Annotated in this window: 409 protein-coding genes, 5 tRNA genes, 12 pseudogenes and 1 riboswitch (2 of these 427 cut by a window edge); of the genes and pseudogenes, 249 read left to right on the forward strand and 177 right to left on the reverse strand. The window is 70.1% G+C overall.

Annotated features, from left to right (window positions below):
- Positions 1-547, forward strand: partial view of a 23S rRNA (guanosine(2251)-2'-O)-methyltransferase RlmB gene (rlmB, locus tag OG306_RS21085; RefSeq protein WP_266747628.1) — the 3' portion only. 410 nt of this gene lie to the left of the window's left edge; the window shows 547 of its 957 coding nt (coding positions 411-957); its start codon lies off the left edge, out of view; its stop codon occupies positions 545-547.
- A gap of 166 nt (positions 548-713) precedes the next feature.
- Positions 714-2,372 carry a DoxX family protein gene (locus OG306_RS21090; RefSeq protein ID WP_266747629.1) on the forward strand — a complete coding sequence of 553 codons (1,659 nt, stop codon included), beginning with the start codon at positions 714-716 and terminating at the stop codon, positions 2,370-2,372.
- Between the two features lie 131 nt (positions 2,373-2,503).
- On the opposite strand, the gene OG306_RS21095 is transcribed toward OG306_RS21090, so the two are convergent.
- The 5 genes from OG306_RS21095 to OG306_RS21115 all read right to left on the reverse strand — a co-directional run bounded on the left by OG306_RS21095 (position 2,504) and on the right by OG306_RS21115 (position 6,236).
- Positions 2,504-3,214, reverse strand: coding sequence for a nucleotidyltransferase family protein (locus OG306_RS21095; protein WP_266747630.1), 711 nt, complete (start codon positions 3,212-3,214; stop codon positions 2,504-2,506).
- Positions 3,215-3,248: 34 nt separating this feature from the next.
- A complete protein-coding gene (locus OG306_RS21100; RefSeq protein ID WP_266747631.1) occupies positions 3,249-3,662 on the reverse strand; it encodes a hypothetical protein in 414 nt (137 codons plus the stop codon).
- A 233-nt stretch (positions 3,663-3,895) separates the two neighbouring features.
- Positions 3,896-5,032, reverse strand: a complete 1,137-nt coding sequence (locus tag OG306_RS21105; RefSeq protein ID WP_266747632.1) for an ABC transporter ATP-binding protein — start codon at positions 5,030-5,032, stop codon at positions 3,896-3,898.
- Between the two features lie 344 nt (positions 5,033-5,376).
- A complete protein-coding gene (locus tag OG306_RS21110) occupies positions 5,377-5,637 on the reverse strand; it encodes a zinc ribbon domain-containing protein (RefSeq protein ID WP_371665557.1) in 261 nt (86 codons plus the stop codon).
- Positions 5,634-6,236, reverse strand: coding sequence for an RNA-guided endonuclease InsQ/TnpB family protein (locus OG306_RS21115; protein ID WP_266747634.1), 603 nt, complete (start codon positions 6,234-6,236; stop codon positions 5,634-5,636). Before OG306_RS21115 ends, OG306_RS21110 begins: the two co-directional genes overlap by 4 nt.
- A gap of 403 nt (positions 6,237-6,639) precedes the next feature.
- Here OG306_RS21115 and OG306_RS21120 point away from each other — a divergent pair.
- The 3 genes from OG306_RS21120 to OG306_RS21130 all read left to right on the forward strand — a co-directional run bounded on the left by OG306_RS21120 (position 6,640) and on the right by OG306_RS21130 (position 11,792).
- A tRNA-Thr gene (locus tag OG306_RS21120) sits at positions 6,640-6,712 on the forward strand.
- A gap of 525 nt (positions 6,713-7,237) precedes the next feature.
- A complete protein-coding gene (locus OG306_RS21125; protein WP_266747635.1) occupies positions 7,238-10,552 on the forward strand; it encodes a right-handed parallel beta-helix repeat-containing protein in 3,315 nt (1,104 codons plus the stop codon).
- A 46-nt stretch (positions 10,553-10,598) separates the two neighbouring features.
- Positions 10,599-11,792, forward strand: coding sequence for a S8 family serine peptidase (locus tag OG306_RS21130; RefSeq protein WP_266747636.1), 1,194 nt, complete (start codon positions 10,599-10,601; stop codon positions 11,790-11,792).
- A 138-nt stretch (positions 11,793-11,930) separates the two neighbouring features.
- On the opposite strand, the gene eccCa is transcribed toward OG306_RS21130, so the two are convergent.
- On the reverse strand, positions 11,931-15,968 hold the full coding sequence (gene eccCa / locus OG306_RS21135) for a type VII secretion protein EccCa (protein ID WP_266747637.1): 4,038 nt from the start codon (positions 15,966-15,968) through the stop codon (positions 11,931-11,933).
- Between the two features lie 216 nt (positions 15,969-16,184).
- On the opposite strand from eccCa, the gene eccD reads away from it, so the two are divergent.
- From eccD to OG306_RS21185, 10 genes are all read left to right on the forward strand, one after another.
- Positions 16,185-17,573: a type VII secretion integral membrane protein EccD gene (eccD, locus tag OG306_RS21140; RefSeq protein WP_266747638.1), complete on the forward strand. Its 1,389-nt coding sequence runs from the start codon at positions 16,185-16,187 to the stop codon at positions 17,571-17,573.
- Positions 17,574-17,737: 164 nt separating this feature from the next.
- On the forward strand, positions 17,738-19,243 hold the full coding sequence (gene eccB, locus OG306_RS21145) for a type VII secretion protein EccB (RefSeq protein WP_266747639.1): 1,506 nt from the start codon (positions 17,738-17,740) through the stop codon (positions 19,241-19,243).
- A 109-nt stretch (positions 19,244-19,352) separates the two neighbouring features.
- Complete coding sequence (locus tag OG306_RS21150) at positions 19,353-19,700, forward strand: hypothetical protein (protein ID WP_266747640.1); 348 nt, start codon at positions 19,353-19,355, stop codon at positions 19,698-19,700.
- A gap of 68 nt (positions 19,701-19,768) precedes the next feature.
- The gene (locus tag OG306_RS21155; protein ID WP_266747641.1) at positions 19,769-20,053 is read left to right on the forward strand and encodes a WXG100 family type VII secretion target; all 285 of its coding nucleotides are present in this window, start codon (positions 19,769-19,771) and stop codon (positions 20,051-20,053) included.
- Between the two features lie 2 nt (positions 20,054-20,055).
- Entirely contained in the window at positions 20,056-20,478 is a 423-nt protein-coding gene (locus tag OG306_RS21160; protein ID WP_266747642.1) for a hypothetical protein, read from the forward strand.
- Between the two features lie 123 nt (positions 20,479-20,601).
- Positions 20,602-22,719 (forward strand): hypothetical protein, encoded by a 2,118-nt coding sequence (locus OG306_RS21165; protein ID WP_371665558.1) that lies wholly within the window; start codon positions 20,602-20,604, stop codon positions 22,717-22,719.
- Positions 22,719-23,180: a YbaB/EbfC family nucleoid-associated protein gene (locus OG306_RS21170; RefSeq protein WP_266905918.1), complete on the forward strand. Its 462-nt coding sequence runs from the start codon at positions 22,719-22,721 to the stop codon at positions 23,178-23,180. Before OG306_RS21165 ends, OG306_RS21170 begins: the two co-directional genes overlap by 1 nt.
- Positions 23,173-23,499 carry a hypothetical protein gene (locus OG306_RS21175; RefSeq protein WP_250299835.1) on the forward strand — a complete coding sequence of 109 codons (327 nt, stop codon included), beginning with the start codon at positions 23,173-23,175 and terminating at the stop codon, positions 23,497-23,499. The genes OG306_RS21170 and OG306_RS21175 overlap by 8 nt, the downstream gene beginning before the upstream one ends.
- Positions 23,500-23,512: 13 nt before the next feature.
- Complete coding sequence (locus OG306_RS21180; protein ID WP_371665559.1) at positions 23,513-47,656, forward strand: EndoU domain-containing protein; 24,144 nt, start codon at positions 23,513-23,515, stop codon at positions 47,654-47,656.
- Positions 47,657-47,775: 119 nt separating this feature from the next.
- The gene (locus OG306_RS21185) at positions 47,776-49,485 is read left to right on the forward strand and encodes a hypothetical protein (RefSeq protein WP_371665560.1); all 1,710 of its coding nucleotides are present in this window, start codon (positions 47,776-47,778) and stop codon (positions 49,483-49,485) included.
- Positions 49,486-49,614: 129 nt separating this feature from the next.
- Here the strand turns inward: OG306_RS21185 and OG306_RS21190 are convergent, their stop codons facing one another.
- Positions 49,615-51,015: an NAD(P)/FAD-dependent oxidoreductase gene (locus tag OG306_RS21190; RefSeq protein WP_266747647.1), complete on the reverse strand. Its 1,401-nt coding sequence runs from the start codon at positions 51,013-51,015 to the stop codon at positions 49,615-49,617.
- Between the two features lie 61 nt (positions 51,016-51,076).
- On the reverse strand, positions 51,077-51,757 hold the full coding sequence (locus OG306_RS21195) for a rhomboid-like protein (RefSeq protein ID WP_266752340.1): 681 nt from the start codon (positions 51,755-51,757) through the stop codon (positions 51,077-51,079).
- A 24-nt stretch (positions 51,758-51,781) separates the two neighbouring features.
- Here OG306_RS21195 and OG306_RS21200 point away from each other — a divergent pair, with 24 nt between their 5' ends.
- The 3 genes from OG306_RS21200 to OG306_RS21210 are packed head-to-tail and all read left to right on the forward strand — an operon-like array spanning position 51,782 to position 53,931.
- Entirely contained in the window at positions 51,782-52,699 is a 918-nt protein-coding gene (locus OG306_RS21200; protein ID WP_371665561.1) for an aminoglycoside phosphotransferase family protein, read from the forward strand.
- Positions 52,700-52,730: 31 nt separating this feature from the next.
- Positions 52,731-53,207: a GNAT family N-acetyltransferase gene (locus OG306_RS21205; protein WP_371665562.1), complete on the forward strand. Its 477-nt coding sequence runs from the start codon at positions 52,731-52,733 to the stop codon at positions 53,205-53,207.
- A gap of 46 nt (positions 53,208-53,253) precedes the next feature.
- Positions 53,254-53,931 carry a pentapeptide repeat-containing protein gene (locus OG306_RS21210; RefSeq protein WP_266747650.1) on the forward strand — a complete coding sequence of 226 codons (678 nt, stop codon included), beginning with the start codon at positions 53,254-53,256 and terminating at the stop codon, positions 53,929-53,931.
- Between the two features lie 22 nt (positions 53,932-53,953).
- Here OG306_RS21210 and OG306_RS21215 read toward each other — a convergent pair whose 3' ends face one another.
- The gene (locus OG306_RS21215) at positions 53,954-54,451 is read right to left on the reverse strand and encodes a hypothetical protein (RefSeq protein WP_266747651.1); all 498 of its coding nucleotides are present in this window, start codon (positions 54,449-54,451) and stop codon (positions 53,954-53,956) included.
- Positions 54,452-54,535: 84 nt separating this feature from the next.
- A pseudogene (locus tag OG306_RS21220) lies at positions 54,536-54,811 on the reverse strand (response regulator transcription factor); the annotation flags it as partial.
- A 63-nt stretch (positions 54,812-54,874) separates the two neighbouring features.
- Here OG306_RS21220 and OG306_RS21225 point away from each other — a divergent pair.
- Positions 54,875-56,284 carry a M1 family metallopeptidase gene (locus OG306_RS21225; protein WP_371665563.1) on the forward strand — a complete coding sequence of 470 codons (1,410 nt, stop codon included), beginning with the start codon at positions 54,875-54,877 and terminating at the stop codon, positions 56,282-56,284.
- 53 nt (positions 56,285-56,337) lie between these two features.
- Here the strand turns inward: OG306_RS21225 and OG306_RS21230 are convergent.
- Positions 56,338-56,598, reverse strand: a pseudogene (locus OG306_RS21230) (M4 family metallopeptidase); the annotation flags it as partial.
- 125 nt (positions 56,599-56,723) lie between these two features.
- Positions 56,724-57,299 (reverse strand): TerD family protein, encoded by a 576-nt coding sequence (locus OG306_RS21235; RefSeq protein WP_266747653.1) that lies wholly within the window; start codon positions 57,297-57,299, stop codon positions 56,724-56,726.
- 211 nt (positions 57,300-57,510) lie between these two features.
- Between OG306_RS21235 and arfB the strand changes: the two genes are divergently transcribed.
- Positions 57,511-57,936, forward strand: coding sequence for an alternative ribosome rescue aminoacyl-tRNA hydrolase ArfB (gene arfB, locus OG306_RS21240; protein WP_266747654.1), 426 nt, complete (start codon positions 57,511-57,513; stop codon positions 57,934-57,936).
- A gap of 113 nt (positions 57,937-58,049) precedes the next feature.
- Here the strand turns inward: arfB and OG306_RS21245 are convergent, their stop codons facing one another.
- A complete protein-coding gene (locus OG306_RS21245; RefSeq protein WP_323183902.1) occupies positions 58,050-58,556 on the reverse strand; it encodes a flavin reductase family protein in 507 nt (168 codons plus the stop codon).
- A 369-nt stretch (positions 58,557-58,925) separates the two neighbouring features.
- Here OG306_RS21245 and cdgB point away from each other — a divergent pair, with 369 nt between their 5' ends.
- The gene (cdgB, locus tag OG306_RS21250) at positions 58,926-60,569 is read left to right on the forward strand and encodes a diguanylate cyclase CdgB (protein WP_266747656.1); all 1,644 of its coding nucleotides are present in this window, start codon (positions 58,926-58,928) and stop codon (positions 60,567-60,569) included.
- Between the two features lie 152 nt (positions 60,570-60,721).
- Positions 60,722-61,669: a carbohydrate-binding protein gene (locus OG306_RS21255; protein WP_266747657.1), complete on the forward strand. Its 948-nt coding sequence runs from the start codon at positions 60,722-60,724 to the stop codon at positions 61,667-61,669.
- 69 nt (positions 61,670-61,738) lie between these two features.
- On the opposite strand, the gene OG306_RS21260 is transcribed toward OG306_RS21255, so the two are convergent.
- From OG306_RS21260 to OG306_RS21275, 4 genes are all read right to left on the reverse strand, one after another.
- Positions 61,739-62,590: a class II fructose-bisphosphate aldolase gene (locus OG306_RS21260; RefSeq protein ID WP_266747658.1), complete on the reverse strand. Its 852-nt coding sequence runs from the start codon at positions 62,588-62,590 to the stop codon at positions 61,739-61,741.
- 59 nt (positions 62,591-62,649) lie between these two features.
- Positions 62,650-63,675, reverse strand: a complete 1,026-nt coding sequence (locus OG306_RS21265) for a 1-phosphofructokinase family hexose kinase (protein WP_371665564.1) — start codon at positions 63,673-63,675, stop codon at positions 62,650-62,652.
- A gap of 170 nt (positions 63,676-63,845) precedes the next feature.
- The gene (gene nagA, locus OG306_RS21270) at positions 63,846-65,000 is read right to left on the reverse strand and encodes an N-acetylglucosamine-6-phosphate deacetylase (protein ID WP_266747660.1); all 1,155 of its coding nucleotides are present in this window, start codon (positions 64,998-65,000) and stop codon (positions 63,846-63,848) included.
- Positions 65,000-65,932 carry an ROK family protein gene (locus tag OG306_RS21275; RefSeq protein WP_266747661.1) on the reverse strand — a complete coding sequence of 311 codons (933 nt, stop codon included), beginning with the start codon at positions 65,930-65,932 and terminating at the stop codon, positions 65,000-65,002. Before OG306_RS21275 ends, nagA begins: the two co-directional genes overlap by 1 nt.
- Before the next feature lie 394 nt (positions 65,933-66,326).
- Between OG306_RS21275 and OG306_RS21280 the strand changes: the two genes are divergently transcribed.
- Both OG306_RS21280 and otsB read left to right on the forward strand, forming a co-directional pair.
- The gene (locus tag OG306_RS21280) at positions 66,327-66,593 is read left to right on the forward strand and encodes a DUF3263 domain-containing protein (protein WP_266747662.1); all 267 of its coding nucleotides are present in this window, start codon (positions 66,327-66,329) and stop codon (positions 66,591-66,593) included.
- Between the two features lie 233 nt (positions 66,594-66,826).
- Positions 66,827-67,705, forward strand: a complete 879-nt coding sequence (gene otsB, locus OG306_RS21285) for a trehalose-phosphatase (RefSeq protein WP_266905910.1) — start codon at positions 66,827-66,829, stop codon at positions 67,703-67,705.
- 5 nt (positions 67,706-67,710) lie between these two features.
- On the opposite strand, the gene OG306_RS21290 is transcribed toward otsB, so the two are convergent.
- Both OG306_RS21290 and OG306_RS21295 read right to left on the reverse strand, forming a co-directional pair.
- On the reverse strand, positions 67,711-69,126 hold the full coding sequence (locus OG306_RS21290) for an alpha,alpha-trehalose-phosphate synthase (UDP-forming) (RefSeq protein WP_327258942.1): 1,416 nt from the start codon (positions 69,124-69,126) through the stop codon (positions 67,711-67,713).
- A gap of 62 nt (positions 69,127-69,188) precedes the next feature.
- A complete protein-coding gene (locus tag OG306_RS21295; RefSeq protein ID WP_371665565.1) occupies positions 69,189-70,133 on the reverse strand; it encodes a glucosyl-3-phosphoglycerate synthase in 945 nt (314 codons plus the stop codon).
- A 153-nt stretch (positions 70,134-70,286) separates the two neighbouring features.
- A riboswitch (SAM riboswitch) is annotated at positions 70,287-70,413 on the forward strand.
- A 17-nt stretch (positions 70,414-70,430) separates the two neighbouring features.
- On the opposite strand from OG306_RS21295, the gene thrC reads away from it, so the two are divergent.
- From thrC to groL, 4 genes are all read left to right on the forward strand, one after another.
- Entirely contained in the window at positions 70,431-71,732 is a 1,302-nt protein-coding gene (gene thrC, locus OG306_RS21300) for a threonine synthase (RefSeq protein ID WP_266747666.1), read from the forward strand.
- 30 nt (positions 71,733-71,762) lie between these two features.
- Entirely contained in the window at positions 71,763-72,041 is a 279-nt protein-coding gene (locus OG306_RS21305) for a MoaD/ThiS family protein (protein WP_266747667.1), read from the forward strand.
- A gap of 435 nt (positions 72,042-72,476) precedes the next feature.
- Complete coding sequence (locus OG306_RS21310) at positions 72,477-72,683, forward strand: cold-shock protein (RefSeq protein ID WP_003967346.1); 207 nt, start codon at positions 72,477-72,479, stop codon at positions 72,681-72,683.
- 353 nt (positions 72,684-73,036) lie between these two features.
- Entirely contained in the window at positions 73,037-74,659 is a 1,623-nt protein-coding gene (gene groL / locus OG306_RS21315; protein ID WP_266747668.1) for a chaperonin GroEL, read from the forward strand.
- A gap of 135 nt (positions 74,660-74,794) precedes the next feature.
- Here the strand turns inward: groL and OG306_RS21320 are convergent, their stop codons facing one another.
- Complete coding sequence (locus tag OG306_RS21320) at positions 74,795-76,036, reverse strand: esterase/lipase family protein (protein WP_327349497.1); 1,242 nt, start codon at positions 76,034-76,036, stop codon at positions 74,795-74,797.
- 595 nt (positions 76,037-76,631) lie between these two features.
- On the opposite strand from OG306_RS21320, the gene OG306_RS21325 reads away from it, so the two are divergent.
- A complete protein-coding gene (locus OG306_RS21325) occupies positions 76,632-77,102 on the forward strand; it encodes a hypothetical protein (protein ID WP_266747670.1) in 471 nt (156 codons plus the stop codon).
- A 79-nt stretch (positions 77,103-77,181) separates the two neighbouring features.
- Here the strand turns inward: OG306_RS21325 and OG306_RS21330 are convergent, their stop codons facing one another.
- From OG306_RS21330 to OG306_RS21340, 3 genes are all read right to left on the reverse strand, one after another.
- The gene (locus tag OG306_RS21330; RefSeq protein ID WP_266747671.1) at positions 77,182-77,400 is read right to left on the reverse strand and encodes a ferredoxin; all 219 of its coding nucleotides are present in this window, start codon (positions 77,398-77,400) and stop codon (positions 77,182-77,184) included.
- Between the two features lie 5 nt (positions 77,401-77,405).
- Positions 77,406-78,596, reverse strand: coding sequence for a cytochrome P450 (locus OG306_RS21335; RefSeq protein ID WP_266747672.1), 1,191 nt, complete (start codon positions 78,594-78,596; stop codon positions 77,406-77,408).
- Positions 78,597-78,727: 131 nt separating this feature from the next.
- Complete coding sequence (locus tag OG306_RS21340; protein WP_371666263.1) at positions 78,728-80,347, reverse strand: adenosine deaminase family protein; 1,620 nt, start codon at positions 80,345-80,347, stop codon at positions 78,728-78,730.
- A 254-nt stretch (positions 80,348-80,601) separates the two neighbouring features.
- Here OG306_RS21340 and OG306_RS21345 point away from each other — a divergent pair, with 254 nt between their 5' ends.
- The gene (locus OG306_RS21345) at positions 80,602-81,516 is read left to right on the forward strand and encodes a GNAT family N-acetyltransferase (protein WP_266747674.1); all 915 of its coding nucleotides are present in this window, start codon (positions 80,602-80,604) and stop codon (positions 81,514-81,516) included.
- Between the two features lie 194 nt (positions 81,517-81,710).
- On the opposite strand, the gene OG306_RS21350 is transcribed toward OG306_RS21345, so the two are convergent.
- From OG306_RS21350 to OG306_RS21360, 3 genes are all read right to left on the reverse strand, one after another.
- A complete protein-coding gene (locus OG306_RS21350; protein ID WP_266747675.1) occupies positions 81,711-82,727 on the reverse strand; it encodes a sodium:calcium antiporter in 1,017 nt (338 codons plus the stop codon).
- 461 nt (positions 82,728-83,188) lie between these two features.
- Positions 83,189-83,455, reverse strand: coding sequence for a DUF397 domain-containing protein (locus OG306_RS21355; RefSeq protein ID WP_266747676.1), 267 nt, complete (start codon positions 83,453-83,455; stop codon positions 83,189-83,191).
- Positions 83,436-84,278: a helix-turn-helix domain-containing protein gene (locus OG306_RS21360; RefSeq protein WP_266905899.1), complete on the reverse strand. Its 843-nt coding sequence runs from the start codon at positions 84,276-84,278 to the stop codon at positions 83,436-83,438. The genes OG306_RS21355 and OG306_RS21360 overlap by 20 nt, the downstream gene beginning before the upstream one ends.
- 114 nt (positions 84,279-84,392) lie before the next feature.
- Here OG306_RS21360 and OG306_RS21365 point away from each other — a divergent pair, with 114 nt between their 5' ends.
- The 3 genes from OG306_RS21365 (at position 84,393) to OG306_RS21375 (ending at position 85,927) form a co-directional block, all read left to right on the forward strand.
- Positions 84,393-84,641, forward strand: coding sequence for a hypothetical protein (locus OG306_RS21365; protein WP_266747678.1), 249 nt, complete (start codon positions 84,393-84,395; stop codon positions 84,639-84,641).
- Complete coding sequence (locus OG306_RS21370; protein ID WP_266747679.1) at positions 84,631-84,864, forward strand: hypothetical protein; 234 nt, start codon at positions 84,631-84,633, stop codon at positions 84,862-84,864. The genes OG306_RS21365 and OG306_RS21370 overlap by 11 nt, the downstream gene beginning before the upstream one ends.
- Positions 84,865-85,096: 232 nt before the next feature.
- Positions 85,097-85,927 (forward strand): COG4705 family protein, encoded by an 831-nt coding sequence (locus OG306_RS21375; protein WP_266747680.1) that lies wholly within the window; start codon positions 85,097-85,099, stop codon positions 85,925-85,927.
- Here the strand turns inward: OG306_RS21375 and OG306_RS21380 are convergent.
- Positions 85,908-87,332, reverse strand: a complete 1,425-nt coding sequence (locus tag OG306_RS21380; RefSeq protein WP_266905897.1) for an ATP-binding protein — start codon at positions 87,330-87,332, stop codon at positions 85,908-85,910. The genes OG306_RS21375 and OG306_RS21380 overlap by 20 nt on opposite strands.
- Positions 87,332-88,006, reverse strand: coding sequence for a response regulator transcription factor (locus tag OG306_RS21385; RefSeq protein WP_266747682.1), 675 nt, complete (start codon positions 88,004-88,006; stop codon positions 87,332-87,334). The genes OG306_RS21380 and OG306_RS21385 overlap by 1 nt, the downstream gene beginning before the upstream one ends.
- 133 nt (positions 88,007-88,139) lie before the next feature.
- Here OG306_RS21385 and OG306_RS21390 point away from each other — a divergent pair, with 133 nt between their 5' ends.
- Together OG306_RS21390 and OG306_RS21395 are read left to right on the forward strand one after the other, a co-directional pair.
- The gene (locus tag OG306_RS21390; RefSeq protein ID WP_266747683.1) at positions 88,140-88,826 is read left to right on the forward strand and encodes a response regulator transcription factor; all 687 of its coding nucleotides are present in this window, start codon (positions 88,140-88,142) and stop codon (positions 88,824-88,826) included.
- A gap of 138 nt (positions 88,827-88,964) precedes the next feature.
- Positions 88,965-90,413 carry a HAMP domain-containing sensor histidine kinase gene (locus OG306_RS21395; protein ID WP_266905895.1) on the forward strand — a complete coding sequence of 483 codons (1,449 nt, stop codon included), beginning with the start codon at positions 88,965-88,967 and terminating at the stop codon, positions 90,411-90,413.
- Here OG306_RS21395 and OG306_RS21400 read toward each other — a convergent pair.
- The 4 genes from OG306_RS21400 to OG306_RS21415 are packed head-to-tail and all read right to left on the reverse strand — an operon-like array spanning position 90,399 to position 95,030.
- The gene (locus OG306_RS21400) at positions 90,399-93,035 is read right to left on the reverse strand and encodes an FtsX-like permease family protein (RefSeq protein WP_266905893.1); all 2,637 of its coding nucleotides are present in this window, start codon (positions 93,033-93,035) and stop codon (positions 90,399-90,401) included. The two genes, OG306_RS21395 and OG306_RS21400, sit on opposite strands and share 15 nt — an antisense overlap.
- The gene (locus OG306_RS21405) at positions 93,032-93,757 is read right to left on the reverse strand and encodes an ABC transporter ATP-binding protein (protein ID WP_266747686.1); all 726 of its coding nucleotides are present in this window, start codon (positions 93,755-93,757) and stop codon (positions 93,032-93,034) included. Before OG306_RS21405 ends, OG306_RS21400 begins: the two co-directional genes overlap by 4 nt.
- The gene (locus OG306_RS21410; protein WP_266747687.1) at positions 93,754-94,419 is read right to left on the reverse strand and encodes an ABC transporter ATP-binding protein; all 666 of its coding nucleotides are present in this window, start codon (positions 94,417-94,419) and stop codon (positions 93,754-93,756) included. The genes OG306_RS21405 and OG306_RS21410 overlap by 4 nt, the downstream gene beginning before the upstream one ends.
- Positions 94,419-95,030 carry a hypothetical protein gene (locus tag OG306_RS21415; protein ID WP_266747688.1) on the reverse strand — a complete coding sequence of 204 codons (612 nt, stop codon included), beginning with the start codon at positions 95,028-95,030 and terminating at the stop codon, positions 94,419-94,421. Before OG306_RS21415 ends, OG306_RS21410 begins: the two co-directional genes overlap by 1 nt.
- Positions 95,031-95,267: 237 nt before the next feature.
- Here OG306_RS21415 and OG306_RS21420 point away from each other — a divergent pair, with 237 nt between their 5' ends.
- Complete coding sequence (locus tag OG306_RS21420) at positions 95,268-95,873, forward strand: Uma2 family endonuclease (RefSeq protein WP_266747689.1); 606 nt, start codon at positions 95,268-95,270, stop codon at positions 95,871-95,873.
- A gap of 212 nt (positions 95,874-96,085) precedes the next feature.
- Here the strand turns inward: OG306_RS21420 and murQ are convergent, their stop codons facing one another.
- Both murQ and OG306_RS21430 read right to left on the reverse strand, forming a co-directional pair.
- Positions 96,086-97,051 carry an N-acetylmuramic acid 6-phosphate etherase gene (gene murQ, locus OG306_RS21425; RefSeq protein ID WP_266747690.1) on the reverse strand — a complete coding sequence of 322 codons (966 nt, stop codon included), beginning with the start codon at positions 97,049-97,051 and terminating at the stop codon, positions 96,086-96,088.
- 83 nt (positions 97,052-97,134) lie between these two features.
- Entirely contained in the window at positions 97,135-98,052 is a 918-nt protein-coding gene (locus OG306_RS21430) for a MurR/RpiR family transcriptional regulator (protein ID WP_266747691.1), read from the reverse strand.
- Between the two features lie 142 nt (positions 98,053-98,194).
- Here OG306_RS21430 and OG306_RS21435 point away from each other — a divergent pair, with 142 nt between their 5' ends.
- Both OG306_RS21435 and OG306_RS21440 read left to right on the forward strand, forming a co-directional pair.
- Positions 98,195-98,563: a hypothetical protein gene (locus tag OG306_RS21435; RefSeq protein ID WP_266905889.1), complete on the forward strand. Its 369-nt coding sequence runs from the start codon at positions 98,195-98,197 to the stop codon at positions 98,561-98,563.
- Positions 98,560-98,835: a DUF4031 domain-containing protein gene (locus tag OG306_RS21440; protein ID WP_266747693.1), complete on the forward strand. Its 276-nt coding sequence runs from the start codon at positions 98,560-98,562 to the stop codon at positions 98,833-98,835. Before OG306_RS21435 ends, OG306_RS21440 begins: the two co-directional genes overlap by 4 nt.
- Before the next feature lie 113 nt (positions 98,836-98,948).
- On the opposite strand, the gene OG306_RS21445 is transcribed toward OG306_RS21440, so the two are convergent.
- From OG306_RS21445 to OG306_RS21455, 3 genes are all read right to left on the reverse strand, one after another.
- On the reverse strand, positions 98,949-100,256 hold the full coding sequence (locus tag OG306_RS21445; protein ID WP_371665566.1) for a Cmx/CmrA family chloramphenicol efflux MFS transporter: 1,308 nt from the start codon (positions 100,254-100,256) through the stop codon (positions 98,949-98,951).
- 79 nt (positions 100,257-100,335) lie between these two features.
- On the reverse strand, positions 100,336-101,007 hold the full coding sequence (locus OG306_RS21450; RefSeq protein ID WP_266747695.1) for an HD domain-containing protein: 672 nt from the start codon (positions 101,005-101,007) through the stop codon (positions 100,336-100,338).
- A gap of 280 nt (positions 101,008-101,287) precedes the next feature.
- Positions 101,288-103,561 carry a heavy metal translocating P-type ATPase gene (locus tag OG306_RS21455; RefSeq protein ID WP_371665567.1) on the reverse strand — a complete coding sequence of 758 codons (2,274 nt, stop codon included), beginning with the start codon at positions 103,559-103,561 and terminating at the stop codon, positions 101,288-101,290.
- Positions 103,562-103,820: 259 nt separating this feature from the next.
- Here OG306_RS21455 and OG306_RS21460 point away from each other — a divergent pair, with 259 nt between their 5' ends.
- The gene (locus tag OG306_RS21460) at positions 103,821-104,510 is read left to right on the forward strand and encodes a copper homeostasis protein CutC (protein WP_266747697.1); all 690 of its coding nucleotides are present in this window, start codon (positions 103,821-103,823) and stop codon (positions 104,508-104,510) included.
- Between the two features lie 97 nt (positions 104,511-104,607).
- On the opposite strand, the gene OG306_RS21465 is transcribed toward OG306_RS21460, so the two are convergent.
- Entirely contained in the window at positions 104,608-106,764 is a 2,157-nt protein-coding gene (locus OG306_RS21465; protein WP_327258937.1) for a HelD family protein, read from the reverse strand.
- Positions 106,765-107,148: 384 nt separating this feature from the next.
- Between OG306_RS21465 and OG306_RS21470 the strand changes: the two genes are divergently transcribed.
- Both OG306_RS21470 and OG306_RS21475 read left to right on the forward strand, forming a co-directional pair.
- Positions 107,149-107,340 (forward strand): hypothetical protein, encoded by a 192-nt coding sequence (locus tag OG306_RS21470; RefSeq protein WP_327258936.1) that lies wholly within the window; start codon positions 107,149-107,151, stop codon positions 107,338-107,340.
- Between the two features lie 72 nt (positions 107,341-107,412).
- On the forward strand, positions 107,413-107,805 hold the full coding sequence (locus OG306_RS21475; RefSeq protein WP_266747700.1) for a hypothetical protein: 393 nt from the start codon (positions 107,413-107,415) through the stop codon (positions 107,803-107,805).
- Positions 107,806-107,852: 47 nt separating this feature from the next.
- Here the strand turns inward: OG306_RS21475 and OG306_RS21480 are convergent, their stop codons facing one another.
- Both OG306_RS21480 and OG306_RS21485 read right to left on the reverse strand, forming a co-directional pair.
- Positions 107,853-109,496 carry a DNA repair helicase XPB gene (locus OG306_RS21480; protein WP_266747701.1) on the reverse strand — a complete coding sequence of 548 codons (1,644 nt, stop codon included), beginning with the start codon at positions 109,494-109,496 and terminating at the stop codon, positions 107,853-107,855.
- 194 nt (positions 109,497-109,690) lie between these two features.
- Positions 109,691-112,150 (reverse strand): helicase C-terminal domain-containing protein, encoded by a 2,460-nt coding sequence (locus tag OG306_RS21485; protein WP_266905887.1) that lies wholly within the window; start codon positions 112,148-112,150, stop codon positions 109,691-109,693.
- A gap of 75 nt (positions 112,151-112,225) precedes the next feature.
- Here OG306_RS21485 and OG306_RS21490 point away from each other — a divergent pair, with 75 nt between their 5' ends.
- Positions 112,226-113,302: a hypothetical protein gene (locus OG306_RS21490; RefSeq protein ID WP_371665568.1), complete on the forward strand. Its 1,077-nt coding sequence runs from the start codon at positions 112,226-112,228 to the stop codon at positions 113,300-113,302.
- 33 nt (positions 113,303-113,335) lie between these two features.
- Here the strand turns inward: OG306_RS21490 and OG306_RS21495 are convergent, their stop codons facing one another.
- From OG306_RS21495 to OG306_RS21505, 3 genes are read right to left on the reverse strand one after another with little or no spacing between them, the layout of a single operon-like run.
- Positions 113,336-114,205, reverse strand: a complete 870-nt coding sequence (locus OG306_RS21495) for an ABC transporter ATP-binding protein (protein WP_266905886.1) — start codon at positions 114,203-114,205, stop codon at positions 113,336-113,338.
- A complete protein-coding gene (locus OG306_RS21500) occupies positions 114,202-115,284 on the reverse strand; it encodes a FecCD family ABC transporter permease (RefSeq protein WP_371665569.1) in 1,083 nt (360 codons plus the stop codon). Before OG306_RS21500 ends, OG306_RS21495 begins: the two co-directional genes overlap by 4 nt.
- A complete protein-coding gene (locus OG306_RS21505) occupies positions 115,281-116,291 on the reverse strand; it encodes a FecCD family ABC transporter permease (RefSeq protein WP_266747706.1) in 1,011 nt (336 codons plus the stop codon). Before OG306_RS21505 ends, OG306_RS21500 begins: the two co-directional genes overlap by 4 nt.
- A 120-nt stretch (positions 116,292-116,411) precedes the next feature.
- Here OG306_RS21505 and OG306_RS21510 point away from each other — a divergent pair, with 120 nt between their 5' ends.
- Positions 116,412-117,035, forward strand: coding sequence for an HAD family hydrolase (locus OG306_RS21510; protein ID WP_266747707.1), 624 nt, complete (start codon positions 116,412-116,414; stop codon positions 117,033-117,035).
- A gap of 20 nt (positions 117,036-117,055) precedes the next feature.
- On the opposite strand, the gene OG306_RS21515 is transcribed toward OG306_RS21510, so the two are convergent.
- A complete protein-coding gene (locus tag OG306_RS21515; RefSeq protein ID WP_266747708.1) occupies positions 117,056-117,517 on the reverse strand; it encodes an ATP-binding protein in 462 nt (153 codons plus the stop codon).
- A 212-nt stretch (positions 117,518-117,729) separates the two neighbouring features.
- On the opposite strand from OG306_RS21515, the gene OG306_RS21520 reads away from it, so the two are divergent.
- Both OG306_RS21520 and OG306_RS21525 read left to right on the forward strand, forming a co-directional pair.
- Positions 117,730-118,581: a helix-turn-helix domain-containing protein gene (locus tag OG306_RS21520; RefSeq protein WP_266747709.1), complete on the forward strand. Its 852-nt coding sequence runs from the start codon at positions 117,730-117,732 to the stop codon at positions 118,579-118,581.
- A gap of 11 nt (positions 118,582-118,592) precedes the next feature.
- Positions 118,593-118,781 (forward strand): DUF397 domain-containing protein, encoded by a 189-nt coding sequence (locus OG306_RS21525; RefSeq protein WP_266747710.1) that lies wholly within the window; start codon positions 118,593-118,595, stop codon positions 118,779-118,781.
- 292 nt (positions 118,782-119,073) lie between these two features.
- Here OG306_RS21525 and OG306_RS21530 read toward each other — a convergent pair whose 3' ends face one another.
- Together OG306_RS21530 and OG306_RS21535 are read right to left on the reverse strand one after the other, a co-directional pair.
- Positions 119,074-120,489, reverse strand: a complete 1,416-nt coding sequence (locus tag OG306_RS21530; protein ID WP_266747711.1) for an MFS transporter — start codon at positions 120,487-120,489, stop codon at positions 119,074-119,076.
- Positions 120,490-120,858: 369 nt separating this feature from the next.
- A complete protein-coding gene (locus tag OG306_RS21535; RefSeq protein ID WP_371665570.1) occupies positions 120,859-121,692 on the reverse strand; it encodes an oxidoreductase in 834 nt (277 codons plus the stop codon).
- 103 nt (positions 121,693-121,795) lie between these two features.
- On the opposite strand from OG306_RS21535, the gene OG306_RS21540 reads away from it, so the two are divergent.
- Both OG306_RS21540 and OG306_RS21545 read left to right on the forward strand, forming a co-directional pair.
- Positions 121,796-122,701 (forward strand): LysR substrate-binding domain-containing protein, encoded by a 906-nt coding sequence (locus tag OG306_RS21540; protein ID WP_371665571.1) that lies wholly within the window; start codon positions 121,796-121,798, stop codon positions 122,699-122,701.
- A 337-nt stretch (positions 122,702-123,038) separates the two neighbouring features.
- Positions 123,039-123,176, forward strand: a pseudogene (locus tag OG306_RS21545) (transposase); the annotation flags it as partial.
- Here the strand turns inward: OG306_RS21545 and OG306_RS21550 are convergent.
- Entirely contained in the window at positions 123,158-123,313 is a 156-nt protein-coding gene (locus OG306_RS21550; RefSeq protein WP_266747715.1) for a hypothetical protein, read from the reverse strand. The pseudogene OG306_RS21545 and the gene OG306_RS21550 overlap by 19 nt on opposite strands.
- Before the next feature lie 47 nt (positions 123,314-123,360).
- Positions 123,361-123,585: a hypothetical protein gene (locus OG306_RS21555; RefSeq protein WP_266747716.1), complete on the reverse strand. Its 225-nt coding sequence runs from the start codon at positions 123,583-123,585 to the stop codon at positions 123,361-123,363.
- Between the two features lie 210 nt (positions 123,586-123,795).
- On the opposite strand from OG306_RS21555, the gene OG306_RS21560 reads away from it, so the two are divergent.
- Positions 123,796-124,179 (forward strand): cold-shock protein, encoded by a 384-nt coding sequence (locus OG306_RS21560; protein ID WP_323183905.1) that lies wholly within the window; start codon positions 123,796-123,798, stop codon positions 124,177-124,179.
- Positions 124,180-124,248: 69 nt separating this feature from the next.
- Here OG306_RS21560 and OG306_RS21565 read toward each other — a convergent pair whose 3' ends face one another.
- Genes OG306_RS21565 through OG306_RS21580 form a run of 4 tightly spaced genes read right to left on the reverse strand, consistent with a single transcriptional unit; the run spans position 124,249 to position 127,747 of the window.
- A complete protein-coding gene (locus OG306_RS21565; RefSeq protein WP_266905882.1) occupies positions 124,249-125,106 on the reverse strand; it encodes a 1,4-dihydroxy-6-naphthoate synthase in 858 nt (285 codons plus the stop codon).
- A complete protein-coding gene (locus OG306_RS21570; RefSeq protein ID WP_266747718.1) occupies positions 125,087-125,797 on the reverse strand; it encodes a futalosine hydrolase in 711 nt (236 codons plus the stop codon). Before OG306_RS21570 ends, OG306_RS21565 begins: the two co-directional genes overlap by 20 nt.
- A 30-nt stretch (positions 125,798-125,827) precedes the next feature.
- Positions 125,828-126,307, reverse strand: a complete 480-nt coding sequence (locus OG306_RS21575; RefSeq protein ID WP_266747719.1) for a DUF2771 domain-containing protein — start codon at positions 126,305-126,307, stop codon at positions 125,828-125,830.
- 27 nt (positions 126,308-126,334) lie between these two features.
- A complete protein-coding gene (locus tag OG306_RS21580; RefSeq protein ID WP_266747720.1) occupies positions 126,335-127,747 on the reverse strand; it encodes an MFS transporter in 1,413 nt (470 codons plus the stop codon).
- 514 nt (positions 127,748-128,261) lie between these two features.
- Between OG306_RS21580 and OG306_RS21585 the strand changes: the two genes are divergently transcribed.
- The 3 genes from OG306_RS21585 to OG306_RS21595 all read left to right on the forward strand — a co-directional run bounded on the left by OG306_RS21585 (position 128,262) and on the right by OG306_RS21595 (position 133,760).
- Entirely contained in the window at positions 128,262-129,197 is a 936-nt protein-coding gene (locus tag OG306_RS21585; protein ID WP_266747721.1) for a DUF3027 domain-containing protein, read from the forward strand.
- A 300-nt stretch (positions 129,198-129,497) separates the two neighbouring features.
- Positions 129,498-132,704, forward strand: a complete 3,207-nt coding sequence (locus OG306_RS21590; RefSeq protein ID WP_266752341.1) for a sacsin N-terminal ATP-binding-like domain-containing protein — start codon at positions 129,498-129,500, stop codon at positions 132,702-132,704.
- Between the two features lie 180 nt (positions 132,705-132,884).
- The gene (locus tag OG306_RS21595; protein WP_327258931.1) at positions 132,885-133,760 is read left to right on the forward strand and encodes a calcium-binding protein; all 876 of its coding nucleotides are present in this window, start codon (positions 132,885-132,887) and stop codon (positions 133,758-133,760) included.
- A gap of 49 nt (positions 133,761-133,809) precedes the next feature.
- Here OG306_RS21595 and OG306_RS21600 read toward each other — a convergent pair whose 3' ends face one another.
- Together OG306_RS21600 and OG306_RS21605 are read right to left on the reverse strand one after the other, a co-directional pair.
- The gene (locus tag OG306_RS21600; RefSeq protein WP_266747723.1) at positions 133,810-136,290 is read right to left on the reverse strand and encodes an HAD-IC family P-type ATPase; all 2,481 of its coding nucleotides are present in this window, start codon (positions 136,288-136,290) and stop codon (positions 133,810-133,812) included.
- Positions 136,291-136,424: 134 nt separating this feature from the next.
- Positions 136,425-136,745 carry a DUF2530 domain-containing protein gene (locus OG306_RS21605; RefSeq protein WP_266747724.1) on the reverse strand — a complete coding sequence of 107 codons (321 nt, stop codon included), beginning with the start codon at positions 136,743-136,745 and terminating at the stop codon, positions 136,425-136,427.
- Positions 136,746-136,964: 219 nt separating this feature from the next.
- On the opposite strand from OG306_RS21605, the gene OG306_RS21610 reads away from it, so the two are divergent.
- Positions 136,965-138,422 (forward strand): NCS2 family permease, encoded by a 1,458-nt coding sequence (locus OG306_RS21610; protein ID WP_266905876.1) that lies wholly within the window; start codon positions 136,965-136,967, stop codon positions 138,420-138,422.
- A 33-nt stretch (positions 138,423-138,455) separates the two neighbouring features.
- Here OG306_RS21610 and OG306_RS21615 read toward each other — a convergent pair whose 3' ends face one another.
- The gene (locus OG306_RS21615) at positions 138,456-138,671 is read right to left on the reverse strand and encodes a ribbon-helix-helix protein, CopG family (protein ID WP_266747726.1); all 216 of its coding nucleotides are present in this window, start codon (positions 138,669-138,671) and stop codon (positions 138,456-138,458) included.
- A gap of 145 nt (positions 138,672-138,816) precedes the next feature.
- Here OG306_RS21615 and OG306_RS21620 point away from each other — a divergent pair, with 145 nt between their 5' ends.
- On the forward strand, positions 138,817-139,257 hold the full coding sequence (locus OG306_RS21620) for a MarR family winged helix-turn-helix transcriptional regulator (protein WP_266747727.1): 441 nt from the start codon (positions 138,817-138,819) through the stop codon (positions 139,255-139,257).
- 84 nt (positions 139,258-139,341) lie between these two features.
- Positions 139,342-140,676 (forward strand): MFS transporter, encoded by a 1,335-nt coding sequence (locus OG306_RS21625; protein ID WP_266747728.1) that lies wholly within the window; start codon positions 139,342-139,344, stop codon positions 140,674-140,676.
- Positions 140,677-140,759: 83 nt separating this feature from the next.
- On the opposite strand, the gene OG306_RS21630 is transcribed toward OG306_RS21625, so the two are convergent.
- Positions 140,760-141,344: a Uma2 family endonuclease gene (locus tag OG306_RS21630; protein ID WP_266747729.1), complete on the reverse strand. Its 585-nt coding sequence runs from the start codon at positions 141,342-141,344 to the stop codon at positions 140,760-140,762.
- A gap of 100 nt (positions 141,345-141,444) precedes the next feature.
- On the opposite strand from OG306_RS21630, the gene thpR reads away from it, so the two are divergent.
- Positions 141,445-142,017, forward strand: a complete 573-nt coding sequence (gene thpR, locus OG306_RS21635) for an RNA 2',3'-cyclic phosphodiesterase (protein WP_266747730.1) — start codon at positions 141,445-141,447, stop codon at positions 142,015-142,017.
- A gap of 464 nt (positions 142,018-142,481) precedes the next feature.
- Here thpR and OG306_RS21640 read toward each other — a convergent pair whose 3' ends face one another.
- From OG306_RS21640 to pip, 3 genes are all read right to left on the reverse strand, one after another.
- Positions 142,482-143,477: an aldo/keto reductase gene (locus tag OG306_RS21640; protein WP_266747731.1), complete on the reverse strand. Its 996-nt coding sequence runs from the start codon at positions 143,475-143,477 to the stop codon at positions 142,482-142,484.
- Positions 143,478-143,595: 118 nt separating this feature from the next.
- Positions 143,596-145,884: an N-acetylmuramoyl-L-alanine amidase gene (locus tag OG306_RS21645; RefSeq protein WP_266905872.1), complete on the reverse strand. Its 2,289-nt coding sequence runs from the start codon at positions 145,882-145,884 to the stop codon at positions 143,596-143,598.
- Between the two features lie 196 nt (positions 145,885-146,080).
- Complete coding sequence (gene pip / locus OG306_RS21650; protein ID WP_266905870.1) at positions 146,081-147,076, reverse strand: prolyl aminopeptidase; 996 nt, start codon at positions 147,074-147,076, stop codon at positions 146,081-146,083.
- Positions 147,077-147,155: 79 nt separating this feature from the next.
- On the opposite strand from pip, the gene OG306_RS21655 reads away from it, so the two are divergent.
- From OG306_RS21655 to OG306_RS21670, 4 genes are all read left to right on the forward strand, one after another.
- The gene (locus tag OG306_RS21655; protein WP_266747734.1) at positions 147,156-147,641 is read left to right on the forward strand and encodes a hypothetical protein; all 486 of its coding nucleotides are present in this window, start codon (positions 147,156-147,158) and stop codon (positions 147,639-147,641) included.
- Positions 147,642-147,760: 119 nt separating this feature from the next.
- The gene (locus OG306_RS21660) at positions 147,761-148,234 is read left to right on the forward strand and encodes a MarR family winged helix-turn-helix transcriptional regulator (RefSeq protein WP_266747735.1); all 474 of its coding nucleotides are present in this window, start codon (positions 147,761-147,763) and stop codon (positions 148,232-148,234) included.
- Positions 148,231-149,097, forward strand: coding sequence for an ABC transporter ATP-binding protein (locus OG306_RS21665; RefSeq protein ID WP_266747736.1), 867 nt, complete (start codon positions 148,231-148,233; stop codon positions 149,095-149,097). The genes OG306_RS21660 and OG306_RS21665 overlap by 4 nt, the downstream gene beginning before the upstream one ends.
- Positions 149,057-149,923 (forward strand): ABC transporter permease, encoded by an 867-nt coding sequence (locus tag OG306_RS21670; protein ID WP_266747737.1) that lies wholly within the window; start codon positions 149,057-149,059, stop codon positions 149,921-149,923. Before OG306_RS21665 ends, OG306_RS21670 begins: the two co-directional genes overlap by 41 nt.
- A 100-nt stretch (positions 149,924-150,023) precedes the next feature.
- Here the strand turns inward: OG306_RS21670 and OG306_RS21675 are convergent, their stop codons facing one another.
- Positions 150,024-150,218, reverse strand: coding sequence for a hypothetical protein (locus tag OG306_RS21675; protein ID WP_266905868.1), 195 nt, complete (start codon positions 150,216-150,218; stop codon positions 150,024-150,026).
- Between the two features lie 60 nt (positions 150,219-150,278).
- Between OG306_RS21675 and OG306_RS21680 the strand changes: the two are divergent.
- Together OG306_RS21680 and OG306_RS21685 are read left to right on the forward strand one after the other, a co-directional pair.
- Positions 150,279-150,864: pseudogene (locus tag OG306_RS21680) on the forward strand (cysteine hydrolase family protein).
- A 148-nt stretch (positions 150,865-151,012) separates the two neighbouring features.
- Positions 151,013-151,675: an LppU/SCO3897 family protein gene (locus tag OG306_RS21685; protein ID WP_266747740.1), complete on the forward strand. Its 663-nt coding sequence runs from the start codon at positions 151,013-151,015 to the stop codon at positions 151,673-151,675.
- A 94-nt stretch (positions 151,676-151,769) separates the two neighbouring features.
- Here the strand turns inward: OG306_RS21685 and OG306_RS21690 are convergent, their stop codons facing one another.
- Positions 151,770-152,534, reverse strand: coding sequence for a class I SAM-dependent methyltransferase (locus OG306_RS21690; RefSeq protein WP_266747741.1), 765 nt, complete (start codon positions 152,532-152,534; stop codon positions 151,770-151,772).
- A 438-nt stretch (positions 152,535-152,972) separates the two neighbouring features.
- Here OG306_RS21690 and OG306_RS21695 point away from each other — a divergent pair, with 438 nt between their 5' ends.
- Entirely contained in the window at positions 152,973-153,611 is a 639-nt protein-coding gene (locus OG306_RS21695; RefSeq protein WP_266905866.1) for a TetR/AcrR family transcriptional regulator, read from the forward strand.
- Positions 153,612-153,659: 48 nt separating this feature from the next.
- Complete coding sequence (locus OG306_RS21700) at positions 153,660-154,286, forward strand: helix-turn-helix domain-containing protein (RefSeq protein ID WP_266747743.1); 627 nt, start codon at positions 153,660-153,662, stop codon at positions 154,284-154,286.
- A gap of 165 nt (positions 154,287-154,451) precedes the next feature.
- Here the strand turns inward: OG306_RS21700 and OG306_RS21705 are convergent, their stop codons facing one another.
- Complete coding sequence (locus OG306_RS21705) at positions 154,452-155,198, reverse strand: GDSL-type esterase/lipase family protein (protein WP_266747744.1); 747 nt, start codon at positions 155,196-155,198, stop codon at positions 154,452-154,454.
- Here OG306_RS21705 and OG306_RS21710 point away from each other — a divergent pair.
- From OG306_RS21710 to OG306_RS21720, 3 genes are all read left to right on the forward strand, one after another.
- Complete coding sequence (locus OG306_RS21710; RefSeq protein WP_371665572.1) at positions 155,197-156,201, forward strand: WD40 repeat domain-containing protein; 1,005 nt, start codon at positions 155,197-155,199, stop codon at positions 156,199-156,201. The genes OG306_RS21705 and OG306_RS21710 overlap by 2 nt on opposite strands.
- Before the next feature lie 51 nt (positions 156,202-156,252).
- A complete protein-coding gene (locus OG306_RS21715; protein ID WP_327349486.1) occupies positions 156,253-156,753 on the forward strand; it encodes a GNAT family N-acetyltransferase in 501 nt (166 codons plus the stop codon).
- Positions 156,754-156,840: 87 nt separating this feature from the next.
- Positions 156,841-157,248: a DUF4259 domain-containing protein gene (locus OG306_RS21720; RefSeq protein ID WP_327349485.1), complete on the forward strand. Its 408-nt coding sequence runs from the start codon at positions 156,841-156,843 to the stop codon at positions 157,246-157,248.
- Here OG306_RS21720 and OG306_RS21725 read toward each other — a convergent pair whose 3' ends face one another.
- The 8 genes from OG306_RS21725 to OG306_RS21760 form a co-directional block, all read right to left on the reverse strand.
- Complete coding sequence (locus OG306_RS21725) at positions 157,249-157,821, reverse strand: Uma2 family endonuclease (protein ID WP_327349484.1); 573 nt, start codon at positions 157,819-157,821, stop codon at positions 157,249-157,251. It lies immediately after the preceding gene.
- 156 nt (positions 157,822-157,977) lie between these two features.
- Complete coding sequence (serC, locus tag OG306_RS21730; RefSeq protein ID WP_327258924.1) at positions 157,978-159,096, reverse strand: phosphoserine transaminase; 1,119 nt, start codon at positions 159,094-159,096, stop codon at positions 157,978-157,980.
- Positions 159,097-159,204: 108 nt separating this feature from the next.
- Positions 159,205-160,413, reverse strand: a complete 1,209-nt coding sequence (locus tag OG306_RS21735) for a cytochrome P450 family protein (protein WP_266905858.1) — start codon at positions 160,411-160,413, stop codon at positions 159,205-159,207.
- Complete coding sequence (locus OG306_RS21740; RefSeq protein ID WP_266747751.1) at positions 160,410-161,702, reverse strand: cytochrome P450; 1,293 nt, start codon at positions 161,700-161,702, stop codon at positions 160,410-160,412. The genes OG306_RS21735 and OG306_RS21740 overlap by 4 nt, the downstream gene beginning before the upstream one ends.
- Positions 161,699-162,394 carry a GTP-binding protein gene (locus OG306_RS21745; RefSeq protein WP_266905856.1) on the reverse strand — a complete coding sequence of 232 codons (696 nt, stop codon included), beginning with the start codon at positions 162,392-162,394 and terminating at the stop codon, positions 161,699-161,701. The genes OG306_RS21740 and OG306_RS21745 overlap by 4 nt, the downstream gene beginning before the upstream one ends.
- Positions 162,375-162,737: a DUF742 domain-containing protein gene (locus OG306_RS21750; RefSeq protein WP_266747753.1), complete on the reverse strand. Its 363-nt coding sequence runs from the start codon at positions 162,735-162,737 to the stop codon at positions 162,375-162,377. Before OG306_RS21750 ends, OG306_RS21745 begins: the two co-directional genes overlap by 20 nt.
- Positions 162,734-163,177 (reverse strand): roadblock/LC7 domain-containing protein, encoded by a 444-nt coding sequence (locus tag OG306_RS21755; RefSeq protein WP_266747754.1) that lies wholly within the window; start codon positions 163,175-163,177, stop codon positions 162,734-162,736. Before OG306_RS21755 ends, OG306_RS21750 begins: the two co-directional genes overlap by 4 nt.
- Positions 163,174-164,634: a sensor histidine kinase gene (locus tag OG306_RS21760; protein WP_266905854.1), complete on the reverse strand. Its 1,461-nt coding sequence runs from the start codon at positions 164,632-164,634 to the stop codon at positions 163,174-163,176. Before OG306_RS21760 ends, OG306_RS21755 begins: the two co-directional genes overlap by 4 nt.
- A gap of 353 nt (positions 164,635-164,987) precedes the next feature.
- Here OG306_RS21760 and OG306_RS21765 point away from each other — a divergent pair, with 353 nt between their 5' ends.
- A complete protein-coding gene (locus OG306_RS21765) occupies positions 164,988-167,831 on the forward strand; it encodes an FAD-binding and (Fe-S)-binding domain-containing protein (RefSeq protein ID WP_371665573.1) in 2,844 nt (947 codons plus the stop codon).
- A 14-nt stretch (positions 167,832-167,845) separates the two neighbouring features.
- Here OG306_RS21765 and OG306_RS21770 read toward each other — a convergent pair whose 3' ends face one another.
- Complete coding sequence (locus tag OG306_RS21770; protein ID WP_266747757.1) at positions 167,846-168,757, reverse strand: LysR family transcriptional regulator; 912 nt, start codon at positions 168,755-168,757, stop codon at positions 167,846-167,848.
- Positions 168,758-168,907: 150 nt separating this feature from the next.
- Here OG306_RS21770 and OG306_RS21775 point away from each other — a divergent pair, with 150 nt between their 5' ends.
- On the forward strand, positions 168,908-169,903 hold the full coding sequence (locus tag OG306_RS21775) for an EamA family transporter (protein ID WP_266747758.1): 996 nt from the start codon (positions 168,908-168,910) through the stop codon (positions 169,901-169,903).
- A gap of 387 nt (positions 169,904-170,290) precedes the next feature.
- Here OG306_RS21775 and OG306_RS21780 read toward each other — a convergent pair whose 3' ends face one another.
- Together OG306_RS21780 and OG306_RS21785 are read right to left on the reverse strand one after the other, a co-directional pair.
- Complete coding sequence (locus tag OG306_RS21780) at positions 170,291-170,533, reverse strand: hypothetical protein (RefSeq protein WP_266747759.1); 243 nt, start codon at positions 170,531-170,533, stop codon at positions 170,291-170,293.
- A 467-nt stretch (positions 170,534-171,000) separates the two neighbouring features.
- Positions 171,001-171,810, reverse strand: a complete 810-nt coding sequence (locus tag OG306_RS21785) for a transcriptional regulator (protein ID WP_266747760.1) — start codon at positions 171,808-171,810, stop codon at positions 171,001-171,003.
- A 212-nt stretch (positions 171,811-172,022) separates the two neighbouring features.
- Here OG306_RS21785 and OG306_RS21790 point away from each other — a divergent pair.
- Positions 172,023-172,269 (forward strand): annotated as a pseudogene (locus OG306_RS21790) (polymorphic toxin-type HINT domain-containing protein); the annotation flags it as partial.
- Positions 172,270-173,220: 951 nt separating this feature from the next.
- A pseudogene (locus OG306_RS21795) lies at positions 173,221-173,388 on the forward strand (DNA mismatch repair protein MutT); the annotation flags it as partial.
- Positions 173,389-173,513: 125 nt separating this feature from the next.
- Here the strand turns inward: OG306_RS21795 and OG306_RS21800 are convergent.
- Positions 173,514-174,617 carry a MarR family transcriptional regulator gene (locus OG306_RS21800; RefSeq protein WP_266905846.1) on the reverse strand — a complete coding sequence of 368 codons (1,104 nt, stop codon included), beginning with the start codon at positions 174,615-174,617 and terminating at the stop codon, positions 173,514-173,516.
- Between the two features lie 631 nt (positions 174,618-175,248).
- Between OG306_RS21800 and OG306_RS21805 the strand changes: the two genes are divergently transcribed.
- The 10 genes from OG306_RS21805 (at position 175,249) to OG306_RS21850 (ending at position 186,423) form a co-directional block, all read left to right on the forward strand.
- Positions 175,249-176,208 (forward strand): ABC transporter ATP-binding protein, encoded by a 960-nt coding sequence (locus OG306_RS21805; protein ID WP_371665574.1) that lies wholly within the window; start codon positions 175,249-175,251, stop codon positions 176,206-176,208.
- Complete coding sequence (locus OG306_RS21810; RefSeq protein WP_266747764.1) at positions 176,205-177,176, forward strand: ABC transporter permease; 972 nt, start codon at positions 176,205-176,207, stop codon at positions 177,174-177,176. The genes OG306_RS21805 and OG306_RS21810 overlap by 4 nt, the downstream gene beginning before the upstream one ends.
- Positions 177,177-177,221: 45 nt before the next feature.
- Entirely contained in the window at positions 177,222-177,626 is a 405-nt protein-coding gene (locus OG306_RS21815; RefSeq protein ID WP_266747765.1) for a GntR family transcriptional regulator, read from the forward strand.
- Between the two features lie 186 nt (positions 177,627-177,812).
- Positions 177,813-178,601, forward strand: coding sequence for a TIGR03084 family metal-binding protein (locus tag OG306_RS21820; protein WP_266747766.1), 789 nt, complete (start codon positions 177,813-177,815; stop codon positions 178,599-178,601).
- 3 nt (positions 178,602-178,604) lie between these two features.
- Positions 178,605-180,323, forward strand: a complete 1,719-nt coding sequence (locus tag OG306_RS21825; RefSeq protein ID WP_327258916.1) for an acyclic terpene utilization AtuA family protein — start codon at positions 178,605-178,607, stop codon at positions 180,321-180,323.
- The gene (locus OG306_RS21830; RefSeq protein ID WP_371665575.1) at positions 180,320-181,927 is read left to right on the forward strand and encodes an acyl-CoA carboxylase subunit beta; all 1,608 of its coding nucleotides are present in this window, start codon (positions 180,320-180,322) and stop codon (positions 181,925-181,927) included. The genes OG306_RS21825 and OG306_RS21830 overlap by 4 nt, the downstream gene beginning before the upstream one ends.
- A 17-nt stretch (positions 181,928-181,944) precedes the next feature.
- The gene (locus tag OG306_RS21835; RefSeq protein WP_266747769.1) at positions 181,945-183,894 is read left to right on the forward strand and encodes an acetyl/propionyl/methylcrotonyl-CoA carboxylase subunit alpha; all 1,950 of its coding nucleotides are present in this window, start codon (positions 181,945-181,947) and stop codon (positions 183,892-183,894) included.
- Positions 183,891-185,054 (forward strand): acyl-CoA dehydrogenase family protein, encoded by a 1,164-nt coding sequence (locus tag OG306_RS21840; RefSeq protein ID WP_266747770.1) that lies wholly within the window; start codon positions 183,891-183,893, stop codon positions 185,052-185,054. Before OG306_RS21835 ends, OG306_RS21840 begins: the two co-directional genes overlap by 4 nt.
- Before the next feature lie 47 nt (positions 185,055-185,101).
- Positions 185,102-185,842, forward strand: coding sequence for an enoyl-CoA hydratase family protein (locus tag OG306_RS21845; RefSeq protein ID WP_266905838.1), 741 nt, complete (start codon positions 185,102-185,104; stop codon positions 185,840-185,842).
- Positions 185,830-186,423 (forward strand): TetR/AcrR family transcriptional regulator, encoded by a 594-nt coding sequence (locus tag OG306_RS21850; protein WP_371665576.1) that lies wholly within the window; start codon positions 185,830-185,832, stop codon positions 186,421-186,423. The genes OG306_RS21845 and OG306_RS21850 overlap by 13 nt, the downstream gene beginning before the upstream one ends.
- A 116-nt stretch (positions 186,424-186,539) precedes the next feature.
- Here the strand turns inward: OG306_RS21850 and OG306_RS21855 are convergent, their stop codons facing one another.
- Complete coding sequence (locus tag OG306_RS21855; RefSeq protein WP_266905834.1) at positions 186,540-187,649, reverse strand: citrate synthase 2; 1,110 nt, start codon at positions 187,647-187,649, stop codon at positions 186,540-186,542.
- 220 nt (positions 187,650-187,869) lie between these two features.
- Between OG306_RS21855 and pdxH the strand changes: the two genes are divergently transcribed.
- Positions 187,870-188,496, forward strand: coding sequence for a pyridoxamine 5'-phosphate oxidase (pdxH, locus tag OG306_RS21860; protein WP_266752342.1), 627 nt, complete (start codon positions 187,870-187,872; stop codon positions 188,494-188,496).
- Between the two features lie 259 nt (positions 188,497-188,755).
- Here pdxH and OG306_RS21865 read toward each other — a convergent pair whose 3' ends face one another.
- Entirely contained in the window at positions 188,756-189,511 is a 756-nt protein-coding gene (locus tag OG306_RS21865) for an SIS domain-containing protein (RefSeq protein ID WP_266747774.1), read from the reverse strand.
- 211 nt (positions 189,512-189,722) lie between these two features.
- Here OG306_RS21865 and OG306_RS21870 point away from each other — a divergent pair, with 211 nt between their 5' ends.
- Complete coding sequence (locus tag OG306_RS21870; RefSeq protein ID WP_266747775.1) at positions 189,723-190,415, forward strand: metal-dependent transcriptional regulator; 693 nt, start codon at positions 189,723-189,725, stop codon at positions 190,413-190,415.
- Positions 190,416-190,986: 571 nt separating this feature from the next.
- Complete coding sequence (locus OG306_RS21875) at positions 190,987-191,880, forward strand: alpha/beta fold hydrolase (protein WP_266752343.1); 894 nt, start codon at positions 190,987-190,989, stop codon at positions 191,878-191,880.
- A gap of 118 nt (positions 191,881-191,998) precedes the next feature.
- On the opposite strand, the gene OG306_RS21880 is transcribed toward OG306_RS21875, so the two are convergent.
- Genes OG306_RS21880 through OG306_RS21890 form a run of 3 tightly spaced genes read right to left on the reverse strand, consistent with a single transcriptional unit; the run spans position 191,999 to position 195,213 of the window.
- Entirely contained in the window at positions 191,999-193,654 is a 1,656-nt protein-coding gene (locus tag OG306_RS21880) for a transporter (protein WP_266905832.1), read from the reverse strand.
- A complete protein-coding gene (locus tag OG306_RS21885) occupies positions 193,651-194,490 on the reverse strand; it encodes an ABC transporter ATP-binding protein (protein WP_266905830.1) in 840 nt (279 codons plus the stop codon). The genes OG306_RS21880 and OG306_RS21885 overlap by 4 nt, the downstream gene beginning before the upstream one ends.
- Positions 194,491-194,547: 57 nt before the next feature.
- The gene (locus OG306_RS21890; protein ID WP_266907645.1) at positions 194,548-195,213 is read right to left on the reverse strand and encodes a bifunctional DNA primase/polymerase; all 666 of its coding nucleotides are present in this window, start codon (positions 195,211-195,213) and stop codon (positions 194,548-194,550) included.
- Between the two features lie 356 nt (positions 195,214-195,569).
- Between OG306_RS21890 and OG306_RS21895 the strand changes: the two genes are divergently transcribed.
- Both OG306_RS21895 and OG306_RS21900 read left to right on the forward strand, forming a co-directional pair.
- A complete protein-coding gene (locus OG306_RS21895; RefSeq protein ID WP_266747778.1) occupies positions 195,570-196,952 on the forward strand; it encodes a transcriptional regulator in 1,383 nt (460 codons plus the stop codon).
- Positions 196,953-197,127: 175 nt separating this feature from the next.
- A complete protein-coding gene (locus OG306_RS21900; protein WP_327258911.1) occupies positions 197,128-198,600 on the forward strand; it encodes a hypothetical protein in 1,473 nt (490 codons plus the stop codon).
- 49 nt (positions 198,601-198,649) lie between these two features.
- Here OG306_RS21900 and OG306_RS21905 read toward each other — a convergent pair whose 3' ends face one another.
- Complete coding sequence (locus OG306_RS21905; RefSeq protein ID WP_266905824.1) at positions 198,650-199,939, reverse strand: ABC transporter substrate-binding protein; 1,290 nt, start codon at positions 199,937-199,939, stop codon at positions 198,650-198,652.
- Positions 199,940-200,113: 174 nt separating this feature from the next.
- Between OG306_RS21905 and OG306_RS21910 the strand changes: the two genes are divergently transcribed.
- Positions 200,114-200,560, forward strand: coding sequence for an SCO4402 family protein (locus tag OG306_RS21910; RefSeq protein ID WP_266752345.1), 447 nt, complete (start codon positions 200,114-200,116; stop codon positions 200,558-200,560).
- Between the two features lie 28 nt (positions 200,561-200,588).
- Positions 200,589-201,467 (forward strand): formyltetrahydrofolate deformylase, encoded by an 879-nt coding sequence (purU, locus tag OG306_RS21915; RefSeq protein WP_266747781.1) that lies wholly within the window; start codon positions 200,589-200,591, stop codon positions 201,465-201,467.
- A 59-nt stretch (positions 201,468-201,526) separates the two neighbouring features.
- Here purU and OG306_RS21920 read toward each other — a convergent pair whose 3' ends face one another.
- Both OG306_RS21920 and OG306_RS21925 read right to left on the reverse strand, forming a co-directional pair.
- Positions 201,527-202,936 (reverse strand): zf-HC2 domain-containing protein, encoded by a 1,410-nt coding sequence (locus tag OG306_RS21920; RefSeq protein ID WP_266747782.1) that lies wholly within the window; start codon positions 202,934-202,936, stop codon positions 201,527-201,529.
- Positions 202,933-203,544, reverse strand: coding sequence for an RNA polymerase sigma factor (locus tag OG306_RS21925; RefSeq protein ID WP_266747783.1), 612 nt, complete (start codon positions 203,542-203,544; stop codon positions 202,933-202,935). Before OG306_RS21925 ends, OG306_RS21920 begins: the two co-directional genes overlap by 4 nt.
- 278 nt (positions 203,545-203,822) lie before the next feature.
- Between OG306_RS21925 and OG306_RS21930 the strand changes: the two genes are divergently transcribed.
- Both OG306_RS21930 and OG306_RS21935 read left to right on the forward strand, forming a co-directional pair.
- Positions 203,823-204,197, forward strand: a complete 375-nt coding sequence (locus OG306_RS21930) for an STAS domain-containing protein (RefSeq protein ID WP_266747784.1) — start codon at positions 203,823-203,825, stop codon at positions 204,195-204,197.
- A 48-nt stretch (positions 204,198-204,245) separates the two neighbouring features.
- Entirely contained in the window at positions 204,246-204,767 is a 522-nt protein-coding gene (locus tag OG306_RS21935) for an EF-hand domain-containing protein (protein ID WP_266747785.1), read from the forward strand.
- A gap of 90 nt (positions 204,768-204,857) precedes the next feature.
- Here OG306_RS21935 and OG306_RS21940 read toward each other — a convergent pair whose 3' ends face one another.
- Positions 204,858-206,402, reverse strand: coding sequence for a class I adenylate-forming enzyme family protein (locus OG306_RS21940; protein ID WP_266747786.1), 1,545 nt, complete (start codon positions 206,400-206,402; stop codon positions 204,858-204,860).
- Positions 206,403-206,551: 149 nt separating this feature from the next.
- Here OG306_RS21940 and OG306_RS21945 point away from each other — a divergent pair, with 149 nt between their 5' ends.
- From OG306_RS21945 to OG306_RS21960, 4 genes are all read left to right on the forward strand, one after another.
- Positions 206,552-207,751, forward strand: a complete 1,200-nt coding sequence (locus tag OG306_RS21945) for an amidohydrolase family protein (protein ID WP_266747787.1) — start codon at positions 206,552-206,554, stop codon at positions 207,749-207,751.
- A 34-nt stretch (positions 207,752-207,785) separates the two neighbouring features.
- Entirely contained in the window at positions 207,786-208,940 is a 1,155-nt protein-coding gene (locus tag OG306_RS21950) for an acyl-CoA dehydrogenase (RefSeq protein WP_266747788.1), read from the forward strand.
- A gap of 7 nt (positions 208,941-208,947) precedes the next feature.
- Positions 208,948-209,955, forward strand: coding sequence for an acyl-CoA dehydrogenase family protein (locus tag OG306_RS21955; RefSeq protein WP_266747789.1), 1,008 nt, complete (start codon positions 208,948-208,950; stop codon positions 209,953-209,955).
- 517 nt (positions 209,956-210,472) lie between these two features.
- On the forward strand, positions 210,473-210,973 hold the full coding sequence (locus tag OG306_RS21960; protein ID WP_266747790.1) for an ATP-binding protein: 501 nt from the start codon (positions 210,473-210,475) through the stop codon (positions 210,971-210,973).
- A gap of 78 nt (positions 210,974-211,051) precedes the next feature.
- Here the strand turns inward: OG306_RS21960 and OG306_RS21965 are convergent, their stop codons facing one another.
- Entirely contained in the window at positions 211,052-211,978 is a 927-nt protein-coding gene (locus OG306_RS21965; RefSeq protein ID WP_266747791.1) for a cyclase family protein, read from the reverse strand.
- An 83-nt stretch (positions 211,979-212,061) separates the two neighbouring features.
- Between OG306_RS21965 and OG306_RS21970 the strand changes: the two genes are divergently transcribed.
- From OG306_RS21970 to OG306_RS21980, 3 genes and pseudogenes are all read left to right on the forward strand, one after another.
- Positions 212,062-212,994, forward strand: coding sequence for an SDR family oxidoreductase (locus OG306_RS21970; protein ID WP_266747792.1), 933 nt, complete (start codon positions 212,062-212,064; stop codon positions 212,992-212,994).
- Between the two features lie 27 nt (positions 212,995-213,021).
- Positions 213,022-213,129 (forward strand): annotated as a pseudogene (locus OG306_RS21975) (hypothetical protein); the annotation flags it as partial.
- On the forward strand, positions 213,126-214,175 hold the full coding sequence (locus OG306_RS21980; protein WP_266747793.1) for a Zn-dependent alcohol dehydrogenase: 1,050 nt from the start codon (positions 213,126-213,128) through the stop codon (positions 214,173-214,175). The pseudogene OG306_RS21975 and the gene OG306_RS21980, both read left to right, overlap by 4 nt.
- 189 nt (positions 214,176-214,364) lie before the next feature.
- Here the strand turns inward: OG306_RS21980 and OG306_RS21985 are convergent, their stop codons facing one another.
- Together OG306_RS21985 and OG306_RS21990 are read right to left on the reverse strand one after the other, a co-directional pair.
- Positions 214,365-214,619 carry a hypothetical protein gene (locus OG306_RS21985; RefSeq protein WP_266747794.1) on the reverse strand — a complete coding sequence of 85 codons (255 nt, stop codon included), beginning with the start codon at positions 214,617-214,619 and terminating at the stop codon, positions 214,365-214,367.
- A gap of 63 nt (positions 214,620-214,682) precedes the next feature.
- Positions 214,683-215,906 carry a glycoside hydrolase family protein gene (locus OG306_RS21990; RefSeq protein ID WP_266747795.1) on the reverse strand — a complete coding sequence of 408 codons (1,224 nt, stop codon included), beginning with the start codon at positions 215,904-215,906 and terminating at the stop codon, positions 214,683-214,685.
- A 1,064-nt stretch (positions 215,907-216,970) separates the two neighbouring features.
- Between OG306_RS21990 and OG306_RS21995 the strand changes: the two genes are divergently transcribed.
- On the forward strand, positions 216,971-217,165 hold the full coding sequence (locus OG306_RS21995) for a hypothetical protein (RefSeq protein ID WP_266747797.1): 195 nt from the start codon (positions 216,971-216,973) through the stop codon (positions 217,163-217,165).
- Here the strand turns inward: OG306_RS21995 and OG306_RS22000 are convergent.
- The 10 genes from OG306_RS22000 to OG306_RS22045 form a co-directional block, all read right to left on the reverse strand.
- Positions 217,115-217,963: a fumarylacetoacetate hydrolase family protein gene (locus OG306_RS22000; protein WP_266747798.1), complete on the reverse strand. Its 849-nt coding sequence runs from the start codon at positions 217,961-217,963 to the stop codon at positions 217,115-217,117. The two genes, OG306_RS21995 and OG306_RS22000, sit on opposite strands and share 51 nt — an antisense overlap.
- Before the next feature lie 41 nt (positions 217,964-218,004).
- On the reverse strand, positions 218,005-218,352 hold the full coding sequence (locus OG306_RS22005) for an L-rhamnose mutarotase (protein ID WP_266747799.1): 348 nt from the start codon (positions 218,350-218,352) through the stop codon (positions 218,005-218,007).
- On the reverse strand, positions 218,349-219,215 hold the full coding sequence (locus tag OG306_RS22010; protein ID WP_266747800.1) for an amidohydrolase family protein: 867 nt from the start codon (positions 219,213-219,215) through the stop codon (positions 218,349-218,351). Before OG306_RS22010 ends, OG306_RS22005 begins: the two co-directional genes overlap by 4 nt.
- 136 nt (positions 219,216-219,351) lie before the next feature.
- Positions 219,352-220,359, reverse strand: a complete 1,008-nt coding sequence (locus OG306_RS22015) for an aldo/keto reductase (RefSeq protein WP_266747801.1) — start codon at positions 220,357-220,359, stop codon at positions 219,352-219,354.
- Positions 220,356-221,102: an SDR family NAD(P)-dependent oxidoreductase gene (locus OG306_RS22020; protein WP_371666264.1), complete on the reverse strand. Its 747-nt coding sequence runs from the start codon at positions 221,100-221,102 to the stop codon at positions 220,356-220,358. The genes OG306_RS22015 and OG306_RS22020 overlap by 4 nt, the downstream gene beginning before the upstream one ends.
- Positions 221,103-221,261: 159 nt before the next feature.
- Entirely contained in the window at positions 221,262-222,827 is a 1,566-nt protein-coding gene (locus OG306_RS22025) for a sugar ABC transporter ATP-binding protein (RefSeq protein WP_266747802.1), read from the reverse strand.
- Positions 222,824-223,801 (reverse strand): ABC transporter permease, encoded by a 978-nt coding sequence (locus tag OG306_RS22030; protein WP_266747803.1) that lies wholly within the window; start codon positions 223,799-223,801, stop codon positions 222,824-222,826. Before OG306_RS22030 ends, OG306_RS22025 begins: the two co-directional genes overlap by 4 nt.
- A complete protein-coding gene (locus OG306_RS22035; RefSeq protein ID WP_266747804.1) occupies positions 223,798-224,886 on the reverse strand; it encodes an ABC transporter permease in 1,089 nt (362 codons plus the stop codon). Before OG306_RS22035 ends, OG306_RS22030 begins: the two co-directional genes overlap by 4 nt.
- Entirely contained in the window at positions 224,883-225,971 is a 1,089-nt protein-coding gene (locus OG306_RS22040) for a mandelate racemase/muconate lactonizing enzyme family protein (protein ID WP_266747805.1), read from the reverse strand. Before OG306_RS22040 ends, OG306_RS22035 begins: the two co-directional genes overlap by 4 nt.
- An 18-nt stretch (positions 225,972-225,989) precedes the next feature.
- Positions 225,990-227,054, reverse strand: coding sequence for a sugar ABC transporter substrate-binding protein (locus tag OG306_RS22045; RefSeq protein WP_266747806.1), 1,065 nt, complete (start codon positions 227,052-227,054; stop codon positions 225,990-225,992).
- Between the two features lie 287 nt (positions 227,055-227,341).
- On the opposite strand from OG306_RS22045, the gene OG306_RS22050 reads away from it, so the two are divergent.
- On the forward strand, positions 227,342-228,007 hold the full coding sequence (locus tag OG306_RS22050; protein ID WP_266747807.1) for a GntR family transcriptional regulator: 666 nt from the start codon (positions 227,342-227,344) through the stop codon (positions 228,005-228,007).
- 106 nt (positions 228,008-228,113) lie between these two features.
- Here the strand turns inward: OG306_RS22050 and OG306_RS22055 are convergent, their stop codons facing one another.
- On the reverse strand, positions 228,114-229,097 hold the full coding sequence (locus tag OG306_RS22055) for a GlxA family transcriptional regulator (protein WP_371665577.1): 984 nt from the start codon (positions 229,095-229,097) through the stop codon (positions 228,114-228,116).
- 133 nt (positions 229,098-229,230) lie between these two features.
- Between OG306_RS22055 and OG306_RS22060 the strand changes: the two genes are divergently transcribed.
- Together OG306_RS22060 and OG306_RS22065 are read left to right on the forward strand one after the other, a co-directional pair.
- Complete coding sequence (locus OG306_RS22060) at positions 229,231-230,529, forward strand: MFS transporter (protein ID WP_266747809.1); 1,299 nt, start codon at positions 229,231-229,233, stop codon at positions 230,527-230,529.
- Positions 230,526-230,972, forward strand: a complete 447-nt coding sequence (locus OG306_RS22065) for a DUF2809 domain-containing protein (RefSeq protein ID WP_266747810.1) — start codon at positions 230,526-230,528, stop codon at positions 230,970-230,972. The genes OG306_RS22060 and OG306_RS22065 overlap by 4 nt, the downstream gene beginning before the upstream one ends.
- On the opposite strand, the gene OG306_RS22070 is transcribed toward OG306_RS22065, so the two are convergent.
- Positions 230,929-231,258 (reverse strand): hypothetical protein, encoded by a 330-nt coding sequence (locus OG306_RS22070; RefSeq protein WP_266747811.1) that lies wholly within the window; start codon positions 231,256-231,258, stop codon positions 230,929-230,931. The two genes, OG306_RS22065 and OG306_RS22070, sit on opposite strands and share 44 nt — an antisense overlap.
- Before the next feature lie 174 nt (positions 231,259-231,432).
- On the opposite strand from OG306_RS22070, the gene OG306_RS22075 reads away from it, so the two are divergent.
- Positions 231,433-232,776: an MFS transporter gene (locus OG306_RS22075; RefSeq protein ID WP_266747812.1), complete on the forward strand. Its 1,344-nt coding sequence runs from the start codon at positions 231,433-231,435 to the stop codon at positions 232,774-232,776.
- A 59-nt stretch (positions 232,777-232,835) separates the two neighbouring features.
- Here the strand turns inward: OG306_RS22075 and OG306_RS22080 are convergent, their stop codons facing one another.
- The gene (locus OG306_RS22080) at positions 232,836-233,450 is read right to left on the reverse strand and encodes a flavin reductase family protein (RefSeq protein ID WP_266752347.1); all 615 of its coding nucleotides are present in this window, start codon (positions 233,448-233,450) and stop codon (positions 232,836-232,838) included.
- A 144-nt stretch (positions 233,451-233,594) separates the two neighbouring features.
- On the opposite strand from OG306_RS22080, the gene OG306_RS22085 reads away from it, so the two are divergent.
- Entirely contained in the window at positions 233,595-233,732 is a 138-nt protein-coding gene (locus OG306_RS22085; protein WP_266747813.1) for a hypothetical protein, read from the forward strand.
- A 53-nt stretch (positions 233,733-233,785) separates the two neighbouring features.
- Here the strand turns inward: OG306_RS22085 and OG306_RS22090 are convergent, their stop codons facing one another.
- Both OG306_RS22090 and OG306_RS22095 read right to left on the reverse strand, forming a co-directional pair.
- Positions 233,786-233,995, reverse strand: coding sequence for a DUF397 domain-containing protein (locus OG306_RS22090; protein ID WP_266747814.1), 210 nt, complete (start codon positions 233,993-233,995; stop codon positions 233,786-233,788).
- Positions 233,992-234,870 (reverse strand): helix-turn-helix domain-containing protein, encoded by an 879-nt coding sequence (locus OG306_RS22095; RefSeq protein ID WP_266747815.1) that lies wholly within the window; start codon positions 234,868-234,870, stop codon positions 233,992-233,994. The genes OG306_RS22090 and OG306_RS22095 overlap by 4 nt, the downstream gene beginning before the upstream one ends.
- 155 nt (positions 234,871-235,025) lie before the next feature.
- Between OG306_RS22095 and OG306_RS22100 the strand changes: the two genes are divergently transcribed.
- From OG306_RS22100 to OG306_RS22110, 3 genes and pseudogenes are all read left to right on the forward strand, one after another.
- A complete protein-coding gene (locus OG306_RS22100) occupies positions 235,026-235,466 on the forward strand; it encodes an ATP-binding protein (RefSeq protein WP_266747816.1) in 441 nt (146 codons plus the stop codon).
- A 255-nt stretch (positions 235,467-235,721) separates the two neighbouring features.
- Positions 235,722-236,643, forward strand: a pseudogene (locus OG306_RS22105) (helix-turn-helix domain-containing protein).
- A 9-nt stretch (positions 236,644-236,652) separates the two neighbouring features.
- The gene (locus OG306_RS22110; RefSeq protein WP_371665578.1) at positions 236,653-237,537 is read left to right on the forward strand and encodes a hypothetical protein; all 885 of its coding nucleotides are present in this window, start codon (positions 236,653-236,655) and stop codon (positions 237,535-237,537) included.
- 112 nt (positions 237,538-237,649) lie between these two features.
- On the opposite strand, the gene OG306_RS22115 is transcribed toward OG306_RS22110, so the two are convergent.
- The 3 genes from OG306_RS22115 to OG306_RS22125 form a co-directional block, all read right to left on the reverse strand.
- Complete coding sequence (locus tag OG306_RS22115) at positions 237,650-238,480, reverse strand: enoyl-CoA hydratase/isomerase family protein (RefSeq protein WP_266747818.1); 831 nt, start codon at positions 238,478-238,480, stop codon at positions 237,650-237,652.
- Positions 238,481-238,523: 43 nt separating this feature from the next.
- A complete protein-coding gene (locus OG306_RS22120) occupies positions 238,524-240,752 on the reverse strand; it encodes an acetate--CoA ligase family protein (RefSeq protein WP_327258902.1) in 2,229 nt (742 codons plus the stop codon).
- Between the two features lie 566 nt (positions 240,753-241,318).
- Complete coding sequence (locus tag OG306_RS22125; RefSeq protein WP_266747820.1) at positions 241,319-242,506, reverse strand: flavin-containing monooxygenase; 1,188 nt, start codon at positions 242,504-242,506, stop codon at positions 241,319-241,321.
- Positions 242,507-242,696: 190 nt separating this feature from the next.
- Here OG306_RS22125 and OG306_RS22130 point away from each other — a divergent pair, with 190 nt between their 5' ends.
- Positions 242,697-243,149, forward strand: a complete 453-nt coding sequence (locus OG306_RS22130) for a DoxX family membrane protein (protein WP_266747821.1) — start codon at positions 242,697-242,699, stop codon at positions 243,147-243,149.
- Positions 243,146-243,562 carry a Zn-ribbon domain-containing OB-fold protein gene (locus tag OG306_RS22135; RefSeq protein ID WP_266747822.1) on the forward strand — a complete coding sequence of 139 codons (417 nt, stop codon included), beginning with the start codon at positions 243,146-243,148 and terminating at the stop codon, positions 243,560-243,562. Before OG306_RS22130 ends, OG306_RS22135 begins: the two co-directional genes overlap by 4 nt.
- 4 nt (positions 243,563-243,566) lie before the next feature.
- Here OG306_RS22135 and pspAB read toward each other — a convergent pair whose 3' ends face one another.
- The 4 genes from pspAB to OG306_RS22155 form a co-directional block, all read right to left on the reverse strand.
- Entirely contained in the window at positions 243,567-244,151 is a 585-nt protein-coding gene (pspAB, locus tag OG306_RS22140) for a PspA-associated protein PspAB (RefSeq protein ID WP_266747823.1), read from the reverse strand.
- Between the two features lie 9 nt (positions 244,152-244,160).
- A complete protein-coding gene (gene htpX, locus OG306_RS22145; protein ID WP_266747824.1) occupies positions 244,161-245,072 on the reverse strand; it encodes a zinc metalloprotease HtpX in 912 nt (303 codons plus the stop codon).
- 139 nt (positions 245,073-245,211) lie between these two features.
- Positions 245,212-246,012 carry a pyridoxine/pyridoxamine 5'-phosphate oxidase gene (locus OG306_RS22150; protein WP_266747825.1) on the reverse strand — a complete coding sequence of 267 codons (801 nt, stop codon included), beginning with the start codon at positions 246,010-246,012 and terminating at the stop codon, positions 245,212-245,214.
- A gap of 36 nt (positions 246,013-246,048) precedes the next feature.
- Complete coding sequence (locus tag OG306_RS22155) at positions 246,049-247,218, reverse strand: thiolase C-terminal domain-containing protein (protein WP_266747826.1); 1,170 nt, start codon at positions 247,216-247,218, stop codon at positions 246,049-246,051.
- A gap of 239 nt (positions 247,219-247,457) precedes the next feature.
- Here OG306_RS22155 and OG306_RS22160 point away from each other — a divergent pair, with 239 nt between their 5' ends.
- Both OG306_RS22160 and OG306_RS22165 read left to right on the forward strand, forming a co-directional pair.
- The gene (locus OG306_RS22160; protein ID WP_266905812.1) at positions 247,458-248,690 is read left to right on the forward strand and encodes an acyl-CoA dehydrogenase family protein; all 1,233 of its coding nucleotides are present in this window, start codon (positions 247,458-247,460) and stop codon (positions 248,688-248,690) included.
- Positions 248,690-249,208 carry a nitroreductase family deazaflavin-dependent oxidoreductase gene (locus tag OG306_RS22165; RefSeq protein ID WP_266905810.1) on the forward strand — a complete coding sequence of 173 codons (519 nt, stop codon included), beginning with the start codon at positions 248,690-248,692 and terminating at the stop codon, positions 249,206-249,208. The genes OG306_RS22160 and OG306_RS22165 overlap by 1 nt, the downstream gene beginning before the upstream one ends.
- A 554-nt stretch (positions 249,209-249,762) precedes the next feature.
- On the opposite strand, the gene OG306_RS22170 is transcribed toward OG306_RS22165, so the two are convergent.
- Positions 249,763-250,410: a TetR family transcriptional regulator gene (locus OG306_RS22170; protein WP_114245998.1), complete on the reverse strand. Its 648-nt coding sequence runs from the start codon at positions 250,408-250,410 to the stop codon at positions 249,763-249,765.
- Between the two features lie 304 nt (positions 250,411-250,714).
- On the opposite strand from OG306_RS22170, the gene OG306_RS22175 reads away from it, so the two are divergent.
- A complete protein-coding gene (locus tag OG306_RS22175) occupies positions 250,715-251,530 on the forward strand; it encodes a VOC family protein (RefSeq protein WP_266747830.1) in 816 nt (271 codons plus the stop codon).
- Positions 251,531-251,693: 163 nt separating this feature from the next.
- Positions 251,694-254,141 carry a PQQ-binding-like beta-propeller repeat protein gene (locus OG306_RS22180; RefSeq protein WP_371666265.1) on the forward strand — a complete coding sequence of 816 codons (2,448 nt, stop codon included), beginning with the start codon at positions 251,694-251,696 and terminating at the stop codon, positions 254,139-254,141.
- A 78-nt stretch (positions 254,142-254,219) separates the two neighbouring features.
- Here the strand turns inward: OG306_RS22180 and OG306_RS22185 are convergent, their stop codons facing one another.
- Positions 254,220-254,897, reverse strand: a complete 678-nt coding sequence (locus tag OG306_RS22185) for a hypothetical protein (protein ID WP_266752349.1) — start codon at positions 254,895-254,897, stop codon at positions 254,220-254,222.
- Between the two features lie 160 nt (positions 254,898-255,057).
- Here OG306_RS22185 and OG306_RS22190 point away from each other — a divergent pair, with 160 nt between their 5' ends.
- The gene (locus OG306_RS22190; RefSeq protein ID WP_266905806.1) at positions 255,058-255,603 is read left to right on the forward strand and encodes a hypothetical protein; all 546 of its coding nucleotides are present in this window, start codon (positions 255,058-255,060) and stop codon (positions 255,601-255,603) included.
- 2 nt (positions 255,604-255,605) lie between these two features.
- Here OG306_RS22190 and OG306_RS22195 read toward each other — a convergent pair whose 3' ends face one another.
- From OG306_RS22195 to OG306_RS22205, 3 genes are read right to left on the reverse strand one after another with little or no spacing between them, the layout of a single operon-like run.
- Positions 255,606-256,379 (reverse strand): enoyl-CoA hydratase/isomerase family protein, encoded by a 774-nt coding sequence (locus OG306_RS22195; RefSeq protein ID WP_266905804.1) that lies wholly within the window; start codon positions 256,377-256,379, stop codon positions 255,606-255,608.
- Between the two features lie 6 nt (positions 256,380-256,385).
- On the reverse strand, positions 256,386-256,826 hold the full coding sequence (locus OG306_RS22200; RefSeq protein ID WP_266905802.1) for a Zn-ribbon domain-containing OB-fold protein: 441 nt from the start codon (positions 256,824-256,826) through the stop codon (positions 256,386-256,388).
- A 9-nt stretch (positions 256,827-256,835) separates the two neighbouring features.
- Positions 256,836-257,984, reverse strand: a complete 1,149-nt coding sequence (locus OG306_RS22205) for a lipid-transfer protein (protein WP_266752350.1) — start codon at positions 257,982-257,984, stop codon at positions 256,836-256,838.
- Positions 257,985-258,088: 104 nt separating this feature from the next.
- On the opposite strand from OG306_RS22205, the gene OG306_RS22210 reads away from it, so the two are divergent.
- Complete coding sequence (locus OG306_RS22210) at positions 258,089-259,651, forward strand: FadD3 family acyl-CoA ligase (RefSeq protein ID WP_266747834.1); 1,563 nt, start codon at positions 258,089-258,091, stop codon at positions 259,649-259,651.
- An 83-nt stretch (positions 259,652-259,734) separates the two neighbouring features.
- Here the strand turns inward: OG306_RS22210 and OG306_RS22215 are convergent, their stop codons facing one another.
- Together OG306_RS22215 and OG306_RS22220 are read right to left on the reverse strand one after the other, a co-directional pair.
- Positions 259,735-260,022, reverse strand: coding sequence for a hypothetical protein (locus OG306_RS22215; RefSeq protein WP_323184052.1), 288 nt, complete (start codon positions 260,020-260,022; stop codon positions 259,735-259,737).
- A complete protein-coding gene (locus OG306_RS22220; RefSeq protein WP_323183908.1) occupies positions 259,907-260,431 on the reverse strand; it encodes a DUF397 domain-containing protein in 525 nt (174 codons plus the stop codon). Before OG306_RS22220 ends, OG306_RS22215 begins: the two co-directional genes overlap by 116 nt.
- A 36-nt stretch (positions 260,432-260,467) precedes the next feature.
- Between OG306_RS22220 and OG306_RS22225 the strand changes: the two genes are divergently transcribed.
- Both OG306_RS22225 and OG306_RS22230 read left to right on the forward strand, forming a co-directional pair.
- Positions 260,468-260,743, forward strand: a complete 276-nt coding sequence (locus OG306_RS22225; protein WP_266747836.1) for a hypothetical protein — start codon at positions 260,468-260,470, stop codon at positions 260,741-260,743.
- Entirely contained in the window at positions 260,743-261,138 is a 396-nt protein-coding gene (locus OG306_RS22230) for a PIN domain-containing protein (RefSeq protein ID WP_266905800.1), read from the forward strand. Before OG306_RS22225 ends, OG306_RS22230 begins: the two co-directional genes overlap by 1 nt.
- Before the next feature lie 62 nt (positions 261,139-261,200).
- Here OG306_RS22230 and OG306_RS22235 read toward each other — a convergent pair whose 3' ends face one another.
- The 3 genes from OG306_RS22235 to OG306_RS22245 form a co-directional block, all read right to left on the reverse strand.
- Positions 261,201-261,371: a hypothetical protein gene (locus OG306_RS22235; RefSeq protein WP_266747838.1), complete on the reverse strand. Its 171-nt coding sequence runs from the start codon at positions 261,369-261,371 to the stop codon at positions 261,201-261,203.
- A gap of 202 nt (positions 261,372-261,573) precedes the next feature.
- Positions 261,574-261,762 carry a hypothetical protein gene (locus OG306_RS22240; RefSeq protein WP_266747839.1) on the reverse strand — a complete coding sequence of 63 codons (189 nt, stop codon included), beginning with the start codon at positions 261,760-261,762 and terminating at the stop codon, positions 261,574-261,576.
- Positions 261,763-261,971: 209 nt separating this feature from the next.
- On the reverse strand, positions 261,972-264,941 hold the full coding sequence (locus OG306_RS22245; protein ID WP_371665579.1) for an AfsR/SARP family transcriptional regulator: 2,970 nt from the start codon (positions 264,939-264,941) through the stop codon (positions 261,972-261,974).
- A gap of 262 nt (positions 264,942-265,203) precedes the next feature.
- Here OG306_RS22245 and OG306_RS22250 point away from each other — a divergent pair, with 262 nt between their 5' ends.
- The 3 genes from OG306_RS22250 (at position 265,204) to OG306_RS22260 (ending at position 268,409) form a co-directional block, all read left to right on the forward strand.
- Positions 265,204-266,436 (forward strand): amidohydrolase family protein, encoded by a 1,233-nt coding sequence (locus tag OG306_RS22250; protein WP_266747841.1) that lies wholly within the window; start codon positions 265,204-265,206, stop codon positions 266,434-266,436.
- Positions 266,437-266,757: 321 nt separating this feature from the next.
- A complete protein-coding gene (locus OG306_RS22255; RefSeq protein WP_327258901.1) occupies positions 266,758-267,387 on the forward strand; it encodes an RNA polymerase sigma factor in 630 nt (209 codons plus the stop codon).
- Positions 267,384-268,409, forward strand: coding sequence for a CU044_5270 family protein (locus tag OG306_RS22260; RefSeq protein ID WP_266747843.1), 1,026 nt, complete (start codon positions 267,384-267,386; stop codon positions 268,407-268,409). The genes OG306_RS22255 and OG306_RS22260 overlap by 4 nt, the downstream gene beginning before the upstream one ends.
- A gap of 125 nt (positions 268,410-268,534) precedes the next feature.
- Here the strand turns inward: OG306_RS22260 and OG306_RS22265 are convergent, their stop codons facing one another.
- Complete coding sequence (locus tag OG306_RS22265; protein ID WP_003967102.1) at positions 268,535-268,738, reverse strand: cold-shock protein; 204 nt, start codon at positions 268,736-268,738, stop codon at positions 268,535-268,537.
- A gap of 397 nt (positions 268,739-269,135) precedes the next feature.
- On the opposite strand from OG306_RS22265, the gene OG306_RS22270 reads away from it, so the two are divergent.
- Together OG306_RS22270 and OG306_RS22275 are read left to right on the forward strand one after the other, a co-directional pair.
- Positions 269,136-270,014 carry a menaquinone biosynthetic enzyme MqnA/MqnD family protein gene (locus OG306_RS22270; RefSeq protein ID WP_266747844.1) on the forward strand — a complete coding sequence of 293 codons (879 nt, stop codon included), beginning with the start codon at positions 269,136-269,138 and terminating at the stop codon, positions 270,012-270,014.
- Positions 270,015-270,504: 490 nt separating this feature from the next.
- Positions 270,505-271,059, forward strand: a complete 555-nt coding sequence (locus OG306_RS22275) for a hypothetical protein (RefSeq protein ID WP_266905796.1) — start codon at positions 270,505-270,507, stop codon at positions 271,057-271,059.
- Between the two features lie 56 nt (positions 271,060-271,115).
- Here OG306_RS22275 and OG306_RS22280 read toward each other — a convergent pair whose 3' ends face one another.
- Together OG306_RS22280 and tnpA are read right to left on the reverse strand one after the other, a co-directional pair.
- Positions 271,116-272,771, reverse strand: a complete 1,656-nt coding sequence (locus tag OG306_RS22280; RefSeq protein WP_371665580.1) for an IS1182 family transposase — start codon at positions 272,769-272,771, stop codon at positions 271,116-271,118.
- Between the two features lie 162 nt (positions 272,772-272,933).
- A complete protein-coding gene (gene tnpA, locus OG306_RS22285) occupies positions 272,934-273,362 on the reverse strand; it encodes an IS200/IS605 family transposase (protein WP_266905790.1) in 429 nt (142 codons plus the stop codon).
- Between the two features lie 23 nt (positions 273,363-273,385).
- Here tnpA and OG306_RS22290 point away from each other — a divergent pair, with 23 nt between their 5' ends.
- From OG306_RS22290 to OG306_RS22305, 4 genes and pseudogenes are all read left to right on the forward strand, one after another.
- Positions 273,386-274,798 carry an RNA-guided endonuclease InsQ/TnpB family protein gene (locus OG306_RS22290; RefSeq protein ID WP_266905788.1) on the forward strand — a complete coding sequence of 471 codons (1,413 nt, stop codon included), beginning with the start codon at positions 273,386-273,388 and terminating at the stop codon, positions 274,796-274,798.
- 358 nt (positions 274,799-275,156) lie between these two features.
- A pseudogene (locus OG306_RS22295) lies at positions 275,157-275,603 on the forward strand (bacterial transcriptional activator domain-containing protein); the annotation flags it as partial.
- Positions 275,604-275,742: 139 nt separating this feature from the next.
- On the forward strand, positions 275,743-276,942 hold the full coding sequence (gene mqnC, locus OG306_RS22300; protein WP_266747863.1) for a cyclic dehypoxanthinyl futalosine synthase: 1,200 nt from the start codon (positions 275,743-275,745) through the stop codon (positions 276,940-276,942).
- Positions 276,943-276,949: 7 nt separating this feature from the next.
- Positions 276,950-277,576, forward strand: coding sequence for a hypothetical protein (locus OG306_RS22305; RefSeq protein WP_266747864.1), 627 nt, complete (start codon positions 276,950-276,952; stop codon positions 277,574-277,576).
- A gap of 6 nt (positions 277,577-277,582) precedes the next feature.
- On the opposite strand, the gene OG306_RS22310 is transcribed toward OG306_RS22305, so the two are convergent.
- The 5 genes from OG306_RS22310 to OG306_RS22330 all read right to left on the reverse strand — a co-directional run bounded on the left by OG306_RS22310 (position 277,583) and on the right by OG306_RS22330 (position 280,602).
- Positions 277,583-278,308 carry a DUF3152 domain-containing protein gene (locus tag OG306_RS22310; protein WP_266747865.1) on the reverse strand — a complete coding sequence of 242 codons (726 nt, stop codon included), beginning with the start codon at positions 278,306-278,308 and terminating at the stop codon, positions 277,583-277,585.
- 121 nt (positions 278,309-278,429) lie between these two features.
- Complete coding sequence (locus OG306_RS22315) at positions 278,430-278,594, reverse strand: hypothetical protein (protein ID WP_266752748.1); 165 nt, start codon at positions 278,592-278,594, stop codon at positions 278,430-278,432.
- Entirely contained in the window at positions 278,591-278,968 is a 378-nt protein-coding gene (locus tag OG306_RS22320) for a helix-turn-helix domain-containing protein (protein ID WP_353963829.1), read from the reverse strand. Before OG306_RS22320 ends, OG306_RS22315 begins: the two co-directional genes overlap by 4 nt.
- A 124-nt stretch (positions 278,969-279,092) precedes the next feature.
- Positions 279,093-280,064, reverse strand: a complete 972-nt coding sequence (locus OG306_RS22325; protein ID WP_266747866.1) for a hypothetical protein — start codon at positions 280,062-280,064, stop codon at positions 279,093-279,095.
- Positions 280,065-280,176: 112 nt separating this feature from the next.
- On the reverse strand, positions 280,177-280,602 hold the full coding sequence (locus OG306_RS22330) for a peptidase inhibitor family I36 protein (protein WP_266747867.1): 426 nt from the start codon (positions 280,600-280,602) through the stop codon (positions 280,177-280,179).
- Between the two features lie 270 nt (positions 280,603-280,872).
- Between OG306_RS22330 and OG306_RS22335 the strand changes: the two genes are divergently transcribed.
- The 6 genes from OG306_RS22335 to OG306_RS22360 all read left to right on the forward strand — a co-directional run bounded on the left by OG306_RS22335 (position 280,873) and on the right by OG306_RS22360 (position 287,026).
- Positions 280,873-281,358, forward strand: coding sequence for a hypothetical protein (locus tag OG306_RS22335; protein ID WP_266747868.1), 486 nt, complete (start codon positions 280,873-280,875; stop codon positions 281,356-281,358).
- A 25-nt stretch (positions 281,359-281,383) separates the two neighbouring features.
- On the forward strand, positions 281,384-282,850 hold the full coding sequence (locus OG306_RS22340) for a peptidoglycan-binding protein (RefSeq protein ID WP_327258897.1): 1,467 nt from the start codon (positions 281,384-281,386) through the stop codon (positions 282,848-282,850).
- Positions 282,847-283,536, forward strand: a complete 690-nt coding sequence (locus tag OG306_RS22345; RefSeq protein WP_266747870.1) for an ABC transporter ATP-binding protein — start codon at positions 282,847-282,849, stop codon at positions 283,534-283,536. Before OG306_RS22340 ends, OG306_RS22345 begins: the two co-directional genes overlap by 4 nt.
- Positions 283,533-284,783, forward strand: coding sequence for an ABC transporter permease (locus OG306_RS22350; protein ID WP_371665581.1), 1,251 nt, complete (start codon positions 283,533-283,535; stop codon positions 284,781-284,783). Before OG306_RS22345 ends, OG306_RS22350 begins: the two co-directional genes overlap by 4 nt.
- A gap of 70 nt (positions 284,784-284,853) precedes the next feature.
- A complete protein-coding gene (locus tag OG306_RS22355) occupies positions 284,854-285,546 on the forward strand; it encodes a demethylmenaquinone methyltransferase (protein WP_266747871.1) in 693 nt (230 codons plus the stop codon).
- Positions 285,547-285,742: 196 nt separating this feature from the next.
- The gene (locus OG306_RS22360; protein WP_266747872.1) at positions 285,743-287,026 is read left to right on the forward strand and encodes a geranylgeranyl reductase family protein; all 1,284 of its coding nucleotides are present in this window, start codon (positions 285,743-285,745) and stop codon (positions 287,024-287,026) included.
- Positions 287,027-287,217: 191 nt separating this feature from the next.
- On the opposite strand, the gene OG306_RS22365 is transcribed toward OG306_RS22360, so the two are convergent.
- Together OG306_RS22365 and OG306_RS22370 are read right to left on the reverse strand one after the other, a co-directional pair.
- On the reverse strand, positions 287,218-288,450 hold the full coding sequence (locus tag OG306_RS22365; protein ID WP_371666266.1) for an MraY family glycosyltransferase: 1,233 nt from the start codon (positions 288,448-288,450) through the stop codon (positions 287,218-287,220).
- Between the two features lie 312 nt (positions 288,451-288,762).
- On the reverse strand, positions 288,763-289,599 hold the full coding sequence (locus OG306_RS22370; RefSeq protein ID WP_266905783.1) for a C40 family peptidase: 837 nt from the start codon (positions 289,597-289,599) through the stop codon (positions 288,763-288,765).
- 796 nt (positions 289,600-290,395) lie between these two features.
- Here OG306_RS22370 and OG306_RS22375 point away from each other — a divergent pair.
- The 15 genes from OG306_RS22375 (at position 290,396) to recQ (ending at position 308,682) form a co-directional block, all read left to right on the forward strand.
- Positions 290,396-290,755: an NADH-quinone oxidoreductase subunit A gene (locus OG306_RS22375; RefSeq protein ID WP_003992243.1), complete on the forward strand. Its 360-nt coding sequence runs from the start codon at positions 290,396-290,398 to the stop codon at positions 290,753-290,755.
- Between the two features lie 18 nt (positions 290,756-290,773).
- On the forward strand, positions 290,774-291,328 hold the full coding sequence (locus OG306_RS22380) for a NuoB/complex I 20 kDa subunit family protein (protein WP_030975705.1): 555 nt from the start codon (positions 290,774-290,776) through the stop codon (positions 291,326-291,328).
- Complete coding sequence (locus OG306_RS22385; protein ID WP_266747875.1) at positions 291,325-292,041, forward strand: NADH-quinone oxidoreductase subunit C; 717 nt, start codon at positions 291,325-291,327, stop codon at positions 292,039-292,041. Before OG306_RS22380 ends, OG306_RS22385 begins: the two co-directional genes overlap by 4 nt.
- Positions 292,041-293,363, forward strand: coding sequence for an NADH-quinone oxidoreductase subunit D (locus tag OG306_RS22390; protein WP_266747876.1), 1,323 nt, complete (start codon positions 292,041-292,043; stop codon positions 293,361-293,363). Before OG306_RS22385 ends, OG306_RS22390 begins: the two co-directional genes overlap by 1 nt.
- A 29-nt stretch (positions 293,364-293,392) precedes the next feature.
- A complete protein-coding gene (nuoE, locus tag OG306_RS22395; RefSeq protein WP_266752352.1) occupies positions 293,393-294,166 on the forward strand; it encodes an NADH-quinone oxidoreductase subunit NuoE in 774 nt (257 codons plus the stop codon).
- A complete protein-coding gene (gene nuoF / locus OG306_RS22400; protein WP_266747877.1) occupies positions 294,166-295,542 on the forward strand; it encodes an NADH-quinone oxidoreductase subunit NuoF in 1,377 nt (458 codons plus the stop codon). Before nuoE ends, nuoF begins: the two co-directional genes overlap by 1 nt.
- Positions 295,539-298,046: an NADH-quinone oxidoreductase subunit G gene (locus OG306_RS22405; RefSeq protein WP_266905781.1), complete on the forward strand. Its 2,508-nt coding sequence runs from the start codon at positions 295,539-295,541 to the stop codon at positions 298,044-298,046. The genes nuoF and OG306_RS22405 overlap by 4 nt, the downstream gene beginning before the upstream one ends.
- Positions 298,043-299,443, forward strand: a complete 1,401-nt coding sequence (nuoH, locus tag OG306_RS22410; protein WP_266747879.1) for an NADH-quinone oxidoreductase subunit NuoH — start codon at positions 298,043-298,045, stop codon at positions 299,441-299,443. The genes OG306_RS22405 and nuoH overlap by 4 nt, the downstream gene beginning before the upstream one ends.
- Positions 299,436-300,065, forward strand: coding sequence for an NADH-quinone oxidoreductase subunit NuoI (gene nuoI / locus OG306_RS22415; RefSeq protein WP_266747880.1), 630 nt, complete (start codon positions 299,436-299,438; stop codon positions 300,063-300,065). The genes nuoH and nuoI overlap by 8 nt, the downstream gene beginning before the upstream one ends.
- Positions 300,062-300,889, forward strand: coding sequence for an NADH-quinone oxidoreductase subunit J (locus OG306_RS22420; protein ID WP_266747881.1), 828 nt, complete (start codon positions 300,062-300,064; stop codon positions 300,887-300,889). The genes nuoI and OG306_RS22420 overlap by 4 nt, the downstream gene beginning before the upstream one ends.
- A complete protein-coding gene (gene nuoK, locus OG306_RS22425) occupies positions 300,886-301,185 on the forward strand; it encodes an NADH-quinone oxidoreductase subunit NuoK (RefSeq protein ID WP_093543641.1) in 300 nt (99 codons plus the stop codon). Before OG306_RS22420 ends, nuoK (OG306_RS22425) begins: the two co-directional genes overlap by 4 nt.
- A gap of 14 nt (positions 301,186-301,199) precedes the next feature.
- Positions 301,200-303,095, forward strand: a complete 1,896-nt coding sequence (nuoL, locus tag OG306_RS22430) for an NADH-quinone oxidoreductase subunit L (protein WP_266905779.1) — start codon at positions 301,200-301,202, stop codon at positions 303,093-303,095.
- Between the two features lie 4 nt (positions 303,096-303,099).
- Positions 303,100-304,671: an NADH-quinone oxidoreductase subunit M gene (locus OG306_RS22435; protein WP_266747883.1), complete on the forward strand. Its 1,572-nt coding sequence runs from the start codon at positions 303,100-303,102 to the stop codon at positions 304,669-304,671.
- Positions 304,668-306,332 carry an NADH-quinone oxidoreductase subunit NuoN gene (gene nuoN, locus OG306_RS22440; RefSeq protein WP_266747884.1) on the forward strand — a complete coding sequence of 555 codons (1,665 nt, stop codon included), beginning with the start codon at positions 304,668-304,670 and terminating at the stop codon, positions 306,330-306,332. The genes OG306_RS22435 and nuoN overlap by 4 nt, the downstream gene beginning before the upstream one ends.
- A gap of 163 nt (positions 306,333-306,495) precedes the next feature.
- Positions 306,496-308,682 carry a DNA helicase RecQ gene (recQ, locus tag OG306_RS22445; protein WP_266747885.1) on the forward strand — a complete coding sequence of 729 codons (2,187 nt, stop codon included), beginning with the start codon at positions 306,496-306,498 and terminating at the stop codon, positions 308,680-308,682.
- 31 nt (positions 308,683-308,713) lie between these two features.
- Here recQ and OG306_RS22450 read toward each other — a convergent pair whose 3' ends face one another.
- The 5 genes from OG306_RS22450 to OG306_RS22470 form a co-directional block, all read right to left on the reverse strand.
- A complete protein-coding gene (locus OG306_RS22450) occupies positions 308,714-309,322 on the reverse strand; it encodes a Uma2 family endonuclease (protein ID WP_266747886.1) in 609 nt (202 codons plus the stop codon).
- Positions 309,323-309,456: 134 nt separating this feature from the next.
- A complete protein-coding gene (locus OG306_RS22455; protein WP_266905775.1) occupies positions 309,457-310,140 on the reverse strand; it encodes a GOLPH3/VPS74 family protein in 684 nt (227 codons plus the stop codon).
- Positions 310,137-311,366 (reverse strand): fumarylacetoacetase, encoded by a 1,230-nt coding sequence (gene fahA / locus OG306_RS22460; RefSeq protein WP_266905773.1) that lies wholly within the window; start codon positions 311,364-311,366, stop codon positions 310,137-310,139. Before fahA ends, OG306_RS22455 begins: the two co-directional genes overlap by 4 nt.
- Positions 311,367-311,560: 194 nt before the next feature.
- The gene (locus tag OG306_RS22465) at positions 311,561-313,555 is read right to left on the reverse strand and encodes a CocE/NonD family hydrolase (RefSeq protein WP_266905771.1); all 1,995 of its coding nucleotides are present in this window, start codon (positions 313,553-313,555) and stop codon (positions 311,561-311,563) included.
- Between the two features lie 9 nt (positions 313,556-313,564).
- Entirely contained in the window at positions 313,565-315,064 is a 1,500-nt protein-coding gene (locus tag OG306_RS22470) for a peptide MFS transporter (protein ID WP_266747890.1), read from the reverse strand.
- A gap of 156 nt (positions 315,065-315,220) precedes the next feature.
- On the opposite strand from OG306_RS22470, the gene OG306_RS22475 reads away from it, so the two are divergent.
- Positions 315,221-316,231 (forward strand): polyprenyl synthetase family protein, encoded by a 1,011-nt coding sequence (locus tag OG306_RS22475; protein WP_266747891.1) that lies wholly within the window; start codon positions 315,221-315,223, stop codon positions 316,229-316,231.
- A 442-nt stretch (positions 316,232-316,673) separates the two neighbouring features.
- Here OG306_RS22475 and OG306_RS22480 read toward each other — a convergent pair whose 3' ends face one another.
- The 5 genes from OG306_RS22480 to OG306_RS22500 form a co-directional block, all read right to left on the reverse strand.
- Entirely contained in the window at positions 316,674-317,921 is a 1,248-nt protein-coding gene (locus OG306_RS22480; RefSeq protein ID WP_266747892.1) for an NAD(P)/FAD-dependent oxidoreductase, read from the reverse strand.
- A complete protein-coding gene (locus tag OG306_RS22485; protein WP_266747893.1) occupies positions 317,921-319,363 on the reverse strand; it encodes an NAD(P)/FAD-dependent oxidoreductase in 1,443 nt (480 codons plus the stop codon). The genes OG306_RS22480 and OG306_RS22485 overlap by 1 nt, the downstream gene beginning before the upstream one ends.
- The gene (locus OG306_RS22490) at positions 319,360-320,793 is read right to left on the reverse strand and encodes an FGGY family carbohydrate kinase (RefSeq protein WP_266747894.1); all 1,434 of its coding nucleotides are present in this window, start codon (positions 320,791-320,793) and stop codon (positions 319,360-319,362) included. The genes OG306_RS22485 and OG306_RS22490 overlap by 4 nt, the downstream gene beginning before the upstream one ends.
- A complete protein-coding gene (locus OG306_RS22495; RefSeq protein ID WP_371665582.1) occupies positions 320,790-322,340 on the reverse strand; it encodes an APC family permease in 1,551 nt (516 codons plus the stop codon). The genes OG306_RS22490 and OG306_RS22495 overlap by 4 nt, the downstream gene beginning before the upstream one ends.
- A gap of 116 nt (positions 322,341-322,456) precedes the next feature.
- Positions 322,457-323,230, reverse strand: a complete 774-nt coding sequence (locus tag OG306_RS22500) for a DeoR/GlpR family DNA-binding transcription regulator (RefSeq protein ID WP_266747896.1) — start codon at positions 323,228-323,230, stop codon at positions 322,457-322,459.
- A gap of 393 nt (positions 323,231-323,623) precedes the next feature.
- On the opposite strand from OG306_RS22500, the gene OG306_RS22505 reads away from it, so the two are divergent.
- The 4 genes from OG306_RS22505 (at position 323,624) to OG306_RS22520 (ending at position 327,770) form a co-directional block, all read left to right on the forward strand.
- The gene (locus OG306_RS22505) at positions 323,624-324,904 is read left to right on the forward strand and encodes a LolA family protein (protein ID WP_266905765.1); all 1,281 of its coding nucleotides are present in this window, start codon (positions 323,624-323,626) and stop codon (positions 324,902-324,904) included.
- Between the two features lie 102 nt (positions 324,905-325,006).
- Complete coding sequence (locus tag OG306_RS22510; RefSeq protein WP_266905763.1) at positions 325,007-325,978, forward strand: ABC transporter ATP-binding protein; 972 nt, start codon at positions 325,007-325,009, stop codon at positions 325,976-325,978.
- Positions 325,965-326,960 carry an ABC transporter permease gene (locus OG306_RS22515; protein ID WP_266905761.1) on the forward strand — a complete coding sequence of 332 codons (996 nt, stop codon included), beginning with the start codon at positions 325,965-325,967 and terminating at the stop codon, positions 326,958-326,960. The genes OG306_RS22510 and OG306_RS22515 overlap by 14 nt, the downstream gene beginning before the upstream one ends.
- Positions 326,961-327,155: 195 nt before the next feature.
- Complete coding sequence (locus OG306_RS22520) at positions 327,156-327,770, forward strand: TetR/AcrR family transcriptional regulator (RefSeq protein ID WP_266747900.1); 615 nt, start codon at positions 327,156-327,158, stop codon at positions 327,768-327,770.
- A gap of 47 nt (positions 327,771-327,817) precedes the next feature.
- Here OG306_RS22520 and OG306_RS22525 read toward each other — a convergent pair whose 3' ends face one another.
- The gene (locus OG306_RS22525; protein ID WP_266905759.1) at positions 327,818-328,624 is read right to left on the reverse strand and encodes an HAD family hydrolase; all 807 of its coding nucleotides are present in this window, start codon (positions 328,622-328,624) and stop codon (positions 327,818-327,820) included.
- A 370-nt stretch (positions 328,625-328,994) separates the two neighbouring features.
- Here OG306_RS22525 and OG306_RS22530 point away from each other — a divergent pair, with 370 nt between their 5' ends.
- The 7 genes and pseudogenes from OG306_RS22530 (at position 328,995) to OG306_RS22555 (ending at position 333,727) form a co-directional block, all read left to right on the forward strand.
- Positions 328,995-329,915, forward strand: a complete 921-nt coding sequence (locus OG306_RS22530) for a nitroreductase/quinone reductase family protein (RefSeq protein ID WP_327349463.1) — start codon at positions 328,995-328,997, stop codon at positions 329,913-329,915.
- A gap of 50 nt (positions 329,916-329,965) precedes the next feature.
- On the forward strand, positions 329,966-330,361 hold the full coding sequence (locus OG306_RS22535; protein ID WP_327349462.1) for a VOC family protein: 396 nt from the start codon (positions 329,966-329,968) through the stop codon (positions 330,359-330,361).
- A 109-nt stretch (positions 330,362-330,470) separates the two neighbouring features.
- Positions 330,471-330,614 (forward strand): annotated as a pseudogene (locus tag OG306_RS40940) (zf-CGNR multi-domain protein); the annotation flags it as partial.
- Positions 330,615-330,976: 362 nt separating this feature from the next.
- Positions 330,977-331,471: pseudogene (locus tag OG306_RS22540) on the forward strand (CGNR zinc finger domain-containing protein); the annotation flags it as partial.
- A 203-nt stretch (positions 331,472-331,674) separates the two neighbouring features.
- The gene (locus OG306_RS22545; RefSeq protein WP_266905755.1) at positions 331,675-331,932 is read left to right on the forward strand and encodes a hypothetical protein; all 258 of its coding nucleotides are present in this window, start codon (positions 331,675-331,677) and stop codon (positions 331,930-331,932) included.
- A gap of 87 nt (positions 331,933-332,019) precedes the next feature.
- Positions 332,020-332,562, forward strand: coding sequence for a GNAT family N-acetyltransferase (locus OG306_RS22550; protein WP_266747905.1), 543 nt, complete (start codon positions 332,020-332,022; stop codon positions 332,560-332,562).
- A 304-nt stretch (positions 332,563-332,866) separates the two neighbouring features.
- Positions 332,867-333,727, forward strand: a complete 861-nt coding sequence (locus tag OG306_RS22555) for a phosphotransferase (protein ID WP_266905751.1) — start codon at positions 332,867-332,869, stop codon at positions 333,725-333,727.
- A 478-nt stretch (positions 333,728-334,205) separates the two neighbouring features.
- Here the strand turns inward: OG306_RS22555 and OG306_RS22560 are convergent, their stop codons facing one another.
- From OG306_RS22560 to OG306_RS22575, 4 genes are all read right to left on the reverse strand, one after another.
- On the reverse strand, positions 334,206-334,640 hold the full coding sequence (locus tag OG306_RS22560; protein ID WP_323183909.1) for a TnsA-like heteromeric transposase endonuclease subunit: 435 nt from the start codon (positions 334,638-334,640) through the stop codon (positions 334,206-334,208).
- A gap of 152 nt (positions 334,641-334,792) precedes the next feature.
- On the reverse strand, positions 334,793-335,038 hold the full coding sequence (locus OG306_RS22565; RefSeq protein ID WP_266747906.1) for a DUF397 domain-containing protein: 246 nt from the start codon (positions 335,036-335,038) through the stop codon (positions 334,793-334,795).
- Positions 335,031-335,222, reverse strand: coding sequence for a DUF397 domain-containing protein (locus OG306_RS22570; RefSeq protein ID WP_266747907.1), 192 nt, complete (start codon positions 335,220-335,222; stop codon positions 335,031-335,033). The genes OG306_RS22565 and OG306_RS22570 overlap by 8 nt, the downstream gene beginning before the upstream one ends.
- Positions 335,223-335,234: 12 nt before the next feature.
- Positions 335,235-336,086, reverse strand: a complete 852-nt coding sequence (locus OG306_RS22575; protein WP_266747908.1) for a helix-turn-helix domain-containing protein — start codon at positions 336,084-336,086, stop codon at positions 335,235-335,237.
- 211 nt (positions 336,087-336,297) lie between these two features.
- Here OG306_RS22575 and OG306_RS22580 point away from each other — a divergent pair, with 211 nt between their 5' ends.
- Entirely contained in the window at positions 336,298-336,738 is a 441-nt protein-coding gene (locus OG306_RS22580; protein WP_266747909.1) for an ATP-binding protein, read from the forward strand.
- A gap of 68 nt (positions 336,739-336,806) precedes the next feature.
- On the opposite strand, the gene OG306_RS22585 is transcribed toward OG306_RS22580, so the two are convergent.
- The 4 genes from OG306_RS22585 to OG306_RS22600 form a co-directional block, all read right to left on the reverse strand.
- On the reverse strand, positions 336,807-336,998 hold the full coding sequence (locus OG306_RS22585; RefSeq protein WP_266747910.1) for a hypothetical protein: 192 nt from the start codon (positions 336,996-336,998) through the stop codon (positions 336,807-336,809).
- Positions 336,999-337,091: 93 nt separating this feature from the next.
- The gene (locus tag OG306_RS22590) at positions 337,092-338,645 is read right to left on the reverse strand and encodes an FAD-dependent monooxygenase (RefSeq protein WP_371666267.1); all 1,554 of its coding nucleotides are present in this window, start codon (positions 338,643-338,645) and stop codon (positions 337,092-337,094) included.
- A gap of 94 nt (positions 338,646-338,739) precedes the next feature.
- Positions 338,740-339,726: an EamA family transporter RarD gene (rarD, locus tag OG306_RS22595; RefSeq protein ID WP_266747912.1), complete on the reverse strand. Its 987-nt coding sequence runs from the start codon at positions 339,724-339,726 to the stop codon at positions 338,740-338,742.
- A 151-nt stretch (positions 339,727-339,877) separates the two neighbouring features.
- Positions 339,878-340,750: an SDR family oxidoreductase gene (locus OG306_RS22600; RefSeq protein WP_266905749.1), complete on the reverse strand. Its 873-nt coding sequence runs from the start codon at positions 340,748-340,750 to the stop codon at positions 339,878-339,880.
- A 106-nt stretch (positions 340,751-340,856) separates the two neighbouring features.
- Here OG306_RS22600 and OG306_RS22605 point away from each other — a divergent pair, with 106 nt between their 5' ends.
- Positions 340,857-341,276, forward strand: a complete 420-nt coding sequence (locus OG306_RS22605) for a winged helix-turn-helix transcriptional regulator (RefSeq protein ID WP_371665583.1) — start codon at positions 340,857-340,859, stop codon at positions 341,274-341,276.
- Between the two features lie 30 nt (positions 341,277-341,306).
- Here OG306_RS22605 and OG306_RS22610 read toward each other — a convergent pair whose 3' ends face one another.
- From OG306_RS22610 to OG306_RS22635, 6 genes are all read right to left on the reverse strand, one after another.
- A complete protein-coding gene (locus tag OG306_RS22610) occupies positions 341,307-343,262 on the reverse strand; it encodes an APC family permease (RefSeq protein WP_266747915.1) in 1,956 nt (651 codons plus the stop codon).
- A 102-nt stretch (positions 343,263-343,364) separates the two neighbouring features.
- A complete protein-coding gene (locus OG306_RS22615) occupies positions 343,365-344,423 on the reverse strand; it encodes a 2-oxoacid:ferredoxin oxidoreductase subunit beta (RefSeq protein WP_266747916.1) in 1,059 nt (352 codons plus the stop codon).
- Complete coding sequence (locus tag OG306_RS22620) at positions 344,416-346,371, reverse strand: 2-oxoacid:acceptor oxidoreductase subunit alpha (RefSeq protein ID WP_266905747.1); 1,956 nt, start codon at positions 346,369-346,371, stop codon at positions 344,416-344,418. The genes OG306_RS22615 and OG306_RS22620 overlap by 8 nt, the downstream gene beginning before the upstream one ends.
- 302 nt (positions 346,372-346,673) lie before the next feature.
- Positions 346,674-347,348, reverse strand: coding sequence for a response regulator transcription factor (locus OG306_RS22625; protein WP_323183911.1), 675 nt, complete (start codon positions 347,346-347,348; stop codon positions 346,674-346,676).
- A gap of 183 nt (positions 347,349-347,531) precedes the next feature.
- The gene (locus OG306_RS22630) at positions 347,532-348,890 is read right to left on the reverse strand and encodes a sensor histidine kinase (RefSeq protein ID WP_266905745.1); all 1,359 of its coding nucleotides are present in this window, start codon (positions 348,888-348,890) and stop codon (positions 347,532-347,534) included.
- Between the two features lie 183 nt (positions 348,891-349,073).
- On the reverse strand, positions 349,074-350,300 hold the full coding sequence (locus tag OG306_RS22635) for a sensor histidine kinase (RefSeq protein ID WP_371665584.1): 1,227 nt from the start codon (positions 350,298-350,300) through the stop codon (positions 349,074-349,076).
- 183 nt (positions 350,301-350,483) lie between these two features.
- Here OG306_RS22635 and OG306_RS22640 point away from each other — a divergent pair, with 183 nt between their 5' ends.
- From OG306_RS22640 to htpX (OG306_RS22695), 12 genes are all read left to right on the forward strand, one after another.
- Positions 350,484-350,885, forward strand: coding sequence for an NADH-quinone oxidoreductase subunit A (locus tag OG306_RS22640; protein ID WP_266747920.1), 402 nt, complete (start codon positions 350,484-350,486; stop codon positions 350,883-350,885).
- Positions 350,876-351,562 carry an NADH-quinone oxidoreductase subunit B gene (locus tag OG306_RS22645; RefSeq protein ID WP_266747921.1) on the forward strand — a complete coding sequence of 229 codons (687 nt, stop codon included), beginning with the start codon at positions 350,876-350,878 and terminating at the stop codon, positions 351,560-351,562. The genes OG306_RS22640 and OG306_RS22645 overlap by 10 nt, the downstream gene beginning before the upstream one ends.
- Positions 351,546-352,736, forward strand: a complete 1,191-nt coding sequence (locus tag OG306_RS22650; protein WP_266905741.1) for an NADH-quinone oxidoreductase subunit C — start codon at positions 351,546-351,548, stop codon at positions 352,734-352,736. The genes OG306_RS22645 and OG306_RS22650 overlap by 17 nt, the downstream gene beginning before the upstream one ends.
- Positions 352,733-353,701, forward strand: a complete 969-nt coding sequence (locus OG306_RS22655) for a complex I subunit 1/NuoH family protein (protein WP_266747923.1) — start codon at positions 352,733-352,735, stop codon at positions 353,699-353,701. Before OG306_RS22650 ends, OG306_RS22655 begins: the two co-directional genes overlap by 4 nt.
- Entirely contained in the window at positions 353,701-354,357 is a 657-nt protein-coding gene (locus tag OG306_RS22660; protein ID WP_266747924.1) for a NuoI/complex I 23 kDa subunit family protein, read from the forward strand. Before OG306_RS22655 ends, OG306_RS22660 begins: the two co-directional genes overlap by 1 nt.
- The gene (locus OG306_RS22665; RefSeq protein WP_266747925.1) at positions 354,354-354,935 is read left to right on the forward strand and encodes an NADH-quinone oxidoreductase subunit J family protein; all 582 of its coding nucleotides are present in this window, start codon (positions 354,354-354,356) and stop codon (positions 354,933-354,935) included. The genes OG306_RS22660 and OG306_RS22665 overlap by 4 nt, the downstream gene beginning before the upstream one ends.
- Complete coding sequence (gene nuoK, locus OG306_RS22670; RefSeq protein ID WP_266747926.1) at positions 354,935-355,339, forward strand: NADH-quinone oxidoreductase subunit NuoK; 405 nt, start codon at positions 354,935-354,937, stop codon at positions 355,337-355,339. The genes OG306_RS22665 and nuoK (OG306_RS22670) overlap by 1 nt, the downstream gene beginning before the upstream one ends.
- Complete coding sequence (locus tag OG306_RS22675) at positions 355,336-357,336, forward strand: NADH-quinone oxidoreductase subunit 5 family protein (RefSeq protein WP_327258885.1); 2,001 nt, start codon at positions 355,336-355,338, stop codon at positions 357,334-357,336. The genes nuoK (OG306_RS22670) and OG306_RS22675 overlap by 4 nt, the downstream gene beginning before the upstream one ends.
- A 27-nt stretch (positions 357,337-357,363) precedes the next feature.
- Entirely contained in the window at positions 357,364-358,914 is a 1,551-nt protein-coding gene (locus OG306_RS22680; protein WP_266752355.1) for a complex I subunit 4 family protein, read from the forward strand.
- Positions 358,911-360,509 (forward strand): NADH-quinone oxidoreductase subunit N, encoded by a 1,599-nt coding sequence (locus OG306_RS22685; RefSeq protein ID WP_266747928.1) that lies wholly within the window; start codon positions 358,911-358,913, stop codon positions 360,507-360,509. Before OG306_RS22680 ends, OG306_RS22685 begins: the two co-directional genes overlap by 4 nt.
- Before the next feature lie 97 nt (positions 360,510-360,606).
- Complete coding sequence (mscL, locus tag OG306_RS22690; protein ID WP_266747929.1) at positions 360,607-361,065, forward strand: large conductance mechanosensitive channel protein MscL; 459 nt, start codon at positions 360,607-360,609, stop codon at positions 361,063-361,065.
- A gap of 264 nt (positions 361,066-361,329) precedes the next feature.
- Positions 361,330-362,193 carry a zinc metalloprotease HtpX gene (htpX, locus tag OG306_RS22695; RefSeq protein WP_266747930.1) on the forward strand — a complete coding sequence of 288 codons (864 nt, stop codon included), beginning with the start codon at positions 361,330-361,332 and terminating at the stop codon, positions 362,191-362,193.
- 328 nt (positions 362,194-362,521) lie between these two features.
- Here htpX (OG306_RS22695) and OG306_RS22700 read toward each other — a convergent pair whose 3' ends face one another.
- Positions 362,522-362,923, reverse strand: a complete 402-nt coding sequence (locus OG306_RS22700; protein ID WP_266747931.1) for a YccF domain-containing protein — start codon at positions 362,921-362,923, stop codon at positions 362,522-362,524.
- A 159-nt stretch (positions 362,924-363,082) separates the two neighbouring features.
- On the opposite strand from OG306_RS22700, the gene OG306_RS22705 reads away from it, so the two are divergent.
- Together OG306_RS22705 and OG306_RS22710 are read left to right on the forward strand one after the other, a co-directional pair.
- Positions 363,083-363,640: an SMI1/KNR4 family protein gene (locus tag OG306_RS22705; protein ID WP_266747932.1), complete on the forward strand. Its 558-nt coding sequence runs from the start codon at positions 363,083-363,085 to the stop codon at positions 363,638-363,640.
- A gap of 123 nt (positions 363,641-363,763) precedes the next feature.
- Positions 363,764-364,036, forward strand: coding sequence for a GlsB/YeaQ/YmgE family stress response membrane protein (locus OG306_RS22710; protein ID WP_266747933.1), 273 nt, complete (start codon positions 363,764-363,766; stop codon positions 364,034-364,036).
- A 6-nt stretch (positions 364,037-364,042) separates the two neighbouring features.
- Here OG306_RS22710 and OG306_RS22715 read toward each other — a convergent pair whose 3' ends face one another.
- The 3 genes from OG306_RS22715 to OG306_RS22725 form a co-directional block, all read right to left on the reverse strand.
- Positions 364,043-364,717 carry an alpha-ketoglutarate-dependent dioxygenase AlkB family protein gene (locus OG306_RS22715; protein ID WP_266747934.1) on the reverse strand — a complete coding sequence of 225 codons (675 nt, stop codon included), beginning with the start codon at positions 364,715-364,717 and terminating at the stop codon, positions 364,043-364,045.
- Between the two features lies 1 nt (position 364,718).
- A complete protein-coding gene (locus OG306_RS22720) occupies positions 364,719-365,228 on the reverse strand; it encodes a methylated-DNA--[protein]-cysteine S-methyltransferase (protein ID WP_266747935.1) in 510 nt (169 codons plus the stop codon).
- 175 nt (positions 365,229-365,403) lie between these two features.
- Positions 365,404-365,892, reverse strand: a complete 489-nt coding sequence (locus tag OG306_RS22725) for a YajQ family cyclic di-GMP-binding protein (RefSeq protein ID WP_030926258.1) — start codon at positions 365,890-365,892, stop codon at positions 365,404-365,406.
- Between the two features lie 214 nt (positions 365,893-366,106).
- On the opposite strand from OG306_RS22725, the gene OG306_RS22730 reads away from it, so the two are divergent.
- Together OG306_RS22730 and OG306_RS22735 are read left to right on the forward strand one after the other, a co-directional pair.
- A tRNA-Tyr gene (locus OG306_RS22730) sits at positions 366,107-366,188 on the forward strand.
- Between the two features lie 86 nt (positions 366,189-366,274).
- Positions 366,275-366,724: a DUF523 domain-containing protein gene (locus OG306_RS22735; RefSeq protein ID WP_266747936.1), complete on the forward strand. Its 450-nt coding sequence runs from the start codon at positions 366,275-366,277 to the stop codon at positions 366,722-366,724.
- Positions 366,725-366,776: 52 nt separating this feature from the next.
- Here the strand turns inward: OG306_RS22735 and OG306_RS22740 are convergent, their stop codons facing one another.
- The gene (locus tag OG306_RS22740) at positions 366,777-367,433 is read right to left on the reverse strand and encodes an SDR family oxidoreductase (protein ID WP_266747937.1); all 657 of its coding nucleotides are present in this window, start codon (positions 367,431-367,433) and stop codon (positions 366,777-366,779) included.
- A gap of 34 nt (positions 367,434-367,467) precedes the next feature.
- Entirely contained in the window at positions 367,468-368,775 is a 1,308-nt protein-coding gene (locus OG306_RS22745) for an amidohydrolase family protein (protein ID WP_266905737.1), read from the reverse strand.
- Positions 368,776-369,120: 345 nt separating this feature from the next.
- Between OG306_RS22745 and OG306_RS22750 the strand changes: the two genes are divergently transcribed.
- The 8 genes from OG306_RS22750 (at position 369,121) to OG306_RS22785 (ending at position 373,874) form a co-directional block, all read left to right on the forward strand.
- A tRNA-Thr gene (locus OG306_RS22750) sits at positions 369,121-369,193 on the forward strand.
- A gap of 45 nt (positions 369,194-369,238) precedes the next feature.
- Positions 369,239-369,311, forward strand: a tRNA-Met gene (locus OG306_RS22755).
- Between the two features lie 89 nt (positions 369,312-369,400).
- Positions 369,401-369,565 (forward strand): 50S ribosomal protein L33, encoded by a 165-nt coding sequence (rpmG, locus tag OG306_RS22760; RefSeq protein WP_003956487.1) that lies wholly within the window; start codon positions 369,401-369,403, stop codon positions 369,563-369,565.
- A 102-nt stretch (positions 369,566-369,667) separates the two neighbouring features.
- Complete coding sequence (locus OG306_RS22765; protein WP_266747939.1) at positions 369,668-370,120, forward strand: MaoC family dehydratase N-terminal domain-containing protein; 453 nt, start codon at positions 369,668-369,670, stop codon at positions 370,118-370,120.
- Positions 370,120-370,548 carry a MaoC family dehydratase gene (locus tag OG306_RS22770; RefSeq protein WP_266747940.1) on the forward strand — a complete coding sequence of 143 codons (429 nt, stop codon included), beginning with the start codon at positions 370,120-370,122 and terminating at the stop codon, positions 370,546-370,548. The genes OG306_RS22765 and OG306_RS22770 overlap by 1 nt, the downstream gene beginning before the upstream one ends.
- 133 nt (positions 370,549-370,681) lie before the next feature.
- Positions 370,682-371,230, forward strand: a complete 549-nt coding sequence (locus OG306_RS22775) for a TetR/AcrR family transcriptional regulator (RefSeq protein WP_266752356.1) — start codon at positions 370,682-370,684, stop codon at positions 371,228-371,230.
- Between the two features lie 75 nt (positions 371,231-371,305).
- Positions 371,306-372,748, forward strand: coding sequence for an MFS transporter (locus tag OG306_RS22780; RefSeq protein WP_266747941.1), 1,443 nt, complete (start codon positions 371,306-371,308; stop codon positions 372,746-372,748).
- Positions 372,749-372,818: 70 nt separating this feature from the next.
- A complete protein-coding gene (locus OG306_RS22785; RefSeq protein ID WP_266747942.1) occupies positions 372,819-373,874 on the forward strand; it encodes a UDP-N-acetylmuramate dehydrogenase in 1,056 nt (351 codons plus the stop codon).
- A 12-nt stretch (positions 373,875-373,886) separates the two neighbouring features.
- Here OG306_RS22785 and OG306_RS22790 read toward each other — a convergent pair whose 3' ends face one another.
- On the reverse strand, positions 373,887-374,522 hold the full coding sequence (locus OG306_RS22790; RefSeq protein WP_266747943.1) for an NAD(P)-dependent oxidoreductase: 636 nt from the start codon (positions 374,520-374,522) through the stop codon (positions 373,887-373,889).
- Between the two features lie 88 nt (positions 374,523-374,610).
- Between OG306_RS22790 and OG306_RS22795 the strand changes: the two genes are divergently transcribed.
- On the forward strand, positions 374,611-375,216 hold the full coding sequence (locus tag OG306_RS22795) for a TetR/AcrR family transcriptional regulator (RefSeq protein WP_266752357.1): 606 nt from the start codon (positions 374,611-374,613) through the stop codon (positions 375,214-375,216).
- Between the two features lie 23 nt (positions 375,217-375,239).
- Here the strand turns inward: OG306_RS22795 and OG306_RS22800 are convergent, their stop codons facing one another.
- Entirely contained in the window at positions 375,240-376,262 is a 1,023-nt protein-coding gene (locus tag OG306_RS22800; protein WP_266747944.1) for an adenosine deaminase, read from the reverse strand.
- 246 nt (positions 376,263-376,508) lie between these two features.
- A complete protein-coding gene (locus OG306_RS22805; RefSeq protein WP_327258884.1) occupies positions 376,509-377,735 on the reverse strand; it encodes a pyridoxal phosphate-dependent aminotransferase in 1,227 nt (408 codons plus the stop codon).
- Between the two features lie 225 nt (positions 377,736-377,960).
- Here OG306_RS22805 and OG306_RS22810 point away from each other — a divergent pair.
- The 14 genes from OG306_RS22810 (at position 377,961) to tuf (ending at position 396,228) form a co-directional block, all read left to right on the forward strand.
- Positions 377,961-378,033 (forward strand) — tRNA-Trp (locus OG306_RS22810).
- Between the two features lie 106 nt (positions 378,034-378,139).
- Positions 378,140-378,427: a preprotein translocase subunit SecE gene (gene secE / locus OG306_RS22815; protein WP_266747946.1), complete on the forward strand. Its 288-nt coding sequence runs from the start codon at positions 378,140-378,142 to the stop codon at positions 378,425-378,427.
- A gap of 73 nt (positions 378,428-378,500) precedes the next feature.
- Complete coding sequence (gene nusG / locus OG306_RS22820) at positions 378,501-379,397, forward strand: transcription termination/antitermination protein NusG (protein WP_327258883.1); 897 nt, start codon at positions 378,501-378,503, stop codon at positions 379,395-379,397.
- Between the two features lie 176 nt (positions 379,398-379,573).
- Complete coding sequence (rplK, locus tag OG306_RS22825; protein WP_003967000.1) at positions 379,574-380,008, forward strand: 50S ribosomal protein L11; 435 nt, start codon at positions 379,574-379,576, stop codon at positions 380,006-380,008.
- 81 nt (positions 380,009-380,089) lie between these two features.
- Positions 380,090-380,812: a 50S ribosomal protein L1 gene (gene rplA, locus OG306_RS22830; protein WP_327258882.1), complete on the forward strand. Its 723-nt coding sequence runs from the start codon at positions 380,090-380,092 to the stop codon at positions 380,810-380,812.
- Positions 380,813-380,974: 162 nt separating this feature from the next.
- A complete protein-coding gene (locus OG306_RS22835) occupies positions 380,975-381,877 on the forward strand; it encodes a hypothetical protein (RefSeq protein WP_327258881.1) in 903 nt (300 codons plus the stop codon).
- 325 nt (positions 381,878-382,202) lie between these two features.
- On the forward strand, positions 382,203-382,733 hold the full coding sequence (rplJ, locus tag OG306_RS22840; RefSeq protein ID WP_266358738.1) for a 50S ribosomal protein L10: 531 nt from the start codon (positions 382,203-382,205) through the stop codon (positions 382,731-382,733).
- 111 nt (positions 382,734-382,844) lie between these two features.
- On the forward strand, positions 382,845-383,228 hold the full coding sequence (gene rplL / locus OG306_RS22845; RefSeq protein WP_093897231.1) for a 50S ribosomal protein L7/L12: 384 nt from the start codon (positions 382,845-382,847) through the stop codon (positions 383,226-383,228).
- A 619-nt stretch (positions 383,229-383,847) separates the two neighbouring features.
- Positions 383,848-387,333: a DNA-directed RNA polymerase subunit beta gene (gene rpoB / locus OG306_RS22850; protein ID WP_266747950.1), complete on the forward strand. Its 3,486-nt coding sequence runs from the start codon at positions 383,848-383,850 to the stop codon at positions 387,331-387,333.
- A gap of 129 nt (positions 387,334-387,462) precedes the next feature.
- Positions 387,463-391,362, forward strand: coding sequence for a DNA-directed RNA polymerase subunit beta' (locus OG306_RS22855; RefSeq protein WP_266747951.1), 3,900 nt, complete (start codon positions 387,463-387,465; stop codon positions 391,360-391,362).
- A gap of 499 nt (positions 391,363-391,861) precedes the next feature.
- Positions 391,862-392,233 (forward strand): 30S ribosomal protein S12, encoded by a 372-nt coding sequence (gene rpsL / locus OG306_RS22860; RefSeq protein ID WP_003948652.1) that lies wholly within the window; start codon positions 391,862-391,864, stop codon positions 392,231-392,233.
- A gap of 2 nt (positions 392,234-392,235) precedes the next feature.
- Positions 392,236-392,706: a 30S ribosomal protein S7 gene (gene rpsG, locus OG306_RS22865; RefSeq protein WP_093897234.1), complete on the forward strand. Its 471-nt coding sequence runs from the start codon at positions 392,236-392,238 to the stop codon at positions 392,704-392,706.
- A 38-nt stretch (positions 392,707-392,744) separates the two neighbouring features.
- A complete protein-coding gene (gene fusA / locus OG306_RS22870) occupies positions 392,745-394,874 on the forward strand; it encodes an elongation factor G (protein WP_266747952.1) in 2,130 nt (709 codons plus the stop codon).
- Between the two features lie 160 nt (positions 394,875-395,034).
- Positions 395,035-396,228 carry an elongation factor Tu gene (gene tuf / locus OG306_RS22875; protein ID WP_266747953.1) on the forward strand — a complete coding sequence of 398 codons (1,194 nt, stop codon included), beginning with the start codon at positions 395,035-395,037 and terminating at the stop codon, positions 396,226-396,228.
- Between the two features lie 116 nt (positions 396,229-396,344).
- Here tuf and OG306_RS22880 read toward each other — a convergent pair whose 3' ends face one another.
- Positions 396,345-397,664, reverse strand: coding sequence for a sensor histidine kinase (locus tag OG306_RS22880; protein WP_266905732.1), 1,320 nt, complete (start codon positions 397,662-397,664; stop codon positions 396,345-396,347).
- Between the two features lie 294 nt (positions 397,665-397,958).
- On the opposite strand from OG306_RS22880, the gene OG306_RS22885 reads away from it, so the two are divergent.
- The 3 genes from OG306_RS22885 (at position 397,959) to OG306_RS22895 (ending at position 406,365) form a co-directional block, all read left to right on the forward strand.
- Complete coding sequence (locus OG306_RS22885) at positions 397,959-404,234, forward strand: DNRLRE domain-containing protein (RefSeq protein WP_266747955.1); 6,276 nt, start codon at positions 397,959-397,961, stop codon at positions 404,232-404,234.
- Between the two features lie 1,184 nt (positions 404,235-405,418).
- Complete coding sequence (locus OG306_RS22890) at positions 405,419-405,895, forward strand: hypothetical protein (protein ID WP_371665585.1); 477 nt, start codon at positions 405,419-405,421, stop codon at positions 405,893-405,895.
- 299 nt (positions 405,896-406,194) lie between these two features.
- A complete protein-coding gene (locus OG306_RS22895) occupies positions 406,195-406,365 on the forward strand; it encodes a hypothetical protein (RefSeq protein ID WP_266747957.1) in 171 nt (56 codons plus the stop codon).
- A gap of 44 nt (positions 406,366-406,409) precedes the next feature.
- Here OG306_RS22895 and OG306_RS22900 read toward each other — a convergent pair whose 3' ends face one another.
- From OG306_RS22900 to OG306_RS22915, 4 genes and pseudogenes are all read right to left on the reverse strand, one after another.
- Positions 406,410-407,015: a response regulator transcription factor gene (locus OG306_RS22900; RefSeq protein ID WP_266747958.1), complete on the reverse strand. Its 606-nt coding sequence runs from the start codon at positions 407,013-407,015 to the stop codon at positions 406,410-406,412.
- Positions 407,016-407,064: 49 nt separating this feature from the next.
- Positions 407,065-409,104: a PIG-L family deacetylase gene (locus OG306_RS22905; protein ID WP_327259654.1), complete on the reverse strand. Its 2,040-nt coding sequence runs from the start codon at positions 409,102-409,104 to the stop codon at positions 407,065-407,067.
- Between the two features lie 421 nt (positions 409,105-409,525).
- Positions 409,526-410,956 (reverse strand): annotated as a pseudogene (locus tag OG306_RS22910) (RNA repair domain-containing protein); the annotation flags it as partial.
- The gene (locus OG306_RS22915; protein WP_371665586.1) at positions 410,957-412,672 is read right to left on the reverse strand and encodes an RNA ligase family protein; all 1,716 of its coding nucleotides are present in this window, start codon (positions 412,670-412,672) and stop codon (positions 410,957-410,959) included.
- A 512-nt stretch (positions 412,673-413,184) separates the two neighbouring features.
- On the opposite strand from OG306_RS22915, the gene rpsJ reads away from it, so the two are divergent.
- From rpsJ to truA, 32 genes are all read left to right on the forward strand, one after another.
- Positions 413,185-413,493 (forward strand): 30S ribosomal protein S10, encoded by a 309-nt coding sequence (gene rpsJ, locus OG306_RS22920; RefSeq protein ID WP_003948644.1) that lies wholly within the window; start codon positions 413,185-413,187, stop codon positions 413,491-413,493.
- A gap of 13 nt (positions 413,494-413,506) precedes the next feature.
- Positions 413,507-414,151 (forward strand): 50S ribosomal protein L3, encoded by a 645-nt coding sequence (rplC, locus tag OG306_RS22925; protein ID WP_266747960.1) that lies wholly within the window; start codon positions 413,507-413,509, stop codon positions 414,149-414,151.
- 4 nt (positions 414,152-414,155) lie between these two features.
- Positions 414,156-414,806, forward strand: coding sequence for a 50S ribosomal protein L4 (gene rplD, locus OG306_RS22930; protein ID WP_093540763.1), 651 nt, complete (start codon positions 414,156-414,158; stop codon positions 414,804-414,806).
- On the forward strand, positions 414,806-415,129 hold the full coding sequence (gene rplW / locus OG306_RS22935) for a 50S ribosomal protein L23 (RefSeq protein WP_014154589.1): 324 nt from the start codon (positions 414,806-414,808) through the stop codon (positions 415,127-415,129). Before rplD ends, rplW begins: the two co-directional genes overlap by 1 nt.
- A gap of 39 nt (positions 415,130-415,168) precedes the next feature.
- Positions 415,169-416,005: a 50S ribosomal protein L2 gene (rplB, locus tag OG306_RS22940; protein WP_266747961.1), complete on the forward strand. Its 837-nt coding sequence runs from the start codon at positions 415,169-415,171 to the stop codon at positions 416,003-416,005.
- Positions 416,006-416,017: 12 nt separating this feature from the next.
- Positions 416,018-416,299, forward strand: a complete 282-nt coding sequence (gene rpsS, locus OG306_RS22945) for a 30S ribosomal protein S19 (RefSeq protein WP_023539342.1) — start codon at positions 416,018-416,020, stop codon at positions 416,297-416,299.
- A 42-nt stretch (positions 416,300-416,341) separates the two neighbouring features.
- Positions 416,342-416,689 carry a 50S ribosomal protein L22 gene (gene rplV / locus OG306_RS22950; protein WP_056552397.1) on the forward strand — a complete coding sequence of 116 codons (348 nt, stop codon included), beginning with the start codon at positions 416,342-416,344 and terminating at the stop codon, positions 416,687-416,689.
- The gene (rpsC, locus tag OG306_RS22955; protein WP_030914139.1) at positions 416,689-417,525 is read left to right on the forward strand and encodes a 30S ribosomal protein S3; all 837 of its coding nucleotides are present in this window, start codon (positions 416,689-416,691) and stop codon (positions 417,523-417,525) included. Before rplV ends, rpsC begins: the two co-directional genes overlap by 1 nt.
- A gap of 5 nt (positions 417,526-417,530) precedes the next feature.
- Positions 417,531-417,950 carry a 50S ribosomal protein L16 gene (gene rplP, locus OG306_RS22960; RefSeq protein ID WP_014047785.1) on the forward strand — a complete coding sequence of 140 codons (420 nt, stop codon included), beginning with the start codon at positions 417,531-417,533 and terminating at the stop codon, positions 417,948-417,950.
- Positions 417,950-418,174: a 50S ribosomal protein L29 gene (rpmC, locus tag OG306_RS22965; protein WP_124716937.1), complete on the forward strand. Its 225-nt coding sequence runs from the start codon at positions 417,950-417,952 to the stop codon at positions 418,172-418,174. Before rplP ends, rpmC begins: the two co-directional genes overlap by 1 nt.
- Positions 418,174-418,458 (forward strand): 30S ribosomal protein S17, encoded by a 285-nt coding sequence (gene rpsQ, locus OG306_RS22970; RefSeq protein ID WP_030977953.1) that lies wholly within the window; start codon positions 418,174-418,176, stop codon positions 418,456-418,458. Before rpmC ends, rpsQ begins: the two co-directional genes overlap by 1 nt.
- 107 nt (positions 418,459-418,565) lie before the next feature.
- A complete protein-coding gene (gene rplN, locus OG306_RS22975; RefSeq protein WP_003966950.1) occupies positions 418,566-418,934 on the forward strand; it encodes a 50S ribosomal protein L14 in 369 nt (122 codons plus the stop codon).
- 2 nt (positions 418,935-418,936) lie between these two features.
- Positions 418,937-419,260: a 50S ribosomal protein L24 gene (gene rplX, locus OG306_RS22980; RefSeq protein ID WP_003966949.1), complete on the forward strand. Its 324-nt coding sequence runs from the start codon at positions 418,937-418,939 to the stop codon at positions 419,258-419,260.
- Positions 419,260-419,817, forward strand: a complete 558-nt coding sequence (gene rplE, locus OG306_RS22985) for a 50S ribosomal protein L5 (protein WP_093897251.1) — start codon at positions 419,260-419,262, stop codon at positions 419,815-419,817. The genes rplX and rplE overlap by 1 nt, the downstream gene beginning before the upstream one ends.
- A gap of 2 nt (positions 419,818-419,819) precedes the next feature.
- A complete protein-coding gene (locus OG306_RS22990; protein WP_024491590.1) occupies positions 419,820-420,005 on the forward strand; it encodes a type Z 30S ribosomal protein S14 in 186 nt (61 codons plus the stop codon).
- Positions 420,006-420,229: 224 nt separating this feature from the next.
- A complete protein-coding gene (rpsH, locus tag OG306_RS22995) occupies positions 420,230-420,628 on the forward strand; it encodes a 30S ribosomal protein S8 (RefSeq protein ID WP_030351444.1) in 399 nt (132 codons plus the stop codon).
- Positions 420,629-420,649: 21 nt separating this feature from the next.
- The gene (gene rplF, locus OG306_RS23000; RefSeq protein WP_266747962.1) at positions 420,650-421,189 is read left to right on the forward strand and encodes a 50S ribosomal protein L6; all 540 of its coding nucleotides are present in this window, start codon (positions 420,650-420,652) and stop codon (positions 421,187-421,189) included.
- Positions 421,190-421,191: 2 nt separating this feature from the next.
- Positions 421,192-421,575, forward strand: a complete 384-nt coding sequence (gene rplR, locus OG306_RS23005) for a 50S ribosomal protein L18 (protein ID WP_093540756.1) — start codon at positions 421,192-421,194, stop codon at positions 421,573-421,575.
- A gap of 47 nt (positions 421,576-421,622) precedes the next feature.
- The gene (gene rpsE / locus OG306_RS23010) at positions 421,623-422,228 is read left to right on the forward strand and encodes a 30S ribosomal protein S5 (protein WP_030977962.1); all 606 of its coding nucleotides are present in this window, start codon (positions 421,623-421,625) and stop codon (positions 422,226-422,228) included.
- Entirely contained in the window at positions 422,228-422,410 is a 183-nt protein-coding gene (gene rpmD, locus OG306_RS23015; protein ID WP_018550611.1) for a 50S ribosomal protein L30, read from the forward strand. Before rpsE ends, rpmD begins: the two co-directional genes overlap by 1 nt.
- Before the next feature lies 1 nt (position 422,411).
- Positions 422,412-422,867, forward strand: coding sequence for a 50S ribosomal protein L15 (gene rplO, locus OG306_RS23020; protein WP_018550610.1), 456 nt, complete (start codon positions 422,412-422,414; stop codon positions 422,865-422,867).
- 216 nt (positions 422,868-423,083) lie between these two features.
- The gene (gene secY / locus OG306_RS23025; protein ID WP_266747963.1) at positions 423,084-424,403 is read left to right on the forward strand and encodes a preprotein translocase subunit SecY; all 1,320 of its coding nucleotides are present in this window, start codon (positions 423,084-423,086) and stop codon (positions 424,401-424,403) included.
- Positions 424,403-425,059: an adenylate kinase gene (locus OG306_RS23030; RefSeq protein WP_266747964.1), complete on the forward strand. Its 657-nt coding sequence runs from the start codon at positions 424,403-424,405 to the stop codon at positions 425,057-425,059. Before secY ends, OG306_RS23030 begins: the two co-directional genes overlap by 1 nt.
- Before the next feature lie 130 nt (positions 425,060-425,189).
- On the forward strand, positions 425,190-426,026 hold the full coding sequence (gene map / locus OG306_RS23035; RefSeq protein WP_266747965.1) for a type I methionyl aminopeptidase: 837 nt from the start codon (positions 425,190-425,192) through the stop codon (positions 426,024-426,026).
- A 218-nt stretch (positions 426,027-426,244) separates the two neighbouring features.
- On the forward strand, positions 426,245-426,466 hold the full coding sequence (gene infA / locus OG306_RS23040; RefSeq protein WP_003956442.1) for a translation initiation factor IF-1: 222 nt from the start codon (positions 426,245-426,247) through the stop codon (positions 426,464-426,466).
- A 60-nt stretch (positions 426,467-426,526) separates the two neighbouring features.
- The gene (gene rpmJ, locus OG306_RS23045) at positions 426,527-426,640 is read left to right on the forward strand and encodes a 50S ribosomal protein L36 (protein ID WP_003956441.1); all 114 of its coding nucleotides are present in this window, start codon (positions 426,527-426,529) and stop codon (positions 426,638-426,640) included.
- A gap of 194 nt (positions 426,641-426,834) precedes the next feature.
- Positions 426,835-427,215, forward strand: a complete 381-nt coding sequence (gene rpsM / locus OG306_RS23050; RefSeq protein WP_014047799.1) for a 30S ribosomal protein S13 — start codon at positions 426,835-426,837, stop codon at positions 427,213-427,215.
- Positions 427,216-427,320: 105 nt separating this feature from the next.
- On the forward strand, positions 427,321-427,725 hold the full coding sequence (gene rpsK / locus OG306_RS23055) for a 30S ribosomal protein S11 (protein WP_003956432.1): 405 nt from the start codon (positions 427,321-427,323) through the stop codon (positions 427,723-427,725).
- Positions 427,726-427,755: 30 nt separating this feature from the next.
- Positions 427,756-428,382: a 30S ribosomal protein S4 gene (rpsD, locus tag OG306_RS23060; protein WP_371665587.1), complete on the forward strand. Its 627-nt coding sequence runs from the start codon at positions 427,756-427,758 to the stop codon at positions 428,380-428,382.
- Positions 428,383-428,488: 106 nt separating this feature from the next.
- Positions 428,489-429,511 carry a DNA-directed RNA polymerase subunit alpha gene (locus tag OG306_RS23065; protein WP_024755423.1) on the forward strand — a complete coding sequence of 341 codons (1,023 nt, stop codon included), beginning with the start codon at positions 428,489-428,491 and terminating at the stop codon, positions 429,509-429,511.
- A 286-nt stretch (positions 429,512-429,797) separates the two neighbouring features.
- Positions 429,798-430,301 carry a 50S ribosomal protein L17 gene (gene rplQ, locus OG306_RS23070; RefSeq protein ID WP_266747967.1) on the forward strand — a complete coding sequence of 168 codons (504 nt, stop codon included), beginning with the start codon at positions 429,798-429,800 and terminating at the stop codon, positions 430,299-430,301.
- Between the two features lie 87 nt (positions 430,302-430,388).
- Entirely contained in the window at positions 430,389-431,258 is an 870-nt protein-coding gene (gene truA / locus OG306_RS23075; protein ID WP_266747968.1) for a tRNA pseudouridine(38-40) synthase TruA, read from the forward strand.
- A gap of 34 nt (positions 431,259-431,292) precedes the next feature.
- Here truA and OG306_RS23080 read toward each other — a convergent pair whose 3' ends face one another.
- On the reverse strand, positions 431,293-431,580 hold the full coding sequence (locus tag OG306_RS23080; RefSeq protein WP_327349438.1) for a hypothetical protein: 288 nt from the start codon (positions 431,578-431,580) through the stop codon (positions 431,293-431,295).
- Between the two features lie 262 nt (positions 431,581-431,842).
- Positions 431,843-432,694 (reverse strand): hypothetical protein, encoded by an 852-nt coding sequence (locus tag OG306_RS23085; protein ID WP_266747970.1) that lies wholly within the window; start codon positions 432,692-432,694, stop codon positions 431,843-431,845.
- 57 nt (positions 432,695-432,751) lie between these two features.
- Here OG306_RS23085 and OG306_RS23090 point away from each other — a divergent pair, with 57 nt between their 5' ends.
- From OG306_RS23090 to glmM, 4 genes are all read left to right on the forward strand, one after another.
- Positions 432,752-434,380 carry an ABC-F family ATP-binding cassette domain-containing protein gene (locus OG306_RS23090; RefSeq protein ID WP_266752359.1) on the forward strand — a complete coding sequence of 543 codons (1,629 nt, stop codon included), beginning with the start codon at positions 432,752-432,754 and terminating at the stop codon, positions 434,378-434,380.
- A 227-nt stretch (positions 434,381-434,607) separates the two neighbouring features.
- Positions 434,608-435,051: a 50S ribosomal protein L13 gene (gene rplM, locus OG306_RS23095; protein ID WP_037688030.1), complete on the forward strand. Its 444-nt coding sequence runs from the start codon at positions 434,608-434,610 to the stop codon at positions 435,049-435,051.
- A 44-nt stretch (positions 435,052-435,095) separates the two neighbouring features.
- The gene (rpsI, locus tag OG306_RS23100; RefSeq protein ID WP_266747971.1) at positions 435,096-435,623 is read left to right on the forward strand and encodes a 30S ribosomal protein S9; all 528 of its coding nucleotides are present in this window, start codon (positions 435,096-435,098) and stop codon (positions 435,621-435,623) included.
- A gap of 301 nt (positions 435,624-435,924) precedes the next feature.
- On the forward strand, positions 435,925-437,283 hold the full coding sequence (glmM, locus tag OG306_RS23105; RefSeq protein WP_266747972.1) for a phosphoglucosamine mutase: 1,359 nt from the start codon (positions 435,925-435,927) through the stop codon (positions 437,281-437,283).
- A gap of 162 nt (positions 437,284-437,445) precedes the next feature.
- On the opposite strand, the gene OG306_RS23110 is transcribed toward glmM, so the two are convergent.
- From OG306_RS23110 to OG306_RS23135, 6 genes are all read right to left on the reverse strand, one after another.
- Entirely contained in the window at positions 437,446-438,405 is a 960-nt protein-coding gene (locus OG306_RS23110; protein WP_266747973.1) for a DUF389 domain-containing protein, read from the reverse strand.
- Between the two features lie 27 nt (positions 438,406-438,432).
- Positions 438,433-439,431, reverse strand: coding sequence for a type I pantothenate kinase (gene coaA, locus OG306_RS23115; protein WP_266747974.1), 999 nt, complete (start codon positions 439,429-439,431; stop codon positions 438,433-438,435).
- 126 nt (positions 439,432-439,557) lie between these two features.
- Entirely contained in the window at positions 439,558-440,547 is a 990-nt protein-coding gene (locus tag OG306_RS23120; RefSeq protein WP_266747975.1) for a CU044_5270 family protein, read from the reverse strand.
- Positions 440,535-441,134: an RNA polymerase sigma factor gene (locus OG306_RS23125; protein WP_266747976.1), complete on the reverse strand. Its 600-nt coding sequence runs from the start codon at positions 441,132-441,134 to the stop codon at positions 440,535-440,537. Before OG306_RS23125 ends, OG306_RS23120 begins: the two co-directional genes overlap by 13 nt.
- Positions 441,135-441,499: 365 nt before the next feature.
- Entirely contained in the window at positions 441,500-442,432 is a 933-nt protein-coding gene (locus OG306_RS23130; protein WP_266747977.1) for a helix-turn-helix domain-containing protein, read from the reverse strand.
- Between the two features lie 301 nt (positions 442,433-442,733).
- On the reverse strand, positions 442,734-443,153 hold the full coding sequence (locus tag OG306_RS23135) for an ATP-binding protein (RefSeq protein WP_266747978.1): 420 nt from the start codon (positions 443,151-443,153) through the stop codon (positions 442,734-442,736).
- 144 nt (positions 443,154-443,297) lie between these two features.
- Here OG306_RS23135 and OG306_RS23140 point away from each other — a divergent pair, with 144 nt between their 5' ends.
- The 3 genes from OG306_RS23140 to OG306_RS23150 are packed head-to-tail and all read left to right on the forward strand — an operon-like array spanning position 443,298 to position 444,571.
- Positions 443,298-444,170: a helix-turn-helix domain-containing protein gene (locus OG306_RS23140; protein WP_266747979.1), complete on the forward strand. Its 873-nt coding sequence runs from the start codon at positions 443,298-443,300 to the stop codon at positions 444,168-444,170.
- Positions 444,167-444,373 (forward strand): DUF397 domain-containing protein, encoded by a 207-nt coding sequence (locus tag OG306_RS23145; protein ID WP_266747980.1) that lies wholly within the window; start codon positions 444,167-444,169, stop codon positions 444,371-444,373. The genes OG306_RS23140 and OG306_RS23145 overlap by 4 nt, the downstream gene beginning before the upstream one ends.
- 27 nt (positions 444,374-444,400) lie before the next feature.
- Complete coding sequence (locus OG306_RS23150; RefSeq protein ID WP_327349437.1) at positions 444,401-444,571, forward strand: DUF397 domain-containing protein; 171 nt, start codon at positions 444,401-444,403, stop codon at positions 444,569-444,571.
- Between the two features lie 257 nt (positions 444,572-444,828).
- On the opposite strand, the gene OG306_RS23155 is transcribed toward OG306_RS23150, so the two are convergent.
- Positions 444,829-445,272, reverse strand: a complete 444-nt coding sequence (locus OG306_RS23155) for a nuclear transport factor 2 family protein (protein ID WP_266747982.1) — start codon at positions 445,270-445,272, stop codon at positions 444,829-444,831.
- Positions 445,273-445,471: 199 nt separating this feature from the next.
- On the opposite strand from OG306_RS23155, the gene OG306_RS23160 reads away from it, so the two are divergent.
- A complete protein-coding gene (locus tag OG306_RS23160; protein WP_371665068.1) occupies positions 445,472-446,734 on the forward strand; it encodes an IS701 family transposase in 1,263 nt (420 codons plus the stop codon).
- A 440-nt stretch (positions 446,735-447,174) separates the two neighbouring features.
- Positions 447,175-448,002 (forward strand): alpha/beta fold hydrolase, encoded by an 828-nt coding sequence (locus tag OG306_RS23165; protein WP_266747983.1) that lies wholly within the window; start codon positions 447,175-447,177, stop codon positions 448,000-448,002.
- A gap of 275 nt (positions 448,003-448,277) precedes the next feature.
- Here OG306_RS23165 and OG306_RS23170 read toward each other — a convergent pair whose 3' ends face one another.
- Positions 448,278-450,170 carry an amidohydrolase gene (locus OG306_RS23170; RefSeq protein WP_266905721.1) on the reverse strand — a complete coding sequence of 631 codons (1,893 nt, stop codon included), beginning with the start codon at positions 450,168-450,170 and terminating at the stop codon, positions 448,278-448,280.
- Between the two features lie 101 nt (positions 450,171-450,271).
- Between OG306_RS23170 and OG306_RS23175 the strand changes: the two genes are divergently transcribed.
- From OG306_RS23175 to OG306_RS23205, 7 genes are all read left to right on the forward strand, one after another.
- A complete protein-coding gene (locus OG306_RS23175) occupies positions 450,272-451,294 on the forward strand; it encodes a LacI family DNA-binding transcriptional regulator (RefSeq protein ID WP_266747985.1) in 1,023 nt (340 codons plus the stop codon).
- A gap of 345 nt (positions 451,295-451,639) precedes the next feature.
- Positions 451,640-453,487: a glutamine--fructose-6-phosphate transaminase (isomerizing) gene (gene glmS / locus OG306_RS23180; protein ID WP_266747986.1), complete on the forward strand. Its 1,848-nt coding sequence runs from the start codon at positions 451,640-451,642 to the stop codon at positions 453,485-453,487.
- Between the two features lie 20 nt (positions 453,488-453,507).
- Positions 453,508-453,876 carry a holo-ACP synthase gene (locus OG306_RS23185; RefSeq protein ID WP_371665588.1) on the forward strand — a complete coding sequence of 123 codons (369 nt, stop codon included), beginning with the start codon at positions 453,508-453,510 and terminating at the stop codon, positions 453,874-453,876.
- Between the two features lie 4 nt (positions 453,877-453,880).
- Positions 453,881-455,398, forward strand: coding sequence for an NAD(P)H-hydrate dehydratase (locus OG306_RS23190; RefSeq protein ID WP_266747988.1), 1,518 nt, complete (start codon positions 453,881-453,883; stop codon positions 455,396-455,398).
- Positions 455,399-455,439: 41 nt separating this feature from the next.
- On the forward strand, positions 455,440-455,835 hold the full coding sequence (locus OG306_RS23195) for a DUF488 domain-containing protein (protein ID WP_266747989.1): 396 nt from the start codon (positions 455,440-455,442) through the stop codon (positions 455,833-455,835).
- A gap of 88 nt (positions 455,836-455,923) precedes the next feature.
- Complete coding sequence (gene alr / locus OG306_RS23200; RefSeq protein ID WP_266747990.1) at positions 455,924-457,078, forward strand: alanine racemase; 1,155 nt, start codon at positions 455,924-455,926, stop codon at positions 457,076-457,078.
- A gap of 93 nt (positions 457,079-457,171) precedes the next feature.
- On the forward strand, positions 457,172-457,816 hold the start of the coding sequence (locus OG306_RS23205; RefSeq protein ID WP_266747991.1) for an alpha/beta fold hydrolase. The gene runs 651 nt beyond the window's last position; only the first 645 of its 1,296 coding nucleotides appear in the window; it begins with the start codon at positions 457,172-457,174; its stop codon lies beyond the right edge, outside the window.

Consider the following 457,816-nt stretch of genomic DNA (forward strand, 5'->3'; position numbering starts at 1 on the left):
CCTGAACCACCAGGGCCTCGTCCTCCAGGTCCCGCCGTACGAGTACGCGCACCCGGAGGACCTCACCGCCGCCGCGTACGACAAGGGCGAGGACCCCTTGATCGTCGCCCTCGACGGCGTCACCGACCCGCGCAACCTGGGCGCGATCGTCCGCTCCGTCTCCGCGTTCGGCGGCCACGGCGTGGTCGTGCCGGAGCGGCGCGCGGCCGGAATGACGGCGGGCGCCTGGAAGTCCTCCGCGGGCACGGCCGCCCGCACGCCGGTCTCCCGGGTGACGAACCTGACCCGCGCCCTGGAGGGCTACCAGAAGGCCGGCATCACCGTCGTCGGCCTCGCCGCGGACGGCGAGCACACCGTCGAGGACCTGGAGGCACTCGCCGGTCCCGTCGTCATCGTCATCGGCAGCGAGGGCAAGGGCCTCGGCCGCCTCGTCGGCGAGACCTGCGACTACCAGGTCCGCATCTCGATGCCGGGCGGCGCGGAGTCGCTGAACGCGGGTGTCGCGGCCGGGATCGTCCTCTACGAGGTCGCCCGGCGCCGGGCCTGACGTACACCCGGACGGGGGGCGGCCGACCGGGGCGCCCCCTGCCGGAGGCCATTGACGGGCCTCGGACACTTCGGGCCCGTCAAGGCAGTGTCCTAAACACACATCACACGGTTAGATGAGTGTGGACACCAGAACGCCTCGGTTCGACGAACAACCCGCCCTGAGCATGACCAAGGTGGACTGCGACCCCGCGCAGGTCATCGTCAACCACGCCAGCTTCCGGGTGCGGCTCGCCCCCGGCCAGCGCGCGCGGCTGCGCGGTCTGGCCTCCGTCGGCGTGCCCAGGATCCCCGCCATGAGCGGCGGCACCGGAGCGGCGCGCGGCAGGCGCTCGCCCGTCGTATGGAGCGGCAGGTCCGCCCCCGGCGACCCCGGCGCCACCGGACTCCTGCAGGCCGTACGGAACTCCACCGCGGGCCGCCCGGCCACCGCGCATGACCCCTACGACCCGTATGCGCCCCAACCCGCCCACACGGGACACGAGTTCGACGGCGGGCTCGGCACGGGCGGCACCCAGGTCATCGAGCGCCTCGAAGAGACCCGGCCCAACCCCGTTATCACCGCGCCCCGCCGGCCGGGCCGCCACGGCAACGGCCCCCTGCTGCCGCCCATGCGCCGGGCGGTCGGCGCCTACGACCCCGTCGACACCGGACCGTACGGCCGGGGCGCCCACGACCGGGACGACGCGTACGACGAGGACGACTACGGCGACGGCGCCGAGGCCCGGGGCCCGCGCCACGGCAACGACTCCGTGCGGCACGCGTACTACCCCGGCCACCGGATGAACCTCGGCGTCGTGCTGCTGCCCCTGCGGGTCTTCCTCGGCTTCATCTCGATCTACGCCGGCATGGGCAAGCTGTGCGACCCCGTCTACTTCGACGGCGGCGAGCGCGGCTCGATGGTCAAGTGGCTGACCTCGCTGCACCCCTGGACACTGGCCGAGCCGCTGCGCGACTTCGCGCTCTCGCACCCCGTCGGCGCCGGGCTGACCGTCGCCTTCCTCCAGGTCGTCGTCGGCATCCTCACCGTCCTCGGCCTCTGGCAGCGGGTCGCCGCCTCCTTCGGCACCCTCCTCTCCGCCGTCCTGCTGGTCACCGTCAGCTGGCGCGCCGTCGCCGCCTACGACGCGCCGGACATCATCTACCTCGCCGCCTGGAGCCCGCTGATCATCGCGGGCGCCCCCGTCTACTCCGTCGACGGACGCCTCGCCGGTGAGGCATGGCGCAGGCTCGGCCCGCGCTCGGCGATCTGGGACCTGCGCCGCCGGGTGCTCCGGCGGGGCGCCGTCGTCGCGACCGTCGTCGTCGGCCTCACCCTGCTCGTGGGCTCCATGCTCGGTGGCGCGGTCCGCTCCTCCGAGGTCGTCACCGTGCCCGGCCCGAACGGCAACCCGACCAACCAGCTGCCCGGCTCCCCGCTCCCGCAGGAGTCCCGCAGCGGCCGGGCCTCCCACGCGCCCGCCGGGCAGCGTCCCGCGCCCTCCCGCAGCGATGCCGCCGGCTCCCCCTCCGCCAAGGAGGCCACGCCCGCCGCGGGCTCCGTCCGCGAGTCGGGCCAGGCGGGGGCCGGTGCGGGACAGCCCAGCCAGACCCAGGGCACCGTCCAGCAGCCCCCGCAGCGCACGACCCCGCGGCAGCCCCCGTCCTTCAGCAGTTCCGGCCCCAGCTCCTCCGGCTCCACCGGCACCGGCGGTGGCCCCACGGGCGGCGGCGGTACGGACAACGGCGGCGGTTCCTCCGGCGGCTCTTCCGGCGGCTCCTCCGGAGGTTCCTCCGGGGGTTCCTCCGGCGGCGGGCAGAACCCCATCGGCGGCCTGCTCGGCTGAGGCCGGGTCGGCACACGACGAAGGGGCGGTCACCGGACACGTATCCGATGGCCGCCCCTTCGTCGCGTGCGTCTGCCGGGGCTCTCGCTACTGCAACTGCTACTTCCGACTGCTACTTCAGACTGCTACTTCTAGTGCCCGTCGAGCTCCTTGGCAGCCTCGGTCAGGTCCTTCGCCGTGTCGATGGCCCGCCAGTACGCCCCGTGCGGCAACGGGTACCCGGCCAGCCTGCGCTCGCGGGCCAGCCGCGGGAACGTCGTCCGCTCGTGGTCGCCCCGGTCCGGCAGCAGCGTCGTGAACGTCGGCGAGAAGACGTACACACCGGCGTTGATCAGATACGGGGACGGCGGCGACTCGATGAAGTCGGTGATGTGCCCGAACGCGTCCGTCTCCACGGCACCCCACGGGATCCGGGGACGGGCCAGGGCCAGGGTGGCGGTGGCGTCGCGCTCGGCGTGGAACGCGGCCATCTCGCGCAGCGAGAAGCGCGTCCAGATGTCGCCGTTGGTGGCGTACCAGGGCTCGCCCGGATCGGGCAGCCGGGCGGCGGCGTACTTCAGCCCGCCACCGCGGCCCAGGGGCTCGGACTCCACGACGGTCGTCACGCGCAGCGGCAGCACCGCCGAGGCCAGCCACTCCTGCAGCACCTCGGCCAGATGACCGCACGACACCACGGCGTCGGTCACGCCCTCGGCGGCCAGCCAGGAAAGCTGATGGCCGATGATCGGAGTCCCGGTGCCCGGGATCTCGACCATCGGCTTGGGGCGGTCGTCGGTGTACGGGCGCAGCCGTGATCCCTGGCCACCTGCCAGGATCACGGCCTGCGTCGGATACGTATGCATGCCAGGCACGATATGCCGTGCCCGGACCGGCCGGTCAGCTGAACTGGGCGACGCCCGAGGCGAACGACGTGTCGCAGACGGGACGCGAGAACCGGTGGGCGCGCGTCGGACCGTACTGCTCGACCGCCGCACGGCCCAGCGCCCTCGCGATCGACATGCAGTGCCGGGCGAGCGAGGGACGGGCCTCGACGGAACGCTGCAGGTCCGTCAGCGCGACACCCGGGTCCTTCGCCCGGAGCTCCAGCAGCAGCCGGTCCCGCAGGACGTCCTGCGGGGTGCGTGCCTTGGCGCGCTCCGATACGTCCTGAGCCGACGCGGCCAGGACCCGGGACTCGGAGTTGTGCGCTGCCCACGGCACGCTGGTGACGGCGAGGGTCCCGGAGAGGACCATCACGACGGGCAGTACGAAAGCGAGGGATCGGCCGATGCGGCGAGCGGTGTGGGTCACGCAGCGAGCGTAGCGGGCAGTGATGATTTGGCGACATTTCGTCACCCTTGCGGGGGATGGTTCGAGAGTGCTTTTCGAATCGCGTGTTGACGGACCGCGGTGAAATGCCCGGTGTGCCGAGGAATCCGGCGCCGTACGGATTCAAACCCGGACATGCCGTGCGGCGCGCGAACGGCCCCGCACGAAGAACGTGCGGGGCCGCTGCGATGCGTGTGCACGCGGGGTGCGGGACGTCAGTCGGTGAGACGCTCGCCCGTCGAGGTGGAGAAGACGTGCAGCTCGTCCGGACGCGGCACGACGTGCAGCTTGGTGCCCTTCTCCGGAACGGCGCGGCCGCCGACGCGGACGACCAGGTCCTTGTCCTCGCTGCCGACCCGCGCGGAGCCGTAGACGAAGCCGTCGGCGCCGAGCTCCTCGACGACGTTGACCGAGACGGCCAGACCGGCCGGGGCGTCGGCGCTGTCCTTCGAGAGGGACTTCGCGGCGGCGCCGCCGTGCTCGACGATGTCGAAGTGCTCGGGGCGGATGCCGACCGTGACGGTCGTGTCGCCCTTTTCCGCGGCGGCGGAGAGCGCCTCGCGGGAGACCGGGACGACGCTGTTGCCGAACTTCACGCCACCGTCGGTGATCGGGACCTCGACCAGGTTCATGGCCGGGGAGCCGATGAAGCCGGCCACGAAGAGGTTCGCCGGCTTGTCGTACATGTTGCGCGGCGAGTCGACCTGCTGGAGCAGACCGTCCTTGAGGACCGCGACACGGTCACCCATGGTCAGGGCCTCGACCTGGTCGTGCGTGACGTACACGGTCGTGATGCCCAGACGGCGCTGGAGCGAGGCGATCTGCGTACGGGTGGAGACACGCAGCTTGGCGTCGAGGTTCGACAGCGGCTCGTCCATGAGGAAGACCTGCGGCTCACGCACGATGGCGCGGCCCATCGCGACACGCTGACGCTGACCACCGGAGAGCGCCTTCGGCTTGCGGTCCAGGTACTCGGTGAGGTCCAGCATCTTGGCGGCCTCTTCGACCTTCGCCCGGATCGCCGTCTTGTTCACGCCGGCGATCTTGAGCGCGAAGCCCATGTTGTCCGCGACGGTCATGTGCGGGTAGAGCGCGTAGTTCTGGAACACCATGGCGATGTCCCGGTCCTTCGGGGGCAGGTGCGTGACGTCGCGGTCACCGATGCGGATCGCACCGCCGTTGACGTCCTCAAGACCCGCGAGCATGCGCAGGGAGGTCGACTTGCCACAACCGGAAGGACCGACGAGGACGAGGAACTCACCGTCCGCGATGTCGATCTCGAGCTGGTCCACGGCCGGCTTGGTGGAGCCGGGGTAGACGCGGGACGCCTTGTCGAACGTGACACTGGCCATGCTGAATCTTCTCCTCCACCGGCAGGAACGTGCCGGACGATCCGAGTAAGGGAGTGGTCTGGTCCACTTGGGTGAATCCTCAGCGACGCTACCTGGCCACTTGAAATCTGTCAGTAGTTCGGGGGACGCGAAATTTCCTATCCGTAACGGTGAACTGGCAGAGCACCCCACTTTTGACCCTGCGCCCTGGGCAGAGCACCGGATTTTGGCCCGATGCCCACACGTGGCACTTCCTGCTTCAACGCCCACCGCCGCCCCGACACACCCCTGAGAGGCGCGCCCGACCGGTCTTACATGGGCTCCACAGGCAGGACGGCCGACGGCCCGTCGGTCCGAACCACCTCTTACGCAGCCAGCAGCACGTCTGCCAGCTCCGACGCTTTGATCACCGGCGGCGACACCCGCCCCGGCGGCAGCGCCGAAGCCACCAGCCAGTACAGCCTCATCCCCTCATCCCGGAGATTGCGCGCCGCATTCACATCCCGATCGTGCGCCACACCGCACTCCGCGCACGTCCACTCCCGCACCGACACATCGAGTGACGGGCCCTTCGCATGGCAGGCCGAGCACCGGCGCGTCGACGGAAAGAACCGGTCCACGATCACCAGCGTCCGCCTGTACCACGCGCACTTGTAACGCAGCTGCCGCAGCAGCTCACCCACGCCGCATCGATGATCGACTGGCTCAGGCGGGCCTTCCGCCGACGCCCCTTCCCGGCCGACGACCGCAACAGATTCGCAATGGCCAGATCCTCCACCACAAGCACTTGGTTCTCGCGCACGAGGCGGGTGGTCAACTGGTTCAGCATGTCCCTGCGTACATCGCTGATCAGCGCATACAGCCGAGCAATACGCTCCCGGGCTTTCGCCCGGTTCTTCGAGCCCCTTTTCTTGCGATGCAGCCCCCGCTGCAGCCGCGCCAGCTCCTTCTCGTACTTCCTGAGCAGCCGCGGATGGTCCACCTTCGTGTCGTCGTCCAACGTCACCAATGCCGCCAGACCCAGATCGATCCCCACTGCCTTCGGTGCGCGTCCATCCGGCACAAACACCGCAGGCAAGGGCTGGATCCGCTCCTCCACCAGCACCGAGACGAAATAGCGTCCCGCCCGGTCCCGCGTCACCGACAGTTTCACCGGCTCGACTCCGGCCGGCAGCGGACGCGACCATCGCACATCCAACGGCTCCGACTGCTTGGCCAGTGTCACCAGACCCGTCCCGGGCCGCTCCGGGTCCTCCACCCACCGGAAGCCCGTCCGGACGTAGGTCGCCGAATAAGCGGTAGCGGTACACCCGCTGCTGCGTGCCTGGCTCCTTGGCCCGGCTCTTCATCGCGGTCGACGCCCGACCGTGGTGCTTCTTACGGTCGGCAATGCCGAGGGCCTCGCGCTTGATGCGCTTGGCCTCGTCGCCCGTTACTCGTATCGGCTCTTCCGTAGCGTTTGTCACGGCTTCTCCCCAACCCGACTGTCCGATATGCGGAACAGTGCGTCAGTCCTCTTAACGCACGGGTGCTCGGATGGTCACGGTCTCAGCGGAACTTCGTGGATCGGAGCGCGAGCGGCTGTGTAGAGTGAGGGAACTTGCGCGCGCGGCTTTGGCGTGCGCGGTGCCGCCTTAGCTCAGTTGGCAGAGCAGGATACTTGTAATGTTCAGGTCGTCGGTTCGATTCCGACAGGCGGCTCAAGTTCCCAGGTCAGCGCCTTGCTGGCCTGGGATTTTTTTTGCCTCCTGGTCGAGGCGCTCGCCCCTCCGGTTGCTCTCGCGGTGCTGCTCTGCGCTCTTGGGACTTCATGGGTGCGACACCCCTCCCCATGCTTGTGGAGACGCTGGGCGGGATCTCTGGCTTTTCGGTTGGGCCGGGGCGGACCGGCCGGAGCCTGCCGTGGCGTTGGGCTGCTCGCCCGGTACGGGCCCCGTCGTGCCGAGGCGTGCCCCGAAGGCGCCGCCGGCTCCCGTCACGGCCGGTCGGCCTTCGGTACGTGGTGTGTCCGGGCCCGTCTCCGCGAACTCCGGCGAGAGAATGTCGGGCATCTCCTGGGCGGTTGCCATGGCGCTCCCTCGGTCAGTGGTCCGAGCCGTCAGCAGGGTGGTTGACGGTGGGCAGGCGGTGCAGGTCCGGCGCCCCACCGGCCGGAGATGCCTTGGCATGATGGGTCCGGTCGGTCGGCCGTCGGCCCACCGGATTACCGAGCACGAGGGAGCCGCTGTGGCGCGCCATCTGATCGTCGTTGACCCGGCAGGGTCGGGCGACCACCGCACCATCGGCGAGGCGCTGACCGCGGCGCGCGGGGGCTCGGTGATCAGCGTCAGGGCCGGGCGGTACGAGGAGAACCTCGTGGTGACGAAGCTGGTCACGGTCGTCGCCCACGAGCCGGGTTCCGCGGTCGAGATCGCACCGCGCAGCGGCAGCGCGGTGCAGGTGCTCGCGGAGGCCGTCAAGCTCTCCGGGCTGCGGCTGATGGCGGGCGGGGGCGGGGACGAGGACGAACCGGTGGTGGACGTGCCGCGCGGTCAGGCCGCCTTGGAGGACTGCGAGGTGTACGGCAACTCCTGGGCCGCGGTGCTCTCGCGCGACGAGGGTTCGCTCGCCATCCGCGACACCACCGTCAGCAATCCGGCGGGCGCCGGGATCGTGGACCTGTCGTCGCGGACCAGCGTCGTCGAGCACTGCGTCCTGCAGCGGCTGGGCAGTTCGGGGATCGTGCTCGGCGAGGACGCGTCCACCGAGGTGCGCGGCTGCACCGTGCGGGACGCCGGGGGCAACGGCGTACTCGCCAACGGGCGGGCGCGCGGCAGCTTCACGGACGTCACGGTGGAGCGGACCGTGAAGCCCGGTGTCGCCGTGGAGGAGAACGCCACGACGCGGTTCACCGATGTACGGGTCGAGGACTGTGTGATCGGCTTCCACATATCGACGGCCGCGCAGACGGTACTGACCGACTGCGCGGCCATCGGCTCCACGACCCACGGCGTCACCCTCTCCGGCGCGACCGACCCCGAGCTGAACCGGATCCGGATCGACCGTCCGGGCGGTCACGGCATCGCCGTCACCGGGCGCTCCCGGGGCACGGTCGTCGATGCGCGGATCAGCGGGGCCCGTTCGGCCGGGCTGCTCGTGCAGGACGGATCGTCGACGACCGTGCTCCGTACGGAGATCGTCGATGGCGCGGCGGACGGCGTCCTCCTCACCGGCGGCTGCACCGCCCGCCTCGACCGGGTCACCGTGACCGCCGTCGCGGGGCACGGCATCGTCGTCGCGGAGGGCGCCGACCCGGTGCTGCGGCGGGTCGAGGTGACGGACACCGGCGGGCACGGCATCGAGCTGCGCGGCGGGGCGCGCGGGAAGATCGAGGCGTCCGCGGTGACCGCGGCGGGCGGCTGCGGGGTCCGGGTCGACGGCGCCCGACCGGCTCTGCAGGGCACGGCCGTACGGTCCGCCGCGCGGGCCGGGGTGTCGGTCCTGGCGGGCGGCGTCCTCATGCTGGTCGACTGCGAGGTCGAAGGACCGGGCGGCGACGGGCTGGAAGTGGACGGTTCCGAGGCCGAGTTGACGGCGGTACGGGTCCGGGTGCGGGCTGCCGGACGGCATGGTGCGAGCATCGGGGCGGAGGCGACGGCCGAGCTGACCGAATGCGTCCTGACGGCGGGCGGCGGGGACGGGCTGCGGACCGTGAGCCGGCTGCGGGTGCGCGCCGCGGGGTGCACCATCACCGGCAACAAGGGCGCGGGTGTGCGCCGTACATCCACCGAGGGCGAGCTGGTGCTCGACCGGCTGACCAGCGAGGAGAACGGCGAGCCCGACATCACGGGCGACGCCGACGCCCCGGACGGCGCCCCCGGCGACCCGCGCGGGCCGCTCGCCCGGCTGGACGAACTGGTCGGGCTGCGTGCCGTCAAGGAGCAGGTCGCCACCCTGGTCAATCTCAACCGGCTGGCCCGGCGCCGCCGCGACGCGGGCCTCCCGGTCCCGGCCACCGCCCGCCACCTGGTGTTCGCGGGCCCGCCCGGCACCGGCAAGACCAGTGTCGCGCGGCTGTACGGGAGCATCCTCGCCGCCCTGGGTGTGCTGCGCTCCGGGCATCTGGTGGAGGTGGCCCGCGCCGATCTGGTCGCGAAGGTGGTCGGCGGCACCGCCATGAAGACCACCGAGGTCTTCGAACAGGCCATGGGTGGTGTGCTGTTCATCGACGAGGCGTACGCGCTCACCCAGGGCGGCGGGTCGTCCGGTGCCGACTTCGGGCGGGAGGCGGTCGACACCCTGGTGAAGCTGATGGAGGACCACCGGGACGACGTCGTCGTGATCGCGGCGGGCTACTCGTCCGAGATGCACACCTTCCTGGCGTCCAACCCCGGGCTGGCCTCGCGTTTCAACCGTACCGTCGAGTTCGAGAACTACACGGTCCCCGAGCTGATCACCATCGTGCGCAAGCAGTGCGAGCAGAATCGCTACACGCTGGGCGAGGACACCGAGCGGGCGCTGGCCGTGCACTTCGGGCGGATGCACAAGGACGCCTCGTTCGGCAACGCGCGCGCCGCCCGCAAGGTCTTCGAGGAGCTGATCGACCGGCAGGCGCTGCGGCTCGCCGAGATGCCGGAGGTCTCCGAGGACGATCTGACGACGCTGCTTCCCTCGGACGTCGGCGAGCAGGCGGCGGCAGCCATCGGCGCGGGTGAGGGCGAGCCCACGGACACCACCCGGCTCGACGCGATCATGGCCGAACTGGGCGCGCTGGTCGGCCTGGAGGAAGCCAAGTCGCAGGTGCAGGACCTGGTCAACCTGCTGGCGACGGCCCGCAGACGCCGGGCGGCCGGACTGCCCGCGCCGTCGGTCGGCCACCACCTGGTCTTCGCGGGCCCGCCCGGCACGGGCAAAACCTCGGTGGCCCGGCTGTACGGCGAACTGCTGGGCGCCATGGGGGTGTTGCCCCGTGGCCAGCTGGTGGAGGTGGCACGGGCCGACCTGGTGGGCCGTTACGTCGGGCACACGGCGCAGCTCACCCAGGAGGTCTTCGCGCGGGCGCGGGGCGGGGTGCTGTTCGTCGACGAGGCGTACGCGCTGACCCCGGCGGGCGGTTCGGGCGCGGACTTCGGACAGGAGGCTGTCGACACTCTGGTGAAGCTGATGGAGGACCACCGGGACGACACGGCGGTGGTGGTGGCGGGCTACGAACGGGAGATGGACCGTTTCCTCGCGTCGAACCCCGGGCTGGGCTCGCGGTTCTCGCGCCGGGTGACGTTCGGCTCGTACTCGGCGGAACATCTGGTGGAGATCGTCCGGCGGCAGTGCGAACGCGACGGGTACGACTGCGCACCGGAGACGGTGGAGTTGCTCGCCCGGTACTTCGAAGAGGTACCGCGCGACGAGAACTTCGGCAACGCGCGGTTCGCACGGCGGGTGCTGGAGTCGATGATGACCCGGCAGGCCGGGCGGCTGAGCAGGATGCCGGAGGCCGGGCCGCAGGAACTGCGGATGCTGCTGCCCGAGGACCTGGTGGTCCCTTCGGACCTGTCCGGCGGGTGAGGTACGGGGCTGGGGTGGCGGCCCAACAGGTCATAGGATCACGGCCATGCAGCCCCGCACCGCACTGCTCCCGGCCGCCGCCCTCGCCCTCCTCGTGAGCGTTTCGGCAGCCGGCCCCGCCGAGGCCGCGGACAGTCCCAGCCTCCCCGCCGTCAGCGCCGCTCCGCCCGACGACGGCAGTTGTGTCAAGCCGTCCACGAAGCACTCCGATCTCACTCCGTGGCCGCAGCGGTTCATTGCGCCGTCCCGGGCCTGGCCGTTGTCCCGGGGCGCGGGTGTCACCGTCGCCGTGGTCGACACCGGGGTCGATGCCGCGCGGACACCTGCGCTCGCCGGGCGGGTGAAGGCCGGGCCCGATGTCGCCTCGGGCGGGACCGCCGGGAAGGACTGCACCGGACACGGGACCTTCGTGGCGGGGATCATCGCGGCCGGGCAGAAGCCCGGAGTCGGCTTCGCGGGGGTCGCGCCCGACGCACTGATCCTGGCGGTCCGGGTGACCGCCAAGGACGGGTCGGTGACCGCCGACCGGGTGGCGGCCGGGATCCGGGCCGCGGTGGCCGGCGGGGCTCGGGTGGTGGACGTGCCCCTCGCGCTGGACCGCGGCAGTGCTTCGCTCACCTCGGCCGTACGGGACGCGGTGAGCCACGATGTGCTCGTGGTGGCCCCGGCGTACGGGAGTCCCACCTCGCCGGGGGACGCGGCCCCGGCCGCCTATCCGGCGGCGCTGCCCGGTGTGCTGGCTGTCGCCGGGCTGGCTCCCGGGGGCGGCCCCGACCAGAAGGCCGCGCCCGCGACGGCCCCCGACATCGCCGCGCCGGGCACGAGTGTCATGAGCATCGGGCCGGGCGGCACCGGGCACTTCAGCGGCAGCGGGGCCGATCTGGCGACCGGGTTCGTGGCGGGTACGGCCGCGCTGGTGGACGGATACCGTCCCGGCCTGACCGTCCAGCAGCTCACGGACCGGCTGACGTCGACGGCGTACCCGGGTGCCGGGAGCCGCGCGCTGACGGGTGCCGGGACGGTCGATCCGGCGGGTGCGGTGACGGCCGTGCTGCCCACGTCGGCACCCCGCCCCGCGCGGCCCGGTCCTGCCCCGCAGCTCGCGGCAAGTACCGGAGACAGCGCCCATGCGGGCGCGGTCGCGGTGGCCGGAGGCGCGGCGGGCATCGTCGCGCTGACGGCCTTCTTCGCGGTGGTGCTCCCGCGCGCCCGCCGCCGGGGCTGGCGCCCCGGGGTCTGATCCGGGGCTCGGGACTCCGGAACGACGGGGCCCCGGAGCCGCGGAGCGTGGGACCCCGAGGACCACAGAGCCGGGACCACAGAGCCGGGACCACAGAGCCGGGACCACAGGATCCCGGGCCCTGTGGTCCCGGAGGGCTTACTCCGTTTCCGTCCCCACTGCCTCCTCCGCCTCCTCTGCCTCTTCACCGCGCAGCGCCGTCTGCACCTGCACCGTGTTGCGGCGCGTGATGTACAGACCGCGTCCGGGCGGGAGTAGACGGGGCTTCGTACCGGCGATGATCTGGCCCTCGGTGGGCGGGCAGGACAGTTGCAGGACCGGGGTGTTGGCCTCGACGAGCCGGCGCAGCAGCTGGTCCGACATCATCGAGCGGGACGCGCCGTTGGCGCTGCGAGCCACGATCACGTGCAGACCCACCTCGGTGCCCTGCGCGAGATACGGAAGCAGCGGGGCGAACGGGTCGGGACCGCCGCTGCCGATCAGCTCGTAGTCGTCCACGACCACGAACAGCCGCGGCCCCTTCCACCAGTCGCGCCGCTTCAGCCGCTCCGGTGAGATCTCCGGCCCCGGCACCCGGTCGGCCATGGCGCGGGCGGAGCCGCTGACCATCTCCTGGAGCTGGGCCGGGCCGACCGCGTACCCGAGGCGGTAGGGCTCCGGTACGGCTCCGGCCAGGCGGCGACGGTAGTCGGTGACCATGACGCGGGCCTCGCTGGGCCCGTAGCGCCGGGTGACGGCTTCGCAGACCATGGCCAGCAGGTTGGTCTTGCCCGACTCGGCGTCGCCGACCACGACCAGGTGCGGGTTCTCCTCGAAGTCGTGGTGGAAGGTGTCCAGTTGGACGTCCCGCAGGCCGATCGGGACGCGCAGGTCGCCGTCCGGCTCGGGCAGTTCGGACGCGGGCAGGGTGAGCGGCAGCATCCGTACGGGCGGGGCCTTGGGCCCGTCCCACTCGGCGGCCGTCTCGCGGACCAGCGCGTCCACGCCGTCCGAGAGGGTGTCGACCGAAGGGTCCCCGTCGATACGGGGCAGTGCGGCCAGGAAATGCAGCCGCTCGTCGGTGAGCCCCCGGCCGGGGATCTTCGGTACGGTTGCCGCCGCCCGCATGTTGATCGCGGAGTCGACCGGGTCGCCGAGCCGCAGTTCGAAGCGAGTGCCGAGCTGGTCGCGCAGGGCGCTGCCGACCTCGCCCCAGCGGGTTGCGGCGATGATCAGGTGGACGCCGAAGTTGAGCCCGCGGGACGCGATGAGGGTGAAGGTGGGCACCAGGTCCATGAAGTCCTGGCGGATCGTGTTCCAGCCGTCCACGACGAGGAAGACGTCGCCGTACGGGTCGTCGGCGAACTCACCGGCCGCGCGCTTGCGCCGGAAGTCGGCCATGGAGCCCAGGCCGCGGTCGGCGAACTGCCGCTCGCGGCGAGCGATCAGCGCGGTGATCTCGGCAACGGTACGGAGCAGCCGGTCCGGGTCGAGGCGTCCGGTGACGCCGCCGACGTGCGGGAGGCCACAGAGCGCGGAGAGCGCGCCGCCGCCCAGGTCCAGGCAGTAGAACTGCACCTCGCGCGGGGTGTGGGTGCGGGCGATGGCGGTGACGAGCGTACGCACGAGGGTGCTCTTGCCGCTCTGCGGTCCGCCCGCGATGCCGACGTGGCCGCCCGCCCCCGACAGGTCGGCGGTCAGCTCGTCGCGCCGCTGGTCGAACGGCCGGTCCACGATGCCGACCGGCACGGTGAGCGGGCGGCGTGGCGTCGCCGAGCCGGGCGGGGGCAGCAGCAGGTCGAGCGTGGGCGGCTCGGTGAGCGGGGGCAGCCACACCTGATGGGCGTGCGGGCCGGAGCTCTCCAGCCGCTCGACGGCGATGGTGAGCAGGCTGGCGGCAGCGGCCTCCTCGGTCGGACCGGCTTCCGGCGTGGCCACATCGGGCTCGGTCTGCGGCAGTTGCCGCGGCGGCACCCAGCCCGCGTGGAACGGCACGACCTGCCCGGCGACGACCGCCTGGCGCACTGCGGGGCGGACCACTCGGTAGGGACCGGAGACGAAGGCGGCCTTGAACCGGGTGAGCGTGCCGACGTCGTTCTTCAGCAGGCCGCTTCCGGGCTGCGGAGGCAGCTCGTACGCGTCCGGGACACCGAGCACACCGCGGCTCTCCATCGCGGAGAAGGTCCGCAGCCCCACCCGGTAGGAGAGATGGGACTCCAGCTGGTGGATACGGCCTTCGTCGAGCCGCTGCGAGGCGAGCAGCAGATGCACGCCGAGGCTCCGGCCGAGCCGTCCGATCATGACGAACAGGTCGAGGAAGTCCCGGTGGGCGGCGAGGAGTTCACTGAACTCGTCGACGACGACGAAGAGGGTGGGCAGCGGTGCGAGGTCGGCGCCGCCTTCGCGGGCCTTCTCGTACTCCAGCACCGAGGCGTAGTTGCCCGCCCTGCGCAGCAGCTCCTGGCGGCGCATCAGTTCACCGTGCAGGGCGTCCCGCATGCGCTCCACGAGCGCCGTCTCGTCGGCGAGGTTGGTGATGACGGCGGAGGTGTGGGGCAGCCGATCGAGGCCGAGGAAGGTCGCGCCGCCCTTGAAGTCGACGAGTACGAAGTTGAGCGTCTCGGACGAGTGGGTGAGCGCGAGACCGAGCACCAGGGTGCGCAGCAGCTCCGACTTGCCCGATCCGGTGGCGCCGATGAGCATGCCGTGCGGGCCCATCCCGCCCTGCGCCGACTCCTTGATGTCCAGGGTCACCTGGCTGCCGTCGGCGGCGAGACCGATGGGGACCCGCAGTCGGTCGCCGGGCGCGCGCCGTTCGTGCAGCTTGGTGAAGTCGGCGGAGTGCAGATCGTGGATGCCGAGCAGACCGGTCAGCTCCATGTCCTCCTGGAGCGGCTGCTCGGAGCGGGCGGTGATGCCCAGCCGGAAGGGGGCCACGGCGGAGGCCAGGGCGCGGGCGGCGTGCGGGCCCAGGGTCTCGGGGCGGCCCACGGAGGTCTCGGAGGACTTGCCGTCCGGGTCGGTGGTGACCATCGAGAGGTCGTCGGGGGTGACCCGGAAGCGGAGTGTGCCGCGTGCGGGGGCGGCGTCGAGGGCCCCGCGTACGTCGATGACCAGGGCGTTGCGGTAGCCGGGCCCGGCGATGCGCGCCCCGGCGGGCACCGCGGCGGTGTCCAGGACGATGACCGTGTACGGCTCGTCGCGGCTCGGCTCGGAGCCCGGCTCGAACGGCGGACGCCCGCCGAACTCCTCGCCCAGCAGTGGCTCCAGCTCGGAGACGGCCTCGGCGACGAGGCGGGCGGCGCCCGCACCGTCGGTGTCGGACGGGTGCTGGGCGTGCGGCAGCCACTTCACCCACTCCCAGCCGGGGAGCGCGCCGCCGTCGGCGACGACCACAAGGGCCAGGTCCTCCGGGGCGTGCAGGACGGCGAGCTGGGCGACCGCGGCGCGGGCGGCGCCGCGGGCCGCCTCCAGGTTCCGTTCGGCCGGGGTGGCGGTGGCCCCCTCGGGCACTGCCTCCTGCGTGTCCGGGCCGCCGGACAGCAGGACCACCCGGGCGAAGGAGCGCAGCCGGACCGCGATCGGCTGCCCCGGCACCGTCGAGTACGCGCGGATGAAGCGGCGCAGCGCGTGCGCGCAGAGCGGTTCGAGGTCCTCGACGGGCTTGGTGGAGAGGGGGTTGAGGGTGAGCGCGAGCTGACGGGTGCCGGTGGCGACCCGGATCTCGGCGAAGTCCTCATGGGTGGTGCGGCGCTCCCACAGCCGTCCGCTGCGCGCCAGGGAGACGAGCGAGCCGGGCTCGGGGTGGTGCCAGGCGTCGGCGCGCCGCTGCTCGTCGATGGCCTTGCGGATACGGCGGCGGCTGGTGGCGAGGTAGCGCAGGTAATCGCGCCGTTCGCCGCGCAGCCGCCGTTTGCGGTCACCGGCGGCGCGGATGAACTGGCTGATCAGCATGCCGACGGCGGACAGCAGCATCATCCCGATGGCGACCCACATCAGGATGCCGCTGCTCTCGCCGGGCCTGATGAAGATCAGGACCATGCCGAGCGAGCTGAGCGCCATGGGCAGATAGGTGATGACGCCGCTCATGGCGCTCTGGGACTCGGGCAGCGCGGGTGGTTCCTGGAGGGTCAGCTCGCCCTGTGGCAGCTGCGGGCCCGGCCGGCGCGGCGGGCGCCGGAACGTGACGGTGCTCAAGAGGGCAGGGCCTTCCTGGTCCAAGGAGACAGGTGAATTACCCGCAGGTCAACGGGCGGACAAGAAACAGTTGTCCGTTGTGCCACAGGGCAATTTCATCAGCCACCCACCATTGCTGGCCAGGTGGTTGATCCGATGATCGGTTCGAACTCACGATAGTGTTCGCCCCGTTCCCGGGTCGACCCGCACCCACGGACGGGAGAGAATCGAAACGCCGTGAGCGACACCACCGTCGGATTGTGCCGAATAGCTGTAAGAGCGCCTGAAAATTCCTATGAGTTGGGCGTCCCGGTCGACGTGCCGCTCGCCGATCTCATCCCCGTCCTGGTCGAGTACGCCGGCGGTGAACTGCATGAGCAGGGCGCCGCCCACGGCGGCTGGACCCTCCAGCGACTGGGCGCCGCGCCGCTCGACGAGGAGGGAACCCCGCAGTCGCTCGAGTTGCGCGACGGCGAGACGCTGTATCTGCGGGCCCGTCACGAGGCGTTGCCCGAGGTCGACTTCGACGATCTGGTCGATGGCATCGGAGAGACGCTGCGGGCCCGCCCCGACACCTGGCGCCCCGCGCTGAGCAGACGGCTACTGATCGGCCTTGCCGTGGCCGGGCTGGCCGCGGCCCTGTTCACCGTCGCGCTGCCCGGCCCCACCGGCTGGCGGGCGGGCGCGGCTGCCGTGCTCGCCGTACTGCTGCTCGCCGGGGCCACGGCCGCGTCGCGCGCCGTCGGGGACGCGGGGGCGGGCGCGGCTCTCGGGCTGATGGCGGTGCCGCATCTGGCCCTGGCCGGAGCACTGTTGCCCACCGCCGGGCACGGTGAGGACGTGTTCGGCCCCCGGTTGCTGGCGGGCGGAGCGGCGGCAGCCGGCGCCGCGGTCCTCGCGCTGGCCGCGGTCGGCGCGTTCGCTCCACTGTTCCTCGGCGCCTTCGCCGTCGCCCTGTTCGCGGCGGTCGGCGGCCTGGTCTGCGCGGGCGGAGTGCCGCTGTCGCACACCGCCGGATACCTCGCGGTGGGCGCGGTCGCCACCGGGAGTTTCGTACCGGGTCTCGCCTTCCGCCTGGCGGGGCTGCGGCTCCCACCACTGCCGTCCAGCGCCGACGAACTCCAGGAGGGCATCGAGCCCTTCGAGGCCGAGCGGGTCCGGGTGCGTGCCCGGTCCGCCGACGCGTACGCCACCGGTTGCTCCGCCGCACTCGGACTGGTCCTCGCGGGTTGTGTGACGGCGCTGCTCACCGGGCCCGACTCCGACGGCTGGCCCGCGCCGGTCCTCGCGGTGGCGCTCGGCGTACTGCTGCTGCTGCACACCCGGACCGTCGGCGGTGCCCTGCAGCGCCTGGCCCTGGCACTGCCGGGGGCGTACGCCCTGGTGCTCGCCGCCTGCACGGACGCGGCCGGGACCGGCATGCCCGGCCGGCTGGAGGTCACCGGGTTCCTGACGGCCGCGGCAGCGGTCACGGTGATTGCCGCCTGGACCGTGCCCGGCCGCAGGCTGGTCCCGTACTGGGGCCGCGCGGCCGACATCCTGCACAGCCTGACCGCACTCGTGCTGCTGCCGCTCGCGCTGCTGCTGGCCGGGGTGTTCGGCACGCTGCGAGGCATCTGGGGCTGACCGGCCCCGGGAACCGGCCGCCCGGTTACCAGCAGCGCGACAGGGCAGGTCCGGGGCCGGTTCCCCGGTGATCCAGTGAGCCCGTGAGCGCACCGAGCACGGTCAGCACGCTCACATTCAGCACACTCACGGCCAGCACACTGAGGAAGCAGTGAGGAACTCCCATGCAGTCCAGGCGTGACCAGGTCCAGGCCCACATGTTCGTCATGGGCCGGCTCTCCTCCAGCATGCAGCGCGCCGAGCCGGATGCGCCGGACACCCCGACCGCCCGTACCTGGCGCGGCATCATGTGGGGCCTGCTGGTCGCCGCCCTCGCCGCGGTGGTCACGACGCTGTACGGGCTGATCTCGCCCGGCGGCGCGACTTCCTGGCGCACCGACGGCGCGCTGGTGGTGGTGAAGGACTCGGGGGCCCGGTACCTCTACGTCGGCGGCACGCTGCACCCCGTACTGAACGAGGCGTCGGCGCGGCTGCTGGCCGGGGACAAGCTCTCCGTCCAGCAGGTCGCCGCCGCCTCCCTCGGGGACACCCCGCGCGGGACGCCGCTCGGCATCGTGGGCGCGCCCGACGGGCTGCCGAAGGGCGCGCTCGACCGGGGTACCTGGTCGGTGTGCGCGGGCCGCAAGGACACCGGGACCGGCGGCACCAGCACGGTCACCTCCGTGGTGATCGGCACCGAACCGGGCGGCGACGGACTGGGCGCGAAGGACGGCGTACTGGTGTCGTCACCTCACGGCGGGGTCCAACTCCTCTGGCAGGGAAGGCGGTTCGCGGTCGACACCAAGCACGGTGCGGCTGCGGCGCTCGGCTGGGCGGGGACCACGGCCCCGTACCCGGTCGGTGACGCCTTCCTCGCCTCGCTGGCGGCCGGGCCCGACCTGGCGGCGCCCGAGGTGCCGGGCCGCGGCGGGGCGGGTCCGCAGCTGGCGGGGGCGGCGAGCCGGACCGGCCAGCTGTTCACCGCCGACGGCGGCCAGCACTACCTGCTGCGCAAGGACGGGCTCGTACCGCTGACCGACACCTTGCACCGGCTGGTGCTCGGCGACCCGCGCACCCAGGCGCAGGCGTACGGCGGCGGCGTGGTGAGCGAACGCACGGTGGGTGCCGCCGATCTGGCCGCCCATCAGGTTCCGGCGTCGGCGGCTGCGGCGCTCGCCGCCGACCTGCCCGCCAAGGCACCGCACCCGGTGTCGGCCGCCGCAGGTCAGGATGTGTGCGCGCGGGTCGCTTCCAGCGGCTCCGGGCACACCACGACGGTGGCGCTGGTCGCCGCCGCGCAGGTGCCGGGCGGCGCGCCGGACGCCGAACCGGGTGTACGGGCCGGGTGCCTGGCGGCCGACCGGATCTGGGTGCGGCCGGGCTCGGGCGCCCTGGTGACGGCCCACTCCACGGCCGGGACCGGCGCCAGCCGCTACCTGGTCACCGATGCGGGCGCCGCCTACCCGGTACCCGACGACGACGCTCTCAAGCAGCTCGGCTACTCGGCGGACGAGGCGGTACGGCTGCCCGCGCCGCTGCTCGACCTGCTGCCGACCGGACCGAGTCTCGACCCGCAGGCGCTGGCTCAGGACGGAATCGTGCGCGCCGACCAATCCGCCTCGGAAGGCACCGGGAGCGAAAGCGTTGCACGCACGGGGAAACAATCCAATGAACGATGCGTCAACAATTGAAGCCAATGCTCAAGTGAAGATCAAATATTGATCCTGCAGGGTCAGTTGAGCACTTCTGCTGAGTATCGTGGCGACACATGTCCGAATCCTGATGTGAATGAGGCCGACCATGGGTGACAGCACGCCTGGACTGTTCAACCGGCAGCAAGTAGACGTCGACAAGGCCCGCACGGCCCTGGAGAACCACGTGGCCACCATGGCCCGCGCAGGCGCGACGGTGTCAGCGATCCACGACGACGTGCGGATGGCGTACGTCGCCGACTCCTCCAGCATCTTCAGCAGCAAGCTCCAGCAGTGGATGCAGGCGTACACAGACGTCAAGGGCAAGGTCGACGCGCTGCACGCCTCGCTGTCGGCGGCCGACGTCATCCACAACACCAGTGAGATGGACGCCTCCCAGTACGCGAGCGCGTGGGACGGCGGCGGCAGCGGCTACTACCAGGCCCTCTCCGGCTGACCCACCGAACCTCAGCGCCACCAGCACTGCCCCTTCCCCTCCCTCATCTCCTGAAAGGACGACCGGACATGGCGGACGTCACACTCGAAGTCTCGCGCGCCAACGCGGCCATCGACGACATGGTCAGGGCCAACACGGACATGGTGAACGCGCTCACGGAACTGCTCAGCCAGCTGGGCGCCCTCAAGGCGTCCTTCTCCGGTCAGACCGCGGTCATGTACCAGGACTTCCAGAACCAGGCCAACAACGCCATCGAGACGATGAACGCCCAGTTCGGCACGGGTGCGCAGGCCCTGAAGGAAATGGTCGACGGCCAGGTCGCGGGTGACAAGCGCGGCTCAGGGATGTTCTGACCATGGCCGACAACGAAGACGGGGGCACCGGCACCTTCAAGGTGACCGAGGGCTGGCTCAAGGGTGAGGCCCGCAACAAGGTCCTCGGGCTCCAGGGCTGGCTCCAGTCGGGCCCCGACTACGCGACGCTGGGCGAATACGCAACCGAGTCGGGCGTCCACAAGGGACTCCTCGCGGGCTCGGGCACCCTGGGCGCCGACGCGACTCTGCACAAGGTGTTCACTCAGCTCTGCTCAAGCCTCAAGACGCAGCTGGACATCCTCGGGGACGGTTTCACCACCCTGTCGATCGACATGGCGACCGTCGACACCATTCTCCAGAACAGCGAGGACGACGCCGCCCTGACGGCGGAGCAGATGAACATGGAGCTGGCGAACGCCCTCAAGGAGTTCGGCGGCGCTCCCACCGCTCCTCCCAACCCGTAACTCCGTTACGCGGCACCGGCACCGTCCGACGTCAGCGTCGGGCGGTGCCGGACCGTCCAGCGCCTCCACCGCTCAGCCTCCGCACTGCGCAACCGTCTGCATCACACCCGTAAGGAACCCGCCATGGCCACCCCCCCGAAGCCGGAGGACTCATTCCCCGACCGGAAGTGGGAGGACGCACTCGCGTTCGTCGCCCCCAAAGACGGCGATCTGGCCAAGGTGACCAACCGCACGGATGTGACCAAGGATCCGTGGTTCAAGACCGATCACGTGGCAGTCTCGGATACCAGTGGCGACGCCGGCCCCCCCTCAGGCTATGACTACGGCTGGTCGCAGGGCTGGGCAGCCAGTGGCGGCAAAAGATACACGTACCAGGTCGGGTTCAGCCTGACGCCCGAAGTCGGAGATAACGGCCCGGACACCGCGCTGTCCAAGTTCATCCACGAACCCTGGGCCATCATCGGGCCGCCGTTGAACACCCTGATCGGCAACTCCTCGATCAGCGTCGGCAGTTTCGACGACGGTGCGATGATGCTGCGCAACGTTCTCAATCACATGGATTTCGTGGAGAACGACATCAAGACGTGGGTCAAAGACATCAACGTGCCGGACTCCGAGATGCAGGGCACGGCGGCCGGGGCCTTCAAGCGGGTCCTCGTGGCCGTGCAGCAGCAGGTGGCGTACCTCCACCAGGAGGTGGTGAACCGCGGGGACATCCCGGCTCTCATCGACAGTGCGCGTGTCAAGCTTCACGATGCGATGTTCGCGCTGGTCACCGCGGCCGACACCTTCCGCAACGCCCCGGGCGGCTGGCCCGCCACCCATGTCCACGACATTTTCTTCAACGCCATGGCCGGCGCGAATCTCACGTTCAGCTCGGACAGGGGTTCCGTCACTCTCGACGTACCAGAACTCGGAAATCCAGCCAAGCCGGAATTCTGGTCCACGCTGGAGCAGAAGTCGAAGGACGCCTGGTTGAAGGGGGTGGCGGACGTGCTGGACATCGTCGCCAAGCCCCAGATGGGCTACGTGCAAACCGCCTACCAGGCCGCAATCGACGTGATCCCGGCGTCCGCCCTCACCAGGCCGCCGTACCGCGACCTCGACGCGCCGAAGCCGCCGGGCGACGACACCAACTCCGGCGACAAAAAGCCCCCCGGCGACGACACCAACACCGGCGACAAGAAGCCCCCCGGCGACGACACCAACACCGGCGACAAAAAGCCCCCCGGCGACGACACCAACACCGGCGACAAGAAGCCCCCCGGCGACGACACCAACACCGGTGACAAGCCGCCGGGGTCGGGCATCACCGGGCCACCGAAGACCGAATCCAACGTCCCGCCCCCGCCGCCGCAGTCGAAGACGACCGGTCCCCCGCAGACCAACTCGGGGGACGGCGCCGGCAACACGCTGCTCGACAAGAACAACCAGCCGATCAAGGACTCGAAGGGCAACACCCCCGACATCCCGCCCGGGTCGCACATAGACCCCAAAACGGGCCAGATCATCGGGCCGGACGGCAAGCCGGTGCTGGGCGCCGACAAGAAGCCCCTCATCGCTCCGCCGAACACCCACATCGGCCCCGGTACGACGACCGGCAACAGCAACAGCAACAGCAAGAGCAGCCAGCAGCAGCTGAAGGAGCAGCAGGAGCTGGCGGAGAAGCAGATCAAGCAGCAGAAGGTCAACCAGCAGCAGCAGCTGAAGGACCAACAGGAACTGCAGGAGAAGCAGCTCAAGCAGCAGCAGCTCAACCAGCAGCAGCAGTTGAAGCAGCGCAAGGCGCAGGAGGCCCAGGAGGTCGAGCAGGAGAAGGCCTACCAGAAGGCCCTCTCCCAGATTCGCGGTGACGCTCGTACCGAGAGCAGCGGCAACGGGTACGGGAACAAGACCGGAGGCGGCGGCAAGAACAAGCTGAACCTGGAGGAGCTGCCGCCCCGGGTCAACGAGCGGCTCCCCAACAGCCGGAGCATCGGCGACCCCAAGACCTCGGTCTCGGAGCGCGTCCGGACCCGCACCTCGGCCAACGAGCCCAATCTGGCCGCGGAGGAGTCCGCGGTCAGGCAGTCCTCCGCGATGAACCGCACGTCGTCCAACGGCCAGCCGATGATGCCTCCCATGGGTGGCGGAGGCGGCGGCGGGGGCGGCGAGCGGGACCGTGAGCGCCGCACCTGGCTGGCAGAGGACGAAGAGACCTGGGGCACCTCCCAGGCAGCAGCACCGGGAGTGATCGGCTGATGGGTAACGGATTCCAGGAACAGCTCGACGAGATGATGGGAAAGCTCGCGGAGCACCGCGATTCCCTCCTCGCGACCCAGCGGGAGCTGGCCAAGTACACGGTCACCGTGCAGTCGAAGGACCGGATGCTGACGGTCGTCGCCGGCGCCCAGGGCGACGTGCGGGAGATCAAGTTCCATACGGACGCGTACCGCGACATGGCGCCCGCCGAGCTGGGCGCGGCCCTGGTCGATGTCATCGGCAAGGCCAGGGAGCAGGCCGGGCAGAAGGTCCGCGAGACCATGTCGCCGTTCCAGGGGGCGGGCGCCGCCATGCGCAAGTCGATGACGGGCGGCAGCGAATTCGACGACCTGATGGGCCCGTTGCGGGAGATGTGGCCGGGCCCCGAGGGGCCGGGCGGCACACCGGGCGCCGGACGGAACGGCACGGGCAAGGGGAAGGGCGGTACCTCGGATGGCTGAGAAGATCACCACCATCGACCAGCTCAAGCAGCAGTTCGCCCAGTACCCACAGATCGGGGAGCTGATCAAGCAGATCGGCGACTACCTGGCCCAGATCGACAAGATCAATATCGATGGCGGCGGCCAGGACGACGAGATCGCCAAGCAGTACCACGAGACCATCGACCCCGGTATGAAGCACCTGCACGACCTGCTGACCCTGCTCAAGACCCTGGTCGAACAGGTCGGGTACTCGGGATCCGACGTGATGGCCCTGTTCGACCGGGTCGAGGACGAAGCCAAGTCACTCGCGACCAGTTGGTCGAACGACTCCAAGTGATGAGAACCCACGGATGCTGACGCCCTCCCCCGCGATCGAGTGGATCATGCATGCCCTCACGGGCATGAAGTGGCCACAGGCCAACGAGGACGAGCTCCGCAACGCAGCGGATCTCTACGACTCCGTGGGCAACGACTACAAGCAGCTCGACGACCAGCTCGTACAGCTGCTCCAGAGCATCCAGCAGAACTTCGAGGGCGACGCGGCCACCGCGTTCCTCAATCTGGGCCAGGTCATCGCGGGCGGCAAGGACTCGTTCCTCGATGCGGCGGCGGAGCAGTCCCAGCAAATGGCGAAGACCGCCCGGGACACCGCGACCCAGGCCGAGTACACGAAATGGATGATGCTCGCCCAGCTCATCGAGCTGCTGGCCGAGTTCATGTACGCCATGGCGTTCTCGTGGGTGCCCGGCTTCGGTGAGGCACTGCTGGAGGGGCTGAGCTGGCGCACGCTCTTCACCCGGGTGTTCCTCAAGATGCTGATCAAGGAGCTGCTCAAGAGGATCGCCCAGCACGTCGCCCTCGGGGTCGGCATGGGTATCGCGATGGACCGCATCATCCAGATGGTCCAGATAGGCCAGGGCAACCGGGACAAGTTCGACAACAAGCTGCTGCTGGACGCGATCAAGTTCGGCGCGATCCAGGGCCTGGTCACCGGGCCGCTCAGCCTGCTCGCCCCGGGGATCGGCAAGTGGCTGGGCAACAAGCTCGGCAAGGGTCTGTCGAAGCTCCTCACCACGGAGCTGAAGACGCTCTTCAAGACCCTGGAGAAGGTCGGGGGCAAGGGCGGAGCCAGTGACCTGGCCAAGAACGTGGCCAAGCTGCTGAGCGATCACGACCTCAGCCTCACCAAGGGCTTCACCAAGCTCGGTGGGAAGGAGGGCGCCAAGGCCACGGCCGACAACTTCATCAAGAACATGGGCAAGGAGTTCGCCAAGTCCCCCATCAACGGGCTGACGAAGGAGGAGTCCCGTCAGATCGGCAAGACCTGGGCCAAGACCGTCACCGAGCACTGGTCGGGCCCGACCAAGGGCGCGGCGGAAGCACTCAGCAAGGAACTCACCAAGGAACTGGGCAGCACGCTCGACAAGAACGCGCTGAAGGTGCTCGCCCACGACATGCCCCAGACCCTGATGCACATGGGTTTCCAGGGCAACAAGCGCTTCCGGCTGGGCATGGTCGGCAGTGGGCTGCTCGTGGAGTCCATAGGCCAGAACCTCGGTGAGGGTTTCTACAACCTGATCTACCAGGACGGCTTCTCCACGTCGTGGGACACCTTCGTCGCGGGCATGCTGACCGGCGGACTGAGTCACGGCGGACACGTCTATCTCGTCCATCCCGTCGTGCATGCCATGTCCCACCACTTCGACACCTCGGGGCTCGGCGGCGGGTTCGACAAGGGCCTGGACAAGAACTTCGACCTGGACCTGCCCAAGGGCCTGGACAAGAACGTAGCCGGGGACCTCGACGAACACCTCGATCATCTCGATGTGGAAGATGATCCCGATTACTTCAACATGAGCGACAGCGACACGGATTCGCTGTACAGCGACACCAGCACCGTCCACACGTCCCACGACCAGGTGACGCCGGTGAAGCCGGTGGCGACGACCTCCTCGGACTCGACGGTCCCTACGGGCAACCACACGAACGACGTTCAGCACACGAACACTTCGGACTTTTCGAACTCGCAGAACCAGTCCGAGAACCCGGTGGCACCGGTCGCTCCCGTCCCGCAGGTCGCACCGAACACTTCCGTGCCCCCACCCAACACGGCATCGACCACCTCGCCGAACCTGTCGTCCACGCACGCGTCGTCGCCCAACACCCCCCATGCAGCTTCCTCGCCCCGCCGTCCGAACCAGTCCCCCCTTCTGCCGAACAATGGCGAGGGCAGCAGCAACAACATCGAGCTGAAGCCCCTGCGTCGCCCGACTGCGACAGAGACCACTTCCACTTCCACCGACTTCGACGCGTCGCTCACGCCGAACAACGAGTCGGTCACGGCCCCGAAGCCGACGGCGAACAACGTCACGGAGACGGTCAACGAGACGGTTGATGCCAACGCGACGGTTTCGGAGACACCGCCCCCGCCGAAGCAGTTGCCCCACGACAACGTCGTCTCCACCGAGCACCGGGACAACTCGGGACTCGACACGGATCAGCTGCGGAACGACCAGTCCGACCAGAACTCCGCACAACAACAGCAACAACAACAGCAGCAGTCCGGCCACCACACCGATCAGCAGAACAACCAGCAGCCCAACCAGAACACCGACCAGCAGAACAACAGCCAGGCCAACGACCAGGCCAACAACCAGATCACCGAACAGACCAACCAGCAGACCAACGAAGAGAACCCGGGCGGCGACCCCGAGTACGACGACACCCTGACGCCCCCCGAGAACAACCCCAGAGACACCGCCGAGGGCTCCCCCCGTCCTCCCCTCTGGCAGCACGACGTGAGCCAGTACGTCAGGCCCAACCCCGAAACTCCCCGTCCCTCGACGAATCCGCTCCCCACCGGCTCCGCCGCAGGCCACAGCAGCACCAAGCTGCTTCAGCCGCGCGGGGACGTGAGCATCGGCAGCAAGCTCCACACGATGCTCAACACCAGGCTCGGCCGCGAGCGCGCCGACGCCGCCCTGGCCAAGCAGATCGATGACGCGCTGGCCCGGAACCCGAGCTCGTTCCTCGGCGAGGGCCGCCGCTTCGTGGCCAAGCACAGCGTCCCCAACTCCCTCAAGGCGAGCCTCACCAAGGCGAAGCGGACCGTGATGACCGTCACGGCCATTCCGTACGCCGACGTGTGGACCCACCATCCGGACTCCGAGGCCCGCGACCCGCACAAGCTGGACACGTCCCAGCAGTTCCAGCAGCAGACCGGCACGAACACCGGCACCTCCCGGGGCACCAACCTTCAGGTCAAGCTCAACACGGGGGCACTGCCGTCGACGACCCGTGTGGTGGTGGAGGTCGGCGCGAACGCCGCCCACAACCAGAAGCATGTCGTGGGCACCCATGACCAGCGTTCGTACCAGCGGGAGACGCGTACGACGGGTGGCAGTGAGTTCTTCCGGCAGGACGTGTACTACCGGGTCGAGTTCCACAGGGAGGGCGTGGAATCCTTCGGTACCGGCGTCAAGAACGGGATGACGACCCGGGTCTCCAAGGGTTCCGCCGTGCCGAAGGCGACGGAGCTGCGCGTCCCGAAGCACTTCACCCCGCAGCCCGACGCGCACCTCGGCTCACCGAGCACCGAGGGCTTCGGGCCGGTCAAGTCGCTCTTCGAGTGGGCCGTCCAGAGGATCGACGCCAAGCCGGGCACGCGCGAACACCAGCAGCTCAGCGACTACTTCTCCACGGAGCACTTCCACGGCATGGCCGACGAGCTGGCCCGCGGTCCGCTGCCACCGTTCGACGTGCGCAAGAGCAACGGCACGTCCGCAGGCCGCTTCGAGGTGGGCAAGGCGGAGTCCGGCCAGCACCATCTGATCGAGGTCGTGGACGACGCCGAGCTGCGCATCACGGATCAGATCACCGTGAAGAACGAGGTCCTGGTCCAGGACAACCGGCGTTACGTGGTGACCTTCTTCGGCGGCTCGCGGTTCGCCATCCCGACCGAGCACGCTCCGAACCTCTTCATGCAGCTCGGGCTCACCCTGCACTACAGCCACGACTCCAGCGAGGTCTCGCTCCAGGGCGGGAACGTGGGGCGCAAGATCACCGGCCGGGTGAAGGGCAGCCCGACGGCCCTCTACCTCCAGGAGATGAAGGTCCCCGTCACCATCGACGGCGTTTCGCACACCCTCGACACCTGGAGCCTCGTACGGCTGCCCGTACGCGAGGCGCGCGAGCGGGCGGGCTGGGACCCCGACATCCATACCCGTCCCGAGGGCAGCGAGCCGCCGCTGCCCGCGAGCTGGCGCAACGGCGACTACGACCTGACGCACACCAGGGCCACCGACCTCGTCATCGGCAACCGCCACTCCGACGATCCGGCGTCCCCGCACGTACTCGTCGACCAGGTGCTGGACTGGATCGGCCGGACGCACGGCGACTCGGTGCTGGTCGCCCCCCGCCCGGGTACGGACCGGGCCAACCTGCGCGGGCAGTGGAACAAGTTCACCCAGTACATCAGCGGTGAGCGGAGTCGGGCCGGGCAGAACACCCGCATCATCATGGCCAAGTTCGACGAGCGGAACCTCGCGGCCACGCTCAACGAACTGGCCCACGACGGGCTGTCGGTCAAGCTGTTCGGCCGCTCGCTCACCAAGCAGCGCTTCTTCGACCTGAACCTGAAGGTCGATCTCGACCCGCCGGTCTACCACGGCACCGACCGTGACGAGATGACCCGTCAGGCCATCAACGCCGGTGAACGCGTGGGCAATTCGCACAGCACCACACACACCTACGGGGCCCAGGTGGCCGCCACCCTGGAGTTGCGCTCCGGGGCGACGCTCCCGAACGGCACGCCGGAGCACATCGGTGTGCTGGGAGCCAAGGGCGGCGCGAACCGCCAGCACACCCGGAGCACCGGCAGCATGGGGACGGCCGGCCGCGAGGACGTGACGGCCACTCCGGCGGGGGTGCACTCCTACCGGGCGACCGGCACGTTGAGGGCCACGCTGGTGGGCGTGGACCAGTGGCACTCGCCGTACCGGGCCGTCACCCTCGGCCGGGCCAACCGCACGATCCACGGGCCGGCCACCGTGGGCGGCCACGGCGCCACACTCGGGGACTTCAGTGTGATGCTCCACCTGTCGGAGCAGCACGCGCCCAAGGTCGACCCGCACGCGGAGGGTGCGTTCAACCCGTACGCGACCGACCGGGAGACCACCTCCCGGGAGCTGCGGCCGGACGAGACCGAGGATCTGTGGGCGCCGTCGGAGTGGCAGCGCGGTGACTCGCTCAAGAACATCCCGGTGATGACCCTCTTCGTGCCGACGGACACGCACATCCAGTCGGCGGGCCCGCTGGTCGCGAACCGGGCCACCCGCGGCGAGTGGACGCTGACCACTCCGGGGACCAGCCAGCACGAGCGGATGAAGAACGCGTTCAGCTCGATGTCGCTGACCTCCGACGCCGACCAGGTGTTCTCCCCGACGGGCAAGCAGCTCAACGATGTACGCGCCCCCGGTTTCCTGTACGGCGCGACGGGCGACATCCGCCTCGTCGGACGGCGTGGGGAGCCGACCGCCGTGGGCGGCCCCGTCGATCTCAAGCCGGAGCAGAACCGGAGTCTGGACCTGGCGATCTCGGGGGGAGACGGCAAGGGCTGGGTGCTGTCGATCGACCTGAACGCGGGGCACTTCCCGGCGCAGCAGACGAATCCGCCCACCACGACGCGGTACGGCGTGGGCTACACCCCGTTCCAGCGCTCCACCATGACCTCGAAGGGCGCCGGCCGGACCACCGGACGGTCCGTCAATGTGGTCCCGGAGAACGGCTATTGGGTCCCGGTCACCACGGACGCGGAGTACCGCTTCGAGATGAGCAGCGACAAGCTCGGTGTCCTCACCCCGTTCCGCTCGGCGCTGCCCGCATGGACCGGGCAGCTGGTGAACAAGGCGAACGCCTGGCGCGGGCTGGTCTCCGAGCAGGCGGCGCACGCGCTGGGTCTGTTCCGGACCGGTGTCGACACGGTGCCCAGCCTCGCCACGGGAGCGGGCACCTGGTCGCACCCCTCATGGTTCAAGCAGAGCCCGCTCGGGGTCTTCCCGGTGTCGGCGCCGAACGGGACCGATGCGGGGCGGGCGCAGTTCAACCAGACGCTGCGCAATCTGCGGTTCACCCGCAACAGCCTGGAGTCCATCAGGACCCTGCTGTCCGAACGGCACGGGCAGGCCCTGGTCGAAGCCGGCATCCCGCAGCAGTACCGGGGCCGCGCCCCCTGGCGCGGTTTCAGCGACAGCCTCCCCTTCGGGGGCAAGAACTACCGGGTCACGGTGCAGCAGGTCCCCGGCACCCGGACGGTCAAGGACTTCGGCTTCGGCGATGTGGAGAACGGCCACTCCGTCGCCACCAGCAACAGCGCGTCCCGGGGCGTCAACCGCTCCAAGGGTGTCTCCGCGAACATCACCGAACGCATCACCGGGCCGAACGGTTCGACGGGCGGTCCACTGCTGAACGCCGGTGACTCGCAGGGTAAGAGCGCCTCCGAGAGCACCTCGCAGTCGGACACGGTGTCGCAGACCACGGTGCTCCCCGGCCCTGTCGCCACCGTCTCCACCTCGTACGACGTCGTGGTCACGATCGTGGACAACAAGGGCAACACCGTACTGACCCACACCTGGGAAGCGGGCAGTGCGGACAGCCAGGAGCCGCTGGCCCTGCTCAGGCCGGGCGGGGAGCGCGCGGGCGATGTGTACACGGTGCCGCCCCTCTCCGTGGACGTGTTGCCGTCGAGGAACGTGACTCCGGAGAACGTCGGTCGGCTCGTCACCGACCATGTGACCGGCGCCAAACGCCCCGAAGCACTGGTCCCCGGCAACGGGGTGCACTTCACGCGGGTGCTCGGCTCGGAGAATGTCGAGGCGCTGGCCCACATCACCCTGGCGAAGGCCCAGACCCCGCACCTCAACGGCGGTCACGCGGGCAAGGGGCCGGAGACCCACGGGGTGCTCACCGGTGATCAGTTGGTCCAGGCCCGTGCCAAGGCCGCGAACGCCAAGCTGCTGGCGCCCGGCAAGGGCGGCGGCGACACCCTGACGTCCGGCACCAACGAGCTGTCCCTGACCGGTTCGCTCATCGACGGTTCGGCGCTCGGCGAGAACGGCTACCAGCCGCTCGGCCTGGTCGACGACGCCCTCATCGGCGGCTCCACCGGATCCCTCCAACTCCACCCGTCCTTCGACCTGTCGGGGGCCAAGCTGCTGGCGACGGCCGACGTACGGATGGAGTACGCCACCGGCACCAGTGAGAGTCACGACGTCGGTGAGGGCGACTCCGACAGCAAGAACCGCGGGCTGGGCGGTGACGCCATCGGGGCCGACTCGCACAAGACGACGTACCGGATCACCCCGGTCATCGCGCCGGGCGTCAACTCGTCGGAGGAGTACAAGTTCAACGAGGCGACCGCCGCCAAGATCAATATGAAGCCGGACACCGGGCGGGCCTTCCTCTTCTCCGTACCCACGAAGTGGCTGGCCGTCGCCGGGGTGCACCGCCACTTCAAGGACAGCTCGGTCGGCCAGGTGGTAACGCGCGGGCTGAACTGGGAGGGCTACGACCCGCCGGGCGTCCAGGCCGGTACGGCGGACACCGAGGTACTCGCCTGGATCCGCGAGGACGTGGCCCGCGACCTGGGGCTCATCACCGACACGAACTTCCCCGAGAAGCTGTCCGGGCAGTGGGACGACGTGACCAAGGGGTGGAAGACGTGGAAGGCGAACCACGACGCGTACTGGAGCGCGTACCGCCCCCTGACCGACCTGGCGTTCGTGGTGAAGGACGCGCAGCACCGGCTGGACGTGGCGACCACCCCTGAGGCCCAACAGGCGGCGCAGCAGGCACTGGACGCGGCGCAGTCCGCACTGGACGCGGCACGGCAGACGGCCGGGCCGAAGCTGGAGGCGCTGGAGCAGAAGCTGAAGCTCGCGGGCGAGCACTACCACGCCCTGCGGTCGGCCGCCGATGCCCTCAACGACTGGCACCGGCTCCCGGAGAACGAACGCACGAGCACCGAGGCGCCCAAGGCGGTGGCGTACGACCCCACCGTGGAGCACGCCCACGGCGTGGAGAAGCCCGAACCCCCCGCTGCCACGTACACGGAGTTCACCGACGACCAGGGTGAACTCCTCGGCGTGGAGGACGTTTCCTCCGGCAAGGTCCACCCGGTCGGCCCGGTCTTCCACGACGGCAACGGCTTCTTCCACTCCCTCGCCGAGCACCTGGTCCGGATCGATCCGGACCTGCTGGCGCAGCAGGGCATCACCGTCCCGGAGAACCGTGACCTCACCGGTGTGGCGAACGACCTGCGTGCGCTGTTCGGGCAGACCCTCCGCGACGGCGGGGACAACCCCCTGGCGGACTACATCCACCCGGACCTCACCGACACGTTCGAGCGCGACGAGGTCAGCACGGCCGGGCTGGCGAACCTGCTGGACACGACGACGCCGCAGGGCAAGGAGTACACGGAGGGCAAGTGGATTCCGCACTCGGCGGGCGCCCCCACCGTGAACCACCGTGCGGTACTGACCCCGGAGCAGCGGACCGCGCTCGCCGCGTCGCAGACTCAACGGCCGCCCAACGAGAAGTCCGCGGCCAAGGACAGCGCAGGTGACCTGTACCCGCCGCTGGCCGCCCAGCTGTTCGGGGTGCCGGTGACGGTGCTGGTGGACGGCAGGCGCCATACGTTCATGCCCGACGGGAGCGAGGCGACGGGCCACGAGGGTGCCGATGGCGTCGAGCTGCTGCTGAAGGACGGCCACTACCGGCACGTCGATCAGACCGGGAACCTGAAGCCTCCGCAGGAAACGCCCTCCGACGAGGAATCCGAGCACAACTCGGTCTCGGACCACGACTCGCTGTCCGACCACGACTCGGTCTCGGACGACGGGTCCGACGTCGAGCCCGTGCCGGGCACGGCCCGCCCGGTACTCAAGGTGCCGGACGACGGCTACTCGCAGCTCACTTCGCTGCTGGTCAGCGCCCCCTCGGCGGTCGGGCCGAAGCTCCCTCACCTTGGCCAGAGACTGCGTTCCCTGGTCGACTCCCCGGACGAGCTGCGGGCCACCGCCTCGGCCGCGTCCGACGTCGAGCACCACCAGGACCTGCACACGCTGGTGCTCGGCATGAAGGAGGCCGTGCACGCCCATGTGGTGGAGCTGGGCGCCCGCGGGCTCGCCATCCGGATGCCCCACCTCGTCCCGCAGTTCACCCAGGGCAACCGACGCTCCATGCACCGGGCCGTGAACCTCATGTTCAAGGAGGTGAAGACGGCCGTCGCCGCGTGGGAACACAGCGGGGACTCCCCCTGGTCCCAGAGCTTCCTGCCGCTGCTGGCCGATACCTTCGGGGTGGACCTCACCGTGCACACCCCGCCGTCCGGCGGTAACCCCGGCGGGTCGGACCGGTTCCGGCCCCCGCCCGGGGGTGGTGCACCGCTCTCCGTACACCTTCAGCAGAACGGCTCGCACTTCGACGGGACGACGGAGCCGACCGCCCGTCCGCGGACCGAATCGTTCCGTGTCCCGAGCGCCTCGCCGAACGCCCCGCTCCACACGCGGCACACCGGCCCGCTGGAGGCCCCGGCACCCGTTCCCCTGCACAAGCCTGCCGCCACGCCCACGCTCACCGCCGACTACTCCGTCGTCGAAATCCCCCCGCACCGCTCGGCCACGGCCCCCCAACCGGTCGCCGACGTCAGTTCGCTGGGCACGGCCGAGATCCTGCCGCCCAGTGACCGGACCATGGACGAAGGCGGAGCCGCCGCGTCCGTCTGGGAGCGCGGGTTCGCCGTGGAGCGCACCCTGCTCAGCGACGGCAGTGTGCGCTCCGACGTCACGGTGCGCATCCATCTGGACCTCCAGCAGGGCGCCACCGCGAACCACGTCGCGAACGCCAAGGAGATGGCGAAGCGCGGCATCGACAAGTACTACAACGACCCGAAGCACCGTCTCCCGAACGGTGATCTGCTCCAGCTGAAGCTGGAGTTCGTCTTCGATCCCGCAGACGCGCACCGAAAGGTGAAGCTGCACCCGGACCCGGACGGCACGGGCCGCGACAACAGCGCCACCTGGTACGTCTCGGAGGGCGGGGCGGGCTCGATCGACAAGTCGTACGTCATCGCGCACGAGACCGGCCACCTCCTCGGCTTCCAGGACCAGTACCGCGAGGCCAAGCAGGACAATCCGTTCCGGCCGGTGTACGACGACCACTCGCTGATGTCCGGATACGGCATCGACGACGCGGGACTCGTGCAGTTCGACATGGACCACATGACGTCCGACCACACCCTCTCGCCGTCACTGCGGATCACGCCGCGGGATCTGCTGCTGCTCTCCACGGCCGTCGACGCCGCCTGGTCACACACTCCAGGCGCGGGCGCGGCCCCGCACGACAAGGCCAGGGCGCACATCCCGCTCGACGTACGGGAACGGGTGCTGCGCGGCAATGCCCGCACCGGCGCCGACGGCCTGCTCGCCCCGCGCGGCCCGTCCGGGCGCTTCCGCCCCGAAGCCACCGGACCGGTCAACCCCAATGGCACCTACCGGGCGGGCAAGCGCCCCGACGGCACGGACCAGACGATGTTCCCGGACCACTGGAGCCCCGACGAGGTCCTCCACGCCACCCGCCAGGTCTACCTCGACCACGTCCGCAAGAACACCCTGATCCCCGACAGCGAACGCTCCGGACGCCAGAACTTCGACGGTGTCTACCAGGGCGTACGCATCAAGGGCACCGCCGACACCACCGGCACCATCCTCGACTTCGCCCCCCACCCCGACCAGACCGGTCTCCTGCCGCCCACCCACCTCGAACCGCCACCGCCCCGCGAGCTCACCGACGAACCCGCGTTCAGCGACGCCTCCATGCGCTTCATGCTGCGCGGCGACGTCCCGACGCTGACCGGGGTGCAGTACGCGCACAGCGAGGACCGGCGCGAGCTGGCCCAGACGGACCGCGGAATCATCTTCGAGAAGCTGTCGGACCCCGATTTCAACGGCGTGCGCCGGGCCGAGGTGTGGTTCCGGAACCCGCCGACGGGACCCGGGCCGAAGACTCTGAAGGTCGGCGACGGCGACTCGCCCGACGGGGTCGGCCAGGACGGCTGGGGCACCAATCCGCGGATGCTGTTCCCCGAGGAGTGGGCCCCCGGTGATCTGCGCGAGGCCGTACGGGACGCACACAACAACGCCCTGGCCAATGGCCTCTTCGAGGTGCTGCCCGACGGCGGCTACCTGTGGGAGGGCTCGGCGGGCGGCGTCCGGATGCAGGGCGTCGTGAAGGACGGCACACACCGCTGGTTCCGTCCGACCCGCTTCCAGCCGCACCCGGAGTGGGACGCGCACGACATCGCGGCGACCACCTCCGAGACCCCGATGACGTTCACCAGGGCGTCCGGCGGGCTTGCCGAATTCCGTGCGTCGCACGTGGTGTTCACCAACGGCGACCGCGGGCTGAACCTCACCCGGGTCGTCCGGTATTCGAGGGGCATGGACCCGGGGGCCCTCGCCGAACTGCGCGAGAAGCTGTCCGACGTACAGGATCACATCGACGACACCTACAACACCGGCGAAGAGAGCAAGGAGAACGGCCGGCTCCCCAAGACCCGGTTCACCGTGGAGCTCCGGCCGACGAGCAGGAACAACCCGTCGGAGGACGGCGCCGACATCGGAACGCTGTCCCTGCACAGCTCCGAAGACGCCGCGGCCCGGTTGCTGGGCTTCGACGTGGACCCGGACGCGGGCCGCCAGGACCTCGTACGCCAGGTCCTCGAACACCGGCGCCCGACGCCCCAGTCCACCCACTCCTGGAATCCCCCGAACCAGCAGCAGGGCGGGACACCGAACCCGCTGCTCACGGCGGACGTCGAAGCCGCACTGCGCCGCAACACGCACGCCGGGCTCTTCGACGAACCCGGTGTACTGGAACTGCTGGCCGCCCGCCGCTCCCAGGACCACGCCCCGCACGTCACCAAGGAATCGACCGAGGCAGCGCTCGCCGCCCTCACCGAGGACGAATTCGCGCCCGGCTACACCCGGACCCCGGACGACCAGCTCCCGGACGGCTGGACCCCGGACCGGCTGCGACTGGCCGCACTGCGGGCAGCCCGCAGCAGCGCACCACGCACCCCCGACCTCCACCAGCCGGGCACCCTCACCATCGTCACCACGCCCGAACCGGGCGTACAGCTCACCACCCGCGTCAGCAGCACCTCGCTGCTCGTCCTCGGCGCCGAGATCGTCAGGGTGCCGCAGCCGGCAGCCCCGGCCGGGCATCCGCAGGCCCCGGCCCCCCAGCCGGGCAACCACGCCCCGGTCGACCTGAACAGCAACGTCACCCCGGTCAACCCGGTCCATCTGGCCGCCATATCAGGGGCGTTGGGCCTGCACCCCACATATCTGCGCAGCGTCCTACCCGTACTCCACCAGTCCGCCACGCCGAGCGAGGCGCTGCACACCCTGCAGACGCTGGCGACGCGGCTCGACGCGGGACCGCAGCTGGGCGAGTTCGTCCGGCGGATGTCGGAACTCGGGGTCTCCGCCGACGACTGGTGGGACCTGTCGACCTTCCAGCACAGCCAGGGCGACAGCATGCGCAGCCTGCTGGGCCCGGATCTGCAGCAGAGCCAGCAGCGCATCGACGAGTGGCAGCGCACCGAGGTGGTGGACACCGACGCAGTCACCGACGCCACCGCACACGAGCTGGGCGTGCATCCGCTCGCCCTCACCCGGCTCGCCGACGCCCTTCGGCTGTACTCCCCTTCGGACATCACCCGGCTGAACATGGACGCCGACTTCTGGCAGCGCCCCGCCACCCCCGAGGAACTGGCGCTGGAGTATGTGGCCGGGCACCGCACGGAGATCGAGGAGCTCCGCGCCGAGATCGACCGGGAGCGGTTCGACGAGATCACCGACGACCTCCTCGGCGAGGACCGTAACGAGACCGGCGATCCCGACCTCGACTACCACGGCTTCCTGCACTGGAGCAGGATGTCCCTCGAAGGTCTGCGGCACTTCACCGCAGCCGAGCTGGACTTCCTGATCGGCAACTGGTCGGCGGTCAGGGACATCGTGCCGCCACCGCCCAACTTCGATCTCGCTGACCACCGGAGCGAGCTGTACGAGGTGGAACACCAGCGCAACATGGCCGAGTTCGCGGTCATCAGGGCGAACCGGGCCCAGGACCCGGTGGCGCTCAGCAGCGCGCAGGAACGCCTGGCTCAGCTGGATCCCTACGTCACGGACCACCGCGCCCAGGTGCAGCAGCGGCTCGCCCAGCTGTGGTCCGAGAACCCCATGACCCCCGCCACTCCGGGCGCGCAGACCCCTTCCTCCCACCAGGCCACGCCGACGCACACGGTCTTCGACGAGGACATCGTGATGGGCGAGGACGCCCCGGTGGACCCGGACGGGGACATCGTGATGACCCCGAGCCCGCACCGGCCCCACTCGTCCCCGCATCTCCCCACCCCGCACGGGACCACTGCACCCGTCCACGCCCCGACACCCGGCGTCGACTACTCCGTCGTCGAGATCCCCCCACGCCCCTCCGCCTCGGTCCCCCGCCCCGAAATTTCGCTGGGCACGGCCGAGATCGAGCGGCCCAGTATGCGGACCATGGTGAAGGGCGGGGCCGCCGCGTCCGTCTGGGAGCGCGGGTTCGCCGTCGAACGCACCAAGCTGAGCGACGGTAGTGTGCGCTCCGACATCACGGTCCGTATCCACCTGGACCGCCAGCCCGGTACCAATGAGAAACACGTCGCGAACGCCAAGGCCATGGCGAAGCGCGGCATCGACACCTACTACAACGACCCCAAACACCGTCTCCCCAACGGTGATCTCCTGCACGTGGAGCTGGAGTTCGTCGGCAACCCCGCGCAGGCACACCGCAAGGTGGCACTGCATCCGGACCTGGACGGCACGGGCCGCGACAACAGCGCCACCTGGTACGTCTCGGAGGGCGGGGCGGGCTCAGCCGACAAGTCACACGTCATCGCGCACGAGACCGGCCATCTCCTCGGCTTCCAGGACCAGTACCGCGAGGCCAGGACAGGCCGTCCGCTCCGGCCGGTGCACGACGACCACTCGCTGATGTCCGGATACGGCACCGACGACGCGGGACTCATCCAGTTCAGCATGGACCACGGGATCTACCCCGCCCACCCCCTCTCGCCGACGCTGCGGATCGTGCCGCGGGACCTGCTGCTGCTCTCCACCGCGGTCGACACCGCCTGGTCGCACGCCCCCGGCGTGGGCGCGGGACCGCTCGACAAGGCCAGGGCACACATCCCGCTCGAAGTACGGGACCGAGTCCTGCGCGGCAACGCCACCACCGGCGCCACCGGCCTCCTCGCCCCACGCGGTCCCTCGGGACGCGTACGCCCTGAGCCCACCACACCACGCAACCCCAACGGCACCTACCGGGCGGGCAAACGCCCCGACGGCAGCGACCAGACGATGTTCCCCGACCACTGGAGCCCCGAAGAAGTCCTGCACGCCACCCGCCAGGTCTACCTCGAACACGTCAGGACCAACAGCCTGACCACCGACCGCAAACGCTCGAACCGCCTGACCTTCGACGGCGTCTACCAAGGCGTCCGCATCAAGGGCACCGCCGGCACCGCCGGCACCATCATCGACTTCGCCCCCCACCCCGACCAGAGCGGGCTGCTGCCCCCCACCCACCTCAAACCGCCGGCACCCCGCAAGCTGTCCGACGAACCCGCGTTCGGGGACGTCGCCACGCGCTTCCTGACCTACGGCTCCACCGCTGACAGAACCGGCGTCCACTACACGCTGCCCGGCCCGAACGGGGCCCTCGCGCAGAACCAGCACGGCGTCTTCATCGAACCGCTGTGGCCCGCGCACCCGAACGGCACCCAGTGGGCCACCGTCTGGTTCAAGGACCCGAACCTGCGGGAGCAGACGGTACGGGCCCTCGCCAACGGCGCCCCGCCGCCGCCCGCATTGCATCGCGGTGACCGGGAGAGCGACGCCATGGTCGGCGTCGACGGCGAGGTGGCCACCCCCCATCTGCTCTTCCCCTCCGACTGGTCGACGCACCAGCTCTTGGACTCGATCGTCGAGGCCCACCGCAACGCGCGCGGCAACGGTTCATGGGTGGAGGTCCCGGAGGGCGGCTACCTCTGGGAGGGCGTGCACGACGGCGTACGCATGCACGGCCACGTCCGCGACGGCGAACACCTGTGGGCCCGGCCCTCGACGGACCAACCACCATCCCCGGACCACTCGTCCAAGGTGTTCGCGGTCACCGCCCCGGTAGATTTCGAGATGCCCAGACCGGGCACCACACCGGCACCGTTCCGTGTCCAGCGGGTAATCCACCTGGACGGCTCCTTGGGGATGCGCATCACCCGGGTGCTGTCGCATCCGGCGTTGTCCCCGGAGCAGAGTAACGAACTGGCCGGGCCGCTGCGCGAGGTAAAGCTGCAAGTAGGCGCCGAACTCAACCGGCCCGACCCACGCGCACACCGCGAACTGAGCCTTATCACCTTTGACGTGGAGCTTTCGCCGACGGACGACCCGGCGATGACCGAGTACAGCCCGGAGCTGTCGAACATCGCGACGGACTTCTTCAATCCGAACATGGTGCAGGACCTGATGGTGCTCGACCTCAACGACCAGGAGGCCGTGAACACCTTCCTGCGCAAGGCCGCCGACCGGCTGCCGCCGGTGTCGGAGCTACCGGCCGGCTGGCAGGGCCCGCAGGGGCAGCCGCACCACGAGCAGGACCCGGCCTGGAAGTCGGACGTGACGACTTCGGTCCGCCGCAACACCCTGGCCGGACTGCTCGACGAGCCCGGAGTCAAGGCGTTGTTGGCGCAGCACCGAGGCCAGGAACCGCCCAGCCCGCTCACGAACACAGACACCAACACCACCGACACGAGCGCAGACACACACACCGTCGGCGCGGGCGCGGGTGCAGGCACACACACCGACCGCATGGCCGCGGTGGCCGGCGCCCTCGGACTGCAACCCTCCGACCTCACCAGCATCGAGAGCGCCCTGAAGGGCTCCGCCCTCATCCGCCCGGCCCTCGACGCACTCAACCAGCTGGCGGCCCGACTGGATGCCGGGCCCACAGGCCCCTTCGTGAAGCGGATGACAGAACTCAATGTGCCGCTCTCCGAGTGGTGGGACTTCTCCTCGTATCTGCACACCAAGATGGGCTCGATGTCCGACATGGTCGCCCTGGACCGGACATGGGTCCAGCCGGTGCTCGACGACTCACGCGCCCATCCAGTGCCGAACGTCTCGGCCGAGACGTCGGCCCAGGCGCACGCGCTGGGCGTGCATCCGCGCTATCTCACGCGGTTGGCCGACGCCCTCAAAGTAGGCCCGGAAGACGTCGCCCTCCTGGGCAAGCGCAAGCCTTTCTGGCAGCAACCCCTGTCACCCGAGACCCTGGGACAGAAGCTCCGAGCCGAACTCGACAGCGAGCGCGAAAAGCGGGAAGACGCCCGCCTCGCCCGTGACCACAGACGCTTCGACGACGCCGCCGACGAGCTGCTGGGCAGCCGATCCACCCGCACCGAGGAGGAGTTCCGCTCCTTCATGCACTGGTCCACGGTCGCGCACCTGGGCCTGGACGTCCTCCCGGATCAGCGACTGCGAGAGTTGGTGGGGCACTGGCGTCTGGAAACGAATGACGGCACCGACCCGGTGCCCGCGGACTTCGATCCGCGCAAGGCGGGGAAGCCCCAGGCCGAGCTGCTCCATATGGTGGCACTCGCCCATCGGTCGGGACCGCTACCCCAAAAACTGGAGAAGGCCCTGGCCAGGCGCGACGCGGACATCAAGGCCCAGTTGACGCTGCTGGACTTGTGGCACGAGGGGGACGTGCATCAGGACGACGGCCCGCCCGTGACACTGCCCACGGCCCCGAACCCCGCCCAGTCGTCCTCCACTCAGCAGCACGCCTCGCCGAACGTCCCTCTCCACACGCCGCACGCCAGCCCGCACAGGGTCCCGGCACCCACGCCCACGCTCATGCCCGCCGCCGACCACCCCGTCACCGATGTCCCCACGCCCACGCTCACCCCCGCCGTCGACTACTCCGTCGCCCCGCTCCCCCCGGCCCCGCGCCCCAGGCCGGTCACCGACGTCCGTTCGCTGGGCACAGCCGAGATCCGGCGGCCCAGCCGCCTGACGCAGAGGCTGGGCGGGGCCGCCGCGTCCGTCTGGGAGCGCGCGTTCGCCGTCGAGCGCACCGAACTCAGCGACGGCAGTGTGCGCTCCGACATCACGGTCCGCATCCATCTGAACCCCCAGCCCGGCGCCAACGAGAACCACGTCGCGAACGCCAAGGAGATGGCGCAGCGCGGCGTCGACAAGTACTTCAACGTCCCGAACCACCGTCTCCCGAACGGTGATCTGCTGCGGGTCAGGCTGGAGTTCGTCGACAATCCCGCACAGGCGCACCGACGGGTGCGGTTGCACCCGGACCCGGACGGCACGGGCCGCGACGACAGCGCCACCTGGTACGTCTCGGACGACGGTGAGGACGGTGAGGACAAGTCGTACGTCATCGCGCACGAGACCGGCCACCTCCTCGGCTTCCAGGACCACTACCGCGAGGCCGAGCCGGGCGAGCCGTTCCGGCCGGTGTACGACGACCATTCGCTGATGTCCGGTTACGGCATCGACGACGCGGGACGCGTGCAGTTCGACATGGACTACATGGGCCCCTCCCAGCAGATCTCTCCGACGCTGCGCGTCGCGCCGCGGGATCTCCTGCTGCTCTCCACGGCGGTCGACGCCGCCTGGTCGCGTACTCCGGGCGCAGGGGCGGGCCCGCACGACAACGTCAGGGTGCACATCCCGCTCGACGTACGGGAACGGGTCCTGCGCGGCAATGCCCGCACCGGCTCCAACGGTCTGCTCGCCCCGCGCGGCCCCTCCGGGCGCTTCCGCCCCGAAGCCACCGGACCGCTGAACCCGAACGGCACCTACCGGGCGGGCAAGCGCCCCGACGGCACCGTCCAGACGATGTTCCCGGACCACTGGAGCCCCGACGAGGTCCTTCACGCCACCCGCCAGGTCTACCTCGACCACGTCAGGACCGGCAGCCTGACGACGGACAGAAGGCGCTCGGGCCGCCAGACCTTCGACGGTGTCTACCAGGGCGTACGCATCAAGTGCACCGCCGACACCACCGGCACCATCCTCGACTTCGCCCCCCACCCCGACCAGAGCGGCCTGCAGCCGCCCACCCACCTCGAACCGCCGCCGCCCCGCGAGCTGTCCGACGAACCCGCGTTCAGCGAGACGTCGATGCGGTTCGTGCTGCGCGGCGACCCCTCCACGCTCACCGGGGTGCAGTACGCCCACAGCAAGGACCGGCGCGAGCTGGCCCAGACGGACCGCGGCATCCGCTTCGACAAGCTGTCGGACCCCGATTTCAACGGCGTGCGCCGGGCCGAAGTGTGGTTCCGGAACCCGCCGACGGGACCGGGAAGGGCGATCCTGAAGATCGGCCAGGGCGACTCGCCCGAGGTGATCACTCATGACGGTCTCGGCAGCCATCCGCGGACGCTGTTCCCGGAGGTGTGGACCGCCGGTGATCTGCGCGAGGCCGTACGGGACGCACACAACAACGCCCTGGCCAACGGCCTCTTCGAAGTGCTGCCCGACGGCGGCTACCTGTGGGAGGGCTCGGCCGGCGGCGTCCGGATGCAGGGGGTCGTGAAGGACGGCGAGCACCGCTGGTTCCGTCCGACCCGCTTCCAGCCGCACCCGGAGTGGCACGCCGAGGACATCGCGGCGACCACCTCCGAGACCCCGGTGACCTACGCCAGGGCGTCCGGCGGGCTCGCCGACTTCCGGGTATCGCACGTCGTGTTCGCCAACGGCGACCGCGGGCTGAACCTCACCCGGATCGTCCATTACCCGCGGGGCATGGACCCGCTGGCCCTCGCCGAACTGCGCGAGAAGCTGTCCGACGTACAGGATCACATCGACGACACCTACAACTCCCCGGAAGAGGCCAACGAGAACGGCCGGCTGCCCAAGACCCGGTTCACCGTGGAGCTGCGCCCGACGAAGCGGCCCGGCCAGCGGGAGGACGGCGCGGACATCGGAGCGCTGTCCACGCAGAGCGCCGAGGACGCGGCGGCCCAGCTGCTGGGCTTCGACGTGGACCCGGACGCGGGCCGCCAGGACCTCGTACGCCAGGTCCTCGAACACCGGCGCCCGGTACCGCAGTCCACCGACTCCTGGGACGCCCCGCACGAGCAGGGCGGAACGCCGAACCCGCTGCTCACGTCGGACGTCGAAGCCGCGCTGCGCCGCAACACGCACGCCGGGCTCTTCGACGAGCCGGGTGTGCTGGAACTGCTGGCCGCCCGCCGGTCCCAGGACCACGCCCCGCACGTCACCAAGGAATCGACCGAAGCGGCGCTGGCGGCCCTTACCGAGGACGAATTCGCGCCCGACTACACCCACACCCCGGACGACCAGCTCCCGGACGGCTGGACCCCGGACCGACTGCGACTCGCCGCACTGCGGGCAGCCCGCAGCAGCGCACCACGCACCCCCGACCTCCACCAGCCGGGCACCCTCACCCTCGTCACCACGCCCGAACCGGGCATGCAGCTCACCACCCGCATCGACAGCACCTCGCTGCTCGTCCTCGGCGCCGAGATCGTCAGGCTGCCGCAGCCGACGGCCCCGGCCGGACACACCCAGGCCCCGGGCACGCACCCGAACGATCCGATCACACCCGTCCCGCCCGTCACACCCGTCAGTCCGATCGGCTCGGTCACCCACGTCAATCCGGTCCATCTGGACGCTGTTTCACGGGCCTTGGGCCTGACCCCCGCGCAACTGCACAGCGCCCTGCCCGTACTGCACCATGCCGCCACTCCGAGCGAAGCACTGCACGCCCTGGAGACGCTGGCGAAGCGGGTCGGCTCGGGACCGCAGGTGGGCAGGTTCGTCCGGCGGATGTCGGAACTCCAGGTTCCCGCAGCCGACTGGTGGGATCTGTCGAGCTACCTGACCGGCCGGGGCGAGAGCATGCTGCACGTGCTCGGCCCGTACACCCCGGAGGTCCAGCGGCGGATCGACGAGTGGCGGCTCAGCGATGTGACCCACACCGACGAGTCCACCAGAACCACCGCACACGAGCTGGGCGTGCATCCGCTCGCCCTCACCCGGATCGCCAGGGCCGTCCGGCTGCCCAGCCCTTCGGACGTCACCCGGCTCACTGTGGACGCCGACTTCTGGCAGCGCCCCGTTCCCCCCGAAGAGCTGGCGCTGGAGTATCTGGTCGGGCACCGCACGGAGATCGAGAACCTCCGCGCCGCGATCGACCGGGACCGGTTCGACGAGGTCGCCGACGACGTCCTCGGCCCGGAACGACACGACATGGGCGAGAGCGACCTCGACTACCACCGCTTCCTGTACTGGACCGGGGTGGCCCACGAGGGTCTGCGGCCCTTCAGCGCAATCGAGTTGGACTTCCTGGTCGGCAACTGGGCGCCGTACCGGGACACCGGGCCACAGCCGCCGCCCGGCTTCGACCCCGCCCTCTACCGGAGGCATCTGGACGAGCTGGAGCACCGGCGGAACCTGGCCAAGTTCGCGGCCGTCGAAGCGGGCCGGGCCAGAGACCGGACGGCGCTCGACAGGGCGCGCGCCACCCTGAACCAGCTGCACCCCTACGTCACGAGGCACCGCGCCGACCTGCGGCTGCGGCTCGCCCAGCTGTGGTCGCAGAACCCCATGACCCCGGCCACTCCGGGCGCACAGACGCCTCCCGCCACTCCGGGCGCACCGACGCCTCCCGCGCAACCGGCCGCACCGACGCACCCGGTCGCCGACGAGGACATCGTGATGGGCGAGGACGCCCCGGTGGACCCGGACGGGGACATCGTGATGACCCCGAGCCCGCGCCTGCTCCACCAGTCCCCGCCCAACGTCCCCCCGCAGAGCAACTCGCACGTCGACGGGACGACGGAGCCGCCCCTCATCGAGCCGAACTCCTCGCCGAGCACCCCGCTCCACACGCAGCAGACCGGCCCGCAGGAGCCCCCGGTTCCCACCCTCACACCCACGCTCACGCCCGCCGCCAAGTACGCCGTCGTCGAACTTCCCCCGGCTCCCCTTCCCAAGCCGGTCATCGACGTCAAGCCGCTGGGCAAGGCCGAGATTCTCCCGCCCAGTGCCCGGAGCAGGGCAAGGGGCGGGGCCGCCGCGTCCGTCTGGGAGCGCGCCTTCGCCGTCGAGCGCACCGAGCTCAGCGACGGCAGTGTGCGCTCCGACATCACGGTCCGCGTCTATCTGGACGTGCAGCCGGGCGCCACCCCGAACCACGTCGCGAACGCCAAGGAGATGGCGAAGCGCGGCATCGACACGTACTACAACGCCCCGAACCACCGGCTGTCGAACGGTGATCTGCTGCGGGTGAAGATGGAGTTCGTCGACGATCCCGCACAGGCGCACCGCAAGGTGCGGCTGCACCCGGACCTGGACGGCACGGGCCGCGACAACAGCGGCACCTGGTACGTCTCGGAGGGCGGAAAGAACGCGAAGGACAAGTCGTACGTCATCGCGCACGAGACCGGCCACCTCCTCGGCTTCCAGGACCAGTACCGCGAGGCCAAGGAGGGCCGTCCGCCCCGGCCGGTGCACGACGACCACTCGCTGATGTCCGGATACGGCATCGACGAATCGGGACTCATCCAGTTCGACATGGACCACATGGCCTCCTCCGGGCGGCTCTCGCCGACGCTGCGGATCGTGCCGCGGGATCTGCTGCTGCTCTCCACGGCCGTCGACACCGCCTGGTCGCACGCCCCCGGCGTGGGCGCGGGCCCGCACGACAAGGCCAGGGTGCACATCCCGCTCGACGTACGGGAACAGGTGCTGCGCGGCAACACCCGCACCGGCGCCAACGGCCTCCTCGCCCCGCGCGGCCCGTCCGGACGCTTCCGCCCCGAACCCACCGGGCCGCGCAACCCCAACGGCACGTACCAGGCGGGCAAACGCCCCGACGGCACGGACCAGACGATGTTCCCGGACCACTGGAGCCCCGAAGAAGTCCTGCACGCCACCCGCCAGGTCTACCTCGACCACGTCAGGACCGGCAGTCTGACGGCGGACAGAAAACGCTCGGGCCGCCAGACCTTCGACGGTGTCTACCAGGGCGTACGCATCAAGGGCACCGCCGACACCACCGGCACCCTCACCGACTTCGCCCCGCACCCCGACCAGAGCGGCCTGCAGCCGCCCACCCACCTCGAACCGCCACCACCCCGCGAGCCCACCGACGAACCCGCGATCGGGGACGTCGCGCTGCGCTTCGTGACGTACGGCTCCACCCACGACAGGACCGGCGTCCACTACGCGCTGCCCGGGACGGCAGGGGCCCGCGCGCAGGACGGCCAGGGCGTCCTGATCAACCCGCTGTGGACCGCGCACCCGAACGGCACCCAGTGGGCCACGGTCTGGTTCAGGGACCCGAACCTGCGGGGGCGGACGGCACAGGCTGCCGCCAAGGGCACCCCGCCCCCTCCCGAATGGCAGCTCGGCGACCGGGAGAGCGGGACCGTGGTCGGCGCCGACGGCACGACGGGCACCGGCCAACTGCTCTTCCCCGACCGCTGGTCGACGTCCTATCTCCGGAACGCGATTGTCGTGGCCCACCGCAACGCGCGCGGCTCCGGTTCATGGGTGGAGGTCCCGGAGGGCGGCTATCTGTGGGAGGGCGTGCACGACGGCGTACGGATGCACGGACACGTCCGCGACGGCGAGCAGCTGTGGGTCCGGCCCTCCTCGTACCAGCCACCGCTCCGGCACAGCTCACCCGAGATACTCGCGGTCACCGCTTCCATGGAATACGGCGCGCCCAAACCGGATGGCACGACGGCGCTGTTCAGTATCCAGCGGGTGATCCACAAGGACGGCACCCTGGGGATGCGCGTCACCCGGGTCCTGCCGCATCCGGAACTGGTCCCGGAGCAGCGCAGCCGGCTGGTCGACCAGCAGCTGCCGGGGGTACGTGAGCAGCTGGCCGCCGAATTCAGTTGTCCTGACCCGCTCCAACGCCGCGAACTGAGCGGGGTCACCTTCGACGTGGAACTGTCGCCGGTGGACACCCCGGCGATGAAGCTCACGCGCCGCTCAGAACTGTTCCAAATCATGATGGACAACTCGGACACGAGCACCCTGACAGACCTGATGACGGTCGACCCCACCGACCAGTCGAGTCTGAAAAACCTCCTGCTCGGCATGGCCGAGCAACTGCCGCCGGTACCGCAGACACTGGCCGACTGGCAGGGCCCGCAGGGGCAGCCGCACCACGAGCAGGACCCGGTCTGGAAGTCGGACGTGACGACTTCGGTGCGCCGCACCCGGGCCGAGCTGCTCGACGAGCCGGGCGTAAGGGAGTTGTTGGCGCAGCACCGAAACCAGGAGCCGCCCGTCCCGCTCACGAACGCGAACGCGAACACGCATACGGGCGGGAACGAGAACACGGGCACCGGCACCGGCACCGGCCGCACGGCCGCGGCGGCCGACGCCCTCGGACTGGGCCCCTCCGATCTCACCAGCATCGAGGTCGTCCTGCAGGGCTCGGCCCCGCTCCGCCCGGCCCTTGACGCACTCGACCAGCTGGCCGCCCGGCTGGAGGCCGGGGACACGGGCGCGCTCGTCCGGCGGATGTCGGAACTCGGGTCGCCGCTCTCCGAGTGGTGGCACTTCTCGTCGTATCTGCACACCAAGCGTGGCCTGATGTCCGACGTGGTCAGCATGGACCTGGCCGGGGCCCGGAAGCTGCTCAATGACTCGCGCACCCATCCACTGCCGCCCATCCCGCACAAGACGGAGGACCAGGCCTACGCGCTGGGCGTACACCCGAGCTACCTGCAACGCTTGGCGGACGCCCTTCAGGTGCGCCCGGAGGACGTCAACAAGCTGGGTGAGGACAAGTCCTTCTGGCAGCAACCCCTTTCACCCGAGACCGTGGGGCAGAACTACCGGAACAGCGAGCGCGAAAAACAGGAGGACATCCGCCTCGCCCGCGACCACACACGATTCGACACCCTCGCCAACGAACTGCTGGGCAGCGAACCCACCCGCACGGAGCAGAGATTCCGCTCCTTCATGCACTGGTCCAAGGAGGCGCAGCACCTGGGCCTCGACGTCTTCACGGATCAGCGCCTGCGGGAGTTGGCGGAGCACTGGCGTAAGGAGACGAAGGACGGCACCGACCAGGTGCCCGCGGACTTCGACCCGCGCAAGAATGGGAAATTCCAGGCCGATCTGTTCCTTACGGTGGAACTCGCCAAGCGGTCGGGGCCACTACCCCAAAAACTGGCGGAGGAACTGGCCCTCTACAAGCAGTTCGTCCAGCACCAGCTGACGCAGCTGGACAGGCAGTACAAGGGGGGCGTGTTCCGGGAGGAAGGCCCACCCGCGACACTGTCCTCACAGATCTTCGCCACGCTGTCCGGCACGGACGACTGACACACACGACCGACGCGTATGACCGACGCGCACGACCGACGCACGCCAGCGATGCACGCGACCGACGCACATGAGCGATGCACTTGAGCAGGACGAGAAGCAGGAGAGGCGAGGTGGCCATGGCGAACACGGAACCCGAGTCGAACAGCGAGGTGTCCGCTGCTGCGGAGACATCGGAGGAGGCGGTACCGGAAGCGGGTACGGAGACGGGAGCCGGAACACCGAAGCCCGCCGCGGCGACCAGTGCGCCCCCCACGGCCGGTTCCGCCAAGGTGACAGAGTCCGGGGCCGGTTCCTCGCAGGGAGCCGCCGTGGTGCTCGCCGGGGGCGTGATCGGCGCGGAGGTGCCTGCCGCCGCCCGCGTGACGGAGAGCACCGCACCGACGCTGGCACCGACACCCGACCCCAAGGCCGCGAAGGAGCCCAAGACGGCGAAGGCAGCGACCGCGTCCTCGACGCCCGCAGCCGAGCCGGTTGCCGCCGAGAAGTCCGGGCCGCAGGCCGTCGCGCAGCCCGCACCGGCTCCGGAACCGGCCACGGAACCAGTCGCCACAGCGGCAGCAAGCGTTCCGGAGGCCACAGCAGCCACCACCACCGCGTCCGCGACGGCCGCCGCCACGACGTCCCGTGGACTTCCGGCACTCACCGCCGTACTGGGCACCCTCACCCGGACCCGTACCCGCACCCGTACCGCCTCCGCGACCACCGCCATCACCACCGACGGTGCGGGCAACGGCCCCGAAGGCGTCGGCGCGAAGGACGAAGGACCGGCGCCCGGCAAGGTCTCCCGGCCGATGGTCGCGGCTGCCGTGATCGGCGGCGTAGTGCTGCTGTCCCTCCCGTTCGTCGTCGCCTCCTCGACCGGCGGGGACGGCCCCAAGCACAACAGCAGGAACACCGCCGCCGGATACACGGACCCCGCCCCGGGTACGGACGGCTACGTACCGCAGGCGGATGCTTCCAAGGGGCCGCTGGGCAAGGGCAGTCCGAAGGCCCCAGGAGGCACGGCGGGGACGACGGGCGGCGTGAACGCTCCCCCCATCATCGAAGCCGCGTCGGCGGACAACGTCGGCGGCTCCGGTGAGCTGTCCACCGGCACCAAGGCGGGTGACAAGGCCCCGAAGGACAAGGCGGGCGACAAGGCCCCGAAGGACAAGGCGGGCGACAAGACCACGCAGACCAAGACGGGCGACAAGACCACGCAGACCAAGACGGGCTCCGACTCCGGCAAGCAGACCGAAACGAAGACGGACCCCTCGACGGGAAACGGCGCCGCCACGACCCCGCAGAAGCCGGCGGCCTCACCCACGGTGCTCTTCTCGGCGGTCGGCGGCCTGCACTGCACCAGCAGCGCGGTCACCTTCACCGAACGCGGCAAGTACACCGACGGCCAGAAGGGCTGGACCACCCACGACGGCTCCTACGCCGCAGGCGGCTGCAACGGCTGGTACCGCTCGATTCCCATGTCGGGCGACTCCAACGACAGCGACAACAGTGTGGTCTGGAACTTCCGTACCGGTGACGTGAGTTCGGGCAGTTGCAAGGTCAGCGTCTACATACCGAACGACAGCAACATCGGGCACGTCGGTGGCCAGCCCACGTACTACACCGTCCACGACGGCACGAGCACCGCGGGCTCCACCCAGCTCGGCCACTTCACGATCACCCAGGTGAGCCACCTCGGCCAGTGGATCGCAGCCCCCTCGTACAAGATCAACAGCGGCGTGCTGAGCGTCAAACTGCACGACCGCGGCGACGACTGGAGCTCGTCGTCACGGGCGAACGCCCACCACGCCGCCGCGCCGATCCGGGTGGAGTGCACCAAGTAGCCGCCCGCCGGGAGGGTTGAGAATCCGGGCCGGATCACATCCGGCCCGGCTTCTCCTACGTTCCGCCCGCCGGCCACGCAGGCAGGCTCCGCCCCGGTGCGTGGGCCCCGTCCGATCCGAACGAGAGGGTCAGTGCCGCCCCGCCAGCCGGTCCGCGACCTTCGCGACGGGGTCCGTGCCCGGGCGGGGCGAGGTGAGTTCGCGCCGGTCGGCGGTCCGGTAGGCGGCGTACATGCCGTGGACGCCGAGCCAGCGGAAGGGTTCCGGCTCCCAGCGGCGGACCTTGTGGTTCACCCAGGGCAGGGTGGTCAGGTCGGTGGGACCGGACTGGCCGGAGTCCTGCTGGATCAGGTCGCGCAGGGTCCGGGCGGCGAGGTTGGTGGTGGCGACGCCCGAGCCGACGTAGCCGCCGGCCCAGCCGAGGCCGGTGGAGCGGTCGAGGGTGACGGTGGCGCACCAGTCGCGGGGGACGCCGAGGACGCCGGACCAGGCGTGGTCGATGCGGGCTCCGACGGTGGTCGGGAAGAGGCGGACGAGGATGTCGCGGAGGGCCTCGATGGTGGCCGGCTGGGTGCGGCCGTCATTGTCGGTGGCGGAGCCGTAGCGGTACGGGACGCCGCGGCCGCCGAGTGCGATGCGGCCGTCGGCGGTGCGCTGGGCGTACATGTAGGCGTGGGCCATGTCGCCGAGGGTCTCGCGGCCGTCCCAGCCGATGGTGTCCCAGACGGACCGGGGCAGCGGCTCGGTCGCGATCATCGAGGAGTTCATGGGGAGCCAAGTGCGTTTTTGGCCCTTGAGGTTCGCGGTGAAGCCCTCGGTGCAGCGCAGGATGTACGGGGCGCGGACCGTGCCGTACGGGGTGTGGGCGTGCTTGGGCCTGATCTCGGTGACGGGCGTCGACTCGTGGATGGTGACGCCGAGCGCCTCGACGGTGGCGGCGAGGCCCTTGACGAGTTTGACGGGGTGCAGGCGGGCGCCGTGCGGGGTCCAGGTGGAGCCGACGGCTCCGGTGACGTTGATGCGTTCGCCGGTCTCGCGGGCGCCGCGCAGGACGCGGTCCTTCTCGCCGAAGGCGATCTCCACGGAGTGGAAATCCTTGAGCCGGGCCAGCTGGGCGGGGGTGTAGGCGACTTCGAGGACACCGCCCCGGTGGATGTCGGCGTCGATGTTCTCCTCGGCGGCCACGCGGACGACTTCGCCGACGGTGTCGTTCATCGCCTGCTGGAGGCGTACGGCGGCTTCGTGGCCGTGGAGCTTCGCGTAGCGGTCGCGGCCCGCGATGCCGTTGTAGAGCCAGCCGCCGTTGCGCCCGGAGGCGCCGTAGCCGCAGAACTTGGCTTCGAGCAGGGTGATGTTGAGGAAGGGGACGGCTTTCTTCAGGTAGTAGGCGGTCCACAGACCGGTGTACCCGCCGCCGACGATGCAGACGTCGGCGGTGGTGTCGCCGGGCAGGGGTTCCCGGGGTGCGGGGGTGCCCTGGTCCGCGTACCAGAACGATATGCCGCCGTTGGCGGTGCTGACGGTGCTCATGTTGCCCCTGCTTTGTCCGGTGTGACGCCGTGGTTGCAGCTGTTCTCTCTGGGGCGGGAGATTACTGCGCCGGAGGGGTATTCGTCTGCGGCCGGGACCGGGACCTTGCCAGTGGATAGCAGGCCAGGCCGATGAGTACGGACGCGAAGTGGCCGAGGTCGGTGAAGGTGCGGCCGGTGATGAGGGGGACGCCGTAGAAGACGACGACGGCGAAGAGATACACGTACCGCCAGGGCTGCGGGACGCGGTACGTGAGGACGGCGACGACGCCCGCGAGCGCGTAACTGACCCCGATGTCGAGCGTGTTGGCGGCGGACTCCGCTACGTGGCCGTGCCGGATGGCCCAGGCGAGGACGCCTTCGCTGACGAGGGTGGCCAGGACATGGGCGGCGATGACGACGGCGAGCCAGCGCAGGGTGCCGAGCCAGCGTTCGGCGTTGGCGTGGAAGACGGTGTAGAGGACGGCGTAGGGGGCCCAGCGGCCGCTGTCGATCCAGAAGGCGCTGGCGATCAGTACGCGTACGGGGTCCCGGGAGAGTTCGTGGATGTTGGTCGAGTGCTGGCGCAGGAAGTCCTCTTCGAAGTCCGGTGACATCTGGTGGATGATGAAGGTGGTGACGAAGAGTGCGGCCAGCCAGATGTAGGTGCCGGGTGCGCTGCGGATCCAGGAGCCGGCGCTGCGGATCCACGAACCGGCGGTGGTACGGCGCCGGGTGGGCGGGGCGGGGCGGCTCGGAGTCATATCCGATTGACGCACGCCTCTACGATGGTCCGCGTGATCGACATTCCGGCCGGGCTGATCCGGACCCAGTCCGCATACAACGGAGCAGCTGGGCGTGCCTTCGTCGCGGCGCTGCCGGGGCGGGCCGCCGGGTTCCTGGAGCGGTGGGGGCTCCGGCAGGACGGTGCGGCGTTCCACGGGGTGTGCGCGCTGGTGCTTCCGGTCGTGCGGATGGCGGACGGTCGCCGGGCGGCGTTGAAGCTGCAGCCGGTGGACGAGGAGACGGTGGGGGAGCCGGTCGCGCTGCGGGTGTGGGGCGAGGCGGGTGCGGGGGCCGTGGAGCTGCTGGACCACGACGCGGCGACGGGGACGCTGCTGCTGGAGCGGCTGGACGGCCACCGCTCGTTGACGGGAGTGGCGGACGAGCGGGAAGCGGCGCGGACCCTGGCGGGCCTGCTGGCCCGGCTGTCGTCCGTCCCGGCTCCGGCGGATCGGGGGCTGCGGGGCCTCGGGGACATCGCGGCGCGGATGCTGGAGGCGGCGCCGGGGGCGGTGGAGAAGCTGGCGGACGCGGAGGAGCGGCGGCTGCTGGCGGACTGCGCGGCGGCGGTGCGGGAGGTCGCGGGGGAGCCGGGGGACCGGTTGCTGCACTGGGACCTGCATTACGGGAATGTGCTGGCCGGGACGGAGGAGGCGCACCGGTGGGTGGTCATCGACCCGAAGCCGCTGGTCGGCGATCCGGGATTCGAGCTGCTTCCGGCGCTGGTCAACAGGTTCGACGCGGCGGCGGTGCGGTGGCGGTTCGACCTGATGACGGGGGCGCTGGGCCTGGACCGGGAGCGGGCGCGGGCGTGGACGCTGGGGCGGCTGCTGCAGAACGGTCTGTGGGAGGTGTCGGACGGGGAGCGGCGGCTGGAGCCGCAGCAGACCGAGATCGCCCGGCAGCTGCTGGGGCGGGTGTAGCGGAGATACCGCCCGTGCTTACGCTGCCTTCATGATTCGTACCGCTGCCCCTGCCGATGTCCCCGTCATCCACGCCATGATCCGTGAGCTGGCCGACTACGAGAAGGCCCTGCACGAGGCGAAGGCCACCGAGGAGCATTTGCACGAGGCGCTGTTCGGCGAGCGGCCCGCCGCGTACGCGCACATCGCCGAGTCGGACGAGGACGGCGAGGCGGTCGGTTTCGCGCTGTGGTTCCTGAACTTCTCCACGTGGCGCGGGGTGCACGGCATCTACCTGGAGGACCTGTACGTACGTCCCGAGCGGCGTGGCGGCGGGCACGGGAAGGCGATGCTGACGGAGCTGGCGCGGATCTGCGTGGAGCGCGGCTACGAGCGCCTGGAGTGGTCGGTGCTGAACTGGAACGCCCCGTCCATCGCGTTCTACGAGTCGCTGGGCGCACGGCCGCAGGACGAGTGGACGGTGTACCGGCTGACGGACGGGGCGCTGGCGGAGCTCGGCGGGCGGTAGGCCGGGCGGGAGGGGCGTTGTCAGTAGGGTGGTTCAGGATGGGGGCATGGTACGCAGCAGCAGGAAGACGGACACCGGCGCAGCGGCACGGCGGCCGGAGGTGCGGCTGCCGCCGCTCGTTCCGTACGAGGGGAAGGGACTGGAACCCGACGGGGACTACGACGGGCTCCGCTTCGAAGGGACGGATCTCGCGGACGAGTCGGGTCCGGGGGCCCGGTTCATGGACTGCGCGCTGGACGGCTGCGCCCTGGACCGTACGGAGCTGGTCAGGTCCCGCTTCATCGACTCGGTACTGACGGGCGTACGGGGGGTGGGCACCGATCTCGCGGGGGCGTCACTGCGGGACGTGGAGGTGGTGGACGCACGGCTGGGCGGGGTGCAGCTGCACGGTGCGGTGCTGGAACGGGTGCTGGTGCGCGGCGGGAAGATCGACTACCTGAATCTGCGGAAGGCGCGGCTGAAGGACGTGGTGTTCGAGGGCTGTGTGCTGTCGGAGCCGGATTTCGGGGAGGCGCAGCTGGTGCGGGTGGAGTTCCGCGACTGTGTGCTGAAGCGGGCCGACTTCAGTTCCGTGCGGATGGAGTCGGTGGATCTGCGGACGGTCGCGGAGCTGGACATCGCGCGCGGGGTGGAGCGGCTGGCGGGTGCGGTGATCAGCCCGGCGCAGCTGATGGAGCTGGCACCGGCGTTCGCGGCGCAGATCGGGGTGCGGGTGGAGGCGTAGCCCCGGCGCGCGAGGCAGGGGGTCAGACCCGGGGGAAGCGGGCCTGGAGGTCCCAGATCACGGGATTGTCGGCGAGACCCTCGTGCAGGTCGGCGAGGTCGGCGATCAGATCGTGCAGGAAGTCACGGGCCTCGCGGCGCAGCAGCGAGTGACTGAAGGTGAGCGGGGGCTCGTCGCCCGGCATCCAGTCGGCCTCGACGTCGACCCAGCCGAAGCGGCGCTCGAAGAGCATCCGGTCGGACGACTCGGTGAAGTCCAGCTCGGCGAACTGCTGCCGGTGCGAGCGGTTGCCGCGCGGGTCCTGGTCGATCTGCTCGACGATGTCGCACAGCGCCCACGCGAAGTCGAGCACCGGCACCCATCCCCAGGCTGTGGACACCTCGCGGTCCGCCTTGGTGTCCGCGAGGTAGACGTCCCCGGAGAACAGATCGTGCCGCAGGGCGTGGACGTCCGCGCGGCGGTAGTCGGTCTGCGGGGGATCGGGGAAGCGTCGGGAGAGGGAGTAGCCGATGTCGAGCACAGTTCGATGGTGCCATGCCCGGGGACGCGTCAACGCCGCGGCGGCCGGCCGCCCGACCGGGTGAGGGGCGGGCCGCTCGCGCGTTCACGGTGCAGACGGCCGACGACCTCTTCGTTCCGGAAGGGTGATCTGCGGCAGCAGCCGCTGCTCCTTCGCCACGGCGACGGCGCCCGCGCGGGTGTCGACGCCGAGTTTTTCGTAGATGCGGCCCAGGTGGGTCTTGACCGTGGCCTCGCTGAGGAACAGGGCGCGGGCGATGTCCCGGTTGCCCAGGCCCTGGGAGAGCTGGGCGAGGATGTCGCGTTCGCGGTCGGTCAGAATGGGCCGGGGCTTGCGCATCCGGGCCAAGACGCGGCAAGCCCGGGACTCCGGTTCCGGGTGATTGACAGGTTTCGCCCCGGGAGTCGGCCTAGGATCACAGGCGTGAACCAGCGAACACCAGTACGCCGCATGGCCCACGCCGCCGCCCTCGTCCTGCTGGCTCTGACGACCTCCACCAGTTGCGCCGGTGGCGTCGAGGGCACCCCCGGCGCCGCCGGTCTGCGCGACCCGTACTTCCCGAAGCTCGGCAACGGCGGCTACGACGTCACGCACTACGACCTCGCCCTCGACGTCGACCCGGCCGCCCACCACCTGAGCGGCACCGCCACGATCACCGCGCGCGCCACCCAGGACCTCAGCGCCTTCAACCTCGACCTCGCCGGGCTCACCGTCCGGTCCGCGACCGTCGAGGGCCGCCCCGCCACCGTCAACCGGGCGGGCCACGAGCTGACGCTGCGCCCCGACGCCGAGGTCGGGGACCGGCTCCGCAAGGGCAGGACGTTCCGTACGGTCGTTCGCTACTCCGGCACTCCGCAGACCCTCACCGACCCCGACACGTCGAAGGAGGGCTGGCTGAGGACGGCGGACGGATCGGTCGGGCTCGGCGAGCCGACGGGTTCCATGGCCTGGTTCCCCGGCAACAACCACCCGAGCGACAAGGCGTCGTACGACATCACCGTCACCGCCCCGAAGGGTCTGACGGCCGTGTCCAACGGCGAGCTGACCTCGCGCAGGACCGCGGGCGCCACCGCCACGTACCACTGGCACGTCGCCGAACCGATGGCGAGCTACCTCGCGACGGTCGTCATCGGCCGTTTCGACACGAAGACGTCGACCACCCCGGACGGCATCAAGGTGTTCAGCGCCGCCGACGTGTCGGTGGCGGCGCGGAGCGCGCCGATTCTCGCCCGGGTCCCCGAGATCGTGAAGTGGGAGGCGGAACGTTTCGGCCCGTACCCCTTCTCCGCGACGGGGGCGATCATCGGGCGTTCCGGGGACTCCGAATACGCCCTGGAGACCCAGAACCGGCCGTTCTTCCCCGGTACGCCGGACGCCGGGCTCCTCGTCCACGAGATGTCCCACCAGTGGTTCGGGGACTCCGTCACGCCCGAGAGCTGGGGGGACATGTGGCTCAACGAGGGCTTCGCGACCTACGCGGAGTGGCTGTGGGAGGACGACAAGGAGGGCAGGCCGGTCCAGGACCGGTTCGACGCGGCCTTCGAGGACGACGACAACTGGGCCTTTCCGCCCGCGGATCCGCCGATGGCCGCTTACATCTCGGAGGCGCCGGTGTACGGGCGCGGGGCGATGGTCATCCACAAGATCCGGCAGGCTGTGGACGACGACGAGCGTTTCTTCGCGCTCGTCAAGGGCTGGACGAAGGCCCACCGGCACGGCAACGCGTCGACCGCCGACTTCACCGCGTACGTGGAGAAGACGACCGGGCAGGATCTGACGGAGCTGTGGGACACCTGGCTGTACGGGAAGAGCCGGCCCGCCTCGAAGGGCTGACCGGCTCCCGCGCACAAGAAGTACGGCAGTGGCGCTGCTTCACCTGGACGCCGCTACTTCACGTCGACGCCGCTCCAGGCGGCGTCTACGGCCGCGAGCTCGGCGCTGTCGGCCCCGTACAGATAGGACGCCGCCTTCTCGGTCGCCGTGCGGGCGGCCGCGTAGTCGGTGGTCGACGTCATGTACTCGGAGAGGGCCTTGTGCCAGATCTGGACGGCCTTGTCCCGGCCGATGCCGGTGACCGTGGAGCCGTCGAGGGTCGGGGAGTCGTAGTCGACGCCGTTGATCGCCTTCGCGCCGCTGTCCTCGGACAGGTTCGTGCTCGCTGTGCGACGGCGGGAATTGATGCCGTGTCAGCGTCGGCGCATGCGGAACCCCCGGCCGTGACGGCCGGGGGTTTCGCGGGACGAGCTCTCGCGTCAGAGGCCGACGCCGTGGGTCAGAGGTTGACGCCGAAGTCCTGGGCGATGCCACGCAGACCCGAGGCGTACCCCTGGCCGACGGCGCGGAACTTCCACTCCGCGCCGTTGCGGTAGAGCTCGCCGAAGACCATGGCGGTCTCGGTGGCGGCGTCCTCGCTCAGGTCGTAGCGGGCGATCTCGGTGCCGCCGGCCTGGTTGATGACGCGGATGAACGCGTTGCGCACCTGGCCGAAGTTCTGGCTGCGGGTCTCGGCGTCGTAGATCGAGACCGGGAAGACGATCTTGTCGACGTCGGCCGGCAGGCCCGCCAGGTTGACGTTGATCTGCTCGTCGTCGCCCTCGCCCTGGCCCGTGACGTTGTCGCCGGTGTGGACGATGGTCTGATCCGGCGTCGACTTGTTGTTGAAGAAGACGAAGTGACCGTCGGAGACGACCTTGCCGGCCGGGTCGACCGCGATCGCCGAGGCGTCGAGGTCGAAGTCGGTACCGGTGGTGGTGCGGACGTCCCAGCCGAGGCCGACCGTGACGGCGGTCAGGCCCGGGGCCTCCTTGGTGAGCGAGACGTTGCCGCCCTTGGACAGGCTTACAGCCATGGGAAGTCCCTTTCATCGTCGAGTGCGGGCTTCGTGCCACCACGAAGCTACCGTCACAGGTCATAACGCGAGCAGGGGACCGGGAGGTTCCTGCTCCCTTTACTTTCTTTACCGAAGTCCCCCGGCGTCAGGCACCCGTACGGCACCCGTACGGCACCCGTGTGGCAAAAGAAGGTGACGAACGCCCGGTGGGCCGGGGAACATGGGGGTCATGTCCGGGCCCTATGTCATCCGCGGTTCGGTCTCCCTGCCGGAGGCCGAGCTCATGTGGCGTTTCTCGCGGTCCTCCGGGCCCGGCGGGCAGCACGTCAACACCAGCGACTCCCAGGTGGAGCTCCGCTTCGACGTCGCGGCGACCGAAGCGCTCCCCCCGGTGTGGAAGGAGCGGGCGCTCCAGCGCCTGGAGGGCAGGCTCGTGGACGGCGTGATCGCGGTACGGGCGTCCGAGCACCGCTCCCAGTGGCGCAACCGCGAGACGGCTCTCGTGCGGCTCGCCTCCCTGCTGGCCGAGGCCACGGCGCCGCCCCCCAGGCCGCGCCGCAAGACCAGGATTCCGCGCGGCATCAACGAACGCCGCCTGCGCGAGAAGAAGCAGCGAGGCGAGACGAAGCGAGGCCGCTCCGGCCGCGACTGGTAGCAGCGCCCGGAGGCCCGGCACCCCCTCACCCCGGCCGCGCGCTGCCGACGCCCCGTCACCCCGGCACCGACGCCCCGGCCTCGTCACCCCGGCCCCGCGGCACCGACGCCCCGTCACCCCAGCTGCCGGTACCGCCCCCGGAAGTACGTCAGCGGTGAGCCGTCCCCGCTCGGCAGGGCCGCGCTCAGGACCCGGCCGATCACCAGGGTGTGGTCGCCCGCCAGGACCCGCTGCTCGGTACGGCACTCCAGCGTGGCCAGCGCGCCGCCGACCAGTGGTGCGCGGGTGACCTCTCCCCTCTTGCAGGGGATGTCCTCGAACAGCAGCCGGTCGCTGATCCGGCCCTTCATCGCGAACCGTCCGGCGATGTGCCGCTGGCTCTCGGCGAGCACCGAGACCGCCCACAGTGGCTGTTCGGACAGCAGGTCGTCCATCCGTGAGTCGTTGCGCAGGCTGACCAGGACCAGCGGTGGGTCCAGCGACACGGACATGAAGGCGGTCGCCGTCATCCCGACGTCCTCGCCCCGGCCGTCCTCGTCGAGCGGCGGCTCTTCGGCGGTGATCAGCACGACACCGGCGGCCAGCCGGGCGAGGGCGGCCCGGAACTCATCGTTGCTCACCCCCTCAGCATGGGGGATGGGCTCGGAACGCGGGGCGGGAGGCTTCGTCTGCAACACATCCGGCACGCTAGCCGCGGACGGCGCGCCTCCGCATCGGGCCAGGGGACCAGCCTGGTCCTAGGACCCGCGGTCCGGAGCCCCGGGGGCCGGCACTGCAACGCCCGGATTTGCGTTCAGGAAAAGGACGGACCGGGGGCGCGCGCCACCCGAGCCTCTTTACCATCTGTTGTGACTTGAGTCACAGGGTGCAATATTCGCTGACCCTGTGTACCGACTGCACAGCTCAGTGTGATTCAGTGGCCGTGACACTGCGGTAAGTGCGTCGATATGAAACCTGGAGTGCTGTCGAGGTCTCGGGGAGTGCGAGCAATGGAGGCCGAGTCGGAGCCGTACGTCCGTCTTGCGACGATGCGGCAGCTGCACCAGGCCGTGGCCGATCTCAACACGGCGCGGAGCCTGGCCGACACACTGCAGACCGTGGCCGACGGAATCGTCGCCGGTCTCGGCTACGAGCTTGCCTGCGTGAACCTGGTCCGACCCGACGGTGATCTCGTCGTCGCCTCCTTCGCCGGCAACAGCGCCGCGGAAGCCCTGATCACCGGCCGCGTCGGCTCGCGCAGCTCCTGGGAGCGCAGGCTGTCGATGGGCGAGGCCTGGGACGAGCTCTGTTTCATACCCCACACCGACGGCTGGGTCCTCCTCGACGACGACGTACCGCAGTGGCACACCGAGGGCCCCGAGCCCCGTTTCGAGGACGAGTGGCACCCCGAGGACCGGCTCTACGCCCCGATGTACGCGTCCGGCGGCGGCCTCGATCTCCTGGGCGTCATATCCGTCGACCGCCCGCGCAACGGCCGCCGCCCCGGCGCCTGGGGCCGTGAGGCCCTCCAGATGTACGCGTCACAGGCGGCCATTGCGATCAGTAACGCCCGGCTGAGAGCAAACATGCAGCGCGCCCTGGTCCGTCTGGAGCGTGAGCAGCAGGCGCTGCGGGCCAGCGAGGAATCCTTCCGTCAGGCCTTCGAATACGCGCCCAGCGGCATGGCCATCGCGGAGATGGGCGGCGACCAGCACGGCCGGCTGCTGCGCACCAACGACGCCCTGTGCCGGCTGCTCGGCCGCCCCGCGTCCGTCCTGCGCCGCTACTCCTTCGCCGACCTCGTCCACCCCGAGGACGTCGGCACCCTGTTGCGCACCTCCGCCGAGGGCGGCCGCGCCGAGCTGCGGCTGGGGCGCCGGGACGGCACCTATCTCTGGGTCTCGCTGCGCAATTCCGTCGTCGCCGACACCACGGACGGCCCCCGCTTCCTGCTCACCCACGTCGAGGACATCGAGGAGCGCAAGCGCCACGAGCTGCATCTCGCGCACCGCGCCTCGCACGACGCGCTCACCGGCCTGCCCAACAGCGCCGAGCTCCGCTCACGGCTCGGCTCCCGGCTCTGCGAGCGGCCGCACGCCGTGGCCACCACGGCGGTCGAGGCGCTGGACGCGGCGTACGGCGATGTCGACGATCCGGACACGCGGACGCACGGCTACGACGTGGACTCGGCGCCCGGCGGTCCGTACGACCACCATGTGCACGCCGTCGCGCCCGACACCGGGGACGACGACGGCGCGAAGGGCCTCGCGGTCCTCTTCTGCGACCTCGACGGCTTCAAGTCCATCAATGACCGTTTCGGCCACCACACCGGTGACGCCGTACTGATCGAGGTCGCCCGCCGCCTCACCATCTGTGTCCGCGACGGCGACACCGTCGCCCGGCTCGGGGGTGACGAATTCGTCGTCCTCGCCGACGGGCTCGGTGCCGCGGACGCCGCGGACCTGGCCGTACGCCTGCGTAACGCCATCATTCCGCCCATTCGGGTCGACGGCCGGGCGGTGCGCGTCGGGGCGAGTTTCGGCATCGGCTGGGCCGCCTGCGGGATGACGGCGGAAGAAGTGCTGCGCTCCGCCGACCAGCGGATGTACGTGGAGAAGCGGTCGCGGTCGAAGGTTCACCGCAGGGCCGGCTGACGTTCACGGCGGTGCTGCTCCGCCACCCCGGGGGCGGTTCCGGGACGGGCGTCGGCAATTCTTGGTGTGGTCCGTTCGGGGTAGGCTCGGCCGGTCGGCCACGGCTGGCGATATTCGGCGACGGCTGGCGACATGGTGAGGAGTGACCAGGGATGACGGCCGGGAACAATGGCGCAAACAAGCCCGAGGACGACGATCCGTTCGGCTATCTGTACGAGGACGGACAGGCAGCGGGCGCCCAGCCGCCGCGGCAGGGCGGCTACGGCTACCCGGGCCCGGCGGCACCGCAGCCCGGGGTGCCCCGGACCTCGTACAACCAGGTGCGGACTGTCGGCGAGCGCCAGTACGGGCAGCAGGTGCCGCACCAGCAGCCGTACGGTCAGCCGCAGGCGCAGTACGCCGCCCCGGAGACGTACCCCGGCGCCCCCACCGCGCAGGTCCCGCAGCAGGGCGGCCGCCCCGGCGGCCCCGGCAAGGGCGGCCCGAATACCAAGGGTCTGCTGATCGGCGCGGTCGCGGTGGTCCTGGTCGTGCTCATCGGCATCGGCGCCGCGCTGCTCACGGGCGAGGACAAGAAGGACAAGCAGAAGGACGAGGCCACCACCTCCGCCGGTCCCGGCAGCCAGGTCGAGGAGTCCCCGAAGCCGCAGGAGTCCGCGAGCTCCGAGGCCCCGGCCGAGCTCCCCAAGCAGGACGCGGCGACGCTGAAGCTCGGCGGCACGGCCCAGCTGGACAACTCGGTCAAGGGTGCGGAGAGCGCCAACGGCCAGTACATCAACCTCAATGAGGTCGGCAGGTCGGCGACCTGGTCGGTCGAGGTGCCGGAGGCCGGTGAGTACACGCTGTTCGTGACGTACGGCGTACCGGGCAAGGACGCCAAGACGTCCCTCACGGTCAATGCCGAGGCTCCCCGCGAGATCAGGATGAAGAACTTCGCGGAGGCGCCGGAGGGTGACCTGGAGAAGGGCTGGACGACCACGTTCTCCTGGATCCAGCTCAACAAGGGCCCGAACACGATCACGATCTCGTGCAACGAGGGTGACCAGTGCGACGCCAACCTGGACCAGCTGTCGCTGAAGGCCGGTCACGTGAAGCGCTGACCCGTACGCGAGCGGTCCGGCCCCCACGCCTTCGGATGTGGGGGCCGGACCGCTTTTGCGTGCGGGCCGTCAGCCCATCAGGCTCAAGAACCCCGCCACCGTCGCGGCCATCGCCCCGCGGCCCGGTGCGATGTACTTGCGCGGGTCCACGCCCGTGGTGTTCTCGGCCAGGTACGCCCGTACCGCGCCGGTGAACGCGGTGTTCAGCGCCGTACCCACGTTGATCTTCACCATGCCGGAGGAGGCGACGGCCTGGCGGATCTCCTCGTCCGGGACGCCGCTGGAGCCGTGCAGCACCAGCGGGACGGGGACCGCGTCGCGCAGCCGGCCGATCAGGGCGTGGTCCAGGGCGGCGGTGCGCTCGGTCATGGCGTGCGAGGAGCCGACGGCGACGGCCAGCGCGTCCACGCCGGTGTCGCGGACGTACGCGGCGGCCTCGGCCGGGTCGGTGCGGACGCCGGGGGCGTGGGCGTCGAGCGGGGCCTCGCCCTCCTTGCCGCCGACCTTGCCGAGCTCGGCCTCGATCCAGATGCCGCGCTCGTGCCCCCAGGCCACCGCCTCGGCCGTGGCCCGCACGTTCTCCTCGTAACCGAGCCTGGAGGCGTCGAACATCACCGAGCCGAAGCCCTCCGTGTGCGCCTGGTGCAGCAGCTCCACGGACTCGACGTGGTCGAGGTGGAGCGCCAGGGGGGCGTCGGAGGCGCGGGCGACGGCGGCGGCCGCGGCGGCGATCGCGGAGAGCCGGCCGCCGTGGAACTTCACGGCGTTCTCGGAGATCTGCAGGATGGCGGGTGCTCCGGCGCGCTCGGCGCCGGCCGCGATGGCCTCCGCGTGCTCCAGCGTGATGACGTTGAAGGCGGCGATCCCGCGTCCCTGGGCCTGTGCGGCACGGACGAGTTCACCGGTGCTGACGAGCGGCATGCTGACCTCTGTTGCTTCTGCTGAACGGACCGGTCGGGCGGTCCGGTACGGGTGGCGGTTCAGACCGCCGCGGTGTGTTCCTCGACGTCGACGCCCGGCAGGAGCTCCTCGTACGCCGTACGGTCGAAGTCGCCGGCCGTCGGGGAGAGCACGGTCGCCGTCGACAGTGCCACCGCCCGCCGCAGCCGGTCCGGCCAGCTCAGTCCCTCGACGAGGCCGGACAGCAGTCCGGCCACCGCGGAGTCGCCCGCCCCGGTCGGATTGCCCAGGACCCTGGCGGGCGGCGAGGCCCGCCAGACGCCGTCGGGGGTGACCGCCAGCATGCCGTCCGGGCCCAGTGACGCGATGACGCCCTGCGCGCCTCGGCGGCGGGCGTCGTGGGTGGCGCGCAGCGGTTCGCGGGAGCCGGTGAGCTGGGCGAGCTCCTCGGCGTTGGGCTTGATCAGGTCGGGGCGGGCGGCGATGCCGCGGCGCAGCGGTTCGCCGCTGGTGTCCAGGAGTACGGGGATGCCCGCCGCGCGGGCCGGCCGGATCAGTTCGGCGTAGGCGCCGACGTGGATGCCGGGTGGCAGGCTGCCGCAGAGGGCGACGGCGTCGGCCCCGGTGAGGAGCTCCTCGTACCGGTCGAGGAGGGCGGCCCATTCGTCGGCGGTGACGAGCGGGCCGGGTTCGTTGAGCTGGGTGGTGTCGCCGGTGGCCCGGTCGACTACGGCGATCGTGCGACGGGTGTTCCCGGCGACGGTGACGAGGGCGTCGGTGATCGGCGCGGGGGCGGGTGTGGATATGGGCGTGGTGGTTGCTGGCGTGACGGCTGCGGCTGCGGCGGCGGCCCTGGTATCCGTTCCCGACGTGTCCCGCGGCGCAAGTTGCGCCAGCAGTTCGCGCAGTTCGGCTCCGGTGGAGCCTCCGGCGAAGCCGGTGACTACGGTCGCCTGCCCGAGGGCGGAGAGCACCCGGGCCACGTTGAGGCCCTTGCCGCCGGGTCGTTCGGCCATGTCACCGACGCGGTGGCTGGCGTGCGGAACGAGCTCCGGGACGCCGTACGTCAGGTCGAGTGCCGTATTCAGTGTGACCGTGAGGATCACCGCGGCCGCTCCCTCGATCCCTGCTCCGAAGCGCGAATCCGTGGATGGAATGCGCTTTCTCTGGCTGTTTCCCAGGCGATCATGCCAAAGAGGTGGCGGTCGGCCCAGACCTCCGGATCAACCGCCGTCTCTTCGTTACGTATTCGGCTCACTGTCAGTAATGGGTCAAATCAGCCAATGTGGGGCTGAATGATCCATTCGCCCTTGCGCATGACGCCCTTGAGCGTGAAGTCCGCGTCCAGGACCACCAGGTCCGCGTCCTTGCCCGGCTCCAGCGAGCCGACCCTGTCGTAGACACCGAGCAGCCGGGCCGGGTTGGCGGAGATGGATTGCACGACGTCCCCGACCGGAATCCTGTCGATCGTCACGGCCCGGTGGAACGCGGTGTCCAGGGTGAGCGTGGAGCCCGCGATCGAGTTGCCCTCCACCAGCCGTGCGACGCCGTCCTTGACCTCGACTGCGAGCGGGCCGAGCTGGTAGCGGCCGTCACCGAAGCCCGCCGCGTCCATGGCGTCGGTGATCAGCGCGACGCGGTGGGCGCCCGCGTGGTGGTAGGCCAACTGCAGGGCGGCGGGGTGCAGATGCGTACCGTCGTTGATCAGCTCGACGGTGATCCGCTCGTCCTCCAGCAGCGCCGCGATCGGGCCGGGTGCGCGGTGGGCGAGCGGCGGCATCGCGTTGTAGAGGTGCGTGGCGACGGTGGCGCCCGCGTCGATCGCCTCGACGGTCTGCTCGTACGTGGCGTCGGTGTGCCCGATCGCGGCGATGACCCCGTGCTCGGCGAGCAGCCGCACCGACTCGATGCCGCCCGGGAGTTCGGTGGCGAGTGTGAACATCTTCGCGGTGCCGCGCGCCGCGTCCATCAGCTTGCGGACCTCGGCCGGGTCCGGGTGGCGCAGCAGACCCTCGCTGTGCGCGCCCTTGCGGCACGGCGAGATGAACGGCCCCTCGAAGTGGATGCCGGCCAGGTCGCCCTGCTCGACCAGTTCGGAGAGGAGGCCGGCCCGCTGGGCGAGGAAGTCCATCTCGCCGGTGACGGTGGAGGCGACCAGCGTGGTCGTGCCGTGCTCGCGGTGGGTACGGATGCCGGTGAGGACCTCGTCCACGGTGCCGGAGGTGAAGGACGCGCCGCCGCCGCCGTGGTTGTGCATGTCGACGAAGCCGGGGACCACCCAGTGGCCGCTCAGGTCGATGGACCGGGCGCCCTCCGGCGTCGAGCCGGCGATCCGGGTGCCTTCGACGATCACCCGGCCGTCCTCGACGGTTCCGGTGGGAAGCACCACCCGGGCACCTGCGAGAACGGTGCTGTCTGCGCGTTCGGCCATCAGGCGGATACCTCCGTGGAGAGAAGATCCCAGGCGAGCAGCCCTGCGCCCAGGCATCCGGCGGTGTCCCCGAGGGCCGCCGGGACGATGTGGGGCAGCTTCTGGAACGTGACGCGTTCCTCGACGGCCGCACGCAGTGGTGTGAACAAGGTTTCCCCGGCCTCGGCGAGCCCGCCACCGATGATGAGCGTGCGGGGATCGAGCAGGGTCAGTGCCATGACCAGCCCGCCGGCGAGTGCGTCCACGGCGTTCCGCCAGACCTCCACGGCTGCCGGGTCGCCCGACTCGACGGCCTTCGCGCAGTCCGCCGCGTCCGCCGTCGGATCGCCGGACGCGGCGGCCCAGGCGCGGGTCACGGCGGCGGCCGATGCCAGGGTCTCCAGGCAGCCGCGCTGGCCGCAGTCGCAGTCCGGGCCGTCCGGCCGGACCACGATGTGCCCGATCTCGCCCGCGTACCCGTGAGCGCCGGGCTCGATGGTGCCCGCGATGCCGATGGCCCCGGCGATCCCGGTGCCCAGCGGTACGAAGAGGAACCGGTCGGCGCCCTTGCCCGCGCCGATCCGGCCCTCGGCGAGCCCGCCGGTGCGCACATCGTGGCCGAGCGCGACGGGGACGCCACCGAGCCGCTCGCCGAGCAGGACCCGCATGGGTACGTCGCGCCAGCCCAGGTTCGTGGCATAGACCGCGATCCCGTTCTCGGCGTCGACGATGCCGGGCACGGCGACACCGGCCGCGACGGCGCTCTCGCCGAAGTGCTCCTCGCCGTACGCCCGCAGGTCCGCGGCGAAGGCGAGGATCGACTCCACGACGGCGTCGGGACCGCGCTCTCTGCCGGTCGCCCGCCGCGCCTCGTACAGCAGGGTGCCGTCGGCCCCGACCAGTGCGGCCTTCATTCCGGTGCCGCCCACATCGAGGGCGATGACGTGTTTCACGGGAAACAGTTTCGCCCGAGGAGCGAAAAAGGTCTAGTCCACTATTGAGGTTTGTTGCGCATCCATACAAAATCGGCGCCAACGGGCTGCCGGCGGACCGGCAACGGGCTGTCAACGGGCCGTCAACAGGGATCCGTTGACGCGTCGCGAAAGCGATACTCCGACGGTGCAGACCTTCGGAGATCGTCCGGGAGAGGTTCACCGCTCATTCGGAAGCCCCCACGAGGGCGTGGGCGGCGCCCGGGCGGCAGCCAGCCCCGAGAGCGTGCTCGGCCGGATCGCACGGGAGCCGGCGGCGGAGGGCGCGGAGCAGCGCAGGACGGGGAGCAGCGCAGGGCGCGGAGCAACGGGCGAACCGGTGGCGGCCCTCCGGCCGGGCGATATGTTGGCTGATATGACCACCCCCCCGAATGGCCCCGACGCCACGGACAGCCCCGGCGGCCTCTCCGACCGGGACCGTGCCGTGCTCGCCGTCGAGCGGCAGTCGTGGGCCGGACCCGGGGCGAAGGACCGCGCGATCCGCGAACAGCTCGGCATCTCGCCCACGCGCTACTACCAGTTGCTGAACGCCCTCCTCGACGACCGCCGCGCCCTGGAGGCCGACCCGGTGACGGTGAACCGCCTGCGCCGGGTCCGGGAGGCGAGGCGGGGCAGGCGCTGACCGGGGCGGCGCTGATGCCGGCGCGGCGCCGACCATGGCTCCGCCTCGGCGCCCCACCCCTGGTCGGCGACGACCGCGGCTCCGCCCCGGCCCGACTGCAGGGCGTTCCGGGCGCCCCCTTCTGGTCGGAGCCGACCGGGGCTCCGCCCCCGGAAACACCCGACGCGGGCGCCCTACCCCCGGCCTCCTGCTACGCACCCCCAACCCGCGCGCCCCGCTATAGGCTCGCCCCCATGGGCAGCAACCCGCACGCACCCACGCCGAGCGAAATCCCGTCCGAGCTCCCCGCCCCCACCACCCCACCCGGCCGAGAAGCCCTCGCCGCGATCCTCGCGCGCCCCGACCGCGCCGTCATCGCGCTCGACTTCGACGGGACCCTCGCCGACATCGTCCCGGACCCGGAGCAGGCCCGCGCCCACCCCGGCGCCGTCGACGCGCTCGTCGCACTCGCCCCGAAAGTGGCATCCATCGCCGTGATCACCGGCCGCCCGGCCGGCGTCGCGGTCCGGCACGGCGGCTTCGCCGGAGTGCGGGGACTGGACCACCTCGTCGTCCTCGGCCACTACGGCACCGAACGCTGGGACGCCGTGTCCGGCACCGTCCGCACCCCCGCCCCGCACCCCGGCGTCGCCGCCGTCCGGGCCGAACTCCCGGGGGTGCTCGACCGGTTCGGCACGTGGCACGGCACCTGGATCGAGGAGAAGGGCCAGGCGCTCGCCGTCCACACCCGCCGCGCCGCCGACCCGCAGGCCGCGTTCGACGCCCTGCGCGAACCCCTCGGCGAGCTCGCCGCCCGGCACGGGCTGATCGTCGAACCGGGTCGCCTGGTCCTGGAGTTGCGCCCGCCGGGCATGGACAAGGGCGTGGCGCTCGCACAGTACGTACGGGAGACCGACGCCGAGTCCGTCCTGTACGCGGGCGACGACCTGGGCGACCTCGCCGCGTACGCCGCCGTGGAGAAACTCCGCACCGAGGGCCCCGACGGCATCCCGGGCCTGCTCGTCTGCAGCGGCAGCGCCGAAGTACCCGAACTGGCCGAACGCGCGGATCTGCTGCTGAACGGTCCCGGAGCCGTCGTCGGCTTTCTGGCCGCCCTGGCCGAACGGATCTGACCGGCTCACTCCCGCCGCAGCGCGTCCAGCTGATCGAGGAACCACTGCTGCGGCGGGAGCGCCACCGCCGCCGCGGCCAGCCGTTCCGTGCGCGCCGCCCGTTCGTCGTCCGCCATCGTGAGCGCCTCGTGCAGCGCCGCGGCCGTCGCGGACACGTCGTAGGGGTTCACCACGACCGCGTCGCTGCCCAGCTCCTCGTACGCCCCCGCCTCCCGCGACAGCACCAGCGCGCAGCCGTGGTCGGAGACCACCGGGACCTCCTTGGCGACCAGGTTCATGCCGTCGCGGATCGGGTTGACGAGCGCCACGTCGGCCAGCCGGTACGCGGCGAGCGAGCGGGCGAAGTCGTCCTTGACGTGGAGCACGACCGGCGTCCAGCCCGCCGTGCCGTACGCGGCGTTGATGTCGTCGGCGACCTGCCGCACCTCGGCCGTGTAGTCGCGGTACACGGCCAGGTCCTGCCGCGAGGGGTACGCGAAGGCGATGTGGACGACGCGCTCGCGCCATTCGGGCCGCTCGTTGAGGAGCGCGCGGTAGGCGAGCAGCCCGCGCACGATGTTCTTGGACAGTTCCGTTCGGTCCACTCGTACGATCGTCTTCCGACCAGGGCCGATCTGCTCCCGCAGCGCCGCCATCCGCTCGTCCACGTCCGCCTCGTGCGCGCGCCGGCGCAGGAAGCCGGCGTCCGCGCCGAGCCCGTGCACCCCGATCCTGGTCCGCCCGGTGCCGCCCAGGATTTCCGTGCAGCAGCCGATGAAGGCGTCCGCCCAGCGCCGGGTCAGGAAGGCCGCCCGGTCGGCGCCCAGGATGCCGTGCAGCAGCTGCTCGGCGATGTCGTCGGGGAGCAGGCGGAAGTAGTCGACGGGCGCCCACGGGGTGTGCGAGAAATGGCCGATCCGCAGGTCGGGGCGGAGACCGCGGAGCATGCCGGGCACCAGTGCCAGGTGGTAGTCCTGCACCAGCACCGCGGCCCCGGGGTCCGCCTCCTCGGCGAGCGCCTCGGCGAAGGCCCGGTTGTACGTCTCGAACGATGCCCACCGCCGCCGGAACTCCGCGTCGAAGACGGGCTCCAGCGGGGTCTGGTACAGCATGTGGTGGACGAACCAGAGCACCGAATTCGCGATGCCGTTGTACGCGTCCGCGTGGACGGCCGCGTCGATGTCGAGCATCCGTACGCCGGGCTCACCGACCCCGCGGCGGACCGCCTCCCGGTCCCCGTCACCGAGCGCGGCGCACACCCACAGCTTGTCCTTGACGGCGCTCAGCCCGGAGACGAGTCCGCCGCCGCCCCGCTTCGCGTCGAGTGATCCGTCCGCCTCCAGGGTGTACGACACCGGCCCGCGGTTGGACGCGACGAGAACCCGGGCAGCGGACTGAACTGCGGACTGGGCAGTGGACTGGGCTTCGTGCTCGGAGACCATGTTGCGGAATCTAGCCGGATCACGAACCGTCCAAACGTGCACACGTGCGAAGTCGGGCCGCGTCAGGCCGCGCGGCGTGAAACGTACTCCTCGATCTCACGCATCGGAGGCCGCTCCTCGGTGTCCACCGCATGGGTGCGCGGTACGAAACCGTCCTCGCCGCGCTCGAACTGGGTGAGCGAAGGCCGTACCAGGTGCCCGCGGGACAGCCGGAGTTGCGCGGTCCGGTAGATCGCCGCCGCCATCCGGCCGAGCGCCTGCCCGTCCTGGTGGCGGTGCTTGCGCACCCCCACGTCGACCTGGGCGAGTGCGTCCAGGCCCACGGTGTGCAGCGCGTCGACGAGGAGGCCCAGCTCCACTCCGTACCCGACGGGGAAGGGCATCTGTTCGAGGAGGGAGCGGCGTACGGCGTACTCGCCGCCCAGCGGCTGGACGAAGCCGGCCAGCTGCGGCCAGTGCAGATTGAGCAGCGGACGGGCCACCAGCTCGGTGACGCGACCGCCCTGACCTGCGGTGTCACCGAGCGGGCGGTCATACATCGCCTTGACGAACCGGACGTCCGGATCGGTCAGCAGCGGGCCGACGATGCCGGAGACGAAGTCGGCCGAGAATTCCTTCAGGTCGGCGTCGACGAAGCAGACGATGTCGCCGCCGGTCACCAGGAGCGACCGCCAGAGCACCTCGCCCTTGCCGGGCACGGCGGGTATCCGGGGCAGTATGTCGTCCCGGTGCACCACCCGCGCGCCGGCCTCCCGGGCCACCTTCGCGGTGGCGTCCGTGGAACCGGAATCGATCACCACGAGTTCGTCGACCAGCTGGACCTTCTCCATCAGCTCGCGCCGGATCGTCGTGACGATCGCGCCGACCGTCGCCTCCTCGTTCAGTGCGGGCAGCACGACGCTCACGCTTCCGCGCCCCGGCTCCTTGGCAGCGAGGAGCCGGTCCAGCGGGCGGTCGGCGACCGACCAGGAACGCCTGGCCAGCCAGCTTTCGACCTCTTCCAGCACGGTCGATACTCCCTGTATGTGATCCATCTCGCGGTTCGGACGACTCTCTCAACCGTCCGGTGCTTCGGTTACAGTCTTGAACAACGCGGACGGCCCTCGCATGTCGGGGTCGGTCCGCAGACAAACGCCTGGATCGGAGATCCAGTGCCATAGCGCTCATCCAGAGGGACTGAGGGAACGGCCCGTTGAAGTCCCGGCAACCCTCCTGCCGACCGCGAGGTCAGGTGGGGAAGGTGCCAATTCCGTCTCGTGGCGAGATGCGCCGCGAGGAAGATGAGGAGAAAGGGCCTCGCCTCCATGGCTGCGCAGACTGTTGCAGTAAGCACCGACTCTTCCGCCGAGGTTGTCGACCTGGGTCCCGCCGCGGCGCTTTCCTGCCGCGAGTGCGGTGAGCGTTTCGAACTCGGTCCCATTTTCGCCTGCGCGTCCTGTTTCGGGCCGCTCGAAGTGGCGTACGACCTGCCGAGCGGCTCCCCCGACGAGCTGAAGAAGCGCATCGAGGCCGGACCCGACAACATCTGGCGTTACGCGCCGCTGCTGCCGGTCCCCGCGAATGTCGCGGACAAGCCCAACATCAACCCCGGCTTCACCAAGCTGGTCAAGGCCGACAACCTCGCCCGTGAACTGGGCGTGACCGGCGGTCTGTACGTCAAGGACGACTCCGGCAACCCGACGCACTCCTTCAAGGACCGTGTCGTCGCCATCGCCGTCGAGGCCGCCCGCGCCTTCGGTTTCACCACCCTGTCCTGCTCCTCCACCGGCAACCTCGCCGGTGCGGTGGGCGCCGCCGCCGCCCGCGCCGGCTTCCGCTCCTGCGTGTTCATCCCGCACGACCTGGAGCAGGGCAAGGTCGTCATGGCCGCGGTGTACGGCGGTGAGCTGGTCGGCATCGAGGGCAACTACGACGACGTCAACCGCTTCTGCTCGGAGCTCATCGGCGACCCGCTCGGCGAGGGCTGGGGCTTCGTCAACGTCAACCTGCGCCCCTACTACGGCGAGGGCTCCAAGACCCTGGCGTACGAGATCTGCGAGCAGCTCGGCTGGCAGCTGCCCGACCAGATCGTCATCCCGGTCGCGTCCGGCTCGCAGCTCACGAAGATCGACAAGGGTCTCCAGGAGCTGATCAAGCTGGGCCTGGTCGAGGACAAGCCGTACAAGATCTTCGGCGCCCAGGCCGAGGGCTGCTCCCCGGTCTCCACCGCCTTCAAGGCCGGTCACGACGTCGTACGGCCCCAGAAGCCGAACACCATCGCCAAGTCCCTGGCGATCGGCAACCCGGCCGACGGCCCGTACGTCCTGGACATCGCCCGCCGCACCGGCGGCGCGGTCGAGGACGTCAACGACGAGCAGGTCGTCGACGCGATCAAGCTCCTCGCCCGCACCGAGGGCATCTTCGCGGAGACGGCGGGCGGTGTGACGGTCGGCGTCACGAAGAAGCTGATCGAGGCCGGTCTGATCGACCCGGCGCTGACCACCGTCGTCCTCAACACGGGTGACGGCCTCAAGACCCTGGACGCGGTGGCCGCCACCTCGCAGGCGACCGCCACGATCCGCCCGAGCCTGGACGCGTTCCGCGCCGCCGGACTCGCCACCAGCTGACCACCCGAGACTCCAGGAAGGGCACCCACCATGAGCGTCAAGGTCCGCATCCCCACCATCCTCCGCACCTACACGGGCGGCCAGGCCGAGGTCCCGGCCGAGGGCTCGACCCTCTCCCAGGTCATCCAGTCCCTGGAGCAGAACCACCCGGGCATCGCCGCCCGCGTCCTGGACGACCAGGGCAAGCTGCGCCGCTTCGTGAACGTGTACGTCAACGACGACGACGTGCGCTTCGAGGGCGGCCTGGAGACGGCCACGCCGGACGGCGCCGGAATCTCGATCATCCCGGCGGTCGCGGGCGGCTGCTGACCCCCCGTCCGGCTCCCGGGCCGGCTTTCACCGTGTCACCGGAATTGCCCCCTCTGCGAGAGAAGCGGAGGGGGCAATTCTGCATGGTTGAGCGCGGTACAGTGTGGGAAGCCCCCCCAGTTGCCCGTGCCGCCCGCATATGAGAATGCGCCGGGTCGCGACAAGAAGTAGCCAAAGTGCTCGATCTCCTTGCGCCATAAATCACCTTTGCCCGGCCCGACTTGCCCTGGAATCTCATGAATTCCTCATATTCGGGCGTTCGGTGCTGCCCAGATTTCTCGTCCGATTGACCTGTTGCAGAGGGCAGTTGGGCAGATACATTCGGCCGCGGTCGACGCGTTCCGGCGCACGCACCCTCTCCTGTCGGAGGGTGAGTTCTGACCCGGGTCCGCGAAGTGCGGTCCTGTGCAAGGGCCAGTAATAGGGGAGTTAGGCATGGCTCAGGGCACCGTCAAGTGGTTCAACGCGGAGAAGGGGTACGGCTTCATCGCGGTCGACGGTGGTGCGGATGTTTTCGTCCACTACAGCGCGATCCAGATGGACGGGTACCGCACCCTCGAAGAGGGTCAGCGAGTTGAATTCGAGATCTCGCAGGGCCAGAAGGGGCCGCAGGCGGACATGGTCAAGCTCGCCGTCGGCTGAGCTCGGACGCGGTCGGCCAACGACACTACTCACGCACGGAGGGCCCGTACCCCTGGGGTACGGGCCCTCCGTGCGTTCGCGTGTCCGTGCGCCGCGCATCTGTGTGTCCGTGCGTACGGGGCTGTCCGAGCGCGGTCGTCGTTGTCCACATCCCGAGGCGGACGCTTGCACTCTCCGGGGTCGAGTGCTAATCATTGGCGTTAGCACTCTCCAGGTGAGAGTGACAGAACTTGGACCGGGCCGGTGAGGCCCGCAGGTCCGGTGGGGCAAGGAACCACCGGTCAGGCAGGCCGTCCGTCGCGGGCGCCACTCGGTCCGGAGCAATCCACCCCTGTCCGGGAGGACCACTTCACATGGCCAAGATCATCGCGTTCGACGAGGAGGCCCGGCGCGGTCTCGAGCGCGGCATGAACCAGCTCGCCGACGCCGTCAAGGTCACCCTTGGCCCCAAGGGTCGCAACGTCGTCCTTGAGAAGAAGTGGGGCGCCCCCACGATCACCAACGATGGTGTGTCCATCGCCAAGGAGATCGAGCTGGAGGACCCGTACGAGAAGATCGGTGCGGAGCTGGTCAAGGAGGTCGCCAAGAAGACGGACGACGTCGCCGGCGACGGTACGACCACCGCCACCGTTCTCGCCCAGGCTCTCGTCCGCGAGGGCCTGCGCAACGTCGCCGCGGGTGCCAACCCGATGGCCCTCAAGCGGGGCATCGAGAAGGCCGTCGAGGCCGTCTCCGCCGCCCTCCTGGAGCAGGCCAAGGACGTGGAGACCAAGGAGCAGATCGCTTCGACCGCCTCCATCTCCGCCGCCGACACCCAGATCGGCGAGCTCATCGCCGAGGCCATGGACAAGGTCGGCAAGGAAGGCGTCATCACCGTCGAGGAGTCCCAGACCTTCGGTCTGGAGCTGGAACTCACCGAGGGCATGCGCTTCGACAAGGGCTACATCTCGGCGTACTTCGCCACGGACATGGAGCGCATGGAGTCGTCGCTCGACGACCCGTACATCCTGATCGTGAACTCCAAGGTCAGCAACGTGAAGGACCTCCTTCCGCTGCTGGAGAAGGTCATGCAGTCCGGCAAGCCGCTGCTGATCATCGCCGAGGACGTCGAGGGCGAGGCCCTGTCGACCCTGGTCGTCAACAAGATCCGTGGCACCTTCAAGTCCGTCGCCGTCAAGGCCCCGGGCTTCGGTGACCGCCGCAAGGCCATGCTCGGCGACATCGCCATCCTCACCGGTGGCACCGTCATCTCCGAGGAGGTCGGCCTCAAGCTGGAGAACGCCGGTCTCGACCTGCTCGGCCGCGCCCGCAAGGTCGTCATCACCAAGGACGAGACGACGATCGTCGACGGCTCCGGTGACACCGACCAGGTCCAGGGTCGCGTCAACCAGATCCGTGCCGAGATCGAGAACTCCGACTCGGACTACGACCGCGAGAAGCTCCAGGAGCGCCTCGCGAAGCTGGCCGGCGGCGTGGCCGTCATCAAGGCCGGTGCCGCGACCGAGGTCGAGCTCAAGGAGCGCAAGCACCGCATCGAGGACGCGGTGCGCAACGCCAAGGCCGCTGTCGAGGAGGGCATCGTCGCCGGTGGTGGCGTGGCTCTGCTCCAGGCCTCGGCCGTCTTCGAGAAGCTGGAGCTCTCGGGTGACGAGGCGACCGGCGCCAACGCCGTCAAGCTGGCGCTGGAGGCCCCGCTCAAGCAGATCGCCGTCAACGGTGGTCTTGAGGGCGGCGTCGTCGTCGAGAAGGTGCGCAACCTGCCGATCGGCCACGGTCTGAACGCCGCGACCGGCGAGTACGTCGACATGATCGCCGAGGGCATTCTCGACCCGGCGAAGGTCACGCGCTCCGCCCTGCAGAACGCCGCGTCCATCGCCGCGCTGTTCCTCACCACCGAGGCCGTCATCGCCGACAAGCCGGAGAAGGCCTCCGCGGCCGCTCCGGGCGGCATGCCGGGCGGTGACATGGACTTCTGATCCTGACGGATCGGTAGTTCCTGTACAGCTGTTCCCCATCGACCCCCGGGACCGACAGGTCCCGGGGGTCGATGTCGTTCCGCCGGCGTCCGGCGCAGTCCGCCCCGGTCCGTTGCGGTCCGTTGTGGTTGGTCGTTACGGCAGCCGGTCGAGGAGCCAGGTGCTGAGTTCCTCCGTCACGAGGGTGTGTCCCTCGTTGCGGGACGCGAGCTTGAACTCGTCCAGCCCGCTCTCCTCCTCCGGGAGCGAGGAGATGTCCGCGTACAGCTCCTCGTCCGTGTCCAGACCGCGGATGTCGACCGCGCTGACGGCCGGCACGAAGCAGTGCGAGCGGATACGGACGTCGGTCTTGAAGCCGAGGATGGGGTTGAGGGCGTTGAAGACGTCGGCGAGGATGCCGAAGCCTTCCAGCGAGCCGCCGGGTGCGCCGTCGATCGACGGGAGTCCGGACGTATGCACCTCGTTGGTCTTGAGCGTCACCACCCGCAACTTCGCGATGAGTTCGTCGTCGCCGGGGGGCTGGGTGTAGATCTTTGTGCCGACGACCGACAGGCCCTTGCCCTCCAGGGCCAGTTCGCCCGCCCGCACGTCGGTGCCGGTGCCGTCGGCCACGCCGTTGGCGACGCCGATCAGCCGCGGCCGCCGCGGCCATTCGCCGAGGGCCGCCATCTCCGCGAGGAACGCGGCGCGCTCGTCGCTCCGGTCCGGCGTCCCGTCCCACTTCGCGATGTGCCGCCACAGCAGCTGACGCGCGGCCGGGCTGTTGATCTGGTCGGAGAACCGGCTGTCGAGATCGCGGATGTAGTGCCCGAACGCCTGGAGTGCGATCGGGATCCAGGCGCCGCGGTGTGGGCTGTCGTACGAGAAGTACAGCGCGGTCTGGTGGTCGATGCTCTGGCTCTCCATCTTGGCCAGCGCGTGCCGGGTGACGAGCCCGCCCATGCTGAACCCGCCGACGGCCAGGGGTGGGTCGCCCTGCCGCTCCATGATGGCCTGCGTGATCGCCGCCTGCGCGGTGACGGAATTGTCCAGAATCGATGCACTGCGTTCGTGGAAGCCGAGCAGGATGACGTCGTGTCCGCGGCGGCGCAGCTCGCTGATGAGCGCGTAGTCGCCGAACTCCATGATTTCCCAGGAGAAGTCCAGGCTGCTCGGCCCGGTGTTGAATCCGTCGGCGAAGATCACGGGCCGTACGAGGCCCTTGTTCCCCTCGCCGTAGTAGACCCATGCGGTGCCGCCCGGCAGGTCCCACACGGTGCTCGGCGGCAACGGGAGCGCGCCGTGCGGCTCGGCTTCCAGGCGGGGGCCGGGGGCCAGGGTGATGGCGGACGCGCTGTGAAGCGCCGCGACGATTTGCTCGTGGGTCGGTTCGGACATGGTGCGTTCCCCTTCGGGTCGACCGATTACGTTCCGTGTCAAGAGAAACGCGGAACGTAGCGACCGAATGGGGAAAGTGGATCAAACCACTCCCAGGTGGGGGCCGGTTTCGGACACCCGGTGAGCTTGGGGGACCTCCGCCCTGTCTCCTTGCGGAGCGCGGGGTCATCGCGGCCCGGACCTCGCTCATGCGGCTGCGTACGCCCGTGGACGGGACGGCTCCGGCCGGGCCGGTGGGGGTGTCGACGGGGTTGCCCCGGCACGGTCCGCAGCGACCGCCGATCAGGGCCTCCGCGTGGCCGGGGGCGCGGCACTCGCTGAGGGGGGTGGGAAGTGGCCCACCTCCCATTCCTCGGAAAGAGCGCTCGGACTTCGCGGCTTGAGCTCCGGAGGAATTCGCCTGGTCGTCAGGGGCGCGCGTGCGTGGTGCATGTGCGCCGTGCGTGATGCCGTGCGCCCGCCCCCGGTGGAGTGGAAAACCGCGCCGCAGGCCTTCGAGGCGTGCGAACTTCCGCGCGTCTTTGTGATCTTGGAGGCTCCGGGCCGCCGCCGACGGGGCCCGTCCTCCATGTTTCTCTCCCGTACGAGGAGTCCCGTGCGTATTCGTTCGATCCTGTCCCTCGCCGCATCCGCCGTCGCGGTGGCGGCGCTGGCGACCCCCGCCCAGGCCGCGGACGCCGCCGACGGCGCGTACTTGATCCGTGACCTGCGCTCCGGCCAGTGTCTGGCCGGTGGCGAAGGCCCGCTCGGCGGTCACGTCGAGCCCTGCAGCCCCCGTACCGTGTGGGAGATCCGCAACCAGGGCGACGGCCTGGCCCAGATCGTCGAGGTGAACCGGGAGAACCGCTGCCTGGCGCTCTCACCGATCCGGATCTTCCCGCCGGCCGTGTGGGTGGACCAGTGCGGCAAGCAGCCCGACCAGTGGTCGATCCAGGGCGCGGCCGATGAAGAGCCGGTCAACATCGCCCTCGGCCGGGGGGAGCTCGGCTCCCTGACGCCGGAGGGCCGGCGCGTCGTCCTTCTCCCCAACGGTGGGCCCCAGTGGGTCCTGGAGCGGCTCGGCTAGGACCGACCTGTTCGGCCGCGCAGCCAGCCGCCCCGTGCCGGGATCGTTCTTCCCGGCACGGGGCGGCTGTGTGGGGGGCTCAGTCGTGGCGGGGGCCGATGACCGACTTTCCGTCGTGCACGGTGATCGCCTGGGCCGGGCAGATGTCGGCGGCGTCCAGGACCCGCTCGTCGGGCTCGGTCCCGTCCGCCCGTACCCGGGCGTGCTCGCCGTCCAGCGCGAACACTTCGGGGACGCTCCCGGCGCACATGCCCGACGCCTGGCAGAGCTGCGGATCGACGCGTACGTTCCAGGTCATGGCGGTCACCACCCGACCGGCATGACGCGCGGGCCGCGCACCAGCATCTCGGACTTCCACGTCACATCGCCGGCCAGCTTCAGCCCCGGGAAGCGGGTGATGAGCGCGATCAGTGCCTCCTGGAGTTCCAGCCGGGCCAGCGGGGCGCCCAGGCAGTGGTGGACTCCGTGGCCGAAGCCGAGGTGCTGGTTGCCCTCGCGGGTGATGTCGAGCACGCCGGGGGCGGTGAACCGGAGCGCGTCGCGGTTGGCGGCGCCGGTGGCGATCAGGACCGGGCTGCCCGCCCGGACGAGGGTGCCGCCGACCTCGATGTCCTCGGTGGCGTAACGGGGCTGCCCGGCACCGCTGCCGAGCGGCACGAAGCGCAACAGCTCCTCCACCGCGTTCGCGATGAGGTCGGGCTCGGCCCTGAGCCTGGCCAACTGGTCCGGGTGGTCCAGCAGGGTGAGGACGAAGTTGGGGATCTGGGACGCGGTGGTCTCGTGTCCGGCCACCAGGATGCCCACGCACAGATCGACGAGTTCGCGTTCGGAGAGCCGGTCGCCGCCGTCGCGGGCCTCGATGAGTGCCGTCATCAGGTCGTCCTGCGGGGCCCGGCGGTGCTGATCGATCAACACGGCCATATAGGCGCGCAGTTCCTCGCGGCTGGCATCGAACTGCGCTGCGGTGAGCGAGGTGGTCGACAGCGCGTCGTCGCTCCAGACGCGAAAGCGCGGACGGTCCTCGGCGGGCACGCCCAGCATCCGGCAGATCACCGCGACCGGCAGCGGCAGCGCGTAGAGGTCGACCAGGTCCGCGGGTTGTCCGGCCGCCTCCAGGTCGTCGAGAAGGCCCGCGGTCAGTTCCCGGACCTGGGGGCGGAGCTTCTCGATCTGGCGGACCGTGAAGGCCTTGGCGACCAGGGAGCGCAGCCGGGTGTGGTCGGGCGGGTCCATGCCGAGGATGCCGCCGTCGCGCTGCCCCTCGGACTGTCGGGGCTCGTCGTGGGAGGCGGCCGCGGCTCGACTGAAGCGCTGGTCGCCCAGGACGAGCCGGGCGTCGGCATAGCGGGTGACGAGCCAGGCCGCTTCGCCGTATTGCATCTGGACGCGTAACAGGCCCGGCTGGTCGCGGACGCGCTCGTACTCGTCGGCGAGCCGTAGCCCGTCGGCGGCGTTGAAGGGATAGGCGAGGGGTGCGCTGTCTGCTGTCGTCACTGTGGCCTCCGATAGGTAAGTCCGCGCCGAAGTAGTGGGAGTAGTGGGAGTGGTGGGAACAGCGGTTCCTGGAACGGCGTTCGGGCCCGGGACTCAAGCCCCGGGCCCGAACGCGTGGCCTGTGGGCGGTGTTACCGGTGACGACTCTCGAACGTGGCGAAGGCCGTCTCCTGGCGCCACTCGGTCGCGGCTTTCGGGTTGTCGGCGAGGTAGCGGGCGCAGCGCGCGCTCGGGTGGGCGGTGCCCGGACGGTTGCCCGTGCAGGCGGCGACCAGGCGGTAGCCGGAGGGGGCGGAGCCGGAGGCCCACAGGCTGCGGCCGTTGCGGAACGCGTACTCCAGCGAGGCGCGCGCCAGGTCCTTCAGTTCGGTGTAGCGCAGGCCGTACGTCCTGGCCGCGTACCGGTACTCGTGGCTGATGTCGATCCGCGAGACCCCCGGGTCGTCCGTGGCCAGGACCACCGGGACGCCGTAGCGGCGGTACGCGTTGAACGGGTGGTCGTTGCCCGCGATGCCGAGGATCTGCTTGTTGCTGCTGAACGGCACCTCGACCGCGATCTTGCGCCGTGCCATCGTCCGGGCGAGCTCGCGCCAGTTGTCCTCGTGGACCAGGTCCACGCCGTGTCCGATGCGTTCGGCTCCGGCGACGAGCACGGCCTCGCGGATGTGGAACGTCAGGTCCTCGGGCTTGACCAGGCCGGGGGCCAGCTCACCGGCGTGCAGGGTGAGGTGGGCGTGCGGGTACTGGCCACGCAGGTACTTCAGCATCCGCATCTGGAGGCTGTAGTTGGCCAGCGAGCTGTCCCAGTCCTCGGGCTGCACGAGGTTGACGGCGACGAACCTCGGGTCGCGCTTGGCCAGCCGCATGCCGACCTCCATCTGCGTGAACACCCGCGCCGGGGAACTGCCCCGGGACACCTGGGAGATCCACCTGACGGGGAGCCGGCAGCCCGGGTCGGGGCGCGCGGTGTCGCAGTGCGCGGCCTTGCGGAACTGCACGTCGGAGTCGTCGGCCTCCTTGACCGCCTCGTCGACGACCCGGTCGAGCTTCCCGTCGGCCACGAGCTTGCGGTGGAACGCCGCCAGATCGGCGTCGTAACCCACGGAATCGGCAAGCGCCTTGGCGCTGTCCGACGCGGGGGAGACCATGGTCTCCAGATAGAACTGGTTCTGTTCGACGACGGTGTTGGCCACGTTGGCGAGCATCTTGCCGCGGGCGTACCAGGTCGCCATGCCGAACTTGTTGAACGTGTCGAAGAAGTGGTCGTGCCCGGACTGACCGGCCGGGAAGTCCTGCATCGACCAGGCCCGGATGATCTCCCGCTTGAACGCGGCGTCGGTCCGCGCGTCGGCGGCGGGCCTCGTGCCCGGTGCGCATGGCGACGCGACCGCCGTCATCGTCGCGTCGATGCACAGGCCGTTCTCGATCGCGAGCTTGATCAGGTACTCGGTCGTGACCGCGCCGGAGAGGTGGTTGTGGAGGTCGCCCCCCTTGGGCAGCGCCTTGAAGAAGGACTTCAGCCTCGCGGGCCTGTTCCGCAACGAGTCCAGGTACGTGGAGGTCCTGCGCTCGGCGGCGGTCACCACACGGGGCGACGCGAACGCGGCGACGCGCGACGAGGAGTCCTTCGCGGGTGCGGTCGCGGTCGCGGCGGTGGCCGGCAGCGCCGGGAGCAGGGTCAGCGCGGCGAGTGCGCCGAGCCCGGCCGGGAGCAGGGACTTGGGACGGTGAGCCGTCCGGTTTGATGACATCACGACCGAATGATTGCGTTTTGAGGAGCCGTTCGGGGCCCGAATCACGTTTGTGGCCGGGAACGTTCACCCGATCGAGAAAACCAGGCCCGTCCGTCGAGGATCCGATTTTGGCGTTGCGGCCGGACACGGAGATCTCCGTCCGGCCCATCGGCCGGTTGCCGGTAGCACGTTGGGAAGTACGCGAGCCCCGGAAACGTATCGACACCGAATTCACTCGCTCAGGTCCACACCACCATGACTAGTGTGATCGGATGACAGAATTGAGCGTCCTTGGTGACAACGCGGAATGGCAGAAGGGCTTCGAACTGCGGCTACGCGCCTCGTACATGGCGGCCGGGCTGGGTGCGGCTGCGGCGCAGCGCATGTTCGAGGATGTATGCGCCGACATCGGCGACTGGACCGTCGCCGAGATCACGGACGCCGGGACCCGAGTGGGATACGTCGCCGTGGTCGTGACCGATGACAACGGTGCGCCCGCGGGCCGTATCGGCGACCTCCACGTCGACGCGCTCCACGCCGGCCGGGGGCACGAGCAGGCCGCCCGGAGCTGGGCCGAGGGATGGTGCGCGGAGCGCGGCGCACGCCGGCTGGACATCCGGCTCACCGAACCCGCCGGGGAGCTGTTCGACGATTACTTCGTCCGCGCCCAGCTCAGGATGCGGCCCGTCGGTTCCCCGCCGGAACCAGTCGATGGTGTCATCGCGCGGCCGATGACACAGGCCGAATATCCCGAGTGGCTCGCCTCCGAGAAGGTCGCCTACGTCGGCGACATCGTCCGGGCGGGAGCCCTGAGCCCCGAGGAGGCCGTACGCAAGTCCGACGACGACTTCGCGAAGCTGATACCCGAGGGCCTGGCGACGCCCGACACCACGCTCCTGGTGATCGAGGCGGCGGGCGAGCAGATCGGCACCGGCTGGGTGAAGCACCGGCACCTCCCGGGGGTCACTTATGGTTACTCGCTGCACATCGAGGAGCAGCACCGCGGCAAAGGGTACGGCCGGGCCGCGATGGCGGCCGGCGAACAGGCAACGCTCGCAGCCGGCGACTCGGCGCTGATGTTCACCGTGTGGGGCGGCAACGAGGTGGCCATGAACCTGTACACGAGCGCCGGCTACCAAGTCGTGGAGGAAGGCCGCTCCATCGGCCTTCCCCGCTCCGCGGCCTGACGCGAGTCCCCACACCGCGACGCAACCGCCGACCTGTTGCCCGACGTGGCTGATCAACTGCATGGAATGTCATGTTCTTCAGAGCTTTTGACGCGTCAATCTCGGTGGGTGACACGGGCGTTGTGCGCCGGCGCGTCCTGGTATGCGGAGAAGAGTGGGGCGGGGGCCTGTGCCTGGGATTTCAGGGCAGGCCGTCAGGCCAGGATCAGGATGAGTCCCAGGCCGAAGACGACGTAGAAGAGGGCTGCCACGGCCAGGCGTCCGGGGGTGAGCTTGTGGGCGCGCATCGTCAACAGGAGGTAGACGATCGCGGCCATGGTGATCAGCCCGGCCCAGAGCAGGGCGCCGTCGAACTTCCAGGTCGTGAACAGCAGCCCCAGACCGCTGGGAACGGTCGCCTGGATCATCATGGCGCCGGAGATGTTCGCCAGGGCGAGCCTGGTCTTGCCCTGACGGACCCAGATGATCGCGTTCATGATCTCGGGCAGCTCCGTCGCGATCGGCGAAAGGAGCAGCGCCGTGACCGCGGCCGAGAGACCGAGCGTCGGGCCGATCGCGTCGAGCTGCTTCACGAACAGCTGGGACGCGAAGAAGATCACGACCACGGTCGCCAGACTCTGGACCACCACGGCCCACGTCGCCGGGATGGCGGCCTTGGGCTGGAGCTTCAACGGCTCCAGCCCCTCGTCCTCCTCCTCGCCGTCGTCGTCGCTGCGGATCTCGCGCCAGAAGTAGACGGCGTAGGCACCGAAGAACAACAGGCCGAGGGCGGGCTTGAAGGCGAAGGCCACCAGGCCGAGAGCGACCTTGACGATGAAGATCGGCAGGAACCACTTCTGGTCCTTGGCCAGCCGCTTCATGTCCTTCTCATCACCCAGCGTCTCGACCCCGTCGGGGCCGCCGGCCGGCATGCCGGTGGTGGCCAGGACCACGCTGCGTTCCTTGCGGCGCTTGAGGAGCAGCATCAGGCCGGTCACGCCGTAGGCGACCGTGGCCAGCGCCAGCGGGCCGCCCATCGCCGCGCCGACGCCGATGTTCTTGGCCTCCTCATTGGCGCCCGTGGTGACCGCGACCAGCGTCACCACCGACTCGGGCAGCGCCGTGCCGAACGCGGCCAGGATCGTGCCGACGGCCATCTTCCCCACATTGAGGCGCTCGCCCAGCCACTCGACCGCGTTGACGAACCACTCGCACGAGAGATAGATCGCCACCGCACACACGATGAGCAAAACGAAATGGATCACACTGACCGCCCGGCTTTCCCGTGCCGCGGGTTCCTGGGCGATACGCGTAGGAGTCCCGGCGTACGACCTCGGCCCCGCGACGTACGTACATCGTCGACAAAGAGCCGAAGGTCTCGCCCGCCCGGCAGATTCTGCACGGGCCCGGCCACCGGGAGCCACAAGGGCTCCAGCATGTCGACGACCGGTTTACGGGGCTACTCCCCTTCGCAGCCGCCCACTGTACACAGACCCGGCACGCCCCGGAATGGCCCAGCCCCCGCGCACCGGAGGCAGTTGGGGGAAGGACGGCTGGCCGGAAGCCGCCTTCGCCCTGTGCGTCGGCGGCATTGGCGCCGCGATCGTGCTGAGCCTTTGAATTCGGGCACCGGCCCAGCCGGCCGCCGGCCTCGTCCAGTGCCGCGACCGGGCAAAGCTTGCCGGGAGGGGCACTAGGTGTGCTTGAGGTCCGCGACGAACGATGCCCACGCGGCGGCTCGGAACACGAGCGTCGGGCCCTCGGTCGCCTTGGAGTCGCGTACGGGGACGATGCCGGGGTGGCCGTCGGCGACTTCGAGGCAGTTGCCGCCCTCGCCGCCGCTGTGGGTGGACTTTCGCCAGGTCGCGGCTTCGAGGCAGTCGCCACCCTCGCCGCCGCTGTAGGAGGACTTGTGCCAAGTCGCGGTGGACAGGTCGTAGTCAGAACTGCTGATCTTCATGAGCGTAATCCTCCGCCACCGACTCGATCAGGGCTAGGGACAACTCCGGTGACAAGGCGTTGGCCGTGACCAGATCGTATGACAGTTCGTAGCGGGCGACCGTTGCCGGATCGTCTTCCAGGCGCCCGGTTCCCAGCACTTCGAGGTAGGCAAGCGTGGGTGCGTCGGTGAAGGACATGAGCTTGAGGGCGCCGTTCAGTGCCGCGTGCGCACCCGCCCTGAACGGCAGCACCTGCACGATGATTCGGTGTTCTTGGGCCAGCTTCACGATGTGCCGGAGCACCTCGGCCATGACCGCCGGTCCGCCGACCGCTCGACGCAGCACGGCCTCGTCCAGCACCGCCCAAACCAAGGGCGTTGTTGGGTCGTCCAGGAGCTGGGTTCGTTCGAGTCGTGCCGCGAGCAGATCGTTGATGACGTCTTCCACAGCCATCGGCTGGTACGCCCGGAACACCGCTCGTGCGTACGCCTCGGTCTGCAACAGCCCCGGGATCAGCTGGGGCGCGTACTCCTTGATCGCCTTCGCTACGGCCTCCGCCTCGGCCGCCTCGGCGAAGTGGTCCGGGTACTTCGACTTCTTCAGGGCGGTGCAGTTGCGTACGAAGAACCCGTCCGCTCTCAGGATCTCGTCCAGCTTCTCGGCCTGATCCACCTGGATCCGTCGCGTGCCGGACTCCAGCTGCCCGATGAAGGAGCCGCTGACGAACAGCGGAAGGCCCAGTTCCTCCTGAGAGAGGCCCTCGGCCTCTCTCCGGTGGCGGAGTTCGGCGCCGAGCAGGGCGCGTGGCGAGGAGGAGGGGTCGAGCTTCTTGGGTCCTGGCATGACAACTCCCTGTGACACACGTGCGGTTGTTGGCTCTGCGCCTCTTCCAGGCTAGCTACGCGTTGGACACGCTGGGTATGCATTGTCATTACTCAGCGTGGAAAGGAATGGGCCATGGCGATCAAGGAACGGCGCAGGGCGGCAGAGGGCAGAGTGCGGGCGGCGGAGGACGCGGTGGCGCGGCTGAAGGAGGGGTTCTCGGGGGTGGGGATCACGTTGCCGTCGCTGCGGATCGACCCGGTGACGTGCGCGGGGAGTGAATCGTCGTCGCCGCTGGTTGACCTCGGCCGGTGCAACCTCGACACGGCGCTGCGGCTGAGTGTGGTGCTGGAGGCACAGGGGTTGGCCGGTCATGACGGGTGAGGGGCAGGAGCCGTGCGAGCCGGAGCTCGGGTCGTTCGCGGTGGACACCCGGGACGGGCGGGTGGGGCGCGTGATGGGGTGCGTCGGGCCGTACGTACAGCTGCGGGCGCCGGGGGGCGGGGCGGAGTGGGACTGTCCGCCGGAATCGGTGCGCCCGGCGCCGCTCGCGGAGGTGCTGCGGGCCAGGGTCAGGGAGGTCAACCGGGAGGGGCGGCTGCCGTGAGGGTGCCGGCAGGGCAGGTCTGACACGGCGGCGGAGGTGCGGAAGGGCGACGCCCAGGGTGGGTGCCGCCCTTCGATCGGGCCGGTCGGTCCGGTCGACACTCCTCGACGTACGGCACGGCCGCTCGTCGCGCAATGTAATGAAATGACGACCCGAAGTCGCAATCGGTGCTGGAACGGGGGCCGGGCGCAGTCAGGAAAATTTCAGGGAGGCCCTGCCAACGTGCCGTTCCATGACAACGGACACGACTGACACGTATGCGCCGGGCACGCGCTCCCGGGCGCGGCAGATGCTGAACAAGGTCCCGGAGGTGACCCTCTACTTCTGGGTGATCAAGGTGCTGTGCACCACCGTGGGTGAGACCGCGGCCGACCTGCTCAACGCAAATCTGGGCATGGGGCTGACCAACACCTCGTACCTGATGGGCGCGCTGCTGGTCGTCACCCTGTTCTTCCAGTTCCGGGCGCGTGCGTACGTGCCGGGCCTGTACTGGCTGACCGTGGTCCTGATCAGCGTCGTCGGCACGCTGATCAGCGACAACCTGACCGACAACCTCGGGGTTCCGCTCCAGACCACGACCGTGGTGTTCGCGGTGGCGCTCGCCGTCACGTTCATCGCCTGGTACGCGAGCGAGCGGACGCTGTCCATCCACTCGATCCGGACGACGCGCCGTGAGGCGTTCTACTGGCTGGCGATCCTGTTCACGTTCGCGCTGGGCACGTCCGCGGGCGACCTCACGGCGGAGAAGCTGAACCTGGGGTACTGGCTCTCCGCGGTCCTGTTCGCCGCGCTGATCGCGGCCGTGGCGCTCGCGCACCGCACGCTGGACTTCAACGCGGTGTGGTCGTTCTGGATCGCGTACGTCCTGACCAGGCCGCTCGGTGCCTCGCTGGGCGACTACCTGTCGCAGCCCACGGCGGACGGCGGGCTGGGGCTGGGCACGGTCGGTACCAGCATTCTGTTCCTCGTCGTCATCCTCGGCCTGGTCGTCTTCCTGACCCGGACCCGGCGCGATGTGGCGCAAGAGACCGGTGCCGTCGGAGTCAGCCCGCGGGAAGGGTGACGACGAATCGTGCGCCGGGGGCCGCGGCGTCCAGCGCGATGTCGCCGCCCGCGGCCCTGGCCAGTCGGCGGGCCAGGGCCAGACCGAGCCCCGCGCCGTCGTGTCCGTCCTCGGGGCGGGCGCGGCGGCCGGGTTCGAAGAGCGAGGCGACGAAGTCCTCGGGTACTCCGGGGCCGTCGTCGCACACGTACACCGTGACCTCGCCCGCGCTCGCCGCGCAGGTGAGGGTGATCGAGTGGGCGGCGTAGCGGCGGGCGTTGTCCAGGAGCGGCGTCAGGATGCGCTCGGCGACGTCCTGCGAGACGCCGATGGTCATGTCGGGCGCCGGTGTGCCGGGTGGTGATGTGCTGGACGGTGGTGTGCTGGGCGGTGGTGTGCTGTCCGCCGCGACGGTCACCGGCGGGGCCGCGGGAAACAGGGTCGCGTTGCGTTCTGCCAGGCGGTGCGCGATGTCGGCGAAGCGGGAGCGGCCGGGGGTCTGCGCGTTGCGGGTACGGACCTCCGAGAGCAGTGAGTCGCAGATCTGCTGCATGGTCGCGGCGGCGCCCGCGATGGCCTCCAGGGAGGTCTCCCGCTCCTGCTCGGAGCGCGGGCGTCCGGCCAGCCACTCGGTTTCGGCGGCGATGCGGGCGAGCGGAGTGCGCAGTTCGTGGGAGAGCTCGGCGGCCTGCTGCTGCTCGTGGCGCAGGACGGCGGCCAGCCGGTCCAGCAGGGCGTCCAGGCTGGTCGCGAAGGCGGCGAGTTCGGCGGGCCGGTCCTCGGCACCGAACCGTTCGGGGGCGCCCGCGGCGCTCCACCGGTTGGCCTGTTCGCTCATCGACGTCACGGGGCGCAGGGCCCGTCGTACGACGAGGCGGGTCAGCAGATAGATGGTGGCGAGCAGGAGCACGGCCAGTGCGATCGAACCGACCAGGGCGGTGTTCGCCGTACTGCGGTACGGGTCGAGACTCACGGAACTGACGACGGTGCCGGCCTGCGTGGGCGGGTGTCCCGGCCGGGCGGGGGTGTCGATGGGAAACGCGTACAGCCGCCACGCCCCGGGGCCCTCGGTGTCGGCGAACGTCTCGCGCCCTCCCGCGAGCCGGGCCGCCCGGGTCTCCAGGCCGGCGGGTGCGGTGGGAGGCTTCTCGACCACCGCGGCGCCCCGGAAGATCCACACCCCTACGTCCAGGGCCCGGTCCTCGGCCGGCTCCCGCACGACGAGCCGGCCGTCCGGGCGCACGTCCACCGTCGCCGCCACGGCCTCGGCGCGGGTGCGCAGGACGTCGTCGGCCTGTCCGTGGAGCCGGTTGTCGAGGGCGATGTTGAAGACGATGGTCAGGACGCCGACCCACAGCGCACTGGCGGCGAGGGCCATCAGGGCGAGTCGGCCGCGAAGAGTGCGGGGGGTGAAGTAGCGGTTCATCAGCCGAAGCGGTAGCCGATGCCGCGAACGGTGCCGATGGTCTGCGGGCTGTCCGCTTCGCGGAGCTTGCGGCGCAGCCGGGTCAGGTACTGGTCCAGGGTGTTGTCGCTGACCTGCGCCCCCTCCGGCCAGCCCGCCCGCAGCAGGGCCCGGCGGCGCACCACGCTGCCGGGGCCGGACATCAGGCACGCCAGCAGACGGAATTCGGTCGGCGTCAGGGCCACGGGCCGCCCGTGGACCGTCAGCTCGTGCTTCATCGGGTTCAGCCGCATCGCGCCCGCACTGTCGGCGAGGGCGCTCTCGTGGTGCCCGGTGCGGTTCAGGACCGCGCGGACGCGGGCCGCGAGCTCGCTGAGGTGGAACGGCTTCACCAGGTAGTCGTCGCCGCCCGAGGCGAAACCGGAGAGCCGGTCGGTGAGATTGCCGTGGGCGGTCAGGAAGATCACCGGGACGGTGACCCCGGCCCCGCGCATCGCCTGGCACACGTCGCGCCCGTCGGAGTCGGGCAGCCCCACGTCGAGCACGACCGCGTGCACCGACTCGTCGACGGTCTTCAGGGCGGTGGCGCCGTCGACGGCGGTCACGACGTCGAAGTCCTCGTCGCGCAGGCCACGGGCCAGGACATCGCGCAGGCCGTGGTCGTCCTCGACGACGAGAATCCGTGCAGCGGTCACCCGGCCAGTATTACCCGGTCCGCACGCGCGTTCAGGTTCTGTTCAGGTGGCGTGCGACACCATTGGGGCGTGGCCGGGGCGGAGCAGTATGAGCGGACGGACCGGCGCCGCCCGGTCGCGGTAGCGTGACGGGGTGGCGCGCATCGTGGTCATCGAGGACGACCCGGCGATCGGCAGCCGGCTGGTCGCCACCCTGCGGGTGCTGGGCCACGACGGCCAGTGGTGCCCCGACGGGGCGAGCGCCCTCGCCGTCACGGAGCGGCGGCCCGCCGCCGATCTCTTCCTCGTCGATCTGGGGCTGCCGGACATCGACGGTTTCGAACTCTGCCGCAGGCTCCGGGAGCGGGCGCCGGACGCGGTGCTGGTCGTGCTGACCGCCCGTACGGCGGAAATGGATGTCATCCAGGCGCTGGAATGCGGCGCCGACGACTACCTGACCAAGCCGTTCCGGCTCGCCGAACTCCAGGCACGGGTCACCGCCCATCTGCGGCGCGCGGCGCCCCGCGCGTCCGGCAGCGCACCTCATCTCAGGGTCGGGGCGCTGGTGATCGACCGGTCGGCGCGGCGCTGCACCACCCCGACCCGCGAGGTGGAACTCAGGCCCCGCGAATTCGACCTGCTGGTGCGGCTCGCGGTCCGCCCGGGGCAGGCGGTGAGCCGGGAGGACCTGATGAGCGACGTGTGGGACGAGAATTGGTTCGGCCCCACCAAGACCCTCGACGTTCACGTGGCCGCCCTTCGCCGCAAGCTCGGTGACCAGGTGCGCATCACGACGCTGCGGCAGTTCGGGTACCGGCTGGACGATCCCACCGGGCCGTGACCGCAGCCAGGTCATGAGAAGCCGTGACCGTGGTCCGGTCACGGGAGGACGTGACCGTGGTCCGGTCATGAGAAGCCGTGGCCGTGGTCCGGTCATGGGAGGACGTGACCGTGGTCCGGTCATGAGAAAGGGCGTGCCGTGCGGCGTCGCATTCTGAGAGCGACCGTTCTCGCCGTGGCGTGCGCGGTGCTGCTCTTCGCGCTGCCGCTCGGTTACGCGGCGCTGCGGCTGTACCAGCAGGACGAGGAGCGGGAGGCGCAGTCGCTGGGCCAACGGGTCGCGCTCAGCCTGCCCGAGCGGTTCACCGCCACGGGCGACCCGGTCGAGCTGCCGCCCGTCGAGTCCGGTACGGACATCGCGGTGTACGGGACCGGCTCCCACCGTGTCCTCGGGACGGGTCCGGGCGCGGCTGACGCCCCGGTACGGGAGGCGGAGGCGGGCCGGGTCGTCACCCGGCAGATCGGCGACAGCCTGGTCGTGGCCGTTCCCGTGGGGGGATCGGAGCAGGTGCGGGCGGTCGTGCGGGTCGCCTCCCCGGCCTCCGAGCCCTTGCGGCGGGCCGCGCTGACCTGGGCCGGAATGCTGGTGCTGGCGGCGGTCGCGGTGGGTGTGGGCGCCCTGCTGGCCGTACGGTCGAGCAGGCGGCTGGGCCGCCCGCTGGAGGAGCTGGCCGGGGTCGCCCGGGAGATGGAAAGCGGCGATCTGACGGCCAGGGCGGAGCCGTCCGGGCTTCCGGAGCCGGACGCGGTCGGCCATGCGCTGGCGCGGGCCGCTGCCCGGATCGATGAACTCCTGCGCCGGGAGCGGGCGTTCAGCGCGGACGCCTCGCACCAGCTGCGTACGGCACTGACCGGCGTACGACTGGAACTGGAGATGTCCCTCGCGGCCGGTCCGGACGTTGATGTTCCGGACGCCGATGTGGTGGAGGGCGGTGCGGGTGCCGGGTCGCGTGCGGCCGTCCGCTCGGCCCTGGCGCAGCTCGAACGCATGGAAGCCACCCTGGACGATCTGCTCGCCCTCGCCAGGGACGTACCCGAACGGGCGCCGCTCGACCTCGCGGCTCTGCTCGCCCGCGCCCGGGAGGACTGGCACGGGCCGCTCGCCGCACAGGGGCGGCGCCTGGAGATCAGGGTCGACGACGCCCTGCCGCAGGCGCTCGGCTCGCGGCGGGCCGCCCGGCAGATCCTCGACGTACTGCTCTCCAACGCGGCGACGCACGGCCGGGGCACGGTGACCGTGCACGCGAAGGAGACGGCCGGGGTCGTCGCCGTCGACGTCGAGGACGAGGGGGACGGAATCCCGGAAGCGGGGACGGACGGTGTTTTCGAGCGGCGGGGCGGTGAGGAAGGCCGCTCGGGCGGTGAGGGAGGCCGCTCGGGCGGTGAGGGAGGCCGCTCGGGCGGTGAGGCCGCGCGGGCGGGCGGGCCGGCCGCCGGAAGCCATGGGATCGGACTCGCGCTGGCCCGGTCACTGGCCGAGGCCGAGGGCGGGAGGCTGTTCGTCTCCCGGCCCCGGCCCCGGCCCCGGTTCACCTGGCTCCTGGCGGCGGCACCGGTGGAGGAGCAAGAAACCTCACAGCTCCCGTAGTTCGGTCAGCGGAGGTCTGCGCGCGTGCCGCGCCGCCGCCCAGGCAGCCGCCGCCAGAGTCGCCGCGATGACACCGGCCAGCGCGACGAGATACGCCCACGGCACCGCGACCTGGTCCGGGGGCGGGTCGAAGACCCCGGAGAGCACCTTCACCAGCATCTGCGACAGGGCCCATCCCACCACCGCACCGGCCGCGCCGCCCGCCACCGCGACCAGCGCCGCCTCGCTCCACACGAACCCGGACAGTTGCCTGCCCCTGGCCCCCAGCACCGAGGCCAGTGCCAGCGTGCGACGCCGTTCGGCCAGGCCCAGGGCCAGGACGAGACCGCCCGCCGCCGCACCGATCACCAGGGCGAAGCCCAGCTCGACCCGGGTGAGTCCGGCGAGATCGACCGCGGTCAGGCTGGAGCCGACGACGGCCTGCGACGACGGCAGATCCGTGACGTGGGCGCTCGGGCCCAACGCCTCCTTCGCCAGGTCCGCCACCTGACGCTGGCCGGTGCCCCCGGTGTCGGCGAGCAGCGTCCCGGCGGCGCCGCTGCCCGTCGTACGCGCGATGTACGAGGCGTTGGCGATCAGGAAGCTGTCCTTCGGGGCGGTCGGGAACTCCTTGACGACACCCTCGAAATGGAAGGGGATCGTACGCAGCCGGCCGGTCCGCGCGTCGGTCAGGCGCAGGCGCACCTGGTCGCCGGGGTGCAACTGGAAGTCGTGCGCCGTCTCCGCGCTGACCAGCAGTCCGTCCGGGCGCTGGGCCAGCCGGTCCATCAGGGACCGTGCGGTGCCGCCGGAGAAATAGGCGTCCTGGAGCCGCCCCGCCGACACGATGCTCGCGGGCCGGACCCCGTACAGATCCTGCAAGTCGGCGCCCACATAGGCGAACCGGTGCTGGAGCGGTTCCACGTGCCGTACCCCCGGCACTGCCGCCAGCTTCGCGGTGTCCGCCGCGGAAAGGGCCGGCTGGGTGACCGTGACATCGGCGCCGTTCGTCAACACCGCGTCCACCGCGGCTTGCTGGCGGTACGTGGAGTTGAAGACGCCGGTCGACACGGCGAACGCGCAGGCCAGTGCCAGCAGCACCACCGAGCGGACCACGGTGCCGCGCTGCCGGGACAGGCCGGCCGCGACCGTGCCGGACAGGACGCCGGCCGCCGGGCGGAACAGCCGGGCGAGGACCGGCCTGCCGCGGCGCAGCAGCAGATCCACCAGCAGCCGGACCACCACCGCGCCGCCCGCCCACAGCAGCGCGGGACCGGCGAACGCCCAGTAGTCCACCGACAGGGTCGGGGTGCCTTCGGGCGCCAGGACCAGGGCGTAGTTGGTGCCGCTCGTGGCGCGGAAGACGGCCAGCGAACCGGCGAGCAGGCCGAGTCCCAGCACCCACCACGCGGTACGCGCCACCGTGCGCCGCTGAACCGCCGTGCGCCCCGAGACGATCGTGGCCCGGCGGGCGTCGTAGTGGGCGGGCACCAGCACGGTCGCCGCCGCGACGAGGGCACCGACGACACACGCGATCAGCATCCAGGACAGCGGAATGCCCGTGCCGTGGAAGGCCCAGCGGTCCACCAGCGCGGCCAGCCCCAGACCACCGGCCGCACCGAGCACCGCTACCACGGCCGCCTCCACACCGGCCAGGCCCATCAGCCGGCCGACGGTCGCACCGCGCGTCCGCAGCAGCGCCTGCTCCTTGCGGCGACGGCCCGCACCGGACTGGGCGACCGCCCAGGTCAGGGCCGCGGCCAGCACGGCCCCGGGCACGCCGAGGAAGAGGAAGAGCAGCTGTGCGTACAGGGCGTCGGACCGGGCGGCGTCCAGGACCGAACCGAGATTGTCGCCGACCAGGCCGGTACCGGCGAGCCGCACCTCGGCGTGGTGGGCGTTGCCGGTGGCCGTGGCGTACGCGGCGGCCGGGTCGGACGGCAGGGAGTGGGTGCGCAGGGCGTGGATCTGCGACTGCACCAGATCGGGGCGGGCCGAGGCGAGCGGACCGAAGACCGAGTCCCAGGTCTGCCGGGGCATCAGGACGACATTGTCCGGCGGCGCGGAGGGCTGCGACTGAGGCGGGGCGCCCACCTTCTGGAACAACGAGTCCGCGAACGGCAGATCGACCACACCGGCCACCTTCACCGGCACGGGCGGCAGCCCGCCCGCCCGCTCGACGGTGATCGTGTCGCCGGGCGCCGCGTGCAGATTGGCGGCGGTCTGCTGGGCGAGGAGCACGCCCTGCTCCCGGCCGGCCAGCAGCCGGATCTCGCCGGGGAACGTGGCGGCGTAACCGGGAGGCAGGCCGAGGACCGACCCCGCGCCGGTGTTCTGTGTCGTTCCGCCGGTGTGCGCGCCCAGACCACCGGTCCGGGCGTACCCGACCGGCAGGGCCGCCCTGGTGCCGGGCAGGCCCCGTACGGTGGACAGCACGTGCTGTGCGTCCGCGCCGGTGGCCACCTCCACCTGCCAGTCCACGGACACCGAACGCACCGACTGGGACGTCATGGTGGCGCGGGTCGTGGACAGGAAACCGCCGAGCGCCGCGAGCAGCGCGACGGCGACCATGACACCGAGCGCTGTCCCGGTCAGGCGTCCGCCGCGCACCCGCAGCAGGCCCGAGAGCCATATTCCGATCATCGCAACTCACGTTCCCGGTCGGGGGTTTCTGGCTGTACGAGACGGCCGTCGGCCATGTACCAGCGCTCGTCGAGGGCGCCCGCCACCCGGGCGTCATGGGTGGTGATCAGGACGGCCGCGCCGAGCGAGTCGGCGGCTGACAGCAGCACCTCCAGCACGTGCCGGGCGGTCTCGCGGTCGAGTTGGCCGGTCGGCTCGTCGGCCAGGATCAGCCGCGGCCGGCGGGCCAGCATCCGGGCGACCGCGACGCGTTGCGCCTGCCCCGCGGACATCTCGTCCGGGAGTTTGGCGGCCAGCGCGCCGAGTTCCAGTTCGGCCAGGGCGGCGGACGCCCGGTCGGCGGCCTCGTCCGCCGTGAGGCCGTCGATGAGCAGGGGCAGGGCGACGTTCTCCAGGGCGGTGAGCGGCGGCAGCAGGCTGGGCCCCTGGAAGACGACCCCGATGTCCCGGGCCTGCAGGATGTCCGCGGTGCCTGCGGGGTCCACGGTCAGCCCGGGGTGGCCGACCGTACCGGCCGTGGGCCGGTCGAGGGCCGCCATCAGATGCAGCAGGGTCGACTTGCCGGAGCCGGAGGGGCCGACCACGGCGATCCGCGCACCGGCGGGGACGACGCAGTTCGCGCCGTGCACGGCGACGACGGCGTTCGGCCCCGAGCCGTAGGTGCGGGCCGCGTCCACGCAGACGACGAGCGGCTTCGCGGACGTGGGACCGGCGCCGGTCATCGCACCCACCTCCCGTCACGCAGTCGGAGCACCCGGTCGGCGACGGCGGCCACCGCGCGCGAGTGGGTGACCAGCACCATCGCCGTGCCCGCACGCGCGCGTTCGCGCAGCAGCGCGAGGACGCGGCGCTCCGTCTCCCCGTCGACCTCGCCGGTCAGCTCGTCGGCCAGCAGGACGGCCGGGTTGTTGGCCAGTGCGACGGCCAGCCCGGCGCGGGCGGCTTCACCGCCCGACAGCTGCCGGGGCAGTGCGCCCGCACGGGAGGCGATGCCGACGTCCCTGAGCAGCTCGTGCACTTCGGGGCGGTCCGTGTCGCCCGAAATTCCCTGCACCAGCCGGATGTTGTCGCGGACGGTGAGGTGTTCCAGCAGGTTGCCGGACTGGAACAACACGCCGATGTAGCGGGCACGGAGCCGGCTGCGCAGGTGTTCTTGCTGGTGGGAGAGGCGTTCACCGGCGACGTGCACGGTGCCGCCGTCGGGTTCGTCGAGCCCGGCCAGACAGCTCAGCAACGTGGTCTTCCCGGAACCGGAAGGGCCCGTCACCGCGACGATCTCGCCGTGCTCGACCTGGAGCCCCACGCCCTGGAGCGCGAACGTCTCCTCCTCGCCCGCGCGGAAGAACCGGTACAGGGAATCGGCGGTGAGCCGGGGCGCGGTCATCACGCCCACCGGAAGGAGTCCGTCACGATCTGCCAGGGATCGACGTTGTCGGCTCCCACGGCACCGGACAGGGTCAGCACGACCTGGGTGCCGTGCTGCCAGAACGCGTACCGCTCGACATCCTGGCGCACGCTCTTCCCGGTCACCTGGTCGGGCGCCGAGTCGGCCCGGTAGGTGGCCAGCACGGCGGTGCCGCCCGAGCGCTTCACGGTGGCGATCTTCCCCACCGTGACGTTCTTCGCGCTGCGTTGGACGGCCGGCAGATCGACCGAGCGGACCGACTCGACCGTGGGGGCCCGGTCCGCCGGACTCCGGTCGATCCGGACGCTGTTGAACTTGTCGCTGAACACCGTGGCCCCGCCCACCTGCTGCCGGGCCCATCCCTCGGGCACCTTCACCGTGTAGCCGCCGCCGGACGGCGACCACGCGACGTACACCTGGTCGTCGGGGATGTCACCGGCCGGATTCACCTCCTTCGGAGGCGCGGCCACGGTGGAGGACGACGAGTGCGAGGAACCGGACGAACCGGAGGAGGAAGGAGAGGGGGAACAGGCCGCGGCCCCGGTGACGACCACCAGGCCGGTCACCACCGCTGACAAGGTACGACGCATGGGGAACACCTCTGCGCGAGCGAAGGAGCCGACCGGGATGCCGTCTCCACCGCGACGCTAGAAACCCACCGGCCAGCGCCGTGGTCGCGGAGGGTTAGCGGTGGGTTAACGCCGACGGGCGCACAGCGGAGGGTCGCTGTGTACGTCACGCGATCGTGGGACTCCGGTGGGAGCGGTGAACAGTCGCCGAACCGTCGATCTACCCTCCGTTGACAGGCCACAAGAGAAGGGACCGCGATGACTGCTGCGATGGTCGAGAACGGCCAGGCCCCTGAGGGCCGCCCGTGGGACTACTTGCTGCAGACATGGCGTGAACTGGACGTGCCCGAGGGGTGGCGCGCTGAGATCGACGAAGGGCGGATCGTCCTGACACCTCCGCGGCACGCGCACCACCACGCCATCGTCGGCCGGGTGCAGCACAGGCTTTACGAAGTTCTGCCCGAAGAGTGGGGGATCTACCAGGTCCTCGCCGTCCACGTGGCCGCGATCGACAAGCTCTACATGCCGCATCTAGTGGTCATGCCGTCCGAGGTGATCGCCGCAGCCGACCCGGAGACCAACGACCCGGTGGACGCGTCGGAAGCGCTGCTCATCGTCGAGATCACGTCGAAGGGAAATGCCAGGGACGACCGGACGAAGAAGTACCGCGCCTATGCGCGCGCGGGCGTACCCATGTACCTGTTGATCGACCGGTTCGACACGCGTGGCGCGATGGCCACCCTGTTCACCGAGCCGAACGAGGACGGGACGTACAAGCACTCCGACCCGGTGCCGTTCGGGAAGCCGCTCACGCTGCCGCAGCCGTTCGGGACGACGCTGCTCACGGAGGAGTTCCCGGTCTGAGAAGGCATGGAAGTGGGCGGCACCCGGCCTTCGGGGTGCCGCCCACTTCCATACCATGCGCCGGGGTCAGACCCCCGCTGGTTCCTTCGCCGGGCGCCGGGGCCGGCCGGCGGTGCGGCCAAGGACCGCGGCGGCGGTGGCGCGGTGCTTGTCTTCTGTTGCCATGGTGCGTGGTGCCCTGCTGTGCGGGGGTACCGGGTGGAGCCGGAGGGTCAGGTGTGTCGGGGGGCGGTGGCGAGGGCGGCGCGGAGATGGCCGTCGGCCGCGGTCAGCAGGGTGGCGGCGGTGGGGCCGTCGACCTGGCCGAGGATGGTGAGGATGGCGTTCTTCACCTCGCCGTCGGTCGCGGCGAGAGCGGCCTCGATCTCCTCGTCGGACGCCCCGGTGGCGAGCGAGACGATCCGGCGGGAGCGGGCGTGCAGCTTCTCGTTGGAGGCGCGGACGTCGACCATCAGGTTCCCGTACGTCTTGCCGAGCCGGATCATCGTGATCGTCGAGAGCATGTTGAGGACGAGCTTCTGGGCCGTACCCGCCTTGAGCCGGGTGGAGCCGGTGAGCAGCTCCGGGCCGACGACGACCTCGATGCCGTGCTCGGCCGCGGCGCCCAGGGCGGAGTTCGCGTTGCAGGACAGCCCGATCGTCAGCGCGCCCTTGGCACGGGCGTGTTCGACGGCCCCGATCGCGTAAGGCGTACGGCCGGAGGCGGAGATGCCGACCACGGTGTCGTCCACGGTGAGGTCCAGCGCGTCGAGGTCGGCGGCGGCCAGCTCCTTGCTGTCCTCGGCGCCTTCGACGGCCTTGACCATCGCGGACGGGCCGCCCGCGATCAGGCCGACGACCTCGGCGGGATCGGTGTTGAAGGTGGGCGGGCACTCGCTGGCGTCCAGCACGCCGAGCCGGCCCGCGGTGCCCGCGCCCGCGTAGATCAGCCGGCCGCCGCGGGCCATGCGCTCCGCGGTGCCGTCGATCGCGGCGGCGATCTCGGGCAGCCGGGCGCCGACCGCGGCCGGGACGGACCGGTCCTCGCCGTTCATGATCCGGGCTATCTCAAGGGTGTCCAGGCGGTCGATCTCGGCGAGCTCGGGCCGGAAAGCCTCGGTGGTGAGCGTTTCGAGCTGGGCGCGCAGTTCCCCGTATCCGTCGGGGGTGGTGGTGTCGGCGTCGGGGGTGGAGGTCATGGAGAGCGGCTCTGCTTTCTCGGTCGCGTACACGTACGGCTCTGCGGGTGCGGGGGTTGTGGCTTTCGGTGTTCGGGGCGGGATCAGCGGGGGCGTGGGGTGTGGCGGTGGGCCAGCGCCTCGTAGGAGGCGGCGAGCGCCGGGGCGGCCGTTTCGTACGTGCGCTGCGCCACGCCTATGAACAGGCAGTCCACGACGAGCAGTTGGCTCGTACGGCTCGACATGGCGGCGGGCCGCAGCTCGCTCTCCCGGGCGGTGGACGTGGTCAGCACGTGGTCGGCGTACTGCGTCACGGGACCGTCGGGGCGGCCGGTGATCGCGATCGTCGTCGCACCGCGGTCGAAGGCGACCCGCAGCGGCTCGATGACGTCGACGGTGGAGCCGGAGTGCGTGATCGCGATGGCGACATCGCCGGAGCGGAGCTGCACGGCGTTGGTCACCGCAAGGTGCGGGTCCGTGTGGGAGTGCGCGATCAGGCCGATCCGGGCCAGCTTCTGCGCCAGGTCCTGGCCGACGAGGGAGGAGGCGCCCACGCCGTAGATGTCGATGCGGCGGGCGGTGGCGGCGGCGGTCACCGCTGCACCGAGCTGGACGGTGTCGAGCCCGGCGGCCGTGTCGGCGAGGGTCTGCTGCTCGTCGTAGGCCAGCTTGGCGACCACATCGGCGATCGGGTCGTCGACCGCTATGTCCGCGGTGACGGACGGAGCCCGGCCCGACTGCTGGTGCGCGGCGAGCCCGGCGAGGGCGAGGCGCAGATCGCGGTAGCCGGGATAGCCGAGGAGGCGGGCCGTGCGGACCACGGTCGCCTCGCTCGTGCCGGTGAGCTCGGCGAGACCGGTGACCGTGAGGGCGGCGCAGCCCGCGGGGTCACCGGCGACGGCCTCGGCGACGCGCTGCATGGAGCGGGTCATGGACGGCGCGAGCGTACGCACCTTGGCCGCGAGAGCCGCCGGGGCGGGCGGGGAATCAGCGCTGAAACTTTCCTTCAGGTCATTGGTCACATTTGAAAGATATTTTCAACCCTGTTGTCCGTCAACCCCCTTTTGGTCCCTACCTCTGACAGCTTGGTCCCTACCTCTGACAGCGCGGAAAGGGCGGGGGCGGGCGCGAGAGGCGGGTTCGTGGGCGGGTGACAATGGGCCCATGGAGATGAATCCCCTGGAACAGGCGTTGCACACGGCCCGCGCGCTGGTCATGGCCGATCTCGCCGCCGGTGACGTCGCCGAGGCCGGGATCGTCTCGCTGGTCGAGGACGCGGTGACCCACCGGCGCTGGTGGGTCGAACAGTGGCCCGACGGTGTCTCGTTCGTCGTCGGTCTCGTCGCGCAGGACGTGCAGGACGCGTTGCTCGAACGGTACGGGCGCTGGCCGCTCTGCCCGGTCTGCGACGCGGGCGACCCGCACGCCCTGGACGTCGAACCGGAACTGGGCCCGGACCCGCACTGGGTCTGCACCAAGGCCGCCGTGGCCGTCGCGCCGGTCGGTGCGCTGAGCGGGATACTGCGGCGGTGACGGTCTACATCGACCCGCCGGACTGGCCGGGGCACGGGCGGTTCTGGTCGCATCTGGTCAGTGATGTGTCCTTCGACGAGCTGCACGCCTTCGCGGCTTCCGTCGGCTGCCCGCCCCGCGCGTTCGAGCGGGACCACTACGACGTACCGGAATCGCGGTACGAGGACGCGGTACGGGCCGGGGCGCGGCAGATCGGCTCGAAGGAACTCGTCCGACGGATCACGGAGGCGGGGCTGCGGCGGCCCAAGGGGCGTCCGGCCCCCGGGAGGTGACGGCCGGGGCCGGGCGGTCACGGACGGGGCCGCGCGGTGTCAGCCGGCGGAGGTGCCCGTGTTCGCGCATGCCTCCGTCAGAGGAGTCCCCTCCGTCACAGGCGCCACCTCTGTCAGACACATCCCTCCCGCACGGACGACTCCTCCCGCACGGACGACTCCTCCCGCACGGACGACTCCTCCCGCACGGACGACTCCTCCCGCACGGACGACTCCTCCTGCACGGACGCCCCCGACGACACCGTGGTGGGCGACCCCGTCACCCGTCGCGACCTGCCCCTGCCCTGCAGTCGCAGCGAGAACACCACGGCCACCAACGCCAGCACCGTCATCGCCGCTCCCGCCCACGCGGTCGCCGCGAAACCGAAGTCCGCGTCGATCACCGTGCCGCCCAGCCAGGGGCCGCCCGTGTTGCCCAGGTTGAACGCGGCCGTCGTCGTCGCGCCGGCCAGCGTCGGGGCGGCGCCCGCGACATTGAACATCCGGGCGTTCAGCGCCGGGGCCGTGTAGAACGACGACAGACCCAGCAGGAACGAGAGCCCGACCACCGCGACCTGGTTCGACGCGAACAGCGCCAGCGCGACCAGGAACACCGTCGAGGCCGCGATACCGCTCATCAGCACCCCGAAGAGATGCGCGTCCGCGACCCGGCCGCCGATCGTCGTACCGACCAGCGCACCGATCCCGAACAGCCCGAGCACCGTCGGCACCCAGCCCGAGTCCAGACCGGCGACATCCGTCAGCAGCGGGGCCAGATAGCTGAACGCACAGAAGACACCGCCCGCAGCGAGTGCCGTGATCACGATCGACAGCCACACCTGCCGGTCCCGGTAGATGCTCATCTCCTGCTTGAGCCGCGGCTTCTGTTCCGGCAGCGGAATGCGCGGAATCAGCGTCGTCACCCCGACCAGTGCCACGGCGGACGCCGCGCCCACGGCCCAGAACGCCGACCGCCAGCCGAGATTCTCACCGAGGAACGCACCCAGGGGTACGCCCAGCACATTGGCGATCGACAGACCGCCGATCATCACGGCCATCGCACGGGCCCGCGCGTTCACCGGCACCATCGCGATGGCGACCGCCGCCCCCACCGCCCAGAACCCGGCGCAGGCGAAGGCGCTCACGACACGGGAAGCGAAGAGCACCTCGTACGTCGGGGCCAGCGCACCCGCGACCTGACCGAGGCCGAAAACGGAGATCAGGGCGATCAGTGTGGTGCGGCGCGGCAGCCGGAGCGTGGCCACGGCGAGCAGCGGGGCGCCGATCACCATGCCGATCGCGAAGGCGGATATGAGAAGTCCGGCACGGGGGATCGACACGTTCATGTCGTCGGCGATGGGCGGCAACAGTCCGGAGAGCATGAACTCGCTCGTACCGAGAGCGAAGACGGAGAGACCCAGGATGTAGACGGCAAGGGGCATGCGAGGGCGGCGAGCGGCAGAGTCGGGCACGACAGCTGCCAACAGCGATCACGGCCCCCGCATTCCCCGATGCCACAGGTCAGTGGCTCAGCAGCTCCAACTCGGTCAACAGGTTCTGCCGCGCCCGCGGCTCCCACCGCTCGACCCCGTGCGGCGTACGGAACAGCCGGGGAAGCCCGAGCAACTGACGCAGCACCGTCGTCCGCCCCTCCCGGAACGCGTCGTCGGGCACGAAGCCGTACTCCTCGCGCACCTGCGCCGCGTACGCCGCGTACTCCCTCGGGGACGCCGCCAGGATCGCCAGATCCGCGTCGCACAACACCTCGCCGTTGGTGTCGCCCTCCGCCGGGTCGTGGGTGATGGTGAGCCGGACGAGCCGGGCGACCTCGGCCGTGACACCGTCCGGCACTCCGGCCTCCGGCAGGGCACGCTCGGCGAGAGCCGCGCTGCGCTCCTCGTTCTCGGACCGGTCGGGCCGGTAGACCGCATCGTGGAACCAGGCGGCGAGACGTACGGCATCCGCGTCGGCCGCGTACCCGGCGAGCGTGTCGATGTGATCGAGCACCGCGGTCAGGTGCGCGGTGGTGTGGTACCGCCGCTGCGGCTCGGACCAGCGGACCAGGAGGTTGTCGGCGTAGGGCGCCGGATCGGGACCGGACGCCCCGCCCCGGGCGCCGACGAGCGCCTCCTGCCAGCGGTCACGGAGAGCGGCGGCCCCCGGGACACTGCTTTCGCGCGAGCTGTCGGTCATGGGACGACCCTAGTGCCCTGTACGGCACCGGCCCGGGAATTCTCCCGGCATCCGGGGCTCCGCGACATGCCTGCGGTCGGCCGCGCGGGCCGCCTGGCGCTCGTGCGACAGCGGACGGACTCGACGACCGTCCGACGACCGGGGCCTGCCCGGTCGTCGGTGTCGCGCGCGAAACCGCACGCGCGCGAAACCGCACGCGCGCGAAACCGCACGCGCGGGTGCGGCACGGGCGGTGCCGGGAACCCGGGTGCGGTTCGTGCGGGCGGGCCGGGAACCGGTCCTACGCCGCCTTGAACTTCCGCAGCCGCAGCGAGTTGCCGACGACGAAGACCGACGAGAACGCCATCGCCGCGCCCGCGATCATCGGGTTCAGCAGTCCGGTCGCGGCGAGCGGGAGGGCGGCCACGTTGTAGGCGAAGGCCCAGAACAGGTTCGTGCGGATGGTTCCGAGGGTCCTGCGCGACAACCGGATGGCGTCCGCCGCGGCCCGCAGATCGCCGCGGACCAGCGTCAGGTCACCGGCCTCGATCGCGGCGTCCGTGCCCGTGCCCATCGCCAGGCCCAGGTCGGCCTGGGCGAGGGCGGCCGCGTCGTTGACCCCGTCACCGACCATGGCGACCGAACGGCCCTCGGCCTGGAGGCCCTTGACGACGTCGACCTTGTCCTCCGGCATGACCTCCGCGTACACCTTCTCGATCCCGACCTCGGCCGCGACCGCCTCGGCCACCGCCCGGTTGTCGCCGGTCAGCAGGATCGGGGTCAGGCCGAGGGCCCGCAGCCGCTCGATGGCCTCCGCGCTGGTGTCCTTCACCGCGTCGGCGACGGCGAGGACCGCCCGCGCCTCGCCGTCCCAGGCGACCGCGATGGCCGTCCGTCCGGCGGCCTCCGCCGCGGCCTTGTGCCGGGCCAGCTCCACCGGCAGGTGGATCTCCCACTCGGCGAGCAGCTGCTCACGGCCGACGAGGACGGCGTGGCCCTCGACGATCCCCTGGACGCCGAGGCCCGCGACGTTGGTGAAGTCCTCGGGGGTGGGCAGCGCGGCGCCGGTGCGCTCGGCGGCTCCGGCGGCGACAGCCTGCGCGATGGGGTGCTCGGAGGAGTGTTCCAGGGCGCCCGCGAGGCGCAGTACGTCGTTCTCGTCGGTGCCGTCCGCGGTGTGTACGTCCAGCAGGGTCATCCGGCCGGTGGTGACCGTGCCGGTCTTGTCGAGGACGATCGTGTCGACGCGGCGGGTGGTCTCCAGGACTTCGGGGCCCTTGATCAGGATGCCGAGCTGGGCGCCGCGTCCCGTGCCGACCATGAGGGCGGTCGGGGTGGCGAGGCCCAGGGCGCAGGGGCAGGCGATGATCAGCACGGCGACGGCTGCGGTGAACGCGGCGCTCGGGCCCGCGCCGTTGCCGAGCCAGAAGCCGAGCGTGCCGAGCGCGAGGGCGATGACGACGGGGACGAAGACGGCGGAGATCCGGTCCGCGAGGCGCTGGGCCGCCGCCTTGCCGTTCTGCGCGTCCTCGACGAGCTTCGCCATCCGGGCCAGCTGGGTGTCGGCGCCGATCCGGGTCGCCTCGACGACGAGCCGGCCGCCCGCGTTGAGCGTGGCCCCGGTGACGGAGTCACCGACGCCGACCTCCACGGGGACGGACTCGCCGGTGAGCATGGAGGCGTCCACGGCCGACGCGCCCTCCACGACGGTGCCGTCGGTGGCGATCTTCTCGCCGGGGCGGACCAGGAACCGGTCCCCGACCTGGAGGTCGGCGGTCGGCACGATCACCTCACGGCCGTCGCGCAGCACGGTCACCTCCTTGGCCCCGAGCTCCAGGAGCGCCTTGAGGGCGGCGCCCGCCTTCCGCTTGGAACGGGCCTCGAAGAAGCGCCCGGCGAGGATGAAGGCGGTGACTGCGGCAGCCGTCTCCAGATAGATGTTCCCCGCGCCGTCGCTCCGCCCGATGGTCAGCTCGAAGGGGTGCGTCATGCCGGTCATCCCGGCGGTGCCGAAGAACAGCGCCCACAGCGACCACAGGAACGCGGCCGAGGTGCCGACCGAGATCAGCGTGTCCATCGTCGCCGCGCCGTGCCTGGCGTTGGTCCAGGCGGCGCGGTGGAAGGGCCACGCGGCGTAGGTGACGACGGGGGCCGTCAGGGTCAGCGAGAGCCACTGCCAGTAGTCGAACTGGAGTGCCGGGACCATCGACATCGCGATCACCGGCACGGCGAGCACCACGGCGGTGAACAGCCGCTGCCGCAGGGGCCGCAGCTCGTCGGCCTCCGCGGCAGCGGGGCCTTCGCCCTCGACGGTTGCCAAAGGCGCGGGCTCGTGCGCGGTGTAGCCGGTCTTCTCGACAGTGGTGATCAGGTCCTGTACGGAGACGTCCTCGCCCCGGTAGCTGACCTTGGCCTTCTCGGTGGCGTAATTGACGGTGGCCTCGACGCCGTCCATCCGGTTGAGCTTCTTCTCGATACGGGCCGCGCAGGAGGCGCAGGTCATGCCGCCGATCGCGAGCTCGACCTCTGCGGTGGTGCCGGTACCGGTGCCGGTTATGGCGGTTTGCGCGGACACGGTGTCCTCCCTGACGCTGACGTTATACCCCTGGGGGGTATGCCTTCCGGAGTCAGGTATACCCCCCACCCCTATAAAATGCAAGGGTGGATATGGGGGAGGGGTCCGGAGTGCGCGCGTCCGCCCGGCACCCGTTCACCGGAAGTGCGTCTGACCTCACGTATCTTCACGTCACGTGGAGGCCGCACCGCCGGCCTGCCGCCCCGTAGGCTGGTCATTGGACTAGACCTATTGCCGCTTCCTGGAGGATTGGGATCCCATGAGCAACCGTGCAGTCCTGGAGGTGATCGCTCTCGACGCGGAGGACGCGGTCGCTGCCCAGGCGGGTGGTGCGGACCGGCTTGAGCTGGTCACCGACATGGCGGCGGACGGCCTGACCCCGTCCCGCGCGGCCTTCGCGGAGATCCGGGCGGCGGTGGACATTCCACTGCGCGTGATGCTCAGGCTGGAGGACGGCTTCGCCGCGGGCGACATCGACGAACTCGTCGCCAGGGCGCGCGAGTTGCGGGCGGAGGGCGCCGAGGAGTTCGTCATGGGCTTCCTGGACGCCGAGGGCCACCCGGACCTGGTCGCCGTCGAACGGCTCGTCGCCGAGCTGGACGGCTGCCGCTGGACCTTCCACCGCGCGATCGACCGGGCCGCGGACCGGGACGCCCTGCGCAAGCAGCTGGCGGACATGCCCGGCCTGGACACGTACCTCACCGCGGGTTCGCCCAAGGGCGTCGACGAGGGCATCCCGACGCTGCTCGTCGAGGCGGCCCGCGCGGGCGAGCCCGGCTACGAGCCCCGGATCCTGGTGGGCGGCGGCCTCCGCCTGGACCACCTGCCGGAGCTGCTGGACGCGGGCATCGACGCGGTACACATCGGCAGCGCGGCCCGCCCGCACGGCTGGTCGGGACCGGTGGACGCGGCAGCGGTACGGAAGTGGCGCACGGTGCTCGACGCGTAGCGGGGAGGGGCGGGGAGGGGCGGGCCGCCTGCGGCGGGGCTGTTCCCCTGCCCGCCCCTCCCCGTAACCGGGGGCTCCGCCCCCGGACCCCCGCGCCTCAAACGCCGGCGAGGCTTGGTTCTGAGGGGCTGGGTTTCGCCAGCTCGCCCGGCAGCTCCGCCGCGTGGACCACCGTCAGCCCCGACACCGCACGCGTCAGCGCCACGTACAGCCGCCGCAGCCCCGTACGCTCGTCGGGCTCGCCGTCCACCACCGCGGCCGGCTCGTCCAGCACCACGTAGTCGTACTCCAGGCCCTTCGCCAGCGACGCCGGGACCAGGGTCAGGCGGGACTCGGCGGTCGTCTCCTCACCGGGGGAGAGATACGCGTGCTCCGCCGCGGACAGCGCGTCCGCCAGCGCCGGAATCCGCGCGTCCGCCGCGATCAGGCCGATCGACCCCTCGTGCCGCAGCGACTCCTCGCACGCCGCCAGCACCGCCGCGTCCAGCTCCGCCGGACCGGCCACCTCCCGTACCTCCAGCGAACCCGGCGACTCACGCACCGACTCCACCGCCGCGAGGCCCGGCGAGATCACCGGCAGCAGCCGTGACGCGTACGCGATCACCTCGCGCGGCACACGGAAGCCCGCCGTCAGCTCCTCCACCAGCGCGTCCGGCTTGCCCAGATGGTGCAGCGCCTGCGCCCAGCTCTCCGTCGACCACGGCGTCGTGCCCTGCGCGAGGTCACCGAGGACCGTCGCCGAACCGGTCGTGCAGCGGCGGCCCACCGCCCGGTACTGCATGGGGGACAGGTCCTGCGCCTCGTCGAGCACGACATGGCCGAGCGAATGCGTACGCGCCACCAGATCGCTCGCCTCGTCGATCAGCACCGCGTCCGCCGCCGACCACTTCGCGGACTTCACGCTGCGGGCCGGCCTGGTCCACAGGATCGTCTTCTGCTCGTCCTCGGTGAGCAGCCCCGCCGCGTGCGCGGCCAGGAACTCCGCGTCCGACAACAGCCGAAGCACCAGCTTGGCCGGTTCGACGGCCGGCCAGATCGCCTTCACGGCCGCTTTCACGGCGGGGGTGCGGGCCACCGCGTTCTGCACCCGGTCGTCGGGCGCCTCGCCCGCCTCCTCCATCCGCACCAGGACGGAGTGCGCGATCCGCTGCGGAAGCGCCTCGTGGGCGGCCCCGTACCGCATGTCCCGGGCCAGGAGTTCGGTGACGATCTCCTCCAGCTCGTAGGCCGGCACCCGCCACCGCCGCGAGCCGCGCACCACCATCACCGGCTCCGTCGGCAGCGTCACATGCGAACGGATCGCCCGCCGCAACACCTCAGCCATCCTGGCGTCGCCCTTGACGACGGCGGCGGCCGCAGAGTCCGTGCCGCGCACCTCGACGCCCGCCGTCACCAGATCGTCGACGGTCGCCTGCTTCACCTCCAGCTCGCCGAGGGCCGGGAGCACCTGCTCGATGTAGTGGAGGAAGGACCGGTTCGGGCCGATGACCAGCGTGCCCGTACGGGCGAGCCGCTCCCGGTGCGCGTACAGCAGATACGCGACCCGGTGCAGGCCGACGGCCGTCTTGCCGGTGCCGGGCCCGCCCTGCACGCAGACCGTCCCGCCGAGGCCGCTGCGGACGATCTCGTCCTGCTCCGGCTGGATCGTCGCGACGATGTCACGCATCGGACCGACGCGCGGCCGCTCGATCTCCGCCTGGAGGAGTTTGCTGGTCTGCGCGGCCTCGGCGGGGTCGGTGAGGTGCTCGTCCTCGTACGCGGTCAGCTCACCGCCGGTGTAGCCGAAGCGGCGGCGCCGGCCGACGTCCTGCGGGTCCTTCCTGGAAGCCCGGTAGAACGGCTGCGAGACGGGCGCACGCCAGTCGATGACCATCGGATCGCCGTCGGCGTCGTGGACGTGGCGGCGCCCGATGTAGAACTGGTCGTCCCGCCGCCCACCACCACCCTTGGCCGAGGCGCTGTGCGCCGCCCCTTCTGATGCACCCTCGGCCTGCTCGGCACCGACCGTGTGCAGATAGTCGAGGCGCCCGAAGAAGAGCGGGGTGTGGGCGAAATCGGCGAGGGACTTGATCCGCTCGTCGATCTGGGCCTGCAGAACGGCCGCGTTGACCCAGTTCGCGGTGACGTCGCGGATGTCGAGGGCCTGGGCGTCCTCGCGCATGGCGCGCAACGCGGAGCGGGACGCGGCGAGATGGGCGCGTTCAAGGGCCAGGGGATCGGTGGTGGTGTCGCTTTCGTGTGCGTGCGCGGGCACGGTGTTGCCTCCGGCTTTTCAACGCAGGACGACGGACCGCACCTCGCTCCGGGGCACTGCTCGGGGCGATGCGGTCCGCTCGGGGATCGATCACGGGGTACGCACACAGGTGGCGCGTACGGCTGTCGGCCGGTTTCCGTCCGGTCGGCGGCGCTCCCCCGGCTGCCGGCGATGGCCGGTACCACGGTGCGGGAGGCGGGCAGACCGGCGATTGTATCGACCGTGCTCATCCGGGTCGAACGGATTTGAGGCCGCTTCAGCGCCGGTCCGCCGCCGGGTCCACCCCGTAGGGGACGGCATGCGACCCGAGACCTACGCGCACCGCTCCCGGATTCCGCCCGGGGAGCGATGCCGTCGCGGGCCGGGCGCAGGACCATGGATTACATGAGCACAGTCACCCTGAACGCCCGCAGGACCGGCCCCGCGCACGGCGCGACCGCGGCCACCGGTCACCGGCACGGCCATCGCGTCGGAGACGCACTGCGCGCCGTCAAGGTCTACGCCCGCGTCGCGTTCGGCGTGGTCGTCCTCGGCGAGTACGCGGAAGAGGCGGGCGTCCACCGCCGCGAGCACTGAGTACCCGGAACCTCCCCGGTGTGAGTATCCGACCGGAGGTGGCCCGGCCCTGCCCCGCGGTTGGGTAGCGGCATGGAGAACAGCCACGTCCACGTGATGCGTCCCGCCCCCGCCGGTCCCGTCGTCCCCGCGCGCAGCCCGAACGCCTGGATCGCCCCCACGGTCGCCACGGTCCTTTCCTTCTTCTTGACCAGCCTCGGCATGTTCGCCATCGGCTTCGCGGTGATGGCGACCGACAGCTGCGGCCCGGACGACTGCTCCTCGGACATCACGGTTCCGCTGAGCCTCATGGCCTACGGGCTGTACGCGGCCCCGTTCATCACGCCCCCCGCCCTGATCACCGCCTGGGCGCTGCCATGGCGTCCCCGCTGGACCACCGCCCGCCGGTGGGCGGCGGCGATCGCCGTGCTGCCGGGGCTGATGGCGGTGGGCGGCCTGGCCCTGCTCCTGACGCTCGGCGGCTGATCCCGTCAAGACGCAGCCGGTCCGCGTACGCGGACCGGCCACCGGCCTCAGTTGTCGGCCAGCAGCTCGTCCGCGTCCACGATCCGGTACGCGTACCCCTGCTCGGCCAGGAACCGCTGGCGGTGCGCCGCGAAGTCCTGGTCGATCGTGTCGCGGGCGACCACCGAGTAGAACCGCGCCTCGTGTCCGTCCGCCTTCGGCCGCAGCACCCGGCCGAGCCGCTGTGCCTCCTCCTGGCGCGAGCCGAACGTCCCCGACACCTGGATGGCGACGGTCGCCTCCGGCAGGTCGATGGAGAAGTTCGCGACCTTCGACACCACGAGGACGCTGAGCTCGCCCTCCCGGAACGCGTCGAAGAGCTTCTCGCGCTGGGCGTTGCTCGTCTCGCCCTTGATCACCGGGGCGTTCAGATGTTCACCCAGCTCGTCGAGCTGGTCGATGTACTGCCCGATGACGAGGGTCTGCTCACCCCGGTGCTTGCGTACCAGCGCCTCCGTCACCTTCCGCTTCGTCGCGGTCGTCGCGCAGAACCGGTACTTCTCCTCGGTCTCCGCGGTCGCGTACGCGAGCCGCTCCGAGTCCGTCAGATTGACCCGCACCTCGACACAGTCGGCGGGCGCGATGTAGCCCTGCGCCTCGATCTCCTTCCACGGCGCGTCGAACCGCTTGGGCCCGATCAGCGAGAAGACGTCCGACTCGCGGCCGTCCTCACGCACCAGCGTCGCGGTGAGGCCGAGGCGCCGCCGGGCCTGCAGGTCGGCGGTGAACTTGAAGACGGGCGCGGGCAGCAGATGCACCTCGTCGTAGATCACCAGACCCCAGTCACGGGAGTCGAACAGCTCCAGGTGCGGGTAGACGCCCTTGCGGCGGGTCGTCAGCACCTGGTAGGTCGCGATGGTGACCGGCCGGATCTCCTTGCGCGTACCGCTGTACTCGCCGATCTCGTCCTCGGTCAGCGAGGTCCGCTTCACCAGCTCGTGCTTCCACTGCCGGGCCGAGACGGTGTTCGTCACCAGGATCAGCGTCGTCGCCCTGGCCTGAGCCATCGCACCGGCCCCGACCAGCGTCTTCCCCGCACCACAGGGCAGTACGACGACACCCGAGCCGCCGTGCCAGAACCCCTCGACGGCCTGCTTCTGGTACGGCCGCAGCGCCCAGCCGTCCTCGGCCAGGTCGATCGGGTGCGCCTCGCCGTCGACGTATCCCGCGAGGTCCTCGGCGGGCCAGCCCAGCTTCAGCAGCGTCTGCTTGATCTGTCCGCGCTCGGACGGGTGCACGGCCACGGTGTCCGGGTCGATCCGCGCCCCGACCAGCGGCTGGACCTTCTTCGAGCGGAGGATCTCCTCCAGCACGGGCCGGTCGGTGGAGGTCAGCACGAGACCGTGCACCGGATCCTTGGACAGGGTGAGGCGGCCGTACCGGGCCATCGTCTCGGCGATGTCGACGAGCAGCGCGTGCGGTACGGGATAGCGCGAGTACTGCACGAGCGCGTCGACGACCTGCTCGGCGTCGTGCCCGGCGGCGCGCGCGTTCCACAGCCCGAGCGGCGTCAGCCGGTAGGTGTGGATGTGCTCGGGTGCGCGCTCCAGCTCGGCGAAGGGCGCGATCGCACGACGGCAGGCATCGGCCTGGTCGTGGTCGACTTCCAGGAGAAGCGTTTTGTCGCTCTGGACGATGAGGGGTCCGGTCACGCGCGTCGGCCCTTTCTGCTGCGGGGACGGCCGGGAACGGCCAAACGTCCAGTGTGCCGCATGTGGGGGCCACGGTGGGGTGTGCTGCTCGGCACAGGGACGTACGAACTCCGGGCTCCGGGCTCCGGATCTCGGGTTCCGGGCTTCGGGTTCCGGCCTTCGGGTCTCGGGTTCCGGGTTTCGGGCTCCGGACCTCAGTGTGCGGCGTCGTCGGCCAGTTCGGCGACACCGGTGATCCGGTGCAGGGGATAGGTGCGGACCTCGTCCGCCGTGTGGTCGTACGCCGTGACGAAGCCGCCCTCGACCCGGACAGGGTCGATGACCCGCTGACTGGCCGCCCCGTCCGCGTTGACGTAGCCGATCCAGAGCGCCGACCCGGTCATCGCGGCGGCCTGGACGGTGGCGAGGGTCTCGGCCGGGGTCGTACGGGGCAGGGCGCCGGCCGGGGCGTCGGGGGCGTCGGCCGGGTCCTTGCGGACCACCGTGGCGGCCGTGTCCCCGGCGCGGATCGCCCGTACCGCCGCGCCGAGCAGCGTGGCGTCCGGGACCGGCGGGCCCTCCGGCACCGGGGCGGGGGCGGTGCGCGGCGGGGTGCGGCGGGCGCCCGCGCGGGTGATCAGGACGTCACCCTCGGCGGACTCGGCCGCCGGGGCGTAGCCCATCTCGCGCAGCCCGTCGAGCAGGGACACCGGGTCGACCTGGGCGGCCAGGGCCGTCGGCGCGAGGCGGCGCAGGCGCAGGGTGGCCGAGCGCCGGTCGGCGAGGATCTCGTTCAGCACCGCCTCGTCGTCGCAGCGTACGTACGAGGAGGCGGCGCCGATCCGCAGATGGCCGTGGCGGCGGGCGACGTCGTCGATGAGGTAGCTGAGCGGCTGCGGCACCGGCGTACGGCTGTGGGTGGCCAGGAACGCGTGCAGATCGGCCGCGGACTGTCCGGCGTCCAGGGCGCGGCGCACGGACCCGGGGGTGAAGCGGTAGACCGTCGCGCCGCCCTTCGACTCGATGTCCGCGAGGGCGGAGAGCAGGTCCGCCAGGGGGCGTTCCAGCGGGCCGGGGGCGACGGCCGTCAGGTCGGCCTGGAGCAGGACGTGGTCCAGCGGCTCCGGGATGAGCGGCGCGAGCAGCGCGGTGGCCTCGGCCGGCCCGGTGTCGAGCAGGGCGCGGGTGTGCGAGGCGAGCGCGCCGCGTCCGGTGATGCCGAGGAGCTCGGACTCGTTCAGCGTCCACAGGGCGATCCGGGACCGCAGGTCGGTGGTGTCCCCGGCGGTGGCGGAAGCGCCGCGCAGGGGGCGTTCCCAGCGGAGGCGGGCGAGGACGGTCTCCGGGTCGGGGGCGGTGCCCGGTTCCAGGGCGGCGAGGAGGGCGAGGACCCGGTGGCGCACCTCGGGGGCGGCGGAGCGGTCGAGGCCGGGGCCCAGGGCGCACAGGGCCCGGCCCTTGGCGTCCTGGCCGCCGACCAGTCCGGGGGTACGGGTGGCGGCGAGCCAGGCGGTCGCGAGGCGCGCCCAGCGGTCCTGGGCGGGGAGTTCGGTCCAGTCGTCGTACGCGGGCGTCGGCGCGTACCGCTCGTCGGCCTCCCCGTCGGAGGCCAGCAGTCCGGCCGCGTAGGCGAGTTCGACCCAGAACGCCGCGAGCGGCTCGGAGACGTCGAGGGCGGTGGCGGTCTTCTTCAGGTCGCGGACGCTGAGCCCGCCGGCGCGCAGTATCGGGGGGCCGCCGCCGTTCCAGTTCTTCAGCAGCTCCTCGACGGTGGTCACCGCCAGGAACGCCTGACCGGCCGCGGCGCTGTCCACAGCCTGGGGATCACGGACGGCGACCGCTTCCACGGCAGGCGGCCGGGGCTCCGGTACGCGGTGGGCGCGCCCGGCCCGCAGATGCAGGGCGGCCTCGCGCGGCAGCACCACGGTGCGGGTCGACACGGGCAGCAGCAGCCCGTGGTCGCGCAGCCACTTCACCGGCGGGGTGGGGTTCGGGGTCACTTCCCCGTACGGCGGCCCCCACACCAGCCGGTCCAGTACGGACAGGGCCTCGGCGGGGGCGGTGTCCAGCAGTTCGCCCATCCTGGCCCGGTCGGTGAAGAGCGCGGACAGGGCCGCCACGGCGGACACCGGGTCATGGGTGGCGGGCAGCCCGGCGGCCACCAGGATCTCCTGGAGCCGGCCGGGCGACATACCGGCGGTCGCCTCCGCGACCGTCGGGCCGAGACCGGTGGGGGAGGGGTGCTGCGGGGACGGCGCGAGGAGTTCGCGCGCGGTACGCACCAGCCGCAGCCGGTCGTTCTCGCCCCAGACGAGGGCCTGTTCGCGCAGGGTGGCCAGGGCGGCGGGCAGCGCGTCCTCGATCGCCGCGTCCGCGTCGTCGCGGTGCTCGCCGTCGTCCCGGCCGTCGCCGGTGAGGAGGCCGAGCAGCGTCTCGTACGGGGCGGGGTCGGGGGCCACGGCGAGCGCCTCGGCGGTCTGCAGGGAGAACCGGTCGAGGTGTTCCAGCGCGCGTACGACGGAGGCGCGCGTGCCGGCTCTCGTCGCGAGCTGAGTGATGTCGCCCGGTACGGGGGTGAGGAGATCGGGGCGGGCGCGCAGCAGCCCTGCCAACGACTCGTCGTCCCGGGTGCGGAGAGCTTCGGCGAGCGTCCGCGGTGGTGTGGTCATCCCCATCCGTCCCACGGTAGTCGCTCCGGACGGGGGCGAGGGCGCTACCGTCGGTGCAGGGCGGCAGAGGGGAACCATCGCGTGGGGATCGAGAGCGACCAGCTCGTCTACGACTACCTGAGCCGGGTCGGGGACCTGGCGCAGCAGCAACAGCTGTCCTCGGCCGGCCGGATGAGGCTCGTTTCGGCGCTCAGGGGCGAGATCGACCGGCAGCGCGGAAAGCAGTCCGCGGACAGCCCGGCGGCCGTCCGCCGCATCATCGGGAGGCTCGGCACCCCCGACGAACTGGTCGCCGCCGCGGCCGCGTCGGCGGACGGGACGGTCCAGTTGCCCCAGCGGCCGGAACCCGCCGCGGGGGAGGGGCGCGGCGTCCCCCGGCCGCGCAAGGGGATGCTCCGGAAAGACAGTTCCGGCCAGGGCGCGTCGCGGGCGGAGATGTCGGACGGGGAATCGGAGGGCTCGGCGGACTCCGGGGTTCCGGACGTGGCCGCCGGGCGGGTCCCGTCGCCGCCGCACATGGCCGGAACGGACGAGCTGGGGCCGTCCGGCAGCGAGCCCGACTGGTGGCGGATCGAGCCGCAGCCGTTCGGTGACGGGGTGGATGTGCCGGGGTTCGTCGGCGGCGTCGAGATCCCGGACATGATGCGGCCGCCGTCGTCGCGGGACGCGGTTCCGGGCCCCCGTACCGCGGCGGAGGACGCCGCGGACGACGACGGCACGCCCGCCGAGGAGGCCGGCACCGACGAGGCCGCACCCCGCCGCCGACGGCTCCCGCGCCTGCGCCGCCGCGCCCCCCGCGAGTCGGCGCCGACGGCCCGGGGCTTCTCCCACCCCTTCCTGCTGCTCGCCGCCGCGCTGCTGGTCACGGGTGCTGTGACGGGTTCCTGGATCGCCCTGGCGGGCGGCTGGCTGCTCGCGTACGGCTCACGCACGTTGTCGCGCGCGGAGGCCAAGTGGGCCGCGATGGGTCTGCCGGGCGTGGTCGTGGCGGGCGCCCTGGTCTGGCTCTGGGGCCGGACGGACGGCCGCTGGGGCGAACCGATCCCGCAGGACGGGATGGCGGACGCGCTGAGCGGGGTGTGGCCGGTGGTGGTCCGGACGGCCGCGGTGGCGTCGGCGGCGTTCCTTGTGTGGCGGGCGCGGAAGCGGGCGGGGTAGGCCGGGGGGTCACTTCTCTCCCTCACCCCGGGTTCACGACGCGGGCGTGGCCTGCCAGGGCGCCCCCGGCACCACGAGCGGCGACCCCGTCACCGGGCACGGGACGATCACCGCGTCCAGGCCGAAGACCTCGCGTACGAGACCGGCGGTGACGATGTCCCTCGGGTGTCCCTCGGCGACGATCCGGCCCGCCTTCATGGCGACCAGGTGGTCCGCGTAACGGGCGGCCTGGTTGAGGTCGTGGAGCACGGTGACGACGGTCCGGCCGCGGGTGCCGTCCGCGGCCGGGGCGGTGAGCCGGCGCACCAGGTCCAGGACCTCCACCTGGTGTGCGATGTCGAGGTACGTGGTCGGCTCGTCGAGCAGCAGCAGATCCGTCTCCTGGGCGAGTGCCATCGCGATCCAGACCCGCTGGCGCTGCCCGCCGGACAGTTCGTCCACCGACCGGTCGCCGAGCGCGGTGATGTCCGTACGCGCCATGGCGTCCGTCACCGCCCGCTCGTCCTCGTCCGACCACTGCTGCCACCAGTGCTGATGCGGCTGCCGGCCGCGGGCGACAAGGTCACAGACGGTGATCGCCTCGGGGGCCACCGGGGTCTGCGGCAGCAGCCCGATCGACTGGGCGATCCTCCGCGTGGGGATCTTCGACAGCTCGGTGCCGTCGAGGAGCACCGCCCCGCCGCGCGGCTTGAGGAGCCGGCCGAGCGCGCGCAGGGTGGTCGACTTGCCGCAGGCGTTCGGGCCGACGATGACGGTGACCCGGCCGTCGGGCACGGCGAGGTCCAGCTCGTGGACGACGGTGCGGTCCTCGTACGCGAGCGTCAGCTCCCGCACGGTGAGCCGGCTGGTCGCGGACGGGGCCGCCGCGGCGTCGGACGCGTCGGACGTACGGGTCGAGCTCATGCGGTGCCTCCACTACGGCCGCGGCCGCCGCCCTGACCGCGGACGATCAGCCAGATCAGATACGGGGCGCCGACCGCCGCCGTCAGAACACCCACCGGCAGTTCGGTGGGCGAGAAGAGCCTGCGCGCCAGCAGATCCCCGAACACCACGATCACCGCACCGAGCAGCGCCGAGCAGAACAGCGGGATCTGCGCGGTCCGGGTCATCCGGCGGGCGATCTGCGGGGCGAGCAGCGCCACGAAGTCGACCGGCCCGGCCGTCCCGGTCGCCACGGACGCCAGGATCACCCCGAGGGCGACGAGACCCAGCCGTGCGCGCCCCAGACGCACCCCGAGCGCGGTCGCGGTGTCGTCATCCATCGATACGGTGCGCTGGGCGCGGGCAGCCCACAGGACGGCCGGCAGCAGGACCAGCAGCGTCCAGCCGATCGGTGCGGCCTCGGACCAGCCGCGGCCGTTGAGTGAGCCCGTCATCCAGATCTGCGCCTGCTGGGCGACCAGATAGTCGCCCTTCGTCAGGAACAGCGTGGTGACCGACCGCAGCGCGATGGCGAAGCCGATGCCGATCAGGACGAAGCGGGTGGCGTGCAGCCCGCCACGCCAGGCGAAGACGTACACGAGGGCCGCCGCGGCCACCCCGCCGATGACGGACAGATACGGCAGCACGGTGTACGAGGTGACGCCGAAGGTCATCGCGCCGACCGTGAGCGCGCTCGCCCCCTGGCTGATGCCGATGATGTCGGGGCTTGCGAGGGGGTTGCGGGCGACGGTCTGGATCAGCGCACCGGCGATCCCGAACGCCGCGCCGACCAGCAGCCCCACGACCATCCGCGGCAGCCGCAGCGTGCCGACGACCAGCTCGTCGGGGGACGGCTGCCCCAGGATCACCTTCACGACATCCCCGGGCGCGACGAAGCTCTCGCCGACGCAGAGGTACGCGACACAGAGCGCGGCCAGCAGCACGACGAGGGTGGTGGCGACGACGGCCGCCCGCCGGTGCAGCAGGAACCGGCCCCGTGCCCCGATCCGTACGACGTGGTACCCGGCGGGCCGTACCCGCACCGAGGTGTCGGCACTCATGCGGGCACCGCCTTCCGGCGTACCAGGGTGACCAGGAACGGAACGCCGATCAGCGCCGTCATCACACCCGCCGGGACCTCGCTCGGCGGGAAGACGACGCGGCCGATGACGTCGGAGACGAGCAGCATGACGGGCCCGATCAGCGCCGCCATCGGCAGCACCCAGCGGTGGTCGGAGCCGACGATCGCGCGGGCGATGTGCGGGACGGCGAGGCCGATGAACGCGATCGGCCCGGCCGCCGCGACACCGACCCCGGTCAGCACCGTGGCCCCGACCCCGCCGACGATCCGTACGGTCGCGACGTTCTGCCCGAGCCCCTTCGCCACGTCCTCGCCGAGCGCCAGCGCGTCGAGCCCACGGGCGACGGACAGCACGAGCACGGTTCCGGCCAGCATGAACGGCCAGATCTGCTGGACCACGTCGGACTCGCGCCCGCCGATCGAGCCGACCTGCCAGAAGCGGAACTCGTCCAGCGCGGACGCCCTGGTCGTCAGCACCGCCGTCGTCACCGACACCAGCAGCGCGTTGACCGCGGCGCCACCGAGGGCGAGCTTCACCGGGGTGGCGCCCCCGCGCCCGCTGGAGGCGACGGCGTACACGGCGACGGAGGCGATCGCGGCCCCCGCGAAGGCGAACCACACGTACCCCGTCAGGCTGTGGATTCCGGCGAACGCGATGGCCAGCACCACGCCCACGGAGGCGCCCTGGCTGATGCCGAGGATGCCGGGGTCGGCGATGGGGTTACGGGTGATGCCCTGGAGCACCGTGCCCGCGAGCGCGAGTGCCGCGCCGACCATCAGCCCGATCAGGGTGCGCGGCACCCGCATGTTCCGGATGACTTCGGCGGCGTCGGAGTGCCCGCCGTGCAGCAGGGCGTCGATCACCTCGGACGGGGGTATGGAACGGGCCCCCACGGCAAGGCTGAGAAGTACCGCCACCAGCAGCGCCGCGACGGCCGCCGCCGTCGCGAGTGCGCGTCTGGAGCGGCGTGGTGCGGCGGCTGACATCGGACCCAATCGAAAGCGAAGCAAAGTTAGGCTTGGCTAAGTCTAAGCACCGCCGATTTCGGGCCCGAGGGCCGTACCGGACGGTTACGGCGTTTCGGCTCCGTGCCCGGCCCCGCGACAATGGACTCCATGCCCTCGCACCCCCTGACGGTCGGCTTCGACCTCGACATGACGCTCATCGACTCCCGGCCCGGCATCAAGGCCGCCTACCTGGCGCTTTCCGCCGAGACGGGGACGCCGATCGACACGGACCTGGTGGTGAGCAGGCTCGGACCGCCGGTCGACGAGGAGCTGCGGAACTGGTTTCCGGCCGATGTGGTGGCCGCGACCGCCGACCGGTACCGCGAGATCTATCCCACACACGCCATCGCCCCGAGCCTCGCGCTCCCGGGCGCCCGGGAGTCGGTCGCGGCGATCCGGGAGCGGGGCGGCCGGGCGATAGTCGTCACCGCCAAGCACCGGCCGAGCGCGGAGCTCCACCTGGCCCACCTGGGGATCGAGCCCGACGCGGTGATCGGCGGCCTGTGGGCGGAGGCCAAGGGGCGGGCCCTGCGCGAGCACGGGGCGCACGTGTACGTCGGCGACCACACCGGGGACGTACGCGGCGCCCGCACGGCCGGGGCGCTGTCGGTGGCGGTCACCACGGGCCCGTGCGACGCGGAGGAGCTTCGGGCGGCGGGGGCGGATGTCGTCCTGTCGTCGCTGGCGGAGTTCCCGTCCTGGCTGGCCGGTTACGCGGCGTAGGGCTTCCGACGGGTGCGGGTTTACCGAGCGCCGTACGACGGAGCATCGTCCGTCTTCACCGCGCACTCCACCCAGAGCAGCTTTCCGCCCTGCCCCGGCAGACCACTGTGCATGGGGTACGCACCCCAGCTCTCCGCGTAGAGGGTGACGAGGTAGAGCCCCCGCCCTCGTTCGGCGAGCTCCGCCGGGGCCTGGGCGTTCCACCGGAACGGGGCGGGGATGTGCGGGTTGGTGTCCCAGACGCTCAGCCTGACCCGGCTCCGCCCGGCGTCGCGCAGGCGCAGGGAGTACGCGCCCGAGGAGTGCAGGTAGGCGTTGGTGACCAGCTCGCTCGCCAACAGCTCCGCGATTTCGGTGAGTTCGCGCATGCCGTGCACGCGCAGGATGGTGCGGAGGGTTGCACGGGCCACGCCGGGGGCGCGGGGATCCTGCGGGAGTTGGAGGGTGTACGTCCAGGGCGGGGATACCGTGGCACTGACCATGGAAGTCTCCGTTCACGGAGGGAAGTTGAAGGATGCACTTCGAGTTGCCCGGTGACGAGGCCGCTCCGTCGAGCGGGGTACTTCCGGGCGGGTGGCCTGGATCCAAACTAGCGACATGAGACATAAAATATTTGCGAGATCGGCAATTGATTGAGATGTGCACTCGTGTGGGTGACGTTGCCAACACATTCCTGATTAAGGAGAGTTGACGTATGGCGTCCAGAAGCACCCCCGGCGTGCGACGCCTGCGCCTTGGGGCCGAGCTGCGTAGATTGCGGGACCGCGCTGGGCTCACGGCCACTGAGGGCGCCCGCCTGCTCGGCATCAGCCAGGCTCAGCTCAGCAACATCGAGGCGAGCCGTTTCGGTGTGAGTGCGGAACGGCTGCGGGCGATGGCTCGCAACTATCGCTGCTCGGACGTCGCGTATATCGCGGGACTGCTCGATCTTGCCGGGGAACGCTCGTCGGGCTGGTGGGAGACATTCCGTGAGGTGCTGCCCTCCCCTTTGCTGGACATCGCGGAACTGGAGCACCACGCAACCGGGCTGCGGTCTGCCAATACGTCCCACGTCCCGGGTCTCCTCCAGACCACGGACCATGCCCGCGAGATCTTCCGGCAGGTGGTGCCGGAGTTCTCTCGCTCAGACATCGAGCACCGCGTGAGTCACCGACTTCAACGCCAGGCCCTGCTGGAACGACCAAATCCGCCAACGTACCGGGCAGTCATTCATGAAGCTGCCCTCCGCGTGCCGGTTGGCGGCCCCGCCATCGCCAGGAACCAGCTTCGACATCTGCTTGAGCAGAGCGAGCGGGAACACATCACGGTCCAGGTAATCCCGTTCGCCATCGGCGCCTACCCCGGATCCGGGCAGACCATCCTGTACGTACACGGCTCGGTGCCCCGCCTCGACACCGTTTCGCTGGACCAGTCACACGGCCCTGTCCTGGTTGATGCCGAGGCGGAGTTGGAGGCCTACCGTCTCCTGCTGGCACGCATGGAGGCCGTGGCGCTGGCGCCGGACAACTCCCGGGACTTCATCCACAGTCTGATCGCCGACCAGTGAAGGAACTGGATATGCACCAGCACGCATGGCAGAGGTCCTCGTACTGCGGACAGGGCGAATCCTGCCTGCACGTCGCCGCGCACAACAGCACGGTCAGCCTCACCGAGAGCAGCGACTCCACCGGAGCGATACTCCGCACCACACCGGCAGCCTGGGCCGCCCTCGTGCGTACCCTCAAGGACCACCGCGCCCACGGCTGACGTCCCGCTGCGTTCTGCGATGCCAGGAGTTCAACGAGAGGGGCCGCGGTAGTGCAGTGGAAGACCCACGGTGAGCGACATACGCGTCGTGTCACTGAACTGGGCACTCATCACCACGATGACCCGGCGCTGACCCGCAAGGGCCCCGCACCGGCTGGTCGAGGGTGCGTGGAAGGGAAAGCACCTGAACCGCTGCACTTCCCGGTGGGCGGCGGCAGGACCCGCTGGAACTCGGTCCGCACCGTTCCGGTGGCGAGGAGACCCGCGGCCCTGCCGTGACACACCGTCCGGCTCACATCTCCACACCCCGGCGCCCGTCCCGCGGCAGCGTCAGCGTTGCGCCCGCCGTCAGTACGAGCCCGGCCGCCGCGAGCAGCATGCTCCACCGCATGCCGGCCAGGAACGTGTCCGCTCCCGCCAGCAGCGCCCCGAAGACTGCCACCGCGATCGCGCCGCCGACCTGGCGGCCGGTGTTGAGCACGGCGGAGGCGGTGCCCGCCCGGTCCGCGGGCACCGCGTCCAGCAGCATCGCGGTCAGCGCCGGCACGGTCAGCGCCCCGCCGAGGCCGACCGGCACCATCAGCACCGCCACCGCCCATACGTTGGTGTGCGCGCCGACGGTGAGCAGCGCCAGTAGCCCGGCCGTCCCGATCAGTTGTCCCGCCACCATCGGTACCCGCGGGCCGAACAGCTCGGCCAGCTTCGCCGAGGCCAGGTTGACCACTGCGACCAGTGCCGTCATCGGAATGAACATCAGGCCCGCGTGCAGCACGGTCTGCCCGCGCTCCTGCTGCAGGTACAGGCTGAAGATGAAAACCCCGCCGTAGTAGGCGGCATTGAGCATGAAGCCGACCACCAAGGACACCACCACCACCCGCGAGCGGAGCAGCGGCAGCGGCAGCATCGGGTGCGCGCCCCTGGCCTGCGCGGCGAGGAAGGCGGCTGCTGCGGCCGCGGCCACCAGCAGTGACACCACCACGAACGGCCGGCCGAAGCCCTCGGCGCCGCCCTCGATCACGCCATACGTCAGCGCGCCCATCGCGACCACCGTCGTCAGCTGCCCGACCGAGTCCAGTCGCGAGGGCAGCCGCGGGGAGGCGGGCACGCGGGCGAGCAGGACGAGTGCCAGCAGGCTCGCCGGGAGGTTGAGGAAGAAGATCCATCGCCAGCCCGCGGAGGCGGTGAGTGCCCCGCCGAGCACCGGCCCGGCGGCCACCGCGACCGCTCCGCCCACGGTCCAGATGGCGATGGCCCGAGCCCGCTTCGCCTGGTCGGGAAAGCCCTGCCGGACCAGCGCCAGCGACGTCGGCATCATCACCGCCGCCGCACCCCCCTGTACCAGTCGCGCCGCCACCAGCACGCCGAGCGCGGGCGCCAGTCCGCACGCGGCCGAGGCCAGCGCGAAGAGCACAAGGCCGCCGCCGTACGCCCGCCTGGCCCCGATGCGGTCGGAGAGGGCGCCCGCGGAGAGCATCAGGGCGGCGAAGATCAGTGTGTATCCGTCCACCACCCATTGCAGGCCGGACATGCCGCCGCCGAGGCTGCGGCCGATGTCGGGCAGCGCGACGGTGACGATCAACGCGTCCAGGGAGATGAGGAAGAAGCCCAGCAGGGCGGCACCGAGCACCGTCGGGGATCCGCCCCGGGCCACCTCCGGAGCCGAGCCCGCGGTGCGGGCGGCCGGGGAGGACTTGAGCAGGGATTTCATCAGGACACTCCTGAGGCGTTCTTGAAGGTATGCGACCGAGACTGGAAGCCAGGGAGCGACCACGGACAGACCGGCCTGCAGCGGGGAGCCACGTGCCGGGTGCGACAGGGCTCCGCCGCCCGGCGTAGCGGTACGTGCGGTCAGCCTGCTGCCTGTGTGGGCAGTTGCCGTCACCCCAGGCCGCTGTCATCACTGGGCCGGAATGCGCTGGTCGGAGCGCGTCGCGACGATCGCAGCCGGAAGCTACGCGTCCCCGACCGCGGCGCCCTGTATGGGCAGCACACCGTCCGCAGCGCCCGCCGCCTGGGTCTACCGCCACGCCTGCGTGGAGACGGTGGGCGGGAACAGGGGCGGAGGCGGCTGGAGGTGTCAGTCGTCGAAGTCGGTGGAGCGGGTGAGCTTTTCCCAGGAGCGGAGTTCGGTGTGGGCACGGTCGAGGTGGTCGGTGATCGCGTCGGCGGCGTCGTTGCCGAGCGGCAGACGCAGCGGCGGTTCGTCGGCGTCCAGAGCTGTGAGGATGGCGGCCGCGGCCTTGGCCGGGTCCCCGGGTTCCTGGCCGCTACCGCCCGGCAGCCCAGAAAGGACGGGACTCACGGTGTCCTGGTAGGCGTCCAGGGCCGGGGAGGGCCGCAGTGCTGCGGCGCCGGCGAAGCCGGTTCGGAACGCGCCGGGCTCGACGATCAGCACCCGAATGCCGTGTGGGACGACCTCGGCGGCCAAGGCCTCGGAGAGCCCCTCCAGGGCGAACTTGGTGGCGCAGTAGGCGCCGACTCCGGCGAAGGCGAACCGCCCACCCATGCTGGTCAGTTGCACGATGGCGCCCGAGCCCCGGCGGCGCATGTGCGGCAGCGCGGCCCGGGTGAGCGCGGCCGGGCCGAAGAAGTGCAGGTCCATCAGATCCCGCAGCTCCGCGTCGGTGGTCTCCTCGACCGCCCCCACCATGCCGCGTCCGGCGTTGTTGACCAGGATGTCGATCCGGCCGTGCCGGGCTGCCACGCCGTCGACCGCGGCTTGGACGCCCGCGATGTCGGTGACGTCCAGCGGTAGCGCCTCGACCTGGTCCGGGTGCGCGGCGACCAGGTCGTCGAGCAGCGCAGTGCGGCGGGCGGCGGCGACCACGATGTCGCCCGCAGCCACCGCCGCTTCGGTGATCGCCCGGCCGAACCCACTGCTCGCCCCGGTGACCAGCCATACCTTGTTCATGTTCTTCTCCTTGTGCCAAGTGGTCCGCTGTTCTCGGCGGTCCGTGTGTGAACTACCTTGCGGGGCACACCGGTTGCCCGTCCAAGATCCGCTGTGATAGCCGATGGTTATGGACGTTCACGGACGGGACCTGAGGTACTTCGCCGCAGTGGCCGAGGAGCTGCACTTCACGCGTGCAGCCGAGCGGCTGTACGTCTCGCAGCCCGCGCTGAGCAAGCAGATCAGGATGCTGGAGAAACAGGTGGGGGCCGCGTTGTTCGAGCGCGGCCGGCGCGAAGTGCGCCTGAGCGCGGTCGGTGCAGCGCTGCTGCCGCATGTTCAGCGCATTCTCGCCGAGTGGGAGGCAGCCCAGGAGGCAGTCGCCCGGGTCGTGGCCGACCGGGCGGCCGTCCTCGTCGTGGGGATGAGTACCAGCCCGGGGCGCGGGGGCGTGCTGCCGGCGATCCGCTCCCGCTTCACCGCCGCGCGCCCCGACGCCCGCCTCAGACTTCGCCAGGTCCCCTGGCACGACTCGACCGCCGGGCTCGCGGACGGCACGTGCGACGCGGCGTTCGTCTGGCTCCCGCTGCCCGATCCGGACCGCTACCGGTGGGTGGTGGTCGCCGAGGAACCCCGCCTGGTCGCCATGGCCGATACTCACCCGCTCGCCGACCGGGAGATCATCGACTTCACCGACCTGCTGGACGAGCCGTTTCTCGCTCTGCCCGACAGCGCCGGGCCGCTGCGGGACTACTGGCTTGCCACCGACGCCCGCGGCGGGAAGCCGGCACTCATTGGCGCGGAGGTGGCAGGCACCGAGGAGACGTACGAGGCGCTCATCGCGGGTCTCGGCGTGGTCCTGCTGGCGGACGGGAACACCTCGCTGATCACCCTCGGCGGAGTCGTCACCCGTGCGGTGAGGGGCATCTCGCCCAGCCGCTTCGCCCTGGCCTGGCGCGCCGACGACCGCCGCCCGCTGGTGCAGGAGTACGTGCGCGCGTGTGAGCTGGCGACCGAGACAACGGACTGAGGCGGGGCGCAGCCGCGGGAAGTGCTGGGATCCGCTCCCGACGACGGGAGAAGGGCCGAAGCTGCCCCGTGCCCGACTCCGGGGTTCGGGAACCACGATTGCCGATGCTCAGCGCATACTTCATGCAACGTGGGCACCTGCACAGGACGGCAATGCCTCTGACCAGCATGAACTCGACCGCTACCACGGCCGGACGTCGTCTACGTCCCGTTCGACGACGCACCACCCGTGAGCCCTGTGAAGGCTGCGCCTACCTCGGCGCCGCAGCCTGGAGCTGGCGGATCTCCCCGGCCCGGCGGCGGGCCCAGTGCACCGTCGAGCGGCGCTCGGGGGTGGATCGCCAGCCAACAGCTCCTGGCTGAACCGCATCGAGGCCCAGTTCACCGTCCTGCGCAACTTCGCCCTCGACGGCACCGGCCACGCCAGCCACAAGGAGCAGGGCAGCATGATCCGCCGCTACATCATCTGGCGGAATCCGCCGAAGGAAGCGGATGCGGCCTGCACCAGCAGCAGCGGGCACTGCACCCCGTCCAGCCATCGTGTGACGCCGAGAGCGCCGAGCCGGTCGAGTTCCCCGTACATCTCCAGCGCCGCCGGCCGCTCCGGCAGCATCTGCCACCTGCCGCCGGGCAGCGGACCCCCTCGGTAGCGCCCCAGCCCTACCGCTTCGGCGCCCCCGCCCACACCGACCGCACCACGCCCGCCGCGGCGATCAGGAAGCCGACGCCCATCAGCATGCACAGCGACCACGCGATGGACGGAAGCGGATGGGTCCCGAGGAACAGCGGGGCCATCGTGGCCAGTGTGGCCAGCGCTCCGATGAAGAAGACGATCGCGCCGATCCGGACGAGCCGGTCACCTGCGCCAGAAGGAGTAGTGCTCACCCCGCCAGGGTAGTTCCCGACACCGGCGAACCACCCCGCGGCAGGCGATGTACAGAAACAAGCACCGTTTCTGGACAGAGTCCGGATGACCAGGCTTGACGAGGGGTACTCCCCCTGGGGAGGCTGCTGCCAGCAGGGGAGCACCACCACTGGATAGCCTGACCTGCAGAGGCTTTGTTCCGGCACATGGGTTGAGATGGGGTGCGTACTTTGCCGACTGGCAAGGTCAAGTGGTTCAACAGCGAGAAGGGCTTCGGCTTCCTCTCCCGCGATGACGGCGGCGACGTCTTCGTGCACTCCTCCGTGCTCCCCGACGGCGTCGACGAACTCAAGCCCGGTCAGCGGGTCGAGTTCGGCGTCGTCGCAGGTCAGCGCGGAGACCAGGCGCTGTCGGTGGCGATCCTGGACCCGACGCCCTCCGTCGCGGCGGCGCAGCGCCGCAAGCCGGACGAACTCGCGTCCATCGTGCAGGACCTGACCACCCTGCTGGAGAACATCACGCCGATGCTGGAGCGCGGCCGCTACCCCGACAAGGCGGCCGGCAAGAAGATCGGCGGCCTGCTGCGCGCGGTCGCCGACCAGCTCGACGTGTAGGCCCCGGCGAGGTCTCACCCGGCGTGTGGGGCCCGGCGGATCTCGCACGCGAATGGGGCCCGGAGGATCTCAGACGAACGACAGCGCATCCGGGCCGAGGGGCGGTACCAGCCCCTCGGCCGCGGCACGCGTCAGCAGTCCGCGGATTGCCGCGTAGCCGTCCTCGCCGAGGTCGGCCGTGAACTCGTTGACGTACAGCCCGATGTGCTGGTCCGCCACGGCCGGGTCCATCTCCTGGGCGTGCTCCAGCACGTAGGGCCGGGACGCCTCGGGGTCGTCCCAGGCCATCCGTACCGAGGTGCGCACCGAATCGGCGAGCAGCTTCAGCGTGTCCGCGCCCAGCGACCGCTTGGCGATGATCGCGCCGAGCGGGATCGGCAGCCCGGTCGTGTCCTCCCAGTGCCGGCCCATGTCGGCGAGGTTGTGCAGCCCGTAGTTCTGGTACGTGAAACGCGCCTCGTGGATGACGAGACCGGCGTCCACCTTCCCGTCGCGCACGGCGGGCATGATCTCGTCGAACGGCAGGACGACGATCTCGCCGACCCCGCCCGGCACCACCTCGGCCGCCCAGAGCCGGAACAGCAGATACGCGGTGGAGCGCTCGCTCGGCACGGCGACGGTCCGGCCCGTCAGGTCCGTGCCCGGCTCCTTCGTGAGGACGAGCGGCCCGCAGCCCCGCCCCAGCGCCCCGCCGCACGGCAGCAGCGCGTACTCGTGAAGGACCCAGGGCAGTACCGCGTACGAGACCTTGAGGACGTCGAGCTCGCCGCGCTCGGCCATGCCGTTGGTGATGTCGATGTCGGCGAAGGTGACATCGAGAGCGGGCGCGCCGGGGACCCGTCCGTGCGCCCAGGCGTCGAAGACGAACGTGTCGTTCGGGCACGGCGAGAAGGCGATGTCCAGCCGGTCACGCGTGGTTTCGGTCATGGGGGGTCCAGCCTTCCAGCACGGGTATGAGCTTCCCGAACGCCCCGGTGAGCGCGGTCAGCGCGTCGCCGATGCGCCAGGCGGCGCGGTCGCGCGGGCCGACGGCGTTCGAGACCGCGCGGATCTCCAGCACCGCCGCGCCCGCCCGCCCGGCGGCCTCGGCGACCCCGAAGCCCTCCATGGCCTCGGCGGTGGCCGCGGGGTGCGCGGTGAGCAGTGCGGCGGTGCGCTCCGCGGTGCCGGTGACGGTGCAGACGGTGAGGATCTCCCCGGTCGTCCCACCGGTGGCCGCGGCCACCTCCCGTACCAGTGCGGGCGGTGGCGTGAAGCGGTCGCGCCCGAAGCCCAGGGCGGTGACGGGCAGGAATCCGTCGGGGGTGTCGGCGCCCAGATCGGCGGCGACGATCGCGCTCGCGACGACGAGGGAGCCGAGCGGCGCGGCGGGGGCGAACCCGCCGCCGATGCCGGCCGAGATGACGAGACCGTACGGCTCGGGCGCGGTGGCCAGCGCGAAGGCGGCCGCGGCCGCGGCCGCGGCCGGTCCCGCGCCGCCCGCGAGGACGTCGAAGGGCCCGGCGCGGTGGATCTCCGCACCCCCCGCCTCGCGCACGGGCGCCGCGGAACCGTCCCCGAACGCACGCGTGACCGCGTCCCGTTCCACCGGGACAGCGGTCACGACAAGCACACGCACGGGGGGGAGTCCTCCGAGGTCAGGAGAGGATCAGCTGGTCTTCTTCAGCTCGAAGTGCCAGACGCCCGTGAGCTTCTTGCCCTTGGTCTCGACGATGCTGACCTGCGTCTTGTTCGACGTCTCGCCGGTCTGGCTGGAGAAGAAGGCGCTGCCCGGGATGGACCGGTAGGTCTTCTTGTACGGCTCCTGCTCGGCCTGCTGGCCGTTGATGAACAGCGTCCAGCCGTTGTCCGCGATCTCCGGGTCGACGCCGAAGCGGACCTTGTCGTCCATGGCGACCTCGACGGACTTCTCCGCCTTCTTGTTGAGGCAGCTCTCGTATTCGGAGGACTTGAGGGGCTTGCCGTCGTTGTAGCAGGCCGCCTCGGACGTCACCACGTTGCCGCCGACCGTTACGGTCGCGAGCGGCGTCGGCTTGTCGCAGGCGGAGAGGACAAGGAGTCCCGCGGACACGGCACCAAGAGCGACGCCGATTCGACGGCCCTTACCGGAGAAGAACGCAACGGTCATGGGCCGAAGGCTATCGGTCGCTCCGGCTCACGCCACGCGGGGGTGCGGCGAGCCGCGCCGCGCGCCGACCAGCAGCCCCCGTACGGACGTGGCCGCACCCAGGGCGAGGATGCCCGAGGCGACCGACATGCCCAGTACGCCGTTGAGGGGGAGGACGATGCCGATGCCGCCGCCGACCACCCACGCCATCTGGAGCACGGTCTCCGACCGGGCGAACGCGGAGGTCCGTACCTCCTCGGGCACGTCGCGCTGGATCATCGCGTCCAGCGAGAGCTTCGACAGGGCCTGGGTGAAGCCCGCCGTCGCGCTGAGCGCGGCGACCATGACGGTGCTGAAGAAGAGCGCGGCGAGCACGGCGGCCCCCAGCGCCAGGGTCAGCACGGAGGCGACGATCACCTCGGGGCCGCGGGCCCTCAGCCAGGCGCCGAACGCCGTGCCGAGCGCGTTTCCCGCACCGGCCGCCACACCGACGATGCCGAGCGAGACGGCGGCGCTCTGCCCGGCGAGCGGCTGCTCGCGCAGCAGGAACGCCAGGAAGAAGATGAGGAATCCGGAGAGCGCGCGGTGCGCGGTGTTGGCCTGGAGGCCGTTCAGCACGGACGGTCCGACGGACCGCAGCCCGGGCCGTTTCTCGCCGTTCTTCTCCCGGCCCCTCGTCCTCCCGTTCCGCTTCGTACCGGGCCGGGGGGCCGCCGCGCCGTACGTCGGCACCAGCCGGGCCTTGCGCTCGCCCTTCGCGGAGTCGACCGTGTGCGGCAGCGTGAAAGCGAGGACAGTACCCCCGATGAAGATCACGCACGCTCCGTACAGCGGCCAGGGGGACCCGATCGTGTGCAGCCCCGCGCCGATCGGGGCGGCGACGCCGGTCGCCAGGAGACCGGCCAGGGTGACCCGGGAATTCGCCTTCACCAGCGAGAAGCGCGGTGGCAGCAGGCGCGGCACGACGGCGCTGCGGACCACCCCGTACGCCTTCGAGCAGACCAGGACGCCCAGCGCGGCCGGATACAGCTCCAGGCCGCCGGTGGCGACCGCGCCCGACATGGTGAGCGCGAGCACCGCACGGGTCAGCATCGCAGCGGCCATCGCGGCGCGGCGGCCGTGCGGCAGATGGTCCAGGAGCGGGCCGATCACGGGCGCGAGGAGGGTGAAGGGCGCCATGGTGATGGCGAGGTAGAGGGCGACGCGGCCCCGGGCCTCGTCCGTCGGCACGGAGAAGAACACCGTCGACGCGAGCGCGACCGTGATCATCACATCGCCCGCGCCGTTCACGGCGTGCAGTTCGATCAGCTTGCCGAGCCCGGACTCCCCGGCGCCATGGGCGTGCGTCGCTTTCCGGATGCCTTTCGCGGTGCCGGTGAACGGGGTGTGGAGGGCATGACCGATCGCCCGGCCCGTCCTGCGGAGCGGGCCGGAATCCCTGTGCGACCTGGCGGAAGTCACTTCGACATAGTGCCCCAGCCGTCGCGGTGACGAACCGGCATCGGTCCGGGACGCGGAGCGCTCCGCCCTGTCGGGTCAGTGCTCCGCCCAGTCCGCCCGGCTCGAACCGGCTGGTCGTCCGGCCGGTGTCCGGCTGGTCGTCGACCGGTTGTCCGGTCCGTCTCCGTACGGGCTGCGAGGCCGTCTTCGTACGGGCCGCGAGGCTGTCTTCGTACGGGCCGCGAGGCCTTCTTCGCACCGGACACGGCACCGGATACGACCCTGTTCCGGACGGGCAGGTGGGCGGGGGGCGGCGGAGAGGGTAGCGTGCGTAGCGCGCCACCGGCGGTTGTCCTCGGCCGCGCGCCTATCGGCGATCCCGCAGAATGGATTGCAGAAGGTGCGCCCGAGGCAGGCACAACGGGTGTGGACGTCGACGCGGCCCCCAGGTCCGCTCCGCCCGCAGCCGTCACGGCCGAAATCGATGGATGTGCTGGCGCACTCGTGAGACTGGCGTAGGAGAGAAGCGAGACCTGTGAGTGCTGCGACGACGCGAAGCCGTACGGCCCGTACCCCTGCCCCCGACCGTCTGTGCGCCGAGGCGGTAGACCTCGCGCGCGCGGCGGCCGAGGAAGCAGCCGCGCCGGGGGTCGTCGGTGAGCATGTGGGCCTGGTCTCCGAGGGTGACCGGGTCGTCACGCATTTCTTCGAGTGCCGGGAGCCCGGCTACCGGGGCTGGCGCTGGGCGGTGACCGTCGCCCGGGCGTCCCGCGCGAAGAACGTCACCCTCGACGAGACGGTTCTGCTGCCCGGCAGCGATGCGCTCCTCGCCCCCGAGTGGGTGCCGTGGAGCGAGCGCCTGCGCCCCGGCGACATGGGGCCCGGCGATCTGCTGCCCACCGAGGCGGACGACCTCCGCCTGGAGCCCGGCTACACCGGCGAGGACGAGCCGCCGCCGGACTCCGCGGTCTCCGAGGTTTCCCAGGAGATGGCCGACCTCGTCGACGCGGAGGACGCGGAGCTGACGACGCGCCCCGCGACGACCAGCCGGGGCTCGATCGCGGCGGTCGCCGAGGAGCTCGGCATGCGGCGGGCGCGGGTCCTGTCGCGGTACGGACTGCACACGGCGGCCGACCGGTGGGACGAGGAGTTCGGCGCGAAGACGCCGATGGCCCAGGCGGCGCCCGCGTCGTGTGTCACCTGCGCGTTCCTGGTGCCGTTGGCGGGTTCGCTGAAGCAGGCGTTCGGGGTCTGCGCGAACGAGTTCGGCCCGGCCGACGGACACGTGGTGTCGCTGTCGTACGGGTGCGGAGGGCATTCGGAGGCGGCGGTGATGCCGAAGCCGCCGAAGCCGACGCCGCACGCGCTGGACACGATGCAGGTGGACGAGTACCCGTTGCGGCCGGCGCGGGACTCCGGCTCGGTCCCGGCGGAGCCGGACGCTCCGACGGAGGATCTCGGCCACTCCTGACCGGGGCCGGGCTCGCGGGCGCTCCGGCGCGGCCGGTGACCAAGACCGCGGGCCCGCCCGGCGAACCGGTTTTGTCCTCAAACTCCCCCGTAGCCTCAAGGGCATGAGGAGACCCCCTCGACGGGCTTGAATCTGTCGCCCGTACGTCGACAAGCCCTGCCCGGAACCGGGGCGGACGCCTTGCCACCCGCGGGGAGCGCCGTTCGCGGAGCCCGCCCGGCGAGAGGACCCGGTACCTTCAGGCGCACACTGGCGGCACGGGCAAGGCGTAACCGGAAAGAGCGGAGTCAGAGCGTGAGCATGAATGCGACCGAGGGGGCCGATCCGTTCGGGACCGTACGGATGCGACGCGGTGTGCTCGACGCCTGGGGCGCCGGCCCCGCCAGATTCCGCGAGGACGCCAACGCCGAGGAGGACCTCGCGCTCGGCGGCTATCGCGACCGCCTCGTCGTCGAGCTGGCCCAGAACGCCGCCGACGCCGCCGCCCGCGCCCGGGTCCCCGGGCGGCTCCGCCTCACCCTGCACGCGGCGACCGCGGACGCCCCTGCCGTACTCGCCGCCGCCAACACCGGCGCCCCCATCGATGCCACCGGCGTGGAATCGCTCTCCACCCTGCGCGCCTCCGCCAAGCGCGAGGGCCACGAGGGAGCCGTCGGCAGGTTCGGCGTCGGGTTCGCCGCCGTGCTCGCGGTGAGCGACGAGCCCGCCCTCGTCGGCCGGCACGGCGGCGTCCGCTGGTCCCTCGCCGAGGCCCGCGACCTCGCCGCCCGCGCGGCCGTCGCCAGTCCCGGCCTCGGCGACGAGCTCCGCCGCCGCGACGGCCACGTACCGCTGCTGCGGCTCCCGCTGCCCGCCGAGGGCACCGCACCCGACGGGTACGACACCGTCGTCGTCCTCCCGCTGCGCGACGGTGGCGCCGAGGACCTCGTGGTCCGGCTGCTCGACGCGGTCGACGACGCCCTCCTGCTCACCCTGCGCGGGCTCGACGAGATCGTGATCGAAACCCCGGACACCGTGCGGACGTTGCGCCGCTCGCAGCACGGCCCGTACACCCACGTCGAGGACTCCGCGCACGGTACGCACCGCTGGCGCACCGTCACCCACCACGGCCCCGTCGAGGCAGCGCTGCTCGCCGACCGGCCCCGCGAGGAACGGCTGCGCCCGCACTGGTCGGTCACCTGGGCCGTCCCCGTGGACGCGGAAGGCGCCCCCGTACGCCCCCGCACCGCCCCCGTCGTCCACGCGCCGACCCCCACCGACGAACCCCTCGGCATTCCCGCGCTGCTCATCGCGTCGCTGCCGCTCGACACCGCCCGCCGCCACCCCGCGCCCGGCCCGCTCACCGACTTCCTGGTGCAGCGCGCGGCCGACGCGTACGCCGAACTGCTCGCCGGCTGGCAGCCGGTGGCGGTCGACACCATCGACCTCGTCCCCGGACCGCTCGGCAAGGGCGAACTGGACGGCGCCCTGCGCGGCGCGATCCTGGCGCGGCTGCCGCGCGTCGCGTTCCTGGCGCCCGCCGCCCCGCGCGACGCCACGGCCGAAGTGGACCGGTGGGACACCTGGGACGCGCAGCCGGACGGCATCCGCGAGGCGGTCACCACCGCGCTGCGCCCCATCGAGGCCGAGGTGCTGGAGGGCGTCGGCGCCGAGACCGTGCGGGTGCTCTCCGAGGTCCTGCCCTGCCTGCTGCCCGCCGGACTGGAGCGCCGCAGCGAACTGCGCACCCTCGGCATCGCCCGCGTCCCGCTGACCGAGGCGATCGACCGGCTCGCCGGGCTCGAACGCGACCCCGGCTGGTGGCGGCGGCTGTACGACAGCCTGTCCGGCGTCGACCCGGACCGTCTCTCCGGTCTGCCCGTCCCGCTGGCCGGGAAGCCGGAGACACCGGAATCGCAGGCCCCGGCCGCGCCCCGCACCACCATCGGCCCCCGCCAGGTCCTCCTCCCGCTCCCCGGCGCGCTCACCGGACCCGTCCTCGGCCGGCTCGCCCGGCTCGGGCTGAAGGTCGCGCACCCGGACGCCGCCCATCCGCTGCTGGAGAAGCTGGGCGCCCTGCCCGCCACGCCCCGCGCCGTGCTGTCGACCCCTCAGGTGCGGGCCGCCGTCGCCGGATCGCTGGACGCGGGCGAGATCTGGGACGAGGACGCGCTGGACGTCGACGAGCTCGCCGAGACCGTCCTCACCCTCGTACGGGACGCCGACCTGGCCCCCGGCGACGAGCCCTGGCTCGGTGCGCTCGCCCTCCCCGACGAGGACGGCGAACCGGCCCCCGCCGGTGAACTCGTGCTGCCCAAAAGTCCGTTCGCGGCCATCATGCGGGAAGGCGAACTCGCTCTCTGCGAGCAGGAGTTGGCCGAACGCTGGGGCGAACAGCCGCTCACCGCCTGCGGCGTGCTCGCCACCTTCGCCCTCGTGAGGGCCACCGATGTCGTTCTGGACCCGGACGAACTGGAGCCCCGTGAGGGCGACTTCGCCGAGCCCGACGACGCCGGTCTGCTCGATGCCGTCGACGTGTGGTGCGAGGACGTCCTCGACCAGTTGCCGGACACAACCGTGCCGCCGGTCGCCACCGAACTCGTCGCCGTCCGCGACCTGGACCTCGTCGACGACGACGCCTGGCCGCAGGCGCTCGCCCTGCTCGCCCGGCCGCCGCTGCGCGACGCGCTGACCCAGCCCGTGCGGGTGCTGCTGCCCGACGGCACGACCCGGTCCGTCCGCCCGTACACGGCCTGGTGGCTGCGCGACCACCCCGTGATCGACGGCCGTCGCCCGGCCGGCCTGCGCGCGGCGTCCGGCGACCCGCGGCTGGCCGGACTGTACGAATCCGTCGACGCGACCGGCTTCGACGACGCCCAGGTGCTGCGCGCCCTCGGCGTACGGACCTCCGTGGCCGCCCTCCTCGACGAGCCCGGCGGCGCCGCCGAACTCCTCGGCCGGCTCGCGGACGAGGACCGCGAGGTCGGCCCCGTACAACTGCACGCCCTGTACACCGCGCTGGCCGAACTCGACCCCGAACAGGTCACGCTGCCCGACGCGTTGCGGGCCGTGGTCGACGGCGAGGTCCGGGTCGTCGACGCGGCGGACGCCGTGATCGCGGACGCCCCGGATCTGCTGCCGTTGACCACCGGGCTCCCGCTGCTCCCGGTCGCCCCGGCGCGCGCGGCCGATCTTGCCGAGCTGTTGCAGGTGCGGCGGCTCGGCGAGACCGTGGCGGCCGAGGTGACGACGGAGGGCGAGGAGCATCACGTACCGGATGCGGTACGGGTCCTGCTCGGCGCCCGGACTCCGGACACGTACGTCGAGCACGGTGAACTGCGCGCGGGCGGCGTCGAGCTGGACTGGCGCCGCACCCCCGACGGGGCCGTGCACGCCGCCACGCTGGAAGGCGTCGCGGCGGGCCTGGCCTGGGCGGCGGGGCAGTGGCCGCGCCGCTTCGAGGTCGCGGCGCTGCTGGAGGACCCGTCCCGTACGGAGGAACTGGCCCGGGACCGCTGGTTCGACTGAGGCGGCGCGCCCATGGGCACCCGAAGGGAGGGGGATCTTCGCAAGAAGTGCCAGTTTGGCGTACAACCCTTCACAAGTGTGGCGGGTCTGGTCTGTCGAGTCAGCAGACTCTCAGACCGAACGAGCCCCGCTCGGGTCGCATCACATACTCGCGGGGCCCTTTCTCCACTGGGGAAATACATGCGTATTCGTGCCACCGTGGCCGCCGTCTCCGGCGCCCTGGCCCTGTCCGCCCTGGCCGTCCCGGCCGCCCACGCGGATGACGCCGCGAACCTGCCGAACATCCCGACGTCGGCGGCCGAGATCTTCGGCATCGCCCCGCAGGGCGCGTCGAAGGCCGCCCGTGCGGCGGCCACGTCCGAGCCCGTCATCTCCAAGGTCGTCGTCAACGGCGGCAAGGACATCGTTCTGGGCACCACCGCCTCCAAGACGGTCTCCGCCTCGATCACCGCCTCGCACCCCTCCGGCATCTCCGACGCCTTCGTCGCCCTGTGGCACGGCAAGGACCTGTCCTCCCCGGACACCGTGGACGGGGCGGTCGTGCCGAACGAGGACGTGGTCAAGTGCGCCAAGGTCAACGCGACGACCTCCACGTGCAAGCTGACCTTCACGATCGACCCGCGCTACGACCTGTACAAGAACTCCCTGGCCGGTACCTGGAAGGTCGCCGTGGCCGTGCTCTCCGGCGATGAGACCAGCGCCGCCGAGAACCAGTCCTACAGCACCGCCCGTGTGCAGCGGCTGTCGAAGCTGACGGTGAACGCCGCTCCGGAGCCCGTGAAGAAGGGCGGGACGATCACCGTCACCGGCAAGCTGTCGCGGGCGAACTGGGAGGACCACAAGTACCACGGCTACACCGCCCAGCCGGTGAAGCTCCAGTTCCGCAAGAAGACCAGCTCCACGTACACCACGATCAAGACGATCAAGACGAACAGCACGGGCAACCTGAAGACGACCGTCAAGGCGTCGGTCGACGGCTACTGGCGTTACAGCTTCGCCGGTACGTCCACCACCCCGGCCATCACGACCGCGGGCGACTTCGTCGACGTGAAGTAGATCTGTAGCATCCCGTAGTCACCCCGCGGTCGGGGAAGTACTCGGGGAACTACACCGGGAAGCGGCGGCCGACCAGCCGCCAGGCGCACTCCAGGCCGGCCGCCGCCACCACCGCGATCCCCACCGCGGTCCACGGCATCATCGCTCCCACCAGCTTCAGCGCGAAGAACTGCTGCAGCCACGGCACCACCAGCACGATCAGGAACGCCAGCCCCATCGCCACCACCAGACACACCCGCCACCAGGTGTACGGACGGGCGATGATCGCCAGGACCCACATCGAGACCAGGAACAGCGTGAGTGTCGCCGCGCTGGTCTCCGCGTCCAGCGCGCCCGTACCGGAGTAGTAGTGCCGGGCGGCCATATACGTCACGAAGGTGGCGACGGCCGCGATGACACCCGACGGGATCGCGTACCGCATGACACGGCGCACGAAGTGCGGATGGGCCCGTTCCTTGTTGGGGGCGAGGGCCAGGAAGAACGCCGGGATGCCGATCGTCAGTGTCGACAGCAGCGTCAGGTGGCGCGGCAGGAACGGGTAGTCGACCTGGAAGCAGACCACCAGGATCGCCAGCAGCACCGAGTAGACCGTCTTGGTCAGGAACAGGGTGGCGACCCGGGTGATGTTGCCGATCACCCGGCGGCCCTCGGCGACGACGGACGGCAGCGTCGCGAAGCTGTTGTCGAGCAGCACGATCTGGGCGACGGCCCGGGTCGCCTCGGAGCCCGACCCCATGGCGACGCCGATGTCGGCGTCCTTGAGCGCCAGTACGTCGTTGACGCCGTCGCCGGTCATCGCGACGGTGTGGCCGCGGGACTGGAGCGCGCCGACCATGTCCCGCTTCTGCTGCGGGGTGACCCGGCCGAAGACCGCGTTCTCCTCCATGGCCGTGGCCATGTCGTCCGGGTCGGTGGGCAGCCGGCGCGCGTCCAGGGTGTTCCCGGCGCCCGGCATGCCGAGCTTCCCGGCGACCGCGCCGACGGAGACCGCGTTGTCGCCGGAGATGACCTTCGCGGCGACCCGTTGGTCGGCGAAGTAGGCCAGCGTCCGGCCTGCGTCGGGCCGCAGCCGCTGCTCCAGGACGACCAGCGCGCTCGGTACGGCCCCGCCGGCGGCGTCCGGGCCTTCGAGCTCGCCCTGCGCGCGAGCCAGCAGCAGCACCCGCAGCCCCTGCTCGTTGAGCTGCTCGATCTCGGCGAGCGCCGGGTCGTGCTCGGGCAGCAGGACATCGGGGGCGCCCAGCAGCCAGACCGATGCCCGGCCGCCGCCCTCGTCGAACGCGGCGCCGCTGTACTTGCGGGCCGAGGAGAACGGCAGTGCCTGCGTGCACCGCCACTCCTCGCCGTCGGGGTAGGCATCGACGATGGCCTGGAGGCTGGCGTTGGGCCGTGGGTCGGAGGCGCCGAGGGCGCCCAGCACGCGCCGTACGTACGCGTCGTCCGTACCGCCCAGCGCCCGCACCTCGGCGATGTCCATGCCGCCCTCGGTGAGCGTGCCGGTCTTGTCCAGGCAGACGACGTCGACGCGGGCCAGCCCCTCGATGGCGGGGAGCTCCTGCACCAGACACTGCTTGCGGCCGAGCCGTACGACACCGATCGCGAAGGCGACCGAGGTGAGCAGCACCAGGCCCTCCGGGATCATCGGAACGATGCCGCCGACGGTCCGGGCGACCGACCCCTTGATGTCGTTGTTGTTGACGACGAACTGGCTGATGACCAGGCCGATCGCGGACGGCACCATCATCCAGGTGACGTACTTGAGGATCGTGGAGATGCCGGTGCGCAGCTCGGACTGGACGAGGGTGAAGCGGGACGCTTCCTCGGCGAGCTGCGCGGCGTAGGCCTCGCGGCCGACCTTGGTGGTGGCGAACGAGCCGCCGCCCGCGACGACGAAGCTGCCGGACATGACGAGGTCGCCGGGGTGCTTCAGCACCGGGTCGGCCTCGCCGGTGAGCAGCGACTCGTCGATCTCCAGGCTGTCGGCCTCGGCGACCGTGCCGTCCACGACGACCTTGTCGCCGGGGCCGAGCTCGACGAGGTCGCCGAGGACGATCTCGGAGGTGGAGATCTCGGCCGAGACCCCGTCGCGCCGCACGGTGGGTTTTGCCTCGCCGATGACCGCGAGGCCGTCCAGGGTCTTCTTGGCCCGCCACTCCTGGACGATGCCGATGCCGGTGTTGGCGACGATCACGAAGCCGAAGAGGCTGTCCTGGATCGGCGCGACGAACAGCATGATCAGCCAGAGCACGCCGATGATCAGGTTGAACCGGGTGAAGACGTTGGCGCGGACGATCTCGCTCATGGAACGCGACGAGCGGACGGGTACGTCGTTGACCTCGCCCCGGGCGATCCGCTCGGCCACCTCGGCGGCGGTCAGCCCACGGGTGTTCACCGCCGGGGCCGGCAGCTTCACGGGGTGGACCGGGTCGAGCTCGGACCCGGCGTCGATCATGGCCGGTCCGGGGCGGTCGGCGGAACCGGAAGCCCCGGGGGGCTGCTCGCCGGAGGAATGGGGTGCCCGCTGCGTCATGGTTCCGACGGTACGGGTGGAACGTTCGAATCACCCAACGAAGATCCGAAGATCAGACCGGGGAAGGAGGGGAATGGTCCTACGGGGGGATGAAACCCCGGAAAACCCCGGACTGCCTGGTGGGACGTGTCACATCACGCGGGGGTGTCCGAGGTGCCCCGGTCGTCCGGCCCGGTTCCCGAGGCCGGAACCCCGGCCGATTCCTCGGCGGCGGCTGCGGCCCGCTTGATCGCCGCGTCCCGTCCCCGCACGTACCAGATGCCGATCAGGCCGAGACCCGCACCGGCCAGACAGGTCCACACCCACCACGCGTGCCCGTGGTCGTCGAACCAGCCGTAGAACGGGAGCTGGACCAGGAAGAGGACGAACCAGAGGATCGTGCCGCCCGTGATGGTGGCGACAACGGGCCCCTCCAGGGGCTCGGGTGCCTCGTGCTTCGGTGTCCACTTCGCCATGACCTCAGTGTATGGGGCTCCCCTCGCCCCCCTCCCGTGCCCCGTAAAGACCGCATACATAAAGACTCCCGGCCCAGGTGGGCCAAGGGTCTACGCGCGGAGATAGCGATCTTCGCCTTATGTATTCATACTGAATCTGCTTGCGACTGTCTCGAATTATTCGTCTGAACGTCCAAAGCTGACCACTTTTAATCCCCCTACGTACGACTGAGGTCCTACATGTCCCCCTCGGCCACCGCTCCGGTCGATTCCACGCAGTCCTCGGGCCCTCAGCCGCACAACGGCCTGGATCGCTTCTTCAAGATCTCCGAGCGGGGGTCGTCGGTCGCGCGCGAGATCCGCGGCGGATTCGCCACGTTCTTCGCGATGGCGTACATCATCGTGCTGAACCCGATCATTCTCGGCAGCGCGAAGGACATGTACGGGCACCAGCTCGACAGCGGCCAGCTGGTCACCGCGACCGTGCTGACCGCCGCGTTCTCCACGCTCCTGATGGGCGTCATCGGCAATGTGCCGATCGCGCTGGCCGCCGGCCTCGGCGTCAACACCGTCGTGGCCCTCCAGCTCGCCCCCAGGATGAGCTGGCCGGACGCGATGGGCATGGTCGTCCTCGCGGGCATCGTGGTCATGCTGCTGGTCGCGACCGGGTTGCGCGAACGCGTGATGCACGCCGTACCGAAGTCGCTCCGCAAGGGCATCGCGATCGGTATCGGTCTCTTCATCCTGCTGATCGGCCTGGTCGATTCCGGCTTCGTCTCCCGCATCCCGGACGCCGCGCACACCACCGTGCCGCTCCAGCTCGGCAGCGCCGGTCACCTCACCGGCTGGCCGGTGCTCGTCTTCGTCATCGGTGCGCTGCTCACCCTCGCGCTGATCGTCCGCAAGGTGCCGGGCGCGATCCTGATCTCCATCGTCGCGATGACGGTCCTCGCGCTGATCATCGACGCGATCGCCGATCTGCCGGGCGAGGCGTGGGGGCTGACCGTCCCGAAGTGGCCGGGCAACCCGGTCGCCACCCCGGACTTCGGGCTGATCGGCCACGCCAGTCTGTTCGGCGGCTTCAGCAAGGTCGGCGTGCTCACCGGCATCCTGTTCGTCTTCACCGTGCTGCTGTCCTGCTTCTTCGACGCGATGGGCACCATCCTCGGTGTCGGCGACGAGGCGAAGCTGACGGACGCGGACGGCAACTTCCCCGGCATCAACAAGGTGCTGTTCGTCGACGGCATCGCGGTCGCCGCGGGCGGTGCGAGCTCCGCCTCCGCGGGGACCTGCTTCGTGGAGTCCACGGCGGGGGTCGGCGAGGGCGCCCGCACCGGCTTCGCGAGCATCGTGACGGGTCTGCTGTTCACGGTGGCGCTGTTCCTGACGCCGCTGGCCACCATGGTCCCGTCCCAGGCGGCCACCCCGGCGCTGCTGGCGGTGGGCTTCCTGATCATCTCGGGTTCGGTGCGGGACATCGACTGGAGCGACTACACGCTCGCCATCCCGGCCTTCCTGGCCATGCTGATGATGCCGTTCACGTACTCGATCACCAACGGCATCGGCATCGGCTTCATCGCCTTCTCCGTGCTGCGGGTCGTGGCCGGACGCTGGCGCGAGGTGCCGGCGGCGATGTACGTGGTGTCCGCGGTCTTCGTCTTCTACTACGCGATGCCGGCCCTCGGCCTCACGTCGTGACCGCTGCCGCCCTGATCCGCGCGGCCTGGAGGCTCACGTGACCTCTTCCGCCCTGATCCCCGCGGTCTCCTGCGACCCGTAGAACTTCTCCGTCTCGTCGACGGCCGCCTTGAAGCGCTCGTCGAAGTCATCGCGAATGAGCGTCCGGACCACATAGTCCTGGACGCTCATTCCGCGTTTGGCGGCATGTCGGCGGAGCCGGTCGAGCAGCTCACCGTCTATCCGCAGGCTGAGCACAGTCGATCCCATGGCAAGCAGGGTTACGGCCCAAGAGGTCGGTTCGCGTCACTTTCCGGATCCGACTCACTCGTTCGGGTGATCGATTGGGCAGTCTGCCTCTCGCGCGTGTAACACGAATGGTCTTTAGGGTAGGTAATGAGGTACCCTAATAAACATGCCTGACCTGATCCACGACGGCGACAGTGCGGCCGCCGTGAGCTCCCTCCGCTCAGCCGTGATGCTGCTCGGCCGTCGCTTGAAGCACCAGCGCGTCGACGAGTCACTGAGCCCCACCGAAATGTCGGTGCTCGGCACGCTCGCCCGCTGCGGCTCGGCCACACCGGGTGAGCTGGCCCGCAGGGAGCATGTGCAGCCTCCGTCGATGACCCGCATCGTCGCGCTGCTGGAAGCGAAGGGGCTGGTCAGACTGGAACCGCACCCCGATGACCGTCGTCAGAAGATGGTCAGCCAGACCGAGCGGGCGGAAGCCATGCTCGAAGAGAGCCGCTCCAAGCGGAACGCCTGGCTGGCCACCCTCGCCGAGGGCCTGGACGAGGACGAGTGGGAGACGCTGCGCAAGGCGGCGCCCGTGCTGGAGAAGCTCGCCCACCTGTAGCGGGCCGGCCGCGCCGGACCACCGGCGCACCGCCCGCACCCTTGTCAGTCAGTGACTTGTAGACGCCCGAGGAGGCGAACCCTTTTGAGTACGGGATCCGGAGCAGACTCCGCCCCCGCACCGACTTCCACCCACGAGAGCAAGCCCGGCGGGACCTTCTCGTCGCTGAAGATCCGCAACTACCGCCTGTTCGCCACGGGCGCCGTGATCTCCAACACCGGTACCTGGATGTCCCGCATCACGCAGGACTGGCTCGTCCTGAGCCTCACCGGATCCGCCACCGCCGTCGGCATCACCACGGCCCTTCAGTTCCTCCCGATGCTTCTCTTCGGCCTGTACGGCGGCGTCATCGCCGACCGGCTCCCGAAGCGGAAGCTCCTTCTCGTCAGCCAGGCGGCGCTCGGCCTGTGCGGGATCGCCCTCGCGGTGCTCACGCTCTCCGGTGTCGTCCAGGTGTGGCACGTCTACCTCATCGCGTTCCTGCTCGGCATGGTGACGGTCGTGGACAACCCGGCCCGCCAGTCGTTCGTCTCCGAGATGGTCGGCCCCGCCCAGCTGCGGAACGCGGTCAGCCTCAACTCGGCGAACTTCCAGTCCGCCCGCCTCATCGGCCCCGCCGTCGCCGGTGTCCTGATCACCACCGTCGGCAGCGGCTGGGCCTTCATGTTCAACGGCCTGTCCTTCGCCGCCCCGCTCGTCGGCCTGATGCTGATGCGCACGAGCGAGCTGCACAAGGCCACCGTCGTACCCCGCGCCAAGGGCCAGCTGCGCGAGGGCCTGCGCTACGTCTCCGGCCGCCCCGAGCTCGTCTGGCCGATCGTCCTGGTCGGCTTCGTTGGCACGTTCGGATTCAACTTCCCGATCTGGCTCACGGCCTTCGCGGACGAGATCTTCCACGGCGGCGCCGGGATGTACTCGTTCTTCAACATCCTCATGGCCGCCGGCTCCCTCGCGGGCGCCCTGCTCGCCGCCCGCCGCCGCTCCTCGCGGCTGCGGATGCTGGTGGCCGCGGGCACCGCGTTCGGACTGCTGGAGATCATCGCCTCCCTGTCGCCGTCCGTCTGGCTCTTCGCGATCCTGCTGGTCCCGATCGGCATGATCGGCCTGACGACCAACATCAGCGCGAACACGAGCGTCCAGATGGCCGCCGACCCGGCCATGCGCGGCCGCGTCATGAGTCTGTACATGATGGTCTTCGCCGGGGGTACGCCGGTGGGCGCCCCGATCGTCGGCTGGATCAGCGACACGTACGGGGTCCGTACGGGCATGGCGGTCGGCGGTGCGTTCTCGCTGGTCGCAGCGGTCGGCGTCGGCCTCATGCTGGCCCGCGTCGGCGGCCTGCGCCTCCGGGTCGACCTCCGCCCGGGGCGCCCGCACGTGCGGTTCGTCCCGCGTGAAGAGCTGGCCACGGCGGCCTGAGGGTCGTCCGCGCAGCACGCCACACGGCCCCGACCGGTTGTCCCCCGGTCGGGGCCGTGCCGCTGTCGCCGCGCGTCGGGGTGTCAGTCGCGGGGGAATCCGCCCGTCTCCAGGGTGAGGCCCACCACGGTCGAAGTGAGGTCGATCGGGGTACCGAAGTCGAGGCTCAGTACGCTGCGGTACTCGTCGTCCTTCGGGATCGTGTGGAGATGCCACGTGCCGGTGTACGGGTCGACGATGACGTACACCGGCACACCGGCGGTGGCATATGCGGCCTTCTTCGGTCCGTAGTCGTTGTCGGCGGTGTCCTTGGAGATCACCTCGGCCACGAACTCGATGTCCTGGTAGCGCCAACGGCCCTTGGCGTCTTTGGTGGCGTCCTCGGCCAGGGCTACGACATCGGAAGCGAAGCCGTTGAGACGGCCCGGGAAGTCGATGCGGACGTCGGACTTGAGCCGTTGCCGCGGGTACCTGGCACGCAGTTGCTCGATGATGTCGATGATGACGTCCCAGTGGGTGTCCCGTTGCGGCGACATGTAGATGTTCCCCTCGACGATCTCGACCTTGAATCCCTCGGGGGTGGGCTCAAGCCACTCGAACATCATGTCCAGAGTGCGCTCGTCGCTGATGTCGGCCATTTCGATCCTGTCGGTGTCCACGACGGTCATCGTGCCGCTCCTCCCCGCTGCCGCACGGGCGCGGGCAGCCGCGTAGTACAACGATACGCACGGAGACGAAGACACGCCGGTACGGTGCGACACTCGGCCCATGAGCAGTCTCAGACTCTTTGTCGCCGTTCTGCCGCCCGACCACGCCCTCCAGGAACTGCGCCGTGCCGTCGCCCCGCTGCGCGCGCTCCCCGGTGCCGGGAGACTGCGCTGGACCGGTGAGCCGGGGTGGCACTTCACGCTCGCGTTCCTCGGGGCCGTGGACGAGGAGCTGCTGCCCGAGCTGCGGGTGCGCCTCGCGCGGGCGGCCGGCCGCACCGAGCCCTTCCCGCTGCGCCTCCACAGCGGCGGCCGGTTCGGTGGGCGGGTGCTGTGGGTCGGGGCTGCGGGCGGACTCGACACGCTGCGCCTCCTCGCCGAACGCGCCGACGCGGCTGCCCGCCGCTCCGGCGTCCCGATGGACGAGCACCGCCACTACAGTGCGCACCTCACCCTCGCCCGCAGCCGCACCGAGACCGACCTGCGCCCCTATGCCGCGGCCCTCGAAGGTTTTGAGGGCACCCCGTGGGAGGTCGGCGAGGTCGCCCTCGTGCGCAGCAATCTGCCGGTCACCGGGGTGGCCGGGGAGCGGCCGCGGTACGAGGTGATCGGATCCTGGTCGCTGGGCCACTGAGACCGGCGGTTACGCTCGAAGGGTGGATCCGAAGACCAGAAACCGCATCATGGCGTCCGTACTCGTGCTGATGTTCGTCGTAGTAGCCGTGGCAGCCGCCGTGGGTCAGTGACGGCCGGCGTCAGCGGCCGTGCCGCAGACGCCCGATCCGTCGGCGCAGGCGCCGCAGCGGCCCTAGGAGGGTGCCCGAGGGCCAGGTTCGGAACGCCGCTCCGAGGGCCGGTACGGGTACGGGCCGCCGTCGCCCTCGCCCCCCGACGACGCGGGGGCGAGGCAACGGCGGCCCGTACCTGCCGGACGGGCGGTCCGTCAGACCGGCTGCCCGGCCGAACGCCCGACCGGCTGCCCGGCCGAACGCCCGACCGGCTGCCTGGCCGAACGCCCGACCGGCTGCCTGGCCGAACGCCCGACCGGCTGCCTGGCCGAACGCCCGACCGGCTGCCCGGCCATCCGTCGGATCACTGTCACCAGGCGAACGCCTCCGGCGACGGCCCCGGCCCCGGGAAGATCTCATCGAGCGACGCCAGCAGCTCCGCGGAGAGGTCCAGCTCCACCGCCCGCAGCGCCGAGTCCAGCTGCTCCTGGTTGCGCGGCCCGACGATCGGCCCCGTCACCCCCGGCTGCGCCAGCAGCCACGCCAGGCCGACCTCGCCCGGCTCCAGGCCGTGCTTGTCGAGCAGGTCCTCGTACGCCTGGATCTTCTCGCGCTGCGCCGAGTTCTTCAGCGCGTCCGCACTGCGCCCGGAGGCCGAACGCCCGGCCGTTCCCTCGCGCTCCTTCTTCAGCACACCGCCCAGCAGGCCGCCGTGCAGCGGGGACCACGGGATGACGCCGAGTCCGTACTCCTGCGCTGCCGGGATGACCTCCATCTCTGCGCGGCGCTCGATCAGGTTGTAGATGCACTGCTCACTGACCAGGCCCAACGAGCCGCGCCGGGCGGCCAGTTCATTGGCCTGAGCGATCTTGTAACCGGCGAAGTTCGACGAGCCCGCGTAGAGGATCTTGCCCTGCTGGATCAGGACGTCGATCGCCTGCCAGATCTCCTCGAAGGGGGTGTTCCGGTCGACGTGGTGGAACTGGTAGAGGTCGATGTAGTCCGTCTGGAGCCGCTTCAGCGACGCCTCGACCGAGCGCCGGATGTTCACGGCGGAGAGCTTGTCGTGGTTCGGCCAGGCCTCGCCGTCGGCGGCCATGTTCCCGTACATCTTGGTGGCCAGGACCACCTTGTCGCGGCGGTCGCCGCCCTGGGCGAACCAGGTGCCGATGATCTCTTCGGTGCGGCCCTTGTTCTCGCCCCAGCCGTATACGTTCGCGGTGTCGAAGAAATTCAATCCCGTGTCCAGCGCCGCGTCCATGATGGCGTGGCTGTCGACCTCATTGGTCTGCGGGCCGAAGTTCATGGTGCCGAGGACGAGACGGCTGACTTTGAGTCCGGTGCGTCCGAGCTGCGTGTACTCCATGGGCACCAAGCCAACGCCTTCGAGTCCGCTCGAAGCAAGAGCGGCCCGGAACGCGCCCTGCCCCCGGCGCAGTGCCGGGGGCAGGGCGTCGCGCGAATGCCTCGCGGGAGCGGCTACGTCACTTCAGGTACACGATGCCGTCCGTGGTGACCGTCGGCCGGCCGGAAGTGGCCACGACGACGATCTTGACGGTGTGCTTGGCACTGCTGGTCCAGCTCTTCGTCCACAGCGCGTCGCGGTACTTGGTGGTGCTGGACTTCAGGTCCACCGTGGACACCTTGACCCCGTCCACATAGACGTACACCTGGCCGGAGGTGGTGGCCCTGGAGGCGATCAGGGCGACCGAGCGGCCGGTGAACGTCCAGCTCAGGCTCGCGTTCTTGGACGAGCTGGAGTACGACTTGCCGCCGAGGTAGCTGGACGAGGACTTCGTCGTCCAAGTGCCGGTCTTCGTCGCCGAGCTCTCCTGGACGATGACCGGCGTGCCGGAGACCGATGCGGAGGCGGTGTTGCCGGCCAGGTCGTACGCGGTCATGGCCCAGCTGGTCGCCGCGCCCGACTTCGCGGTGTGCGAGGCGCTGGTGGTCGTCGGGCCGTAGGTCTTGGCGACCGGGGCGGTGAGCCTGACCTCCTTGAGCGAGGCGGCGTCGGTGGCCTTCCACTTCAGGGTGAGCGGTACGGCCGTGGTGTTCACCGTGCCGGTGCGCAGGGCCAGGCTGGGCTTGGTGGTGAAGGAGGGCGCCGTCTGGTCGGCGACGACGGTGGCCGCCGTGGACGTGGTGACCTTGCCCGACTGGTGGGTGGCGCGCACCTGGACCTTGTGGGAGCCGACGGCGATCGTGGCCTTGGCCGAGGTGGCCGTCCCGGCGGTGGTGGCGACGGACTTGCCGTCGACCAGCAGCTCGTACTTGGAGACGAACGCGCTCGGGGTGCTCGCCGACCAGCCCACGGTGACCGCGGACTTGGTGTAGTACGTCGTGCCCGAGAGCCCGGCGCCGGTCACCGACTTGATGGCCAGCCCGGTGACGGGGCCCGCGGCGAGGCTGCGGATCGCGGGCAGCTGCCCGTACAGCTTGGTGCCGGGGCACTCGGTGTTGAAGCCGTCGCGGTGCCCGGAGATCTGGTTGAACGGGTACTTCGTACCGGCGGTGAACGTCTTCCTGAAGCCGTTGGAGCCATTGGCGCCCGCGGTGAGCGTCGTGGTGCCCGCCGGGTCGCCCTTGTACTGGCCGAGCTTCCATGCGGCGATCCGTGCCACGGAGGTGGTCACCGCAGTGGGAGCGGTCGCGTCCGTGTACGTACCGATGACCGCGATACCGGTCGACTCGCGGTTGAAGCCGTAGGTGTGCGCGCCGAGGACCGGCCGGTCCACGCCGCCCTTACGGCCCTCGAAGACCGTCCCGCACTTGTCGACCACGAAGTTGTAACCGAGGTCCTTCCACCCGTTGGCCTTGACGTGGAACGCGTACAGGCTGCGCACGATCGCCGCGGAGTCGGCGCAGGAGTATGTGTTGCTCCCCGCGGTGTGGTGGACGAAGACGGCCTTGATGGTGTCCAGGTACTCCGGCGCTTCCGGGCTCATCGACTCGTCGGCACCCCAGCCCGCCCGCGAGGTGATGGGCGGCTTCGGCACGGTCGACGGCGGCGCGGACGGCAGGGTCTGGGACGGGGTCGGACTCGCGGACGGCGAGGGGCTCTGGCTCGCCGGGGGAGTGGGCGCCTGTGTGGCAGGGGCGGACGGGGTGGGCGACGCCGGTTCGGACGGAGTGGCCTCGGCGGGCGGCTCCGTGCTGTCGTCGGGCGCGGGCGACTCGGGGGTGGTGGAGTCCGTCTCGTCGGCGGAGGGCGTGGCCGAGGGGTCGTCCGCAGTGGGGAGGTCGGCGGCGAACGCGGCCGGGTCGGCGTCGAGGGTGCCGCTGCGGCCCGGGTCCACGGTGTCCAGCCGCAGCCCCGCGGGCAGCTTCGAGGAGACCTTGCCGCCCGCGTTGATCCGTACCTCGACACCGTTGGACGGGCCCACCCAGCGCGGCTCGGTGGTCCCACGTACGCCGGCCCGGCCGGTCTCCGTACGGCCGTCGACGTCGGTTTCGAGCGGAAGCCAGGACGTCCAGTTCCCGTTGGCGGCGGACCGGGTCCGTACCTCCACGGCTCCGGCGACCTTGGCCGCCGGGTCGGTCCAGGTGATGCCCAGCATGCTGAACGGCGCGGTGTCCCGCTTGTCGAGGGAGGCGGACGTACCGTCGCCGCCGACCTTGAGCGCGGTCGCGCGGACATCGGCCTTGGCCGGGGCGGACTTGGTGTCCGAGTCCACCGAGGGGTTGCCCGTCACCCCCTCGAAGACCAGGACGCCCGCCAGGGCGGAGGTGGCCACGGCAGCCGTGACCCAGATTCTCTTCTTCGATCTCAAGTCGTACCCCAAGGATCGCTTAAGGACGGTCATTGCGTCAGGGGCTGCGGCAGGCGACAGCACCGGTCGTCACAGGACCAGTGGGGGGTACGGGTGCTAGCGCGCGCATGCAGCGGAGACACAGCTTGCCATGTGCCGACGCCGTGGTGTCTACGCGGGTGGCATCGCCCCGGTCCGGGGAGCGCCGGGTGGTACGTCAGGGACGCTCCGGCCGGGTCCGGACCGCGAACCGGTCCAGCGCCGCCAGCACCGCCCGGCTCGTCGCCGGGCCGCCCAGATGCCCCGCACCGCCGATCACGGTCAGTTCCGCGTCCGGCCACGCCTTCGTCAGCTCCCACGCGGTGATCAGCGGCCCGCCCAGGTCGAACCGCCCGTGCACCAGCACGCCCGGAATCCCCGCCAGCCGCCCCGCGTCCCGGATCAGCTGCCCCTCCTCCAGCCAGGCACCCCGGGAGAAGTAGTGCGAGCAGATCCGTACCAGCGCCTGCCGCGCCCGATCGGGGCGCCCGCTGTACGGCGGCGGACCGGTGTACGTCTCCTGGGAGAGCACCGCGTCCTCCCAGGCGCACCAGTCGGCCGTCGCCTGCTCCCGTACACCGGCGTCGGGGCTCTCCATCCGCCGGGCGTACGCGGCGAGGACGTCCGGAGTCGCGTCCCCCTCGGCCTCCGGGACCCCGGCCCGGAACAGGTCCCATGCCTCCGGGAAGATCTGTCCGGCGCCCCGGTACAGCCAGTCGATCTCGGAGCGCCGGGTCGTCGTGACGGCCGGGATCACGATCTCCGAGACCCGTTCCGGGTGCTGCTCGGCGTACGCGAGGATCAGCGTCGAGCCCCAGGAACCGCCGTACAGAAGCCACCGGTCGATACCGAGACGGACCCGCAGCCGCTCCATGTCGGCGATCAGCCGGTCGGTCGTGTTGTACCGCATGTCGGTGGCCGGGTCGCTCGCGTGCGGGGTGGAGCGGCCGCAGCCCCGCTGGTCGAAGAGGACGACGCGGTAGCGGTCCGGGTCGAAGTACTGCCGGGAGCGCTCGGTGCACCCCGAGCCGGGACCGCCGTGCACGACGACCGCGGGTTTGCCGTCCGGGTTGCCGCACACCTCCCAGTACACGAGGTTGCCTTCCCCGACATCGAGCATGCCGTGCTCGTACGGTTCGATCGGCGGGTACTTCTCGTCGGGCTCGCGGTCCATGGCGCGGCGGCTCCTTCGGCTCGGCGGGCAGACTTGGCGGGCAAAGGGGCCAGCGTAGGGCGGGCGTAGCCTGTTCGTTGTGAATTCCGTACCCCGGGTACTGGCCGTACTCGATGAACTGCTGACCGCCGCCGCCCATGACGACCGCGGTGCGCTGTGGCAACTGGCCGAGCAGGGTCGGGAGTTGGACGCCAATCTGGTGCGTCTTCCGCAGGGCGCGGAGGTCGGTGAGCATCAGGAGGACGTCCTGGACGTCCTCCTCGTCGTCATCGCGGGCAGCGGCCGGGTCGTGGCCGGGGGCGGCGACGTACTGAACCTGGCCCCGACCACGGTCGTCTGGCTGCCCCGCACCTCGCGCCGTGCGCTCGTCGCGGGACCGGAAGGGCTGGCGTACGTGACGGTCCACCGCCGCCGCCCCGGCCTGACCATCAAGCCCTCGACGGCCCACGAGGGCGGCGAGGCGCCCTGCATGCTGGACCGGGTCTGCCCCGAGTGCGGCCGGCTCTCGCAGGACCCGGAACCGGTGTTCTGCAGCCGGTGCGGGGAGCGGTTCCCGGACTGCTGAACATCCGGCCCGGCCTGCTCGCCGCCGCGCGGGGCCAAGGCCTCCCGGATCCTTCCAGTCCTTCCGCATGGACAAAATACATAGGGGCATTACCTCGTATACAGAGCTAAAATGGACAGATGGCGGCGGGTGATCTCCCTGATGAGCTCGCCGGACTCCTGCCCCGTATACAGAGGCTCGCCCGGCGACGCCTGTGGAGTGGCATGGGCGCCCCCCGGCTGCGCGGGGCGCACGCCGAGTTGCTGCGGCTGGTGGCCGCCGAGCCCGGCATCCGGGTCTCGACGGCCGCACACAGCCTCTGTCTCGCGGCCAACTCGGTCAGCACCCTGGTGAACCACCTCGTCGCCGAAGGACTGCTGCGACGGGAGAAGGACCCCGGAGACGGGCGTGCCGCGTTGCTGTACCCGACCTCCGCAGGTGTCGGGAAGCTGCGCGACTGGCGCGCCCGTCGCGAGGCGCTCTTCCGCGAACACCTGGCCCGGCTCGGCCCGGACGACCGGGCGGCGCTTGCCGCCGCGCTCCCGGCCCTGCGCGGACTGGCCGACTCCCTGCGCGAGGGGGACCCGCTGCGCGAAGGGGATGAGATCGCGTGACCACGGAAACCGCACCTGCCCTCAACTGCACCGGCCTGAGCTACAGCTTCGGCGATGCGAAAGCCGTCGACGGCCTGGATCTGCTGGTCGGCCGGGGGGAGGTGTTCGGCCTTCTCGGGCCCAACGGCGCGGGCAAGACCACCACCATGCGCGCGATCACCACACTCCTGCCCGTACCGCCCGGCGTCATCGAGGTCTTCGGCCACGACGCGGCCCGGCACAAGATGGCCGTACGGCGCCTGCTCGGCTACGTACCGCAGCAGCTGTCGGCCGATGCGAGCCTCACCGGCCGGGAGAACGTCCAGCTCTTCGCCCGCGTCTTCGACGTACCCCGCCGCCAGCGCGCCGCGCGGGTCTCCCAGGCGCTGGACGCGGTCGGCCTCGGCGAGGTCGCGAACCGGCTCGCCGGCACGTACTCCGGCGGCATGGTCCGCCGCCTCGAACTCGCCCAGGCCCTGGTCAGCGCGCCCCGGCTGATGATCCTGGACGAGCCGACCATCGGCCTCGACCCGATCGCGCGGGACAGCGTCTGGGACCGCATCACCGAGATACGGACCGGCACCGGGATGACCGTGCTGGTCACCACCCACTCGATGGACGAGGCTGACCAGCGCTGCGACCGGCTCGCCCTGATGCACCTCGGCAGACTCCGCGCGCTCGGCACGCCCGCCGAGCTGAAGAACGAACTCGTCGCCCACCGCCGGGAATCCGGCGAGACGGGTCTTCTGCCGCCGTCCCTGGAGGACGTCTTCCGCTACCACTCCGGAAGCGGACTGAACGACCCGGGCTCGGCCTCCGACGAAGGGAAAGGAGCGTTCCGAGATGTCCGCCGTACCCGTCGCACCGCATCCCGCCTCGGCTGAGTCCGGCTCCCCGCCCGACCAGCGCTTCGCACTGCTGCTGACCCCGCCACCGCCTCGCACCGCCTGGCGCGTCGTACCGGCGAGAGTGGCCGCGATGTGCGCCGTCGAACTCCAGAAGCTGCTCCACGACCGCACCGAGATCTACACCCGGGCCGTCCAGCCCGCCCTCTGGCTGCTGATCTTCGGCGAGACCTTCTCCCGTATCCACGCCATCCCCACCGGGGGCGTCCCCTACCTCGACTTCCTCGCGCCCGGCATCATCGCCCAGTCGGCCATGTTCATCGCGATCTTCTACGGCATCATGATCATCTGGGAGCGGGACTCCGGCGTCCTCACCAAACTCATGGTCACCCCCACGCCCCGTACCGCCCTGGTGACGGGCAAGGCGTTCGCCGCCGGGGTGAAGGCGGTGATCCAGGCCGCGGTCGTCATCGTGATCGCCGCCCTGCTGGGCGTGGGCATGACGTGGAACCCGCTGCGTCTGCTGGGCGTCGTGCTGGTGGTCGTGCTCGCCTCGGCGTTCTTCTCCTGCCTGTCGATGTCGATCGCCGGGATCGTGCTCACCCGTGACCGGCTGATGGGCATCGGCCAGGCCATCACGATGCCGCTCTTCTTCGCCTCGAACGCGCTCTACCCGGTCGCGCTGATGCCCGGCTGGCTTCAGGCCGTCAGCAGGGTGAACCCGCTGAGTTACGAGGTCGATGCCCTGCGCGGCCTCCTCATCGGCACCCACGCCCACCTCGCCCTCGACCTCGCGGTCCTCGCCTTCGCGGCCCTGGTCGGCATCGTCGCCGCCGGTTCGCTGCTGGGCCGCCTCGCCCGCTGAGCGGCCTGGGCTGCCTCGCCCGTTGAGCGGCCTGGGCCGTCGGGGCTCACCAGCGGTCCGAGGCTGCCCGGGGCTCGCGAGGGTTCGGGCACGCCGGGGCTCACCGCGTGCGCGGCCGGTCGAACCAGATCGTCAGCAGTGTCGGTACGAGCCCCACCCAGAACACCACCCGCGGAACACCCCGGTCGGTCCACGGCACCGCCGCGATGGCCACCGCGCACAGCGTCCCCAGCACCGCCTGGACCAGCACCAGCCGCGCCCAGAACATCCGCCGCAGCAGCGACCGGACACTCAACTGCACACCTGCGCGCAAAACCATGTGGAAGAGCCCGGCGCGGACGGACAAGATGGCGGGATGACCCGTAGTCGTGCGATGCCCGTAGAGGCCCTGCTCGTTGTGGACGTCCAGTCGGCCGCCGTCTCCGGTGACAGGGCGGTGCCCGGGACGGACCGGCTCGTGGACCGGACCGCGGACCTGATCGCACGGGCCCGGCGGGGTGGGGCGCTCGTCGTGCACGTGCAGAACGACGGGGCGCCCGGGGCCGGCGACGAGCCGCACACGCCCGGCTGGGAACTCCACCACCAGGTCAAGGCGGGCCCAGCGGAGGTCGTCATCCGCAAGACCCGGGACGACGGTTTCCACGAGACGCCGCTGGGCGGCCTGTTGAACGATTCCGGGGTGCGGGCGCTCGCCATCTGCGGGGTGATGTCCGAGATGTGTGTCCAGGCGACCGCCCGTACGGCGCTGGCGCTGGGGTACCGGGTCGTCATGCCGCACGACGGCCACGCGACGCACGACATTCCCGCCGCACCGGGGATCAGCGACGCGGTCCCGGCCGCCGCGGTCTCCCGGGTCGCCGGAATGGGCCCTCGGCAGCGAGCTGGAGGTCGTCGCGCACGCCGCGGACGTCGCGTTCGCGGCCCCGCCCCGGCGGCGCTGATGCGCCAAAACGACTACGTGCAGGGGGAGGTGGTCGCACGCCGCTCATGAGATGGCTGGCTCGTTCCGGGAACCGCGGGGCCCGGTCCTGTCGTCCTCACGCGCGCCCCCACGCGGGCCCCACCCCATTCGCGGACCCAAGCAGAAGCATGAGCGTTGACGGCAGCACGCGATCCCGGAGCGGCAGCCGGAGCAACGGCGGCACCGTTTCCACGGCGCGGCGCAGTTCTCGTACGGCTCTCCTGGACTGCGCGAAGGCGGTGCTCGCCCTCGCACTCGTCCTGGGGGCCGCCACCGCCTGCAGTCAGTCGTCCGACAGTGGGAGTCACAAGGCCAAGGACTGGAAGGTCGGCGACTGTGCCGGGCCCGACCACAGTGAGTCCAAGGACGGCTACCAGGCCATGGACTGCGACGACTCCAAGGCGACGATCAAGGTTCTCGTCATCAAGGACGGTGCCATCTTCGCCGATTCCATCCAGTGCCCGGCCAGGACGGACGCGATCATCTCGGTGAAGGTCGCCATCGGCTCCGGCCACGCGAGCGCCGGCATCCCCAGTAAGACCATCTGCGGCCGCAACCTCTCCGGCGACCACCCCGGCGACGCGGGTGCGGGCGGCGGCCAGTTGGTGAAGGGTGACTGCGTGGACGACCAGGCCAAGGAAGTCCCCTGCGGCAGCGGGGGCAGTGGTGTGAGCAAGGTGCTCGACCTGACGAAGACGGCCGAGGAATGCCCGTCCGGGACCGACCGCCCCCTGGACCTGTTCCCGAGCCCGGGCAGGCCGTACAACACGATCTGCACCGCCAAGTCCTGACGGTCCGGGTCGCCCCTGGGCCGGTGAGGCCCATGCTTCACCGGCCGTGCGGTGCCTTCAGGTTGTCCCGCGACGCCAGCTCCGTGGCACGGTCCTAGCCGGCACCGGCACCGGCACCGGCGCGTGCGCTGCGGAACAGGGCCGTCCAGAGGAACGGCTCGCCGAAGTGCGGCGATCCGGACGGTTCGTCGTGCATGCGGCGCAGTTCGATCTCCGTCAGGTCGGCGAAGATCCTGCGCAACGACTCCGGCGTGTAGGCCAGGCCGCCATGGAGGCCTCCGGTCTGTTCGTAGAAGGAGGCGTCGGGGAGTTCCGAGCCCATGCCTTTCTCACCGGCCGCGAAGCAGGTGAGGGCGAAGTGGCCGCCGGGCGCGAGGACGTTGTCGAGGAGACCGAGGTAGCTGATGCGACGGTGCGGCGGCAGGTGGTGGAAGCAGCCCGAGTCGTAGATCAGGTCGTACGGGCCGGTCAGCTCCGCCCCCGTGAGGGCGAACGCGTCGCCGCAGTGGAACCGTACGTCGGCCCCCGCCTCCCGCGCGCGGTCCTCGGCCCAGGCGATGGCCGCCGGGGACAGGTCCACCGCGTCGACCTCGAAACCCAGGGACGCGAGGTGGAGGGCGTTGCGGCCCGGGCCGCAGCCCAGATCCAGGGCGCGCCCCGGGGTGATCAGGCCACGCTCCAGGTACGAGGCGAGGCTCTCGTCGGGCTTCGCCGCGAAGAACGGAACCGGCTTCGTCCGGTCCGCGTAGAAGCTGTCCCACCAGGGCGCCCCGTCGGCCGTCCAGCGGTCCGCCTCCCGTGCGAACAGGTTGTCCAGAAGCCTGAGTACGTCGTCCACCGTGCGTATGTCGCGGTCCACGCGACCCCCTTCCCCGGAGGGTGAAAGCGTAGATCCGCTCGGCTCCGGAGCCCAGTTCCGCACCCGTCGACAACGTCCGCCAAAGGCCCCGTGCGAGCGTTTGCCGCCCCCGCGTCGACGGACCTGCATCCCCCCTCGCGCCTGGGCTTTTCGGGGGTGCGGGCGACCATGGAGGGGCAGGGAGGGGGCTGTTCCGGCTCTCCAGGGGTCTGTTTCTTTCGCGATGCTCCGAGTTTCGCGTTCTGGGTTCCCCGTTCCGCTTGTGTGCCGGGCGCGGGCCGGGACCGAGGAGTTTTCACCCTGGTAGCAACGGTTCGATGCGCATTCGGACTTGATCGGCGCGTTCCCCTCCGTGTGGTCGAGCGCGTGGCGGACACCCCACCGGCCGGGTGGAGCGTGGAGAGTGGGGGCAGCGGTACCGACGACGAAGGAGGACCGATGGTGGGTGTCGTGGCGAACCGGCGGAACGGGGTACCCGGACAGGCCATGGAGGGGCCGGGGCCGCGGGACCGACTCCTGCGCGCCGGGCGCCAGTTGTTCGCCGCGTACGGGTATGCGCACACGAGCGTCGAGTCCCTGTGCGAACAGGCGAAGGTGCCCGTCCACATCTTCCGGCAGGAGTTCGTCTCGCGGGAGGTGCTCCTGATGGCGATCTACGACGAGGTCGCGACCCACGGGCTGCGCGCCGCCGAGAACGCCCTGATGGCCGAGGGGATGGAGGACTGTCCGACGGCGCAACGAGTCCGGCTGCTCTTCGACGCCTATGTGAGGGCCGTCACCGAGGACCCGTGCGCGGCCAGGGTGGCGTTCGTCGAGGTGCTGGGGGTGAGCAGGGAGGTGGACAACCATCTCGCGACCTGGCGGGCGATGTGGATCGAGTTCCTGACCTCCGAGGCCGAGCGGGCCGTGCGACGGGGCGAGGCGGTGCCGAGCGATCACACCGTGACGGTCACGGTGCTGAACCACTCGGTGGACGAACTCATGGCCCATCACGGCCGCAGGCCCCGGCAGGTCGACGCCGAGTGGCTGACCGATGAGCTGACCCGGCTCTCGCTGGCCATGATCCTGCCGTCCTGACACGCCCCGTTGCCGTCCCGGCAACGGGGGACGGCGAATAATGGCGAGATGGACGAAGACGGAGAACGCGGAGAGCCCGGAGCGGGTACGGACGACGAGATCTCGGCCGTCCTGACCGGCGTCGGGCCGAGGCTGCGCGCTCTGCGCCAGGAGCGCGGCACGACGCTGGCACAGCTCAGCGAGACGACCGGGATCTCCCTCAGCACCCTCTCGCGCCTGGAGTCGGGCGGCCGTAAACCCACGCTCGAACTGCTGCTGCCGCTGGCCAAGGCGTACGGCGTGCAGTTGGACGAACTCGTCGGCGCCCCGGCCACCGGCGACCCGCGCATCCACTTCCGCCCCTTCACCCGGGACGGCATGACCTTCGTGCCCCTGACCCGGCACCTCGGCGGGCTGCACGCGTACAAGCAGATCCTGCCCGGCGGGCGCGGGGCCACGGGTCCGCTGGAGCAGCGGGTGCACGAGGGATACGAGTGGGTGTACGTACTGGCGGGGCGGCTGCGACTGGTACTGGGTGAACACGATCTGGTGCTGACGGCCGGTGAGGTCGCCGAGTTCGACACGCGTACGCCGCATGCGTGGGCCAGCGCCGGGCCCGGGCCGGTCGAATTCCTCAGTCTGTTCGGGGAGCAGGGGGAGCGGATGCATGTGAGGGCCCGGCCCACGGGGCGGTGAGGTGGCGCGAACGCCGTACGGAGCGGGGCCCTCAGGGGCCGAACGGCCGTGTGGGGCAGGGCTCAGGGGCGGAGGCTTGGCGAGAAGCCCGTCCAGCGCAGCTCGCCGTGCCGGGCGAGACAGAGGTAGCGGGTGGCCGCTCCTGTCATGTTGTGTCGCGGCCGGTCAGGGCCGGGCCGCGTACGGGCCGCCCAGGCCCCATGCCTGGTGCATCGCGTCGGCGAAGGCGGCCGCCAGTTTGTGTTCGCCGGTGGGACCGGGGTGCGTCCCGTCGTACGTGTCCCGGTGGATGTCGTATCCCGGTGGGCGGGAGGCCAGCAGGATCGGGGACATCGGGTCGTCGAGGTCGGCGACGGCCTTCGCCAGGAGTTCGTTGAAGCGGTCGCACTCGGCGGCGAACGGGGCGTCCGACTCGGCCCGTACGTTCGGTATCACGGGCAGGAGCACCATCTTGACGTGCGGGTTCGCGCTGCGGGCCGCCGTGATGAACGCCCTGGCGTTCAGGGCGGTCTGGCCACTGTCCGTGTAGAACCCGAGGTCTATCAGGCCGAGCGAGACGAGCAGGACGTCCGTACGGTGCTCGGTGACCGTGTCGGCGATCACCGGGGCCATGTGCAGCCAGCCCTCGCCCCAGCCGGCCAGATGGGTGCGGGCCTCGGCGGGGAAGTCCGGTGCGCCGTACTCGTCACCGACGGGGGCGTCCGCCCCGGTGCCGTACAGCTCGCTGCGCGGGCCGACGATCGCGAACGGGGCACCGAGGGTGGCGGCGAGGTGCTGCCACATCCGGTAGCGCCAGGTGAAGTCGCCGGCGCGGCCGATCGTCATGGAATCGCCGACAAACGTGAAACGCATGGCGTCATCATCGCGGATCACTCCTGCGACCTGCGACGTGACGATGGACACTTGGGTCATGCCTTCGTACCTGACTGTGTCCGGAGCCGCCGCGCTGCTCCTCCTCGCCGGGGCGGCTCCGGCCGTGGCCGGAGACGGGGCCGATCAGAGCTTCACGATCGAGGACCCCCGGATCACCGAGTCCAGCGGCCTCGCGGCGAGCCGAGCCCACCCCGGCATCTACTGGACGCACAACGACAGCGGCTACGGCCCGTACGTCTACGCCGTCGACTCCCGCACCGGGAAGACCGTCGCGACGATCACGATGCGCGGGGTGGGGCGGCCGCGCGACGTCGAGGCCATCTCGCTCGGGCCCGACGGAAATCTGTACGTCGGTGACATCGGCGACAACCTGAACGGCAGCTGGGACCACGTCTGGATCTACCGCTTCCCGGAACCGAAGCAGCTGCGGGACGCGACCGTCGACGCCACACAGTTCGACGTGAAGTACGCGGACGGCCCGCGCAACGCCGAGGCGCTGATGGTCCACCCCACGACCGGGCGGGTCTACATCGCGTCGAAGAACGAGGACGGCGGCGGACTGTACGAGGGCCCCACGAAGCTCACCACCGGCGCCACCAACGTCTTCCGCCGGGTGGGGGAGGTGCCGTGGGTGACGGACGGGGCGTTCTCGCCGGACGGCAAGGAGCTGGTGCTGCGCTCGTACTTCAGCGCCCGTGGGTACGTCTTCGAGAACGGCAGGCTCGGCGCCGACCACGCGGTCAGCGCTCCGCTGCAGCGGCAGGCCGAGTCGGTGACGTACACGGCGGACGGCTCGGCGCTGATGTTCGGCTCGGAGGGGAAGCGGAGCGATGTGGTGCGGGTGGACCTGGACGGAGCCGGAGGCGGAAGCGGAAGCGGAGGCAGGGACGCCGGGAAGTCGCCGCCCCCGGGCGGCGACGCGTCCCCGTCGTCCGCCGGGGCGAAGGACGGGGACGCGAAGGGGACGACCCTGACCGGTGTGCTGGTGCTCGCGGGGATCGGCGTCCTGGTGCTCATAGGGAGGCGGCGGAAGAGGAACTGACGTTCCGGGCCGCCACGGTGCGCATAGGGTCGGGCAGCTATGGAGAACCGAATGATTCCCTTCGCCACCGCCCGGCTGGACGCGCTGCCGCTGCGGGTCGCGTACGCGGACGAGATGGCCGCGGTGCTGGACGACCCGGCCCTGCACACCTACACCGGAGGCGCCCCGGAGACCGCCGACGAGCTGCGGGCCCGCTACGAACGCCAGACCGCCGGTTCGCCGGACCCCGGGGTGGGCTGGTGGAACTGGGTGCTGCGCGTACGGGACGAGGGCTGCCTGGCCGGTTACGTACAGGCGACGGTGAACGAGCAGGACGCGGAGGCGGAGATCGCCTGGGTGGCCGGGACGCGGTGGCAGGGACTGGGATACGCGAAAGAGGCCGCGGTGGGTCTGGTCGCCCACCTCGCGGGGGTGCGGGAGGTCCGTACCGTCGTCGCCCATATCCATCCGGACCATGACGCCTCCGCCGCCGTGGCCGCCGCGGCGGGGCTGGTGCCCACGGAGGAGTGGTGCGACGGCGAACGGCGCTGGGAGCGGGGCGGAGTGGGCTGACGCAGACCCGGCGTTGTCAGTGGCGGTTGCGAGGATGACATCCGTCGGTGGAGAGCACCGGCGGACGCCACTTGCGGAGGGGACCTCATGGGCACCTGGGACACCGGTCATTTCGACAACGACACCGCTGCGGACTTCTCGGGAGACCTGGACGACGCTCCTGAGGCCGAGCGGGCAGCGGTGATCCGTATCCCCCTGAACCTCGCGATCGCGACGACGGACTACCTGGACAGCGACGAAGGGGCGGTCGCGGTCGCGGCGGCCGCGCTGGTCGCCTCCCAGTGCCCGGGCGGGGAAGCCATCACCACGCCGTACGGCCCCGACAGGCCGCTGCCCGCACTTCCGGCGGACCTGCGCCCCCTTGCGGTAAAGGCCCTTGACCGTGTGCTGGGCGAATCGTCGGAGCTGCGCGAGCTGTGGGACGACGCGGGGGACGAGGCGTGGGCCCCGGGCATAGCCCGGCTACGGGAGATCCTGGTGGCGGCGGCCGGCTGATCAGCTCCGGGGACGCCCCGCCCGGATCAGCTCGGCGACATCGAGGGTCACCGGGGCGCCGATCGAATCGGGCAGCGTGGCCGTCTGCCCGGGGGCGTACACCTGGTGGCTGTCGTAACCGCCGCCCATGGGCTCGGTCAGGACATGCACCCGGCCGTGCTTGCGGTCGACGATCACATAGACCGGGATCTTGGCCTCCGCGTAGGCGGCGACCTTGTTGCGCAGGTCGTTGTTGTAGTTGCTGGAGGTGACCTCCAGTACGAGGCGGAAGATGGCGGGGTCGTAGCAGTTGTTCTCGATCAGATGCTCGTCGCGGTCGGCGTCGACGATCGCCAGGTCGGGGATGGCGTAGTCCTCGGGGCCGCCCGGGAGCCACAGGCCGATGCCCTGAAGGACTCTGGTCTCCTTGCCGTGGAGGTCTGCGGCCAGGAACGGAATCATGCTCTTGGCCAGCGCGTTGGCGTGCCGGCCGTCCGGCAGTGGGGCCACAGTGATGATGCCTCCGATGATCTCGACGCGGTAACCCGGATGCTGCTCCATGAGGCTGTTGGCTGTTTGGAGCAACGATTCCATTGCGGGCCTCCTGACTCGGTGTTGTCGAGGTCATCGTCGTCGGACGACACCGCCGCCCACGCCCGAAAGCCGTTCCGCCACCCGGCCGAGTGAACGGCGAAGGGCCCCGCGCACCTGATGTGCGTGGGGCCCTCCGGACGCGTAACCGCGTACGCGTTACAGCTTCTCGATCACGTAGTCGATGCAGGCCGTCAGCGCCTGGATGTCCGACGGGTCGATCGCCGGGAACATCGCCACGCGCAGCTGATTGCGGCCCAGCTTGCGGTACGGCTCGGTGTCGACGATGCCGTTGGCGCGCAGCACCTTGGCGACGGCCGCGGCGTCGATCTCGTCCGCGAAGTCGATCGTGCCGATCACCTGGGAGCGCTTCGCCGGGTCGGTGACGAACGGGGTCGCGTACTTGGACTCCTCCGCCCAGCCGTACAGGTTCCGCGCCGAGGCGGCCGTGCGGCCGGTGGTGAAGTCCAGGCCGCCCTGGGTGTTCATCCAGGTCAGCTGCTCGTTCAGGAGGAACAGCGTGGCCAGGGCCGGGGTGTTGTACGTCTGGTTCTTGAGGGAGTTGTCGATCGCCGTCGGCAGGCTGAAGAACTCCGGGATGTGGCGGCCCGACGCGTGGACGCGCGCGGCGCGTTCCAGGGCGGCCGGGGAGAAGACGCCGATCCAGAGCCCGCCGTCGGAGGCGAAGGACTTCTGCGGGGCGAAGTAGTAGACGTCCGACTCGGTGATGTCGACCGGCAGGCCGCCCGCGCCGGAGGTGGCGTCCACCAGGACCAGGGAGCCCTCGTCGGCGCCCGCGACGCGCTTGATCGGCATGGCGACACCGGTCGACGTCTCGTTGTGCGTGAACGCGTAGACGTCGACGCCCGCCTCGGCCTGCGGGTCCGGGTGGGTACCCGGGTCGGAGGCGATGACGCTCGGGTCGGCGAGCCACGGGGCAAGCTTGGCGGCCTTCGCGAACTTCGACGAGAACTCGCCGAAGGTGAGGTGCTGGGACTTCGTCTCGATCAGACCGTGCGTCGCGATGTCCCAGAAGGCGGTGGAGCCGCCGTTGCCCAGGATCACCTCGTATCCCTCGGGGAGGGAGAAGAGGTCGCGCACGCCCTGACGCACCGCGCCGACCAGGTTCTTGACCGGGGCCTGGCGGTGGGACGTACCGAGAAGAGACGTACCGGTGGCGGCCAGCGCGTCGAGCGCCTCCGTCCGCACCTTGGAAGGACCGGCGCCGAAGCGTCCGTCGGCGGGCTTGATGTCAGCGGGAATCTGGATATCGGCCACGAACCGGAGCGTAGTACCTCAAGGACGGAGTCAAGGACCGTGTCCGTCGGATGAGACACCCGCTCCGGTTACGTGGCCGGCCTACGGGGAGGCCGTGGCGGACGCCGCTCAGCCCAGTTCCACCGGCAGGTCGTACAGGTCGTTCTGGGTGACGATCGGCTTGTTCCGCAGTTCGGCCGCCGGAACGGCGAGCTCCAGGTCCGGGAACCGCTCGTACAGCGCGGGCAGCGCCACGCCCGCCTCCAGCCGGGACAGCGCCGCACCCGGGCAGACGTGCGGGCCGTGGCCGAACGCGATGTGGCGGTTGGGGGAGCGGGTGATGTCGAAGTCACCGGCCGTCGGTCCGTGCTGCGCCTCGTCGCGGCCGAGCGCGCCGAAGGAGACGATCAGCGCCTCGCCCTTGGGCAGGACCTTCTCGCCCACCTCGATGTCCTGTGTGGCGAACCGGATCAGGACATGGGACGTGGGGGTGTTCCAGCGCAGCGTCTCCTCGATCACGTTCTCCCACGGCACCTCCCCGTTCAGCACCTGCTTGCGCTGCTCGGGGTGGGTCTGGAGCGCGGCGACCGCGTTGACGACGAGGCTGATCGTGGTCTCGTGACCGGCCGCGATGATCAGCTGGAGGGTGTTGACGATCTCCTCGTCGGTGAGGTGGTCGCCGTCCTCCGAGGCCGCGATCAGGGCGCTGGTGAGGTCGTCGCCCGGGTTCTCCCGCTTGGCGTCGACGATCTTCGTGAAGAGCGCGGTGAGGTCCGCCATCATCTGCGGGACCTCCTCGGGCGGAGTCTGCGTCGAGAAGAACTTCTCGAAGAGCTCCTTCAGCCGCGGGTGGTCCGCGCTGTCCACGCCCATCAGCTCGCTGATCACGTTCATCGGCAGCGGGTACGCGAACTCCGCCTTCAGGTCGACCTTCTCGCCCTCGGGCAGCGCGGCCAGCCGGTCCAGGCTCGCCGTGGTCAGCGCCTCGATGCCGGCCCGCAGCCGCTCCACCCGCTTCACGGTCAGCGCCTGCGCGACCAGGGTGCGCAGCCGGCGGTGGTCCGCGCCGTCGACGGTGAGCATGGAGCGGCCCGGGTTGGCGAGGCCGATCAGCGGCCAGTCCATCGGTATCTCGCCGCGCTGCCAGGCGCCCCAGACATTGATGTCCTTCACGAGCCGGCTGTCGGTGAGCAGCTGCCGCGCCTCCGCGTGGTGGGTGACCGCGTAGCAGTGCACCCCGCCCGGCAGTTCCACCTCGGCGAGCGGGCCCGCGGCCCGCAGCCGGGCGCTCTCGCCGTCGAGGTCGGTGACGAAGGGGTCGAGGGTGATCCGGGTCATCTCTGGTCTCCGAGGGCGGTCTTGAGGGTGCTTCCGTTGGTGGTTTTGAGTGCGGGTGTGGGCGTGAAGACCACCGGCAGCTCCGTCAGGCCGCGCAGCCACGGGGACGGGCGCCGGGTGAGCTGCTCGGCGGGGACGGCGAGGTCGATGTCCGGGAGCCGGTCCAGCAGCACTTCGATGCCGGTACGGGCGATGACCTCGGCGGTCTCCTGGGCCGGGAACGGGCAGCGGTGCTCGCCGTGGCCGAAGGAGAGGAACGCGTTGTTGCCGCCGGTCAGCGCGGAACCGTCGGTACGGACCTGCGGGTCCGCGTTGGCGGCGGCGATGCCCAGCAGCAGCAGGTCGCCCGCCTCGATGTGGCGCCCGCCGAGACGGGTGTCGCGCGACGCCCAGCGGCCCGCCACGTTCTGCGTCGGGGTGTCCTCCCAGAGCACCTCGTTCATGGCCTCGGCGACGCTGTGCCGGCCGCCCGAGAGGGAGGCGGCGAACCGGTCGTCGGTGAGCATCAGCCGCAGCGAGTTGCCGATCCAGTCGGCGGTCGGCTGGTGGCCCGCGGCCATCATGACCATCAGGTCCTGGGCGACCTCCTCGTCGGTGAAGCCGCCGGTGTCGGCGAGCATCCGCGTCGCGACGTCGTCGCCGGGCGTGGCGTGCTTGTCGACCAGCAACTGGACCATGGACGAGGCGAGGTGCTGCTGCCCGGCCAGCGCCCGCTCCCGGCCGTCGATCATGTCGTTGATCGAGCCGACGAGCTCCGCGCCGACGGTGTTGCTGAAGCCGTAGATCTTGGCCAGGACGAGGGCGGGGAGCAGCATCGCGTACTCGGCGATGATCTCCGTCCCGTCCGTGGAGCAGAACCGGTCGACGAGCGCGTCGGCGAACTCCTCCGCGTACCGCTTCAGGGCGAACGGGTCCACGGACTCCAGCGCGTTGCTGATCATTGCGGCGCGTTCGGTGTGCCGGGGGCCGACCGTGTAGAGGATCGACGGCTGCTTGCGGCCGATCATCGGCAGCAGCGGCCAGTCGTCCGGGATGCGGTCCCACTGGTTCCACAGGTCGGAGTCGCGGCTGAACAGCACCGGGTCACCGGTGACCTGGTGCAGTTCGCGGTAGCCGAGCACGAGCCAGGCGGGCACGTCGCCGTCGAGGACGACGGGTGCCACGGCCCCGTGATCGCGGCGCATCTCCCGGTACAGCCGGGTCGGTTCGGTCTGGAACCGGGGGCCGGAGAGCGGCGCGCGGCCCTGGGACACGGGGCAGCCGGCGGGTGGCGCCGGGGGCTGGGTCACGAGGTGGGCTCCGGGGTCTTCGCCGGTGTGATCTCCGGACTGGCGGCGGACGGACTGGCGGTGGACGGACCGGAATCGGACGGACCGGCGGTGGACGGGGTGGCGGCCTTGCGCTGCGAGAGGGCGTGCAGGTGCTCGACCAGCGTGATCAGTACGTACTTGCTGGACGAACGGTCCCGGGCGTCGCACTCCACCAGGGGCACGTCGTCCGAGAGGTCGAGCGCCTCGCGTATCTGCTGTTCGGTGTGGAGCGGGCCGCCGAAGTCGTTGCACGCCACGATGAACGGCGTGCCGTGGTGCTCCAGGCGGTCGATCGCGTACCAGGAGTCGGCGAGCCGGCGGGTGTCGACGAGGACGACGGCGCCGAGCGTGCCCGAGAACAGCCGGTCCCACAGGAACCAGAACCGTTCCTGGCCCGGGGCGCCGAAGAGGTACAGCACTGAGCGTTCGTCGAGCGAGATCCGGCCGAAGTCGAAGGCGACGGTCGTGGACGTCTTCGCGTGCACACCGTCGAGGTGATCGACGGCCTCGCCCGCGCGGGTCATGGTCTCTTCCGTGTTCAGCGGACGGATCTCGCTGACGGACCGGACCATGGTGGTCTTGCCGACCCCGAAGCCGCCGACGACAACGATCTTCAGTCCGTTGTCGGCCGTCGGCCGCAGGGCGGCACGGTCAGAGGTTGCGGAGTCCAACGAGCACCTGTTCCAGGATGTCGGGGTCGGGGAGCCGGTCCGCGACACGGGCGGTACGGGGGTGGCGGGCACTGATCCGGCCGGTGTCCAGCAGATCGGACAGCATGATCCGGACGATGCTGACGGGCAGGCCGAGGCCCGCCGCGATCTCCACGACCGCGGTGGGCAGTTGGCACATCCGCAGGATGGTGACGTGCTCCGACTGCATGCCGGGGGCCGGTTCGCACTCGGAGACCACCAGCGTCACCAGGTCGAACGCGTCCGAATCGGACCGGCTGCGGCCGCCCGTGAGGGTGTACAGCCGGTCCGGGGCGTCGTCCCGGCCGGGGCGGGGGCGAGTCATACGGATGCGGTCGCGTCGGCTGCGGCGGCGTCGGTGGCCGAGGGGGAGCGCGGCGGGGCGCTGAGGTGCTCGCCGAGCTGCTCGACGAGTTCGCTCATGTTGTGGCCGATGAGGCCGACGTCGGCCTCGTCGGACGCGACGACCGCGAGATGGGCGCCCGCGCCCGCCTCGACGATGAACAGCACACCGCCGTAGAACTCCGCCATCGCGGACCGTACGCCGCCGGTGCCGTCACCGAACTCGACGGACGCGCCGTGCGAGAGGCTCTGGATACCGGCGGAGATCGCGGCCAGCTGATCGGCCTGATCGACGGAGAGCTCGGGGGTGCGGCACAGCTTGAGGCCGTCCCTGGACAGGACGAGGGCGTGACGGGTGCCGGGGGTGCGCTCCAGGAGCCCCTCCAGCAGCCAGTTGAGCTTCTCGTCGGTGGTCGCGGTCATCGGGTGTTGCCTTCTTCCGGGTGCGGGGGATTGGGCCGGACAGCCTGGCGGAAGCTGCTGAAGCGGGCTGCCTGTTCCTTGGGGTCGGCGGTACGGGGCCGGGGGGTCGCGGCGCCGTCGGAGTGGGCGTGGGCGCGGGCCTCGGCGGCGGCGAGGGTGCGGCCGCGGGAACGCTTGGGGAGCCCGCTCTCGCCGAACCGGGGGAGGTTGCGGGTGGTCTCGGACGAGGGGGAGTCCGGGGAGTCCGGGACGTCGGCGGCGGGAGCCGTGGTGGCCGTTGTGTGCGCGGGCTCCGGCTCGGACGCCGGGCCGGACGACTGCCCGGCGACCGGGGCCGGGGGCGGCACCTGCGCCGGTACCGGCACCGCGGCCCGGGTGAGGAGCTCCTGCGGGAGCATCATCAGCGCGCCCGTGCCGCCGCGCGCGGACGGCCGGAACGACACGGTCAGACCGTGCTTGCGGGCCAGCCGGCCGACGACGGCGAGGCCGAGCCGGGTGCCGGAGAGCCCCGTCAGGTCCTGGTGGGTGGCCGACACCGCACGCTCGGCGCGGCGCAGCTGCACATCGCTCATGACCAGGCCGCTGTCCTCGACGGTCAGGACGATGCCGGCCGGCACCTCCTCGACGTACACATGGACCTCGGCCGTCGGCGGCGAGAAGTTGGCGGCGTTGTCGAGGAGTTCGGCGAGTGCGTGCATGACGCCCTCGGCGGCGTGGCCGGCGACCGCGACGTCGCTGGTCGAGTGGAGACGTACCCGCTGATAGCCGCTGATCCGCCCCATCGCGCCGCGCAGGATCGACTCCATCACGATCGGCTTCGCCCAGCGCCGCCCGGAGCGGGCACCGGTCAGCACGGCGATGGAGTCGGCGAGCCGGCCCGCCTGGGCGGTGCGGTGGTCGAGATGGAGCAGATCGCCGAGCACGTCCTCGGCGGAGTGCCGGTGCTCCATCTCGCGCAGGTCGGCGAGCATGCTGGTGGCCAGGGCCTGCATCCGGCCGGCGGCGTTGGCGCAGGAGGCGATCGCGGCGGACCGCTCGGTGTCGCTGCGGGCCGCGCGGGCGGTGAGCCGCTCGACCTCGCCGGTGAACCGTTCGGTGTCGGCGGCGGCCTGTGTGGTGATCCGGGCGGTCTCGGCCTCGGCGGCGGCCTTGATCCGGGCGGTCTCGGCGGTGAACCGCTGGCCCTCGGCCGCGGAGGCGGACACGAGCCGGCTGATTTCGCCGGTGAACCGTTGGGTCTCCGCCGCGAGACGGGCCCGCTGGCGGTTCGCGGTGGCGCGGGCGTGGACGGCGGTGGCCACGGCGGCGGACAACGCCACGGCGGCGGCGCCCGCACCCCAGGCCAGCGTGGTCCGCACCGAGTCGGGGGCGGCGACGACCGCCCACAGGCACAGGGAACCGGTGACGACCAGTGAGATCAGCAGGGCCAGCGCGGTCGGCCGGGATGAGGGGCGCAAGTGGAGTCCTTGGGGGCGGACGGTACGAACGGGGGGCTTACGAGGCTTGGATGTACGCGGTGCTTAAGGGGCTTACCGGGGGGTTACGGGGCAGGCGTGGCCTACGGGCCCGATGAGGACAGATCGGTACGGCGGGGGCGAACGCGACAACTGGAGCTGATGATTACCAGACAAGTCGTGGTCACTATATGAGAATTGACGCTTCTTTTGGGAAGTGCTTGTAGCGTTCTCTGTCACGTATGTGACTACGCATCCGACGTATTCCGACGTATTGACGTATTCGTATGGACGATTTCGGGGGACTCGCACGGGTGCGGGCCGCCGGGTGGCCGGATCGGCGGCATCCTGGGCCCATGGCCGCACAGAGAAGACCGACGGAGCGCGACGCACTCGCCCAGGCCCTGCGCTCCGCGGTCCGCGGAGAGGCCGATTTCGGCCGTACCGCACGGGCGCTGACGACGATGGACGCGTCCAACTACCGCCGTGTACCGCTCGGTGTCGTCACCCCGCGCGACGCCGACGACGTGGCCGCCGCGCTCGCCGTCTGCCGCGCGCACGCGGTGCCCGTGGTCCCGCGCGGCGGCGGCACCTCCATCGCCGGGCAGGCCACAGGCACCGGCATCGTCCTCGACCTCACGCGCCATATGCGCGGGATCGTCGAGCTGGACGCCGGCTCCCGTACCGCGGTCGTCCAGCCGGGCGTGATCCTGGACGACCTGCGCACCGCCGCCGCCCCGCACGGACTCACCTTCGGCCCCGACCCCGCCACCCACAGCCGCTGCACACTGGGCGGCATGATCGGCAACAACTCCTGCGGCGCGCACTCCGTCGCGTGGGGCACCACCGCCGACAACGTGCACGGCCTGGCCGTGGCCCGCTACGGCGGCGGCACACTGCGGCTGGGCCGGGAGTCCCCCCTGCCCCCAGCGCTGGCCGGCCTCCCCGAGCTCGTCGCCGCGCACCTCGCCCTCCTGCGTACCGGATTCCCCGAACTCCCGCGCCGCATCTCCGGATATGCCCTGGACGCGCTCCTTCCCGAGCGCGGAACCGACCTCACCCGCGCCTTCTGCGGCAGCGAGGGCACGCTCGGCGTGGTGACGGAGGCGACCGTACGGCTGGTCGAGGCACCGGCGGCCCGCGCGCTCGCCGTACTCGGTTACGCGGACGAGTCCGCGGCCGCCGAAGCCGCCCCCGGCCTGCTCCCGTACCACCCGCTGACCGTGGAGGGCATGGCCGCCGACCTCGTACGGGAACCGGCCGGGCTGCCGCGCGGCGCGGCCTGGCTCTTCGTCGAGACGGGCGGCGCCACCCCGGCCGAGGCGCGGGCGCACGCCGAGCGCATCCTCCGGGCGGCCGACGCGCTCGATGGCGTGGTCGTCACCGATCCGGCCGGGCAGCGGTCCCTGTGGCGCATCCGTGAGGACGCGGCGGGCACCGCCACCCGGATGCCGGACGGCACGGAGGCCTGGCCCGGCTGGGAGGACTGCGCCGTACCGCCCGCCCGCCTCGGCCCGTACCTCCGTGACTTCCGCGCCCTGCTCGCCGCCCACGGCCTGCGCGGCACCCCGTACGGGCACTTCGGCGACGGCTGCATCCACGTACGGATCGACTTCGACCTGCTGAACGCCGACGGAATCGCCCGCTTCCGCCGCTTCTCAGAGGAACTGGCGGACCTGGTCGTCGCGCACGGCGGGTCCCTGAGCGGCGAACACGGCGACGGCCAGGCCCGCGCCGAACTGCTCCCGCGCATGTACGGGGACGAACTGGTCGCCCTCTTCTCCCGGTTCAAGGACATCTGGGACCCGGACGGCGGCATGAACCCCGGCATCCTCGCCCGCCCCGCCCGGCTCGACGAGAACCTCCGCTTCGACGTGCTGCCGAAGCGCCCGGTGGACGTCACGTTCGGCTATCCGCACGACGGCGCGGACTTCTCCTCGGCGGTACGCAGGTGCGTGGGTGTCGCCAAGTGCCGTACGGCCGAGCAGGCGGGCGCGGGCGTGATGTGCCCGTCCTTCCGCGCGACCGGCGAGGAGGCCCACTCCACCCGCGGCCGGGCCCGGCTGCTGCACGAGATGCTCGCGGGCGAGGTGATCACGGACGGCTGGCGGTCGACGGAGGTGCGCGACGCGCTCGATCTCTGCCTGTCCTGCAAGGGCTGCCGCAGCGACTGCCCGGCGGGCGTCGACATGGCCACGTACAAGGCGGAGTTCCTGCACCACCACTACCGGGGACGGCTGCGCCCGGCGGCCCACTACGCGATGGGTCGGCTGCCGGACCGGCTGCGCCTCGCCGCTCCGTTCGCGGGCGTGCTGAACGCGCTGGCCCGGGTGCGCCCGCTGGCCGCCCTCGCGAAGCGGCTGGCGGGCGTCGCACCGGAGCGCGGGATTCCGGTCCTGGCGCGGGAGACGTTCACCCGGTGGCTGAACCGGCGCTGGGGCAAGGGCACGTTCATCTTCTCGAACGACGAGGTGGCCATGGTCTGGCCCGACACCTTCACCGACCACCTCTCGCCCGAGGTGGGCCGGGCGGCGGTGCGGGTCCTGGAGGCGGCGGGCCGCCACGCGATCCCCGCCGGGCGCGGGCTGTGCTGCGGCCTGACCTACGTATCGACGGGCCAACTCGACAAGGCCCGCAAGGTCATGCGCCGCACCCTGGACCGGCTGGGCGGCACGCTCGGCGACCCCGTGGTCGTCCTCGAACCGAGCTGCGCGGCGACCCTCCGCACGGACCTGCCCGAACTCCTCCACGACGACCCGAGAGCCGCCGAACTGTCCGCTTCGGTGCGGACGTTCGCCCAGTATCTGGAGGAGTACGCCCCCGGCTGGCAGCCACCCCGCCTGGACCGCCCGGTCACCGGCCAGACCCACTGCCACCAGCACGCCGTCCTGGGCGACGCGGCGGACCGCCGCCTGCGCGAACGGGCCGGACTGACCGGTGAGCTGAGCGGCGGCTGCTGCGGACTGGCCGGAAACTTCGGCTTCGAGCGCGGCCACTGGGAGGTATCGGCGGCCTGCGCGGAGGAGACCCTGCTGCCGGCGGTGCGGGCCGCGGAACCCGGCACGGAGTTCCTGGCGGACGGCTACTCCTGCCGGACGCAGCTGGAGCAGCTGGGCGGCGTGCGGGCCCGACACCTGGCGGAGGTGCTGGCGGAGGGGCTCGACGCTCCGGGACCGCCCGCCGGACCTGCCGACGCTTGAGGGGCCGGCCCCGGTCACGGGGCGGCCGAACGCACGATCTCGCGGGCGAGCGCGGCGAGCTGCGGCAGCGCGGGATGGCCCGGGGCGTCGCGCCGGGCGAGCAGGACGGGGACGGTCGGGGCGTCGACGAGCGGGCGGTAGGCGACCCCGGAGTGCGGATGCATCCCGGCGGTCGACGCGGCGGATACTCCGACGCCGCGCCCCGCCGCGATGGCGGTCAGCCAGTCGTCGGTGTTGGCGACGGTGAGCGTCGCGGCGGGCCTCGCGTCCGGCGGCCACAGGTCCATGGTGGTGGTGCCGGAGACGGTGTTGAGGACGACGGTGCCGCCCGCCAGATCGGCGAGCCGGAGTGTGGCGCGGGCGGCGAGCGGCCCGTCCGCCGCCACCGCCGCGACCCGGTCCTCGTCGAACAGCACCTCGGTGACGAGCCCCGGTGCCTCGACGGGCCCCCGCAGCAGCGCGGCATCGACCTCGCCGCGGGTCAGCCCGGCGGTGCGGTCGTCGATCCGGAGCAGTTCGAGCGGGATCTGCGGATACCGCTCCTGCCAGCGGCGGAGCAGCGGCGTGGTGTACGGGCCGAACGCGGACCAGGCGTGCCCGATCCGCAGCGGCCAGTGGTGCGGCCCGCCCGCGTCGAGCGCTTCGTCGAACGCGGCGACCGCGGCGGCGGCCTTGTCCCGGAAGGCGATGCCTTCGGGCGTGAGGACGAGATGGTGGGTGGACCGGTCGACGAGCCGGATGCCGAGGTGCTGCTCCAGGGCGGCGAGCGTGCGGGAGACCGCGGGCTGGGTGAGGCGGAGCCGGGCGGCGGCGCGGGTGACGTTGCCCGCGTCGGCGACGGCGAGGAAGGCGCGCAGATGGCGGATCTCGATGCCGCGGCTCGACGGGCTTCCGGTACGGCTGTCACCACTGCGTCCCAGGCTCATGCGTGGGGAGCATAACGGGAGCGCAGCAGGCATTTTACGTGCCGCGCGGAGATACCTACCTTGAGAGAAGGCGCCACAGGGCGAGAGTGCAGTATCTTCAATCGAGCAGTGCATTGAAGTGAACTTTTAGGTTTGGGAGGAACGCCGCAGGTGAACGACCAGCGCAGTGCAGCAGGGGCGGCGGACGCGGAGCGGGCCGCGGCCGTCGCCGTACCGGAGGCGGCGGACGCCCTGGACGCGGCGGCGGAAGCCGGCCGCCCCCGGCGCCGCGGGGCGGCGCTCGCCCCGGTCGCGCTGGTGGTCGCGGGCGGCCTCTCCGTCCAGTTCGGCGCGGCGGTCGCGGTCCTGCTGATGCCGCGGGCCGGGGCGCTCGGGGTGGTCACCCTGCGCCTGGCCGTCGCCGCGCTCGCCCTGATGATCGTCTGCCGCCCGAAGGTGCGCGGCCACTCGCGCGCCGACTGGGGCACGGTCCTCGCGTTCGGCGTGGCTATGGGCGGCATGAACACACTCTTCTACCAGGCCGCCGACCGCATTCCGCTGGGCGCGGCCGTCACCCTGGAGGTACTGGGCCCCCTCGCCCTCTCGGTGATCGCCTCCCGCCGCCTGATCAATGTGGTGTGGGCGGGCCTCGCGCTGGGCGGCGTCGTGCTGCTGAGCGGGGGTGGCTTCGACCGGCTCGATCCGGTCGGCGCCGCGTACGCACTGGGTGCGGGCGTCATGTGGGCGGCGTACATCGTCTTCAGTGCCCGCACCGGACGCCGCTTCCCCCAGGCGGACGGCCTGGCCCTGGCCATGGTGGTCGCCGCACTCCTGTCCCTGCCCCTCGGCATCCTGGAGTCGGGCTCGAAACTGCTGGTCCCGTCCACGCTGGGCCTGGGCGCGGCGGTGGCGCTGCTGAGCTCCGTCCTTCCGTACACCCTTGAACTCATGGCGCTGCGCCGCCTGCCCGCGCCCACCTTCGCCATCCTGATGAGCCTGGAACCGGCGATCGCGGCCACGGCCGGCTTCCTCATCCTCGACCAGGCCCTCTCCACGACGGACGCCCTGGCCATCGCCCTGGTCATCGGGGCGAGCATGGGGGCGGTACGCAGTCAGGTGCGCGGCACAGCGACAGCACGTGGCGGGAAGGCCCCTGAACGTGCCTGACGGGGCCGGTACGCCCTGCGGCGAAGGAGGCGTCAGCCGAAGGCCTTGACATCGCTCCAGTCCGTGGAGACGACGGTCTTCCCCGGAGGGTTCGCGCTTGTCGCGTACTGGCGGCGAGGATGTCGCCGACCATGGTCGCCCCTGGCCGCTGGCAGTTGCCGGGAGGCTCCGTAGAGCCGCCCCAAGACGGCGAAGCTCTGGACGAGGCCGCGCGTGCAGCACTGGCAGGTGGTGCGGAGGCGGTCAAGGAAGGTGCGGACGTCCTGGGAGTGTGTTCGTAGCGCAGAAGCGCCCCGGAGGTGCCATCCCGGGGGCGCTTCGGCTTATGGCCGTTGTGTCGGCGCGTGACGCCGGTCCAACCGTGGCGGACGCGTGTGGACGCGAGGCTCACATCATGTCGTCTCCACCGTCCAATGCATCGAGGGCATCGTCCGCAGGCAAGAGCAGGCGTGCACCCCGGCTCACCGCGATGCGGTGCACATTCACCAGCGTTTCGGTCAACTGGACGGTCAACAGGTGCAGTTCGCCGGGCGTCCATGCGCGTTCGGCAAGCACCCGCTGCGCATCGTCGATGAGGTCACCGGCCAGGCCGAGTTGAGTCGCCTCCATGCTGTCGACGAGACGCGACATGAACCCACTGCCGTCACTGGAGAGATAGCACGGCTTCCCCTCCGGTCCCGCCCACGGCAAGAGTCGCACCCGATCAGTGAGCCCCATCAGGCCGTCACCTCTCCCCTGTGGATCAGCCGTGGTCCGACATCGACACCGTGCACGGCGAGCCACAGTGCGCGTCGCCGAGCATGCCGGCGGCGGGCTTTCTGCCGATCCTGCGTGACCAGCACGCCCGGATTGCCGGTTCTGACTGCGGCGGAACGGCGGTCGGCCCTGCGATGTCGGCCCTCTGAGGAGCACAGAATCCGCAACAGCGGTTCGAAGGCGTGGGCGATACAGTGCGGCATGTCGACGCTCCTTGCCAGCGTTGGCTACGCCCCCGGACCGTGCACCCGGTCGCGGGGCGCCTGACTGAGCGCCAGCTTGTCGCCCGGCGATGCACGGAAGTTGCATCGAAGAGTGCAACTTCCCCTGCCCGTACTTCGCTATATGCCGACCCACTCCGCGTACTGCGTCAGTGAGCCGCTCCGTGTCCGTCCGTGCCGTTTCAGTGCCAGCACGGTCTCCCGCACGGTCGGGTGGTAGCGGGTCTGCTGCGGGGCGATGCGCCGGGCCTGGTGCAGGCAGTCGAGTGCCTGCTGCGGGTGGCCCGCCCAGGCGTGGGCCCGGCCGAGGTCCATCCAGTGATGCCCGGCCCGGGAACGGGTCCAGCCTCGTGGGATGCGTACATCCTCGGCGAGTTCGATCGCGCGCCCGAAGTCGTTACTCTCCGAGGCAATGGCCACGGCATGCACGCCGACGTTCACCGGCCCCCAGGTGACGCCGAAGTCGGGCAACTCGCCCGTGACCCGGGCAAGTGCACGGGCCTCGGCCAGGCGGGCGTCGGCGTGGTCCTGGTCCTTCATCCGTCCCGCGATCGTCGCGGCACGCAGGTGCAGCATGCCCCGCATGGCCTCAATGCCCGCCGGGCGGCGTGACTCCTGGCCATCGAGGTCCCTCAGGGCCCGGTCGATCACCTGCAGACCCACGTCGTACCGCCCCGACGACATCGTGGTCTGCGCTCGCAGGAAGGCATGCATGGCAGCCAGCCCGGGTTCGTCGGCGCGCGGAGCGGTCCACGCCAGCCGATCCAGCGCGATGGTCGCGAGATCGAGGAAGCCGAGCTTCCACGCCACGGTGAACACGCACCGGAACGTCTCCGCCAGGCACTCGTAGGCCAGCCGCTGTTCCTCCCCGGTACTGGCGTGCACTGCCTGCACCGACTCGTCGATCAGCGCCGGCAGGTCGTGCACCATGTTTGTGTACTGCGCCTGGCGGCGCTGTTCCAGAGCCCGTTGGACATTCGTACAGATCAACCCGGCCGGGCGCGGAGCCGTTTCCCAGTCCAGAGGTATGTCCCAGTTCTGAAGCCCTTCACGGATCGGCTGGATCAGGGCGTCTATCCGGGCGGGTGCCCGAGAAGCAGTCCGGCGGGCTCGTGCCGCGCGTCGGCATCCGGGCCGTCGTGAAGACCGCCGAGGTCACCGCGACCGACGATCACCCCTTCTGGGTTCCCGAGCTCGACGCCTGGATTGACGCCACCGACCTCCGCTCCGGCCAGTGGCTCCGGACCAACGCCGGCACGCACGTCCAGAACACCGCGGTCAAGCGCTGGACGGCAACCGAGGCCACTGTTCGCAACCTCACGGTCAGCAACCTCCGTACGTACTATGTGCCGGCGGGCGCCACTCCGGCTCTCGTTCACAACTGCAACACAGAAGGGCCGGTTGACCATGTTGCTCTTGGTATGCGAGGCCATGGTCTGAAGGGATTCGCTGAGACTGTTGAAGCTCGTCACCTCCCCGGAGCGACGGACGCAACTTGGCGTGACCAGGTTCTGGGTGCAATTGCTAGGACGGGTAGAGGCGAAGGACGCATATCCTTCATGCTCGACGGTCTTCCCGGTGCGAGTCAGGGCCCGGCAAAGGCCCTGAAAATCGCACAGAATACGGCCCCTGCACAGCGTCTCCATACTCAGTGGGAATTGATGCAGATCGATGGGGCCGGCCTCATGGGAAAGTGGACTTCTGTCGATGGAATCTACGTGCTGAAGGCTGGACTGGGGTGAAGTTCAAGTGACATATCGACTGGTAGAGGGTGATCTTCCTCTAAGCCTGCGGGGAATTTATAAGCCGTGGGCTATTGAGGTAGGTCATAGCAAGATCTTGCTACGCGGATCCTTGGGTGGTGAGGGCGGAGACGTCCCCAGGATTTTCGATGTCCTATTCCAGGATGTTTCTCGGATCTCGCTGGCCGATCAGTACTCGGGTCTCTGTGTGTCGGACGCAGGGCTAGATGTTTTGCGAGCCGAAGAGCAGAAGAATGGGCGTAGATGGCGTGGATCCAAACTCTTCCGCGTTTCCGCGGATCACCCGCTCGATTACATCGTTGCAGGATATATCTTCTGGGCCGAAGTCTGCATCTTCGCTACCGAACGAAGCCCTCTGATGCAGGAATCTCCGAAACCTGGCGCAATTAAGGGTGGCCAGGTTTTCCGAGTGCGGGCTGACCGGTAGCGATAGTGAAGTTGAAGCCCCGCCGGGAATTGTCTGGCGGGGCTTCGGCGTAGGTGGCGGCAGTACCTGACGGCAACGTCAGCGGACAGGCGCTGGCGTGGGTGGCGGCTCGTTGCCGTCAATAGTGCCCGTCTCGGTGTGTTTCCGGTCGTCTGCTTCACCGCCCGCATCGCCGGCGGCCGGCTGGAGATTTCCGACGAGTCCACTGAGCTCCGGTTCGTGCCGCCGGAAGAGATCGAGCAGTTGCCGATGCACCGCACCCAACGGCTCAGGATCCAGCACTTCCTGGAACAGAGTGAGAGGCCGTACCTGGGCTGAATCGGCTGACGGCAGTAGCTGACGGCAACAACCCCGCACAACCACGGACACGGGACCGTCCGCAAGGTCGAGCGGGGCGGATGAACCGCAGGCGTACGCCCTGCTGACCCTGCTGTGCGTCGGATTCAGGGGGTTTGCATCAGGTTGCGGAGGTTGCCGATCAGTGCGTGGATGTCGCGTTCGGCGGGCGGGTCGGCGGGGCTTGTTGGGGTGTGGTCCGGGGTGGGTGTGCGGCAGGGGCGACAGAGGCCGTCGGGGAGTGCTTCGGGGTGGCCGGGTGTGCCGCATTGGGTGCATTCCAGCATCAGGCGGCGGACAGGGGTGGTGGTCGCGGCGGGGGTGGTGGGGAGGTGGGGTGGGATTTTGTCGTTGAGGCGGCGGCGTGCGAAGCCGATGGGGGAGTCGACGTGGGTGGGGAGGCCGGTGGTGAGGGCGTGGGTGAGGTAGTCGGTGTCCACGCCTCGGGTGAACCACTGAGTGGCCAGGGGTTCCAGGGTGGTGCAGTCAGCGGCGGAGAGGGCCAGGCGTGGTTCGATGCGGCCGAGTTGGGCCAGGGCGAGGTACGCGGGTGAGGGGTGTCCGGGGGCCGGTTCGGGGGTGCGCTGCTGCGGTACGGCGGGTGTGAGGCCGGGCGGTACGGCGGGCATGTGGCCGGGCGGTACGGCGGGCGTGGGACTGGGTGTGGTGGGCTGTGTTGTGGGCTCGGCCGGTGGCGCGGGGGCGGGGGCCTGCGGTTCTGCCCCGGCTGGGGGAGCGGGTGCTTGTGTGGGGATCGGAGGCGGTGGCGGGGTAGCGGTTGTCACGGCTGCTTCCTGGGTGGCCCGGTTGTTCTCGGTGTCCAGGAAGATGGCCCACCATTCGTTGTCGCGGGCGGTGCGGGACCAGAAGGTGCGGGTGACCCAGCGGATCTGGCCGTGTTCCTCGACGCGGCACTGGGCGTATCGCAGGTGACCGGCGACTCCCAGTGCTCTGAGGGCGCTTCCGATGGCCATCTGCCCGTACAGGGGGATGTTCTTGGCCAGCGACTTGATGTCCATGGCCGCGCCGTCGGGCAGGTGGTCGACGTACCCGGCGACGTAGCGCTCGCGTTCGGGCAGCAGCATGAAGTCGTCGGCGCGTGGCGGGCGTTGGTCCGGTGCGGATCGCTTGCCGTATCCGCTGTTGGCCTTCGCGTACGGGCGTGAGGATGCGGGCGTACACAGGGCGGGGCTAAGGTTCTCGGTAGCCACGAGATCGGGTCTCCGTCGATCTTGGGGTGAGACCCCGGCCCGGTGCTTACTACACCGTGTCGGGGTTGTTTCGTTGGGGCACCGTAAGCAGCCGCGACAGCGCGCCGCAAGCTGGGCAGGATTAGTCATACTTGCTGGCCGTAACGGGTCCGAGAGGGTGGGGAGGTTTTCCCAAACCCCTTCTTTTACCTACCGGTTGAACAAGGGCACTCGAATCCCGAAGCCCGGATCCCGGCCCCCGGATCCCGGAGCTCAAGCGCCGGGCCCGGGCCCCTCCCCGTACCCACGAAAGAGTGAACCAGCCGGTCCCGGAGCTCGAACCCCGACCCTCGAACCCCGACTCTTGACACCCGGAGCTCGGGTTCCGAGGGTCGGGGCTGTCCAGACCCTGTCCCCGTCGTCGTCACCGACAACCACCGGCGCATCCTCATCCAACGCCGTCCCGACAACGACCTGTGGGCACTACGCGGCGGTGGCGTGGGCCTCAGGGAGTGCGACACACACCCCGAACAGGTTCATTGCGGACACCCGCGCCACGATCCGCCGCGGCGGACGCCCGAGGTGGTTTGACAGTCCCTCTCGCACCAGACCATGATTCCATTAATTGAGTAGTGGAATTGAGGCGAAGCGCATGGCAGACGCATTCACTCCGGCAGGTGCAGGTGCAGGTGCAGGTGCTTCGGGCGCCTGGGCGCTGGAGGCCCGCGGACTCGGCAAGCAGTACCGGCGCGGTTGGGCACTGCGTGACTGTTCCTTCCGGCTGCCGGCCGGGCGGATCTGTGGTCTCGTGGGCCCCAACGGCGCTGGAAAGAGCACCCTGTTGGGGATGGTGACACAGCAGATACAGCCGACGCAGGGGGAACTCCGCGTCTTCGGTGTGCCCGTCGACGACCCCGCGGTGATGCCGAGGTTCGCATTCCTCGGGCAGGACAAGCCGCTGTTCAAGAGGTTCACCGTGGCGGAGACGCTGCGGCTGGGTACAGAGTTGAACCCCGGCTGGGACATGGCCGCGGCGGAGCGGATCGTCCGCTCGGGCCAGGTGCCTCTGCACGCCCGGGTCGGCACGCTCTCCGGTGGTCAGCGCACCCGCGTCGCGTTCGCACTCGCCTTCGGCAAGCGGCCCGACCTGCTGCTGCTCGACGAGCCGATGGCCGACCTCGACCCGCTGGCCCGCAACGACATGGGCGCACTGCTGATGTCGGAGGCCGCCGAGCGCGGCACCACGGTGGTGATGTCCTCCCACATGCTCTCCGAGCTGGAGGACATGTGCGACTTCCTGCTGGTCATCTCCGAGGGCAGCTTGCGGATGGCGGGTGACGCCGACGCACTGGTCCCGGCCCACGCGCTGGTGACGGGGTTGCTCACGGACGGGAACCCGGCCGATCTGCTGGCTCCCCACACGGTCATCGAGACCCGTATCCAGGGCCGGCAGTTCCACGCTCTGGTGCGGCCCAACGGCCCTCTGCCGAGCGACTGGGTGGTCGCCGCGCCCAGCCTGGAGGAAGTGCTGCTCGCGTATCTCCGCTCGCCGGACGCACCCTCGCTGTTCACCCCCGGTGCCCGTATCGAGGAAGGGATCCGCACCGCATGAGCACCACCCTGACCGAAGCCTCCCGGACCGGCCGGAAGCCCCGGATCCGTCTGCTGCACGGGCTGAACTGGCTCGTCGTGCGCCAGCACCGCGCCTCGGTGCTCGTCGTGCTCGCGCTGACGGTCCTCGGCGCGCTCTGGATCTTCTACCAGCGCGGCCAGATGCATGACGCGCTCGTGGCGGCCGGCTGGCCGGAGAAGCCCCTCGAACAGTCGATATCCTCAGGGGGGCTCATTCTCACCGTCAACGCCCTGAGCGCGCTCCCCGTGGTCCTCGCGGTCTTCCTCGGGGCCACCCTGATCTCGGCGGACCAGGAGCACGGCACCGCGCAACTGGTGACCACCCAGTCCGTGTCGCGCCGCCGCTGGCTGACCACCAAGCTCTTCTGGTGCTATCTGATGGTCCTCGTCTGCGGCGTGGTCATCTCGGCGCTCTTCACCTGGTGGTGGGAGCCCTATCGTGCCGCGTTCTCCTTCGCGTGGTACACCGGGCCGATCTTCGACAACACCGGTCCGGTACTCCCGGCGCTCTGCCTCTTCCTGACCGCGGCCGGAATCACCATCGGGATGCTGCTGCGTCGCGTCCTCATGTCCATGGTGGTCACGTTCGGCTTCGCCGTCGCCGTGGAAGTCGCCTGGGGCCTGGTGCGCGAATCCCTCGCCTCGCCGCGGTTGATCAACTACCCGTTGAACGCGAATTCCCCGGCCAAGCTCGACCAGATGTACGAGATGGATCGCTGGGTCAGCAACTCCGACGGCCAGCTCTTCGGCTGGGCCCACTGCGGCCTGGAGACCGAGGCGGCCTCCAACGCCTGCCTCAAGGAGAACGGCATCGTCGACAACGTGGTCAAGTACCTGGGGTACGACCAGATGCCGTCCATGCAGTGGACCGGGGCGGGCTTCCTGCTCCTGGGCACGATCGCCCTCACCGCGTTTACCCTGTGGTGGACCTCCCGGCGCCCTCTTTAGGGCATACCACCGCAGGTGCGTATCGTTTCGGCAGTCCCACGGGAGGTGAAGGCAGTGGTCGTGTTCCGCATCGACAGACGCAGCGGAGTGGCGACGTACCTCCAGATCGTGCGGCAGGTCGAACAGGCGCTGCGGATGGGCACTCTGAAGGAGGGGGACCGGCTGCCCACGGCCGCACAGGTCGCGGCGGACACCAAGGTCAACCCCAACACGACGCTCAAGGCGTACCGCGAGCTGGAACGCGCGGGCCTCGCCGAGGTCCGGCAGGGAGCGGGGACCTTCGTCACCCGCTCCCTCGCGCCGGCGCAGGCGGCCTCCGAATCGCCGTTGCGGGCGTCGCTGGCCGGGTGGCTGAACGAGGCACGCTCCCAGGGCCTCAGCAGCCAGGAGGTCCTCGCTCTCTTCGAGTCGGTCCACGCGGCGGTGTATCCGGGCGAGACGGACGGCTGAGCGTCCATCGCGGGTCGGGGTAGGACCATCTGGTTCGAACGTGCCCCGGGTCGCCGACTGATGTGATGGTCGCGCAGGCTGCCGGTGGCCAGGCGAGCCGCGGAAAACAATGCAAGCATGCTTGCTTGTTTATGGACCCGCTGCCATGCTCCTGGGCACACCGCCTTGCCCCGAGGGGAGCGCACCGTGCCCGATGTCGCAGCCGTGATCGACGATCTGCGCGAGGAGAGTCAGGAACTCGACCTGCTCGTACGGGGGTTGAGCGCCGGGCAGTGGGCCGCGCCGACCCCCGCCCACGGCTGGAGCATCGCGCACCAGATCGCCCATCTCACCTGGACCGACGAGGTCGCGCTGCTGGCCGCCACCGACGCCGATGCCTTCGCCGGGGAGGTGGCCAAGGCCATGAAGGCGCCCGAGTCCTTCGTCGACCGGGGTGCCGAGGAGCTGGCGGCGTCGGCGCCCGACGAGCTGCTCGCCCGGTGGCGGAACGGGCGGGCGGGGCTCGAGGCCGTGTTGCGGGATGCTCCGGCCGGGGTTCGTATCCCCTGGTACGGGCCGCCGATGAGCGTCGCATCCATGGCGACCGCCCGGATCATGGAGACCTGGGCGCACGGCCAGGACATCGCCGACGCCCTCGGGGCCGCCAGGACCCCCACCGCCCGGCTGCGGCACGTCGCCCGGATCGGGGTGCGGGCCCGCGACTACGCCTACCGGGTACGCGGCATCAAGGCGCCCGAGGAGGAGTTCCGGGTCGAACTGATGGGCCCTGGCGGGGAGTTGATCGCATTCGGGGCCGAGGGTGCACCGCAGCGCGTCACCGGGCCGCTGGTCGACTTCTGCCTTCTCGTCACCCAGCGCGCCCACCGCGACGACCTCGCCGTCCGGGCCACCGGACCCGACGCCGACCGGTGGCTCGACATCGCCCAGGCGTTCGCCGGACCCGCCGGACCGGGCCGCGCACCCCGGGGGGAGTGAGGAGTGACCGGGCAGGTCCTGCGGATCGGCAACGCCTCCGGGTTCTACGGCGACCGTTTCGACGCCGTGCGCGAGATGCTCACCGGCGGCCCCCTCGACATCCTCACCGGGGACTACCTCGCCGAGCTGACCATGCTCATCCTCGCCCGGAGCCGGCTCAAGGACCCCGCGCGCGGGTACGCCACCACCTTCCTGCGCCAGCTCGAAGAGGGCCTCGGGCTCGCCCACGAGCGAGGGGTGCGGATCGTCACCAACGCCGGCGGGCTCAACCCGGCCGGACTCGCCGACGCCGTACGGGAGCTGGCGCGGAAGGTGGGCGTGCCCGTGCGGGTCGCCCATGTGGAGGGCGACAGCCTCCCCGTACCCGAGGGGTACCTCACCGCCCACGCCTACCTCGGCGGCGCCGGAATCGCCGCCTGCCTCACCGCGGGCGCCGACGTCGTCGTCACCGGGCGGGTCACCGACGCCGCCCTCGTCACCGGGCCCGCCGCCGCCCGCTTCGGCTGGGGGCCCGACGACCACGACGCGCTCGCCGGGGCCGTCGTCGCCGGACACGTACTGGAGTGCGGCACCCAGGCCACCGGGGGGAACTACTCGTTCTTCCGCGACCACGACCTGCGGCGGCCCGGCTTCCCCGTCGCCGAGATCCACGCCGACGGCTCGTCCGTCATCACCAAGCACGACGGCACCGGCGGCGTCGTCGACCTCGGCACCGTCACCGCCCAACTGCTGTACGAGACCGGCGGCGCCCGGTACGCCGGACCCGATGTCACCGCCCGGCTCGACACCGTACGGCTGACCCAGGACGGACCCGACCGGGTACGGATCTCCGGCGTACGCGGCGAGGCCCCGCCGCCCACCCTCAAGGTCGGCCTGAACCGGCTCGGCGGCTGGCGCAACGAGGTCGTCTTCGTCCTCACCGGGCTCGACATCGAGGCCAAGGCACGGCTGGTGCGGGACCAGTTCGCGGATGCGCTCGCCCGCTCCGGCGCCGAACCCGAGGAGGTGCGGTGGGAGCTGTCCCGGACCGACCGGGCCGACGCCGGCACCGAGGAGAGCGCGAGCGCGCTGCTCCGGCTCGTTGTCCGCGACCAGGATCCGGAGGCCGTCGGACGCGCGGTCTCCGGCGTCGCCGTCGAGCTGGCGCTCGGCAGCTACCCGGGCTTCCATGTCACCGCCCCGCCCGGAAAGGGCGCACCGTACGGGGTGTTCGAGGCGCGGTACGTACCGGCCGGCGAGGTCCCGCACATCGCCGTGCTCCCCGACGGGCGGCGACTGAGTCCGACACCTCACGCGACGACGCAGCCGCTCCGGGACGCCGAGGAACCGCCGCTGCCCGCACCCCTGCCGGACCCCGGCCCCACCCGGCCCGCCCCGCTCGGCCGGATCGCGGGCGCCCGCAGCGGCGACAAGGGCGGCGACGCCAACGTGGGCGTGTGGGCCGTCGACGACGACGCCTGGCGGTGGCTGGCCCACGAGCTGACCGTCGAACGGTTCCGGGAGCTGCTGCCGGAGACCGCCGCCCTCACCGTCGTACGCCACCTCCTGCCGAACCTGCGCGCGCTGAACTTCACCGTCCACGGGCTGCTCGGCGAGGGCGTCGCCGCCCAGCACCGGTTCGACCCGCAGGCCAAGGCGGTGGGGGAGTGGCTGCGCTCCCGGCACCTGCCCATTCCCGTATCGCTGCTGGAGACCGTCCACGCACCGGAGGCGCACGCATGACCGTCCTGCCCACCGCGCTCGACACCGCGAGCCCCGAATACGCCGCGAACCGCACGGTCATGCTCGCGAAACTCGACGAACTGGCAGCCGAACACACCAAGGCGCAGGCCGGCGGCGGGGACAAGTACGTCGCACGGCACCGCTCGCGCGGCAAGCTCCTGGCCCGTGAGCGGATCGAGCTGCTGATCGACGAGGACACCCCGTTCCTGGAACTCTCGCCGCTCGCCGCCTGGGGCAGCGAGGCCCCCGGGTACACAGTCGGCGCCTCGCTCGTCACCGGGATCGGAGTGGTGTCGGGCGTCGAGTGCCTGATCACCGCCAACGACCCGACCGTACGCGGCGGCGCCTCCAACCCCTGGACCCTGAAGAAGGCCCTGCGGGCGAACGAGATCGCCTTCGCCAACCGACTGCCCTGCGTCAGTCTCGTCGAGTCGGGCGGCGCCGACCTCCCCTCGCAGAAGGAGATCTTCATCCCCGGCGGGGCGCTGTTCCGCGACATCACCCGGCTGTCCGCGGCCGGCATCCCGACCGTGGCCGTCGTCTTCGGGAACTCGACCGCCGGTGGGGCGTACGTCCCCGGCATGTCCGACCACACCGTCATGATCAAGGAACGGTCCAAGGTCTTCCTCGGCGGACCGCCCCTGGTGAAGATGGCGACCGGTGAGGAGAGCGACGACGAATCGCTCGGCGGCGCCGAGATGCACGCCCGCACCTCCGGTCTCGCCGACCACTTCGCCATCGACGAACAGGACGCGCTGCGCCGGGCCCGCCGGATCGTCGCCCGCCTCAACTGGCGCAAGGCACACGCCGATACGGGCCCCGCACAGCCGCCGAAGTACGACGAGGACGAGCTGATCGGCATCGTGCCCGGCGACCTGAAGGTGCCTTTCGACCCCTGCGAGGTCATCGCCCGGCTCGTCGACGGCTCCGACTTCGACGCGTTCAAACCGCTGTACGGGACCAGCCTGGTGACCGGCTGGGCGAGGCTCCACGGCTATCCCGTCGGCATCCTCGCCAACGCGCAAGGGGTGCTGTTCAGCGAGGAGTCGCAGAAGGCCGCCCAGTTCATCCAGCTCGCCAACCAGCGCGACATCCCGCTGCTCTTCCTCCACAACACCACCGGCTACATGGTCGGCAAGGAGTACGAGCAGGGCGGCATCATCAAGCACGGCGCGATGATGATCAACGCGGTGTCGAACTCGAAGGTCCCGCACCTGTCCGTGCTGATGGGCGCCTCGTACGGAGCCGGGCACTACGGCATGTGCGGCCGGGCGTACGACCCGCGCTTCCTTTTCGCCTGGCCCAGCAGCAAGTCCGCCGTCATGGGTCCGCAGCAGCTCGCCGGGGTGCTCTCCATCGTCGCCCGCGCCTCCGCCGTCGCCAAGGGCCGGCCCTACGACGACGAGGCCGACGCCGGGCTGCGGGAGATGGTCGAGCAGCAGATCGAGTCCGAGTCGCTGCCGATGTTCCTGTCCGGGCGGCTGTACGACGACGGGGTCATCGACCCGCGCGACACCAGGACCGTCCTCGGGATGTGCCTGTCCGCGATCCACACCGCCCCGGTCGAAGGCGCCCGCGGCGGCTTCGGAATCTTCCGGATGTGAGGCGAGGGATGACGGAGATGATCTCCACACTGCTTGTCGCCAACCGGGGCGAGATCGCCTGCCGGATCTTCCGCACCTGCCGTGCGCTCGGCATCGCCACCGTCGCGGTGTACTCCGACGCGGACGCCGACGCGCTCCACGTACGGGAGGCCGACATCGCCGTACGGCTGCCCGGCGCCGCCCCGGCCGACACCTATCTCCGCGGCGACCTCGTCGTACGCGCCGCGCACGCGGCGGGCGCCGACGCCGTCCACCCCGGCTACGGCTTCCTCTCCGAGAACGCCGGATTCGCCCGCGCCGTGCAGGACGCCGGCCTCGTCTGGGTCGGCCCGCCGGTCAAGGCCATCGAGCTGATGGCGTCCAAGACCCGCGCCAAGGAACTGATGGCCGCCGCCGGGGTGCCGCTGCTCGCTCCCGTCGACCCGGAACGGGCCACCGCCGACGACCTGCCGCTGCTGCTCAAGGCGGCGGCGGGCGGCGGCGGGCGCGGGATGCGGGTCGTACGCGAACTCGCCGATCTGCCGGCCGAGGTGACGGCGGCCACGGCCGAGGCGACCGCCGCGTTCGGGGACGGCGAGGTCTTCGCCGAGCCGTACGTGGAACGCGGCCGGCACGTCGAGGTCCAGGTCATGGCCGACGGGCACGGCGGGGTCTGGGCGCTCGGCACCCGCGACTGCTCCCTCCAGCGACGCCACCAGAAGGTCGTCGAGGAAGCCCCCGCACCCGGTCTCGACGACGCACTGCGGACCCGGCTGCACGACGCCGCCGTGGCCGCCGCACAGGCCGTCGGCTACCGGGGCGCGGGCACCGTCGAATTCCTCCTCGCCGCCGACGGGCGCCCGTACTTCCTGGAGATGAACACCCGCCTCCAGGTCGAACACCCCGTCACCGAAACGGTCTTCGGACTCGACCTCGTCGCCCTCCAGCTCCGCATCGCCGAAGGCGAACCGCTGCCCGCCACTGCACCCCCCGCACCGCACGGCCACGCCGTCGAGGCCCGCCTCTACGCCGAAGACCCCGCCCGCGACTGGCAGCCGCAGACCGGAGCACTGCACACGCTCCACATACCCGAGGAACCCGGACTGCGCCTGGACACCGGCTACACCGGCGGCGACACCATCGGCGTGCACTACGACCCCATGCTCGCCAAGGTCGTCGCCCACGCCCCCACCCGCACCGAAGCCGTACGCCTCCTCGCCCGCGCCCTGGAACGCGCCCGCATCCACGGCCCGGTCACCAACCGCGACCTGCTCGTACGGTCCCTGCGCCACCCCGACTTCCTCGCCGCCCGCCTCGACACCGGCTTCTACGACCGCCACCTGGACACCCTCACCCCGTCCCCGGACGAGGCCGCATCACGCCTCGCCGCCCTGGCTGCCGCGCTCGCCGACGCCGCCGCCCGGCAGCACGGCCCCGGACCGGGCACCGTCCGCCTCGGCGCCTGGCGCAACATCTCCTCGCAGCCCCGGACCAAGCGCTACCGCGCCGAACCCGACGGCACCGAACACGAGGCCGCCTACCGCACCACCCGCACCGGCCCCGTCCCCGGGACCGGAGAACGCGTCGTCGCCGCCGGGCCCGACCGCGTCACCCTCGAAACCGGCGGCGTCACCCGGCACTTCGACATCGCCGTCCACGGCGACAAGGTGTACGTGGACACCGCCACCGGCTCGTACACCTTCACCGCCCTGCCCCGCTTCACCGACCCCACCGACCGGGCCGAACCCGGCTCCCTGCTCGCCCCCATGCCCGGCACCGTCGTCCGCGTCGCCGACGGCCTCACCGCCGGGATGGCGGTCACGGCCGGACAGCCCCTGATCTGGCTGGAGGCGATGAAGATGGAACACCGCATGCTCGCCCCCGCCTCCGGCACCCTCACCGCGCTCCATGCCGCACCCGGCCTCCAGGTGGAGGTCGGCGCCCTGCTCGCCGTAGTGCACGACGTACAGGAGGAACCGAAGCAATGAGCACCGTCCTCGAAACCGAAGAGCACCAGGCCCTGCGCGCCGCCGTCGCCGCACTCGGAAAGCGCTACGGACGCGACTACATGACCTCCGTCGTCCGCGACGGCGCCCACCCGCGCGAACTGTGGACCGAGGCCGCCAGGCTCGGCTACCTCGGCGTGAACCTCCCCGAGGAGTACGGCGGCGGAGGCGGCGGCATGGCCGAACTCTCCATAGTCCTGGAGGAGTTGGGGGCCGCCGGCAGTCCGCTGCTCATGATGGTGGTCTCCCCGGCGATCTGCGGCACCGTCATCGCCCGCTTCGGCACCGACAGCCAGAAACAGCAGTGGCTCCCCGGCCTCGCCGACGGCAGCCTCACCATGGCCTTCGGCATCACCGAACCCGACGCCGGATCCAACTCCCACCGCATCACCACCACCGCCCGCAAGGACGGCGACGACTGGCTGCTCACCGGCCGCAAGGTCTTCGTCTCCGGCGTCGACATCGCCGACGCCACCCTCATCGTCGGCCGCACCGAGGACGCCAGGTCCGGCAGGCTCAAGCCCTGCCTCTTCATCGTCCCCCGCGACGCCCCGGGCTTCGGCCGCTCGCAGATCGACATGGAACTCCAGGCCCCGGAGAAGCAGTTCGAGCTGGTCCTCGACGACGTACGGCTGCCCGCCGACGCCCTGGTCGGAGGGGGAGAGGACGCCGGACTCCTCCAGCTCTTCGCCGGGCTCAACCCCGAACGCATCATGACCGCCGCGTTCGGCATCGGCATGGGCCGCTACGCCCTCGACCGCGCCGTGGACTACGCGAAGACCCGCCAGGTGTGGAAGGAACCCATCGGTTCCCACCAGGCCATCGCCCACCCCCTCGCCCAGGCCCACATCGAACTGGAACTGGCCCGGCTGATGATGCAGAAGGCCGCCCTGCTCTACGACGACGGCGACGACATCGGCGCGGGCGAGGCCGCCAACATGGCGAAGTACGCGGCCGGCGAAGCCTGCGTCAAGGCCGTCGACCAGGCCGTGCACACCCTCGGCGGCAACGGCCTCACCCGCGAGTACGGCCTCGCGTCCCTGATCACCGCCGCCCGCGTCGCCCGGATCGCCCCCGTCAGCCGGGAAATGATCCTGAACTACGTCTCCCACCAGTCCCTGGGGCTGCCCAAGTCGTACTGACGCGTGCCCACGCGGAACCGCCCGGGCTCGAAAGACAGGACCCGCACATGACGTCGCCGCTCGCCGCCCCCGTCCACGACCGGGGCATCACCACCCTCACCCTCGACTCGCCGGCCAACCGCAACGCACTCTCCGCACGGCTGGTCGGCGCACTGTCCACCGCCCTGGAGGCGTGCGCGGCCGACGACGCCGTACGGGCCGTCGTCCTCACCCACACCGGCAACACCTTCTGCGCGGGCGCCGACCTCGCCGCACCGCCCGACCCGCACGCCCTCGTCGCCCTGATGCGGCAGATCGTCGCCCTGCCCAAGCCCGTCGTCGCCCGGGTCACCGGACACGTACGGGCGGGCGGCCTCGGCCTGCTCGGCGCCTGCGACATCTCCGCGGCCGGCCCCGAAGCCTCCTTCGCGCTCACCGAATCCCGGCTCGGCCTCGCCCCCGCCGTCATCTCCCTGCCGCTGCTGCCCCGCACCGACCCGCGCGCCGCCGCTCGCTACTACCTCACCGGAGAACGCTTCGACGCTGCCGAAGCCGCCCGCATCGGCCTGATCACACTCGCCGCCGAGGAGGTGGACAAGGGCCTCGTCCCCGTCCTGGACGGGCTGCGCAAGGCGTCACCTCAGGGGCTGGCGGCATCGAAGGAGCTGGTCACGGCTACTGTGCTGGAAAGCTTCGACCAGCACGCCGAAGACCTCATCGCCCGCTCGGCAGCCCTCTTCGCCTCCGCCGAGGCCCGGGAAGGAATGACGGCCTTCCTCGAACGACGGGACCCCGCATGGGAGTTGTGACGCCCCCCACCGACCGGACCCCCAAGCAGGACCGTAGCCGGGCCACCCGTCGCCGGCTTCTCGAAGCCGCCGTCGCCTGCCTCGCCGAACACGGCTGGGCGGGCTCCACGGTCTCCGTCGTCGCCGAACGCGCGGGCGTCTCGCGCGGCGCCGCCCAGCACCACTTCCCGACTCGCGAGGACCTGTTCACCGCGGCCGTCGAATACGTCGCCGAGGAACGCTCCGCCGCCCTGCGCGCCCTGCCCGTCCAGGGCCGAATGGCCGTCGTCGCCGCCCTCGTCGACCTCTACACGGGCCCGCTCTTCCGCGCGGCACTCCAGCTCTGGGTCGCCGCGTCCAACGAGGAACAACTCCGCCCCCGCGTCACCGAACTCGAAGCCCGCGTCGGCCGAGAGACCCACCGCATCGCCGTCGAACTCCTCGCCGCCGACGAGACGCGGCCCGGCGTACGCGAAACCGTCCAGGGCCTCCTGGACATGGCCCGCGGCCTCGGTCTGGCCAACGTACTCACCGACGACACCGCCCGGCGCCGACGGGTCGTGACGCAGTGGGCGGCACTGCTGGACGACGCACTCGGCTGAGCCCGACAGTCCGAGCCCGACAGTCCGATTCCGCGTCCGGGACCGGGACCGGCCCCCGGTCGGCCAGGACCCCGGCCGGACCCGGACCTCACGCCACGGGGCCAGGCCGGCCGGTCTCAGTTCCGCAGGTCCGTGATCTGCTCGTACCCCTCGATCTCCCGGGGATCACGCGCCCCGGGCCCGACATACCGCGCCGAAGGCCGCACCAGGCGCCCCGTCCGCTTCTGCTCCAGGATGTGCGCCGACCAGCCCGCCGTACGCGCGCACGAGAACATCGACGTGAACATGTGCGCCGGAACCTCCGCGAAGTCCAGCATGATCGCCGCCCAGAACTCCACGTTCGTCGCCAGCACCCGGTCCGGGCGCCGCGCGTGCAGCTCCTCCAGCGCGGCCTTCTCCAGCGCCAGCGCCACCTCGAAGCGCGGCGCACCCAACTCCTCGGCCGTACGCCGCAGAACGCGCGCCCGGGGGTCCTCCGCCCGGTAGACCCGGTGCCCGAATCCCATCAGCCGCTCACCCTTGTCCAGGGCTTTGCGCACGTACGCGGTGGCGTCCCCGGTGCGCTCGATCTCCTCGATCATGCCGAGGACCCGGGACGGCGCACCCCCGTGCAGCGGCCCCGACATCGCGCCCACCGCGCCCGACAGCGCCGCCGCCACATCGGCGCCGGTCGACGCGATGACACGGGCCGTGAACGTGGACGCGTTCATTCCGTGCTCGGCGGCCGACGTCCAGTACGCGTCGACGGCCTTGACGTGCCGGGGATCCGGCTCGCCGCGCCAGCGGATCATGAACCTTTCGACCACGGACTGCGCCTTGTCGATCTCGCTCTGCGGAACCATCGGCAGCCCCTGCCCGCGCGCCGACTGGGCGACGTAGGACAGCGCCATCACCGCGGCCCGCGCCAGATCGTTGCGCGCCCTCGCCTCGTCGATGTCGAGCAGCGGCCGGAGGCCCCAGACGGGAGCGAGCATCGCCAGCGCGGACTGCACATCGACCCGGATGTCACCCGAGTGCACCGGGATCGGGAACGGCTCGGCGGGCGGCAGACCGGGGTTGAAGGCCCCGTCGACCAGCAGACCCCAGACATTTCCGAACGACACACGGCCGACGAGATCCTCGATGTCGACGCCCCGGTAACGGAGCGAACCGCCTTCCTTGTCCGGTTCGGCGATCTCCGTCTCGAACGCGACGACTCCCTCTAGTCCCGGTACGAAGTCGGACATGGCGGCTCCCTCGGTCGGCGGCTGCACGGAGGCCACAGTGGCCTGCCCCAAGTATTGGCGGGTTCCCACGACGCGGGGAAGCGTGACATCCGGCACAGCTTCCCCATTCACCGGTGACGGATCGACGGCCCTCCTTGACGGGCGGACTCGGCCGCTGCGGCAGGATGACCCCGTGCCCACCGCAGATTCCTCCTCCGATTCCACCACCGATCCGGCCGCGATGCGCGAGCAGTACCGTTCCGAGGGCTTCACCGAGGACACGCTGGCCGCCGACCCGATCCAGCAGTTCGCCCACTGGTTCCGGCAGGTCGCCGCGGGCGGGGTGCTGTACGAGCCCAACGCCATGGTGGTCTCCACCGCCACTCCCGAGGGCCGCCCGTCCTCACGCACGGTGCTGCTGAAGAAGTACGACGAACGCGGCTTCGTCTTCTTCACCAACTACGAGTCCCGCAAGGGCCGCGAACTGGCCGCCAATCCCTACGTCTCGCTGCTCTTTCCCTGGCATCCGATGGCCCGCCAGGTCATCATCACCGGCCGGGCGTCCCGCGTCGGCCGCGAGGAAACGGTCGCCTACTTCCGCACCCGCCCGCACGGCTCCCAGCTCGGCGCCTGGGCGAGCGCCCAGTCGTCGGTGATCGGCTCCCGCGACGAGCTGATCCGGCGCTACGAGGAACTGGCCGCCCGCTACCCCGAGGGCGAACACATCCCCGCGCCCCCGCACTGGGGCGGCTTCCGGGTCGTCCCCGACACGATCGAGTTCTGGCAGGGCCACGAGAACCGGCTGCACGACCGTCTGAGGTACGTACGCGAGGGCGAGAACTGGCGCGTCGAGCGCCTGTGCCCGTAGCGAACCGGTTCGGACACGCAGAAACCCGCAGGCTCTGGTCCCTCCTTGCGGAGGAGCCGGCCGGACTTACCGGCGAGCCTGCGGGTCGGTGACTGCTTGGAATTGGCCGATGACCGGCCTGCACTGCAAAGAGCGCGACAACGGGCGTCAGCCCGCAGTCACCTCACGAGTCCGAGAAGAAATCACTTCCGGAACACCTCCTTTCTTCGCTGGCAGCAGCCTAGGAAGGGGCGGGGGCTGACACAACCCATTTATTTTCTCAGCGCCGGTAGAAGATCCGGTCCCGGTACTCGGTCATGACGCGCCCGTTCCACTCGTGGCCGCCGTCGACGTTCCCCGACCGCAGCATCGGCGGCTCGATCCCGCGCGCCACGAGCTGCTCCGCCGCGGCGGCCGTCATCGCCTGCATCACCGCGCTGGTGACCACCGTCGACGCGGGTCCGAACGGTGCCTCGATCCCCTCGGTGGTCAGTTCCGCGTCGCCGATGGAGATCTTGCTGTCGAGCACGATGTCGCAGTGGTCCCGCAGGAAGCCGCCCGAGATGTGCCGGGACCGGGTGCCCTCCGCGTACGCGACCGAGGTGACGCCGATGACCTTCAGGCCGAGCGCGCGCGCGTTCATCGCCATCTCCACCGGCAGCGCGTTGCGCCCGGAGAGCGAGATGATCACGAGGACGTCGCCCGCCTCGGCGGGGCTGGAGTCGAGGACCGCGCTCGCCAGTCCGTCGACCCGTTCCAGCGCCGAGCCGAGGGTCGCGGGCATGACGTCGACACCGACCGTTCCCGGGACGGCCAGCAGGTTCATCAGGGCGAGTCCGCCCGCCCGGTAGACGACGTCCTGCGCGGCGAGCGAGGAGTGCCCGGCGCCGAAGGCGAAGAGCCGGCCGCCCGCGGCGACCGTGTCGGCGATCGCGGCACCGGCGGCCGCGATGTTGCCGGACTCCTCGTCGCGTACGCGTTCCAGCAGGCCGATCGCTGCATCGAAGAACTGACCGGCCAGCTTGCTGTCGCTCATCGAGGAGGCCCTTTCCGGCGGTGAGAATGATCCGTGGGGTGTCCGTGCCGCGGATCACGTTGCGGTCTGGACCAGTGACCTGTCAATACCGTCCACGCCGCTCCGCTGCACGGTGTTCGGTCGGCGCGGCACGGTTGTCAGCGGTATGCGTCAGAATTGGGTCAGGGCCAGCGCAAAGACGTTTTTCATGTCACAGCATCGAGGGGCACGAATGTCCGGACTGATCGACACCACGGAGATGTACCTCCGCACCATCCTCGAACTCGAAGAGGAAGGCGTGGTCCCCATGCGCGCCCGGATCGCGGAACGGCTGGACCAGAGCGGTCCGACGGTCAGCCAGACGGTGGCGCGCATGGAGCGCGACGGCCTGGTGCAGGTCGCGGGCGACCGCCACCTGGAGCTGACCGGCGAGGGGCGCCGCCTCGCGACCCGCGTCATGCGCAAGCACCGGCTCGCCGAGTGCCTGCTCGTCGACGTGATCGGCCTGGAGTGGGAGCAGGTGCACGCCGAGGCATGCCGCTGGGAGCATGTGATGAGCGAGGCCGTGGAGCGGCGGGTGCTGGAGCTGCTGCGCCACCCGACGGAGTCGCCGTACGGGAACCCGATCCCGGGCCTGGAAGAGCTGGGCGAGAAGGCCGAGGCCGACCCGTTCCTCGACGAGGGCATGGTGAGCCTGTCGGAGCTCGACCCGGGCGCCGAGGGCAAGACCGTGGTCGTGCGCCGGATCGGTGAGCCGATCCAGACGGACGCCCAGCTGATGTACACGCTGCGGCGGGCGGGTGTGCAGCCCGGTTCCGTGGTCAGCGTGACCCAGTCGCCCGGCGGGGTGCTGGTCGGCAGCAGTGGCGAGGCGGCGGAGCTGGACGCCGAGGTCGCCTCGCATGTGTTCGTGGCCAAGCGCTGACGGGTTCGTGGCCGCGGACGGACGCTGAAGCGTGACGTCCGCTTCCCTTTTTTCCGTCCGGAACCGCAGCGCTCGGACGGATCGCGTGCCAGGCTGTGGCTGAGGCATACCTGAGAGTGTCGGCCACCTGACCGTGCGGGTCGGGGAGGGAGCAGGCGCATGCGCCCGAGGTACTTGCTCGTTCGGCATGTTCGGTTCGTTCCGTACGTTACGCACGTCGGGGTTTCGCACGTCGGGGTTTCGCACGTCAGGGTTGCGCGCGTCCGGGTTGCGCACGCAGAGGGCCCCGGCGCCTTGCGGCGCCGGGGCCTGTCCTCCCCTGTTCCGACCCGGAGCCCCGAGCTCTCAAGGTCGGTTCCCGCGGGCCCTCATCCCCGAGTGGCCCGCCTCCCGGTGAAGATCTCCCCTCCGCAGCCGGGGTCAATCCTTGGCGCTGGTCACTCGAACGAGGGGTGTTGGATGGCGGAACCCGGTTTTCGAATAAAGGTTCGATAGTCTGCGGGAGTGCGACCACGCGGTGATCGAACGGGATCAAGCGATGATCGAGGACCAGAAGGGGGTGCCAGGACATATGGTGCGGCGCATCGATGTGACCGGGACCGGCGGCGTACGCCTCGCTGCCTGGGAGTTCGCCGACCCGCCCAAGGGGCGCACGGAGGGTGAGAGCGCCCCCGGGGTCTTACTGCTCCACGGCTTGATGGGCCGGGCCGCGCACTGGGCCCCGACCACCCGCTGGCTCGCCGAGCGGTACCGTGCCGTCGGTCTCGACCAGCGCGGGCACGGCCGCAGCGAGAGGCTGGCCGAAGGCCCGTACACCCGTGAGGCGTACGTCTGCGACGTCGAGGCGGCGATCGAACAGCTCGGCCTCGCCCCCGTCACCCTCGTCGGCCATGCCATGGGAGCGCTCACCGCCTGGCAACTCGCCGCGAAGCGCCCCGATCTCGTCCGGGCGCTGGTCATCTGCGACATGCGGGCCTCCGCCCTCGGCGCGGCCTCGCAGCGGGAGTGGGAGGACTGGTTCACGTCCTGGCCGGTGCCGTTCGCGACGCTCTCCGACGTACGCAAGTGGTTCGGCGAGGACGACCCCTGGGTGGAGCGGCCCAACCCGGCCCGCGGCGAGTTCTTCGCCGAGCTGATGGCCGAGCGGGCCGATGGCTGGCGCCCCGTCTTCTCCCGCCGCCAGATGCTCCAGTCCCGCGCGACCTGGGTGTTCGACGCGCACTGGGAGGAGCTGGCACAGGTCCGGTGCCCGGCCCTGGTGCTCCGCGGCCTCGACGGCGAGCTGGGCCGGGCGGAGGCCCAGGAGATGGTCCGCGTCCTGCCGCGCGGGCAGTACGCGGAGGTGGCCGACGCCGGTCACCTCGTCCACTACGACCAGCCGGAGGGCTGGCGCGCGGCGGTCGAACCCTTCCTGGAACAGTTCGCCGAGGACCCGCAGGACGAACGCGAACCCGTATCGCCGTAAGCGATCGCGCGCCGGTATCCGCGTAACCGGTATTCGCGGAAGCGGCCGCGCCGGCGTATCCCCGTAAGCGGCCGCGCGCCCGTATCCCGTAAGAGGGGCACGAATCCCCCCGCTCCTCTCAGCCCTTGCTGACCGCCGCCAGGATCTCCGGGAGCCGGTTCGCCGTGCGGGGAGCGGCGAGCCGTAGCCCCGCCCAGGTGATCAGCGCCCCGTACCCGGCCCCCGCGGGCAGCAGCAGCCACAGCCACTGATCCATACCGGCGACACGCAGCCAGATCGTCACCGCGATCACCGGAGCGCAGAGCACCGCCGCCGAGACCATGCCACCGAAGATCGAGATCCAGGCGAGCCCGGCCTGCCCCGGTGCCACGTTCTTGAACGCCCCGTCCTGCGGGATCGAGTACGGGAAGGCCGCCGACGCCACCGCCCCCGTCGCCAGCATCGCGCCCAGCAGCGCGAGTGAGAGGCCCATGACCCCCGGCAGCGCGCCCCAGTCGCCGAGCACCGCCGCCGTCGCCACCGTCACCAGGACCGTGTACGGCAGCGTGATCAGCAGCAACGCCAGCGCCCGCGCACGCAGTTCGAGGTACGCGTCCCGGGTGGAGGAGATCGTCAGCGTCACCATCCAGAACGCGGACGTGTCCTGCCCGAACTGGTTGTACATCTGCATGCCGAGCATCCCGGCGGCGAAGCAGGCGAAGTAGAGCGAACCGGTGCCCTGCAACGCGTTGACCATCGGCAGGATCAGCCCGATCGCCAGCGCCGTGACCCAGGAGGCCTTGGTCTTCGGGTCGCGTGCGATGTACCGCAGGCTGCGCTCCAGCACCGGACCCGTACGCCCCGCGGGCAGCAGCGCGGCGAGCCCGGAGCCGCTCCTGCCGGATTTCTCGCGGGCCGGCCCGGCGGCGGCGAGGGTCGACCCGTCCGGGGCCGTCATCAGCTTCACCAGACTCCGCTGCCACAGCCACAACAGCGCGAACAGCGCCGCCACGGACAGCAGCAGCTGTACGGCCGCCTGCCCGTACGAGCCCTGCGACGCCGCGTCCACGGACCCGATCGCCGAGGCGGGCGGCAGCCAGCGCAGCACGTCCCCGACCGGATCGAGCGCGGCGAGGCCGCCCGCCCGGCCGAGCCGCTGTGCACCGAAGTTGACGACCTGGAAGCCCACCGCGATCACGAGCCCGCTGAGCACCGCGAGATCGCGGCCCTTGCGTGAGGTCAGCAGCCGGGTGTTGGCCGTGGCCACGGCCCGTGTCAGCGCCACGCACAGCAGAAGTGTGAGCGGCGCGGCCACCACGGCGAACGCCGCACCCGCCGTGCCGTGCGCCACCGCGAACACCGAACCGGCCGCCAGGCAGAGCGTGAACAGCGGACCGATCCCGACGAGCGACGCCACCAGCAGCGCCGTGATCAGCGGGCGCGGCCGCAACGGCAGCATCACCAGACGGCTCGGGTCGAGGGTCTCGTCACCGCTGGGGAAGAACAGCGGCATCACGGTCCAGCCGACCGCCAGCACCCCGGTCAGCAGGACGACGAGGGAACCGGCGTGGGCGTGCCCGCGCAGCGCGATCAGTCCGATCAGCTGGCCCGCCGCGATCAGCAGGGCGAAGACGACGGAGGTGATGTAAGCGGCCCGGCGGCCCGTCGACTGCCGCAGCCCGTTGCGCAGCAGGGTCAGCTTGAGCCGTACGAAGACGGGGACGAGTCCCTCGCCGCCGCCGCGCGTGGTGTCCCGGCCGGGGGCGGCGCCCACGGGGGTGTCGAGCACGCTCATCGGTTGCCGCCCAGCCAGTCCAGGGATTCGCCGGTGGTCCGGGAGCCCGCGCCGACGAGTTCGAGGAAGGCGTTCTGCAGCGAGGACGCCTCACCGCGTACCTGCTCCAGGGTGCCCTGGGCCCGGATCGTGCCGGCTGCCATGACGGCCACCCAGTCGCAGAGGGACTCCACCAGCTCCATCACGTGGCTGGAGAAGACGACGGTCGCCCCGGAGCGGGTGTACCGCTCGAGAACCTCGCGGATGGTCTGCGCCGACACCGGGTCGACGCCCTCGAACGGCTCGTCCAGGAAGAGCACTTCGGGGTTGTGCAGCAGTGCTGCCGCGAGCCCGATCTTCTTCCGCATGCCGGTCGAGTAGTCGACGACCAGCTTGTGCTGGGCGCCCGCCAGGTCGAGCACATCGAGGAGCTGGGTGGCGCGTTTGTCGACCTCGGCGCCCGGCAGTCCGCGCAATCTGCCGGTGTACGCGAGGAGTTCGCGTCCCGAGAGGCGTTCGAAGAGCCGCAGCCCCTCCGGGAGCACACCGATCCTGGATTTCACCTCGACCGGATCGCGCCACACATCATGGCCGCCGACCTCGATCAGCCCCTGGTCGGGGCGGAGCAGTCCGGTGACCATCGACAGCGTGGTGGTCTTGCCCGCGCCGTTGGGTCCCACCAGACCGATGAACTTGCCCGCGGGCAGCTCCAGATCGATCCCGGCGACCGCGGTCTGCTCCCCGAACCGCTTCCACAGCCCCTGTACGCGAACGGCGGGCGGCGCCGTCCGCGCGTCGCCCGCCTCTTCCGCGGTCCCGATCTGTGCCGTTCTGTCCGTCTCTGTCCGGTCCTGCATGATGTGTGCTGCCTTTCGGTGTCCCCGTGTATCGGGACCACCCTACGAAAGGGCGCTCTACGAAAGGCGCTCCCGGGCATCGGCCGATTCCCGCGCGCAGGCGTAGGCGAGCGGGCTGATGAGCTCCTCCGCGTCCGGCAGCCACCGGTTGGCGTGGGTGGGCCGCCGGGCCCACTGCACCGCCCCGAGCCCGCCGACCCGGGTCGGCGGCCCCATCACGTAGTGGCCTTCACCGCGGCCGACGAGGCCGACCGAGGCGGCCCGCCAGCCCAACTTCCGTACGAGATCGTCCACCTTGGCCGCCGCGCCCGGCAGGACGAAGAAGTACATCCGCCGGTCGGGGGTGCGGGTGACGGGCCCGAGCGGCAGTCTCATCCGCTCCATCCGGGCCAGCGCCAGGAACCCGGCGGACTCCGGTACCTCGATCGCGTCGAATGCGCGGCCGGTGGGCAGCAGGATCGACGCCCTCGGGTGCCTGGACCACATCCGGCGGGCCGCGGCGCCGCTGCCGGTCGCCTGCCCCGCCCAGTCGGGTCCGGCGGGATGGGCGCCGGGGGAGGCGCAGTCCGCGTCGTCGCAGGAGCACCGCTCGGCCCCCTCCGCGGCCTCCAGCCAGGTGCCGGGGCACACGTCCCAGTGCCGTTCCTCCGCGTACCGCGCGGCGGCGTCGAGCAGTTGCTCGCCCCGCTGGCGGGGAACCTGCGCGGTTTCAGTGATCACGATGGGCTCTTCGGCTCCGATGGGCTCTTCCACGCACAACACAACTACCGCCACCACCCGGGGTTACGGGCGTGGCGAGCGCGGTGACGGCGTACCGATCCGGCATACGGGGCGCACGGATGCATGGACGGGGGCGCGCGTGAGGCGGTGCCCGGCCGGGCGGGTAGCCCCTTACGGGCACCTTCGGAACGGTCGGCCTCTGTCATATGCCGACACGTATGACGCACGTATGCCGAACGTATGCCGACACGAATGACAAGGAACACGACGGACCTGACGATCACGATGAATGTGCGCATTTTCCGTGCAATTGCCGGGCAGTGATCCGCTCATCGATCACTGCGGCCTCAGGGGGAAACATGGCAGCCAGGCCTCTCGTCGCCCGCCAGCCGAACGAACGGCTCCAGGCGCTCATTCAGGAAGCCGGATGCTCCAACGCCGGCCTCGCCCGCCGCGTCAACATGGTCGGCGCGGAACGCGGGCTCGATCTGCGGTACGACAAGACCTCCGTGGCCCGCTGGCTGCGTGGACAGCAACCGCGCGGCAGGGCATCGGGAATCATCGCCGAGGCGCTCGGCCGCAAGCTCGGCCGTACGGTCACGATCGACGAGATCGGCATGGCCGACGGCAAGAATCTGGCGTCCGGCGTCGGCCTGCAGTTCGCCCCGACCGTGATCGGCGCGATCGAGCAGGTCTGTGAGCTGTGGCGCAGCGACGTCGGCCGCCGCGACTTCCTGTCCGGTTCGACGGTCGCCTCCTCGGCGCTGGTCGAACCCAGCCGGGACTGGCTGATCACCGGTGCCGACCCGCAGGTGGCGCGGTCCGCCGGAGCCCGCGTCGGGATGTCGGACGTCGCGGCGGTACGGGCGATGACGGCCGCGCTCGTCGACCTCGACCACCGGTTCGGCAGCGGACACGTGCGGCCGGTCCTGGTGCACTACCTGAACAGCGTGGTCTCAGGGCTGCTCTCGGGGGCGTACCGCGAATCGATCGGCCGGCAGCTGTTCGCGGCGGTCGCCCGGCTCACCGAACTCGGCGGGTACATGGCCGTCGACACGGGCCAGCCGGGTCTCGCGCAGCGCTACTACATCCAGGCACTGCGCCTGGCGCAGGCGGCGGGCGACCGGGCGTACGGCGGTTACGTCCTGGCCGCGTCGATGAGCCATCTCGCCGCGCAGCTCGGCAATCCGCGCGAGATCGCTCAGCTGGCGCGGGCCGCGCAGGAGGGCGCGCGCGGGCGGGTCACCCCGAGGGCGGAGGCGATGTTCTACGCGGCGGAGGCGCGCGGACACGCCCTGCTCGGCGACGCCCGCATCTGCCAGGCGGTGACGGGCCGGGCGCTGACGGCCATGGAGCGCGCCGAACCGGACACCGGGGACGACCCCGACTGGATCGCCCACTTCGACCACGCCTACCTCGCCGACGAGCTGGCGCACTGCCACCGCGACCTCGGTCAGGCGGAGGCGGCCGCACGCCGGGCGAAGGAGTCCCTGGACGGCCACCCGGAGTCCCGGACCCGCCGCCGAGGCATCGGCCTGGTGCTCCTCGCCACGGCTCAGGTCCAGCTGCGCGAGGTGGAGCAGGCCTGCCACACGGGCACCCGGGCGATGGAGCTGCTGGGGTCGGTGCGCTCCACCCGGGGCGCGGAGTATCTGGACGATCTGCAGCAGCGGCTGGTGCCTTACGGGGACGAGGCGGCGGTGCGGGAGTTCGGGGCGCGGCTGGAGCTCCAGGCGGCGTGACGGGGAGGCCGGACCGGGGGATCACGCCCGGGTGCCCCCTTAACTGCGTCGTGAGGGCGCTGGGTGTTACAGCTCGTGTGAAGGGGTCGTGAGTGACGACACGCGCTTGGCGAACGGCGGCAGCCACCCGATAGCGTGAGCCGACGATTCAGTAGGTATACACGTAGGAGTCCCGGTGACGCAGAGCGGACAGGGTGACGAGCAGCAGCTCCCTGCTGTACGGCCCGCGCACGAAGGTGTCGTGCTGCCCGCGGGTGGCGGTGAGCCCTGGATACCAGGGGGGCCCGCGGATCAGGCCGCCCCGGCGGGCGGCCAGCCATGGGGGCAGCCGTGGGGGCCGCAGGCGGCGCACCAGGACGCCTCGTCGCAGCCGCAGGGGCCGTACGGGCAGGGCGTCGATCAGTACGGGCAGCCGGCGCAGGCGTACGGACAGCCGGCGCAGGCGTACGGCCAGCCCCAGGCCGCCCAGCCGCTGCCCCCCCACCAGCCCCAGCAACACCACCAGCCCCAGCAGCCCCAGCAGCCGTACGCGCAGCCGTTGCCGCCCGAGGCCGTGCCCGGAATGGGCATGGGCGGGGACGCGGACGCCACGCAGTACATCGCGCCGGTGCCCCCCGGACCCGCGCCGGGCGGGCTGCCGCCGGAGAGTCCCGCCGAGGCGACCCAGTTCCTCGCCCACGGAGCCCCGCAGCCGCAGACCCAGGCGTACCAGCAGCAGCCGCCCGTGCACGGGGGCGACGCCGACGCGACCCAGTACATCCCGCCCGTCCCCGGAGCCACCCCGTACGGCATCAGGCCCGGAGCCCCCGGCGACCGGCAGCCGCCCTCCGAGTTCGACAACCTCTTCCGCAACGAGGAGCCCGCGGGCGCCACCCAGCAGATGCCCCAGTTCGATCCCGGACAGCAGCACCAAGGGGGCTACCAGCCCCCGCGGGCGCCCCACGCGTCACAGGCCCCGCAGCCGCAGTACCAGCCCGTGGACGACGGGCCGCAGGGACGGGCCGGGCAGCGCAAGAGACCGGCGCACGTCACGCTCATCGCGGCGGTCGTCGCCGGCTGCGCGGTCGTCGGCCTCGGCGCGGGTGCGCTGATGAGCGGCGGCGACGACAAGGGCAAGGACAACAAGCAGCCGGTGGCGGCAGCGAGTTCACCCGACGGTCAGCCCTCCACGCAGGCGGCGGGCGACCCGGCGAAGCCGCAGGCCGAAGCGCTCGACAAGCTCCTGGCGGACAGCAACAACAGCCGCGCCGCGGTCATCGGGGCCGTCGAGAAGACCAAGAACTGCACGGACCTGGACCAGGCCGTGACCGATCTGAAGGGCGCCGCCCAGCAGCGCCGTGACCTGGTGACCCGGCTCCAGGGGCTGAGCGTCGACAAGCTGCCGGACCACGAACGGCTCACCGCCTCCCTCACCAAGGCCTGGCAGGCGTCCGCCTCCGCCGACGAGCACTACGCCGCGTGGGCCGGCCAGGCCAAGAACGGCAAGAAGTTCTGCAAGCACGGCAAGGCCCGGACCAACTCCTCCGAGTTCCAGCAGGCCACCGTGAAGAGCGGTGAGGCGAGCACGGCGAAGCGCGAGGCGTCGGGGCTGTGGAACTCGATCGCGTCGAAGTACGGGCTGACCCGCCGGGCGGCGACCGAGCTCTGAGGACCGCGCCCCCGGGAGGTGAGGTGCCGGGGGCGCGGCCCCCGGCACCTCACCCCTTCACGCTCGCGTCCGACAGCGTCCTCGCGACATCCACGAAGCCCTTCTTGTCCGCGACGAGCCGCCCGTCCCGTACCGTCTGGAACGTCACCTTGGTGTTCACGACGCGCGGGTACGCGGACGAGCCGAGCATGTCCTTGTAGCGCCAGCGCAGCTTCGGGGTGAGGCCGCCGGTGTCGACCGGGGTGCCGTGGTTGAGCGCGGAGGTGAGTTTCCAGGCGGTGATCCGCGGGGCGTCGATCGCCTTCACGATCTCGCTCAGCGCGGTGTACGCGATCCATGTGGTCTGGACGCCCGTGTCGGCCGGGTCGATCCGGTTGTCGCCGAAGGCGTGCTCACGGATCACCTCCCGCATCCGGTCCCAGCGGGCGTCGCCCGAGTTCGGGTACCAGCCGGTGACGTACGCCCCCTCGAACGGGCTGTTCCGGCCGCCGGTGCTGTCGATCAGCGGCTGCGCGACGCTGCCGAGGACGGACGAGATCCGTACGTTCCCGTACGACGGTTCGAGCCGCCGGAAGGAGTCGAAGAACGTCTCCGTGCGGTCCCCGAGCACGGCCGTCACACAGCCGCCGTCCGCCCCCGCGGCCTGGAGCGCCTGCCCGGCGGCGGCGTCGTACGAGGTCGCCGCCTCATCCGCCCGGATGTCGACGGGCTCGGGCCGGCCGGCGTCGGTGAGACCGGTGCGCAGGAGCCAGGCCTGGCCGTCGCCGCCCAGGGTGTCGGGCCGCACCACGGACACCCGCTCGCAACTGCGGGCGAGCTGCCGGGCGTTGCCCGCGAGGAGTGCCGCCTGGCCGCCGTTGACGGGGTAGGAGGTGTAGCTGCTGAATTCCTCCTCGGAGGCCCCGTATCCGCCGATGTAGGGGATTCCGGCGGTCTCCAGCGGTGGCAGGAACGACGACCCGTGCCGGCTGTACGAGCCGACGACCGCCACCGCCTTCTCCCGGACGGCCAGCCGGGCGCAGTTCCCCGCGCCGGTCGAGGTGTCCGACTCGTCACAGGTCACGACGCGCAGCCGGTGACCGTCGAGCCCGCCGTTGTTGTTGACCCAGCGGGCGTACGCACGCGCCATGGCGGTCATGCCCGACATGTTCACCGTGTTGACCGTGTCCGGTGTTGCCGCGCCACTGGGGGCCCACGTCACCACGGTGAGGGGCTCCCTGGAGTTCCCCGAGGCCCCAGGGAGTACACCGCAGCCGGTGACGAACAAGGCCCCGGCCGCCGCCGTACTCGTGAGGAACTTGTAGGGGCGGTGTGAGGTGGGGCGGTGCCGTCCGGTCATGGGAATGAACATTTCCGCCCGCGGGGTAACGCCGCAGTGTGCTCGGTGCAACGCTCGGTGACATCCGGGTGAATTGCGGGGGCCTGCGCGGGGAGCCGGAAAGGGAACGTACGATCGACAATCGTGCAGCAAGGTTCGGAGAACACTTCCCGTCGCGGCCGTCGCTCCTCCACCATGGGCGGCATGCCGCTGAATGACATGCCCTGGTGGCGCTGGCGCAGCAACGTGCGCTCGGCGCTGCACATGCTCTCCGACCCCGTCTTCCATCACGAGTGCTGGCTGGCCGGCCGGGAAGGGTACGGCGACGTCACCGACGCCGTGTACCGCCTGGTCGAGGACACCTGGCTGGACAACTGGTCCGCCGAGAAGTACATCGGGACGATCTTCCGCGACGCCAACGAGTCCGCCCTCGTCGACGTCGCCGTGCTCCGGGTGCTGCGCATCATGCACCAGGTCGGCGCGGACGCCCCCGTCTCGGCGTATCTGGAGCACCATGGCTGGCCGGAGGCCGTACGGGCCGCCCGTGAGGCCCATGTGCTGCTCGCCACCAACGACGGCGAGGACCCGGACACCCCGCCGCGCTCCCTGGACGTGCTCCGCATCCTGACCAGGTCGGCCTGATACCGGCCCGATATGGCACGCTACGGGGATGATCGCGCCGCAGCCTGCTGAAACCGCACCGGAGCAGTACGTCCTCACTCTCTCCTGCCCGGACAAACAGGGGATCGTGCACGCCGTGTCGAGCTATCTCTTCATGACCGGCTGCAACATCGAGGACAGTCAGCAGTTCGGCGACCACGACACGGGTCTGTTCTTCATGCGGGTCCATTTCTCGGCGGACAGCCCGGTGACGGTGGAGAAGCTGCGGGCCAGCTTCGCCGCGGTCGGCGACTCCTTCCGGATGGACTGGCAGATCCACCGTTCCTCGGAGCGGATGCGGGTCGTGCTGATGGTCAGCAAGTTCGGCCACTGCCTCAACGACCTGCTGTTCCGTTCGCGGATCGGGGCGCTGCCGATCGAGATCGCCGCCGTCGTCTCCAACCACACGGACTTCGCCGAGCTCGTCGCCTCCTACGACGTCCCCTTCCGGCATATCCCGGTGACCAGGGAGACCAAGGCCGCCGCGGAGGCGGAGCTGCTGGAGCTGGTCCGCGAGGAGAACGTCGAGCTGGTCGTCCTCGCCCGCTACATGCAGGTCCTCTCCGACGATCTGTGCAAGCAGCTGAGCGGCCGGATCATCAACATCCACCACTCCTTCCTGCCGAGCTTCAAGGGCGCGAAGCCGTACCACCAGGCGCACGCCCGCGGAGTGAAGCTGATCGGTGCGACGGCGCACTATGTGACGGCCGACCTCGACGAGGGACCGATCATCGAGCAGGAGGTCGAGCGGGTGGGCCACGGCGTCACCCCGGACCAGCTGGTCGCCATCGGCCGCGACGTGGAGTGCCAGGCACTGGCGCGCGCGGTGAAGTGGCACGCGGAACGCCGCATTCTGCTCAACGGCCGCCGTACGGTGATCTTCGCGTAGCGCGGTTGCGGGGCCGGGCCGGCCGGGAGCGGCACCGGGGAAGCCGGATGGCAGAGCTCCTACAGCCTGCTCAGGGACGCCGCCGCGAACAGTACGTCGCGGATCGCCTCGCGGTCGCCCTCCTGACCGGCCGCAGCCTCCACCGGAGGCACATGTCCGGCCACCAGTTGGCAGAACTCGACGCCGTCCAGCGCGATCTGCGCCACCGCGTGGGCGGCCGAGCCGACCGCGGCGGGGGAGTCCAGCGGGATGTACCAGTCGCCGCCGCCCGTGCCCTCGATCTCCAGATGCAGCGAACGGCCCGGTGAACCCGCCGTCACCAGATGGCGGGCCGGGCCGGACAGCCCCGACCTGCGGCGATCGGCGAGGGCGGCCGGGACGAGCCGGGCCGCCAGGTCGACCATCCGGTGGAGATGGGCGGCGGACGGCGTCTCGTACGGATAGTCCACCGCATGTGCGATGTCACCGCCGTGCACCCAGCATTCGAAGGCCCGGTCCAGCAGCGCGTCGTGCATCGGAAGGGCGAAGTCGCCGTACGAGACGGAAAGTTCGGCGACGCCGCGGCCGGCGAAGGACACCGTACGGATGAGGGTGTGGCTCTGCCCGCGCCACGGTTCGTGGATCGCGCGGGTGGGCGGCCGGCGGGCCGCGGACCAGTACTTCTCGGTGCGTGCGGCGGGCGGGAGCGGCCAGTCGTCGCCCCGGCCCGTGGTGCCGTCGCCGAGCGGTACGTCGAGGCCGAGGGCGGCGGCGACCAGCCCGTCGACGGTCATGAGATGACCGATGACACCCGCGACCGTCGTCTTGCGGCTGACTTCCCTCTCGCCGTCGAACCATCTCAGCCGCAACGGGGCGTGCCACTCCGAGCCGCCTATGTCACGCAGCAGCGCGTCGAGCCGCGCGGTCTCCGCCTCGTACGGAGCGGCCCAGTCCGGTACCGGGATCCTGGCCGGACGGCGGCTCAGACAGGTGTCGATGACCCGGGAACGCAGCGTCGGATCGAGGTCCAGACTGCGGTCGGTCTGGAGCAGTCCGACCGCGTCGCGCAGCCGGAGGGCCTCGTCGGCACAGGCGGCGCACTCGGTCAGATGCGCCTCGACGGCCTCGGTCTCCTCCGCCGAGCAGGCGGCCAGCGCCCAGGCGCCGAGGAGGGCCTTGAGGACACGGTGGGGGAGCACCAGGGCCGGGGCGGCGGGCGGGTCCGAGGGGGCGGGTGAGCCCGGTGGGTCCGGTGGTGCCACGACAGATTCCGGTTCCGGTGTCGTCGGCCGCGGGGTCGGCCGCGAGGACTGGGGTTGAGGCTCGGTCGGGGGAACGGACGGCGGCAGGGGTACGGTGCCGAGGTCGAAGTCGTCCGCGGCGGCCCGCGGTCCCGGTATGCGCCGTGCGCCCCGCACCTCGTCGCCGCGTCCGCCGTCCTCGGGGCGGGCGCTTTCGCGTCCGTTCGCGTCGTCGTCGTCACTGCTCACAGCGACCGTCCGTATCCGGGTGGCGAGAACCCCTCCAGCGGGCGGGTGTGCGCGGTGGAGAGCAGCTGGAGCCCGAGCCGCAGCCGGCGGCGGGCCTCGTCCTCGGTGACCCCGAGGTCGGTCGCGGTCTGCCGGTAGTCCCGGCGCTGGACGTACGCGAGCTCCAGCGCGGCCCGCAGCGGGGCGGGCATGGACTCGACGATGTAGTCGGCGCGGGCGGCGGCGGTGGCCCGGCGCACCCGGTCCTCCAGACCGGCGGGGGAGGCGGCCCCGGAACGCTCACCCGTACCGGCCGTACCGGCCGTACCGGCCGGGAGGCTGTCCGCCTCCTCGCGCAGCCGACGCACGGACTGGCGGTGCGTGAGCCGGGCCACCCAGGATCGCATCGAGCCCTGCTTCGGGTCGTACGCGTCGGGGTTCTCCCACACGTAACCGAAGACCTCGCGGGTCACCAGGTCGGCGGCGGTCTCGTCGTCGAGCATCCGGTGGGCCTGGCTGTGCACGAGCGCGGCGAACCGGTCGTAGAGCTCGCCGAGCGCGGCCGCCTCACCGCGTGCCAGCCGCTGCTGCATCTTGCGGTCCCAGCGGGGTGGTGCGTTTCTCGCCATGCGACCCCCAGCCCTGTTCCCCTCGTCACATCGAATGTAGTCGGCGGCACCGGCCATGCACGTCCCTTTACGGCAAGTACATCCCTGAAGAGGCCGGAGATGATAGGGAATGCGCCCTCCACGGATGACGGGATCGGACCCGAATCGATCATTTCGGTCCGAACCCGGCCGCGTCTGTCGAGCGGTGCGGTGTTTCATGGCTCTGCGGCGTGGGCAGCCGCGAGGAGGAACGGAAACTTCCGGATCGTCGGAATCCCCGGAACGAGAGGCCCAGTCGCGTGACACTGAAAGTGGCCGAGACCGTGCAGGACGACTGGACGGTGCTGCGCATATGCGGCGAACTGGATCTGGTGTCGTCGCCCGTCGTGCGCCAGTCCGTCCATGAGGCGGTCGCCACCGGCCGCCACGACGTGGTGCTCGACCTCTCCGAGGTTCTGTTCTGCGATTCCAGCGGTGTCGGCGTGCTGATCGCGTCCCGCCGTCTGATGCGCTCCTGCGGGGGCCGGCTGCGGCTGATCCTCCCGGCCCGCGGCGCGGAAGAGGGCTCCCACGTCAACCGGGTGCTCGCCGCCCTCGGCGTGCGCCGGCTCTTCGACGTCTACCCCGACCGGTACGCGGCCGTCGACGACGAGGCCGAACCGCTCTCGGCGTGAGTGCGCGTAAGACCGACCGGCAATTGAGGGGCGGCGTACGCTCCCCGCATGGACAGCGCAGAGTATGAGCGCAAGGTCGCCTTCCGCTTCGCCGCCTTCGACCAGGACGGCAACGGATACATCGATCGCGCGGATTTCAGTGCCGCCGCGGCCCGTCTGCTCGCCGAATTCGGTACGACGGCCCGCTGCGACAAGGGCCAGGCGCTCTACACCGGGGCCGAAGCCCTCTGGCAGGGCATGGCGGGCATCGCGGACGTCGACGGGGACCAGCGCGTCACCCGTGAGGAGTTCGTGGGCGGAGCCGTGAAACGGCTGCGCGACAACCCCGAGCGCTTCGCGGAGATCGCCCGCCCGTTCCTGCGCGCCGCGCTCGCCGTGGCGGACCGGGACAACGAGGGCGCGGCCTCCGTACCCGCCGTGGAACGGGCGCTCCGGGTGCTGGGCGCCACCCCGCAGACGGCGGCGTTCGCGGCGCGGAGCCTGGACGCGGACCACGAGGGCAAGGTCGCCGAGGACGCGGCGGTGGCGGCGTTCGCCGACTACTTCACGGTGATCGCACCGGACGCGTAGCCGGGGCCGGGGCAGCCGGAGCAGGGCCGGTCCCGTCCGACGGTCGTCGTGCGGCGGACCGCACCGGCGACCGCCCCGTCCGGGGGCGTCTCAGGAGAACTGTTCGCGCAGCCGGTACTTGAGCACCTTCCGCAGCGCCTCGTTGCGCGGCAGCGCGGCCACCACCTCCAGCTGTTCCGGCAGCTTGTGCACAGAGAGCCCCTGCGCGCGCAGGTACCCCGTGATGTCCGGCAACGTCAGCGGGGCCGCCCCCGCCGGCTGTTCCACGACCGCGCAGACGCGTTCGCCGCGCTCCGGGTCCGGGAGCCCGATCACCGCCGCGTCGCCGACGCCCGGGTGCCGGTGCAGCAGGTCCTCTATCTCCTTGGCCGAGATGTTCTCGCCCTTGCGGATGATGATGTCCTTCAGCCGGCCGGTGAGCACCAGGTGCCCGCTCGCCTCGACATGGCCGACATCGCCGGTGATCAGGAACCCGTCCGCGTCGAAGGCCGCCGCCGTCGCCGCCGGGTCCAGATAGCCCGAGCAGACGGCCTCGCCGCGCAGCCGTACCTCGCCGTCGGTGCCGTACGGCAGTGGTTTGCCGTCCTCGTCGGTGATCCGTATCTCCATGCCCTCGGGCGGCCGGCCCTCCGTCCCGGCCAGGTGCTCCACCGTGTCGTCCGGGGCGCCCATGGTGATCATGGGGACCTCGGTCATGCCGTAGCCGTGGGTGAGCTGGACGCCCATCTCCCGCACCACCGCGTGGTAGATCTCCGGCGGCTTCGGCGCACCGCCACCCGCCAGCAGCCGCAGGGTGGGGATCAGCTTCCGCTCCGGCGCCTTGCGCTGCTCGGTCAGGAACATCGAGTAGAACGCCGTGGACCCGCCCGCGACCGTCACCCCGTGACGCCGGTAGCCCGCCAGCGCGTCCGGCATCGCGAAGTGCTCGAACAGGACCGCGGGAAACCCGTACAGCAGCAGCATCACCGCGTAGTCCGGCCCGCCGACATGGGCGAACGGGAACGCCACCGAACCGACGTCGTCGGCCGACAGGTGCAGCGCGTGGGCCAGGCACGAACCACCCGCGATCAGGCTGCGGTCGGTGTGCAGGACGCCCTTCGGGTCGGAGGTCGTTCCCGAGGTCCAGTAGATCCAGCGCACCGCCGTGCCGTCGGCGGGCGGCGGCGGCAGCACGGACGGGTCGCCGTCCGGCAGCGACTCGTACGCCTCGAAGACCAGCGGCGGCTGCTCGGCCTCCGCTGCCAGCCGCCGCGCCATCGCCGTGTGGTCGAAGCCGCGCCAGGTGCCCGGCACGGCGAAGAAGCCGGCCTTCGACTCGCGCAGCGCGAACCCCGCCTCGCGGTCCCGGTAGAACGGGATGACCGGCGACTGCACGGCCCCGATCCGGGTCAGTGCGAACGACAGCAGCACGGTCTCGATCCGGGTCGGCAGCTGCCAGGCGACGACGCCGCCGGGGCGCACGCCCATCCCCCACAGCCCGGCCGCGACCCGCTCGCCGCGGCTGCGCAGCTCGCCGAAGGTCAGCGTGCGGTCGTCCTGGATCAGGAACGGGCGGTCCGGGGTCAGGGCGGCCCGGCCTTCGACGAGCTCCCAGAAGGTGCCCGATGCGCTCAGCGCGTGTGCGGTCTCGTTCACGGCAAACCCCTCACAGCTGACGGGTAGTCAGATAGTGCCGAGAGCGTAGAGCGCTGCGCCTTGTCGGTCCAGGGGTGCGGGGCTAACCTGTGCCGAAACTGAATCTGACGAACCATCAGATACGTTCAGTGTGCGCCGAAGGGGACACCATGACGTCAGCGGAACTGCCTCGGATCGTCAGCGTCGACGACCATGTGATCGAGCCGCCGCACCTCTTCTCGACCTGGCTGCCCGCCAAGTACCGCGAGCGCGGCCCGCAGCCGCTCACCGCGGGCATCGGGGAGCTGGCGTACACGGGGGGCAAGTACGTCATCACGATGGACCCGGACGGGCCGCCCACCGACTGGTGGATCTACGAGGACCTGAAATTCCCGTACAAGCGGAACATCGCCGCCGTCGGCTTCGACCGCGACGACATGACGCTGGAGGGGATCACCCGGGCCGAGATGCGGCCCGGCTGCTGGGACCCGGCCGAGCGGCTCAAGGACATGGACCTCAACCACGTCGAGGCGAGCCTCTGCTTTCCCACTTTCCCGCGCTTCTGCGGCCAGACCTTCGCCGAGGCGCACGACAAAGAAGTCGCGCTCGCCTGCGTCCGCGCCTACAACGACTGGATGGTGGAGGAATGGTGCGGCGACAGCGGCGGCCGGCTCATTCCGCTCTGCATCATCCCGCTCTGGGACATCGGCCTGGCGGTCGCGGAGATCAAGCGGAACGCGGCGCGCGGCGTGCGGGCGGTGACCTTCTCCGAGATCCCCACCTACCTCGGGCTGCCGTCCATCCACACCGGCTACTGGGACCCGTTCTTCGCGGTCTGCCAGGAGACCGGCACGGTCGTCAACATGCACATCGGGTCCAGCTCGCAGATGCCCGCCGCCTCACCGGACGCCCCGCCCGCCGTGCAGGCCAGCCTCTCCTTCAACAACGCCATGGCCTCGATGATGGACTTCCTGTTCAGTGGAGTCCTGGTGAAGTTCCCCCGGCTGAAACTCGCCTACAGCGAGGGCCAGATGGGCTGGATCCCGTACGCCCTGGAGCGTGCCGACGACGTCTGGGAGGAGCACCGGGCCTGGGGCGGGGTGCGCGACCTGATCCCCGAGCCGCCGTCCACGTACTACTACCGGCAGATGTTCTGCTGCTTCTTCCGCGACAAGCACGGGGTCGCCTCGCTCGACGTCGTCGGCCGGGACAACGCCACCTTCGAGACCGACTACCCGCACGTCGACTCGACCTTCCCGCACACCAAGGAGGTCGCCCTCGACCACGTCAAGGGACTGGACGACGAGACCGTCTACAAACTGATGCGCGGAAACGCGATCCGGATGCTCGATCTGGACCTCGACAAGTAGGCGCGCGGCAGATCTCGGGTACCCGGAGGAAGAAGTGGATCTCGCGTACACGGAGGAAGAAGAGGAGTTCCGGGCGCGGCTGCGCGAGTGGCTGGCCGCCGTGCTCCCCGCACTGCCCGCGAAGCCCGGACCCGACGACTGGCCGGGCCGCCGCGCGTACGACACCGCCTGGCAGCGGATGCTGTACGACGCGGGCTACGCGGGCCTGCACTGGCCCGTCGACGCGGGCGGGCGCGGCGCCACTCCGACCCAGCACCTGATCTTCCTGGAGGAGACGGAGAAGGCCGGCGCCCCGTACGTCGGCGCGAACTTCGTCGGGCTGCTGCACGCCGGGCCGACGATCGCGGCCGAGGGCACCGCCGTGCAGCGGGCCCGCTGGCTGCCGCCGGTGCTGCGCGGCGACGAGATCTGGTGCCAGGGGTTCAGCGAGCCCGACGCGGGTTCGGACCTCGCCTCGCTGCGGACCCGGGCGGTGCGCGACGGCGACGACTACGTGGTGAGCGGGCAGAAGATCTGGACCTCGCACGCGGAGGTCGCCGACTGGTGCGAACTGCTGGTGCGCACGGACCCGGCGGCGCCCAAGCACCGTGGGATCAGCTGGCTCGCGATGAGGATGGACGTTCCCGGTGTCACCGTCCGCCCGCTGCGCACCCTCGCCGGGTCCACCGAGTTCGCCGAGATGTTCCTCGACGAGGTGCGGATACCGGTCACGCACCGCGTCGGCGCGGAGAACGACGGCTGGCGGGTCACCATGGTCACCCTCTCCTTCGAGCGCGGTACGGCCTTCGTCGGCGAGGTCGTCGCCTGCCGCCGCACCCTGGCCGCCCTGGCCGCCGAGGCACGGGCGAACGGCCGCTGGGACGACCCGGTCCTGCGCCGCCGGCTGGGCGGGCTGAACGCCGAATTCCGGGCACTGTGGCGGCTCACCCAGTGGAACGTCAGCGAGGCGCAGCGCAGTGGGGGAGTGCCGGGGACGGGCGGCTCGGTGTTCAAGCTGCGCTACTCGCAGGCCCGCCAGGAGCTGTACGAGGCGGCCGCCGAGGTGCTCGGCGCGGACGGCGCCGATCTGGACCGGGAATGGGTCCTGGACCGGCTCTCCTCGCTCTCGTACACCATTGCCGCGGGCACCTCGCAGATCCAGCGGAACATCGTGGCCGAGCGGATCCTCGGCCTGCCGAAGGGGCGGTGAGCGGACGGTGGACTTCCAGCTCTCGGACGACCAGCGGGCGCTGCGGACGGGGATACGGGAACTCCTCGCCGGACGCTTCGGCAGGGACCGGATGCGGGCGGCCCTCGACGGCGGTACGGGCATCGACCGGGCCCTGTGGCGGGAGCTCGGCGAAGCCGGGTTCTTCGCGCTGCGGCTGCCGGAGGCGGCGGGCGGTGTCGGGCTCGGCCTGCCCGAGTCGGTCCTCCTCTTCGAGGAGGTGGGGCGGTCGCTGCTGCCCGGACCGCTGATCGCCACCCACCTCGCCGCCGGTGCGGTGAAGGGGGCGGCACAGGGCGAGGCGGTGATCGCCGCACTGGACGCCGGGCGGCCGGTGGGGCACCTGGGCGACGCGGACGGGCTGCTCGTGCTCGGGGCCGGGTACGCAGGGTCCGGGGCCGGGCCGGGGTCGGGGTCCGGGGCCGGGTCCGGGGCCTGGGATGCCCCGGGCCCGGCCGACGGGATCCTGCGCGATGTCGTAGGGATACGGGAGGCAGCCGAGCCCGTACGGTCGCTCGACCCGTTCACACCCCTGTGGCGGGTCACGGGCCGCGTCGGCGCCGTCGCGCACCTGCCCGGCGGGGCGCTGCGCGCCGAGGGTGCCCTGCTCGCTGCCGCCGAACAGCTCGGCAGCGCCGCCCGTACGACCGAGATGGCCGTCCAACACGCCGGTGAACGTGAACAGTTCGGATCGCCGATCGGGTCCTTCCAGGCGGTCAAACACCTGTGCGCAGGGATGCTGGTCCGCACCGAACTGGCCCGCGGCGCCGTCTACGCGGCGGCCGTGACCGCGGACCGGGTCGAGATCGCGGGCGCCAAACTGCTCGCCGACGACGCGGCGGTCCGCAACGCGCGCGACTGCCTCCAGGTGCACGGCGGGATGGGCTTCACCTGGGAGGCAGACGTCCATCTGCACCTCAAGCGCGCCTGGCTGCGCTCGGGCCAGTGGCTGACGGCGGCGACGGCCGAGGAGGTACTTGCGGCCGACCTGTGCTGATCCCGGACGGGTTCCGTGCAGCTTTCCGCCGCACGGCGGCGGGGAGCCGCGCGGGGTCCGCGCGGGACAAGCGGGCCGCTGAGCCTCACGCAGCGGAGTTACGCAGTGCAGTCGGCCGACTCCGGAGCCGGGTTGTGTCCTTTGCGTGATTCGTCACGGGGTGGAGTCGGCGCCGGGCTCGGGTACGCTCCGTTGGATGCGACAGGATCTGGAACCGGGTAATCCGGGTGTTGCCCGTGGGGCGGCTCCGGTCCGGAAGAGATGCCCTGATCGCCTTCCACGCAGAAGCGCCGAGTCTGCCCGGAGGGCGACTCCCACGGCCTCGATGCGCCTCTGTTCGACTTCCCGCAGCGCGCGTCGCACAGTATGTACCACGCGTACTCCTTCGCGCTGGAATATGCCCGAAGCGCTTGTTGCGGTGACTGTACGTCAACCATGCTGTCTCGTAAGGGAATCACGTTCCGTGACCCTGAGGAGGCGCGAGGCGATGTGTCCGCCGGTTCGGATGGTGTGAGCGGTGCAGGTGCTTCAGGTTCAGCTGGAGGTCGGGCCGGATCCCGCAGAGGTCGGGCGGGCCCGCAGATGGGCGCGATCGAGACTGGTCGGGTCCGGGATACGAGACGACGAGCCGCTGGCCGAGACGCTCATCCTGCTGATCTCGGAGCTGGTCACCAACGCGGTGGTCCACACCGGGTGCCCGGCCGTGCTGCACATGCTGTTCGGCTCGACGGGCACGGCGGGGACGGCCGGGACCGTACGGGTCGAGGTGGCCGACGCCAGCTGCCGCCCGCCGCAGCAGCGCCACGCGGAGGGCGAGGACACCGGCGGCCGGGGCCTGGAGCTCGTCGACGGCCTCGCCGACCGCTGGGGCTGGCAGCCGGAGGGCGCGGGCAAGCGCATCTGGTGCGAGGTCGACCGGGACGCCGCGCTGATCCAGGCCGTACCGGGCGTTCACGGCGCGGGCGATGCGGACCTCGGAGCGCGCAAGACGTCGCACGCTGTGACGAATCCCGCATAGAGGTCAAAGTAGCTGGATAAAGGTTAAAGCAGCTGATTCGGCGCCGATCCGAGCGGTCCGGCGCCGGTCCGAGCGTCTTCAGAGGATGGCGACCGGGGCGACCGGGGTGCCGGTGGCGCCGACGAACGGCTCCGGCATCGCGGAGAGCAGAAAGCTGGAGCGCCCCTCGTCCGCACAGGCTGTGGACAACGTTTCCAGGTTCCAGTTCTGGCCCTGCAGCATGCCCATCTCGACCAGGTCCAGCGCGTGCACCCCCAGCCACAGATCCTCGATCTCGGGCGGGAAGATCTCGAAGGTCAGGGTGTCGTTGGCGACCGCCGCCACATCGCGCGCCCGGAACCACTCGGGCGTCCGGATCGAGAGGCCGGGCGACGGATAGCCGTACGCCTGCTTGTCGCCCGCCAGGTAGACCTGCACCTGCCCCGTCCGCACGAGCACGATGTCACCGGCCCGGACCCGGACCCCCGCCAGATCCTCGGCCGCGTCCAGGTCCTCCGGGGTGACGGCGTGGTCGCCGGGCAGCCTGTCCAGACCGTGAGCGCGAGCCACATCGAGCAGTACCCCGCGCGAGACGATGTGCGGCGCCTTGTCGATCCCGCTGAACCGCGCTCCGTCGTGGGCGGTGATCGTGGCGGCCGGGCGGCCGTTGTAGATCTTCCCCGAGTGCGAGGCATGAGTGAGGGCGTCCCAGTGGGTGGCCGTCTGGAGGCTCAGGACCGCCGTGTCGTCGCTGGTGGCGACGGTGCCGGGGCCGAAGAGCTCCTGATTGATCTGGATCATGGTGTGCAGCGGATTGATCCGCCCGGGGATCAGTCCGCTCTGGACGCCGTCCTGCTGGAGAGGCAGCGCGAGCGGCACGCGCAGCCCGGTGCGGACGGCGCCGGCCGCCTCCCGTACGACCGCGTCGGTGATCAGATTCAGCGTGCCGATCTCGTCGTCGGCGCCCCAACGGCCCCAGTTGTTCACCCGCTTGGCGATGTCGTGGAACTCGGCCGGCAGTGACATGGAGCCTCCCGGGGCTTGTGTTCGTGGACCTCATGGCCCATAAAATCTAACGGTCCGTCAGAAACCGCGGGAAGGGGCCGGACATGGGGAACTTCTTGGCAGGCAAAGTGGTGGCCGTGACCGGAGCCGGGCGCGGCATCGGGAGGGCGGTCGCGCTCGCGGCGGCGGCCGAGGGGGCGAGAGTCGTCGTCAACGACTACGGCGTGTCCATCGAGGGCGGCGAGCCGAGCAGCGAGATAGCCGAGTCCGTCGTCAAGGAGATCGAGGCGGCGGGCGGTACGGCGGTGGCCGTCGCCGACGACATCTCCACGATGGCGGGCGGGCAGCGGATCGTGGACACGGCGCTCGCACAGTACGGGCGGATCGACGGGGTCGTGTGTGTGGCGGGCATCCTGCGGGAACGGATGCTGTTCAACATGTCCGAGGAGGAGTGGGACCCGGTGGTCGCCACGCACCTCAAGGGCACGTTCACCGTCTTCAGGGCCGCCTCGGCGGTGATGCGGAAGCAGGAGGACGGCGGCACACTGATCGGCTTCACCAGCGGCAACCATCAGGGCAGCGTCGCCCAGGCCAACTACAGCGCCGCGAAGGGCGGGATCATCTCGCTGGTACGGAGCGCGGCGCTCGGCCTGCACAAGTACGGCGTCACGGCGAATGCCGTCGCACCCGTCGCCCGTACCCGGATGTCCGCCAACGTGCCGATGGAACTCAAGGAGATCGGCGAGCCGGAGGATGTGGCGGCGCTCGTCGTCTACCTGCTCAGTGAGCGGGCCCGCAAGGAGAAGATCACCGGCCAGGTGTACACGATCGCCGGCCCGAAGATCGCGGTCTGGGCCCAGCCGAGGGAGCTGCGGGCCGGGTACGCGGACGGGGCGTGGACCCCGGAACGGATCGCGGACTTCCTGCCGGGGACGGTGGGCTCGGACCCGATGCCGATGCTGGCGCGGCTGGAGGAGATGGCCGAGGCGGCCGCTGCGAAGGCACGGCCGAACAGAACAAGCTCCTCCGGCCTGTGAGGAGCGGGGGCTCAGAGGCGGAGCCCCCGGCCATGGCGGTTCACCCGGTCCGACACCCTCCACGGCGGCTCGGACGAGATCCAGCGGAACATCATCGCCGAGCGAGCGCTCGGCCTACCGAGGGAGCCGAGATGAGAGGCGTCGTCTTCGACGGCAGACGGACCGAGGTCGTCGACGATCTGGAGATACGCGATCCGGGCCCCGGCGAGGTGCTGGTGGCGGTGGCCGCGGCCGGACTGTGCCACAGCGATCTGTCGGTGATCGACGGGACGATTCCGTTTCCGTCGCCGGTGGTGCTCGGGCACGAGGGCGCGGGCGTGGTCGAGGCGGTCGGTGCGGGCGTCGGCCATGTGGTGCCCGGCGACCATGTGTCGCTGTCGACACTGGCCAGCTGTGGGGCGTGCGCCCAGTGCGACCGGGGCCGGCCGACGATGTGCCGCAAGGCGATCGGGATGCCGGGACAGCCGTTCTCGCGGCGCGGGAAACCGCTGTACCAGTTCGCGTCCAATTCGGCCTTCGCCGAACGGACCCTGGTCAAGGCCGTGCAGGCGGTGAAGATCCCGGCGGACCTGCCGTTCACCTCGGCAGCCCTGATCGGCTGCGGGGTGGTGACGGGAGTCGGAGCCGTACTCAACCGGGCGAAGGTCGACCGGGGCGACTCCGTCGTGGTGATCGGCACCGGCGGCATCGGGCTCAACGTCATCCAGGGGGCCCGGATCGCGGGCGCCCTGACGATCGCCGCCGTCGACGCCAACCCGGCGAAGGAGGCGGTGGCGCGGCAGTTCGGCGCGACGCACTTCCTGACGTCGGCCGACGGCGTACGGGAGATCCTGCCGAGCGGCGCCGACCACGCCTTCGAGTGCGTGGGCCGTACGGAACTGATCCGTACCGCGGTCGACCTGCTGGACCGGCACGGCCAGGCGGTCCTGCTGGGCGTTCCCGCGGCGACGGCGGAGGCCTCGTTCCTCGTCTCGTCGCTGTTCCTGGACAAGTCGATTCTGGGCTGCCGGTACGGCTCCTCGCGCCCGCAGCGGGACATCGCGCTCTACGCGGAGCTGTACCGGGAGGGCAGGCTGCTGCTGGACGAACTCGTCACCGAGACCTACCCGGTGGAGGACTTCGCCAAGGCGGCGGACGACGCGCACCACGGCCGGGTGGCGCGGGGGGTGCTGGTCTTCTGAGGCGGAAGGGCATCAGGCCTGTGTGATGTTGTGATCAACCAATCGCCGGCAGGAGGTCGTCGATCCAGATCATCGAGGTGCGGAGATGGAGGCCGGCGAGATAGCTCCTGCCGCCCGCACTTGGGCGGGCGGCAGGTCGGCGTATCGACACCCACAGGCTGTTGCGCACCCGGACCCTCGGCGGCCTCGTCAACGAGTACAGATACGCGGCGTGACCTGCGGCGACGACCTTCCGAGCGGCACAGGCGCCCGGAGCGAGGGCAACGGCAGCCGCATGAGCATCCGCAGAGCGGCCGAGCGCCACACCGCGGCCGCCAGAGCGCGGGACAGGCGGGCGCCCGCCCGGCCCGCGCACTCCTTGACCACGGAGCCGAGCAGGTCGGTGAGCCGGTTCGTCCGGCGTCGGCAGCGCCCCAACAGGCCGGCCACCTGCTCACGCCTCATTCATGACACTCCCCGATCGGCCGTACCTCTGCAGGCGCTGATACGGCATCACGGACTGCGTTCTTACGACCAACGCAGCGGGATGGCGACGTTCTGGGATCCAGCGGCGTTGCTGCCGCGGGCCATGGCGGCATGCAGTGTTATCGGGCGGCCGTTGTGGTCGAAGAGGAGCTGGGGTCGCTCCAGCGAACCGAGAGTGATCAGCGAGCCGTCGGTGAGCCTCAACTGCCTCAGCGAGACCAACGGGTGCTCGGCCGGCTCCCATGCGAGGCCGTCCGCCGAGGTGACCAGGCCGAGCGCCCCGTACTGGGGAGTGAGCGCCTTGGACCGGTCGGCTCCCGCATAGAAGTCCTTGACGATCGCGTAAAAGCGGCGGTCGGCACGGTCGTACCAGAGATACGGATCCTCCGCCTGGGTCTCGGTCGTGCCCAGGGCGGTGGCGGTGTAAGGGAAGGGACCCTCGGGACGGTCGGACTCGCCGACGACGGTGATGTAGACGCCCTTGGCGTTCCAGGTCTTGTACGTCATGAGGAAGCGGGGCCGACCGCCCACGGCGGGGGCCTCGGTGACGGACGGGTTGACCACCATTTGGAAGGTGTTCACGTAGTCGGGGCCGGCGATGGGGACGTCGCTGCGGGTACCGCGGCCGGCGATCAGGTCCTCCAGGGTGCGGGCGCTGATCACACCGATGCGCTGGCCGGCATGGTATTGCAGCCAGAGGGAGGGCTGCTTGGAGTACCACGGCTCGGGGGTGTTCGCCGGGTTGTTGGCGATGTAGTAGAGGTAGTAGCGGCCTCGGAAGTAGCGGATGTGCGGGTTGTGCGCGTTGTAAAGGTCCCAGCGGCCGGGGTCCCCCGAACCCTGAACGACGGTTCGCAAGTGCCGGTACGGACCCTGGGGGCCCGGGGAGACCGCGACGGCGACCTCGCTGTACTTCAGCCAACCGCTGAAGCCGTGGAAGATCTTCTCCGAGGGGTCGGGGCCGCGGCCGGCCGAACCGTGCTGCCAGCGTGAATAGAAGAGGTAGTACGCTCCGTCGCGGCCGCGGATGGGGGAGCCGCCCCAGGTGTACCAGCCATCGGTGCCGAAGATCTGCACCGATGGGTCGACCGGCTGGATCGCTGCCTGGAAATCGGGGGAGGACGGTCCGGTCGGGTGATCGGCGGCCGCCGGTTCACCGAAAGAGGTGGCGGCCAGGGCCGCCGGTCCACTGAGGGAGGTGGCGGCCACAGCCACCGATATCGTCGTGAGCGCTCTGCGCCGCGTCATGCCATTGCTGCCGGTCAAGGCCAGCTCCTTTCGGTCCTTGGGGCTCTTCGTCGTGCAACGGCCCCTTTTGAGATTCCTCAACGTGCCCTGTGCCATTACCTGCTGGTGGAGTTGAGCAATGGGGAGGAGATTTGGCACCGAGGTGCAGCTCCCCGAGCCTCCGTAAGGCGCCGAACCGGGCAGATCGGGCGCCTCACACGTGTGTCCGTGGGGGATTGCGGTCTGACTCGCAGTGCAGTGATGGGTGAGGTGAACCGCGACGGCAGGGCCGAGCGGTTCACCCTGTCCGGATCGACGGGTGAGGACATGCACGGGCCCCTCTGCGTCGACAACGCATCCGCCGCCCGATTACAGAGCGGGGTGGATCCGTGAGCGCCGGGGTGGTGCACACGGTGCGCGCCGCGTGGCCGCCGTGGAAGGTTCTGCTCCGAGTGGCGGGTATGCCGGACGCGGGATTGCGCACCCCGCTGCCGGGTGGCGGAGCGTTCTTGCGGCTGTCGTAGGTACGGCGATCGCCGGAGCGCCGATCGACCGTGCTGTCGAAGGTATGGGAAGGTTTCCCTGCTACGGGGTAGCCGGGTTTCCTATATGATTTGCCGTCTACGGGAGAACGTCAAGATGTGGGGCGGGAAAGATCCGCTCGGGACCGGCTGAAGCCCGCCGTCCTGCAGGCCTCGGTGCGCAGGCCGCGCCCAGGCGCCCTCGCCGTACTGGCCGCAGTAGCGTGCAGGGCCTGCTGGTAGGGGCTTGAGGGCTTCGTGGCTGCCGGCCGGTGCCTGCCGCCCGGGGAGTCCGGGTGCCGCCGAGGGGGCATCCGAACCGGCCTCGTGAATGTCGGGCGCACCTTTGGCGGCACGCCCATCCTTCCTTCCCGCAATGGTAAATCCTATATGATTTGAGGTTTCTTCCCCTGGCGAGGAGGCCGGTTCGCTACCTGGACTTGAAGCGTGATGTCGGGGCCGGTTGCCTGACCGGGGCCGGACGGGTCCGGTGGTCCTGGGGCGTGAGGGATGCGCGGGGCGGCGGGTTGGCCACTCGCTGCCGCAGAGCCGGTCGACGCTGCGGAACGCGGGGAGCGGGCGGTGCCCGCGATCCTGGACGAGGCCGGCGAACTGCTCGGGTGCAGCGCCGCCGGCGTGGTCGACGTCCTCGCGGTCAAGGCGATCAAGGTGATCGGCGAGAGCCTTGTGCTGTGGCCACGGCCGGCGTCGGTGGACCGCTGGTCTTCATGCCTGTGCGAAGATCTGGCGCTGGGTGCCGAGTCCTTCGATCTCTAGCTCGACGATGTCGCCCGGGCGCAGGTAGGGAGTTCCCGGCAGCCCGAGGGCGACGCCTGCCGGGGTTCCAGTGTTGATCACATCACCGGGTTCGAGAACCATGTACTGGCTCAGGTACCAGACGATGTACGCCACATCAAAGATCATGTTCTTGGTGCTGCCGTCCTGTCGCGGCACGCCGTTGACAGACAGCCCGAGGGTGAGCGACTGCGGGTCGCCGAGCTCGTCGGCAGTGACCAGCCAGGGGCCGAGTGGGTTGAAGGTTTCGCAGGACTTGCCGAGGTCCCACTGCCCGGAGTACTCCAGCTGGAACTCCCGCTCGGAGACGTCGTTACTGATCGCGTACCCCGCGATCACGTCGGCGGCCCGGTCCGGCGAACTGAGATAGCGGGCGCGGCTGCCGATGACGACGGCGAGTTCGACCTCCCAGTCGGTCTTGGTCGATCCGCGAGGGATCAGCACCGGGTCGTGAGGGCCGACGACGGTGCCGGGGTCCTTCATGAAGACGACCGGCCGCGTCGGGATCGCCGCGCCGGTCTCTTCCGCGTGGTCCCGGTAGTTCAGGCCGACGCACACGACCTTGCCCGGCCGGGCGACCGGTGCGCCGATTCGTCCGGTGGCGGGGAGTTCCGGCAGTTGCCCGGCCTCCATGGCGGCGCGGGCCCGGGCCACGCCGCCGGAGGCCAGAAACGCGGAGTCGATGTCCGTCGTGACGGCCGACAGATCCAGCAGCCGTCCGTCCGCCGCCAGGATCGCCGGGCGCTCGCTCCCGGCGGGGCCGATGCGCAGCAGCTTCATCTCAGATGTCCTTTCGTAGTGGGGAGTTCGCAGTGGGGCGGTCAGTCCATGTGGAAGACCGAGGGGATCTCGGTCCACTGGCGGCCCTCGGGTGTCCCGGGAAGGCGTTCCTGGCAGGGGTCGGTCAGCTTCCACCACTCCTGGGTGACCGGGTCCTGGGCCATCAAGGCCATGTCCGCCTCGAAGTCGGACCCCCGGTACTCGAAGTAGCTGAACAGGAGATCCCCGTGGAGGAAGATCGAGTAGTTGGCGATGTTGCACGCCCGGAGCCGGTCGAGAACGCCGGGCCAGGGATCGGCGTGCAGGTGCAGGTACTCCTCCCGCTTCTCCGGCTTGAGGCGGATCACCGACGCGATCCGGCGGACGTCACCGCCCGTGATGTCGTTCACCGGTTTCCTTCCGTAAGTCCGTAGACCCGGGTCGCTGTTCCGGCGAAGACGGCTGCTCGTTCGGCCGGGCTCAGCGAGCCGGTGAGCGTCCTGGCGGCGTTGACCACGTCCTCGTAGGAGGCCGCGAGCAGGCAGACCGGCCAGTCGGAGCCGAACATCAGCCGGTCCGGTCCGAACGCTTGGAGCGCCGTCTCGGCGAAGGGATACAGGTCGTGCGGGGACCAGGCCTGCCAGTCGGCTTCGGTGACCATGCCGGAGAGTTTGCACACGGTGTTGGGCAGCGCCGCCAGCGCGTTGATGTCCTTGGCCCATGGGTGCAGTTCGCCTGCCGCGATGGGAGGCTTGCCGAGGTGGTCGACGATGAAGGCGAGTCCGGGCAGGGCTGCGGCGGCCTGTACGGCTGCGGGGAACTGCGGCGGCCGTATGAGCAGGTCGTAGGTGAGGCCGGCCGCGGCGACAGCGGCCAGTCCGCGGGAGACGTCCGGGCGCAGCAGCCAGTCCGGGTCCGCCTCGTCCTGCACCGGGTGGCGGATGCCGACCAGCTTCTCGCCTCCCGGTAGCCCCCGCAGGGAGTCGATGGTGTCCGCGACGTCCGGCGCCGTGAGGTCGACCCAGCCGACAACCCCGGCCACCAGCGGGCTCGCTGCGGCGAACGCGAGGAACTCGGGGGTTTCGGCGGCGACGGCGATCGTCTGCACGAGCACGGTCGAGGTGACCCCGGTCGTGGCGGCCTCGCTCTCCAGGTCGGCCAGTGTGAAACTGCGCCGGATCGGTTCGAGGGCCTCGCCGATGAGCCAGGGCTGGTCGCGCACGGACAGGTCCCAGACATGGTGGTGCGCGTCGACGATCGGATCCGGTATCACGTGCGGATCACCTCTGGTGCGTTGGGGACAGGTGCAGGTGTCTGGACGGAGCGGGCGGCGTTCACGGCGACTTCGGGGAGTGGTCCACGACGACGGCCAGGGTCGAAGCACATGACGAACGAGGCGATGCGCATCGTCAGCTGCCCTTCGGTGTCGGGACGGAGGCAGGCAACAGCCCGGACGCCTGAAGGTCGGGCCACAGACCGGCCGGGGCCGGCCGGTCCAGCAGTCGTGCGGCGTCCCGGACTTCGGCCGCCGACCGGGCCCCGACCAGAACGCTTGCCACCGCCGGATGCCCGAACGGGAACTGGAGCGCAGCCCCGCGCAGCGGCACGTCATGCCGTGCGCAGACCTCCTTGATGCGCATCGCGCGGACCAGGATCTCCGGCGGCACGGGCGCGTAGGCATAGGTCGCATCGGGCCGGGGGTCGGCGAGAACTCCCGAGTTGAACACTCCGCCGATGACGACGGCGACGCTGCGCTCCAGGGCAGTCGGCAGCAGGTCGTCGAGCGCGCCGTGGTCCAGCAGCGTGTAGCGGCCGGCCAGCAGCACCACGTCGACGTCGGTGTCCTGGACGAAGCGGTGCAGCAGGCCGGTCTGGTTCATCCCGACCCCGATCGCGGCCACGACCCCTTCCGCACGTAGGCGTTCCAGCGCAGGATAAGCCTCCTCCAGGGCCTGCTCCGCGTGATCGTCCGGATCGTGCAGGTAGGCGACATCGATGCGGTCCATCCCCAGGCGCAGCAGGCTGTCCTCGATGCTGCGCCGTACGCCGTCGGCGCTGAAGTCCCAGATCCGCCGGTGCGTCGCGGGGACCGCGAACCCGTTGGCCAGGTCGTCTCCTTGGACGTGCGAGAGTGGCTCCAGGAGCCGGCCGACCTTCGTCGACACGGTGAAACTCGCGCGCGGACGACCCGCCAGGGCCGCCCCGAGGCGACGCTCGGACAGCCCGAGTCCGTAGTGCGGCGCGGTGTCGAAGTAGCGGAAGCCCTCGTTCCAGGCCGCGTCGACGGCGGCCGCGGCGGCCTCCTCGCTGACCGGGTCGAACAGGTTGCCGATCGCCGCCGCGCCGAAGCCCAGGCGGCTGACCGTGGCGCGGCTGTGCCCCAGCGCCTCCGTGCCCGGGTCGGATCGGCCGTTCATGACGTTGCCGCGCGGAGCCGCAGCCCGGCCATGCCACCGTCGACGGCCAGCGCCGTACCGGTGACCGACGCCGCCGCAGGGCTCGCGAGATAGACGATCGCGGCCGCCACTTCCTCGGCGGTGACCAGACGCCCCGTCGGCTGACGGGCGTTGAGCGCCACGCGCTCGGCCGACGGATCGTCAGCTGCGTCCAGCAGCCGGCCCACCCACGGGGTGTCTACCGTGCCGGGGTTGACACAATTTACGCGGATGCCCTCGCGGACATGGTCGGCCGCCATCGCCAGGGTGAGCGAGAGCACCGCGCCCTTGCTCGCCGAGTACAGCGCCCGCTGGGGCAGGCCGGCGGTCGCTGCGATCGAGCAGGTGTTCACGATGGCGGCGTGCTTCGACCTCCGCAGATAGGGAAGCGCGGCGCGGGTGGTGCGGACCACGCCCAGCACGTTGACGTCAAGGACCTGGTGCCATTGTTCGTCGGGATTGTCCTCGACCGTGCCGGCCGCGCCGATTCCGGCGTTGTTGACGAGGATGTCGATCGATCCCAGTGCTTCGGCTGCCGCCTCGACGGCCCGGCCGACACCGGCGGCATCGCTGACATCCGCACGGAATCCCCGGAGCGGCGCCGCGAGGTGCTCGATCGAGAGGTCGAGCACGGCCACCGATGCTCCGCGCTCGCTCAGCTGCTGGGCGGTGGCCAGTCCGATACCGGAGGCACCGCCGGTGACCAGGGCGCACAGCCCGGTCATGTCGACGCTCACGTCGTTCCGCCTTTCTTCGAGGGGCGACCCGAGGGGTCGCGAATGGGGTTGTCCGGCCCCCGGCCCGGCTGCGGATTCGCAGCCGGGCCGCGGGTTCCACCAGTGGCTCAGTGCACTGCCATGGACTGTGGTGACGGTGAAACGGGATCAGTGGGGGGAGAGCTCGTGGGGGACCGGGTCGCGCCCGTGGATGAGCCCGATGACGGCTCGGCTGGTCGACGCGTACTCATGGTCGTTGGCGATCGTTCCGGTGATCCGGAAGTCCCGCATCACCGCGATGCGGTCGGCCAGCGCGACCATCTCGGGGAGATCACTGGTGATCAGCAGGATGGCGAGGCCATCCTCGGCGAGCTGCCGGATGAGCTGGTGGAAGGCCGTCTTGGTGCGGATGTCGATCCCCACCGTCGGCTCGTCGATGATGAGGATCTCGGTGTTGGCGGCCAGCCACTTGGCGAGGCTGACCTTTTGCTGGTTCCCGCCGGAGAGGTTTCCGGCGAGCTGGTCGGGCCCGTAGCTGCGGATGCCGAGCCGCTCGGTGTACGTCAGCGCGAGTTCGCGCTCTCGCCGCCGCGGAACGAAGCCGAGAACGCGAGCCATCCGCCGCCACACCGTGACCGCGATGTTCATGCTTATCGCCTGGTCGAGGAAGAGGCCCTCCTCCTTGCGGTTCTCCGGCACATAGCCGATGCCGTAGGTGCCCAGGGCCCGGCGTACGTCCTTGATCCGGGCCGGTTCGCCCTTCACCCGGATCTCGCCGGAGACCACCCGGTCCATTCCCAGCAGGGCCTTGGCCAGTTCCGTGCGCCCTGCTCCGACGAGACCGTAGAGTCCTACGATCTCGCCTCCTCGTACGCTCAGCGAGATGTCCCGGTGACCGGTGGCGGTGCAGACCCCTTCCAGCTCCAGCGCCGGCACCCCCTCCTCGGACGGAAGGGGGCGGGGCTCGAACCGCGCCGCGATGTGGGAGCGGCCGACCATGAGGGAGACGACATCGTCCTGGCTGTGCTCGGACAGCGGCGCCGCCTCCAGGACCGAGGCTCCGTCGCGCAGCACGGTGACGGTGTCGCAGACGGCGAACACCTCCTCCAGCTTGTGGCTGACGAGCAGAATCGAGGTTCCCTGTTCGCGCAGCCGTCTGACCACCTCGAGGAGACGGTCGGCCTCGGCCAGCGTGAGCGCCGAGGTCGGCTCGTCCAGGAGCAGCACCCGGCTCTCGGTGGAAAGCGCCTTGGCGATCTCCACCAGCTGTCGCTGCGCGACCGACAGTCCCTTGACCGGGGCGTCCAGATCGAGGCTGAGGCCGAGCTGGTCGAGACTGCGCTGCGCTCCGGCGCGTACGGCGCCGCGGTCCACGAGCCCGCCCCTGCTGGGTACCTGACGGAGCATGATGTTCTCGGCGACCGAGAACTCCGGGATCAGGTTGCGCTCCTGGTGGACCACGGCGATCCCGGCCTTGACGGAGTCCGCGGTGGAGTGCAGGACGATCGGGCGCCCGGCCACGGACAGGCTCCCACCGTCGGGGCGGTGAAGCCCGGTGAGGATCTTGATCAGCGTCGACTTGCCCGCGCCGTTCTCGCCCAGCAGGGCGTGCACGGAGCCGGCTTCCAAGGTCAGGCTCGCGCCGTCCAGCGCCCTGACGCCGGGGAAGGTCTTGACGAGCCGCTCCGCCCGCAGCAGCGGTGCGGCCGGACCGGGGGTGGCGGTGGAGGTCATGCCGTGCTCCTGTTGCCGCGTCCACTGGTGTGCCGGGTCTCACGGATCCGGCCGATGACAACGGTGCCGAGGACGACCGCTCCCACCGTGAAGTTGACCCAGCTCGGGTCGAGTGAGAACTGGGCGCGGGCGATGTCGACGGTCCGGACGATGAATGCCGCGAGCACCGTGCCCAGGACCGAGACCGCTCCGCCGGCCAGTACGGCACCGCCGATGATCGGCGCGGCGAAACTGGGCAGGATCCAGTCACCGCCGATGCTCTTGTTGACGCCCGGGGCCGAGGCGACCGTGACGACCGCGGCGATGCCGATGATCAGCCCGGACAGCGTGTGCGCCAGGATCAGGGCCCGGTCGTTGGAGATGCCGGACAGCTGCGCGGCCAGTGGATTGCCGCCGGAGGCAAGCAGACGCCGCCCCGCCACGGCGCGCCTCAGGAAGAAGGCGAGTGCACCGGCGACGGCGAGTGCGATGACGAGGATGACGGGAATGTTCAGCACGGCCGCGGTGCCGAGGCGGCGCAGGCCCGCCGAGTCCACGTTGATGGTCCGGGTGCCGACCAGCCGGTACTGCACGCCGAGCAGGATGGTCATCGTGGCGAGCGTGACGATGAACCCGTTGATCCGGGTGGCCACCACCAGTGCGCCGTTGAGCGCGCCGACCAGAGCTCCCGACGCGACCGCGATCAGGACCGCGAGCGGCGCCGGAACTCCGTGGTCCGCCATCAGGCTCGCGGTGAGTACGGCGAGGAACCCACCGAGCGCTCCGACGGACAGGTTCATCTGCCCGGCGGCCATGACCACCAGTTGTGCCAGGCCGATCAGGAGAGGCACGGTCAGATACACGAGGACGTTCCGGATGGAGCTTCCTTGCAGGAGATCGCCGTGCGAGTCGATGGCCAGCAGAGCGAACCCGAGTACGCCGATGGTGAGCAGGGTCATTTCGGTCGAGCGGCCGAACCGGCTCAGAACGCTCATCGGGGGCTCACCGCCCTTCGCGAGAGGAGCACGTTCCTGATGCGGTCGGTGGACAGCGCCAGCAGCAGGGTCGCGCCGAGGTAGATGTTGAGGCTCTCCAGCCCGACGCCCAGCAGGACCAGGCCTTGTCGGATCACCTGGGTGAGGGTGGTGCCCAGCAGAGTGCCGATGATGGACACCGCGCCGCCGGTGAGCAGCGTCCCGCCCAGCACCGGGCCGAGGAAGGAGGGGAGCATGAAGTCCGCGCCGATGTTGGCAGTGAACGATCCGGTGGTCACCGCGAGCATGAAGCCGGCCAGCGCGGCGAGCGCCCCGGACAGCGCGTGTGCCGCGATCACCCTGCGTCCGGTCGGGATACCGGACAGCTCGGCCGCGGTGATGTTCGAGCCGACCAGCAGCAGTTCGCGTCCGGGCCGGGTGCTCCGGTACAGGTAGCCGGTGAGCGCCATAGCCACCAGCGTGAAGAGCAGGAGCTGCGGTACTGCGGGTGAGCCGCACACCGGGCCCGCGCACACCTCCGCGAGCGAGTAGGTGCGCAGGGCGTCCATGCCGGCGGGCTTGGCGGTGAACGCGGCCGCCGTGGTGGTCTGGGCGTAGACCAGCGAGACCAGTCCGAGCAGGGCGAAGTCCATGGCGAGCGTGACGACGAAGGAGTTCACCCGGGTCACGGCGATCGTCCAGCCGGTGAATGCACCGATCGCGGCACCCGCCAACAGGCCGATCAGCAGGCCCAGGTAGAGCGGCAGGCCCCAGTTCTGGTAGGCCAGGCCCATGAACATCGCGGAGAACGCGGCCATCCGGCCCACCGCCAGGTTCATGTGGCCGATCGACATCACGGCCAGCTGGGCCAGGCCCACCACGGTGACGATGGAGATCTGACGGAGCATCGGGAACACGGTCAGCTGCTCGTCGTAGAACGCGGCGTTGGCGGAACCGAAGGCCAGGATCAGCCCCACGATCACCACGAGCAGCCCGAGTCGCTGCACGGTGCCGGCGTTCCAGCGGCCGCGCCTCGCCGGCTGTGCCGCCTGCGGCCCGGCGGCGTCGGCCGCGCTGTCATCGAGTTCGGCGGTCGGTGCCGTCATGCCACCCTCCGGTCCTCGATCGCGTCCGGGTCCCAGTCGATGCCGAGTCCGGGCTGGTCGGGCGCCACGGCGTAGCCGTCGCGGATCGTCAGCTCGCTGCTCGTGATGGCGCGCAGCTGCGGAATGTGCTCGACGTAACGGCCGTTGGGCACCGCGGCCACCAGCGAGACGTGCAGTTCCATCAGGAAGTGCGGGCAGACATGGACGTTGAAGGTCTCGGCGAGGTGTGCGACCTTCAGCCAGGGGGTGATCCCGCCGACCCGGGCGACGTCCACCTGGATGATGGAGGCCGCGCCCCGGGCCAGGTACTCACGGAACTGCGCGGCCGAGTACAGGGACTCGCCGACCGCGACGGGGATCGAGGTCGAGCGGGCGAGGGTCGCATGCCCCTCGACATCGTCCGCGGGGAGGGGTTCCTCGAACCAGCTGAGGCCGATCGGTTCGAAGGCGGCCGCACGACGACGGGCCTCGGCGCCGGTCATCGACTGGTTGGCGTCGACCATGATGTCCAGGGCCGGGCCGACCGCGTCGCGCACAGCCCGCAGCCGTTCCACGTCCTCCTCGATGCGCGTCTTGCCCACCTTGAGCTTCACGCCCGGCCAGCCCGCGGCCTGTGAGGTGAGCGCGCCCTTGACGAGTTCGGCGGTGGAGAGGTGCAGCCAGCCGCCCTCGGTGTCGTACAGAGGTATCTCGCGGCGGAAGCCGCCGGCGAGGCGCCACAGCGGCTCCGCGGCGCGCAGGCAGCGCAGATCCCACAGGGCGGTGTCGACCGCTGCCAGCGCCAGCGAGGTGATCGCGCCGGTCGTGGTGGCCCGGGTGGAGGCGAACAGGTCGTTCCACAGGTGTTCGACCTGCCGGGCGTCCTGGCCGTGCAACCGGGGCAGCAGGTGCTCGCGCAGCATCGCCAGCACCGAGCTGCCGCCGGTGCCGATCGTGTAGGAGTAGCCGATCCCGACGGCGCCGTCGTCCGTGCGCAGCTCGACGAAGATGGTCTCCTGCTTGAGGAACGACTGGACCGCGTCCGTGCGCTCGGTCTCGACCTCGAGGTCGACGAGATACGCCTTGGTTTCAATGATCTTGGTCATCTGTGCGTCTCTCCGGCGTCAGGAGCACGACAGGACGGTGGTCCTGAAGTCGTTCTGCAGCTGTGTCGTCTTCGCCTGGCGGTCGGCGTCGTAGGTGGCGACGTTGTCCTTGGTCACCACGAACGAGCCGGAGTCGATGACGCTGCCCGGCTTGCTCACGGTGCACTTCTTGCTCTGCAACTGCGCGAGCGCCCAGGCGCCGACGTAGGCCTGGCCGACGGGGTTCTGGGCGACCGTGGCCGCGATCGAGCCGTCCTTGAGGCCGGCCAGGATCTTGGGGTCGTCGTCGATGGCGACAACCTTGATCGGCAGCTTGGCGGCCTTGACCGCCGCCGCCGCGGCCACGGCCGGGTTGTACGCGGTACTGACGATGCCGTTGATCTTGCTGCCGTGGGCGGTCAGCAGGTCGGACACAGCCTTCTGCGCGGTCTGCAGGTCGGTGTCGACATCGGTGACCGTGGTGAGCAGCGTGACCTTGCCACCGGTCTCGGCGATGGCCTTCTTCACGCCGGTGATCCGGCGCTGGGTGTTGGAGTCGGCATTGATACCGGTCAGGTGGACCAAGGTGCCCTTCCCGCCCATGGCCTGGATGGTTGCCTTGGCCGCGCTGTAGGCGGCCTGCTCTACGTCCGTCGACAGGCAGAAGTCGGCGTTGTTCGTGGTGCCGGCCGGGCACGAGCCGAGCGAAGCCACCGCGAAGCCCTTGGACTTCAGGTCGGTGAACGTGCTGTTGATGTCGGTCGGTGAGACACCGAACACGCCGAAGGCGGTGTAGCCCTGGGCGGCGAGTGAGGTGAGCAGGTCGTTCTGCTTGGCCTGGTTCCACTCGGCGGTCTCGTTGAAGGTCACGCCGCCGAGACCGAAGTCGCTCTGCGCCTTCGTGCCGGCGTTCCGCCACGGCTGGAAGTACGGGTGCGAGCCGCCCGGGACCAGGGCGATCTTGACCGCCGACACGGGGGTGGCGCTGCCCCGGGCCTGTCCGGCGGGGGCGTCGCCGCCCTTGGTGCTGCAGCCGGTCGCCGCCAGCAGGAGAACGGACATCCCGGCGATGAGCGTCGCAGGTCTCGCGTGTGCACGCTTCATGGTTCTCACTTCGAATCACGGATCGTATATTTTAAGGAGAACCATGGGGTACGCCGGCCAGCGCGGTCAAGATCCGTTACCAAGCGGAAACGTGGCTCGCGGATGGTGTTCGCGTCCATCGGCTAAATCGGCCCTCAGGTGGCGCCTTGGCTGACGGGAGGCGTTGCGGTGAAGCCGTGCGGCCCTTGCGGCCGACGCGGCGGGCGGACTCCGGACGCGCTACGCGCATAGTGCGAAATCGTGTAGGATCTATGATTGACGGTAGTTGATCGGGATGAGGTGGCGAGATGGCGGAAGGCGTGGCGCCGCGCCAGATGCTGACGGACACGGTCTACGACGCGGTGCGGCAGCTCTTGGTCGATCACGACATCGAGCCCGGCGGCAAGGTCAAGATCAACGCACTGGCCCAGGAGCTCGATGTCTCCCCCACCCCTGTCCGGGAGGCACTGGCGCGCCTGGAGGCCGAGGGACTGCTCGCGCGGCGCTCCCTCGCCGGCTACACCGCGGCCCCCTTGCTGAATGCCGTGCAGTTCAGCGAGATGTTCGAGATGCGTATCCTGCTGGAGCCGGCCGCGACCGCCAGAGCGGCGCACCGTATCCGCGAGGCCGACCTGGCCGCTCTCGACGAACACCTCACCCGGATGCGCGAAGTCCGGCCCCCTGCCGACCGGGATGCGCGTCGCGCCTTTATGTACCACGACTCGCTCTTCCATGCCCGGATCGCCGAGGTGTGCGGCAGCGCTCTGATGCGCGAGATGCTCGACCGGCTCCACGCGCACGCCCACCTGTACCGGCTGCACTTCCGCGACGACATGGTCGCCGAAACCTGTCGGGAGCACGCACGGATTCTGGAAGCGCTGAGCGAACACGACGCCGAAGTGGCCGAGTCGGCGATGCGCAGCCACATCCGTCGCTCCCGTGAGCGACTGGCCGGCACCCTCGGCGACGAGTAGCCGGTCGGTCGGCCGGCTGCCCCGCTGTCCTCCCGGGCCGGCTGAGGTGGCGGGGGACGGCGGTGCCCCCGCCGCGCCGCGTGATCAGCCGGATGCGGCTGGGGCACTAGCTCCGGCCGGCCCGGAACGTCCGCCGGTACATCGTCGGTGACACCCCCAGCGCCGCCTGGAGATGCTGCCGCAGCGAGGTGGGTGTCCCGAAGCCCGCGTCCCGTGCCACCTGGTCGATCGACAGGTCCGTCGACTCCAGCAGCTGCCGGGCCCGTTCGACCCGCTGCCGGGTCAGCCACTGGACGGGACTGACCCCGACCTCCTCCCGGAAGCGGCGGGTGAACGTCCGTACGCTCATCGACTCCTGCTGCGCCATGTCGCGCAGCAGGATCGGTCGCTCCAGCCGCCCGAGCGCCCAGGCGCGCGCGGTGGTGGTGGCCGCGAACTGCGTCTCGGGCACCGGTCGTTGGATGTACTGCGCCTGCCCGCCGTCCCGGTGTGGCGGTACGACCGTGCGGCGGGCGACGTCGTTGGCGACGGCGGTGCCGTGGTCGCGGCGCACGATGTGCAGGCAGAGGTCGATTCCGGCGGCTACTCCGGCGGAGGTCAGGACATCGCCGTCGTCGATGAACAGGACGTCCGGGTCGACGCGGACCTTGGGGAAGAGCCGCTGGAAATGGTCGGCGGAGGACCAGTGCGTGGTGGCGGGCCGCCCGTCGAGATATCCGGCCGCGGCCAGCACGTAACTGCCCGTGCAGATGGAGACCATCCGGGTGCCCGGCCTGATGTGCGCGAACGCGGCGGCGAGTTCGTCGGTGAGCCTGCCCTCCGCGTAGACGGGGCCGAGTTCGTAACTGGCGGGGATCACGACCGTGTCGGCGGTGGCCAGGGCCTCCGGGCCGTGTTCCACGGTGATCGTGAAGTCCGCGTCGGTGCGGACCGGGCCCGGCGGGCGGACGGAACAGGTCACGACTTCATAGAGATTGCGGCCCTTGGTGCGCGGATCCGAACCGAGCGAACGGCCGAATATCCTTTGGGGGATGCCTAGTTCGAAGGGGAGCAGCCCGTCGAGGGCCAGGACTGCGATGCGGTGCGGCACGGGCGGACCCCTTTCATCCCTAGCTGGTATAGACCTCCAGCTGATACATGTCACTGCCGTGAAGGAAAAGTCAGCGGAGTATCCGCGCATTCCCGCCACGGAGCGCGCGGGCATACCGTCCCCGTCGCCCCGTATGTCGGATTCGACCCCTATCCCTGGCCGCGGCCAGGCCCAGGGCCCGGTTCCGGGTCCAATTCCAGGCCCGGGCCCGGATCCGGAGCTGATCGGCCGCGGCCGGCCGGCCGAGCTCTGGAACCGTAACTTCCGGCTCTTCTTCGTCGCCCGTACCGCCGCGCTCTTCGGTGACGGCATGATCCCGGTGGCGCTCACCGCGGGCCTGCTGGGGGCGGGCCGGCCGCACTCGTCGGTCGGGTTCGCGCTCGCGGCCTGGATGGGACCGCTGGCCCTCTTCGTGCTCTTCGGCGGCGTACTGGCGGACCGGTTCACCCCCCGCCGGATGATGATCATCGCCGATGCGCTGCGGCTGGTCGGGGCCTCGGTGCTGGCGGTCTCCTTCGCCACCGGCAACCCGCCGCTGTGGGCGGTGTACACGCTCAGCGCGGTGGCCGGTGTGGGCGCCGCGCTCTTCCAGCCGGGCGTCGCGTCGACCGTGCCACGGGTCGCCTCGGACGTGCAGCGCGCCAACGCGGTGCTCCGGGTCTCCGAGGCGCTGATGACCATGGCGGGCCCGGCCTTCGCGGGCATGCTCGTCGGATTCGCCAGCGCCGGGGCGGTCTACGCGGCGAACGCGTCGACGTTCCTGGTCTCCGGCCTGTGCCTGTTCCTGCTGCGGCTGGCCCCGCCCCCGGCGGACGAGGCTCGGCACGGCACCTTCGTCGCCGAACTGGTCGACGGGTGGCGGGAGTTCCGGGCCCGGAGCTGGCTGTGGGGGGTGATCGCGATCTGGACGGTGTACGGCTTCGCGGTGCTCGGCCCGATGCTGCCGCTCACCGCGGTCGAGGTCACCGAGGCGCACGGCTCGGGGACGTACGGCGTGATGATGGCGGTGAACGGCGCGGGCAGCGTGGTCGGCGGGCTGCTCGCCCTGCGCCTGAGACCGCGCCGCCCGCTCGCGGCGGGGGCTGTGGCGCTGACCGCGGTCTGTGTGAACCTGGTGGTGCTGGGCCTCGGAATGCCGGTGTCCGCGCTCGGGGCGGGGCAGTTCGTGGCGGGAGCGGCGTTCGCGTTCTGGCTGGTGATGTGGTCGACGACGGTGCAAACTCACGTGCCGCCGCAGGCGCTGAACCGGCTGCACGCGTACGACGTGGCGGGCTCGCTGCTGATGCTGGCGGCGGGCCGGGCGCTGGCCGGACCGGTCGCGGACCGGGTGGGCGCACCGGAGGTGCTGCTGGCCGGAGCGGTGATCAACATGGTGGTGGTGGCGGCACTGCTGGCGGCCCGGCCGATCCGGCGGCTGGAGCGGATCGGATGACCGCGGGAGGGCCGCAGGCGGTCGTTCCCCGGGCGGCGCCGACGGCTCTGCGGGCCCGCGCGGTCGCGGCCGGGGCCGCGGCGCTGACCGTCGCCGCCGGGTTCGGGGTCAGGGCGGTCGCGGACGGTCCCGTCGCCAAATACGCCGGGGACGCGCTCTACACCGTGCTGATCTGCGCCCTGGCCACCGTGATCGCCCCGCGTGCGCGGCCGGCCGTCACGGCCGGGGCGGCGCTCGCGTTCAGCTGGGTGGTCGAGCTGCTGCAACTGACCGGGGTGCCTGCGGAACTCTCCCGGCACAGCGCGGTGGCGCGGCTGGTGCTCGGCTCGTCCTTCAACGCACCCGACCTGTGCTGGTACGCGGTGGGGGCGGGGTGCGCCTGGGCCGTGGCGGCCCTGGCTACTTGCTCCGGGAGCGCTCCTCGGACCGCTGCATCTCGATGACCTGGAAGACATGGGCGCTCGTCTGCCTGCGCACACTGCCGCAGACGAGCAGCGCCGCACCGCACACGGACAAGGGCGCGGAGATCCCCAGAATGGCCAGTTGCTTCGGCCACTCAGTGATCATCTCGCAGTCGTTCGTGACCCGGTAGCAGTACGCGTCCTGCTGTTCGACCAGCAGGAAGCCCAGCCAGATCCACAGCGCGCAGGCGACGATCAGAAGCACGGCACCCCAGCCCTGCATCAGCGCGGAGCGGTGGTGGAACTGCTGGCGTGCTACCCACTGCATGAGGTCCCCCGGTTCGGTACGTGGCGAAGGTTTCTGCGCGCGACGGCGGTGCGGTGTACGGACGCCGGGCGACAGGTGATCGTACGCGCAGTGTCGGGGCCGCTCGCGGCGTGTGGCCCGATCCCTGCGAAGGGTGGCTCTCCGGCCACTCGTGAACAGCCGTGCCGCGACCCGATGCTGAGTGACGTGACCCAGACAACCGAAAGCGCCGCCCGGGACGACGACCGGCAGGCCACCCCCGCAGCACCCGGCCGGCGCTCCCGCCGGCGCGTTCACCGTGCCTGGATCGTCGCCGTCGTCACCTTCGTGACGATCATCGGCGGCGCCGCCTTCAACTCGCTGCCCGGCCTCCTCATCGACCCGCTCCACACGGAGTTCGGCTGGTCGCGCGGGGAGATCGGATTCGCCGTCTCCATCGACATGGCGCTGTACGGGCTCACCGCACCGTTCGCCGCCGCGCTGATGGACCGCTTCGGCATCCGCCGGGTCGTCGTCGCCGCGCTGAGCGTGGTGGCGGCCGGGGCGCTGGCCAGCATCTGGATGACGGCCTCCTGGCAGCTGATGCTCTATTGGGGGCTGCTCGTCGGCCTCGGCACCGGGTCCATGGCGCTGGCCTTCTCCGCCACGGTCACCAACCGCTGGTTCGTGGCCCGGCGCGGCCTGGTCACCGGCATCCTCACCGCGGCGGGCGCCTCCGGCCAACTGGTGTTCCTGCCGCTGTGCGCGTGGATCGTCGCGGAACACGGCTGGCGCCCGGCCTCGGTGACCGTCGCGCTCGCCGCCCTGGCCGTCGTCCCGTTCGTCTGGTTCCTGCTGCACGACCACCCGGCCGACGTGGGCCTCGCCCCGTACGGCGGCAGCTACGTGGAGAAGCCCGCGCCCGCTCGCGGGGCGGCGCGGCGGGCCCTGCGCGTACTGACCGACGCGGCGCGCACGGGACCGTTCTGGCTGCTGGCCGGTACGTTCGCGATCTGCGGGGCCTCGACCAACGGCCTGATCCGTACGCACTTCGTGCCGTCGGCCCACGACCACCACATGCCCATCACCACCGCGGCCTCGCTGCTCGCCGTCATCGGGGTCTTCGACGTCATCGGCACGGTCTTCTCCGGCTGGCTCACCGACCGCTTCGACGCCCGCCGGCTCCTCGCCGTCTACTACGCGCTGCGCGGCGCCTCGCTGCTGTTCCTGCCGATGCTGATGGCGCCGACGGTCCATCCGCCGATGGTGTTCTTCATCGTCTTCTACGGCCTGGACTGGGTCGCCACGGTCCCGCCGACGCTGGCGCTGTGCCGCGAGCAGTACGGCGAGGACAGCGCCATCGTCTTCGGCTGGGTCCTCGCCTCCCACCAGGTGGGCGCGGCGCTGGTGGCGTTCCTGGGCGGTGTGGCGCGTGACGTGTTCGGCTCGTACGACGTGGTCTGGTACGCGTCCGGGGCGCTGTGCGCGCTGGCGGCACTCATGGCGCTGGTGATCCGGCGGGTCCGAGAGCCTTCGGGCGCCGCCGCGGGACTCGGCTGACAGTGCCGACCGGTCTCAGGCGGAGAGGTGCTCGGCGACCGTCAGGGCACGGTGAACGTTCACCCGCCGAGCGGCCCGAACTGCCCGAACACCCCCCGGTGGAACAGCAGCGGACCGTCCCCGTCCGCCGCCCCCAGTGCCTCCACCCGGCCCACCACGATCAGATGGTCGCCCCCGGTGTGGACGGCCTGGACGCGGCAGTCGATCCAGGCCGGTACGGAGTCCAGCAGCGGCGATCCGGTTGCGGGAGCCGCCTCGTACGCCACCCCTGCGAACTTGTCGGCCCCGCTCACCGCGAAGCTCCGGCACAGCGCACCCTGGTCCGCGCCCAGGATGTTGACGCAGAAGGCCCCGGCACGAGCGATGCGCGGCCAGGTCGTCGACGTACGGGCGACCATGAAGGTGACCAGCGGCGGGTCGAGCGAGAGCGACGCGAACGACTGGCAGGCGAAGCCCGCAGGTCCCTGCGCGTCGTCCGGGTCGTGTGCGGTGACGATGGTGACCCCGCTCGCGAAGTGCCCCAGTACGCGGCGGAATTCGGCCGGGTCGACCGGCAGCCGCTCGCCGTCGGCGACGGCCCGAAGATCCGGGCGCGGCAGTGGGTCGACTGGCGCCGTCCCTGCGGTGGTGGCGGCGCCGACGGACCTGAGGTACCGGACGGCGGTGGCGGCCATGCCTGCGTGTCCCATCACGCCTTCCATTGAAACTGACGCAGTGTCAGATCGGAAGGGTTGGGGCGAAGACGTTTGAAGTATCGCTGCTCGGGGCGGGGGACGTGGTCCTACGAGCCCGGTAATTCCACCACGTGGGAGCAGAGCGTGCGGCTCGACATCGAGGGCTGCTCCTTCGCCGGTGACTCCGACGGCCGGCGGATCAGCGGCACGTCGGACCGGCCCGAACTCGACCGGGAGTACGGCGATCCGGACTCACCGGGCTGGTACACGCTCAGCCGGTGACCGGCCCCCGAGCCCGCCCGAGCCGGTGCCGGGGTCGGGGCGGGCGTTGGCGGTCAGCTACCGGCGGCGTACGTCACGAAGTGCGCCCATGCGGCGGGGGCTACGGCGAACCGGGGGCCCTGCGCGTTCTTCGAGTCGCGGACGTGGACGGTGCTGGGGGTGGTGGCGACCTCGACGCAGTCGTTGCCGCTGCTGCTGTCGCTGTAGCTGCTCTTGAGCCACTCCAGCGCGGTGCCTTCCCCCACTGAGGTCTTTCGGGTCATGTCTCTCCCCGCACTTGCTCGATGAAGGCCAGCGACTCCCCTGGCGCGAGAGCCTGGGCCCGGATCATCCCATATCGCAGCTCGAGGATCCGAAGCTGTTTCGGGTCGGAGACCGGGCGACCGTTGAACGCGCCTTCTGAGCGTCCCACGGCTGTGCCGTCCCCGAACTTCAGCACCTCGATCCCGCCGTCCAGCCCAGGGTGGGTCTCACAGTTGAGGGGCATTACTTGTAGTGAGACGTTGCGCAACCGGCCCACCTCCAAGAGGCGTTCGAGCTGGCGGCGCCATTCCATTCTGCCCCCGATGGGGCGTCGCAGAGCCGCCTCTTCCTGAACGAAGCTGAGCGCCGGCGCGGGTGAGCGGTCGGAGATCGAGCGGCGGGCGATGCGTGCTGCCACACCTCGCTCCACCTCGTTCCGGGAGTACGCGGGCTGCCGCGTCTCCAACAACACCCGGGCGTGCCCTTCCGTTTGCAGCAGGCCGTGAACGCCGTGGTTGGCATACACGGCGACCTCGACCGCCCGCGCCTCCATCCGCGCCAGATCCCGGATCTTCTTCGGGTACCGGACCTCCGCCACGTCCTTCTTCATTGCGGCGATCAGCCCGCCCGCGCCCAACACCTCGTCCGCCCTGTCCAGATACTCCTGGCGCGGAATCCGTTTCCCGGCCTCGACCTTGTAGACCTGGTCCTCCCCGTACCCGATCGCCACGCCGAACTCGACCGCCCGCATGCCGGCCGCCTCGCGTCGCAGTCTCAGCTGCCGCCCCACCGTGGCGACGACCGCCGCACCCGACTCGTCGTCCGGGTCGACGTCCCAACCGGGCTCGTCCGCCTCGCCCCCGGGCCGTTCCGTACCGTTTGTATCCACCCGCATCCGCGCCACCTCCGACGTGCCGTTACACCTTGACGCCCTCTACCCGCACGCCCCCTCTGGACAGCCCGGACAGCTCCGGACAACCACCGGACGGTCACCGTACGCATCCAGTCGATCACTGATCAGCGTATGCCTGCCCGGCCACGCTGAGTGACGTGAAACAAGAAATCACCCTCCCTCAACCTCCCGCCCCCAGCCGCACGTTCACCGTGCTGCTCTCGCCCACCCGCCGGGGAGCCAGGCTGGCCCGGCTGCTCACCGCCGCGCATCTGGGCGAGTGGGGGATCCCGTCGGAGTCGGCTGTGCAGATTGTCGCGGAACTGGCCGCCAATGCCGTGGTGCACGGCCGCGTACCGGGCAGGGACTTCCGGCTCGACCTCACGATCCACGACGGCGGTGCGCTGCTGCGGATCGAGGTGAGCGACGCCCGTGGCGAATGCCTTCCGCCCGGTCCGGGCGGCACGGCCTTCCCGGATGGCGACTGCGAGTCCGGGCGCGGCCTGTTGATCGTCGAGGCGCTCGCGGACCGTTGGGGCGTCAGCCCCGGTCCTGTCCCCCGCAAGACCGTCTGGGTCGAGCTCGACCTCGTACTGTGACCGCCGCCACCGGGTCGCGGCTCCGCGCGACATCAAAAACCTTGAAGAACTCGGGAAATGAACCTTCTCAACCCCACCCTGCCGCTCGTCACCCACATGGGTGAAAATGGCCAACTTAGCTGGATATCAGGCTGATTGGCTGGCATATGCTCGCCGCGACGAACATCCCGAACATCCCCCAGACATGCGACGGCCCCCGGCCGGGACTGGCATCCCGATCGAGGGCCTGACCAACGAGGAAGAGTGACCTTCCCGATGGATACCCAGCAGATTAGCGCGCCCGCGCGCGCCTCGTCCGGTGTCGTGCACGACAACTCCCGGCACACCAGCCGATTCACGGTCATGGGCAACCACCTCACCCAGCACCGCGAGCTCTCCCTCACCGCGATCGGGCTCGCCGCACACATCCAGTCGCTGCCCGCCGGGGTCAGGATCGGCATCAAGGATCTCGCCGGCCGCTTCCCGGAGAGCGAGGCCCGGATCGCCGCAGCGTTACGCGAACTCGAAGCCCACGGCTACCTTCGACGCACCCGGACGCGCCTGTCGAACGGCCGGATCGTCACCCGTACGGTCTCCTGCAACCAGCCCTCGGACCAGCGGCGCACGGACGCTTTGCCGGGCCGCGACCGCCCGCAGCGTACGGTCCGTCCGCCCGCGCCCGCCCGCGCCCGTCCGGCCCTGTAGCGAGCCCGAGGCCGGCGACGCGCATCCGGCCAGGTCCCGGACCCACGCCAAGCCTGCGCCCCGTCGTGAGCCCGCGCCCCTGCTCGTACCGAAGCCGGCCTTCCCCGCCGTGTCCCTCCTCCGGACCGCCACCGACCTGCTCGCCGGGCTGCACCATCAGGACCCGCGCCTGCTGCTCTCCGTGCAGGACGTGGACGCCCTGGCCCCGGGGGTCGCCGCATGGCTGGAGCGCGAGGCCGGCCCCGCCGCCCTACAGCACGCCCTGACCAGCGAACTCCCACCCGAAGGGCTGCGCCGTCCCGCCGGTCTCCTCGCTCACCGGCTCACCGCCAGGCTTCCGCCACCGCCGCCGTTCCGGCCTCCGGCCGCGCTCCTGCCCAGGCCGATCCCGCTGCAGAACTGCGAGGGCTGCGACCGGGCATTCCGCGCGGCGGAGCCAGGAGAGTGCCCCGACTGCCGGACCAACTCCCATCCGACCGTTCAAGAGCTCTAGGAACACCACATGGTCAGCTCGTCCCACGAGGCGATGCACCGCATCTTCCAGGAGTACCCGGGCCTGTTCTCCCGAGTCTCCGAGGTGCTGGGGGTCGCGATCGGCCCACCCGCCTCAGCTACCGTCATGCCCACCGACCTCACCGAGAACCGGCCCCTCGAACGCCGTGTCGACACCCTGCTGCGCATCGACATGGAGGACGGCCGGTCCTATCTCCTGGCGATCGAGGCCCAGGGCAAGAAGGACCCGGACAAGCCGGCGAGCTGGATGTACTACCTGTCGTACCTCCAGGCGAAGTACAAACTGCCGCCCATGCTGCTGGTCGTATGCCGGGACCGAGCCACCGCCGAATGGGCGACGCGCCCGTTCACCGTCGGCCACCCGCAATTACCCGTGCTCACCCTGCAAGCACTTGTCGCGGGCCCGCACAACATGCCGGTGATCACGGATGTGGCCGAGGCCCGTAAGGACCTGGCGCTGGCCACGCTGGCCGCGATCACACACGCAGGCGATCCGGACATCGGTGCCATACTGAAAACGCTGTCGACCGCTCTGCGTGATGTACCGGAAACCATCGCCGATCCCATCGTCGAACTCACCGCACAGGGCCTGGGCAACCGTCCGGCCGCACAACAGTGGAGGAACCTGGTGGCCGTGGACCTTTCTTTCTACAAGTCACCTCTTTCGGAAGAAATCCGGGATGAAGGCCGCGCGGAAGGCCGTGCAGAGGGCGTCGCGAAGAGCATTCTGCTCCTCCTCGCCCAGGTCGGCATCGACGTACCCGACGAGGCCCGCGAACGCATCAGGGGCTGCACCGACGTCGACACCTTGAGCCGCTGGCTCTTGCGTGTTCCCACTGCGACATCCGTCGAGGACGTCTTCACTGAGAAGTAGGCGGACTGCGGCCGGGGCCTGCCGGTGGCCCGCCGACCGGTGAGTCCCGGCCGCACAGACTGCAGGAGCCTCTCCGTAGCGGTGGAGGACGACGTGAGCGCCCTCGGAGTCCTCACAGCCCCTGGTACTTCGGTGTACGCCGTTCCACGAAGCTCGCCACGCCCTCGTTGGCGTCCTGCGTCGTCATATTGATCTCCTGGGCCATCGCCTCGGCCGCGAACGCCGTCGCGCGGTCGGAGTCCAGGGAGGCGTTCACCAACTGCTTGGTGAGGGCGATCGCGCGGGTCGGGCCGTCGGCCAGCCGCTGGGCCCACGCGCGGGCCGTCGACGTCAGTTCCTCGTCCGGGACCACCCGGTTGACCAGACCCAGGCGTTCCGCTTCTCTCGCCGGGAGCGAGTCGCCGAAGAACATCAGCTCCTTGGCGCGCTGCGGGCCGATCAGGCGCGGCAGCAGATATGCGCCGCCGCCGTCCGGTACGAGCCCGCGGCGCACGAACACCTCGATGAACTTCGCCGACTCGGCGGCCAGCACCAGATCGCAGGCGAACGCGAGGTGGGCGCCGATGCCCGCCGCCGTGCCGTTGACGGCCGCGACGACCGGCTTCTCGCAGTCCAGGACCGCTGCTATCAGCCGCTGCGCGCCGAGCCGGATCGTACGGGCCACATCCCCCGGCACCCGGTCGCCGGTCGCTGGGGCCCCGCGCAGGTCGGCGCCCGCGCAGAAACCGCGGCCGGTGGCGGTGAGGACGACGGCCCGGACCGCCGGGTCGGCGGAGGCCTCGGAGAGCAGGTCGATGACGCGTTCGCGCTGGTCCCAGGTGAGGGCGTTCATCGCTTCGGGGCGGTTCAGCGTGATCCGGGAGACGCCGTTGTCAGTGGTGTGGAGTATCAATGATTCAGGCGATCCGGACGGGTCGGCGATGTCTTCGGGGGAGGACGGCATGAGGCAGCTCCTGGGTGGGTGGCCGGGGAAACGGCGGGACAGGTCAGCGGCAGACGGCGAGCGCGTCCAGCGCCACCGCGCCCTGCCCCCGCCCGAGCACCATCAGCGGGTTGATGTCGAGTTCGGCGAGGTCGTGGCCCAGTTCCAGGGCCATCCGCTGCACCCGCAGCACGACCTCGACGAGCGCGTCCACATCCACCGGCGGACCGCCGCGTACACCCTCCAGCAGGGCCCGGCCGCGCAGTTCGCCGAGCATCGAGCGCGCCTGGTCCTCGCCGAACGGCGGCACCCGTACCGCCGCATCGTGCAGCACCTCGACCAGTACGCCACCGAGCCCGACCGTCACCGTCGGTCCGAACAACGCGTCCTGCGTGACACCGACCATCATCTCGACGCCCCGCTCGACCATCTGGCAGACCAGGATCCCGTCCAGCTCGACACCCTCGTACCGCGCGATGTCGGTCAGTTCGCGGTACGTGTCCCGCACCTGGCTGGCGGAGGTGAGCCCGACCTTGACCAGGCCGAGCTCGGTCTTGTGGGCGAGCCGGGCGCCCGAGGCCTTCATGACGACCGGGTAGCCGACCTGCCCCGCGGCCCGGACGGCCGCCGCCGCGCTGGTCACCAACTGCTCGCGCGGAACGCGGATTCCGTACGCCCGCAACAGCTGCTTCGCCGCGTGCTCACTCAGCTGTCGGCCCGGGCGCATCAGTGCCTGCGCCTTGCGGAACGAGGGCGACGGCGTGTGCGGCGCCTCGTCGAAGGGCGAGCGGTACGAGGCGGCGAACCGGTGGTGGTCCAGATAGGCCTTCACGGCGGTGATGCAGTTGCCGAAGGTACGGAAGGTGGCGACGCGCGACGAGCCGAGCAGCGTCGTGCGGTACGCGTCCTCCGTGCCGACGGGCGAGCCCCACACCACGCACACCAGCTTGTCCGTGGTCTCCGCCGCGTCCACCAGGTCCTGCGCGAGCTTGTCGCTCATCGGGGGGAAGGGGCCGGTGATCGGGCAGATCAGCACGCCGACGGCGGGGTCGGCGAGGATCGCGTCGATGATCTCCCGGCCACGCCAGTCGCCGACCGGATGGCCGCCGTTGTCGACCGGGTTCGCCACGTTCAGATAGTCGGGAATCCACTCGTGCAGCTCGCGCTGCTTCTCCTGGGACAGAGTGGGAAGCCTCAGCCCCGCGCCGGTCGCCAGGTCCGAGAAGTGCGCGCCCGTGCCGCCCGAGATCGAATACACGACGACGCCGTCGGCCTGCGGCTTTCGTGCCCGGGCCAGCAGGGCCGCGGTGTCCTGGAGTTCGTCGAGCCCGTCCACCCGGATCACGCCGAACTGCCGCATCGCCGCGTCCACCACCTGGTCGGCGCCGGTCAGCTTGCCGGTGTGTGACGCGGCCGTCCTGGCGCCCGCCTCCGTACGCCCCACCTTGACCGCCACCACCGGAACGCCGGCCCGCGCCGCCCGGTCGGCGGCCAGCAGAAAGGAACGCCCGTCCTTGAGCCCCTCCACGTAACAGGCGATGGCCCCGACCTCGGGACGCTGCGAGAAGTACGAGATGAAGTCGGCGGTCTCCAGATCCGCCTCGTTGCCCGTGGGCGCCCAGTGCGAGAGCCGCACGCCCAGCTCCTGAAGGGCGTAGACGGGGCGACCCTGGTGACCGGACTGGGTGATCAGCGCGATCGCCGGCCCGTCCAGATCGTCGCGGAACTTCTCGAAGGCGTTGAGGTTGGTGTTCGGCCCGAGCAGCCGCAGCCCGGACCGCTCCACCGCCGCGGCCAGCCGCGCCTGGGCGGCAGCGCCCTCCTCGCCGGTCTCGGCGAACCCGGAGGCGAAGGCGACGGCGAACTTCACCTTGGCCTGCGCGAGTTCCTCGACCACCGGGAGCGGATCGCCGACCAGCAGCACCGCCAGATCGACCTGCTCCGGCAGGTCCGCGACAGAAGGAGAACAGGCCCGCCCGAACACGGACTTCCGGCTGGGATGCACCGGATGCAGCCGCGCCCCGACCCGCTCGGCCCAGCCGATCAGCTGCCGGGTGATCCCGGTATTGGGCCGCCCCTCGGTGTCGGAGGCGCCGATGACAGCCACGGACTCGGGCCGGAAGAACCGGTCCAGATCCGGCACGGACGCGTGCAGCGGGCGGCCGCTGACATCGAGATCGCCCTCCGCGGCGGCGGCCGCCATGCTGTGGACGATGGCATGCGGCTCCTCGCCGCAGGCCACCACCCTGGCGCGGAAGTCGGTGGTGAGGGTGCCGTGAGTCGATCCAAGCATCGTTCCGCCCACTCCTGCTCGGGGTTCGTCGGGTGATCGTGCCCGGCCAGCCTGAAGCTGACACCCTGTCAGGTTACTGAACTGACGGCCCGTCAGGAATGGGTGTGCAGGCAAAGGCTGAACCGGGCGCACTGATGCCCGGGTGCTCGGGTGCTTCGGCGCCCGGGTGCCTGGACGCCCGGGTGTCCCGGTGCCCAGAGGTCCGGCTGCCCAGAGGTCCGGGTGTCCAGAGGTCCCGGTGTCCGGATACCTGGACCGGATTCCGGGCATGGCCCGGGCGCTCCTCTCCGAGCGGCAACGGCCTCTGCTCCTTTGCCCCCTGCGCGTGGACGTGGCATCGCAGGGGCTATCTGTCACGTTCGCACGCGAGGGGTGCCGGGCGCGGCGACCGCAGCGAGGGCTTCAGCATCGACGAGTGGGCGATCTCGGCCGGCGCCCGCCCGGAATGCGCCACCTGGAAACGTGCCACCCGGAATGCGCCACCTGGAACGTGCCGCCCGGAATGCGCCGCGCCGCCCGGAAATGGGCCTGCCGACCGTGCGGAGGTCCGATCCCGGAGTGGCCGGTCAGCGGATGCGTGAAACTCTCTTGGCGATCTTCCGTGCGTCCAGCGCCATTTCGCGGAGCATGCCGCTGATCGGGTTGGTGAACCCGGTGAAGTACAGGCCGGGGGCCCGCTTGGGCGTGCGGGCGCCGTGCGTCACCGGCCGGCCCCGGGCGTCCAGGACGCCGAGGTGGCCGACCAGGCTCTCCAGGGCCCGGTGGTAGCCCGTCGCCGCGATGACCGCGTCCGGGGTGATCCGGTCCCCGTCGGCCAGCACCACCGCGTCCTCGTCGAACGACTCGACGGCTGCCACCGGTACCACCCGGCCGCCCTTCACCGCGTCGATCAGTCCCATGTCCTGCACCGGGATGGCACCGTCCCGGACCCGTGAGTACAGGCCGGTGTCGGGGCGCGGGAGCCCCTGTGCGGCGAGATCGGGCACGGCGATCCGGGCCATCAGGCCCCCGGCCCGGTCGACGAGAGGGACCGGCAGCCTGCGTACCAGGATGCCGGTCGCCTGGGCGGGCCATCCCGCGGTCGAGCGGCGCACGATGTGCGGCACGGTGCGTACGGCGATGCGTACCCGGGACGCCCCGCCCTCCACCAGGTCGACGGCGATCTCCGCGCCCGTGTTGCCGATGCCGACGACGAGGACGTCCCGGCCCGCGTACGGGGCCGGATCGCGGTAGTCGCAGGCGTGCACGAGGTCGCCGGTGAAGGTGTCGCGCCCGGACCAGTCGGGGATGCGCGGGGTGTGGTTGTAGCCGGTGGCGATGACGACGGCCCGGCCGGTCAGCATCCGGCCACCGGTCGCGGTCAGTTGCCAGCCGGCTCCGTCGGGGGTCCGGTCGATCCGGGACACCTCGACGCCCGTCACCACTTCCAGCTCGTGGTGCTCGACGTACTTCTCCAGGTAGCGCACCACGTCGTCCCTGGCCACCCAGCGCCCGAACCGGCGCGGCATCGCCAGCCCCGGCAGCGCGGACCGGCGCCGGGTCGTGTGGAGGTGCAGCCGGTCGTAGTGGCGGCGCCAGGACGCGCCCACGTTCTCGGACCTCTCCAGTACGACCGCCCGTACCCCCCGCTCGCGCAGGGCCGCGGCGGCGGCGAGGCCGCCCGGGCCGCCGCCGATGACGTATACGGGCCGGTCCTCGGTGAGGCCGGTCGGGGCAGGGGTGGTGTTACCGGCGGTCGGTGCGCTGTCGGGCATGGTCCGGAGCGTAATCGCGCACGTACTTGATGGATCTCGGTCAAGAGGGAAATCGATTGCGAATTGATCACGCGTGCGCGTTCCTGAACGCTTCCGTGGGCCGGTTGATTGGGCATGCCTCTTGCGGCAGGCCTCGCCATCAGGTGAACTGACGTACCGTCAGTTTCTGGTTCCAGTGAGCGGGAGACCCATGCAGACGATCTGGCTCGGTGGCGCCGAGTGGCTCGCCGTCCTCCGGATAGGCCTCGGCCTGTGGTGGCTGGAGAGCTGGCGGCACAAGGACAAGAAGGGGTGGTTCGAGCGCGGCACGGGCATTGCCTGGGCCGCCGACGTCGCGGGCAAACACAGGTGGGCGGCCGTACGCACGGGCTTCCGGCAGGTCGTCGCCCCGCGCCCCAAGGCCATGGCCTACCTCGTCGTGTACGCCGAACTCGCCCTGGGTCTCGGCCTGATCACCGGATTTCTCACACCCGTCGCGCTCGTCGCCGGCCTCCTGCTCAACCTCCTCTACCTGGTGCTGATGATCCACGACTGGGCCGAGCAGGGGCAGAACGCGATGATGGCGCTCATCTCGCTCGTCGCGCTGTTCGCGATGTCCTGGCAGACCTGGTCCCTCGACGACGCGATCGGAATCTTCCTGTGACCCCGGCAGCCGTACGTTTCGACCTTCCCGAGCCCGACGCCTTCACCCGCCCCTACTGGGACACCGCCGCCCAGGGGCAGTTGCTGCTGCGCCGCTGCCGCGCCTGCGGGCGCGCCCACCACTACCCGCGCGAGTTCTGCCCGCACTGCTGGAGCGAGGACGTCACCTGGGAGCGGGCGAGCGGACACGCAACGCTCTATACCTGGTCCGTCGTCCACCGCAACGACCTGCCGCCGTTCGGTGCCCGCGTGCCGTACACCGCCGCCGTCGTCGACCTGGCCGAGGGGCCGCGGATGATGACGGAGATCGTGGAGTGCGAGGAGCCGGACCTGGCGATCGGAATGGCGCTGCGGGTGGCCTTCCGGCGGGACGAGGGGTGCGAGACGGTGCCGGTCTTCCGGCCTCTGCGCTGACCCGTCACAGCCCCGGCGCCCCCCACACCGGGAACCACCGGGCCAGGTCCTTCTCCATCCGCAGGTCGTCCCCGAGTACCGCTCTGACCTGCAACTCCAGCTGGTTGTCCCGCTTCTCGGCGCCACCCGGCACCGGCGCGAACGGATAGAACGTGCCGCGCTTGTAGAGGTAGACCAGGGCCAGCGGACGGTCTCGCGCGTCCCGGAAACCGATCAGGGAGCAGAGCAGCTGCGGCCCGAAGCCACCGTCCTGGAGCAGGGTGTTGACCGCGTGCAGGTCGTTGACCAGGGAAGCGGTGTCCTCGGCCGGCTGGCGGGCGAGCAGCCAGGTGTAGCCGTACGAGTCCTGGCTGAACTCCACCGGGATGCCACCCCGGTCCGTGTCGGCGTCGAGCAGTTCGCGTACGTCCTGCTGGATGCGGGCAAAGGTGCCGCCTTCGGCGCCGGCGAAGCACACCGAGCCGAGACCGGTGGGCTCGAACCCGGCGCCCGCCTGGAGGGTGAGGGCGGCGGAGGGCACGGCGAAGAGCTGGTCGAGATCGGGGCGGACCGGTTTGCTGCGGCCCAGGATGGTGTCGAGAAGACCCATGGACACTCCTTACGGGCGGGAGAGGTCGGCGGAGATGCGGGCCAGCTGGTCGAGGCGCTGTTCGAGAGTCGGGTGGGAGGAGAGCAGCCGGCTCAGGCTCTCCTTGGAGGAGAACGCGGGGACGAAGTAGAAGGCGTTGTACGGCTCCGCCTTGCGCAGGTCCTCGGTCGGGATGCGGGACATCTGACCGGTCACCTTCGTGAGGGCGGAGGCGAGCGCCGAGGGACGGCCGGTGAGCAGGGCGGCGGCGCGGTCGGCGGACAGCTCGCGGTAGCGCGAGAGCAGCCGGGTGAGCAGGAAGCTCAGGGCGTACACGACCGCACTGATCAGCGGGATCAGCATGACCACGATGCCGACGGGGTCATTGCTCCGGCTGCTGCGGGAGAGGCCGCCCCACAGGGCTATGCGGGTGATGATCCCGGCGAGTACACCGAGGAACGAGGCGATCGTCATGACGGCCACGTCCCGGTGCGCGACGTGCGACATCTCGTGCGCGAGCACGCCCTCCAGCTCCTCCGGTTCCAGTCTGCGGAGCAGACCGGTGGTGGCGCAGACCAGGGCGGTCTTCTCGCTCCGGCCGGTGGCGAAGGCGTTCGGGACATCGCTCTGGGCGATCGCCACCCGTGGCTTGGGCATGTCGGCCAGCGCGCAGATCCGGTCGACGGTGCCGTGCAGTTCCGGCGCCTCCTCGGGGGTCACTTCCCGGGCGCCCATGCTGAAGGCCGCGATGCGGTCGCTGAACCAGAACTGTGCGATGAACATGCCGCCGACGAGGATCAGAATGATCGGCCAGGCGCCGCGCAGCACCGCGAGCAGCACGCCGACCAGGACCACGTACAGCAGGCCGATCAGGAACATGGTGGTCACCATGCGCGTGGTCAGACCGCGGTCCGCGGCGTATCGGGAAGGGGTTCGGCTCATCGGTGCCTCCAGCCCTCATCGGGACCTGTCTCTCCGCCTGTCTCCCATAGTGCCCCTTCACTGTTGAAACCGAATAAGACGGACCGAGACGGAACGGAGGGGAGCGGCTGGTATCGGGGTCCCGCGGTGAGCGCCCTCCCTACGGCCAGAGCAGTTCCCGCGTCCAGTCCGCGCCTTCCCGGCGGTAGCGCAGTCGTACGTGCCTGCGCCGCGCGTCGCCCTGGAAGAACTCGACCTCCCGCGGTTCGACCACGTACCGCGACCAGCTCGCGACCTCCGCGTCCGGCTCGGCCCGCGCCCGTTCCCAGGCGGCGTCGGCGGCCCGGGTCAGTTCCGCCTGCGAGTCGAGCACCGCACTCTGGGTGCCGGTCAGTGCCGACGCGAGCGCCCCGGTCGAGCGGGCGTGCAGATCGGCCAGGCTCTCCGCCCGGCTCGTCTCGGTGACCGGCCCCCGTACCCGTACCTGCCGGCCCTGTACCGGCCAGTAGAAGTTGAGCGCGGCGTACGGGTGGGCGGCGAGCTGGCGGCCCTTCGTGCTGGTGCGGTGCGTGGCGAAGTGCCAGCCGCGCTCGTCCGCGTCGTGCAGCATGAGCGTCCGCACGTCGGGCCGGCCGGCGGTGTCGACAGTGGCCAGCGACATCGTGTGCGGCTCGGCCTGCCCGGCCGCCACCGCCTCGGCGAACCAGGCGTGGAAGAGGGGGAGCGGGGCGGGGGGTGCGGTGGCCGGGTCGAACGCGGGAAGCTCCACGTCCCAGACGCGCTGGGCGTGGAGCAGGTCCAGGAAGCTCTGCTGCGCGCCGGCCTTCCGCGCATCGGTCTGCTGCGCGTCGGATTGCGCCACGCCGGCCTTCGACGCGCCGGTGTTCGGTACATCGGTCTTCGGTACATCGGTCTTCGGTACGCCGGTCTGCTGCGCGTTGGATTTCTGTACGTCGCTCATGGCCCCATTGCAGCGCATGGGGCCTGGCCCGGGACCTCACCCCCGTCCCAGCACCACCGTCCCCGACGAGCAGAACCAGCCGCCCGTCCCCGACGCCACGGCCAGCTCCGGCAGTCGGCCGCCTGCCCTGCGCACCTGGCGATCGCCCGCCTCGCCGCGCAGCTGCCGTACCGCCTCCACCAGCAGGAACAGCCCTCGCATCCCGGGATGGCAGGCGGACAGCCCGCCGCCGTCCGTGTTGACCGGCAGCTCGCCCGTCAGGCCGGTCCGGCCCTTCTCCACGAACGCGCCGCCCTCGCCCTTCGCGCAGAAACCGAGGTCCTCCAGCGTCACCAGCGTCATATAGGTGAACGCGTCGTAGATCTCGGCGAGGTCGATATCGCCGGGCCGCACCCCGGCCCGTTCGAACGCCAGCCGGCCGGAGACCGCCGCGGGAGAGGCCGTGAAGTCGTCCCACTCGGACATCGTGGAGTGCGAGACGTGCTCGCCGGCACCGAGGATCCACACCGGTTCCTTCGCCGTGTCCGGTACGTACTCCTCGGCGGCCAGCAGCACCGCGCAGCCACCGTCGCTGCGGATGCAGCAGTGCAGCTTGGTGAACGGGTCCGCGATCATCGGCCCCGACAGCACGTCGTCCACGGTGATCGGGTCACGGAACATCGCGTCCGGGTTGACCGCCGCATTCGTCCGTGCCTGGACCGCGACCTCGGCGAGCTGCTCCAGGGTCGTCCCGTACTCGTGCATATGGCGGCGGGCGGCCATCGCGTACTTGGCGATCAGCGAGTGCCCGTACGGCACCTCGAACTGGAGCGGGCCGCGCGCACCGAAGGAGAGGTTGGACGTCCGACGGCCCGCCTTGATGTCCGCCCGGGCCGTCGACCCGTACACCAGCAGTACGGCATTGGCGTGCCCGGCGGCGACGGCGTCCGCCGCATGGGCCGCCATCACCTCCCAGGTCGAGCCGCCGACCGCGGTGGAATCCACCCAGGTGGGTTTCAGCCCCAGATACTCGGCGACCTCGACCGGGGCGAGCGTACCGAGCCCGGCGGAGGCGAAACCGTCGACGACGGACCGGTCCAGCCCCGAATCGGCCAGGGCCCGGCGGGCGGCCTGGGCGTGCAGGGCGTACGGCGTGGCCTCGTCGACGCGTCCGCAGTCGGCGAGGGATATGCCGACGACAGCGACCTTGCGGTGGGAAGAAGGCATGAATCTGACGGTACATCAGATACGCGCCGAGCGGACCTCCGAGTGGGCGGCGGGGTGGGCTGCGGAGTGAGGTGCGGGGCCGGGCGGTGAGCTGCGGGGCGGGGCGGGGCGGGGCGGTGAGGTGCGGGGCGCCGAATGGGCTGCCGATGTGCGCGGCTCTGGGCATCTCGAAGATTCACCTCTAGCATGACGGGCCGTCAGATCAGAGGCCGAACGCCCTGATGAGAAGGAGCCCGACGATGGATGCCGCCTTCACCGCGGAACAGGACGAGATCCGCCGCGCCCTGCGCGAACTGCTCGCCGAACACGGCGGCTCCGACGACGTCCGGAGCGCCGTGCGGACCGCCGACGGGTACGACGCGGCCCTGTGGCGGCAGCTCGCCCAGGACCTCGGGCTGCCCGGACTCGCCCTCCCGGAGGAGTACGGAGGTGTCGGCCGCGGCCTCGCTGACCTCGCCGTCGCCTGCGAGGAGACCGGCCACGCGCTGCTGCCGTCACCCCTGATCGCCACCGCCGCACTCGCCGCGCCCCTGATCGTCGCACTCGGCACCGGGGCCCAGCGCGCCGCCCTGCTGCCGCGCATCGCCGCCGGGGAACTGACCGCGACGCCGGTCGTCCCCGGCGGCTCGCTCGGCACCGCTCTCGGTCTCACCGGTGACCCGACCGGCGGCGCCTGGGCGGGTGGCGGCCGGGCGGGCGGCGTCCAGGCGAGGCCGGTCGGCGGCGGGGCGGGCTGGCGGCTGTACGGGGAGGCGGACCAGGTCCTCGACGGACACAGCGCGGGGCTCCTCCTGGTCGCGGCCCATGCCGGCGGCTTCCCGCGCAGCCGTACGCTCCTCTTCCTGGTCCGCCCGGACACGGCGGCCGGAGTCGTCCGCACCCGCCGGACCTCGTTGGACGAGACCCGCCCGCTGGCCCGTGTGGAACTCCGCGACACGGAGGCCGAGCTGCTCGGCGCGGACGACACCGCGGACGTGACCGGCGCCCTCGCCGCGGTCGGACAGGGGGCCGCCGCCGTGCTCGCGGCGGAGGTGGTGGGGACGGCGGCGGGCGCGCTGGAGCGGGCCGTCGCACACGTCGGGGCGCGCGAGCAGTTCGGCCGGGCGGTCGGCTCCTTCCAGGCCGTGAAGCACCGCCTCGCGGATCTGTACGTACGGGTGCAGGCGGCCCGTTCCGCCGCGTACTACGCGGCCTGGGATCCGGCCACGGCCGGGGGGCTCGCTCTCGCCCAGGCCCTGGAGGCGCTGCGGATCACCACCGCCGAGGCCGTCCAGCTGCACGGCGGGAACGGCTTCACCTGGGAACACGAGGCGCATCTCTACTTCAAGCGGGCCGCCGCCGACGAACTGCTCTTCGGCCCCGTCCACCGGCTCCGCGACCATGCGGCCCAGCGGGCCGGGCTCTTCGCCGCACTCGAACCGGCCGCCCCGAAACCGGTCACCCCGGGCTCGGCCGGGCAGGTGGCGGTCTGATGGCGCCCGGCGTCCGGCTGATCCAGAAGGTCTCCTCGACCCGCACGTTCGCGAGGATCGCCCCGCACGTCGTGCCCGCCATGGACCGTGCGGTGCACCGGCTCACGCGCGGCAAGGTGCTGCTCAGCGCCCGGATGCTGCCGGGGCTGATCCTGACGGTGCCGGGCGCGCGGAGCGGGCGGCCCAGGACCACTCCGCTGGCCTGCATGCCGGAACAAGGACCGGGGTCCGGAAAGGGCAACGGGGCGGAGCAGAGCTGGATCCTGGTCGGCAGCAACTTCGGCCGTACGGGACACCCGGCCTGGACCGCGAATCTGCTGGCCGGTCCCGACGCGGCCGTCATCAACTGGAAGGGCCGGGACATTCCGGTGCGCGCCACGCTGCTGAAGGGTGCGGAACGGGAAGCGGTGTGGCAGGCGGCGCTGAAGTTCTGGCCGCCGTACGCGGCATACCAGGCGCGGATCGAGCGGGAGATCCGGCTCTTCCGGCTGGAACGCCGGGACGACGCCGCGACCTGAGACGACCGGAGGCAGCGGCCTGGGGCGGCCGGAGGCGGAATCGGTGCGCCGGATTCGCAACGCGGAATCGGTGCACGAACGCCGTGTGCACGAAGCACCGTGTGCACGAAGCACCGTGTGCACGAAGCACCGTGTGCACGAAGCACCGTGTGCACGAACGCCGTGTGCACGAACGCCGTGTGCACGAACGCCGTGTGCACGAACGCCGTGTGCACGAACGCCGTGTGCACGAAGCACCGTGTGCACGAACGCCGTGTGCACGAACGCCGTGTGCACGAACGCCGTGTGCACGAACGCCGTGTGCACGAACGCCGTGTGCACGAACGCCGTGTGCACGAACGCCGTGTGCACGAACGCCGTGTGCACGAACGCCGTGTGCGTCGACGCCGCGTGCGCGAACACCGTGTGGGGGAACGGCTGTTGGGGTGATCACCGGAACGGTCCGGGCGCGCCGACGGCGGACCACTTCCGTGGTCCGCCGTCGGTGAGACAGGACCTGGGGCGCCCGGAATCACCGCGCGGTGCCCCAGTACGGGGAAGGGCCCGGCGCGGCGCTACTTCGTCGGCTTCCTGCCGGTGATGCCCAGATGCACCAACAGTGCGAGATTCGGCTTGAGTTCGGCCTGCTTGACGCCCCAGGTCGTGAAGCCCTTCTGGTGCGAGGCGACCGCGGCCAGCATCGCGACCAGCGAACCCGCCATCGCGGCGGCGCTCACGTCCTTGTCGACCTTGCCCTTGGCCTGGAGCTCCTTCACCGAATCCGTGAGGGAGTTGGTGACCGAGTTCAGAATCTTCATGCGGATCTTGTAGAAACGCTTGTCGCCCTCGGCCGCCCCGAGGTCGACCACGCGCAGGATCGCGTCGTGATGTCGCCAGAAGTCGAGGAATCCCTCGACGAGTTCTTCGGCGGTCTGCCAGCCGGCCTTGCCGACCCAGGAGCGGCCTGCGACCAGTTCGGTCAATCCGGCACCCTCCTTGGCCATTTCTTCGGCGATTTCGAGGACGGCGCCCTCGACGTCGGGGAAGTACTGGTAGAACGTCGCGGGTGAAGTCCCCGCCTTCCGGGCCACGTCGATGACTTTGACGTCCCGGTACGGCGAGGAACTGAGCATCTCGCTGAGGCAGTCGAGCAGCTTCTGCCGCGTCGCCTGTCCGCGTCGACCGGCCACGCGGCCGTCGACGGTGCGTACTTGTCCTGTCATGCCGTCAGCTTACCGAGGGGGGATCGGAGCGCGATTCGGCCGACTGCAAATGGGGAGCGCCGCAGGCGGGGTGGGGGGAGTGGCCGGATATCGACGGATGCGACCCGCGGGGTAGGTAAGTCTTATCAACACCCTGTGGATAACTTCCGTGGATAACTTTCGGTGAAGCCGTGGGCAAGGAAGTCCTCTCTCGAAAATTAGTTCGATGTGGACGGGTTGGGGCGCGGTGCGTGCCGCCGCCGGTTACGTTTGCCGTGACGAGCGTCACTCGCCGCGTACGACTGTGACGGAAGGACCCGGGCCCATGGCCGCATTCGCGCGATCCGCGCCGTGCTGGGTGGATGTGCAGCTCCCCGACCTCGAAGCGGGCAAACGCTTCTACGGCGAGCTGTTCGGCTGGACCTTCCGGGCCGGCGACGGCCCGTACGCGGACGCCTTCAGCGACGGGAGGCTCGTCGCCGCGCTCGCCGCCAAGCAGGACGGCCGGATGCCCACCGCATGGGGCGTCTACTTCGCCACCGACGACATCGTCGCGACCGTCGCCCGGATCAGGGAGGCCGGCGGGCAGGTGATCACCGACCCCGTGCGGGCCGGCCGGGCCGGAGCGCTCGCCCAGGCGGCCGACCCCGGCGGAGCGGTCTTCGGGCTCTGGCAGGCCGGTGAACGCGAAGGCTTCCAGAAGCGACACGAACCGGTTTCCTTCTGCTGGACCGAGGTGTACACCCGCGAGAAGGACCGCGTCGACGCCTTCTACGAGGAGGTCTTCGGATTCCAGGGCACCGACCTCGACACCGCGGGTGCCGCCGAGCCCGGCGCCCCCGAACCCGGCGTCGATTTCCGCATGTGGTCCCCGGCGGGCACCGAACCGGGACCGGACACCGCGATCGGCGGGCGCAGCGTCATCACCGACGCCTTCCCGGCCGAGATGCCCAGCTACTTCCTGAGCTACTTCGCCGTGCAGGACTGCAACGCCACCGCCGGACACGCCGTACGCCTCGGCGGCCGCATCTCCGCGCCGCCCTTCGACATCCCGTACGGACGGATGGCGGTCCTCCAGGACGACCAGGGTGCCGTATTCGCCGTACTTCAGCCCCCTGTGTCCGGGAACAGGGCAGAGTGAGCTAGGACACCCCGGTCGGCCCCCGGGTTCGCAACCAGGGGCTCAGCCAGGAACAATCGGGGTGCGCACCGCCGGGTGGTGCCCAGTGGTGAGACGCCGTACAGGGCGGGTTTTCGCGGGCTTCTGTTCCTGAGGCCCGTACGGGGAGGTGGCAGGGCAAGTGGTGGAGCAGCTGACGCAGCACGACCCGAGACGGATCGGCCCGTTCGAGGTGCTGGGACGGCTCGGGGCCGGTGGCATGGGGCTGGTCTATCTCGCCCGCTCGGCTTCGGGCCGACGGGTGGCGATCAAGACGGTACGTACGGAGCTCGCCGAGGACCAGCTGTTCCGGGTCCGCTTCACGCGTGAGGTGGAGGCCGCCCGGGCCGTCAGCGGCTTCTACACGGCCGCGGTGGTGGACGCCGATCCGCGGGCCGCCGTGCCGTGGCTTGCCACCGCCTATGTGCCCGCACCGTCGCTCGAAGAGATAGTGAATGAGTGCGGGCCCATGCCGGTCCAGGCGGTGCGCTGGCTGGCCGCCGGTATCGCCGAGGCGCTCCAGTCGATCCACGGTGCGGGTCTCGTCCACCGCGACATGAAGCCGTCGAACGTGCTCGTCGTCGAGGACGGCCCGCGGGTGATCGACTTCGGGATCGCGTCCGGGGTCTCCAACACCCGGCTGACCATGACGAACGTCGCCGTCGGCACGCCCGCGTACATGTCGCCCGAGCAGGCGCGGGACTCGCGCAGCGTCACCGGGGCCAGCGATGTCTTCTCGCTCGGGTCGACGCTGGTCTTCGCCGCCACCGGCCATGCGCCGTTCCACGGTGCCAATCCCGTCGAGACGGTCTTCATGCTGCTGCGCGAGGGCCCCGACCTGGAGGGTCTGCCCGACGAGCTGCGGCCGCTGATCGATTCCTGCATGCAGATGGACGCCGGGCTGCGGCCCACCCCCGCCGACCTGCAGGCCCAGCTCGCCCCGCATCTCTTCGCCTCCGGCGGCGACGACAGCGGTACGGCCTCGGCCTGGCTGCCCACCTCCGCGACCGCGATGATCGAGCTGCGCCGCGGCGGCGGCCGCAGAGTCGCGGCTCCGGCGCCCGCGCCCGCTCAGGCACCCGCTCCCGCTCCCGCTCCCGCCCCGGCCCCCATGCCGCCGCCGCCCCAGCAGCCGCCCGGCGCCGACCGGTACACCACCTGGCGCAGCGGCGCCGACCTGCGCTCCCCGGCCGCCGCCGCGGCCCGGCTGCCCGACGGGGGCGGTCCGGTGCGGCTGCCCGGGGCGAAGGTGCCGATCGGCCCCGGCCCGCGCGCCCAGGACGTCCGGGCCGCCGCCACGGCCACCGCGGACGCCGGCCCCGCGACCGGCTGGGTGCGCCCGCCCGCCGGGGTGAACGGCGCGGTCCCCGCCGCCCCGCCCGCCCCCCTGCCCGGGCCCGCGCATGCCCCCGAGTCCGCGCCCCCGGGCCCCGACCGATGGCGGCCCTGGCGGTTCCGGATGTCCAACGACGTCTGGGGGACCCCCGTCGTCGCCGGGGACCTCCTCTACGTCACGTCGTTCGAGGTGCACGCCCTGGACGTCGGCAACGGAAGGCGCCAGTTCAAGACCCGGGACGTGGCCTGGGTGATGGCCGTCGAGGGCGGCCGTATCCACGCCTCCGACGGACCGTCGCTGTACGCCCTGGACGCGGCGACCGGCGCCGAACGGTGGCGGTTGCAGACCGATGCCTGGGTGTACTCCCTCAAGGCCGACCGCGGCACCGTCGTCACCGGAACCCGGGGCGGCGGCGTCCAGGCGTGGGAGGCGTCCACGGGCGAGAAGCTGTGGGAGAACGGCGGCGTACAGACCGACTTCGAGACGCCGGAGGCCGGGCCCGTGATCCACGACGGCACGGTCTACCTCTGGCAGGACGCCCGGCTGCGCGCCGTCGACGCCCGTACCGGCATCGAGCGCTGGTCGTACCCCATCGGCGACGCCGCCTCCTGCGGTGGAGTGCCGGTCCGGGTGACCTCGGCGGCGGACGGCTTCGTGTACGTCAGCGCCGGGGCCCGGGTCCTGGCCGTGGACACGGTGTCCGGTCATGTCCGCTGGCACTTCGAGTCGCCCGCGGTCTTCCTCTCCCCGCCCGCGTTCGCGCCGGGGCCCGCCGTCACCGGCGGCGGTGTGTACCTGGCCGACTACCTCGGCACGGTGTACGCGCTCGACGCCGCGACCGGCAAGGACCGCTGGCGCATCGCCACGGAGGCCCGGCAGTCGATCGAACCGGTCCTGGTGGTGGCCGGGAACGTCCACGTCGGCAGCGGCAGCGCCCTGTACACGCTCGACGCGGTCACCGGCACCCCGAAGTGGCGGTTCGCGGCGGGCGGCGAGGTGGTGGGGGCCCCGGTGGTCGCCGACGGCCGGGTCCACTTCGGCTCCGCCGACCACGTCCTGTACACCCTGGACGCGGCGGGCGGCCAGCTCCGCTGGAAGCTCGCGACGGGCGGCGAGATCACCGGCTCGCCGGTCGCCCGGGGCGGTGTCGTCTACGCGTGCAGCAAGGACCGCTGCGTGTACGCGCTGGACGCGCTGAAGGGCACGGGCACGGGCACGGGCACGGGCACGGGCACGGGCAACCGGGCCCGGGCGTAGCGCGTCGGCCACATCAAGCCCGTCCGGCGCTCGAGGGCACAACCCTCGGCGCGGAGGGCTGGCTTCACACGGAGGGCTTCAGGAGGACGGAGGGCGGCGCGGACCGCGCCCCTCGGGCCCCTCGTCCGGCAGGACGGGGTGCGGGGGCGTGTCCTGGTCCTCCGGACCAGGGCGGCGGTCCTCCGGAGGCGGCCCCGTGTACAGGTCCGGCTCGGGCTCCGGCAACGGACTCGTCTGTACGGAAGGCCCCGGCTCCTGCGTCGGCGGCCAGGTGTCCGGGTTCTTGGAATCGGGGACGGGGTACGGCTGGTCATGGCCCCCGCGGGCAGGCCGCCGCCCGCCACCGCGCCGTCCCGGCATCACCCATGCGCCCAGCAGCATCAGCACCGCGCCCACCGTCGCCTCCGCGGCTCCCCACCGCAGCCCGGAACCGTCGCCCGAGACCGTCAGGCTGCCCACCGCCTCCCCCTGGCGCACCATCCACAGCACGGTGAACCCGAGCGTCACCACACCCGCGGCCGCCACCAGCAGCCGCGACCGCAGTACCACGCCGACCACCGTCAGCAGAGCGGCGAAGAGGAAGACGACCAGGATCGAACTCAGTGGTCCGGGCCGGTTGCCGGTGATACCGGTGAACAGCTCGTCGACCCGGTAGTGACGCCCGAGACGGCCGTCGTACCACTGACGGAAGGGACTCAGCACGGCGGCCGCCGCTCCCAGGAGAGCGAGGAAGGAGCCGAGGACGTTGCGGATCATCATCGGCCTCCTGCGTGTGCGCGGACCGGCGTCACGGGTCTGTACCGCTACCGCCCCCGACGCTACGCCTGGCCTCTGACGCCCGCATCCGTGCGCTACGGTGTCGCGCGGTCGTTCGACAGCAGCAGAGACGGACCACAACTCAAGGGGGGCTGCATCGATGATGCGGCAGCACATAAGGCTTTCCGCGGTACTGGTCGTGGTGGTACTCGCGCTCACCGGCTTCTCGACCTCCGGTCACGGCGGCCGAAGCGGCAAGAGCAAGGGATCGAGCGGCAGCGGCGGCGGCTGCTCCAACTCCAAGAAGAGCAACGGCGGCTACCACCGCAGCACTTACGACGACAACGACAACAACGACAGCTACGACTCGTCGAGCGGCTCCTCCGGCAACGTCGGCTACGAGACACCGGCCCCGAGCGCCTCGGACGCGCCCCAGGCGTACGTCGTGCGCTGTGCCCAGCCCCGCAAGGGCAAGCGCAAGGCCGTCACGACCTCCACCGTCAAACTCACGGCGGAGGCCCTCGGCTCACACACGTACGACGTCGACGTGGCCTTCCTCGACGCGCGGGGCAACACCATCGACCGCGGTGAGGCGAGCGTGGAGGCCGAGGGCGGCGAGACGAAGACCGTCTCCGTACGGATGGACAGCCCGGGCAAGGTCTCCAAGGTGAAGACGTGCCGGGTGGAGGCCGAGCTGACTCACTGACCTCAGCGCAGCCGGAAGCCGCTGCCGCCCCGCCCCCGGAACAGCTCGGCCTGCCGCTCCGGCGCCAGGTTCCCGAGCGCGATCAGGTGCGGGGCGTGCGCCATGGCCTGCGCCCTGGCTGCCTCCCTCGCGGACCACACCGCCCGGACCGTTCCCTGCACACCCTCCGTCGGATACGAGGCGATCACCGCCGCCGCCCGCAGCGCTGCCGCCACCGCGTCGCCGGGCGCCGTCACCTCACTGACCAGCCCGGTCTCGTACGCCCGCCGGGCCGTGACCCGTTCGGCCGTACCCATCAGGGACATCCGGGCCACCTCGCCGAACGGCATCCGCTGGGCCATGGAGATCGCCTCGTACGCGCTGACCATGCCGTACGTGGTGTGCGGGTCGAAGAACGTCGCCTCCTCGGACGCGATGACGAACTCCGCCTCGCCCAGCAGATAGAACGCCCCGCCGCAGGCCATCCCCTCCACGGCCGCGATCACCGGCTTCCACAGGTCGTTCGCCTTCGGCCCGATCGCGATCAGCGGATCGTCGATCGTGTACGGGGACGAGGGCTGCGGCACCGTCACGCCCCGGTCGATCCCCGTACAGAAGGCCCGGCCGCCCGCACCGGTGACGACGACGGCCCGCACCCCGTCGTCGAAGCGGAACGCCCGCCAGGCGGAGGTCAGTTCGGCGGCCGTTGCCAGGTCGATCGCGTTGTGCTTCTCGGGCCGGTCCAGGGTGACGAGCGCGACCCCGGTCTCCTTGTCCGTCTCCGTCCGCAGTGTCATCGCCGGTCACCGCTCCAGCAGCCAGCGCACCAGCGTCACCCCGGACCCGGACGGGCAGAACACCGCCCGCACCGGCGCCCCGATCCGCAGCCGTCCCGGATCGACCGAGTCCAGCGGGGCGTCCGGACCGCTCACCACGTTCCCGACCAGCCGGATCCCCGGGGCGTCGGCCAGCTCGACCACGACGGCGTTGTACGGGGCCTGCGCGGCGTACGCGGGCAGCAGTGGCGGATGCGGCAGCACGTACGACCAGATACGGCCGCGTCCGCTCATCGGCCGCCACTCGCTCGCGAAGGACCGGCAGTGCGGGCAGCACGGCCGCGGCGGGAAGCGGAGCCGTCCGCACTCCGGGGCGGCGCACGCCTGGACGCGGAGTTCGCCGCGGGCCGCGTACTCCCAGAAGGGGGCGCCGTCCTCGTCCACGACGGGCATCAGCAGAGCATCCATGTCGGCTCCTCAACTCCTCAGCAGTACGGCGGAGGTGGGCACACCCTCCCCGGCGGTGACCAGGCACGTACCGGCGTCCGGGACCTGGGCGGTGGAGACGCCGCGCAACTGCTTCACGCCCTCGTTGATCAGGTTGAAGCCGTGCACGTACCCCTCGCTGAGCCCGCCGCCGCCGGTGTTGATCGGCAGTCGCCCGCCACTCTCCAGCGCCCCGCCCTCGGTGAACGCGGCACCCTCGCCGCGCCCGCAGAAGCCGTAACCCTCCAGCGAGAGCGGAATGAGCGGGGTGAACGCGTCATAGATCTGCGCGACATCCACGTCGTCGGGGCCGAAGTCGGCCTGCTTCCACAGCTGCCGGGCGGCCGTCCAGGCGGGACCGGTGAGCGGGTCGTCGTTCCAGTAATTGACCATGCCGTGGTGCTGGGCCGGCAGCCCCTGGGCGACGGAGTGGATGTAGACGGGCTTCTGCCGGCAGTCGCGGGCCCGCTCGGCGGAGACGATGACGCAGGCCAGCGCGCCGTCCGTCTCCAGGCAGTTGTCGAAGAGGCAGAGCGGCTCGCTGATCCAGCGCGAGGTCATATACATGTCGCGGGTCAGCGGCCGTTCGTACATCACCGCGTCCGGGTTCTGGTTGGCACGGTTGCGGCAGGCGAGGGCGACGTTGAAGAGATGGTCGCGGGTCGCCCCGTACTCGTGCATGTACCGCCGCGCCAGCATCCCGATCTCGTCGGCCGGCCGCAGCAGTCCGTACGGCCGGGTCCACTGGGCGGGGGTGGGCAGTTGTACGGCGGTGTTCTTCCAGGGCCGCGGCCCCGATCCCCGCTTCCGCGAGCGCCAGGCGACACCGACACTCGCCTGCCCGGTCGCCACGGCCGCGGCGAGATGCGCGATCGTCGCGCACGAACCGCCGCCTCCGTACCCCACCTTGCTGAAGAAGGTGACGTCGCCCGCACCGATGGACTTGGCGATCTCGACCTCGTCGGTCTCCTCCATCGTGTACGAGGCGAAGGCGTCCACCTCCGAGGCGTCGATGCCCGCGTCATCGAGCGCCGCGACGATGGCCCGGCAGGCCAAGGTCTTCTCCGATTCCGGGAGTTGTTTCGCGAAGGCCGTCTGCCCTATGCCGGCTATCGCTGTCACGTCCTTGAGTGCCGCCACCGCCACCTCCGAGACCGTCATGACTGCTGACAGCGGCTGAGGCTACAGCTAATCTGACGGTTAGTCAGCTAATGGGTCGGCTACTGCGTCAGAGAGGGCGAACGATGCGCGGCGACGAGGAGTGGGGCAGCATCCCGGAGCTGGTACGGGCGGCGGCGCGACGGTACGGGAACCGGGAGGCGGTCGTCGAGGGCCGGACCCGGATCTCGTACGCCGAACTCGGCGACCGCGTCGATCGGGCCGCCGCCGCTTGTATCGCCTCGGGCGTCGAGCCGGGGGACCGGGTCGCGGTCTGGGCCCCGAACACCCTGGACTGGATCGTCTCCGCGCTCGGCGCCGTCACGGCCGGGGCCGTCCTGATCCCCCTCAACACCCGCTTCAAGGGCGCGGAGGCGGCGTACATCCTGCAGCGCAGCCGGGCGAAACTGCTGTTCGTCACGGGGACCTTCCTCGGCACGTCGTACGTGGCGTCCCTGCGCCGGGCCGACGTACCGCTCCCGCACCTGGAACGGGTGGTGGTACTGGCGGACAGCGCCCCGGACGACTACGTCACCTGGAAGGACTTCCTGGCCGCGGGGGAGGGGGTGGCGCCGGAGGCGGTACGGGCCCGGGCTGCCGCCATCGCCCCCTCGGCACCCTCCGACATCATCTACACCTCGGGCACCACCGGCCGGCCCAAGGGCGCGGTCATCACCCATGCCCAGACCCTGCGCTGCTACGCGATCTGGAGCGAGCTGGCGGATCTGCGCGAGGGGGACCGCTATCTGATTGTGAACCCCTTCTTCCACACCTTCGGCTACAAGGCGGGCATCATCGCGTGCCTGATGCGGGGCGCGACGATGGTCCCGCAACCGGTGTTCAACGTCGATACGGTCCTGGCCAACATCGCCGCCGAACGCATCTCGGTCCTGCCGGGCCCGCCCACCCTCCACCAGTCCCTCCTGGACCACCCGGCCCGGGACGCCCACGACCTCTCCGCCCTCCGCCTGGTCGTGACGGGCGCGGCGGTCGTTCCGCTCCAACTGGTGGAACGCCTGCGCGCGGAACTCGGCATAGCGACGGTCCTCACCGCGTACGGCCTCTCCGAGGCGAGCGGCATCGTCACGATGTGCCGCCGCGGCGACCCGGCGCGGACGATCGCCTCGACGTCGGGCCGGGCGATCCCCGGCACGGAGATCCGCGTCCTGGCCGACGCCCCGGACACCCCCGGCGAGGTCCTGGTCCGCGGCTTCAACGTGATGCGGGGCTACTTCGAGGACCCGGAGACCACGGCCGCCACGATCACCTCCGACGGCTGGCTCCACACGGGCGACGTGGGCGTCCTCGACGAGGACGGCAACCTCCGGATCACCGACCGGATCAAGGACATGTTCATCGTCGGCGGCTTCAACGCGTACCCCGCCGAGATCGAACAACTCCTCGGCCTGCACCCGGATGTGGCCGACGTGGCGGTGATCGGCGTTCCGGACCCCCGCCTGGGCGAGGTCGGCAAGGCGTACGCGGTACGCAGACCGGGCGCGACGGTGACGGCCGACGACCTGATCGCCTGGTCGAGGCGGGAAATGGCGAACTACAAGGTCCCGAGGGCGGTGGAGTTCGTGGACGAACTGCCGCGCAACGCGAGCGGCAAGGTGGTGAAGGGGGAGCTGCGGGGGCGGGCGCGGTGACTGGCTCGACGATCAGCAGCGGAGGGGGATTGCCACCTCCGACGACGTGCTGCTCGTTGGATCCGTACTCCAGTGCCGCTCACTCACTCACGCGCGAGCGACTTGTGGGCAGAGGTGTGGATGGTGCGGATCTCGGCCATGGCTGATCGCCAGGCCGGGTCGTCCTTGTCAAGGATCTGCGCTGTGTACTCGGCGGAGTGCAGGCGGCCGGCCACGGCTGGGAAGCGGGCAATTTCGATGACGACGGCCCATGACTCAAGGAACTGGAGGAGCGGGCCGGGTGAGTCCATCCGTGCCGCGAGGGTGAGCACCTCGTCCTTCTGCCGCTCCATCTCGGCCAGCCGGTACGGTGCCAACTGGGCGAGGGCGATCCGGAGGGCTGCCGGGGTCCGCTCCGGCTGGAGGATGAGGGCTTCGCGCATCAGGCTTCTCCCTCACTATCCGCAGCTCTTGCAGGGCGCGACTGAGTACATGCCCCTCGGGGGAGGCGGGCGCCGTGCGGATGAGCGCGGTCTGCGCAGCGGTACGGGAGCGGGTGGGGCCAGTGCGGTCGAGGATGCCGTCGGCGATTGCCTGGATGACCGCCTCCTCGGCGGGGCCGAAGGATGCGATTCGGGTGCTGCGGATCAGTGCCGCCCACGCGATGGGGGCCGTGGTGAGGACGGTGTCCGGAGTGTCACTCTCGCGGCACAGGATGCTGCCGCTCGGGCCCCAGGCGAGCTCGATGCAGTCGGAACTGGGGTCGCCACTGCTGGAACTCGACTTCTGCCATGCGGGCATCAGCGGATGCTGACTCCAGTGGGTATGGTGATGGGTATGGCAACCAAGAAGTACACAGTCACACTGCCGGAGGAGCTCGCGGAGGAGATCCGCAGCGAGGTGGGTCCGGGGGCGTTCAGTGCGTATGTCACCCACGCCATAGAGCGCCAGCGCGAGCATGACCGCCTGGGGGAGCTGGTGGCGTGGATGGAGGAGCGGCATGGGCAGGTGACGGATGCCGAACTGGCGGCGGCGGAGGCTGAGCGTCGCGAGATCGAGCAGTGGTTCGATGCCCAGGAGGCAAGCGCGAAGACGCACCGGGACGCTGCCTGATGGCGGGTGTCTGCTACGTGCTGGACTGCGAAGCGCTCTCGCGGGCTGCCCTCGGAGATCTGGAGATGAAAGCGCGGCTCAAGGATGCGCACCGGGCGTCCGTCCGGGTCGTGACCAGTTCCATGACCCTCATCGAGGCGTATCACAGCAAGATCCGGCGCTCGGAGTGGAACTGGGCCATGTCCCGGATCGTCGTCGAACCAGTGACCAGGGAGGTCGCGGACGAGGCGATCGCGCTGCTCGCGGATACCGGCCTGCACGGCCACAAGTACGCCATCGACGCGGCACTCGCGGTGATCGCGGGGCGGCAGCGGGGGCGGGTGGCGGTCTTCACCTCGGACGAGGACGACATGCGGAAGCTGTGCGGGGCAGGGGTACAGGTCAGGGGGTTGTAACGGTAATCGCGGAGAGGGGCACGAGCCGGTGGCTCGTGCCCCTCTGCCTACGCGGATATGACTCAGGTGGCGTGCTGATCGTCAGCGGTTGCGTCACCGCTGGTCGCATGCTGATCCTGAGTGGTTGTGTCACCGCACGTCGCATGCTGATCGGCCAGGGCCGGGGTGGCCGCGCCGAGGCCGAGGGCCACGGCGAACGCGGCGGCGACGAGCGTCTTCTTCGTGCGGGTCATTCCAACTCCTGTGATGGGAGCGATCTTCCGGACGTGAAGTGACGCTAGTGACAGGGAGGGGGCGATGGCGGCACCCCTCTGGCGGGAAGCGGTCGAACGTTGGCGCGATTACGTTGACTGTGCGCACTAAACATACAGCGGCCGCGACGGCTCCCCCTCCGCGCCGCCGCGGCCGCTCCCCCGTACCCCGTCGATTGACGCTTCAGTTGGCCGGCTCACTCGTGGCGTGCATGTCGTCGGTTGTGGCGACGCCGTCCGTTGCGTGCATGTCCAGCGGTTTCACGGTTCCGCCGGTGGCATGCATGTCCTTGGTGGTGATCTGCCCGGCGTCCTCGCCAGTGGCGTGCATGTCCTGCGGCTTGATCTCCAGGTCCTTCTTCGCGTCAGCCATGTTCGTCTGCTCCCCTAGGCGTCTCAGGTGGTGGTTCGGCGAGGCCCGCCCGGCTGTTCCCCCGTGGACTGCCGGGCGGGCGTCTCAGGGCCGTTCACACTAGTGCTACGGCCTTGGCGTCAATCCGTCTGCCCCCCGACGCGGCGGATCGACATTCATCAGAGTGCCCGGCCGCGATAAACGAACGATGAACGCCGTTCAGGTGCGAGTCACGTGGCCGACGACGAAGCCGTGGACGCCAGCAGGGTGCGTACCTCGGCGGCTTCGTGAGAGCCGAGTCGGTCGTAAATGGTCAGTGCTTCACGCCAGCACACCTGCGCCCGCCCGAACTGGCCGATGTCGTCGAGGGCACGGCCGAGTACCGTGAGCACGTTGCCCCGACGCCATTCGCCGCCGATGCCGCGCAGGGAAGTCAGGGCTTGTTCGGCCTTGGTCGCCGCGTCGGCTGAACTTCCGGACGCGAGGTCGACCTCGGAGAGGCGGAAGAGGGTCATTCCCTCCCACAGGCGTTGGCGGCTGTCCCGGAATACGTCCAGCGCCTCCAGAAGGCGTTCTGTCGCGGTGGTGAACTGGCCGCTCTGGGTAAGAGCCATTCCCAGTGCGTAGCGCCCGTTCGCGCTACGGAGGGCATGCCCCATGCTGTCGTAGATGTCTATGCCCTGCTGGGCCAGTGAAACCGCGCTGTCGGTGCGGCGGGTGGCCAGATGGATGCGGGAGAGGTTGCACAACGCGCTTGCCTCACCGGGGCGGTCTTGGATCTCACGGAAACGGTCGATAGCCACCGTGAGGTATTTCTCGCCGTCGTCGTGACGGTTCTGATAGAGCGCCATGATGCCGAGGGCATTCGGAGCCCAGCAACCCGGCAAGGGGTCGCATGCCGTTTCGACGAGCTGCATGACCTTCTCGGCCTCGTTCTCGGCCTGGTCGAAGCGTCCCGATGTGTGATGCACATCGGCCAGCGTCATGAGGGCCCGTACTTCCGTGCGTTGATCACGCCCCGCGCGGGCAGCTTCCAGGACCGCGAACGCGGTGGATTCGTACTGCTTCGAGTTCGCTCCGGACTCGCCCAGATCGAGCGCGCACCAGAGTAGGTCGACGGCGCGTGGCAGCGTTCCCGGGCTGGACGACTGGCGCACGCAGGAGAGCAGGGGGCCGGCCTCCGTGTACAGCCAGTCCCGTGCTGTATGCCTGTCGTCGAAAGCCAGCCCCTCGTGCCCCGTCGGCTCCAGGTGATCCACCAACCGATCCCCCGGCCGCTCCAGCGCATACACCCCCGCCGCCGTCGCCAGATAGAAGTCCAGCAGCCGCGACAGCGCCAACTCGCGCTCCGCGGGAGGCTGTTCGTCGCGTTCGGCGCAAGAACGCGCGTAGAGCCGCACCAGGTCGTGGTACCGGTACCGCCCCGGCGCCGCCGACTCCAGCAGGCTCGTGTCGACCAGGGCCTCCAGCAGGTCCTCCGCCGCGTGGGACTCCAGGTTGAGCAGGGCCGCCGCCGCGGCCAGGGAGATGTCCGGGCCGTCCGCCAGGCCCAGGAGGCGGAAGGCGCGGGCCTGGGCGGGTTCCAGCTGGCCGTAGCCGAGTTCGAAGGTGGCCTTCACCGCGAGGTCGCCGGCCTGGAGCTCGTCCAGGCGGCGGCGTTCGTCGGCGAGTTTGGCGGCCAGGACCGAGACCGTCCAGGTGCGGCGGGAGGCCAGGCGGGAGGCGGCGATACGGATGGCCAGGGGGAGGAAGCCGCAGGCGGCGACCACGTCGAGGGCGGCCTCGGGCTCGGAGTTGATGCGCTCCTCGCCCACGATGCGGGTGAAGAGCTGGAGCGCCTCTTCCGGGGACATCACGTCCAGGTCGACCAGGTGGGCGCCGGCCAGGTCGACCATCCGGACGCGGCTGGTGACCAGGGCCGCGCAGCCCGCGGTGCCGGGGAGGAGGGGGCGGATCTGGGCCGCGTCGTGGGCGTTGTCGAGGAGGACCAGGACGCGGCGGCTGTCGAGCGTGGAGCGGTAGAGCGCGGCACGCTCGTCCAGCGAGTCGGGGATCGCCGAGTCCGCCGTGCCCAGGGCGCGCAGGAACGCGCCGAGGACCGTCTCCGGCTCTGCCGCCCGTGCGCCGGCGCCCTGGAGGTCCACGTACAGCTGGCCGTCCGGGAAGTGCTGGCGTGCCTGGTGGGCGACGTGCACGGCGAGGGTCGTCTTGCCGACGCCACCGATGCCGGCCAGCGCCGAGACGGCCATGACCGAACCCTCGGCGGTCGCCAGCCGGTCGCCCAGCTCGCGTACGAAGGAGGCGCGGCCGGTGAAGTCCGGGACCGTGGCCGGGAGCTGGGCAGGGCGGACGGGTGCGGGGGCCGGAGCCGGTTCGTCGGCCGGACGGGCCAGCTCCTCGTCGGCCCGCAGGATGCGCTGCTGGAGCTGGGAGAGCTCGGGGCGCGGGTCGACGCCCAGTTCGTCGGCGAGCAGCCGGCGGGTGTCGGCATACACCGCGAGCGCCTCCGCCTGGCGGCCGCTGCGGTACAGGGCGATCATGAGGAGTTCGCGCAGCCGTTCACGCAGCGGGTGCGCGGCGGTCAGCGCGGTCAGTTCGGAGACCGCCTCCGCGTGGCAGCCGACCTCCAGGTCCAGGTCCAGGCGGGTCTCGGTGAGCTGGAGCCGCCACTCCTCCAGCCGGCTGCGCTGATACTCGGCGTACGGGCCGGGCACGGAGGCCAGGGCCTCGCCGTCCCACAGGCCGAGCGCCTTGTTGAGCAGGGTGCGGGCCTGGGCGCGGTCGCAGGTCGCACGGGCCTTGTCCGCCTCTGCCGCCAGCTCCTGGGCCACCGTCAGGTCGAGGGCGCCGCGCCTGGTCCGGATCGCGTATCCACCGGCGTCGCTGACCAGGGTCTGCGGGTCGAGGACCTTCCGGAGCCGGGAGGCATACGTGCGTACCGCGGCGAGCGCCTGCGAGGGCGGGTCCTCGCCCCAGATGGCGTCGATGAGCTCGGAGGCGGTGGCGGTACGGCCGCCGCGCAGGAGCAGCGCCGTCAGCAGGGCGCGCTGCTGCGGTGAACCGGACGGCAGCGTCTTGCCGCCCCGCCATGCCCGTACCGGGCCGAGCACGGCGAAGCGCAGATCGGCGCCGTCGGCCGCCTCCTGTTGTGGAGCTCGCTGCTCCGGAACATGCATGCGCGGCCCGTGGTCACGGTCCATTGATGCCCCCTGCCCTGCTCGCCCCGCCGGTCCTACCGATCACGCTGGTGCTGTCCGTTCCGGATCTGCCGCCCATGTACCGGTCGGGACGGACGGATCCGGATTGCTCCGTACCGCTGGTATCGCGCTCAACAGTCTGCCTTGTCAGGGGCGGACACGTCAGCAGCAGGTGACTCTCTGCACAAGCCCTCGACAACGATTGTGGAACGAGGAACGGCACGGAGAGCTGACGGTACGTCAGATCAGCGCTACCGTGGTGGGCATGGAGACCTTCCCGAAGATCATCTCGGTGGACGACCACACGGTGGAGCCCGCTCATGTCTGGCGGGACCGGCTCCCGTCCAAGTACCTCGACCGCGGCCCGCGCATCGTCCGCGCACCGCTCAAGGAAATGACCTTCATGGGCGGAAAGTTCGCGCCCGTGATGGGTGCGAAGGGGGACGACGGCCCGATCGGCGACTGGTGGGTGTACGAGGATCTGCACCGCCCGCTGACCCGGCTCGACACCTCGGTCGGCTACGACCGGGACGAGATCAAGCTTGAGGTCATCACGTACGAGCAGATGCGTCCGGGGTCGTTCTCGGTCCCCGACCGGCTCGCCGACATGGACGTCAACCACGTCCAGTCCGCCCTGTGCTTCCCCACTTTCCCCCGCTTCTGCGGCCAGACCTTCACCGAAGCGAAGGACCGCGAACTGGGGCTGCTCGGGGTGCGCGCGTACAACGACTGGATGGTGGAGGAGTGGTGCGGGCCCGAGGCGCGCGGCCGGCTCATCCCGCTCACCCTGATCCCTCTGTGGGACGCACAGTTGGCCGCGGACGAGGTCCGGCGCAACGCGGCGCGCGGTGTGCGCGCGGTGGCGTTCTCCGAGATACCTCCGCATCTGGGGCTGCCGTCGATTCACACGGACGAGTGGGATCCGTTCCTGCGGGCCTGCGACGAGACGGGCACGGTGATCGCGATGCATATCGGCTCGTCCTCGAAGATGCCGTCCACCTCGGCCGACGCGCCACCCGCCGTCGGATCCACCATCACCTTCGCCAACTGCTGCTTCTCGATGGTCGACTGGCTGATGAGCGGCAAGTTCGAACGGTTCCCGAACCTCCGGATCATGTACGCGGAAGGCCAGATCGGCTGGATTCCGTACATCCTGGAACGCGCCGATGTGGTGTGGGACGAGAACCGGGCCTGGGGCGGCGTCGCCGACAAGGTCCACCGTCCGCCGTCGGAGCTGTTCGCCGAGCACGTCTACGGCTGCTTCTTCGACGATGCCTTCGGCCTGAAGAACCTGGACGCGATCGGCGTCGGGAACGTCCTGTACGAGACGGACTACCCGCACTCCGACTCCACCTGGCCCAAGTCGCGCGAGGTCGGCGAGGCGCAGATGGGACATCTGGACGCCGACGTCGTGGACCGGATCGTGCGCCGCAACGCGATCGACCTGCTGGGGCTGACGGACGACGGCCTGTGGGCGGGGCCCGGAGGAGGACGGTAGGGGGCGGAAAAGAACGTGACACTCCAGGCATCGAGTGTCACGTTCTTTTCCACCCACGGGTGTCCGGAGCGGGTCAGGCCCTGGTGATCGGCTCCGGGAGTTCCGTCACCCACTCGTCCTGGTCCCCGGGGCATTCCAGACTGATCTCGAGGACGTATCCCGTGGACCGATAGCCGTTGACGTCGATCCAGCGGGCCCACCGGGGCGGAGACCGTCACCCCGGCGTGGACGACGACCGCGCCGCAGCGCCCCGGCGTGAATATGACACAGGTCACCGGAACTCCTGTCCTGCTGCGGACAGGACGAGATGTGGAGCATTCCTTGAGAGCCCGGATACGGGCAGGTGACCCGGACGCGTTCGGCAGCCTCTTCGACGACTACGCACAGACGGTGTTCCGGTACGCGGTCCGCTCGACCGGCGACTGGGCCGGTGCGGAGGACGCCGTATCGCTGACCTTCCTGGAAGCGTGGCGGCTGCGCGAGACCCTGCGGGACTCGGACGAGGAGTTGAAGCCCTGGCTGCTCGGCATCGCGACCAACGTCCTGCGCAACGTCCGCCGCGCCGCCAAACGGCATGACGCGGCACTGACCCGGATGCCGGCCGGACCGGCCGTGCCGGACTTCGCCGACGAGCTGGTGGGCCGCATCCATGACGCGGAACAGCTCGGCGCCGTGCAGGCCGCGCTGGGACGGCTGAGACCCAAGGAGCGGGAGGTGTTCCTGCTCTGCGTCGGGGACGGCCTGGACTACCGGGGCGCCGCACGGGCGCTCGGTGTCCCCGTCGGGACCATCCGTTCGCGGCTCTCCCGGGCCAGGAAGCGGCTGAGGGAACTCACCGCGGACGAAATAAAGAAAATCGCAAGAAACATGGAACTACCCGGAGCGGCCGGACAGTACCGGAGTGACCGCGCCGCTGCGGTCCGGTCGAACGCATGGGAGGGCAACCGATGAGTGCCGATGCGAAGAGGGTTGCGGGCGAGCTCGGGGCGCTACTGCCCGAGCCGCACGGACCGGCCCTGCCGGACGACCGTCACCGGCTGCTCAAGGAGCACTTGATGAACGAGATCCACCAGGCCCAGGTCCAGGCCCAGAAGGCGCCGCAGGACGCGCGGCCGCGCCGCCGCCGCGCGTGGTACGTCGTGCCTGTCGGTATGGCCGCCGCAGGAGCGCTCGCCTTTACCTTCCTGGCCGGTCCCGGCCGGAGCGGCGGCGACGACGGGTTCCACCTCAGCGCGGCCCCGGTGGTCAAGGTCGAGGTCGGCTCGGCGAACGGCGTCGGAGCGCTGATGGAGAACGTCGCAGAGCGCGCCTCACAGGCTCCCGCGAACCGCGTGGGCCCGAACCAGTTCGTGTACGTACGCTCGCACTACTCCAACATGCAGGCGGTCGACGGCAGTCCCTTCAAGCTGAAGACGTACTACCGGGAGTCGTGGACGTCCCAGAACCCCGACAAGGTGCAGAGCCGGCTCAAGCAGCCGGGCGACGACCTCATCTGGTCGGCTCCACGCTCCGAGGATCATGCGCAGGACAATCGCAATCACACCTACGCCGCGCTCCAGAAGCTGCCCACCGAACCCGGTGCGCTGCTGAAGAAGCTCCGTGCGGACGCCGCGTACTCCGGCTCGTCCGACCAGAACCTCTTCGACTACGTGGGCGGCCTGATCAGCGAGTCGATCCTGCCGCCGGAGACGGGTGCCGCCCTCTACCGTGCCGCAGCGCGGATCCCCGGCGTCGTCGCGCTGGACAAGGCGCAGGACGGCGACGGCCGACCCGGTGTGGCACTGGCCCGTACGGACGAGCGGACGCACGAGCGGAGGGAGCTGGTGTTCGATGCCAACAGCTACGACTACCTGGGGATGCGCGCCTACCTGGTCCGGAACACCGAGCTGGGCAAGAAGGGCACCGTCACCGAGATGCAGGCCGTGCTCGACCGCGACGTCGTGAACAGCCGGGACGAGACGCCGAAGAAGTAGGGAAGCAGCGGGGTGGCCACCCACGGGGCGGCCACTCACAGGCAGGAGCCCCGCTCCTCCGCCGAAGCGGAGGAGCGGGGCTCCTTGGGTACTGCTTACCGGCCGCGATCGGCCGACCCGGGCAACTAGGCCGGGGTGACGTTCTCAGCCTGCGGACCCTTGGGTCCCTGAGTGACGTCGAAGTTCACGACCTGGTTCTCCTCGAGGGAGCGGAACCCGGACGCGTTGATCGCGGAGTAGTGAACGAAGACATCCGGGCCGCCGCCGTCCTGGGCGATGAAGCCGAAGCCCTTTTCAGCGTTGAACCACTTGACGGTTCCGGTAGCCATAAGCCCTCCTTGGGCCAAAGGGTTGCCCTGCTCCAGAACCTGCAAAGAAGTCTGAAAACTACAAAAGCCTGCGGGTTACATGCTCCGCAGGCTCTGTACTGCAAGGGAAACCAAACTGCAACTTGCGTCGAGCCTAGCACGCAGCATGTGGGGAAGGGTAGAGGGAAAGATCACTTCACCCGGATGTTTGATTGCCGTGCCGATGACCTGACGAAGTGGGTGTCCCGGAGGGTGTCGTGAAGGTGTCGTGAACGGCTCACGAAGGCGCCTTCAAGGGGTACGGCAAAGGTACGGACAGGGATACGGGCAAGGCTTCGGCACGTTGCCGGGGCGGGATCGGGTGACGCCACGCGTACCCGGTGCCGCCCGGGCGGCACCACGGGTCTAGCCTCGCGATGTGGACAATTCAATCGTCTCAACCGTCGCAGGCGACGACCGTCGCAGCAGGCCGCGCGTCGGCCACATCCAGTTCCTGAACTGCCTCCCCCTGTACTGGGGACTGGCGAGAACCGGAACCCTGCTCGACCTGGAGCTCTCGAAGGACACCCCGGAGAAGCTCAGTGAGCAGCTGGTCAGGGGCGATCTGGACATCGGCCCCATCACGTTGGTCGAGTTCCTCCGCAACGCCGACGACCTGGTCGCCTTCCCGGACATCGCGGTGGGCTGTGACGGGCCCGTCATGTCGTGCGTGATCGTGTCGCAGGTGCCGCTGGACCAGCTGGACCGGGCCCGGGTGGCACTCGGTTCCACCTCGCGCACCTCCGTGCGCCTGGCCCAGCTGCTGCTCGCCGAGCGGTACGGCGTCGACCCGGACTACTACACCTGCCCGCCGGACCTCGGCCTGATGATGCAGGAGGCGGACGCCGCCGTGCTGATCGGCGACGCCGCGCTGCGCGCCAACCTGCACGACGCGCCCCGGCTGGGCCTCCAGGTCCACGACCTGGGTCAGATGTGGAAGGAGTGGACCGGGCTCCCCTTCGTCTTCGCGGTCTGGGCGGCCCGCAAGGACTACCTGGCGGCCGAACCCCACCACGTGAGCAAGGCGCACGAGGCCTTCCTGGCCTCGCGGGACGTCTCCCTGGAGGAGGTCACCAAGGTCGCGGAGCAGGCGGCGCGCTGGGAGGCCTTCGACGCGGAGGTGCTGGAGCGGTACTTCACGACCCTGGACTTCCGCTTCGGCCCGGACCAGCTGGCCGGCGTACAGGAGTTCGCACGCCGGGTCGGTCCGACGACCGGCTTCCCGGCGGATGTGAAGGTAGAGCTGCTCGGCGGCTGACCGGACGACGGGGCAGGGCCCCGCACCTGTCGGCTGATCCACGCGATCGAGCCGTACTCCCTCCCCCTGCCCCGCACACAACTCGTGGCCTTGGACCCGCCGCCCCGGATGACCAGGAGGCGGTCTTCGCCGTGCCCGTGGTGTGGTGCTCGGGACTTGACGTTCTGGGAATTCGCCGGACGGAATCCGGCATGCCCCCGGTCGCCCGGATGTCCATTGTTTGTTACCCCGGGATATCACTTCCATGGTATGCATGCCCGTAGTCCGGTTGGGAACGGGCATCACGATGAACGGAAGGCTTTTCCCTCTGCCGGACACGTGCAGATGCTCGACCGGAGATTGAAGTCTGTACCCATTCCGTAATTCGTCGGACAACCGATTCTTCCGGGTCGAAATATTGCCTCAAATCCCAAACCCGCACCTTGACCGTGAAACCGGCCTACACGCCGAAACCGGACTATGCGCCCTGGAGAGCGGCGCACCGATCTTGGTGCCGTCTTCGAGGGTCTTCAGCTCCCTGATGTGGGCCGTGCTCCTGCCCGGCTTCCTGATCCTGGGCGCCGGGATCGCCCAGTGGGTGACGTGGGCCGGCGTGGTCGTCATGCTGGCGGCCGTCGCGGTCGCCGCCTGCCTGATCGGTGGCGCCTGGGACCGTGCCGGCGCCGCGACGCTGGCCTCGGTCAGTGGCTTCGCACTGATGCTCTTCGCGGGGCCCGCGATGTATGAGGTCTATATGAAGACCGCGGGCGATCCGGTCGCGGCCGTGGTGACCGAGGTGACCAACGAGCACAACCGGCGGGGCGCGGACTGGTTCTGCACCGTCGAGGAGGTCGGCGGCGACCACAAGGAATACGAGGTGTCCCAGCAGCAGAACTGCTTCGGTCGGGCCAAAGCGGGCGACCGCGTCGAGATCCGCAAGGACCCGCTCGGCCTGCTCGCCCCGCGGCTGCCCGACAGCCCGGACCAGCGGAACAGCACTGAGAGCACCGTCGACATCACTGCGGGTCTCCTCCTGCTGACCGCTGTCAGCATCTTCTACCTCTGATCTTGGCCGGTGCTCCGCCCTGAAGGACTCTGCTGAGGAATGCGTGATTCGGGTGGTCAGGCCGCGAGCATCAGAGCTTCGAGGCGGGAGGTGCGGGTGCCGCCGAGTGGGGTGCCGGTCAGCCATCGGTCGATGCGGATGAGGTTGAGTGCGGTGGAGGCGAAGACGTGGCCGAGGCGGGTCGCGGGTAGATCGCGGTAGCGGGTACGGCGCAGGCCGGTGACACGGACGGCCCGGGAGATCGTGCCTTCGACCCCGGCCCGGATCGCGTAACGGTTCTTCCAATTGTCGGTCTCCTGGGCCTGGCGGACGGCTTCGAGGGCCTCGTGCCGTTCGCGGGGCAGGAAGGTGATGCCCCTGCCCCGGCGGCCGGACGGGGGCTTGGTGCATGCCGTCTGCTTCGGGCAGGGGCGGCAGTGCTCGGCGGAGAAGAACACCTTGAGGACCGGAGTGCCGTTGCGGTGGTGTTTCTGTTCCCACCACTCGAAACTTTGGTGCCCGCCTGGACAGGTGGCGCTCTCGTTGTCCCAGTCGATGGTGAAGTCGGCGCGGGAGAAGCCCTGATCCTCTTGGGACTGGCGGCTGCTGTCGTGCGGGGCCGGGCCGAGCAGTTCCATACCCCGCTCGGTCGCGGACAGGAACAGGGCGGCAGTGGTGTAGCCGGCATCCACGACATGCACGTGCGGCAGCAACTCCCGTTCTGCGAGCGTTTGGTGGACCGGTTCGGTGATCTCCGTGTCGGCCACCACGGCATCGGTGGTGGCCACCTGCGTGATCACGTGCGGCGCATCCGGCTCGCAGGTCTCGGTCAGATGCGCCTTGTAGCCGGTCCAGCCCGAGCCGCGCTTGATCCCGTAACGGGCATCGGTGTCATAGGGCGAGCACAACCGGTGATGAACCGGCGGGAGATCCTTGCCCTCCCGCCAGCGCACCCCCTTCTCGTCGCGGTGGTACTGCTGGACCCAGGAGACCCGCAGGACCTGCACCGCCTCGATCTCGCGCAGCCAGTCCGGAGCCGCGGGGGCGTAGACCGCGTCCAGCAGGACGAACCCGTCCCGTCCGACCTGCTCAGACCACTGTTCACGGACCTCTTCGCCCTTGGGGAAGCGGTAGGCGTCCACGCGCGGCCCGTAGCGCTCGGCCCACTCGGGTGTGACCAGGCCGGACAGCCATGCCGGGGCGGCGACCGCCAGCGCTTCCAGTGCGGCCCGCAGCGTCTCGCCGACGAACTCCATCCTGTTCAGCGTCCGCACCGCCGCCAGCACGTGCGTGGAATCGGTCCGCTGCCGGCCACCGGCCTTCAGCAGGTCCAGCCCGCGCAGGCGTTCCAGCACCAGCTCCAGCGTCGTCTGTTCCAGTCCGTGCTCGATGAGACGGGAACGGAACAGGCTCAGCACGGAGGCTTCGAACCCGGGATCGTCCAGCTCCAGGCCGAGCAGAAACTTCCAGTCCATCCGGGCCCGCACCTGGTCAGTGGCCTGCCGATCGGTCAGCCCCTCCGCATACTGCAACACCGACACCAAAGCCAACGCCCCCGGCGAGACAGCCGGGCGTCCCCGGACGGCAAACGCCCCTGCGAACGCCTCGTCCTCAAACAGCGGGCCCAACGCCTCCCGGATCCGCACCGCCATCGTCCCCTTCGGGAACGCTGCCCGCACCACCCGGGCCGTCAGCTCCGGCACCCCATGACCAGCCCGTGGCTCCAGTGACATCTCTCGGCCCTCCCGCTCACGCCATAACAATCGTGGAGGACCAACGACCCAGCCCTGCTCGAATCACGCATTCCTCAGCAGAGTCCTTCAGGGCGGGGGTGAAGGCCATCCTTGGCCCGGAGGCGCGGAGCGCCGGAGTGCTGTGCGCCTTTGGGGTGAGGGTCAGACGGGACGCTGCTGGTTTTCGATGTACTGCTTGACGACGGTCAGGGGTGCCCCGCCGCATGATCCTGCGAAGTAGGAGCCGGACCAGAAGTGTCCGCCCCACAGGTACCGGCGGACATGCGTGGTGTACTCCTGGCGGAGCCGCCGGGAGCTGACGCCCTTGAGGGAGTTGACCAGCTTGGAGAGCTGGACTTTCGGCGGGTAGTGCACGAGCAGGTGGACGTGGTCCTGTTCGCCGTTGAACTGTTTCAGCTCGGCCTCGAAGTCGGCGCAGACCTCCCGCATGATCTCTTCGGTGCGGGTCAGCATGGCGTCGGTGAACGCTTCACGCCGGTACTTTGTGACAAAAACCAAATGAACGTGCAGGTTGTAGACAACATGGCGACCGGTTCTGACATCGGGATGAGGGTTCCAGCGCGGTGACATAAACCAATGCTATGGTCTCGATCGTGAGTCAAGACACCATGGTCAAGCGGCAGTTCGGGCATCGTGCCCGGCTTGCGCTGTCGCCCGCCGAGGCGTTGAGGACTGATAGCCAGGCGCACGCGGCCCGCACCATGTGGAACCTGCTGCACGCCTGGTGGCAGATGATGCCGAAGGAAAAGCGGACTCTCGGACACGCGGATGCCGCCGTACGACAGGCCCGCAAGGACATCGACTTCCTTGCTGTCCTTCCCGCGCAGGCCGCGCAAGCGGTACTCAAGACGTACTTCCAGGCGTGGAAGAACTGCTGGGAGGGCCGCGCCGACGCCCCGAACTTCAAGGGCCGGTTCCGCACGGTGATGTCCGTGGACATCCCGCAGGGCCGGGACCTGAACATCACCCGCGTGCATCGCCGGTGGGGGCAGGGCAACCTTCCCAAGGTGGGCCGGGTCCGCTTCCGGTGGACCAAAGACCTGCCGGTCGGCAAGCGTGCAGGCGCGGAGAACCGGATCACCGGGGCACGGCTGGTCAAGGACGCTTCCCCAAGCTCTCGGCTTCGCTCGAGCAGGGGAGGCCCCATTGGCTGGCACATCGCCTTCCGTGTCCAGAGCGTTGAGGTCAAGCCCGAGCCCCACCAGGGGCCGGAGATCGGCATCGACGTGGGCGTCACCGTGCCCATCGCCCTCTCGGACGGCGAGACGTACGAGCACGGCGAATGGCTGACGGAGAAGGAGAAGGCCAGGCTTCTGCACCTGGAGCGGCGCGCCGCGCAGCGCAAGCGGCACCGCAAGCCCGGCGAGCGCACCAGCCGCCGGCTGCACCGCACCTACGACCAGATCGCAGGACTCCGCGCGAAAGCCAAGCGCCGGGCCCTGGACTGGCAGCACCGGACGACCACCGCCATCGCCCGCACCTACGGCACGGTCGTGGTCGAAGCACTCACCATCACGAACATGGTCAAATCCGCCAGAGGAACCATCGAAGAGCCGGGGAAGAACGTCGCCCAGAAATCTGGGCTGAACCAGCTCGCTGACGAAGGACCTGATCAACGCTCAGTTCGACGTCATTCGCAGCGTGTTGATCGGCGTGCCCGGGCGCGACTGGGTGCTGGAACGTGTGGCGGAGGCCCTGACCACCCTGCTGTTCAACCACCTGGCGTCCGCCGAAGGCTCGGGAACGATGCAGGATGTCCTCATCCCCGGCGAGATCAGCTATCGGGGACGGTTCGGACGGAACAAGACCTCTACCGCCAGCCTTTACCCGACCGCATTCCTGCTCACCAGCCCTGCCATGGTGAAGAGCCTTCTCGCTACCGCGCAGGCCAAGGGCGTCACTGTGACTCGTCCACAGAGCGGGGAACTGGATGTCGTCCAATGGGCGGAACTCGAGGAAGTGTGGGCTCGTACCGCTGGAGTAGCGCCCGAGCCGTCATCGGATGACTGAAGTGGTCAGCTTTCGGTGGAGTTGCCGAATATAGCGCGGACCTCGCGGCCCTTGCGCTTGCTCCGGATCCTCAGTGTCGAAGCCTGACCGGGGGATCCTGGCCTCAGGGGCACCGCTCTTGGGGCGGGCGGTCGAAGCGCGCTTGCCGTCATGATTCCGGGCTCGCATCGGTGCTGCCGCGCCGATCGGCGGCATCGAAGGTGTCCGGGCTTGGGGAGAGCCCGGTTCACGAGTGCGTAGGCGACATCCGTGGGAGCCGTGTGCATCACGGGGTGGGTGAAGGGTGAAGGGCCCTGTGGGCGTCGCGGGCACCCTGGTCTGCCTTGAGGTACTCGTGCGACTACTAGCGACCCAGGGCAGGGGGCCCGGAACGCGGCCGTGCGGGAGCGGCTGCTCACCGACGCGCTCGGGCTCGTCCGCGGCCCGCTGCTGGTGGACCGGCCGGAGGGCCGGTACGGCTGGCTCGCCCACGAGATCATCGATGCCCAATTGCCCCTGCTCGTCGCGGACGTGGCCCTCGCCCTGTCGGAACACCACCTCGAACAGGGCCGGCCCGAGCAGGCCGTCGCCGCGCTCACCGTCGCACTGTCCTCGTCGCCGAACGACGAGCGGCTGTGGAACGAGTTGCTGCGCGCGACCCACGCCACGGGCGATACCGAGCGCCTGGCAGTGCTCGCCGCGTCCCTCGTCGCCCGGGCCGACGAGCCGGGCGACGTCGGCCGGGGGCTGCCGCCGCGTACGGAAGCGCTGCTGGACGAGCTGCTGCCGACCTGGCGTGACGCCGATGCGGCGACCGGCTGACCCGGCGCGCTGGTGTGAGCGGCGCGGGCTCCGGGGCGCCGCTTCGCAGCGAGGGTGCGGCGAGAGGCGCGCACGAGCGCTGGCGTAGGGTGAACCGGTCCGTAGATCCGTTGAAAAACCGCCGAAAGGTGACAGCCCGGTGACCGAGAAGGCCGACCTCCAGCCCATCCTCGACCGAGCCGCCGAGGGCGGTCGGATCACTCCGGAGGAGGCGCTCGACCTCTACCGTTCGGCGCCGCTGCACGCACTGGGCGCGGCCGCCGACGCCGTACGCCGTCGTCGTTACGCCGGTACGGAGCACATCGCGACGTACATCATCGAGCGCAACATCAACTACACGAACGTGTGTGTCACGGCCTGCAAGTTCTGTGCCTTCTACGCCGCGCCCAAGGACACCGCCAAGGGCTGGTCCCGCGATCTCGACGACATCCTGCGCCGCTGCGCGGAGACCGTCGAACTCGGCGGTACGCAGATCATGTTCCAGGGCGGACACCACCCGGACTACGGCGTCGAGTACTACGAGGAGCACTTCTCCGCCATCAAGAAGGCGTTCCCGCAGCTGGTCATCCACTCGCTGGGCGCCTCCGAGGTCGAGCACATGGCCCGGATCTCCAAGGTCTCCGTGGAGGAGGCCATCCAGCGCATCCACGCCGCCGGGCTCGACTCCTTCGCGGGCGCGGGCGCCGAGCTGCTGCCGGCCCGGCCGCGTACCGCGATCGCCCCGCTCAAGGAGTCCGGTGAGCGCTGGCTGGAGATCATGGAGATCGCCCACCGGCTCGGTGTCGAGTCCACCTCCACCATGCTGATGGGTACCGGCGAGACCAACGCCGAGCGCATCGAGCACCTGCGGATGATCCGTGACGTGCAGGACCGCACCGGCGGCTTCCGCGCCTTCATCCCGTACACGTACCAGCCCGAGAACAACAAGCTGAAGGGCCGGACGCAGGCGACGCTCTTCGAGTACCTGCGGATGATCGCCATCGCCCGGATCTTCCTGGACAACGTCGCGCACATCCAGGGTTCCTGGCTGACCACCGGCAAGGAGGTCGGCCAGCTGTCGCTGCACTACGGTGCCGACGACCTCGGTTCGATCATGCTGGAGGAGAACGTCGTCTCCTCGGCCGGTGCCAAGCACCGCTCCAACCGGCTCGAAATCATCGACCTCATCCGCAAGGCGGGCCGCGTACCGGCCCAGCGCGCCACGACGTACGAGCACCTCGTCGTGCACGACGACCCGGCGAACGACCCGGTCGACGAGCGGGTGGTCTCGCACATCTCGTCCACGGCGATCGAGGGCGGCACGGCACACCCGGAGCTGAAGCTCCTCGACGCCAACTAGCCCGTCCGTGCTGACCATCCACGCCGCCGACGCGGTGCACGGTGCCCCGGAAGGGGTGGACTCCGTGGCCGTGGACGGCGGCGTGCTCGTCGCCATCGGTGCGTACGGGGAGCTGACCGCCGCCCGTCCGCAGGCCCGGATCCGGCGCTGGTCCGGCCTGATCACCCCGGGACTGCTGAACGCGGGGGCGCCGGCGCTGCTGGAGGCCGCCTACCACCCGGACCCGCGCGAGGCGGACGCGCTCGGCAGCGATCCGCTCACCGGTGACGCGCTCACCGCCCTCGGCATGGACGACGCCCGCTGGGGCGCGAGTGCCCGGCGCGGACTGCAACGCATGCTGCGGCACGGCACGACCGCCGTGCGCGGCCCCTTCACCCGCCCCGCCGTACGCACGGCGGTCGCCCGCTCGGGGCTGCGCGTGCACGCTCCGGGCCCGGCGCCGGAACACGTGTCGCTCGACCCGTTGGCGTCCGTACCGGTGCCGGCCGACGCGTTCGCCGCGGTCCTGGCCGTCGGCGGGCCCGCGGATCTGGCGGTGTTCGCCGTACGGGACGCGGCGGCGCTGCGCACCGCGGGCGCCGTGAGCTGCGCGGCGACGGTGCTCGGCGGACGACTGGTCTTCCGCCGCAGCTGAGGGACGTCACGGTACGGAAGGGCCGCCCAGGTAGTGGCCCTTGGTGTCGTACGGCCAGGCGTTGGAGACGCACCCCTTCAGGCCGTAGATCTGCTGCATCATCGCGGGGGCGGGGCGGCCCTTGCCCGGGCAGGTCTCGTGGCCGTGGCCCAGCCAGTGCCCGACCTCGTGGTTGATGATGAGGGCCCGGTAGTCGGCGAGCGGGCCGTGGAATTCGGGCGATCCCTGCTGCCAGCGCTTGAGGTTGACCATGACGTCGGCGCCGACCCGGCAGTTGACCTCGCCGTGCGTGTCGAGGCCGCTCTGCCCGCAGACGGCGTCGGTGGTCCCGGGCGTGGCGATCCGGATGACCAGTCCCGCCGGACCGTCGGCGACCTGTCGGAAGGTGTGCTCGCCGTGGTGCGACCAGCCCCGTGGCGAGGCCAGGATGCGGGCGATCTCGGCGGCGGCCCGGTCGGGGTCGACGCCCGAACCGTCCTCCACCTCGACCCGGTAGGCCTTGCCCGTGCGGGTGTCGCCCTTACGGGCGTCCGAGGAGTCGGAGGCGCCCGCGCGGGCGATGGTGAAGGAGCCGGAGGCGGCCGAAGCATCCGGACCGGCCGCACCCTCGCTGTTCCACCGGACACCCACGACGGCGGCCGCGACCAGCACGGCCGGAACGACAGCTATGACGAACGGCCGGTTCCGGCCGCGTTCCTGCTGCCCCCGCCGACGCACATGCCATCCGGCCATTCGCGCCCCTCCCCCGTACTCGGTGGCTCCGTACCCCCTGTTATGACCGTTGCCGGAGCCGATTGGTTCAGTCCACTCGGTCACGGGGTGGGTACAGGCAGGACGCATGCCCGGCGGGGCGTCACGGTACCGACGGGCTGCCCAGGTACTGCCCGTTCGCGTCGTACGGCCGGGCGTTGGGCACGCATCCCTTCGGGCCGTAGATCTGCCGCAGCATCGCGGGGAAGGCGCGGCCCCTGCCGGGGCAGGTCTCGTGGCAGTGGGCCGGCCAGTGTCCGCGACTCATTCTGCGTGTGCTTGTGCCGGAAAGGCTGCAATGGATGTGGAGCCGGTCGGCAGTTTCGTGAACAACAGCGTGCAGTCACCGCAGAGGGACAAAAGGCCCCTGTGATGCAAGGCGGACAACAGGCAGAGCCGGAGTCTTGTCATGCCGCCGAGTTTCGACCGGATATTGGCCATGTGAAACTTCACCGTTCGCGGAGTGACGTGCAGACGAGCCGCGACTTCCTCGTTTGAGGGAGCGCTGTGCAACGTGACGAAAAGCTGCTCTTCCGTGGGTGTGAGCCGACGGAGAGATCTGGGTGCGGGACGGGCTGCGGGCGGACTCTCGTGCGGGTTGTCGAGGGTTGGGCCGGCGCAGACAAGGCAATGAACCGTCATGATCCCCCCCAGGGTGCTGGTTCAAGAGCGGCAGAAATGTAGCACGTGGGGTGGATCTTCCGGCTGTGGGCCGCGATGCCTGCGGCCTTGAGAAGTGTGTCGGGAGTTGAATCGGGAGGAATGTTCAGGGCTGTGAAATGAGTGAGGCGGCGAGCTTCAACCGATCCTTGAGTTGCTGCTTGGCCAGGTTGAGCGTCTCGGCATTCTTGTTGATTTGCCGTTTTTGGTAGGCGGACTGGACCGCGAAGTAGACGCCGACGAGATTGACCTCTTTTTTGCAGCTGACATCGGCTTTGGCGGCGGTGATGGCGGCGGGGGATGCGAGGGCGTTGTCGGCGATGCCGAGTTCCGTTGTGGCGTTCATCGGGTCGGCCACGGTGTGCCCCTTCCTCGCCATGCAGTCGGACCAGTACTTATTGACGGCCTTCGTCCGGGAATCCTCGCGTGTCCGGGACTCCGCCTGGGACTTGAGGTTGAAGACGTACAACGCATCCACGGCGTTCGGCTCGGGGGCGTACAGCTTGAGGAACGCCTCACGGCCGCAGCCGCCGATGGGCACCGCCCTGCCGTTGACCTTCTGCTTGCTGCCGCCCTTCTTCTCGGCCTCCGCCTGGTTCTTCGGCATGTCGGCCGGAACCAGATCGGGTGCGCCGTGCAACGCGAGTTCCTCGGACGCAGTGAGATTCTGCGGGGTCCGCGCGGGCGCTTCCGCTTCTCCGGGGACGCCGTAGCCGTACTGGGCCGCTTCGTTCGGGTCCACCACTCCGAAGATCCGCGCGTTCGGCTTGCTTGTTGCGGCGGAGACCAGGCGTCGCGGAGGGCTGTAGCGGAAGCCGAAGCGTTCCATGCACTGGGAGATGAGTGCGTCCTGGCCCTCCTGTACCGCGGCGAGCTCCTCCCGGGTGGCGTCGTAGGCGTCCAGGGGGAGCCGCAGCCCCACAGTGCTCAGCATCGTGGGGGTGGCTGACACCTCGGGTTCCGACTTCTCGTCGGTCTGCCCCACGTCGGCGGCGGAGGAACAGGCGGCAAGAAGCACGGCGGCGCAGGCCACACCGATCGAACGGTGGATGTGGCGGCGGCCGGAGAGCGGGTGCATGCGGATCCTTCGGGGGCGACCGGGTCGTACGATGTGGCAGCCGCTGTTCTGCCCGGCGCTTACGGGCAGAACAGCGGTGCCGTGTTGCGGGCGGTGTACTTCACCGGGACGGTCAGAAGTAGTACGCCGACGAGATCTCGTTCTTGAACGTGGCGGAGGCATTGCCGTAGTAGCCGAGCGGCAGGGAGCCGCGGATGCCGCCGCGGTTGGCGTCGGTGTACACGTCCCAGGCCGTCACGTCGCGGTTCCAGTACGAAGCGGTGTTGTCGTTGGTGGTCTGGCCCTGGCCGGGGCAGGTGCTGGCGGACGTCGACGAGATGAAGTGGTCGTTGGAGAAGTTGGCGTCCGAGCTGAGGAGGTCGAAGACGCAGCCGACGTAGTTCGAGTTGTAGTAGAGACCGAACTCTCCGCTCTCCACGTTGCCGTTCTTGTGGGTGGCGGCGGTCGCGGTGCCGGCGGTCACGAGCGTCAGCCCGGTGATCGCGGTCGCGGTCAGGGCGATGCCGGCCAGGCGCCGCGTAACGATTGATCGAGTCATTCCGCTTCTCCTTGGTGGGTCACTCGGGATGCGCATGGGGTCGATGGGTCGCGAGCGCCAGCAATTCAATGAGACATGCATCGACACGTCTACTGCCCCGGGGGACAGTTGCTGTCGACAGACCGTCTCTGTAGCGTCAGCCGTCAGAGGCTTTGTCGCTTACCGCCAAGTTGCTTACTGAAGCCGATCGTTGGGCGCATGATGGGCTGCTTGCGCATCATGCGCGACGGCCGTCTCCTTCGCTTCTGTCCCTCTCCCGGGAGCTCCCGTATGCGCTCTGTCCCTGCTGTCGCCAGAACTGCCGCGGCGCTGGTGCTGTTCTCCCTTGTGGCCGTCGGATGTTCGGACTCGACGTCGGCGAAGCCGTCGGCGGGCGCTACCCAGCGGGTAGGCGAGAAGGCGTACTACACGTGCCTGAAGGACCACGGGCTCACGCTGGAGACGACCGACGGTGGAGCGCTGCGGGTCGAGAAGGGGAAGGACAGCAGCGCGGCCATATTGGCAGCGGAGAAGAAGTGTGCTCACCTCGTTCCCGCTCAGCAGGCCCCGCCCAAGGAACAGATGGAGCTGGAGCGGAAGATGAGCGCGTGCCTGCGGGAGCACGGCGTCAAGGGCTATCCGGACCCCGCCCCGGACGGGAACACCTGGCCCAGCGACGAGTTGATCGAGGAGATGAAGACGAACCCCGACTACCGCAAGGCGCAGCGGGAGTGCGATCCCAGGTCCGAAGGCGGCGACGTCACAGTCGGCGGTTGACGCGTCCGGAGGGGAGGGGGCTTCGATGAGCGAGAACAGCGGCAACGACGGCAAGAGCGGCAAGAGCGGCAATAGCGGCAACGACGGCGATGGCGGCAACGACGGGGACGGGCGGGACGGTGTTCTGGGGCGGCGCCGTCGCTGGGTGGTCGCTGTCGCCGTCGCAGCCGCGGTGCTCGGCACCGTCGGTGTCGGCGCGTCGATGGTGATCAAGTCGCCGGGGCAGGTGGTGGCGGAGGCCCGCGCACCGCAGGAGGATGTGCTCACCGCGGCTGTGGAACATCGGGTGCTGGTGTCCTCGGTGATCACCCGGGGTGAGGTGAGGGCGGGGCAGACCGTGAATGTCTCCCCGCAGGTGTCCGGCGGCGACGAGGGTGCGGCCGGAGCGGTGATCACGAAGCTGGCGGTCAAGGCTCAGGACGTCCTGGTGAGCGGTCGGCTGCTCATGGAGGTCTCCGGCCGCCCCGTGTTCGTACTGCAGGGGAAACTGCCCGTCTACCGGGACCTGCGCCCCGGCAGTGCGGGTGACGATGTCGAGCAGCTCCAGAAGGCGCTGCAGAACCTGGGTCGCCCCACCGCACCGGATGTGCGGGGCACCTTCGGTACGGGGACCAAGTCGGCGCTCAACTCCTTCTACGCGTCCATCGGTTACGACCCGTTGCCGGCTCAGGGCGACGACGGTGAGGGGCTCAAGTCCGCCGGCGCCGCGGTGCGGTCGGCCGAGCGCGCGCTGGAGGATGCCAAGGACTCCCAGGGTGCGGTGAAGAGCGATGCGCCCGGCGATCCGCACAGGGCTGTGGACCGAGCTGCGGAAGACCTGAACGAGGCACGCGCCGCCTACGCCGAGGTGCAGGCGAAGTCGGGCCCGATGCTGCCGGCGGGCGAGGCGGTGTTCCTGGAGAGCTTCCCGGCCCGAGTGAACGCTGTGCAGGGCACCGTGGGCAGCAAGGTGTCGGGGACGGCCATGACCCTTTCCTCGGGCCGGCTGGTCGTGCAGGCGTACGTCCCCGAGTACCAGAAGGGGCTGCTGCGCGCCGGTCAGCACGTGAGGATCTACTCGGAGGTCACCGGGGTGTCGGCCGGGGCGAAGGTCTCCCGCGTCGCCGACACGCAGACGGCCCCGGCGCAGGCCGGCGCCGCCGGTTTTGGGCAGGAGGGCGGTGACAGCGGCGGTGGCCCGGCCGCCGGCCGCACCGGCTATCTGGTGCAGATCACCCCGGACAAGGCGCTTGACGCTCAACTGGCCGGCCAGGACGTCCGGTTGACGATCGAAGCGGCCTCCACCGGCGGTAAGGCCCTGGTGGTGCCGATCACCGCGATCACCGCAGGTGCCGACGGCAGGACGGTGGTGACCGTGGTCGCCGGCTCCGGCGAGCAGAAGCGGGTCGAGATACGCCCGGGCACGTCCGGTGACGGCTTCGTGGCGGTTGTACCCGTGGTCGAGGGCGCCCTGCATGCGGGTGACAGAGTGGTCACCGGGGTGCGGGAATGACTGTGCCTGTCATCGAGTTCCGGCAGGTTGCACTGACGTATCCCGGGCCCCCGCCGGTCGCTGCCTTCCGGCCCTGCGACCTGGTGATCGACCGGGGCGAATTCGTGACCGTCGTCGGCCCGTCCGGATCGGGCAAGTCGACGTTCCTCAACATTGCGGGTCTGCTGGACGCCCCGACCGCGGGGACGTATCTCCTCGACGGCCTGGACACCCGGGCGATGAAGGACGGCGACCGCACAGCGCTGCGCGGGCGCCGGATCGGCTTTGTCTTCCAGTCCTTCCATCTGCTGCCGCACCGCAGCGCCCTGGAGAACGTCACGCTGGCCATGGTCTACAGCGGCGTGGCCCGCAAGGAGCGGCGGCAGCGGGCGAAGGAGGCGCTGGTACGGGTCGGACTCGGGCACCGTGTCGAGTCCCTGCCCACCAGGCTGTCCGGTGGAGAGCGACAACGGGTGGCGATCGCGCGGGCGCTGGTGGGCAGGCCCTCCCTGCTGCTGTGCGACGAGCCGACCGGCAATCTCGACACGGTCAACGCGCAGTCGGTGCTGGCGTTGCTGGCGGAGCTGCACTCCGATGGCATGACCGTACTGGTGATCACTCATGATCCGGAGGTGGCGGGGCGCGGCGCGCGTACGGTCACGATCCGCGACGGGGTGCTGTGCGAGCCCGAAGGAGCGACGAGGTGATCCGCGGCGTGCTGCGGACGCGCCGAACCCGTCCGGTGGAGCCCTCGGTGTTCTCCTTCGGTGACCTGCTGGGTGAATCACTCGCCGGCATGCTGCAGCGCCCGGCCCGTTCGGCGCTGACCGCGCTCGGTACGGTCCTCGGCGTGGGCACGTTCGTGGCCATTCTCGGTCTGATCGCTACCACCTCCTCGCAGATCGATGGCCGCTTCAACTCCCTCACCGCCACGGAGGTTTCGCTCGAGGACAAGGCCTCGCAACAGAATGAGTTCGCGGGACCCGCCTTTCCGCCGGACGCCGACGACCGGGTGGAGAGACTGAACGGGGTGCGCAGTGCCGGGGTGTACTGGCCGGTGCGGCTGGACGCCGCCGTCACCGTGCGCTCCGCCCCGGTGGGCCAAGTCGTCGGCGACGGGAAGGCAGAAGTGGTTGCCGCGTCCCCCGGCGTACTGGAGGCGGCCGAACCCACTCTTTCCCAGGGGCGGATCTATGACGACCTGATGTCCGACGACGGGGCGTACGTCGCGGTCATCGGGTCGGGCGTCGCATCCCGACTCGGTATCACCACGCTGGAGACCCGGCCCGCCGTCTTCGTCGGCGACCAGCCGTTCACCGTCACCGGGATCATCGAGAAAACCGAACGCAAGGCCGACCTGCTTCTGTCGGTGGTCGTCCCGCGCACCACAGCCGAGAAGATCTGGGGTCCGCCCGAGGGCAGCAGCGCGACGATGCTGATCTCGACGGAACTGGGCGCCGCCCAGCAGGTCGCCAGGCTGGCCCCGACCGCGCTGCGGCCCGACCACCCCGAATATCTCAAGGCCCTTCCTCCGCCCGACCCCCGGACGCTGCGCTCCGGAGTCAGCGGCGACCTGAGCCAGCTGTTCCTGCTGCTGGCGGGTATCTGCCTGGTCATCGGCGCGGTCGGGATCGCCAACACCACCTTGGTGTCGGTCCTGGAACGCACCGGCGAGATCGGTCTGCGGCGTGCGCTCGGCGCCCGGGCCAGGCACATCACCGTGCAGTTCCTCGCCGAGTCCGGAGTCCTGGGAGCTCTGGGCGGTCTCATCGGGACCTCGCTGGGGGTGGCCACGGTGGTGGGTGTGGCCCTGGCCCGCGACTGGACGCCGGTCGTGCACCCGGCCACGGCCGCGGCGGCCCCCGTGATCGGCCTGGTCACCGGCGTACTGGCCGGGCTGTATCCGGCGTGGCGGGCGTCCCGCATCCAGCCCGCCGAGGCACTGCGTCGCTGATCGGCGCCACTGCGTTCCCGGATGGCGGGCCTGTCCCGCCGCTCTCGGACCGGGCTGCTTGAATGGGTGGGTGACCCGAGCTTCCCTGGACAAGCAGCCGCACGAAGTCGCCACGATGTTCGACGGCGTGGCGGCGAACTACGACCTCACCAACGACGTGCTGTCGCTCGGCCAGGCCCGGCTGTGGCGCAAGGAGGTCGCGAAGGCGGTGCACGCCCGGCCCGCGGAGAAGGTCCTCGACCTGGCGGCCGGCACGGCGACGTCGTCGCTGCCGTTCGCCGCGACGGGCGCGTACGTCGTGCCCTGCGACTTCTCCCTCGGCATGCTGCAGGAGGGCAAGAAGCGCAACTCCTGGCTGCCCTTCACCGCGGGCGACGCCACCCGGCTGCCGTTTCGCGACGAGACCTTCGACGTGGTGACCATCTCCTTCGGGCTGCGCAACGTCCAGGACACGGACGCGGCGCTGCGCGAGCTGTACCGGGTGACCAAGCCGGGCGGCCGGGTGGTGATCTGCGAGTTCTCGCAGCCGACCTGGGCGCCGTTTCGCACGGTGTACACCGAGTACCTGATGCGGGCGCTGCCGCCGGTCGCGCGCGCGGTGTCGTCCAATCCGGACGCGTACGTCTATCTCGCCGAGTCCATCCGGGCCTGGCCCGACCAGGCCGGGCTCGCGGCGAAGCTCCAGCAGGCCGGCTGGTCGAAGGTCGCCTGGCGCAATCTCACCGGCGGTGTGGTGGCGCTGCACCGGGGCGTACGTCCTTGAAGCAACGGGCCGGTGCAGCCCGTTGACGGGAATCCGGGAGGCGGGGGCCGGCCGGTTCCGCGCTCGGGCCCGCAGCTGCGCGAAGGGCCCGGCCGACATCGGGGAGCCCTTCGGAAGGCTGCCCCGCGGGCACCCATAGACTGCATGGGACAGGTGCCGCGCGGCACGCGATTTCGAGTCCTCGGGAGATCCGACCGTGACCGAGCCCCTCTCCGGACACAGCGCGGACGTGATCGTCGTCGGGGCTGGCCCGGCCGGTTCCACGACCGCGTACTACCTCGCCAAGGCCGGACTGGACGTCCTGCTGCTGGAGAAGACGGCCTTTCCCCGGGAGAAGGTCTGCGGCGACGGCCTCACCCCGCGCGCCACCAAGCAGCTCGTCTCCATGGGCATCGACATCTCCGAAGAGGCCGGCTGGCTGCGCAACAAGGGCCTGCGCATCATCGGCGGCGGCGTCCGCCTCCAGCTGGACTGGCCGGATCTCGCCTCGTACCCGGACTACGGACTGGTCCGCAAGCGCGACGACTTCGACGAGCAACTGGCCCGCCAGGCGCAGAAGGCGGGCGCGCGGCTGTACGAGCGCTGCAACGTCGGCGCTCCGATCGTCGACGACCGCACCGGCCGCATCACCGGCGTCAACGCGAAGCTCGGTGAGGAGAAGACCCCGGTCACCTTCCACGCCCCGCTCGTCGTCGCCGCCGACGGCAACTCCACCCGGTTGTCGCTCGCGATGGGCCTGCACCGCCGCGAGGACCGCCCGATGGGCGTGGCCGTGCGTACGTACTTCACCTCGCCCCGCCACGACGACGACTACCTGGAGTCCTGGCTGGAGCTGTGGGACCGCCGCGGCCCCCAGGACCGGCTCCTGCCCGGCTACGGCTGGATCTTCGGCATGGGTGACGGCACGTCCAACGTCGGTCTCGGCATCCTCAACTCCTCCTCCGCATTCAAGGAGCTGGACTGGCGCGAGGTCCTCAAGGCGTGGTGCGCGTCCATGCCGCAGGACTGGGGCTACACCCCGGAGAACATGACGACGCCGATCCGCGGCGCCGCCCTCCCGATGGCCTTCAACCGCCAGCCGCACTACACCAAGGGCCTGTTGCTCGTCGGTGACGCGGGCGGCATGGTCAACCCGTTCAACGGCGAAGGCATCGCGTACGCCATGGAGTCGGGCCAGATCGCCGCGGACGTCATCGTCCAGGCCCACGCCCGCGCGACCCCGGCCCAGCGCGAACTGGCGCTCACCAACTACCCGAAGGTGCTCAAGGAGACCTACGGCGGCTACTACACGATGGGCCGCGCCTTCGTGAAGCTGATCGGCAACCCGAAGGTCATGAAGGTCGCCACCCAGCGCGGGCTGACGCATCCGCTGCTGATGAAGTTCACGCTGAAGATGCTCGCCAACCTGACCGACCCTACGGGCGGCGACGCGATGGACCGGATCATCAACGGTCTGTCGAAGGTGGCCCCGAAGGCCTGAGCCGCCCCCGGACCGGCCACGGCCGTGCTCAGTCGGTGAGCACGGCCGTGGCCGGTCCTCTTTGTGCACGTATGCCCGCGGAGGAACAGTTGTTGCTCCGCGGGCGCCGGCGGTCGCCGTGATGCGGCAGCGACGCAGCGCCCATCCGCAACATCAGTCCGCCGACACTGAAGCAGGCTTCGCGGCGTGTCCTACGCCCGTTGCCCGGCGTCCGCGCGCGGACGCCGGTCGTCCGCGTGCTCCTCGGCGCGCCGGCCGCCGGCGGCGACCACACGCCCCCCGTTCCGGGGCTGCATCAGCCGCATCCGGGCCAGCAGGTCGGTGATGGCGAAGTCGTAGCGGGGCTGGAGCAGCAGAAGCAGGCCCAGTCCGCTGACGAACGCGACGGCGAACAGCATCCAGGACTTGGCGCCCCGCGCCGAGTAGGCCACGATCCCGAACGAGAACAGCGCCGACCAGAAGTACATGAGAAGCACGGCCCGGCGTTGCGAGTGTCCGAGCTGGAGCAGCCGGTGGTGGAGGTGCCCCTTGTCGGCGGAGAAGGGGGACCGTCCGTTCCACGTACGCCTGACGACGGCGAGCACGAGGTCCGCGACCGGCAGCGCGATGACGGACAGCGGAAGCAGCAGCGGAATGTAGACCGGCACCATCGCGGCCGACCCGGACGTACCGTCGACGGTCTGCTTGAGGAGGCTCGGATCGACCTCGCCCGTGACGGAGATCGCGCACCCGGCGATGAGCAGCCCGAGCAGCATGGACCCGGAGTCCCCCATGAAGATCCGGGCCGGGTGCGTGTTGTGGACCAGGAAGCCGAGGCACATGCCCACCAGGATCGCGGAAATCAGCGTGGTGGCCGCGGCGGACTCGATCCCGTAGCCGTACCAGAGCCGGTAGGCGTACAGGAAGAACGCTGTCGCCGCGATGCCCACCGTCCCGGCGGCCAGCCCGTCGAGCCCGTCGACGAAGTTGACCGCGTTGATGGTGAAGACGATCAGTCCCACGGTCAGCAGGGTGCCCTGCCAGTCGGCGAGGTAGATCCCGTCGGTGCCCGGCACCGGGAGCCAGAGGATCGTCAGCCCCTGGAACGCCATCACACCGGCGGCGAGCACCTGGCCGCCGAGCTTGACCAGCGAATCCAGCTCCCACTTGTCGTCGAGCACCCCCAGCAGCCAGATCAGTGAGGCACCGGACAGCAGCGCCCCGGGTGTCGAGCTCTGCGTGAAGATCTCTTTCAGGTGCGGCATGTGGGAGGCCACGACGTATCCGGCGAGCAGCCCGCCGAACATGGCAATGCCGCCCAGGCGCGGAGTCGGTTCACGATGGACGTCGCGGGCCCGGATTTCCGGCATCGCTCCGATCGAGATGGCGAACTTCCGCACAGGAGCGGTCAGAAGATGGGTCACCGCCGCCGTGATGAACAGCATGAGCAAGTAGTCCCGCACGGACGGCCCTCACATCCCGGCCCAGCAGCAGGCCGATACCTGAACAGTTTCTTCCGGTTCCTCCGGCGCCGCTGCTCAGGGTTGGACGGGGCCGGTGGCGAGTCCGGCGCGGCGGTATTTGAAGGCCGGGCCCCGGTCGAGGCCCCTCACTGCGCCCCGGCGAGCCTAACCCATGCGGATTCCGGTACGACGGGGAGCGGCACAGAGCCGTCGCTCCCGAGCGGGGGAGTGACGGCCCTGTGCCGCGCGCCGGGAAGGCGCTTGTGAATCCGAGAACTCGGCGAACTCCGGGACTCAGAGAACGCGGACCGCGCCCGACGGCGGGTCGTAGGACAGCGGACGCTGCACCACACCGGTGCTGGAGTTCTGCGCGCCGACGAATTCGCCGCCGCCCACGTAGATCCCGACGTGGTACGCGCTGCCCGCGCCGCCCCAGTACAGGATGTCGCCCGGCTGGAGGTTGCTCAGGGAGACCTGGGTGCCGGCGGTGGACTGGGCCTGCGAGACGCGCGGCAGGTCGACGCCGACCGAGCGGAACGCGGCCTGGACGAGGCCGGAGCAGTCCCACGAGTTGGGGCCGGTGCCGCCGGAGACGTACGCGTCCCCGACCTGGGCCTTCGCGAAGGCGATGACGGACGCGGCGGAACCGGTCGCGCTCGACGTGTACGAGGAGGCGGAGGACGAGGCCACGGCGGTGGTCGCGGTGGAGCCGGAGGTCGCGCTGAGCGTCGTACGGGCGGCGGTGCGGGAAGCGCGCTCGGCGGCTTCCGCCTTGGCCTTGGCGGCGGCTTCCGCCTTCTTCTTGGCCTCTGCCTTGCGGACCGCCTCGGCCTTGGCCTTCTTGGCGGCCTTGGCCGCGGTGGCGGCTGCGGCGTCCTCCTGGGCCTGCGTCTGCAGGTCCTGGGCGACCTGCTGCGTGGCCTGGGCGGACGCGGCGACGGCGGTGGAGAGCCCGGAGGTGATGGTGGGCATCTCGATGGTCTGGGTCACCGGCTCGGCCTGGGCCGGACCGGCAGCGCCTGCGACCGCGATGGTGCTGAGGACGCCACCGGCAACTCCGGCCCGCAGTGCCGTCTTCGGCGCGTTTCGGCGGGGCTTCCGGTGGCTGGGTATGTGAGCGGTGTGGGACATGGGTACTAGCGCTATCAGGGCTCCGGGGCTCCCATCAAGAAAGGTGTGTTGCGACACAGTTACGTCCGGAATCTGTGAATCCGCTTTCCGGCGGCCCTTATTGACGCCGTAACGGGCAAACCGGACAGGCTTGATCAGTGCTGTGATCACGGACTTTCGGCAATACGTCCGAATTGCCCGCCGCTTACCATCCGTTTACACCGATGGCCAAGCCCGCTTTTGTCGAAGTCCGTGCGGGGTGACGCAGGTCACAGCGTGATCAAGGTGCGACCGCGATGCGGGGGTGCGGGTGTGCCCGACGTCCGAAGGGCCGCCGGGTGCCGGCCGGGCCGTCCGCCGGCCCTGCGCCGTCACCTCTCCCATTCGCCCCGAAGATCGTGAATGCGTGCACACGTCCACTTCGCTCCTCGGGGCCCCTCGTCGGAGTGAGTCCGGGGCGGGTCGATCCTCCTATCACGCTCTCGCCATCCATTGCCAATTTGCTTCCCCGGGTATCTGATTGTTAGAGGAAAACCTTCTTGACCAGCGAAGACAGCATCGGATGTCACGTCTCGTGATCACTCGGCCGCTTTGCGTACGAAGATCACCGCTCAGGTGACTTCGCGGCTCTTCGCCTGGTGGTGGAGATCACAAACTCGTTGTCGTACCCCGTGTCGCAGATCACAGGACGGCGGGCATAGGATGCGGGGTAGTCGGGCTTGTGAACTGCCTCACATGTGCACGATCTTGGTGGGGTGGCGAGCCGAATCGCCCGATGCGGTCCAACGGTCAAGGACGACTGGAAGGAGCGAGGAGCGTGAATGCCTACGCGCCCATCCTCGTGCTCGGCGCCCTCGGGGCAGGGTTTGCGATCTTCTCCGTGGTCATGGCCACGCTTATCGGCCCCAAGCGGTACAACCGGGCAAAGCTCGAAGCGTACGAGTGCGGTATCGAACCCACCCCCACTCCAGCCGGAGGCGGCCGCTTCCCCATCAAGTACTACCTGACGGCGATGCTCTTCATCGTCTTCGACATCGAGATCGTCTTCCTCTATCCCTGGGCGGTCACCTTCGACGCCCTGGGGATCTTCGGGCTCGTGGAGATGCTGCTCTTCGTGCTCACCGTCTTCGTCGCCTACGCGTATGTGTGGCGGCGCGGCGGCCTGGAATGGGACTGAGGGGCTGAGGGGCACACCATGGGACTCGAAGAGAAGCTGCCCAGCGGCTTCGTGCTGACCACTGTCGAGCAGGCCGCCGGCTGGGTACGGAAGTCCTCCGTCTTCCCGGCCACCTTCGGCCTCGCCTGCTGCGCCATCGAAATGATGACGACCGGGGCCGGGCGCTACGACCTGGCCCGTTTCGGCATGGAGGTCTTCCGCGGATCGCCGCGCCAGGCGGACCTGATGATCGTGGCGGGGCGGGTCAGTCAGAAGATGGCGCCCGTCCTGCGGCAGGTCTACGACCAGATGCCCAACCCCAAGTGGGTGATCTCCATGGGGGTTTGCGCATCATCGGGCGGAATGTTCAATAATTACGCCATTGTTCAGGGTGTTGATCATATTGTCCCGGTTGATATTTATTTGCCGGGCTGCCCGCCGCGGCCCGAGATGCTGATGGACGCGATTCTCAAGCTCCACCAGAAGATCCAGAGCTCCAAGCTCGGGGTCAACGCGGAGGAGGCCGCCCGCGAGGCGGAGGACGCGGCGCTCAAGGCACTTCCCCTGATCGAGATGAAGGGGCTGCTGCGATGAGCGAGAACCCCGAGCAGAGCAACAACGGCGTGCCCGCGCCGCGGGACGAGACCGGCGAGGTCATCGGCGTACGCAAGGGCATGTTCGGCGCCAACAACGGCGGCGACACCTCCGGTTACGGCGGCCTCGTCCGCACGGTGACCCTGCCGGGCGCCACGTCGCGTCCGTACGGCGGCTGGTTCGACGAAGTCGCGGACGAACTCGAAGGGGCCCTGGAGGAACAGGACCTGCTTCCCGGGAACGCCATCGAGAAGACCGTCGTCGACCGCGGCGAGCTCACCTTCCACATCGCCCGCGAGCACCTCGTCCGGGTCGCCCGCACCCTGCGCGACGACCCGGCGCTGCGCTTCGAGCTCTGCACCGGGGTGAGCGGCGTCCACTTCCTCGGCGACAAGGGCCGCGAGCTGCACGCCGTCTACCACCTGCGCTCGATCACGCACGGCCGGCTGATCCGCCTGGAGGTGTCGGCCCCGGACAGCGATCCGCACATCCCCTCGCTCGTCGAGGTCTACCCGACCAACGACTGGCACGAGCGCGAGACCTACGACTTCTTCGGGCTCGTCTTCGACGGGCACCCCGCCCTCACCCGGATCATGATGCCGGACGACTGGCAGGGCTTCCCGCAGCGCAAGGACTATCCGCTCGGCGGCATCGCCGTCGAGTACAAGGGCGCCCAGATCCCGGCTCCGGACCAGCGGAGGTCGTACTCCTGATGTCTACTCCCCATGCAACGCCCAGGGCCACGACCGAGGGGACTGTATATACAGTCACCGGCGGCGACTGGGACGAGGTCGTCGAGTCGGCGGTCAAGTCCGACGACGAGCGCATCATCGTCAACATGGGCCCCCAGCACCCGTCCACGCACGGGGTGCTGCGGCTGATCCTGGAGATCGACGGCGAGACCGTCACCGAGGCCCGCTGCGGCATCGGCTACCTCCACACCGGCATCGAGAAGAACCTCGAATTCCGGAACTGGACCCAGGGCACCACCTTCGTGACGCGCATGGACTACCTGACGCCGTTCTTCAACGAGGCGGCGTACTGCCTCGGCGTCGAGAAGCTGCTCGGCATCGAGGACCAGATCCCCGACCGGGCCACCGTCCTGCGCGTACTCCTCATGGAGCTCAACCGGATCTCCTCGCACCTGGTGTGCATCGCCACCGGCGGCATGGAGCTCGGCGCCACCACGATCATGATCTACGGCTTCCGTGATCGTGAACTCGTTCTCGACCTCTTCGAGCTGATCACCGGCCTGCGGATGAACCACGCGTTCATCCGGCCCGGCGGACTCGCCCAGGACCTGCCGCCCGGCGCGATCGACCAGCTCCGCGAGTTCCTGAAGACCATGAAGAAGAACCTGCCGGAGTACGACAAGCTCGCCACCGGCAACCCGATCTTCAAGGCCCGCATGCAGGACGTCGGCTATCTCGACCTGACCGGCTGCATGGCACTCGGCGCCACCGGCCCGATCCTGCGCTCCGCCGGACTCCCGCACGACCTGCGCAAGACGGACCCGTACTGCGGGTACGAGGACTACGAGTTCGACGTCCCCACCGCCGACAGCTGCGACGCCTACGGCCGCTTCCTCGTCCGGCTGGAGGAGATGCGCCAGTCGTTGCGGATCATCGAGCAGTGCATCGACCGGCTCGCCCCCGGACCGGTGATGGTCGCCGACAAGAAGATCGCCTGGCCGGCGCAGCTCGCACTCGGCCCGGACGGGCTCGGCAACTCGCTCGACCACATCAAGAAGATCATGGGCACCTCCATGGAGGCCCTGATCCACCACTTCAAGCTGGTGACCGAGGGCTTCCGCGTCCCGGCCGGACAGACGTACACCGCGGTCGAGTCGCCCAAGGGCGAGCTCGGCGTCCATGTCGTCTCGGACGGCGGCACCCGCCCCTACCGGGTCCACTTCCGCGACCCGTCCTTCACCAATCTGCAGGCCATGGCGGCGATGTGCGAGGGCGGCCAGGTCGCCGACGTCATCGTCGCCGTCGCGTCCATCGACCCCGTGATGGGAGGCGTCGACCGGTGACCGAAGCACGTCAGGAAGTCAGTCTGGGGATGCCGCAGCTCCCCGCCCCCGCCTACCCGGCCGAGGTGCGCGCCAGGCTCGAAGCGGATGCGAAGGAGGTGATCGCCCGCTACCCCGGCAGCCGCTCCGCCCTGCTGCCGCTGCTGCACCTGGTGCAGTCCGAGGAGGGCTACGTCTCCCGTACGGGCATGGCGTTCTGCGCCGAGCTGCTCGGCCTCACCACCGCCGAGGTCACCGCCGTCGCCACCTTCTACACGATGTACCGGCGCAAGCCGAGTGGCGAATACCAGGTCGGTGTCTGCACCAACACCCTGTGCGCGGTGATGGGCGGCGACGCCATCTTTGACCGGCTCAAGGAGCACCTCGACGTCGGCAACGACGAGACAACTGAGGACGGCAAGGTCACCCTCGAACACATCGAGTGCAACGCGGCCTGCGACTTCGCCCCCGTGGTGATGATCAACTGGGAGTTCTTCGACAACCAGACGCCCGAGAGCGCGACGCGCCTGGTCGACGACCTCATCGCCGGACGCACCGTCGAACCCACCCGCGGCGCCCCCCTGTGCTCGTACAAGGAGACGTCCCGGATCCTGGCCGGCTTCCCCGACGAGCGCCCCGGCGCCGTCGAGGCGTCCGGCGGCGCGGGCCCCGCCTCACTGATCGGCCTCCGCCTCGCCAGGGGCGAGGAACCGCACCCGCGCGTCGTCGCCCCCCGCGCCGGGAGCACGCGCGAGTCCGGACCTGCAGATGTCCCGCAGGACCCGGACCACGCGGCCGGCCCGACAGCCGAGGAGGGAGAGTGATGACGTTGGCAACCGAAATCAACGACAACGGGAACGGCAGCGGGGACAGCCCCGAGAAGCTGCTCGCCCCCGTCCTCTCCGCCTTCTGGGACGAGCCGGAATCCTGGACCCTGGAGACCTACCGGCGCCACGACGGATACGAGGGGCTGCGCAAGGCCCTCGCCATGTCGCCCGACGACCTCATCGCGTACGTCAAGGACTCCGGTCTGCGCGGCCGCGGCGGCGCGGGCTTCCCCACCGGGATGAAGTGGCAGTTCATCCCACAGGGCGACGGCAAACCGCACTACCTCGTCGTCAACGCCGACGAGTCGGAGCCCGGGACCTGCAAGGACATCCCGCTCCTCTTCGCCAACCCGCACTCCCTCATCGAAGGCATCGTGATCGCCTGCTACGCGATCCGCTCCTCGCACGCCTTCGTCTATCTGCGCGGTGAAGTCGTCCCCGTACTACGGCGGTTGCACGAGGCCGTGCGCGAGGCGTACGAGGCGGGCTTCCTCGGGACGAACATCCTGGGCTCGGGGCTCGACCTGGAACTCACCGTGCACGCGGGCGCGGGCGCGTACATCTGTGGTGAGGAGACCGCACTGCTCGACTCGCTCGAAGGGCGACGCGGCCAGCCCCGGCTGCGGCCCCCCTTCCCCGCGGTCGCCGGTCTGTACGCCTGCCCCACTGTGGTGAACAACGTCGAGTCCATCGCCTCGGTTCCCGCGATCCTGAACCGGGGCAAGGAGTGGTTCAAGTCGATGGGCAGCGAGAAGTCCCCCGGCTTCACGCTGTATTCGCTCAGCGGGCATGTCGCGAGCCCCGGCCAGTACGAGGCCCCGCTCGGCATCACGCTGCGCCAGCTGCTCGACATGAGCGGCGGCATGCGCCCCGGCCACCGGCTGAAGTTCTGGACCCCGGGAGGCTCCTCGACCCCGATGTTCACCGACGAGCACCTCGACGTACCGCTCGACTACGAAGGCGTCGGCGCCGCCGGATCCATGCTCGGCACCAAGGCGCTCCAGTGCTTCGACGAGACGACCTGCGTCGTGCGGGCCGTCACCCGCTGGACCGAGTTCTATGCCCATGAGTCCTGCGGAAAGTGCACACCGTGCCGCGAAGGCACGTACTGGCTGGTCCAGTTGCTCCGCGACATCGAGGCCGGCAAGGGACAGATGGCCGACCTCGACAAGCTGAACGACATCGCCGACAACATCAACGGCAAGTCCTTCTGCGCCCTCGGCGACGGCGCCGCCTCGCCGATCTTCTCCTCGCTCAAGTACTTCCGCGAGGAGTACGAACAGCACATCACGGGCAGGGGCTGCCCCTTCGATCCCGCCAGGTCGACCGCCTGGGCCGACGACAAGAACGCTCACCAGGGGGTGAACGCATGACAGTCACCACGAGTGCGCCCTCCGGGGGCGGCGAGGCGGCCGTCCCGCCCGAGGACCTCGTCACGCTGACGATCGACGGCATCGAGATCAGCGTGCCCAAGGGCACCCTGGTCATCCGCGCCGCCGAACTCCTCGGCATCGAGATCCCGCGCTTCTGCGACCATCCGCTCCTCGACCCGGCCGGCGCCTGCCGGCAGTGCATCGTCGAGGTCGAGGGCCAGCGCAAGCCGATGGCGTCCTGCACCATCACCTGCACCGACGGCATGGTGGTGCGCTCGCAGCTCAGCTCGCCGGTCGCCGAGAAGGCGCAGAAGGGTGTGATGGAGCTGCTGCTCATCAACCACCCGCTGGACTGCCCGGTCTGCGACAAGGGCGGCGAGTGCCCGCTGCAGAACCAGGCGATGTCGCACGGCGGCGCCGACTCCCGCTTCGACGGCAAGAAGCGCACGTTCGAGAAGCCCGTCCCGCTCTCCACCCAGGTGCTCCTGGACCGTGAGCGGTGCGTGCTCTGCGCGCGCTGCACCCGGTTCTCCAACCAGGTGGCCGGTGACCCGATGATCGAGCTGCTGGAACGCGGCGCGCTCCAGCAGGTCGGCACCGGCGAGGGCGACCCGTTCGAGTCGTACTTCTCCGGGAACACCATCCAGATCTGCCCGGTCGGGGCGCTGACCTCGGCGGCGTACCGGTTCCGCGCCCGGCCCTTCGACCTGGTGTCGTCGCCGTCGGTGTGCGAGCACTGCGCGGGCGGCTGCGCCACCCGTACCGACCACCGGCGCGGCAAGGTCATGCGACGGCTCGCCGCCAACGACCCCGAGGTCAACGAGGAGTGGGTCTGCGACAAGGGCCGCTTCGGCTTCCGCTACGCGCAGCAGCCGGGCCGGCTCACCACCCCGCTGGTGCGCAACGCGGACGGTGTCCTGCAACCGGCGAGCTGGCCGGAGGCCCTGGCCGCCGCGGCCGCCGGTCTGCTCGCCGCACGCGGCCGGGCGGGTGTCCTCACGGGCGGCCGGCTGACCGTCGAGGACGCGTACGCGTACAGCAAGTTCGCCCGGGTCGCGCTGGACACCAACGACGTCGACTTCCGGGCCCGGGTGCACAGCAGCGAGGAGGCCGACTTCCTGGCCGCCCGCGTGGCCGGGCGCGGCCGGGACCTGGACAGCTCGGGTGTCACGTACACCTCGCTGGAGAAGGCCCCGACGGTGCTGCTGGTCGGGTTCGAGTCGGAGGAGGAGGCGCCCGGCGTCTTCCTGCGGCTGCGCAAGGCGAACCGCAAGCACGGACAGCGCACGTTCGCCGTCGCCTCGCACGCCACGCGCGGACTGGAGAAGGCGGGCGGCACACTGCTCCCCGCCGCCCCCGGTACGGAGACCGAGTGGCTGGACGCGATCGCGGGCGGCGTCGGGCTCGACGGCGACGGAGCCGCGGCGGCCGAGGCGCTGCGCGGCGAAGGTGCCGTGATCGTGGTCGGTGAGCGGCTGGCGGGCGTACCGGGCGGGCCGACCGCCGCGGTGCGGGCCGCCACCGCGACCGGGGCCGCGCTGGTGTGGATGCCTCGACGGGCCGGCGAGCGCGGTGCGGTGGAGGCGGGCGCGCTTCCTTCGCTGCTGCCCGGCGGCCGGCCGGCGACCGACCCGCGGGCCAGGGACGAGGTGGCGGCCGTCTGGGGCGTCGCCGAACTCCCGTCCCGCTTCGGCCGTGACACCGGCCAGATCGTGGAGGCCGCGGCCACCGGCGAACTGGGCGCGCTGCTCGTCGCCGGGGTCGAGCCGGTGGACCTGCCGGACCCGGCCCGGGCCCTGGAGGCCCTGGACCGGGTCGGCTTCCTGGTCTCGCTGGAGCTGCGGCCCAGTGAGGTGACCGAGCGGGCCGATGTGGTCTTCCCGGTCGCCGCGGTCGCCGAGAAGGCCGGCACCTTCCTCAACTGGGAGGGCAGGGCGCGGATGTTCGAGGCCGCGCTGAAGCCCGAGCAGATGACGCGGTCGCTCGCGCCGGCCGACGCGCGGGTGCTGCACATGCTGGCCGACGCCATGGACACCCATTTCGCGCTGCCGGATCTGAAGTCCGTACGCCGCGAGCTGGACCGGCTCGGCGGCTGGGCCGGTGCGCACGCCACCGACCCGAACGAGCCGGCCCGGCCGCTGCCCCGGCCCGGCGACGGCGAGGCGGTCCTCGCGGGCCACCGGATGCTGCTCGACCTGGGCCGGCTCCAGGAGGGCGACGACGCGCTGGCCGGCACCCGGCACGCCTCGGTCGCCCGGCTCTCCGCCGCCACCGCGGCCGAGACGGGCGTGAAGGACGGCGATCTGCTGGCCGTCACCGGCCCGGCGGGCAGCGTCGAACTCCCGTTGAAGGTCACCGACATGCCGGACCGGGTGGTCTGGGTGCCGCTGAACTCCGTAGGACGGGGCGTCCCGGCCGACACCGGCGCCCGGCCCGGCGGCCTGGTCCGGATCGGCCCCGCCGCACCGGGCACTCCCGACGTCACACCGGAGGTGGGGGCGTGACTGCCTTCGCTCAACTGGCCACGGCTCCGCGCGGTGCCGTACTCGCCGCCGAGGATCTGTCGATGTTCGGCACCGACCCGTGGTGGCTCGTCGTCATCAAGGCGGTGTTCTGCTTCGCGTTCCTGATGGTGACCGTGCTCTTCTCCATCGTGTGGGAGCGCAAGGTCGTCGCCTGGATGCAGCTGCGCATCGGCCCCAACCGGCACGGCCCCTGGGGCATGCTCCAGTCGCTCGCCGACGGCATCAAGCTGATGCTGAAGGAAGACGTCGTCGTCAAGCGCGCCGACAAGGTCGTGTACGTGCTCGCGCCGATCGTCGCCGCCATCCCGGCGTTCATGGCGATCGCGGTGATCCCGTTCGGCCCGTCCGACGAGGTCTCGATCTTCGGGCACCGTACGGCGATGCAGCTCACCGACCTGCCGATCGCGATGCTCTACGTCCTCGCGGTCGCCTCGGTCGGGATCTACGGCATCGTGCTGGCGGGCTGGTCGTCCGGATCGACGTACCCGCTCCTCGGCGGCCTGCGCTCCTGCGCCCAGATGATCAGTTACGAGATCGCGATGGGCGCCGCGTTCGCCTCGGTCTTCCTCTACTCCGGGTCGATGTCGACCTCGAAGATCGTGGAGGCTCAGCAGGACCGCTGGTTCATCCTGCTGCTGCCGGTCTCCTTCATCATCTACATCGTCACGATGGTCGGCGAGACCAACCGGGCCCCGTTCGACATGCCGGAGTCCGAGGGCGACCTGGTCGGCGGCTTCAACACCGAGTACTCGTCGATCAAGTTCGCGATGTTCATGCTCGCCGAGTACGTCAACATGGTCACCGTCTCCGCGGTCTCCACGACCCTGTTCCTGGGCGGCTGGCGGGCCCCGTGGCCGATCAGCACCTTCTGGGAGGGCGCGAACCACGGCTGGTGGCCGATGCTCTGGTTCGTCCTCAAGGTCCAGCTGCTGCTGTTCTTCTTCATCTGGCTGCGCGGCACGCTGCCCCGGGTCCGTTACGACCAGCTGATGAAGCTCGGCTGGAAGGTCCTGATCCCGGTCTCGCTGCTCTGGCTGATGCTGGTCGCGACGGTGCGGGCGCTGCGCAACGAGGGGTACGACTTCTCGAAGATCGTGCTGTACGTGGCCGGGGCCGTGATCGCGATCCTGCTGATCTCCTTCGTCGCCGACATCTTCCGCGACAAGAAGGGCCGGGCCGCGGAGGCGGAGGCCGGACCGGAGCCGGGGTTCGACCCGATGGCGGGCGGATTCCCGGTGCCGCCGCTGCCCGGACAGACCCTGCCGCCGGTGCCGCGTCGCAGGCCGCGGGGCGAGCAGGAGCTCGTTGTCAGTGGCGGGTCGGATACTCAGAGTGACGGAAATTCGAGTGACGGAAAGGAGGCTGACGGTGTCTGAGTCATCAGAGCCCTCGGGCGAGAAGTTCCAGAACCCTGTCGCCGGCTTCGGCGTGACCTTCAAGGCCATGTTCAAGAAGCGGCTGACCGAGCAGTATCCGGAAACGCAGAAGGTGACGGCGCCGCGCTTCCACGGCCGGCATCAGCTCAACCGCCACCCGGACGGTCTGGAGAAGTGCGTCGGCTGCGAGCTGTGCGCCTGGGCCTGTCCGGCGGACGCGATCTACGTGGAGGGCGCGGACAACACCGACGAGGAGCGCTACTCCCCGGGTGAGCGGTACGGCCGCGTCTACCAGATCAACTACGCGCGCTGCATTCTCTGCGGTCTGTGCATCGAGGCGTGCCCGACCCGGGCACTGACGATGACCAATGAGTTCGAGCTCGCCAACACCACCCGCGAGAGCCTCATCTACACCAAGGACGAGCTGCTCGCGGGCCTGGAGGAGGGCATGGTCGACACCCCGCACGCGATCTACCCGGGGATGGACGAGCAGGACTACTACCGGGGTCTCGTCACCGAGGCCGCGCCCGGTACGGAGCGTCAGGTCGCAATCTCCAAGGGCGAGAAGCCGGCGGACGGCACCGACGAGAACAGCGGCTCCGCGCGGGAGGTGGACGCATGACCGGCCTGGCCGCGGCGGCCTCCCAGACCTCGACCGGTGAGGCCGTCCAGTTCTGGGTGCTGGGCATCGTCGCCGTGCTCGGCGCGCTGTCCACCGTACTGATGAAAAAAGCCGTGCACAGCGCGCTGAGCCTCGCCGGGACCATGATCGTCCTGGCGGTGTTCTATCTGGCCAACGGCGCCTATTTCCTGGGCGTCGTCCAGATCGTCGTCTACACCGGCGCGATCATGATGCTGTTCCTCTTCGTCGTCATGCTCGTCGGCGTCACGGCGGCCGACTCCCTGAAGGAGACCCTCAAGGGCCAGCGCTGGCTGGCCGCGGGCTGCGGGATCGGCTTCGGCGTCCTGCTCATCGCGGGCATCGGCAACGCCTCGCTGAACAGCTTCAACGGGCTCGGCACCGCCAACGCCGAGCACGGCGGGAACATCGAGGGGCTGGCCAGCCTCATCTTCACCAAGTACGTCTTCGCCTTCGAGATCACCGGCGCCCTGCTGATCACGGCGACGGTCGGCGCGATGGTGCTCACCCACCGGGAGCGCACCGAACGGGCCAGGACCCAGCGGGAAATGTCCGAGGCGCGCGTACGCAGCAAGCAGCTGCCGCCGCTGCCCGCCCCCGGTGTCTACGCCCGGCACAACGCCGTGGACATCCCGGGTCTGCTCCCCGACGGCACACCGTCCGAGCTCACCGTCATGCAGACGCTGCGCAACCGAGGCCAGATCCGCGATGTGTCGCACGAGTCGCTGGACCAGCTCAAGGCGCTGGAGCAGCGCTCCGAGGAGCGCCTCGGCCGTGACAACGAAGATGAGGAGGTCGGCAAGTGAACCCGGTCAACTACCTCTATCTCGCCGCTCTGTTGTTCACCATCGGTGCGGCCGGGGTGCTGATCCGGCGGAACGCGATCGTGGTGTTCATGTGCGTGGAGCTGATGCTCAACGCCTGCAACCTCGCGTTCGTGACCTTCTCCCGGATGCACGGCAATCTCGACGGGCAGATCATCGCCTTCTTCACGATGGTCGTCGCCGCCGCCGAGGTCGTGGTCGGACTCGCGATCATCGTGTCGGTGTTCCGTTCCCGCCACTCGGCCTCGGTCGACGACGCCAGCCTGATGAAGCTGTAAGGGGACGTTGAATCGTGGAGAACCTGATTGCGCTGCTCGTCGCGGCGCCTCTGCTCGGAGCCGCGGTCCTGCTCTGCGGCGGCCGACGACTGGACCGGTCCGGACACTGGCTCGGCACCCTGCTCGCCGCCGTGTCGTTCGTCATCGGTGTCGTGCTCTTCCTCGACATGCTGGGGAAGGGCGCACAGGACCGGGCGCTGCACCAGAAGCTGTTCAGCTGGATTCCGGTCGAGGGCTTCCAGGCCGATGTGGCCTTCCAGCTCGACCAGTTGTCGATGACGTTCGTGCTGCTGATCACCGGTGTGGGCACCCTGATCCATATCTACTCGATCGGCTACATGGAGCACGACGAGCGCCGGCGCCGCTTCTTCGGCTATCTGAACCTCTTCCTCGCGGCGATGCTGATCCTGGTCATCGCGGACAACTACCTGCTGCTGTACGTCGGGTGGGAGGGCGTCGGTCTGGCGTCGTACCTGCTCATCGGCTTCTGGCAGCACAAGCCCAGCGCGGCCACGGCCGCGAAGAAGGCATTCCTGGTCAACCGGGTCGGCGACATGGGCCTGTCGATCGCGATCATGCTGATGTTCACCACGTTCGGCACGTTCGCCTTCGGTCCCGTCCTGGGGGCGACCGGCCAGGCGAGCGAGGGCAAGCTGACGGCGATCGGCCTGCTGCTGCTGCTCGCGGCCTGCGGCAAGTCGGCCCAGGTGCCGCTGCAGTCCTGGCTCGGTGACGCGATGGAGGGCCCGACCCCGGTCTCCGCCCTCATCCACGCCGCGACCATGGTGACGGCGGGCGTCTACCTCATCGTCCGCTCCGGCGCGATCTTCAACTTGGCGCCGGACGCGCAGCTGGCCGTCGTGGTCGTCGGCGCGGTCACGCTGCTCTTCGGTGCGATCGTCGGTTGCGCGAAGGACGACATCAAGAAGGCCCTCGCCGGGTCGACGATGTCGCAGATCGGGTACATGATCCTGGCCGCCGGGCTCGGTCCGATCGGCTATGTCTTCGCGATCATGCACCTGGTGACGCACGGCTTCTTCAAGGCCGGGCTCTTCCTCGGCGCCGGTTCGGTCATGCACGGCATGAACGACGAGGTCGACATGCGGAAGTTCGGCGGCCTGCGGAAGTACATGCCGGTCACCTTCATCACCTTCGGCCTCGGCTATCTGGCGATCATCGGCTTCCCCGGTCTGTCCGGCTTCTTCTCCAAGGACAAGATCATCGAGGCGGCCTTCGCCAAGGGCGGCACCGAGGGCTGGATCCTCGGCTCGGTGGCCCTGCTGGGCGCCGCGATCACCGCGTTCTACATGACGCGCGTGATGCTGCTGACGTTCTTCGGCGAGAAGCGCTGGCAGCCGGACGCCGAGGGGCACGAGCCGCATCCGCACGAGTCCCCGAAGTCGATGACCATCCCCATGATCATCCTGGCGTTCGGTTCCGTCTTCGCCGGTGGCCTCTTCTCCATCGGCGACCGCTTCCTGAACTGGCTGGAGCCCGTCACCGGACACAGCCACGGACACGCCCCGGTCAGCGCCACGACCGTCACGGCCGCCACCATGGTCGTGCTCGTCATCGGTGTCGCGATCGCCTGGGCGATGTACGGGCGCAAGCCGGTGCCGGTCGTCGCCCCGCGCGGCTCGCTGCTCACCCGGGCCGCCCGCCGCGATCTCCTCCAGGACGACTTCAACCACGTGGTCCTGGTCCGCGGCGGCGAGCACCTCACCCGCTCCCTGGTGTACGTCGACCACACCCTGGTCGACGGCGTCGTCAACGGCACGGCCGCGTCGATGGGCGGGCTCTCCGGCCGGCTGCGCAAGCTGCAGAACGGCTACGCCCGCTCCTACGCGGTCTCGATGTTCGGCGGTACAGCGATTGTCATCGCCGCGACCCTGCTGATGAGGGCGGTCTGATCACATGTCCTTTCCTCTCCTGACAGCGACGGCGGCGCTCCCGGCGATCGGCGCGGTCGCCACCGCCGCCGTCCCCGCCGCGCGACGCACCGCGGCCAAATGGCTGGCGCTGCTCTTCTCGCTGGCCACGCTCGTCCTGGCGGGCCTCGCGCTCGCCCGCTTCGAGCCCGGCGGCGCCCGCTACCAGCTCACCGAATCGCACGCCTGGATCAAGGACTTCGGCGTCCGGTACGAACTGGGCGTGGACGGCATCGGGGTGGCGCTCATGGCGCTCACCGCGCTGCTGATCCCCTTCGTCATCCTGGCCGGCTGGCACGACGCCGACCCCCTGGAGACCAAGTCCTCGCGCTGGCGCCCCACCCAGGGCTTCTTCGCCCTGATCCTGATGGTCGAAGCGATGGTGATCCTCTCCTTCGAGGCCACCGACGTCTTCCTCTTCTACATCCTCTTCGAAGCCATGCTCATCCCGATGTACTTCCTCATCGGCGGCTTCGGGGACCGGGCCCACGCAGGCAGCGACGAGAGCGCGGCGGCGCAACGCTCGTACGCCGCGGTGAAGTTCCTCCTCTACAACCTGGTCGGCGGGCTCATCATGCTGGCCGCCGTGATCGGGCTGTACGTGGTCGCGGGGACGTTCTCGCTCTCCGAGATCGCCGAGGCCCGGGCGAACGGCTCGCTCTCCATGGCGACCGGGACGGAGCGCTGGCTCTTCCTCGGGTTCTTCTTCGCCTTCGCGGTGAAGGCCCCGCTGTGGCCGCTGCACACCTGGCTGCCCAACGCCATGGGCGAGGCGACCAGCCCGGTCGCCGTCCTGATCACCGCGGTCGTCGACAAGGTCGGCACGTTCGCGATGCTCCGCTTCTGCCTCCAGCTCTTCCCGGGGGCCAGCAAGTGGGCGACGCCGGTGATCATCGTCCTGGCGCTGATCAGCATCGTGTACGGGGCGCTGCTCGCCGTCGGCCAGCGCGACATCAAGCGGCTGATCGCCTACGCGTCGATCTCGCACTTCGGTTTCATCATCCTCGGCATCTTCGCGATGACGAGCCAGGGCCAGTCGGGCGCCACGCTCTACATGGTCAACCACGGGATCTCGACCGCCGCGCTGATGCTGGTGGCGGGCTTCCTGATCACCCGGCGCGGGTCGCGGCTCATCGCCGACTACGGCGGGGTGCAGAAGGTGGCGCCCATTCTGGCCGGCACCTTCCTGATCGGCGGTCTGGCCACCCTGTCGCTGCCCGGACTCGCCCCGTTCGTCAGCGAATTCCTGGTCCTGGTCGGCGCGTTCAGCGCGTATCCGGCGGCGGGCGTCATCGCCACGACCGGCATCGTGCTCGCCGCGCTGTACGTCCTCGTCCTCTACCAGCGGACGATGACGGGCCCCGTGAAGGCCGAGGTCCAGGGCATGGCGGACCTCAAGGTCCGGGAGCTGGTGGTGGTACTGCCGCTGATCGCGCTGCTGCTCTTCCTGGGTGTCTACCCGAAGCCGCTGACGGAGATCGTCAATCCGGCGGTGCAGCACACCATGTCGGACGTCCAGAAGAAGGACCCCCAGCCTGAGGTGGAGGCCGCCAAGTGAGCGCAACAGCTGTCCACAGCCTGTGGACAATGGCGGGCGGGGTGACATCGGCGGCCCCGGCCGAGAAGTTCAAGGCACCGGTCATCGAGTACGCCCAGCTGACCCCGGTCCTCATCGTGATCGGTGTCGCCGTGGTGGGCGTACTCGTCGAGGCCTTCGTGCCGCGCCGGTCCCGCTACTACACGCAGGTCTTCCTGACGGTCGTCGCCCTCGCCGCCGCGTTCGCCGCGGTCGTCGGCCTGGCGGCCGGGGGATACGGCACGACGAAGGCGCACATCGCCGCGATGGGCGCCCTCGCGATCGACGGTCCGACGCTGTTCCTGCAGGGCACCATCCTGCTGACCTCGCTGGTCGCCGTCTTCACCTTCGCCGAGCGCCGGCTCGACCCCGCCGCGCACGGAAAGCGCGTCGACTCGTTCGCCGCCCAGGCCGCGTCGGTCCCCGGCAGCGACAGCGAGAAGGCCGCGGTCAGGGCCGGGTTCACCACCACCGAGGTCTTCCCGCTGGTCCTCTTCTCGGTGGCCGGCATGCTGGTCTTCCCGGCGGCCAACGACCTGCTGACGCTCTTCGTGGCCCTGGAGGTCTTCTCCCTCCCGCTCTACCTCCTGTGCGCCGTCGCCCGCCGCAAGCGGCTGATGTCGCAGGAGGCCGCGGTGAAGTACTTCCTGCTCGGCGCCTTCTCGTCGGCGTTCCTGCTCTTCGGGATCGCCCTGCTGTACGGGTACGCGGGCTCCGTCTCGTACGCCACCATCGCGAACGTGGTCGACGGCTCCGTCACACAGATCGACCCGGCGCTCGCCGACACCATGGGCAACGACGTGCTGCTCCTGATCGGCGGCGCGATGATCCTGACCGGTCTGCTGTTCAAGGTCGGCGCCGTCCCGTTCCACATGTGGACCCCGGACGTCTACCAGGGCGCCCCGACCCCGGTCACCGGCTTCATGGCCGCGGCCACCAAGGTCGCCGCGTTCGGTGCGCTGCTGCGCCTGCTGTACGTGGTCCTGCCGGGCCTCGCCTGGGACTGGCGCCCGGTCATGTGGGCCGTCGCGATCGTCACGATGCTGGGCGGTGCGATCGTCGCCATCACCCAGACGGACATCAAGCGCCTGCTCGCCTACTCCTCGATCGCCCACGCCGGCTTCATCCTCGCCGGTGTCATCGCGGCCACCCCGGAAGGCATCTCGTCGGTCCTCTTCTACCTCGGCGCATACTCCTTCGTGACGGTCGGCGCGTTCGCCGTCGTCACCCTGGTGCGCGACGCGGGCGGCGAGGCGACGCATCTGTCGAAGTGGGCGGGGCTCGGCCGGCGCTCGCCACTGGTCGCCGCGGTCTTCGCGGTATTCCTGCTGGCCTTCGCCGGCATCCCGCTCACCTCCGGGTTCTCCGGAAAGTTCGCCGTCTTCAAGGCGGCGGCGGACGGTGGCGCGGTCGGGCTGGTCGTGGTCGGTGTGATCTCGTCGGCGATCGCCGCGTTCTTCTACATCCGGGTCATCGTGCTGATGTTCTTCAGCGAGCCGAAGGCCGACGGACCGACGGTCGCCGTCCCGTCCCCGCTGACGATGACGACGATCGCGGTCGGCGTCGCGGTCACGCTGGTGCTGGGCCTCGCCCCGCAGTATTTCCTGGACCTGGCCGGTCAGGCGGGAGTGTTCGTGAGGTAGCGCACACGCGTACAGCCGGTACGCAGCCACGACAACGCCGGACGGGCCCCCGAAGTCAAGCCCGTCCGGCGTTGTCGTAGGCGGCGCCTATCGTGGCAGGGGACGGCGGCAGGACGGAACGGGACGGTCCCGCGACGGGCCCGGGATCTCGGGGGACAGAACGATGAGCGTGACGGGCGGGACCATGGATGTGACCGAGAGCGAGGCGCGGCAGACGCTGCACCGGGTGTTCGGGTACGAGGCGTTCCGCGGGGAGCAGGAAGCGGTCGTCGACCACGTGGTGGCGGGCGGCGACGCCGTCGTGCTCATGCCGACCGGTGGCGGAAAGTCCCTCTGCTACCAGATCCCGGCCCTGGTCAGAGCCGGTACGGGCATCGTCATCTCGCCCCTGATCGCCCTGATGCAGGACCAGGTGGACGCGTTGCGGGCGCTCGGTGTCAGAGCCGGCTTCATGAACTCCACGCAGGATTTCGACGAGCGCCGTTCGATGGAGGCCCAGTTCCTCGCCGGTGAGCTCGACCTGCTCTACCTGGCCCCGGAGCGGCTTCGCCTGGACGCCACGCTCGGTCTGCTCTCCCGTGGCGAGATCTCCGTCTTCGCGATCGACGAGGCGCACTGCGTGGCCCAGTGGGGCCACGACTTCCGCCCGGACTACCTGGCCCTCTCCGTTCTCGGCGAGCGCTGGCCCGGCGTACCGCGCATCGCCCTGACGGCGACCGCGACCGGCGCGACGCACCAGGAGATCACCCAGCGCCTGGGCATGCCGGACGCGAAGCACTTCGTCGCCAGTTTCGACCGGCCGAACATCCAGTACCGGATCGTGCCGAAGGCCGACCCGAAGAAGCAGCTTCTCTCCTTCCTCAAGGAGGAGCACGCCGGGGACGCGGGCATCGTCTACTGCCTGTCGCGCAACTCGACCGAGAAGACCGCCGAGTACCTCTGCCGCAACGGTGTCGAAGCCATCCCGTACCACGCCGGTCTGGACGCGGGCACGCGCGCCGTCCACCAGTCCCGCTTCCTGCGTGAGGAGGGCCTGGTCGTCGTCGCGACCATCGCCTTCGGCATGGGCATCGACAAGCCCGACGTCCGCTTCGTCGCCCACCTCGACCTGCCGAAATCGGTCGAGGGCTACTACCAGGAGACCGGCCGCGCCGGACGTGACGGGCAGCCGTCCACGGCCTGGATGGCGTACGGGCTCCAGGACGTCGTCCAGCAGCGCAAGCTCATCCAGGGCGGCGAGGGCGACGAAGCCTTCCGCCGCCGCGCGGCCGCCCACCTGGATTCGATGCTGGCCCTGTGCGAGACGGTCCAGTGCCGCCGCGCCCAGCTCCTGACGTACTTCGGCCAGGAGCCCGTGGCGGCGGCCTGCGGCAACTGCGACACCTGCCTCACCCCGCCCCTGACCTGGGACGGCACGGTGGTCGCGCAGAAGCTGCTGTCGACCGTGGTACGGCTGAAGCGGGAGCGCGGACAGAAGTTCGGTGCGGGCCAGATCATCGACATCCTGCTGGGCCGCAAGACCGCGAAGGTCATCCAGTTCGACCACGACCAGCTCTCGGTCTTCGGCATCGGCGAGGAGCTGGCCGAGGCCGAATGGCGCGGAGTCGTACGGCAGTTGCTCGCCCAGGGGCTGATCGCCGTCGAGGGCGAGTACGGCACGCTGGTGCTGACGCAGGAGAGCGGCTCGGTGCTGGGCCGGGAGCGCGAGGTGCTGCTGCGCAAGGAGGCGCCGAAGCCTGCGTCGCGCTCCACGAAGGGCGAACGCAAGGCGAAGTCCCAGGCGGCCGGCGTCGAACTGGCCCCCGAGGCCGTCCCGGTCTTCGAAGCGCTTCGGACCTGGCGCGGCGCCCAGGCGAAGGAGCAGGGCGTCCCGGCGTACGTCATCTTCCACGACGCGACACTGCGCGAGATCGCCACGGTGCGGCCGGACTCGGTGTCCGCGCTGGGCGGGATCAGCGGCCTGGGTGAGAAGAAGCTGGCGACGTACGGGGAGGGGGTGCTGGCGGTGCTCGCGTCGTTCGGCGAGGCCACGGCGGTGCCGGCAGCCGGTGCGGAACCGTTGCCCGTACCGGAAGCCGGTCCCACGGCGCAAACCGCTCCGGCACCGGAGCCCGGTCCTGCGGTGGTCCCCGCCGCACCGGTCCCGGCGGCTTCGGCGGCTCCGGGGGGCCGGGTCGCGTCTGCGGCCGAACTGCCGGAGGCCGTCGGCGAGGCCACCCCGGTCGTGGAGCCGCCCACGGCCCCGCGCCCGGCTGCGCAGGCACCGGCCCCGCGCCCGGCCGTATCCGTGACGGTCCCCGAGGCCGATCCGGAGTGGGGCTGGGACGAGGAACCGCCCGAGTACGAGTGAGTGTCGGGGCCGGGCGGTGGCGGCTCCGGAGCTACTCCGGAGCCGCTGCCCGGCGGCGTGCGGTGATGGCGGTGAGGTCGAGATCGACCGGGAAGGGAACGGAGACCTTCATCCGGTCGTGGAAGATGCCGGTGGAGGTGTAGGCACTGGTCGACGGCTCCAGCTCGAAGACGTAGACCACCGCCCTGCCGTCCTGGTTCTCCACCCGCCAGTAGTGGGGGATCCGCGCCCGCGCGTACTTCACGGGCTTGGTCTCACGGTCCCGGGTCAGGGACTCGTCGGACACGACCTCGACGGCCAGCAGCACCGCCTCGGCGGGGAACCGTGTTTGCCGCAGACCCTCGACCGCGTCCGCCCGCACGACGACCACATCGGGTTCGGGCCGGTTCTGCCAGTCGACATCGATGGTGAATTCGCGAAAGACTTCGAAGTCGAGCGGCGCGAGCGATTGCAACTGCCACTTGAGATAGTCGATCGCGCGCTCGTGGAACACGGTCTGCGGACTCACGAAAACAAGGCTCCCGTCGATCAGCTCCGTGTGCGGAGGCAGATTCGGGAGTGTGTCCAGGTCATCGGCGGTCCAGCCGCCCACGGGCGGAACCGCCCACCGCGGCTCGGGGGCCTCGGGTTCGACGCTCATCAGTGCTCCCATGACGCAGAGTCTCGCGGGATCTTCCAGCGTATCCGCCGGAAACGGGATAGGGCTCCCCCGAACGTGTGGACGCCCCGCGCACTGCTGACAGCCTCGGTCTCCGCCGCCTCGCCCCCGCCAGGTCAGTCGTCTCCTCCTCCTCCACCACCACCTCCCGCGCTTTTGCCGCTCCGGTTCGCCTTGTCCTGGCGTACGTTCTGGCGCACCGCGTACGCGGTCCACTCGTCGCGCACCAGGCCGCGCATCGTCGAACGGCTCCTCATGCCGCCCTGCGCCACCGCGCCCGACAGGCCGATCGCCGACACCAGCGCGGCCAGGGTGCGGCCGCGCGGGTCCGGGAAGCCGGCTGCCTCGGTGGCCGCGAACCGTTCCCGGACTGCGGCCGGCAGGGCCGGGTCCGCCGCCGGGTGGCGGTGGTAGGGCAGCAGGCCGAGGAACCGGTGGGTCTCCCTGCGCAGGACCGAGCGGCCCACCAGATGCTCCAGGCAGAGCTCCTCGACGTGCCGGCCGGTCCGCCGGATCCACCGCTTCGCGCTGACGCCGCCCAGGAGCCGGCCCTTGTCCGGGGGAGGCAGGCTGCCCAGAACCTGGGCGAGGAGCGGGACCTCGGGAGCCGACGGACTGATCACCCGTATCCGGCCGAGTTGTTCGCTGATCCGGCCCCGGAGCTCCAGCTCCGCGAGGACCGCGCCCGCCACCCCGTACTCCAGGAAGCGGTTGCGGCAGTACGGCTTGCCGCGCTGCGGGTCCAGCGCGAGCAGCAGCAGTTCTTCGGGGAGCGTGAGCTCCGGGGCGACCGGGCTCATGACGCGGGCACGATCCGTCCCGTGACCTCGCCGAGGCCGACCCTCGTACCGTCCGGGCCCGGTGCCCAGGCCGTCATCGTCACGGTGTCGCCGTCCTCCAGGAACGTCCGCTTGCCGTCCGGGAGGTCCAGCGGGTCGCGGCCGTTCCAGGTCAGCTCCAGCAGCGAGCCGCGCTGTCCGGGTTCGGCGCCGCTGACCGTGCCGGAGCCGTACAGATCGCCGGTGCGCAGCGAGGCGCCGTTCACCGTCATCTGGGCCAGCATCTGGGCCGCCGTCCAGTACATGGTGGCGAACGGCGGCTCGGCGACCGGCTGTCCGTTGATCGCGACGGAGATCCGCAGGTCGAGCCCGCCGGCCTCCTCCTCGCCCGCGTCCTCCAGGTAGGGGAGCAGCGGGAAGTCGCGGGCCGGGGGCGAGATCCGGGCCGCCTCCAGGGCCTCCAGCGGGGTCACCCACGCCGATACGGACGTGGCGAAGGACTTGCCGAGGAACGGGCCGAGCGGGACGTACTCCCAGGCCTGGATGTCCCGCGCCGACCAGTCGTTGAGCAGGCAGAGCCCGAAGACGTGGTCGCGGAAGTCGCCGAGCGGGACCGGGCGGCCCTGCGTGGAGCCGACTCCGACGACGAAGCCGACCTCGGCCTCGATGTCGAGCTTGACGGACGGACCGAAGACGGGCGCAGGGTCGGTGGGCGCCTTGCGCTGGCCGGAGGGGCGCACCACGTCCGTACCGGAGACGACGACGGTGCCGGACCTGCCGTGGTAGCCGATCGGCAGGTGCTTCCAGTTGGGGGTCAGCGCGTCACCGTCCGGCCGGAAGATCTTCCCGACGTTGGTGGCGTGGTGTTCGCTCGCGTAGAAGTCGACGTAGTCCGCGACCTTGTACGGCAGGTGGAGCGTCACGGACTCGACCGCGTGCAGCAGCGGTTCGATGTCCGCGCGGTGTGCCGGGACCGTCACCCAGGCGGTCAGGGCCCGCCGGACGTCCCGCCAGGCGGTGCGGCCCGCCGACAGCAGCGCGGTCAGGTCCGGCTGGGCGAGGAGCTGCGCGTAGGGCGAGCCGAGTGCGTGTGCCGCGGCTCCGGCGTCCAGTACGTGATTGCCGATGCGGACGCCGACCCGGCGGTCCTCGGGGTGGCCGGGGATGGAGAACACACCGTACGGAAGGTTGTGCGGGCCGAAGGGGTCGCCCTCGGCCAGATCGAGCGGGCTGCTCTGCTCGGGCATGTGTTGCTGCCTCGCTTTCCAGGTCGCTTGGGGGACACGTTACGTCGGTGTTGCTCCCCCGCGGGAGTGTCCCAACTGCTCCTGATGCCCGGAAAGTTCCGCCGTGCCCCGGGGGATGCGGGGGCACGGCGGTGATTCAGAGGACCTGGCAGCAGGCGTCGCGGCGTCGCGGGGCTGCCTGCTGCCGGGCCCTCTCACCCCGCCGTGCGCGGGATCCGCTTCTCCCAGGTGCGGTGGAAGACGACCTCGCCGCCGTCCTTGCAGACCACCTCGTTGGACGTGATGAAGTCGGTGTCGTCCGCACTGATTTCGGAGCGGGTCTCGATCCGTACGTCCCATGCCATCTCCGGCCGGTGCAGCCGGATCGCCCAGTCGGAGCGGGTACGGGCGGAGAGCGGGTCGTCCTCCTGGATCGTGTACGTCTCCAGGGCGTCCTCGGTGAATTCGAGGCCGTCCGGGTAGACGCGGGTGCCGCCGTAGCGCGGGTCGACCTCCAGCCGCCATTCGCCCTTGGCGACGTCGCGGACCACCAGCCGCTCGGGGCGCTGTTCGTCGAGCGTCACGGGGTGGACGACGCCGAGCGGCGCCGACTGCTCCGGTTCCTCGAACCGGATCGCGGGATCCTCGGTGTGCCGGCGCACCGGCAGTTCGACGAAGCTGCCGTCGGCGTCCAGGGTGAAGCCCACCGACCCGGCCTGCGGCCAGATCCACGGCCAGTACGAGGACGAGATCGCGAGCCTGATCCGGTGGCCGGGCGGGAAGGTGTGCCCGATGCCGTTGAGGTCGAACGTCACGTCCTCGTACCGGCCCACCGGCCAGTCGTCCGCGCGGTCGCGGCCGTGCCGGGCGGAGAGGTTGAGCGCGCCGCGGGTGACCAGGGTGGAGGAGCCGTCCGGTGCGACGTCGCAGAGCCGGGCGATCGCCTGGCCGCGGGGCGCGTCCATCCGGATGCGCAGCTTCACCCGGGGGCGGCCCAGGATCTCGATCGGGGCGTCCTCGACCGGGAACTCGAAGGAGACCGATTTGGCGTCCTCGTCGCGCTGGTCGGGCGGCAGGTCGGCGGCGTTGCCGAACGGGAAGAAACGCCCGGCGTCCAGCCCCGTCTGCTGCGGCGAGTCGACGATCTGCGGACCGCCCTGGAGGGCGTAGGCGACCGGCGCGATGTTCTCCGACGGCCAGCTGGTGTCCCCGACCCAGCGGCCGGGCATCGTCTCGTACACCGTGGCGGGCCGGTGCGACTCGCTGATCCAGGACCGCAGCAGCGGCTCGGCCATGACGCCGGTGTCCTTGTCCTTCAGGTGCTGGTCCCACCAGCGCAGCGTCTCCTGGAGGAAGCCGATCGCCGGGCCCGGCGGCAGACCGCGGTCGGGGTACTGGTGCGACCAGGGCCCGATCAGCCCGCGGACCTTGTCCGGATCGAGGTGCTCGACGAGCCGCAGGACGGTGTCGCGGTACGGGTCGTGCCAGCCGCCCACCGCGAGGACGTTCGCGCGGATCGCGGAGTAGTCCTCGCAGACGCTGCCGTGCTTCCAGTAGTCGTCGCGGGTCTGGTGCGCCAGCCAGGTGTGGAGATACGGGTCCACGGCCTCCAGCCGCTTCAGCCACATGTCCTTCCAGCCCTCGCCGACCTGCGCCGGGTCCGGCGGGCGGCAGACGAAGGCCAGCATGGTGGCCGCCCAGGCGTGCATGTCGACGGCGAGGACCGAGCCGCCCATGTAGTGGACGTCGTTGTCGTAACGGTCGTCCGTCGAGCAGACGGTGACGATCGCCTTCAGCGGCTCGGGGGCCAGCGCCGCGATCTGGAGCGAGTTGAAGCCGCCCCAGGAGATGCCGAACATGCCGACGCGGCCGGAGCACCACTCCTGCTGGGCCAGCCAGTGGATGACCGCGACCCCGTCGGCCAGTTCGGTCGCGTCGTACTCGTCGCCCGGCAGGCCCTCGCTGTTGCCGTGCCCGCGTACGTCCACCCGGACGGAGGCGTAGCCGTGGCCCGCGTACCAGGGGTGGCGCTGCCAGTCGCGCGGCGCCGTCCAGTCGCTCAGCCGGTAGGGCAGGTATTCCAGGAGCGCGGGGACGGGTTCGTCGGTGACGGGGCGCCAGATCCGGGCGTACAGCCGGGTGCCGTCCGGCAGCGGGATGCGGACGTCCTCATGGGTGGTGTCGTACGGAAACGTGCTGCGGATGTGCATGGCGGTACCTCAGTGGACGGGGTGCATGGTGCGCTTGAGCCAGGGTGCGGCGGCGATGACGGCCACACCGGCCACCACCGCGATCGCGCCATTGACACCGAAGTAGGCGGGGTTGGAGACCTCGCCGTACAGCTTCACGACTTGGGCCTGGATGCCGTTGGCGAGGGCCAGCGAGAGGAACCAGAGCGCCATCGTCTGGCTGGCGAACGCCTTGGGCGCGAGCTTGGTGGTCGCGGACATGCCGGAGGTCTCCAGCAGGATGTCGCCGAGACCGAGCAGCAGGTACGAGCCGACGATCCACCAGGCGGCCATCTTGAAGGTGTCGCCGGTGTGCCCGGAGGTGGGCAGCACCATCAGCAGGAACGACAGCCCGCCGAGGATCACCCCGATCGCGATCTTGTTGGAGGCGTGCGGCTGACGCGGACCCATCCGGGCCCAGACGGCGGCGACCACCGGGGCGAGCGCCACCTCGAAGGCGCCGAGCGCCGAGGCGTACCAGCTCGCCGGGAAGTGGAAGCCGAAGATCTCGGTACGGGCGTTGGTCGACGCGAGCAGGATCATCGTCGAGTACGCCTGGAAGAGGATGAAGTTGAAGACGACGGAGGCCAGGAACAGCACCACGTACGGGCGCAGCCTGCCCCGCTCCTCGCTGGTGACCCGCGGGCTGCGGAACATCACCGCGAAGTAGACGACCGGTGCGATCACCGAGACGAGGGTGAGCACGTCGACGAACCGGCCCATGGTGAGCCAGCCGGCCAGGGCCAGCGCGGTGGCGACGGCGGCGACCACGACGGCGCCGATCACGATCAGCCGTACGGCACGGCGCATCGCTGCCGGTGCCAGTGCGAATTCGGCGCTGTGCTTTCGTCCGGCCAGGTGACGCCGGCCCAGTACGTACTGGACCAGACCGATCGTCATGCCGAAGGCGGCGGCCGAGAATCCCCAGTGCCAGCTCGCGTGGTCCCCGAGCCAGCCGGTGACCAGCGGGCCGAGGAACGCTCCGATGTTGATGCCCATGTAATACAGCGCGAAGCCGGCGTCGCGGCGCTGGTCCTCGGTGCGGTACAGCTTGCCGACCATGGTCGCCACATTGGGCTTGAGCAGACCGGTTCCGGCGCTGATCAGACCGAGACCGGTCCACGTCATGACGTCGGTGGGCACCGCCATGGCGTAATGCCCGCAGGCGATGAGGATGCCGCCGTACAGGACGGCGCGGTACGAGCCGAGGATCCGGTCGGCCAGCCAGCCGCCGGCCACGGAGACCAGGTAGACGAGGGTGCCGTAGGCGGCGGAGACGGACGCCGCGGTGCCCGCCTCCATGCCCATGCCGCCACGGGCGACGGTGTCGGCGAAGTAGAGGACCAGGATCGCCTGCATGCCGAGGAACGAGAACCGTTCCCAGACCTCCAGGCCGGAGAGGGTCATCAGGCCCCGTGGCTGGCCGAAAAAGGCATGGTCGTCGCCGGGCGGCGGCTGGGTCGGTTCGGTGTCGGTAGCCGTGTGGGACAAAGGGAGAACTCCTGATCGTATGAGCTGATCTCGAACATACCGGCGGTGGCGGGAAGGCGCCCACGGTGATCCAAAGGGGACCGGATACGCTGACTTGAGTGATGACAGCGACACATCGACATTCCGTGTGATCGTCAGCAGACAGGAGATCCCCTCGTGACCGTCGTCGGGCCGTTCGGACTGAGCGTGCGGGACCACGCTCTTGAGGCCGATGTCCAGGCCGGTTTGGCTGCTGTCGAGTCGGGTCTGCTCGACGCCACCAAGAGCGGCGTGCCCTTCATCACAGAGGCCGCGCAGCATCTCGTGCACGCCGGGGGCAAGCGGTTCAGGCCGCTGCTGGCCATGCTGGCCGCCCAGTTCGGCGACCCCGACGCACCGGGTGTCGTGCCCGCGGCCGTCGTCGTCGAGCTGACACATCTCGCGACGCTCTACCACGACGACGTGATGGACGAGGCGGACGTACGCCGCGGCGTCGACAGCGCCAACACCCGCTGGGGCAACTCGGTGGCCGTCCTGACCGGCGACTTCCTGTTCGCCCGTGCCTCGCACATACTGGCCGACCTCGGTCCGGAGGCCGTACGCATTCAGGCGGAGGCGTTCGAGCGGCTGGTCACCGGCCAGATCCTGGAGACCGCAGGCCCGGTCGACGGGCGCGACCCGGTCGAGCACTACCTCGACGTGATGCGCGGCAAGACCGGCTCGCTGATCGCCGTGGCCTGCCGGTTCGGCGCGATGATGTCCGGTGCGGACGAGTCGGCCGTCGACATCCTCACCCAGTACGGGGAGCGGCTCGGCGTCGCCTTCCAGCTCGCCGACGACGTACTCGACATCGCCTCCGACTCCCACGAGTCCGGCAAGACCCCCGGCACCGACCTGCGCGAAGGCATCCCGACGCTCCCCGTGCTCCACCTGCGGGCCCGGGCGGCGGCCGAGGGCAAGCCGGACGACCTGGAGCTCGTCGAACTGCTCGACGGCGACCTGAGCGACGACACCCGGCACGCCGAGGTGCTGCGCAGGCTGCGCGCCCACCCGGCGCTGGAGCACGCCCGACGGGACACCATCCGGTACGCGCAGGAGGCGCGCACGACGCTGGCGCCGCTGCCCGAGGGCTATGCGAAGTCCGCGCTGGAGGAGATGTGCGACGCGGTGGTGCACCGCGCGGGCTGAGAGCCCGTCCCAGCCGCTGTGCACCGCCCTCGCGGTGATCGGGCGGGCGCCGAGGCCGAACGCCTGCTCACCGGGCGGGGGGCGACAGCGGCCCGGCCCGACCGGACCGGGGCGCGGTCCGGATGTGCCTTTGGCCCCTGCTGGGGCCGGGAAGTGGCGCTTCACCCGGCTCGGCGCCGGCGCCTGGCAGGCGCCGCCGATGTGACCGCGCGGAAAGCGGGCGCCCCTGGCGCCGTATTCCGGGCATGGCCGTGCCTCGGTCCGGCGGGACTTCCTGCCGTCGACCGAGGCATGGCGCACGCACCGGAGACTGCGAGGGTCGCTGTCCCGGGCGTGTGAAGGACGTACGCGGCGCTGGCCGCCGATCACCCGCAGATGCCGGGGCGGCACTGCGACCGGCCCGCTCCCGGGACACGTTCGTACTCCGGGTGCGGGCCGGTCGTCAGCGCAGGCCGATGGTGACCGGGCCGCCCTGGGGGCTGAGGCCCTTCATCACGGACCACGGCACGCGGAAGACACGGCCGGGTGCGGCGGGCCACGGCAGGGTCCGTTCCGAGACGACCCGCCCGTTCTGACGGACGACGACGTGCGGGAACCGGATGGACCGGTCCGTCCACAGCAGCAGGCGCCCACGCGGGGGAGCCGGGTCACCCGGGCGCAGCAGCCCCGGTGCCACCCAGCGCAGCGGCGCATCGGCGAGGATGCGCAGGCCCGGGGCAGGCTCGCCGGTCCCGGTCAGCCATGCCTCGACCTGGTCGGCGACGTGCAGACCGTCGAGGGCTGCGATGTCGGCGGTGTCGACCGGGTGCAGGAGGTTGCCCGCGGCGAAGACGCCGGGGCGGCTGGTCCGCAGAGCGGTGTCGGTCAGCGGGCCGAGGGTTCCCGGGTCCAGGTCGAGTCCGCCGCTGCGGACGAGCTCGTTGTCGGGGATCCAGTCCCCGGTGAAGACCACGGTGTCGCAGGCGACGGTGCGCCGTGCACGGGTGTCGAGATTCTCGATCTCGACGGCCTCCACCCGGCCCTTGCCGATGATGCGGGTGACCCGGCTGCGGTTGGCGACGGGTACGCGCAGCAGGGCGCGGCCGGCGACGTTGAACGCGGCGTACGACTCCGTCCGGGGGTATTGGCTGACCATCAGCTCGGTTGCGCAGCCGGCTTCACGGAGGGTGACGGCGGCGGACCAGCTGACCAGTTCCCCTCCGACGATGACGGCCCGGCTGCCGACCGTGCCGTGGTGGAGGTGGACGATGTTCTGCAGCTGCCCGGTGGTGTAGACGCCCTGCGGCCGGTCACCGGGGATGCGCCGGGCCGCGCGGGGCCGTTCGCGCGCGCCGGTGGCGAGCACGATGGCCTTGGCCTCCACGCGCAGCCGCCCCTGCGGACCGGTGACCTCCACGGCCCGGTCGCCCGCCCAGTGGGTGACCATGGTCTCGGTGCGGATGGTGGCTCCGGCCGAAGTGGCCTGCTTGACGAGGTGGCGGGCGTACTTCGGGCCGGTCATGACCCGGCGCAGGTCCCGCAGGCCGTATCCGGTGTGGTCGCTGTGGCGGGGGATGCCTCCGGCGTCCTTCTCCCGGTCGAGTACCAGGACCTCGCCGCGTACGCGGGGCGCGAGGGCGGCGGCAGCCGTGAGACCGGCCGGGCCGCCCCCGATGATCAGGACGTCCGGAGTGAGTGTGGTGCTGGTCATCAGGAGTTCACCTCGGGCCGTGCCGGCGCGACGGCCGCGCCGCCGCAGCCGTCTTCGTTCAGGAGTCGGTTGACGGCCGCACCGCAGAAGAAGCCCTGGCAGCGGCCGTTCATGGCCCGGGTACGGCGACGCAGCCCCTCCAGGTTGCGCGCAGGCAGGGGAGATTGGAAGGCGTCGCGGATCTCTCCGGCGGTGACGCGCTCGCAGAAGCAGACGACCTTGCCGTACTCGGGATCGGCGGCGATGCGATCGGCGTCCTGGTAGGGACGCACGGTCGCTTCGCCGATGTTGGCCATCCGCGGAGGGCCGGGCAGTTCGGTGCGTGCGGTGAGTACGAGTCCGGCCTCTTCGAGCACCTCGTGGACGTGCTCGGCGACGGCCATGCCGGAGGTCAGCCCGGTCGAGCGGATTCCGCCGACGAGGAGGTACCGCTGTGAGGGGGTGGGCTCGATGAGATAGTCCCCGTGGTCGATGGCGGCCCGCAGCCCCGCGTACGAAGCGGTCACCTCCTCGGTGAGCAGCCGGGGCATGAGTCGCTCGCCCTTGTCCAGCAGGAAGGCGAAACCGTCCTCGGACGTTCCGGTCGCGGTGCGGTCGGTGAGGTCCTCCGAGGTGGGCCCCAGCATGACGTTGCCGTAGATGGTGGGGGAGATGAGCACTCCCTTGCCACGGGACGTGGGCACCGGCAGGACGATCTTGTCGACCAGCGGGCGGGCGAGCTTGTCGAAGACGAACAGCTCACCGCGGCGCGGGGTGACGGTGAACCGCTCATGGCCGAAGAGCCGGTCGATGCGGTCGGCGCCGAGGCCCGCCGCGTTGACCACCCAACGGGCCTCTACGGAGCCGCCCGTGGTGGTCAGCGTGGTGGAGTGGGTGTTCACCGAGACTGCGGTGACGGCATGGTTGAGCAGCACCTCGGTGCCGCGCTGCCTCGCGTCGGTGGCCAGGGCCAGGTTCGTGGTCCAGGTGCAGATGATCGACTCGTCGGGGACCGTGAGCCCGCCGAGGGCGCCGTCGCCGAGGGCCGGGATCAGCTCGTAGACCTTGTCCGCGCCGACGATCTGGCACCGGTCGTAACCGTTCTGTTCGGCCTTTTCCTTGAGACCGGGCAGGGCGGCCAGCTCCTCGGCGTTCCACGCGACGAGGATCGCGCCCGTGTGCTCGACCGGGATTCCGGTCGAGCGGGCGTACTCCGACAGCAGGTGATATCCGCGCTTGACGAGCCGGGACTCCAGCGTGCCCGGCTTGGCGTCGAATCCGGTGTGCAGGATCGCGGTGTTCGCCTTGCTGGTTCCGTCGCCGACGTCGTCGCGTGCCTCGACGAGCGCGACCGACAGTTGGTGGCCGGACAGGTCGCGGGCGATCGCCGAGCCGACGATGCCCGCGCCGATGACGACGACGTCGTAGACATGGTCCGGCTCGTGCGGTGTGGTGTCGGTCATCCGAGTTCTCCCTTGCGGGCGGTGGCCTCGGCGGCCGCCGCCCATGTACTGCGGTAGTGCGCGGCCCGGTCGGCCGACCAGACCGGTTCGTAGACGGTGACCGGGTTCCAGTCACCGACGGCTTCCTTGAGGCTCAGGCCCGGGGTGAGGGCCAGCCTGGCCAGCGCGGCCGCGCCGAGCGGGGTGGCGTGCGAGGACGCGTAGATGTCGAGCGGTACCTGAGCCAGATCGGCCTGGGCCTGCATCAGGGTGCGGCTGCGGGTCAGCCCGCCGTCCGCGCGCAGTCGGCTCAGCGGCGCACCGAGGTCGGTCTCGACCAGGCCGCACAGGGCGGCGACCTGGGCGGCGATGCCCTGCAGCACGGCGAGGACCAGGTGCTCCTTGCCGGTGGACAGGGTCATTCCGGTGAACGTGGCTGTTGCGTCGGGACGCCACCACGGTGCCGCGAGGCCCGCCAGGGCCGGTACGCACAGAGTGCCGTCCGACTCCTTCGCCGCTACGGCGTCGAGTTCGCTCGCGGACCCGATGAATCCCAGGTTCCGGATCCAGCGGACGGCCGACGCCGCGGTGTACACCTGGCCGTCCACGCAGTACGCCGTCTGCTCCGCGGTCCGCCAGGCCACCGAGGAGGTGAGCCCGGCCTGTGAACGCAGGGCGGTTTCACCGGTGTTGGCCAGCAGGAACGCTCCCGTGCCGTAGGTGCACTTCGCGGTTCCCCGCTCCAGGCAGCCCTCGGCGAGCAGAGCCGCCTGCTGGTCGACGACCAGGCCGGCGACCGGCACCTCGCGCCCGAAGGCACTGGTCGTGCCGACGACCTCGTCGCAGCCCACGATCCGCGGCAGCTTCTCGGAGCCGAGACCGAACAGATCCACCAGTTCCTGGTCCCAGGAGACCTCGTCGAGGCCCATCAGCAGCGACCGGCTCGCGGTCGAGGCATCGGTGACGAACTCGCCGGTCAGCTGGTACACCAGCCAGGTGTCAGTGGTCGTCACCACCCCTTCGGTGGTGACGTGTCGTCGCAGCCAGGCCATCTTCGGCGCCGAGAAGTACGAGTCGAGTACGAGCCCACTGCGCCGGGCCACCCACGGGGCGTGCTCGGCCAGAGCGGTACAGATCGACTCCGCCCTGCGGTCCTGCCAGACGATCGCCCGGGACAGCGGGGTGCCGGTGCGCGGGTCCCAGGCCAGCACGGTCTCGCCCTGGTTGGCCAGGGCGACCGCGTCCACGGGCCGGCCCGCGGCGGCGACGGCGCGCCGTCCCGCGTTGAGGACCGAGTCGAGCAGTTCTTGCGGGTCCTGCTCGACGCCGCCGCCGCTGAGGTAGGCCGGCCGCAACTCCTCCTCGGCGATGGCGATGGTCTTGCCCCGCTCGTCCACCACGATTGCCTTCGTACCGGAGGTGCCCTGGTCGATGGCCAGAATAGTGCTCATCGCTTGCTTTCCTTGGCGGTCGTGTTCGCCGTGCCCGGTGTGGCGGGGGCCGCGGTGACGTCGAGGGTCTCGTCGATGTTGATCATGTCCGGCATCGACATGCCGGACACACCGCGCCGGACCAGGAGGTAGGCGAGGTAGGCGGCCCCGAGGGCGAAGAGGACGAGGACGTAGAGCCAGGGGTCGCGGAACGACTGGTCACGGAAGATGAGGAGTTCGTATCCCAGCCACACGGAGGCGACCACGATGACCGGTATCTCCCAGCGCCCGAGGGAGAACCCCTGCGTGGGCGGCAGCGACTTCCGCTTGACGATGTACATGAGCACCGTGCCGGCGTAGATGATGGCGGGCAGCAGCGTGGCGGCGGAGAAGAGCGAGAACAGGGCGTCGGTCGAGACGGAGAAGCAGGCGAGGATCAGCTCCGCGACGACGAAGATGAACAGCGTGGCATTGAGCGGGGTGCCACGGGAGGGGTTGACCTTGCGCAGCGCCTGCCAGCCGGGGAAGCGCTCGTCGCGGGACATCGCCCACACCAGCCGGGTGCCGCTCATGGTGATGACCAGACCACAGGAGAAGATCGAGACCACGACGAGGACCAGGAGCGCCTTGCCGACCGTCGATCCGAGTACGGCGGTGATCACGGTGGCCACGGGGGTGGCGGACTGGGCGAGCTTCGCGGGGTCGTCGATGAGCGCGGTGATCGCCACGAGGAACAGGAATCCGAGGACGCCGAGGGAGAGCACGGCCTGGGCCATGGCCTTGGGGATCACCCGGGCCGGGTCCTTGGTCTCCTCGGCGAGGTTGGCCGCGGACTCGAATCCGACGATGGTGAAGGCGCCCAGCAGGAACGCGAGGGCGAACGGCCCCGCCTCGGTGGCGGTGCCCAGGGCGTAGTAGCCGTCGCTCGTGGCCGGCGCGGCGCTGAACAGCGTGGAGAAGTCGAGCTTGCCCGTGAACGCTCCGACGACGAAGAGCAGCACGGTCAGCGAGATCATGCCGATGAGCTGCACGGTCACGGCGACCTTGTTGACCTTGTGCGTCAGTTGCGTCGAGGCGGCCACGAGAATCGCCTGGAACAGGATGACCACGGCGGTGATCGCCCAGGCGTTCTGGATCGTCCCCTGGTACTGGAGAAGTTCCGGCAGGATCGTCGCGGCGACGGTGTAGTCCACCGCGACCACTACGACTCCGAGGAAGGAGAACGAGATCCAGCCCATGACCCAGCCCCAGACCGGGTTCACCAGCCGGGACACCCACTGGTAGGCGTATCCGTTGATGGGGATACGGGCGGCGAGAGCGCCGAAGACGAGCGCGACCGACAGCTGGCCGATGACGCTGATCGGCCAGGCGAAGATGCCGCGCGGGCCCGAACTGTTCAGCACGGAGCCGTAGGTGGTGAAGATGCCCGTGGCGATCGAGACGAAGCCGAAGGCCATGGCGAAGGAGGCGTACCGGCTCAGCTCCCGGCGCATCTCCTGCTTGTAGCCGGAGCCCGTTGCGGATGACGGGTCGTCATGCTGTCCGACATCGGTGTTGGTCGTGACCATGGCACTGCTGTCCTTTCGGAAACTACCGCTTCGTTGCGGAAACTGCCGTTCGCTGCACGGGGCGGGTCTCACACGGAGACACCGCCGGGGAGAGAGCGCCGTGGCGCTCAGGACTGTCAGGCCGAGATCACCACTGCGCCTGACTGCTCGATGGCCGAAGCCAGGGACTGTTCGGGCGCCTGGTCGGTGATCAGACCGGTGCAGTCGTCGAATCCGCAGACGCGGTGCGGAGCCACCCGGCCGAGTTTGCTTCCGTCGGCCAGCACGTAGCTGAGTGCGCTGTGAGCGAGGATCGCACGCTTGGTCGCGTTCTCCTCGAAGTAGAAGTCAGTCATCCCGGCTGCGCTGTCGACGCCGCCGGAGCCGAGAAACGCCATGTCGGCGTAGAGGCCGTTGAAGAAGTCCACTGTCAGAGGGCCGGAGCAGACCAGGTCGCCGCCCCGGATCCGTCCGCCGGGGACCAGTACGTCGACATGGGGGCGGGTGGACAGTTCGGCTGCGACGAGCAGGGACGGGGTCGCCACCGTCCCCCGGAAATCCGGCGCCAGGGCACAGGCGACCTGCAAGGCCGTCGTGCCGACGTCGATCACGACGGTCATGCCGGAATGGACCAGATCCGCGGCGGCTCGCCCGATCGCAGTCTTGGCCTGCTGCTGCGAAGCGGACCGTTCCGTGAAGGATGCTTCTTCGCCACTCAGACCGCGGACGACGGACAGCGCCGCCGCACCGCCGCGCACCCGCATGAGATGCCCCTGCTTCTCCATCTGTGCCAGGTCCCGGCGCACGGTCTCGGCCGAGACGCCGAGCTGCTCGGCCAGACTCTCGGTGCTGATCGTGCCGCTGCGCTCCACGACGGTGGAGATTCGACGGTGACGTTCGGCTGGCAGCATCCCGGCAACCTCGCTGACTGGATTCGTGGAAAAGTGACTGAGTATGCCTGGAAGTGTGGACGCATGACTGAAAATCGTCAAGAGTTGGCGCGAAAATCACCTTTCCCGCCACGCCGTGACCCGATCGGCAGGCGTACGACGCGGTTTCCCGGACGGCCCCGGCGGTTGTGGCGGGCCCTGGAGTCGGGTACCTCCCCTACGGGACGTGGGAGATGCGCTCGTGCGGTGTCATACCGAAGAGGTAGGCGGAGTTGCTCCCCGGGGCTGACGATTCCGCGCCGCCGTTTTGGTCAGATGGAGAACAACCACTCCTGAGCAAAACGGTGAGAATGGCGGCACGGAGTGGACGAGTGCATCCGGACGGAAGCCGCCGACCACGGAGGTAGGGCACATATGGCACCGAACGACAGCGTTGAGAGCAACGGCGGGACCAGGGGCACCGCCGTCGGCCGCCGCAAGGCGGCGCGCTACATCGTCCCGGTCGCGGTGGCGGGAGTGGCGGCTGCGACGATCGGGCTCGTTCCGGCGCTCGCGAGTACCGGTGACCCCGATCTGCCGAAGATCACCGCGCAGCAGCTCATCGAGAAGATCGCCGCTTCGGACACCCAGCAGCTCTCGGGCACGGTGAAGATCAGCACGGACCTGGGCATTCCGTCGCTCGGCGGTCTGGCCGGCTCCTTCGCCCAGGGCGGTGGCAGCGGCGGCAAGGGAGAATCGGGCGCCGATCCGCAGTCGAGGATGACGGAGCTGGCGTCGGGCACGCACACCCTGCGGGTGGCCGCCGACGGCCCCGACAAGCAGCGGGTGTCGATCCTGGACAACGCGGCGGAGTACAGCCTGATCCACAACGGCGATCAGGTCTGGGCGTACGACAGCAAGTCCAATGAGGCCTATCACGCCACCGAGAACCGGGCCGGGACCGAGCACCGGGCCGGGCAGAAGCCCGGCGAGAAGTCCGGGCACGCGACCCCGGCCCCCGAGGGCGTGCCGACCACGCCCAAGGCGCTCGCGGAGCAGGTCCTGAAGGCCGCGGGCCCCACCACCTCGGTGACGGTCGACGGCACGGCGCAGGTCGCCGGACGTGACGCGTACAAGCTGCTCATCAAGCCCAGGCAGAGCGGCTCCACGATTCGTTCGGTCACGGTCGCGGTCGACGCGCAGAACGGTGTGCCGCTGAAGTTCACGCTGCTTCCGAGCAGCGGTGGCAAGGCCGTCGTCGACGCCGGGTTCACCAAGGTCGACTTCTCGAAGCCGGCCGCCTCCTCGTTCACGTTCACCCCGCCCAAGGGTGCCAAGGTGACCGAGGCCGACGACGCGAAGGCGCAGCGGAAGGCCGACGGGGCCGAGGGCCTGGGCATGTTCCCGGGTGCCGAAGGACTGGGCGCCGGCGGCGCGGACAGCAAGGACATGAAGGTCATCGGCGAGGGCTGGAACGCGATCGCCGAGATCCGGACCCCGGGCGGCACCGGACTCCCCTCGAAGGCGTCGGGTGACGTACCGGCCGAGGCACAGCAGTTCCTGGACTCGCTGGGCGACAAGGTCTCCGGTCCGTTCGGCTCGGGCACGGTCTTCAAGACCCGCCTGGTCAACGCGCTGGTGACGGACGACGGCAAGGTGTACGTCGGCGCGGTCACCCCGGACGCGCTGGTCAAGGCGGCCAACGACGCCTCCTGAGCCGGGGCGCGCCGCGCTTCCCGGCAGCATCCACCCGCCCCGCCGTACGCTCCGTACGGCGGGGCGGTCCGCCAATCCCCGACCGATCGAGGGGGAGTACGTATGACAGAGCCCGGGACCGTGATCGAGCCGGGGACGGCGACCGTGATCGAGACACGGGGCCTCACCAAGCGGTACCGCGGCGGCCAGCTCGCCGTCGACGGTCTCGATCTCGGCGTGCCCGCGGGCAGCGTCTTCGGATTCCTCGGCCCCAACGGCTCCGGGAAGACCACGACGATCCGGATGCTGATGGGCCTGATCGATCCGACGTCCGGCACCGCGCGGGTCCTCGGCCACCCCATGCCGGGCGCGGCCCGCTCTGTGCTCCCGCAGGTCGGGGCGCTGATCGAGGGGCCCGCGCTGTACGGCTTCCTGAGCGGCCGGGACAATCTGCTGCGCTACGACTGCGCCGACCCGACCGCCGATCCGCGCACCCGCCGGGCCCGCGTCGGACAGGCCCTGGACCGGGTCGGACTGGCCGCGGCGGCCGGCAAGAAAGCCAAGGCGTACTCGCTCGGCATGAAGCAGCGCCTCGGTCTCGCCGCCGCCCTGCTCCAGCCGCGCCGCCTGCTCGTCCTCGACGAGCCGACCAACGGCCTGGACCCGCAGGGCATGCGCGAGATCCGCACGCTGGTCCGGGAGCTGGCGGCGGAGGGCACCACGGTCTTCCTCTCCTCCCACCTCCTCGACGAGATCGAGCAGGTCTGCACCCATGCCGCGGTGATGGCCAGGGGGCGGCTGATCACCCAGGGGCCGGTGGCGGATCTGGCGGCGGGCGCCCGCGGCCGGCTGGCCGTCACCACCCCCGATCCGGGTGACGCCGCCCGCGTCCTCAAGGAACGGGGTGTCACCGGCGTCACGGTCGACGGCGACCGGGTGAGCGCCGAGGCCCCGGCGGGCGACGTCGAACTCGCGGACCTCAGCGCGGCGCTGGTGCACGCGGGCGTGCGCCTGCGGTTCTTCGGCGTCGAACGGGCCTCTTTGGAGGACGCCTTTGTCGCACTCACGGGAGAGGGTTTCGATGTCGCAGGCTGAAGCCGCACGCGCCGGGTCGGGCGGGGCAGCTGGTTCGGGTGGGGCGGCTGGTTCGGGTGGGGCGGCTGGTTCGGGTGGGGCAGCTGGTTCGGGTGGCGCAGCCGGGTCGGGCGCAGCAGCTCATCCGGGCAGGACGCGCAGTCCGCTGTGGACGTTCGGAATCCTCCGCTCCGAACTGACCACCACCCTTCGCCGCTGGCGCACGCTCGCGCTGCTCGGGGTGCTGGCCGCCGTTCCCGTACTGATCGGGATCGCGGTGCGGATCGAGACGAACCAGGGCTCCTCGCCCGGGCCGGCCGGTGGCGGGGGCGGCCCCGCGTTCCTCTCCCAGGTCACCAACAACGGTCTCTTCCTGGTCTTCGCGGCCCTCGCCGTGACGCTCCCGGTCTTCCTCCCGCTGGCCGTCGGGGTCGTGGCGGGCGACTCCGTCGCGGGCGAGGCCAACGCCGGCACCCTGCGCTATCTGCTGGTCGCCCCGGCGGGCCGGACCCGGCTGCTGCTGACGAAGTACGCCTCCGTGCTCACGTTCTGCCTGGTCGCGACCCTGGTCGTGGCGGCCTCGGCGCTGGCCGTCGGCGCGCTGCTGTTCCCCGTCGGTGAGGTCACCACCATCTCGGGCACCCGGATCGGCTTCGGCGAGGGGCTGCTGCGGGCCGGGCTGATCGCGGTGGTGGTCGCCGCGTCGCTGATCGGGTTCGCGGCGGTCGGCCTGTTCGTCTCGACCCTCACCAGCAGCGGGATCGCGGCCATGGCCGCCACCGTCGGACTGCTGATCACCGTGCAGATCGTGGACACCATCCCGCAGTTGAGCGGCATCCACCCGTATCTCTTCCCGCACTACTGGATGTCGTACGCGGACCTGCTGCGCGACCCCGTGTACGGGGACGACGTGGTCAAGAACCTGGGGCTTCAGGGTTTGTACGCGGCGGTGTTCGGCTCGGCGGCGTGGGCCCGTTTCACGGCGAAGGACATCACCGCCTGACGCACGGTGCACCGCCCTCGTGCCGTCGGCCGGGCGAGCCGTCCCCCGATCGGCTCGTCGCGGCACGAACGGCACGAACGGTGCGAACAGCAGGAACGATGCGACACGGCACGTTCCGTTTCCGCCTCAGTATTGTTCGACTTCTGGCGACGGACTGTCAACAAGGATTGGCACAAACGCACCTATGCTCACCGAATGATCACATCGCCGAGTTCGCTGCGCCGCAGCGAGAGATCACGACGGGCGATCCTGGAAGCCGCCCTCGACCTGTGCACGGAGAAGGGGTACGGCCGGGTCGCGGTCGAGGCCATCGCGGCCAGAGCGGGTGTCAGCAAGAAGACGATCTACCGCTGGTGGCCGTCAAAGGGTGCGGTGATGCTGGAGGCGTTCACCGACGCGCTGGTCGGCACGGCGCCGTTCGTCGACACCGGTGACGTCGCCGCCGACCTGCGGGCCAATGTGATGGGCGCGGTGAAGCTGCTCTCCACGCCGCCCTTCGGCCCCGCGTACGCCGGGATCCTCTCCGAGGTCCACCACGACGACGCACTCGCGGAAGCGGTCAGAACGAAGCTGGTCGATCCCCGCTTCGAGGAGGCCGTCGCCCGCCTGCGCCGCGCCCAGGAACAGGGCCGGATCCCATCGGATGCCGACCTTCCACTGGCCGTGGAGATGCTGTACGGCCCGGTGTACTACCGCCATGTAGTGCGCAAGCCGGTGCACGACGAGGAGACGGTCGCGGCCCTGGTCGCGCACGTGCTGCGGGCGCTGGGGGCGCCGGAGCCGGGCACGCCGGAGGGCGGGAACGGCTGAGAACCGTCCGCCGTACCGATCACCGTGATCGGTACGGTCACGCGCACTCAGCCGAACACCCGCTCCAGCACCTCCGCGACCCCGTCCTCCTCGTTCGACGACGTCACCTCGTCCGCCGCGGCCCGCAGGTCCGGATGACCGTTGGCCATCGCGACGCCGTACCCGGCCGTGCGGAACATCGGAAGGTCGTTGGGCATGTCCCCGAAGGGGATCGTGGTGTCCGCGGCCACGCCCAGGAATTCGGCGGCCAGCGCGAGCCCGCTTCCCTTGTCGACGCCGTACGGCTGCAGTTCGACGGTCCCGGGGCCGGAGAGCGTGACGGAGGCGAGGTCGCCGACCGCCGTACGGGCGGCCTCGGCCAGCGCGTCGTCGGTGAGCTCCGGGTGCCGGATGAGCACCTTGATGACGGGCGCGGACCACAACTCGTGGCGGTGGCGGGTCCGTTGGGCGGGGAGCGTGGGGTGGGGCATCAGATATCCCGGCTCGATCAGTGTCCGGCCGTCGGCCCCGTCCTGGTCCACGGCCGCGTGGACCGGCCCCACCTGAGCCTCGATCTTGCCGAGCGCGGTGTCGGCCGCCTCCCGGTCCAGGGTGACCGTGCGTACCATCCGCCCGGACCCGGCGTCGTACAGCTGAGTCCCCTGCCCGCAGACCACCGGCCCCCGGTAGCCCAACTCGTCGAGCAGCCCCCGTATGCCGGGCACCGGCCGCCCGGTGACCACGAGATGCCTCGCCCCGGCCCGGGCGGCCAGGGCGAGCGCGGCACGAGTACGGGGACTCACGCTGTCGTCACGGCGCAACAGGGTGCCGTCCAGGTCCGTGGCGACGAGGGCATATGCGGGTGGAATGGGCATGGGCCAAGCCTACGATCGGCCCGGGCGCGCACACGTCCGCGTTGACAGACGACGGTCGGCTGCGTGTAATGAAATCGGTGTCGCGTGACGCCGGCCAAAGAGCAGTGGGCCGGCCGGTGCTCGGGCGAACACCCCGCATTCAAGGGGTCCGTGATGAGTTTCTGCTCCGCACCCTGCACCTGACGTAGCGACAGCGCGGCAGCCGCGCGCCCTCGTCCGCCTTTCACGCCTTCCTGTGTCGCGCATCGTCCTGCGTGCCGTTCGCACCTCGCTGTGCGAAACCGCCGCCCGGACGCGCGCCGCGATCACTCATTGCCTCAGCTCGACGCGGCTACGGCCGCGCCTGCGACCTACGGAGACACAGACCCGTATGCCCACGTCTTTCAACCAATCCGTCATCGAGGAGTTCCGCGCCGACGGAGGAAAGGTCGGCGGCCCCTTCGAGGGCGGCGACCTCCTCCTCCTGACGACCACCGGCGCGAGGTCGGGAAAGCAGACCACCACCCCTCTCGGTTACGTCCGCCACGGCGACTCGCTCCTGATCGTCGGCTCCAACCTCGGGGCCCCGACCGATCCCGACTGGTACCACAACCTGCTCGCCCACCCCGTGGTACGGGTGGAGCTCGGCACTCGTACGTTCCAGGCCCTCGCGGTCCCCGCCGAAGGGGCGCGGCGCGAGGAATTGTTCGCACACGCCGTGAAGGCGGCGCCCGGTTACGGCGATTACCAGGCCCGGACCGCCCGGCCCCTGCCGGTCGTGGTCCTGGAGCGCGCCGAGCCCGACGGCTGGGAGGCTCCCGGCGAGGTCAACAGCCTTGCCGACAAGCTCATGGAGGTCCACACCTGGCTGCGGGGCCAGTTGCGCCAGGTGAAGACGGAGGCCGACGCCCACTTCGCCGCACGGGCGGCCCACCGGGGCCATGGTGAACCACCGGCCCCGGGTCTGGGACTCCAGATCAGGCAGCGCTGCCTGGCGTTCTGCAACGCACTGGAATTCCACCACACCAGTGAGGACGCGCACCTGTTCCCCGGAATCGCCCGTTATCACCCGCACTTGACCGACACCTTCGCCCGGCTCGCCGACGAACACCGCACGGTCGCGCGTATCCAGGGCGCGTTGGTGGCGCTGCTGGCGGACATCGGCATCGCGGATCCCGAGCGGTTCCGCGCGGAGCTGGACAGGATGTCCATGGAGCTGAACGCGCATCTGGATGACGAGGAGGAGCAGATCCTGCCCCTGCTGGCCGAGGTCCCCTGGCCTCCGGCTCCTCCGGCTCCTGCGGTTCCTTGAACCGTTCCGAACCGAACCGAACCGAATGTGAATGGCTGAAAGGTCGTGTCGTGCGAGTAAGAGTCAAGGACTTCGATCACCTGGTGCTCAATGTGCAGGATGTCGAGCGCGCACTGGAGTTCTACTGCGGCCCACTCGGCCTGGAGCCGATCAAGGTGGGCGAGTGGCGGGCCGGTGAGTTCCCGTTTCCGTCGGTGCGAGTCAGCCCGAGCGTGATCATCGATCTGCTGGACCGGCCGCGTTCCGCATCGAACGTCGACCACATCTGCCTGGTCGTCGAACCGCTGGACTGGCAACAGGTCATCGACTCGGGCACCTTCACCGTGCTGGAAGGCCCGGTCGGCCGCTCCGGTGCCCGGGGCGAGGCGCAGTCGGTGTACGTCCGGGACCCGGACGGCAACACCGTGGAGCTGCGCTGGTATCCGCAGGACGTCGTGGCGGACTGAACCGCGCGGCCCGGCTCCGGGGCGGAAGCCCTGCCGATCGCACCGCAGGGTGCGGCAGGGCTCCGGCCCGGACCGTCATCCGTCATCCGTGCGCCCTCGCCCCTGCGTCCTGAGCCCGCCGCGCCGGCGTGCTGATCTCCGGGCTCGGGCCAGTCGGCGGGGCAGCCTCTACCGCTTCGATCCCGGTTCTCTATGCCTGGAGTTGCTGCCCACCGGCGGGTATGCGCGGTATGCGGCGTACGAGGTGCTGCACACCGTTTCTGGGCAGTGAGCAGGAGTGAGCCCTGTCTCACCGGTACGCCCCGAACGGTGTTGGGCGCACTGGTCCTCCGCTTTCGCATCCTGGTCGGCGACGCATATCCCGTATGCGGTCCGTCCCGGGCGGGCGGAATCCCTACGACCTGGCCATGTGGGTGTGGCCAGAGGTGACGGGGAAGCCTCGAACCATCACACCGGTGATACGGGGGTCCCGACTGCTGACGCCACACCCGGCGTCCCAGATCGCGTCACACACACTACGCACACCCCGCCAGGCACACCCACAGACCGGAACACCGTTCACTCAATCGTGCCCATGTCCGCTAAAACAAGGTGCTGGCCCAGCGGTTGTGAACCCCCGCCGACCTGGTGCGATGGGCAGGCGGGAGCCGGCTGGCGGACGGCCTGTCCGTTTCGGTGAGTGCGGAGGAGCTGCGCCGGGCGCACCAGTTGCGCGCCGCCCTCTGGAACCTGACCGCCGCCCGCGCGCACGACCGCCCCCTCGCCGCTGCCGACCTCGCCACGGTGAACGCCACGGCGGCCGAGCCCCCGCTCGTCCCTCGTGTCGACGTCGACTCCGGCCGCCTCGCATGGGCCCCGGACGCCACAGGCAACGCCCTTCTGTCGACCGTCGCCCGCGACGCGGTGGAGCTGTTCACCGGCCCGTACGCCGACCGCATCCGCGAATGCGGCTCCGACAAATACAAGTTGCTCTTCGTCGACACCTCGCGGCCGGGCAGGCGCCGTTGGTGCGCGATGGAGCACTGCGGAAACCTCCACAAGGTGCGGGCCCATCGGGCCCGGCACGCCGCGACCGATTCCTCGGCTGACCGAAACCCTCTGCGGTCTTGAGGTCTTGAGGCCCTGATGAGGTCCTGTGGTCGTTCGGCCGGGTCTCGGAGGCACCCCCACTGTGTACGAACGTGACGGTCGACCCGTGATGTGTCACGTTTTCGCGCGGGGGCGGGATTGTCGGCCGTGGGACGCATCTGCTGCGCGGCCCGCCATGAACCCCGGCGCTCAACCCTCGCACCGTTTCGTCGGCCGGTCGTGTCATGGCGGCCAACACGCGCCCGGTCCCCGATCCTCATCTGTCCGAGCCGAAGCTCGACAAGTCCGCAGCCAAGCGGCGAGCTGAAGAGCTCTCCGGTGTCAGGGCGAGCGACGACGCATTCGTCATCGTGCAGGAAGTCTCCGGTACGTGGGTACCGGTCTGGGTCGTGAACCTTATTCGTGACGGTGAAACCGAACCCTCGGGTGCGGTTGTGTACCTGGACGCTGTCACGGGCTTGGAAGTGCAGCGACAGGAGTAACTCAGCCCTGCCACAGCGGAGGTGGGCATCCACCTCTGGTCCCGCAATCGACTGACTGTGGGGTGGCAGTCCTGGCAGACTCACGGCGTGCGCGATCGGATCAAGACCCCTTCGGGGCTGCTGTTGCGCCCCTGGTGTGGGTGTGACGTGGAAGCTGTGCTCGCTGCGTTCGTGGAACCTGCCATGCGGCGTCAGGTGGTTGAGCCCATCAACTCGGTGGCGGCTGCGTCGCGTTGGCTGTCGGAGCGAGAAGAGTCGTGGTCGGCAGGCTCGGCCTTTGCGTTTGCCGTAGTCGGCACCGACGGCGTCGTGCTGGGCAACGTTCAGGTGGGATCGCTCAGCCGTCGACATGACACGGGCTGGGTCTCGTACTGGACGACGGCTTCGGCCCGTGGTCGAGGAGTGGCGTCGAGCGGATGCCGCGCTTTGGCCTCCTGGGCTTTCCAGGGGCTTGGCTTGTTCCGGCTGGAGCTGGGACACCGCGCGAACAACCCGGCCTCGTGCCGAGTCGCTCAGGCGGCAGGGTTTGCGGTGGAAGGACTTCAGCGGCAGAAGCTCGTGTACGACGGTGTTCGTTACGACGTCGAGCTTCATGCCCGTCTGTCCACCGACCCGGGGCCGCAGGTCTGACGCCGGGTGAGTTCGACCGGGTCGAGAATGGGTGGCGTCGGCAACGCCGCCTGGCTGCCGTACCGTCCAGGAAGTCTCCGAAAGCCGGGCTGTCCGAGGCCGATGCGGCCGGACCCGCGTAGTTGTCCGGCGGGCCAGGACGAGGGTGTCGAGTCCTGCGGCCACTCTGTCGGGCTGACCTGTTGCAGTGAAGGTTGAGCGATTCTCAGCGAAGGTTGAGTGATCGATCTCCGCTGAAAGTTGGCACCTGGCCACGCTGGTTGGCATCGCCCTCGCTCATCTATGCCAAGATTCGAGGGTGGATATGACCGACGTCACGCGTGCGATCGCGGCTGCGACTTCGGTCGCCGCATCGCTCGACCTGCCAGCCAACGAGGCAATCGTTCTCCACAACTCGAACAAGCTGGCACTGCGGCTGACGCCATGCGACGTCTTTGCCCGGGTCGCCCCTGTGGGACAAGAGGTTGCACAGTTCGAAGTCGATCTCGCTCAGCGGCTCACCGAGGTCGGATGCCCGGTGTGTCCCTTGGAGCCTCGGGCGGACCCGCGTGTGTACACGCGCGATGGCTTCGCAGTGACGCTGTGGACCTACTACGAGCCCGTGACACCTCACACCTCACCAGTCGACTACGCCAAGGCGCTGGAGCAGCTGCACGCCGACATGCGCAAGGTCGATGTGCCGAGCCCGAGGTTCACGGACCGGATCACGGAGGCGGAAGAAGTTGTCGCCGACCCGGATCGCTCGCCGGAGCTCACCGACGCGGACCGCGTGTTCCTCAGCGGCAGGCTAGCAAGCCTGCGACGAGCGATCGACGACCGCGGCGCCGTGGAGCAGCTGCTCCACGGCGAGCCGCATCCAGGCAATGTGCTCAGCACGAAGAACGGCTTGTTGTTCATCGACCTTGAGACGTGCTGCCGTGGACCCGTCGAGTTCGATCTCGCCCATGTTCCCGAGGCGGTCTGCGAGCACTACCCAAGCGTTGACCAAGGGCTGCTGGACGAGTGTCGGCAGCTCGTTATCGCGATGGTCGCCGCGTGGCGTTGGGAGCTTGGCGACCAGTTTCCGAATGGGAGGCGATTCGGAGAGGAATTCCTGCGCTTGCTGCGCGAGGGTCCTCCTTGGCCGACACTCGACACAGTGACCAGGCGACTGGATGGTCTGTAGAAATCGCCGAAGGTCACGTGAAAGTGGCAAGGAACCAAGCGACGAGACTGTCGCCGTTGCAACCCCATGCGCGTCGGCCTCGCTGCCGCGCTGAACCATGGCGCCGGTGCCAATAAACGTGGCAATTCATTACAGATGTCAAGAATCTTGGCCAGACGGTGCCAACTAGCGTGGCCAGGCTGTTGGGAGCCTCAGGTCACACAGCCCGATTAGTGCCAACTATCGTGGCCCGGCGCAGCTGGTCCGGTTTTTCAAGCGCCGATAGGAGCGCCTCTTGCGACAGGTGGCTGAGCACGTCAGGCGTATGCGATTGTCGCGACCCGGTTCGAGGGGGCCGGCGCATTCGGCGCATGTTGTGGGCTGCTGCCTGGGGGTGCCGAATCGCCGACGGCGGTAGGCAGTGTGGCAGCAGCGGTCCGAGCACCAGCGGCGTCGGCCAGGTCCGAGCGGAGAGTCGCAGACACCACAGGTCCGGTTCTCAGCCTTTTCGCGTCGGCGCCGGCGGTCTGCCTGTTGGCGGCAGGAATCTGAGCACCATCCGGGCGCGACCGTCGGCCAGCCGTACGAAGTAGTCAGGCGCGTGCCGTCGCTTCGCGCCGCCGTCGCGCCAGTGCAACCAGAACGGCTGGGAGGCGATCCCCACCACGTCCGGGTCGAAGTCCAAAAGGATCAGCCGGTCCCGTTCCAGCCACGACTCGTAGCCCATGTGATCGCGGGTGGTCACCGCGTAGTACCAACCGGGGAAACTGCGGCCGCCCTTGTTCCAGCGGAACCCGCGTACCGGTGGCACATCCTCGAAGCGGACGTTCCATCCGGCACCCAAAGCGGTGCGGCGGTGTTGTCTGCCGTCCAAGAAGTCCAAGTCGAAGGCGCTGAGCGCTTGATCGCCGTACGCGTGTAACGGGTCCCCCACCGTCTCCCCAGACGCCCCGGCCTCTGCGGCCACTCAACCTTCGCTGAGAGAGGTCACGGGCGCAGGAGGTGCCCCTGCGCGAACGTGACAGTCGACCCGTGGGGTGTCACGTTTTTGCGCGGGGTTGGGTCTGCGGGCCGGTGTGACGGTGATCAGTGCTGAGCGGGTGGAGTGCCCTCGGCGCTCTCGATGAAGTGGTCGAACTCGCCGGCCTGGACGCCCAGCGTGAAAGCGTCCCATTTGGTGCGGGTGGTGGTGACGATGTTGGTGGGGTCGCCGGTCTCGCGGAGGTAGACGAGTTCGTCCGGTCCGAAGGCGATCTCGATCCAGGGGCCGGGGCCCTCCTCACCCTCGGGGGCGGCGCGGACCCAGGTGAGGTCGGTGGGGATGTCAGCCATGGAGAGTGTCCTTCTTCAGGGTATGGAGGAGGGCGGCCAGGGTGGCGGGGGCGGTACGGAGCGTTGCGCCGCTCGGGTCGCCGGACTCGGTCAGGCCAATGGTGCCGCTGGGAAAGGCGCATATGTATATGCAGGCGTCTCCCTCCCCGCAGTACGACGACTTCTGCCAGATGGATGTAGGCACGGTGACGTCCTTTCACAGATCATGTGCGATACGACGGATGAAGTCCCGAGACTTCCTGGGGGTGAGTGCGACCGCGTCCATTCGGTCGAGAAGTGTCCGGTACTTCAGCAACTGGGCTTCGACATCAAGCAGTACGGATCCGTGGGACTGGTCGAGGTGCACTGTGTCGAGCTGCGGCACAGGACCGACCCCGTACGCGACCGACTGCCCAGAGCCCGGGTAGGCCCCGGCGTCGAACGGAATCACGGTTACGGTGATATGCGGGTGTTCGCCCATCGTGAGGATGTGTTCCAGCTGCTTTCGCGCCGTGCTGGAACCTCCGAACTTCATCCGGAGGGCGGCCTCGTGCACGACGGTTGAGTACGGGGTGGGCGACGTCCGGTAGATGATGTCCTGCCGCTTGATGCGGTGGGAGACGCGGTGCTCGATCTCCGGCGGTGAGAGCTCGGGCACCACCTGGCCGAATACCTCGCGCGCATGATCTGCGGTCTGAAGCAGTCCAGGAATATGGCAGGTGTACGCGGTGCGCAACGCGGTTGCATGGTGCTCGAACTCGGCCAGGTTCAGTAGCCCCCTCGGCAGAATGCTCCGGTACTGCTCCCACCAGCCGGTCGATCTGTCGCCTGCCATGGCGGCCAGCGCTTCCACGTACGCATGGTCGGTGCAGGCATAGGTGCGAGCCATTGCCCGCACGCGCTCAGCGCTTACGCCGAATCGAGCGCTCTCCACGTTACTGAGCTGTCCTGAACTGGTTCCCAGCTGCTTCGCAGCCTCGGTGGCAGTCATCCCCGCGCGCTCCCTGAGCTTGCGGAGCTCACCTGCAAGACGGGTGCGGCGGGCCGTGGCTGCTGGCCTCGCTGCCATGGAACTCCTCCTGGCTGTCGAATGTTTGGGGCGTCACTCGCACGAGGGAATCAAGATGGATTTTCTCGAAGTTTCGCAAAATATCTTTGCCGGGAGAGCCTAGTCTCCGTCTCAGGCCACCCGCCCGGAAGTACCCCGCTCGACGGAGCGGCCTCGTCACTGGGCAACCCGATACGCACCTTCCAACTTCCCTCCGTGAACGGAGACTTCCATGGTCAGTACCACGGTATCGCCGCCCTGGACGTACACCCTCCAACTTCCGCAGGATCCCCGCGCCCCCGGTGTGGCCCGTGCCACCCTTCGCACCATCCTGCGCGTGCACGGGATGCGCGAACTCACCGAGATCGCCGAGCTGTTGGCGAGTGAGCTGGTCACCAACGCCTACCTGCACTCCTCGGGGGCGTACTCCCTGCGGCTGCGCGATGCCGGGCGCAGCCGGGTCAGGCTGAGTGTCTGGGACACCAATCCGCACATCCCCGCCCCGTTCCAATGGAGCGCCGAGGCCCCGGCGGAGCTGGCCGAGCGGGGGCGGGGGCTGTACCTCGTGACCCTCTACGCGGAGAGCTGGGGCGCGTACCCCATGCGTGGCGGGCTGCCGGGGCAGGGCGGGAAGCTGCTCTGGGTGGAGTGCGCGGCAAAGGGGGAGAGGTAGGCGGGGAGAGGGCGAGCGACCCATCGGATCGCTCGCCCCAGGCAATCACGCCGGGAACTCCGGCTCGGTCAGGAGGCCGTGGACCACGGGCCGGGGAAGCGCTGCTGCGGGTACGCCTCGACGACGTGGACGGGGCGCAGGGAGGTGGGGCCGGACGGGTGGGTCCGGTCCGCGCCGGTGTCCGCGTGGTCCGTGGGCGAGGCGCCGAAGGCCAGGAAGGACAGCGTGGACAGGGCGGCGGTGGCGGTGCGCAGGAGCATGCGGGAGTTCCCGCACGCGCGCGTGAATCGGTTCATAGCATGTCAGGAAAATATGAGTGCGCGACAGTTGCGGGATTGCCCGGCGCGACGCGCTCAGAGCCGCCTGAATGCCGTATCGCTCAGGCGGTCCATGTAGGTGCCAACAGCCTGGCTGTCCGCCGCCGGTGAGATCAGTGCCACGTGGTTGTCCGGGCGGACCAGGACGAGGGTGTCGGCGCCGGGCTCGATGCCGTACGCCGTACGGGCGTGGCCCGCCTCGTCGGCCAGATCGGCGGGGCCGCCCGCGTCCACCCCGTACGCCCGCACCGCGTCGCCGTACGCCGCTTCCGTGGCCCGTAGCGTGTCCGCCGTGCCCGGGCCGAAGCCCAGCAGGGTGAAGTGCGGTCCGGCGAACGCTTCGAAGAGGCGGGTCGGTGCGCCTGTTGCGGCGTCGCGGCACGGGGCGTCCGGGGCGCGGTCGCCCGCTCGCAGACGGGGGGTGGAGCCCGCGGGAGAGAGCGAACTCCAGTGGTAGCCGCGCGTCAGGCCCGTGGTCTCGGCGGTGCCCGCCGCGTCCAGGCCGCCGCCCGGCTGCTTGATCGCTTCGAGAGTGGCCCGCAGCCGCTCGGAGGTGATGTCCAGCGTCCAGGAGGCCACCGGCAGCCGCTCCTCCTCGTACGTGTCCAGCAGGCCCGGATCCGACTGTCCGGTGACGACCCGGGCGAGCTTCCAGCCCAGGTTGAACGCGTCCTGGATCCCGGTGTTCATGCCCAGCCCGCCCGCGATGGAGTGCACATGCGCGGCGTCCCCGGCCAGCAGGACGCGGCCCACCCGGTAGCGGTCGGCCATGCGCTCGTTGACCCGGTACGTGGACAGCAGGTCGGCCCGCGTCAGATGGGTGCCCGGCAGTCCGGTGTGCCGGGCGAAGAGCCGGCGGAAGCTCTCCAGCGAGGGCGGTACGGGGGCACCCGCCCGGTCCCGCTCCGGCCCGGCCTGGAACCACCAGCCCGACGGTGTACCCGGGATCGGGCACAGCAGCACGGCACCGTCCTCGTCGAACCACTGGTGCCAGTAGTTGCGGTCGAGGCCGTCCGCCTCCACGTCGCCGCAGACCATCATCTGCTCCTCGGTCGTCTTCCCCTCGAACGGGATGCCGAGCAGCTTGCGTACCGAGCTGTGACCGCCGTCGCACCCCACCACGTACCGCGCCGCGAGGTTCCGGCCGTCGGCGAGCGTGACGGTCACCGAGTCGGGTCCTGCCGCCAACCCGGTTGCTTCCGCGTCGAGTTCCACGTGTACGCCGTACTCCGCCAGGCGGTCCCGCAGGATCTCCTCCAGCCGCCACTGGGCGATCATCCACGGCCGGTCGTACGGGGTGTCCGGCGTCGGGCGCGACGCCTCGAACGGGTCGGTGTCGGTGATCGGCAGCCCGTTGCGGTACTTCCGCATCGGCGGCGGCGTCGAGCCTGCCGCCAGCACCCTGTCCACGATTCCCAGGTCCTCCAGGACCTCCAGGGACCGGGGGTTGGGGCCCTTGGCCCGCGAGCTGCGCGGAAAATCGGGGGACTTGTCGATGATCCGTACGGCGACGGAGCGCCGGGCCAGATCGCAGGCCAGGGTCAGGCCGGTGGGGCCCGAGCCGACGATCAGTACCTGGGCGGTGGGCATGGGCATGCGGGGCTCCCCGGTCGTAGGTCCGTGGAAGCCCAGGAAAACGTAACTGGGTTAAAAAGGCAACCCGGTAACTAAGGTGGAAGTTGGGTCACCGGGTCGGGGTCGCCGTCGACGGGGGTGAGGCGGAATCCCCGGCCGGAGGTGTCTGCTGTCCCGCCAGCTGCGCCGCAACGGCCTGTGCCTGCGCCCTCGTCCGCCGTGACGTCCGGAACGCGTCCCAGGTCAGCAGGATGAGCGCCAGCCACACCAGGGCGAACCCGGCCCACCGCTCCGGCGGCATCTCCTCGTGGAAGTACAGGATGCCGAGGATGAACTGGAAGACCGGTGCCAGATACTGGAGCAGGCCCAGCGTGGAGAGCGGTACGCGGATCGCCGCCGCCCCGAACAGGATGAGCGGTATGGCCGTGACGACGCCCGCCGCGGCCAGCAGCGCCGTGTGACCGAGGCCCTCGGAGGCGAACGTCGAGTCGCCCCGCGCGCCCAGCCACAGCAGATAGCCGAGCGCCGGCACGAACAGCACGCCGGTCTCGGCGGTGAGCGACTCCAGGCCACCCATGTTGACCTTCTTCTTCACCAGGCCGTACGTCGCGAAGGAGAACGCCAGCGACAACGAGATCCACGGAGGCCGCCCGTAACCGATGGCCAGCACGAGCACCGCCGCGACACTGGTGCCGACTGCCACCCACTGCACGGGACGCAGCCGTTCGCCGAGGAACAGGACGCCCATGGCTATGGTGACCAGCGGATTGATGAAGTAGCCGAGCGAGGCCTCGACGACGTGCCCGTTGTTCACGGACCAGATGTACAGACCCCAGTTGACCGTGATCACGGCTGCCGCGACCGATATCAGGCCGAGCTTCCTCGGCTGCCGTATCAGCTCGCCGATCCAGGACCAGCGGCGCAGCACCAGCAGTGCGATGCCGACGACCCCGAGCGACCAGACCATGCGGTGGGCGAGGATCTCGATCGCGCCGGCGGGCTTCAACAGCGGCCAGAACAGGGGAACGATGCCCCACAGGCCGTATGCGCCGATACCGGACAGCAGTCCGGCCCGTTGGTCGGTCGTCCCCTTCACGGACCCGCCCCCCATGTCTGTGTCAGCTGCTCCGCGTCGACCGATCCGTCGACTGCACGACGGTAGCGCCGGAAGGACCTCATGTCATAGCCGTATCGACATACGGTCATGACATGAGGCCCCTGGGGTGCTGGAGGAGGGAGCGGCGGAGTTACGCCGTGGCCGCCGCCTCGGCCACAGCCGCGGCCACCGTCTCGGCGAGCGGCGTCGTCGGCCGGCTGATCAGCCGGGCCAGGTCACCGCTCGTGCCGGCGAGCAGCCCGCGCTCGATCGCGGCGTCCACATCGACGAGGATCGCCGCGAAACCCTCGGGCACGCCGGCGCCGACCAGGATCTCCTGGTGGACGGCGGCCGGGACGTTCTGGTGGACGATCTCCTTGCCGGTGGCCCGGGCGACCTCGGCCGCGTACTCGGCGAACGACCAGGCGGCATCGCCGCTCAGCTCGTAGACCGCGCCGAGGTGGCCCTCGCCGGTCAGTACGGCGGCCGCCGCGGCGGCGTAATCGGCACGGGTGGCGGAGGCGACCCGTCCGTCGCCCGCGTTGGCGACGACGGCGCCGTGTTCCAGGACGGGGGCGAGGTTGGCGGTGTAGTTCTCGGTGTACCAGCCATTGCGCAGGAAGGTGTGCGGCAGTCCGGCGTCGAGGATCAGCTGCTCGGTGACCTTGTGCTCGTCGGCGAGCGTGAAGTCCGCGTCGGGACCGCCCAGCACGCCCGTGTACGCGAACTGCGCGACGCCCGCCGCCTTGGCCGCGTCGATGACGGCGGTGTGCTGCGGGACGCGCCTGCCGACCTCGCTGCCGGAGATGAGCAGGACGCGGTCACCGGCCCGGAAGACGTCCTTGAGGGACTCCGGGCGGTCGTAGTCCGCGACGCGGAGCTCGACGCCGCGGGCGGCCAGCGGGGCGGCCTTCGCATCGTCGCGGACGACGGCGGCGATCTCGGTCGCGGGCACGGTGGCGAGCAACTGGTCGATGACGAGACGGCCGAGCTCTCCGGTGGCTCCGGTGACGACGATGCTCATGGGTTTCTCCTCTTTCGGTGGCGCTGGTCCTCGTTCGGGCTCTTGAACTCACCGTACGGGGTGCGCTAACCAAACGAAAGTACCCACTTTGAAGTAAGGTACTGGCATGAGCGTGAGTGACCCGGGCCTGAGCCCGAGCCCGAGCCCGAGCCCGAGCCGGAAGCCCGACGTGAACCGGCAGATGTGCCCCTCCCGGCTGGTGCTCGAACACGTCACCAGCCGCTGGGGCGTCCTGGTCCTCGCCGCGCTGCTGGAGCGCTCGTACCGCTTCAGCGAACTGCGCCGGGAGGTCGGCGGGGTCAGCGAGAAGATGCTGGCCCAGACCCTCCAGACCCTGGAACGGGACGGTTTCGTGCACCGGGACGCGAAGCCGGTGATCCCGCCCCGGGTCGACTACTCGCTCACCGGGCTGGGCCGGGAGGCCGCCGAGCAGGTGTGGGCGCTGGCCCGCTGGACGGAGCGCCGTCTGGACGCCGTGCACGCGGCGCGCCAGACGTACGACGCGCGGAAGGCGCACGACGCGTAGGGCCACCCGGAAGCAGCGGGAAGACAGCGGTCAGTCCGGCTGAGGCGCCCGCCCCTCCTCCAGCGTCCGCAGCGCCCGCGAGACGTCGAACGGCAGGATCGTCACCGCCACGTGCGGCAGTGGCGCCAGCGTCTTCGCCATCTGCTCACCCGTGCCCCGGTGCAGCAGCTTCCCGAGCACGTTGCGGTACGTGCGCCGGGGGACCAGCACCGTCAGCCAGGTGTTCCCGTCCTCCGTGGTGCGGACCGCCAGTTGCCGCATCGCATTGCGCAGCCGCCGGTCCGGGCACGCCACCAGCTCCAGGGACACGGTCGTGGCGGCCGTCGACTCCCATCGGGCGGCCAGCCGTCTGCCGTACGCCTCGTCGATCGCGAAGTGCACCGCCCGGATCTCGTCCGGACGCAGCTCATGGGCGTATCGCAGGGCCTTCAGCGTTGCCAGGTCGAGCGACTCGACGAGCACGAAGACCAGATGGCGGCGGGTCCGGGCACGGTCGGCGCCCGGAGCCGTAATGCTCTGCAGCGCGGCCGCCTCGTGCCGGTACTCGCGGTTGATCCGCGTCAGTGCCCAGACCCCGAGCGGGAAGACCACCACGACCAGCCAGGCGCCCTCGGTGAACTTGGTGACCGCGAAGATCAGCACGACGGCGGCCGAGATGAACGCGGTGAGCCCATTGACCGCGATCTTCAGCCGGCGGTGCGGCTCCCGGCGTCGCAGGTGGTACGCGGTGAGACCGGCCCCGGCCATGGTGAACGCGGTGAACACGCCGATCGCGTACAGCGCCACCAGCCTGTCCACGCTGGCGCCGGTGGCCAGGAGCAGCGCCAGCGAGACGGTGGTCAGCGAGATGATGCCGTTGGAGAACGCCAGCCGGTGCCCGCGCCGGGTCAGCACGCGCGGCAGGAACCGGTCCTCGGCGACGAAACTGGCGAGGTACGGAAAGCCGGTGAACGGGGTGTTGGCGCCGGTGTAGAGGATCAGCGCGGTCGCCAGCTGCACGAAGACGAGCCCGGCCGTACCGGCCGGCCCGCTGCCGAACGCGAGGTGGGCCTCCTGCGCGATCACGGTCGGGGTGCCGTCCTTGTACGGCACCGCGTGGGTGAAGTGCGCCAGCGTGGACACGCCCAGCACGAGGGTGCCGAGCACCGCGCTCATGGTGATGAGGGTGCGGCGGGCGTTGCGGCCCTGGGGTTCACGGAACGTGGAGATGCCGTTGGAGATCGCTTCGAGCCCGGTGAGGGACGAGCCGCCGTTGGCGAACGAGCGCAGCACGATGAAGAGGGAGGCGCCGTAGAGCCAGCCGTTGCCCGGGGTGCCGAGCGGCACGACTCCGGCGGCGTGCAGATCGGCGTGCGGCAGCTCGCCGAAGATCCCGCGCAGCGCGGCGACGAGGAGAACGAGGCCGATGGCGGCCATGAAGAGGTAGGCGGGCAGCGCGAAGGCTCGGCCCGCCTCGCGGACCCCGCGCAGGTTCCCGTACGCGAGCAGCACGATGACGGCGACGGAGACCGGGAGCTGGAGATGGTCCAGGCCGGTGAAGTTGCCGCCGACCAGATGGGCGAGCGAGATCAGGGCGTTGGTACCGGCCGAGACCTGCACGGCCACGGTGACGATGTAGTCGACGAGCAGTGCCACGGCGGCGATCTGCGCGATGTTGGGCCCGAAGTTCTCCCGGGCGACGACGTACGAACCGCCGGCCCGGGTGTAGATCATCACGACGTCGCTGTAGCAGAGCGTCAGGAGCAGCAGCACCAGCAGGATCGCGCCGGTTACGGGCATGAGCAGCGTGAAGGCGGCGACACCGACGACGGGCACCAGGACCCGGAGCATCTCCTCGGAGCCGTACGCGGTCGAACTGACGCAGTCGGAGGCGAGCACCCCGAGCGCCGTCCGGTTGTTCAGCTTCTCCTCGCTGATGCGCTCGGTGGTGAGAGCTCTGCCGAGCAGACGCCGCTTGATGCGGTAGGCGGGGCGGTCCAGGGTCATGGCCACATGGTGCGCGGTGGCCGGGCGCACCCCTGGACGCAATCGCCGGGCGGGCCGAAATTCAGCCCGTCCGGCGACAGCGGGTGGCGAGGGCGGGAACCGTCAGCCGACGACGGTCCAGTTGTCGTTGCCCGCGAGGAGCGCGGCCAGGTCGCCCTTGCCGTTCTGTTCGACGGCGGTGTCGAGCTGTTCGGCCATCTGTGTGTCGTAGACGGGCCGGTCGACGCTGCGCAGGACTCCGATGGGGGTCTGGTGGAGGGTGTCGGGGTCGGCGAGGCGGGACAGGGCGAAGGCCGTGGTGGGGCTGGCGGCGTGGGCATCGTGGACGAGGATCTGGGACTTGTTGTCGTCGGTGACGGTGACGACCGACAGATCGCCGGTGCCCGGGTCGCGCACGACGCCCTTGGAGTCGTCCGTGCCGAAGAGGATCGGCTGTCCGTGCTCCAGGCGGATGACGGCGTTCTGTGCCTGGTCCTTGTCCTTGAGGGCGTCGAAGGCGCCGTCGTTGAAGATGTTGCAGTTCTGGTAGATCTCCACCAGCGCCGTGCCGGGGTGGTCGGCCGCGGCGCGCAGGACACTGGTGAGGTGTTTGCGGTCGGAGTCGATGGTGCGGGCGACGAACGACGCCTCGGCGCCGAGGGCCAGGGAGACCGGGTTGAACGGGGCGTCGAGGGAGCCCATCGGCGTCGATTTGGTGATCTTGCCGATTTCGGAAGTGGGGGAGTACTGGCCCTTGGTGAGCCCGTAGATCCGGTTGTTGAAGAGGAGGATCTTGAGGTTCACATTGCGGCGCAGGGCGTGGATGAGATGGTTGCCGCCGATGGACAGGGCGTCGCCGTCGCCGGTGACGACCCAGACGGACAGGTCGCGGCGGGAGCTGGCGAGTCCGGTGGCGATCGCGGGGGCGCGGCCGTGGATGGAGTGCATCCCGTAGGTGTTCATGTAGTACGGGAAGCGGGAGGAGCAGCCGATGCCGGAGACGAAGACGATGTTCTCTTTGGCCAGGCCGAGTTCGGGCATGAAGCCCTGGACGGCGGCGAGGACGGCGTAGTCGCCGCAGCCGGGGCACCAGCGCACTTCCTGGTCGGACTTGAAGTCCTTCATGGACTGTTCGGCTTCGGCCTTGGGCACCAGGGTGAGAAGGGGGTTGGCGTCAGGCATCGATGGCCTCCTTCAGTGCCGCCGCGAGCTGTTCGGCCTTGAACGGCATACCGTTGACCTGGTTGTAGCTGTGTGCGTCGACGAGGTATTTGGCCCGGATGAGGGTGGCGAGCTGGCCGAGGTTCATCTCGGGCACGATCACCTTGTCGTAGTGCTTCAGTACCTCGCCGAGGTTGGCGGGGAAGGGGTTGAGGTGGCGCAGGTGGGCCTGCGCGATGGGGTGCCCGGCAGCGCGGAGGCGGCGGACGGCGGCGGTGATGGGGCCGTAGGTGGAGCCCCAGCCCAGGACCAGGGTGCTCGCCTGGTCGGGGTCGTCGACCTGGATGTCGGGGACCTCGATGCCGTCGGTCTTGGCCTGGCGGGTGCGGACCATGAAGTCGTGGTTGGCGGGGTCGTAGGAGATGTTGCCGCTGCCGTCCTGCTTCTCGATCCCGCCGATACGGTGTTCGAGACCCGGGGTGCCGGGCACGGCCCACGGCCGGGCGAGGGTCTGCGGGTCGCGCTTGTAGGGCCAGAACACCTCGGTGCCGTCGGCCAGTTCATGGTTCGGACCGGTCGCGAACCGGACCCGCAGATCCGGGAGGTCATCGACGTCGGGGATCTTCCAGGGCTCGGACCCGTTCGCGAGATACCCGTCGGAGAGGAGGAAGACCGGGGTGCGGTACGTGAGGGCGATCCGGGCGGCGTCGAGTGCGGCGTCGAAGCAGTCCGCCGGGGTCCTGGGCGCCACGATCGGGACCGGCGCCTCACCGTTGCGCCCGTACATCGCCTGGAGGAGGTCGGCCTGCTCGGTCTTGGTCGGCAGGCCCGTGGACGGGCCGCCACGCTGGATGTCGATGACGATCAGCGGCAGTTCGAGGGAGACCGCCAGCCCGATCGTCTCCGACTTCAGCGCCACCCCGGGCCCGGACGTCGTCGTCACCGCGAGCGACCCGCCGAACGCGGCCCCCAGCGCCGCCCCGATCCCCGCGATCTCGTCCTCGGCCTGGAACGTACGCACACCGAAGTTCTTGTGCCGGCTCAGCTCATGCAGAATGTCCGAAGCCGGGGTGATCGGATACGACCCCAGGTAGAGCGGCAGGTCCGCCTGCCGGGATGCGGCGATCAGCCCGTAGGACAGGGCCAGATTCCCCGAGATGTTGCGGTACGTGCCCGCGGGGAAGGCCTGCGAGGCGGGTGCCACCTCGTAGCTGACGGCGAAGTCCTCCGTCGTCTCCCCGAAATTCCACCCCGCCCTGAACGCGGCCACGTTCGCCTCCGCGATCTGCGGCTTCTTCGCGAACTTCGCCCGCAGGAACGCCTCGGTCCCCTCCGTCGGCCGGTGATACATCCAGGACAGGAGCCCCAGCGCGAACATGTTCTTCGAACGCTCGGCCTCCTTGCGCGAGAGCCCGAACTCCTTCAGTGCCTCGATCGTCAGCGTCGTCAGCGGCACCGGATGAACGCTGTAGGCCTCCAGCGACCCGTCCTCCAGCGGACTGGTCGCATAGCCGACCTTCGCCATCGGGCGCTTGGTGAACTCATCGGTGTTCACGATGATTTCACCGCCGCGCGGCACATCGCCGATGTTCGCCTTCAAGGCGGCCGGGTTCATCGCGACCAGAACATTCGGCGCGTCACCCGGGGTCAGGATGTCGTGATCGGCGAAATGCAGCTGGAACGACGAAACCCCCGGCAGGGTGCCTGCGGGGGCGCGGATCTCGGCCGGGAAGTTCGGCAGCGTGGAGAGATCGTTCCCGAACGACGCGGTCTCCGAAGTGAACCGGTCACCTGTGAGCTGCATACCGTCACCGGAGTCACCCGCGAAACGGATGATCACCCGGTCCAGACGGCGGATCTCCTTCTCGCCGGCGCCCGCATGATGGGAACGGGGGGCACGCTGTCCCCCGACGAGCGCCTCGCTGGCCTCATCGGCCTGTTCGGCTGGGCTACTGACCTGGCTGGTCACTGAACTGGACCTCCCTCGGGGCGGCTGCTCGGGACCGGCCGGCCCGCCGGCGGTCCCAAGGCCCACCCTACGTCGGTAAGGGTCGCCTTCCCTGGACCGATCATATGGTGGACGTCGTTTTGAGACGCGATTTGATACCGGTTTGTCATGTTTGGCAAGCCCCCCAGCCGTTCGATGAAGACGCTGTGCACTCATTCTTTGGTTCTAGGACTCCGGTCGGCCGCCTCGGCGGCCGACCGGAGTCCGCGACGCACACCGGCCCGAACCGGCTCCCGCCAGGTATCTGACAGGGTGTCAGCTAATTAGGAGTTCAGGTAGGTCAGCACTGCCAGGACCCGGCGGTGATCCCCGTCACTGGGGGACAGGCCCAGCTTCAGGAAGATGTTGCTGACGTGCTTCTCCACGGCGCCGTCGCTCACCACCAGCTGCTTGGCCACCGCGGAATTCGTCCGGCCCTCCGCCATCAGGCCGAGCACCTCGCGCTCGCGCGGCGTCAGCCCGGCCAGGACGTCCTGCTTACGGCTCCGGCCCAGCAGCTGGGCCACCACTTCCGGATCCAGCGCCGTGCCGCCCTGCGCCACCCGGACCACGGCGTCCACGAATTCCCGGACCTCGGCGACCCGGTCCTTCAGCAGATACCCCACGCCCCGGCTGGATCCGGCCAGCAGCTCGGTGGCGTACTGCTCCTCGACGTACTGCGAAAGAACCAGGACCCCGATTCCCGGGTAGTCCTTGCGCAGGCGGACCGCCGCCCGCACGCCCTCGTCGGTGTGGGTGGGCGGCATCCGCACGTCGGCGACCACCACATCGGGCAGCGCGTCCTGATCCGCGAGCTCGTGCACCGTCTTGATCAGCGCCTCGGCGTCCCCGACCCCGGCGACCACGTCATGCCCGAGATCGGTCAGCAGCCGGGTGAGCCCCTCCCGAAGCAGTACCGAATCCTCGGCGATGACTACCCGCACCCTGTGCTCCACCATGACGCCCTTATCCCCGCTGTTCGCTGGTCCCGCCCGTACGGCCTCCAGCATCCCAGTATCGGCAGCGCTGTGTCCCCGGCCGCCGTACCGGCTCGATTTCGAGCCAGCACCGCGGCCGGGGACGAGGGGACCTGAAGGGGCCGTGGACCTGGGGATTCCGGTCACGGCACCGGACGGACGCGCTCAGCCGCGCCACGGCAGCTCGGCCGTGATCCGCGTCGGACCGCCCTGCGGGGAATCCACGACGAGGACGCCGTCCACCGCGTCCAGCCGCTCGGTCAGCCCGGCCAGCCCGCTGCCCGACGACCCCTCGGCGCCGCCGCGGCCGTTGTCGGTGACCTGGAGCATCAGCCGGTTCGCTGTGCGCCACACATCGACCGACGCCCGGGTCGCGTGTGCGTGCTTGCTCACGTTCTGCAGCAGCTCGGAGACCGTGAAGTACGCGATCCCCTCGATGGCCTGGGCGGGCCGGGACGCCAGGTCCACCTCGACCGTCACGGGGACGGTGCAGCGGGAGGCGATGGCGGAGAGTGCGGCGTCGAGTCCGCGGTCGGTGAGGACGGCGGGGTGGATGCCGCGGGCGAGGTCGCGGAGTTCCTGGAGGGCGACCTTGACCTCGCCGTGGGCCTCGTCGACCATGCGGGCCGCGGCCTCGGGGTCGTCGGTCAGCTTCTCCTTCGCCAGGCCCAGATCCATGGCGAGGGCGACGAGCCGGGCCTGTGCGCCGTCGTGCAGGTCGCGCTCGATGCGGCGCAGGTCGGCGGCGGCCGTGTCGACGACCACCCCGCGGTCCGACTCCAGCTCCGAGACGCGCGTCGCCAGCCGGGACGGCCCGAGCAGCTCGGACACCATCACCCGGTCCACGGTCGCCAGACCACGGATGATCCACGGAGTGACGAGGACGACGACCAGGCCGCACACGCTGGTCGCAGCCAGGTCGAAGGGGGAGTCGAGGTAGACGTCATGGGTGCCGTCGCCGTACAGCTGAAGGCCGGTGACCCCCACGTACGTCGGGAAGATCCAGTGCCACAGGGGGTAGGTGAGGGCGGCCCACCCGTACGACCAGAGCGTCAGCGAAACGATGAAGGCGAAGATCGCCCACGGGAAGTGCAGCAGCGCGTAGAGCAGATGCCGCCAGGACACCCCGCTCTTCAGGACCGCGCCCACCCAGGACATCAGGCCGCCGGTCCTGCCGCGCACCGGCGCCGGGTCCGCCACGTCCAGTTTCAGCAGCCCGCGCGCCCGGGCCCGCTCCATCGCGCCGAAACCGCGGCACATGGCCAGCGCGCCGGCCAGGATCGGAACCCCGAGGAAGGTGACCAGCATGCCGATGCCCAGGGACGTAAGGGCGATCGAGAGGCTGAAGAGGACCACGCTGATCGGCAGGCTCAGCAGCAGATAGCCGAGCTCGCGCCAGATCCTGCCCTCGAAGGGCGCGCGGAGCGCGGCCGGGAAGAAGTGCTTCACCGGGGGATGATCCCCGAAGCCGGCTCCGGACCGCTGGTGGTCCTCCCGAGTGTCCGGTCTGTATGCCGTGGCCATGGGTGCTGTCCGTTTCGTCTCGGGGAGCCGGATTCTCCGCTGGTACATCAAAGGTGCCGGGCCGTGGGCCCGCGCACCATGAGGGCGGTATCCCTCTTCGACCGGGGGTTTTCCCCACCCCGCGAGGGACCCGGGAGCGCTTGGTTTCCTGGTCTTGCTGACCTGGTCCTTACTGTCCCGGCCCTATCTAACGCGGTCCTTGTCCCGGCCCTTGTCCGGATCCCTGCCCTGGTCCCGGCCCTTGTCCCGGTCCCGCCAGGGCAGTTCCGCGGTGACCGTCGTGGGGCCGCCGACCGGCGAGTCGAGGACGAACAGCCCGTCGACGGCGCCCAGCCGTTCGGCCAGCCCGGCCATGCCCGTACCGCCGTCCATCCGGGCCCCGCCGCGCCCATCGTCGGTGACCTGGATCAGCATCCGGTCCGCCGACCGCCACACCTCCACGGTCGCCGAACGTGCCCCGCTGTGCTTGCTCACGTTCTGCAACAGCTCCGAGACCGTGAAGTACGCGATCCCCTCGATGGCCTGGGCGGGCCGGGACGCCAGGTCCACCCCCACCGTCACGGGGACGGTGCAGCGGGAGGCGATGGCGGAGAGTGCGGCGTCGAGTCCGCGGTCGGTGAGGACCGCGGGGTGGATGCCGCGGGCGAGGTCGCGGAGTTCCTGGAGGGCGACCTTGACCTCGCCGTGGGCCTCGTCGACCATGCGGGCCGCGGCCTCGGGGTCGTCGGTCAGCTTCTCCTTCGCCAGGCCCAGGCCCATGGCGAGGGCGACGAGCCGGGCCTGTGCGCCGTCGTGCAGGTCGCGCTCGATGCGGCGCAGGTCGGCGGCAGCCGTGTCGACGACCACCCCGCGGTCCGACTCCAGCTCGGCGATCCTGCGCTCCAGCTCGTCGGAGGGGGAGAGCAGCCCGCGCGCCATCCCCCGGTCGGCATGGGTGAGGAGCCGCGCGACAAAGGGGAGCACCGGCCACAGCACGAAGAGGCTCACGAACGTCACGGTGAAGGTGAGCACGCCCCAGGGCAGCCGGATGAAGGAGTACAGCACCGCCCGCCAGCCCACCGGGTCCGTGAGGCTCGACCACAGCCAGGGGAAGAAGCCCTGTGCCTGGCGGGACAGCACCATCGGACTGGGCTCGTCGATCCGCAGCCCGAGCATCGCCCGCGCCCGGCCCCGCTCGGCCCTGCCGATCAGCCGCGCCCCGTGCAGTCCGGCGGCGAGCAGGGGCAGACCGATCACCGTGACCGCGAGCCCCACGCCGACGCCGATCATGAACACCGTGTAAACAAACCCGGCCAGGGCCATGGGGAGGTTGGCCAGGAGGTAGCCGATCTCCTTCCACGTCCACCGGTCGAGGGCGAAGCGGGCGGGCGGTGGACGGTCGTTGCCGGGCACCAGGGGGCTCATGGTCATGCGCCCCAGCCTGCCGGGCGGGCTCTGCGGACGCCATGGGGCCCGTGGGTGGGGTGAAGTAGGGATAACCCCACCCGTAGGCCGAGGCGGCTGCTTACCCTCTCTTTAACAGGGCTCTTTGGCAGGGCCTAGACTCCCCTGCGTACAGATCGTCGAACGGGTTTGAGGGAGCGAGGGGCGGACGTGACGGAACTGCCGGAATCGACCGTTCTCGCGTCGGACTACTTCCACGGCTATTCCGTGGTCGGACTGCTCGCCGTGATCGGCGTGCTGTTCGTCGCCGTCGCCTTCGGGGCGGGCCGGCTGCTGCGGCCCGTGGTTCCCACGCCGGAGAAGCTCCTGACGTACGAGTGCGGTGTGGACCCGGTGGGTGAAGGATGGGCACATACCCAGGTCCGTTATTACGTCTATGCCTTCCTGTACGTGATCTTCGCCGTCGACTCGATCTTCCTGTTTCCGTGGGCGACCGTATTCGCCGCACCCGGATACGGGGCGACGACCCTGGTGGAGATGTTCATCTTCCTCGGTTTCCTGGCCGTAGGACTGCTCTACGCATGGAAGAAGGGCGTCCTCGAATGGACGTGACGAGCACGCCGCCCCCCGAGCACCGGCCCGCGACGCAGCCGGGACCGGACCCCGAGACGGGCTCCGAACCGCAGGCCGTTCCGACGTTCCTGCCGGAGCCCAAGCGGCTCGGCGTCCTGTCGCGCCTGGCCCCCGAGCCGATGAAGGTGGTCCTGAACTGGGGCCGCCGTTACAGCCTCTGGGTCTTCAACTTCGGGCTCGCCTGCTGCGCCATCGAATTCATCGCCGCGTCCATGGCCCGGCACGACTTCATCCGGCTCGGCGTGATCCCGTTCGCCCCGGGCCCGCGCCAGGCCGACCTCATGATCGTCTCCGGCACGGTGACGGACAAGATGGCCCCGGCCGTGAAGCGGCTGTACGAGCAGATGCCCGAGCCCAAGTACGTCATCTCCTTCGGCGCCTGCTCGAACTGCGGGGGCCCCTACTGGGACTCGTACTCCGTGACGAAGGGCGTCGACCAGATCATTCCGGTCGATGTCTACGTACCCGGCTGCCCGCCCCGGCCCGAGGCGCTCCTCCAGGGCATCCTCAAGCTCCAGGAGAAGATCGCCCGCGAGTCGCTGGGCGAGCGGTACGCGACGGGCGGCGGCAGCCGTCCCTCCACGACCGCGCTGCGCAGCGGCCTGGTCGCCGCCCCGCCGGCCCCGGGGGAGGACCGCGATGACCAGCACCCCTGACGCCGCCGCCGAGGGCTACGACCGCCTGCCGGATGCCGCCGCCGAGTACTTCGGCGAGGAGGCGACGGCCGCGTACGCGTACGACCTGCTGACCGTCGACGTACCGGCCGCCTCCTGGACCACCGCCCTCGAAACGGCCCGCGACCGGCTCGGCTGCACCTATTTCGACTGGCTGAGTGCGGTCGACGAACCGGGCACCGGCTTCCGGGTCTGCGCCCACGTCGCGGCCCTGTCCGAGGGCAGGGTCCGCCGTCTCCTGATCCGTACGACCGTTCCGCACGAGGCGGCCGTCCTTCCCACCGCCATCGACGTCTACGCGGGCGCCGCCTGGCACGAGCGCGAGACACACGAGATGTTCGGCATCGGCTTCGAGGGCCACCCGCATCTGGTGCCGCTGCTGCTGCCCGAGGGCTTCGAGGGGCACCCGCTGCGCAAGGACTTCGTGCTCGCGGCACGCGTCGCGAAGGCCTGGCCGGGTGCGAAGGAGCCGGGCGAGTCGGAGCACGGCGGCCCGAAGCGGCGCACGATGCTGCCGCCCGGCGTCCCCGACCCGAACGAATGGGGCCCCCTGAAGGGCCAGCTCCCGCCCGCCCCGTCCCGCCCGGCCCGCGCCGCACGCGCGGCGGGCGACCGCCCGGTACGCCGCACCCGCAGCGCGAGCGAGGGCTCGGCCGGCCAGCGGCAGGAGACAGCCGCACCGGCGGCCGGAGCCGAGGGAGCCGCGACCACTCCCGCCGCGCCCCCGCGCCGCACCCGCAGCGCCTCCCAGGGCTCGGCGAGCCAGCAGCGCGAGGCAACGGAGCCGGCAACGAAGCCGGCAACGGGAGCAACGGAGCAGGCAACGGGAGCAACGAAGCCGGCAACGGGAGCAACGAAGCCGGCAACGGGAGCAACGGAGCAGGCAACGGAGGCAACGAAGCCGGCAACGGGCGCCGGGGCCGGGACGGCGGAGTCGGCCCCCGGAAGCTCCGACGCGCCCTGGCACCACGCCCGCCCGGCCTTCGACACCACCCCCGAACCGTCCTCGGACCCTGGGACGTCGCAGCCGCAGGGCACGACGGAGGACAACCCGGACACCCCGAACCGGCCCGCGACCCCGACCTCGCCCCCTGCCGAAACCGAGCAGCCCGAAACCGAAACCCCCGACCGCCCCGCCGGAGGCGATACCGCGTGAACGACGTACTCGACGTCGCCCTCCGGCTCGTCATCGTCTTCGCCGTGTTCATGGTTCTCCCCCTCGTCGTGGGACAGACCGAGCACAAGGTGATGGCCCATATGCAGGGCCGCCTCGGACCCATGTACGCGGGCGGCTTCCACGGCTGGGCCCAGCTCGTAGCCGACGGCGTGAAGTTCGCGCAGAAGGAAGACATCGTCCCGGCCGAGGCCGACCGCCGTATCTTCCAGCTCGCACCGGCCGTCGCACTGCTCCCGTACCTCCTCGTGCTCGTCGCCATCCCGATCGGCCCCGGCGAGAGCGCGGTCGGCCAGGTCGTCGACGCGGGCATCTTCTTCGTGCTCGCCGTGATGGGCGTCGGCGTGCTCGGCTCGCTGATGGCGGGCTGGGCCTCCGCCAACAAGTTCTCCCTCCTCGGGGGCCTCCGTACCGCCGCCCAGCTGCTCGCGTACGAACTGCCGATGCTGCTCGCCGCCGCCTCCGTCGCGATGGCGGCCGGCACTGTCTCCCTCCCGGGCATCCTCGACGCCTTCGAGTGGTGGTGGCTGCCCTGGCAGATCGTCGGCGCCCTGGTCTTCTTCGTGGCCGGACTCGCCGAACTGCAGCGCCCGCCGTTCGACATGCCGGTCGCCGACTCGGAGATTATCTTCGGCGCGTACACCGAGTACACCGGCCTGCGCTTCGCGCTGTTCCTGCTCGCCGAGTACGCCGGCATCGTCGTGCTGTGCGGACTGACCACCGTCCTCTTCCTCGGTGGCTGGCACGGCCCGTTCGGCGCCGACGGACTCGGCTGGGTCTGGACTCTCCTCAAGATCGCGGTCCTCGCCTTCGTCGTCATCTGGCTGCGCGTGAGCTATCCCCGGCTCCGCGAGGACCAGCTGCAGAAGCTCGCCTGGACCACGCTCATCCCGCTCGCTCTCGCGCAGATCGCGCTCACCGGCATCGTGAAGGTGGCGATCAACTGATGGCTGCGCCACTCCCGCCCTCCCGGCCCCGCATCCCCGGCTCCGGCCTGGCCAAGGGCCTGGCCGTCACCCTGCGGACCATGACGAGGAAGACGGTCACCGCTCAGTACCCGGACGTCCAGCCCGAACTCCCGCCCCGCTCCCGCGGCGTCATCGCGCTGTTCGAGGAGAACTGCACGGTCTGCATGCTCTGCGCCCGTGAGTGCCCGGACTGGTGCATCTACATCGACTCCCACAAGGAGACGGTGCCCGCCGCCGCCCCGGGCGGACGCGAACGCAGCCGCAACGTCCTCGACCGCTTCGCGATCGACTTCTCGCTCTGCATGTACTGCGGTATCTGTATCGAGGTGTGTCCCTTCGACGCACTGTTCTGGTCGCCGGAGTTCGAGTACGCGGAGACGGACATCCTCGAACTCACCCATGAGCGCGACAAGCTCCGCGCATGGATGTGGACGGTGCCGGAACCGCCCGCGCTCGACCCCGGTGCCGAGGAGCCGAAGGAGATCGCCGCCGCCCGCAAGACGGCGGAGAAACTCGAAGCCCAGCGCGCCAAGGAGGCGCAGGAAGCCCAGCAGGCGCAGGAAACCCAGCAGAACCAGGAAGCCCAGCAGGCCCGAGCGACCCAGCAGAATCAGAAGGAAGAGGGGGAGGAGTGACACTCGCAGCCGCCGCAGCGCACTCCGCCCTCGCGGCCGACTCCGCCCACTCCGGCTTCCTCTCCCCGACCGGCATCGAGATCGCCTTCGTCCTCGTCGGCATCGCCACCCTCGGCGCGGCCCTCGTCACCGTCACGACCAAGCAGCTGGTGCATGCCGCCCTCTGGCTGGTCGTGGCGCTCGGTGGTCTCGCCGTCGAGTACCTCCTGCTCACCGCGGAGTTCATCGCCTGGGTGCAGGTACTGATCTACGTCGGTTCCGTGGTCGTCCTCCTTCTCTTCGGGCTGATGCTCACCAAGGCCCCCATCGGCCGCTCCCCGGACGCCGACTCGGGCAACCGCTGGGCGGCCCTGGGTGTGGCGGTCGCCGCCGCCGGCACGCTCGTCTGGGTCGTCGTCGACGCCTTCCGCGCCACCTGGATCACCCTGGACGGTCCCGCCCAGGGCTCCACCGAGGTGACCGGCGCCTTCCTCTTCCGGCACTGGGTGCTGCCGTTCGAGGCGCTCTCCGTCCTGCTGCTCGCCGCGCTCGTCGGCGCGATCGTCCTGTCCCGCAAGCGCGGTAAGGAGCAGAGCTGATGCACCTCGCCTATCCCGCCGTGCTCGCCGTCCTCCTCTTCTGCACCGGGCTGTACGGAGTACTCGCCCGCCGCAACGCGATCCTGGTCCTGATGTCCGTCGAGCTGATGCTCAACGCCGTCAACCTCAACCTGGTCGCCTTCGACGTCTGGCTCCGCGACGCCCTGCACTCCGGCCAGGCCCTCTCCCTCTTCACCATCGCCATCGCGGCGGCGGAGACCGGCATCGGCCTCGCCATCGTCCTCGCCGTCTACCGCAACCGCGGCAGCTCCGACGTCGACCGCCTGCGCGATACCGCCGAGACCGACGACGCCGAAACCCTCCCCGGCGACGAGGCCGGCGACACCGAAGACCAGGCCACTGCTCCGGCAGGGAAGGCAAAGAAGGCAGAGGCCACCACGTGACCACCACGACCCTCGCCGTCCTCGTCCCCCTCCTTCCGTTCCTGGGCGCCGCGGCCGGTCTCCTGCTCGGACGCCGTGCCCCCGGTTACGTACGCCCCCTCGCCGTACTGCCCACCCTCACCGCCTTCGTCCTCGCCGTCGCCGTCGCCTCGCGCCAGGGCGGCGGCCGGGCCATCGACGCGGCGACCCGGCTCACCCCCACCGGCTCGGTCCCGGTCGACCTGGCCCTGCACCTCGACGGCTTCGCGGTCCTCGTCGCCGTCCTGGTCGGGCTTGTCGCGACCTGTGTGCAGATCTACTCGACCGCGTATCTGCGCGACGACCCCCGCTACCCCTCGTACGCGGCCCTCGTCTCCCTCTTCACCTCCGCGATGCTGCTCGTCGTCTACTCCGGCGACCTGATGGTGCTCCTGGTCGGCTGGGAGATCATGGGCATCTGCTCGTACTTCCTCGTCGGCCACTACTGGGAGACGCCCGAAGCCCGCGCCGCCTCCCTCAAGGCCTTCCTAGTCACCAAGCTCGGCGATGTCCCCTTCCTGATCGGTCTGTTCGCACTCGCCGCCGACGCCGGCTCGTTCCGCATCACCCGCATCCTGGGCGCCGTCGCGAACGGCGGACTGGACCACCCCACCCTCATCGCCCTGCTGCTCCTCGCTGGTGTCGCCGGCAAGTCCGCGCAGTTCCCCCTGCACACCTGGCTGCCCGACGCGATGGCCGGCCCCACCCCCGTCTCCGCGCTGATCCACGCCGCGACGATGGTCGCCGCCGGCATCTACTTCGTGGCCCGGCTCCTGCCCGTGTTCGCCCAGTCCGGCGCGGCCCTCGTCGTCCTCGCCGTGATGGCCGCGGTCACGATGATCGGCTCGGGACTCGCCGCCCTCGCCCAGGACGACATCAAACGCGTCCTCGCCTACTCGACGATCGGCCAGCTCGGCTACATGTCCGGCGCCCTGGCCGTCGGCGACCGCGGTGCCGCCGTCTTCCACCTCCTCTCCCACGGAGCGTTCAAGGCCGTCCTCTTCCTCGCGGCGGGCGTCGTCATCCACGCCGCCGGGACCAACTCACTGGCCGCCATGTCCCGGATGGGCGGCCTGGCGAAGCGCATCCCGGACGCCTACTGGACGATGACCGTCGCCCTCCTCGCGCTCGCCGCCATCCCGCCGTTCGCCGGCTTCTTCTCCAAGGAAGCCGTCCTCGTCGCCGCCGAGCACACCGCACTCGGGGAACGGCACGTCGCCCCGGCCGCCGCAGGCTGGACCGTCCTCGTCGCCGGACTGCTCGCCGCCGTCCTCACCGCCGCGTACGCCACCCGTCTGTGGCTCCTCGCCTTCCGGGGCCGCGGCGCCGAGGCCCCCGACCACGGCCGGCAGCCCGTCGCGATGACCACCGTCCTGTGGGTCCTCGCCGTCCCCACCATTGCCTTCGGACTGACCGTCGGCGTGATCACCGACTGGTTCGACGGCCACAGCCTCGCCCCGTCCCTGACCACCGCCGTCCTCTCCACGGGCGTCGGCCTCGCCGGCGGCCTCGTCACCTACGGTGCCTGGCGCCACACCTCGGCGCTCGCCGCCCGCACCCCCGTGGGCACGGTCGTCGCCCATCCCGACGCCGAACCCGCCCTCGTCGAGGCCCAGGCCCTCTCGGCGCACACCGCCGCCTACGGCGCCTACGGGGACGCCCCCGACCCGGCCGACCCCGGCCGCCTGCTGCTCGGCCCGCTCCACCGCCACGCCGCCGCGGGCTTCCACCTCGACGCCCTGTACACGACCCTGTTCGTCCGCCCCGTCCAGGCCGCGGCGAGCCTCGTCCGCTTCCTGGACCGCGAGGTCGTCGACACCTACGTACGCGGCTCCGGCACCGGCGCACGCTGGCTCGGCACCGCCGTCCGCCGCGCCCAGACCGGCAACGTGCAGACCTACCTCAGCGCACTGCTCGCCGGTTCCCTGGTCCTGGCGATCGCCGCCGTCGTCTTTGCCAACGTCAACGCCGGGTCGTGAGCCGTGATCGATATCAGTGAATCCGTGATGCAGTTCCTTCTCGCGTTCATCGTCGTCGTCCCGCTCATCGGCGCCGTGGCCGCTCTCCTGCCGGCCCCGCCCGGGCTGAAGGGAACCAGCCCCGACCAGGCCGTGCTGCGCCACGGCGTGACCGTCACCGGAGCGGTCCTCATCGCCGCGATCGTGCTGGCCGCCGGCTTCGACCACGACCACCCGTCGAAGATGCAGGCCACCACCGACATCAGCTGGATTCCGGCGCTCGACGTCCGCATCCATCTCGGCATCGACGGCATTTCGCTCCCCCTTCTCGTACTGACCGCGCTGCTGACCTTCCTCTGCGCGCTGTACAGCTACTTCAAAATGCCTGAAGGCCCCTCCCCGAAGGCCTTCGTCGCACTCGTCCTCGTCCTGGAGTCCGGCACCCTCGCGACCTTCGCCGTCCTCGATCTGCTGCTGTTCTTCCTGGCGTTCGAGATGGTGCTCATCCCGATGTACTTCCTCATCGCCCGCTGGGGCGGTGCGCAGAAGCAGGCCGCCGCCTGGAAGTTCATCCTCTACACACTGCTCGGCTCGGTGATCATGCTGCTGGGCCTGCTCCTCATCGGACTGAAGAGCGGCACTTTCGACATGGTGGCACTCGCCACTGACAACGGCCGTGGGCTCACCTCGTCCGTGCAGGTCATCGCGGTTCTGGCGATCGGCATCGGGCTCGCCGTGAAGACCCCGATGTGGCCGCTGCACAGCTGGCTCCCGGACGCCCACACCGCCGCCCCGACCGTCGGCTCGGTCCTGCTCGCGGGCGTCCTGCTGAAGATGGGTACGTATGGGTTCGTCCGGATCCTGCTGCCCATCACTCCCGACGGGATGCACACCTTCGCGCCCTACCTCGCCGCCTTCGCGGTCGTCGGCATCGTCTACGGATCGCTCGCCTGCCTGGCGCTGGCCCGCCCCGGCTCCAAGGGCGACCTGAAGCGCCTGATCGCGTACTCCTCCGTCGGACACATGGGCTTCGTACTCCTCGGCATCGCGAGCATGACCCCCACCGGAGTCAACGGCGCGCTCTTCGCCAACATCGCCCACGGCCTCATCACCGGCCTGCTGTTCTTCCTGGTCGGCGCGGTCAAGGACCGGTACGGCACCGCAGACCTCGACACCCTCTCCGGCGCCACCGGGGCCGCGCTCTACGGCCGGGCACCCCGGCTCGGCGGCCTCCTCGCCTTCGCCGCCGTCGCCTCCCTCGGCCTGCCCGGGCTCGCCGGATTCTGGGGCGAGATGCTCGCCCTGTTCGGCTCCTTCGACCCCGCCGACGGACTCAGCCGCCCCGCCTTCCTCACCTTCATGTCGATCGCCGCGTTCGGCACCCTGCTCACCGCCGCGTACATGCTGATCGTCGTACGCCGCGTCTGCATGGGTGAGAAGCGGGCAGAGCCGCAGCAGCTCGCCGACGTCCAGATGTACGAATTCGCCGCCTGGACCCCGCTCGTAGCCCTCACCGTCCTCGCCGGCCTGTGGCCCGCCGTCCTCCTCGGCCTCACCGACCCGGCCGTGCAGAAGCTCCTCGCAGGAGGCAAGTCGTGACCACAGCCGTCGTCACCCCGGGCGTCGTCACCGCAGCGGCCGACAGCACCACCAGCCTCGTCCAGTCCGTCGACTGGCTCGCGATCGCGCCCCCGGTCGTCGTCGCGGCCGTCGCTCTGATCGTCCTGGTCGCCGACCTCTTCCTCCCCGCGGAGCGCAAGCAGATCCTGGGCTGGGTCACCATGGCCGGCCTCGTCGCCGCACTCGCCCTCCTCGTCCCCCTGCGCGACGGCGACCACTCCACCTTCTGCCTCACCGCGGCAACCACCGGCACCGGTGCCCCCGGTGCCTGCAGCTACACCGCCGATCACTTCGCCCTCGTCATCCAGGCACTCGTACTCGGCGGCGCCCTGCTGACCGCCCTGCTCTCCCTCGGCGACATCCGCAGACTTCCCGCGGGCGAGTTCTGGTTCCTGCTGCTGTCCTCAGCGTCGGGCGCCGCGCTGCTGCCCGCCGCCCGCGACCTCGTCACCCTCGTCGTCGCCCTCGAAGTCGCCTCGCTGCCCGCCTTCGCCCTCGTCGGCATCAAGCGCGGCGACCGGCGGTCCTCCGAAGCCGCGCTGAAATTCTTCCTCTCCTCCGTCGTCGCCACCGCCGTCATGCTGCTCGGCGTCAGCTTCGTGTACGCGACCACCGGCACCCTGCACCTCACGGAGATCGCCGCCCGGCTCGACGACGTACCGGGACAGCTCGACACCCTCGCCCAGGCGGGCGTCGTCCTCACCCTGGTCGGCTTCGCGTTCAAGACGGCCGCCGCGCCCTTCCACTTCTGGGTGCCGGACACCTACGTGGGCGCCCCCCTGCCGGTCGCCGCCTACCTCTCGGTCGTCGGCAAAGCGGTCGGCTTCTCCGGCCTCATCCTCGTCACCGTGATCGCGTTCCCGGCGTACGCGGACGTCTGGGGCCCGGCCCTCGCCGTCCTCGCCGCGCTCACCATGACCATCGGCAACGTCGCCGCCCTGCGCCAGAGCGCCACCCGCGTCCGCAGCGCCGTACGCCTGCTCGCCTGGTCGTCCGTCGCCCAGGCCGGCTACCTCCTGGTTCCGATCGCCGCCGCCGCGTACTCCAGCGACGAGCACATCGGCTCGACGGTCGCGTACGCCCTCATGTACGCCGTCGTGAACCTCGGCGCCTTCGCGGTCGCCGCCCTCGTCGCCCGTACGAACCCCGGGAACCGGATCTCCGACTACCGCGGTCTGTACGCCACCCGCCCCCTCGTCGCCCTCGCGATGGCCTTCTTCCTGCTCTGTCTGGCCGGCCTGCCGCCCGGCATCGTCGGCCTCTTCGCCAAGGTCACGGTCTTCTCCGCGGCCGTCGACGCGGGACTCGGCTGGCTCGCGGTCGTCATGGCCGTCAACGTCGTGATCGCGCTCTTCTACTACCTTCAGTGGACCGCGGCGCTCTTCCGCGCCCCCGAAGAGACCCAGGCCCCGGCGGAGGAGGCCACAGCCGCGGACACGGCCGTACCCGCTCCCGCCAGGCACCGCGCCCCGACGCCCGTCACCCTCGCGATCGCTCTCACCGCCGTCGCCGGCGTCGTCCTCTCCGGTGCTCCGCAGACGGTCCTCAGATTCGCCGCCGTCAATCTCTTCTGACATACCCAAGATCGGTTTGCCCGGAACGGTCCCCACGGGGCAAGGTCATGGCCGCACATCCCCACACACGCACCCAGGTCCCAGAGGAGCAAGAGCAGTGCTGAACGGGTTCAAGGACTTCATCCTGCGCGGAAACGTCGTCTCCATGGCCATCGGGCTGGCCGTCGGAGCGGCGTTCACCGCAGTCGTCACCGGATTCAGTACCGCCTTCATCACCCCGCTGATCGGCCTCGCCACCGGCTCCGTCGGCGACTTCAGCTCGGCGGAGTTCTCGGTCGACGGCGCCATCTTCCCGTACGGGAAGTTCCTTGCCGCCGCCATTGCCTTCCTGATCACCGCGGCGGTGCTCTACTTCGGCGTCGTCGTCCCCATGACGAAGGTCCAGAACCGCTTCTCCAAGGCGGAGGAGCAGGTCGACATCAAGGCCGCCCTGCGCGACTGCCCCCGCTGTTACACCGAGATCCCGGCCATCGCCTCCCGCTGTGCCCACTGCACCAGTGAGATCAAGCCGGACCCCGAGGCCCTCGTACTCGCCGGTCTCCCCGCCCAGCGCTGAGCCGTCCGGCACGGATCGACAACGGATCGACATGAGCACGGCCTCTCAGGGCCTGTCCGGCCCCTCATGGCCGGACAGGCCCTGACCCGTTCGGTCCAGAGCCCGGCGCCGGGCCGAAAGCGCCGGACAGGCCCGGTCCCGCGGCCGCGGGCACAAGGGAACTAGCTCTCTTCGCCTGGCGTTGACCTGTACGGGAGGCTCCACTGAGGGAGTGGAGACCACCAAGCAAAGGGTTCCCCTGCCGCACCACTTGGAGGGCGTACCGTGCACCGCCGGCACAACGGGCTGAGAACCGCCGTACTCCTCGGGGGCCTGTCCGCACTCATCATCGTCATCGGAAGCTTCTTCGGACGTACGGGCCTGATCGTCGCGCTCCTCGTAGCCGTCGGCACCAACGCCTACGCGTACTGGAACAGCGACAAGCTGGCGCTCAGGGCCATGCGCGCCCGCCCCGTCAGCGAATTCGAGGCGCCTCAGCTCTACCGCATGGTCCGCGAGCTCTCGACGGCCGCACGCCAGCCGATGCCCCGGCTCTACATCTCCCCGACGCAGGCCCCCAACGCCTTCGCGACGGGCCGCAATCCGCGCAACGCCGCGGTCTGCTGCACCGAAGGCGTCCTGCAGATCCTGGACGAGCGGGAGCTGCGCGGCGTCCTCGGCCACGAGCTGAGCCATGTGTACAACCGCGACATCCTGATCTCGTCCGTCGCCGGAGCGCTCGCCTCCGTCGTCATGTTCCTGGTCAACTTCGCCTGGCTGATTCCGGTGGGCCGGTCCAACGACGACGAGGGCCCGGGCATCCTGGGCATGCTGCTGATCATGATCCTCGGCCCGCTGGCCGCCTCCGTCATCCAACTGGCCGTCAGCCGCTCCCGTGAATACCAGGCGGACGCCTCGGGCGCCCAGCTGACCGGCGACCCGCTGGCCCTCGCCAGCGCCCTGCGGAAGCTGGACGCGGGAACGAAACAGCTCCCGCTGCCCCCCGAGCCGAGGATCGAGACCGCGAGCCACATGATGATCGCGAATCCCTTCCGCCCCGGCCAGGGCATGTCCAGGATGTTCTCGACACACCCGCCGATGGCGGAGCGCATCGCCCGACTGGAACAGATGGCAGGGCATCGCCCCTGAGGGGGGACGGCCCGGGAGCCGTGCGCAGGACAGTCGCCTCCGCGACGGACCGCCGTGAGCCGTCACTCCAGCCGGGAACCCGCAGCCCAAGGGTCTACGCGGCTTCTTTGCTCCGCGTCATCCACAGGGCTCCGCGTCATCCACAGGCCGACCCCGGAGCCGATAGCGACGACCGGGCTCGCAACCCGGGCCAGGATCGACCTGACGCCGGTGAGGGCCCGAAGTCGGTGAGGTGGACGGCTGCGGCGCAACCGGTGCCGGGCCCCGCGGGCCCCTCATGATCCGTACGAGACAGGCTCTGTGCCCCGCAGGCGCGAGCACTTCGCCGTCACCGGGCTCCGAACGCCTCGTCGGTCGTGACCACCTCTCGCCCCAGCGGCATGAGGGAGATGGGGATCATCTTCAGGTTCGCCCAGCCGAAGGGGATGCCGATGATCGACACGAACAGCGGGATGCTCGTGAGCAGGTGCCCCAGCGCGAGCCACCAGCCGGCGAAGACGAGCCAGATCACGTTGCCCACGCACGAGGGTGCCCCCGCGTCGGGCCGTTCCACGGTGGTCCGGCCGAAAGGCCACAGGATGAAGCCCGCGATCCTCAGAGAGGCAATGCCGAAGGGGATGGTCACAATGAGGATGAAGCAGATGAGCGCCGCGACCGCGTAGCCGAGGGCCATCCAGAAGCCGCAGAACACCACCCACAGGATGTTGAGGATCAACTGAAGAGGCTTCATGATCTCTGCGCTCCGTCTCGCTCGTCCGTCGGCCCTGCTCAGTGCCCAGTATCAGGCCCAGGCGCCCGGGGCCGGAACCGGAGTGAAGCAGGAGGGGCGATCGTGGCCCCGATTCACGCGCCGACGGCGATTGTCAGTGCCGTCCTCCAGCATGAACCCATGAACGACACCGAGCAGTTGCTGGCAGCCGTGGAGAAGACCGCACACACCGCCCCGCGCCGGGACAAGCACCCCCTCCCCGCCCCGCTGCCCGCCGAGGCCGTCGAGCGGGCCGAAGCGGCCCTCGGCTTCACCCTGCCGCCGCTGCTCACCGCGCTGTACACCCGGATCGCCAACGGCGGCTTCGGACCGGAGTACGGCCTGATGCCGCTGATCGGCGACCGCGGCCCGGACGGGGAGGAGTCCGCCGTCGCGCAGTACCTCGCGCACCGCAGGGCCGCGGCCGACGAGGGCGGCTGGCCGTGGCCGAAGGGCGTACTGCCGATATGCAGCCTGGGGTGCGGGATGTACTCCTGCGTGGACTGCCGCAGTGAACACACCACGGTGCTGCTCTTCGAGTCGAACGCCGACGAGCCGGAGCGTGCCTGGTACGTGGACCGGCCCGACCTCGCCCAGTGGCTCCACAGCTGGCTGGACGGCACCGCGTGGTACTGCGAGGAGTCCGAGGACGAAGGGGCCGAGATGGCGCCCTGGCCGGATTTCAGCGCCCTCGTATGACCCATGGGCGAACGGGGGCCGGCCCCGCCCGTCACCGCGAACCCCGGATCGCGGACCACGCAACCGCCCGACCGGCAGGAACGTCTTGGATTCCAGGAACGAGTGACGGGTAGGTTCGCACGCATGAGCATCATTGGCTGGATCATTCTCGGACTGCTTGCCGGCGCCATCGCCAAGGTCCTGCTCCCGGGCCGCGACCCGGGCGGCCTGGTCGGCACCACCCTCATCGGGATCGTCGGCGCCTTCCTCGGCGGCTGGATATCGTCGCGCTTCCTCGACCGCCCCATCTCCAACGACTTCTACGACACGGCCACTTGGATCTCGGCCATCGGCGGTTCGCTGGTCCTGCTGATCGCCTACCGCCTCCTCTTCGGAAACTCCCGCGAACGCCGCTGACGACCGTCAACGCCCGGCGCCCGGCGCATCCAGCCCGGTCTCGCGCAGGGTCAGATTGAGCCGGCCACGACTCATGTCCGTCGCCGGATCCGCCGTCCCCGGGCAGATCTTCGGCACACCGTGGTACGCGAAGCGCGAAGGTCCACCGAAGACGAACAGGTCGCCGGAGGCCAACTCCACATCCGTGTACGGCTTTCCGCGGTGCTCCGTGTTCCCGAAGCGGAAGACACAGGTGTCACCGATGCTGAGCGACACCACCGGAGCACCGGACCGCTCCTCCTTGTCCTGGTGCATGCCCATCCGCGCCGTGTCGTCGTAGAAGTTGATGAGGGCGGTGTCCGGCGCATACGTCCGGACCGCCCTCTCGTCCCCGTACGCGTCGGCCAGCGCCTTACGCCCCAACTCGGCCAGCCAGCCGGGGAAATCGGCGACCCGGGCACCGTTCACGTCGTCGGCCGTACGCGAGTACCGGTACGGCTGCCAGTGCCACCCCAGGCAGACCGTCTGCACCGACATCACCCCACCGCCCGGCAGCACCGTGTGCCGTAGCGGCACGGGCCCCCGCGCCCACTCCCGGCAGGCGGCCACCAGCTCCCGTTGGCGCTCCGGCGGCAGCCACTCGGGCACGTGCACGGCCCCCGGCGCGACGACGGCCCGCGGCCTCGGAAAGAGCCCGGACATGTCAGCGCACCGCCAGGGCGCCTTCCAGCCCCAGAAGCTGTTCCTTGCGCTCCAGGCCGCCCGCGTAACCCCGCAGGGCCCCGTCCGCGCCGATCACCCGGTGGCACGGCCGTACGACCAGCAGCGGATTGCGCCCGATCGCCGTCCCCACGGCCCGCACGCCGGCCCCGGTCGCACCGATCCGTTCGGCGATCTGTCCGTACGAGACGGTCTCCCCGTACGGGACGGTGTCCAGAGCCGCCCAGACCCGGCGCTGGAAGTCGGTGCCCCGGCCGTCCGCGTACACGATGTCGAAACGGGTCAGCCGCCCGGCGAAGTACTCCCGCAGCTGTGCGGCGATGCCCGCGAAGGCCTCCGGCGCGTGGGTCCATCCGTCCTGGACGACCGCGGCGCCCTTCTGGCCGGGCAGCGAGAGTGAGGCGAGCGCGACCCCTCCGGCCGCGACGGAGGCTGCCTCACCGGCCAGCAGCAGTTCGCCCAGCGGGCTGTCGACCGTTGCGTACATGGTCATGACCGTCTCCTTGCCCTACCTGCCGGAAGTCGGCGGGATCGCCGTCCGGCACGGACAAGTCTGCGTCCCCCGCGCCGCCGCGACCGGCGGTATTCGGACATCACATCCGGGCCTTGCGCCTCCCGCCCCGCACCCGCAAGGAGCGCGACCGGAAGGCGCAGGACCCGCCGGGAACCTACCGGTAGTTCACGAACTGCACGGCGAAGTCGAAGTCCTGGCCCTTCAGCAGCGCCTGCACGGCCTGCAGGTCGTCCCGGCTCTTCGAGCTGACCCGCAGCTCATCGCCCTGGACCTGCGCCTTGACGCCCTTCGGACCCTCATCGCGAATGATCTTCGCCACCTTCTTGGCGTTCTCCTGGGAGATGCCTTCCTCGATCGTGGCGAAGATCTTGTACTCCTTGCCGGACAGCTGCGGCTCGCCCGCGTCCAGTGACTTCAGCGAGATGCCGCGCTTGATCAGCTTGGACTGGAAGATGTCGAGGATCGCCTTGACCCGCTCCTCGCCGTTCGCCTCCATCAGGATCTTCTCGCCGGACCAGGAGATCGAGGCGCCGGTGCCCTTGAAGTCGTAACGCTGCGAGATTTCCTTGGCGGCCTGGTTGAGGGCGTTGTCGACCTCCTGCCGCTCGACCTTCGAGACGATGTCGAAACTGGAGTCGGCCATGACGTGTGGCTCCTTGTATCGGGGTGCTGGGAAACGGGGGTGCATACGGGCGATCGTGGGCCTGTCGGCGCCGCGCCGCCGGTCAAAGCCTAGCCACCCACGCCGGATCGGGCCGCTGATCAATCCAGTGGCGTAGCACCCCCGGGCATCGGGTATCGTTTACGTCGTTGCCACGGAGCACCGCGGAAAAGCGGTTCTCACGGCAGCAATCCCTGGCGGTGTGCCCGAGTGGCCAAAGGGAGCAGACTGTAAATCTGCCGGCTCAGCCTACCCAGGTTCGAACCCTGGCGCCGCCACATGGAAAGGCCCCTGTCCTAGGACAGGGGCCTTCTTTGTTTCTGCCGCGACGTGTGCCGCGGCTTCGGCTGCGAGGGTCGTGAACATGGAACCTGTGCTGGTCAGCGCCTGTCTGCACGGTGTGCCCTGCCGCTTCGACGGCCGCGGCAAGGCCTCCGCCGCAGTGGCCGAGGCGGTCGGGGACCGCCGCCCCGTCGCCTTCTGCCCCGAGGTGGCCGCCGGGCTGCCCACCCCACGTCGCCCCGCCGAGATCGTCGGCGGCGACGGCCACGACGTACTGGACGGCCGCGCCCGTGTCGTCGACGACACCGGTCACGACGTGACGGAGGAGTTCGTGGACGGCGCCCGACGGGCGCTGGACGCTGCGCGCCGGGCCGGGTGCACGGAGGCACTGCTGATGCCGCGCAGCCCTTCGTGCGGGCGTGGCACGGTCTATGACGGTACGTTCACGGGCGAGCTCCGCGAGGGCGACGGCGTCACCGCCGCCCTGCTGGAACGCCACGGCATCACGGTCCGCCCGGCACCGCGCGGCTGACTAGGAGCGGCCCCCTGCCATGACCACCGGGGACCGCATCGCCGTGAACGGCTCAGTTCCCCGCCACGTCCTTCACCGCGACCGACACCGGCACGTTCCCCGAGATGAGCTCCAGGGTCAGCCCCGCCGTCGCCGGGGTCTCCAGCAGCTCCAGCAGCGCCGCCGCCACATCGTCACGGGGCACCGGTCCGCGGCCGGTGGAGGCGGCCAGGAGGACCGTCCCCGTACCCGCGTCGTTCGTCAGCATTCCGGGGCGCAGGATCGTCCAGTCGAGTGCGGTCCGGGAGCGCACGTACGCGTCCGCGGCGCCCTTCGCCCGCAGGTACACGTCGAAGGTGTCGTCGCCCCGGTGATCGGGGCCGGCGCCCATCGACGACACCATGACATAGCGCCGTACCCCCGCCCGTTCGGCCGCGTCGGCGAGCAGCACCGCCGCGCCGCGATCCACCGTCTCCTTGCGTGCCGAGCCGCTGTTCGGGCCCGCACCGGCCGCGAAGACCACCGCGTCGGCGCCGCGCAGCACCTCCGCCACCTCCTCCACGGAGGCCGATTCGAGATCCAGGACGACCGGCTCGGCGCCCGCCGCCCGGAGGTCCTCGCTCTGTTCCGGATTCCGGATGACGCCCACGGCCTCGTACCCGCGCGCGGCGAGCAACCGCTCCAGCCGCAGCGCGACCTGACCATGTCCACCTGCGATGACAATGCGCATGGTGACGACCGTACGCCGCGGCGGGCCGCCGCGCTCAAGGCCCGCCGCAGAGCCCGGAATCCGGCCGCCCCTGGCGGGGCAGCCCGAGGGCCCAGACGGTCTCCGAGTCGCAGTACTCGCGCACCGCGCTCGTCCGCGCCACCACCCGGCCGCGATGCACCACGATCCGGCTGTAGGCGAGCGACAGCACGCCCGAGAGCTGCTCCCCGCGTACGGCGAGCAGCTCGGCCGGGAAGCCCGCCTCCACCCGGATCCCGGGCAGCCCCATCGCCTTCCGCGCGACCGAGGACACCGCCTCGTACGCCTCGGCGGCACGCATCCCGCTCTGCGAGGCCAGCAGGTAGGCGGCCTCCAGCGGATCCCCGCGCCCCACCGGGTTCGCGATGTCCCGCAGCGCCCCGCTGCCCGCCGCGATCCGCACACCGGCCGCCCGCAGCAGCCGTACGGGGGCGGTGCCCCGGCCTTCCATCCCGCAACAGCCGCCCTGGGGGAGGCAGATGACCGTCACCCCGGCCGCCGCGAGCTGGTCGGCGGCCCGGGCCGCGGCCTGGGCGGGGAGCCGGGAGAGGCCCGCGCACGGGCCGACGGAGACGCCGGACCGCAGCCCGCCGGCCATGGCGGCCAGCCGGCCGAGCCGGGCCGGATCGGCGCCGTCCGTGTGCAGATCGACGGGACAGCCCTGTTCGGCGGCGATCTCCAGGACGGCCTCCGCGTACCCCGCCGGGTCCGGGTCGAGGTCGGGACAGCCACCGACCGCGCCGGCCCCCATCTTCACCGCGTCGCGCAGCATGGCCAGGTTGTCGGCGCCCGCAACGCCGGTGAGCAGACCGGGTACGGCGACCGGGGTCAGTTCGACGAGTCCGCGCAGCGAACCGCGTGCCTGCAACACGGCTTCGAGGGAGGCGAGGCCCTGGACGGAGCCGATCCGCACGTGTGCGCGCAGTGCGGTGGCGCCGTGGCCGAGCTGCAGCAGAGCGGCCTCGGTGGCGCGGCGCTGGATGTCCTCGGGGCGGTGCGACACGGGCCCCGGGGTGGTGTCGGGGCCCGCACCATCGGCGGTCAGCGCGGTGTCGCTGTGGGTGTGGGGTTCGGCCGGGGCGGGGAGCAGCAGATATCCGCGCAGGTCCACCCGTGGGCCGGGAGTGGTCAGGCTGCCCGCGGTGCCGACGGCCTCGATGCGGCCGCCGCCGAGCCGTACGTCCACGATGCGGCCGTCCGTGAGACGGGCGCCGCAGAGCACCAGGGCGCCGGTCTCGGCGGTGGCGGCGGGGTCGCGGCTGCTGGTCGCATCGGCCGCGTCGGCGGCATGGTCGTCCGGCTGCCGCGGCTGGCTGTCGGGCATCGCGCTCCTGGGAAGGGGTACGAGATCACGCAGAGTGAGACGAGCCTAGGGGCGTGTTCGGCCCGGTTCGAGGAGGAGCGAAATAGTCGTACCGGTGTGGCCCTGGGAGGTATCCGGGGCACGGGTGTACGGCGGGGGCGTAGTGGCTCATGCGGCGGCCGAGGCGCTGACCATGCTGCCGCCAGTGGACCGGAAGGCCGCTGATGGGCGGGCCGGAGCGCGGCTGACGGGCGGGCGGAAGGCCGCTGATCAAGGGATCGGCGGGGTGTCGATCAGGGGCGTCGGATGGGGCTTCGAAACGGATTTGGGCGATCGGCGACCGACCGTGTAATGTCTTCATCGCTCGCCCCAATAGCTCAGTCGGTAGAGCGTCTCCATGGTAAGGAGAAGGTCTGCGGTTCGATTCCGCATTGGGGCTCTGGTGATCGGGAAACCCCGCTTCGGCGGGGGGACTCGTCATCAAAGCGGTGTAGCTCAGTCGGTAGAGCAAGCGGCTCATAATCGCTGTGTCACCGGTTCAAGTCCGGTCACCGCTACTTACGGTAGCCGATTGTGGGGTCGGTCCTTCGATCGGCTACTCTTTTTTGCGTTCATCCGTCCATCCGTCCGTCCAAGGAGCACTCACGTGGCTGCCACCGACGTCCGCCCGAAGATCACGCTGGCCTGCGTGGAGTGCAAGGAGCGGAACTACATCACCAAGAAGAACCGGCGTAACAACCCGGACCGTCTTGAGATGAAGAAGCACTGCCCGCGCTGCAACTCGCACACTGCGCACCGCGAAACCCGCTGAAACAGGCTCGTACACGAGGCCGTCCCCACTGGGGGCGGCCTCGTGTCGTTGTATGGGGCTGTTCTTCGGCCTTTTCATCTTTCACCAGGAGGTAGCGAGCTCATGGCGCTCGACCAGTCCTTCGTGGGGCGGTCCTATCCGCCCACCCCGCCGTACGAGGTCGGCCGGGAGAAGATCCGCGAGTTCGCCGAGGCGGTGGGCGACACCAATCCGGTGTACGTCGACCCCGAGGCGGCCAAGGCACTCGGCCACAGCGATGTGATCGCGCCGCCGACGTTCGTCTTCTCGATCACCTTCAAGGCCGCCGGGCAGGTGGTGCAGGACCCGCAGCTGGGCCTGGACTACAGCCGCGTGGTGCACGGTGACCAGAAGTTCGCCTACGTGCGTCCCGTGCGGGCGGGGGACCGGCTGACGGTCACGTCGACGATCGAGGGCATCAAGTCCCTGGCGGGCAATGACGTCCTGGACATCCGCGGAGAGGTCCACGACGAGTCCGGTGAGCATGTCGTGACCGCGTGGACGAAGCTGGTGGCGCGCGCCGCCGAGGAGGCGTGATGACGGCGAAGGTGGCGTACGAGTCGGTCGAGGTCGGTACGGAGCTGCCGGCGCAGTCCTTCCCGGTGACCCGGGCGGCGCTGGTGCAGTACGCGGGCGCTTCCGGTGACTTCAATCCGATCCACTGGAACGAGAAGTTCGCCCGCGAGGTCGGACTGCCGGACGTGATCGCGCACGGCATGTTCACCATGGCCGAGGCGATCCGGGTGGTCACGGACTGGGTCGGCGACCCCGGTGCGGTCGTCGAGTACGGAGTGCGGTTCACCAAGCCGGTCGTCGTGCCGAACGACGACAAGGGCGCCCTGATCGAGGTCAGCGCCAAGGTGGCCGCCCTGCTGGACGACAAGCAGGTGCGGGTGGACCTGACGGCCATGAGCAACGGCAAGAAGGTGCTGGGCATGTCCCGCGCCGTGGTGCGGCTCGGCTGAGGCCCTACCGCGCGGGAAAAGTGAGGGGCACGGTCCACGGGGCCGTGCCCCTCATCCGTGCTGGTGAACATCCGTGCCTGTGGACCGGTTGACCAAGTTAGTGATTGAGCACTAACTTATTCCCATGGCAAGGATGAGCGCGGAAGAGCGGCGAGAGAGTGTCATTCGTGCGGCGATCACCGAGTTCGCCCGCGGCGGGTACAGCGGCACCTCCACCGAGGCGATCGCCAAGCGCGTCGGTGTCTCGCAGCCGTACCTCTTCCGTCTCTTCCCCAACAAGCAGGCCATGTTCCTCGCGGCCGTCGAGCGGTGCCTCGCGGACACCCGCAAGGTCTTCGCCGACGCCGCCGAGGGGCTTGAGGGCGAAGAGGCGGTGAGGGCGATGGCCGCCGCGTACCAGCGGCTCATCGTCGACGACCCCGACAAGCTCCAGATGCAGATGCAGACCTATGCGGCCGTCGCGAGTGCCGACGCGTCCGGGGATCACGAATTCGGTGACGCGGCGCGTGCCGCCTGGCTGAAGATGTGGGACGAGACCCATCTCGCCCTGGGTGCCGACGTCAAGGAAACGACGACGTTCTGGGCGTACGGCATGCTCATCAACACGTTGGCCTCGTTCGGCTTCCCGGCCGGGCACCGGGTCTGGTCGGGGTTCTACGACGAGGCCAGGCCGACCGCCTGAACAGTGCGACCCGGGTTCTGCCCGGTTTTCTGCCCAGAGAAGTTAGTCATTGATAACTAACCCCCAGGGGGAGCAGTGAACCAGCACACGGCAGGCCGCCCAGGAGCGGTCTGGGCCCTCGTCATCACCAGCGTCGCCGGATTCATGGCGGCCCTCGACAACCTCGTCGTCACCACCGCACTGCCCTCCATCCGTAAGAGCCTCGGCGGCGAACTGGCGGAGCTCGAATGGACGGTGAACGCCTACACCCTCACCTTCGCCATGCTGCTGATGCTCGGGGCCGCCCTCGGCGACCGGTTCGGCCGCCGCAGGCTCTTCCTCACCGGGCTCACCGTCTTCACCGGGGCCTCCGCCGCGGCCGCCCTCTCGCCCGGGATCAACGAGCTGATCGCCTTCCGGGCCGTCCAGGGCGTGGGCGCGGCGATCATGATGCCGCTGACGCTCACCCTGCTCACGGCCGCCGTGCCACCCGCCCGTCGCGGTACCGCGCTCGGCATCTTCAGCGCAGTCACCGGGCTGGCCGTGGCCAGTGGCCCCCTGATCGGCGGCAGCCTCACCGAGCACCTCTCCTGGCAGTGGATCTTCTGGCTGAACGTCCCGATCGGTCTGGCGCTGCTCCCCCTGGCGCGACTGCGTCTGGCGGAGTCGCATGCGCCGGACTCCCGGCTCGACATCCCCGGCACACTCCTGGTCAGCGGCGGGCTCTTCGGCATCGTCTACGGCCTGGTCAACGCCAACTCCGACGGCTGGACCAGCCCCACCGTCCTCACCGCGCTGGTCGCCGGTGCCGCGCTCGTCGGCGGGTTCATCCACCACGGCTTCCACGCGAAGAACCCGATGCTGCCCATGCGGCTCTTCCGCAGCCGCGCGTTCTTCGGGATCAACATGGCCGGTCTGCTGATGTTCCTCGGGATGTTCGGGTCGATCTTCCTGCTCAGCCAATACCTCCAGGGCGTGCTGGGCTACTCGCCCACCGAGGCCGGCCTGCGGATGCTGCCCTGGACCGGAATGCCGATGCTGGTCGCGCCCGTCGCGGGGATGCTCTCCGACCGCTTCGGTGGCCGCCCGGTGGTCGTGGCCGGGCTCGCCCTCCAGGCAGCCGGCCTCGCCCTCTTCGCGCTGGTCATCGGCCCCGACGCCTCGTACGTCTCGCAGCTGCCCGGTCTGATCGTCGGCGGCGTTGGCATGGCCATGTACTTCGCACCCGCCGCCAGCCTCGTGATGTCCAGCGTCCGCCCCGCCGAGCAGGGCATCGCCTCCGGCGCCAACAACGCCCTGCGCGAGGTCGGCGGAGCCCTCGGGGTCGCCGTGCTCGCCACGGTCTTCTCCTCGCAGGGCGGGTACGAATCCGCGCGGTCCTTCACGGACGGGACCGTTCCGGCGGTATGGACAGGCGCCGGCGTGGTGGCGCTGGCCGCCCTCGTCGCCCTGCTCATCCCGGGCCGCCGCCACGCCTCGGCGCCGGCGCCGGAGACGGCGGACGGGACGGCTGAGGAGTGCATGCCCGTCGCCGCCTGAGCCGCGGCCCCGCGCGTACGGTCCGTGGTCCCGCCCGAGCGGCGGGAGCGCGGACCGTACTCTTGTCCCCGTGCAGGAACTCCACGACGCGCCCCTCGCCCCCCTGACCACCTTCCGGCTCGGCGGCCCCGCCGCCCGCCTCCTCACGGCGACGACCGACGCCGAGGTGATCGAAGCCGTGCGCGAGGCCGACGAGAGCGGCACCCCGCTCCTCGTCATCGGCGGCGGCAGCAACCTCGTCATCGGCGACAAGGGCTTCGACGGCACCGCCCTGCGTATCGCGACCAAGGGCTTCACGCTGGACGGTACGGCGCTGGAACTGGCCGCCGGAGAAGTCTGGACGGACGCCGTCGCCCGCACCGTCGACGCCGGTCTCGCGGGCATCGAATGCCTGGCCGGAATCCCGGGCTCCGCCGGTGCGACGCCGATCCAGAACGTCGGTGCCTACGGCCAGGAGGTCTCCTCCACCATCACGGAGGTCGTCGCCTACGACCGGTACACCCGCGAAACGGTCACCGTCCCGAACGCCGCGTGCGCGTTCTCGTACCGGCACAGTCGCTTCAAGGCCGAACCCGACCGCTTCGTGGTGCTGCGTGTCCGCTTCGAGCTGGAAGAGGCGGGCGGTCTGTCTGCCCCCCTGAAGTACCCCGAAACGGCCCGCGCCATGGGTGTCGAGCAGGGCGAGCGCGTGCCCGCCGCGGCCGCCCGCGAAACGGTGCTCAGGCTCCGCGCCGGAAAGGGCATGGTGCTGGACCCGGAGGACCACGACTCCTGGTCGGCCGGCTCCTTCTTCACCAATCCGGTCCTGGAGGAGGCGGAGTACGAGGCGTTCCTCGCCCGCGCCAGGAACCGGCTCGGCCCCGAGGTGACGCCCCCCGCCTTCCCCGCGGACGGGGGACGCACCAAGACCTCCGCGGCCTGGCTCATCGACAAGGCCGGTTTCACCAAGGGCTACGGCATCGGGCCGGCCCGCATCTCCACCAAACACACCCTCGCGCTCACCAACCGCGGCGGCGCGACCACCGAGGACCTCCTCGCGCTCGCCCGTGAGGTCGTCGACGGGGTGTACGAGGCATTCGGCGTCACGCTCGTCAACGAACCCGTGACGGTCGGCGTGAGCCTGTAGCAGGCGCGCGGCTCAGTACGCCACGCCCACGCCCTGCTTCACCGCGGCCGGATCGTCGATCAGTGCCAGCATCGCGTGTGCCACATCGGCCCGTGAGATGGTCCGGCCTCCGCGGGGGCTGCTGCCGTAGGCCGTCCGGTACTTCCCCGTCAGCGGCCCGTTGGTGAGCTTCGGAGGCCGTACGGACGTCCAGTCCGTCGCACTCCGGGCCAGCGCGGCCTCCATCCGCGTCAGGTCCGCGTAGACCTCCTTGAGGATCGCCCCGACCACCTTGCGGAGCACCCGGTCCATCAGCGGGTCGTCGGCCGGCCGGGGGCCGACCGGGGCCGCGCTGACCACGAGCAGCCGCCGTGTCCCCTCGGCCTCCATCGCCTGCAGCACCGACCGGGTCAGCCGCTCGGCGACACCGTCGGCCTTCCGGCCGCGCGAGCCGAGCCCGGAGAGCACCGCGTCCCGGCCCGCGACCGCCTCGCGCAGCGCCTCCGGATCGTCGATACGGGCCGCGGCGTGGACCTGTACATCGGAGAGCGGGACGGGCAGCCGCGCAGGATCACGGACCACCGCCGTCACCTCATGGCCCGCCGCCACCGCCTGCCGGACGATCTCCTGGCCGACACCGCCCGTCGCACCGAACACTGTGATCCTCATTGCGCACCCTCCTGGGGTGGGTAAGTATTCACTCACCCTCTACGGTGAGTGGATACTCACCACCTCGTCAAGCTTCATTGGAGTGCACATGGAGCAGAAGCCGGCCCGCGTCCGCATAGTCGACGCCGCCCACCAGCTGATGCTCACCATCGGCCTGGCACGCGCCACCACCAAGGAGATCGCCCGAGCCGCCGGCTGCTCGGAAGCCGCGCTCTACAAGCACTTCCCGAGCAAGGAGGAGCTGTTCGTGGCCGTACTCAAGGAACGGCTGCCCAGGCTCAACCCGCTGCTGAAGCAACTCATCGTGTCACCGGGGGCGGGGGAGCGGACCGTCGAGCAGAACCTCACCGAGATCGCCCGCCAGGCCGCCCTCTTCTACGAGCAGAGCTTCCCGATCGCCGCCTCGCTGTACGCCGAGCCCAGGCTCAGAGAACGCCACAACGACGCCATGAGGGAGCTTGGCACCGGCCCTCACGTGCCCATCCGCGGCCTCGACGCGTATCTGCGCTCCGAACAGGCCGCCGGCCGGGTGCGGGCCGACGCGGACACCTACGCGGCCGCCTCGCTGCTCCTGGGCGCCTGTGCGCAGCGGGCCTTCGCCTACGAGGCCACGGAGGGCGGGGGACCGCCGCAGTCCCTCGACGCGTTCGCCGCGTCCGTGGCCGGGGCGCTGACGCGGGGGCTCGTGGCGTAGGCCGCATTCCTCGCCGGTCGGCCTCAGCCCGCCGACTTCGACAGCCAGTCGTCGATGCCCGTCAGGAGCTCGGCCCGAACCGCGGCCGGAGCCGCGGAGCCCCGCACCGACTGCCGGGCCAATTCCGCGAGCTCCTCGTCCGTGAACGCGTGGTGGCGCCGTACGAGGTCGTACTGCGCGGCCAGCCGGGAGCCGAAGAGCAGCGGATCATCCGCGCCCAGCGCCATCGGCACCCCGGCGTCGAACAAAGTGCGCAGGGGTACGTCGGCGGGCTTCTCGTAGACGCCCAGCGCCACGTTCGACGCCGGGCACACCTCGCAGGTCACTCCCCGCTCCGCCAGTCTGCGCAACAGCCGGGGGTCCTCGGCGGCCCGTACGCCGTGCCCGATCCGGGAGGCGTCGAGATCGTCCAGACAGTCCCGCACGCTCGCAGGGCCGGCCAGCTCGCCACCGTGCGGGGCGGCCAGCAGACCGCCGTCACGGGCGATGGCGAAGGCCCGGTCGAAGTCCCGGGCCATCCCGCGCCGCTCGTCGTTGGAGAGGCCGAATCCGACCACTCCCCGGTCCGCGTACCGCACCGCCAGCCGGGCCAGGGTCCGGGCGTCCAGCGGGTGCTTCATCCGGTTCGCCGCGATCACCACCCGGATCGGCAGACCGGTCTCGCGCGAGGCGCTGTCCACCGCGTCCAGGATGATCTCGATCGCCGGGATCAGCCCGCCGAGGAGCGGGGCGTACGAGGTGGGGTCGACCTGGATCTCCAGCCAGCCGGAGCCGTCCGCGACGTCCTCCTGGGCCGTCTCGCGCACGAGCCGCCGGATGTCCTCGGGGGCCCTCAGGCAGGACCGGGCGATGTCGTAGAGCCTCTGGAAGCGGAACCATCCGCGCTCGTCCGTTGCCCGCAGTCGGGGCGGCTCGCCGCCGGTCAGGGCCTCCGGCAGGTGCACGCCGTACTTGTCGGCGAGTTCGAGCAGGGTCGTGGGCCGCATCGACCCGGTGAAATGCAGGTGCAGGTGGGCCTTGGGCAACAGCCGGACGTCACGATCCATGTCCGATCACCTTCTGTAGCTGCTACGCTCCGCACTGAGCCGAAAGGCATCGGGCAGGGCTTGTCCGTCACGAGGCCGATCATCAGGCCGAATGAGAAGCCCCCTGTTGTTGGGGGAGGAGTCACTGGGAGATCCTGCCGCAAGGATCTCGGCCCAGGCAGCCGGATTCATCGAACGAGCGCTTGCCTGAACGCATAAGCGGGCTCCCGGCTCAGCCGGGAGCCCGCTTATGCGCAACACGGAACGTCAGGCCTTGGCCTCGCCCAGCAGCTTCTGGAGCCGCGAGACGCCCTCGACGAGGTCGTCGTCGCCCAGGGCGTACGAGAGCCGCAGGTAGCCCGGCGTACCGAAGGCCTCGCCCGGTACGACCGCGACCTCGGCCTCGTCCAGGATCAGCGCCGCCAGCTCGACCGAGGTGGCCGGACGCTTGCCGCGGATCTCCTTGCCGAGCAGTTCCTTGACCGAGGGGTACGCGTAGAACGCGCCCTCGGGCTCCGGGCACAGCACGCCGTCGATCTCGTTGAGCATCCGGACGATCGTCTGCCGGCGCCGGTCGAAGGCGGTCCGCATCTCGGCGACCGCGTCCAGGTCCCCGGAGACGGCGGCCAGCGCGGCGACCTGGGCGACGTTGGAGACGTTGGACGTGGCGTGCGACTGCAGGTTGGTCGCGGCCTTGACCACGTCCTTCGGGCCGATGAGCCAGCCCACGCGCCAGCCGGTCATCGCGTACGTCTTGGCGACGCCGTTGACCACGACGCACTTGTCGCGCAGGGCGGGGACGAGCGCGGGCAGCGAGGTGAACTTCGCGTCGCCGTAGACCAGGTGCTCGTAGATCTCGTCGGTGAGCACCCACAGGCCGTGCTCGACGGCCCACTCGCCGATCGCCTTGGCGTCGGCCTCGCTGTACACCGCACCGGTCGGGTTCGACGGGGAGACGAACAGGACGACCTTCGTGCGCTCGGTGCGCGCGGCCTCCAGCTGCTCGACGGAGACCCGGTAGCCGGTGGTCTCGTCGGCCACGACCTCCACCGGGACACCGCCGGCGAGACGGATCGACTCGGGGTACGTGGTCCAGTACGGCGCCGGGACGATGACCTCGTCGCCCGGGTCGAGGATCGCGGCGAACGCCTCGTAGATGGCCTGCTTGCCACCGTTGGTCACCAGGATCTGGGAGGTGTCGACCTCGTAGCCGGAGTCGCGCAGCGTCTTCTCCGCAATGGCGGTCTTGAGCTCCGGAAGGCCTCCCGCCGGGGTGTAGCGGTGGTACTTCGGGTTGCGGCAGGCCTCGACCGCGGCCTCGACGATGTAACCGGGGGTGGGGAAGTCGGGCTCACCGGCACCGAAGCCGATCACCGGACGACCGGCGGCCTTGAGGGCCTTGGCCTTGGCGTCGACGGCGAGGGTGGCGGACTCGGAGATTGCACCGATGCGGGCGGAGACCCGGCGCTCGGACGGAGAAGTTGCAGCGCTCATGGCCCCCATGGTCCCAGACCGCGATCCCTGTCGGCACAGGGGTTTCAGGGACCGGACAGGACTCGGACAGCATGCGGACAACAAGCGAGCAGGAGTTGTCGGGAGCTATCTGTTCGACGCCGGGCCGCTGAACACGTACACTCACCTGTCGTTGGCCTTCACCAGCCACATCGTTCTCGCACCCGGAGCATCCGGGAAGATGCGGTAGGTTGGTGGAAACCACAAAGGGTCGTAGCTCAATTGGTAGAGCACTGGTCTCCAAAACCAGCGGTTGGGGGTTCAAGTCCCTCCGGCCCTGCTACACACTCCCTCGCCAGGAAGTGTGCGCATGTACGTACTTCAATGCACCGCCGTGCGGCTCCACCGGGCGCGGCACGGCCATGACCCGGAATCAGGTGAGAAGCGTGACGGACGCCGTGGGCTCCATCGACATGCCTGATGCCGAGGATGAAGTACCTGAGTCGAAGAAGAAGACTCGGAAGGGCGGCAAGCGCGGAAAGAAGGGCCCTCTGGGTCGTCTCGCGCTGTTCTACCGCCAGATCGTCGCCGAGTTGCGCAAGGTTGTCTGGCCGACTCGTAATCAGCTGACGACGTACACCACCGTGGTGATTGTCTTCGTCGTCGTCATGATCGGTCTGGTGACCGTGATTGACTTCGGGTTCCAGCGGGTCGTGAAGTACGTCTTCGGCTGATCCCGCGGAGGGCGCCTCATGGGCGCCCCTTTCGCATGTTCCACCCATTTGTATCCAGGAAGAAGCAGCCACCGTGTCTGACCCGAACCTGAACGACGCCGTCGAGCCGACGGCGGGCGCCTTCGAGTCCGCCGAGGACGAGCTCGACATCGTCGAGGCGGCGGACGCCGAGGAGCCGGACCAGGCGGAAGCTGCCGACGCCGCCGCAGGTGAGCCCGCCGAGCAGGCGGCCCTGCACACCGAGGACGACGACGAGGCCGCCGAGGCCGAGGATGGTTCCGAGGGCGACGAGCCCGCCGAGCCCGCCGAGGCCGACGAGGAAGCCGCGGAGGAGGCCGAGCCGGCCGCCCCCGTCGACGCCGTCACGGCCCTGCGCGAGGAACTGCGCGGCCTTCCCGGCGAGTGGTACGTCATCCACACGTACGCCGGTTACGAGAAGCGCGTGAAGGCCAACCTGGAGCAGCGCGCCGTCTCGCTCAACGTCGAGGACTTCATCTACCAGGCCGAAGTGCCCGAGGAAGAGATCGTCCAGATCAAGAACGGCGAGCGCAAGAACGTCCGCCAGAACAAGCTGCCGGGCTACGTCCTGGTGCGCATGGACCTGACGAACGAGTCCTGGGGCGTCGTCCGCAACACTCCCGGCGTCACCGGCTTCGTGGGCAACGCCTACGACCCGTACCCGCTGACGCTCGACGAGATCGTCAAGATGCTCGCCCCGGAGGCCGAGGAGCGGGCCGCCCGCGAGGCCGCCGAAGCCGAGGGCAAGCCGGTTCCGTCCCGCAAGGTCGAGGTGCAGGTGCTCGACTTCGAGGTGGGCGACTCGGTCACCGTCACCGACGGCCCGTTCGCGACGCTGCAGGCGACGATCAACGAGATCAACGCCGACTCGAAGAAGGTCAAGGGTCTCGTCGAGATCTTCGGCCGCGAGACCCCGGTCGAGCTCAGCTTCGATCAGATCCAGAAGAACTAGCGGCTTTCCGCCAGATTCTGGACACATGCCTACCCAGCAGGTCAGACCGGCTCCACGGCCGGTCTGACCTGCTCGGTTTTTGGTCGCGCAGCCATACCCGTTATCGTTGTGCGGTATGCCTCCATCCGGATGACCGGATGGCGGCGAAAAACTCTCACTAGGACCCGGAGAGAGCAATGCCTCCCAAGAAGAAGAAGGTCACGGGGCTTATCAAGCTCCAGATCAACGCCGGTGCGGCCAACCCGGCCCCGCCGGTCGGCCCCGCGCTCGGCCAGCACGGCGTCAACATCATGGAGTTCTGCAAGGCCTACAACGCCGCGACCGAGTCGCAGCGTGGCATGGTCGTGCCGGTGGAGATCACGGTCTACGAGGACCGCTCCTTCACCTTCGTCACCAAGACTCCGCCGGCCGCGAAGCTGATCCTCAAGGCCGCGGGCGTGGACAAGGGCTCCGGCGAGCCGCACAAGACCAAGGTCGCCAAGCTGACGGCTGCCCAGGTCCGTGAGATCGCCACGACGAAGCTCCCCGACCTGAACGCCAACGACCTCGACGCCGCGTCGAAGATCATCGCTGGCACCGCCCGTTCCATGGGCATCACGGTCGAAGGCTGATTCAGCCCCTCACGTCCTCAGTGGTAGGGCCAAGCGCTGGCCCGCACCACGACTCCACACCCTGAAACCACAGGAGCAGAAGTGAAGCGCAGCAAGAACCTCCGCGCTGCGGACGCCAAGGTCGACCGGGCGCGCAACTACGCCCCGCTCGAGGCCGTCCGTCTCGCCAAGGAGACCGCCTCCACCAAGTTCGACGGCACCGTCGAGGTCGCGTTCTGCCTGGGTGTCGACCCTCGCAAGGCCGACCAGATGGTCCGTGGCACCGTGAACCTCCCGCACGGCACCGGCAAGACCGCCCGGGTCCTGGTCTTCGCGACCGGTGACCGTGCTGCGGCCGCGGAAGCCGCGGGCGCCGACATCGTCGGCGCCGACGAGCTCATCGACGAGGTGGCGAAGGGCCGTCTGGACTTCGACGCCGTCGTCGCCACCCCGGACCTCATGGGCAAGGTCGGCCGCCTCGGCCGGGTGCTCGGTCCGCGTGGTCTGATGCCGAACCCGAAGACCGGCACCGTCACCCCCGACGTCGTGAAGGCTGTCAACGACATCAAGGGCGGCAAGATCGAGTTCCGCGTCGACAAGCACTCGAACCTGCACTTCATCATCGGCAAGGTCTCGTTCGACGACACCAAGCTGGTGGAGAACTACGCAGCGGCGCTGGAGGAGATCCTCCGTCTGAAGCCGTCCGCCGCCAAGGGCCGCTACATCAAGAAGGCCACCCTGGCCACCACGATGGGCCCCGGCATCCCGCTGGACGCCAACCGCACCCGTAACCTCCTCGTCGAGGAGGACCCGGCCTCCGTCTGAGCCCCAGCGCTCGGCAGCAAGCCGCGTCACGTGTGACATTGACGGGCCCCGCAACCTTTCGAGGTGCGGGGCCCGTCCTCGTATCCGTACGTAGCCGGTGGCTGTGTCGGAGCTGTGCGTTAGCGTGAGGCTCCGAGAGCCGAACGAGGGGTGGAAGCGGACATGAGGACCAGTACCGTGCGACGCGTGGGTCTGTCGGTAGCGGTGGCGGCGGCATTGACGTCGGTCGCGGCCTGCGGCGGATCGGACGACAAGGGCGGGGACAACCGCGGCAGCGCCGTGGTGAAGGCCGACCCGATAGCCGCGTTGCTCGATGTGCAGAAGAAGACCGGTGGGGAGAGCTCGGCGAAGGTCGAGGGCACCACGCAGATGGGCGCCATCATGTCCATGAAGCAGACCGGCACCATCGACTGGACCGACGGTCTCACCGGCACCATGGAGATCACGTACACCGGCGGCACCATGGCGGACGCCATGAAGCAGAACGGTGGTACGGGCGCCATGCAGGCCCGCTATTTCAAGGACGGCTACGCCGTCAACATGGGCGAGGCCTTCGCCAGGCAGGCCGGCGGCAAGCACTGGATCAACTATGCCTACGCCGACCTCGCCAAGCTCGCCGGCGCCTCCGGCGAGGCGATGAAGCAGCAGATGCAGAACACCACCCCCGACCAGGGTGTGAAGTCCCTGCTGGCCTCCGGTGACGTGAAGAAGGTCGGCCAGGAGGACGTACGCGGCGTGTCCACCACGCACTACTCCGGCACTGTCGACGTCGCCGCGCTGACCGCGAAGAACTCCAGGCTCGACGCCGACCAGCTCGACCAGCTGAAAAAGCAGCTGAACGACGCCGGGATCACCACGGAGCAGGTCGACATCTGGGTCGACGAGAACGATCTGCTGGTCAAGAAGACCGAGCGCGGCCAGATGAAGACCGGCGAGCTGAATTCGACGGTGTACTACAGCGACTACGGCACGAAGGTCGCGGTCGAGGAGCCCCCGGCCAATGACACGGTGGATTTCACGGATCTCGTGAAGCAGCAGCAGGGTGCCGCCGGGGGAGCTGGCTGAGACCGTCCGGCGACCGGGGTGTCGCAGTTCCCCGGTCGCCGGACGGCCCGAACCTCCCGCACCGCCCGAACGGAGACGGATTTGCCCGGCGCGACATCGGTCGCGTACTCTCCTACAGAAGCCAAAGACCGCTGGTCGTTGCTGCGCTCTCGCAAGAGGGAACAGCAACCGAAGGATCCGTCGAGTACGGGCGACCCGCGCAGGTGACTGTGGAAAGCTCCCGGACTTCGTTCGGTCGAGCTACGCCCTGGCGCCTGCGCCGGGGCGTTCGTCTTTCCCGGCCCCTTCTGAGCGGTCCTCATCACCCGGAAGGAGGCCGACGCTCATGGCAAGGCCCGACAAGGCTGCCGCGGTAGCCGAGCTGACGGACCAGTTCCGCAGCTCGAACGCCGCCGTGCTGACCGAGTACCGGGGTCTCACCGTGGCGCAGCTCAAGACGCTGCGTCGTTCGCTCGGTGAGAACGCCCAGTACGCCGTGGTGAAGAACACGCTGACCAAGATTGCGGCCAACGAGGCCGGGATCACTTCGCTGGACGACCAGTTCACTGGTCCGACGGCGGTTGCCTTCATCACCGGTGACCCGGTGGAGTCGGCGAAGGGTCTTCGTGACTTCGCCAAGGACAACCCCAACCTCATCATCAAGGGCGGTGTCCTTGATGGTAAGGCGCTGACCGCGGATGAGATCAAGAAGCTCGCGGACCTCGAGTCCCGCGAGGTTCTGCTCGCCAAGCTGGCGGGCGCCATGAAGGGCAAGCAGACTCAGGCTGCTCAGGTCTTCCAGGCGCTCCCGTCGAAGTTCGTCCGCACCGCGGAGGCGCTTCGTGCCAAGCAGGCCGAGCAGGGCGGTGCCGAGTAATTCGGCTCGCGCAATGATCGTCGCCTGACTGGGCGACGGTCGCAGCGGGCCGAACGTACGCCCGCCTACATGTAACTCCGGCACCTGCCGAATTAGTGGAAGGACGCCATCATGGCGAAGCTGTCCCAGGACGACCTGCTCGCGCAGTTCGAAGAGATGACCCTCATCGAGCTCTCCGAGTTCGTGAAGGCCTTCGAGGAGAAGTTCGACGTCACCGCCGCCGCTGCGGTCGCCGTCGCCGCCCCGGGTGCCCCCGGTGCCGCCGCTGAGGCCGTCGAGGAGCAGGACGAGTTCGACGTCATCCTCACCGGCGCCGGCGAGAAGAAGATCCAGGTCATCAAGGTCGTGCGTGAGCTGACCTCGCTGGGTCTGAAGGAGGCCAAGGACCTCGTCGACGGCACCCCGAAGCCGGTCCTCGAGAAGGTCGCCAAGGAGGCCGCCGAGAAGGCTGCCGAGTCCCTCAAGGCCGCCGGCGCTTCCGTCGAGGTCAAGTGACTCAAGGAGTCCGCTGACTCCTCCTGACTGCCCGTGCCGCACGGCACGGGCGTCAAACGACGAAGGGCGATCACCCATCCGGGTGGTCGCCCTTCGTCGTACCCGCGACGGCTGCCTTGCTCTTCCTGCGGCGACGAGTATGGTGATCATCGCCGTTGCCTCTAGGGGCCGGCCGTCCGGCGCCGGGAGGTGGCCGGGTGAGGGCACCGCGGCATTGTCCCGGCAGGGGGGCCTTGACGAACGGCACGAGGCGCGCAATTCTCAGGACGCGTCGTCACAACGGTCCGAATCCGAGGCATGGATCGTGGACGAAGAGGGCAGTAATGAAGAGCGCACCGCGCGCACCGGCTAGTCATAGGTGTTGAGAACAGCTGTTGAGAGCTACGTGGGTCTCTGAGAACCCCGACTGGACATCAGTGTGCCGTTTGGCTACACTGACCCTTTGCGCTGCCTGTTAGCTGCCTCCTGCCCGTCACCAGAGGCATGCCCACGCTTGAGCACCCATGACCGACCGTCTCTGACGTGGCCGTTTTCGGCCGAATCAGAAACAGACCGTCTCCGTGTCCAGCTTGGGACCGGTACGCGCGTAGTGAGTCCGAGCCCTCGGAAGGACCCCCTCTTGGCCGCCTCGCGCAACGCCTCGACCGCGAATACGAACAACGGTGCCAGCACCGCCCCGCTGCGCATCTCCTTTGCAAAGATCAAGGAGCCCCTCGAGGTTCCGAACCTCCTCGCGCTGCAGACCGAGAGCTTTGACTGGCTCCTCGGCAATGCCGCCTGGAAGGCTCGCGTCGAGGCTGCTCTGGACAGTGGACAAGACGTCCCCACCAAGTCCGGCCTGGAGGAAATCTTCGAGGAGATTTCACCGATCGAGGACTTCTCCGGGTCGATGTCGCTTACGTTCCGCGACCACCGCTTCGAGCCCCCGAAGAACTCGATCGACGAGTGCAAGGAGCGCGACTTCACGTTCGCCGCCCCGCTCTTCGTCACGGCCGAGTTCACCAACAACGAGACCGGCGAGATCAAGTCCCAGACGGTCTTCATGGGCGACTTCCCGCTCATGACCAACAAGGGCACCTTCGTCATCAACGGCACCGAGCGTGTCGTCGTGTCGCAGCTGGTCCGCTCGCCGGGTGTCTACTTCGACTCCTCCATCGACAAGACGTCCGACAAGGACATCTTCTCCGCCAAGATCATCCCCTCCCGGGGTGCCTGGCTCGAGATGGAGATCGACAAGCGCGACATGGTCGGTGTCCGCATCGACCGCAAGCGCAAGCAGTCCGTGACCGTCCTGCTCAAGGCTCTCGGTTGGACGACCGAGCAGATCCTGGAGGAGTTCGGCGAGTACGAGTCCATGCGCGCCACCCTGGAGAAGGACCACACCCAGGGCCAGGACGACGCGCTGCTCGACATCTACCGCAAGCTGCGTCCGGGAGAGCCCCCGACCCGCGAGGCCGCGCAGACGCTGCTGGAGAACCTCTACTTCAACCCGAAGCGCTACGACCTGGCGAAGGTCGGCCGCTACAAGGTGAACAAGAAGCTCGGCGCGAATGAGCCGCTGGACGCCGGCGTGCTCACCACCGACGACGTCATCGCCACCATCAAGTACCTGGTGAAGCTGCACGCCGGCGAGACCGAGACGGTCGGCGAGTCCGGTCGCTCGATCATGGTCGAGACCGACGACATCGACCACTTCGGCAATCGTCGTATCCGTAACGTCGGTGAGCTGATCCAGAACCAGGTCCGTACGGGTCTCGCCCGTATGGAGCGCGTCGTGCGCGAGCGCATGACCACCCAGGACGTCGAGGCGATCACGCCGCAGACCCTGATCAACATCCGGCCGGTCGTCGCCTCCATCAAGGAGTTCTTCGGCACCAGCCAGCTGTCCCAGTTCATGGACCAGAACAACCCGCTGTCGGGCCTGACGCACAAGCGTCGTCTCAACGCGCTGGGCCCGGGTGGTCTCTCCCGTGAGCGGGCCGGCTTCGAGGTCCGTGACGTGCACCCGTCGCACTACGGACGCATGTGCCCGATCGAGACGCCCGAAGGCCCGAACATCGGTCTGATCGGTTCGCTGGCCTCGTACGGCCGCATCAACGCGTTCGGCTTCATCGAGACGCCGTACCGCAAGGTCGTCGAGGGCCAGGTCACCGACGAGGTCGACTACCTGACCGCCGACGAGGAGGACCGCTTCGTCATCGCGCAGGCCAACGCGCCGCTGACCGATGAGCTCCGGTTCGTCGAGCCCCGCGTGCTGGTCCGCCGCCGTGGTGGCGAGGTCGACTACGTGCCCGGCACGGACGTCGACTACATGGACGTCTCGCCGCGCCAGATGGTGTCCGTCGCCACCGCGATGATCCCCTTCCTGGAGCACGACGACGCCAACCGTGCCCTCATGGGCGCGAACATGATGCGTCAGGCGGTGCCGCTGATCAAGTCGGAGGCCCCGCTCGTCGGCACCGGCATGGAGTACCGCTGCGCCACCGACGCCGGTGACGTGCTCAAGGCCGAGAAGGACGGTGTGGTCCAGGAGGTCTCCGCGGACTACATCACCGTGACCAACGACGACGGCACGTACACCACGTACCGCATCGCCAAGTTCATGCGCTCCAACCAGGGCACCTCGGTCAACCAGAAGGTTGTCGTCTCCGAGGGCGACCGGGTCGTCACCGACCAGGTTCTCGCCGACGGTCCGGCCACCGAGAACGGTGAGATGGCCCTCGGCAAGAACCTGCTCGTGGCGTTCATGCCGTGGGAGGGTCACAACTACGAGGACGCGATCATCCTGTCGCAGCGCCTCGTGCAGGACGACGTCCTCTCCTCGATCCACATCGAGGAGCACGAGGTCGACGCCCGTGACACCAAGCTCGGCCCGGAGGAGATCACCCGGGACATCCCGAACGTCTCCGAAGAGGTCCTCGCCGACCTCGACGAGCGCGGCATCATCCGTATCGGTGCCGAGGTCGTCGCCGGCGACATCCTCGTCGGCAAGGTCACGCCCAAGGGCGAGACCGAGCTGACCCCCGAGGAGCGCCTGCTCCGCGCGATCTTCGGTGAGAAGGCGCGCGAGGTGCGCGACACCTCGCTGAAGGTGCCGCACGGTGAGATCGGCAAGGTCATCGGCGTCCGCGTCTTCGACCGCGAAGAGGGCGACGAGCTGCCGCCGGGCGTGAACCAGCTGGTCCGCGTCTACGTCGCGCAGAAGCGCAAGATCACCGATGGTGACAAGCTCGCCGGCCGACACGGCAACAAGGGCGTCATCTCGAAGATCCTGCCGATCGAGGACATGCCGTTCCTGGAGGACGGCACCCCGGTCGACATCATCCTCAACCCGCTGGGTGTCCCGTCCCGAATGAACCCGGGGCAGGTCCTGGAGATCCACCTCGGCTGGCTCGCCAGCCGCGGCTGGGACGTCTCCGGTCTCGGTGAGGAGTGGGCCAAGCGCCTGCAGGCCATCGGCGCCGACCAGGTCGCCCCCGGCACCAACGTCGCCACCCCCGTCTTCGACGGTGCGCGCGAGGACGAGATCTCCGGTCTCTTCGAGGCCACGATCCCGAACCGCGACGGCGACCGGCTGGTCCAGCCCTCGGGCAAGGCCAACCTGTTCGACGGCCGCTCCGGTGAGCCGTTCCCCGAGCCGGTCTCGGTCGGCTACATGTACATCCTCAAGCTGCACCACCTCGTCGACGACAAGCTGCACGCTCGTTCGACGGGCCCGTACTCCATGATCACCCAGCAGCCGCTGGGTGGTAAGGCCCAGTTCGGTGGACAGCGCTTCGGTGAGATGGAGGTGTGGGCCCTTGAGGCTTATGGCGCCGCATACGCCCTCCAGGAACTGTTGACGATCAAGTCCGACGACGTGACCGGCCGCGTGAAGGTCTACGAGGCGATCGTCAAGGGCGAGAACATCCCCGAGCCCGGCATTCCCGAGTCCTTCAAGGTGCTCATCAAGGAAATGCAGTCGCTCTGCCTCAATGTGGAGGTGCTGTCCTCGGACGGCATGTCCATCGAGATGCGCGACACGGACGAGGACGTCTTCCGCGCGGCGGAGGAGCTCGGTATCGACCTGTCCCGGCGCGAGCCGAGCAGCGTCGAAGAGGTCTGACGGGTTGGCCGGCCGGATCCCCGTGATCCGGCCGGCTCTCCCCGGACCCGTTCAGACCATTGCTGAAGTGCCCCGATTTCTCGCGTGACGCGAGGGGGCTCGAACCCCCGAAAGAGGGATTGACGACAAGTGCTCGACGTCAACTTCTTCGACGAGCTGCGGATCGGCCTTGCCACCGCGGACGACATCCGGACCTGGTCCCACGGCGAAGTGAAGAAGCCGGAGACCATCAACTACCGCACGCTCAAGCCCGAAAAGGACGGACTCTTCTGCGAGAAGATCTTCGGTCCGACCCGGGACTGGGAGTGCTACTGCGGCAAGTACAAGCGTGTCCGCTTCAAGGGCATCATCTGTGAGCGCTGTGGCGTCGAGGTCACGCGCGCCAAGGTGCGCCGTGAGCGCATGGGCCACATCGAGCTTGCCGCTCCCGTCACCCACATCTGGTACTTCAAGGGCGTCCCGTCGCGCCTGGGCTACCTGCTGGACCTCGCGCCGAAGGACCTCGAGAAGGTCATCTACTTCGCCGCGTACATGATCACGTTCGTGGACGAGGAGCGCCGTACGCGCGACCTGCCCTCGCTGGAGGCGCACGTCTCCGTCGAGCGTCAGCAGGTCGAGAACCGTCGCGACTCCGACCTCGAGGCCCGTGCCAAGAAGCTCGAGACCGACCTGGCCGAGCTGGAGGCCGAGGGCGCCAAGGCCGACGTGCGCCGCAAGGTGCGCGAGGGTGCCGAGCGCGAGATGAAGCAGCTGCGCGACCGTGCGCAGCGCGAGATCGACCGCCTCGACGAGGTGTGGAGCCGCTTCAAGAACCTCAAGGTCCAGGACCTGGAGGGCGACGAGCTGCTCTACCGCGAGCTGCGTGACCGCTTCGGCACGTACTTCGACGGCTGCATGGGCGCCGCCGCTCTGCAGAAGCGCCTGGAGTCGTTCGACCTCAACGAGGAGGCCGAGCGCCTCCGCGAGATCATCCGTACCGGCAAGGGCCAGAAGAAGACCCGTGCGCTCAAGCGCCTCAAGGTCGTCTCCGCGTTCCTGCAGACCAGCAACAAGCCCAAGGGCATGGTGCTCGACTGCGTGCCGGTCATCCCGCCGGACCTGCGTCCGATGGTGCAGCTGGACGGTGGCCGCTTCGCGACCTCCGACCTGAACGACCTGTACCGCCGTGTGATCAACCGCAACAACCGCCTCAAGCGTCTCCTCGACCTCGGTGCCCCCGAGATCATCGTGAACAACGAGAAGCGGATGCTGCAGGAGGCCGTCGACGCGCTGTTCGACAACGGCCGCCGCGGTCGCCCGGTCACCGGTCCCGGCAACCGCCCGCTCAAGTCCCTCAGCGACATGCTGAAGGGCAAGCAGGGTCGATTCCGTCAGAACCTTCTCGGTAAGCGTGTGGACTACTCCGCGCGTTCCGTGATCGTCGTCGGCCCGCAGCTCAAGCTGCACCAGTGCGGTCTGCCGAAGGCCATGGCGCTGGAGCTCTTCAAGCCGTTCGTGATGAAGCGCCTGGTCGACCTGAACCACGCGCAGAACATCAAGTCGGCCAAGCGCATGGTCGAGCGTGGCCGTACCGTGGTGTACGACGTCCTCGAAGAGGTCATCGCCGAGCACCCGGTGCTGCTGAACCGTGCGCCGACGCTGCACCGCCTCGGCATCCAGGCCTTCGAGCCGCAGCTGGTCGAGGGCAAGGCCATTCAGATCCACCCGCTCGTCTGCACCGCGTTCAACGCGGACTTCGACGGTGACCAGATGGCCGTGCACCTGCCGCTCTCCGCGGAGGCGCAGGCCGAGGCCCGCATCCTGATGCTGTCCTCGAACAACATCCTGAAGCCGGCCGACGGTCGTCCCGTCACCATGCCGACCCAGGACATGGTGCTGGGCCTGTTCTTCCTCACCACGGACGAGGAGGAGCGCAAGGTCGTCGGCCAGGGCCGTTCCTTCGGTTCCACGGCCGAGGCGATCATGGCCTTCGACGCCCGCGAGCTGTCGCTCCAGACGAAGGTCGACATCCGCTTCCCGGTGGGCACCATCCCGCCGCGCGGCTGGGTGCCGCCGGTCGCCGAGGAGGGCGAGCAGGAGTACCAGCAGGGCGACACGTTCCGGCTGCGTACGTCCCTGGGCCGCGCGCTCTTCAACGAGCTGCTGCCCGAGGACTACCCGTTCGTCGACTACTCGGTCGGCAAGAAGCAGCTCTCCGAGATCGTCAACGACCTCGCCGAGCGCTACCCCAAGGTCATCGTGGCGGCGACGCTCGACAACCTGAAGGCGGCGGGCTTCTACTGGGCGACCCGTTCCGGTGTCACCGTGGCCATCTCCGACGTCGTGGTCCCCGAGGCCAAGAAGGCGATCGTCGCGGGCTACGAGGCGCAGGACGAGAAGGTCCAGAAGCAGTACGAGCGCGGTCTGATCACCAAGGACGAGCGCACGCAGGAGCTCATCGCGATCTGGACCAAGGCGACCAACGAGGTTGCCGAGGCGATGAACGCGAACTTCCCCAAGACGAACCCCATCTTCATGATGGTTGACTCGGGTGCCCGAGGAAACATGATGCAGATGCGTCAGATCGCCGGTATGCGTGGTCTGGTGTCCAACGCCAAGAACGAGACGATCCCGCGTCCCATCAAGGCGTCCTTCCGTGAGGGCCTCACCGTTCTGGAGTACTTCATCTCCACGCACGGTGCCCGTAAGGGTCTGGCGGACACCGCCCTGCGTACCGCCGACTCGGGTTACCTGACCCGTCGTCTGGTGGACGTCTCGCAGGACGTGATCATTCGCGAGGAGGACTGCGGCACCGACCGTGGCCTCAAGCTGAAGATCGCCGTCAAGGGCGCGGACGGTGTGCTCCGCAAGACGGAGGACGTCGAGACCTCGGTCTACGCCCGGATGCTCGCCGAGGACGTCGTCGTCGACGGCAAGGTCATCGCGCCTGCCAACGTCGACCTCGGTGACGTCCTGATCGACGCCCTGGTGGGCGCCGGCGTCGAGGAGGTCAAGACCCGTTCGGTCCTGACCTGTGAGTCCGCGGTCGGCACCTGTGCCTTCTGCTACGGACGCTCGCTCGCCACCGGCAAGCTGGTCGACATCGGTGAGGCGGTCGGCATCATCGCCGCCCAGTCCATCGGTGAGCCCGGTACCCAGCTGACGATGCGTACCTTCCACACCGGTGGTGTGGCCGGTGACGACATCACCCAGGGTCTGCCCCGAGTCGTCGAGCTCTTCGAAGCCCGTACGCCCAAGGGTGTCGCCCCGATCTCGGAGGCGGCCGGCCGCATCCGTATCGAGGAGACCGAGAAGACCAAGAAGATCGTCGTCACCCCGGACGACGGCAGCGACGAGACGCCGTTCCCGATCTCGAAGCGTGCCCGTCTGCTGGTGGGCGAGGGCGACCACGTCGAGGTGGGCCAGAAGCTCACCGTGGGTGCCACCAACCCGCACGACGTGCTGCGGATCCTCGGTCAGCGCGCGGTCCAGGTCCACCTGGTCGGCGAGGTCCAGAAGGTCTACAACTCGCAGGGTGTGTCGATCCACGACAAGCACATCGAGATCATCATCCGGCAGATGCTGCGCCGTGTGACGATCATCGAGTCCGGCGACGCGGAGCTGCTGCCGGGCGAGCTCGTCGAGCGCTCGAAGTTCGAGACCGAGAACCGTCGTGTGGTCACCGAGGGCGGTCACCCCGCCTCCGGCCGTCCGCAGCTGATGGGTATCACCAAGGCCTCGCTCGCCACCGAGTCGTGGCTGTCGGCGGCGTCCTTCCAGGAGACGACCAGGGTTCTGACCGACGCGGCGATCAACGCCAAGTCGGACTCCCTGATCGGCCTCAAGGAGAACGTCATCATCGGTAAGCTCATCCCGGCCGGTACGGGTCTGTCCCGCTACCGCAACATCCGGGTCGAGCCGACCGAGGAGGCCAAGGCCGCGATGTACTCGGCCGTCGGCTACGACGACATCGACTACTCGCCGTTCGGCACCGGCTCCGGCCAGGCCGTTCCGCTGGAGGACTACGACTACGGTCCGTACAACCAGTAAGCGAGTCGCTTGATTGATCGGAGGGCGGTCATCCCGTTGCGTACGGGGTGGCCGCCCTTCGGTGTGTCGCGATGCTCTCCGGAGTGTGGTATCTCACGGCCGCGGCGCGTTCCGCACGCCGGCCGGGGTCCGGGGCGGCGCGCGAGCGGGGCCGTGGGCGCCCTGTACGGGCCGTGGGCGCCCTGTACGGGGCCGTACGGGGTTTCCGGAGGGCCCGGGTACAGGTGGGGACAAGCCAAGTGCCCGTGGCGGCGCGTACCGGTGGACAGTATTTGTTTTGACCGGAGTCGACGAGGTAGGTACGCTCAGACCTTGTGCCTGGGGTGTGTCTGGGCTCGTGTGCGTGTCCTCAACCGCATGGCGAGTCCGTCAGTGGCCACCGTGATCTGCGCTCTTTCTGTCTTGCGGCAGGAGCCTGCAGCATTCGACACACCCGACCGCGTGGGTCGGTGACGTTCCAGGTTAGTTTCACGAACGGCACACAGAAACCGGAGAAGTAGTGCCTACGATCCAGCAGCTGGTCCGGAAGGGCCGGCAGGACAAGGTCGAGAAGAACAAGACGCCCGCACTCGAGGGTTCGCCCCAGCGCCGCGGCGTCTGCACGCGTGTGTTCACGACTACCCCGAAGAAGCCGAACTCGGCACTCCGTAAGGTCGCGCGTGTGCGTCTGACCTCCGGTATCGAGGTCACGGCCTACATCCCGGGTGAGGGACACAACCTGCAGGAGCACTCCATTGTGCTCGTGCGTGGTGGCCGTGTGAAGGACCTGCCGGGTGTTCGTTACAAGATCATCCGCGGCTCGCTCGACACCCAGGGTGTCAAGAACCGCAAGCAGGCCCGCAGCCGCTACGGCGCCAAGAAGGAGAAGTAAGAATGCCTCGTAAGGGCCCCGCCCCGAAGCGCCCGGTCATCATCGACCCGGTCTACGGTTCTCCTCTTGTCACCTCGCTGATCAACAAGATCCTGCTCAACGGCAAGCGTTCCACTGCCGAGCGGATCGTGTACGGCGCCATGGAAGGCCTCCGCGAGAAGACCGGCAACGACCCGGTCATCACGCTGAAGCGCGCGCTTGAGAACGTCAAGCCCTCGCTCGAGGTCAAGTCCCGCCGTGTCGGTGGCGCCACCTACCAGGTGCCGATCGAGGTCAAGCCCGGTCGCGCCTCCACCCTCGCGCTGCGCTGGCTCGTGGGTTACTCCCGCGCCCGCCGCGAGAAGACCATGACCGAGCGCCTCATGAACGAGCTGCTCGACGCCTCCAACGGTCTTGGCGCTGCCGTCAAGAAGCGCGAGGACACCCACAAGATGGCCGAGTCCAACAAGGCCTTCGCGCACTACCGCTGGTAGTCGCTACCCACATCGAGACCGAGAGAAGACTGAGCCATATGGCCACCACTTCGCTTGACCTGGCCAAGGTCCGCAACATCGGGATCATGGCCCACATCGACGCGGGGAAGACGACCACCACCGAGCGGATCCTGTTCTACACCGGCGTCAGCTACAAGATCGGTGAGACGCACGAAGGCTCCGCCACGATGGACTGGATGGAGCAGGAGCAGGAGCGCGGCATCACGATCACGTCCGCCGCGACGACCTGTCACTGGCCGCTCAATGATGTTGACCACACCATCAACATCATCGACACCCCCGGTCACGTCGACTTCACCGTCGAGGTGGAGCGTTCGCTCCGCGTCCTCGACGGCGCCGTCACCGTGTTCGACGGTGTGGCGGGCGTCGAGCCGCAGTCCGAGACCGTCTGGCGACAGGCGGACCGCTACGGCGTGCCCCGCATCTGCTTCGTCAACAAGCTCGACCGCACCGGCGCCGATTTCCTTCGCTGCGTCGGCATGATCGTGGACCGCCTCGGTGCGGTTCCGCTGGTCATGCAGCTCCCCATCGGTGCCGAAGCCGACTTCAAGGGCGTCGTCGACCTCGTGTCGATGAAGGCCTTCGTCTGGTCGGACGACGCGCCCAAGGGCGAGATGTACGACACGGTCGAGATCCCCGAGACCCACGTCGAGGCGGCTGATGAGTGGCGCGCGAAGCTGCTCGAGGCCGTCTCCGAGAACGACGACCAGATGATGGAGCTGTACCTGGAGGGCGTCGAGCCCACCGAGGAGCAGCTGCACGAGGCGATCCGTCGGATCACCCTCGCATCGAAGGGCAGTGCCGACTCGGTCACCGTCACCCCGGTGTTCTGTGGCACGGCGTTCAAGAACAAGGGCGTCCAGCCCCTGCTCGACGCGGTCGTCCGCTACCTGCCCTCCCCCCTGGACGTCGAGGCCATCGAGGGCCACGACGTCAAGGACCCCGAGGTCGTCATCAAGCGCAAGCCCTCGGACGACGAGCCGTTCTCCGGCCTGGCGTTCAAGATCGCGAGCGACCCGCACCTCGGCAAGCTCACCTTCGTCCGGATCTACTCCGGTCGCCTCGAGGCCGGCACCGCGGTGCTGAACTCGGTCAAGGGCAAGAAGGAGCGCATCGGCAAGATCTACCGCATGCACGCGAACAAGCGTGAGGAGATCGCGTCGGTGGGCGCCGGCGACATCATCGCCGTCATGGGCCTGAAGCAGACCACCACCGGTGAGACGCTGTGTGACGACAAGAACCCGGTCATCCTGGAGTCCATGGACTTCCCGGCGCCGGTCATTCAGGTCGCCATCGAGCCCAAGTCCAAGGGTGACCAGGAGAAGCTGGGTGTCGCCATCCAGCGCCTCTCCGAGGAGGACCCGTCCTTCCAGGTGCACTCCGACGAGGAGACCGGCCAGACCATCATCGGTGGTATGGGCGAGCTTCACCTCGAGGTGCTCGTCGACCGCATGAAGCGCGAGTTCCGCGTCGAGGCGAACGTCGGCAAGCCGCAGGTCGCGTACCGCGAGACGATCCGCAAGGCCGTCGAGCGCATCGACTACACGCACAAGAAGCAGACTGGTGGTACCGGCCAGTTCGCGAAGGTGCAGATCGCCCTTGAGCCCCTCGAGGGTGGCGACGCGTCCTACGAGTTCGTCAACAAGGTCACCGGTGGCCGTATCCCCCGTGAGTACATCCCTTCGGTGGACGCGGGTGCGCAGGAAGCCATGCAGTTCGGCATCCTGGCCGGCTACGAGATGGTGGGCGTCCGCGTCACCCTTCTCGACGGTGGCTACCACGAGGTCGACTCCTCCGAGCTCGCCTTCAAGATCGCCGGTTCGCAGGCGTTCAAGGAGGGTGCTCGCAAGGCGTCCCCCGTGCTCCTGGAGCCGATGATGGCCGTCGAGGTCACCACGCCCGAGGACTACATGGGCGATGTCATCGGCGACCTCAACTCCCGCCGTGGCCAGATCCAGGCCATGGAGGAGCGCAGCGGCGCTCGCGTCGTGAAGGGCCTCGTGCCCCTCTCGGAGATGTTCGGCTACGTCGGAGACCTCCGCAGCAAGACCTCGGGTCGCGCAAGCTACTCGATGCAGTTCGACTCCTACGCCGAGGTTCCGCGGAACGTCGCCGAGGAGATCATCGCGAAGGCCAAGGGCGAGTAACTCTCCCGAGCTCACGCTTTAGGCTTGTCACCGGAGCCTGGTGGGGCATTCGTCGCGGAGCGCAAGCAACGCGGTGAATGCCCCCGGCTCCGGCATCCCAGCAAAGATCACCTGGCGCCGATGAAGCAAGGCGTACAGAACCACTCCACAGGAGGACCCAGTGGCGAAGGCGAAGTTCGAGCGGACTAAGCCGCACGTCAACATCGGCACCATCGGTCACATCGACCACGGTAAGACGACCCTCACGGCCGCCATTACCAAGGTGCTGCACGACGCGTACCCGGACCTGAACGAGGCCTCGGCCTTCGACCAGATCGACAAGGCTCCCGAGGAGCGCCAGCGCGGTATCACGATCTCGATCGCGCACGTCGAGTACCAGACGGAGTCGCGTCACTACGCGCACGTCGACTGCCCGGGTCACGCGGACTACATCAAGAACATGATCACGGGTGCGGCGCAGATGGACGGCGCCATCCTCGTGGTCGCCGCCACCGACGGCCCGATGCCGCAGACCAAGGAGCACGTGCTCCTGGCCCGCCAGGTCGGCGTTCCGTACATCGTCGTCGCCCTGAACAAGGCCGACATGGTGGACGACGAGGAGATCCTGGAGCTCGTCGAGCTCGAGGTCCGTGAGCTCCTCTCCGAGTACGAGTTCCCGGGCGACGACCTGCCGGTCGTCAAGGTCTCGGCGCTCAAGGCGCTTGAGGGCGACAAGGAGTGGGGCCAGACCGTCCTCGACCTGATGAAGGCCGTCGACGAGAACATCCCGCAGCCCGAGCGTGACGTCGACAAGCCGTTCCTGATGCCGATCGAGGACGTCTTCACGATCACCGGTCGTGGCACCGTCGTCACCGGTCGTATCGAGCGTGGTGTCCTCAAGGTCAACGAGACCGTCGACATCGTCGGTATCAAGCAGGAGAAGACCACCACCACGGTCACCGGCATCGAGATGTTCCGCAAGCTGCTCGACGAGGGCCAGGCCGGTGAGAACGTCGGTCTGCTCCTCCGTGGCATCAAGCGCGAGGACGTCGAGCGCGGCCAGGTCATCATCAAGCCCGGTTCGGTTACGCCGCACACCGAGTTCGAGGCCCAGGCCTACATCCTGTCGAAGGACGAGGGTGGCCGTCACACCCCCTTCTTCAACAACTACCGCCCGCAGTTCTACTTCCGTACCACGGACGTGACGGGCGTTGTGACCCTTCCCGAGGGCACCGAGATGGTCATGCCGGGCGACAACACCGTCATGAACGTCTCGCTGATCCAGCCCGTCGCCATGGAAGAGGGCCTGAAGTTCGCCATCCGTGAGGGTGGCCGGACCGTGGGCGCCGGCCAGGTCACCAAGATCGTCAAGTAATTACCTGACTGTCTGACCTGGTTGCTCCGCACAGAGCACCGAGAAGGGCCCCGGCCCGCCGCGCGAGCGGTGGACCGGGGTCCTTCGGCGTTGTCCGACGTCATGCGGGTCCCGGGTCAGCCCACGGCGTCCCGCCGGGGTGCGGGGCCCGGGGGCGTGTCCGGACGCCGGGTTCGGCCCGTGGTGCGGTTGCCACTACCGAGCGGCAGTGGCAACCGCACCAGCAGACGGAAGTGTCCCGGTGACGGCCGCTCGGCGGTCACGGTTCCGCCGAGTGCGGCGGCGCGGGCGGCGAGGCTGGTGAGGCCGGTTCCCGGAGCGGCCGTACCGGGGGAGTCGGGGGCGTCGTTGCCTACGGAGAATTCGACGGACCGGTCGGTGGCCGCCTTGTGGACGATGCTCAGGGAGATCGAGCAGTGGGCGGCGCGGGAGTGATGCAGGACATTGGCGACGGCCTCCCGCGCGACCACGGCGAGACAGTGGTCGACGGCCCGGGGCAGATCATCGGCGGTGAACGGCGCGATGTCGCTGCGCACGGTGATCCCGGCGGTGGCGAGGACCTGCGCCGCCTGGGCGAGCTCCGTGGCCAGCGACAGGGTGACGTTGTCGCGGGAGACGGCTCGGACCTCGGCGAGGGTGCGGCGCGCGATGGCGGCGATCTCGTCGAGGACGGCGGCGGACTCCTCGTCCTCCGTGCCCAGGGAGGCGCGGTTCGCGATCAGGGTGAGCGCCGAGCCGATGACGTCGTGCAGGTCGCCGGCGATCCGGTCGCGTTCGGTCTGTACGGCCGCGTGGGCGGCGTGGTTCTGAGCGGCGTGCAGCCGGGCGACGAACAGGGCGAGCTGGGCGATGCCGTAGACACTGCCCGCTGTGGTCAGGGTGGCGAGCAGGACGCCGAGGCCGCTGCGGTTCTCGAACTCGAGACCGCTGACCAGGAGCGGCCCGCTGGCACAGACCGCCACCGCGACGAGCACGGAAGCGGGGCGTGGAACGGTCAGCAGGACGGCCCCGGCCAGGAACCCCAGCAGGCTCAGCCAGGGCAGCTTGAGCAGCAGCACCGGTCCGTAGGTGAGCAGGGCCTGGAGGACCAGGAGGGCCCATCGGAAGCGGTAGCGCAGACGGTACGGCGGGGGCGCGTACTGCCCGAGGAGCACGGCGGGCAGGAGGATCAGCAGGATCAGCGCGGTCACGGCCGACCGGCGGCTCAGCGGAAGCGTGACCAGGTCCAGAGCGAGCAGCGCGACGGTCCCGCCGACCAGGAGAACGAGCGCGGGGCCGGCGGTGAGGGCGTGGCGAGAGATGGGGCGACGGAAACGGAGCATCGACTTCCACGACTTGGGAGGGGTGCGGAGGTTGTACGACCGGCTGGTGACCGATGCCGGGAAATCCATTCTGTTGAGGTGGGTCATCCCCGCGCGGAGGGCCGCGTGGCGCATGGCCCTCCGCCGACGGCTGTTCAGGGGCCGGGTTCGCCGTGGCGGCCGACGGCGGGAAAGGGGCTGTCGTACGCACCCCGGGGCTGATCGCTCCCTGCCGGCGCCCCGTAGCGGCTGACGTCGGGTCGGGCCGGGGTCCGTCATGGCCTGTGGTGATCCGAATGTGAAGCCGTATTCGTGACGTGGTCACTTCACTACCCGTGGTGCGGAGATTTGACTCGTCGGCGTTGTGATCGTCGGACGAGGGAGTCACCTCCGGTGAAAATCGAGTGGAACACGGAAAGAGCCCCGAATGTGGCCAGGAAGAGACGGGTCCTGCCTCGGATCGCCCTGACCTTGGCGGGCCTGCTGATCGCGGAGGTGGCCGTCACTGTGGCCACGACCGGCGAGGCCGTCAGCCTGCCTGTCGGCAGGGGGGAGGCACTGTCCCGTACCACCCCCGCGCCCGCGAAGAAGGTCACCGAGGCCGCCGACGTGAACGCGGCGCGGGTCGCGGCCCGGCTCTCGGGCAACCGGGTGGAGGTCCTGTCCGAGCGGACCGAGACCTCGACCACGTACGCGGAGCCGGACGGAAGCCTGTCGGCCGAGTTGTTCCAGGCACCGGTACGCATACGTGAGAGCGACGGCGCGTGGGCCGACATCGACACCGAGCTGGAGCGGGTCGGCCGGGACTATGAGCCCCGTACGGCACTCGCCGACATCACGGTGTCCGGCGGAGGGACCACCGGGCCAGGCCTGCTGGCCTCCGTCGAGCGTGGCGCGAAGTCGTTCGGCATGGGCTGGCAGGAGGCGCTGCCCAAGGCCGAGGTCGACGGCGACATCGCTTCCTACGACCTGGGCGGCAGCCAGACTCTGACGGTGCGTGCGCTGGCCGACGGGTTCGAGCAGAACGTCGTGCTCGACAAGGCACCGGAGCAGCCCCCCGTCTACCGGATTCCGTTGCGGCTGAAGGGCCTTGTGCTGTTCAGGGACGACGAGACCGGACGGTTGCTTCTCAAGGACGCGGCGGGAAAGCTGACCGCCGAAGCTCCGGCGCCGGTGATGTGGGACTCGTCCACCGATCCCGTGTCCGGGGAGTCCCGGCATCTCGCCCAGGTGGACACCAGTATCGAGACGGCGAAGGACGGCGCGCAGACCCTGGTGCTCAAGCCCGACCCGGAGTACTTCCGGACGTCCGGGCTCACCTACCCCGTGACCGTCGACCCGACCTCGACACTGGCGGCGTCCACCGACACCTGGGTGGCGACCAACTACCCCGACTCGCAGTCGTCGTCCAAGGAGCTGAAGTCCGGGACGTACGACGCGGGTTCGACGAAGGCGCGGTCGTACCTGAAGTTCGACGCCGCCAAGTTCGTTGGGCAGAAGATCCTTTCGGCGAACCTGTCGCTGTATTCGTACTGGTCCGCGACCTGCGCCACCAATGGCTCCGGTACGCAGATACGCCGGGTCACCTCGTCGTGGACGAACTCCGGACTGACCTGGGGAGCCCAGCCGTCCACCACCGAGACCGGGGCGGTCATCAGCACCAAGGCGCTCGGATTCTCGTCGGCCTGCCCGGCGGGCACCGTCAATTTCAATGTCGCGGGCATCGTGCAGGCGTGGGCGGACGGGGCAGCCAACTACGGCGTGCAGGTGCGTGGTGTCACCGAGACGGACTCCTCCACCTGGCGCCGCTACCGCTCATCCAAGTACGCCGCCGGTGACAACGCGGTGGAACCGCACCTCACCGTGAAGTACAACTCGTACCCCGCGAAGCCGACGGCGGTGGCCATCGCGCCGTCGCAGGTGAACGCCTACAACGGCAAGCGGTACGTCACCTCCCTCACCCCGCAGCTCTCGGCCAAGGTGACCGACGCGGACGGCGACACGGTCAAGGCGCAGTTCGAGATCACGCCGGACCCCCAGTACACCGACGGGGCCGGTTACGCGTACACCGCCACGAGTGCCGGTGTCGCCTCCGGCGGAACCGCGAAGATCACGGTCCCGACGGCGAACGCCTTCCCGTCCGGCTCGCACCTGCGCTACCGGGTGCGGGGCTACGACGGCTCGTTGTACGGGGCGTGGACGGGCTACACCACCTTCGTGCTGAACACGGCGAAGCCCACCGCGCCCGGCGTCAGTTGTGTCCCGTACACCAAGGACACCTGGACGGAGAAGAACGCCGACGGTGCCCAGTGCACCTTCTCCACCACCTCCACCGACGGCCAGGGGTATCTGTACGGTCTGAACGACCCGGCCACCCCGAAGCGGATCGACGACACGGTCAAGGGCAGCGGCGGCATTCCGCTGACCGTCACCCTCAAGCCGGGCGACGGCTGGCACACCCTGTACGCGCGGACGATCGACTCGGGCGGCAATCTGTCCAACGCCACCACCGCGTACGAGTTCGGCGTCGGCGACGGCGCTGCCCTTCTGACGCCTCGTGACGGCGACCGGCCGGCCCGGCGGCTGAGCCTCGGCGCGAAGGGCAAGCCCACCTACACCGGTGTCACGTACCAGTACCGACGGGGAGAGACGGACACCTGGGCCAACGTTCCCTCCGCCGCCGTCACCAAGGACGCCGACGGATCGAAGGTGACCGGCTGGCCTTTGGCCACCACGGCCGGCAGCCCGCCGAAGCTGACCTGGAACATCACCGACAGCCTCGCCGAGGACGGCCCGGTCGACGTCCGGGCCGCCTTCACGGACGGCTCGGTGACCCGCTACTCCCCGGTGGCGACCGTGACGGTCGACCGCAACGCGGGGACCGCGCCCAGCGAGTCGGTGGGTCCCGGCACGGTGAACCTGCTGACCGGCGACCTCACCCTCTCCGAGACCGACGCCTCCGCCTACGACCTGTCCGTCACGCGCACCGCCTCCTCGCGGAAGCCCGATGCCGGGGCGAAGCAGAGCGGGCAGTTCCCGATCTACGGCAAGGAGTGGAGCGCGGGCACGGTCGCGGAGCTGACCGAGTCCGACTGGTCGTACCTCAAGCAGTCCACCACGACCTCGGTTGCCCTGGTGGACGTCGACGGCGAGGAGTTGGGCTTCACCAAGCTCAGCAACGGCGGCTGGAAGCCGGAGCCCGGTGCCGACGAGTTCACCCTGACCGGTTCGCTGACCGGGTCGTTCACGCTGAAGGACACCGAAGGCACGGTCACGGTCTTCACCAAGTCGTCGGGCGCCACCACCTGGCAGGTCGCCTCCTCCGCCCTGGACGGCCTCGCCAACTCCACCACCACCGTGGTCTCCGAGACGCTGACCGTGGGAACGGACAAGCTGGTCCGACCCACCCGCGTCATCGCACCCACCTCGGCCGTGTCCGCGAGCACCTGCACGGCCACGCCGTCCACCAAGGGCTGCCGCTCGCTGGAGTTCGTCTACGCGACGTCCACCACCGCCACAGGGAGCACGCTGGGCGACTTCAAGGACCAGCTGCGTGAGATCCGGCTCTGGGCCACGGCGCCGGGCGCGTCGGCTGCCACCGCGAAGGCCGTGCAGACGTTCGCCTACGACAGTGCGGGCCGGCTGCGGCAGGCCTGGCACCCGCAGATCTCGCCCGCTCTGAAGACGGAATACGCGTACGACGACGCGGGCCGGATCACCCAGGTGACGCCGCCGGGCGAGCTGCCGTGGACCATGACGTACGGCAAGGCGGGCAACGCCGCGACCGCCGGTGACGGCATGCTCCTGAAGGTGTCGCGTGCCGCCCTCAAGCCGGGCACGACCGCCACGCCCGAGGGCACGGCGACCACGAGCCTCGTCTACGACGTGCCGCTGAGCGGTACCAAGGCCCCGTACGCACTGGGTACCTCGGACACCGCGGCCTGGGGCCAGGGCGCGGCGCCGACCGACGCGACCGCCGTCTTCCCCGCCGACGCCGTCCCCGCCTCCCACGCGGGTTCGGGGCTCGGCGCGGGTGACTACAAGCGGGCCACCGTCACCTACACCGACGCCTCCGGCCGCCAGGTCAACACCGCGCAGCCCGGCGGGCATCTGTCCGCCACCGATTACGACCAGTACGGCAACACCGTGCGCGAGCTGACAGCCCGCAACCGGGAGATCGCCGTGGGCAGGACAGCGGCGGCGAAGGAGACCCTGGCCGGCCTCGGCCTCGACGGACTGTCCTCGGCGGCGCGCGCCGAACTGCTCGCCACCCGCACCGTCTACGACGACAAGGGCACCAAGGAATTGGAGGAGTTCGGCCCGGCCCGCCGCGTCGACCTGACCACGTCCGTCACCGCCGGGTCGACCACGCTTCCGGCAGGTGAGTCCGTGGTGGCCCGCACCTGGACGAAGAACACCTACGACGAGGGCCGTCCCACCGACGGAACGGCGACGGTGGAGAACCAGATCACCAAGGTCGTCACCGGAGCCCAGCTCCTGGACTTCCCGGCGATCCACGCCGAGCAGCGGGTGACCCAGACGGTCTACGACTGGGTCAAGGGCCTGCCGACGAAGACGATCAACGATCCGTCCGGCCTCGCCCTGACCGCCACCAAGGAGTACGACACCCAGGGCCGTATCACCAAGGAACTGCTGCCCGGTGCCACCGGCACCGACGCTGCCACGCGCGTCACGACGTACTGGTCGGCGACCGGCACCGGAGCCTGCGCGGGGCGCCCCGAGTGGGCGGACCTGGTCTGCTCCACCGGACCCGCCGGCGCAGTCACGGGAGGCGGCAGCAACCCGAGCGGCCTGCCGGTGACCATCACCGAGTACGGTTGGCACGGGACGCCTGCCAAGGCGACCGAGACCGCGAACGGCGTCACCCGCACCACGACGACCAGCTACGACGAGGCCGGTCGTGTCGTCGGGACGGCGACGACCGGCGGCGTCGGGGCGGCGGTTCCGGACGCCACGACCGAGTACGACCCGGACACTGGCCAGGCGGTCCGCACGGTCTCCACGACCGGCGGCACGATCACCAAGGCGTTCGACAAGCTGGGCCGTGAGGTGTCCTACACGGACGCGGACGGCGGGGTGACCAGCACCGCGTACGACCTGCTCGGCCGCCGGACGAAGGTCACGGACTCCGTCCCCTCGACGGTGACGTACACCTACGACCACAGCGCCGAGCCCCGCGGCCTGGCCACGAAGACGGTGGACTCGGTGGCGGGCGCCTTCACGACCGCGTACGACGCGGACGGCGGGGTAGCCACCGAGCGGCTGCCCGGCGGCTACACCCTCACCGTCGACCAGGACACCACCGGCACCACGGTGGGCCGCACCTACACGCGGGACAGCGACGGTGTGCTGGTGGCCTCGGACATGGTCTCCGAGTCCGTCCACGGACAGGCCACATCGCACACCGGCTGGTCGGCGCAGGAGTACGGGTACGACAAGGTGGGACGGCTGACGTCGGTCGACGACACCGTGGGCGATGTGTGCACGCGCCGCGCCTACACCTTCGACAAGCGCACCAACCGCACCCGGCTGACGTCGTCGGCCGCGGCGGAGGGCGCCGACTGCACGGGCACGGGCACGGTCACGACGACGTCGCACGCCTACGACAGCGGCGACCGGCTCGTGGACGCGGGGTACGCGTACGACGCGTTCGGCCGTACCACGACTCTGCCGGGCTCGTCCTTCGCGTACTACGCCAACGACCTGGTCCACACCCAGACTACGGACGATCAGCGCCAGGCCTGGACGCTGGACGCGGATCATCGTTTCCGGTCCTTCACCGTCGAGACGGACATCGACGGCACCTGGACCCGGTCGGCATCCAAGCTCAACCACTATGACGGCGACGGGGACAACCCACGCTGGATCGTCGAGGACACCACCAGCGGCACCGTCAGCCGCCACGTCGAATCCGCCGGCGGCGACCTTGCCGCCACTACCGACGCCACCGGAGAGGTGGTCCTCCAACTGGCCACCATCCACGGCGACATCGCCCTCCAGCTTCCGCTGGATCCCGGCGAATCCCCCGTCGCGCTCGACAACGACGAATACGGCAACCCGAGAACCGGCCAGGCACCCACCCGCTACAACTGGCTCGGCGCCAAACAGCGCTCCACCGAGACCCTCACCGGCCTCACCCTCATGGGCGTCCGCCTCTACAACCCCGACACCGGCCGATTCCTTTCGACCGACCCTGTCTACGGTGGCGGAGACAACGCTTATGCCTACCCGGGCGACCCGATCAACCAGTTCGACCTCGACGGCAAAAGTTGGTGGAGCAAGGCCAAGCGAGTGGCCAAGAAAGCCGGACGGATCGCCTGGAAGTACAAGTGGGACATCGGACTCACCGCCGCCGGATTCATCCCGGGTGTCGGCGCCGTGGCATGGGGTGTACGGGCGTACCGCACCTATCGCACTGTCCGAACGATAAACAGGGCCAGGCACGCAGCGTCAAAGGTTCGCTCCATCAGTCGCTACACGCGCGCCGGTAAACACAGGGCACCGCGAATCAACGGCCGTTCTACCAGGGGCTGCTTCGCTTACGGTGCAGGACTCTGGGGCGCCGGCGCTACATTGGGCTATGCAGCTCGAGGAAAGAGCATAAACGGAGACGTGGTGGGCGGAGCCACGGTGATGGGAGCGGGATGGCATATTGGCCGCTACGCTCGCCGAGGCCACTGCTAGTGCCGTGACCGGCAATATGCCCCGTAAAGAGCGTCGCCCAGTGTGTGCGATCGCAAGGCGGCCGGAAGTCCTTGAATGGGGTCTCCCCTGCTCGAACGTTGTTGAGAGCTTAGGGAAGGAGCTACCAGGGCTTTTGGCCAACGCGGAAGGGGCCCCTGGCCCTCAAGGCCTTGGGGGAGTGCGTGCTGGGTGGCGCGACGGGGTAAACGTTGCCGGGAGGGGCACTAGCCCGCCGCACCCGTAACCGCCAATCCGAGCGGAGACAGGTGACTGGGTGGCACACCGATGCGCCACCCGGTCACCGGAACTCTGTGCCAGGCAGTGAAGGAAGGATTTGAGGAAAGCGTGGGCAACGACGACAGGAACATGAAAAATCGAGTGGCTTTCTGCCTGGCGTACATATGGATGCTACTCGTCGGGGCTGCCGGCGCGACGGCGACACAGTCAGGAGGCTTCGTCGATCATCTTTGGGGGTATGTTTCACGCACCTCGACCATCATTGTTTCGATAGTTGTACTTCTTTACGCCGCCCTGGCTCCAGTGGTGGGACCTGTATTCATCTCGCTGGGCGCGAGCGTGAGACCTACCGGAAAATGGTCCCGCTTTACAGCTGGAATTTATATTCTGGGACTAACTGGTCTTTGCGTCCTTGGATCCGGTCTCCTGCAGGGGAACGGAGACATGATCAGCAGGGTCGGAGCCGTTGGTCTTTTTTTCGTCACACCTGGATGCTTGGTTGTGGCCGTATTGACTGCCGCCTACTGTGCATGGTCCCCGGTGGTCTGGCCGACTGGCGCATTCATTCGCTGGTTGACCGCAAGATCGCACGGGCGGCATGCCAGGCCTCGCGGCCCTGAAAAGAGTTCTCAGTAGTCACTCACCAGAGCGAGTCAGGATTCCGTCTGCCGTCGCTACACGGGATATCGCGGGCCAAGCGGTACGTGTACCTGAGCCTGTGGAGAAACCATGGGTGACCTTGTCGAGCTGTTACTCCGTGTGCAGAAGGGGCTTGCCCGAGTGACGCCCAGCACCATCGCCGTCGGACGCCCGTCCTTGCCGACCTGGAGCGCGGGCCCGTCCTTCGCTTACTACGCCGCGTTCGTCGGAACACACCCCAACCCCGGTCCTGCGCCACACCGGTTGACAATTCGCGATCACAAACGAAAGCGGCGAGGGCTGCAAGAATGCAGGAAATCCCATACCCGAGGTTCGTCCTTGACAGGGCTGCCAGTTCAGCACTTCGCTTGTGGATGCCATCGGTCGGCGTATTCGCGACATCGATCACGACGAACCGTGGTGCCCTGGAATGGATCGGAAAGATACCTCTCTGGAATCTTGCCTTGATCTTGGTATTTGTGATTCACCCAATGTTTCAGGCGGGAAATCCGCTGCGTGCCGAGGCGGCGAGAGCAGGGAAACTCACTCGCACGAGGCGTCTGGGCGTGCTCGTCGCCCTTGCCGCAGTAAACGTCGCACTGCTGTTCATCCTGGGAGTGGCATTCGGAAGCAGTGGAGGATTCAGCGAGCGCTTGGACAGCTACACCTCGTTCTTCATAACGCCGGGTTTCATATTTCTTAACGTTCTCCTCGCCGTCTACAGCTTCGCTGCTCTGCGACCCCCTTTCGCGGAGAGGGACGCGACGTTCCGTCGCCCCAGGTAGCATGCCGGGGCTCTTGTGTGCGGTCTCGGGTCACCGACCGCCGTGGCCGCCCCGCAGCCACGGCGGTCGGATCGGACACCGTCTTGGGTGGCTGGCACCCGCGCATCTCGGGCCAGGCGGGCTGGAGTTGCACGCCGTACGAGGTGGGGAGCCACACCCGGGTCCGTCCGGCCTGCAGGAGGGTGACTGGTCACTGATATGGGGCCTGCTGGAAGTGGCCCTCGCTGTCGCGATCTCGGTGGGCGCGGTCGGTGAGGTCTGGGAGGGGCTGAAGCGGAGGCGCGGGAGAATAAAAAGCGATGAAGGTATCTGATCTGCTCATCCTCATCGGCATCCTGGCTGCTGGTGCTGCGCTGGCCCTCCTGCTCGGAGGCGGAATTGTCAGCCAGGCGGTGATGGCATTGGCCGTCGGCGGAGGCGGTGCATTCATCGGCACCAGAATCAAGAACCGGAGGGAAGCCTCAAAGTAGTACCTGTGCGGGTACCGGGTACCGCGAGTGTCCGGACACGGACGTCATATCCATCCGTGCCGCTCCCCGATGCGCACCGCGTCCACGAGGGTGCGCGCGTGGAGTTTCCCCGCGGCGAGGGAGAGGTGGTTGCGGACGGTGCGTATGGACAGGAACAGCTCGGCCGCCGTCTCGGCGGCGCCCATGCCCTGGGCGGCCAGTCGGAGGATCTCGGTTTCGCGTGGGGTGAGGGGAGAGGCGCCGGCGTGGCGTTCCTCGGCGAGCAGACCGGAGTCGTACACCGTGCCGCCCGCCGCCACCGTGCGGATCGCGGCCAGTACCTGCCCGGCCGAGGCCGACTTCAGCAGGTAGCCGGCGGCGCCCGCTTCCCTGGCCGCCCGCAGATGCCCTGGCCGGTCGAGCACGGTCAGGATGAGCGTTCGGCACGACGGCAGTAACCCGGCGAGCTGACGTGCCGTGGTGATGCCGTCCTGGCCGGGCATGGCGACATCCAGCACCGCCACGTCGGGCCGGGCGGCCAGCGCGGTGGCGAGGACCTCGTCCCCGCGGGCTGCCTGGGCCACGACCTCGATACCGGGATCGCGCGCCAGCACGGAGACCAGTCCCTCCCGTACGACCGTCATGTCCTCGGCGATCAGTACCTTGATCATGATCAGAGGATGACAGCCGCTGCCCCTGGGCATGTGCCCACCCGCGTTGTCAGGCCTGCTGGGGGCGCCAGAGCCAGGGCAGGGCGTCGGGGCCCAGGGCCACCGCCGTCGGCCGCCCGTCCTTCCCGACGTGCAGTGCGGGCCCGTCCAGCGCCACCGGGCCGCGCTTGCGTACGGAGATCCCTTGGGCGGTACGGAGCTGGACCAGGCCCTTCTCGGTGCGGCCGAGCAGCACCGGACCGCCCGGCGACCCCATGGCGGACACCGGCCCGTACCCAGGGAAGCCCACCCGGTCCTCGATCAGCCGCCCGTAGCCGTCGATGCCGGTCTCCGCCGCCGTCTCCCCGGTCCGTACGGTCGTCAGAGCGGCCTTCGCCGCCGCGCGGTAGAACAGCTCGACGGTCCCGTCCGCCCCGGGCAGTGCGGCCGGGCCGTCCCCGGGCACCGGCACCCCGCTGATCCGGGTGCGCGCGGTGACCGGGTCGCCCGGCGCGTCCTGCGTCCAGTGATGCACCGCGAACCGGCCCGCCGCGAAGACATGGACGCACCCGGCGCCGTCCACCACGGCACTCAGCCCGTCCTGGATCTCGCCGCCGCCTGTGTCCCGCCACCCGCTCCACCGCCCCGCCGTGTCCCGCACCCGGGTGCTGAGGCCCTGCTCCGCGTTCCGTACGAAGAGGTGGACCTGCCCGTCGGGGGCGGCGATCGCGACCGGGACGCCGATCCGGCGTCCGCCGTCGTGATCCCGCACCGGGTTGCCCAGCCCCTGCCAGACACGGAAGCCACCGCCGGGGGAGCGCTGCTCCAGCACGACGATCTCGCGCTCGTTGTCCGCCCCGCGCCCGCCGAGCGCGGCGAACCGCAGCCCGAAGAGCAACTGCCGCCCGTCCGGCAGGGTCGCGCAGCCCAGGACCGATGCGAGCGGACCGCCGCCGAGGTCGTCCGGGGAGTCCCACGTCGCGCTGCCCGGCGCGCTCTCACGCCAGCGGACCGCCCGCAGCCCCAGCACCCCGTACGCGACGAGCCGGCCGTCCGGGTCGGTGGCAACGGCCGGGCGGGGACCCGGGTAGCGGTAATGGGTGGACCTTACCCAGCCCTTCCGGTTGGTCAGCGGCCGGTTGCCGCCGACGCCGTAGTCGCCGCAGCCCGCGGCGTTGCCGCAGTGCCAGTCGGCCGAACCCCCGTACGCCACCAGGAGCGACGCCTTCTCCGCCAGCACGGCGGGCGGCAGGTTCTTGGGCCAGTGCCGGTTGTAGTAGCCGCGGAACGCCGTGGTGGCGAAGCGCGGCACCCCGTCGCCGCCGCGGGTGGCCAGCGCCACCCAGCGGATCAGCGCCGTCCAGGTGAACAGCGCGGTCGCGGTGTGGTCGGGATGGTCGGAGTAGCCCTTCTGCTCGCTGTCCCGTCGCCGGACGAGCTCACTGCTGTGCTGGATGTCGGGGTCCGGGTCCATGGTGTGCACGATGCTGGGCCGGTACCGGTCGAACAGCCCGACCAGGACGTCGATCAGTCCGTCGTACGTGTACGAGCCCACCTGCTGCAGCGGCGAGTTCTCGGCGACGACGGTGGGCAGGACGAGCCGCCGGTCCTGCCAGAGACTGGGCAGCCCGAGACGCCCGTACGTGGTGTGCATGGCGGTGTTGATGAAGATCAGCTCGACCTTGCGGCCGGCGTTGCCGAGGCGGTTGATCTCGGCCCGGTGGTTGCCCCGCAGAGTGATGACGGACTTCTGCCATGGCGCGAACCGGCCGAGTCCGAGCAGCGTCGCGTACGCCTGGCGGAGCCCCTGGTGACGGGAGGAGGAGTACGCGGCCTTGTCGGGGGTGGGCAGGGGGCGGCCGGGCATGCGATTGATGCCGGTGGCCTCGCCGCCGGTCAGATAGACGCAGACCAGCGGGGTCCCGCCGTAGAAGGCCTGCTGGGTGTCCGGGTTCATGAAGTACAGGTCGTCGTCCGGGTGGGCGAGGATCTGCATCATCAGGGCCGGGTGCGAGGAGCTGATCGGCAGGCCGGGCATCGGGTCCGCGGTGGGGTCGCGGCGGCGGGGCGAGGCCGGTGCGGTGCAGGCACTGAGGGCGGCCAGGCTCATCGCCCCGGCCGCCGCCGTCAACAGGGTGCGCCGCGGCACTCCCGTGCGAGATGCGCGCAGCGCAGGTTCGTCCGTCACACCGTGCTCCGTCCACTTGCCCCGCAGCGGGCGGCTGTGCGGCCCTGCGTTGCGTGCCGAATCCGTGCAGACGGCGGGGGTCGAGCCGCTGCTGCGGGGGGATAGACGGAGATTGCCCGGGCCGGTTGCCTGGGTTTCTACGGGTGCGCGACAAGAACCCGCACGGCCTAGCGGGCGGGCGTACGCACCATGAACACGCGGATCGGGTCACGCCGTTCGTGACGCGCGCGGGCCGACCTGCCCCGGAGCACGGCCGGGCGAACGGTCCGTTCCGTCACCGCAGCTCCGGTACCCCGCCCCGGTCCGTCCGGCGCAGACCCGCTTCCGGGATGCCGTGCAGCAGCCGGGCCACCGCCTCGGCCGGGAGGAGAGCGCCCGTCGCCACGGTCACCAGGTCCACCCCGAGTCTGCCGAGCGAGAAGCGCAGCCCCGGTACGCGGGCACCGGTCACCTCGCGCAGACCGACGGCGCCGGGCAGGGCGGCGGCCAGCCGCTCCCGTACCCGCGGCAGATCCCCGTCACCGGGCAGCGCCGCGACCAGGTCCACATCGGCGCCGGGCAGCGCTCAGCCCATCTGCCGCGAACCGGTCAGGTGGACGCGGCCCTCGGGCAGGGCGGCGGCCACCCGGCGTACGAGATCCGCCGCCGCGGCGCCGTCGTCCTCCGCCTCCGCCCCGGCCAGCTCCACCCGTACCCCGAAGTGGTCCGAGACGTACAGCCCGTCCGGCGTGGCCACCTCGCCCAGCAGCACCGCCGACACGGGCCGCAGCCGCTCCGAGCGGATCAGCACCCGGTCCAGCCGGGACACCCGCCCCGTCAGCGAGGAGACGGCGGCCAGCGGGTTGACGGACGGGTCGAAGGTCGGCGTCCGGTCGTCCGCGCCGTGCACCAGGCTCCAGGCGTCCGGCATCCCCAGCCGGTCCTGGGGGGTGTCACCGCCGTCGTTGAAGTCGCCGAGCAGCGCCACATCGCCCTCGATCGCGGCCAACCCCGCTGCCAGATCGGTCAGTTCGGCATCGCGCCGGGCGGCACCGTCCGGCGAATGGTCGCTGCTGAGGTGGGTGACCGCGACCGTGAACGGCCCTTCCGCGGTCTCCACGACCACGGCGGCGACCGCCTTGTGCGGGCCGAGGACATGCAGGCCCGCCTCCCGTACGGGGAGCCTGCTGAGCAGCAGCAGACCGCAGTCCGCGACATCCCGGCCGGCCGGACCGGCCCAGAAGGTATAGCTCTCGCGGACCGATGGCGTCGACAACAACAGGCCGAGCAGGGCGGGTTCGGCCTCCTGGAGGGCGATGACATCCGCGTCCGCCGCACGCAGGGCGTCGAGGAGGAGGGGCCGGCGCCGGGCGGTGTCGATGCGGTCGCTGTCGTAGCGGTCCCAGAGGGTGTTCCAGGTCAGCAGCGTCAGGGCCGCGGGGGGCGCTGTCGGCGGCAGGTCCTGCGGTACGGGCGTCCAGGTGGCCTCCGGCGCAAAGAACGCGTGCGGTGTACGGGAGACGAAGTACGGGGACGGCAGCCGGCGCGGGACACGTACCCGCCCGGCGTCCGTCGCGTCGATCCGGTCCACGCCCGAGGACCGGTCCCACACCACCTCACCGTCCGCCTCGAAGAACAGCACCCGGTGCCAGGGAATCTCCCCGCCGGGCGTGAACCGGTGCAGCGGCACCCGCTCGGGCACGGTCCCGCGCTGCGCCACGCCCATCACGAAGCGCGCCGGGTCGAACCGGGCGTCCCAGCGGACCCGGTGGTAGATCTCCTCGCTGGTACGCATCTACGCCCTGTCCTCCACGGTTCCGCTCGCGCCGATGTACCAGGTGCGATGCGCCTGACCGGGATACGGGGGCACGACCCGGTGCAGCTGCGAGGCCAGCACTTCCGGGGGCACCGGGTGGGTGCGGCGCTCGTTGCGGCGGAGCAGCTCCGCCTCGCCGACCAGGGCGACCGCGTGGGTGAGCAGCGCGTCCCTGCGCCGGGCGACCGCGTGCACCAGGGAGCGCTGGTGCGCGTTGAGCGAGGTCGCGTCCCAGACGACGGTGCCGCCCGCGGCGAGCGCCGCGTCCAGCCGGCCGAGCCCCTCGCGCAACACCTCACCGTTGGCCTTCTGGTCGGCGCGCGATCCCCGGGCGAGGCGCAGATCGTCGAGCGAGAGGTACGTGTCGACGCCCGGCAGTCCGCGCGCGAAGGTGCTCTTGCCGCTGCCGGACGGGCCCACCAGATGCACCAGGCGCGGGAACTTCCCGGTGCGCCACCGCCACGTCGCGGCGACGGCCTCCTCGGCGGTGGCGACCCGGCCCTGGGCGTACGCCTCCCGGGCCTGCGCCCAGCAGCGGTCGGCGGCGGCCGGCTCCAGGTCCGCGAACGCCTCGCGCAGCCCGCCCGGTTCCCGTACGTCCGCCGCGTGCAGCGCCGACCACTCCACCTGTTCGCGCGCCCCGTCGGTCTCCGCGACCGCCGCGGCCAGCGCGTGCAGCAGCGGCAGATCGGCGGCGAACGACAACCGGACGAGGCCGGTCCGGCGCCCCTCGTCCGGGTACGGGCGGTGCAGCGCGGGGTGCAGTCCGACGAGATCCGCGACGCGGCGCGCGAGCGGCATCCCCAGCGCCCCCGCCAGCGCGGGCGCCAGTCCGGTGCGGCGGGACCGGTGCAGCAGCGCGGCCAGCACCCCGGTCAGCCGGTCGTCACCCGTCCGGCCCAAGCTGTCGAGTCCATCACCCATCGCGGCGGCGGCCCCGGCGGCCCCGGCGGCCCCGGCGGCCCCGGCGGCCCCGGCGGCCCCGGCGTCCCCCGCCGTCGTCCCCGTCGCTTCGGCGAGCGCCGCCGCGTCGACCCGCGCCCCGGACCGTACGGCCCACAGGGCGGCGGCCGGGCCGAGCCCGTTCTCCACCACGGCGGCGTGCATCCAGTGGGTGCTCGTCCGTACATGGCCGGGCCGCACCCACTTCGCCACCACCCGCCCGAACTCCGGTGCGCCGAAGCCGTCCACCGGCCGGACGACGTAACCCTCCTGCCGGCCGGTGTCCGGCTTCAGCGTCCGCAGCGCCTTCTCGGCCCGCGCGTCGAACACCCCGCGCCACAGCACCGGCGCCGCCGGTATCCCCAGACCGCGCAGGAACACCACGGTCCGGTCCCAGCCCAGGCAGCGCTCGCCGTCCCAGACGGAGAAGCCGTAGAAGTAGCCCTCCAGGCGGTCGTACGGGATCGAATGGCGCGCGAACATGTTCTCCCCGCACACCCGCCACCCTGCGGGGATACGGGTCGCGATCCGGCCCTGGAGCGCCTTCACCCAGCCCCGCGAGGGGTGGTGGGCGGAATCGAGCGAGCGGGCGTGGAGGCCGTCGGCGTAGAGCGTGGTGTTCTCGCCGTCCAGCTTCTCGGTGACGACGACCTCGCGGCCGGTCAGCGCGGAGAGGTCCGCGATCCGTACGTCGTCCGAGGTGGCCCCCGGGGACCAGGGCAGATGTGCGGTGCGCGGATAGTGCGTACGCATGATGTGAAGCCCCTGATGACGACGGCGTGCCCGGCCGGTCACTGTAGGGGCGGGGGTGCGGGACGCTCGAACGAATTACCGGGAGAACGGCGTCCGGCACGGCTCCGGATGCGCGCCTGCGTTTGACCAACGGAACGCGCGGGGTAAGATCCTCCGCCCGATTGGCCAGGCTCGCGCCCCGTATGGCACACTGACCAGGTTGCTCGGTTGAGTGCCAATGCTGCGCGCCTCCCGCCGGGAGGACCGGAAGCGAGTCCCACAGTACTCGTCGACCCCCTGCGGGTCGGACGTACGGGAATCTTCCGGGAAGCGTCAGTGGGGCACCGGCCAGGCACCCGGTGGGTGTTCCGCCCCCGGTCTCGCGGTCCTCGGGCCCGCACCCCCTTGGTTGGGAAATCCTTCGGGAGATCTGCGTAGAGGGGATGCGACACGCCCGACCGCGTGGGTCGGAGACGGAGTTACCAGAGCCCTCGGGTTCCAGAGCGTTACGAGAGACAGGACTACTAGTAGCCATGGCGGGACAGAAGATCCGCATCCGGCTCAAGGCCTACGACCACGAGGTCATCGACTCCTCGGCGAAGAAGATCGTCGAGACGGTGACCCGCACTGGTGCGTCGGTCGCGGGCCCGGTGCCGCTGCCCACTGAGAAGAACGTGTACTGCGTCATCAAGTCGCCGCACAAGTACAAGGACTCGCGCGAGCACTTCGAGATGCGCACGCACAAGCGCCTCATCGACATCCTCGACCCCACGCCGAAGACGGTTGACTCGCTGATGCGTCTCGACCTGCCGGCAGGCGTCGACATCGAGATCAAGCTCTGAGGTGACGCGCGAGATGGCTAAGAACATTAAGGGCGTCCTGGGCGAGAAGCTCGGCATGACCCAGGTCTGGGACGAGAACAACCGGGTCGTCCCGGTGACCGTCGTCAAGGCCGGGCCCTGTGTCGTCACCCAGGTCCGCACCAACGACCGCGACGGTTACGAGTCGGTTCAGCTCGCCTTCGGCGAGATCGACCCGCGCAAGGTGAACAAGCCCCTCAAGGGCCACTTCGCCAAGGCCGACGTGACCCCGCGCCGCCACCTGGTGGAGCTCCGCACCCCTGACGCCGGCGAGTACACGCTGGGCCAGGAGGTCACCGCCGAGGTGTTCGAGTCCGGCGTCAAGGTCGACGTCACGGGCAAGAGCAAGGGCAAGGGCTTCGCCGGTGTCATGAAGCGTCACAACTTCAAGGGCGGCAAGGCGTCCCACGGTGCCCACCGTGTGCACCGCATGCCCGGCTCCATCGGTGGCTGTGCCACCCCCGGCCGTGTCTTCAAGGGCATGCGCATGGCGGGTCGCATGGGCAACGAGCGTGTCACCACCCAGAACCTGACCATCCACGCGGTTGACGCGGAGAAGGGTCTGCTCCTCATCAAGGGCGCGGTCCCCGGTCCGAACGGCGGCCTCGTCCTGGTCCGTACCGCGGCCAAGGGGGCTTGAGGTAATGAGCACCATTGACATCCTTTCGCCGGCAGGCGACAAGGCCGGTACCGTCGAGCTCCCCGCGGAGATCTTCGACGCCAAGACCAGCGTTCCGCTGATCCACCAGGTCGTTGTCGCGCAGCTGGCAGCTGCCCGTCAGGGCACGCACAAGACCAAGACCCGCGGCGAAGTCCGTGGCGGTGGCCGCAAGCCGTACCGCCAGAAGGGCACCGGCCGCGCGCGCCAGGGTTCGACCCGTGCGCCGCAGTTCGCCGGCGGTGGCGTCGTCCACGGCCCGCAGCCGCGTGACTACTCGCAGCGGACCCCGAAGAAGATGAAGGCCGCCGCCCTGCGCGGTGCCCTCTCGGACCGGGCCCGTCACTCCCGTATCCACGTCGTCACCGGCGTGGTCGACGGTGCGGTGTCCACGAAGGCCGCCAAGACGCTGTTCGGCAAGATCTCGGAGCGCAAGAACCTGCTCCTGGTCGTCGACCGCGCCGACGAGGCCGCGTGGCTGTCCGCCCGCAACCTGCCCCAGGTGCACATCCTGGAGCCGGGCCAGCTGAACACGTACGACGTGATCGTCTCTGACGACGTGGTCTTCACCCAGGCCGCCTTCGAGTCCTTCGTGTCTGGCCCCCAGACCGCTGAGACCGAAGGGAGCGACGCCTGATGAGCGAGGCGACCGTTACCAGCAAGACCTACTCGGACCCGCGCGACGTTCTCGTCAAGCCGGTTGTTTCCGAGAAGAGCTACGCGCTGCTCGACGAGAACAAGTACACGTTCATCGTCGCGCCCGGCTCCAACAAGACCCAGATCAAGCAGGCCGTGGAAGCGGTCTTCTCGGTCAAGGTCACCGGGGTCAACACGATCAACCGGCAGGGTAAGCGCAAGCGCACCAAGACCGGTTTCGGCAAGCGCGCTGACACCAAGCGCGCCATCGTGACCCTCGCCGAGGGCGACCGTATCGACATCTTCGGCGGCCCGACCTCCTGACGGAGGTCGAGTCGTCCGGAATCGGACGAGGACTGAGAAATGGGTATCCGCAAGTACAAGCCGACGACCCCGGGCCGTCGTGGCTCCAGCGTCGCCGACTTTGTCGAGATCACGCGGTCCACGCCGGAGAAGTCGCTGGTCCGCCCCCTGCACAGCAAGGGCGGCCGTAACAACGCCGGTCGGATCACCGTTCGCCACCAGGGTGGCGGACACAAGCGCGCCTACCGCGTGATCGACTTCCGTCGTCACGACAAGGACGGCGTGCCGGCCAAGGTCGCGCACATCGAGTACGACCCCAACCGCACCGCGCGCATCGCGCTCCTGCACTACGCGGACGGCGAGAAGCGCTACATCATCGCGCCGCGTGGCCTGACGCAGGGCGACCGTGTCGAGAACGGCCCGGCCGCCGACATCAAGCCCGGCAACAACCTGGCGCTGCGCAACATCCCGGTCGGTACGACCATCCACGCCATCGAGCTGCGGCCCGGCGGCGGCGCGAAGTTCGCCCGTTCCGCGGGTGCCTCCGTGCAGCTGCTGGCGAAGGAGGGCACCATGGCCCACCTTCGTATGCCGTCGGGTGAGATCCGCCTGGTCGACGCCCGCTGCCGCGCCACGATCGGCGAGGTCGGCAACGCCGAGCAGTCGAACATCAACTGGGGCAAGGCCGGTCGCATGCGCTGGAAGGGCGTTCGCCCGTCCGTCCGCGGTGTTGCGATGAACCCGGTCGACCACCCGCACGGTGGTGGTGAAGGCAAGACCTCCGGTGGACGTCACCCGGTCTCGCCGTGGGGTCAGAAGGAGGGTCGTACTCGCTCGTCGAAGAAGGCATCGAGCAAGTACATCGTCCGCCGCCGCAAGACGAACAAGAAGCGCTAGGAGCGGGTTTAGATGCCGCGCAGTCTCAAGAAGGGGCCCTTCGTCGACGGCCACCTCATCAAGAAGGTGGACGTACAGAACGAGGCAGGCACCAAGAACGTCATCAAGACCTGGTCCCGTCGCTCGATGATCATCCCGGCCATGCTGGGTCACACCATCGCGGTGCACAACGGCAAGATCCACGTCCCGGTGTTCGTCACCGAGTCGATGGTCGGCCACAAGCTCGGCGAGTTCTCGCCGACTCGCACCTTCCGCGGCCACGTCAAGGACGACCGGAAGTCGAAGCGCCGCTAGCGCGGGGTGGAAACGACTATGACTCACACCGAAGGGACAACCATGGAAGCCAGGGCCCAGGCGCGGTACATCCGCGTCACGCCCATGAAGGCCCGCCGCGTGGTGGACCTCATCCGTGGCATGGATGCCACGGAGGCTCAGGCGGTCCTGCGTTTCGCCCCGCAGGCCGCGAGCGTGCCGGTTGGCAAGGTGCTGGACAGCGCCATTGCCAACGCTGCACACAACTACGACCACACCGACGCCTCTTCGCTGGTCATCAGCGAGGCGTTCGTGGACGAGGGTCCGACCCTGAAGCGGTTCCGTCCGCGTGCTCAGGGCCGTGCCTACCGGATCCGTAAGCGGACCAGCCACATCACCGTGGTCGTCAGCAGCAAGGAAGGAACCCGGTAATGGGCCAGAAGGTTAACCCGCATGGGTTCCGGCTCGGCATTACCACGGACTTCAAGTCCCGTTGGTACGCCGACAAGCTGTACAAGGACTACGTCAAGGAAGACGTTGCCATTCGTCGCATGATGACGAAGGGCATGGAGCGGGCCGGCATCTCGAAGGTCGAGATCGAGCGCACCCGCGACCGCGTCCGCGTTGACATCCACACCGCCCGCCCGGGCATCGTCATCGGCCGCCGTGGCGCCGAGGCCGACCGCATCCGTGGCGAGCTGGAGAAGCTGACCGGCAAGCAGGTCCAGCTGAACATCCTCGAGGTCAAGAACCCCGAGGTGGACGCTCAGCTGGTGGCCCAGGCCGTCGCCGAGCAGCTCTCCTCCCGCGTCTCCTTCCGTCGTGCCATGCGCAAGAGCATGCAGAGCTCGATGAAGGCCGGCGCCAAGGGCATCAAGATCCAGTGCGGTGGCCGCCTCGGCGGCGCCGAGATGTCCCGCTCGGAGTTCTACCGCGAGGGCCGTGTGCCCCTGCACACGCTCCGCGCGAACGTCGACTACGGCTTCTTCGAGGCCAAGACGACCTTCGGCCGCATCGGTGTGAAGGTCTGGATCTACAAGGGCGACGTCAAGAACATCGCCGAGGTCCGCGCCGAGAACGCTGCTGCCCGCGCAGGCAACCGCCCGGCCCGTGGCGGCGCTGACCGCCCGGCCGGCCGTGGTGGCCGCGGTGGCGAGCGTGGCGGTCGCGGTCGCAAGCCGCAGCAGTCCGCGCCGGCAGCCGAGGCCCCCAAGGCCGAGGCTCCCGCCGCCGCTGCTCCGGCTGAGAGCACCGGAACGGAGGCCTGACCGAAATGCTGATCCCCCGTAGGGTCAAGCACCGCAAGCAGCACCACCCGAAGCGCAGCGGTATGTCCAAGGGTGGCACGCAGGTTGCGTTCGGCGAGTACGGCATCCAGGCGCTGACCCCGGCGTACGTGACGAACCGCCAGATCGAGGCAGCTCGTATCGCGATGACCCGCCACATCAAGCGTGGCGGCAAGGTCTGGATCAACATCTACCCGGACCGTCCCCTGACGAAGAAGCCGGCCGAGACCCGCATGGGTTCCGGTAAGGGTTCTCCCGAGTGGTGGATCGCGAACGTCAAGCCGGGTCGGGTGATGTTCGAGCTGTCCTACCCGAACGAGAAGATTGCTCGTGAGGCGCTTACCCGCGCTGCTCACAAGCTTCCGATGAAGTGCCGGATCGTTCGGCGCGAGGCAGGTGAGTCGTGATGTCGGCCGGTACCAAGGCGTCCGAGCTGCGCGAACTGGGCGGCGAGGAGCTCCTCAACAAGCTCCGCGAGGCCAAGGAAGAGCTGTTCAATCTCCGCTTCCAGGCGGCGACGGGCCAGCTCGAGAACCACGGTCGGCTCAAGTCCGTCCGTAAGGACATCGCCCGGATCTACACCCTGATGCGCGAGCGCGAGCTGGGCATCGAGACGGTGGAGAGCGCCTGATGAGCGAGAAGACTGTGACTGAGACGAACACCGACCGCGGTTTCCGCAAGACCCGTGAGGGTCTGGTCGTCAGCGACAAGATGGACAAGACCGTCGTCGTCGCTGTCGAGGACCGTGTCAAGCACGCGCTGTACGGCAAGGTCATCCGCCGTACGAACAAGCTCAAGGCGCACGACGAGCAGAACGCCGCAGGCGTCGGCGACCGCGTTCTCCTGATGGAGACCCGGCCGCTGTCCGCCACGAAGCGGTGGCGCGTCGTCGAGATCCTCGAGAAGGCCAAGTAATTCCTGAGGGGCATTCCCCGCAGGCAGGTTCCGCCAGGCTCGGTGGGGGTCCGCTCCGGTAACGGAGTGGCCCCCGCCGGGAACCGGCAGACGATCAGGAGATAGACGTGATCCAGCAGGAGTCGCGACTTCGCGTCGCCGACAACACGGGTGCGAAGGAAATCCTCACCATCCGTGTTCTCGGTGGTTCGGGTCGCCGCTACGCGGGCATCGGTGACGTCATCGTCGCCACCGTCAAGGACGCGATCCCCGGTGGCAACGTGAAGAAGGGTGACGTCGTCAAGGCCGTCATCGTTCGCACCGTCAAGGAGCGTCGCCGTCAGGACGGCTCGTACATCCGCTTCGACGAGAACGCCGCCGTCATTCTGAAGAACGACGGCGACCCCCGCGGCACCCGTATCTTCGGCCCGGTGGGCCGTGAGCTGCGCGAGAAGAAGTTCATGAAGATCATCTCGCTCGCGCCGGAGGTGCTGTAAGCATGAAGATCAAGAAGGGCGACCTGGTTCAGGTCATCACCGGTAAGGACAAGGGCAAGCAGGGCAAGGTCATCGTGGCCTACCCCGCTCAGGACCGCGTCCTCGTCGAGGGTGTCAACCGGGTCAAGAAGCACACCAAGGCCGGTCAGACCGCTCGCGGTTCGCAGACCGGTGGCATCGTCACGACCGAGGCCCCCATCCACGTGAGCAACGTTCAGCTCGTCGTGGAGAAGGACGGCAACAAGGTCGTCACGCGCGTCGGTTACCGCTTCGACGACGAAGGCAACAAGATCCGCGTTGCCAAGCGGACGGGTGAGGACATCTGATGGCTACCACCACCACTCCGCGTCTGAAGACGAAGTACCGCGAGGAAATCGCCGGCAAGCTGCGTGAGGAGTTCTCGTTCGAGAACGTCATGCAGATCCCCGGTCTGGTCAAGATCGTGGTCAACATGGGTGTGGGCGACGCCGCCCGCGACTCCAAGCTGATCGACGGCGCCGTGCGCGACCTCACCACGATCACCGGCCAGAAGCCGGCCGTCACCAAGGCCCGCAAGTCCATCGCGCAGTTCAAGCTGCGCGAGGGCCAGCCGATCGGCTGCCACGTCACCCTCCGTGGTGACCGGATGTGGGAGTTCCTGGACCGTACGCTGTCGCTCGCGCTGCCGCGTATCCGTGACTTCCGTGGCCTGTCGCCGAAGCAGTTCGACGGCCGTGGCAACTACACCTTCGGTCTCACGGAGCAGGTCATGTTCCACGAGATCGACCAGGACAAGATCGACCGGGTCCGGGGCATGGACATCACCGTGGTCACCACGGCGACCAATGACGACGAGGGTCGTGCCCTCCTTCGTCACCTCGGCTTCCCGTTCAAGGAGAACTGACCGTGGCGAAGAAGTCTCTGATCGCTAAGGCCGCCCGTAAGCCGAAGTTCGGCGTTCGCGGGTACACCCGCTGCCAGCGCTGCGGCCGGCCCCACTCCGTCTACCGCAAGTTCGGCCTGTGCCGCGTGTGCCTTCGTGAGATGGCTCACCGTGGCGAGCTGCCGGGCGTGACCAAGAGCTCCTGGTAATTCTCCTTCGCCCTCTGGGCGTTGGGAATTGACGGAAGCTCTCGGTAAGCATCTGGTCGGCAGGAGTCCGCCCTCACATGCCGTAGGCTTGTGGGGTTGGGCGCCTGCCGCCCTAGACCGACTTACTACGCCGTAGGTCCCCGCACCGCACCCGTCCCGCCACTGAGTGGGGAGAGGGATGGCGCATACAGGAAACCCCGGCGAGAGAGGCCGAAGGCCAATTCATGACCATGACTGATCCCATCGCAGACATGCTCACGCGTCTGCGTAACGCGAACTCGGCGTACCACGACGACGTCGTGATGCCGCACAGCAAGATCAAGTCGCACATCGCGGAGATCCTCCAGCAGGAGGGCTTCATCACCGGCTGGAAGGTCGAGGATGCCGAGGTCGGCAAGAACCTCGTCCTCGAGCTGAAGTTCGGCCCGAACCGCGAGCGCTCGATCGCCGGCATCAAGCGAATCTCGAAGCCGGGTCTGCGTGTATACGCAAAGTCCACCAACCTGCCGAAGGTCCTCGGCGGCCTGGGCGTGGCGATCATCTCCACGTCCCACGGTCTCCTGACCGGCCAGCAGGCCAGCAAGAAGGGCGTAGGTGGGGAAGTCCTCGCCTACGTCTGGTAGTCGGGAACGGAGGAATAGCTCATGTCGCGAATCGGCAAGCTCCCCATCCAGGTTCCCGCCGGTGTGGACGTCACCATCGATGGCCGCACGGTCGCGGTGAAGGGCCCCAAGGGCACCCTCACGCACACCGTCGCGTCGCCGATCGAGGTCACCAAGGGTGAGGACGGCTTCCTCAGCGTCACCCGCCCGAACGACGAGCGTCAGAACAAGGCCCTCCACGGCCTGTCCCGCACGCTGGTGGCGAACATGATCACCGGTGTGACCCAGGGATACACCAAGGCGCTCGAGATCAGTGGTGTCGGTTACCGCGTCCAGGCGAAGGGCTCCAACCTGGAGTTCGCCCTGGGCTACAGCCACCCGATCCTGATCGAGGCCCCGGAGGGCATCACCTTCAAGGTGGAGTCCCCCACGAAGTTCTCCGTCGAGGGCATCGACAAGCAGAAGGTCGGCGAGACCGCGGCCAAGATCCGCAAGTTGCGGAAGCCTGACCCGTACAAGGCCAAGGGCGTCAAGTACGCCGGCGAGGTCATCCGCCGCAAGGTCGGAAAGGCTGGTAAGTAGCCATGGCATACGGCGTAAAGATCGCCAAGGGCGACGCCTACAAGCGTGCCGCCCTCAAGCGTCGCCACATCCGCGTCCGCAAGCACATCTCCGGTTCGCCGGAGCGTCCGCGCTTGGTCGTGACGCGGTCCAACCGCCACATGGTCGCTCAGGTCATCGACGACATCGCGGGCCACACGCTCGCGTCGGCGTCGACCCTGGACGTCTCCATCCGTGGTGGCGAGGGCGACAAGAGCACCCAGGCCAAGCAGGTCGGCGCCCTGGTCGCTGAGCGTGCCAAGGCCGCAGGCGTCGAGGCCGTCGTGTTTGACCGCGGTGGTAACCAGTACGCCGGGCGGATTGCCGCTCTGGCTGACGCCGCCCGTGAAGCCGGGCTGAAGTTCTAAGCCCCGGTTCCTACGCACAGCGGACGTAACAGAGAGAGGTAAATCCAATGGCTGGACCCCAGCGCCGCGGAAGCGGTGCCGGTGGCGGCGAGCGGCGGGACCGGAAGGGCCGTGACGGCGGCGCAGCTGCCGCCGAGAAGACCGCGTACGTTGAGCGCGTTGTCGCGATCAACCGCGTCGCCAAGGTTGTGAAGGGTGGTCGTCGCTTCAGCTTCACCGCGCTGGTCGTGGTGGGCGATGGTGACGGCACCGTCGGTGTCGGTTACGGCAAGGCCAAGGAAGTTCCCGCGGCCATCGCCAAGGGCGTGGAAGAAGCCAAGAAGAACTTCTTCAAGGTTCCGCGCATTCAGGGCACCATCCCTCACCCGATCACGGGCGAGCGGGCCGCGGGTGTCGTGCTGCTGAAGCCGGCTTCCCCCGGTACCGGTGTTATCGCCGGTGGCCCGGTGCGCGCCGTTCTGGAGTGCGCCGGCGTTCACGACATCCTGTCGAAGTCGCTTGGCTCGTCCAACGCGATCAACATCGTGCACGCGACCGTGGCGGCCCTCAAGGGCCTGCAGCGTCCCGAGGAGATCGCGGCCCGCCGCGGTCTGCCCCTTGAGGACGTCGCCCCCGCGGCTCTGCTTCGTGCACGTGCGGGAGCGGGTGCGTAATGGCTCGCCTCAAGATCACGCAGACGAAGTCGTACATCGGTAGCAAGCAGAACCACCGCGACACCCTTCGTTCGCTCGGGCTCAAGCGCCTGCACGACGTGGTTGTCAAGGAGGACCGCCCCGAGTTCCGCGGAATGGTGCACACCGTCCGCCACCTCGTGACGGTTGAGGAGGTCGACTGACATGGCGGAGAACAAGCCGCTGAAGGCCCATGACCTCCGGCCCGCCCCGGGCGCCAAGACCGCCAAGACCCGTGTGGGTCGTGGTGAGGCGTCCAAGGGTAAGACCGCCGGTCGTGGCACCAAGGGCACCAAGGCCCGTTACCAGGTTCCGGAGCGCTTCGAGGGTGGGCAGATGCCCCTCCACATGCGTCTCCCGAAGCTCAAGGGCTTCAAGAACCCGTTCCGCACCGAGTACCAGGTCGTGAACCTGGACAAGCTCGCGACGCTCTACCCCGAGGGTGGAGAGGTCACCGTGGCCGACCTGGTCGCCAAGGGTGCGGTGCGCAACAACCACCTCGTCAAGGTCCTCGGACAGGGCGAGATCTCCGTGGCGCTGCAGGTTTCGGTTGACGCCGTCTCCGGCTCCGCCAAGGAGAAGATTGCCGCTGCCGGCGGCACCGTCACCGAGCTCGTCTGAGACAACTCGATGGCCTGAACATCCGACCGGGGATGCCCTCTCATATGGGGCATCCCCGGTTGGTCGTTCCTAGGGAGGCATGGTCGCCGGTAAGGTGGCGTGCGTTGTTGTGTGGTAACCCCCTGGGCACCCGCCCGGGGACCTTTGACTGTTACGTATTCGTCGATCCTCAAGACCGTCACCTCTACGCTTTGCGCGGGGGTCGCAGGAGGCACCGTGCTCACCGCGTTCGCCCGGGCGTTCAAGACGCCCGACCTGCGCAAGAAGCTGCTCTTCACGCTCGGCATCATCGTGCTCTACCGGCTCGGGGCACACATCCCGGTACCGGGAGTGAGCTACGAGAACGTCCAGACCTGTGTTGACCAGGCCAGCAAGGGCAACAACAGCCTCTTCGGCCTGGTGAACATGTTCAGCGGTGGTGCACTGCTGCAGATCACGATCTTCGCGCTCGGCATCATGCCGTACATCACGGCCAGCATCATTCTTCAGCTGCTGACCGTGGTGATTCCCCGACTAGAGGCGCTCAAGAAGGAGGGGCAGTCCGGCCAGGCCAAGATCACGCAGTACACGCGTTATCTGACCGTCGCGCTCGCCATCCTTCAGGGCACCGGCCTGGTGGCGACCGCCACCAGCGGCGCGCTGTTCAGCGGCTGCCCGGTCGCCGACCAGATCGTGCCGAACCAGTCGATCTTCACGACCATCGTCATGGTCGTCACGATGACCGCGGGTACCGCGGCCGTCATGTGGCTCGGTGAGCTCATCACCGACCGTGGCATCGGCAACGGCATGTCGATTCTGATGTTCATCTCGATCGCCGCCAGCTTCCCCGGCGCCCTGTGGGCCATCAAGACCAGCGGCAAGCTGGCCGACGGCTGGATCGAGTTCGGCACCGTCATCCTGATCGGCTTCGTGATGGTGGGCCTCGTCGTCTTCGTCGAGCAGGCCCAGCGCCGTATTCCGGTGCAGTACGCGAAGCGCATGATCGGCCGCAGGTCGTACGGCGGTACCTCGACGTACATTCCGCTGAAGGTGAATCAGGCGGGTGTGATTCCCGTCATCTTCGCTTCTTCGCTGCTCTACATTCCGGCCCTGATCGTCCAGTTCTCCAACTCCACCGCGGGTTGGGCCACCTGGATCAAGGACAACTTCGTCAAGGGCGACCATCCGTACTACATCACGGCGTACTTCCTGTTGATCGTCTTCTTCGCCTTCTTCTACGTGGCGATTTCGTTCAACCCCGAGGAAGTCGCCGACAACATGAAGAAGTATGGTGGCTTCATCCCGGGTATCCGGGCCGGTCGACCTACTGCCGAGTATCTGAGCTACGTGCTCAACAGGATCACTTGGCCGGGCTCGCTGTACCTGGGTCTGATCGCTCTTGTGCCGACGATGGCGTTGGCAGGCTTCGGTGGCGCCAACCAGAACTTCCCCTTCGGCGGAACAAGCATCCTCATCATCGTGGGTGTGGGTCTGGAGACCGTGAAGCAGATCGAGAGTCAGCTCCAGCAGCGCAATTACGAAGGGTTCCTCCGCTGATGAGAATCGTCCTCGTCGGGCCGCCCGGTGCCGGCAAGGGAACGCAGGCTGCGTACCTTGCCAAGAACCTGTCGATTCCGCAGATCTCCACGGGCGATCTCTTCCGCGCCAACATCAGCCAGGGCACCGACCTTGGCAAGCAGGCTCGCGCCTACATGGACGCGGGGCAGTTGGTACCGGACGAGGTCACCATCGGTATGGCCAAGGACCGCATGTCCCAGCCCGACGCCGAGAACGGCTTCCTGCTGGACGGCTTCCCGCGCAATGTGGGTCAGGCCGAGGCCCTTGACGCCATGCTGAAGGACGAGGGCACCAAGCTGGACGCGGTCCTGGACCTGGAGGTCCCCGAGGACGAGGTGGTCAAGCGCATCGCCGGCCGCCGGATCTGCCGGAACGACGGCTCCCACGTCTTCCACGTGACGTACAACCCGCCGAAGACCGAGGGTGTCTGCGACACCTGCGGCGGCGAGCTGTACCAGCGCGACGACGACAGCGAGGACACGGTTCGTACCCGGCTGGAGGTCTACCACACGCAGACCGAGCCGATCATCGACTACTACAGGGCCCAGAACCTGGTGGTCACCATCTCCGCGCTCGGCAAGGTCAGCGATGTGACCGAGCGGGCGATGGAGGCTCTCAAGTCCGACCAGGGCTGAGCGCAACACCCGCAGTACTTGTGCAGTCGGCCGCGGCGTCCATGGGCGCCGCGGCCGACTGTTTGCGCCGTATCGTTGGGTACGCCGCAGTCACCGTTCGATGCAGTCCGATGCAGAGAGGCGCCGTGCAATGGTGCAGATCAAGACCCCCGAGCAGATCGCGAAGATGCGTGAGGCGGGGCTGGTGGTCGCTGCCATTCACGCGGCCACCCGCGAGGCGGCGGTCCCCGGCGCCACGACGCTGGACCTGGACCGGGTCGCCCGCAAGGTGATCGCCGACCACGGTGCGAAGTCGAACTTTCTCGGTTACGGCGGGTTCCCCGCGACCATCTGCACCTCGGTCAACGAGGTCGTCGTCCACGGCATCCCGGACGACAAGACCGTCCTCAAGGACGGCGACATCATCTCCATCGACGCCGGCGCGATCGTCGACGGCTGGCACGGCGACGCCGCGTACACGGCCTTCGTGGGAACCGGTCACGCTCCGGAGCTGATCGAGCTCTCGCGGGTGACCGAGGAGTCCATGTGGGCCGGAATCGCCGCGATGAAGGTGAACAACCGCCTCGTCGACATCTCGAAGGCGATCGAGTCCTACATCCGCCGCCAGCCCCGCCCCGCCACCGGCAAGTACGGGATCATCGAGGACTACGGCGGCCACGGCATCGGTACGGAGATGCACATGGACCCGCACCTGCTGAACTATGTCGCCCGCAAGCGCGGCAAGGGCATCAAGCTCGTTCCCGGTGTCTGCCTGGCGATCGAGCCGATGGTCTCCCTCGGTACGGCGCAGACCGAAGTGCTCCAGGACGACTGGACCGTGCTCACGACGGACGGTACCTGGTCCTCCCACTGGGAGCACTCGATCGCCCTCACGGAGCAGGGGCCCCTGGTCCTGACCGCCCCCGACTGCGGCAAGGCGAAGCTGGCCCAGTACGGAATCGAGACGGCGCCCGATCCTCTGGGCTGACTGTTCCCAAAGCCTTGAGGCCCGGGGGAGACCCTCCCCGGGCTGGTGTATCCCGCTCGTGGAGGTCTAAGGATCTCCCCGGGTGGGCAAACTTGACGGATTCGTCTTTTGGGGTCCGCTGACGTAGACTGACTCGTCGGCTCTCGTGCATCAGTGTGTCCACATGTCCACATGCGATGCAAGAAGTCGATCAAGGTAGCCGATTCGAAAGGCGAAGCGTGGCCAAGAAGCAAGGTGCCATCGAAATTGAGGGCACCGTGATCGAGTCCCTCCCGAACGCCATGTTCAAGGTGGAACTCCAGAACGGTCACAAGGTCCTCGCGCACATCAGCGGCAAGATGCGGATGCACTACATCCGCATCCTTCCGGATGACCGGGTCGTCGTGGAGCTCTCCCCGTACGACCTGACGCGTGGCCGGATCGTCTACCGCTACAAGTAGATCTTGCCTGCACCTCGCTTCGGCGCGGTGACGGCACCGACCCGGAGAACCTGACATCCCATGAAGGTCAAGCCGAGCGTCAAGAAGATCTGCGACAAGTGCAAGGTGATTCGCCGTCACGGTCGGGTCATGGTCATCTGCGACAACCTGCGCCACAAGCAGCGCCAGGGCTGACGCACGACCACCTGCATCTCGCAGCACTTCGCGCGACGCACGTAAAACGTACATACGCAGAGTCCGTCCAAGCTTCGGCTGACGACACCTCCGGCGGGGGCCGGGGACCCGGGCGTACCACCTCTCGTCACGAGAGGTCGGCGATCGGGAGCGGCACTGTGGAAGACCCCCGAAATAACAACTGGAGCCATTGAATGGCACGCGTTTCAGGTGTTGACATCCCGCGCGAAAAGCGCGTGGAGGTTGCCCTCACCTACGTCTTCGGTATCGGGCGCACCCGGTCCAAGGAGATCCTCGCCACCACCGGCGTGAACCCGAACACCCGCGTTCGTGACCTGGCCGAAGAGGACCTGGTCAAGATCCGCGAGTACGTGGACGCCAACCTCCGCACCGAGGGTGACCTTCGCCGCGAGATCCAGGGCGACATCCGCCGCAAGATCGAGATCGGCTGCTACCAGGGCATTCGCCACCGTCGTGGTCTGCCGGTCCACGGCCAGCGCACCAGCACGAACGCTCGTACCCGCAAGGGCCCGCGTCGCGCGATCGCCGGTAAGAAGAAGCCGGGCAAGAAGTAGTCCTCAGCGGACGCACTGCGGCCGTCCGGGCCACCGGTCATCCGCAGCAACCAGCGGTCTTCGCTGTAGGACCGATCACCTCCCCTCTCCATCTGGAGTCAAGACATGCCCCCCAAGGGTCGTCAGGGCGCAGCCAAGAAGGTGCGTCGCAAGGAAAAGAAGAACGTCGCTCACGGCCACGCGCACATCAAGAGCACGTTCAACAACACGATCGTCTCGATCACGGACCCCTCGGGCAACGTGATCTCCTGGGCCTCCGCCGGCCACGTCGGCTTCAAGGGCTCGCGCAAGTCCACCCCCTTCGCCGCGCAGATGGCCGCCGAGTCGGCCGCCCGTCGCGCGCAGGAGCACGGCATGCGCAAGGTTGACGTCTTCGTCAAGGGTCCGGGCTCCGGCCGCGAGACCGCGATCCGTTCGCTCCAGGCCACCGGCCTGGAGGTCGGCTCGATCCAGGACGTCACCCCCACTCCGCACAACGGATGCCGGCCGCCCAAGCGCCGTCGCGTCTGATCCGTCTGAAGCAACGGAGACAACTGGAAAATGGCGCGATACACCGGGGCCGACTGCAAGCGTTGCCGTCGGGAGAAGCAGAAGCTGTTCCTCAAGGGCAGCAAGTGCGAGAGCGCGAAGTGCCCGATCGAGATCCGTCCTTACCCCCCGGGTGAGCACGGACGCGGGCGCACCAAGGACAGCGAGTACCTTCTTCAGCTTCGTGAGAAGCAGAAGTGCTCGCGGATCTACGGTGTTCTTGAGCGGCAGTTCGTGAACTACTACAAGGAAGCGAACCAGAAGTCCGGCAAGACCGGTGAGAACCTTCTGCGCATCCTTGAGACCCGCCTCGACAACGTGGTCTACCGGGCAGGCTTCGCCAAGTCCCGCGACCACGCCCGTCAGCTGGTGCGTCACGGACACATCGCAGTGAACGGCACGAAGACCGACATTCCGTCGGCCCGCGTCGCCGCGAACGACGTGATCGAGGTTCGCCAGAAGTCCAAGGGCCTGACCCCCTTCCAGGTGGCCCAGGCAGAGGCCGGCGAGCGCACTGTACCGGCGTGGCTCGAAGCCGTGCCGTCGACGATGCGGATCCTCGTGCACTCGCTGCCCGAGCGCCAGGTGATCGACACCCAGGTGCAGGAGCAGCTGATCGTCGAGCTCTACTCCAAGTAGCAGCTCGTGGGTCCGGGCGGTACGGCTCCTTCGGGTCGTGCCGCCCGTACCCTTGTCAGTATCTGGGGGCGTCAAATAGTGGGCGCCCACGACTGAAGGAACCAACATGCTTATCGCTCAGCGTCCGTCGCTGACCGAAGAGGTCGTTGACGAGTTCCGCTCCCGGTTCGTCATCGAGCCGCTGGAGCCGGGCTTCGGCTACACCCTCGGCAACTCTCTCCGCCGCACGCTCCTCTCCTCGATCCCCGGTGCCGCTGTCACCAGCATCCGGATCGACGGTGTCCTGCACGAGTTCACCACCGTGCCGGGCGTCAAGGAGGACGTCACCGACCTCATCCTCAACATCAAGCAGCTGGTCGTCTCCTCGGAGCACGACGAGCCGGTCGTGATGTACCTGCGCAAGCAGGGTCCCGGCCTGGTCACCGCTGCTGACATCGCCCCGCCGGCCGGTGTCGAGGTCCACAACCCGGACCTGGTCCTGGCCACGCTGAACGGCAAGGGCAAGCTGGAGATGGAGCTGACCGTCGAGCGCGGTCGCGGCTACGTCTCCGCCGTCCAGAACAAGCAGGCGGGCCAGGAGATCGGCCGTATCCCGGTCGACTCCATCTACTCGCCGGTACTCAAGGTCACGTACAAGGTCGAGGCGACCCGTGTCGAGCAGCGCACCGACTTCGACAAGCTGATCGTCGACGTCGAGACCAAGCAGGCCATGCGTCCCCGTGACGCCATGGCTTCGGCCGGTAAGACCCTGGTCGAGCTGTTCGGTCTGGCGCGCGAGCTCAACATCGACGCCGAGGGCATCGACATGGGCCCGTCCCCGACGGACGCCGCGCTCGCCGCCGATCTGGCGCTGCCGATCGAGGAGCTGGAGCTCACGGTCCGTTCGTACAACTGCCTCAAGCGTGAGGGCATCCACTCCGTGGGTGAGCTCGTGGCTCGTTCCGAGGCCGACCTGCTCGACATCCGCAACTTCGGTGCGAAGTCGATCGACGAGGTCAAGGCGAAGCTGGCCGGTATGGGCCTCGCGCTGAAGGACTCGCCTCCCGGCTTCGACCCGACCGCCGCCGCGGACGCCTTCGGTGCGGATGACGACGCGGATGCCGGTTTCGTGGAGACCGAGCAGTACTGAAACGCCTCCGGCTGGGGTGCCCGGGTTTTGTCGGGTGCCCCGGGCCGGGGTGAGGCTTTGTCCTCAATCGCCGGACGGGCTTGATTTTGGCTCGGGCGTGAGGGGGTTGTCCTCAATCGCCGGACGGGCTTGAGTTCGGTTCGGGCGTGAGGCTTTGTCCTCGAACGCCGGACGGGCTTGAGACTGGTTCTTGCCTGTTCGGATCTGATCTTCCGGGTGGCGTCCGCCGCACGGGAACTGACACCGGTACCTGATACGGCCGGTGCAGCACACAAGGAGAAAAACCATGCCGAAGCCCGCCAAGGGTGCCCGTCTGGGCGGCAGCGCTGCGCACGAGAAGCTTCTTCTCATCAACCTCGCGAAGGCGCTGTTCGAGCACGGCCGCATCACCACGACCGAGGCCAAGGCCCGCCGCCTGCGTCCGGTCGCCGAGCGTTTCATCACCAAGGCGAAGAAGGGCGACATCCACAACCGTCGCCTGGTGCTGCAGTCGATCACGGACAAGGGCATCGTGCACACGCTCTTCACCGAGATCGCCCCGCGGTACGAGAACCGCCCCGGTGGTTACACCCGCATCACCAAGATCGGCAACCGTCGTGGCGACAACGCCCCGATGGCGGTCATCGAGCTGGTCGAGGCGCTGACCGTGGCCCAGCAGGCCACCGGTGAGGCCGAGGCCGCCACGAAGCGTGCGGTCAAGGAAGACGCCGTCAAGAAGGACGAGGCTCCGGCCGAGACCGTCGAGGACGCCAAGCCGGCCGAGGCCGACGTGGAGTCCAAGGACGCCTGAGCGTTCTGAGACCACTGGACGGGCCCGCATCACCCTTCGGGGCGGTGCGGGCCCGTTCCGTATGTACTGGCAGAAAAGGATCCTTCGGTGAGTGACGAAGTGGAGCCCGGCTCCGTGCGGCTGCGGCTGGACCTGGCGTACGACGGCAAGGACTTCTCCGGCTGGGCCAAGCAGACCGGCAGGCGGACCGTCCAGGGGGAGATCGAGGACGCGCTGCGGACCGTGACGCGGTCCTCACGGACGTACGACCTGACCGTCGCCGGGCGTACGGACGCCGGGGTGCACGCCAGGGGACAGGTCGCCCATGTCGATCTGCCGGACGACGTGTGGGCCGAGCACGCGGACAAGCTGCTGCGGCGGATGGCCGGGCGGATGGCGCCCGATGTGCGGATCTGGCGGATCGCCGAGGCGCCGGCCGGGTTCAATGCCCGGTTCTCGGCGCTGTGGCGCCGTTACGCGTACCGCGTCGCCGACCGTCCCGGTGGGGTGGATCCGCTGTTGCGCGGTCATGTGCTGTGGCACGACCGGCCGTTGGACGTCGACGCGATGAACGAGGCGGCGGCCCGGATGGTCGGGGAGCACGACTTCGCCGCGTACTGCAAGAAGCGCGAGGGCGCGACGACCATCCGTACGCTGCAGAAGCTGAGCTGGGTACGGGACGAGGCGTCCGGGATCATGACGGCGACCGTGCAGGCCGACGCGTTCTGCCACAACATGGTGCGGGCGCTGATCGGAGCGGCGCTGTTCGTCGGGGACGGGCGCCGCCCGGCCGAGTGGCCCGCGCAGGTGCTGGCGGCGCGGGTGCGGGATCCCGGCGTGCACGTGGTGCGGCCGCACGGGCTGACGCTGGAGGAAGTGGCCTACCCCGCCGACGCGTTGCTGGCCGCACGCTCCAAGGAGGCGCGCAACATGCGCACGCTTCCCGGAACGGGCGACGGTGGCGAGGGCTGCTGCTGAGACGCGGTGACGGGCCCGTCCGATGGTCCGTCCCTCAGGGCGACGGCCGCTCCGCGGACGAGGACTCCTTGCCGCGGGGGAGGGGGAGATCACCGAAGATCACCAGGTGCCAGGCACCGGCCGTCCGGAGCACGGTGAAGGTGTCGTGGAGAGTGGCGCCCGCCCGGCCCTTCGCGGTGAGTTCGGCGGATCCGGTCTCCGGGCCCATGTCGTAGTCGATGCGCACGTTCGTGATCTTCAGGTCCTTTCCGCCATCGGTGGCAAGGATCTGGGCCGCTTCGCGCCGCGACCAGGCCTTGTCCGGGACGTTACCGACGTGCATCAGAGCGGGGACGCTACGGGAGTTGAGGGCGCGCACATACGATTCCACTGCTTGGCGGGCCCCGTCCGGCGATGCCGAGGGCCTGCTCGCGGTGGGGCGCTCCGCGGTTGACGAGCATCCGGAAGCCGCCAGCGTGACTGTGGCCACCGCCGCTGTCAGAACGCCGGCCGTTCGTCGACGATTCATTGTGCTTCTTCGTCTTCCTGGGGGCGACGATGCCGAGGCCTGCCCCTCCCGTTGCGGGCGCCCCCTCCGCGCTGCGTCAGCCGGCGGGTGCGGTGGCCGCGGCCGAGGCCTGGACCTCGCCGCGGTGGCGGATCTGACGGAACGTGAAGTTCGTCAGGTCGTCCCCGATGGCGTAGGCGTTCTTGTCGGCCGTGGTGACGTTCTTGCCGCTGGTGTACCCGGTGATGGCGAAGTAGGCGTAGCGGCCGTAGGAGTTGGAGGTACGGCGGCACACCGATCCGGGAGGACAGAAGGCCGGGACGCCCGCGCCGCTCAGGGGGACGATGCTGCCTCCTGCCTGCTCGGCCGCCTTCTTGGCCTGCGCCTCCGTCTCGAAGACCGCGAGGCCGACGGTGACGGCGATGCCGTCCCTGCTGTACGTGGCCCGGACGACCTGGTCGCAGCCGTTGTTGACGAGGACCGAACCGAGTGCGCCCTTGGTGGTCGCGGCGCAGCTTTTCGTCTGCTGGGTCGCGCCCTTGACGTAGCCGCGGTCGCCCATCGTCAGCTTCTTGCCGGGGAAGAACGCGTCGACGGTGATCGGCGCCCGGTCCTTCTTGACGTCGGATATGTAGTCCTTCGGGTCCGGCGGGGGCGGCGGTGCCACCGAGGAGAAGGACGGCTCGGGCTCGGCGGTGCTGCTCGGCAGGTCGGTCGGTGCCGGGAGCTCGCTCGCGTTCTTGCCGGTGCCGGGGGAGTTGTGGTTGCTGGTCGAGACGACCGCCGTCGCCACGATCGCGCCGACCACCGCGGTGGCGAGCACGCCGCCGCCGATCAGCAGCCACTTCTTGCGGCGGTTGCGCGCGGCGGACTCGTCGGCCAGCGCTGCCCAGTCCGGAGTCTGCGTGTCTTTGGGCCCCCAGGAGGGCCCCCCTTGCCCAAAGCTCATGCGGCGATCCTAGACGGAACACAAACCGGTTGGGCCAGGGCTTCGCGGCCCGTGACAATGCTGTGCATGGGACATCTTGAAGCGGGCCATCTTGAGTACTACCTACCGGACGGGCGGGTGCTGCTCGGCGACGCTTCGTTCCGGGTCGCGGACGGGGCCGTGGTCGCCCTCGTGGGGGCGAACGGCGCCGGAAAGACCACGTTGCTGAGGCTGCTCGCCGGGGAGCTCCAGCCGCACGGCGGTTCGGTGTCGGTGAGCGGCGGGCTCGGGGTGATGCGGCAGTTCGTGGGCTCCGTGCGGGACGAGCGCACGGTCCGGGACCTGCTGGTCTCCGTCGCCCAGCCCCGTATCCGGGAGGCGGCCCTGGCGGTCGACAAGGCCGAGGAGCTGATCCTCACCGTCGACGACGAGGCCGCGCAGATGACGTACGCGCAGGCCCTGAGCGACTGGGCGGAGGCCCGCGGGTACGAGGCCGAGACCGTGTGGGACATGTGCACGACGGCCGCGCTCGGTGTCCCGTACGAGAAGGCGCAGTGGCGCGAGGTGCGCACGCTGTCCGGTGGTGAGCAGAAGCGGCTGGTGCTGGAGGCGCTGTTGCGCGGGCCGGACGAGGTGCTGCTGCTCGACGAGCCGGACAACTATCTCGACGTCCCCGGGAAGCGGTGGCTGGAGGAGAAGCTGAAGGAGACCCGTAAGACGGTCCTCTTCGTCTCCCACGACCGGGAGCTGCTGTCCAGGGCCGCCGAGAAGATCGTCAGCGTGGAGCCGAGTCCGGCGGGCAGCGACGTGTGGGTGCACGGCGCCGGTTTCGACACGTACCACCAGGCCCGCAAGGACCGGTTCGCCCGGTTCGAGGAGCTGCTGCGGCGCTGGGAGGAGGAGCACGCCCGGCTGAAGGCGCTGGTCCACCGGCTGCGGCAGCAGGCGGCGATCAGCCCCGACATGGCGTCCCGCTACCGGGCGATGCAGACCCGCTTCAAGAAGTTCGAGGACGCCGGGCCCCCGCCGGAGCCGCCGCGCGAGCAGGACATCCGGATGCGGCTGCGCGGCGGCCGGACCGGGGTACGGGCGGTGACCTGCAAGGGCCTGGAGCTGACCGGGCTGATGAAACCGTTCGACCTGGAGATCTTCTACGGGGAACGGGTCGCAGTTCTCGGCTCGAACGGATCGGGGAAGTCGCACTTCCTGCGGCTGCTGGCGGGCGAGCCGGTTGCGCACGCGGGGGAGTGGAAGCTCGGGGCGCGTGTCGTACCGGGGCACTTCGCGCAGACGCACGCCCATCCGGAGCTGCTCGGCCACACGCTCGTCGAGATCCTGTGGACCGAGCACGCCAAGGACCGGGGCGGGGCGATGTCCGTGCTGCGCCGGTACGAGCTGGAGCGCCAGGGCGACCAGCCGTTCGAGAAGCTGTCCGGCGGGCAGCAGGCGCGGTTCCAGATCCTGCTCCTGGAGCTGGCGGGCACGACCGCGCTGCTGCTGGACGAGCCGACGGACAACCTGGACCTGGAGTCGGCGGAGGCCCTGCAGGACGGTCTCGAGGCGTACGACGGGACGGTGCTGGCCGTCACGCACGACCGGTGGTTCGCGAAGTCCTTCGACCGGTATCTGGTGTTCGGCTCGGACGGTGTCGTACGGGAGACGGCGGAGCCGGTGTGGGACGAGCGGCGGGTGGAGCGGGCGCGGTAGGGCCGGCGCGTTTTGACCCGTCCCAGGCGGGGCGGGTACTGTCGGGGGTTGTTATACGTATCGGCTTCGTCGTTCTCACGCGAAGAGCCCTTACGTAGGTTCTCTGGAGCAGTTACCAGTGGCTCGCATACGGACAGCGTTTCCGGCATTGTGGGCCCCAGCTGCATGATCGCTTCAGGGGTGCCATGTGTCTGGACCTCATCCACTGAAGAAGCGAAGGCTACGAAGTGCGTACGTACAGCCCCAAGCCCGGCGATGTGACGCGCCAGTGGCACATCATTGACGCGCAGGACATCGTCCTGGGTCGTCTCGCCACCACGGCTGCGAACCTCCTCCGCGGCAAGCACAAGGCGATCTACGCCCCCCACATGGACATGGGCGACTTCGTCATCATCATCAACGCCGAGAAGGTTCACCTCTCCGGTAACAAGAAGACCCAGAAGATGGCGTACCGCCACTCCGGGTTCCCGGGTGGTCTCCGCTCCGTCCGTTACGACGAGCTGCTCTCGAAGAACCCCGAGAAGGCCGTCGAGAAGGCCATCAAGGGCATGATCCCCAAGAACACCCTGGGCCGTCAGATGCTCTCGAAGCTCAAGGTCTACGCGGGCGACCAGCACCCGCACGCTGCTCAGCAGCCGGTCCCGTTCGAGATCACCCAGGTCGCGCAGTAGTTCCGGCCTCCCCCCAAGACCAAAAGAAAGATCTGAGGAGAATCGTGGCCGAGACCACTGTTGAGAACCCCGTCGAGGGCGTCGAGGGCGAAGAGGTTTTCGCCGAGGTGACCACCTTCGAGTCCGAGGTTCCCGTCGAGGGCGAGTACACCAGCGAGTCGCTGGCGTCCCGCTTCGGCGAGCCGCAGCCTGCCGCCGGCCTTGGCCGTCGGAAGAACGCCATTGCCCGCGTCCGGATCGTTCCGGGCACCGGCAAGTGGAAGATCAACGGTCGCACCCTTGAGGACTACTTCCCCAACAAGGTGCACCAGCAGGAAGTCAACGAGCCCTTCAAGGTGCTCGAGCTCGACAACCGCTACGACGTCATCGCCCGCATCTCGGGTGGCGGCGTCTCCGGTCAGGCCGGCGCCCTGCGCCTCGGTGTGGCCCGCGCGCTGAACGAGGCGGACGTGGACAACAACCGCGCCCCGCTGAAGAAGGCCGGCTTCCTCTCCCGCGACGACCGTGCGGTCGAGCGCAAGAAGGCCGGTCTCAAGAAGGCCCGTAAGGCCCCGCAGTACAGCAAGCGCTAAACCGCCTGCTCATCTGCGTTACACGTTCGCCCCGGCGGCACATCTCGTGCTTGCCGGGGCGTTCGTCTATTGGCACCCTCGGGCGTATAACGGCATAAGACGTTCATGCGCCTACTTGCCCACGTGCATACGTGTGTACGTACGTGTGTACGTGCGTGTGTACGTGCGTGTGTATGTGCGTGTGTGTGTACGCGCGTCTGCGTGCGTGTGCAGCGCTGCGGTGCTGGTTCGCCTTGCTTTCGTTTTGCTTGGCTTTGACTTGTTTTGTTTTGCGTTTTCGGAGCATCTTCGGAGGACACCAGTGGGACGACTCTTCGGCACGGACGGTGTGCGCGGTGTCGCCAACGCGGATCTGACGGCCGAGCTGGCGCTCGGTCTGTCGGTCGCTGCGGCGCATGTGCTTGCCGAGGCGGGCACCTTCGAGGGGCACCGGCCGACAGCGGTGGTGGGACGTGACCCCCGTGCGTCCGGAGAGTTCCTGGAGGCCGCCGTCGTCGCGGGCCTCGCCAGCGCGGGCGTGGACGTCCTGCGGGTCGGTGTGCTGCCCACCCCCGCGGTGGCGCACCTCACCGGCGCGTTGGGCGCCGACCTCGGCGTGATGCTCTCCGCCAGCCACAACGCCATGCCGGACAACGGTGTCAAGTTCTTCGCCCGTGGCGGCCACAAGCTCGCCGACGAGCTGGAGGACCGGATCGAGACGGTCTACGAGCAGCACCGCACCGGTGAGCCCTGGGCGCGGCCCACGGGCGCCGGTGTGGGCCGGGTCACCGACTACGCCGAGGGCTTCGACCGGTACGTCGCCCACCTGATCACCGTCCTCCCGAACCGGCTCGACGGGCTGAAGGTCGTCCTCGACGAGGCGCACGGCGCGGCCTCCCGGGTCTCGCCCGAGGCCTTCGCGCGGGCCGGTGCCGAGGTGATCACGATCGGCGCCGACCCGGACGGTCTGAACATCAACGACGGCTGCGGCTCCACCCACCTGGAGCTGCTGAAGGCCGCCGTCGTCGAGCACGGTGCCGATCTCGGCATCGCGCACGACGGCGATGCCGACCGCTGCCTCGCCGTGGACGGCACCGGCGAGGAGGTCGACGGCGACCAGATCCTCGCCGTGCTCGCCCTCGCCATGCGCGAGGCGGGGAAGCTGAGCAAGGACACCGTGGTCGGTACGGTCATGTCCAACCTCGGCTTCAAGATCGCGATGGAGCGGGAGGGCATCCAGCTCGTCCAGACCGCCGTCGGTGACCGTTACGTGCTGGAGTCGATGAAGGCCGAGGGGTACGCCCTGGGCGGCGAGCAGTCCGGCCACGTCATCGTCCTGGACCACGCCACGACCGGTGACGGCACGCTGACCGGCCTGCTGCTGGCGGCCCGGATCGCCGCCACCGGCCGTACGCTCGCCGAGCTGGCCGGGGTCATGCAGCGGCTGCCGCAGCTGCTGATCAACGTCCGCGACGTCGACAAGTCCCGGGTCGACACCTCCCCGGAGCTGGCCGCGGCGGTCTCGGAGGCCGAGCGCGAGCTGGGCTCCACCGGACGCGTACTGCTGCGCCAGTCGGGCACGGAGCCGCTGGTACGGGTCATGGTCGAGGCGGCCGACATCGAGCAGGCACGGGCGATCGCCGAGCGGCTGGCCGACGTGGTGAAGTCGGTACTCGGCTAGGGGCTTTCGTCCGGGTCGAGCCCGGCATGATCCAAACGAGAGGCCCTGAGGTCTTTCGTTCGGGTCGGGCCGGACGGGCTCCGGAGCGTCCTGAGCAGTGTCCGGCCCTGATCGGGGGCGCTCCGTCGGTCGCCGGGCGGGCCCGGCCCGTGCGGGCTCGCGTTATTGGCCGGACGGGCTCGCGACGGGGCCTGTCCGGCGGCGGCGGTGGTGCGCCCAGAGGGCCTTCTGGACGAGGAGCGTGAGCGTCCCCGCGGCCACGATTCCGCTGAGGTTCGCCAGCAGCTGGGCCGTGGAGCCCCACATCTGGCCGTAGTCGCTGTAGCTGAACGCCACCGCCGCGTTGGCCGCGGCCGGCACGGTGGTGACCGAGATGGCGACCCCGATCAGCGCCCCGGACTTCGCCGACGTGAGCGAGAGCGTCCCGGCGATCCCGGCCAGGAACGCCACCACGAACGACAGCGGGTCCGGCTTCCAGATGAACGACGTATTGGGCCGGCCGGCCTCGATCATCGCGTACGTGAACTGCCCCAAGGCGTCCATCATCCAGGCGAACCCGGCGGTCAGTACCATCGCGACGGCGAAGCCGCCGATCAGCGCCACCAGCGACCGCCACACCAGCCGCGGGGCCCGCTGCACCAGGGCCGTGGAGATCCCGGCCAGCGGCCCGAACTCCGGGCCGACCGCCATCGCGCCCACGATCAGGATCGCGTTGTCGAGCATCACACCGCAGGCGGCGAGCATCGTCGCGACCGCGAGGAACGCCACATAGGTGACGCTGAACGTCGACTCCTCGTGGGTCGCCTCTGTCAGCTCCTCCCACAACACCGCGTCCGCGCCCTCGCCCGGCGCCTCCTCCTCGGCCTTGTCGGCGTGCGCGGAGAGCGTCAGGTCCATGTTCTCGACGGTGATCGAACCGGACTTGTCGATGCCGAGCCCGCGCAGCGCCGAGATCACCTCCTCGCCCGCCTCCCGGGCCACATCGCACAGCACCACGTCACCCGCCGGGTCGCGGGCGACCCCGGGCATCACCACGAGATGCGCCGTACCGACGGTGCTCTCCAGCAGGTGCACCACCTCGTCCGTACGGCCGGCGGGGACGATCAGGCGCAGATGCAGCACGCGGCCACTCCCAGGAGGCTCGGAGAATCAGAGTTTGCGCAGGGACAGCCGCTGGACCTTGTGGTCCGGCCCCTTGCGCAGCACCAGAGTGGCACGACCCCGGGTCGGCGCGACATTCTCCACCAGATTGGGCTTGTTGATGGTCCGCCACATCGTCGCGGCGTACTCCATGGCCTCCTCCTCGGAGACCTGGGTGTACTTGCGGAAGTAGGAGAACGGGTTCTGGAACGCCGTCTCGCGCAGCTTCCGGAACCGGTTGAGATACCAGGTCTCGATGTCCTCGGTCCGCGCGTCCACGTACACACTGAAGTCGAAGTAGTCGGCGAGCCCGACCCTGGTCCGGCCGTCCTTGCCGGGCATCGCGGGCTGCAGCACGTTCAGCCCCTCGACGATCAGGATGTCGGGGCGCCGTACGGTGAGCCGCTCGCCCGGCACGATGTCGTAGATCAGGTGCGAGTAGACGGGTGCCGTCACCTCGTCCTTGCCGGCCTTGATGTCGGCGACGAAACGGGTCAGGGCCCGCCGGTCGTACGACTCGGGGAACCCCTTGCGCGACATCAGCCCGCGCGCCTGGAGCTCATTCATCGGCAACAGGAACCCGTCGGTGGTGACGAGTTCGACCCGGGGGTGCTCGGGCCAGCGGGCCAGTAGCGCCTGGAGGATGCGGGCACTCGTGGACTTGCCGACCGCGACACTGCCCGCGACCCCTATGACGAACGGGGTGCCGCGCTGCGCGCCGTGCCCGTTGCCGGCGTCCCCGAGGAAGGTGTTCAGGGCGCCGCGCAGGCCCGAGGTGGCCTGGACGTAGAGGTTGAGGAGCCGGGAGAGCGGCAGATAGACGTCCCGTACCTCGTCGAGGTCGATGACGTCCCCGAGTCCGCGCAGCTGCTCCACCTCGTCGGCGGTCAGCGGCAACGGCGTCTTGTCGCGCAGGGCGCTCCATTCGGCGCGCGACAGATCGACGTACGGCGTCGCCGCGTGCTCGGCGCGTCGGGAGGTGCTGCTTCGTGGCGGCGAAGTGATCACATGTTCATTGTTGCGGGAGTTTTGACGGAGCGGGGGGTGGGCTCGGTCACGTGGGGGACCGGCAGGAGCCGGTGTCCGCACCCCTGTGGCGGACACCGGCCCCGGTTCGCGGCTACTGGTGGCGTCTCAGGGCTTCTCGCCCTTGGCGTCGACGACGGCGGCCTTGACCCGGGCTTCGCTCATCATGATCTGCCCGGCCTTGAACTTCTCCGACGGAAATTGCACCTTGCCCGCGGAGGACGCGTACTCGTAGTCCTCGGTGACCACGAAGCGCATCCCGGCGTACCTGAAGTCGTGCGGGTCGAGGAGGATCTCCCGCTGTCCGTGACTGCCGTCCTCCTTCCGGGTGATGGCGATGACCTCGCGTCCGGCGGCGTCCTTCACCAGATGGCCGGTGACCTGGACGCCGGGGACGGTGGCCAGGGCCCGGTAGATCCGAGCGAGGGCGGTCGGTGCGATCGGGTACGCCTCGACCATCAGACCCATCGCGCGGAAGCTGTGCTGGGCCTCGGCCTCGGGTGGGTTCTCGGCGGTGTTGCCGGTCGGGTAGAACGAGCGGACCTTCGCCAGCAGCCGTGCGGGGTCGTCGGGCAGCTCATTGGCGGCCCGGTAGACCTGACGGGACGTGCGGTAGTCGTCGTCCTTCCCGTTCTTGGCCGCGGCGGAGTTGTCGTACGGGACCCAGTTGTCGGGGTCGTACGTGAAGCTGCCGACGGCCGAGCTCCTCTGGGCCGACTGGGCCGACTGGGCCATCACCGTCTTCGTGTAGATCCACTGGTCGTCGCGCGGCTCCGGGGCCGCCTGCTGCTTCTCCAGCGTGTCGGCGGCCCGGTTCAGCACCTCGGCCGGGCTGTCCAGCCGCAGGGTTCCGGTGGTCGCAGCGGGCCCGGAGCGGTCGGGGGCGGCGGCATCGACGAGTTGGGTGCCGAGCACGGCCGCCACGGTGATCGCCGCGGCCGCGCCGACCGACGCGATCCGCCAGTCGGCCCTCATCCGGCGGGTACGGCGGCCCGAGGCGACGGCCTGAGCGAGCCGCTGCCGGCCCGGGGCGAGTGCGGAACGGTCGGGAACGGGCGCGTCCGCGCGCAGCTCCCGCAGCCGGGTCATTTCGTCCATGACGGGGTCAGCTCCATGACGTCGGGCGTGAACGAGGGATCCATGTCGAGTGCCTCACGGACCTTGCGGCGGGCCCGATTGAGCCGCGACCGCACGGTGCCGAGCGGGATGCCCAACGCCTCGGCGACCTCCTGGTACCCGAGGTCGGCCCAGGCGACGAGCAGCAGCACATGGCGGTCGCCGGGCGAGAGCGAGGCGAGCGCCCCGGCCAGCGGCGCCTGCGCGGCGATCCGGTCGTCACAACGGTCGCTCCAGGACGCGGCCACCGGGTCCCGACCGGTACGGGCCAGGGCCCGCAGCCCCCTCTCCTCGCTGCGCCGCTGCTTGCCGATGAGATTCGCGGCGATGCCGTACAGCCAGGGGCGGGCGTTGCGATGCGTGCGGTCGTAACGGCGCCGGGAGCGGAAGGCGATGAGAAAGGTCTCCGCCGTGATGTCGTCCGCCGCGCCCTCCCCGAGGCGGCGGGCGGCATAGCGGTGGATGTCCGGAGCGTGGCGGTCGTAGAGCCCGGCGAAGATCTCGGGATGCTCCAGCGACTGCGCGACGACCTCGGCATCGTCATCGGGACTGGCTGGTGGTCCGGTCACATCGGCTCCTGGGGGCTCGGCGGATGAGCGTGTCATCCCTTGTTGCCCGCAGGGCGCGGAAAGGTTCACAGGATACGGAGAGCCTTGGTGCGACGCCGTCACCCCACCGTCAGCACCGCTTTCCCCCGCACCTGCCGGGCCCGCAGGTCCGTGATGACGTCGGCGGTACGCGACCGCCCGGTCGGCGGCGTCGAGTGTGCCCGCCGGGCTGGTGTGGCGGCCACTGACCCCGGCAGCCGCGATCGAAATCCACCTCCTGGCCAGGGGCCGGGCGGGACGCCCCGCCGTCGCCCACCTGCTGCGCACCGCAGCCGATACGGCCCGCACGGGGGACTGGCTCCGATCGCCGGACGCGACGGCCACAGCTACCCCATGAGCGCCAGTCCGCTCTCGCAGTCGCGGCAGTTGCCGGGGGCGGGGGAGCGGAAGGCGCGGTCGCAGTGGTTGCAGTTCTGGAGTGGGGTGGGTTGGTGGAGCACGGTGGGTGGGGGCGGGAGGAGGTGGGTGAGGCGGTGGCGGAGGAGTTTGGCGGGGTGTTTGAGGGGGCGGGGGAGGTCGTTGGTGAGGGCGTGGCGGATGGCGGTGGGCGTGGCGCCGCGTTCGTACCAGGTGGCGACGGCGGGGGCGAGGGCGTGGATGTCGCGTTCGGTGAGGATGAGTTGGGGTGCATCGCGGTGGAGGTCGGCGAGGAGGGCGATGGCGGCGTGGTGGCGTTGGGGGAGGGGGTTGTTGGGTTGGGGGAGTGGTGGGGGTGGGGGTTTGGGTGAGGTGGGGGCGGGGACGTGGGGCGGCTGCTCGGGTGGCGGGGATACGGGGGCTGGGGATACGGGGGCTGGGGGCACCGGGGCCACTGGGGCCGGGGCCGGGGCTGGTGCTGGGTGGCTGGGCTTGGGGCGTCGTTCGGGTGCGGGGACGGGGTGGGTGTTGGTGAAGCCTGGCTGGTTGTACGAGCAGGTGCGGGTGATGACGCGGCCGTCGGGGAGGCGTTCGCGGGTGCGTTTCAGGTAGCCGTGGGCTTCCAGTTCGCGTAGTGCGGCGGCGATGCGGGTTTCGCCTTCCGGGAAGCGTTCGGTGAGGGTTTTGATCCCGACCTTCGCCCCGGTGGGGAGTGACTGGATGTGGGTGGCGAGGCCGATTGCGAGGAGGGAGAGCTCGCGGTGCTGGGCGAGGTGGTTGCCGACCACGGTGAAGCGGGTGGTGTGGCGGGAGTTGATGTGCATGACGCCGGACGAGGGCGTGGCGTCCCCGGGAACGGGAGACGGGGCGCGCGAGGGCGCGCTAACCTGCTGGGTATCCATCGGGAAGCGTTCTCTTCCTCGGTGGTCAGGCCCTCGATCGGGATTGCGAGTCCCGGCCGGGGGCCGACGCATGTCTGTGGTTGTGGGGCGAGCATATGCCTGCCAACCGAGCAGAAAGCCAGTCGAGTTGGTGATCCTCACCCGTGTGAGTGACGGGGCCGTGTGCGTGCCCCTGTGTGAGGCCGGGGTAGGGGTTGGGGTTGGGTTGGGAAATTTCTTCTTCCCAAAGCCTTAAAAGCCTTTTACGTCGGGGCGCGCCGGGTCGCGGTTCACCGGGACGTGACAGACCGGGTCGCGACTGTCACGTTCCGGTGAGGGCTACCTCCGCCCAGACGGTTTTGCGTGGGAAGGGCCCCACCCGCACGCCCCACCGGATGGCGATCGCCTCGACGAGCATGAGCCCGCGCCCCGCCTCGGATTCGTCGTTCCGTTCCGGGACGCGGGGCAGTACGTCCCCGCGAGCGTCGGCGACCTCGATACGGAGCGTGTCCCCGGTGACGGTCAGCATGATGCGGAAGTCCCGCCCCGGCACCTGCCCGTGCAGCGCGGCGTTGGAGGCCAGTTCGGCGACGACATGCCCGGCGTCGTCCAGCGGCAGCCCCCAGGAGCGGAGTTGCTCGGTCGCGAGGAGCCGGGCGAGTCGGGCACCTCGGCGGGTGGCGGAGAGCTGCACGGCGAATTGGCCGCTGCGGGCGCGCGGTTGGGTGATTTCTCGGTTCACGTCACTCAGCGTGGCCGGAGATGCCTACTCTGAACAGCAATGACGTGCGTACGGACAGTGACTGTCCAGCGGTTGTACGGGTCTGTCCATCCGGTACGGCGTCCAACGCGAAACGGTGCGGGCACGGTTGGAGGCGGGTGTCGTATGGCGAGCGAGGACAACCGGGGCGACGGAGACAACACGGCGGACGGCCCTGACTGGGAGTTCGATGTCGAGGACGACTCGGGCGCGGTGATCGCGGCGGTCGGCCGGCAGATCCGGCTCTGGCGTGAGGCGGCAGGACTGCGCGCGAAGGAGTTGGGCGACGCGATCGGGTATGGGGAGAACCAGGTCTACAAGGTGGAGGCCGGGAAACGCATCCCCAAGCCGGAGTTCCTGGACAAGGCGGACCAAGTCCTGGGCGCGGGCGGCAAACTCGCCGCGATGAAGCAGGACGTTGCGGAGGCACGGTATCCGAAGAAGGTCCGTGACTTGGCGAAGCTGGAGCGGGCCGCGGTTGAGCTCGGGGCGTACGGCAATCACAATGTGCACGGTCTTTTGCAGACCGAAGAATACGCTCGGGCCCTCTACGAGATGCGGCGGCCGTCGTTCGGGCCTGACGAGATCGATCGGCACGTCGCGGGCCGGATGGGGCGGCAGGAAATCTTCGAGCGGCGACCTCTGACGACGCTGACATTCGTCCAGGAAGAAGTCACGATCAAGCGTCCGCTCGGGGGCAGAATGGTTGCGCGACGACAGCTTGAACACCTTTTGGACATCGGTCAGTTGCGGAACGTCGAGATCCAGGTGATGCCGACGGACCGGGAGGATCACGCGGGCATGGGGGGTCAGCTCCAACTGCTGAAGTTCGACGACGGCACAGCGGTGGCACACTGGGAGGGCCAGTTGACCAACCGCTTGATCTCCGACCCCAAGCAAGTCCGGATCATCGAGTTGCGGTACGGAATCATCCGGGCCCAGGCTCTCACCCCACGGGAGTCTCTGGCCGTCATCGAGAAAGCGCTGGGAGAGACATGACCCACAAGGCCTCAGGTGGAGACGGCTCCGCACTGGAGTGGATCAAGAGCAGCTACAGCAGTAACGATGGCCCTGAATGTGTTGAGGTCGCGGCCGTCCCCGGTGCGGTACGCATCCGCGACTCAAAGGACGTGTGCGGTCTTCAACTCGAGTTCGCACCCACGGCGTGGGAAAACTTCGTGGCGTATGCGTCGGAAAGCTGAACCACCAGGGAGACACATGGACACCGAGTGACCTGGTTCAAGAGCAGCTACAGCAGTAACGACGGCCCGGCCTGTGTCGAGGTAGCGGCGGCCGCAAGCACGATCCACGTACGCGACTCCAAGAACCTCCCCGGCCCGCACCTCGGCTTCGCGCCGCGCGCCTGGGCGGAGTTCGTCACGTACGCCTCCGGCAACTGACCGCCGCGCCCACCAACGCCCGCCCCGTTCCCCTTCCTCCTGGGGGAGCGGGGCGGTCATGCTGTCGGCAACGCCCCTGGTCCGATGACCGCCGCGAGTTCCCGTACTCCGGAGACTCTGGGGTGCCGAGAGATGAGCTCGCCGACGATTCGCGAGATTGCCGGGCGATCGCGGACTTCACCGTGACTGATACGGGCTGCAAGCAACAACTGCTGGGTGGCTGTGAGCAGCATCTTCGCGATTGGCCCGGTGGTCTTTCACCGATTCTCCGCCTCGAATGCCTGGGCGACGGCCAGGCTGTCCTCGTAGACATGGTGCCGGGTGACAAGGCCGTCTTCGACGGTGAGATGCAGAGCGAACCGCGCCTGATAGGCACGTCCGGTGGGCCGGGCGGTCTGACGGATCTCGCCGAGCACGACCGCGTCGCTTCCGTCGATAAGGATGCGCTCGACCTCAGTCGCCACATACTCCGGCACGTGGTACTCGGCAAGCTCGCGATAGTGGGCGGCCGCGTCGGCCCGGGTGGACCGGTGGCGGATCCACGGCGTGGCAGTACGGCCGTGCTCGGCCTCCGGCCAGTCGAGCTTCCAATCGCCCTGCTCGGCATACAGTTCGGCGATGCGCTCGGGGTCGCCCTCGCTAATTCTGCGCAGCAACTCCTCAACCACAGTGCGCGTGTTCGTAAGTGCGGCTATGGACATGGCTGACCTCTCCGTCCTGGTCCGCGTCCTCCGACGCGGAGAGATCACCAACCCTGCCAGTGTGGGCACGCCGAGACGATTACCTCTGAGGTAAGGCAAGCGCATCACCGAGATCCACTTTCGATACACGCCCCTACTAGGGCTTTGTTAGGTACCCCGAATGTTCGGCCAGGGGTAGGGTTGTGATCTTCTTTCAGGTGTGACACCTGAGGAGATGGAGACGGTCCGCCCGCGCTTGGAGGCGTTCGCGGCGGAGATGCTCGGTTCACTGGCGCGGCGGGACCAGCGGGCCAAGGGTGAGTTGTACCTGCGCGGGCTGATGCTGGACGGTAAGCGCAAGTCGATGCAGCCGATGGCCGAGCGTCTGGGTGTGGACCATCAGCAGCTCCAGCAGTTCGTCTCCTCTTCCACCTGGAACTGGGGCAAGGTCCGTGAGCGGCTGGCCCGTTGGGCTGCGGCTCACATCTCGCCCGAGGCGTACGCGATCGATGACGTGGGCTTCCCCAAGGACGGCTACGACTCGCCGGGGGTGGCGCGGATGTACTGCGGCGCGCTGGGCAAGCGCGGAAACTGCCAGGTCGGGGTCAGTGTCAACCTGGTGTCCGACCGTGCCTCCTCGGCGGTCGACTGGCGTCTGTTCCTGCCCGAGAGCTGGGACGACGCCAAGAACGCGGACGATGCGCTGCTGGCCGAGGCGATCCGCCGCCGCCGGACGAAGGCCGGCATCCCCGACAGCGAGCGGCACCGGGAGAAGTGGCGCCTGGCCCTGGACATGCTGGACGAGGTTCGCGGGGACTGGGAACTGCCCGACCTGCCGGTGGTCGCCGACGCCGGCTACGGGGACGCGACAGGCTTTCGCGAGGGCCTGAGCGAACGTGGGCTGGCCTACGCGGTCGCGGTCAAGGGCAGCACCACCGCCTACCCGGGTGACGCCGTCCCCCGGCGCCCGCCCTACAGCGGCCAGGGCCGCCCGCCCGGCCCGGCGTACCCCGACCCCCACACCACCTTGCGCCAACTCGCCCTGGACGAAGGACGATCCACGCTACGGACGGTGACCTGGCGCCAGGGCAGCAAGACCACCAGGAACAACCCCCGCGCCGAGATGCGCTCACGATTCCTCGCACTGCGCGTCCGCCCGGCCAACCGCACGATCCGCCGCGCCGTGGACGGTTCCCTGCCCGAGTGCTGGCTGCTGGCCGAGTGGCCGCCCGGCGCCGCCGAGCCCACCGACTACTGGCTGTCCACCCTGCCCGCCGACACCCCACTGCGCGAGCTGGTCCGCATCTGCAAGATCCGCTGGCGCATCGAGCACGACTACCGCGAACTCAAGGACGGCCTGGGCCTGGACCACTTCGAGGGCCGCAACTTCCCCGGCTGGCACCGCCACACCACCCTCGCCTCCCTCGCCCAAGCCTTCTGCACCCTGCTCAGACTCGACCCAAAAGCCCCTGCGCCGGCCTGACCCTCTACGCGGTCCTCCGCGAACTCCAAGCCCTCCTGGCCACCTGGACCGGCGCCTGCTCCATATGCGGCCAACCCGCCCCGGCACCCGAACCACACCACCGCACCTAACAAAGCCCTACTACAAGGCCGAGAACGCCCACCGTGCCTGGCTCCGGCGGCTCGCTTTCCTGGCCCGCCACCCGGACCCGCCCGCTGTGGTCGATTGCGCGCAGGAGACCGCAGGGCGGATCGACGACGCCCGTCGGCTGGTGGCGATCCACGCCGCGCTGAGCCGGCTGCGGCGACAGGAGCGCGAGGCCCGGCCCTGCCCGAGGCGGCGTGGTGCCGCGCCCGGAACGACGGGCGCGGCCGGCGGATCCCCCGATTCCGATTTGCGGCTCGCGCGTTCGGCCACACCCTGGACAGGGGGCCGGCAGCACATCCGAGAGGACAGCACGCATGCCCACGGTGACCACGCGTGACGGTGTCGACATCTTCTACAAGGACTGGGGCCGCGGCCGCCCCGTCGTCTTCATCCATGGCTGGCCCCTGAGTGGGGACGCCTGGCAGGACCAGCTCAAGGCGGTCGCGGACAACGGCTTTCGCGGCATCGCCCACGACCGGCGCGGGCACGGCCGCTCGACCCCGGTCTGGGACGGCTACGACTTCGACACCTTCGCGGACGACCTCGACGACCTGCTCACCCAAATGGACCTGCGGGACGTCACGCTGGTCGCCCACTCGATGGGCGGCGGCGAACTCGCCCGCTACATCGGCCGCCACGGCACAGACCGGATCAGGTCCACGGTGCTGCTCTCGGCGATCTGTCCCCTGATGCTCCAGGGCCCCGACAACCCCGAGGGTGTACCGCAGTCGGTCTTCGACGGCGTCAAGAAGGGCATCCTCGCCGAACGCTCGCAGTTCTGGAAGGACGCGGCGGTCGGCTTCTTCGGTGCCAACCGCGACGGCAACAAGGTCACCCAGGGGAACCAGGACGCCTTCTGGTACATGGCCATGGCCGAGACCATCGAGGGCGGCGTCGCCTGCGTCGATGCCTTCGCGGCCACGGACTTCCATGAGGACCTGAAGAAGTTCGACATCCCCACGCTCGTCGTGCACGGCGACGACGACCAGATCGTCCCCATCGACGCCACGGGCCGCAAGTCCGCCCAACTCATCCCGGACGCGACCCTCAAGGTCTACGAGGGCGGCCCCCACGGCGTCGCCCTCGTCCCGGGCTACAAGGAGAAGTTCAACAGGGACCTCCTGGAGTTCCTCAAGCGCTGAACCACAGGGTGTGGTCAGGGTGACCGCCACCGGCTCGGACGGGCCCGAGGCCGCGATGGCGACGCGCGCACTGCCCGCATCCGGCTCCCGCTCGGCCGCGCCTCGGGGGAGGCGCACTACGCGAAGGAGTTCGGCATCAGCCGCGCCCAGGCGTACCGGCTCCTCGACGTCGCCCGCGCCCTGGGCGGAAGGTGGGGCCGCCTTCGATGCCTTCCGCATGCGGGCCCAGGTGTGGGCCCGCAGAGCTGGACGCGGCCATACGGGGGCCGGACCCGCTACGGTCGGTCGTCGCCGTGGCCGCAGGCCCGGTGTCGTCCGCCGTGCACCGCCGCGTACGCCGCCGGGCGGGGCGCGGCGGCGGCCCGGTCGAGTCGCGCGACCGCGGCCCGGCCCGCCGAGGAGTGCGAGTCGTGGACGACCCGGCCGCCCACCAGGGTCAGCTCGACACGGGTGTCACTGATGTCCGCCACCGGGCATTGCGTTACATCACGGTCGAGAACGATCAGATCCGCCGCCAGACCGGGCCGGACTGTTCCCGTCAGCTGGTCCATGCGCAGCTGCCATGCCGTGCCCTGCGTGTGCATCCGCAGCGCCGACGTACGGCTCAACCCCTCCAACTCCCGGTAGAGCGGCCCGTCGCCCTCCGCGCCCGTGCGGTCGATCGCCGTACGGATCTGGTTCCACACCTGGAGCGGGTCCACCGGCCAGTCCGAACCGCCCGAGAGCCGGGCCCCGTGCCGCTCCAGGGAGCGGGCAGGGTACATCCACCGGTGCCGCTCGGGCCCGATGTACGGCAGGAGCGCATCCATCGTCCACGTGTCCTGTTCCGCCCACTGGAGCTGCATGCAGGCCACCACGTCCAGTGCGGCGAACCGCCCCAGATCCGCCGGGTCCACCAGCTGGAGGTGAGCGATGGTGTTCCGGGCACCGCGCAGCCCGGTCGCGCGCCGGGCGTACGCGTACCCGTCGAGCGCCGTGCGCACCGCGCGGTCACCGAGCCCATGGGCATGCATCTGCCAGCCGGCCCGGTTGAAGACCGCGGTCAGCCGCCCGTAATCCTCTCCAGAGACATACAACTCACCGCGGTTGTCCGTCGGGTGCCCCGAGTCGTCCAGATACGGCGCCAGGAGCGCCGCCGTCTGCGCCGGGTACTCGATCACCCCGTCGAGGAACACCTTGATCGTCCCGAACCGCAGCCCAGGTACGTTACGGAAAGAGCGCTGCAGCCCGCGCGCATACGCAAGCGCCGCCTTCGGGTCCTTCGCCAGGTCTGCGTCGATCCCGATCGCGGGGACGATCCGCTGCAGCAGCGTCCCCGCGTTCGCCAGAGCCTGATACGTCGACAACCCGCTCTGCCCGACATTCGCGTCCATCATCGTGGTCACCCCGGAGGCCGCCACCTGGGCGAGGGCCCGCGAGCAGGCGGCGACCAGATCGGCCTCGCTCGGCTCCGGGATGTGGCGAGTCACCAGGGGCTGTGCGTCGTCCTTGAGTACCCCGCTGGGCTTCCCGTCCGGCCCCTTCACGATCTTTCCGGCCACCGGATCGGGGGTCGCCGCGGTGATGCCGGCGATCTCCAGGGCGCGGCCGTTGACCCAGGTGTTGTGGCCGTCGCTCCCGAGGAGGGCGATCGGGCGTCGGGTGGGAAGGGTGTCGAGCAGGGAGTGGTGGGGAAGGGTGCCACGCGGCAGCAGCCCGATCGGGTTCCAGTCCGAGACCACCAGCCAGCCGTCGGGCTCCTGGCCGGGCGTGTCCTTGAGGAAACCGGTGAGGATCGCCAGGAGTTCCTCCGCGGTCGTCTCGGCGCCCTCCAGGGAGGGGCTCAGTGAACGGTCGCCCGCGCCGAGCGGGTGCACATGGCCGTCGTGGATGCCGCTCATCACGGTCGCCCCGCGCGCGTCGACGATTTCGGTGTCCCGTCCGGCGAGGTGGTGCAGTTCGCGGCCCCGGCCGGTGGCGAGAATCCGGCCGTCGTGCCCGACGGCCACGGCCTCGACGGGTCGGGCGCCGGGGAGCCCGGTGAACACCCGTGCGTTGTGGATGACCAGGGCCGCGGCACTCCGGTGCGCGGCGCCCCGGTGCACGGCGGCCGCGGGGGCGGCCGCCGCACCCACCAGTCCGGCCGCGCCCGCGGCGAGCATGGTCCGCCGGGCGAGAGAAGAAGTCATGACCACTCCAAGGGTTTAGCTGCATTCGCTGTGGCGGACCCTCTTTGATTAACGCCGTAACCAAAACCCGCCCGGAACGACGGATTCCGTAGGATGAGGCCATGTCAGGGCCCACTCTCGCCGATGTGGCACGCGCCGCGGAGGTCTCCACCGCCACCGTCTCGCACGCTCTCAACGGAACCGGCCGGCTGACCGAATCCACGCGCCGCCGGGTCTGCGAGGTGGCCACCATGCTCGGGTACCGCTCCCAGCGGACCCCGCGGACTGGGAAAACCCTGGGCGTGGCCGTCACGACCTACGCCGGATCGGTTTGGAACTTCCTCGAAGTCCCGTACTTCGCCCGGTTCCTGACCGCCGCCACCGCCACCGCGCACGCCCATGACTACGCCCTGACCATCCTCCCCGCCGCCCGCGGGGCCGAGACGCCGTGGCACACCCTCACCGTGGACGGCATGCTGCTCCTCGACAGCCCCACGGACGACCCGGTGCTGCGTGCGCTGCGCGCCCGAGGCATCCCGCTCGTCTTCGACGGCCGGCCCGTCGATCCGAGGCCCGGGGACGTCTGGGTCGACAACGACCACACCGCCACCACCCGCGAGGTCCTCGGCCACCTGGCGGCCTCGGGCGGCCGGCGGATCGCCCTGCACGCCGGGTACGGCGACGAGCACTACACCCGGGCCGTGACCCGCGCGTACGAGCAGTGGTGCCACGAGCACGGCCGGACGCCACTGCTCCTCACCTTCGACCCGTACGACGACCCGGGCCACGGCTTCGACGCGGTCTTCGCCGCCCACGCCTGCGACGCGGTGTACACGGTCTACGACCGCGGCGGCCGCCAGGTCCTGGCCGCAGCGGCCCGCCACGGCCTGCGGATCCCCGACGACCTCCTCCTCGTCTGCGCCAGCGAGGACCCGGCCTACGCCGAGAACGATCCGCCGGTGAGCACCGTGACCCTGCACCCCGCGACGATCGCCGAGACCGCGGTGACGGCCCTGGTCTCTCGCCTGACTCCCGCCGCCCCGCCGCCACCCCCTGGCGCCCTGACGGTCCCGGCGGTCCTCCACCCCCGCCGCTCCTCACGCAGCCGGGCCCGGCCTGGCTGTACTCGACCGGGAGGCCGGTGAGACACCCACGTCGGTTGTTGGCCATGGAAGGACCTACGGGCGTAGTGCCTTCTCCGCGCCGAGATCAGCAACGGCTTTCTGGCCTCCGTCACAGGACCCGACTCCCCAGGCAGGCAGGCAGGCACGTCATGCCCCGCCCTCCCGGGCGGCCCCTGGCCCACCAGGGGCGGTCGTGCGACTGCTGGACGGGTTGCAGCCGACGGGGTGCGGTGGCTTCGGGGTGTGCCGGTGCGGGTGGGTGTGGGGCCTTGTCCTCGATCGCCGGAGGGGCTCGATTTTCTGCCGCCCCGTTCACCTTCTGCGACGATGCGGAGAAAAGGGGCGGGCGACCAGGAAGGCAACGGTATGTGCGGAATCGTTGGATACGTCGGTGGGCAGTCGGCGCAGGACGTCGTCGTCGCGGGCCTCAAGCGCCTCGAATACCGGGGCTACGACTCGGCGGGCCTCGCCGTCCTCGCGGACGGCGGCCTGGCCGCCGCGAAGAAGGCCGGGAAACTCGTCAACCTGGAGAAGACGTTGGCCGAGGCCCCGCTCCCGGCCGGGACCACCGGGATCGGGCACACCCGCTGGGCCACCCATGGCGCCCCCACCGACACCAACGCCCACCCGCACCTCGACAACGCGGGCCGGGTCGCCGTCGTGCACAACGGGATCATCGAGAACTTCGCCGTCCTGCGCGCCGAACTCGCCGAGCGCGGCCACGATCTGGTCTCCGAGACCGACACCGAGGTCGTCGCCCATCTCCTCGCCGAGGCGTACTCGTCCTGCGCCGACCTGGCGGAGGCGATGCGGCAGATCTGCGGGCGGCTGGAGGGGGCCTTCACCCTCGTCGCCCTGCACGCGGACGCGCCCGGCACGGTGGTCGGGGCCCGGCGCAACTCACCGCTCGTGGTGGGGGTGGGGGAGGGCGAATCGTTCCTGGCCTCCGATGTGGCCGCGTTCATCGCGCACACCCGCTCCGCGATCGAGCTGGGCCAGGACCAGGTGGTGGAGCTGCGCCGGGAGGGCGTCACCGTCACCGACTTCGACGGGCGGCCCGTCGACGTCCGTGAGTACCACGTGGACTGGGACGTCTCCGCCGCCGAGAAGGGCGGCCACGACTCGTTCATGCTCAAGGAGATCGAGGACCAGCCCAAGGCCGTCGCCGACACGCTCCTCGGGCGGATCGACGGCGCGGGCACCCTCCACCTCGACGAGGTACGGATCCCGCCCCACGAACTCCGCGAGGTCGACAAGGTCGTCATCGTCGCGTGCGGCACCGCGTTCCACGCCGGGATGATCGCCAAGTACGCCATCGAGCACTGGACCCGGATCGCCTGCGAGACCGAGCTGGCCAGCGAGTTCCGCTACCGCGATCCGATCCTCGACCACCGCACCCTCGTCGTCGCGATCTCGCAGTCCGGCGAGACGATGGACACCCTGATGGCCCTGCGGCACGCCCGCGAACAGGGTGCGAAGGTCCTCGCCATCTGCAACACCAACGGCTCCACCATTCCCCGCGAGTCCGACGCCGTGCTCTACACGCACGCCGGGCCCGAGGTCGCCGTCGCCTCCACCAAGGCGTTCCTCACCCAGCTCGTCGCCTGCTATCTCGTGGCCCTCTATCTGGGTCAGATCCGCGGCACGAAGTGGGGCGACGAGATCCGGACCGTCATCCGCCAGCTCTCCGAGATCTCCGGTGCGGTCGAACGGGTCCTGAAGACCATGGAACCCGTGCGTGCGCTGGCCCGTTCCCTCGCCGACCACGACACCGTGCTCTTCGTGGGCCGCCATGTCGGCTACCCCGTGGCCCTGGAAGGCGCGCTGAAGCTCAAGGAACTCGCGTACATGCACGCCGAGGGCTTCGCCGCGGGCGAGCTCAAGCACGGGCCGATCGCGCTCATCGAGGACGGTCTGCCCGTCGTCGTGGTCGTGCCCTCGCCGCGCGGCCGGTCGGTGCTGCACGACAAGATCGTGTCGAACATCCAGGAGATCAGGGCCCGCGGCGCGCGCACGATCGTCATCGCCGAGGAGGGCGACGAGGCGGTGGTCCCGTACGCCGACCATCTGATCAGGATCCCCGTTACGCCTACGCTGCTTCAGCCGCTGGTGTCGACCGTGCCGTTGCAGGTGTTCGCCTGCGAACTGGCGACGGCCCGCGGCAACGACGTGGACCAGCCGCGCAATCTGGCGAAGTCCGTGACCGTGGAGTAGCGAGAGTTGAGGGAACACGCGTGATCATCGGGGTCGGGATCGATGTGGCCGAGATCGAACGGTTCGACGCGGCGCTGAAGCGTACGCCGCACCTGGCCGACCGGCTCTTCCTGGAGAAGGAGTTGCTGCTGCCCAGCGGCGAGCGGCGCGGTGTCGCCTCGCTCGCCGTGCGGTTCGCCGCCAAGGAGGCCCTCGCGAAGGCGCTCGGCGCGCCGGGCGGCCTGCTGTGGACGGATGCGGAGGTGCACGTCGAGGACAGCGGGCAGCCCCGGCTGCGGGTCCGCGGCACGGTCGCAGCGCGCGCGGCCGAGCTGGGCGTGCGGAACTGGCACGTGTCGCTCAGCCACGACGCGGGGGTGGCGTCGGCCGTGGTGATCGCGGAGGGTTGAGCACATGCGTACCGCGTACAGCGTTCAGACCGTACGGGCCGCCGAGCGGGCCCTGATGGACCGGCTGCCGGACGGCGCCCTGATGCAGCGCGCCGCGGCGGGACTCGCGGCGGCGTGCGCCGATGTCCTGCGGCGGCGCGGCCGGGTGTACGGGGCCCGGGTCGTCCTGCTCGTCGGCAGCGGCGACAACGGAGGCGACGCGCTGTACGCGGGCGCCCGGCTGGCCCGCCGCGGCGCGGGCGTGCGCGCCGTGCTCACCTCGCCCGGCCGCGCCCACGAGGGCGGGCTCGCGGCGCTGCTCGCGGCGGGCGGGCGCGTGGCGGGCGGGGACGGCGACACGGGCGAACACGGCGAAACCGGCGGGGACGGCGACACGGGCGACGTGAGCCCCTTCGCGGCAGCCTGGGGCGGGCACGTCGATCTCGTCGTGGACGGGATCACCGGCATCGGCGGGCGCGGCGGGCTGCGTCCGCAGGCCGCCGCGCTGGTGCGGGCCTTCGAGGCGACCGGCGCGACCTTCGTCGCCGTCGACCTGCCCAGCGGCGTCGAGGCGGACACCGGCGAGGTGCTCGGCGACGCGGTGCGGGCCGACGCGACCGTCACCTTCGGCACGTACAAGCCCGGACTGCTCATCGACCCGGCCGCCGGCCTGGCGGGCGCGCTGCACCTCGTCGACATCGGGCTCGGCCCGGAGCTGCCCGAGGTGCCCGGCCTGGAGGCGCTGCAGTACGCGGACCTCGCCGCGCTCCTGCCCGTCCCCAGTAGCGAGAGCGACAAGTACCGGCGCGGTGTCGTCGGCATCGTCGCCGGGTCGGCGCGGTATCCGGGAGCGGCGGTGCTGGCCGTCTCCGGGGCGCTGCGGGGCGGTGCCGGAGCGGTGCGGTACGTCGGTCCGGGCGCCGGCGCGGTGATCGCCCGCCATCCGGAGACGCTGGTCCACGCGGGGCCGCCGTCGAAGGCGGGGCGGGTGCAGGCCTGGGTCGTGGGGCCGGGGCTCGGTGACGGTACGGACGCCGTGGAGGCGGTCCGTGACGTGCTGGAGGCGGACGTTCCGGTGCTCGTCGACGCCGACGGGCTGCGGCTGCTCGACGCCACCGTAGTCCGCGCGCGCACCGCCCCGACCCTCCTCACCCCGCACGCCGGTGAGGCCGCCGCCCTGCTCGGCGTCCCACGCGAGGAGGTCGAGGCGGGGCGGCTCGCCGCCGTACGGGAACTGGCCGCCCGCTTCCGCGCCACGGTCCTGCTCAAGGGGTCGACGACCCTGGTCGCCACCGACGCCGGAGCCACCCCCGTACGGGTCAACCCGACCGGCACCTCCTGGCTGGCCACGGCCGGCAGCGGTGACGTCCTCTCCGGCCTGACCGGCTCGCTGCTGGCGGCGGGCCTCGCCCCGCGCGACGCCGCGTCGGCCGGCGCGTATCTGCACGGCCTGGCCGCCCGGCACGCCTCGGACGGCGCTCCCGTCGCCGCGCAGGACGTCGCGGAGGCGATCCCGGCGGCGTGGCGGGACGTACGGGCCTGAGTGATCCTGGGCGCAGACGGACGCCGACAGGAGGGTCGATCGTGGGTAGCAGCAAGGGCAGCAGCGATGTACGCGTACGCCGGGTGTACGAGCCGAAGGAGGCCGACGACGGCACCCGCGTCCTCGTCGACCGGCTCTGGCCGCGCGGCGAGTCCAAGGAGCGGGCCGCGATCGACAAGTGGCTCAAGGACATCACCCCGTCGAACGAGCTCCGCGACTGGTACCACGAGGACCGCTCCGGCACCCGCTACGACGAGTTCGCCGACCGCTACCGCGCCGAACTGGCCGACCCCGTCCACACCGCGGCCGTCGACGAACTGGTGGAACTGGTCCGCGAGGGCGGCCCGGTCACGCTGGTCACGGCGGTCAAGGACGTACCGCACAGCCACGTCCCGGTCCTCGTCGACCATCTGGAACACGAGCTGCGCCACCACTGAGATGGACGCGCCGGGTCCCCCCGCCGGGGGACCTCTCCCGCCCCGCCGCCCGGAGGGTTTGCCGTACGCCTCTGAGAGACTGGGCGCGATGAATGAGACAGCGTCCTTGAGAGCCCGTGCCGAGATCGACCTCGCCGCATTGCGCGCCAACGTGCGTGTACTGCGCGCTCGGGCGGGCGCCGCGCAACTCATGGCTGTCGTCAAAGCCGATGCGTACGGGCACGGGGCGGTGCCCTGCGCCCGTGCCGCGCTGGAGGCCGGGGCGACCTGGCTGGGCACCGCGACGCCGCAGGAGGCGCTCGCCCTGCGGGCGGCCGGGCTCGGCGGCCGGGTGATGTGCTGGCTGTGGACGCCGGGCGGGCCCTGGCGCGAGGCGATCGAGGCCGGCATCGATGTGTCGGTGAGCGGGATGTGGGCCCTGCGCGAGGTCGTCGCCGCGGCGACGGAGGCCGGCATTCCGGCCCGTATCCAGCTCAAGGCCGACACCGGCCTCGGGCGCAACGGCTGCCAGCCCGCCGACTGGCCCGAGCTCGTCGCCGCCGCCCGCACCGCCGAGCAGGCGGGCACTGTCAGGATCACCGGCCTCTGGTCCCACTTCGCCTGCGCCGACGAACCGGGCCACCCCTCCATCGCCGCCCAGCTGAACACGTTCCGCGACATGGTCGCGTACGCGGAGAAGGAGGGCGTCGACCCCGAGGTGCGCCACATGGCGAACTCCCCGGCGACGCTGACGATCCCCGAGGCGCACTTCGACCTCGTACGGACCGGGATCGCGATGTACGGCATCTCGCCCAGCCCCGAGCTGGGCACCCCGGCCGACTTCGGGCTGCGCCCCGTCATGACGCTCAGCGCGTCGATCGCCCTGGTCAAGCAGGTGCCGGCCGGCCACGGGATCAGCTACGGACATCACTACACGACCTCCGCCGAGACCACCCTGGGCCTGGTCCCGCTCGGCTACGCGGACGGCATCCCGCGCCATGCCTCCGGCCGCGCCCCCGTCCTCGTCGGCGGCGTGTGGCGGCGGATCGCGGGCCGGGTGGCCATGGACCAGTTCGTCGTCGACCTCGACGGGGACCGGATCGAGGTGGGCGGCGAGGCGGTGCTCTTCGGCCCGGGGGACCGGGGCGAGCCGAGCGCCGAGGACTGGGCGCAGGCCGCCGGCACGATCGCGTACGAGATCGTCACCCGGATCGGCAGCCGTGTGCCCCGCGTCCATCTGCATGCGACCCCGGCCGAGTCCTGACCGAACAAGCGCCCCTGACCAGGCACGATCTGAGCACGACCGGAACAGACCGGCCCTGACCTGACGGACACGACCGACGAGGAGCGCGGCACGGTGAGCGAGATCAGCGCGGGGGACGCGGTGACGACGGCCGCCACGGCGGTCGGCTGGCGCCGGGCGGGGATCGCCGGGGCCGCCATAGGCGTGATCGCGGCGGGCGCGGCCGCCGGTGTCGCCGTCGAGCGGCTGACCGTGGGTCGCGGCATGCGCAGACGGGCCAGGCTGGCGCTGGACGCCTCGGGACCGTACGGATCGCTGCGCGGACTGCCGGGCCGGGCGAACGCCGACGACGGTACCGAGCTGTACTACGAGGTCGACGAGGTCGACCCCGACGGCGGTACGGGGGCCGCCGGGAGCGGTGAGAGCGCCGGGAACGGTGCGACCGCTCCCGGCGCCGCCGGCCCGCGCCGCCGCAGGCTCTTCGGCCGCAAGGCGCCCGGGCCCGTCACCGTCGTCTTCAGCCACGGGTACTGCCTCAGCCAGGACTCCTGGCACTTCCAGCGGGCGGCGTTGCGCGGAATCGTCCGTACCGTCCACTGGGACCAGCGCAGCCACGGCCGCTCCGAGCGGGGCCGGGCCCAGGCGGACGGGGTGACGGTCGGCATCGACCAGCTCGGCCGTGACCTGAAGGCGGTCATCGACGCGGTGGCTCCCGAGGGCAGGCTGGTGCTGGTCGGGCACTCGATGGGCGGCATGACG

This window comes from Streptomyces sp. NBC_01241 (genome assembly GCF_041435435.1).
GTDB lineage: Bacteria > Actinomycetota > Actinomycetes > Streptomycetales > Streptomycetaceae > Streptomyces.

What these genes read in the sequence shown, in the direction of transcription:
- OG306_RS21090 (WP_266747629.1), top strand. Translation starts at nt 714, where the DNA reads ATGACCAAGGTGGACTGCGACCCCGCGCAGGTCATCGTCAACCACGCC.
- OG306_RS21095 (WP_266747630.1), bottom strand. Translation starts at nt 3,214, where the DNA reads ATGCATACGTATCCGACGCAGGCCGTGATCCTGGCAGGTGGCCAGGGA.
- OG306_RS21105 (WP_266747632.1), bottom strand. Translation starts at nt 5,032, where the DNA reads ATGGCCAGTGTCACGTTCGACAAGGCGTCCCGCGTCTACCCCGGCTCC.
- OG306_RS21130 (WP_266747636.1), top strand. Translation starts at nt 10,599, where the DNA reads ATGCAGCCCCGCACCGCACTGCTCCCGGCCGCCGCCCTCGCCCTCCTC.
- eccB (WP_266747639.1), top strand. Translation starts at nt 17,738, where the DNA reads ATGCAGTCCAGGCGTGACCAGGTCCAGGCCCACATGTTCGTCATGGGC.
- OG306_RS21150 (WP_266747640.1), top strand. Translation starts at nt 19,353, where the DNA reads ATGGGTGACAGCACGCCTGGACTGTTCAACCGGCAGCAAGTAGACGTC.
- OG306_RS21155 (WP_266747641.1), top strand. Translation starts at nt 19,769, where the DNA reads ATGGCGGACGTCACACTCGAAGTCTCGCGCGCCAACGCGGCCATCGAC.
- OG306_RS21160 (WP_266747642.1), top strand. Translation starts at nt 20,056, where the DNA reads ATGGCCGACAACGAAGACGGGGGCACCGGCACCTTCAAGGTGACCGAG.
- OG306_RS21165 (WP_371665558.1), top strand. Translation starts at nt 20,602, where the DNA reads ATGGCCACCCCCCCGAAGCCGGAGGACTCATTCCCCGACCGGAAGTGG.
- OG306_RS21170 (WP_266905918.1), top strand. Translation starts at nt 22,719, where the DNA reads ATGGGTAACGGATTCCAGGAACAGCTCGACGAGATGATGGGAAAGCTC.
- OG306_RS21175 (WP_250299835.1), top strand. Translation starts at nt 23,173, where the DNA reads ATGGCTGAGAAGATCACCACCATCGACCAGCTCAAGCAGCAGTTCGCC.
- OG306_RS21180 (WP_371665559.1), top strand. Translation starts at nt 23,513, where the DNA reads ATGCTGACGCCCTCCCCCGCGATCGAGTGGATCATGCATGCCCTCACG.
- OG306_RS21185 (WP_371665560.1), top strand. Translation starts at nt 47,776, where the DNA reads ATGGCGAACACGGAACCCGAGTCGAACAGCGAGGTGTCCGCTGCTGCG.
- OG306_RS21190 (WP_266747647.1), bottom strand. Translation starts at nt 51,015, where the DNA reads ATGAGCACCGTCAGCACCGCCAACGGCGGCATATCGTTCTGGTACGCG.
- OG306_RS21195 (WP_266752340.1), bottom strand. Translation starts at nt 51,757, where the DNA reads ATGACTCCGAGCCGCCCCGCCCCGCCCACCCGGCGCCGTACCACCGCC.
- OG306_RS21200 (WP_371665561.1), top strand. Translation starts at nt 51,782, where the DNA reads ATGGTCCGCGTGATCGACATTCCGGCCGGGCTGATCCGGACCCAGTCC.
- OG306_RS21205 (WP_371665562.1), top strand. Translation starts at nt 52,731, where the DNA reads ATGATTCGTACCGCTGCCCCTGCCGATGTCCCCGTCATCCACGCCATG.
- OG306_RS21210 (WP_266747650.1), top strand. Translation starts at nt 53,254, where the DNA reads ATGGTACGCAGCAGCAGGAAGACGGACACCGGCGCAGCGGCACGGCGG.
- OG306_RS21235 (WP_266747653.1), bottom strand. Translation starts at nt 57,299, where the DNA reads ATGGCTGTAAGCCTGTCCAAGGGCGGCAACGTCTCGCTCACCAAGGAG.
- arfB (WP_266747654.1), top strand. Translation starts at nt 57,511, where the DNA reads ATGTCCGGGCCCTATGTCATCCGCGGTTCGGTCTCCCTGCCGGAGGCC.
- cdgB (WP_266747656.1), top strand. Translation starts at nt 58,926, where the DNA reads ATGGAGGCCGAGTCGGAGCCGTACGTCCGTCTTGCGACGATGCGGCAG.
- OG306_RS21255 (WP_266747657.1), top strand. Translation starts at nt 60,722, where the DNA reads ATGACGGCCGGGAACAATGGCGCAAACAAGCCCGAGGACGACGATCCG.
- OG306_RS21260 (WP_266747658.1), bottom strand. Translation starts at nt 62,590, where the DNA reads ATGCCGCTCGTCAGCACCGGTGAACTCGTCCGTGCCGCACAGGCCCAG.
- nagA (WP_266747660.1), bottom strand. Translation starts at nt 65,000, where the DNA reads ATGGCCGAACGCGCAGACAGCACCGTTCTCGCAGGTGCCCGGGTGGTG.
- OG306_RS21280 (WP_266747662.1), top strand. Translation starts at nt 66,327, where the DNA reads ATGACCACCCCCCCGAATGGCCCCGACGCCACGGACAGCCCCGGCGGC.
- otsB (WP_266905910.1), top strand. Translation starts at nt 66,827, where the DNA reads ATGGGCAGCAACCCGCACGCACCCACGCCGAGCGAAATCCCGTCCGAG.
- OG306_RS21290 (WP_327258942.1), bottom strand. Translation starts at nt 69,126, where the DNA reads ATGGTCTCCGAGCACGAAGCCCAGTCCACTGCCCAGTCCGCAGTTCAG.
- thrC (WP_266747666.1), top strand. Translation starts at nt 70,431, where the DNA reads ATGGCTGCGCAGACTGTTGCAGTAAGCACCGACTCTTCCGCCGAGGTT.
- OG306_RS21305 (WP_266747667.1), top strand. Translation starts at nt 71,763, where the DNA reads ATGAGCGTCAAGGTCCGCATCCCCACCATCCTCCGCACCTACACGGGC.
- OG306_RS21310 (WP_003967346.1), top strand. Translation starts at nt 72,477, where the DNA reads ATGGCTCAGGGCACCGTCAAGTGGTTCAACGCGGAGAAGGGGTACGGC.
- groL (WP_266747668.1), top strand. Translation starts at nt 73,037, where the DNA reads ATGGCCAAGATCATCGCGTTCGACGAGGAGGCCCGGCGCGGTCTCGAG.
- OG306_RS21320 (WP_327349497.1), bottom strand. Translation starts at nt 76,036, where the DNA reads ATGTCCGAACCGACCCACGAGCAAATCGTCGCGGCGCTTCACAGCGCG.
- OG306_RS21330 (WP_266747671.1), bottom strand. Translation starts at nt 77,400, where the DNA reads ATGACCTGGAACGTACGCGTCGATCCGCAGCTCTGCCAGGCGTCGGGC.
- OG306_RS21340 (WP_371666263.1), bottom strand. Translation starts at nt 80,347, where the DNA reads ATGTCATCAAACCGGACGGCTCACCGTCCCAAGTCCCTGCTCCCGGCC.
- OG306_RS21345 (WP_266747674.1), top strand. Translation starts at nt 80,602, where the DNA reads ATGACAGAATTGAGCGTCCTTGGTGACAACGCGGAATGGCAGAAGGGC.
- OG306_RS21355 (WP_266747676.1), bottom strand. Translation starts at nt 83,455, where the DNA reads ATGAAGATCAGCAGTTCTGACTACGACCTGTCCACCGCGACTTGGCAC.
- OG306_RS21360 (WP_266905899.1), bottom strand. Translation starts at nt 84,278, where the DNA reads ATGCCAGGACCCAAGAAGCTCGACCCCTCCTCCTCGCCACGCGCCCTG.
- OG306_RS21365 (WP_266747678.1), top strand. Translation starts at nt 84,393, where the DNA reads ATGGCGATCAAGGAACGGCGCAGGGCGGCAGAGGGCAGAGTGCGGGCG.
- OG306_RS21370 (WP_266747679.1), top strand. Translation starts at nt 84,631, where the DNA reads ATGACGGGTGAGGGGCAGGAGCCGTGCGAGCCGGAGCTCGGGTCGTTC.
- OG306_RS21375 (WP_266747680.1), top strand. Translation starts at nt 85,097, where the DNA reads ATGACAACGGACACGACTGACACGTATGCGCCGGGCACGCGCTCCCGG.
- OG306_RS21380 (WP_266905897.1), bottom strand. Translation starts at nt 87,332, where the DNA reads ATGAACCGCTACTTCACCCCCCGCACTCTTCGCGGCCGACTCGCCCTG.
- OG306_RS21400 (WP_266905893.1), bottom strand. Translation starts at nt 93,035, where the DNA reads ATGATCGGAATATGGCTCTCGGGCCTGCTGCGGGTGCGCGGCGGACGC.
- OG306_RS21405 (WP_266747686.1), bottom strand. Translation starts at nt 93,757, where the DNA reads ATGACCGGCGCCGGTCCCACGTCCGCGAAGCCGCTCGTCGTCTGCGTG.
- OG306_RS21410 (WP_266747687.1), bottom strand. Translation starts at nt 94,419, where the DNA reads ATGACCGCGCCCCGGCTCACCGCCGATTCCCTGTACCGGTTCTTCCGC.
- OG306_RS21415 (WP_266747688.1), bottom strand. Translation starts at nt 95,030, where the DNA reads ATGCGTCGTACCTTGTCAGCGGTGGTGACCGGCCTGGTGGTCGTCACC.
- OG306_RS21420 (WP_266747689.1), top strand. Translation starts at nt 95,268, where the DNA reads ATGACTGCTGCGATGGTCGAGAACGGCCAGGCCCCTGAGGGCCGCCCG.
- murQ (WP_266747690.1), bottom strand. Translation starts at nt 97,051, where the DNA reads ATGACCTCCACCCCCGACGCCGACACCACCACCCCCGACGGATACGGG.
- OG306_RS21435 (WP_266905889.1), top strand. Translation starts at nt 98,195, where the DNA reads ATGGAGATGAATCCCCTGGAACAGGCGTTGCACACGGCCCGCGCGCTG.
- OG306_RS21445 (WP_371665566.1), bottom strand. Translation starts at nt 100,256, where the DNA reads ATGCCCCTTGCCGTCTACATCCTGGGTCTCTCCGTCTTCGCTCTCGGT.
- OG306_RS21450 (WP_266747695.1), bottom strand. Translation starts at nt 101,007, where the DNA reads ATGACCGACAGCTCGCGCGAAAGCAGTGTCCCGGGGGCCGCCGCTCTC.
- OG306_RS21460 (WP_266747697.1), top strand. Translation starts at nt 103,821, where the DNA reads ATGAGCAACCGTGCAGTCCTGGAGGTGATCGCTCTCGACGCGGAGGAC.
- OG306_RS21470 (WP_327258936.1), top strand. Translation starts at nt 107,149, where the DNA reads ATGAGCACAGTCACCCTGAACGCCCGCAGGACCGGCCCCGCGCACGGC.
- OG306_RS21475 (WP_266747700.1), top strand. Translation starts at nt 107,413, where the DNA reads ATGGAGAACAGCCACGTCCACGTGATGCGTCCCGCCCCCGCCGGTCCC.
- OG306_RS21485 (WP_266905887.1), bottom strand. Translation starts at nt 112,150, where the DNA reads ATGGGGATGACCACACCACCGCGGACGCTCGCCGAAGCTCTCCGCACC.
- OG306_RS21495 (WP_266905886.1), bottom strand. Translation starts at nt 114,205, where the DNA reads ATGAGCTCGACCCGTACGTCCGACGCGTCCGACGCCGCGGCGGCCCCG.
- OG306_RS21500 (WP_371665569.1), bottom strand. Translation starts at nt 115,284, where the DNA reads ATGAGTGCCGACACCTCGGTGCGGGTACGGCCCGCCGGGTACCACGTC.
- OG306_RS21505 (WP_266747706.1), bottom strand. Translation starts at nt 116,291, where the DNA reads ATGTCAGCCGCCGCACCACGCCGCTCCAGACGCGCACTCGCGACGGCG.
- OG306_RS21510 (WP_266747707.1), top strand. Translation starts at nt 116,412, where the DNA reads ATGGACTCCATGCCCTCGCACCCCCTGACGGTCGGCTTCGACCTCGAC.
- OG306_RS21515 (WP_266747708.1), bottom strand. Translation starts at nt 117,517, where the DNA reads ATGGTCAGTGCCACGGTATCCCCGCCCTGGACGTACACCCTCCAACTC.
- OG306_RS21520 (WP_266747709.1), top strand. Translation starts at nt 117,730, where the DNA reads ATGGCGTCCAGAAGCACCCCCGGCGTGCGACGCCTGCGCCTTGGGGCC.
- OG306_RS21525 (WP_266747710.1), top strand. Translation starts at nt 118,593, where the DNA reads ATGCACCAGCACGCATGGCAGAGGTCCTCGTACTGCGGACAGGGCGAA.
- OG306_RS21530 (WP_266747711.1), bottom strand. Translation starts at nt 120,489, where the DNA reads ATGAAATCCCTGCTCAAGTCCTCCCCGGCCGCCCGCACCGCGGGCTCG.
- OG306_RS21535 (WP_371665570.1), bottom strand. Translation starts at nt 121,692, where the DNA reads ATGAACAAGGTATGGCTGGTCACCGGGGCGAGCAGTGGGTTCGGCCGG.
- OG306_RS21540 (WP_371665571.1), top strand. Translation starts at nt 121,796, where the DNA reads ATGGTTATGGACGTTCACGGACGGGACCTGAGGTACTTCGCCGCAGTG.
- OG306_RS21550 (WP_266747715.1), bottom strand. Translation starts at nt 123,313, where the DNA reads ATGCTGCCGGAGCGGCCGGCGGCGCTGGAGATGTACGGGGAACTCGAC.
- OG306_RS21565 (WP_266905882.1), bottom strand. Translation starts at nt 125,106, where the DNA reads ATGACCGAAACCACGCGTGACCGGCTGGACATCGCCTTCTCGCCGTGC.
- OG306_RS21575 (WP_266747719.1), bottom strand. Translation starts at nt 126,307, where the DNA reads ATGACCGTTGCGTTCTTCTCCGGTAAGGGCCGTCGAATCGGCGTCGCT.
- OG306_RS21590 (WP_266752341.1), top strand. Translation starts at nt 129,498, where the DNA reads ATGAATGCGACCGAGGGGGCCGATCCGTTCGGGACCGTACGGATGCGA.
- OG306_RS21595 (WP_327258931.1), top strand. Translation starts at nt 132,885, where the DNA reads ATGCGTATTCGTGCCACCGTGGCCGCCGTCTCCGGCGCCCTGGCCCTG.
- OG306_RS21600 (WP_266747723.1), bottom strand. Translation starts at nt 136,290, where the DNA reads ATGACGCAGCGGGCACCCCATTCCTCCGGCGAGCAGCCCCCCGGGGCT.
- OG306_RS21605 (WP_266747724.1), bottom strand. Translation starts at nt 136,745, where the DNA reads ATGGCGAAGTGGACACCGAAGCACGAGGCACCCGAGCCCCTGGAGGGG.
- OG306_RS21610 (WP_266905876.1), top strand. Translation starts at nt 136,965, where the DNA reads ATGTCCCCCTCGGCCACCGCTCCGGTCGATTCCACGCAGTCCTCGGGC.
- OG306_RS21615 (WP_266747726.1), bottom strand. Translation starts at nt 138,671, where the DNA reads ATGGGATCGACTGTGCTCAGCCTGCGGATAGACGGTGAGCTGCTCGAC.
- OG306_RS21620 (WP_266747727.1), top strand. Translation starts at nt 138,817, where the DNA reads ATGCCTGACCTGATCCACGACGGCGACAGTGCGGCCGCCGTGAGCTCC.
- OG306_RS21630 (WP_266747729.1), bottom strand. Translation starts at nt 141,344, where the DNA reads ATGACCGTCGTGGACACCGACAGGATCGAAATGGCCGACATCAGCGAC.
- thpR (WP_266747730.1), top strand. Translation starts at nt 141,445, where the DNA reads ATGAGCAGTCTCAGACTCTTTGTCGCCGTTCTGCCGCCCGACCACGCC.
- OG306_RS21640 (WP_266747731.1), bottom strand. Translation starts at nt 143,477, where the DNA reads ATGGAGTACACGCAGCTCGGACGCACCGGACTCAAAGTCAGCCGTCTC.
- pip (WP_266905870.1), bottom strand. Translation starts at nt 147,076, where the DNA reads ATGGACCGCGAGCCCGACGAGAAGTACCCGCCGATCGAACCGTACGAG.
- OG306_RS21660 (WP_266747735.1), top strand. Translation starts at nt 147,761, where the DNA reads ATGGCGGCGGGTGATCTCCCTGATGAGCTCGCCGGACTCCTGCCCCGT.
- OG306_RS21670 (WP_266747737.1), top strand. Translation starts at nt 149,057, where the DNA reads ATGTCCGCCGTACCCGTCGCACCGCATCCCGCCTCGGCTGAGTCCGGC.
- OG306_RS21685 (WP_266747740.1), top strand. Translation starts at nt 151,013, where the DNA reads ATGAGCGTTGACGGCAGCACGCGATCCCGGAGCGGCAGCCGGAGCAAC.
- OG306_RS21695 (WP_266905866.1), top strand. Translation starts at nt 152,973, where the DNA reads ATGGTGGGTGTCGTGGCGAACCGGCGGAACGGGGTACCCGGACAGGCC.
- OG306_RS21700 (WP_266747743.1), top strand. Translation starts at nt 153,660, where the DNA reads ATGGACGAAGACGGAGAACGCGGAGAGCCCGGAGCGGGTACGGACGAC.
- OG306_RS21710 (WP_371665572.1), top strand. Translation starts at nt 155,197, where the DNA reads ATGCCTTCGTACCTGACTGTGTCCGGAGCCGCCGCGCTGCTCCTCCTC.
- OG306_RS21705 (WP_266747744.1), bottom strand. Translation starts at nt 155,198, where the DNA reads ATGACCCAAGTGTCCATCGTCACGTCGCAGGTCGCAGGAGTGATCCGC.
- OG306_RS21715 (WP_327349486.1), top strand. Translation starts at nt 156,253, where the DNA reads ATGATTCCCTTCGCCACCGCCCGGCTGGACGCGCTGCCGCTGCGGGTC.
- OG306_RS21720 (WP_327349485.1), top strand. Translation starts at nt 156,841, where the DNA reads ATGGGCACCTGGGACACCGGTCATTTCGACAACGACACCGCTGCGGAC.
- OG306_RS21725 (WP_327349484.1), bottom strand. Translation starts at nt 157,821, where the DNA reads ATGGAATCGTTGCTCCAAACAGCCAACAGCCTCATGGAGCAGCATCCG.
- OG306_RS21735 (WP_266905858.1), bottom strand. Translation starts at nt 160,413, where the DNA reads ATGACCCGGATCACCCTCGACCCCTTCGTCACCGACCTCGACGGCGAG.
- OG306_RS21750 (WP_266747753.1), bottom strand. Translation starts at nt 162,737, where the DNA reads ATGACTCGCCCCCGCCCCGGCCGGGACGACGCCCCGGACCGGCTGTAC.
- OG306_RS21755 (WP_266747754.1), bottom strand. Translation starts at nt 163,177, where the DNA reads ATGACCGCGACCACCGACGAGAAGCTCAACTGGCTGCTGGAGGGGCTC.
- OG306_RS21765 (WP_371665573.1), top strand. Translation starts at nt 164,988, where the DNA reads ATGGCCGCACAGAGAAGACCGACGGAGCGCGACGCACTCGCCCAGGCC.
- OG306_RS21770 (WP_266747757.1), bottom strand. Translation starts at nt 168,757, where the DNA reads ATGAGCCTGGGACGCAGTGGTGACAGCCGTACCGGAAGCCCGTCGAGC.
- OG306_RS21780 (WP_266747759.1), bottom strand. Translation starts at nt 170,533, where the DNA reads ATGTCGCGTCTCGTCGACAGCATGGAGGCGACTCAACTCGGCCTGGCC.
- OG306_RS21785 (WP_266747760.1), bottom strand. Translation starts at nt 171,810, where the DNA reads ATGGTGCACGACCTGCCGGCGCTGATCGACGAGTCGGTGCAGGCAGTG.
- OG306_RS21805 (WP_371665574.1), top strand. Translation starts at nt 175,249, where the DNA reads ATGGCAGACGCATTCACTCCGGCAGGTGCAGGTGCAGGTGCAGGTGCT.
- OG306_RS21810 (WP_266747764.1), top strand. Translation starts at nt 176,205, where the DNA reads ATGAGCACCACCCTGACCGAAGCCTCCCGGACCGGCCGGAAGCCCCGG.
- OG306_RS21830 (WP_371665575.1), top strand. Translation starts at nt 180,320, where the DNA reads ATGACCGTCCTGCCCACCGCGCTCGACACCGCGAGCCCCGAATACGCC.
- OG306_RS21835 (WP_266747769.1), top strand. Translation starts at nt 181,945, where the DNA reads ATGATCTCCACACTGCTTGTCGCCAACCGGGGCGAGATCGCCTGCCGG.
- OG306_RS21840 (WP_266747770.1), top strand. Translation starts at nt 183,891, where the DNA reads ATGAGCACCGTCCTCGAAACCGAAGAGCACCAGGCCCTGCGCGCCGCC.
- OG306_RS21845 (WP_266905838.1), top strand. Translation starts at nt 185,102, where the DNA reads ATGACGTCGCCGCTCGCCGCCCCCGTCCACGACCGGGGCATCACCACC.
- OG306_RS21850 (WP_371665576.1), top strand. Translation starts at nt 185,830, where the DNA reads ATGGGAGTTGTGACGCCCCCCACCGACCGGACCCCCAAGCAGGACCGT.
- OG306_RS21855 (WP_266905834.1), bottom strand. Translation starts at nt 187,649, where the DNA reads ATGTCCGACTTCGTACCGGGACTAGAGGGAGTCGTCGCGTTCGAGACG.
- pdxH (WP_266752342.1), top strand. Translation starts at nt 187,870, where the DNA reads ATGCGCGAGCAGTACCGTTCCGAGGGCTTCACCGAGGACACGCTGGCC.
- OG306_RS21865 (WP_266747774.1), bottom strand. Translation starts at nt 189,511, where the DNA reads ATGAGCGACAGCAAGCTGGCCGGTCAGTTCTTCGATGCAGCGATCGGC.
- OG306_RS21870 (WP_266747775.1), top strand. Translation starts at nt 189,723, where the DNA reads ATGTCCGGACTGATCGACACCACGGAGATGTACCTCCGCACCATCCTC.
- OG306_RS21875 (WP_266752343.1), top strand. Translation starts at nt 190,987, where the DNA reads ATGGTGCGGCGCATCGATGTGACCGGGACCGGCGGCGTACGCCTCGCT.
- OG306_RS21880 (WP_266905832.1), bottom strand. Translation starts at nt 193,654, where the DNA reads ATGAGCGTGCTCGACACCCCCGTGGGCGCCGCCCCCGGCCGGGACACC.
- OG306_RS21885 (WP_266905830.1), bottom strand. Translation starts at nt 194,490, where the DNA reads ATGCAGGACCGGACAGAGACGGACAGAACGGCACAGATCGGGACCGCG.
- OG306_RS21895 (WP_266747778.1), top strand. Translation starts at nt 195,570, where the DNA reads ATGGCAGCCAGGCCTCTCGTCGCCCGCCAGCCGAACGAACGGCTCCAG.
- OG306_RS21905 (WP_266905824.1), bottom strand. Translation starts at nt 199,939, where the DNA reads ATGACCGGACGGCACCGCCCCACCTCACACCGCCCCTACAAGTTCCTC.
- OG306_RS21910 (WP_266752345.1), top strand. Translation starts at nt 200,114, where the DNA reads ATGGGCGGCATGCCGCTGAATGACATGCCCTGGTGGCGCTGGCGCAGC.
- purU (WP_266747781.1), top strand. Translation starts at nt 200,589, where the DNA reads ATGATCGCGCCGCAGCCTGCTGAAACCGCACCGGAGCAGTACGTCCTC.
- OG306_RS21925 (WP_266747783.1), bottom strand. Translation starts at nt 203,544, where the DNA reads ATGGCGAGAAACGCACCACCCCGCTGGGACCGCAAGATGCAGCAGCGG.
- OG306_RS21935 (WP_266747785.1), top strand. Translation starts at nt 204,246, where the DNA reads ATGGACAGCGCAGAGTATGAGCGCAAGGTCGCCTTCCGCTTCGCCGCC.
- OG306_RS21945 (WP_266747787.1), top strand. Translation starts at nt 206,552, where the DNA reads ATGACGTCAGCGGAACTGCCTCGGATCGTCAGCGTCGACGACCATGTG.
- OG306_RS21965 (WP_266747791.1), bottom strand. Translation starts at nt 211,978, where the DNA reads ATGTCACTGCCGGCCGAGTTCCACGACATCGCCAAGCGGGTGAACAAC.
- OG306_RS21970 (WP_266747792.1), top strand. Translation starts at nt 212,062, where the DNA reads ATGGGGAACTTCTTGGCAGGCAAAGTGGTGGCCGTGACCGGAGCCGGG.
- OG306_RS21980 (WP_266747793.1), top strand. Translation starts at nt 213,126, where the DNA reads ATGAGAGGCGTCGTCTTCGACGGCAGACGGACCGAGGTCGTCGACGAT.
- OG306_RS21985 (WP_266747794.1), bottom strand. Translation starts at nt 214,619, where the DNA reads ATGAGGCGTGAGCAGGTGGCCGGCCTGTTGGGGCGCTGCCGACGCCGG.
- OG306_RS22000 (WP_266747798.1), bottom strand. Translation starts at nt 217,963, where the DNA reads ATGAAGCTGCTGCGCATCGGCCCCGCCGGGAGCGAGCGCCCGGCGATC.
- OG306_RS22015 (WP_266747801.1), bottom strand. Translation starts at nt 220,359, where the DNA reads ATGAACGGCCGATCCGACCCGGGCACGGAGGCGCTGGGGCACAGCCGC.
- OG306_RS22020 (WP_371666264.1), bottom strand. Translation starts at nt 221,102, where the DNA reads ATGACCGGGCTGTGCGCCCTGGTCACCGGCGGTGCCTCCGGTATCGGA.
- OG306_RS22025 (WP_266747802.1), bottom strand. Translation starts at nt 222,827, where the DNA reads ATGACCTCCACCGCCACCCCCGGTCCGGCCGCACCGCTGCTGCGGGCG.
- OG306_RS22030 (WP_266747803.1), bottom strand. Translation starts at nt 223,801, where the DNA reads ATGAGCGTTCTGAGCCGGTTCGGCCGCTCGACCGAAATGACCCTGCTC.
- OG306_RS22035 (WP_266747804.1), bottom strand. Translation starts at nt 224,886, where the DNA reads ATGACGGCACCGACCGCCGAACTCGATGACAGCGCGGCCGACGCCGCC.
- OG306_RS22040 (WP_266747805.1), bottom strand. Translation starts at nt 225,971, where the DNA reads ATGACCAAGATCATTGAAACCAAGGCGTATCTCGTCGACCTCGAGGTC.
- OG306_RS22045 (WP_266747806.1), bottom strand. Translation starts at nt 227,054, where the DNA reads ATGAAGCGTGCACACGCGAGACCTGCGACGCTCATCGCCGGGATGTCC.
- OG306_RS22050 (WP_266747807.1), top strand. Translation starts at nt 227,342, where the DNA reads ATGGCGGAAGGCGTGGCGCCGCGCCAGATGCTGACGGACACGGTCTAC.
- OG306_RS22060 (WP_266747809.1), top strand. Translation starts at nt 229,231, where the DNA reads ATGTCGGATTCGACCCCTATCCCTGGCCGCGGCCAGGCCCAGGGCCCG.
- OG306_RS22065 (WP_266747810.1), top strand. Translation starts at nt 230,526, where the DNA reads ATGACCGCGGGAGGGCCGCAGGCGGTCGTTCCCCGGGCGGCGCCGACG.
- OG306_RS22070 (WP_266747811.1), bottom strand. Translation starts at nt 231,258, where the DNA reads ATGCAGTGGGTAGCACGCCAGCAGTTCCACCACCGCTCCGCGCTGATG.
- OG306_RS22075 (WP_266747812.1), top strand. Translation starts at nt 231,433, where the DNA reads ATGCTGAGTGACGTGACCCAGACAACCGAAAGCGCCGCCCGGGACGAC.
- OG306_RS22080 (WP_266752347.1), bottom strand. Translation starts at nt 233,450, where the DNA reads ATGGCCGCCACCGCCGTCCGGTACCTCAGGTCCGTCGGCGCCGCCACC.
- OG306_RS22090 (WP_266747814.1), bottom strand. Translation starts at nt 233,995, where the DNA reads ATGACCCGAAAGACCTCAGTGGGGGAAGGCACCGCGCTGGAGTGGCTC.
- OG306_RS22095 (WP_266747815.1), bottom strand. Translation starts at nt 234,870, where the DNA reads ATGCGGGTGGATACAAACGGTACGGAACGGCCCGGGGGCGAGGCGGAC.
- OG306_RS22110 (WP_371665578.1), top strand. Translation starts at nt 236,653, where the DNA reads ATGGTCAGCTCGTCCCACGAGGCGATGCACCGCATCTTCCAGGAGTAC.
- OG306_RS22115 (WP_266747818.1), bottom strand. Translation starts at nt 238,480, where the DNA reads ATGCCGTCCTCCCCCGAAGACATCGCCGACCCGTCCGGATCGCCTGAA.
- OG306_RS22120 (WP_327258902.1), bottom strand. Translation starts at nt 240,752, where the DNA reads ATGCTTGGATCGACTCACGGCACCCTCACCACCGACTTCCGCGCCAGG.
- OG306_RS22125 (WP_266747820.1), bottom strand. Translation starts at nt 242,506, where the DNA reads ATGCCCGACAGCGCACCGACCGCCGGTAACACCACCCCTGCCCCGACC.
- OG306_RS22130 (WP_266747821.1), top strand. Translation starts at nt 242,697, where the DNA reads ATGCAGACGATCTGGCTCGGTGGCGCCGAGTGGCTCGCCGTCCTCCGG.
- pspAB (WP_266747823.1), bottom strand. Translation starts at nt 244,151, where the DNA reads ATGGGTCTTCTCGACACCATCCTGGGCCGCAGCAAACCGGTCCGCCCC.
- htpX (WP_266747824.1), bottom strand. Translation starts at nt 245,072, where the DNA reads ATGAGCCGAACCCCTTCCCGATACGCCGCGGACCGCGGTCTGACCACG.
- OG306_RS22150 (WP_266747825.1), bottom strand. Translation starts at nt 246,012, where the DNA reads ATGAGCGACGTACAGAAATCCAACGCGCAGCAGACCGGCGTACCGAAG.
- OG306_RS22155 (WP_266747826.1), bottom strand. Translation starts at nt 247,218, where the DNA reads ATGCCTTCTTCCCACCGCAAGGTCGCTGTCGTCGGCATATCCCTCGCC.
- OG306_RS22160 (WP_266905812.1), top strand. Translation starts at nt 247,458, where the DNA reads ATGGATGCCGCCTTCACCGCGGAACAGGACGAGATCCGCCGCGCCCTG.
- OG306_RS22165 (WP_266905810.1), top strand. Translation starts at nt 248,690, where the DNA reads ATGGCGCCCGGCGTCCGGCTGATCCAGAAGGTCTCCTCGACCCGCACG.
- OG306_RS22170 (WP_114245998.1), bottom strand. Translation starts at nt 250,410, where the DNA reads ATGACAGGACAAGTACGCACCGTCGACGGCCGCGTGGCCGGTCGACGC.
- OG306_RS22175 (WP_266747830.1), top strand. Translation starts at nt 250,715, where the DNA reads ATGGCCGCATTCGCGCGATCCGCGCCGTGCTGGGTGGATGTGCAGCTC.
- OG306_RS22185 (WP_266752349.1), bottom strand. Translation starts at nt 254,897, where the DNA reads ATGATCCGCAACGTCCTCGGCTCCTTCCTCGCTCTCCTGGGAGCGGCG.
- OG306_RS22190 (WP_266905806.1), top strand. Translation starts at nt 255,058, where the DNA reads ATGATGCGGCAGCACATAAGGCTTTCCGCGGTACTGGTCGTGGTGGTA.
- OG306_RS22195 (WP_266905804.1), bottom strand. Translation starts at nt 256,379, where the DNA reads ATGACACTGCGGACGGAGACGGACAAGGAGACCGGGGTCGCGCTCGTC.
- OG306_RS22200 (WP_266905802.1), bottom strand. Translation starts at nt 256,826, where the DNA reads ATGGATGCTCTGCTGATGCCCGTCGTGGACGAGGACGGCGCCCCCTTC.
- OG306_RS22210 (WP_266747834.1), top strand. Translation starts at nt 258,089, where the DNA reads ATGCGCGGCGACGAGGAGTGGGGCAGCATCCCGGAGCTGGTACGGGCG.
- OG306_RS22220 (WP_323183908.1), bottom strand. Translation starts at nt 260,431, where the DNA reads ATGCCCGCATGGCAGAAGTCGAGTTCCAGCAGTGGCGACCCCAGTTCC.
- OG306_RS22225 (WP_266747836.1), top strand. Translation starts at nt 260,468, where the DNA reads ATGGCAACCAAGAAGTACACAGTCACACTGCCGGAGGAGCTCGCGGAG.
- OG306_RS22230 (WP_266905800.1), top strand. Translation starts at nt 260,743, where the DNA reads ATGGCGGGTGTCTGCTACGTGCTGGACTGCGAAGCGCTCTCGCGGGCT.
- OG306_RS22235 (WP_266747838.1), bottom strand. Translation starts at nt 261,371, where the DNA reads ATGACCCGCACGAAGAAGACGCTCGTCGCCGCCGCGTTCGCCGTGGCC.
- OG306_RS22240 (WP_266747839.1), bottom strand. Translation starts at nt 261,762, where the DNA reads ATGGCTGACGCGAAGAAGGACCTGGAGATCAAGCCGCAGGACATGCAC.
- OG306_RS22245 (WP_371665579.1), bottom strand. Translation starts at nt 264,941, where the DNA reads ATGGACCGTGACCACGGGCCGCGCATGCATGTTCCGGAGCAGCGAGCT.
- OG306_RS22250 (WP_266747841.1), top strand. Translation starts at nt 265,204, where the DNA reads ATGGAGACCTTCCCGAAGATCATCTCGGTGGACGACCACACGGTGGAG.
- OG306_RS22260 (WP_266747843.1), top strand. Translation starts at nt 267,384, where the DNA reads ATGAGTGCCGATGCGAAGAGGGTTGCGGGCGAGCTCGGGGCGCTACTG.
- OG306_RS22265 (WP_003967102.1), bottom strand. Translation starts at nt 268,738, where the DNA reads ATGGCTACCGGAACCGTCAAGTGGTTCAACGCTGAAAAGGGCTTCGGC.
- OG306_RS22280 (WP_371665580.1), bottom strand. Translation starts at nt 272,771, where the DNA reads ATGTCACTGGAGCCACGGGCTGGTCATGGGGTGCCGGAGCTGACGGCC.
- tnpA (WP_266905790.1), bottom strand. Translation starts at nt 273,362, where the DNA reads ATGTCACCGCGCTGGAACCCTCATCCCGATGTCAGAACCGGTCGCCAT.
- OG306_RS22310 (WP_266747865.1), bottom strand. Translation starts at nt 278,308, where the DNA reads ATGGCCGGATGGCATGTGCGTCGGCGGGGGCAGCAGGAACGCGGCCGG.
- OG306_RS22315 (WP_266752748.1), bottom strand. Translation starts at nt 278,594, where the DNA reads ATGAGTCGCGGACACTGGCCGGCCCACTGCCACGAGACCTGCCCCGGC.
- OG306_RS22320 (WP_353963829.1), bottom strand. Translation starts at nt 278,968, where the DNA reads ATGACGGTTCATTGCCTTGTCTGCGCCGGCCCAACCCTCGACAACCCG.
- OG306_RS22325 (WP_266747866.1), bottom strand. Translation starts at nt 280,064, where the DNA reads ATGCACCCGCTCTCCGGCCGCCGCCACATCCACCGTTCGATCGGTGTG.
- OG306_RS22330 (WP_266747867.1), bottom strand. Translation starts at nt 280,602, where the DNA reads ATGACTCGATCAATCGTTACGCGGCGCCTGGCCGGCATCGCCCTGACC.
- OG306_RS22335 (WP_266747868.1), top strand. Translation starts at nt 280,873, where the DNA reads ATGCGCTCTGTCCCTGCTGTCGCCAGAACTGCCGCGGCGCTGGTGCTG.
- OG306_RS22340 (WP_327258897.1), top strand. Translation starts at nt 281,384, where the DNA reads ATGAGCGAGAACAGCGGCAACGACGGCAAGAGCGGCAAGAGCGGCAAT.
- OG306_RS22345 (WP_266747870.1), top strand. Translation starts at nt 282,847, where the DNA reads ATGACTGTGCCTGTCATCGAGTTCCGGCAGGTTGCACTGACGTATCCC.
- OG306_RS22365 (WP_371666266.1), bottom strand. Translation starts at nt 288,450, where the DNA reads ATGCTGTTCATCACGGCGGCGGTGACCCATCTTCTGACCGCTCCTGTG.
- OG306_RS22370 (WP_266905783.1), bottom strand. Translation starts at nt 289,599, where the DNA reads ATGTCCCACACCGCTCACATACCCAGCCACCGGAAGCCCCGCCGAAAC.
- OG306_RS22380 (WP_030975705.1), top strand. Translation starts at nt 290,774, where the DNA reads ATGGGACTCGAAGAGAAGCTGCCCAGCGGCTTCGTGCTGACCACTGTC.
- OG306_RS22385 (WP_266747875.1), top strand. Translation starts at nt 291,325, where the DNA reads ATGAGCGAGAACCCCGAGCAGAGCAACAACGGCGTGCCCGCGCCGCGG.
- OG306_RS22390 (WP_266747876.1), top strand. Translation starts at nt 292,041, where the DNA reads ATGTCTACTCCCCATGCAACGCCCAGGGCCACGACCGAGGGGACTGTA.
- nuoE (WP_266752352.1), top strand. Translation starts at nt 293,393, where the DNA reads ATGCCGCAGCTCCCCGCCCCCGCCTACCCGGCCGAGGTGCGCGCCAGG.
- nuoF (WP_266747877.1), top strand. Translation starts at nt 294,166, where the DNA reads ATGACGTTGGCAACCGAAATCAACGACAACGGGAACGGCAGCGGGGAC.
- OG306_RS22405 (WP_266905781.1), top strand. Translation starts at nt 295,539, where the DNA reads ATGACAGTCACCACGAGTGCGCCCTCCGGGGGCGGCGAGGCGGCCGTC.
- OG306_RS22420 (WP_266747881.1), top strand. Translation starts at nt 300,062, where the DNA reads ATGACCGGCCTGGCCGCGGCGGCCTCCCAGACCTCGACCGGTGAGGCC.
- OG306_RS22435 (WP_266747883.1), top strand. Translation starts at nt 303,100, where the DNA reads ATGTCCTTTCCTCTCCTGACAGCGACGGCGGCGCTCCCGGCGATCGGC.
- recQ (WP_266747885.1), top strand. Translation starts at nt 306,496, where the DNA reads ATGAGCGTGACGGGCGGGACCATGGATGTGACCGAGAGCGAGGCGCGG.
- OG306_RS22450 (WP_266747886.1), bottom strand. Translation starts at nt 309,322, where the DNA reads ATGAGCGTCGAACCCGAGGCCCCCGAGCCGCGGTGGGCGGTTCCGCCC.
- OG306_RS22455 (WP_266905775.1), bottom strand. Translation starts at nt 310,140, where the DNA reads ATGAGCCCGGTCGCCCCGGAGCTCACGCTCCCCGAAGAACTGCTGCTG.
- fahA (WP_266905773.1), bottom strand. Translation starts at nt 311,366, where the DNA reads ATGCCCGAGCAGAGCAGCCCGCTCGATCTGGCCGAGGGCGACCCCTTC.
- OG306_RS22465 (WP_266905771.1), bottom strand. Translation starts at nt 313,555, where the DNA reads ATGCACATCCGCAGCACGTTTCCGTACGACACCACCCATGAGGACGTC.
- OG306_RS22480 (WP_266747892.1), bottom strand. Translation starts at nt 317,921, where the DNA reads ATGACCAGCACCACACTCACTCCGGACGTCCTGATCATCGGGGGCGGC.
- OG306_RS22485 (WP_266747893.1), bottom strand. Translation starts at nt 319,363, where the DNA reads ATGACCGACACCACACCGCACGAGCCGGACCATGTCTACGACGTCGTC.
- OG306_RS22490 (WP_266747894.1), bottom strand. Translation starts at nt 320,793, where the DNA reads ATGAGCACTATTCTGGCCATCGACCAGGGCACCTCCGGTACGAAGGCA.
- OG306_RS22495 (WP_371665582.1), bottom strand. Translation starts at nt 322,340, where the DNA reads ATGGTCACGACCAACACCGATGTCGGACAGCATGACGACCCGTCATCC.
- OG306_RS22500 (WP_266747896.1), bottom strand. Translation starts at nt 323,230, where the DNA reads ATGCTGCCAGCCGAACGTCACCGTCGAATCTCCACCGTCGTGGAGCGC.
- OG306_RS22505 (WP_266905765.1), top strand. Translation starts at nt 323,624, where the DNA reads ATGGCACCGAACGACAGCGTTGAGAGCAACGGCGGGACCAGGGGCACC.
- OG306_RS22510 (WP_266905763.1), top strand. Translation starts at nt 325,007, where the DNA reads ATGACAGAGCCCGGGACCGTGATCGAGCCGGGGACGGCGACCGTGATC.
- OG306_RS22515 (WP_266905761.1), top strand. Translation starts at nt 325,965, where the DNA reads ATGTCGCAGGCTGAAGCCGCACGCGCCGGGTCGGGCGGGGCAGCTGGT.
- OG306_RS22520 (WP_266747900.1), top strand. Translation starts at nt 327,156, where the DNA reads ATGATCACATCGCCGAGTTCGCTGCGCCGCAGCGAGAGATCACGACGG.
- OG306_RS22525 (WP_266905759.1), bottom strand. Translation starts at nt 328,624, where the DNA reads ATGCCCATTCCACCCGCATATGCCCTCGTCGCCACGGACCTGGACGGC.
- OG306_RS22530 (WP_327349463.1), top strand. Translation starts at nt 328,995, where the DNA reads ATGCCCACGTCTTTCAACCAATCCGTCATCGAGGAGTTCCGCGCCGAC.
- OG306_RS22545 (WP_266905755.1), top strand. Translation starts at nt 331,675, where the DNA reads ATGGCGGCCAACACGCGCCCGGTCCCCGATCCTCATCTGTCCGAGCCG.
- OG306_RS22555 (WP_266905751.1), top strand. Translation starts at nt 332,867, where the DNA reads ATGACCGACGTCACGCGTGCGATCGCGGCTGCGACTTCGGTCGCCGCA.
- OG306_RS22565 (WP_266747906.1), bottom strand. Translation starts at nt 335,038, where the DNA reads ATGGCTGACATCCCCACCGACCTCACCTGGGTCCGCGCCGCCCCCGAG.
- OG306_RS22575 (WP_266747908.1), bottom strand. Translation starts at nt 336,086, where the DNA reads ATGGCAGCGAGGCCAGCAGCCACGGCCCGCCGCACCCGTCTTGCAGGT.
- OG306_RS22580 (WP_266747909.1), top strand. Translation starts at nt 336,298, where the DNA reads ATGGTCAGTACCACGGTATCGCCGCCCTGGACGTACACCCTCCAACTT.
- OG306_RS22585 (WP_266747910.1), bottom strand. Translation starts at nt 336,998, where the DNA reads ATGCTCCTGCGCACCGCCACCGCCGCCCTGTCCACGCTGTCCTTCCTG.
- OG306_RS22590 (WP_371666267.1), bottom strand. Translation starts at nt 338,645, where the DNA reads ATGCCCACCGCCCAGGTACTGATCGTCGGCTCGGGCCCCACCGGCCTG.
- OG306_RS22600 (WP_266905749.1), bottom strand. Translation starts at nt 340,750, where the DNA reads ATGAGCATCGTCGTCACCGGAGCCACCGGAGAGCTCGGCCGTCTCGTC.
- OG306_RS22605 (WP_371665583.1), top strand. Translation starts at nt 340,857, where the DNA reads ATGAGCGTGAGTGACCCGGGCCTGAGCCCGAGCCCGAGCCCGAGCCCG.
- OG306_RS22610 (WP_266747915.1), bottom strand. Translation starts at nt 343,262, where the DNA reads ATGACCCTGGACCGCCCCGCCTACCGCATCAAGCGGCGTCTGCTCGGC.
- OG306_RS22615 (WP_266747916.1), bottom strand. Translation starts at nt 344,423, where the DNA reads ATGCCTGACGCCAACCCCCTTCTCACCCTGGTGCCCAAGGCCGAAGCC.
- OG306_RS22625 (WP_323183911.1), bottom strand. Translation starts at nt 347,348, where the DNA reads ATGGTGGAGCACAGGGTGCGGGTAGTCATCGCCGAGGATTCGGTACTG.
- OG306_RS22630 (WP_266905745.1), bottom strand. Translation starts at nt 348,890, where the DNA reads ATGGCCACGGCATACAGACCGGACACTCGGGAGGACCACCAGCGGTCC.
- OG306_RS22635 (WP_371665584.1), bottom strand. Translation starts at nt 350,300, where the DNA reads ATGACCATGAGCCCCCTGGTGCCCGGCAACGACCGTCCACCGCCCGCC.
- OG306_RS22645 (WP_266747921.1), top strand. Translation starts at nt 350,876, where the DNA reads ATGGACGTGACGAGCACGCCGCCCCCCGAGCACCGGCCCGCGACGCAG.
- OG306_RS22650 (WP_266905741.1), top strand. Translation starts at nt 351,546, where the DNA reads ATGACCAGCACCCCTGACGCCGCCGCCGAGGGCTACGACCGCCTGCCG.
- OG306_RS22660 (WP_266747924.1), top strand. Translation starts at nt 353,701, where the DNA reads ATGGCTGCGCCACTCCCGCCCTCCCGGCCCCGCATCCCCGGCTCCGGC.
- nuoK (WP_266747926.1), top strand. Translation starts at nt 354,935, where the DNA reads ATGCACCTCGCCTATCCCGCCGTGCTCGCCGTCCTCCTCTTCTGCACC.
- OG306_RS22680 (WP_266752355.1), top strand. Translation starts at nt 357,364, where the DNA reads ATGCAGTTCCTTCTCGCGTTCATCGTCGTCGTCCCGCTCATCGGCGCC.
- OG306_RS22700 (WP_266747931.1), bottom strand. Translation starts at nt 362,923, where the DNA reads ATGAAGCCTCTTCAGTTGATCCTCAACATCCTGTGGGTGGTGTTCTGC.
- OG306_RS22705 (WP_266747932.1), top strand. Translation starts at nt 363,083, where the DNA reads ATGAACGACACCGAGCAGTTGCTGGCAGCCGTGGAGAAGACCGCACAC.
- OG306_RS22710 (WP_266747933.1), top strand. Translation starts at nt 363,764, where the DNA reads ATGAGCATCATTGGCTGGATCATTCTCGGACTGCTTGCCGGCGCCATC.
- OG306_RS22715 (WP_266747934.1), bottom strand. Translation starts at nt 364,717, where the DNA reads ATGTCCGGGCTCTTTCCGAGGCCGCGGGCCGTCGTCGCGCCGGGGGCC.
- OG306_RS22720 (WP_266747935.1), bottom strand. Translation starts at nt 365,228, where the DNA reads ATGACCATGTACGCAACGGTCGACAGCCCGCTGGGCGAACTGCTGCTG.
- OG306_RS22725 (WP_030926258.1), bottom strand. Translation starts at nt 365,892, where the DNA reads ATGGCCGACTCCAGTTTCGACATCGTCTCGAAGGTCGAGCGGCAGGAG.
- OG306_RS22735 (WP_266747936.1), top strand. Translation starts at nt 366,275, where the DNA reads ATGGAACCTGTGCTGGTCAGCGCCTGTCTGCACGGTGTGCCCTGCCGC.
- OG306_RS22740 (WP_266747937.1), bottom strand. Translation starts at nt 367,433, where the DNA reads ATGCGCATTGTCATCGCAGGTGGACATGGTCAGGTCGCGCTGCGGCTG.
- OG306_RS22745 (WP_266905737.1), bottom strand. Translation starts at nt 368,775, where the DNA reads ATGCCCGACAGCCAGCCGCGGCAGCCGGACGACCATGCCGCCGACGCG.
- OG306_RS22765 (WP_266747939.1), top strand. Translation starts at nt 369,668, where the DNA reads ATGGCGCTCGACCAGTCCTTCGTGGGGCGGTCCTATCCGCCCACCCCG.
- OG306_RS22770 (WP_266747940.1), top strand. Translation starts at nt 370,120, where the DNA reads ATGACGGCGAAGGTGGCGTACGAGTCGGTCGAGGTCGGTACGGAGCTG.
- OG306_RS22775 (WP_266752356.1), top strand. Translation starts at nt 370,682, where the DNA reads ATGAGCGCGGAAGAGCGGCGAGAGAGTGTCATTCGTGCGGCGATCACC.
- OG306_RS22790 (WP_266747943.1), bottom strand. Translation starts at nt 374,522, where the DNA reads ATGAGGATCACAGTGTTCGGTGCGACGGGCGGTGTCGGCCAGGAGATC.
- OG306_RS22795 (WP_266752357.1), top strand. Translation starts at nt 374,611, where the DNA reads ATGGAGCAGAAGCCGGCCCGCGTCCGCATAGTCGACGCCGCCCACCAG.
- OG306_RS22800 (WP_266747944.1), bottom strand. Translation starts at nt 376,262, where the DNA reads ATGGATCGTGACGTCCGGCTGTTGCCCAAGGCCCACCTGCACCTGCAT.
- OG306_RS22805 (WP_327258884.1), bottom strand. Translation starts at nt 377,735, where the DNA reads ATGAGCGCTGCAACTTCTCCGTCCGAGCGCCGGGTCTCCGCCCGCATC.
- rplK (WP_003967000.1), top strand. Translation starts at nt 379,574, where the DNA reads ATGCCTCCCAAGAAGAAGAAGGTCACGGGGCTTATCAAGCTCCAGATC.
- OG306_RS22835 (WP_327258881.1), top strand. Translation starts at nt 380,975, where the DNA reads ATGAGGACCAGTACCGTGCGACGCGTGGGTCTGTCGGTAGCGGTGGCG.
- rplJ (WP_266358738.1), top strand. Translation starts at nt 382,203, where the DNA reads ATGGCAAGGCCCGACAAGGCTGCCGCGGTAGCCGAGCTGACGGACCAG.
- rplL (WP_093897231.1), top strand. Translation starts at nt 382,845, where the DNA reads ATGGCGAAGCTGTCCCAGGACGACCTGCTCGCGCAGTTCGAAGAGATG.
- rpsG (WP_093897234.1), top strand. Translation starts at nt 392,236, where the DNA reads ATGCCTCGTAAGGGCCCCGCCCCGAAGCGCCCGGTCATCATCGACCCG.
- fusA (WP_266747952.1), top strand. Translation starts at nt 392,745, where the DNA reads ATGGCCACCACTTCGCTTGACCTGGCCAAGGTCCGCAACATCGGGATC.
- OG306_RS22880 (WP_266905732.1), bottom strand. Translation starts at nt 397,664, where the DNA reads ATGCGCCACGCGGCCCTCCGCGCGGGGATGACCCACCTCAACAGAATG.
- OG306_RS22890 (WP_371665585.1), top strand. Translation starts at nt 405,419, where the DNA reads ATGCAGGAAATCCCATACCCGAGGTTCGTCCTTGACAGGGCTGCCAGT.
- OG306_RS22895 (WP_266747957.1), top strand. Translation starts at nt 406,195, where the DNA reads ATGAAGGTATCTGATCTGCTCATCCTCATCGGCATCCTGGCTGCTGGT.
- OG306_RS22900 (WP_266747958.1), bottom strand. Translation starts at nt 407,015, where the DNA reads ATGATCAAGGTACTGATCGCCGAGGACATGACGGTCGTACGGGAGGGA.
- OG306_RS22905 (WP_327259654.1), bottom strand. Translation starts at nt 409,104, where the DNA reads ATGAGCCTGGCCGCCCTCAGTGCCTGCACCGCACCGGCCTCGCCCCGC.
- OG306_RS22915 (WP_371665586.1), bottom strand. Translation starts at nt 412,672, where the DNA reads ATGCGTACGCACTATCCGCGCACCGCACATCTGCCCTGGTCCCCGGGG.
- rpsJ (WP_003948644.1), top strand. Translation starts at nt 413,185, where the DNA reads ATGGCGGGACAGAAGATCCGCATCCGGCTCAAGGCCTACGACCACGAG.
- rplC (WP_266747960.1), top strand. Translation starts at nt 413,507, where the DNA reads ATGGCTAAGAACATTAAGGGCGTCCTGGGCGAGAAGCTCGGCATGACC.
- rplD (WP_093540763.1), top strand. Translation starts at nt 414,156, where the DNA reads ATGAGCACCATTGACATCCTTTCGCCGGCAGGCGACAAGGCCGGTACC.
- rplW (WP_014154589.1), top strand. Translation starts at nt 414,806, where the DNA reads ATGAGCGAGGCGACCGTTACCAGCAAGACCTACTCGGACCCGCGCGAC.
- rplB (WP_266747961.1), top strand. Translation starts at nt 415,169, where the DNA reads ATGGGTATCCGCAAGTACAAGCCGACGACCCCGGGCCGTCGTGGCTCC.
- rpsS (WP_023539342.1), top strand. Translation starts at nt 416,018, where the DNA reads ATGCCGCGCAGTCTCAAGAAGGGGCCCTTCGTCGACGGCCACCTCATC.
- rplV (WP_056552397.1), top strand. Translation starts at nt 416,342, where the DNA reads ATGGAAGCCAGGGCCCAGGCGCGGTACATCCGCGTCACGCCCATGAAG.
- rpsC (WP_030914139.1), top strand. Translation starts at nt 416,689, where the DNA reads ATGGGCCAGAAGGTTAACCCGCATGGGTTCCGGCTCGGCATTACCACG.
- rplP (WP_014047785.1), top strand. Translation starts at nt 417,531, where the DNA reads ATGCTGATCCCCCGTAGGGTCAAGCACCGCAAGCAGCACCACCCGAAG.
- rpmC (WP_124716937.1), top strand. Translation starts at nt 417,950, where the DNA reads ATGTCGGCCGGTACCAAGGCGTCCGAGCTGCGCGAACTGGGCGGCGAG.
- rpsQ (WP_030977953.1), top strand. Translation starts at nt 418,174, where the DNA reads ATGAGCGAGAAGACTGTGACTGAGACGAACACCGACCGCGGTTTCCGC.
- rplX (WP_003966949.1), top strand. Translation starts at nt 418,937, where the DNA reads ATGAAGATCAAGAAGGGCGACCTGGTTCAGGTCATCACCGGTAAGGAC.
- rplE (WP_093897251.1), top strand. Translation starts at nt 419,260, where the DNA reads ATGGCTACCACCACCACTCCGCGTCTGAAGACGAAGTACCGCGAGGAA.
- rpsH (WP_030351444.1), top strand. Translation starts at nt 420,230, where the DNA reads ATGACCATGACTGATCCCATCGCAGACATGCTCACGCGTCTGCGTAAC.
- rplF (WP_266747962.1), top strand. Translation starts at nt 420,650, where the DNA reads ATGTCGCGAATCGGCAAGCTCCCCATCCAGGTTCCCGCCGGTGTGGAC.
- rplR (WP_093540756.1), top strand. Translation starts at nt 421,192, where the DNA reads ATGGCATACGGCGTAAAGATCGCCAAGGGCGACGCCTACAAGCGTGCC.
- rpsE (WP_030977962.1), top strand. Translation starts at nt 421,623, where the DNA reads ATGGCTGGACCCCAGCGCCGCGGAAGCGGTGCCGGTGGCGGCGAGCGG.
- rpmD (WP_018550611.1), top strand. Translation starts at nt 422,228, where the DNA reads ATGGCTCGCCTCAAGATCACGCAGACGAAGTCGTACATCGGTAGCAAG.
- rplO (WP_018550610.1), top strand. Translation starts at nt 422,412, where the DNA reads ATGGCGGAGAACAAGCCGCTGAAGGCCCATGACCTCCGGCCCGCCCCG.
- OG306_RS23030 (WP_266747964.1), top strand. Translation starts at nt 424,403, where the DNA reads ATGAGAATCGTCCTCGTCGGGCCGCCCGGTGCCGGCAAGGGAACGCAG.
- map (WP_266747965.1), top strand. Translation starts at nt 425,190, where the DNA reads ATGGTGCAGATCAAGACCCCCGAGCAGATCGCGAAGATGCGTGAGGCG.
- rpmJ (WP_003956441.1), top strand. Translation starts at nt 426,527, where the DNA reads ATGAAGGTCAAGCCGAGCGTCAAGAAGATCTGCGACAAGTGCAAGGTG.
- rpsM (WP_014047799.1), top strand. Translation starts at nt 426,835, where the DNA reads ATGGCACGCGTTTCAGGTGTTGACATCCCGCGCGAAAAGCGCGTGGAG.
- rpsK (WP_003956432.1), top strand. Translation starts at nt 427,321, where the DNA reads ATGCCCCCCAAGGGTCGTCAGGGCGCAGCCAAGAAGGTGCGTCGCAAG.
- rpsD (WP_371665587.1), top strand. Translation starts at nt 427,756, where the DNA reads ATGGCGCGATACACCGGGGCCGACTGCAAGCGTTGCCGTCGGGAGAAG.
- OG306_RS23065 (WP_024755423.1), top strand. Translation starts at nt 428,489, where the DNA reads ATGCTTATCGCTCAGCGTCCGTCGCTGACCGAAGAGGTCGTTGACGAG.
- rplQ (WP_266747967.1), top strand. Translation starts at nt 429,798, where the DNA reads ATGCCGAAGCCCGCCAAGGGTGCCCGTCTGGGCGGCAGCGCTGCGCAC.
- OG306_RS23080 (WP_327349438.1), bottom strand. Translation starts at nt 431,580, where the DNA reads ATGCACGTCGGTAACGTCCCGGACAAGGCCTGGTCGCGGCGCGAAGCG.
- OG306_RS23085 (WP_266747970.1), bottom strand. Translation starts at nt 432,694, where the DNA reads ATGAGCTTTGGGCAAGGGGGGCCCTCCTGGGGGCCCAAAGACACGCAG.
- OG306_RS23090 (WP_266752359.1), top strand. Translation starts at nt 432,752, where the DNA reads ATGCTGTGCATGGGACATCTTGAAGCGGGCCATCTTGAGTACTACCTA.
- OG306_RS23120 (WP_266747975.1), bottom strand. Translation starts at nt 440,547, where the DNA reads ATGGACGAAATGACCCGGCTGCGGGAGCTGCGCGCGGACGCGCCCGTT.
- OG306_RS23130 (WP_266747977.1), bottom strand. Translation starts at nt 442,432, where the DNA reads ATGGATACCCAGCAGGTTAGCGCGCCCTCGCGCGCCCCGTCTCCCGTT.
- OG306_RS23140 (WP_266747979.1), top strand. Translation starts at nt 443,298, where the DNA reads ATGGCGAGCGAGGACAACCGGGGCGACGGAGACAACACGGCGGACGGC.
- OG306_RS23145 (WP_266747980.1), top strand. Translation starts at nt 444,167, where the DNA reads ATGACCCACAAGGCCTCAGGTGGAGACGGCTCCGCACTGGAGTGGATC.
- OG306_RS23155 (WP_266747982.1), bottom strand. Translation starts at nt 445,272, where the DNA reads ATGTCCATAGCCGCACTTACGAACACGCGCACTGTGGTTGAGGAGTTG.
- OG306_RS23165 (WP_266747983.1), top strand. Translation starts at nt 447,175, where the DNA reads ATGCCCACGGTGACCACGCGTGACGGTGTCGACATCTTCTACAAGGAC.
- OG306_RS23170 (WP_266905721.1), bottom strand. Translation starts at nt 450,170, where the DNA reads ATGACTTCTTCTCTCGCCCGGCGGACCATGCTCGCCGCGGGCGCGGCC.
- OG306_RS23175 (WP_266747985.1), top strand. Translation starts at nt 450,272, where the DNA reads ATGTCAGGGCCCACTCTCGCCGATGTGGCACGCGCCGCGGAGGTCTCC.
- glmS (WP_266747986.1), top strand. Translation starts at nt 451,640, where the DNA reads ATGTGCGGAATCGTTGGATACGTCGGTGGGCAGTCGGCGCAGGACGTC.
- OG306_RS23190 (WP_266747988.1), top strand. Translation starts at nt 453,881, where the DNA reads ATGCGTACCGCGTACAGCGTTCAGACCGTACGGGCCGCCGAGCGGGCC.
- alr (WP_266747990.1), top strand. Translation starts at nt 455,924, where the DNA reads ATGAATGAGACAGCGTCCTTGAGAGCCCGTGCCGAGATCGACCTCGCC.